Source organism: Ruegeria sp. AL3 (assembly GCF_056536065.1).
Genome location: NZ_JBQFJG010000001.1, coordinates 2,517,624 through 2,965,364, shown reverse-complemented (window position 1 = coordinate 2,965,364; position 447,741 = coordinate 2,517,624). Strand labels below are relative to the sequence as shown.

The 447,741-nt window shown below is 58.4% G+C and carries 449 protein-coding genes, 12 tRNA genes and 1 other RNA gene (2 of these 462 running past the window's edge); 233 read left to right on the top strand and 229 right to left on the bottom strand.

Annotated elements, in window-relative coordinates:
- Positions 1-412: the 5' portion of an exodeoxyribonuclease III gene (xth, locus tag ACR3E6_RS15010; protein WP_480487835.1), read on the bottom strand. The gene continues 368 nt to the left of window position 1, outside the view; only the first 412 of its 780 coding nucleotides appear in the window; it begins with the start codon at positions 410-412; its stop codon lies beyond the left edge, outside the window.
- A gap of 278 nt (positions 413-690) precedes the next feature.
- On the bottom strand, positions 691-1,014 hold the full coding sequence (locus ACR3E6_RS15005; protein WP_152458245.1) for a HesB/IscA family protein: 324 nt from the start codon (positions 1,012-1,014) through the stop codon (positions 691-693).
- A gap of 76 nt (positions 1,015-1,090) precedes the next feature.
- Here ACR3E6_RS15005 and ACR3E6_RS15000 point away from each other — a divergent pair, with 76 nt between their 5' ends.
- Positions 1,091-2,230: a deoxyguanosinetriphosphate triphosphohydrolase gene (locus ACR3E6_RS15000; RefSeq protein WP_480487833.1), complete on the top strand. Its 1,140-nt coding sequence runs from the start codon at positions 1,091-1,093 to the stop codon at positions 2,228-2,230.
- On the opposite strand, the gene ACR3E6_RS14995 is transcribed toward ACR3E6_RS15000, so the two are convergent.
- Positions 2,231-2,782 carry a putative pterin-binding protein gene (locus ACR3E6_RS14995; RefSeq protein ID WP_480487831.1) on the bottom strand — a complete coding sequence of 184 codons (552 nt, stop codon included), beginning with the start codon at positions 2,780-2,782 and terminating at the stop codon, positions 2,231-2,233.
- Positions 2,783-2,915: 133 nt separating this feature from the next.
- On the opposite strand from ACR3E6_RS14995, the gene argS reads away from it, so the two are divergent.
- From argS to ACR3E6_RS14965, 6 genes are all read left to right on the top strand, one after another.
- Positions 2,916-4,661: an arginine--tRNA ligase gene (gene argS, locus ACR3E6_RS14990; RefSeq protein WP_480487830.1), complete on the top strand. Its 1,746-nt coding sequence runs from the start codon at positions 2,916-2,918 to the stop codon at positions 4,659-4,661.
- Positions 4,662-4,749: 88 nt separating this feature from the next.
- On the top strand, positions 4,750-5,814 hold the full coding sequence (locus ACR3E6_RS14985) for an SPOR domain-containing protein (RefSeq protein ID WP_480487828.1): 1,065 nt from the start codon (positions 4,750-4,752) through the stop codon (positions 5,812-5,814).
- Positions 5,811-6,818, top strand: coding sequence for a beta-N-acetylhexosaminidase (gene nagZ / locus ACR3E6_RS14980; protein ID WP_480487826.1), 1,008 nt, complete (start codon positions 5,811-5,813; stop codon positions 6,816-6,818). Before ACR3E6_RS14985 ends, nagZ begins: the two co-directional genes overlap by 4 nt.
- Positions 6,808-7,602: a segregation and condensation protein A gene (locus ACR3E6_RS14975; RefSeq protein WP_171204907.1), complete on the top strand. Its 795-nt coding sequence runs from the start codon at positions 6,808-6,810 to the stop codon at positions 7,600-7,602. Before nagZ ends, ACR3E6_RS14975 begins: the two co-directional genes overlap by 11 nt.
- On the top strand, positions 7,595-8,245 hold the full coding sequence (scpB, locus tag ACR3E6_RS14970) for an SMC-Scp complex subunit ScpB (protein ID WP_171631878.1): 651 nt from the start codon (positions 7,595-7,597) through the stop codon (positions 8,243-8,245). Before ACR3E6_RS14975 ends, scpB begins: the two co-directional genes overlap by 8 nt.
- A gap of 65 nt (positions 8,246-8,310) precedes the next feature.
- Positions 8,311-8,526, top strand: coding sequence for a hypothetical protein (locus tag ACR3E6_RS14965; RefSeq protein ID WP_171723108.1), 216 nt, complete (start codon positions 8,311-8,313; stop codon positions 8,524-8,526).
- A 3-nt stretch (positions 8,527-8,529) separates the two neighbouring features.
- Here ACR3E6_RS14965 and ACR3E6_RS14960 read toward each other — a convergent pair whose 3' ends face one another.
- The 8 genes from ACR3E6_RS14960 to ACR3E6_RS14925 all read right to left on the bottom strand — a co-directional run bounded on the left by ACR3E6_RS14960 (position 8,530) and on the right by ACR3E6_RS14925 (position 13,886).
- A complete protein-coding gene (locus ACR3E6_RS14960) occupies positions 8,530-9,609 on the bottom strand; it encodes a 2'-deoxycytidine 5'-triphosphate deaminase (RefSeq protein WP_480487823.1) in 1,080 nt (359 codons plus the stop codon).
- 61 nt (positions 9,610-9,670) lie between these two features.
- Positions 9,671-9,747 (bottom strand) — tRNA-Pro (locus tag ACR3E6_RS14955).
- Positions 9,748-9,808: 61 nt separating this feature from the next.
- Positions 9,809-10,414, bottom strand: a complete 606-nt coding sequence (locus ACR3E6_RS14950) for a MerR family transcriptional regulator (RefSeq protein WP_480487821.1) — start codon at positions 10,412-10,414, stop codon at positions 9,809-9,811.
- An 18-nt stretch (positions 10,415-10,432) separates the two neighbouring features.
- Positions 10,433-10,735: an integration host factor subunit alpha gene (ihfA, locus tag ACR3E6_RS14945; RefSeq protein WP_152458234.1), complete on the bottom strand. Its 303-nt coding sequence runs from the start codon at positions 10,733-10,735 to the stop codon at positions 10,433-10,435.
- A gap of 96 nt (positions 10,736-10,831) precedes the next feature.
- Positions 10,832-11,803 (bottom strand): beta-ketoacyl-ACP synthase III, encoded by a 972-nt coding sequence (locus tag ACR3E6_RS14940; RefSeq protein ID WP_171723111.1) that lies wholly within the window; start codon positions 11,801-11,803, stop codon positions 10,832-10,834.
- Positions 11,804-11,824: 21 nt separating this feature from the next.
- Positions 11,825-12,913 carry a phosphate acyltransferase PlsX gene (gene plsX / locus ACR3E6_RS14935; RefSeq protein ID WP_480487818.1) on the bottom strand — a complete coding sequence of 363 codons (1,089 nt, stop codon included), beginning with the start codon at positions 12,911-12,913 and terminating at the stop codon, positions 11,825-11,827.
- Positions 12,914-12,937: 24 nt separating this feature from the next.
- The gene (gene rpmF, locus ACR3E6_RS14930) at positions 12,938-13,144 is read right to left on the bottom strand and encodes a 50S ribosomal protein L32 (protein WP_008756996.1); all 207 of its coding nucleotides are present in this window, start codon (positions 13,142-13,144) and stop codon (positions 12,938-12,940) included.
- A gap of 205 nt (positions 13,145-13,349) precedes the next feature.
- A complete protein-coding gene (locus ACR3E6_RS14925; protein WP_480487816.1) occupies positions 13,350-13,886 on the bottom strand; it encodes a YceD family protein in 537 nt (178 codons plus the stop codon).
- Between the two features lie 85 nt (positions 13,887-13,971).
- Between ACR3E6_RS14925 and ACR3E6_RS14920 the strand changes: the two genes are divergently transcribed.
- The 3 genes from ACR3E6_RS14920 (at position 13,972) to ACR3E6_RS14910 (ending at position 17,162) form a co-directional block, all read left to right on the top strand.
- Entirely contained in the window at positions 13,972-14,445 is a 474-nt protein-coding gene (locus tag ACR3E6_RS14920) for an outer membrane protein assembly factor BamE (protein ID WP_171631898.1), read from the top strand.
- 84 nt (positions 14,446-14,529) lie between these two features.
- On the top strand, positions 14,530-15,285 hold the full coding sequence (locus ACR3E6_RS14915) for a GNAT family N-acetyltransferase (RefSeq protein ID WP_480487814.1): 756 nt from the start codon (positions 14,530-14,532) through the stop codon (positions 15,283-15,285).
- 68 nt (positions 15,286-15,353) lie between these two features.
- Positions 15,354-17,162 carry an ABC-F family ATP-binding cassette domain-containing protein gene (locus tag ACR3E6_RS14910; RefSeq protein ID WP_480487812.1) on the top strand — a complete coding sequence of 603 codons (1,809 nt, stop codon included), beginning with the start codon at positions 15,354-15,356 and terminating at the stop codon, positions 17,160-17,162.
- A gap of 437 nt (positions 17,163-17,599) precedes the next feature.
- On the opposite strand, the gene ACR3E6_RS14905 is transcribed toward ACR3E6_RS14910, so the two are convergent.
- The gene (locus ACR3E6_RS14905; RefSeq protein ID WP_171723114.1) at positions 17,600-18,154 is read right to left on the bottom strand and encodes a sugar O-acetyltransferase; all 555 of its coding nucleotides are present in this window, start codon (positions 18,152-18,154) and stop codon (positions 17,600-17,602) included.
- A gap of 10 nt (positions 18,155-18,164) precedes the next feature.
- Complete coding sequence (locus ACR3E6_RS14900; protein WP_171723115.1) at positions 18,165-18,920, bottom strand: 3-hydroxyacyl-CoA dehydrogenase; 756 nt, start codon at positions 18,918-18,920, stop codon at positions 18,165-18,167.
- Positions 18,921-19,142: 222 nt separating this feature from the next.
- Between ACR3E6_RS14900 and ACR3E6_RS14895 the strand changes: the two genes are divergently transcribed.
- Positions 19,143-19,910, top strand: coding sequence for a hypothetical protein (locus tag ACR3E6_RS14895; protein WP_480487810.1), 768 nt, complete (start codon positions 19,143-19,145; stop codon positions 19,908-19,910).
- Between the two features lie 69 nt (positions 19,911-19,979).
- Here the strand turns inward: ACR3E6_RS14895 and tyrS are convergent, their stop codons facing one another.
- Complete coding sequence (gene tyrS, locus ACR3E6_RS14890; RefSeq protein WP_480487808.1) at positions 19,980-21,293, bottom strand: tyrosine--tRNA ligase; 1,314 nt, start codon at positions 21,291-21,293, stop codon at positions 19,980-19,982.
- Positions 21,294-21,523: 230 nt separating this feature from the next.
- Here tyrS and ACR3E6_RS14885 point away from each other — a divergent pair, with 230 nt between their 5' ends.
- From ACR3E6_RS14885 to ACR3E6_RS14875, 3 genes are read left to right on the top strand one after another with little or no spacing between them, the layout of a single operon-like run.
- Entirely contained in the window at positions 21,524-22,672 is a 1,149-nt protein-coding gene (locus ACR3E6_RS14885; protein WP_480487806.1) for an anhydro-N-acetylmuramic acid kinase, read from the top strand.
- Positions 22,673-22,708: 36 nt separating this feature from the next.
- Positions 22,709-23,041, top strand: coding sequence for a hypothetical protein (locus tag ACR3E6_RS14880; RefSeq protein ID WP_480487804.1), 333 nt, complete (start codon positions 22,709-22,711; stop codon positions 23,039-23,041).
- A gap of 10 nt (positions 23,042-23,051) precedes the next feature.
- Positions 23,052-23,513 (top strand): hypothetical protein, encoded by a 462-nt coding sequence (locus ACR3E6_RS14875; RefSeq protein WP_480487802.1) that lies wholly within the window; start codon positions 23,052-23,054, stop codon positions 23,511-23,513.
- A gap of 17 nt (positions 23,514-23,530) precedes the next feature.
- Here ACR3E6_RS14875 and ACR3E6_RS14870 read toward each other — a convergent pair whose 3' ends face one another.
- Both ACR3E6_RS14870 and ACR3E6_RS14865 read right to left on the bottom strand, forming a co-directional pair.
- Complete coding sequence (locus ACR3E6_RS14870; RefSeq protein ID WP_480488157.1) at positions 23,531-24,298, bottom strand: extensin-like domain-containing protein; 768 nt, start codon at positions 24,296-24,298, stop codon at positions 23,531-23,533.
- Positions 24,299-24,395: 97 nt separating this feature from the next.
- Entirely contained in the window at positions 24,396-24,815 is a 420-nt protein-coding gene (locus ACR3E6_RS14865; protein WP_171167780.1) for a cupin domain-containing protein, read from the bottom strand.
- An 85-nt stretch (positions 24,816-24,900) separates the two neighbouring features.
- Here ACR3E6_RS14865 and ACR3E6_RS14860 point away from each other — a divergent pair, with 85 nt between their 5' ends.
- Complete coding sequence (locus tag ACR3E6_RS14860) at positions 24,901-26,319, top strand: protein adenylyltransferase SelO (RefSeq protein WP_480488155.1); 1,419 nt, start codon at positions 24,901-24,903, stop codon at positions 26,317-26,319.
- 14 nt (positions 26,320-26,333) lie between these two features.
- Here ACR3E6_RS14860 and ACR3E6_RS14855 read toward each other — a convergent pair whose 3' ends face one another.
- On the bottom strand, positions 26,334-27,293 hold the full coding sequence (locus ACR3E6_RS14855) for a DMT family transporter (protein ID WP_480487800.1): 960 nt from the start codon (positions 27,291-27,293) through the stop codon (positions 26,334-26,336).
- Positions 27,294-27,458: 165 nt separating this feature from the next.
- Here ACR3E6_RS14855 and ACR3E6_RS14850 point away from each other — a divergent pair, with 165 nt between their 5' ends.
- The 6 genes from ACR3E6_RS14850 to ACR3E6_RS14825 all read left to right on the top strand — a co-directional run bounded on the left by ACR3E6_RS14850 (position 27,459) and on the right by ACR3E6_RS14825 (position 31,979).
- On the top strand, positions 27,459-28,181 hold the full coding sequence (locus tag ACR3E6_RS14850; RefSeq protein WP_480487798.1) for an endonuclease/exonuclease/phosphatase family protein: 723 nt from the start codon (positions 27,459-27,461) through the stop codon (positions 28,179-28,181).
- Between the two features lie 65 nt (positions 28,182-28,246).
- Positions 28,247-28,660, top strand: coding sequence for a Fur family transcriptional regulator (locus tag ACR3E6_RS14845; RefSeq protein ID WP_152458216.1), 414 nt, complete (start codon positions 28,247-28,249; stop codon positions 28,658-28,660).
- 133 nt (positions 28,661-28,793) lie between these two features.
- Positions 28,794-29,672: a DMT family transporter gene (locus tag ACR3E6_RS14840; RefSeq protein ID WP_480487796.1), complete on the top strand. Its 879-nt coding sequence runs from the start codon at positions 28,794-28,796 to the stop codon at positions 29,670-29,672.
- A gap of 136 nt (positions 29,673-29,808) precedes the next feature.
- Entirely contained in the window at positions 29,809-31,086 is a 1,278-nt protein-coding gene (gene eno / locus ACR3E6_RS14835; RefSeq protein WP_171723125.1) for a phosphopyruvate hydratase, read from the top strand.
- Between the two features lie 48 nt (positions 31,087-31,134).
- The gene (locus ACR3E6_RS14830; protein ID WP_171631937.1) at positions 31,135-31,674 is read left to right on the top strand and encodes a GNAT family N-acetyltransferase; all 540 of its coding nucleotides are present in this window, start codon (positions 31,135-31,137) and stop codon (positions 31,672-31,674) included.
- A 140-nt stretch (positions 31,675-31,814) separates the two neighbouring features.
- Entirely contained in the window at positions 31,815-31,979 is a 165-nt protein-coding gene (locus ACR3E6_RS14825) for a hypothetical protein (RefSeq protein WP_171631940.1), read from the top strand.
- Here ACR3E6_RS14825 and ACR3E6_RS14820 read toward each other — a convergent pair.
- From ACR3E6_RS14820 to mazG, 3 genes are read right to left on the bottom strand one after another with little or no spacing between them, the layout of a single operon-like run.
- Positions 31,976-32,425, bottom strand: a complete 450-nt coding sequence (locus ACR3E6_RS14820; protein ID WP_152458213.1) for a GNAT family N-acetyltransferase — start codon at positions 32,423-32,425, stop codon at positions 31,976-31,978. The two genes, ACR3E6_RS14825 and ACR3E6_RS14820, sit on opposite strands and share 4 nt — an antisense overlap.
- On the bottom strand, positions 32,422-33,363 hold the full coding sequence (locus ACR3E6_RS14815) for a nucleoside hydrolase (RefSeq protein ID WP_480487793.1): 942 nt from the start codon (positions 33,361-33,363) through the stop codon (positions 32,422-32,424). Before ACR3E6_RS14815 ends, ACR3E6_RS14820 begins: the two co-directional genes overlap by 4 nt.
- A 54-nt stretch (positions 33,364-33,417) precedes the next feature.
- Positions 33,418-34,284, bottom strand: a complete 867-nt coding sequence (gene mazG / locus ACR3E6_RS14810; RefSeq protein ID WP_480487791.1) for a nucleoside triphosphate pyrophosphohydrolase — start codon at positions 34,282-34,284, stop codon at positions 33,418-33,420.
- A 66-nt stretch (positions 34,285-34,350) separates the two neighbouring features.
- Between mazG and ACR3E6_RS14805 the strand changes: the two genes are divergently transcribed.
- From ACR3E6_RS14805 to ACR3E6_RS14785, 5 genes are all read left to right on the top strand, one after another.
- A complete protein-coding gene (locus ACR3E6_RS14805; protein WP_480487789.1) occupies positions 34,351-35,514 on the top strand; it encodes a M20 aminoacylase family protein in 1,164 nt (387 codons plus the stop codon).
- A 12-nt stretch (positions 35,515-35,526) separates the two neighbouring features.
- Positions 35,527-36,489: an agmatinase gene (gene speB / locus ACR3E6_RS14800; RefSeq protein WP_171723130.1), complete on the top strand. Its 963-nt coding sequence runs from the start codon at positions 35,527-35,529 to the stop codon at positions 36,487-36,489.
- On the top strand, positions 36,486-37,043 hold the full coding sequence (locus tag ACR3E6_RS14795; RefSeq protein WP_480487787.1) for a hypothetical protein: 558 nt from the start codon (positions 36,486-36,488) through the stop codon (positions 37,041-37,043). Before speB (ACR3E6_RS14800) ends, ACR3E6_RS14795 begins: the two co-directional genes overlap by 4 nt.
- A gap of 33 nt (positions 37,044-37,076) precedes the next feature.
- Positions 37,077-38,024 (top strand): agmatinase, encoded by a 948-nt coding sequence (gene speB, locus ACR3E6_RS14790; protein ID WP_171631958.1) that lies wholly within the window; start codon positions 37,077-37,079, stop codon positions 38,022-38,024.
- A 66-nt stretch (positions 38,025-38,090) separates the two neighbouring features.
- Positions 38,091-38,492 (top strand): DUF1499 domain-containing protein, encoded by a 402-nt coding sequence (locus tag ACR3E6_RS14785; protein WP_480487785.1) that lies wholly within the window; start codon positions 38,091-38,093, stop codon positions 38,490-38,492.
- Between the two features lie 15 nt (positions 38,493-38,507).
- Here the strand turns inward: ACR3E6_RS14785 and ACR3E6_RS14780 are convergent, their stop codons facing one another.
- Complete coding sequence (locus ACR3E6_RS14780; protein ID WP_209832879.1) at positions 38,508-38,789, bottom strand: hypothetical protein; 282 nt, start codon at positions 38,787-38,789, stop codon at positions 38,508-38,510.
- 62 nt (positions 38,790-38,851) lie between these two features.
- Here ACR3E6_RS14780 and prfA point away from each other — a divergent pair, with 62 nt between their 5' ends.
- From prfA to ACR3E6_RS14765, 3 genes are all read left to right on the top strand, one after another.
- On the top strand, positions 38,852-39,907 hold the full coding sequence (gene prfA / locus ACR3E6_RS14775) for a peptide chain release factor 1 (protein ID WP_171633802.1): 1,056 nt from the start codon (positions 38,852-38,854) through the stop codon (positions 39,905-39,907).
- Positions 39,904-40,749, top strand: a complete 846-nt coding sequence (prmC, locus tag ACR3E6_RS14770) for a peptide chain release factor N(5)-glutamine methyltransferase (protein ID WP_480487783.1) — start codon at positions 39,904-39,906, stop codon at positions 40,747-40,749. Before prfA ends, prmC begins: the two co-directional genes overlap by 4 nt.
- A 241-nt stretch (positions 40,750-40,990) precedes the next feature.
- On the top strand, positions 40,991-41,569 hold the full coding sequence (locus tag ACR3E6_RS14765; RefSeq protein ID WP_171631977.1) for a DUF4167 domain-containing protein: 579 nt from the start codon (positions 40,991-40,993) through the stop codon (positions 41,567-41,569).
- Positions 41,570-41,623: 54 nt separating this feature from the next.
- Here the strand turns inward: ACR3E6_RS14765 and rsmA are convergent, their stop codons facing one another.
- The 5 genes from rsmA to lptG form a co-directional block, all read right to left on the bottom strand.
- On the bottom strand, positions 41,624-42,466 hold the full coding sequence (gene rsmA / locus ACR3E6_RS14760) for a 16S rRNA (adenine(1518)-N(6)/adenine(1519)-N(6))-dimethyltransferase RsmA (protein ID WP_209832883.1): 843 nt from the start codon (positions 42,464-42,466) through the stop codon (positions 41,624-41,626).
- Positions 42,467-42,550: 84 nt separating this feature from the next.
- On the bottom strand, positions 42,551-43,516 hold the full coding sequence (gene pdxA, locus ACR3E6_RS14755; protein WP_480487780.1) for a 4-hydroxythreonine-4-phosphate dehydrogenase PdxA: 966 nt from the start codon (positions 43,514-43,516) through the stop codon (positions 42,551-42,553).
- Complete coding sequence (locus ACR3E6_RS14750; RefSeq protein ID WP_171723136.1) at positions 43,513-44,766, bottom strand: peptidylprolyl isomerase; 1,254 nt, start codon at positions 44,764-44,766, stop codon at positions 43,513-43,515. Before ACR3E6_RS14750 ends, pdxA begins: the two co-directional genes overlap by 4 nt.
- Positions 44,757-46,919: an LPS-assembly protein LptD gene (locus tag ACR3E6_RS14745; RefSeq protein ID WP_480487778.1), complete on the bottom strand. Its 2,163-nt coding sequence runs from the start codon at positions 46,917-46,919 to the stop codon at positions 44,757-44,759. Before ACR3E6_RS14745 ends, ACR3E6_RS14750 begins: the two co-directional genes overlap by 10 nt.
- The gene (gene lptG / locus ACR3E6_RS14740; RefSeq protein WP_171723637.1) at positions 46,919-48,019 is read right to left on the bottom strand and encodes an LPS export ABC transporter permease LptG; all 1,101 of its coding nucleotides are present in this window, start codon (positions 48,017-48,019) and stop codon (positions 46,919-46,921) included. Before lptG ends, ACR3E6_RS14745 begins: the two co-directional genes overlap by 1 nt.
- 229 nt (positions 48,020-48,248) lie before the next feature.
- Here lptG and ACR3E6_RS14735 point away from each other — a divergent pair, with 229 nt between their 5' ends.
- Genes ACR3E6_RS14735 through ACR3E6_RS14725 form a run of 3 tightly spaced genes read left to right on the top strand, consistent with a single transcriptional unit; the run spans position 48,249 to position 51,256 of the window.
- Entirely contained in the window at positions 48,249-49,715 is a 1,467-nt protein-coding gene (locus ACR3E6_RS14735) for a leucyl aminopeptidase (protein ID WP_480487776.1), read from the top strand.
- 4 nt (positions 49,716-49,719) lie between these two features.
- Positions 49,720-50,178, top strand: coding sequence for a DNA polymerase III subunit chi (locus ACR3E6_RS14730; RefSeq protein ID WP_171723139.1), 459 nt, complete (start codon positions 49,720-49,722; stop codon positions 50,176-50,178).
- Positions 50,179-50,209: 31 nt separating this feature from the next.
- Positions 50,210-51,256: an aldo/keto reductase gene (locus ACR3E6_RS14725; protein WP_171631995.1), complete on the top strand. Its 1,047-nt coding sequence runs from the start codon at positions 50,210-50,212 to the stop codon at positions 51,254-51,256.
- A 76-nt stretch (positions 51,257-51,332) separates the two neighbouring features.
- Here ACR3E6_RS14725 and ACR3E6_RS14720 read toward each other — a convergent pair whose 3' ends face one another.
- A complete protein-coding gene (locus tag ACR3E6_RS14720; protein WP_480487773.1) occupies positions 51,333-52,319 on the bottom strand; it encodes a GlxA family transcriptional regulator in 987 nt (328 codons plus the stop codon).
- Between the two features lie 133 nt (positions 52,320-52,452).
- Between ACR3E6_RS14720 and bcoG the strand changes: the two genes are divergently transcribed.
- The 4 genes from bcoG to ACR3E6_RS14700 all read left to right on the top strand — a co-directional run bounded on the left by bcoG (position 52,453) and on the right by ACR3E6_RS14700 (position 55,976).
- Positions 52,453-53,367: a 3-dehydrocarnitine:acetyl-CoA trimethylamine transferase BcoG gene (gene bcoG, locus ACR3E6_RS14715; protein ID WP_171631999.1), complete on the top strand. Its 915-nt coding sequence runs from the start codon at positions 52,453-52,455 to the stop codon at positions 53,365-53,367.
- Positions 53,368-53,428: 61 nt separating this feature from the next.
- Positions 53,429-53,746 (top strand): hypothetical protein, encoded by a 318-nt coding sequence (locus ACR3E6_RS14710; protein WP_171723142.1) that lies wholly within the window; start codon positions 53,429-53,431, stop codon positions 53,744-53,746.
- A gap of 8 nt (positions 53,747-53,754) precedes the next feature.
- Positions 53,755-55,221 (top strand): carnitine 3-dehydrogenase, encoded by a 1,467-nt coding sequence (locus ACR3E6_RS14705; protein WP_171632005.1) that lies wholly within the window; start codon positions 53,755-53,757, stop codon positions 55,219-55,221.
- A gap of 47 nt (positions 55,222-55,268) precedes the next feature.
- Positions 55,269-55,976 (top strand): SDR family oxidoreductase, encoded by a 708-nt coding sequence (locus ACR3E6_RS14700; RefSeq protein WP_480488152.1) that lies wholly within the window; start codon positions 55,269-55,271, stop codon positions 55,974-55,976.
- 1 nt (position 55,977) lies between these two features.
- Here ACR3E6_RS14700 and ACR3E6_RS14695 read toward each other — a convergent pair whose 3' ends face one another.
- Together ACR3E6_RS14695 and ACR3E6_RS14690 are read right to left on the bottom strand one after the other, a co-directional pair.
- Positions 55,978-56,160 carry a hypothetical protein gene (locus tag ACR3E6_RS14695; protein ID WP_117868740.1) on the bottom strand — a complete coding sequence of 61 codons (183 nt, stop codon included), beginning with the start codon at positions 56,158-56,160 and terminating at the stop codon, positions 55,978-55,980.
- Positions 56,161-56,239: 79 nt separating this feature from the next.
- A complete protein-coding gene (locus ACR3E6_RS14690; protein WP_171632011.1) occupies positions 56,240-57,109 on the bottom strand; it encodes a helix-turn-helix domain-containing protein in 870 nt (289 codons plus the stop codon).
- 108 nt (positions 57,110-57,217) lie between these two features.
- Here ACR3E6_RS14690 and ACR3E6_RS14685 point away from each other — a divergent pair, with 108 nt between their 5' ends.
- Genes ACR3E6_RS14685 through ACR3E6_RS14675 form a run of 3 tightly spaced genes read left to right on the top strand, consistent with a single transcriptional unit; the run spans position 57,218 to position 59,240 of the window.
- Positions 57,218-57,421, top strand: coding sequence for a DUF2061 domain-containing protein (locus ACR3E6_RS14685; protein ID WP_171167827.1), 204 nt, complete (start codon positions 57,218-57,220; stop codon positions 57,419-57,421).
- Positions 57,414-58,316, top strand: a complete 903-nt coding sequence (locus ACR3E6_RS14680) for a fatty acid desaturase (protein WP_480487770.1) — start codon at positions 57,414-57,416, stop codon at positions 58,314-58,316. The genes ACR3E6_RS14685 and ACR3E6_RS14680 overlap by 8 nt, the downstream gene beginning before the upstream one ends.
- A gap of 21 nt (positions 58,317-58,337) precedes the next feature.
- Positions 58,338-59,240 (top strand): EamA family transporter, encoded by a 903-nt coding sequence (locus ACR3E6_RS14675; RefSeq protein ID WP_480487768.1) that lies wholly within the window; start codon positions 58,338-58,340, stop codon positions 59,238-59,240.
- Here ACR3E6_RS14675 and ACR3E6_RS14670 read toward each other — a convergent pair.
- The 4 genes from ACR3E6_RS14670 to ACR3E6_RS14655 all read right to left on the bottom strand — a co-directional run bounded on the left by ACR3E6_RS14670 (position 59,237) and on the right by ACR3E6_RS14655 (position 64,092).
- A complete protein-coding gene (locus tag ACR3E6_RS14670; protein WP_480487766.1) occupies positions 59,237-60,583 on the bottom strand; it encodes a DEAD/DEAH box helicase in 1,347 nt (448 codons plus the stop codon). The genes ACR3E6_RS14675 and ACR3E6_RS14670 overlap by 4 nt on opposite strands.
- 185 nt (positions 60,584-60,768) lie before the next feature.
- Positions 60,769-61,698: a glycosyltransferase family 2 protein gene (locus ACR3E6_RS14665; RefSeq protein ID WP_480487764.1), complete on the bottom strand. Its 930-nt coding sequence runs from the start codon at positions 61,696-61,698 to the stop codon at positions 60,769-60,771.
- Positions 61,695-62,438 (bottom strand): hypothetical protein, encoded by a 744-nt coding sequence (locus ACR3E6_RS14660; RefSeq protein ID WP_480487762.1) that lies wholly within the window; start codon positions 62,436-62,438, stop codon positions 61,695-61,697. Before ACR3E6_RS14660 ends, ACR3E6_RS14665 begins: the two co-directional genes overlap by 4 nt.
- A 49-nt stretch (positions 62,439-62,487) precedes the next feature.
- Positions 62,488-64,092, bottom strand: coding sequence for a peptide chain release factor 3 (locus tag ACR3E6_RS14655; RefSeq protein WP_257598845.1), 1,605 nt, complete (start codon positions 64,090-64,092; stop codon positions 62,488-62,490).
- 109 nt (positions 64,093-64,201) lie between these two features.
- On the opposite strand from ACR3E6_RS14655, the gene ACR3E6_RS14650 reads away from it, so the two are divergent.
- The 8 genes from ACR3E6_RS14650 (at position 64,202) to ACR3E6_RS14615 (ending at position 71,637) form a co-directional block, all read left to right on the top strand.
- On the top strand, positions 64,202-64,564 hold the full coding sequence (locus tag ACR3E6_RS14650) for a nuclear transport factor 2 family protein (RefSeq protein ID WP_171362741.1): 363 nt from the start codon (positions 64,202-64,204) through the stop codon (positions 64,562-64,564).
- 73 nt (positions 64,565-64,637) lie between these two features.
- On the top strand, positions 64,638-65,417 hold the full coding sequence (locus ACR3E6_RS14645) for an SDR family oxidoreductase (protein ID WP_480487759.1): 780 nt from the start codon (positions 64,638-64,640) through the stop codon (positions 65,415-65,417).
- A 2-nt stretch (positions 65,418-65,419) separates the two neighbouring features.
- The gene (locus ACR3E6_RS14640) at positions 65,420-66,532 is read left to right on the top strand and encodes a hypothetical protein (protein WP_480487758.1); all 1,113 of its coding nucleotides are present in this window, start codon (positions 65,420-65,422) and stop codon (positions 66,530-66,532) included.
- Between the two features lie 106 nt (positions 66,533-66,638).
- Entirely contained in the window at positions 66,639-67,688 is a 1,050-nt protein-coding gene (locus ACR3E6_RS14635; RefSeq protein WP_480487756.1) for a methyltransferase domain-containing protein, read from the top strand.
- 80 nt (positions 67,689-67,768) lie between these two features.
- Positions 67,769-68,863 (top strand): ABC transporter ATP-binding protein, encoded by a 1,095-nt coding sequence (locus tag ACR3E6_RS14630; RefSeq protein WP_171115602.1) that lies wholly within the window; start codon positions 67,769-67,771, stop codon positions 68,861-68,863.
- A gap of 114 nt (positions 68,864-68,977) precedes the next feature.
- On the top strand, positions 68,978-69,760 hold the full coding sequence (gene surE / locus ACR3E6_RS14625) for a 5'/3'-nucleotidase SurE (protein ID WP_480487754.1): 783 nt from the start codon (positions 68,978-68,980) through the stop codon (positions 69,758-69,760).
- Complete coding sequence (locus ACR3E6_RS14620) at positions 69,757-70,407, top strand: protein-L-isoaspartate(D-aspartate) O-methyltransferase (protein ID WP_152458180.1); 651 nt, start codon at positions 69,757-69,759, stop codon at positions 70,405-70,407. The genes surE and ACR3E6_RS14620 overlap by 4 nt, the downstream gene beginning before the upstream one ends.
- A gap of 63 nt (positions 70,408-70,470) precedes the next feature.
- Positions 70,471-71,637, top strand: a complete 1,167-nt coding sequence (locus ACR3E6_RS14615) for a LysM peptidoglycan-binding domain-containing protein (protein WP_171723149.1) — start codon at positions 70,471-70,473, stop codon at positions 71,635-71,637.
- Positions 71,638-71,695: 58 nt separating this feature from the next.
- Here the strand turns inward: ACR3E6_RS14615 and ACR3E6_RS14610 are convergent, their stop codons facing one another.
- Complete coding sequence (locus tag ACR3E6_RS14610; protein ID WP_171167846.1) at positions 71,696-72,367, bottom strand: helix-turn-helix transcriptional regulator; 672 nt, start codon at positions 72,365-72,367, stop codon at positions 71,696-71,698.
- A gap of 21 nt (positions 72,368-72,388) precedes the next feature.
- Positions 72,389-72,694, bottom strand: coding sequence for a hypothetical protein (locus ACR3E6_RS14605; RefSeq protein ID WP_171231525.1), 306 nt, complete (start codon positions 72,692-72,694; stop codon positions 72,389-72,391).
- A gap of 222 nt (positions 72,695-72,916) precedes the next feature.
- Between ACR3E6_RS14605 and ACR3E6_RS14600 the strand changes: the two genes are divergently transcribed.
- The 4 genes from ACR3E6_RS14600 (at position 72,917) to ACR3E6_RS14585 (ending at position 75,434) form a co-directional block, all read left to right on the top strand.
- Positions 72,917-73,132, top strand: coding sequence for a twin-arginine translocase TatA/TatE family subunit (locus ACR3E6_RS14600; RefSeq protein WP_152458176.1), 216 nt, complete (start codon positions 72,917-72,919; stop codon positions 73,130-73,132).
- A gap of 6 nt (positions 73,133-73,138) precedes the next feature.
- A complete protein-coding gene (gene tatB, locus ACR3E6_RS14595; RefSeq protein ID WP_152458175.1) occupies positions 73,139-73,597 on the top strand; it encodes a Sec-independent protein translocase protein TatB in 459 nt (152 codons plus the stop codon).
- The gene (tatC, locus tag ACR3E6_RS14590) at positions 73,594-74,475 is read left to right on the top strand and encodes a twin-arginine translocase subunit TatC (RefSeq protein ID WP_171362748.1); all 882 of its coding nucleotides are present in this window, start codon (positions 73,594-73,596) and stop codon (positions 74,473-74,475) included. The genes tatB and tatC overlap by 4 nt, the downstream gene beginning before the upstream one ends.
- A gap of 116 nt (positions 74,476-74,591) precedes the next feature.
- On the top strand, positions 74,592-75,434 hold the full coding sequence (locus tag ACR3E6_RS14585) for an ATP-binding protein (protein WP_171723150.1): 843 nt from the start codon (positions 74,592-74,594) through the stop codon (positions 75,432-75,434).
- Positions 75,435-75,494: 60 nt separating this feature from the next.
- On the opposite strand, the gene ACR3E6_RS14580 is transcribed toward ACR3E6_RS14585, so the two are convergent.
- Positions 75,495-76,139: an SDR family NAD(P)-dependent oxidoreductase gene (locus ACR3E6_RS14580; protein ID WP_171632046.1), complete on the bottom strand. Its 645-nt coding sequence runs from the start codon at positions 76,137-76,139 to the stop codon at positions 75,495-75,497.
- 42 nt (positions 76,140-76,181) lie between these two features.
- Positions 76,182-76,430, bottom strand: a complete 249-nt coding sequence (locus ACR3E6_RS14575; protein ID WP_152458171.1) for a hypothetical protein — start codon at positions 76,428-76,430, stop codon at positions 76,182-76,184.
- Between ACR3E6_RS14575 and ACR3E6_RS14570 the strand changes: the two genes are divergently transcribed.
- Positions 76,429-76,704, top strand: coding sequence for a hypothetical protein (locus ACR3E6_RS14570; RefSeq protein WP_209832917.1), 276 nt, complete (start codon positions 76,429-76,431; stop codon positions 76,702-76,704). The two genes, ACR3E6_RS14575 and ACR3E6_RS14570, sit on opposite strands and share 2 nt — an antisense overlap.
- Positions 76,705-76,728: 24 nt before the next feature.
- Here the strand turns inward: ACR3E6_RS14570 and purF are convergent, their stop codons facing one another.
- From purF to ACR3E6_RS14545, 5 genes are all read right to left on the bottom strand, one after another.
- Positions 76,729-78,252, bottom strand: coding sequence for an amidophosphoribosyltransferase (gene purF, locus ACR3E6_RS14565; protein ID WP_480487749.1), 1,524 nt, complete (start codon positions 78,250-78,252; stop codon positions 76,729-76,731).
- Positions 78,253-78,894: 642 nt separating this feature from the next.
- On the bottom strand, positions 78,895-79,488 hold the full coding sequence (locus ACR3E6_RS14560) for a CvpA family protein (RefSeq protein WP_171632054.1): 594 nt from the start codon (positions 79,486-79,488) through the stop codon (positions 78,895-78,897).
- A 40-nt stretch (positions 79,489-79,528) separates the two neighbouring features.
- Entirely contained in the window at positions 79,529-80,893 is a 1,365-nt protein-coding gene (gene radA / locus ACR3E6_RS14555; protein ID WP_480487747.1) for a DNA repair protein RadA, read from the bottom strand.
- 121 nt (positions 80,894-81,014) lie between these two features.
- On the bottom strand, positions 81,015-81,797 hold the full coding sequence (locus ACR3E6_RS14550; RefSeq protein WP_480487745.1) for a DNA repair protein: 783 nt from the start codon (positions 81,795-81,797) through the stop codon (positions 81,015-81,017).
- A 150-nt stretch (positions 81,798-81,947) separates the two neighbouring features.
- Positions 81,948-82,400, bottom strand: a complete 453-nt coding sequence (locus tag ACR3E6_RS14545) for a paraquat-inducible protein A (RefSeq protein ID WP_209832921.1) — start codon at positions 82,398-82,400, stop codon at positions 81,948-81,950.
- Between the two features lie 102 nt (positions 82,401-82,502).
- Here ACR3E6_RS14545 and ACR3E6_RS14540 point away from each other — a divergent pair, with 102 nt between their 5' ends.
- Positions 82,503-82,931 carry an acyl-CoA thioesterase gene (locus ACR3E6_RS14540; protein ID WP_152458165.1) on the top strand — a complete coding sequence of 143 codons (429 nt, stop codon included), beginning with the start codon at positions 82,503-82,505 and terminating at the stop codon, positions 82,929-82,931.
- Here ACR3E6_RS14540 and ACR3E6_RS14535 read toward each other — a convergent pair.
- From ACR3E6_RS14535 to alr, 3 genes are read right to left on the bottom strand one after another with little or no spacing between them, the layout of a single operon-like run.
- Positions 82,928-83,674: an ABC transporter ATP-binding protein gene (locus ACR3E6_RS14535; protein WP_171723156.1), complete on the bottom strand. Its 747-nt coding sequence runs from the start codon at positions 83,672-83,674 to the stop codon at positions 82,928-82,930. The genes ACR3E6_RS14540 and ACR3E6_RS14535 overlap by 4 nt on opposite strands.
- Positions 83,671-84,453: an MlaE family ABC transporter permease gene (locus ACR3E6_RS14530; protein WP_171723157.1), complete on the bottom strand. Its 783-nt coding sequence runs from the start codon at positions 84,451-84,453 to the stop codon at positions 83,671-83,673. Before ACR3E6_RS14530 ends, ACR3E6_RS14535 begins: the two co-directional genes overlap by 4 nt.
- Complete coding sequence (gene alr / locus ACR3E6_RS14525) at positions 84,450-85,484, bottom strand: alanine racemase (protein WP_480487742.1); 1,035 nt, start codon at positions 85,482-85,484, stop codon at positions 84,450-84,452. Before alr ends, ACR3E6_RS14530 begins: the two co-directional genes overlap by 4 nt.
- Between alr and ACR3E6_RS14520 the strand changes: the two genes are divergently transcribed.
- Both ACR3E6_RS14520 and ACR3E6_RS14515 read left to right on the top strand, forming a co-directional pair.
- Positions 85,483-85,746, top strand: a complete 264-nt coding sequence (locus ACR3E6_RS14520; RefSeq protein WP_171723158.1) for a hypothetical protein — start codon at positions 85,483-85,485, stop codon at positions 85,744-85,746. The genes alr and ACR3E6_RS14520 overlap by 2 nt on opposite strands.
- Positions 85,725-86,264: a GNAT family N-acetyltransferase gene (locus tag ACR3E6_RS14515; protein ID WP_480487740.1), complete on the top strand. Its 540-nt coding sequence runs from the start codon at positions 85,725-85,727 to the stop codon at positions 86,262-86,264. Before ACR3E6_RS14520 ends, ACR3E6_RS14515 begins: the two co-directional genes overlap by 22 nt.
- A gap of 46 nt (positions 86,265-86,310) precedes the next feature.
- On the opposite strand, the gene ACR3E6_RS14510 is transcribed toward ACR3E6_RS14515, so the two are convergent.
- The 7 genes from ACR3E6_RS14510 to ACR3E6_RS14480 form a co-directional block, all read right to left on the bottom strand.
- Complete coding sequence (locus ACR3E6_RS14510; RefSeq protein ID WP_480487739.1) at positions 86,311-87,357, bottom strand: Hint domain-containing protein; 1,047 nt, start codon at positions 87,355-87,357, stop codon at positions 86,311-86,313.
- A gap of 122 nt (positions 87,358-87,479) precedes the next feature.
- Positions 87,480-88,970 (bottom strand): replicative DNA helicase, encoded by a 1,491-nt coding sequence (locus ACR3E6_RS14505; RefSeq protein WP_152458159.1) that lies wholly within the window; start codon positions 88,968-88,970, stop codon positions 87,480-87,482.
- 225 nt (positions 88,971-89,195) lie between these two features.
- Entirely contained in the window at positions 89,196-89,876 is a 681-nt protein-coding gene (locus tag ACR3E6_RS14500) for an orotate phosphoribosyltransferase (protein ID WP_209832930.1), read from the bottom strand.
- 142 nt (positions 89,877-90,018) lie between these two features.
- A complete protein-coding gene (locus tag ACR3E6_RS14495) occupies positions 90,019-91,200 on the bottom strand; it encodes an ammonium transporter (protein WP_171632079.1) in 1,182 nt (393 codons plus the stop codon).
- A 197-nt stretch (positions 91,201-91,397) separates the two neighbouring features.
- Complete coding sequence (locus ACR3E6_RS14490; RefSeq protein WP_480487738.1) at positions 91,398-91,874, bottom strand: CinA family protein; 477 nt, start codon at positions 91,872-91,874, stop codon at positions 91,398-91,400.
- Complete coding sequence (locus ACR3E6_RS14485) at positions 91,871-92,368, bottom strand: phosphatidylglycerophosphatase A family protein (RefSeq protein WP_171723162.1); 498 nt, start codon at positions 92,366-92,368, stop codon at positions 91,871-91,873. The genes ACR3E6_RS14490 and ACR3E6_RS14485 overlap by 4 nt, the downstream gene beginning before the upstream one ends.
- On the bottom strand, positions 92,365-93,495 hold the full coding sequence (locus ACR3E6_RS14480; protein WP_480487735.1) for a bifunctional 2-C-methyl-D-erythritol 4-phosphate cytidylyltransferase/2-C-methyl-D-erythritol 2,4-cyclodiphosphate synthase: 1,131 nt from the start codon (positions 93,493-93,495) through the stop codon (positions 92,365-92,367). The genes ACR3E6_RS14485 and ACR3E6_RS14480 overlap by 4 nt, the downstream gene beginning before the upstream one ends.
- 182 nt (positions 93,496-93,677) lie before the next feature.
- Here ACR3E6_RS14480 and dusB point away from each other — a divergent pair, with 182 nt between their 5' ends.
- The 5 genes from dusB to ntrX all read left to right on the top strand — a co-directional run bounded on the left by dusB (position 93,678) and on the right by ntrX (position 100,907).
- Positions 93,678-94,661, top strand: a complete 984-nt coding sequence (gene dusB, locus ACR3E6_RS14475; protein ID WP_480487733.1) for a tRNA dihydrouridine synthase DusB — start codon at positions 93,678-93,680, stop codon at positions 94,659-94,661.
- Entirely contained in the window at positions 94,658-95,746 is a 1,089-nt protein-coding gene (locus ACR3E6_RS14470) for a two-component system sensor histidine kinase NtrB (protein ID WP_152458153.1), read from the top strand. Before dusB ends, ACR3E6_RS14470 begins: the two co-directional genes overlap by 4 nt.
- The gene (locus tag ACR3E6_RS14465; protein ID WP_171167875.1) at positions 95,746-97,113 is read left to right on the top strand and encodes a response regulator; all 1,368 of its coding nucleotides are present in this window, start codon (positions 95,746-95,748) and stop codon (positions 97,111-97,113) included. Before ACR3E6_RS14470 ends, ACR3E6_RS14465 begins: the two co-directional genes overlap by 1 nt.
- Before the next feature lie 123 nt (positions 97,114-97,236).
- Positions 97,237-99,501 (top strand): sensor histidine kinase NtrY-like, encoded by a 2,265-nt coding sequence (locus tag ACR3E6_RS14460; RefSeq protein ID WP_480488150.1) that lies wholly within the window; start codon positions 97,237-97,239, stop codon positions 99,499-99,501.
- The gene (gene ntrX / locus ACR3E6_RS14455; RefSeq protein ID WP_171632094.1) at positions 99,498-100,907 is read left to right on the top strand and encodes a nitrogen assimilation response regulator NtrX; all 1,410 of its coding nucleotides are present in this window, start codon (positions 99,498-99,500) and stop codon (positions 100,905-100,907) included. Before ACR3E6_RS14460 ends, ntrX begins: the two co-directional genes overlap by 4 nt.
- A gap of 18 nt (positions 100,908-100,925) precedes the next feature.
- Here the strand turns inward: ntrX and ACR3E6_RS14450 are convergent, their stop codons facing one another.
- Positions 100,926-101,387, bottom strand: coding sequence for a hypothetical protein (locus ACR3E6_RS14450; protein ID WP_480487730.1), 462 nt, complete (start codon positions 101,385-101,387; stop codon positions 100,926-100,928).
- Positions 101,388-101,501: 114 nt separating this feature from the next.
- Between ACR3E6_RS14450 and trkA the strand changes: the two genes are divergently transcribed.
- The 5 genes from trkA to ACR3E6_RS14425 all read left to right on the top strand — a co-directional run bounded on the left by trkA (position 101,502) and on the right by ACR3E6_RS14425 (position 106,385).
- Positions 101,502-102,878 carry a Trk system potassium transporter TrkA gene (gene trkA, locus ACR3E6_RS14445; protein WP_152458149.1) on the top strand — a complete coding sequence of 459 codons (1,377 nt, stop codon included), beginning with the start codon at positions 101,502-101,504 and terminating at the stop codon, positions 102,876-102,878.
- Positions 102,878-104,416 carry a TrkH family potassium uptake protein gene (locus tag ACR3E6_RS14440; RefSeq protein WP_480487728.1) on the top strand — a complete coding sequence of 513 codons (1,539 nt, stop codon included), beginning with the start codon at positions 102,878-102,880 and terminating at the stop codon, positions 104,414-104,416. The genes trkA and ACR3E6_RS14440 overlap by 1 nt, the downstream gene beginning before the upstream one ends.
- 132 nt (positions 104,417-104,548) lie before the next feature.
- Positions 104,549-104,788 (top strand): RNA chaperone Hfq, encoded by a 240-nt coding sequence (gene hfq / locus ACR3E6_RS14435; RefSeq protein ID WP_005982826.1) that lies wholly within the window; start codon positions 104,549-104,551, stop codon positions 104,786-104,788.
- Positions 104,788-106,065, top strand: coding sequence for a GTPase HflX (gene hflX / locus ACR3E6_RS14430; protein WP_480487726.1), 1,278 nt, complete (start codon positions 104,788-104,790; stop codon positions 106,063-106,065). The genes hfq and hflX overlap by 1 nt, the downstream gene beginning before the upstream one ends.
- Before the next feature lie 14 nt (positions 106,066-106,079).
- Positions 106,080-106,385 (top strand): putative quinol monooxygenase, encoded by a 306-nt coding sequence (locus ACR3E6_RS14425; RefSeq protein ID WP_480487724.1) that lies wholly within the window; start codon positions 106,080-106,082, stop codon positions 106,383-106,385.
- A 1-nt stretch (position 106,386) separates the two neighbouring features.
- Here ACR3E6_RS14425 and ACR3E6_RS14420 read toward each other — a convergent pair whose 3' ends face one another.
- The 4 genes from ACR3E6_RS14420 to hemB form a co-directional block, all read right to left on the bottom strand.
- The gene (locus ACR3E6_RS14420; RefSeq protein ID WP_171632108.1) at positions 106,387-106,782 is read right to left on the bottom strand and encodes a nuclear transport factor 2 family protein; all 396 of its coding nucleotides are present in this window, start codon (positions 106,780-106,782) and stop codon (positions 106,387-106,389) included.
- Positions 106,783-106,891: 109 nt separating this feature from the next.
- Positions 106,892-109,354: a penicillin acylase family protein gene (locus ACR3E6_RS14415; RefSeq protein WP_480487722.1), complete on the bottom strand. Its 2,463-nt coding sequence runs from the start codon at positions 109,352-109,354 to the stop codon at positions 106,892-106,894.
- A gap of 169 nt (positions 109,355-109,523) precedes the next feature.
- Positions 109,524-110,099: a lipid-binding SYLF domain-containing protein gene (locus ACR3E6_RS14410; protein WP_171362765.1), complete on the bottom strand. Its 576-nt coding sequence runs from the start codon at positions 110,097-110,099 to the stop codon at positions 109,524-109,526.
- Between the two features lie 142 nt (positions 110,100-110,241).
- Positions 110,242-111,240: a porphobilinogen synthase gene (hemB, locus tag ACR3E6_RS14405; RefSeq protein WP_480487720.1), complete on the bottom strand. Its 999-nt coding sequence runs from the start codon at positions 111,238-111,240 to the stop codon at positions 110,242-110,244.
- A gap of 120 nt (positions 111,241-111,360) precedes the next feature.
- Here hemB and ACR3E6_RS14400 point away from each other — a divergent pair, with 120 nt between their 5' ends.
- Together ACR3E6_RS14400 and mfd are read left to right on the top strand one after the other, a co-directional pair.
- A complete protein-coding gene (locus ACR3E6_RS14400; protein WP_152458141.1) occupies positions 111,361-111,885 on the top strand; it encodes a component of SufBCD complex in 525 nt (174 codons plus the stop codon).
- A 21-nt stretch (positions 111,886-111,906) separates the two neighbouring features.
- Positions 111,907-115,365, top strand: coding sequence for a transcription-repair coupling factor (mfd, locus tag ACR3E6_RS14395; protein WP_480487718.1), 3,459 nt, complete (start codon positions 111,907-111,909; stop codon positions 115,363-115,365).
- A 141-nt stretch (positions 115,366-115,506) separates the two neighbouring features.
- Here mfd and ACR3E6_RS14390 read toward each other — a convergent pair whose 3' ends face one another.
- From ACR3E6_RS14390 to ACR3E6_RS14375, 4 genes are all read right to left on the bottom strand, one after another.
- Positions 115,507-117,165, bottom strand: coding sequence for a tetratricopeptide repeat protein (locus tag ACR3E6_RS14390; protein WP_480487716.1), 1,659 nt, complete (start codon positions 117,163-117,165; stop codon positions 115,507-115,509).
- Between the two features lie 58 nt (positions 117,166-117,223).
- Positions 117,224-118,432 (bottom strand): multidrug effflux MFS transporter, encoded by a 1,209-nt coding sequence (locus ACR3E6_RS14385; protein WP_210092429.1) that lies wholly within the window; start codon positions 118,430-118,432, stop codon positions 117,224-117,226.
- Positions 118,433-118,508: 76 nt separating this feature from the next.
- Positions 118,509-119,168 (bottom strand): DsbA family oxidoreductase, encoded by a 660-nt coding sequence (locus ACR3E6_RS14380; RefSeq protein WP_171632123.1) that lies wholly within the window; start codon positions 119,166-119,168, stop codon positions 118,509-118,511.
- Complete coding sequence (locus ACR3E6_RS14375) at positions 119,165-120,682, bottom strand: class I adenylate-forming enzyme family protein (RefSeq protein ID WP_480487713.1); 1,518 nt, start codon at positions 120,680-120,682, stop codon at positions 119,165-119,167. Before ACR3E6_RS14375 ends, ACR3E6_RS14380 begins: the two co-directional genes overlap by 4 nt.
- Positions 120,683-120,746: 64 nt before the next feature.
- Here ACR3E6_RS14375 and ACR3E6_RS14370 point away from each other — a divergent pair, with 64 nt between their 5' ends.
- Entirely contained in the window at positions 120,747-121,370 is a 624-nt protein-coding gene (locus tag ACR3E6_RS14370; protein ID WP_171167898.1) for a helix-turn-helix domain-containing protein, read from the top strand.
- Here the strand turns inward: ACR3E6_RS14370 and ACR3E6_RS14365 are convergent.
- Positions 121,359-121,598, bottom strand: a complete 240-nt coding sequence (locus ACR3E6_RS14365) for a hypothetical protein (protein WP_170344111.1) — start codon at positions 121,596-121,598, stop codon at positions 121,359-121,361. The two genes, ACR3E6_RS14370 and ACR3E6_RS14365, sit on opposite strands and share 12 nt — an antisense overlap.
- Before the next feature lie 85 nt (positions 121,599-121,683).
- Here ACR3E6_RS14365 and ACR3E6_RS14360 point away from each other — a divergent pair, with 85 nt between their 5' ends.
- A complete protein-coding gene (locus ACR3E6_RS14360; RefSeq protein WP_480487711.1) occupies positions 121,684-122,211 on the top strand; it encodes a hypothetical protein in 528 nt (175 codons plus the stop codon).
- On the opposite strand, the gene ACR3E6_RS14355 is transcribed toward ACR3E6_RS14360, so the two are convergent.
- Positions 122,157-123,974, bottom strand: coding sequence for an extracellular solute-binding protein (locus ACR3E6_RS14355; RefSeq protein ID WP_480487709.1), 1,818 nt, complete (start codon positions 123,972-123,974; stop codon positions 122,157-122,159). The two genes, ACR3E6_RS14360 and ACR3E6_RS14355, sit on opposite strands and share 55 nt — an antisense overlap.
- 296 nt (positions 123,975-124,270) lie before the next feature.
- Here ACR3E6_RS14355 and ACR3E6_RS14350 point away from each other — a divergent pair, with 296 nt between their 5' ends.
- Together ACR3E6_RS14350 and ACR3E6_RS14345 are read left to right on the top strand one after the other, a co-directional pair.
- The gene (locus tag ACR3E6_RS14350) at positions 124,271-125,044 is read left to right on the top strand and encodes a 3-hydroxybutyrate dehydrogenase (RefSeq protein ID WP_210092427.1); all 774 of its coding nucleotides are present in this window, start codon (positions 124,271-124,273) and stop codon (positions 125,042-125,044) included.
- A gap of 64 nt (positions 125,045-125,108) precedes the next feature.
- Complete coding sequence (locus ACR3E6_RS14345) at positions 125,109-126,134, top strand: patatin-like phospholipase family protein (RefSeq protein ID WP_171632136.1); 1,026 nt, start codon at positions 125,109-125,111, stop codon at positions 126,132-126,134.
- Here the strand turns inward: ACR3E6_RS14345 and ACR3E6_RS14340 are convergent, their stop codons facing one another.
- The 3 genes from ACR3E6_RS14340 to ACR3E6_RS14330 form a co-directional block, all read right to left on the bottom strand.
- Positions 126,135-126,812 carry a DUF502 domain-containing protein gene (locus tag ACR3E6_RS14340; RefSeq protein WP_152458130.1) on the bottom strand — a complete coding sequence of 226 codons (678 nt, stop codon included), beginning with the start codon at positions 126,810-126,812 and terminating at the stop codon, positions 126,135-126,137.
- A 64-nt stretch (positions 126,813-126,876) separates the two neighbouring features.
- Positions 126,877-127,788: a pseudouridine-5'-phosphate glycosidase gene (locus ACR3E6_RS14335; protein ID WP_209832966.1), complete on the bottom strand. Its 912-nt coding sequence runs from the start codon at positions 127,786-127,788 to the stop codon at positions 126,877-126,879.
- Positions 127,785-128,678: a PfkB family carbohydrate kinase gene (locus tag ACR3E6_RS14330; RefSeq protein ID WP_152458128.1), complete on the bottom strand. Its 894-nt coding sequence runs from the start codon at positions 128,676-128,678 to the stop codon at positions 127,785-127,787. Before ACR3E6_RS14330 ends, ACR3E6_RS14335 begins: the two co-directional genes overlap by 4 nt.
- A gap of 171 nt (positions 128,679-128,849) precedes the next feature.
- Here ACR3E6_RS14330 and ACR3E6_RS14325 point away from each other — a divergent pair, with 171 nt between their 5' ends.
- Positions 128,850-129,992: a HupE/UreJ family protein gene (locus ACR3E6_RS14325; protein WP_480487706.1), complete on the top strand. Its 1,143-nt coding sequence runs from the start codon at positions 128,850-128,852 to the stop codon at positions 129,990-129,992.
- Here the strand turns inward: ACR3E6_RS14325 and ACR3E6_RS14320 are convergent.
- Positions 129,989-130,609 (bottom strand): thiamine phosphate synthase, encoded by a 621-nt coding sequence (locus tag ACR3E6_RS14320; protein WP_171632147.1) that lies wholly within the window; start codon positions 130,607-130,609, stop codon positions 129,989-129,991. The genes ACR3E6_RS14325 and ACR3E6_RS14320 overlap by 4 nt on opposite strands.
- 155 nt (positions 130,610-130,764) lie before the next feature.
- Between ACR3E6_RS14320 and ACR3E6_RS14315 the strand changes: the two genes are divergently transcribed.
- Genes ACR3E6_RS14315 through ACR3E6_RS14305 form a run of 3 tightly spaced genes read left to right on the top strand, consistent with a single transcriptional unit; the run spans position 130,765 to position 134,187 of the window.
- Positions 130,765-131,508, top strand: a complete 744-nt coding sequence (locus ACR3E6_RS14315) for an RNA methyltransferase (RefSeq protein ID WP_171632149.1) — start codon at positions 130,765-130,767, stop codon at positions 131,506-131,508.
- 59 nt (positions 131,509-131,567) lie between these two features.
- Positions 131,568-132,716, top strand: a complete 1,149-nt coding sequence (gene ctaA, locus ACR3E6_RS14310; protein ID WP_480487703.1) for a heme A synthase — start codon at positions 131,568-131,570, stop codon at positions 132,714-132,716.
- Position 132,717: 1 nt separating this feature from the next.
- Positions 132,718-134,187 carry a carboxypeptidase M32 gene (locus ACR3E6_RS14305; protein ID WP_480487701.1) on the top strand — a complete coding sequence of 490 codons (1,470 nt, stop codon included), beginning with the start codon at positions 132,718-132,720 and terminating at the stop codon, positions 134,185-134,187.
- 321 nt (positions 134,188-134,508) lie between these two features.
- Here the strand turns inward: ACR3E6_RS14305 and trhA are convergent, their stop codons facing one another.
- Both trhA and gyrA read right to left on the bottom strand, forming a co-directional pair.
- The gene (gene trhA, locus ACR3E6_RS14300) at positions 134,509-135,171 is read right to left on the bottom strand and encodes a PAQR family membrane homeostasis protein TrhA (protein ID WP_171632157.1); all 663 of its coding nucleotides are present in this window, start codon (positions 135,169-135,171) and stop codon (positions 134,509-134,511) included.
- A gap of 131 nt (positions 135,172-135,302) precedes the next feature.
- Positions 135,303-138,029 carry a DNA gyrase subunit A gene (gene gyrA / locus ACR3E6_RS14295; RefSeq protein ID WP_171632161.1) on the bottom strand — a complete coding sequence of 909 codons (2,727 nt, stop codon included), beginning with the start codon at positions 138,027-138,029 and terminating at the stop codon, positions 135,303-135,305.
- Between the two features lie 193 nt (positions 138,030-138,222).
- Here gyrA and ACR3E6_RS14290 point away from each other — a divergent pair, with 193 nt between their 5' ends.
- A complete protein-coding gene (locus ACR3E6_RS14290) occupies positions 138,223-138,492 on the top strand; it encodes an usg protein (protein WP_152458119.1) in 270 nt (89 codons plus the stop codon).
- Positions 138,493-138,591: 99 nt separating this feature from the next.
- Positions 138,592-139,254 (top strand): lipid-binding SYLF domain-containing protein, encoded by a 663-nt coding sequence (locus ACR3E6_RS14285; RefSeq protein ID WP_171723187.1) that lies wholly within the window; start codon positions 138,592-138,594, stop codon positions 139,252-139,254.
- Here ACR3E6_RS14285 and ACR3E6_RS14280 read toward each other — a convergent pair whose 3' ends face one another.
- Positions 139,255-140,208: a radical SAM protein gene (locus ACR3E6_RS14280; protein WP_480487698.1), complete on the bottom strand. Its 954-nt coding sequence runs from the start codon at positions 140,206-140,208 to the stop codon at positions 139,255-139,257. It abuts the gene before it with no gap.
- 163 nt (positions 140,209-140,371) lie between these two features.
- Here ACR3E6_RS14280 and zwf point away from each other — a divergent pair, with 163 nt between their 5' ends.
- The 4 genes from zwf (at position 140,372) to ACR3E6_RS14260 (ending at position 145,909) form a co-directional block, all read left to right on the top strand.
- Positions 140,372-141,826 carry a glucose-6-phosphate dehydrogenase gene (gene zwf / locus ACR3E6_RS14275; RefSeq protein WP_171632169.1) on the top strand — a complete coding sequence of 485 codons (1,455 nt, stop codon included), beginning with the start codon at positions 140,372-140,374 and terminating at the stop codon, positions 141,824-141,826.
- Positions 141,823-142,494 carry a 6-phosphogluconolactonase gene (gene pgl, locus ACR3E6_RS14270; RefSeq protein WP_480487696.1) on the top strand — a complete coding sequence of 224 codons (672 nt, stop codon included), beginning with the start codon at positions 141,823-141,825 and terminating at the stop codon, positions 142,492-142,494. Before zwf ends, pgl begins: the two co-directional genes overlap by 4 nt.
- A 4-nt stretch (positions 142,495-142,498) precedes the next feature.
- Positions 142,499-144,109, top strand: a complete 1,611-nt coding sequence (gene pgi, locus ACR3E6_RS14265; protein ID WP_480487694.1) for a glucose-6-phosphate isomerase — start codon at positions 142,499-142,501, stop codon at positions 144,107-144,109.
- Between the two features lie 180 nt (positions 144,110-144,289).
- Complete coding sequence (locus tag ACR3E6_RS14260; protein ID WP_171723641.1) at positions 144,290-145,909, top strand: long-chain-fatty-acid--CoA ligase; 1,620 nt, start codon at positions 144,290-144,292, stop codon at positions 145,907-145,909.
- Positions 145,910-145,930: 21 nt separating this feature from the next.
- On the opposite strand, the gene ACR3E6_RS14255 is transcribed toward ACR3E6_RS14260, so the two are convergent.
- The 3 genes from ACR3E6_RS14255 to ACR3E6_RS14245 all read right to left on the bottom strand — a co-directional run bounded on the left by ACR3E6_RS14255 (position 145,931) and on the right by ACR3E6_RS14245 (position 147,198).
- Positions 145,931-146,005 (bottom strand) — tRNA-Asn (locus ACR3E6_RS14255).
- Positions 146,006-146,132: 127 nt separating this feature from the next.
- Positions 146,133-146,207 (bottom strand) — tRNA-Asn (locus ACR3E6_RS14250).
- A 76-nt stretch (positions 146,208-146,283) separates the two neighbouring features.
- The gene (locus tag ACR3E6_RS14245) at positions 146,284-147,198 is read right to left on the bottom strand and encodes an MBL fold metallo-hydrolase (RefSeq protein WP_480487692.1); all 915 of its coding nucleotides are present in this window, start codon (positions 147,196-147,198) and stop codon (positions 146,284-146,286) included.
- Positions 147,199-147,242: 44 nt separating this feature from the next.
- Here ACR3E6_RS14245 and ACR3E6_RS14240 point away from each other — a divergent pair, with 44 nt between their 5' ends.
- Together ACR3E6_RS14240 and ACR3E6_RS14235 are read left to right on the top strand one after the other, a co-directional pair.
- Positions 147,243-148,562, top strand: coding sequence for an ATP-binding protein (locus ACR3E6_RS14240; RefSeq protein ID WP_209832982.1), 1,320 nt, complete (start codon positions 147,243-147,245; stop codon positions 148,560-148,562).
- Between the two features lie 98 nt (positions 148,563-148,660).
- On the top strand, positions 148,661-149,218 hold the full coding sequence (locus ACR3E6_RS14235; RefSeq protein WP_171115717.1) for a hypothetical protein: 558 nt from the start codon (positions 148,661-148,663) through the stop codon (positions 149,216-149,218).
- Positions 149,219-149,271: 53 nt separating this feature from the next.
- Here the strand turns inward: ACR3E6_RS14235 and ACR3E6_RS14230 are convergent.
- A tRNA-Ile gene (locus ACR3E6_RS14230) sits at positions 149,272-149,348 on the bottom strand.
- A 106-nt stretch (positions 149,349-149,454) separates the two neighbouring features.
- On the opposite strand from ACR3E6_RS14230, the gene purM reads away from it, so the two are divergent.
- The 3 genes from purM to rnd all read left to right on the top strand — a co-directional run bounded on the left by purM (position 149,455) and on the right by rnd (position 152,366).
- A complete protein-coding gene (purM, locus tag ACR3E6_RS14225; RefSeq protein ID WP_209832986.1) occupies positions 149,455-150,501 on the top strand; it encodes a phosphoribosylformylglycinamidine cyclo-ligase in 1,047 nt (348 codons plus the stop codon).
- Positions 150,498-151,094, top strand: coding sequence for a phosphoribosylglycinamide formyltransferase (purN, locus tag ACR3E6_RS14220; protein ID WP_209832988.1), 597 nt, complete (start codon positions 150,498-150,500; stop codon positions 151,092-151,094). Before purM ends, purN begins: the two co-directional genes overlap by 4 nt.
- Positions 151,095-151,208: 114 nt before the next feature.
- On the top strand, positions 151,209-152,366 hold the full coding sequence (gene rnd, locus ACR3E6_RS14215; protein ID WP_480487690.1) for a ribonuclease D: 1,158 nt from the start codon (positions 151,209-151,211) through the stop codon (positions 152,364-152,366).
- 6 nt (positions 152,367-152,372) lie between these two features.
- Here the strand turns inward: rnd and ACR3E6_RS14210 are convergent, their stop codons facing one another.
- The gene (locus tag ACR3E6_RS14210) at positions 152,373-152,903 is read right to left on the bottom strand and encodes a hypothetical protein (protein ID WP_209832992.1); all 531 of its coding nucleotides are present in this window, start codon (positions 152,901-152,903) and stop codon (positions 152,373-152,375) included.
- 139 nt (positions 152,904-153,042) lie between these two features.
- Here ACR3E6_RS14210 and ACR3E6_RS14205 point away from each other — a divergent pair, with 139 nt between their 5' ends.
- Positions 153,043-153,453, top strand: coding sequence for a SufE family protein (locus ACR3E6_RS14205; protein WP_117868838.1), 411 nt, complete (start codon positions 153,043-153,045; stop codon positions 153,451-153,453).
- A gap of 2 nt (positions 153,454-153,455) precedes the next feature.
- Here ACR3E6_RS14205 and ACR3E6_RS14200 read toward each other — a convergent pair whose 3' ends face one another.
- The 3 genes from ACR3E6_RS14200 to ACR3E6_RS14190 form a co-directional block, all read right to left on the bottom strand.
- Positions 153,456-154,118 carry a DUF1638 domain-containing protein gene (locus tag ACR3E6_RS14200; protein WP_371732219.1) on the bottom strand — a complete coding sequence of 221 codons (663 nt, stop codon included), beginning with the start codon at positions 154,116-154,118 and terminating at the stop codon, positions 153,456-153,458.
- Between the two features lie 74 nt (positions 154,119-154,192).
- On the bottom strand, positions 154,193-155,230 hold the full coding sequence (locus ACR3E6_RS14195) for a Hint domain-containing protein (RefSeq protein ID WP_480487688.1): 1,038 nt from the start codon (positions 155,228-155,230) through the stop codon (positions 154,193-154,195).
- 146 nt (positions 155,231-155,376) lie between these two features.
- Positions 155,377-156,075 (bottom strand): corrinoid protein, encoded by a 699-nt coding sequence (locus ACR3E6_RS14190; protein WP_171632198.1) that lies wholly within the window; start codon positions 156,073-156,075, stop codon positions 155,377-155,379.
- 270 nt (positions 156,076-156,345) lie between these two features.
- Here ACR3E6_RS14190 and ACR3E6_RS14185 point away from each other — a divergent pair, with 270 nt between their 5' ends.
- Positions 156,346-157,413 (top strand): PA0069 family radical SAM protein, encoded by a 1,068-nt coding sequence (locus ACR3E6_RS14185; protein ID WP_480487686.1) that lies wholly within the window; start codon positions 156,346-156,348, stop codon positions 157,411-157,413.
- Between the two features lie 136 nt (positions 157,414-157,549).
- Here the strand turns inward: ACR3E6_RS14185 and gltA are convergent, their stop codons facing one another.
- Together gltA and gltX are read right to left on the bottom strand one after the other, a co-directional pair.
- On the bottom strand, positions 157,550-158,845 hold the full coding sequence (gltA, locus tag ACR3E6_RS14180) for a citrate synthase (RefSeq protein WP_480487684.1): 1,296 nt from the start codon (positions 158,843-158,845) through the stop codon (positions 157,550-157,552).
- Between the two features lie 121 nt (positions 158,846-158,966).
- The gene (gene gltX / locus ACR3E6_RS14175) at positions 158,967-160,367 is read right to left on the bottom strand and encodes a glutamate--tRNA ligase (protein ID WP_171723201.1); all 1,401 of its coding nucleotides are present in this window, start codon (positions 160,365-160,367) and stop codon (positions 158,967-158,969) included.
- A gap of 78 nt (positions 160,368-160,445) precedes the next feature.
- Between gltX and ACR3E6_RS14170 the strand changes: the two genes are divergently transcribed.
- A complete protein-coding gene (locus ACR3E6_RS14170) occupies positions 160,446-162,494 on the top strand; it encodes a ComEC/Rec2 family competence protein (RefSeq protein WP_480487682.1) in 2,049 nt (682 codons plus the stop codon).
- Here the strand turns inward: ACR3E6_RS14170 and lexA are convergent.
- From lexA to ACR3E6_RS14140, 6 genes are all read right to left on the bottom strand, one after another.
- A complete protein-coding gene (gene lexA, locus ACR3E6_RS14165; protein WP_152458099.1) occupies positions 162,488-163,186 on the bottom strand; it encodes a transcriptional repressor LexA in 699 nt (232 codons plus the stop codon). The genes ACR3E6_RS14170 and lexA overlap by 7 nt on opposite strands.
- 78 nt (positions 163,187-163,264) lie before the next feature.
- A complete protein-coding gene (locus tag ACR3E6_RS14160; RefSeq protein ID WP_480487680.1) occupies positions 163,265-164,437 on the bottom strand; it encodes a molybdopterin molybdotransferase MoeA in 1,173 nt (390 codons plus the stop codon).
- Entirely contained in the window at positions 164,434-164,907 is a 474-nt protein-coding gene (moaC, locus tag ACR3E6_RS14155; RefSeq protein WP_171328258.1) for a cyclic pyranopterin monophosphate synthase MoaC, read from the bottom strand. The genes ACR3E6_RS14160 and moaC overlap by 4 nt, the downstream gene beginning before the upstream one ends.
- The gene (trpC, locus tag ACR3E6_RS14150; RefSeq protein WP_209833006.1) at positions 164,907-165,719 is read right to left on the bottom strand and encodes an indole-3-glycerol phosphate synthase TrpC; all 813 of its coding nucleotides are present in this window, start codon (positions 165,717-165,719) and stop codon (positions 164,907-164,909) included. The genes moaC and trpC overlap by 1 nt, the downstream gene beginning before the upstream one ends.
- Complete coding sequence (gene trpD, locus ACR3E6_RS14145; protein ID WP_480487678.1) at positions 165,716-166,735, bottom strand: anthranilate phosphoribosyltransferase; 1,020 nt, start codon at positions 166,733-166,735, stop codon at positions 165,716-165,718. Before trpD ends, trpC begins: the two co-directional genes overlap by 4 nt.
- Positions 166,732-167,313 (bottom strand): anthranilate synthase component II, encoded by a 582-nt coding sequence (locus tag ACR3E6_RS14140; protein WP_480487676.1) that lies wholly within the window; start codon positions 167,311-167,313, stop codon positions 166,732-166,734. The genes trpD and ACR3E6_RS14140 overlap by 4 nt, the downstream gene beginning before the upstream one ends.
- A 198-nt stretch (positions 167,314-167,511) precedes the next feature.
- On the opposite strand from ACR3E6_RS14140, the gene ACR3E6_RS14135 reads away from it, so the two are divergent.
- Positions 167,512-168,945: a divergent polysaccharide deacetylase family protein gene (locus ACR3E6_RS14135; protein WP_480487674.1), complete on the top strand. Its 1,434-nt coding sequence runs from the start codon at positions 167,512-167,514 to the stop codon at positions 168,943-168,945.
- 55 nt (positions 168,946-169,000) lie between these two features.
- On the opposite strand, the gene trpE is transcribed toward ACR3E6_RS14135, so the two are convergent.
- The 5 genes from trpE to fabI form a co-directional block, all read right to left on the bottom strand.
- Entirely contained in the window at positions 169,001-170,512 is a 1,512-nt protein-coding gene (gene trpE, locus ACR3E6_RS14130; RefSeq protein ID WP_480487672.1) for an anthranilate synthase component I, read from the bottom strand.
- Positions 170,513-170,523: 11 nt separating this feature from the next.
- Positions 170,524-172,365, bottom strand: a complete 1,842-nt coding sequence (locus tag ACR3E6_RS14125; RefSeq protein WP_171723206.1) for a peptidylprolyl isomerase — start codon at positions 172,363-172,365, stop codon at positions 170,524-170,526.
- A gap of 80 nt (positions 172,366-172,445) precedes the next feature.
- Positions 172,446-173,621, bottom strand: coding sequence for an aminotransferase (locus ACR3E6_RS14120; RefSeq protein WP_480487670.1), 1,176 nt, complete (start codon positions 173,619-173,621; stop codon positions 172,446-172,448).
- Between the two features lie 21 nt (positions 173,622-173,642).
- Complete coding sequence (gene gpt / locus ACR3E6_RS14115) at positions 173,643-174,152, bottom strand: xanthine phosphoribosyltransferase (RefSeq protein WP_152458089.1); 510 nt, start codon at positions 174,150-174,152, stop codon at positions 173,643-173,645.
- A gap of 4 nt (positions 174,153-174,156) precedes the next feature.
- A complete protein-coding gene (gene fabI, locus ACR3E6_RS14110; RefSeq protein WP_171228263.1) occupies positions 174,157-174,963 on the bottom strand; it encodes an enoyl-ACP reductase FabI in 807 nt (268 codons plus the stop codon).
- Positions 174,964-175,098: 135 nt separating this feature from the next.
- Between fabI and pdxH the strand changes: the two genes are divergently transcribed.
- The 4 genes from pdxH to ACR3E6_RS14090 all read left to right on the top strand — a co-directional run bounded on the left by pdxH (position 175,099) and on the right by ACR3E6_RS14090 (position 176,946).
- Positions 175,099-175,704 (top strand): pyridoxamine 5'-phosphate oxidase, encoded by a 606-nt coding sequence (gene pdxH, locus ACR3E6_RS14105; RefSeq protein ID WP_480487668.1) that lies wholly within the window; start codon positions 175,099-175,101, stop codon positions 175,702-175,704.
- A gap of 142 nt (positions 175,705-175,846) precedes the next feature.
- On the top strand, positions 175,847-176,353 hold the full coding sequence (locus tag ACR3E6_RS14100) for a cold-shock protein (RefSeq protein WP_216598188.1): 507 nt from the start codon (positions 175,847-175,849) through the stop codon (positions 176,351-176,353).
- A gap of 5 nt (positions 176,354-176,358) precedes the next feature.
- Positions 176,359-176,826, top strand: coding sequence for a DUF192 domain-containing protein (locus tag ACR3E6_RS14095; protein ID WP_171632240.1), 468 nt, complete (start codon positions 176,359-176,361; stop codon positions 176,824-176,826).
- A gap of 43 nt (positions 176,827-176,869) precedes the next feature.
- Positions 176,870-176,946 (top strand) — tRNA-Pro (locus ACR3E6_RS14090).
- Positions 176,947-176,957: 11 nt separating this feature from the next.
- On the opposite strand, the gene ACR3E6_RS14085 is transcribed toward ACR3E6_RS14090, so the two are convergent.
- Complete coding sequence (locus tag ACR3E6_RS14085) at positions 176,958-177,392, bottom strand: hypothetical protein (RefSeq protein WP_480487666.1); 435 nt, start codon at positions 177,390-177,392, stop codon at positions 176,958-176,960.
- Positions 177,393-177,934: 542 nt separating this feature from the next.
- Here ACR3E6_RS14085 and ACR3E6_RS14080 point away from each other — a divergent pair.
- Both ACR3E6_RS14080 and ACR3E6_RS14075 read left to right on the top strand, forming a co-directional pair.
- On the top strand, positions 177,935-181,555 hold the full coding sequence (locus ACR3E6_RS14080) for a vitamin B12-dependent ribonucleotide reductase (protein ID WP_480487664.1): 3,621 nt from the start codon (positions 177,935-177,937) through the stop codon (positions 181,553-181,555).
- 541 nt (positions 181,556-182,096) lie between these two features.
- On the top strand, positions 182,097-182,342 hold the full coding sequence (locus tag ACR3E6_RS14075) for an EF-hand domain-containing protein (protein WP_117868858.1): 246 nt from the start codon (positions 182,097-182,099) through the stop codon (positions 182,340-182,342).
- Positions 182,343-182,387: 45 nt separating this feature from the next.
- Here the strand turns inward: ACR3E6_RS14075 and ACR3E6_RS14070 are convergent, their stop codons facing one another.
- Complete coding sequence (locus ACR3E6_RS14070; RefSeq protein ID WP_209833026.1) at positions 182,388-183,932, bottom strand: trimethylamine methyltransferase family protein; 1,545 nt, start codon at positions 183,930-183,932, stop codon at positions 182,388-182,390.
- 401 nt (positions 183,933-184,333) lie between these two features.
- Here ACR3E6_RS14070 and ACR3E6_RS14065 point away from each other — a divergent pair, with 401 nt between their 5' ends.
- A complete protein-coding gene (locus ACR3E6_RS14065; RefSeq protein WP_245217972.1) occupies positions 184,334-184,864 on the top strand; it encodes an outer membrane protein in 531 nt (176 codons plus the stop codon).
- Between the two features lie 8 nt (positions 184,865-184,872).
- Here the strand turns inward: ACR3E6_RS14065 and ACR3E6_RS14060 are convergent, their stop codons facing one another.
- Together ACR3E6_RS14060 and ACR3E6_RS14055 are read right to left on the bottom strand one after the other, a co-directional pair.
- Positions 184,873-186,060, bottom strand: a complete 1,188-nt coding sequence (locus ACR3E6_RS14060; protein ID WP_480487662.1) for a pyridoxal phosphate-dependent aminotransferase — start codon at positions 186,058-186,060, stop codon at positions 184,873-184,875.
- Between the two features lie 56 nt (positions 186,061-186,116).
- Positions 186,117-186,461 (bottom strand): MmcQ/YjbR family DNA-binding protein, encoded by a 345-nt coding sequence (locus ACR3E6_RS14055; protein WP_171632253.1) that lies wholly within the window; start codon positions 186,459-186,461, stop codon positions 186,117-186,119.
- On the opposite strand from ACR3E6_RS14055, the gene ACR3E6_RS14050 reads away from it, so the two are divergent.
- The 4 genes from ACR3E6_RS14050 to ACR3E6_RS14035 are packed head-to-tail and all read left to right on the top strand — an operon-like array spanning position 186,460 to position 190,490.
- On the top strand, positions 186,460-186,747 hold the full coding sequence (locus ACR3E6_RS14050; RefSeq protein ID WP_480487660.1) for a hypothetical protein: 288 nt from the start codon (positions 186,460-186,462) through the stop codon (positions 186,745-186,747). The genes ACR3E6_RS14055 and ACR3E6_RS14050 overlap by 2 nt on opposite strands.
- Positions 186,680-188,077 carry a cysteine--tRNA ligase gene (gene cysS, locus ACR3E6_RS14045; RefSeq protein ID WP_480487658.1) on the top strand — a complete coding sequence of 466 codons (1,398 nt, stop codon included), beginning with the start codon at positions 186,680-186,682 and terminating at the stop codon, positions 188,075-188,077. Before ACR3E6_RS14050 ends, cysS begins: the two co-directional genes overlap by 68 nt.
- The gene (cimA, locus tag ACR3E6_RS14040) at positions 188,077-189,711 is read left to right on the top strand and encodes a citramalate synthase (RefSeq protein WP_480487656.1); all 1,635 of its coding nucleotides are present in this window, start codon (positions 188,077-188,079) and stop codon (positions 189,709-189,711) included. The genes cysS and cimA overlap by 1 nt, the downstream gene beginning before the upstream one ends.
- Positions 189,708-190,490: a squalene/phytoene synthase family protein gene (locus ACR3E6_RS14035; protein ID WP_171632262.1), complete on the top strand. Its 783-nt coding sequence runs from the start codon at positions 189,708-189,710 to the stop codon at positions 190,488-190,490. The genes cimA and ACR3E6_RS14035 overlap by 4 nt, the downstream gene beginning before the upstream one ends.
- Here the strand turns inward: ACR3E6_RS14035 and ACR3E6_RS14030 are convergent, their stop codons facing one another.
- The gene (locus ACR3E6_RS14030; RefSeq protein ID WP_171632265.1) at positions 190,491-191,717 is read right to left on the bottom strand and encodes an MFS transporter; all 1,227 of its coding nucleotides are present in this window, start codon (positions 191,715-191,717) and stop codon (positions 190,491-190,493) included.
- A 97-nt stretch (positions 191,718-191,814) separates the two neighbouring features.
- Here ACR3E6_RS14030 and ACR3E6_RS14025 point away from each other — a divergent pair, with 97 nt between their 5' ends.
- Together ACR3E6_RS14025 and ACR3E6_RS14020 are read left to right on the top strand one after the other, a co-directional pair.
- The gene (locus tag ACR3E6_RS14025; protein WP_480487654.1) at positions 191,815-192,447 is read left to right on the top strand and encodes a DNA-3-methyladenine glycosylase family protein; all 633 of its coding nucleotides are present in this window, start codon (positions 191,815-191,817) and stop codon (positions 192,445-192,447) included.
- Entirely contained in the window at positions 192,444-193,109 is a 666-nt protein-coding gene (locus ACR3E6_RS14020) for an alpha/beta hydrolase (protein ID WP_152458076.1), read from the top strand. The genes ACR3E6_RS14025 and ACR3E6_RS14020 overlap by 4 nt, the downstream gene beginning before the upstream one ends.
- 45 nt (positions 193,110-193,154) lie before the next feature.
- On the opposite strand, the gene ACR3E6_RS14015 is transcribed toward ACR3E6_RS14020, so the two are convergent.
- Together ACR3E6_RS14015 and ACR3E6_RS14010 are read right to left on the bottom strand one after the other, a co-directional pair.
- On the bottom strand, positions 193,155-193,580 hold the full coding sequence (locus ACR3E6_RS14015; RefSeq protein WP_480487652.1) for a VOC family protein: 426 nt from the start codon (positions 193,578-193,580) through the stop codon (positions 193,155-193,157).
- 32 nt (positions 193,581-193,612) lie between these two features.
- Entirely contained in the window at positions 193,613-194,218 is a 606-nt protein-coding gene (locus ACR3E6_RS14010; protein ID WP_480487650.1) for an rRNA large subunit pseudouridine synthase E, read from the bottom strand.
- Between the two features lie 213 nt (positions 194,219-194,431).
- Between ACR3E6_RS14010 and ACR3E6_RS14005 the strand changes: the two genes are divergently transcribed.
- Positions 194,432-195,019 (top strand): HNH endonuclease, encoded by a 588-nt coding sequence (locus tag ACR3E6_RS14005; RefSeq protein ID WP_152458073.1) that lies wholly within the window; start codon positions 194,432-194,434, stop codon positions 195,017-195,019.
- Here ACR3E6_RS14005 and ACR3E6_RS14000 read toward each other — a convergent pair.
- Positions 195,016-195,486, bottom strand: coding sequence for a disulfide bond formation protein B (locus tag ACR3E6_RS14000; RefSeq protein ID WP_480487648.1), 471 nt, complete (start codon positions 195,484-195,486; stop codon positions 195,016-195,018). The two genes, ACR3E6_RS14005 and ACR3E6_RS14000, sit on opposite strands and share 4 nt — an antisense overlap.
- A complete protein-coding gene (locus tag ACR3E6_RS13995) occupies positions 195,483-196,061 on the bottom strand; it encodes a YqaA family protein (RefSeq protein ID WP_152458071.1) in 579 nt (192 codons plus the stop codon). The genes ACR3E6_RS14000 and ACR3E6_RS13995 overlap by 4 nt, the downstream gene beginning before the upstream one ends.
- A gap of 147 nt (positions 196,062-196,208) precedes the next feature.
- Here ACR3E6_RS13995 and ACR3E6_RS13990 point away from each other — a divergent pair.
- From ACR3E6_RS13990 to ACR3E6_RS13975, 4 genes are all read left to right on the top strand, one after another.
- Positions 196,209-196,294 (top strand) — tRNA-Leu (locus tag ACR3E6_RS13990).
- 591 nt (positions 196,295-196,885) lie between these two features.
- Positions 196,886-197,854, top strand: coding sequence for a TAXI family TRAP transporter solute-binding subunit (locus ACR3E6_RS13985; RefSeq protein ID WP_152458069.1), 969 nt, complete (start codon positions 196,886-196,888; stop codon positions 197,852-197,854).
- Between the two features lie 99 nt (positions 197,855-197,953).
- Positions 197,954-200,563, top strand: coding sequence for a TRAP transporter permease (locus ACR3E6_RS13980; RefSeq protein WP_210092394.1), 2,610 nt, complete (start codon positions 197,954-197,956; stop codon positions 200,561-200,563).
- Complete coding sequence (locus ACR3E6_RS13975; protein ID WP_171632280.1) at positions 200,560-200,991, top strand: universal stress protein; 432 nt, start codon at positions 200,560-200,562, stop codon at positions 200,989-200,991. The genes ACR3E6_RS13980 and ACR3E6_RS13975 overlap by 4 nt, the downstream gene beginning before the upstream one ends.
- A gap of 78 nt (positions 200,992-201,069) precedes the next feature.
- On the opposite strand, the gene ACR3E6_RS13970 is transcribed toward ACR3E6_RS13975, so the two are convergent.
- From ACR3E6_RS13970 to ACR3E6_RS13960, 3 genes are read right to left on the bottom strand one after another with little or no spacing between them, the layout of a single operon-like run.
- The gene (locus ACR3E6_RS13970) at positions 201,070-202,110 is read right to left on the bottom strand and encodes a lipocalin-like domain-containing protein (RefSeq protein ID WP_480487646.1); all 1,041 of its coding nucleotides are present in this window, start codon (positions 202,108-202,110) and stop codon (positions 201,070-201,072) included.
- A complete protein-coding gene (locus ACR3E6_RS13965) occupies positions 202,100-204,514 on the bottom strand; it encodes an ABC transporter permease (RefSeq protein ID WP_480487644.1) in 2,415 nt (804 codons plus the stop codon). The genes ACR3E6_RS13970 and ACR3E6_RS13965 overlap by 11 nt, the downstream gene beginning before the upstream one ends.
- Entirely contained in the window at positions 204,511-205,158 is a 648-nt protein-coding gene (locus ACR3E6_RS13960; RefSeq protein WP_209833037.1) for an ABC transporter ATP-binding protein, read from the bottom strand. The genes ACR3E6_RS13965 and ACR3E6_RS13960 overlap by 4 nt, the downstream gene beginning before the upstream one ends.
- Before the next feature lie 173 nt (positions 205,159-205,331).
- On the opposite strand from ACR3E6_RS13960, the gene ACR3E6_RS13955 reads away from it, so the two are divergent.
- Positions 205,332-205,766, top strand: a complete 435-nt coding sequence (locus tag ACR3E6_RS13955; RefSeq protein WP_480487642.1) for an ion channel — start codon at positions 205,332-205,334, stop codon at positions 205,764-205,766.
- Here the strand turns inward: ACR3E6_RS13955 and cls are convergent.
- From cls to ACR3E6_RS13940, 3 genes are all read right to left on the bottom strand, one after another.
- A complete protein-coding gene (cls, locus tag ACR3E6_RS13950) occupies positions 205,763-207,175 on the bottom strand; it encodes a cardiolipin synthase (RefSeq protein WP_480487640.1) in 1,413 nt (470 codons plus the stop codon). The two genes, ACR3E6_RS13955 and cls, sit on opposite strands and share 4 nt — an antisense overlap.
- Before the next feature lie 23 nt (positions 207,176-207,198).
- The gene (locus tag ACR3E6_RS13945; RefSeq protein ID WP_480487638.1) at positions 207,199-208,173 is read right to left on the bottom strand and encodes an HAD family hydrolase; all 975 of its coding nucleotides are present in this window, start codon (positions 208,171-208,173) and stop codon (positions 207,199-207,201) included.
- A gap of 74 nt (positions 208,174-208,247) precedes the next feature.
- Positions 208,248-209,858: an arylsulfatase gene (locus ACR3E6_RS13940; protein WP_245217974.1), complete on the bottom strand. Its 1,611-nt coding sequence runs from the start codon at positions 209,856-209,858 to the stop codon at positions 208,248-208,250.
- 198 nt (positions 209,859-210,056) lie between these two features.
- Between ACR3E6_RS13940 and ACR3E6_RS13935 the strand changes: the two genes are divergently transcribed.
- A complete protein-coding gene (locus tag ACR3E6_RS13935; protein WP_209833043.1) occupies positions 210,057-210,737 on the top strand; it encodes a Crp/Fnr family transcriptional regulator in 681 nt (226 codons plus the stop codon).
- A 3-nt stretch (positions 210,738-210,740) separates the two neighbouring features.
- Here the strand turns inward: ACR3E6_RS13935 and ACR3E6_RS13930 are convergent, their stop codons facing one another.
- From ACR3E6_RS13930 to ACR3E6_RS13895, 8 genes are all read right to left on the bottom strand, one after another.
- Positions 210,741-211,970, bottom strand: a complete 1,230-nt coding sequence (locus ACR3E6_RS13930; protein ID WP_480487635.1) for a hypothetical protein — start codon at positions 211,968-211,970, stop codon at positions 210,741-210,743.
- Positions 211,967-213,370, bottom strand: coding sequence for a VWA domain-containing protein (locus ACR3E6_RS13925; RefSeq protein WP_480487633.1), 1,404 nt, complete (start codon positions 213,368-213,370; stop codon positions 211,967-211,969). Before ACR3E6_RS13925 ends, ACR3E6_RS13930 begins: the two co-directional genes overlap by 4 nt.
- Positions 213,371-213,465: 95 nt before the next feature.
- Positions 213,466-214,449 carry a VWA domain-containing protein gene (locus ACR3E6_RS13920; protein WP_480487631.1) on the bottom strand — a complete coding sequence of 328 codons (984 nt, stop codon included), beginning with the start codon at positions 214,447-214,449 and terminating at the stop codon, positions 213,466-213,468.
- A complete protein-coding gene (locus ACR3E6_RS13915) occupies positions 214,449-214,922 on the bottom strand; it encodes a DUF4381 domain-containing protein (protein WP_480487629.1) in 474 nt (157 codons plus the stop codon). The genes ACR3E6_RS13920 and ACR3E6_RS13915 overlap by 1 nt, the downstream gene beginning before the upstream one ends.
- Positions 214,919-215,866, bottom strand: a complete 948-nt coding sequence (locus ACR3E6_RS13910) for a DUF58 domain-containing protein (protein ID WP_480487627.1) — start codon at positions 215,864-215,866, stop codon at positions 214,919-214,921. Before ACR3E6_RS13910 ends, ACR3E6_RS13915 begins: the two co-directional genes overlap by 4 nt.
- Before the next feature lie 17 nt (positions 215,867-215,883).
- Positions 215,884-216,861 (bottom strand): AAA family ATPase, encoded by a 978-nt coding sequence (locus ACR3E6_RS13905; protein ID WP_480487625.1) that lies wholly within the window; start codon positions 216,859-216,861, stop codon positions 215,884-215,886.
- A 116-nt stretch (positions 216,862-216,977) separates the two neighbouring features.
- Positions 216,978-218,090 (bottom strand): acetoin utilization protein AcuC, encoded by a 1,113-nt coding sequence (locus ACR3E6_RS13900; RefSeq protein ID WP_210092385.1) that lies wholly within the window; start codon positions 218,088-218,090, stop codon positions 216,978-216,980.
- Between the two features lie 3 nt (positions 218,091-218,093).
- Positions 218,094-219,179 (bottom strand): AI-2E family transporter, encoded by a 1,086-nt coding sequence (locus ACR3E6_RS13895; protein WP_171723233.1) that lies wholly within the window; start codon positions 219,177-219,179, stop codon positions 218,094-218,096.
- 159 nt (positions 219,180-219,338) lie between these two features.
- Here ACR3E6_RS13895 and ACR3E6_RS13890 point away from each other — a divergent pair, with 159 nt between their 5' ends.
- From ACR3E6_RS13890 to ACR3E6_RS13880, 3 genes are all read left to right on the top strand, one after another.
- Entirely contained in the window at positions 219,339-220,205 is an 867-nt protein-coding gene (locus ACR3E6_RS13890) for a YihY/virulence factor BrkB family protein (protein WP_171723234.1), read from the top strand.
- Positions 220,202-222,103, top strand: a complete 1,902-nt coding sequence (locus ACR3E6_RS13885) for a cytochrome c3 family protein (protein ID WP_480487622.1) — start codon at positions 220,202-220,204, stop codon at positions 222,101-222,103. The genes ACR3E6_RS13890 and ACR3E6_RS13885 overlap by 4 nt, the downstream gene beginning before the upstream one ends.
- A gap of 87 nt (positions 222,104-222,190) precedes the next feature.
- The gene (locus ACR3E6_RS13880; protein ID WP_480487620.1) at positions 222,191-222,382 is read left to right on the top strand and encodes a hypothetical protein; all 192 of its coding nucleotides are present in this window, start codon (positions 222,191-222,193) and stop codon (positions 222,380-222,382) included.
- Here the strand turns inward: ACR3E6_RS13880 and ACR3E6_RS13875 are convergent.
- On the bottom strand, positions 222,379-223,101 hold the full coding sequence (locus tag ACR3E6_RS13875) for an RlmE family RNA methyltransferase (RefSeq protein ID WP_171632325.1): 723 nt from the start codon (positions 223,099-223,101) through the stop codon (positions 222,379-222,381). The genes ACR3E6_RS13880 and ACR3E6_RS13875 overlap by 4 nt on opposite strands.
- Positions 223,101-224,213 (bottom strand): Ppx/GppA phosphatase family protein, encoded by a 1,113-nt coding sequence (locus ACR3E6_RS13870; protein WP_171115826.1) that lies wholly within the window; start codon positions 224,211-224,213, stop codon positions 223,101-223,103. The genes ACR3E6_RS13875 and ACR3E6_RS13870 overlap by 1 nt, the downstream gene beginning before the upstream one ends.
- A gap of 180 nt (positions 224,214-224,393) precedes the next feature.
- Between ACR3E6_RS13870 and ACR3E6_RS13865 the strand changes: the two genes are divergently transcribed.
- From ACR3E6_RS13865 to ACR3E6_RS13840, 6 genes are all read left to right on the top strand, one after another.
- Positions 224,394-226,280 carry a PhoX family protein gene (locus tag ACR3E6_RS13865; RefSeq protein WP_480487617.1) on the top strand — a complete coding sequence of 629 codons (1,887 nt, stop codon included), beginning with the start codon at positions 224,394-224,396 and terminating at the stop codon, positions 226,278-226,280.
- 248 nt (positions 226,281-226,528) lie between these two features.
- Positions 226,529-226,825 carry a virulence factor gene (locus ACR3E6_RS13860; protein WP_171632330.1) on the top strand — a complete coding sequence of 99 codons (297 nt, stop codon included), beginning with the start codon at positions 226,529-226,531 and terminating at the stop codon, positions 226,823-226,825.
- A gap of 25 nt (positions 226,826-226,850) precedes the next feature.
- On the top strand, positions 226,851-227,777 hold the full coding sequence (locus ACR3E6_RS13855; RefSeq protein WP_171328330.1) for a methylenetetrahydrofolate reductase: 927 nt from the start codon (positions 226,851-226,853) through the stop codon (positions 227,775-227,777).
- Between the two features lie 9 nt (positions 227,778-227,786).
- Positions 227,787-228,848 (top strand): methyltetrahydrofolate cobalamin methyltransferase, encoded by a 1,062-nt coding sequence (locus tag ACR3E6_RS13850; protein ID WP_171632332.1) that lies wholly within the window; start codon positions 227,787-227,789, stop codon positions 228,846-228,848.
- 126 nt (positions 228,849-228,974) lie between these two features.
- On the top strand, positions 228,975-229,802 hold the full coding sequence (locus ACR3E6_RS13845; RefSeq protein ID WP_171632335.1) for a polyphosphate kinase 2 family protein: 828 nt from the start codon (positions 228,975-228,977) through the stop codon (positions 229,800-229,802).
- Between the two features lie 69 nt (positions 229,803-229,871).
- Positions 229,872-229,945: transfer RNA gene (locus ACR3E6_RS13840), tRNA-Gly, on the top strand.
- A gap of 124 nt (positions 229,946-230,069) precedes the next feature.
- Here ACR3E6_RS13840 and ACR3E6_RS13835 read toward each other — a convergent pair.
- Positions 230,070-231,092, bottom strand: a complete 1,023-nt coding sequence (locus ACR3E6_RS13835; RefSeq protein ID WP_480487615.1) for a LacI family DNA-binding transcriptional regulator — start codon at positions 231,090-231,092, stop codon at positions 230,070-230,072.
- Between the two features lie 134 nt (positions 231,093-231,226).
- Here ACR3E6_RS13835 and ACR3E6_RS13830 point away from each other — a divergent pair, with 134 nt between their 5' ends.
- The 11 genes from ACR3E6_RS13830 (at position 231,227) to ACR3E6_RS13780 (ending at position 240,243) form a co-directional block, all read left to right on the top strand.
- On the top strand, positions 231,227-231,412 hold the full coding sequence (locus ACR3E6_RS13830; RefSeq protein WP_171115836.1) for a hypothetical protein: 186 nt from the start codon (positions 231,227-231,229) through the stop codon (positions 231,410-231,412).
- Between the two features lie 23 nt (positions 231,413-231,435).
- A complete protein-coding gene (locus ACR3E6_RS13825) occupies positions 231,436-232,581 on the top strand; it encodes a TRAP transporter substrate-binding protein (RefSeq protein ID WP_171632341.1) in 1,146 nt (381 codons plus the stop codon).
- A gap of 111 nt (positions 232,582-232,692) precedes the next feature.
- Positions 232,693-233,205 (top strand): TRAP transporter small permease, encoded by a 513-nt coding sequence (locus ACR3E6_RS13820; RefSeq protein ID WP_480487613.1) that lies wholly within the window; start codon positions 232,693-232,695, stop codon positions 233,203-233,205.
- Between the two features lie 11 nt (positions 233,206-233,216).
- On the top strand, positions 233,217-234,545 hold the full coding sequence (locus tag ACR3E6_RS13815) for a TRAP transporter large permease (protein WP_152458037.1): 1,329 nt from the start codon (positions 233,217-233,219) through the stop codon (positions 234,543-234,545).
- A gap of 12 nt (positions 234,546-234,557) precedes the next feature.
- The gene (hisD, locus tag ACR3E6_RS13810; RefSeq protein WP_171632344.1) at positions 234,558-235,865 is read left to right on the top strand and encodes a histidinol dehydrogenase; all 1,308 of its coding nucleotides are present in this window, start codon (positions 234,558-234,560) and stop codon (positions 235,863-235,865) included.
- Entirely contained in the window at positions 235,858-236,619 is a 762-nt protein-coding gene (locus ACR3E6_RS13805) for an SDR family NAD(P)-dependent oxidoreductase (RefSeq protein WP_171723241.1), read from the top strand. Before hisD ends, ACR3E6_RS13805 begins: the two co-directional genes overlap by 8 nt.
- Complete coding sequence (locus ACR3E6_RS13800) at positions 236,616-237,596, top strand: zinc-dependent alcohol dehydrogenase (RefSeq protein ID WP_480487610.1); 981 nt, start codon at positions 236,616-236,618, stop codon at positions 237,594-237,596. The genes ACR3E6_RS13805 and ACR3E6_RS13800 overlap by 4 nt, the downstream gene beginning before the upstream one ends.
- Positions 237,597-237,619: 23 nt before the next feature.
- Positions 237,620-238,030: a universal stress protein gene (locus ACR3E6_RS13795; RefSeq protein WP_171632352.1), complete on the top strand. Its 411-nt coding sequence runs from the start codon at positions 237,620-237,622 to the stop codon at positions 238,028-238,030.
- 49 nt (positions 238,031-238,079) lie between these two features.
- Positions 238,080-238,586: a sulfopyruvate decarboxylase subunit alpha gene (gene comD / locus ACR3E6_RS13790; RefSeq protein WP_171632355.1), complete on the top strand. Its 507-nt coding sequence runs from the start codon at positions 238,080-238,082 to the stop codon at positions 238,584-238,586.
- Positions 238,583-239,137 (top strand): sulfopyruvate decarboxylase subunit beta, encoded by a 555-nt coding sequence (gene comE / locus ACR3E6_RS13785; protein ID WP_171228302.1) that lies wholly within the window; start codon positions 238,583-238,585, stop codon positions 239,135-239,137. The genes comD and comE overlap by 4 nt, the downstream gene beginning before the upstream one ends.
- On the top strand, positions 239,137-240,243 hold the full coding sequence (locus ACR3E6_RS13780) for an alpha-hydroxy acid oxidase (protein WP_171723245.1): 1,107 nt from the start codon (positions 239,137-239,139) through the stop codon (positions 240,241-240,243). The genes comE and ACR3E6_RS13780 overlap by 1 nt, the downstream gene beginning before the upstream one ends.
- A gap of 52 nt (positions 240,244-240,295) precedes the next feature.
- Here the strand turns inward: ACR3E6_RS13780 and ACR3E6_RS13775 are convergent, their stop codons facing one another.
- On the bottom strand, positions 240,296-242,341 hold the full coding sequence (locus ACR3E6_RS13775; protein ID WP_480488148.1) for an ASKHA domain-containing protein: 2,046 nt from the start codon (positions 242,339-242,341) through the stop codon (positions 240,296-240,298).
- Between the two features lie 216 nt (positions 242,342-242,557).
- On the opposite strand from ACR3E6_RS13775, the gene guaB reads away from it, so the two are divergent.
- The 3 genes from guaB to ACR3E6_RS13760 all read left to right on the top strand — a co-directional run bounded on the left by guaB (position 242,558) and on the right by ACR3E6_RS13760 (position 247,658).
- Positions 242,558-244,006 carry an IMP dehydrogenase gene (gene guaB / locus ACR3E6_RS13770; RefSeq protein WP_171632362.1) on the top strand — a complete coding sequence of 483 codons (1,449 nt, stop codon included), beginning with the start codon at positions 242,558-242,560 and terminating at the stop codon, positions 244,004-244,006.
- A 92-nt stretch (positions 244,007-244,098) separates the two neighbouring features.
- Positions 244,099-245,256 (top strand): RsmB/NOP family class I SAM-dependent RNA methyltransferase, encoded by a 1,158-nt coding sequence (locus tag ACR3E6_RS13765; RefSeq protein WP_480487607.1) that lies wholly within the window; start codon positions 244,099-244,101, stop codon positions 245,254-245,256.
- A gap of 110 nt (positions 245,257-245,366) precedes the next feature.
- Complete coding sequence (locus tag ACR3E6_RS13760; protein WP_480487605.1) at positions 245,367-247,658, top strand: ATP-binding protein; 2,292 nt, start codon at positions 245,367-245,369, stop codon at positions 247,656-247,658.
- 5 nt (positions 247,659-247,663) lie between these two features.
- Here the strand turns inward: ACR3E6_RS13760 and ACR3E6_RS13755 are convergent, their stop codons facing one another.
- Positions 247,664-248,257 carry a gamma-glutamyl kinase gene (locus ACR3E6_RS13755; protein ID WP_480487604.1) on the bottom strand — a complete coding sequence of 198 codons (594 nt, stop codon included), beginning with the start codon at positions 248,255-248,257 and terminating at the stop codon, positions 247,664-247,666.
- Positions 248,258-248,449: 192 nt separating this feature from the next.
- Between ACR3E6_RS13755 and recA the strand changes: the two genes are divergently transcribed.
- From recA to ACR3E6_RS13735, 4 genes are all read left to right on the top strand, one after another.
- Positions 248,450-249,517 carry a recombinase RecA gene (recA, locus tag ACR3E6_RS13750; RefSeq protein ID WP_171632372.1) on the top strand — a complete coding sequence of 356 codons (1,068 nt, stop codon included), beginning with the start codon at positions 248,450-248,452 and terminating at the stop codon, positions 249,515-249,517.
- A gap of 176 nt (positions 249,518-249,693) precedes the next feature.
- Positions 249,694-252,366 carry an alanine--tRNA ligase gene (gene alaS, locus ACR3E6_RS13745; protein WP_480487602.1) on the top strand — a complete coding sequence of 891 codons (2,673 nt, stop codon included), beginning with the start codon at positions 249,694-249,696 and terminating at the stop codon, positions 252,364-252,366.
- A gap of 1 nt (position 252,367) precedes the next feature.
- Entirely contained in the window at positions 252,368-252,655 is a 288-nt protein-coding gene (locus tag ACR3E6_RS13740; protein ID WP_152458023.1) for a DUF1330 domain-containing protein, read from the top strand.
- Between the two features lie 371 nt (positions 252,656-253,026).
- Positions 253,027-253,650, top strand: coding sequence for a transglutaminase-like cysteine peptidase (locus ACR3E6_RS13735; protein WP_171723250.1), 624 nt, complete (start codon positions 253,027-253,029; stop codon positions 253,648-253,650).
- A 74-nt stretch (positions 253,651-253,724) separates the two neighbouring features.
- Here ACR3E6_RS13735 and ACR3E6_RS13730 read toward each other — a convergent pair whose 3' ends face one another.
- The 6 genes from ACR3E6_RS13730 to ACR3E6_RS13705 all read right to left on the bottom strand — a co-directional run bounded on the left by ACR3E6_RS13730 (position 253,725) and on the right by ACR3E6_RS13705 (position 259,278).
- Complete coding sequence (locus tag ACR3E6_RS13730) at positions 253,725-254,150, bottom strand: hypothetical protein (protein ID WP_171632380.1); 426 nt, start codon at positions 254,148-254,150, stop codon at positions 253,725-253,727.
- A 463-nt stretch (positions 254,151-254,613) separates the two neighbouring features.
- A complete protein-coding gene (typA, locus tag ACR3E6_RS13725; protein WP_480487599.1) occupies positions 254,614-256,431 on the bottom strand; it encodes a translational GTPase TypA in 1,818 nt (605 codons plus the stop codon).
- 76 nt (positions 256,432-256,507) lie between these two features.
- Positions 256,508-256,843, bottom strand: a complete 336-nt coding sequence (locus ACR3E6_RS13720; RefSeq protein ID WP_171723251.1) for a DMT family transporter — start codon at positions 256,841-256,843, stop codon at positions 256,508-256,510.
- A gap of 376 nt (positions 256,844-257,219) precedes the next feature.
- Positions 257,220-258,383 (bottom strand): HD domain-containing protein, encoded by a 1,164-nt coding sequence (locus tag ACR3E6_RS13715; RefSeq protein WP_480487597.1) that lies wholly within the window; start codon positions 258,381-258,383, stop codon positions 257,220-257,222.
- Positions 258,380-258,625 carry a hypothetical protein gene (locus ACR3E6_RS13710; protein ID WP_152458018.1) on the bottom strand — a complete coding sequence of 82 codons (246 nt, stop codon included), beginning with the start codon at positions 258,623-258,625 and terminating at the stop codon, positions 258,380-258,382. Before ACR3E6_RS13710 ends, ACR3E6_RS13715 begins: the two co-directional genes overlap by 4 nt.
- On the bottom strand, positions 258,625-259,278 hold the full coding sequence (locus ACR3E6_RS13705) for an alpha/beta hydrolase (protein ID WP_152458017.1): 654 nt from the start codon (positions 259,276-259,278) through the stop codon (positions 258,625-258,627). Before ACR3E6_RS13705 ends, ACR3E6_RS13710 begins: the two co-directional genes overlap by 1 nt.
- Before the next feature lie 181 nt (positions 259,279-259,459).
- Here ACR3E6_RS13705 and iscR point away from each other — a divergent pair, with 181 nt between their 5' ends.
- The 11 genes from iscR (at position 259,460) to ACR3E6_RS13650 (ending at position 268,075) form a co-directional block, all read left to right on the top strand.
- Complete coding sequence (gene iscR, locus ACR3E6_RS13700) at positions 259,460-259,918, top strand: Fe-S cluster assembly transcriptional regulator IscR (RefSeq protein ID WP_152458016.1); 459 nt, start codon at positions 259,460-259,462, stop codon at positions 259,916-259,918.
- Between the two features lie 50 nt (positions 259,919-259,968).
- On the top strand, positions 259,969-261,012 hold the full coding sequence (locus ACR3E6_RS13695) for a cysteine desulfurase family protein (protein ID WP_480487594.1): 1,044 nt from the start codon (positions 259,969-259,971) through the stop codon (positions 261,010-261,012).
- A gap of 18 nt (positions 261,013-261,030) precedes the next feature.
- Positions 261,031-262,551 carry a Fe-S cluster assembly protein SufB gene (gene sufB, locus ACR3E6_RS13690; RefSeq protein ID WP_171204775.1) on the top strand — a complete coding sequence of 507 codons (1,521 nt, stop codon included), beginning with the start codon at positions 261,031-261,033 and terminating at the stop codon, positions 262,549-262,551.
- Positions 262,551-262,754 carry a hypothetical protein gene (locus ACR3E6_RS13685; RefSeq protein ID WP_171362846.1) on the top strand — a complete coding sequence of 68 codons (204 nt, stop codon included), beginning with the start codon at positions 262,551-262,553 and terminating at the stop codon, positions 262,752-262,754. Before sufB ends, ACR3E6_RS13685 begins: the two co-directional genes overlap by 1 nt.
- 49 nt (positions 262,755-262,803) lie before the next feature.
- Positions 262,804-263,559 (top strand): Fe-S cluster assembly ATPase SufC, encoded by a 756-nt coding sequence (gene sufC / locus ACR3E6_RS13680; protein ID WP_152458012.1) that lies wholly within the window; start codon positions 262,804-262,806, stop codon positions 263,557-263,559.
- Positions 263,559-264,839 (top strand): SufB/SufD family protein, encoded by a 1,281-nt coding sequence (locus tag ACR3E6_RS13675; RefSeq protein ID WP_480487591.1) that lies wholly within the window; start codon positions 263,559-263,561, stop codon positions 264,837-264,839. Before sufC ends, ACR3E6_RS13675 begins: the two co-directional genes overlap by 1 nt.
- Positions 264,839-265,324, top strand: a complete 486-nt coding sequence (locus ACR3E6_RS13670) for a YIP1 family protein (protein WP_171723257.1) — start codon at positions 264,839-264,841, stop codon at positions 265,322-265,324. The genes ACR3E6_RS13675 and ACR3E6_RS13670 overlap by 1 nt, the downstream gene beginning before the upstream one ends.
- Positions 265,321-265,887 carry a YIP1 family protein gene (locus tag ACR3E6_RS13665; protein ID WP_480487589.1) on the top strand — a complete coding sequence of 189 codons (567 nt, stop codon included), beginning with the start codon at positions 265,321-265,323 and terminating at the stop codon, positions 265,885-265,887. Before ACR3E6_RS13670 ends, ACR3E6_RS13665 begins: the two co-directional genes overlap by 4 nt.
- Positions 265,888-265,899: 12 nt before the next feature.
- Entirely contained in the window at positions 265,900-267,120 is a 1,221-nt protein-coding gene (locus ACR3E6_RS13660) for a cysteine desulfurase (RefSeq protein ID WP_209833097.1), read from the top strand.
- Positions 267,121-267,197: 77 nt separating this feature from the next.
- Positions 267,198-267,274: transfer RNA gene (locus ACR3E6_RS13655), tRNA-Arg, on the top strand.
- Positions 267,275-267,742: 468 nt separating this feature from the next.
- Complete coding sequence (locus tag ACR3E6_RS13650; RefSeq protein WP_171723259.1) at positions 267,743-268,075, top strand: hypothetical protein; 333 nt, start codon at positions 267,743-267,745, stop codon at positions 268,073-268,075.
- 55 nt (positions 268,076-268,130) lie between these two features.
- On the opposite strand, the gene mepK is transcribed toward ACR3E6_RS13650, so the two are convergent.
- Positions 268,131-268,700, bottom strand: coding sequence for a peptidoglycan L,D-endopeptidase MepK (gene mepK, locus ACR3E6_RS13645; RefSeq protein WP_171632409.1), 570 nt, complete (start codon positions 268,698-268,700; stop codon positions 268,131-268,133).
- A gap of 417 nt (positions 268,701-269,117) precedes the next feature.
- On the opposite strand from mepK, the gene ACR3E6_RS13640 reads away from it, so the two are divergent.
- From ACR3E6_RS13640 to ACR3E6_RS13625, 4 genes are read left to right on the top strand one after another with little or no spacing between them, the layout of a single operon-like run.
- Positions 269,118-270,659 (top strand): L,D-transpeptidase family protein, encoded by a 1,542-nt coding sequence (locus ACR3E6_RS13640; RefSeq protein ID WP_480487586.1) that lies wholly within the window; start codon positions 269,118-269,120, stop codon positions 270,657-270,659.
- A 34-nt stretch (positions 270,660-270,693) separates the two neighbouring features.
- The gene (gene lpxD, locus ACR3E6_RS13635) at positions 270,694-271,785 is read left to right on the top strand and encodes a UDP-3-O-(3-hydroxymyristoyl)glucosamine N-acyltransferase (RefSeq protein WP_480487584.1); all 1,092 of its coding nucleotides are present in this window, start codon (positions 270,694-270,696) and stop codon (positions 271,783-271,785) included.
- A gap of 32 nt (positions 271,786-271,817) precedes the next feature.
- Entirely contained in the window at positions 271,818-272,075 is a 258-nt protein-coding gene (locus ACR3E6_RS13630; RefSeq protein WP_171723262.1) for an acyl carrier protein, read from the top strand.
- Between the two features lie 9 nt (positions 272,076-272,084).
- The gene (locus ACR3E6_RS13625; RefSeq protein ID WP_171632419.1) at positions 272,085-273,293 is read left to right on the top strand and encodes a beta-ketoacyl-[acyl-carrier-protein] synthase family protein; all 1,209 of its coding nucleotides are present in this window, start codon (positions 272,085-272,087) and stop codon (positions 273,291-273,293) included.
- 56 nt (positions 273,294-273,349) lie between these two features.
- On the opposite strand, the gene ACR3E6_RS13620 is transcribed toward ACR3E6_RS13625, so the two are convergent.
- Positions 273,350-273,958, bottom strand: coding sequence for an invasion associated locus B family protein (locus tag ACR3E6_RS13620; RefSeq protein WP_480487582.1), 609 nt, complete (start codon positions 273,956-273,958; stop codon positions 273,350-273,352).
- 448 nt (positions 273,959-274,406) lie between these two features.
- Here ACR3E6_RS13620 and ACR3E6_RS13615 point away from each other — a divergent pair, with 448 nt between their 5' ends.
- The gene (locus ACR3E6_RS13615; RefSeq protein WP_209833122.1) at positions 274,407-275,954 is read left to right on the top strand and encodes a helicase HerA-like domain-containing protein; all 1,548 of its coding nucleotides are present in this window, start codon (positions 274,407-274,409) and stop codon (positions 275,952-275,954) included.
- Between the two features lie 32 nt (positions 275,955-275,986).
- On the opposite strand, the gene ACR3E6_RS13610 is transcribed toward ACR3E6_RS13615, so the two are convergent.
- The 8 genes from ACR3E6_RS13610 to ACR3E6_RS13575 all read right to left on the bottom strand — a co-directional run bounded on the left by ACR3E6_RS13610 (position 275,987) and on the right by ACR3E6_RS13575 (position 282,910).
- The gene (locus tag ACR3E6_RS13610; protein WP_171115893.1) at positions 275,987-276,241 is read right to left on the bottom strand and encodes a hypothetical protein; all 255 of its coding nucleotides are present in this window, start codon (positions 276,239-276,241) and stop codon (positions 275,987-275,989) included.
- Positions 276,242-276,422: 181 nt separating this feature from the next.
- Entirely contained in the window at positions 276,423-277,736 is a 1,314-nt protein-coding gene (locus ACR3E6_RS13605) for a branched-chain amino acid ABC transporter permease (RefSeq protein WP_171723265.1), read from the bottom strand.
- Entirely contained in the window at positions 277,733-278,743 is a 1,011-nt protein-coding gene (locus tag ACR3E6_RS13600) for a branched-chain amino acid ABC transporter permease (RefSeq protein WP_480487579.1), read from the bottom strand. Before ACR3E6_RS13600 ends, ACR3E6_RS13605 begins: the two co-directional genes overlap by 4 nt.
- Positions 278,744-278,952: 209 nt before the next feature.
- Positions 278,953-279,282, bottom strand: a complete 330-nt coding sequence (locus tag ACR3E6_RS13595) for a hypothetical protein (RefSeq protein ID WP_210092366.1) — start codon at positions 279,280-279,282, stop codon at positions 278,953-278,955.
- A 184-nt stretch (positions 279,283-279,466) separates the two neighbouring features.
- On the bottom strand, positions 279,467-279,982 hold the full coding sequence (locus ACR3E6_RS13590; protein ID WP_480487577.1) for a hypothetical protein: 516 nt from the start codon (positions 279,980-279,982) through the stop codon (positions 279,467-279,469).
- A 5-nt stretch (positions 279,983-279,987) separates the two neighbouring features.
- Complete coding sequence (locus ACR3E6_RS13585; protein ID WP_257600743.1) at positions 279,988-280,818, bottom strand: ABC transporter ATP-binding protein; 831 nt, start codon at positions 280,816-280,818, stop codon at positions 279,988-279,990.
- On the bottom strand, positions 280,815-281,603 hold the full coding sequence (locus ACR3E6_RS13580; RefSeq protein WP_152457994.1) for an ABC transporter ATP-binding protein: 789 nt from the start codon (positions 281,601-281,603) through the stop codon (positions 280,815-280,817). The genes ACR3E6_RS13585 and ACR3E6_RS13580 overlap by 4 nt, the downstream gene beginning before the upstream one ends.
- Positions 281,604-281,728: 125 nt before the next feature.
- On the bottom strand, positions 281,729-282,910 hold the full coding sequence (locus ACR3E6_RS13575; protein WP_152457993.1) for an ABC transporter substrate-binding protein: 1,182 nt from the start codon (positions 282,908-282,910) through the stop codon (positions 281,729-281,731).
- A 153-nt stretch (positions 282,911-283,063) separates the two neighbouring features.
- Between ACR3E6_RS13575 and ACR3E6_RS13570 the strand changes: the two genes are divergently transcribed.
- Both ACR3E6_RS13570 and ACR3E6_RS13565 read left to right on the top strand, forming a co-directional pair.
- Positions 283,064-284,161, top strand: a complete 1,098-nt coding sequence (locus ACR3E6_RS13570; RefSeq protein WP_480487574.1) for a PQQ-dependent sugar dehydrogenase — start codon at positions 283,064-283,066, stop codon at positions 284,159-284,161.
- Between the two features lie 96 nt (positions 284,162-284,257).
- Positions 284,258-284,785 carry a GNAT family N-acetyltransferase gene (locus ACR3E6_RS13565; RefSeq protein ID WP_171632451.1) on the top strand — a complete coding sequence of 176 codons (528 nt, stop codon included), beginning with the start codon at positions 284,258-284,260 and terminating at the stop codon, positions 284,783-284,785.
- Between the two features lie 9 nt (positions 284,786-284,794).
- Here the strand turns inward: ACR3E6_RS13565 and ACR3E6_RS13560 are convergent, their stop codons facing one another.
- Entirely contained in the window at positions 284,795-285,799 is a 1,005-nt protein-coding gene (locus tag ACR3E6_RS13560; RefSeq protein ID WP_480487572.1) for a GlxA family transcriptional regulator, read from the bottom strand.
- 169 nt (positions 285,800-285,968) lie between these two features.
- Between ACR3E6_RS13560 and ACR3E6_RS13555 the strand changes: the two genes are divergently transcribed.
- On the top strand, positions 285,969-287,339 hold the full coding sequence (locus ACR3E6_RS13555) for a class II 3-deoxy-7-phosphoheptulonate synthase (protein ID WP_171115908.1): 1,371 nt from the start codon (positions 285,969-285,971) through the stop codon (positions 287,337-287,339).
- A gap of 68 nt (positions 287,340-287,407) precedes the next feature.
- Here ACR3E6_RS13555 and ACR3E6_RS13550 read toward each other — a convergent pair whose 3' ends face one another.
- Positions 287,408-288,082 carry a PAS domain-containing protein gene (locus ACR3E6_RS13550; protein WP_480487569.1) on the bottom strand — a complete coding sequence of 225 codons (675 nt, stop codon included), beginning with the start codon at positions 288,080-288,082 and terminating at the stop codon, positions 287,408-287,410.
- Between the two features lie 245 nt (positions 288,083-288,327).
- On the opposite strand from ACR3E6_RS13550, the gene ACR3E6_RS13545 reads away from it, so the two are divergent.
- The 11 genes from ACR3E6_RS13545 (at position 288,328) to ACR3E6_RS13495 (ending at position 298,777) form a co-directional block, all read left to right on the top strand.
- The gene (locus tag ACR3E6_RS13545; RefSeq protein WP_480487568.1) at positions 288,328-289,218 is read left to right on the top strand and encodes a YicC/YloC family endoribonuclease; all 891 of its coding nucleotides are present in this window, start codon (positions 288,328-288,330) and stop codon (positions 289,216-289,218) included.
- Between the two features lie 17 nt (positions 289,219-289,235).
- Positions 289,236-289,877, top strand: coding sequence for a guanylate kinase (gmk, locus tag ACR3E6_RS13540; RefSeq protein WP_152457986.1), 642 nt, complete (start codon positions 289,236-289,238; stop codon positions 289,875-289,877).
- On the top strand, positions 289,874-290,398 hold the full coding sequence (locus tag ACR3E6_RS13535; RefSeq protein WP_480487566.1) for a gamma carbonic anhydrase family protein: 525 nt from the start codon (positions 289,874-289,876) through the stop codon (positions 290,396-290,398). Before gmk ends, ACR3E6_RS13535 begins: the two co-directional genes overlap by 4 nt.
- Positions 290,399-290,425: 27 nt before the next feature.
- Positions 290,426-291,466, top strand: a complete 1,041-nt coding sequence (locus tag ACR3E6_RS13530; protein WP_171632465.1) for a sensor histidine kinase — start codon at positions 290,426-290,428, stop codon at positions 291,464-291,466.
- A gap of 193 nt (positions 291,467-291,659) precedes the next feature.
- Positions 291,660-292,700 carry a substrate-binding domain-containing protein gene (locus ACR3E6_RS13525; RefSeq protein WP_171632468.1) on the top strand — a complete coding sequence of 347 codons (1,041 nt, stop codon included), beginning with the start codon at positions 291,660-291,662 and terminating at the stop codon, positions 292,698-292,700.
- 92 nt (positions 292,701-292,792) lie between these two features.
- Positions 292,793-294,265 carry a phosphate ABC transporter permease subunit PstC gene (gene pstC, locus ACR3E6_RS13520; protein WP_480487563.1) on the top strand — a complete coding sequence of 491 codons (1,473 nt, stop codon included), beginning with the start codon at positions 292,793-292,795 and terminating at the stop codon, positions 294,263-294,265.
- The gene (pstA, locus tag ACR3E6_RS13515; RefSeq protein ID WP_480487561.1) at positions 294,262-295,593 is read left to right on the top strand and encodes a phosphate ABC transporter permease PstA; all 1,332 of its coding nucleotides are present in this window, start codon (positions 294,262-294,264) and stop codon (positions 295,591-295,593) included. The genes pstC and pstA overlap by 4 nt, the downstream gene beginning before the upstream one ends.
- A 12-nt stretch (positions 295,594-295,605) precedes the next feature.
- Positions 295,606-296,403: a phosphate ABC transporter ATP-binding protein PstB gene (pstB, locus tag ACR3E6_RS13510; RefSeq protein WP_152457980.1), complete on the top strand. Its 798-nt coding sequence runs from the start codon at positions 295,606-295,608 to the stop codon at positions 296,401-296,403.
- A gap of 16 nt (positions 296,404-296,419) precedes the next feature.
- Positions 296,420-297,121 carry a phosphate signaling complex protein PhoU gene (gene phoU, locus ACR3E6_RS13505; RefSeq protein WP_171632476.1) on the top strand — a complete coding sequence of 234 codons (702 nt, stop codon included), beginning with the start codon at positions 296,420-296,422 and terminating at the stop codon, positions 297,119-297,121.
- 12 nt (positions 297,122-297,133) lie between these two features.
- A complete protein-coding gene (phoB, locus tag ACR3E6_RS13500; protein ID WP_152457978.1) occupies positions 297,134-297,823 on the top strand; it encodes a phosphate regulon transcriptional regulator PhoB in 690 nt (229 codons plus the stop codon).
- Between the two features lie 186 nt (positions 297,824-298,009).
- Complete coding sequence (locus ACR3E6_RS13495; RefSeq protein WP_480487558.1) at positions 298,010-298,777, top strand: SDR family oxidoreductase; 768 nt, start codon at positions 298,010-298,012, stop codon at positions 298,775-298,777.
- Here ACR3E6_RS13495 and ACR3E6_RS13490 read toward each other — a convergent pair.
- A complete protein-coding gene (locus tag ACR3E6_RS13490) occupies positions 298,753-299,643 on the bottom strand; it encodes an acyl-CoA thioesterase (protein WP_171632482.1) in 891 nt (296 codons plus the stop codon). The genes ACR3E6_RS13495 and ACR3E6_RS13490 overlap by 25 nt on opposite strands.
- 51 nt (positions 299,644-299,694) lie before the next feature.
- A complete protein-coding gene (locus tag ACR3E6_RS13485) occupies positions 299,695-300,909 on the bottom strand; it encodes a serine hydrolase domain-containing protein (RefSeq protein ID WP_480487556.1) in 1,215 nt (404 codons plus the stop codon).
- A 215-nt stretch (positions 300,910-301,124) separates the two neighbouring features.
- Here ACR3E6_RS13485 and ACR3E6_RS13480 point away from each other — a divergent pair, with 215 nt between their 5' ends.
- The gene (locus tag ACR3E6_RS13480; RefSeq protein ID WP_171723280.1) at positions 301,125-301,754 is read left to right on the top strand and encodes a 2-hydroxychromene-2-carboxylate isomerase; all 630 of its coding nucleotides are present in this window, start codon (positions 301,125-301,127) and stop codon (positions 301,752-301,754) included.
- A gap of 28 nt (positions 301,755-301,782) precedes the next feature.
- Here the strand turns inward: ACR3E6_RS13480 and ACR3E6_RS13475 are convergent, their stop codons facing one another.
- The gene (locus ACR3E6_RS13475) at positions 301,783-302,601 is read right to left on the bottom strand and encodes an SDR family oxidoreductase (RefSeq protein WP_171723281.1); all 819 of its coding nucleotides are present in this window, start codon (positions 302,599-302,601) and stop codon (positions 301,783-301,785) included.
- A gap of 455 nt (positions 302,602-303,056) precedes the next feature.
- Here ACR3E6_RS13475 and aroQ point away from each other — a divergent pair, with 455 nt between their 5' ends.
- Complete coding sequence (gene aroQ / locus ACR3E6_RS13470) at positions 303,057-303,506, top strand: type II 3-dehydroquinate dehydratase (protein WP_171632493.1); 450 nt, start codon at positions 303,057-303,059, stop codon at positions 303,504-303,506.
- Entirely contained in the window at positions 303,503-304,258 is a 756-nt protein-coding gene (locus ACR3E6_RS13465; protein WP_171632496.1) for an autoinducer binding domain-containing protein, read from the top strand. The genes aroQ and ACR3E6_RS13465 overlap by 4 nt, the downstream gene beginning before the upstream one ends.
- A 366-nt stretch (positions 304,259-304,624) precedes the next feature.
- Here ACR3E6_RS13465 and tsf read toward each other — a convergent pair whose 3' ends face one another.
- The 5 genes from tsf to ACR3E6_RS13440 all read right to left on the bottom strand — a co-directional run bounded on the left by tsf (position 304,625) and on the right by ACR3E6_RS13440 (position 308,435).
- Positions 304,625-305,500, bottom strand: coding sequence for a translation elongation factor Ts (gene tsf / locus ACR3E6_RS13460; protein ID WP_480487553.1), 876 nt, complete (start codon positions 305,498-305,500; stop codon positions 304,625-304,627).
- A gap of 77 nt (positions 305,501-305,577) precedes the next feature.
- On the bottom strand, positions 305,578-306,381 hold the full coding sequence (rpsB, locus tag ACR3E6_RS13455) for a 30S ribosomal protein S2 (RefSeq protein WP_171723284.1): 804 nt from the start codon (positions 306,379-306,381) through the stop codon (positions 305,578-305,580).
- Between the two features lie 166 nt (positions 306,382-306,547).
- Positions 306,548-307,402: a lyso-ornithine lipid O-acyltransferase gene (gene olsA, locus ACR3E6_RS13450; RefSeq protein ID WP_210092353.1), complete on the bottom strand. Its 855-nt coding sequence runs from the start codon at positions 307,400-307,402 to the stop codon at positions 306,548-306,550.
- Positions 307,389-308,144 (bottom strand): L-ornithine N(alpha)-acyltransferase, encoded by a 756-nt coding sequence (gene olsB / locus ACR3E6_RS13445; protein WP_171632503.1) that lies wholly within the window; start codon positions 308,142-308,144, stop codon positions 307,389-307,391. The genes olsA and olsB overlap by 14 nt, the downstream gene beginning before the upstream one ends.
- A 108-nt stretch (positions 308,145-308,252) precedes the next feature.
- Positions 308,253-308,435, bottom strand: coding sequence for a DUF3553 domain-containing protein (locus ACR3E6_RS13440; RefSeq protein WP_050602459.1), 183 nt, complete (start codon positions 308,433-308,435; stop codon positions 308,253-308,255).
- 43 nt (positions 308,436-308,478) lie between these two features.
- Here ACR3E6_RS13440 and ACR3E6_RS13435 point away from each other — a divergent pair, with 43 nt between their 5' ends.
- Positions 308,479-309,075 carry a histidine phosphotransferase family protein gene (locus ACR3E6_RS13435; RefSeq protein ID WP_480487550.1) on the top strand — a complete coding sequence of 199 codons (597 nt, stop codon included), beginning with the start codon at positions 308,479-308,481 and terminating at the stop codon, positions 309,073-309,075.
- On the opposite strand, the gene ACR3E6_RS13430 is transcribed toward ACR3E6_RS13435, so the two are convergent.
- The 9 genes from ACR3E6_RS13430 to ACR3E6_RS13390 form a co-directional block, all read right to left on the bottom strand.
- On the bottom strand, positions 309,072-310,334 hold the full coding sequence (locus ACR3E6_RS13430; protein ID WP_480487548.1) for a glutamate-5-semialdehyde dehydrogenase: 1,263 nt from the start codon (positions 310,332-310,334) through the stop codon (positions 309,072-309,074). The two genes, ACR3E6_RS13435 and ACR3E6_RS13430, sit on opposite strands and share 4 nt — an antisense overlap.
- 32 nt (positions 310,335-310,366) lie before the next feature.
- The gene (gene proB, locus ACR3E6_RS13425) at positions 310,367-311,473 is read right to left on the bottom strand and encodes a glutamate 5-kinase (RefSeq protein WP_171632507.1); all 1,107 of its coding nucleotides are present in this window, start codon (positions 311,471-311,473) and stop codon (positions 310,367-310,369) included.
- Positions 311,461-312,495: a GTPase ObgE gene (gene obgE, locus ACR3E6_RS13420; RefSeq protein WP_171632510.1), complete on the bottom strand. Its 1,035-nt coding sequence runs from the start codon at positions 312,493-312,495 to the stop codon at positions 311,461-311,463. The genes proB and obgE overlap by 13 nt, the downstream gene beginning before the upstream one ends.
- A gap of 38 nt (positions 312,496-312,533) precedes the next feature.
- Positions 312,534-313,070 (bottom strand): GNAT family N-acetyltransferase, encoded by a 537-nt coding sequence (locus ACR3E6_RS13415; RefSeq protein WP_152457964.1) that lies wholly within the window; start codon positions 313,068-313,070, stop codon positions 312,534-312,536.
- Complete coding sequence (locus ACR3E6_RS13410; protein ID WP_480487545.1) at positions 313,067-313,675, bottom strand: LysE family translocator; 609 nt, start codon at positions 313,673-313,675, stop codon at positions 313,067-313,069. Before ACR3E6_RS13410 ends, ACR3E6_RS13415 begins: the two co-directional genes overlap by 4 nt.
- Positions 313,676-313,770: 95 nt before the next feature.
- Positions 313,771-314,040 (bottom strand): 50S ribosomal protein L27, encoded by a 270-nt coding sequence (rpmA, locus tag ACR3E6_RS13405; RefSeq protein WP_039535512.1) that lies wholly within the window; start codon positions 314,038-314,040, stop codon positions 313,771-313,773.
- Positions 314,041-314,051: 11 nt separating this feature from the next.
- Positions 314,052-314,663 (bottom strand): 50S ribosomal protein L21, encoded by a 612-nt coding sequence (locus ACR3E6_RS13400; protein WP_170539672.1) that lies wholly within the window; start codon positions 314,661-314,663, stop codon positions 314,052-314,054.
- A gap of 219 nt (positions 314,664-314,882) precedes the next feature.
- Positions 314,883-315,683 carry a DUF2059 domain-containing protein gene (locus ACR3E6_RS13395; protein ID WP_171723293.1) on the bottom strand — a complete coding sequence of 267 codons (801 nt, stop codon included), beginning with the start codon at positions 315,681-315,683 and terminating at the stop codon, positions 314,883-314,885.
- Entirely contained in the window at positions 315,683-316,525 is an 843-nt protein-coding gene (locus tag ACR3E6_RS13390) for a DUF2059 domain-containing protein (protein WP_210092347.1), read from the bottom strand. Before ACR3E6_RS13390 ends, ACR3E6_RS13395 begins: the two co-directional genes overlap by 1 nt.
- Before the next feature lie 123 nt (positions 316,526-316,648).
- Between ACR3E6_RS13390 and ACR3E6_RS13385 the strand changes: the two genes are divergently transcribed.
- From ACR3E6_RS13385 to ACR3E6_RS13345, 9 genes are all read left to right on the top strand, one after another.
- Positions 316,649-316,738, top strand: a tRNA-Ser gene (locus ACR3E6_RS13385).
- Between the two features lie 261 nt (positions 316,739-316,999).
- On the top strand, positions 317,000-317,557 hold the full coding sequence (locus tag ACR3E6_RS13380) for a hypothetical protein (protein WP_171632522.1): 558 nt from the start codon (positions 317,000-317,002) through the stop codon (positions 317,555-317,557).
- Positions 317,558-317,758: 201 nt separating this feature from the next.
- The gene (locus ACR3E6_RS13375) at positions 317,759-318,787 is read left to right on the top strand and encodes an alcohol dehydrogenase catalytic domain-containing protein (RefSeq protein WP_480487543.1); all 1,029 of its coding nucleotides are present in this window, start codon (positions 317,759-317,761) and stop codon (positions 318,785-318,787) included.
- Positions 318,788-318,862: 75 nt separating this feature from the next.
- Positions 318,863-319,738: a branched-chain amino acid ABC transporter permease gene (locus ACR3E6_RS13370; protein WP_171168199.1), complete on the top strand. Its 876-nt coding sequence runs from the start codon at positions 318,863-318,865 to the stop codon at positions 319,736-319,738.
- A 3-nt stretch (positions 319,739-319,741) separates the two neighbouring features.
- Positions 319,742-320,839, top strand: a complete 1,098-nt coding sequence (locus tag ACR3E6_RS13365; protein WP_480487541.1) for a branched-chain amino acid ABC transporter permease — start codon at positions 319,742-319,744, stop codon at positions 320,837-320,839.
- Positions 320,836-321,600 (top strand): ABC transporter ATP-binding protein, encoded by a 765-nt coding sequence (locus ACR3E6_RS13360; protein ID WP_480487539.1) that lies wholly within the window; start codon positions 320,836-320,838, stop codon positions 321,598-321,600. Before ACR3E6_RS13365 ends, ACR3E6_RS13360 begins: the two co-directional genes overlap by 4 nt.
- On the top strand, positions 321,597-322,370 hold the full coding sequence (locus tag ACR3E6_RS13355) for an ABC transporter ATP-binding protein (protein WP_480487537.1): 774 nt from the start codon (positions 321,597-321,599) through the stop codon (positions 322,368-322,370). The genes ACR3E6_RS13360 and ACR3E6_RS13355 overlap by 4 nt, the downstream gene beginning before the upstream one ends.
- 5 nt (positions 322,371-322,375) lie before the next feature.
- The gene (locus tag ACR3E6_RS13350; protein WP_480487535.1) at positions 322,376-324,262 is read left to right on the top strand and encodes an AMP-dependent synthetase/ligase; all 1,887 of its coding nucleotides are present in this window, start codon (positions 322,376-322,378) and stop codon (positions 324,260-324,262) included.
- A 25-nt stretch (positions 324,263-324,287) separates the two neighbouring features.
- Positions 324,288-325,448: an ABC transporter substrate-binding protein gene (locus ACR3E6_RS13345; RefSeq protein WP_480487533.1), complete on the top strand. Its 1,161-nt coding sequence runs from the start codon at positions 324,288-324,290 to the stop codon at positions 325,446-325,448.
- 70 nt (positions 325,449-325,518) lie between these two features.
- Here ACR3E6_RS13345 and rpsI read toward each other — a convergent pair whose 3' ends face one another.
- Positions 325,519-326,004, bottom strand: a complete 486-nt coding sequence (rpsI, locus tag ACR3E6_RS13340) for a 30S ribosomal protein S9 (RefSeq protein ID WP_152457951.1) — start codon at positions 326,002-326,004, stop codon at positions 325,519-325,521.
- A 6-nt stretch (positions 326,005-326,010) separates the two neighbouring features.
- Positions 326,011-326,469 (bottom strand): 50S ribosomal protein L13, encoded by a 459-nt coding sequence (rplM, locus tag ACR3E6_RS13335; protein ID WP_152457950.1) that lies wholly within the window; start codon positions 326,467-326,469, stop codon positions 326,011-326,013.
- A gap of 243 nt (positions 326,470-326,712) precedes the next feature.
- Between rplM and ACR3E6_RS13330 the strand changes: the two genes are divergently transcribed.
- Entirely contained in the window at positions 326,713-327,078 is a 366-nt protein-coding gene (locus tag ACR3E6_RS13330; RefSeq protein WP_171632540.1) for a nuclear transport factor 2 family protein, read from the top strand.
- A gap of 3 nt (positions 327,079-327,081) precedes the next feature.
- Here ACR3E6_RS13330 and ACR3E6_RS13325 read toward each other — a convergent pair whose 3' ends face one another.
- Positions 327,082-328,485 (bottom strand): aminotransferase-like domain-containing protein, encoded by a 1,404-nt coding sequence (locus ACR3E6_RS13325; RefSeq protein WP_480487531.1) that lies wholly within the window; start codon positions 328,483-328,485, stop codon positions 327,082-327,084.
- A 99-nt stretch (positions 328,486-328,584) separates the two neighbouring features.
- On the opposite strand from ACR3E6_RS13325, the gene ACR3E6_RS13320 reads away from it, so the two are divergent.
- Positions 328,585-328,812, top strand: coding sequence for a DUF1127 domain-containing protein (locus ACR3E6_RS13320; RefSeq protein WP_480487530.1), 228 nt, complete (start codon positions 328,585-328,587; stop codon positions 328,810-328,812).
- A 61-nt stretch (positions 328,813-328,873) separates the two neighbouring features.
- Here ACR3E6_RS13320 and ACR3E6_RS13315 read toward each other — a convergent pair whose 3' ends face one another.
- Positions 328,874-329,317, bottom strand: coding sequence for a PaaI family thioesterase (locus ACR3E6_RS13315; RefSeq protein ID WP_480487528.1), 444 nt, complete (start codon positions 329,315-329,317; stop codon positions 328,874-328,876).
- A gap of 58 nt (positions 329,318-329,375) precedes the next feature.
- Between ACR3E6_RS13315 and ACR3E6_RS13310 the strand changes: the two genes are divergently transcribed.
- From ACR3E6_RS13310 to gluQRS, 4 genes are all read left to right on the top strand, one after another.
- Positions 329,376-330,161: an enoyl-CoA hydratase gene (locus tag ACR3E6_RS13310; protein WP_480487526.1), complete on the top strand. Its 786-nt coding sequence runs from the start codon at positions 329,376-329,378 to the stop codon at positions 330,159-330,161.
- Between the two features lie 253 nt (positions 330,162-330,414).
- On the top strand, positions 330,415-331,755 hold the full coding sequence (trmFO, locus tag ACR3E6_RS13305) for a methylenetetrahydrofolate--tRNA-(uracil(54)-C(5))-methyltransferase (FADH(2)-oxidizing) TrmFO (RefSeq protein ID WP_480487524.1): 1,341 nt from the start codon (positions 330,415-330,417) through the stop codon (positions 331,753-331,755).
- Between the two features lie 37 nt (positions 331,756-331,792).
- Positions 331,793-332,407 carry a class I SAM-dependent DNA methyltransferase gene (locus ACR3E6_RS13300; RefSeq protein ID WP_480487522.1) on the top strand — a complete coding sequence of 205 codons (615 nt, stop codon included), beginning with the start codon at positions 331,793-331,795 and terminating at the stop codon, positions 332,405-332,407.
- Positions 332,404-333,285 (top strand): tRNA glutamyl-Q(34) synthetase GluQRS, encoded by an 882-nt coding sequence (gene gluQRS / locus ACR3E6_RS13295; RefSeq protein WP_480487520.1) that lies wholly within the window; start codon positions 332,404-332,406, stop codon positions 333,283-333,285. Before ACR3E6_RS13300 ends, gluQRS begins: the two co-directional genes overlap by 4 nt.
- A 10-nt stretch (positions 333,286-333,295) precedes the next feature.
- Here the strand turns inward: gluQRS and hisI are convergent, their stop codons facing one another.
- Positions 333,296-333,685 carry a phosphoribosyl-AMP cyclohydrolase gene (gene hisI, locus ACR3E6_RS13290; RefSeq protein ID WP_171632561.1) on the bottom strand — a complete coding sequence of 130 codons (390 nt, stop codon included), beginning with the start codon at positions 333,683-333,685 and terminating at the stop codon, positions 333,296-333,298.
- Between the two features lie 48 nt (positions 333,686-333,733).
- Here hisI and ACR3E6_RS13285 point away from each other — a divergent pair, with 48 nt between their 5' ends.
- On the top strand, positions 333,734-334,186 hold the full coding sequence (locus ACR3E6_RS13285; RefSeq protein ID WP_171723307.1) for an iron-sulfur cluster assembly scaffold protein: 453 nt from the start codon (positions 333,734-333,736) through the stop codon (positions 334,184-334,186).
- Between the two features lie 59 nt (positions 334,187-334,245).
- Entirely contained in the window at positions 334,246-334,884 is a 639-nt protein-coding gene (locus ACR3E6_RS13280) for a MarC family protein (RefSeq protein ID WP_171632566.1), read from the top strand.
- A gap of 183 nt (positions 334,885-335,067) precedes the next feature.
- Here ACR3E6_RS13280 and ACR3E6_RS13275 read toward each other — a convergent pair whose 3' ends face one another.
- The 5 genes from ACR3E6_RS13275 to sciP all read right to left on the bottom strand — a co-directional run bounded on the left by ACR3E6_RS13275 (position 335,068) and on the right by sciP (position 340,862).
- A complete protein-coding gene (locus tag ACR3E6_RS13275; RefSeq protein ID WP_256367496.1) occupies positions 335,068-335,190 on the bottom strand; it encodes a hypothetical protein in 123 nt (40 codons plus the stop codon).
- Positions 335,191-335,302: 112 nt separating this feature from the next.
- Positions 335,303-337,393, bottom strand: a complete 2,091-nt coding sequence (gene recG / locus ACR3E6_RS13270; RefSeq protein WP_171632568.1) for an ATP-dependent DNA helicase RecG — start codon at positions 337,391-337,393, stop codon at positions 335,303-335,305.
- Positions 337,390-339,642: an NAD-dependent DNA ligase LigA gene (gene ligA, locus ACR3E6_RS13265; protein ID WP_480487517.1), complete on the bottom strand. Its 2,253-nt coding sequence runs from the start codon at positions 339,640-339,642 to the stop codon at positions 337,390-337,392. The genes recG and ligA overlap by 4 nt, the downstream gene beginning before the upstream one ends.
- Positions 339,643-339,765: 123 nt before the next feature.
- Positions 339,766-340,482 (bottom strand): response regulator transcription factor CtrA, encoded by a 717-nt coding sequence (gene ctrA, locus ACR3E6_RS13260; RefSeq protein WP_152457936.1) that lies wholly within the window; start codon positions 340,480-340,482, stop codon positions 339,766-339,768.
- An 86-nt stretch (positions 340,483-340,568) separates the two neighbouring features.
- The gene (gene sciP, locus ACR3E6_RS13255) at positions 340,569-340,862 is read right to left on the bottom strand and encodes a CtrA inhibitor SciP (RefSeq protein ID WP_171632574.1); all 294 of its coding nucleotides are present in this window, start codon (positions 340,860-340,862) and stop codon (positions 340,569-340,571) included.
- Between the two features lie 128 nt (positions 340,863-340,990).
- Between sciP and mnmA the strand changes: the two genes are divergently transcribed.
- A complete protein-coding gene (mnmA, locus tag ACR3E6_RS13250; protein ID WP_480487515.1) occupies positions 340,991-342,136 on the top strand; it encodes a tRNA 2-thiouridine(34) synthase MnmA in 1,146 nt (381 codons plus the stop codon).
- Here the strand turns inward: mnmA and ACR3E6_RS13245 are convergent.
- From ACR3E6_RS13245 to ACR3E6_RS13155, 19 genes are all read right to left on the bottom strand, one after another.
- The gene (locus ACR3E6_RS13245) at positions 342,133-342,678 is read right to left on the bottom strand and encodes a carboxymuconolactone decarboxylase family protein (RefSeq protein ID WP_480487513.1); all 546 of its coding nucleotides are present in this window, start codon (positions 342,676-342,678) and stop codon (positions 342,133-342,135) included. The two genes, mnmA and ACR3E6_RS13245, sit on opposite strands and share 4 nt — an antisense overlap.
- 100 nt (positions 342,679-342,778) lie before the next feature.
- Positions 342,779-343,354, bottom strand: coding sequence for a hypothetical protein (locus tag ACR3E6_RS13240; protein WP_480487511.1), 576 nt, complete (start codon positions 343,352-343,354; stop codon positions 342,779-342,781).
- Entirely contained in the window at positions 343,347-344,513 is a 1,167-nt protein-coding gene (lpxB, locus tag ACR3E6_RS13235; RefSeq protein WP_171723312.1) for a lipid-A-disaccharide synthase, read from the bottom strand. The genes ACR3E6_RS13240 and lpxB overlap by 8 nt, the downstream gene beginning before the upstream one ends.
- Positions 344,513-345,307 carry an LpxI family protein gene (locus ACR3E6_RS13230; RefSeq protein ID WP_480487509.1) on the bottom strand — a complete coding sequence of 265 codons (795 nt, stop codon included), beginning with the start codon at positions 345,305-345,307 and terminating at the stop codon, positions 344,513-344,515. Before ACR3E6_RS13230 ends, lpxB begins: the two co-directional genes overlap by 1 nt.
- Before the next feature lie 4 nt (positions 345,308-345,311).
- Positions 345,312-346,097 carry an acyl-ACP--UDP-N-acetylglucosamine O-acyltransferase gene (gene lpxA / locus ACR3E6_RS13225; protein WP_171168239.1) on the bottom strand — a complete coding sequence of 262 codons (786 nt, stop codon included), beginning with the start codon at positions 346,095-346,097 and terminating at the stop codon, positions 345,312-345,314.
- Positions 346,094-346,567: a 3-hydroxyacyl-ACP dehydratase FabZ gene (gene fabZ, locus ACR3E6_RS13220; RefSeq protein WP_152457928.1), complete on the bottom strand. Its 474-nt coding sequence runs from the start codon at positions 346,565-346,567 to the stop codon at positions 346,094-346,096. Before fabZ ends, lpxA begins: the two co-directional genes overlap by 4 nt.
- Positions 346,568-346,640: 73 nt before the next feature.
- On the bottom strand, positions 346,641-347,162 hold the full coding sequence (locus ACR3E6_RS13215) for an OmpH/Skp family outer membrane protein (protein ID WP_171632589.1): 522 nt from the start codon (positions 347,160-347,162) through the stop codon (positions 346,641-346,643).
- A 63-nt stretch (positions 347,163-347,225) separates the two neighbouring features.
- Entirely contained in the window at positions 347,226-349,544 is a 2,319-nt protein-coding gene (gene bamA, locus ACR3E6_RS13210) for an outer membrane protein assembly factor BamA (RefSeq protein WP_480488146.1), read from the bottom strand.
- A 169-nt stretch (positions 349,545-349,713) separates the two neighbouring features.
- Positions 349,714-349,842 carry a hypothetical protein gene (locus ACR3E6_RS13205; protein WP_256367495.1) on the bottom strand — a complete coding sequence of 43 codons (129 nt, stop codon included), beginning with the start codon at positions 349,840-349,842 and terminating at the stop codon, positions 349,714-349,716.
- A 78-nt stretch (positions 349,843-349,920) separates the two neighbouring features.
- A complete protein-coding gene (gene rseP / locus ACR3E6_RS13200) occupies positions 349,921-351,273 on the bottom strand; it encodes an RIP metalloprotease RseP (RefSeq protein WP_171632595.1) in 1,353 nt (450 codons plus the stop codon).
- Positions 351,274-351,277: 4 nt separating this feature from the next.
- On the bottom strand, positions 351,278-352,450 hold the full coding sequence (gene dxr, locus ACR3E6_RS13195) for a 1-deoxy-D-xylulose-5-phosphate reductoisomerase (RefSeq protein WP_480487506.1): 1,173 nt from the start codon (positions 352,448-352,450) through the stop codon (positions 351,278-351,280).
- Complete coding sequence (locus ACR3E6_RS13190) at positions 352,450-353,232, bottom strand: phosphatidate cytidylyltransferase (protein WP_480487504.1); 783 nt, start codon at positions 353,230-353,232, stop codon at positions 352,450-352,452. Before ACR3E6_RS13190 ends, dxr begins: the two co-directional genes overlap by 1 nt.
- The gene (locus tag ACR3E6_RS13185; RefSeq protein ID WP_171116012.1) at positions 353,229-353,960 is read right to left on the bottom strand and encodes an isoprenyl transferase; all 732 of its coding nucleotides are present in this window, start codon (positions 353,958-353,960) and stop codon (positions 353,229-353,231) included. Before ACR3E6_RS13185 ends, ACR3E6_RS13190 begins: the two co-directional genes overlap by 4 nt.
- A gap of 9 nt (positions 353,961-353,969) precedes the next feature.
- Entirely contained in the window at positions 353,970-354,533 is a 564-nt protein-coding gene (gene frr / locus ACR3E6_RS13180) for a ribosome recycling factor (protein WP_171632603.1), read from the bottom strand.
- Positions 354,534-354,715: 182 nt separating this feature from the next.
- Positions 354,716-355,711, bottom strand: coding sequence for an acryloyl-CoA reductase (gene acuI, locus ACR3E6_RS13175; protein ID WP_152457920.1), 996 nt, complete (start codon positions 355,709-355,711; stop codon positions 354,716-354,718).
- Between the two features lie 89 nt (positions 355,712-355,800).
- Positions 355,801-356,904: a dimethylsulfoniopropionate demethylase gene (locus tag ACR3E6_RS13170; protein WP_480487501.1), complete on the bottom strand. Its 1,104-nt coding sequence runs from the start codon at positions 356,902-356,904 to the stop codon at positions 355,801-355,803.
- On the bottom strand, positions 356,905-357,435 hold the full coding sequence (locus ACR3E6_RS13165) for a DinB family protein (protein WP_371732221.1): 531 nt from the start codon (positions 357,433-357,435) through the stop codon (positions 356,905-356,907).
- The gene (locus tag ACR3E6_RS13160; protein ID WP_152457918.1) at positions 357,432-358,136 is read right to left on the bottom strand and encodes a DUF1326 domain-containing protein; all 705 of its coding nucleotides are present in this window, start codon (positions 358,134-358,136) and stop codon (positions 357,432-357,434) included. Before ACR3E6_RS13160 ends, ACR3E6_RS13165 begins: the two co-directional genes overlap by 4 nt.
- A gap of 4 nt (positions 358,137-358,140) precedes the next feature.
- Positions 358,141-358,905: a DUF2182 domain-containing protein gene (locus ACR3E6_RS13155; protein WP_480488144.1), complete on the bottom strand. Its 765-nt coding sequence runs from the start codon at positions 358,903-358,905 to the stop codon at positions 358,141-358,143.
- A 115-nt stretch (positions 358,906-359,020) separates the two neighbouring features.
- On the opposite strand from ACR3E6_RS13155, the gene ACR3E6_RS13150 reads away from it, so the two are divergent.
- The 10 genes from ACR3E6_RS13150 (at position 359,021) to ACR3E6_RS13105 (ending at position 366,670) form a co-directional block, all read left to right on the top strand.
- Positions 359,021-359,752 carry a FadR/GntR family transcriptional regulator gene (locus ACR3E6_RS13150; RefSeq protein ID WP_171723319.1) on the top strand — a complete coding sequence of 244 codons (732 nt, stop codon included), beginning with the start codon at positions 359,021-359,023 and terminating at the stop codon, positions 359,750-359,752.
- A gap of 117 nt (positions 359,753-359,869) precedes the next feature.
- Positions 359,870-361,270, top strand: coding sequence for a selenium-binding protein SBP56-related protein (locus tag ACR3E6_RS13145; RefSeq protein WP_480487499.1), 1,401 nt, complete (start codon positions 359,870-359,872; stop codon positions 361,268-361,270).
- A 13-nt stretch (positions 361,271-361,283) separates the two neighbouring features.
- Complete coding sequence (locus ACR3E6_RS13140; protein WP_171231674.1) at positions 361,284-361,937, top strand: hypothetical protein; 654 nt, start codon at positions 361,284-361,286, stop codon at positions 361,935-361,937.
- Positions 361,938-361,996: 59 nt separating this feature from the next.
- Positions 361,997-362,647, top strand: coding sequence for a TenA family protein (locus ACR3E6_RS13135; protein WP_480487497.1), 651 nt, complete (start codon positions 361,997-361,999; stop codon positions 362,645-362,647).
- Positions 362,648-362,664: 17 nt separating this feature from the next.
- On the top strand, positions 362,665-363,027 hold the full coding sequence (locus ACR3E6_RS13130; RefSeq protein WP_480487495.1) for a DUF4345 family protein: 363 nt from the start codon (positions 362,665-362,667) through the stop codon (positions 363,025-363,027).
- Between the two features lie 36 nt (positions 363,028-363,063).
- Positions 363,064-363,411, top strand: a transfer-messenger RNA (tmRNA) gene (gene ssrA, locus ACR3E6_RS13125).
- Between the two features lie 101 nt (positions 363,412-363,512).
- Entirely contained in the window at positions 363,513-363,944 is a 432-nt protein-coding gene (locus ACR3E6_RS13120; RefSeq protein WP_171632620.1) for an ester cyclase, read from the top strand.
- A 125-nt stretch (positions 363,945-364,069) separates the two neighbouring features.
- The gene (locus ACR3E6_RS13115) at positions 364,070-364,885 is read left to right on the top strand and encodes a chromate resistance protein ChrB domain-containing protein (RefSeq protein WP_480487493.1); all 816 of its coding nucleotides are present in this window, start codon (positions 364,070-364,072) and stop codon (positions 364,883-364,885) included.
- Complete coding sequence (gene chrA, locus ACR3E6_RS13110) at positions 364,882-366,135, top strand: chromate efflux transporter (protein ID WP_171632627.1); 1,254 nt, start codon at positions 364,882-364,884, stop codon at positions 366,133-366,135. Before ACR3E6_RS13115 ends, chrA begins: the two co-directional genes overlap by 4 nt.
- Positions 366,136-366,211: 76 nt before the next feature.
- On the top strand, positions 366,212-366,670 hold the full coding sequence (locus ACR3E6_RS13105) for an SspB family protein (RefSeq protein ID WP_171168262.1): 459 nt from the start codon (positions 366,212-366,214) through the stop codon (positions 366,668-366,670).
- Positions 366,671-366,697: 27 nt separating this feature from the next.
- On the opposite strand, the gene ACR3E6_RS13100 is transcribed toward ACR3E6_RS13105, so the two are convergent.
- Entirely contained in the window at positions 366,698-367,261 is a 564-nt protein-coding gene (locus ACR3E6_RS13100) for a hypothetical protein (protein ID WP_171632634.1), read from the bottom strand.
- 205 nt (positions 367,262-367,466) lie between these two features.
- On the opposite strand from ACR3E6_RS13100, the gene fumC reads away from it, so the two are divergent.
- The 4 genes from fumC to ACR3E6_RS13080 are packed head-to-tail and all read left to right on the top strand — an operon-like array spanning position 367,467 to position 369,916.
- Positions 367,467-368,861: a class II fumarate hydratase gene (gene fumC / locus ACR3E6_RS13095; protein WP_480487491.1), complete on the top strand. Its 1,395-nt coding sequence runs from the start codon at positions 367,467-367,469 to the stop codon at positions 368,859-368,861.
- The gene (locus ACR3E6_RS13090; protein WP_171231680.1) at positions 368,861-369,037 is read left to right on the top strand and encodes a DUF4169 family protein; all 177 of its coding nucleotides are present in this window, start codon (positions 368,861-368,863) and stop codon (positions 369,035-369,037) included. The genes fumC and ACR3E6_RS13090 overlap by 1 nt, the downstream gene beginning before the upstream one ends.
- Complete coding sequence (locus ACR3E6_RS13085; RefSeq protein WP_152457905.1) at positions 369,034-369,255, top strand: ribbon-helix-helix domain-containing protein; 222 nt, start codon at positions 369,034-369,036, stop codon at positions 369,253-369,255. The genes ACR3E6_RS13090 and ACR3E6_RS13085 overlap by 4 nt, the downstream gene beginning before the upstream one ends.
- Positions 369,256-369,313: 58 nt before the next feature.
- Complete coding sequence (locus ACR3E6_RS13080; RefSeq protein WP_480487489.1) at positions 369,314-369,916, top strand: DNA-3-methyladenine glycosylase I; 603 nt, start codon at positions 369,314-369,316, stop codon at positions 369,914-369,916.
- A gap of 4 nt (positions 369,917-369,920) precedes the next feature.
- Here ACR3E6_RS13080 and ACR3E6_RS13075 read toward each other — a convergent pair whose 3' ends face one another.
- The 4 genes from ACR3E6_RS13075 to ACR3E6_RS13060 form a co-directional block, all read right to left on the bottom strand.
- Positions 369,921-370,802, bottom strand: coding sequence for a fructose bisphosphate aldolase (locus tag ACR3E6_RS13075; protein WP_171723325.1), 882 nt, complete (start codon positions 370,800-370,802; stop codon positions 369,921-369,923).
- A 73-nt stretch (positions 370,803-370,875) separates the two neighbouring features.
- Positions 370,876-372,225, bottom strand: a complete 1,350-nt coding sequence (locus ACR3E6_RS13070; RefSeq protein ID WP_480488142.1) for a cytochrome P450 — start codon at positions 372,223-372,225, stop codon at positions 370,876-370,878.
- A 2-nt stretch (positions 372,226-372,227) separates the two neighbouring features.
- Positions 372,228-373,430 (bottom strand): hypothetical protein, encoded by a 1,203-nt coding sequence (locus ACR3E6_RS13065; protein WP_480487487.1) that lies wholly within the window; start codon positions 373,428-373,430, stop codon positions 372,228-372,230.
- Between the two features lie 62 nt (positions 373,431-373,492).
- A complete protein-coding gene (locus ACR3E6_RS13060) occupies positions 373,493-374,245 on the bottom strand; it encodes a cytochrome c biogenesis CcdA family protein (protein ID WP_171723327.1) in 753 nt (250 codons plus the stop codon).
- A 106-nt stretch (positions 374,246-374,351) separates the two neighbouring features.
- On the opposite strand from ACR3E6_RS13060, the gene ACR3E6_RS13055 reads away from it, so the two are divergent.
- The 3 genes from ACR3E6_RS13055 to ACR3E6_RS13045 all read left to right on the top strand — a co-directional run bounded on the left by ACR3E6_RS13055 (position 374,352) and on the right by ACR3E6_RS13045 (position 377,439).
- Positions 374,352-374,585: a sulfurtransferase TusA family protein gene (locus ACR3E6_RS13055; RefSeq protein ID WP_171632649.1), complete on the top strand. Its 234-nt coding sequence runs from the start codon at positions 374,352-374,354 to the stop codon at positions 374,583-374,585.
- 651 nt (positions 374,586-375,236) lie between these two features.
- Positions 375,237-376,460: a hypothetical protein gene (locus tag ACR3E6_RS13050; protein ID WP_480487485.1), complete on the top strand. Its 1,224-nt coding sequence runs from the start codon at positions 375,237-375,239 to the stop codon at positions 376,458-376,460.
- A gap of 100 nt (positions 376,461-376,560) precedes the next feature.
- Positions 376,561-377,439: a hypothetical protein gene (locus ACR3E6_RS13045; RefSeq protein WP_480487483.1), complete on the top strand. Its 879-nt coding sequence runs from the start codon at positions 376,561-376,563 to the stop codon at positions 377,437-377,439.
- Positions 377,440-377,532: 93 nt separating this feature from the next.
- Here ACR3E6_RS13045 and ACR3E6_RS13040 read toward each other — a convergent pair whose 3' ends face one another.
- The 8 genes from ACR3E6_RS13040 to purC all read right to left on the bottom strand — a co-directional run bounded on the left by ACR3E6_RS13040 (position 377,533) and on the right by purC (position 387,708).
- On the bottom strand, positions 377,533-380,403 hold the full coding sequence (locus ACR3E6_RS13040) for an Rne/Rng family ribonuclease (protein ID WP_480487481.1): 2,871 nt from the start codon (positions 380,401-380,403) through the stop codon (positions 377,533-377,535).
- Positions 380,404-380,911: 508 nt separating this feature from the next.
- Positions 380,912-382,246 (bottom strand): sigma-54-dependent transcriptional regulator, encoded by a 1,335-nt coding sequence (locus ACR3E6_RS13035; protein ID WP_050603452.1) that lies wholly within the window; start codon positions 382,244-382,246, stop codon positions 380,912-380,914.
- A gap of 12 nt (positions 382,247-382,258) precedes the next feature.
- The gene (locus tag ACR3E6_RS13030) at positions 382,259-383,941 is read right to left on the bottom strand and encodes a sensor histidine kinase (protein WP_480488140.1); all 1,683 of its coding nucleotides are present in this window, start codon (positions 383,939-383,941) and stop codon (positions 382,259-382,261) included.
- A gap of 132 nt (positions 383,942-384,073) precedes the next feature.
- Complete coding sequence (gene purQ / locus ACR3E6_RS13025) at positions 384,074-384,742, bottom strand: phosphoribosylformylglycinamidine synthase subunit PurQ (RefSeq protein ID WP_152457897.1); 669 nt, start codon at positions 384,740-384,742, stop codon at positions 384,074-384,076.
- An 11-nt stretch (positions 384,743-384,753) separates the two neighbouring features.
- Positions 384,754-385,797, bottom strand: a complete 1,044-nt coding sequence (locus ACR3E6_RS13020) for a zinc-dependent alcohol dehydrogenase family protein (protein WP_480487478.1) — start codon at positions 385,795-385,797, stop codon at positions 384,754-384,756.
- A gap of 4 nt (positions 385,798-385,801) precedes the next feature.
- Positions 385,802-386,032 carry a phosphoribosylformylglycinamidine synthase subunit PurS gene (gene purS, locus ACR3E6_RS13015; protein ID WP_117872765.1) on the bottom strand — a complete coding sequence of 77 codons (231 nt, stop codon included), beginning with the start codon at positions 386,030-386,032 and terminating at the stop codon, positions 385,802-385,804.
- A 115-nt stretch (positions 386,033-386,147) separates the two neighbouring features.
- A complete protein-coding gene (locus ACR3E6_RS13010; protein WP_480487476.1) occupies positions 386,148-386,813 on the bottom strand; it encodes a MarC family protein in 666 nt (221 codons plus the stop codon).
- A gap of 139 nt (positions 386,814-386,952) precedes the next feature.
- Entirely contained in the window at positions 386,953-387,708 is a 756-nt protein-coding gene (gene purC / locus ACR3E6_RS13005) for a phosphoribosylaminoimidazolesuccinocarboxamide synthase (protein WP_209833217.1), read from the bottom strand.
- 187 nt (positions 387,709-387,895) lie between these two features.
- Between purC and ACR3E6_RS13000 the strand changes: the two genes are divergently transcribed.
- Both ACR3E6_RS13000 and bmt read left to right on the top strand, forming a co-directional pair.
- Positions 387,896-388,213, top strand: coding sequence for a DUF1476 domain-containing protein (locus ACR3E6_RS13000; RefSeq protein WP_480487474.1), 318 nt, complete (start codon positions 387,896-387,898; stop codon positions 388,211-388,213).
- A 121-nt stretch (positions 388,214-388,334) separates the two neighbouring features.
- Positions 388,335-389,348, top strand: coding sequence for a betaine--homocysteine S-methyltransferase (bmt, locus tag ACR3E6_RS12995; protein ID WP_171632672.1), 1,014 nt, complete (start codon positions 388,335-388,337; stop codon positions 389,346-389,348).
- An 11-nt stretch (positions 389,349-389,359) separates the two neighbouring features.
- On the opposite strand, the gene ACR3E6_RS12990 is transcribed toward bmt, so the two are convergent.
- The 10 genes from ACR3E6_RS12990 to ACR3E6_RS12945 all read right to left on the bottom strand — a co-directional run bounded on the left by ACR3E6_RS12990 (position 389,360) and on the right by ACR3E6_RS12945 (position 400,774).
- Entirely contained in the window at positions 389,360-390,136 is a 777-nt protein-coding gene (locus tag ACR3E6_RS12990; RefSeq protein ID WP_480487472.1) for an enoyl-CoA hydratase-related protein, read from the bottom strand.
- A gap of 75 nt (positions 390,137-390,211) precedes the next feature.
- On the bottom strand, positions 390,212-390,667 hold the full coding sequence (locus ACR3E6_RS12985; RefSeq protein WP_480487471.1) for a cytochrome c-type biogenesis protein: 456 nt from the start codon (positions 390,665-390,667) through the stop codon (positions 390,212-390,214).
- On the bottom strand, positions 390,664-392,628 hold the full coding sequence (locus tag ACR3E6_RS12980) for a heme lyase CcmF/NrfE family subunit (RefSeq protein WP_171116071.1): 1,965 nt from the start codon (positions 392,626-392,628) through the stop codon (positions 390,664-390,666). The genes ACR3E6_RS12985 and ACR3E6_RS12980 overlap by 4 nt, the downstream gene beginning before the upstream one ends.
- Before the next feature lie 75 nt (positions 392,629-392,703).
- A complete protein-coding gene (locus tag ACR3E6_RS12975) occupies positions 392,704-393,282 on the bottom strand; it encodes a holin family protein (protein WP_171632686.1) in 579 nt (192 codons plus the stop codon).
- Positions 393,273-393,884, bottom strand: a complete 612-nt coding sequence (locus ACR3E6_RS12970; RefSeq protein ID WP_171632690.1) for a holin-associated N-acetylmuramidase — start codon at positions 393,882-393,884, stop codon at positions 393,273-393,275. The genes ACR3E6_RS12975 and ACR3E6_RS12970 overlap by 10 nt, the downstream gene beginning before the upstream one ends.
- A 118-nt stretch (positions 393,885-394,002) precedes the next feature.
- A complete protein-coding gene (gene ccmE / locus ACR3E6_RS12965) occupies positions 394,003-394,449 on the bottom strand; it encodes a cytochrome c maturation protein CcmE (protein WP_171116077.1) in 447 nt (148 codons plus the stop codon).
- A 7-nt stretch (positions 394,450-394,456) separates the two neighbouring features.
- The gene (gene argC, locus ACR3E6_RS12960) at positions 394,457-395,485 is read right to left on the bottom strand and encodes an N-acetyl-gamma-glutamyl-phosphate reductase (protein WP_480487468.1); all 1,029 of its coding nucleotides are present in this window, start codon (positions 395,483-395,485) and stop codon (positions 394,457-394,459) included.
- Positions 395,486-395,579: 94 nt separating this feature from the next.
- On the bottom strand, positions 395,580-396,389 hold the full coding sequence (locus tag ACR3E6_RS12955; RefSeq protein ID WP_171632695.1) for a glutamate racemase: 810 nt from the start codon (positions 396,387-396,389) through the stop codon (positions 395,580-395,582).
- An 8-nt stretch (positions 396,390-396,397) separates the two neighbouring features.
- On the bottom strand, positions 396,398-397,276 hold the full coding sequence (locus ACR3E6_RS12950) for a lysophospholipid acyltransferase family protein (RefSeq protein ID WP_480487466.1): 879 nt from the start codon (positions 397,274-397,276) through the stop codon (positions 396,398-396,400).
- Between the two features lie 78 nt (positions 397,277-397,354).
- Positions 397,355-400,774, bottom strand: coding sequence for an indolepyruvate ferredoxin oxidoreductase family protein (locus ACR3E6_RS12945; protein ID WP_480487464.1), 3,420 nt, complete (start codon positions 400,772-400,774; stop codon positions 397,355-397,357).
- A 169-nt stretch (positions 400,775-400,943) separates the two neighbouring features.
- On the opposite strand from ACR3E6_RS12945, the gene ACR3E6_RS12940 reads away from it, so the two are divergent.
- From ACR3E6_RS12940 to grxD, 5 genes are all read left to right on the top strand, one after another.
- On the top strand, positions 400,944-401,852 hold the full coding sequence (locus ACR3E6_RS12940; RefSeq protein WP_171116088.1) for a LysR family transcriptional regulator: 909 nt from the start codon (positions 400,944-400,946) through the stop codon (positions 401,850-401,852).
- Positions 401,853-402,121: 269 nt separating this feature from the next.
- Positions 402,122-404,368, top strand: a complete 2,247-nt coding sequence (locus tag ACR3E6_RS12935; RefSeq protein WP_209833232.1) for a mechanosensitive ion channel domain-containing protein — start codon at positions 402,122-402,124, stop codon at positions 404,366-404,368.
- Between the two features lie 180 nt (positions 404,369-404,548).
- The gene (gene purL / locus ACR3E6_RS12930; RefSeq protein WP_480487461.1) at positions 404,549-406,708 is read left to right on the top strand and encodes a phosphoribosylformylglycinamidine synthase subunit PurL; all 2,160 of its coding nucleotides are present in this window, start codon (positions 404,549-404,551) and stop codon (positions 406,706-406,708) included.
- A gap of 135 nt (positions 406,709-406,843) precedes the next feature.
- Positions 406,844-407,080: a BolA/IbaG family iron-sulfur metabolism protein gene (locus ACR3E6_RS12925; RefSeq protein WP_152457878.1), complete on the top strand. Its 237-nt coding sequence runs from the start codon at positions 406,844-406,846 to the stop codon at positions 407,078-407,080.
- A gap of 66 nt (positions 407,081-407,146) precedes the next feature.
- Positions 407,147-407,509 carry a Grx4 family monothiol glutaredoxin gene (grxD, locus tag ACR3E6_RS12920; RefSeq protein WP_171116094.1) on the top strand — a complete coding sequence of 121 codons (363 nt, stop codon included), beginning with the start codon at positions 407,147-407,149 and terminating at the stop codon, positions 407,507-407,509.
- A gap of 6 nt (positions 407,510-407,515) precedes the next feature.
- On the opposite strand, the gene ACR3E6_RS12915 is transcribed toward grxD, so the two are convergent.
- From ACR3E6_RS12915 to ACR3E6_RS12905, 3 genes are read right to left on the bottom strand one after another with little or no spacing between them, the layout of a single operon-like run.
- On the bottom strand, positions 407,516-407,863 hold the full coding sequence (locus tag ACR3E6_RS12915; RefSeq protein WP_171723341.1) for an MliC family protein: 348 nt from the start codon (positions 407,861-407,863) through the stop codon (positions 407,516-407,518).
- Entirely contained in the window at positions 407,860-408,255 is a 396-nt protein-coding gene (locus ACR3E6_RS12910) for a cell division protein ZapA (protein WP_480487458.1), read from the bottom strand. The genes ACR3E6_RS12915 and ACR3E6_RS12910 overlap by 4 nt, the downstream gene beginning before the upstream one ends.
- Entirely contained in the window at positions 408,255-409,109 is an 855-nt protein-coding gene (locus ACR3E6_RS12905; protein WP_480487456.1) for a hypothetical protein, read from the bottom strand. The genes ACR3E6_RS12910 and ACR3E6_RS12905 overlap by 1 nt, the downstream gene beginning before the upstream one ends.
- 236 nt (positions 409,110-409,345) lie before the next feature.
- Here ACR3E6_RS12905 and tkt point away from each other — a divergent pair, with 236 nt between their 5' ends.
- A complete protein-coding gene (tkt, locus tag ACR3E6_RS12900; protein WP_171723343.1) occupies positions 409,346-411,370 on the top strand; it encodes a transketolase in 2,025 nt (674 codons plus the stop codon).
- A gap of 56 nt (positions 411,371-411,426) precedes the next feature.
- On the opposite strand, the gene ACR3E6_RS12895 is transcribed toward tkt, so the two are convergent.
- Positions 411,427-412,386 carry a DUF808 domain-containing protein gene (locus ACR3E6_RS12895; RefSeq protein WP_209833237.1) on the bottom strand — a complete coding sequence of 320 codons (960 nt, stop codon included), beginning with the start codon at positions 412,384-412,386 and terminating at the stop codon, positions 411,427-411,429.
- A 181-nt stretch (positions 412,387-412,567) separates the two neighbouring features.
- Here ACR3E6_RS12895 and gap (ACR3E6_RS12890) point away from each other — a divergent pair, with 181 nt between their 5' ends.
- From gap (ACR3E6_RS12890) to gap (ACR3E6_RS12880), 3 genes are all read left to right on the top strand, one after another.
- Positions 412,568-413,569, top strand: a complete 1,002-nt coding sequence (gap, locus tag ACR3E6_RS12890) for a type I glyceraldehyde-3-phosphate dehydrogenase (RefSeq protein WP_152457871.1) — start codon at positions 412,568-412,570, stop codon at positions 413,567-413,569.
- 72 nt (positions 413,570-413,641) lie between these two features.
- Positions 413,642-413,785, top strand: coding sequence for a hypothetical protein (locus ACR3E6_RS12885; RefSeq protein ID WP_171632722.1), 144 nt, complete (start codon positions 413,642-413,644; stop codon positions 413,783-413,785).
- 82 nt (positions 413,786-413,867) lie between these two features.
- Complete coding sequence (gene gap / locus ACR3E6_RS12880; RefSeq protein ID WP_171632724.1) at positions 413,868-414,872, top strand: type I glyceraldehyde-3-phosphate dehydrogenase; 1,005 nt, start codon at positions 413,868-413,870, stop codon at positions 414,870-414,872.
- Here the strand turns inward: gap (ACR3E6_RS12880) and coaD are convergent.
- The 3 genes from coaD to ACR3E6_RS12865 all read right to left on the bottom strand — a co-directional run bounded on the left by coaD (position 414,864) and on the right by ACR3E6_RS12865 (position 416,841).
- Positions 414,864-415,355: a pantetheine-phosphate adenylyltransferase gene (gene coaD / locus ACR3E6_RS12875; RefSeq protein WP_152457869.1), complete on the bottom strand. Its 492-nt coding sequence runs from the start codon at positions 415,353-415,355 to the stop codon at positions 414,864-414,866. The two genes, gap (ACR3E6_RS12880) and coaD, sit on opposite strands and share 9 nt — an antisense overlap.
- Before the next feature lie 85 nt (positions 415,356-415,440).
- Positions 415,441-415,878 carry a CBS domain-containing protein gene (locus tag ACR3E6_RS12870; protein ID WP_171632726.1) on the bottom strand — a complete coding sequence of 146 codons (438 nt, stop codon included), beginning with the start codon at positions 415,876-415,878 and terminating at the stop codon, positions 415,441-415,443.
- Positions 415,879-415,938: 60 nt separating this feature from the next.
- The gene (locus ACR3E6_RS12865; RefSeq protein ID WP_152457867.1) at positions 415,939-416,841 is read right to left on the bottom strand and encodes a LysR family transcriptional regulator; all 903 of its coding nucleotides are present in this window, start codon (positions 416,839-416,841) and stop codon (positions 415,939-415,941) included.
- Between the two features lie 104 nt (positions 416,842-416,945).
- On the opposite strand from ACR3E6_RS12865, the gene ACR3E6_RS12860 reads away from it, so the two are divergent.
- From ACR3E6_RS12860 to ACR3E6_RS12850, 3 genes are read left to right on the top strand one after another with little or no spacing between them, the layout of a single operon-like run.
- Positions 416,946-418,445 (top strand): CoA-acylating methylmalonate-semialdehyde dehydrogenase, encoded by a 1,500-nt coding sequence (locus ACR3E6_RS12860; RefSeq protein ID WP_171632733.1) that lies wholly within the window; start codon positions 416,946-416,948, stop codon positions 418,443-418,445.
- A 12-nt stretch (positions 418,446-418,457) separates the two neighbouring features.
- Positions 418,458-418,598 (top strand): hypothetical protein, encoded by a 141-nt coding sequence (locus ACR3E6_RS12855; protein ID WP_480487452.1) that lies wholly within the window; start codon positions 418,458-418,460, stop codon positions 418,596-418,598.
- Positions 418,599-418,634: 36 nt separating this feature from the next.
- Positions 418,635-419,234, top strand: a complete 600-nt coding sequence (locus ACR3E6_RS12850) for a L,D-transpeptidase (protein WP_171632735.1) — start codon at positions 418,635-418,637, stop codon at positions 419,232-419,234.
- A 68-nt stretch (positions 419,235-419,302) separates the two neighbouring features.
- On the opposite strand, the gene ACR3E6_RS12845 is transcribed toward ACR3E6_RS12850, so the two are convergent.
- Positions 419,303-419,779, bottom strand: coding sequence for a fasciclin domain-containing protein (locus tag ACR3E6_RS12845; protein ID WP_152457864.1), 477 nt, complete (start codon positions 419,777-419,779; stop codon positions 419,303-419,305).
- Positions 419,780-419,850: 71 nt separating this feature from the next.
- Complete coding sequence (locus ACR3E6_RS12840) at positions 419,851-420,702, bottom strand: class I SAM-dependent methyltransferase (RefSeq protein WP_480487450.1); 852 nt, start codon at positions 420,700-420,702, stop codon at positions 419,851-419,853.
- Positions 420,703-420,839: 137 nt separating this feature from the next.
- Here ACR3E6_RS12840 and ACR3E6_RS12835 point away from each other — a divergent pair, with 137 nt between their 5' ends.
- The 5 genes from ACR3E6_RS12835 to ACR3E6_RS12815 all read left to right on the top strand — a co-directional run bounded on the left by ACR3E6_RS12835 (position 420,840) and on the right by ACR3E6_RS12815 (position 425,566).
- On the top strand, positions 420,840-421,955 hold the full coding sequence (locus tag ACR3E6_RS12835; protein ID WP_480487448.1) for a carboxylate-amine ligase: 1,116 nt from the start codon (positions 420,840-420,842) through the stop codon (positions 421,953-421,955).
- Between the two features lie 112 nt (positions 421,956-422,067).
- A complete protein-coding gene (locus ACR3E6_RS12830; RefSeq protein ID WP_171632745.1) occupies positions 422,068-423,210 on the top strand; it encodes an acyl-CoA dehydrogenase family protein in 1,143 nt (380 codons plus the stop codon).
- A gap of 7 nt (positions 423,211-423,217) precedes the next feature.
- Positions 423,218-424,258, top strand: coding sequence for an enoyl-CoA hydratase/isomerase family protein (locus tag ACR3E6_RS12825; protein WP_480487446.1), 1,041 nt, complete (start codon positions 423,218-423,220; stop codon positions 424,256-424,258).
- Positions 424,259-424,261: 3 nt separating this feature from the next.
- The gene (mmsB, locus tag ACR3E6_RS12820; protein WP_480487445.1) at positions 424,262-425,134 is read left to right on the top strand and encodes a 3-hydroxyisobutyrate dehydrogenase; all 873 of its coding nucleotides are present in this window, start codon (positions 424,262-424,264) and stop codon (positions 425,132-425,134) included.
- Positions 425,135-425,242: 108 nt separating this feature from the next.
- Complete coding sequence (locus tag ACR3E6_RS12815; RefSeq protein WP_480487443.1) at positions 425,243-425,566, top strand: hypothetical protein; 324 nt, start codon at positions 425,243-425,245, stop codon at positions 425,564-425,566.
- Between the two features lie 16 nt (positions 425,567-425,582).
- Here ACR3E6_RS12815 and uvrA read toward each other — a convergent pair whose 3' ends face one another.
- From uvrA to ACR3E6_RS12800, 3 genes are all read right to left on the bottom strand, one after another.
- On the bottom strand, positions 425,583-428,441 hold the full coding sequence (uvrA, locus tag ACR3E6_RS12810; protein WP_480487441.1) for an excinuclease ABC subunit UvrA: 2,859 nt from the start codon (positions 428,439-428,441) through the stop codon (positions 425,583-425,585).
- Positions 428,442-428,618: 177 nt separating this feature from the next.
- Positions 428,619-428,695: transfer RNA gene (locus tag ACR3E6_RS12805), tRNA-Asp, on the bottom strand.
- Positions 428,696-428,739: 44 nt separating this feature from the next.
- Positions 428,740-428,816: transfer RNA gene (locus tag ACR3E6_RS12800), tRNA-Asp, on the bottom strand.
- A gap of 180 nt (positions 428,817-428,996) precedes the next feature.
- Here ACR3E6_RS12800 and ACR3E6_RS12795 point away from each other — a divergent pair.
- Both ACR3E6_RS12795 and ACR3E6_RS12790 read left to right on the top strand, forming a co-directional pair.
- Positions 428,997-429,071 (top strand) — tRNA-Val (locus ACR3E6_RS12795).
- A 112-nt stretch (positions 429,072-429,183) separates the two neighbouring features.
- A complete protein-coding gene (locus ACR3E6_RS12790; protein ID WP_480487439.1) occupies positions 429,184-430,770 on the top strand; it encodes an APC family permease in 1,587 nt (528 codons plus the stop codon).
- A 45-nt stretch (positions 430,771-430,815) separates the two neighbouring features.
- On the opposite strand, the gene lon is transcribed toward ACR3E6_RS12790, so the two are convergent.
- The 4 genes from lon to ACR3E6_RS12770 all read right to left on the bottom strand — a co-directional run bounded on the left by lon (position 430,816) and on the right by ACR3E6_RS12770 (position 436,055).
- Positions 430,816-433,224: an endopeptidase La gene (gene lon / locus ACR3E6_RS12785; RefSeq protein WP_171632762.1), complete on the bottom strand. Its 2,409-nt coding sequence runs from the start codon at positions 433,222-433,224 to the stop codon at positions 430,816-430,818.
- Positions 433,225-433,447: 223 nt separating this feature from the next.
- Positions 433,448-433,642 (bottom strand): hypothetical protein, encoded by a 195-nt coding sequence (locus ACR3E6_RS12780; RefSeq protein WP_480487437.1) that lies wholly within the window; start codon positions 433,640-433,642, stop codon positions 433,448-433,450.
- Between the two features lie 307 nt (positions 433,643-433,949).
- Positions 433,950-435,080, bottom strand: a complete 1,131-nt coding sequence (tgt, locus tag ACR3E6_RS12775) for a tRNA guanosine(34) transglycosylase Tgt (RefSeq protein ID WP_210092300.1) — start codon at positions 435,078-435,080, stop codon at positions 433,950-433,952.
- Between the two features lie 63 nt (positions 435,081-435,143).
- Entirely contained in the window at positions 435,144-436,055 is a 912-nt protein-coding gene (locus ACR3E6_RS12770) for a nucleoside hydrolase (RefSeq protein ID WP_480487435.1), read from the bottom strand.
- Positions 436,056-436,229: 174 nt separating this feature from the next.
- Between ACR3E6_RS12770 and ACR3E6_RS12765 the strand changes: the two genes are divergently transcribed.
- From ACR3E6_RS12765 to ACR3E6_RS12755, 3 genes are all read left to right on the top strand, one after another.
- Positions 436,230-437,120 carry an SPFH domain-containing protein gene (locus ACR3E6_RS12765; protein ID WP_171723352.1) on the top strand — a complete coding sequence of 297 codons (891 nt, stop codon included), beginning with the start codon at positions 436,230-436,232 and terminating at the stop codon, positions 437,118-437,120.
- Positions 437,120-437,398, top strand: coding sequence for an NfeD family protein (locus tag ACR3E6_RS12760; protein ID WP_171168340.1), 279 nt, complete (start codon positions 437,120-437,122; stop codon positions 437,396-437,398). Before ACR3E6_RS12765 ends, ACR3E6_RS12760 begins: the two co-directional genes overlap by 1 nt.
- Before the next feature lie 94 nt (positions 437,399-437,492).
- Positions 437,493-437,855, top strand: coding sequence for an SUF system Fe-S cluster assembly protein (locus ACR3E6_RS12755; RefSeq protein ID WP_152457849.1), 363 nt, complete (start codon positions 437,493-437,495; stop codon positions 437,853-437,855).
- Between the two features lie 218 nt (positions 437,856-438,073).
- Here the strand turns inward: ACR3E6_RS12755 and ACR3E6_RS12750 are convergent, their stop codons facing one another.
- Entirely contained in the window at positions 438,074-438,343 is a 270-nt protein-coding gene (locus ACR3E6_RS12750; protein ID WP_245217979.1) for a hypothetical protein, read from the bottom strand.
- Positions 438,344-438,632: 289 nt separating this feature from the next.
- Here ACR3E6_RS12750 and ACR3E6_RS12745 point away from each other — a divergent pair, with 289 nt between their 5' ends.
- The gene (locus ACR3E6_RS12745) at positions 438,633-438,998 is read left to right on the top strand and encodes a HesB/IscA family protein (RefSeq protein WP_171632773.1); all 366 of its coding nucleotides are present in this window, start codon (positions 438,633-438,635) and stop codon (positions 438,996-438,998) included.
- 148 nt (positions 438,999-439,146) lie between these two features.
- Positions 439,147-439,896, top strand: coding sequence for a triose-phosphate isomerase (gene tpiA, locus ACR3E6_RS12740; protein WP_480487432.1), 750 nt, complete (start codon positions 439,147-439,149; stop codon positions 439,894-439,896).
- 503 nt (positions 439,897-440,399) lie between these two features.
- On the opposite strand, the gene ACR3E6_RS12735 is transcribed toward tpiA, so the two are convergent.
- From ACR3E6_RS12735 to ACR3E6_RS12710, 6 genes are all read right to left on the bottom strand, one after another.
- The gene (locus ACR3E6_RS12735) at positions 440,400-440,711 is read right to left on the bottom strand and encodes a DMT family transporter (protein WP_171723355.1); all 312 of its coding nucleotides are present in this window, start codon (positions 440,709-440,711) and stop codon (positions 440,400-440,402) included.
- A gap of 154 nt (positions 440,712-440,865) precedes the next feature.
- On the bottom strand, positions 440,866-442,242 hold the full coding sequence (locus ACR3E6_RS12730; protein ID WP_210092296.1) for a TRAP transporter large permease: 1,377 nt from the start codon (positions 442,240-442,242) through the stop codon (positions 440,866-440,868).
- Complete coding sequence (locus ACR3E6_RS12725) at positions 442,242-442,919, bottom strand: TRAP transporter small permease (RefSeq protein ID WP_152457843.1); 678 nt, start codon at positions 442,917-442,919, stop codon at positions 442,242-442,244. Before ACR3E6_RS12725 ends, ACR3E6_RS12730 begins: the two co-directional genes overlap by 1 nt.
- Positions 442,920-443,032: 113 nt before the next feature.
- Entirely contained in the window at positions 443,033-444,034 is a 1,002-nt protein-coding gene (locus ACR3E6_RS12720) for a DctP family TRAP transporter solute-binding subunit (protein WP_171632783.1), read from the bottom strand.
- 362 nt (positions 444,035-444,396) lie between these two features.
- Positions 444,397-445,626: a sigma-54-dependent transcriptional regulator gene (locus tag ACR3E6_RS12715; protein WP_171723357.1), complete on the bottom strand. Its 1,230-nt coding sequence runs from the start codon at positions 445,624-445,626 to the stop codon at positions 444,397-444,399.
- Complete coding sequence (locus ACR3E6_RS12710; RefSeq protein ID WP_480487429.1) at positions 445,623-447,404, bottom strand: sensor histidine kinase; 1,782 nt, start codon at positions 447,402-447,404, stop codon at positions 445,623-445,625. The genes ACR3E6_RS12715 and ACR3E6_RS12710 overlap by 4 nt, the downstream gene beginning before the upstream one ends.
- Between ACR3E6_RS12710 and ACR3E6_RS12705 the strand changes: the two genes are divergently transcribed.
- A protein-coding gene (locus tag ACR3E6_RS12705) for a cytochrome P450 (protein ID WP_480487427.1) crosses the window boundary here: on the top strand, positions 447,403-447,741 show its 5' end (the start). The gene runs 843 nt beyond the window's last position; only the first 339 of its 1,182 coding nucleotides appear in the window; it begins with the start codon at positions 447,403-447,405; its stop codon lies beyond the right edge, outside the window. The genes ACR3E6_RS12710 and ACR3E6_RS12705 overlap by 2 nt on opposite strands.

Sequence of the window (447,741 nt, the reverse complement as noted above, 5' to 3'; positions counted from 1 at the left end):
GCAAATCACGGGCACGGTGATAAAGCCGCTCCATCCATGCCAGTTTGTAATCGTATTTCGGGCCGGGCGCCGGATTGCCATTGGGCAGGTACAATCCACAGATCCGAAGAGCCTTTTTACCAACGACGGTGGCTTCTATCCAACGGGCCTGCTCATCCGCGTCATCGCCGGGAAGGCCGCGGGATACATCCTCGAGGGGAAGCTTCGACAAGATTGCAACGCCATTGAAGCTTTTTTGTCCATGGGTTTCCACGTTGAACCCACGCTCTTCGAATATCTCGCGCGGGAAGTTTTCATCGACCGACTTTATCTCTTGCAACAGCACAACGTCCGGCTGCGCTTCGTCCAGCCAACGGGGCAGGGCTTCGACCCGCGCTTTGATGCCGTTGATGTTGAACGTGGCGATTTTCATGCGCGATCCTCCGAAGACTTGGTCCAACCTATCGCGCAGAACGGGCCCAACGGCAAGGCGGAGATCGTATTTGCGAGGCTCTGCCTCGCGCTCCGGGATATTTTTGGCCAGATGAAGAAACGGATTATTAACCGAATTTCTTCAAGCTGAAGTGGCGGTACAGGCGGGGACGCCGATGACCGCGCCAGGTGAAGCCCTCTGGTCTTTCGGTCAGAGGGCGGACTCCTGCTTCATCTGGCTGAAAATATCCTGGGGGTGTGGGGGCAAAGCCCCCACGGTTACATCGAAAAAGATGTGCCACAACCACAGGAAGAGGTGGCGTTGGGGTTGTCGATTACAAATCGCGCACCGATCAGTTCCTGGGTGAAGTCGATAACCGCGTTTTCCAGGAAGGGCAGCGAAATGGCGTCGACAATGACTTTTTGCCCTTTGCCTTCAAGGACCAGATCATCTTCTTTCGGCGTATCCAAAGCGATTTCGTATTGAAACCCCGAGCAACCGCCGCCTTCCACTGCGACGCGCAGTGCCTGACCCTGATCCGCCGCGCCGATTTCTGCGAGGCGTTCAAAGGCGCGATCCGTGACTGTTGGGGGCAGATTCATGCCGGTCTCCAAAGGTTTCCTTCCGTTACGCCATACAATATAGAAAGTGCAAGGACAGGCGACAAGGACGGGCCATTTGGACAGAGCTAGTTTTGCCTCGGATCCGGACCGCACCAGGGGGCGGCTCGTAGCCGAGGAGGAAAGCAGTTTCCGATCATGCTTTCAGCGCGACCGGGACAGGATCATTCACGCCAGTGCCTTTCGGCGCCTCAAACACAAGACGCAAGTTTTCGTTGAGCATGAGGGCGATAGCTACCGCACCCGCCTGACCCATTCCATCGAGGTGGCGCAGGTGGCCCGGACCATTGCCGGTGCTCTGGGCCTGAACCCAGAGCTGACCGAAGCCGTGGCCCTGGCGCATGATCTGGGGCACACGCCCTTTGGACATACCGGCGAGGACGCGTTGCACGCGTTGATGAAACCCTTTGGTGGTTTTGATCACAACGCGCAGGCCATTCGGATCGTCACAAAGCTGGAGCGCCACTATGCAGAATTCGATGGGTGCAACCTGACCTGGGAATGTCTGGAAGGAATAGCCAAGCACAATGGCCCGGTTGAGGGCGATCTGCCCTGGGCATTGGCCGAGTGCAATCAGGAATTCGATCTTGAACTGCACACCCATGCCAGCGCGGAAGCGCAAGTTGCGGCCCTTTCTGATGACATAGCGTACAACAATCACGATCTTCTGGACGGATTGCGCGCAGGCTTGTTCACGGATGACGATTTGCAGGACCTGCCGATTGTCGGGGTGTGTTACGCCGAGGTGGATGCCAGATACCCAGGGCTGGATTCCTATCGCCGGCGTCACGAAGCGCTAAGGCGGGTTTTCGGGGTCATGGTGGGGGATGTCATCAACACTTCGAACGATCTCATTGCCGTTTCTGGCGCGCAGTCCGTCGAAGAAATCCGACATCTTGGGTATCTTGTCATCCAGTTCTCGGATGAGGTTTGGGCGCAACTGCGTGAAATCCGGGCGTTTCTGTTCACACGTATGTATCGCGCACCCAGGGTGATGTCAGTGCGGGCAGAGGTGGCAAAGATCGTGGAAGATCTGTTTCCGATCTACATGAACGATCCCAGGCAAATGCCTGTGCGCTGGCACGATGACATTGAAGCTGCCAGGGACGACACAGCCTTGGCCCGCATTGTTTCCGATTACATTGCGGGCATGACCGACCGATTTGCCTTGCAGGACCATGCGCGGCTGACGGGCTGATCACTCCACGGCTATGTAAGCGATGGCCCAGACTTGCTGAGCCGCTTGTCTCGCAGACTGATCGGCGTTCTTTGTCGGTGGGAACACGATCATTGTCGGGCCATAGCCTCCGATCCCCATCGGTGCGCCATCAGCATGCGTTGCAACGATCGGTTTGTGCGTTGCGATACTGTCCCACTCGATTTCAGCCTGATACCCATCCAGCGCCATGGGAAAAGCGGTTTTCCCCTCGGCCCCCGCCAGTGTCATGACGTCTGCCAAAAGCGGGCCCGAAAACCTGTAATCCCGCTCATTGCCCGGAGGACCATAGGGGATTGTGATCTCGAACTGCTCCAGCCCGTCCAGCATGGCTGCGTCAAACCCTGCCGCGCCGTCATGCGTGACCTCCAGATAGCCCAGCAGACCGCCGTCATTCTCACCTCGCGCAGGCAGGTTTGTTTCACTGACCGCGCCGCCCAGCGTCAGCAGCACATGGCCTTTGGGCTGTGGCAGGTCGGCCAGCGCAGGCAAGGCGGTGGACAAAAGCAAGGCAAAGGACAAGGCGCGGTGCACAAACGGTCTCCGGTAGCGGCGTACAGGCCCAAGATTAGCGAGATGTTTCGCCAAACCAAGCTTAAACATTAGGCGTCCATTGACCTTGCCGGTTTGCGTGGTAAACCCCGCGACAAGCAAAAGGACATCCGAAATGAACCTGTTTTCCGAGATCCGCGGCCTTGTACTGGACGCGCTGGCGCAGATGCAGTCCGAAGGCGCATTGCCCGAGGGGCTGAGCTTTGACAACGTGGCGGTCGAGCCGCCGCGCGATGCGGCCCATGGGGACATGGCAACCAACGCCGCGATGGTGCTGGCGAAACCAGCCAGGATGAAGCCGCGCGACATTGCGGATGTTCTGGCCGGGAAACTGGCGGCAGATGACCGGATCACAAGCGCAGAAGTGGCAGGGCCCGGTTTCCTGAACCTGCGTCTTGCGCCGTCCGTTTGGCAAGGTGTGTTGGCGGCGGTTCTGGAAAAAGGCACCGATTTCGGGCGCTCGACCATGGGGCAGGGTCAGAAGGTCAATGTCGAATATGTCTCGGCCAACCCGACCGGTCCGCTGCATGTCGGGCACACACGCGGCGCGGTGTTCGGGGATGCGTTGGCAAGCCTGCTGGCCTATTCGGGCCATGACGTGACCCGTGAATACTATATCAACGACGGCGGCGCGCAGGTGGATGTGCTGGCGCGGTCGGCCTACGAACGTTATCGCGAGGCCAATGGCCTCAGCCCCGAGATTGCCGAAGGGCTGTATCCCGGCGACTATCTGATCCCGATCGGCGAGGCGCTGAAAGAGAAATATGGCGACAGCCTGATCGACAAGCCGGAAAGCGAATGGCTGGAAGAGCTGCGCGAGTTTTCGACCGACGCGATGATGGACCTGATCCGCGCCGACCTGAAGGCGCTGGGCGTCGAGATGGATGTGTTCTTCTCGGAGAAATCGCTCTATGGCACGGGCCGGATCGAGGCCGCGCTGCAATCGCTGACCGAAAAGGGCCTGATCTATGAAGGCGTGCTGGAGCCGCCCAAGGGCAAAAAGCCCGAAGATTGGGAGCCGCGCGAACAGACCTTGTTCAAATCCACCGAACATGGTGATGACGTCGACCGCCCGGTCAAGAAGTCGGATGGCAGCTGGACTTATTTCGCCCCCGATATCGCCTATCACTATGACAAGGTGAGCCGTGGCTTTGACGCGTTGATCGACGTGTTCGGGGCGGATCATGGCGGCTATGTCAAGCGGATGAAGGCGGCCGTGTCGGCCTTGTCCGATGGCAATGTGCCGCTGGATATCAAGCTGACGCAGTTGGTGAAACTGTGGAAAAATGGCGAACCGTTCAAGATGTCGAAACGGGCCGGGAACTTTGTCACCCTGCGGGATGTGGTCGATCAGGTTGGTCCCGACGTGACCCGTTTCGTGATGCTGACCCGCAAGAACGACGCGCCGCTGGATTTCGATTTCGACAAGGTATTGGAACAGAGCCGCGAGAACCCCGTGTTCTACGTTCAATACGCCCATGCCCGGGTGATGAGCGTGCTGCGCCGTGCCGCCGAGGCGGGGATCGACGCCACCGACGACACCTTGCGAGGGGCTGATCTGGCGTCGCTGGACCACCCGGCCGAACTGACGGTTGCCAAGAAGCTGGCGGAATGGCCACGCCTGGTCGAGATCGCTGCGCGGACCAACGAACCGCACCGCGTCGCCTTCTATCTGTATGAACTTGCAGGGGATTTTCACGCTCTGTGGAACAAGGGCAATGATGAAACCCAGTTGCGTTTCATTCAGGATGGCGATGTTGCCACAAGCCAGTCGAAAATTGCGCTGGCCAGGGCCGTTTCTGTTGTGATTTCAGCGGGCTTGGGTATTCTTGGCGTCACCCCGGCGCAGGAGATGCGGTAACAAATATCGCCCGAACCGCCGGTACGAGGTAGGCAAGAAATGACCCGCGCGCCTTATTTTCGGGCGCGAAGCGGGCAGTGAGGCGGACATGGCGAGTTACGATTTCTCGGGGCACCAAAGCCCCGGGCAGAATGATTACCCGAATCAAGCGCATTTCGAGGATGCGTATGACTATCCCGACGAGATGCAGGATTACGACGCGCCGCGCGGCGCGTTCGGACTGGGGCGGGCGGTCAATTTCCTGGGGGCTGTCGCATCGTTGGCACTGGTCGCCGGCGTCGGTATCTGGGGATACAAGCTTGTCATGCGGGATGTCAGCGGCGTGCCGGTCGTGCGTGCGGCCGAAGGGCCGATGCGGGTGCAGCCCGAAAACCCGGGCGGAACACCGGCCGATCATCAGGGCTTGGCCGTCAATGCCGTGGCCGCCAAGGGCAGTGCTGCCGCCCCGGCGGATCGTCTGATCCTTGCGCCGCGGCCGGTCTCGTTGACGGATGAAGACGTACCTGCCGCTGATCTGAAGCCGACACCGGCGCTGCATGTCGTGGAAAAGCCGATTTCAACCCAGGAAGCCGCCCGATTGCGCCAGAACGCAGTGGATGCGCTGGTTGCGGAATTGGCTGGTGAAGCAGCCAAAACGCAGCAAAACGCTGAGGATGGCGTGCAAGTGGCATCGCTGACCACCCCCGAGGAAGAACCCGCAATTGACCCGGCCGATTTCGCAGCCGCCTTGCCGGACCCGGCCATTGCCGCGCTGCCGGGCGTGCGCCGGTCCTTGCGCCCCTTGACCCGCCCGGCACGCGCCTCACGCAGCCGGGTGTCGCCAAGTGAGAATTCCGAAGACGCTATCAATGCTGCGGTGAAGGCTGCGGTTGGGTTGGATGTTGATCCTGATACGCTGGTGAAAGGCACGCGTCTGGCGCAGCTTGGGGCCTATGACAGCGTTCAGGTTGCCCAAACGGAATGGGATCGCCTGAACGGGAAGTTCAGCGAATATATGGCCGGAAAACAGCGCGTTATTCAGAAGACCTCAAGCGGTGGGCGCACCTTTTACCGCCTGCGCGTGCTGGGCTTTGAAGACCTGAGCGACTCGCGCCAGTTTTGTGCCGCGCTTGTTGCGCAAGGGGCTGATTGTATCCCGGTGGCCGTCAGGTGAAGTACGGTGCCGCGATCACCGATGCAGAGGACCTGCGCCTGACGCAACAGGAAAAAGACTTGTTTCGGCAAATGAACCCGTTCGGGTTCATTCTTTTTGCCCGCAACATCGAACACGCGGATCAGGTGCGCGCCTTGTGTGATGATTTCCGCGAGGCTGTCGGGCGCAATTGCCCGATCACCATCGATCAGGAAGGCGGCCGCGTGCAGCGCCTGCGGGCGCCGCTGGCCCGCGAATGGCTGCCTCCGTTGGATCACGTGGCCAATGCCGCCGAGCAGGCCGAGCGCGCCATGTATCTGAGGTACCGCCTGATTGCCGATGAATTGTTTGGTCTGGGCATCGACAGCAACTGTGCGCCCATGGTGGATGTCGCGCGTCCCGAGACGCACAAGTTTCTGAAGAACCGCTGTTATGACGCTGATCCTGAACGCGTTTCCAGAATTGGCAAAGCCGTGGCGCAGGGTCATCTGGATGGCGGTGTGTTGCCGGTGCTCAAACACATTCCGGGCCATGGACGTGCCACGTTGGACAGCCACCATGACTTGCCGCATGTGGATCTGCCCCTGGATGAGCTTGAGCGCAGCGATTTCGTGCCGTTCCGGGCCTTAAACGACCTGCCGATGGGGATGACTGCGCATTTGGTCTATGACCGGATTGACCCGCAACCTGCCACAATCTCGGCAACCATGATGGATGTGATCCGCGACAGGATTGGCTTCGGCGGGCTGATCATGACCGATGACATCGGGATGAAGGCGCTCAGCGGAACGCCCGCTGAGGTGTCGCGGCAAGCCATAAGCGCGGGCTGTGACGTCGTTCTACACTGCAACGGAAGCTTTGCCGAGCGCGCCGAGGTGCTGGAAGCTGCCGGGGAAATGTCCGATGTGGCACAGGCCCGCGCAGAACGGGCGCTGGCGATGCGCAAAGCTCCGCAGGAACTTGACATCCCTGCCGTCGAGGCGGAACTATCTGCCCTAATGGGCGGGCAGGTATATGAACGATAATCTTTTCAGCGAAGACCCTGTCTCGGTCGCAGATCGTCTTGCGGCCGAAGCGCTGATTGTTGATGTCGATGGGTTCGAAGGCCCGCTGGACGTTCTTCTGACCCTGTCGCGCACGCAGAAGGTCGACCTTCGGAAAATCTCGGTTCTGGCGCTGGCGCAGCAATACCTTGCCTTTGTCGAAAAGGCGCGGGCGCTGCGGATCGAACTGGCCGCCGACTATCTGGTGATGGCGGCCTGGCTGGCCTTTTTGAAATCCCGCCTGCTGTTGCCGCCAGATCCGGATGACGAAGGACCATCGGGTGAGGAACTGGCCGCACATCTGGCGTTTCAGTTGGAACGTTTGCAGGCGATGCGCGATGCGGCTGCGCGGTTGATGGCGCGCGATCAGCTGGGACGGGATTTCTTCAAACGCGGGCAGGGCGAAGATATCACCCGGATCCGCACCGTCACCTATTCCGCCACGCTGCTGGATCTGATGCAGGGCTATGCCCGCATCCGCACCCGTGATGAATTCCGCCCGTTTGTGATGGACCGCGATTCGGTATTCACCATGGAACAGGCACTGGAACGGATGCGCCCGCTGATCGGGTTTGCCGGGACATGGACCGACATGGAAACTTACCTGCCCGACGGCTGGGATTCCGACCCGGTACGGCGCAGGTCGGCAACGGCGGCGACCTTTGCGGCCTCGTTGGAACTGGTGAAAGAAGGACATATGGAAATCAAGCAGAGCGAGACATTCGCTCCGATCCAATTGCGCAAGAGGACCGAAACACGTGACTGATGCCCCTGAAGAGACCGGTACGCTGTTCGAGGCGCCTCCGCTGGCAGAGCAGGAGCGTATGGTCGAAGCCGTTCTGTTCGCCAGCGCCGAGCCGGTGACGATTGCGGATCTTGAGGCGCGGATGCCCCATGGCAGCGACGCGGCGCAAGCGGTTGAATTGCTTCAGAAACGGTATGAGGGGCGTGGCGTGCGCGTTGTGCGTGTAGGGGACGCCTGGGCCATCCGCACGGCCCCTGATCTGGGCTTTCTGATGCAGAAGGAAACGGTCGAGACGCGCAAACTCAGCCGCGCTGCGATCGAAACTCTGGCCATCGTGGCCTATCACCAACCCTGCACACGGGCCGAGATCGAGGAAATCCGGGGCGTGTCGGTCTCGCGCGGGACCATCGATCAGTTGCTTGAGATGGAGTGGATCAAGCTGGGCCGCCGCCGCATGACGCCGGGCCGTCCGGTGACGTTTGTGGTGACGCCTGAGTTTCTGGATCATTTTGGCCTGGAGAACGCGCGCGACCTGCCAGGCCTGAAAGAACTGCGCGCCGCGGGATTGTTGGAGAATCGGCCCCCTCCGGGTGCGATCCCTTTGGGCGAAGGGCGCGAGGACGAAGTTGATGAAGACCAGAGCGAGTTGTTCGAAGAAGATTGATCGAACAGCCCTTTTGTTGCCGCATAAAGCGTCTATCTTTGAGCGTGCGGACGCGGAGTTGAGCGATGAATGCAAACCGGATCATCGACATGATTGTGCGCCAGGTCATGCGCCGTCTGGTCAACAAAGGTGTGAACAAGGGTATCGATCTGGCCAGCCGAAAGGGCGGCGGATCCGGCACATCGAATGGGCCCGGAAAAACCAGTGCACCGCGACATGCGCAGAACCTCAGGCACGCACAGCGCGTGACCCGTCAAATGCGCCGGTTCATGAAGTTCTAGGGGTCAGCTTGCGGCTTTGAAGTGCTTTGACAGTTTCAGGCCCTGACCCTGATAGTTCGAGGCAATGCCCGCACCATAAAGCTGCGTCGGCATTTCAGTCATTTTCTCATAGACCAGACGCCCGACGACCTGTCCGTGTTCCAGCACGAATGGCGCTTCGTGGCAGCGCACCTCAAGCACGCCACGGGAACCGGCCCCCCCGGCAGCGGCATGGCCAAAACCGGGATCGAAGAACCCTGCATAGTGCACTCTGAACTCACCAACCATCGCCAGATAGGGCGCCATTTCAGCCGCGAACATCGGTGGTATGTGCACCGCCTCGCGGCTGACAAGGATATAGAACGCGCCGGGGTCCAGGATGATGCAACCATCTTTGGTGCGCACCTCTTCCCAATAGTCTTGCGGATCGTATTCACCGATTCGATCCAGATCGATCACCCCGGTATGAGGTTTGGCGCGATAGCCCACCAGATCGGTCTCGGGCAGTTGCAGGTCGACCGAAAAGCCCAGACCGTCCTGAATGACGGCAGGTCCGTCCACAAGCGGAGATTCGGCATGCAAGGACCTCAGTTCCGCATCGGACAATACGGCCTGACCCTGGCGGAAACGAATCTGATTCAGACGCATCCCGGGACGAACCAGAACCGAGAACGAGCGCGGGCAGATTTCGGCATAAAGTGGGCCTGTGTAACCTGCGGGCACGCGGTCGAACTCGGTGCCGCCATCAGTGATCGTCCGCGTCAGAAGGTCCAGCCGCCCGGTCGAGCTTTTGGCGTTGGCCACGGCGCTCATGCTGTCGGGCAGGGCAAGCGATTCCATCAGGGGCACCAGATAGACGCAGCCCTTTTCCAGAACCGCGCCATCCGAGATATCGATGCGGTGCATCTCAAACTCGGTCAAGCGATCCGTGACAGTCCGGCCTTCGCCCGCAAGAAAAGAGGCGCGTACACGGTAAGCCACTGTTCCCAGTCGTAAATCAAGGCTGGCAGGTTGAATCTGGGCAGGCAGAACCTCTGGGTCGGCGGTGATCTCACCGCGCGCGATCATCGCCTCTAGCTGTTGGTTTGGGCAAACACCTGTCATCTCGATCCCCCCTGGTGCCAGAGCGGGATCTGGCCTGTATGCCATAAACGTCGGTGTAATTTGGTCGGGCTAGCAGGACTCGAACCTGCGACCTTCCGTCCCCCAGACGGACGCGCTACCAGGCTGCGCCATAGCCCGACGTTGGGGTGTTCATAAAGATTTTCCCGGCAGGGGCAAGAGGAAATCAATGCCTTTTGTCCTAACCCGTCGCCTGTGTTTCAACCCGGTCCAGCCAGCGGCGCAGATCTTTTGCAATCGGTGCGATGCGCCGCAGCAGGTCGTCATCAAAATCTGTCTGTTTCCACGCAAGCGACGCGATTCCACCCATCAAGGGCGCGGCATCCAGTTCGGGCTCTGGCTCCGGCTGTGACGCGTCAGAGGCGCGTGCGTTTGTCTGCGCATCGTCCTTACCGGTTGGCTTGATCGGGTCGCGCAGATCCATGCGAATCTGTTCCATGGCGGCGGCGGGCTTTGGTTCGAACGGCACCACGGTGTCCTGGGCAGGCGCAATCGGGGCTGGGCCGGGATCGTCCAGGGAAGGGGACAGCGCCGCGACATGTGCGACGCCTTGTTCGCGCAGGATACGCTGGACACCTTTGATCGTGATTCCGTCTTCGTGGAGCAGTTTTTTGATCCCGCCCAAAAGACGCATATCATTTGGGCGATAATATCTGCGCCCACCTGCGCGTTTGACGGGCTTTACCTGCGTGAACCGGCTTTCCCAGAAACGCAGAACATGAGCCTGAACACCGAGCCAGTCCGCAACTTCGCTTATGGTGCGAAAGGCATCGGGGGACTTACTCATAACCTGGACGTCCTGAACTTACTTGCGGTTCCCGGCTGCGACGCGATCTTTCATCAGATGCGACGGGCGGAAAGTCAGCACACGGCGCGGCTGAATCGGGACTTCTTCGCCGGTTTTGGGGTTGCGACCGACACGGGCGGTCTTGTCGCGAACACTGAATGTGCCGAAAGACGAGATCTTCACCTGTTCACCACGCACCAAGGCGTCGGACATGTGGTTCAGAACGCTTTCAACCAGCTGCGCACTTTCGTTCCGTGACAGACCTACCTCACGAAAGACGGCTTCGCTCAGGTCCATTCGAGTCAGTGTTTTGTCGCCCATGCTAATTCCCCTGTTGCTATTGAAGCATATGGGTATGGCAAATTCGCTGTCAATATCAATGAATTGCGGGCGGCTGTGTAAGCCGGTTTGCGCCGGTTACCAGCGCAGAACCACTGCGCCCCAGGCCAGACCGCCGCCAATGGCTTCGGTTACGATCAGATCACCCGGCTTGATCTGTCCGCGCTGCTTGCCCACGGACAGGGCCAATGGGATGGATGCGGCCGAGGTGTTTCCGTGATCCTGAACGGTCACAACCACGTTTTCCATCGGCAGGTTCATTTTTTTGGCGGTGCCCTGAATGATGCGGATATTGGCCTGATGCGGCACGATCCAATCCACGTCGGAATTGCCCAGCCCCGCTCGTTCCAACGCTGTTTCCGCTGTTTTTGTAAGCTTTTCAACGGCATGGCGGAAAACCTGATTGCCCTGCATACGCAGATGCCCGGTGGATTGTGTCGAAACGCCGCCATCGACATAGAGAAGATCCTTGTAGCGCCCGTCCGAATTTAGGTCGGTTGCCAGAATACCGCGGTCCTCGGCGGTGCCTTTGCCCTCTTGGGCCTCCAGCACCACTGCACCGGCGCCATCGCCGAAAAGAACACAGGTGGACCGATCGGTCCAATCCATGATCCGTGAGAAAGTCTCGGCCCCGATCACCAGCACGCGTTTGGCCTGACCTGAAACAATCAACGCATTTGCGTTGGACAGTGCAAAAACGAATCCGGCGCAAACAGCCTGCACGTCAAAGGCAAAACCCTTGGTCATGCCCAGCCGTGCCTGAACCATGGTGGCGGCCGAAGGAAAGGTCAGATCCGCCGTTGAAGTCGCCAGTACGATTGCGTCAATATCATCCGCCGTCAGGCCTGCGTCGGCCAGCGCAGCTTGGGCGGCATTGGTGGCCAGATCGGATGTCGTCTCGTCCTCGGCTGCAAAATGGCGGCGTTCGATCCCCGAGCGGGTCTTTATCCATTCGTCGGTTGTGTCCAGGGTTTTTTCAAACTCGGAATTGGGGACAACGCGCTCAGGCAAATAATGCCCGACACCTACTACAACTGAACGGCCTGCCATTTTCCGGTACTGCCTTTTTTGTTATTTATCTGTTTGCGGCGCTGATTGCGCGGCATCTTGTGCAAGCTGGGCAGTGGATGCAACCCGCGCAGCCAATTTTTCGGAAAAGCCGGACTGCGCCAAAGTGAAGGCCAGTTTGATTGCAGCTGACACGCCTGTCGCGTCAGCGCCGCCGTGGGATTTCACCACGGTGCCGTTCAGCCCCAGAAACACACCACCATTCACGCGTCGCGGGTCGATCCGTTTCTTCAAACGGTTCAGCGACGTGATAGCCAGAATCGAGGCCAATCGGGATAGCGGGGAGTATTTGAACGCTTGCCGCAGCAGGTCGCCGATCAGGCTTGCCGTACCTTCGCCGGTCTTGATCGCGACGTTGCCGGTAAAGCCATCGGTTACAATGACATCCGCCTTGTCACCGGGGATGTCGCTGCCTTCGACGAAACCCAAGAAATCGAAATTCGCCTGTTCCGCGAAGCCCGCGATCATCAAGTGCGCTTCTTTCAGTTCGGCGCGCCCCTTGTGTTCTTCAGTGCCGACATTCAGCAGCCCGATCCGAGGGCGGTTCAGGGCCAAACCGTTGCGCGCGTAAGAGGCGCCCATCAGGGCGTATTGCAGCAAGTCCTTGGCGTCGGCGCGCACATCTGCGCCGACATCCAGCATCACGTTGAACCCCTGAGGGTTGCGCGAGGGCCACAGTATCGCGATGGCCGGTCGGTTCACGCCCGGCAGTTTGCGCAGGCGCATCATCGACAGGGCCATCAGCGCACCGGTATTGCCGCAGGACACCGCGCCATGGGCTTCGCCCTGGCGTACCGCTTCCAGCGTGGACCACATCGAGGTCTCTTTGCCGTTGCGCACGACCTGACTGGGTTTGTCCTCCATCGTGACCACGCCCGAGCAATCACGAAAAACGACGCGCCCCTCAAGGACACGCCGTTTGGCGACAAGCTTGCGCAATACCTGTTCGGGCCCGTGCAGCAAGAACCTGATGTTCGGGTTCTTGTCGGCCGATTTCGCAAGACCGGCAACAACGACAGAGGGACCTGCGTCCCCACCCATAGCGTCGACCGAGATGGTTATCCGTCCGGCGTGCGTGGGCTGTTCAGTCATGCCTTGGTCTGCGCTCGATCAGGCTTAGGCTGCGTCTTCGTCCAGATCGATTTCATCGGCCTGAGCGACGACTTCGCGATCATCATAGTGGCCGCAGGATGCGCAAACGTGGTGCGGGCGCTTCAGCTCGCCGCAGTTCGGGCATTCGTTCGGGTTTGCAGCAACCAGAGCGTCGTGTGCGCGGCGGTTGTTGCGACGCGACTTGGAAACTTTGTTCTGTTGGACGGCCATGGTCTCAACCTTTGTCTGACTGGGGGTCGCAGATTCGCTGCCGACCCGGGTTTCGTAGTTCGTTTATCGTGGTTTGACGCGCGTTTAGGCGACGGGCCCCGCAATGTCCAACCCTAAATCCGATGAGCGCGCGAAAATACTGCGATTCTCGGTATGTTCAAGCGATTTTTCTGACCGCCTGCTATGACAGGAAATCTGCGTTCTGTCACTCGTCTTTTTTGAGCGTATCGCGCAATCCTGCCAATCCGGCGAAAGGTTTGGCGTCTTCGTCGGTCATCGCCGGTTTTCCGGGTTCGGTATAGTCTGCCTGACCCAGTTCCGCACCCTCCTTGCGCGGGTATTGTGGCAGGGCCAGCGACAGCGCCTCGACCATCACCAATGCGGGGTCGATTTCCGGGCCCAAGGGCTCGGATTCGTCATCCTGCGGAATTTCGAACTCGGGTTCATCGGGGTCGGTCCAATCGGCCAGAAAGGTGCGATGCACGGAAATGTCGATCCGGGTCGTGACCGGCTCGAGCGTCACGACACAGGGTTGGATCACGGTTGCACCGAGTTTGCCGTTGAGAACCCAGTCGCGCTTGCCCTGTGCGCGAAGCTCGCCGGAAAAGCTGAGTTTGCGCAGCCCTAGCAGCCCCAGATCCTGCCTGATCTCTTCCAATTCGGCGCTTGCGGGGCGCAGTTCAAAGCGTGTCGGGGCGTTCTGGGGCAGGTCAGCCACCCGAAATGATGTAACGTTGCCCATTCGTGAGCCTTTCTATGTGTTGAACCGTGGCAGCGGTTTCTGTAATCGGATAGAAGCCGCAAGAGGCCAAGGCAAGAGGGTGTGCATGTTGAAGGTAGTGAACCGGTTGAAACCAGCGACGAAATCGCTTGTGTTTGTTGCCTGTCTGGCTGCGGCCGGGGCCTGTACGCCGATCTACAAGAATCACGGCTATGTGCCTCCGGCCGAGGAACTGGCCGAAATCAAAGTGGGCGTGGATACGCGCGACAGCGTGGAAGAAGCCATCGGCGCACCGGGTGCGTCCGGGGTCGTGCGGGATACGGGCTATTACTATGTCCGCTCGCGGGTCCGCCATTACGGCCCGAAACGGCCCGAAGTGGTGGCGCGCGAACTGGTCGCCATCAGCTTTGATCAGCGTGGAGTGGTCAGAAACATCGAGCGTTTTGGCTTGGAAGACGGCATCGTGATTCCGCTGGAACGCCGTGTGACCGATTCCAACGTTCAGGACAAAGGCTTCCTGCGTCAGCTGTTGGGCAATATCGGCAACTTCAACCCGGCCAATATTCCTGGCGCCAACTGATCGCGGCGGAACCTTGCGTTGGTCACAAGGCGGTCACATGTCTTGTGTTAACGGTGTCGTGCCGACACTCGTGGGTCGGCACCCATGGAGGACGCGACCGTGGCGGCGGCAGTTATGTTAAGCAAGGGGCGCTATCGCGCCCGTATGGCGGAATCGGCCGAGGATATCAGGGCCGCACAAAGCCTGCGGACATTGGCATTCGGCACCCGGCAACCGGACATTGACGCTTTTGACGCGCAATGCAGCCATGTCCTGGTTGAAGATATGCGATCCGCCGGGCAGTTGGTCTGCTGCTTTCGGATGCTGACAATGGAACATGGCGGTGAAATCGGACGCAGCTATTCAGCACAGTTCTACGACCTGAGCTCGTTGGCAGGGTTCAGTGGCCGCATGGTCGAGATGGGCAGGTTTTGCGTTCATCCGGGCCTGAACGATCCTGACATTCTGCGTGTCGCCTGGGGCGCAATGACGTCCTATGTCGATCAACACAATGTTCAGATGCTGTTTGGATGTTCGTCCTTTGCCGGGACCGAAACCGGGCGATACCTTGATGCCTTTGCGATGCTCAAACATCGCCACCTGGCCCCGAAACGGTGGTTGCCGCGGGTCAAGGCTCCGGACGTGTTCCGCTTTGCCGCACGTCTGCGGCGCCGGCCGGATGCGAAAAAGGCCATGTCGCGCATGCCGCCCCTGTTGCGAACCTATCTGATGATGGGAGGGTGGGTGAGTGATCACGCGGTTGTGGATCGCCACATGAACACGTTGCATGTGTTTACCGGGCTTGAAATCGGGGCGATCCCGCCGGCCCGAAGACGCCTGTTTCGGGCATTGGCCGTTTAAGGTGAGTATTTCCGAAAAGGTGAAAACAGGGCGTTGACGCAGTGTGGCCGCCGGTTTAGCTGGCGGGCATGGCGAGAATTCCTTTGTTGCAGATGTCCGGCATATCCCTGACTTTCGGGGGCGAACCGGTGTTTTCCGAACTGGATCTGGTGGTACAGCCCGGTGACAGCGTGGCGCTGGTTGGGCGCAACGGATCGGGCAAATCCACGCTGATGAAAGTGATGGCCGGCCTGGTCGAGGCTGACCGCGGTGAAATTGTCGTGCCGCCCGGAAAATCCGTGGGCTATATGGAGCAGGATCCGACGATGGAGGGCTTTGCCACCCTGGGCGACTATGCGTCGAGCGGTTTGGAGCCAGGGGAGCTCTACAAGGTTGAACGGGCGGGTGCGGGGCTGAAATTCGATCCTGCGCGCCCGGTTGAGACTGCTTCGGGCGGTGAAAGGCGGCGGGCGGCATTGGCCAAGCTGATGGCCGAGGCACCGGACCTGATGCTGCTGGACGAACCGACCAACCATCTGGATATCGAAGCCATCGCGTGGCTGGAGCGCGAGCTTGGCTCGACACGAGCGGCGTTTGTGCTGATCTCGCACGACCGGGCCTTTTTACGGGCACTGACGCGGGCGACACTTTGGATTGATCGGGGCGCTGTCCGACGGCAGGAGCAAGGTTTTGACGCGTTCGAAGCTTGGCGGGATAAGATCTGGGAAGAAGAAGACCAGCAGCGTCACAAGCTGAACCGTCTGATCAAGTCCGAGGCCAAATGGGCGGTTGAGGGCATTAGCGCCCGACGCAAACGCAATCAGGGCCGGGTGCGGGCCCTACAGGCGCTGCGGGCCGAAAAGGCGGCACAGATCAAGCGTCAGGGTTCCGCTGCGATGACGCTGGAGGCCGGGCCAAAATCGGGCCGCAAGGTGATCGAGGCCAAAGGGCTGGCCAAAGGGTTCGGCGACAAGCAGATCGTTCGGAATTTTGATCTGCTGGTGCAGCGCGGTGATCGTGTGGCCTTTGTCGGGCCGAATGGGGTCGGCAAGACGACCTTGCTGAAGATGCTTCTGGGGCAGGTGGAGCCGGACGAAGGTTCGGTGTCGCTGGGCACCAATCTTGAGGTCGCGGTGTTCGATCAGACCCGCGCGCAACTGGACCCCGAGATGAGCTTGTGGGACAGCCTGACCGGCGACCCGGATATGCGGGTTTCCGGCAAGGCCGATCAGGTGATGGTTGGCGGGCAGCCCAAACATGTCGTGGGCTATCTCAAGGAATTCCTGTTTGACGAGCGGCAGGCAAGGGCGGCTGTCAAATCCTTGTCGGGTGGGGAAAAGGCTCGGTTGCTGCTGGCCAAGTTGATGGCGAAATCTTCCAATCTTCTGGTGCTGGACGAACCGACCAACGATCTGGATGTCGAAACGCTGGATCTATTGCAGGAACTGCTGGACGACTACGATGGAACGGTTCTGCTGGTCAGCCACGACCGGGATTTTCTGGACCGCGTTGCAACGACGACCATCGCGATGGAAGGCAACGGGCGGGCGACCGTCTATGCCGGCGGCTGGTCCGACTATATTGCGCAGCGGGGCGAAGTTTCCGAGAAAAAAGACATCAAGACAAAGCTTTCCAAGCCGAAGGTGAAGCAGGAAGCAAAAGCCAGATCGGGATTATCCTTTTCCGAGAAGCACCGTCTGGAAAAGCTGCCGGCCGAGATTGAACGGCTGGAGGCCGAGATTGCAAAGCTCGAAGAATTGATGTCCGACCCCGAGCTGTTTACCCGCGAGCCGGTCAAGTTCCAGAAAGCGTCCGAGGCGCTTGTCGAACGGCAAGACAAGTTGTCGGCGGCCGAAGAGGAATGGCTGACACTGGAAGAGAAAGCCCAGGCTGAGTAGACGCCAACTGCGCGCGCCTTATCAGGCGGCGTGGAAAAGCTTCTGAAAAACCGGAGTTCGCCTGCTGCTTCGGTTTTGCCGGGGACAGGATCAGCGGATCCGCGTCAATTCGTTCAGCTTGGTTTGGCTGCGACCCCGTCGAGTATATTTATGCAAGTGGCGAGATGAAGCGCGTTCAAAAGCGTCTGCGACGGTTCGCGGCTGTTCCAAATTGCATGGAAGGCAACGACACCGGGATATGTCGCAACCACATGCGGGTCGTTTTGTGTGCATTCTTCTTCGGCGTAGGCGATGTCTCTTTCGAGTTCGGCGCAGTCGAAATCCACCTTGCCCGGGCGCCCCTCCTTGGGGACACGTTGACCCGGCGCGGCCTGATCAAAAAAAACAGGCGCTACGCCCCGCGAACAAGACCCTGGTGGATTGGCGGAAGAGCAGGGTTATCGGCCGGCGCGTATCGGCCGGGCAGGGTTTCCAACCACGGTCTCGCCGGCGGGAACGTCTTTTGTCACCACGCTGCCCGCTCCGATGATGGCATGGTTGCCGATCGTAACGCCCGGCATGATGATCGCGGCTCCGCCGATCCAGACGTTGTCGCCGACCCTGACAGGGTGGGCAACTTCGAGGCCTTGAGCGCGCAAGGCAGGATCTTTCGCGTGTTCGGCGCAATAGATCTGCACCGCAGGTCCAAGCATCGTGTCATTCCCAATCGTCACCGGCGCGGTGTCGAGCACGACACAGCCTGCGTTGAAAAACACGCGGTCTCCCAACGACAGGTTTATTCCGTAGGCACAGTGAAACGGAGCCTCGAGAAAGCTATCCTGACCAAAGCCCGCGAACAGGGCTGCCAGTTCCGGCGCGATGGCCCCACGGGCATCCGGCGGGCATGTGTTATGGGCATGAACGGCCCGGCGCGCTTCGGCGCGAAGCGCATCCAATTCCGGGTCAAGGCAGCAATACCATTCACCCGCTTCCATTTTCTGCCGCTCGGTCATGAGCCCCGGTTTAGCGCATACGCAGGGCACCGTCGATGCGGATGACCTCACCGTTCAGATAGCCCATCTCGACGATAAAGCCGGCCAGTCGTCCGTATTCATGCGGATCGCCAAGGCGGGCAGGGTTCGGGACGTCGGCGGCAAGCTGTTGTTGCACCTCTTCGGGCAGGCCCGCAAGCATCGGGGTCATGAAAATGCCCGGCGCGATGGTCATGACCCGAATGCCGGTCGAGGCCAGGTCGCGGGCCATCGGCAGCGTCATGCCCACGACGCCGCCCTTCGAGGCCGCATAGGCTGCCTGACCCTTTTGCCCGTCATACGCAGCGATCGAGGCGGTGTTGATGATCACCCCGCGTGCCCCGTCTGGTTCGGGTTCATTCTTTGCCATTTCGGCAGCGGCCAGCCGGGACACGTTGAAGGTGCCAACCAGATTGATGTCGATCGTACGCTGGAAAGCATCCAGAGGGTGAGGGCCATCCTTGCCGACGGTCTTGATACCATAGGCGATACCGGCGCAATTCACCGTGGCCGTGATCTTGCCCATCTTGTCCATGCCATGGCGCACGGCTGCGGCCACCGACTCTTGGTCGGTTACATCCGTTTGTGCGAAATGCCCGCCAATCTCGGCGGCGACCTGTGCGCCACGATCCGCATCACGATCCAGAATGGTGACCTGCGCGCCTTCCGAGGCGAAGTGGCGTGCCGTGGCTTCGCCAAGACCGGATGCGCCTCCGGTGATGAGGGCGGCAGTGGTGGACAGGTGCATGGTGAACTCCTCCCAAGGATATGAACACTTGTTCAATAACTGCATTGTGGGGCCAGTGTCCACATATTTGAGAAAGCAGGATTCTGGTTGGCGGGCCATGTCCCTGGCCCCAATGTTCTGGCCGTTCCTCAACATTTCTTAATGCCGACTTCACGAAAACGCGCCTGTTCGTGAGCGAAGAACTCAGAGCCTTTGTGTGTTTTTCCGCCAGGAGGATCTGTTATGGTAAAAAGTACGAAACACATACTGGGTGCAGTTATCGCTGTACCTGTTATTGGAATGGTGATGGTTGGCGATGCTGCTGCTGCACCGGAAACCTGCAACTGGAAGACGGCTCGGACTCTTGCCAACGCGGGGGACTATGCCGGGTTGTGCGATTGTGTGCAGATTACCCCGAGTTTTCTGGACAGGCTTCAAAAGCGGGCCGACTTTGAAACAACTTTGAGTGTAACCGGGGCGCAATGCCCGGGGCTGGCGGCGTTGCTGACGGATTTGCCGACGGCAAGCCTGTCTGGTTCGGCGGAAAATCGGGGTGAAAGCCGCGGCTCTGAACCCGGTGGGTCTGGATTCGCCGATGCTGGTGGAACTGTCGGAGGCGGTGAAAATGGCCCCAGCGGCGCGTCTGAAGAAAGCGAAAACAATGGTGGCGGCCAGTCCGGTGGCGGTGGTGAATCCGGCGGCGGTGGTGAACCCGGCGGTGGAGGTGAATCCGGCGGCGGAGGTGAATCCGGCGGCGGTGGTGAATCCGGCGGCGGCGGCGGGTCCGGTGGCGGCAGTGAATCCGGCGGTGAAGGTGAATCCGGTGGCGGCGGTGAATCTGGCGGTGGAGGCAAAGGCGAAGGTAAAGGCGGCAAGGGTAAAGGTGGTGGCAAGGGCAACAACGGCCATGGCAATGGCGGTGAAGGCAGCAGCCCGGGCCGCGGTCATAATGCCAACAATGACGAAAGTGGCGACCGGCCCGGTCGCGGCGGCGGAAAAGAACGCAGATAAGCGTGACTTTCCAGAAGAATAACGGCCACCCGCTTGGGTGGCCGTTATTCCTAGACACTATGAGAAATGTTAGCTCAGCTTAACTACAGCGTGACGTTTTTTGCCCGCAGATAACTTCAACTGCAGGTCTTTCGTCGTCTTCAAGATTTGCCCATTTGATCCAACAACACGTGCATGAAATTCACCGGTTACCGTTTGATAAACCTCAAATTTTGAACCCGAATCTGTTAGCGGTACGTCGTCCAGTTTGGCGCCGTTTTCCGCGATTAGACGCTTGGCCTCTTTGCCGGATTTTGCCAGCCCGGATTTCACGATTAGCTGCACGATAGATATCCCGTCACCCAGTTCGGCCTCGCTGAGGGTCAGGGTTGGAAGGTCCTCGCCCACGCCTCCCATTTCGAAGACTTCGCGCGCGGTGGCTTCGGCGTTCGCAGCGGCTTGCGCACCGTGCAGCAGGGTGGTCACCTCATTGGCAAGACGGATCTTAGCCTCGTTGATCTCTGAACCCTCAAGCGCTGCAAGACGGTCGCATTCGTCGACCGGCAGTTCCGTGAAGATTTTCAGGAACCGGCCAACATCTGCGTCTGTGGTGTTGCGCCAGAACTGCCAGAACTCGTAGGCGCTCAGCATGTCGCCGTTCAGCCAGACCGCGCCGCCTTGCGACTTGCCCATCTTGCGGCCATCGCTGGTGGTCAGCAGGGGGGTGGTCAGGCCATAGATCTCGTGATCCAGCACGCGGCGGGTCAGGTCGATCCCGTTGACGATATTGCCCCACTGGTCTGAACCACCCATCTGCAGAACGCAGCCATAGCGGCGGTTCAGCTCGAGGAAGTCATAGGCCTGCAGGATCATGTAGTTGAATTCGAGGAAGCTCAGCGATTGCTCGCGATCCAGCCGAGATTTCACGGACTCAAATGACAGCATCCGGTTTACCGAGAAATGCCGCCCGATATCGCGCAGGAAATCGAGGTAGTTCAGGCTGTCCAGCCATTCGGCATTGTTTAGCATCAGCGCGCCGGTCTCGCTGTCGTCGTAGGACAGGTACTTGGCGAAGACCTGCTTCATGCCCGCAATATTGGCGTCGATCTGTTCAGGGCCCAGCAGGGGGCGTTCATCCGATCGGAACGAAGGATCACCCACCTTGGTGGTACCACCGCCCATCAGCGTGATCGGTTTGTGGCCGGTCTTTTGCAGCCAGCGCAGTACCATGATGTTCATCAAATGACCCACATGCAGCGACTGCGCCGTGGCGTCATAGCCGATATACGCTGTTTGCACCCCACTGATCAGCGCGTCGTCAAGGCCCTGATAATCGGTGCAGTCGGCGAGAAAGCCGCGCTCGATCATCGTGGCGATGAAATCCGATTTGGGGTGGTAGGTCATATCGTGCCCTTTGGGTTAATGTTGCGGGGCACTGTATAGGCGGCAGCGCGTGGGAGGAAAAGCCACCTTTTCACCTCGGGCGCGGGGGGTGGTCGAGGGTGTCGATCCAGACACGCGCGCTGAGAAAAAAATTGCCGGGCCGGTCCGGAACGCTTGCCTTTGCGCCCCAACAGAAGGCACGTTGACCGGGCTGCAACCCAAAGGTGAAATCCCGGACCCGGAGGCGGCGAATGACACAGCCAATTCAGGAGGCAGGCTTGGGCCAGACCATCGCGAAACACGGAAAGCTCCGGGCTTTGGGCGCAATGTCCGGCACTTCGATGGACGGGGTTGATGCCGCGGTGGTGGAAACCGACGGGCATTTGATTTACGGGTTTGGGCAAAGCGGATACCGCGCGTATTCGGATGCGGAACGCGACGTGTTGCGCGCCGCGCTGGGCCAGTGGCATGGTCCCCAGGTCGATGCGGCGGCAGAGATGGTGACAATCGCCCATGCCGAAGCACTGTCCGAGTTCGAGGATGTGGATCTGATCGGCTTTCACGGACAGACGCTGGCGCATGAGCCGCGCGGACGCGGGACCTTGCAGGTCGGTGACGGGCTGGGGCTGGCGCAGGCCCTCGGGCGCCCGGTGGTCTGGGATTTCCGCAGCGACGATGTGGTGATGGGGGGCGAGGGGGCTCCGCTTGCGCCATTCTTTCATTTCGCCTGTGCCAAATGGTTCGGCGCGGACCGGCCGCTGTGTTTCCTGAACCTGGGCGGGGTCGGCAACCTGACCTATGTGGACCCGGCGTTTGAAGGCCCCGAAGCGCCCGGTGCGTTGCTGGCCTTTGATACAGGCCCGGCCAATGCGCCGGTCGATGATCTGATGCAGGCCCGGCTGGGGCTTCCGATGGACCGCGACGGGGCGCTTGCGCGCGATGGAACGGTGGAAATGGGCGCGCTGGAGCTGTTTCTGGCCGAGCCGTATTTTTCTCGCATGCCGCCGAAATCCCTGGACCGGAACGATTTTTCGGAAATGATCGGTTTGGTCAAGGAACTGGATGACGCTGACGCGGTGGCGACCCTGACCGGTATGTGCGCCGCAGCTGTGGTGCAGGGGATGGAGCATTGTCCGAAACCTCCGTCTTGTGTGTTGGTCACCGGGGGCGGCAGACGCAACCCGGTGCTGATGGAGATGTTGCGCGTGTCGCTGGATTGCCCGGTCGAACCGGTTGAGGCGGTGGGGCTGGACGGCGACATGCTTGAGGCGCAGGCGTTTGCCTATCTGGCGGTGCGTGTCGCGCGGGGGCTGCCGACCTCTTGTCCCGGAACTACCGGCGTAAAGGCGCTTGTCGGTGGCGGGGTCGTCAGTACGGTGTCGATGGACCCGGTCGGATAACCCGATCCGGAAAACAGTTCAAAAAAACAACTCTTTGTGCGACGATTGCCCGGACCGATGGATCAGGGGCATGGCAGTATGGCGACCAAGGCAGAGCTTGAGGCCGAGTTGGAGAAGTTGCGGAAGCGGAATGCGACGTTGGAGGCGCAGGCCGAAAAGGAATCGGGTTCCGATGATCCGCCTGAGGGCGCCAAATCGTCGGATGAAATCCGGCAGCTGCTGGAAGACCACGGGATCGACCTGAGCCAGGTTCAGTCCTTGGGACATGACGTTGTCGAGGAGTTCGGTCGGCTTCAGAAAGACTATCCGATCACGGCGTTGCTGATTGCGTTTTCGCTGGGGTACGTCGTCGGGCGCGCGCAGGGCTAGGAGGCGGGTTATGAGCAGACTGAGCAAGAACCTGGTTACGATCTATCGGACCGAACGTTTGATTGCACGCCGCCGTCTTGGGGTGGTGCAGCAACAGACCATACTGATGGGCATCGCGGGCATCGCGGCATTGTCGGCGGTGGTGCTTTTGAATGTCTCTTTTTTCTTGGCGCTTCAGAGCGCGATGTCACCAGCATCGGCGGCGGCGCTGTTGGCCTTTGGAAACATCGTTTTCGCCGGGCTTATTGTGCTGATTGCAAGACGCCGAAATATCGACGACGAAGTCGCACCGGCCGTCGAGGTGCGCGATATGGCCATAGCGGATATTGAAGACGAATTGGAGGAGATGACGGCAGAGGCCAAAGAGGTCGTGCAGGCGGTCAAGAGCATTGGATCGAACCCTTTGGGATCGGCAGCGACGCTGCTGGTACCGCTGATCAGTTTGTTGATCAAAAGCCGAAGCGACAAATAGAGGCGCAACCCGAAGGTTCATCGACACACCGGAGCGCCCTTGCGGCGGGCCGTGTCAAAATGGAAATGCCCGACGTGATAGCGGTCGGCGTCCGGGCCAAGCACGGTTCCGAATATGCCGCAGGCGCCTTCGTGCAACTCTCTCAAAACAGCGCCCTGCGCGTTGTTCCATCCGTCCCGGACCGTGATCTGTGTTCCGTCCTGTAGAACGAAGGTCGATATGTCGATCGCCTTTCCGCGCGCGTGTTCCGAAATGCGTGAGCGCGGCTGGTTGTTCTGGGTCTTGCAGGCATAGTGGCCAACGATCCGCATCCCCTTCAGCCCGCCGCCCATTTCGGCAAAGGCTGGCTTGGCCGTGTTTTCGATCCACGTTTTCAGCGTGACCGCTGTCTGGCAGTCCATCAATGAGAACTGGCTGAGAGCGATATCTGATATTTTGTAAACCCGAACCGGGTTCGTGATCCCGCATCCGCGGGCCTTTCCGGCGACGGGCTTGCGAGTTTCACCCAGAATGGTCCAGTCGCCGCACACGGCGCCCCGTTCCTGCATTCGTTCACGGCCCACTTCGAATTTCCGAAACTTGCAGGGTCGCAGGGCAGGACGCCTGGAAACCAGCACCGCAGGTTCGGCTGTCACGATCGGGTCAGCATCTTCAGCCGTTTCTTCCCCGTTCAGTTCTGGCGCAGTCAGATCGGATGCAAGACGGGCCTCGGCGCAAGCGGGCTCTGCGCTGGCGAATGCTGCGCTTTGACACAAGAACAAGACAGTCAGCAGGACCTGCTTCATACTCACTCGTTACTCCGTCGCCTGTGGCTGCGTGTACAGAATGATCAATGGGCAACCGTCTGTAAACTCACCTTTTCCGAGATCGTTGAACGTCGGCTTACGCCTTGGGGATATCGAAGCCCGGGGCGGCCAATTCAAATCCTTCAAATTGGAAGCCGGGCGAGACTGTGCAACTGACCAGCGTGTAATCACCCGTGCTGCGGGCGGCTTGCCAATGGCCTTCCGGGACGATCAATTGTGGTGCGCCAGCGGAAAGGTCGGGTGTCAGCACATGTTCGGTGGCGGGGCCTTGGTCGGTTGCGCTGAGCGACAGGACAAGCGGCGCGCCGGCATGGTACAGCCAGATCTCGGTCGCATCGACACGGTGCCAATGGCTGCTTTCGCCTTTCTGCAACAGGAAGTAGATGCAGGTGCCGGTGGGGCGGCCTTCGTTTTCGGCGCGCCATGTCTCGGCATACCAACCACCTTCGGGATGGCGTTGCAGGTTCAGGCGGTCGATAATCTCTTGTGCGGTCATGTGGTTCCTCGTGTTTGGGTGCGATTATGCACGGGCCGGTGTGATCCGCTATGGTATTCATGCGTCCGAGGGATATGTTTACGGCATGACCCTGAAAATCCCCTTCGATAACTCTTATGCCCGCCTGCCGGATGCGTTCTTTGCACGGCAGTCACCGGTTCCCGTGCGCGCGCCAAGGATGATTGCGTTCAACGATGATCTGGCCAGGTTGCTGCGGATATCGCCCGGAGACGTCGAGGACATGGCCGAAGCCTTTGCGGGAAACAGTATTCCCGAAGGTGCCGAGCCCATCGCACAGCTTTATTCCGGGCATCAGTTCGGGCAATACAACCCGCAGCTGGGCGACGGGCGTGCGGTGCTGTTGGGCGAGACGGTTGGAACGGACGGGGTGCGCCGGGACATCCAGTTGAAAGGTTCGGGTCCTACGCCGTTTTCCCGCCGGGGCGATGGCCGGGCCTGGCTGGGGCCGGTGCTGCGGGAATATGTGGTGTCCGAGGCGATGCATGCCCTGGGCATTCCGACCACACGCGCCTTGGTAGCCGTGGAAACCGGCGAGACCGTCTTTCGTGAAGCTCCGATGCCCGGAGCTGTTCTGACCCGGGTTGCATCCAGTCATCTGCGGGTGGGGACCTTTCAGGTTTTTGCAGCGCGTGGGCAGATGGACAGCCTGAAGCGCCTGACGGACTATGCCATTGCGCGGCATTACCCAAAGGCAGATGGGCCGATGGGCCTGTTACGTTCGGTGCGCGATGCGCAGGCCGGTTTGATTGCACGATGGATGAGCGTGGGGTTCATCCATGGGGTGATGAATACCGATAACTGCTCGATCGCGGGTGAGACCATTGACTACGGCCCATGTGCGTTCATGGACACGTATCACCCCAACACCGTCTACAGCTCGATTGACCGGATGGGTCGTTATGCCTATTCGAACCAGCCTGATATCGCGGTGTGGAACCTCGCGCAGTTGGCAACGGCCTTGATCCAGCAGATGGACGACAAAGAGGCCGCCGTGGAAGAGGCGACCGAGATCGTCCACGCGATGCCGGACCTGCTGCAACAGAACTGGTTGTCCCGGTTCCGGGCAAAGATCGGACTGGCAACCGCGGACGAGGGCGATCAGGAACTGATCACCGACCTTCTGAAGCGCATGGCCGGGGGGCAGGCGGATTTCACCAATACCTTCGGGGCGCTGGGCGGTGGCACGGCGCGGGATCAGTTCCTTGACCCGGCAGCGTTTGACGCTTGGGAAAAAGACTGGCGTGCACGGTTGGCGCACGAAGCGGCGCCACTGGAGGTGATGACCGCCGCAAACCCCGCATTCATTCCGCGCAATCACCGGATCGAACAGATGATCCAGTCGGCGGTGCAGGGTGATTACGCGCCCTTCGACCGGCTGAACGCTGTGTTGGCGCGACCGTACGAGGATCAGGGGGATGCGGAAGACCTGAGGCGTCCTCCGGCCGAAAATGAGGTGGTCCATGCAACATTCTGCGGGACGTGACGCGAGGCCTGCATCTATTTCCGCAGGATTTCCACCACCGCGGCGCTGACGATCAGGATGGCGCCCAGAAACTCACGCAGGCCAAATGGTTCTCCTGACAGGGCGGCGGCTGAAGCGATGCCAACGACAACCTCGCTCATCAGCAGCAGGCCGACCTTTGCGGGGGACAGCTTTGTTGCTGGCCAGATGGTCATGTAGATCATGGGCAGGACATAAAAGGTGGACAGCATTGCATATCCCGCTATGCGGATCGACTCTTCGCCTGTGATGTTCGGCAGGGTTTGGCCCCCAAGCATCAGCAGGCTGACAAGCGACAGCAACAGCGCGCCAATCACAAAGGCAAAGACCTGACCCGAGATGGTCATGCTGCCAGCCTTGTACAGGCCCAGTGTACCCAATGCCCAGCATATGCCCGATGCCAGTGCCAGCCAGTCACCCAAGTTCTGCGGCCATGGCACGAACCCGGCGCCTCCGAGCACGACAAACAGCCCGCCAAGCCCGCAGATCAGACCCGCAAGGCGCATCAGGCTCAGGCGTTCTTTCAGAAATACGACGCCCAGAATCGTGCCCCAGATCGGGGTGAGATAGAACAACAGGATCGAGCGGACGACGTCGGTGTAGACAAGGCTGATCGAATACAGGCCGAATGCAGCCCCTGTGAACATTCCGCTGAGCATCAAATCGCGCCATTGCCGGGCCAGCATGCGCCTGTCGGACCAGACGAAGGGGAGCAATGCAATCAGGGCCGCGCAGTACATCGCGATCCCTGACCAGGGGCCGGTCAGGCCCTGATCAAAGAAAAACCGCACCGGAATCCAATAAAGGCCCCATAGCGCGCCGCCTGTCACCAAAACGATACTGGCCCGGGTGCTGTTGTCGGGTTGGGTCTGGCTCAGGCTCATGCGGGCCCCGCTGTGGCTGCGATGCGTTGTCGTCACCGCATCGGGATAGAGCGTTGCAGGGCCGGGGATCAAGCGGAACCTTCGCTTTGATATCAGCCAGGTTTCAATCGCCGAAATAGCAGGCAGATTGCTGGGGGCGGATGCCGTATCGGAATTGTCGCAGCAGGAAACCAAGCAGAGGGGTTGCGCCTCACGTCAGGCATGGCACTTTAGGGCAATTCATTTGGTCACGCCCTCATGCCAACTTCCTCCACGCTGCGTATCGCAAGCTACAACATTCAGAAATGCGTCGGGTTGGATTTCCGGCGCCAACCCCAACGTATTCTGCAAGTCATCGAAAACATGAAAGCGGATATCGTGGTGTTGCAGGAGGCCGACAAGCGCCTGCCGCCCCGTCCGGCCGCGCTGCCGCATTTTATGTTGGACGAGGCGGGATGGCAGATCGTAGATCTGGGCGGCGCGGGAAGTCTGGGCTGGCACGGCAACGCGGTGATCTGGCGCGGAGAGGGTATCTCGGTCCGCCGAAAAGGGCATCACGAGTTGCCGGGGCTGGAGCCGCGCGGGGCGGTGCGTGTCGAGTTCGACACCCATATCGGGCCATTGCGCGTGATGGGTATGCATCTTGGACTGTTGCCAGCGTCGCGGCGACAGCAGATTTTGCACATTCGGCGGAACGACTGGGACATGGACCAGATGCCGACTGTTTGGGCCGGTGACTTCAACGAGTGGTCACGTCAGCCAGTACTGGATCACCTGGTCCCCGAAATGCGGTTTCTGCCTCCCAGACCAAGTTTTCCCGCCGCGCAGCCCCTGGGCGCGCTGGATCGGATCGCGCTGGGCAGCGGAATAAAGGCCGTGGCGCACGGTGTTCACGACACACGTCCCGCGCATATCGCATCTGATCACCTGCCGGTCTGGGCCGATCTGACGCGCGCCAGATCAGAAGGTCGCAAAAGGTGAAATCCCTGTAGCGAAACCTGCGCAGACATATTAAGACAGACACCCGAGCAAGTCTGAGGGGCATCATGTCGGAAACGATTATTGGGCGTTGTGAAGCCAAGGGGCTGCGCATGACCGGTCAAAGAAGGGTCATCGCGCAGGTGCTGGAACAGAGCGACGACCACCCGGATGTCGAGGAACTCTATGCGCGGGCGTCTGCCGTGGATAAAGGCATTTCCATTGCAACGGTCTATCGCACGGTCAAACTGTTCGAAGAGGCTGGTATTCTGGAACGCCTTGAGTTCGGCGACGGACGGGCCCGGTACGAGGACGCCGAGCGCGATCATCACGACCACCTGATCGACATGCAGTCAGGAGAGGTAATTGAATTCGTCGACCCCGAGATCGAAGCCCTGCAGGAAAGAATCGCCGCGAAGCTTGGGTACAAGCTGAAGGGGCACCGGTTGGAGCTGTATGGCGTCCCGCTGGAAAAGGACTGACCCATCACGAAACGCGATTGATGCCCTCACTTTAATTCATCAGGCGTGACGGGAATTGTCTTGCCAGATGACGTTGGTTGAGGTTGTTGTGCATCTACAGGCACCAGATGTGCCCTTTCCAACGGACGCGCAAATGAACAACGTAAACGGCATCCTGCTGCTCATCGGGTCGATGGCGGCCTTTGCACTTGAGGACATGTTCATCAAGCTCCTGTCCGGCTCTGTGCCGACAGGGCAGATCATGGTGTTTCTGGGTGTGTTTTGCGGGCTCGTGTTTGCCACGATGTCAGTGGTCACCCGCAAGCGGATCCTTGACCCCGTGGCATGGAAAACCCTGCCATTGATCCGCGCCGCGACCGAAGGCTTTGGTGCAGTGGCGTTCGTGACGGCGTTGTCGCTGATCGACCTGTCCACCGTTGCGGCCGTGTTTCAGGCCATGCCGCTGGTCGTCACCATGGGTGCGGCCCTGTTTCTTGGAGAGCAGGTCGGGTGGCGTCGCTGGAGCGCGATCGGCGTCGGCTTTGTCGGTGTTTTGATGATCATCCGCCCGGGGATGGAGGGCTTTCGGCCGGAATCCCTGTTTGTGGTGTTGTCCGTGGTCGCCATTGCGGCGCGCGATCTGATCACCCGCAAGCTGGACCCACGCGTGCCCTCATCCGTCGTTGCGATGCAGGCCTATATTGCGGTGGCTGTGGCCGGCCTGGTTCTGATGGTCATGTCCGGGGCATCCTTCGTGCCGGTTCAAGCCGGTCAAACGGGCCCTTATGCGGGGGCGATCGGATTTGGCGTGCTGGGCTATTACGGCATTGTCACTGCGATGAGGGTGGGCGAAGCCTCGGCCCTGATGCCGTTCCGGTACACGCGCCTTGTGTTCTCGATCCTTGCTGGAATGCTGATGTTCGGTGAACGCCCTGATGCGCTGACAATGGCGGGGGCGACCCTGATCATCGGCTCGGGTCTTTATACCTTTGTCCGCGAACGGCGTCTGGCGCGGGAATTGGCACCTGCCTGACCCTGTTGGCGCAAACAGCGAATTGTTAGCCCTAAATGTCCGGGAATATGCGTGTTAGCGTTAACGGAACCGGTTTACTTTTGGCCGGTTGCTGCTATGACGCGTGCAACCGACCGCAGTCACAGGGACAGGCTTAATGAGCACCATCATCGACATCCACGCACGCGAAATTCTGGACAGCCGGGGCAATCCGACAGTCGAAGTTGACGTGATTCTGGAAGACGGCACCATGGGTCGCGCTGCCGTACCCTCGGGCGCGTCCACCGGTGCCTATGAGGCGGTTGAAAAACGCGATGGCGACAAGGCGCGCTATATGGGCAAAGGCGTTCTGGAAGCCGTCGCCGCCGTGAACGGCGAGATTGCCGAAGAACTGGTGGGCTTTGACGCGACCGAGCAGGTGGCCATTGACCAGGCCATGATCGAGCTGGACGGCACCGAGAACAAAGGCCGTCTGGGTGCGAACGCTATCCTGGGTGTCTCGCTGGCCACGGCGAAGGCGGCGGCGGATTTCACCACCCAGCCGCTCTATCGCTATGTGGGCGGCACCTCGGCGCGGGTTCTGCCGGTTCCGATGATGAACATTATCAATGGTGGCGAACATGCCGACAACCCGATCGACATTCAGGAATTCATGATCATGCCGACCGCCGCCGCGAACATTCGCGAAGCGGTGCGCATGGGGTCCGAGGTGTTCCATACACTGAAGAAAGAACTGTCTTCCGCGGGTCTGGCCACGGGAGTGGGCGACGAGGGCGGTTTTGCCCCCAACATTGCCAGCACACGCGAGGCGCTGGATTTCATCCTGAAATCCATCGAAAAGGCGGGCTACAAGCCGGGCGAAGAAATCCATCTGGCTTTGGATTGCGCGGCGACCGAGTACTTCAAAGACGGTAAATACGTTCTGGCGGGCGAGGGGATCACCCTGACATCCGAGGAAAACGCGGCCTATCTGGCGGCGCTGGTCAATGACTATCCGATCATCTCGATCGAAGACGGCATGTCTGAAGATGACTGGGATGGCTGGAAGGCCCTGACCGATGCCATCGGCGACAAGGTGCAACTGGTTGGTGATGACCTGTTCGTGACCAACCCGGAACGTCTGGCCGAAGGGATCGAACGTGGCTGCGCGAACTCAATGCTGGTCAAGGTGAACCAGATCGGTTCGCTGACCGAAACCCTGCGCGCCGTCGATATGGCGCACCGCGCGCGGTACACCAACGTGATGTCGCACCGTTCGGGCGAGACCGAGGACGCGACCATTGCCGATCTGGCCGTGGCGACGAATTGTGGTCAGATCAAAACCGGCTCATTGGCGCGATCGGACCGGTTGGCGAAATACAACCAGCTGATCCGCATCGAGGAGTCGCTGGGGGAAGTGGCCGAATACGCAGGCGCGTCGATCCTTCGCAAATAACGCACTTGGTGCTAGGCTGACCCCCGGGTTTAATCCGGGGGTCGCATTGTGCTGAACATCATCGAACCGGAAACGCCGGACCAGTTTGAAGCGGTTCGGCGTTTGTGTTGGGATTACAGGGATTTCCTGCTGGCGCTGGATGAAAGAACCGCCCAGATTGTGCAGGCTTTCTACCCAAGCGAAAAATACGCCCGTGTAATGGACAACATTGACGCGGAACACGCACCGCCGAACGGTGGGATCAAACTGGCATTGCTGCATGGGGAACCGGTCGGCTGCGGCATGTTTCACACCTACGAGCCCGGTGTGGCTGAAATCAAACGCGTATTTGTAACCGACGCAGCAAGGGGGACCGGCGCAGGCTGTGCCATCATGCTTTCGCTGATCGAAATGTGCCGAGATCTTGGGTTCGACTATATTCGAATGGACACCGGCAAACCCCTGGAAGTGGCGACTCGGTTATACCTGTCTTTGGGCTTTCACCTGCGCGACGCCTATTACGAAACTCCTGAAATCGCACGCGATCACCTGCTTTTTTTCGAAATGCCGCTTTTTGAAGAAGACATTGGCGTGCCAGAAAAAAGATAAAATTCTCAGGGGCATGGTCGTCTTAGACGTGGAAATTTGATAATATTTAAGTGGCTTAATTATTCTTATGTGTGAACTTGTTACTTATCGCGTTCACTCCAAATGCCGTAGTCTTTCTTCATTGCAGAAAGGAGACCACGATGTCTGTATCCAAATTCCTTCTGATAATCGTCACAGCGTCCATCACAGTATTGTCTGCCTGCGCGGGTCCGGGAACGTATCCGATAACCGGAGAAGAAGTTTCGTCGAATGACCCGGTACAGGACATGAACCCGGCCAATATCTTCCGCGGCGAGTCTCGTTAAAGCAACTTGCTCATCAGCATATATCTGTCGCGTGGTTTGAACCCGGTGCGCAGATAGATCTTCTGAGCGGCCTCGTTGTGCCGGTCGACTTCCAGATGAAGGGCAGTCAGCCCCGCTTCGGACAAAGCTTTGGGCAGCGCCAGTAGAACTTCGGTTGCGATGCCGCGGCCGCGAACAGCGGGCCGGATATAGATTTCGTCCACGAAACCGTCCATGCCGCCGAATTCGACGGACCAGCCGAAGGTCAGGATGATGTAGCCCAACGGCGCGCGTCCGGGGCCGATCAGATAGACACAGCCATGGGGAATACCCTCGAGCAGGGGTGTCAGAGCGTTTCGGGTCTGGTCCGGGTCTTGCGTCAATCCGGCCTCGGTATGGAAGGCGGTGACCAGTGCCATCAGACGATCCAGGTCCTCGGGGCGCGCCAGGCGCAGGGCGGCGCTCATAATCTGGCCAGCCTTTCCGTCAAAAGATTGAAGAAGCCGTCGGCGTCGATTTCCCCCATGAACAGCGCATTGGGCGCGCGGTCGGTTACGCCCCACCAATCGGCGACCGTCATGCCCATTGTCAGCTCGGACTGGGTTTCAATCTCGACATTCACATGACGGCCCGAAAACAGCTCGGGCCGGATCAGATAGGCGGTCACGCAAGGGTCGTGCAAAGGCGCACCTGCGCTGCCGTATTTTTCCTTGTCGAACCTTTCGAAGAAATCGGTCATCTCGGCGACGGCGATTCCGACTTTGTTTCCCAGCGCACGGAACGCATCATTGCGGGGTTTGGTGACCAGCGCCTTGTGCGTGACATCCAGCGACATGACCACGATTGGTCTGCCGGATTTGAAAACGATATCAGCAGCTTCTGGATCGACGTGAATGTTAAACTCAGCTGTCGGGGTGATGTTGCCGACCTCGAAATACGCTCCGCCCATCAGAACGATTTCCTGTACCCGGTCCACAATGTCCGGAGCCTTGCTGAACGCGGTCGCGATATTTGTTAGTGGCCCCAGCGGGCAAAGGGTTACCGTGCCCGGTTCTTCAGCGCGCAGGGTGTCGATGATGAAATCCACCGCATGCCCTTTGGTCAGCGGCATCTGCGGATCGGGCAGGTCCGGGCCATCCAGACCTGTCTTGCCATGCACATGCTCGGCCGTGACCAGCGGGCGGTTCAACGGTCTGTCGCAGCCCGCATAAACAGGTATGTCGGTCCGGCCCGCCAGTTCGCACACGATCCGAGCGTTCTTGGCGGTCAATTCCAGGGGCACGTTGCCTGCGACCGCCGTGATGCCAAGAACCTCGATGTCCTCCGGGCTGGCCAGCGCCAGCAGGATGGCGACGGCATCGTCCTGTCCGGGATCGGTGTCGATGATGATCTTGCGAGGGGGCATGGGCGTCTCCGGTGGTCGTGAAGGTGGGACACTCGCAAGTGTCGGGTGCCTTGTCTACCCGTTTCTGGGTGCGGCCATGACTTCAACCGGCGGGAGTTTGCCGTTGGCGCGATGCTCTTCGGTTTTGACCTCGTCCCACAGCGCATCCATCTCGGCCAGATCGCTTTGCGAGGGGGTCTTTCCCCGTTCGGCCAGCCGGGTCTCGACCTGTTCAAAGCGACGGGTGAACTTGGCATTGGTGCGGCGCAACGCGGCCTCCGGTTCGATGCCAAGATGACGACCCAGATTGACCATCACGAACAGCAGATCGCCAAACTCATCCTCAAGCGCGTCCGCGTCCATCTTGTCACGCGCCTCTTCCAGTTCGGTGGCTTCTTCGGTGATCTTGGCCAGAACGTGGCTGGCGTCGGGCCAGTCGAACCCTACGCGCGCGGCCCGTTTTTGCAGCTTATGCGCCCGCAGCAGGGCTGGCAGGTTGGCGGCCACCCCGTCCAGCGCGCCTTTCTGTTCCTTGCCCGCACGTTCGGCGGCCTTGATGGCTTCCCAGTCCTTGGTCTGCTGTTCGGCGGATTTGTCGCGGGATTCGTCACCGAAGACATGCGGATGCCGGGCCACCATCTTGTCGGACATGGTGCGAACCACGTCCTGAAAGGTGAAATATCCCGCTTCTTCCGCCATTTGAGCGTGGAAGACGGATTGGAACAGCAGATCGCCCAGCTCGCCCTTCAGCTCGTCCCAGGCCTCACGCTCGATGGCGTCGGCGACCTCATAGGCCTCTTCGATCGTATAGGGCGCGATGGTGGCGAAATCCTGTTCGATATCCCACGGGCAGCCGGTTTTCGGATCACGCAGGCGGCGCATGATTTCCAGCAAACGCTCGATACCTGCGTCGGTATCGTGGATCAGAGGATTTTCGGCCATTGCGAACCCTTTCGTTCCGGTGTCAGATGCATCCATCCCGCAGTCCCGATCAGGAGTCCACCCCAGATGCCCGTCGTCAACCGAATTGCCGATTTCTCTGCCGATATGACCAGATGGCGCCAATATCTGCACACGATACCCGAGTTGGAGTTCGAGTGCTTTGAGACTGCCGCGTTTGTGGCCGAGCGTCTGCGTGAATTCGGGGTTGATGAATTGCATGAAGGGATCGCAAAGACCGGGATGGTCGCGATCATCAACGGGCAGGGCGACGGCCCGACCATTGGCCTGCGCGCCGATATGGATGCATTGCCGATCACCGAAGAAACAGGCGTCGACTATGCATCGAAGAATCCTGGAAAGATGCATGCCTGCGGGCATGACGGGCACACCACAATGCTGCTGGGCGCGGCGCGGTATCTGGCCGAGACGCGAAATTTCTGCGGCCGTGTGGCCCTGATCTTTCAACCGGCCGAGGAAGAAGGTGGCGGTGCGGGTGTCATGGTCGAAGAAGGCATCATGGAGCGGTTCGATATCTCTGAGGTCTATGGAATACACAACGATCCGGGAAACCCGGAAGGTACGTTCCATACAACGCCGGGGCCGATCATGGCGGCGGTCGATACGTTCGATATTCATATCCAAGGCGTCGGCGGCCATGGCGCCATGCCGCATCAGACCCGCGACCCGGTCATGGCGGCCTGCGGCATTGCACAGGCGATCCAGACCATCGTCAGCCGCAACCACTATGCAGTGGAAGACCTGGTTGTTTCGGTCACTCAGATCCACGCCGGAACGGTGAACAACGTGATCCCAGACACCGCCTATCTGAACGGCACGGTTCGTACATTCGATCCTTCGGTGCAGAAAATGGTGATGGAGCGGATGGAGCAGATCGTTCAGGGGCAGGCCGCGTCTTACGGTGTCGAGGCACGGCTTGAATATCAGGTGGGATACCCGGCGACGATCAACGATGCTGAAAAGGCAGCCTTTGCCGCGGCCGTCGCGCGCGAAGTTTCGGGGGCTGAACGGGTGATCGACACAATGGGGCGCGACATGGGGGCCGAGGATTTTTCGTACATGCTTCAGTCGCGACCAGGGGCTTATCTGTTCCTTGGGCAGGGTGATGGTGCCGGGCTGCATCATCCGAAATACAACTTCAATGATGATATCGCGCCGGTGGGGGCATCGTTCTTCGCACGGATCGTGGAAAAGGCGCAGCCGTTGGGCTGATGGGGGAGCGAAATGGCACTGGAAGACGCAAAAAACCAGGTGGACGAGGCATTCACCAACCCGGATCTCAAAGGCCTGTCCTATGAAAACACCTTTGGCGGGGCGACCTCGTTTCTGCGGCGGCTGTATACCAAGAACCTGACCGGCGTCGACATCGCCGTGACCGGCGTGCCGTTTGATCAGGCGGTGACCAACCGCCCGGGCACCCGCCTTGGCCCGCGTGCAATCCGCGAGGCCAGCGCGCTGCAATCGCCCGATGCACCTTATGGCTGGCCCTTCGATGCGCTGAGCGAGCTGGCTATCATCGACTACGGCGATATGGCCTATGACTATGCCAACATTCCCGCCTTTCCCGACACGCTGACCGACCATATCCGCACCATTCTGACGGCGGATGTGGCCTCGGTCGCGCTGGGGGGCGACCACTATATCAGCTTTCCGATCCTCAAGGCCTATGCCGAGAAATACGGGCCGATGTCGCTGTTGCAGTTCGACGCCCATACCGACACCTGGGCCGATGACGACATGAGCCGGGTGGACCACGGCACCATGTTCTACAAGGCGGTGAAGTCGGGGATCGTGGATCCGAAACGTTCGGTTCAGGTGGGGATCCGCACCACCAACGAGGACACGCTGGGCGTCAACATCATCGACGCGCGCGAGGTCTACGAATCCGGCCCCGCCGCCGTGGCGCAGAAGATCAAGGGCATTCTGGGCGACAGCCCGGTCTATCTGAGCTTTGATATCGACGGTCTGGACCCGGCCTTTGCACCGGGTACGGGGACACCGGTCTGGGGTGGTTTGAGTTCCATTCAGGCGCAGATCATCCTGCGCGACATTGCGGGGATCAACATCAAGGGCGGCGACGTGGTCGAAGTGTCTCCGCCGTTCGATACATCCGGCGCGACGGCGATTGCGGGGGCGCATGTGGCGACGCAGATCGTCTGCCTGTTGGGGTGGAATAAACTCGCATGACTAAACGAAAAGCTCTGATCTGGGCGTGCATTGTTCTCCTTGGGTTGCCGCTCGGGTATTTTGCGCGTGATCGCCTGCATCAGCCAACTGCTCGCAAGCATTCAGCAATGACTTTGTTTGAGACATACTGCGTACCATTTGCCGACGGTCAGGTCGTTGCTCCAGAAAAACGTCTAGTGCGCCTCGAGCGGGCTGACGGGCTGGCTTGGGTTGATCCCGAAACAATAATGATGCTTCGATATAGTGATAGAGGGTGCTCTGTTTCTGATGCCTTGCGACCGATGAACGCAAGCGAACGCCACGCACTGGACACAGGTGTCATCGGGTTGATCGAAAGAGAATTGCCTGCACTAAGGCCCGACAACAATCACGGATTGGACACTTGGGATGCGTTTCTCGTATGGGAAAGCCATCCCCGAGGGGATGATAGGCGCTGGGGTGCGACGTACACCCGGTTTTCATCGGACGCAGATTTTGAGACGTCATTAAGTGTTTCTTATCCAATTAATGATGATGTTTCGGAAAATTTGCGCGAACTTCGAAACAGTTCGTAAAGCAAAATACTCTGGGGCTTGTCGAGAAAGAATATGACACAATTCAACCAACCCATCAGCGGTAATGATCTGGCGCGGTTTTCGGGGCCGAATACGTTTATGCGCCTGTCCCAGGCAGCCTCGCTGGCGGGGCTGGATGTGGCGGTTTTGGGGATTCCGATGGATATCGGCACCTCGTGGCGATCGGGCACCCGGTTCGGACCCAAACAGATCCGCAGCGAGAGCGCGATGATAAGGCCCTACAACATGGCTACCTCGGCGGCTCCGTTCGACAGCTTGCAAATCGCCGACATCGGGGATCTGGCGATCAACACCTTCTCGCTTGCGGACAGCCTGAGGATCATCAGGGAAAGCTATGACGCGATCCTCGCAAAGAACGTGACCCCGGTGGCGATGGGGGGCGATCATTCGATCACCCTGCCGATCCTGCGGGCCATTGCGGCAAAGTATGGGCCGGTGGCTCTGGTGCATGTGGATGCCCATGCGGATGTGAATGACGAGATGTTCGGCGAGAAAGAGACCCACGGAACCGTCTTCCGCCGCGCCTATGAAGAGGGGCTGATTGTCCCCGACAAGACCTTTCAGATCGGCATTCGCGGATCGGGCTATGCGGCTTCGGATTTCACCGAAGCCAGGGATTGGGGCTTCCGCCAGTTCCCGGCCTGGGAGTTGTGGCAGCAGAACCTGACGCAGATCGGTTCTCAGATCCGCAAGATCATCGGGGATCATCCGGTCTATGTCACCTATGACATCGACAGCCTGGACCCGGCCTTTGCACCGGGCACGGGTACACCAGAGATTGCCGGGCTGACCACGCCGCAGGCGCTGCAACTGATCCACGCGTTGCAGGGTGTGAATGTGGTGGGGTGTGATCTGGTCGAGGTTTCACCTCCGTATGACCCATCCGGCAACACGGCCCTGACGGCAGCCAACCTGATCTACGAGATGCTGTGTATCCTGCCGGGTGTGACGTCGCGGTAAACCGGCCCGGAACGGCTTGCCCCGGCGCCTGATCCGCATAGGGTTTCTGCAAGAGGGCAAAGCGGGATGAAAAAGATGGTTTTGTGGGCAGTGATCGCGCTGGTGCTTGGGCTGGTCGCTTACGTCCGGTTGGCCCCGTCAGCTCTGGCGCAATGGCATATTGCACCGGTTGCAGAGGTTGATCAGGACTTGCCGGGTGGCGTTCTGCGCGTTGTTACAACCGGCCCGGAAGGGTTGGAGAACCTCGATCGGATCGCCCGCGCCACGCCGCGCACCTCGGTTTTGGCAGGTTCGGTCGATGAGGGCATGATCACCTATGTCACCCGCACGAAATGGATTGGTTTCCCCGACTATACCACTGTTCAGCAGGACGGCGACACGCTGCGCATCCATGGCCGTTTGCGGTTCGGTCGCAGGGATTTCGGTGCGAACAAGGCACGGGTTGATGGGTGGTTGGAGCAGATGTAACTGTTCTACCGGCGCTCAGGACGCCTCATCCTGTTCAAAGTGATCAACAGGATCGCTCTGCAACCCGGATGACAAACATCCTTCCTGCACCTCGCGCCACATGGGCACGTTCAGGGACATCTGGCATTGTGCCGTGAACATGCGGCCGTCGACTTGCAGGCAGATCATCTCACCCAGTTCAATGCGGGACCCGGACGTGTCGGTGCAATAGCAATCGCGGGTCTTGCCGTCAGGGCCGACGTAATCGGCGTAAACCGGCGTGGACGTCAGCAAAAGGGCAAGCAAAAACCGTTTCATGACAGCAAGCTTAGCACGACGTGGCCCTTGACCAAAGCCCCCGGATGATAGACACCGCCGGGATGATCCCCGAAGAACGTCTTGAACAGATCACCCAGCGTTTCCAATACCTCGAAGCAGCCATGGCGGATGGCGCATCGGGCGGCGATATTGCGGCGTTGGCCAAGGAATATTCCGACCTCAAACCCGTGGTCGATCAGATCATGGCCTGGCGCCAGCTGGTGGCAGACCTGGCTGAGGCCGAGGCGATGCTGGCCGACCCGGATATGAAGGAGTTGGCCGAAGAAGAAATTCCGGACCTGCAATCGCGCATCCCCGAGGCGGAACACGCGCTGCAACTGGCGCTGCTGCCGAAGGATGCGGCGGATGCGCGTCCGGCGATGCTGGAAATTCGCCCGGGTACCGGCGGGGACGAGGCCGCTTTGTTCGCGGGCGATCTGTTGCGTATGTATCAACGCTATGCCGAGGCCCGCGGGTGGCAGTTCGAGATCATCGAAGAACAGGCTTCTGATCTGGGCGGGATCAAAGAGGTGGTGGCCCATATCAAGGGCGACAACGTCTTTGCCCGGCTGAAATACGAATCCGGCGTGCACCGTGTGCAGCGCGTGCCCGAAACCGAAAGCGGCGGGCGCATCCACACCTCGGCGGCGACGGTGGCGGTACTGCCCGAGGCCGAGGATGTCGACATCCAGGTAGACGCCAATGACATCCGTATCGACACGATGCGCAGTTCCGGCGCGGGCGGGCAGCACGTGAACACCACTGACTCGGCGGTGCGGATCACCCATATTCCGACGGGCTTGGTGGTCACAAGTTCCGAGAAGTCCCAGCATCGCAACCGCGAGATCGCCATGCAGGTGCTGAAGACGCGGCTTTATGACCTCGAGCGGCAGCGGATCGACAGCGAACGTTCGGCCGACCGGGCCAGCCAGGTGGGGTCAGGGGATCGTTCGGAACGCATTCGCACCTATAATTTCCCACAGGGGCGGATGACGGATCACCGGATCAACCTGACGCTCTATAAACTGGATCAGGTGATGCAGGGGGATCTGGACGAAGTGATTGACGCTCTGACGGCGGATGATCAGGCCCGGTTGTTGGCCGAGATGGCGCAATGACGGGCCTGCAAACAGCAGCGCAGGCCATGGTGGCCGCAACCGCGCGCTTGAGGGCCGCGGGCGTGGATGACCCGGCGCGGGATGCGCGCCTGTTGTTGGCCCATGCCGCACGGATAGAGGCCAGCCGAGTGACGCTGATTGCCCCGGAAGAGTTGCAGCCCGAGATCGCTGAACGCTATGACCAGTTGGTTTCTTTGCGTGCCATTCGGGTGCCGGTGTCTCATCTGCTGGGCGAACGCGAGTTCTATGGGCGCAGGTTTCGTGTCAGCTCCGATGTTCTGGATCCACGCCCCGAGACTGAAACCCTGATCGAGGCCGCGCTGAGCGAACCCTTCGACCATGTTTTGGACCTCGGGGTCGGGTCTGGCTGTATTCTGGTCACACTGCTTGCGGAACGAACCAGCGCTTCGGGTCTTGGGGTCGACCTGAGTGAAGCCGCCTGTCTTCAGGCCAGCGCCAATGCCGTGCTCCACCAGGTGCAGGGACGAGCCGAGATTGCGCAGTCAAACTGGTTTGAAGGCATTGAAGGCCGGTTTGACCTGATTGTTTCCAACCCGCCGTATATTTCCGTAACCGAAATGGAGGACCTTTCGCCCGAAGTGCGGGAGCACGAGCCGCGCATGGCGCTGACCGATGAAGGGGACGGGCTGGGCGCGTATCGGCAGATTGCGGCCTCGGCCCCGGATTTTCTGTTGCCAGGCGGGCGGATACTTGTGGAAATTGGCCCGACACAGGCAAATCTGGTGTCTGCCTTGTTTGATGCGGCGGGTTTGGCGGATATTCGCGTAATCCCCGATCTGGACGGGCGTGACCGGGTTGTCGGCGCAAAGATGCCGGGTTGAAACTGTTGTCTGAGGCCAAAAAACGCTGCCCCGAGTAAAAAAGCGTGTGAAAATTCGAGATTCCTCTTGTCTGCACGGTCAGGACATGTTTACTCAGGATTAGTCGGCGAGGTTGACGCTGTTGCAGCGCACCCCTGACGCCAAGCCCAAAAAAGTCGACATCCCGTCACGGCAAACGCCTCAGAGCAGTGCAAAACACGGGTTGAGCGACAGCGCATTGATAAGGCTGACGTAAAGTAAAATGAGATCTTCCAAATCCCGCTCGCGGGCCAAGAACAACCGCAATCGTCCTTCCGGCGGTAACGTCGTAAACCGGGTATTTGACAGCTCGGGCCCTGAAGGCAAGGTGCGTGGCACGCCGCAGCAAATCATTGATAAGTACAATCAGCTGGCGCGTGACGCTCAGCTGTCAAACGACCGCGTTGCGGCGGAAAACTTCCAGCAGCACGCAGAACATTATCTGCGCATGCTGAGTGAGGCGCAGCGCGAGATTGAAGCGCGCCGCGAGGAGCAGGAGCGCCAGAACCGCGAACGCCAGGCCGAGCGTGACCGTGAGCGCGCCGAGCGCCAGGAACGTGAAGCGGCCCGGCAGGCTGATCCTGCCGAAGCCCCGCAGCCGGACGTAATGGATTTCGCCGCACCGGACGCTGCTCCGGAAAGCGGTCTGGTCGAGACACCGGAAAGCAAGGGGGCCGAAGCCCCGGCGCCGGAAAAGAAGGAAAAGCCTGCGCGCAAGCCGCGGGCGCGCAAGCCCAAACCGGCGCCAGTGGCTGAAGATGCGCCCAAAACGGATGGCGACGCACCGGAAGCGGCTGAATAAAGCCGGCATCAGAAACCGCAAAGCCCCGAGGTCAAGCCTCGGGGCTTTTTTTGATCAGGGTGTCTGGATTTCGCGCGCCAAGGCACAGAACGCTTCAAGCGGAACCTGCTCGGCCCGTTCAGTGGGCTGGATACCTGCGGCCTGCAAGCGATCCTCGATATCCGGGGCAACGCCTTTGAGCGAGGCCCGCAGCATTTTGCGGCGTTGATTGAAGGCGGAGGCCACCACACGCGACAGGGTCGCGGCGTCAGCAGGATAGCGCGGTTCGGGCAGGGCGGTCAGGTGGACCACCGCGCTGGAGACTTTGGGCGGAGGGGTGAAGGCGCCGGGGGGAAGGGACATGGCGATGCGCGCCTCGGCCCGCCATTGGGCAAGGATGGCGAGGCGGCCATACGCCTTGCTACCGGGCTGGGCCACGATGCGTTCGGCCACTTCGCGTTGGAACATCAGCGTCAGGCTCTGCCAGAAGGGGGGCCATTCAGGGGGTGTCAGCCAGCGCACAAGCAGTTCGGTGCCGACGTTGTATGGAAGGTTGGCTGCGATGCGGATTGGCGGGGTCAGATGTTCCAGCGGGTTGATCTCGAGCGCGTCACCATTGATGACCTCCAGCCTTCCGGGATAGGCGGCGGCGATATCGTTCAGGGCGGCAATGCAGCGGGTATCTTTTTCCACCGCCACGACCTTGCGTGCGCCTTCGGACAGGAGCCCTCGGGTGAGGCCGCCAGGACCGGGGCCGATTTCCAGTACGTCGCAGTCTGCAAGATCGCCAGCCTGACGGGCGATTTTGGCGGTCAGGTTGAGATCCAGCAGGAAGTTCTGACCCAGGGATTTGCGCGCCGAGAGTTGATGTGTGGCGATGACCTCGCGCAGAGGGGGGAGATTGTCGATTGCACTCATGATCCGATTACCGTGACGCAGGCCGCAGGGGCAGCGCCAGAAGTTTTTTGCCTCTGGCGGGGATATTTTCAGCCAGATGAAGGATCAAGAGCCTTGCGCCATGTGTTGGGCAAGCTTCAGAGCTTCGATCAGGCTGGTTGGATTGGCGATGCCTTTCCCGGCGATATCCAGTGCAGTGCCGTGATCTGGCGACGTGCGGATGAAGGGCAGGCCAAGGGTGACGTTCACACCCCGGTCGAAATCCAGTGTCTTGATCGGGATCAGGGCCTGATCATGATACATTGCGATCGCCGCGTCATAGCGGGCGCGGGCAGCGGCATGGAACAGTGTATCCGCAGGGTGCGGGCCCGTCAGGGTCGCATCTTCCGGGTTCAGATCGGCCAGCATTGGGGCGATCCAGTCAAGCTCCTCGCGGCCCATTTTGCCGCCTTCGCCGGCATGGGGGTTCAGGCCGGTTATGGCGATGCGGGGGTGTTGTATGCCGAACTGGTCGCGCAGACCGCGCGTGGTGATTTCGATTGTCTCGCGCAGCAGGTCCGGCGTCAGCGCGGCGGGAACCTGTGAAAGGGGAATGTGGATTGTTGCCGGGACAACCCGCAACTGGTCGCTGGCCAGCATCATGACAACCCGGCGGGTGCCCGACAGCGCGGCCAGAAACTCGGTATGGCCGGGATAGGTAAACCCGGCCCCGTCGATCAGGGCCTTCTTGTGAATGGGCGCGGTGCACAGAGCGGCCGCTGCCCCCTCTTTCACAAAGTCGACGCCGGTTTCGATGGCATCGATCACCGATGGGGCATTGGCCGGGTCTGGCTGACCGGGCATGTTCGCAGCAGGAAAGTTCAGTTGCAGCACGGGCAAGGCCTGATCACAGACTGCAACGGCATCCGAAGGGGTTTGGATTTTCACAACGGGGGTGCCAGCAGGCAGGTGGCTGGCATCGCCGATAAAGAAAAACGGGCAGGTTTGGCGCAGCTCTGCCCATGCTTTGGCCGCGATTTCAGGGCCGATCCCGGCCGGTTCACCGCAGCTGAGCGCAATCGGGCGTGTCATTCCTGAACAATGGTGGCGTCAGCCCGCAGCTGCTCTACCAGGCTGGCCGCAAAGGCCTGTAGCCGCTGTTGCGCCAGTGCATTCGCGACATCCGCCCGCGAGGTGTTTTCGCCCAGGTTGCGGGTGCGGTTGCACAGCATCAGGAACACCAGCGTCTGCCCGTTGTTGCGGGTCAGGTTTGTTGACACTTCGAAGCGATCCAGCTTGGCCAGTTCCACGGCGAAATCGCGTGGTACTTCTGATGGGCTGGCTTCGATACGGTCCAGGACTTCGACGGGTTGATCCTTGGCGATTCCGTACAAGTCGTCGCAGGTGTCGATCTCCTCCCTTAGGGCAGCAGCCTGTGCCAGAGCCTCGGCGCTGCGGCCGCCCGGCAGGTAATAGGCCGCATAGTCAAGTTTGGAGATAGCCGGCGCAGCGGTCGCCACCTCGCGCAATCCGCGCAATTGAAACAGGGCGACGGCGTTTGGCAGGCTGATGGGATCGGTGATCTCACCGTTCTGGAGCCCAAGAATAACCGGTTGCAAGGCAGGAGGCAGGTTGGAGATATTCAGCCAGTCCAGACGTCCGCCTTCGTTGCGGGTGGCCGCTCCGGAATATTGCGCCGCTGCGGCTGAAAACGCTTCGATAGTTTCAAGTCGCGAAATCTCTTCCGCCAGCAACTCAGTCTGTGCAACGGTTTGCGGGTTCACCGGGATGATGATCTCGGACAGCAGGACCTGAAGGCCGCCGCCACCGGTTTGTCCCAGCGCGCGATCAATCTCGTCTTCAGTCGGACGGGCCTGCGACAGGTAGCGCGAGCTGATATAGTCGCGCCAGGCCAGCTGATCTGCAACATAATCACGGACAGTTTCCGGGTCGACGCCTGCCTCACCCAAAAGTTGCAGGAACTGTTCGGTGGACAATTGCCCGCGCGACGCGAACTCGTCGATCCCCAGTTGTACGGCTTCCGGGGCAGCTTGCACGCCCGCTTCGCGCATGGCCTGCTTGCGCAATTTTTCTTCGATCAGGGCTTCCCTAACGTCAGCCTCATTGCCGCCGGGCAAACCCAAAACATTCAGGAATTGCAGGCGTTGTTCCAGCTCGTACCAGGTGACGATGTCCTGATTCACGCGGATCGCTGGCGAGAACAGGCTTTGGGCGCTGACCTGCGGCGCCGATAAAGCGAGGAAAACGGCGGCCAGTGCCGGCGTGACCGGTTTGTGCCAACCGGAACGGAGAAACCTGGAGAAACCTGATATCAACTGCATTTTCTCTTGTATGTGTTACCACCGCCTTCAAGGGCGTATCCTGTCAGCGATAGGGTAAAGCCGAATTCTGTCGAAGGCTCAATAGTGGATGTTGAAGTAAAGCGTCTGCTTACGGACATGTTAACCTGAACACATTCATTCTGGTATGTTACACCAAGCCCAAGCCGGATTGGCTCTGACTGGTTCAGATCATAGCGTGCCTCGGCATTGGTAAGCCAGTTCTGGTCGACCTGATAGCGGCCCAGAAGCCAGATTTCCGAAATTTCTTCCGCAATGTTTTCCGCCGGATCCGGTTCCTGCCAGATATAGCTTCCGGACAGGCCGGCAAATTCAGAAGCCCAGGCCCCGCGCAATTCAGCTTTGACGAAACTGAAATCGCTGTCGATCAGACCGCGCCCGCCAAGCGACCAACCGTTGGCCGTGGTGACTTGTCCCGCCACCAGCAAGTCGGACGTGGTGCCCTGCAACCCGGATGTCAGGGTGAAATTCGGGTCGGCATCCGCCCGAAACACCTGACCCACCGTTACGAGCGCCTGCTGTCCGTCTGCACCATAGCGCGCCCAGTTCAGGCCGATGACCCCTGTGGCACCGTCTTCGCGCTGATCTTCGGCAGGGAAACGGGACAGGGCCAGCAGGTTACCCTGATCGAATTCCTGAAACGTGCTTTCATCATCTGGCGCATCAGTGTCCGAGACATGGGTCCATCCCAACTGCGCGATCGGTTCCAGAAGCTGAACCGCGCCGGTTTTTTCGCGACGGGTCATCGGATAGCGAAGCGTCAACGCCGCGCGCGGGGTCGAGCGGGTCACATTGCTGGGAAAATTGCTGTCATGGCGAATATTGAACGTATCCACCGATGCGCCCAGCGTCGCGTCCGCGCGCAGCCCCGATGCAAATGTCCAGCTTCGCAACCATTCGGCATCAACAGTTGCCCTTGCTATGTCACGGCCAACGATATCGGCGTCGCTGGTGCGTTCATGTGCGTGGCCGATAAAAGCCAGCCGAACCTCGCCGCCAAGCGCGCCCGAAAAGAATCGCTTTTCATAGTTCAGGTCGAAGACGCGGGATGGGATTTCGTCCTGATTTTCACTTTCACGCAGAGTTTTGTAATGGATCAGGCTTGTTTTGAATGCGGTGTCTCGTTTGATCCGTTCCAGCGCTATCTCGCTGCGCAAACGGTCCAGATCCGGCAGCCCGTAGTCAACCAGATAGGCGTCGTCCGAGGTGGTTTGCAGATCGAATGTCAGCCGGAAATCATTCTTCAGGTTGAACCAACCGCCGGCGAACAGATAACCGCGATCCTGATCGGGCTGAACGTCATCTCGGGTATAGGCCCCTTCAAGCTGAATGCGCCCATTCACGAACGCCTGGCGATACCGATATCCCAGCGTCGTGGTCTTGGCCGACAGATACGGCGTCAAGGTCAGATCCTTGTGGTCCCCCAGCTTGAAGAAATAGGGAACCTGTACCCCCGTTCCCAGTTGCGAGGTGCTGCGGATCGATGGCACCAGAAAGCCGGTTGCGCGCTCTAATGTCGGATCTGGCAAGCGCAGATAGGGGAAATAGAATACCGGATAATCAAGCACCCGAAGCTGCGCGCCCTCAAAGTACAATTGCCGTTCCAACTGGTCATGGGTGACCTTGCGGGCCCGAATCTGCCAAAGCGGTGGCTTACCGTTGGTGCAGACATGGCAGGAAGTGGCCGAGACCTTGCTGAACTGCGTATAGCGACCCGCGGCCCGTTTCGCCTGAACCGAGGCAATCTGGATCTGCTGATCGAAAACCATCCGGGCACCAATCAACAGACCGTTCTGGATGCCGCTGTCCAGCTGTCCGGAATCGGCCAGAAGGGTCGACTGCCCCCCCTGATCAATGCGAATGGGCCCCTCCAGTGTCAGCTCACCCGTTTCCCGGTCATAGGTGACACGTTGGGCCGATAGCTTGGTATCGCCCTGAAAGGCTTCGACATTGCCTTCGGCCACCAGTTTTCTGTCGGGTGTGATAAAGACCTTGTCGGCAACCAGAAGGGCGGGTTCGGCCTGTGACTGCGCAGCTTGCGGGTCAGGCTCAGCCGAGGTGGTTTGCGCCGCCAGAACCGTCGGTGCCGACAAAGCGATTGCGCTGGTCAGCAGCAGGGAAATCATGTTCCGCATCAGCCGTCCTCCGCGTGAAGAAGCAGACCAAGGGACAGCAGGATGGCGGCGAAGGGCGGCGCCCAGGCCGCGATATAGATGGGCAATTGTCCGTTTTCCCCGAGGATTTGCGCAAAATTGCGGACGAAATAGATGGCAAAGCCAAGCAGTACGGCCGTCAGAACGGCAATTCCGGTACCGCCGAACCGAACGTGACGCATGGTGAATGCAGCCCCGATCAGCACCATGGAGACCAGAAAGAACGGCCTGGCCAGTTGCACCTGCAACCAGACTTCATATTGCTTGGTCGAAAACCCGGCTTCACGCAGATCCTTGATCAGTTGCGGCAGGTCAAAAACCGACACTGAATCCTGTTGCCCCAGCGTGTCCAGAATCCGCTGCCGCGTCAGCGAGGTTGGCAACTCCAGCCGTTCATGTTCCACCGAGCTGGTTTCGGGGTTCTGCCCATTCTGCAAATTCCAGATCTTGGCCCGGGACAAGACCCAGTTTTCGTCTTCCAGCACGGCCCTGTCGGCGACGATCTGCTGGGTGGGTTTGCCGTCGCGCGCGAAGGTGATGATGGTCACGCCGTCTAGGCCAAGAGCATCCCCGTTCGAGGTGCCCCGGGCGTGGATGACGGCCTGACCGTTTTCCGCCGACTGACGCAGCCAAAGGCCTTCGCTGCTGATCGAAAGCGCTGAACTGCCGTTGTTGCGATAGGAATCAGACAGGCGTTGGAATTCCTGGGATGTGGCCGCCGCGATGGGGTTCAGCAATGCCACTGCAAGCGCACCGATGATCAGGGCCAGAGCCGCTGGCGCAACCAGTGCGCGGATACCCGAGCGACCCGTGGCGCGGGTCACCACGAGTTCAGAGGTCCGTGCCAGCCCGACGAACAAGGCAATGGTGGACAGAATGACCAGCAGGGGCAGCATTTCACTGATGGCGGCCGGTGTGTTCAGAAGCGTCAGGTGCAGCAATTGGCCGAAGGACAGGTCGACTTGGTCAAATCGGCGGATCTGTTCGATCAGATCGATGAGAATCATCAAGGTCAGAAAAATACCGCCGATGACCAGAAAGCTCTGTAGAAAGCGGCGGGCGAAATAGCGGTCGAGGATCACAAGACTGCCCCCGCCAAGCCTTTTGCGCCGGAAAACGGGCCGAAATCGCGCATGCATGTCTTCCTGCGCGACGGCGTATGCCTGCCCTCTCGTGTCACGTCTTTCTCCCCCGAGCCTGCCGGTTATTTTTGCGGGACCTTACTGCAATTGAAACGCGGGGAAAACTGCTATCTGGTCAAGTCGGGCGGCGCGGGCTAGGTCTTGGGGAACAGAATTCGAGGAGTTTGCAATGAGCAGTCTGATACCGGTCCGCTTTCAGGAGTTTGACTTGGATGCGATGGCGCAGGCCGAAGGGCGGGTGGCCATCATCATTTCGTCGGACGGAAAAATGAACCCTGCGGCGCGCCGGGCCAATCGCCTGACGAAAGGCGCTGTGGCGCGGCTTGTCGAGAGTGAGAAATTCGGAAAGTCCAAGACCGGCGATGTTATCTCGATGGCCTGGCCGGCTGGGATGGCGGCCGAAGCGCTGGACGTCGTGGTGCTGCCGCGCCGCCCGGAAGCCGATGAGGCCCGCAAGGCTGGTGCCGCGTTGGTCAAATCAGCGGGTGGCAAGGACATGCTGGTGATGGTCGGCAATCAGGCGCAGACCGAAAACCTGGCCCTTGGCATGGTGCTGCGCAGTTATGATTTCAACGCGCACAAAACCAAGGACAGCGAAGGCAGCGGTTCGATTACGATAAGACATTCGAAACCCAAGGAAGCCGAAGCAGAGTTTGCACCGCTATACGCGATTGCCGACGGTGTGCGGATGACGCGTGATCTGACCAACGAACCTGCAAATGTTCTGACGACCACGGAATTTGCCGATCGTCTTGTCGAGATGCAGGAGCTGGGCCTGGAAGTCGAAGTTCTGGAAGAGGACAAGCTGGCTGAACTGGGCATGCGCACTTTGTTGAGCGTCGGGCAGGGCTCTGCCAGCCCGTCCAAAGTCGTCGTGATGCATTGGAATGGTGGCGACAAGGACGATGCGCCTTTGGCTCTGGTGGGCAAGGGCGTGGTTTTTGACACTGGTGGCATTTCGCTGAAACCGGCCGGTGGCATGGAAGACATGACCATGGACATGGGCGGCGCGGGCGTTGTCGCGGGCACGATGCGTGCGCTGGCCAAGCGCAAGGCCAAGGCCAATGTGGTGGGCCTTGTCGGGCTGGTCGAGAACATGCCTTCGGGCAATGCCACCCGTCCGGGCGATGTGGTCAAGTCGATGAAAGGCGACACGGTCGAGATCATCAACACCGATGCCGAAGGCCGTTTGGTTCTGTGCGACGTGATGTGGTATGCGCAGGAGCGGTTCAATCCGGTGGGCATGATCGATCTGGCCACCCTGACCGGAGCGATCATCATCGGGCTGGGTCATGAGAATGCAGGTGTGTTTTCCAACAATGACACATTCTGTGACGCCTTCTTGAAATCGGCCCGGGCCGAGGATGAAGGCGCGTGGCGGATGCCGTTGGGCGATGCCTATGACAAGCTGCTCAAATCGCGCATCGCCGACATGAAAAACGTCGGTGGCCGTCCGGCGGGCTCGATCACGGCGGCGCAGTTTCTGCAACGTTTCGTGAAAGAGGATACGCCCTGGATCCATCTGGATATCGCGGGTGTGGCCTCGGTGGCGTCCGAGACATCCTATGCGCCCAAAGGTGCTACGGGCTGGGGTGTGCGCGCGCTGAGCCGGTTCGTGCAGGACAATTTCGAGTAAGCGAATGGGTGCTGTCTATTTCTACCATCTGACCCGCCAGCCGCTGGAGCACACCTTGCCTGTGCTGCTGGACAAGGCGCGACAGGCCGGGTGGAAGATTGCCGTGCGAGGCACCGATCCCGCACGGATGGACTGGCTGGATGAAAAGCTGTGGCTGGGCCCCGAGGACGGGTTCCTGCCGCATGGTCGCGAAGGCGGCCCGCATGACGCCGAGCAGCCGATCCTTCTGACCACCAGCGCCGAGGCCCCCAACGGCGCGGTGTGTGTCATGGCGGTGGACGGCGCGTCGATCGAACCCGAAGAAGTGTCGGTTCTGGAGCGGGTTTGCATTCTGTTCGACGGCAATGACGACATGGCCGTGCAGCACGCGCGCGGGCAGTGGAAGGCGCTGACCGGCGCCGGATGCGCCGCGCAATACTGGTCGGAGGAGTCCGGGCGGTGGGAAAAGAAGGCCGAAGCCTGACGGGCTGTGCCATTTATCAGGAGATTTGAGGATGCAGATGAAGCCTCTGGGCCGCACCGGGATTGTCGTGAGCGATCTTTGCCTCGGGACGATGACGTTCGGGACGCAGACCTCGGAATCGGATGCGCACCGGCAGATGGACATGGCGCTGGACGCGGGGATCAACTTTGTGGATGCCGCCGAGATGTATCCGGTGAATCCTGTCGCCAAAGAGACAATTGGTCGTACTGAAGAAATTCTTGGAAACTGGAACGCCGCAAATTCGTCGCGCCGGGCGGATTTCGTATTGGCGACCAAGCATTCGGGTGAGGGGTTGTCATATGTTCGCGACGGTGCGCCGATCACGGCCAAGACCATTCCTGAGGCCATCGAAGGGTCTTTGCGGCGTTTGCAGACGGATTACATCGATCTCTACCAGTTCCACTGGCCCAATCGCGGCAGCTATATGTTCCGTCAAAACTGGGATTATGCGCCTTCGGGCCACAATACTGCGGACGTTCTGGAAAATATGCAGGAGTGTCTGGGGGCCTTGCAGGTTCAGGTGGACAAAGGCAACATCTGCGCTTTTGGTCTGTCGAATGAAAGCGCATGGGGTACGGCGCAGTGGCTGAGACTGGCCGAACAGACGGGCACACCGCGAGCGGCGTCCGTGCAGAATGAGTATTCGTTGCTGTGCCGTCTGTTCGATACCGACATGGCCGAGCTGAGCGTACATGAAGATGTCGGCCTGATGGCGTTTTCACCCCTGGGCACCGGGCTGCTGACCGGGAAATATCAGGGCGGGGCCGTGCCGGACGGCTCTCGTATGTCGCTTTCGCCTCAATTGGGCGGGCGCAAGTCTGACCGGGTTTTTGATGCGGTCGCGGCCTATATGGATGTTGCCGCGCGACATGGCCTGGATCCGACCCATATGGCGCTGGCCTGGTGCCGCTCGCGACCATTCATGATGTCGGCGATTTTTGGCGCGACCACGGTCGCGCAGCTTGAACACGTATTGGCCGGTGCGGATTTGACGTTGTCAAACGAGGTGCTGGCCGAGTTGGACGCTGTCCACAAGGCGCACCCGATGCCGTACTGAGGCGAGGGGGCTCTGCCCCCGGCACGCTGCGCGTGCCTCCCCCGGGATATTTCTGGCCAGATGAAGTTGGATCCGGTCAGTGATGGGTGGGGTGCGCGCGCTCTTGCCTGAGGTCGCGTGCCGATTGACCGTGGGCGGTGCGGAAAGCGCGGGCAAAGCTGGATTGCGAGGAAAAACCGGTGGCCAGCGCGACATCCATCAGTGGAAGGTCGGTGTCGGTGACCAGACGGCGGGCCTCGGCCAGGCGCAGTTGCAGATAGTGATCCTGCGGCGTGGTGTTCAGGCGAAGGCGGAACTGTTGTTGCAGGGTGCGCGGGCTGGTGCCCAGCTGGTCAGCGATATGGGCCAGTGGCAGGGGGTCATCCAGGGATGCCTGCATCAGCGAATTCGCCTTTGACGTCAGCGCGGTGTGGCGGTGTGGTGCGCCGGTGCGGCTTTGCGGTGTGCCCGGATCCGGCGCGCCATCATAGAGGAACAGGCCCGAGACACGGGATGCGAAACCCGCGCCATGACGGGCGGCGATGATGTGCAGCATCATCTCGACAGCGGGAATCGCGCCGCCAGAGGTCAGGCGACCGTCCGAGACAGTAAAGCGGTCGGGGCGCACGTCGACGTCGGGGAAGCGGGAAGCGAAATTTTGCAGGTCTTCCCAGTGGGTCGTCGCAGGGTGACCGTCCAGCAGCCCTGCCTCGGCCAGCAGCCAGGGGCCGCCGTCAATCCCGGCCATCGTCGCCCCGGTACCGGCAATGCGGCGCAGCCCGGCCAGCAGGCTGGGAGTGGCGTGGCGGGCCAGTTGGAAGCCCGCGACGACAATCATAAGGTCGCAGCCTTGCAGGCGAGAGAGCGGGATGCCGGGCACTTGCAGGGCGCTTGTCAGCATCGCGGGTTCGGCTTTGGCGGTCACATAATCCCAGTCAAAGGCGGGCCGGTCCGCCAGACGGTTGGCAGCGCGCATCGGATCGACCGCCGAGGCGAAGCTGAGCGTGTTGCATTCATCCAGCACCAGAACGGCGGTTTTCAGGGCCCGATGTTCGGGTTGCAGTATGTTTTTTGCGGATTGCATCAAGTTCGATTCGCATTCTGCCAAGTGGTTTTCCCAAAGCTGCGCCAGAGTCGGGGCAGAACGCAAATCGGAATCCGGGGAGAAGCCTGGGGAAAACCCAAGGCAAAACCGGGTATAACTTGGGGAAAACGCCATGCCTCTGGAAATGAACCGCGAAGTCTTCATCACCTGCGCCGTGACCGGCTCGGGCGGGACACAGGATCGCAGCCCTCATGTGCCACGTTCACCGAAGCAAATTGCCGACAGTGCGATTGCCGCCGCGAAGGCAGGTGCGGCCGTGGTGCACTGCCATGTGCGCGACCCCGAAACAGGCGCCCCGTCGCGCGATCTGGCGCTGTATCGTGAGGTGACCGATCGGATTCGGGATGCCGAGGTGGACGCAGTGCTGAACCTTACGGCTGGCATGGGCGGAGACATGGTGTTCGGCGGCATCGAAAACCCGCTGCCACTGGCCCAGGCAGGAACAGATCTGGTTGGCGCGACCGAGCGTGTGGCGCATGTGGCCGAATGTCTGCCCGAAATCTGCACGCTGGATTGCGGCACGATGAACTTTGCCGAGGCGGATTACGTCATGACCAACACGCCCGGCGCGTTGCGGGCTATGGGGCAGATGATGACCGATTTGGGCGTGAAACCCGAGATCGAGGCCTTTGACACCGGCCATCTGTGGTTTGCCAAGCAACTGGTGAAAGAGGGAATTCTAGAACCCAACGCCCTGGTTCAACTGTGCATGGGCGTGCCGTGGGGCGCGCCGGATGATCTGAACACCTTCATGGCGATGGTAAACAACGTGCCCGATGACTGGACCTTCAGCGCGTTCTCGCTGGGGCGGCATCAGATGGCCTATGTGGCGGCCTCGGTGCTGGCGGGCGGCAATGTGCGCGTGGGACTCGAAGACAACCTGTGGCTGGACAAGGGTGTGCTGGCCGAAAACTGGCAATTGGTCGAACGCGCAGGCACCATCATCGAGAACATGGGCGCGCGGGTGATCGGGCCGCAGGAAGTGCGTGAGAAGCTGGGGCTGGTCAAACGGGCGCCCAAAGGTTGACCTGTTTGCGTCCCTTGCCATGACCGGTAAGTGCAGGGGTGCCAGCAAAAGGAAGTGAGCAATGCGATCGGTGCTTGTAATCTGCGCGACGGTTCTGGCCGTATGTCTGCCCCGGGTCGGGGTGGCACAGACCGCGGAAGACCCTTTGGCCCGCAAGGACTGCGAAGCCAAAGGGGGAAGCTATGAGAAGGGCGGGCGGATACGGCAGTTTATCTGCTTTGAACCTTTGCCCGACGCTGGAAGCTCCTGTGAAAAAGCCTCTGACTGCGCAGGGTTCTGCCTGTCGGACACCAAACAATGCAGCGCGGTGACACCGCAATTCGGATGCATTCCGCATTTGGATGAGGCGGGGCGCGCGCAGGTAATCTGTATCGATTAGAGGACAGCATGACAAAGACGGCAGCAATTATCGGGGGCGGTGTCATCGGCGGCGGATGGGCCGCACGGTTCCTGCTCAATGGCTGGGACGTTCGGGTGTTCGACCCGGACCCTGAAGCAGAACGCAAAATAGGCGAAGTGCTGGACAATGCGCGGCGATCCCTGCCGGGGCTGAGTGACGTTCCATTACCGGCCGAGGGCGCGCTGAGCTTTCATGGTGACATGGCCGACGCCGTACAGGGCGCGACGTGGATCCAGGAAAGCGTGCCAGAGCGGCTGGACTTGAAGCTGAAGGTTTACAAGGGCTTGCAAGAGGACTGTGATCCAGATGCGATCATCGGGTCATCGACCAGCGGGTTCAAACCATCCGAGCTTCAGGACGGTGCTTTGCGGCCCGAACAGATCGTCGTGACGCACCCGTTCAACCCAGTCTATCTGCTGCCGCTGATCGAGCTGGTGCCGACCGACAAAAACCCACCGGAGATGATTGAACGGGCCAGGGAATTGCTGACCTCGGTTGGTTTCTTTCCGCTGCATGTCAAGAAAGAGATCGACGCGCATATCGCCGACCGCTTTCTGGAAGCCGTCTGGCGCGAGGCGCTCTGGCTGGTCAAGGATGGCATTGCCACCACCGAAGAAATCGACGAGGCGATCCGAATGGGCTTTGGCATCCGCTGGGCACAGATGGGATTGTTCGAAACCTACCGCGTGGCCGGAGGTGAAGCGGGAATGCGGCACTTCATGGCTCAGTTCGGGCCAGCCTTGAAATGGCCCTGGACCAAACTGATGGACGTGCCGGAATTCACCGATGAACTGGTCGACCTGATCGCCGATCAGTCAGACGCGCAATCCGGAATGCATTCAATCCGGGAACTGGAACGCATTCGCGACAACAATCTTGTTGGCATGATGCGGGCCCTCAAGGCGCAGAATTATGGTGCGGGGGCGGTGCTGAACCAGCATGATGCGCTGTTGAAACCGGGTGCCCTGCCGTCGCTGGATCAGGCGGATCTGAGCCAGCCGATCCTGACCCTGTCCCGCGCCGTTCCATTGGACTGGACGGATTACAACGGCCACATGAACGAAGCCAAGTATCTGGAAGCCTTTGCGGCCGCCACGGACCGTTTCATGGAGATCATCGGTTGCGATATGGAGTATATCGCGTCGGGTGGCAGCTATTTCACTGCCGAGAACCACATCCGTTACATCGACGAGGTCCATGCAGGGGCGAAGATCGACGTGCGCACGCAGATGCTGTTGGGGCAGGGCAAGAAGCTGCATGTCTTTCACAGCATGTATGAAGGCGACAAGCTGTTGGCCACGGGCGAGAGCTTTCTGCTGCACGTCAGCCTTGAAACCCGCCGTCCCAGCCCGCCGTCGCCCAGGATCGAAGCCGCGATGGCGCGGATTGCCGAGGCACAGGCCGGTTTGCCTTATCCTGAAGGGGCGGGTGCTGCCATTCGGACGCCATCGTGACCCGGCGCGTATTGGTAACGGCTGGGGCATCGGGTGTCGGTCATGCCATGGCCGCGGCGTTTGACGCTGCTGGCTATGATGTCTGGGTGACGGATATTGACCAGTCAGCCCTGGATATCTTGCCCGACCATTGGGTGGTGCGCAGGGCTGATGTGACAAATGAGGCCGACATGAGAGCGGTGTTTCAGGCTGTCGGGGCCGCAGGCGGGCTGGATGTTCTGTGCGCAAATGCCGGAATCGCCGGGCCGACCAGCGCGATCGAGGATATCGATCTGGATGCATGGCGCGCCTGCGTCGCGGTCAATCTGGACGGGGCCTTTTTGGCCGCCAAGCACGCAGCCCCTATGATGAAGTCGGCGCGGGCGGGCAGCATCATTCTGACCTCTTCGACCGCCGGTCAGTACGGCTATCCGTTCCGAGCGCCTTATGCCTCGGCCAAATGGGCGGTCATAGGGTTGATGAAAACGCTGGCGATGGAACTTGGGCCACTGGGCATTCGCGCAAACGCCATTTGCCCGGGTGCCGTGGAGGGCCCGCGCATGGAAGGTGTCTTGGCCCGAGAGGCAGCCGCCAAAGGCATGACCCGCGATGAGGTCTATCAGGGCTATGCCTCGGGCACCTCTATGGGGCGCTTCGTGGAAGCGCAGGATATCGCCAATATGGCCGTCTTTCTGGCTTCGGACGCAGCGCGGCTGGTGTCTGGGCAGGTGATTGCGGTGGATGGGCACACGGTCAATCCCGACCCAAAACTGTAGGTCAGCCCTGATTTGGTCCTCGGATCTGGCGGATGGTCTGACGGACCGCCTGCCAATCCTGCGCCTCTTTCTGGTTTCCGGCGGCTTCGCATTCACGCATTTTCTGCGCGGCTTCCGCCTCGGCCCGGTCTCCGTGCGCGGCATACAGCGCGCGCGCGTATTGAGCGGTTTGAATTGCGTCCATTCCTGTGGTCCTCCGTTTGTGATCGGAATGCCCGTTGGTTCGCGCCAAGGGACGATAGCACAGGTTTTGCGCCGCTGCATCAATTCTTGCCGGATACAGCCGTTCTGAGTTGTCGCAAGTGGTCCGGGAAGTCGCGGGCGGCCACATCGGCCTCGCGCACAAGTGTGTCGAAGTGCCGTGAAAACGTCTCGATCCGGTCCCGGTCTCGGAACGCCATATAGTGACTGCCTGCATAAAAAACGCACAGCAGCGGCCCGAAAATCGTTACAGGGGCTGAATAAAGCCGTTTGGCATCGAACAGATAGACACGCATTCGGGGATAAAGCTGTTCACACAGCTCCAGCAGATGATCGATCTGCTCCTGACGAATTTCCGGGCAAAGGCCATGGTAATATCCCGTGCCGCTTGCAAAGCTTTCAATCTCGAACAATGGCATTGCAATTTCGTAATCAGACTGCGCACTGCGCATCCAGGCCAACCTGTCTTCGGACGCACCGATGGCCTGATCCGCCGTGCGCCCCAGATGGGGGGCATATTCCCACTCCAGCACCGCGCGCGTCTTGAGCATGTCGGGCAGGGTGGCGGGAACATAGCGGATCTTGTACCCGGCGGCTTCTTTGTGCCAGTCGAAAATCCGCTCATCGACCAGGGCGCGGGGCGCTTCGGTAATGGACAGGGAACTGGCCAGAATCTCTGCCGCGCTTTCCGGCCTGTCGGACAGGCCCAGCAACCAGTCGGCCGAAACGCCCAGTGCCGCGGCGCAGCCACCCACAACATGCGCATTGGGAAGACGCGCGCCATGATCGGTCAACAACTGAGATACGGTTGATCGGTCCACGCCGATATGGCGCGCAAGCGCGCTTTGGCTGACGTGACGGTCCTCCATCGCGCGGGCAAGGCGTAGGCGGAATTGAGCGGCGCGGTCGCGTTTGTCGATATTTTCCTGCATAAGATGAAAAATATCACAAGTGATGAGTTTTGTTAATCATATACAGAATTTTCAGCACGCGCACTGAACGGTAACCCCTTTGTAAAAGCAAAAAGAATGGGGTTCGAAATGGAAACGCGGCGAAGATCTGTCGTGAAAGCAATCGTGTGGAATGTCATGGGGCTGGCGACCATGACGCTGGTGGGCCTGATCGCCACAGGCTCGGCCGCCGTCGGCGGGGCATTGGCGCTGGTGAATACCGCCATCGGCCTGACGCTTTACATTGTCTATGAAAGAATTTGGGCCGGAGTTTCGTGGGGGCGCAATGGCTGAGCCCTCGACACCCAAGTCGCCCGAATGGGGTACATTTGCCCTGATCGTCGGCTGCTATGCCGCATGGCTGGTCGGGCTGTTCTGGTTGGCGGATGTTTCGCTGTGGTTGACGGCGCTGGTTTTGGGCTTTGTTGCCGCCCTGCATTCGTCTTTGACACACGAAGCCCTGCATGGGCACCCGTTCCGAGCCAAATGGCTGAATGAGGCGCTGATGGCGCTGCCGCTGACCTTGGCCATTCCGTATAACCGTTTTCGCGATCTGCATTTGGCGCATCATCAGGATGCCACTTTGACCGACCCGTATGACGACCCCGAATCCAACTATCTGGATCCCAAGGTTTGGGCGGACCTGCCGCGCGGCGTGCAGGCTGTGCTGGCCCTGAACAACACGCTTCTGGGGCGGATGGTTCTGGGTCCGGCCATTGGGCAGGTGCTGTTTCTGCGCGACGAATGGCGGGGGCTGCGGCGCGGCGACAGGGCGATCCTGCTGGCCTGGACTTTGCACATCCCCGGCGCGGTTGCGGTGCTGTGGATCGTTGCACAATCGGCCATGCCGATCTGGGCCTATCTGATTTCGGCCTATATCGGGCTGGCGTTGCTGAAGATCCGCACGTTTCTGGAACACCGCGCGCACGAGAAGTCCCGCGCGCGGACCGTTATTATCGAAGACAGCGGGCCGTTGGCGTTTCTGTTTCTGAACAACAACCTGCATGTTGTACATCATATGAATCCCGCCGCGCCATGGTATCGGCTGCCGTCGTTGTATCGGGATGGCAAAGACAGGTATCTGGCCTGCAATGAGGCGTATGTTTACCGCTCTTATGCACAGATCTTCCGGCAGTACCTTCTACGCGCCAAGGACCCGGTGCCGCATCCGCTCTGGCCAAAGTCTTGATTTGACGACACAACAGGTGACATGAGTCTCTGGATCCCTGTCACCATCGCCGCCGCCAGTTTTCAGACTGTGCGGTTCATGCTGCAAAAATCCTTGAGCAGCGTGAAACTGTCCGCCGCCGGCGCGACCTTTGCGCGATTTGCGTATTCCATGCCGCTGGCCGTTGCCGGGCTGTTTGTGGCGATGCTGACAACGGGCGCCAGCTTGCCTCTGATTGGCGGAGTGTTCTGGCTGTACGCTGTCATCGGAGGCACGGCGCAAATCCTGGCGACGATCTGTGTTGTGGCGTTGTTCAAACAACGAAACTTTGCGGTCGGGATCACCTTCAAGAAAACCGAAGTCATTCAGACCGCGATCGTCGGCTTTCTGGTTTTGGGCGACAGCGTTTCCAGCGGCGCGCTGGTTGCGATCTTGTTGGGGTTGATGGCGGTGCTTTTGCTGTCGAAAACCCCCGGAGGAGGCGGCGCCTGGTGGCGGCATCTGACCAACCGCGCGTCCCAATTGGGGCTTGGATCAGGGGTTTTGTTTGCGTTCTCCGCCGTCAGCTATCGCGGGGCCTCGTTGCAATTGGGTGATGTCGACGCCTGGTTCCGGGCATTGATCACCCTGGCCGCCGTCGTGACGTTTCAGTTCGTCAGCATGGGCCTGTGGCTGTTGTGGCGCGACCGGGCCGAACTGCGCGCGGTGTGGCAGACCCGATCCACCGGCGTGTTTGTCGGCCTGACCAGTCTGGGCGGTTCGTTTTGTTGGTTCTGGGCCTTCACCCTGCAAAACGCAGCCTATGTCAAAGCGCTGGGGCAGGTAGAGCTGATCTTCAGCCTGATGGCCTCGATCCTGTTTTTCCGCGAGACGATCACCCGGCGAGAAATCGCCGGGATGTTGCTGTTGGGTGTCTCGATACTGGCCATGGTGCTGGCGATTTAGCCGGCACGACGCTCGTCAAAGCTCAGGGCAATAAAGCTGGGCAGGTGATCGCCCATACCCACCACGGCCCGGCCATTGTCTTCCTTGCGCCCACGGCCACGCCCTTTGGGCTCTCGCTCTTTCCGGGTGTCTTTCCTGGCTTCGAAGTCCCGGGCTTTTTTCTCGGGCTTCGGCTTTTCAGGCTTGGGCTCTTCCTTGACCGGATTGTCGATGCGCGGGATGTCCTTCTGGATCAGCTTTTCGATCGCAGCCAGGGCTTTTTCATCGCGGACCGAGCAGATCGTGATGGCCTTGCCTTCGCGCCCGGCGCGACCGGTGCGGCCGATACGGTGCACGTAATCCTCGGGGTGGCCGGGGACGTCGAAATTGAACACGTGGCTGACGGCTGGAACATCCAGACCGCGCGCAGCGACGTCGGACGCAACCAGCAGACGCAATGATCCGTCGCGGAACCCGTCCAGCGTCTTCATCCGTTGCGATTGGTCCAGATCGCCATGGATCGCGGCAGCGTCATAGCCGTATTTCTTCAGCGATTTCGCACAGATATCGACATCTGTCTTGCGGTTGCAGAAGATGATTGCATTGGTGCACTTTTCGCCCTCTGCGTCGATCAAGGCGCGCAGCACGTTGCGTTTCTGGCTTGCTTCACGGTCCCGACGGCCGCCTTTGAACATGACAACGCCCTGTTCGATCGTCTCGGATGCAGTCGCTTGCCGGGCGACTTCAACCCGGGCAGGGGCGGACAGGAAAGTATCCGTGATGCGCTCGATCTCGGAAGCCATGGTCGCCGAGAAGAACAATGTCTGCCGCGTGAACGGCGTCAGCGAGAAGATGCGTTCGATATCAGGAATAAAGCCCATATCCAGCATCCGGTCGGCTTCGTCCACCACCATGATCTGAACACCGGTCAGCAGCAGCTTGCCACGTTCGAAATGGTCCAGCAGGCGGCCCGGAGTTGCGATCAGAACGTCGACGCCGCGGTCGATCAGCGCCTCTTGCTCTTTGAAGCTGACACCGCCGATCAACAACGCCTTGGTCAGTTTCAGGTGCTTTGTATAGGTGTCGAAATTCTCGGCCACCTGAGCAGCCAGTTCCCGCGTCGGACACAGGACCAGCGAGCGCGGCATGCGCGCGCGGGCGCGGCCACGGGCCAGCAGGGTGATCATCGGCAGTGTGAAGCTGGCGGTCTTGCCAGTGCCGGTCTGGGCAATCCCCAAGACATCACGGCCTTCCAGAGCGGGCGGAATCGCGCCTTCCTGGATCGGAGTGGGGGATTCGTATCCGGCCTCTTCAATGGCTTTGAGGACCTTCGGGTTCAGGTTCAGTTCGTTGAATTTTGTCATGTATGTCCGGTTTTTGCGGACACTTGACCAGGCCCGCGCGTCAAAGATGTGCCGGGCCCGGATGGCCATGCGCGTAATGCGACATTTCGGCTTGTACGCGGACATAACAAAAACGTTGATCGGGGTCAAATGAAGAGAATTTCACCTGTCCCTGCCTGTTGTCTGCGGTGAATTTCAGCAACAATTCAGCAACTTCCGGGAAAGTGTTTCTGTAGTTTTTCGTCCAGGTTCAAAGGGCGGTGGCGCAGCAGGCCGTGGCGTTCCAGGTTGGCGCGCACCTCTGCGTCCGCGCCGCTCATTTCATTGTAGAACGCGCGCAGCCCGTCCATGCCCTGTTCGGCCTCGATCCAGTTGAGCAGTTCATTCTTGTTCAGCCCGCCCTGTTCGCGCGGAACATTCGGAGCCATGCCGGCCTGATACGAGCCACGATCCATGCGGAACTGGTAATGTGCTATCCAGTGGTTCCAGTCCGGCGCATGACGATGGCACAGATCGATCTGGGCAAGCTCGAATTTGCAGGGCAGCAGCACCTTGTTCTGAAACAGGTTGTGGATGCGGATGCTTAGGTTTTTCAAGCCGGTGCGCACGAACAGCTTTCCCTGAACGTGACTCAGGAAACCGCCCATGACGAAGGCGCCGTAATTCGGGTAAATGGTCTCGACCAGCGCTTCGCGGTTCGGGCCACGCGGGATATGAGCTTTGTACAGGTCATCGCCCCCGGCCAAGGCCTCCAACGGGCGGACACGCACCACGGGAACCGTGTCTGGAACATCGCGCAGAACATCAGAAATGGGGGCCGCCGGCCAAAGAAACTCATCCACATCGATATGTGTCAACCAATCCAGCCGGGTGTTTCGATAGGCAAAAGTGGCGTGAACCGACTGGCGCACCTGATGCTTTTCCGGTCGTGCGCGTCCGCGTTTTTCCCAAAAGGCGTCATCACAGTTACGGACCCGGACCTTGGGATGCATTCTCAGGGCCCTGAACGTGCGGCGGTTGGGTTCGTCCATGTAGATATACATGAAATCCGCCCCCAGTTCGAGGTGATGGGCCACGAACCGAAGGACGTCTTCGGTTGGTCCCCGGACCATGGACACAATGCCCCAGGTGGTCATTTGTGCGGTGCGCGGGCGTCGCGCATGCGTTTCAGGCGTCGAAAAAGTCCACCTGGGTCCTTGTTCAATTGGATCATCAGGTGATCCACCAGCGGCGCAATCGTGGGATCATTCATCGCCTTGGTCCAGATCGGAGCGATGAGATTGACGTCAAGCCCGCCTTTTTCAAAGGAAAAGCCTTTCATCTGATAGGGCAGCGGGACGTGGTTCCTGTCCTTGAACTGAAACGGCGTTTCCGGGGCCAGCCCCGAGAAGAGCCGCTCGAACTCATACAGCTTCATCATGCTGAAGAACACGCGCAAGGCATGTCCGACCTCGCGCTGTGTCGGCGTTTGACCGTGATCCGCAAAAGTCTGAACAGACGACACCAGCCAACGCAGGTCGAGGGCGGAAAGAAGATGGTCGGATTGTTCGTCCCACAACCGGCAGAACAGCGCAGGGGCCTGACGCGGAAAGGAGCGTTTTCTGAGGTTCGAGATCAGCTGGGCGTTCAGGAAGGCAAGCTCTGATTTCCCGACGAATTCCCGCGCGATCTGAACGTGTTTGCGATCCCAGGTGGTGTTGCGCCCGGGCGGCAATTCGGTGGCGCTGTCGGGCACGATGCGTTTTGCCAGATCATCCAGATCGACGTCAGGCCCGGGCAGGGTCAGGGTGCCGAACTGAAACGGGCTGCGCCGGTTCTCATAGCTGTCCAGCATGTCGGGCAGGCCACCGGGATAGGTCAGTTCGTCGTCACTCATGCCGGCAGGATTGCACAGCCAAACCTGCCTGTGCAATCAGACAGTTGCCTCAGGTCATCATCTCTTTTGTCGCAGTCAGGTTCAGCGCGGGATAGTCACGGATCACCCGGTCGATATCCCATTGCAGGCGGGTCAGATAGACAATGTCGCCGTCATGGTCATGGGCGATGTGCTGTTTGTTGGCATTCACGAATTTTTCGACTTCGGCCTTGTCACCGCTGACCCAACGCGCCGAGGTGAACTGCGAGGCCTCGAACCGCACCGGCAGGCCATATTCCATCTCGATCCGGCTGGCGAGCACTTCGAACTGCAACGCGCCCACGACCCCCACGATAAAGCCCGAACCGATCGAAGGCTTGAACACCTTGGCCGCACCTTCCTCGGCGAACTGCATCAGGGCTTTTTCCAGATGCTTGGCCTTCATCGGATCGCCGGCGCGGACGCCTTGCAGCAGTTCCGGCGCAAACGACGGGATGCCGGTCACCCGCAGCGCTTCGCCTTCGGTCAGCGTGTCGCCGATGCGCAGTTGCCCGTGGTTGGGAATGCCGATGATATCTCCGGCCCAGGCCTCTTCCGCCAGTTCGCGGTCAGAGGCCAGGAACAGAACCGGGTTCGAGATCGCCATCGGTTTCTTGCTGCGCACATGGGTCAGCTTCATGCCGCGCTTGAAGTGGCCGCTGGCCATGCGGACAAAGGCCACCCGGTCGCGGTGCTTGGGGTCCATGTTGGCCTGAACCTTGAACACAAACCCTGCGACTTTCTTTTCATCCGGGGATATCTGGCGCGGTTCGGCGGATTGAACCTGTGGCTGCGGGCCATAGGCGCCGATGCCTTCCATCAGTTCCTTGACGCCGAACGAGTTGATCGCTGAACCGAACCAGATCGGGGTCATGTGGCCTTCCAGCACCGCCTGCGGGTCAAGTGCGGGCAGCAGCTCGCGGGCCATCTCGACCTCTTCCAGCAGTTTGTCCAGCAGATGCTCGGGCACGTGTTCGGCCAGTTTGGGGTCGTCCAGCCCGTTGATCTCGATGCTTTCGGCCACCTTGTTGCGGTCGGCGCGGTCCATCAGTTCCAGCCGGTCGCGCAGCATGTCATAGCAGCCGATGAAGTCGCGCCCCACGCCGATGGGCCAGGCGGCGGGCGTGACGTCGATGGCCAACATTTCCTGAATTTCGTCGATGATCTCGAACGTGTCGCGGCTTTCGCGGTCCATCTTGTTACAGAAGGTCAGGATCGGCAGATCGCGCAGGCGGCAGACCTCGAACAGTTTCTGTGTCTGGCTTTCCACACCTTTCGCGCCGTCGATCACCATGACGGCCGCGTCCACGGCTGTCAGCGTGCGATAGGTGTCTTCCGAGAAATCGCTGTGGCCGGGTGTATCCACCAGGTTGAACCGGAAGTTCCCATAGTCGAACGACATCGCCGAGGCCGAGACCGAGATGCCGCGATCCTTTTCCATCTGCATGAAGTCCGACCGGGTCCGCCGCGCCTCGCCCTTGGCACGCACCTGACCGGCCATCTGGATCGCGCCCCCGTACAGCAGGAACTTTTCCGTCAGCGTAGTCTTTCCCGCATCAGGGTGCGAGATGATGGCGAATGTCCGGCGCCGGGCGATCTCGGGCGGCAGGGTGGGTTGGTTCGAGGTATCAAGCATGAGCGCGCGTATATGCGGGGAATCCTGCCGAAGCAAGACAAAGGGTCTGGTACGAATCATGGGTCTGTGGCAAAAAGAACATATAGTGAACAAATGATGGAGTGGATCAATGAATTTGAAAGAGATTGCCGATGAACTCGTGGCTGGTTGCCGGGAAGACCGGGCCAAAGAAAACCTGTCCAAGCTGTATGCGCCGGATGCGGTGTCGGTCGAAGGGCAGGATTTTCAGGGAATGGGTCGGGAAACCAAAGGAATCGACGCCATCCGTGGCAAGCATGAGTGGTGGGAAAGCGCGCATGAAGTGTCTGGTGCGTCTGTCAGCGATCCGCTTCCTCATGGCGACGACCGTTTTGCCGTGATTTTCGAAGTGCAGGGTACCGTGAAGGAAACCGGCGAAGCGTTCGATATGCGCGAAGTGGGTGTTTATCACGTCGCCGACGGCAAGATCATCCGGGAAGAGTTCTTCTATTGATCGATGATCCGCTTCTGGTCTTCCCTGTCTGGCCGGTGCTAGACATGCGGCGATGACTGACAGGGAGGATCCGATGGATCTGGGAATTCAAGGAAAACGCGCGCTGGTCTGTGCCAGCAGCAAAGGCTTGGGTCTTGGCTGCGCCGAGGCGCTTGCCGCGGCTGGCGTGAATCTGGTGATGAACGCACGCGGCCCCGAGGTGTTGGAGGCTGAAGCCGCACGCCTGCGGTCAGAGCACGGCGTTGAGGTGCAGACCGTGGCCTGCGACGTGACCACGCCCGACGGTCAGGCGCAGGTGATCGAGGCCGCGCAGGGCGTTGATATACTTGTGACAAATGCCGGCGGACCGCCGCCCGGATCGTGGTCGGACTGGGAGCGTGATGATTTCATCAAGGCGCTGGATGCCAACATGTTGACGCCGATTGCATTTATGAAGGCCCTGCTTCCCGGAATGATGGAAAAGGGTTGGGGCCGGGTGGTGAATATCACCTCGCAATCCGTGCGTGCGCCAATTGCGGTTCTGGGCCTGTCAAACGCGGCGCGTACAGGTCTGACGGGCTATGTGGCCGGAACCTCGCGTCAGGTGGCGCTACACGGGGTGACCATCAACAACCTGCTTCCGGGCATCCATGCCACGGACCGAGCGGATTCTCTGGACAGCGGTGTGGCGGCGCAACAGGGTATTTCAATTGACGAAGCGCGTTCCAACCGAGCGGCGACGATCCCGGTCAGGCGCTATGGTTCGCGGCAGGAGTTTGGTGCGACCTGCGCGTTTCTGTGTTCGCAACATGCGGGCTTCATCGTTGGCCAGAATATCCTGCTGGACGGCGGTGCGACCAACCTGACGATGTGATCATGGCGCAGGGGTTTTCGTTGAAAGATCAGTTGTTCAACGCTGAGAAAGTCCGCTTTCTCAGCGACTTGTTCTTGGATGCTGAACCGGGCTTCGACGCCTCTGCGTTTCAGGCACAGGTCATGTCGCGCCTGCCTGAACTGGAACTGAAACAGCGTATGAGCTGGATCGCGACATGCCTGCAACAGGCCGTGCCGGGCGACTTGCCGACAGTCGCCCCGGTGATTTTACGGTCTTTGCCGCCTCCGCTGGACCCTGCCAGATCGGATGATGATTTTGGCGATTTCATTTTCGCGCCGCTGGGTGAATGGGTCGCGGCCATCGGGCTGGATCACGTCGATCTGTCTCTGGATGTGTTGGAGGAGCTGACGCAGCGGTTTTCGATGGAATGGGCCATTCGGCCTTTCCTGAACCATGCCCCAGACAGGGTGCTTGGGCGGATGCAGGACTGGTGTACCCACGGCAGCTATCACGTGCGCCGATTGGTCAGCGAGGGAACGCGGCCCCGTCTGCCATGGGGGCAGGGCATCGGTCTGGGTCTGACGGACCCGTTGCCGCTGTTGGACAGGTTGCACGGCGATCCAACCCGGTATGTGACGCGGTCGGTGGCCAACCATTTGAATGATATCACCAAGAAAGACCCGAGCCTGGTGCTGGGGCGTCTGGACAAGTGGCGCACCGAGGCGCGACAGACCGCGGCAGAGCTGGAGTGGATGACCTCTCATACGCTGCGCGGATTGGTCAAGGCCGGGCACCCTGAGGCGATGAAGATGCTGGGATATGACCCTGATGCGGATATCGCCGTGACAATTGATCTGAGTTCCGAGGCCCGTATCGGCGAAGCGCTGGAGTTTTCCGTTGATCTGACCGGGGCAGGGAAACAACCGGTTCTGGTGGATTATATTATTTATTTTCAGCGCCCTGCGGGAAAAACATCACCCAGGGTGTACAAGCTGAAACAGGCGGCTTTGAACAACGGCAGGCTCACGTTGGCCAAGCGTCACAGGCTGAAGGGTGATGCCTCTACCTTCAGGCTGATCCCCGGCGCGCATCGGCTTGAGGTTCAGGTGAACGGCGTTGTCCGTGCCGGTGTGGACTTTGAGTTGCTGGAGTAGTTGGGTGCAGGAACACTCACGCTTTCGTCAGAACGACCGTGGCCGGATTGCGAATGCAAGGCCACTGCACTAGCTGCGTACAGGCTAGCATGACGGGGAAGCAGCGATGAAACACGATTCGGTACGAAATTATTATGGTGAAGTTCTGCAAAGCAGTGCGGACTTGCAGACCAACGCCTGTTGCACGCCGGACGACATGCCGGATCATCTCAAGCGGATTTTGTCCAGGATTCATGACGATGTGCTGACCCGATATTACGGGTGCGGTCTGATCGCGCCTCTGGATCTCGAGGGCATGTCGATCCTCGATCTTGGCTGTGGGGCGGGGCGCGACGTCTATGCGCTGTCTGCCATGGTTGGTGAAAAGGGCCGGGTCGTCGGTGTGGACATGACGCCCGAACAACTGGACGTTGCCCGCGCGCATCAGGACTATCACGTCCAAGCCTTTGGGCACGCCAAAAGCAATGTGGAATTCCATCACGGCTATATCGAGACGCTGGAGGAACTGGATCTGGAACCCGGATCGTTCGACATCATCGTCTCGAACTGCGTCATCAACCTGGCGACCGACAAGGATGCCGTGCTGCGCGGCGCGCATCGGTTGCTGAAAGAAGGCGGCGAGATGTATTTCTCGGACGTCTATGCCGACCGCCGTGTCCCGCAGGCGATGGCCGCGGATGAGGTTCTGTATGGCGAATGTCTGTCGGGTGCATTGTACTGGAATGACTTTCTGTCGATGGCGCGCAAGGCAGGTTTCGGTGATCCGCGCCGGGTGACGCACCGCCCGCTGACCATCGAGAATCCTGCGCTGGAGGATCGTGTTGCCCCGCTCAGATTCCTGTCGGCGACCTACCGTCTGTTCAAGCTGCCGGAGCTGGAACCGGCCTGCGAGGATTACGGCCAGGCGGTGGTCTACAAAGGCACCGTTCCCAACGCGCCGCATGCGTTTGTTCTGGACGATCACCATGTCATCGAAGCCGGCAAGGTCTTTCCGGTCTGCGGCAATACCTGGATGATGCTGCGGGACACGCGGTTTGCCCGCCATTTCGACTTTATTGGCGATTTTTCCACCCATTTCGGCATTTTCGAAGGCTGCGGCGGCGAAAGCCCGTTCGAGGCAACAGGCGAAACCGCATCATCCGGCGGTTGCTGCTGATCTCTTGCACCTGAAGGGCGGGGTTGCTATCCCCGCCCAAGCCCGATGGATTTGATCGGGAAAGGCAATGGGGTCCATCGGTGACAGGTAACGCAACTCCTCCGCGTCTGGAAATTCGCAACATTGTTCGCCGGTTCGAAGGGCGGGTCGTTGTGGATGACGTGTCTTTGACGGTGCAGGCCGGCAAGGTGACCTGTTTGCTGGGGCCGTCAGGTTGCGGGAAATCCACCACCCTGCGCATGATTGCCGGGGTCGAGATGCAGGACTCGGGCGAGATTTACGTCGATGGCAAACTGATCTGCGACACCGTGTTTCGGGTACCCCCGGAACGGCGCGAGATCGGGTTGATGTTTCAGGACTTTGCGCTGTTTCCTCATCTGAGCGTGGCCAACAACGTGGCCTTTGGCCTGAAAGGCAGCAAGGACGAAAAACGAGCCCGGGTCGAAGAGCTTTTGCGCAAAGTGGACCTGATGCGGTTCATCGACGGGTTCCCACATCAGCTGTCTGGCGGCGAGCAACAACGTGTGGCCCTGGCCCGCGCTTTGGCGCCACGGCCCCGGATCATGCTGATGGACGAGCCCTTTTCGGGCCTCGACAACCGTCTGCGCGACGGTATTCGGGATGAGACGCTGTCCATTCTCAAGGAAGAGGATGCGGCCGTTCTGCTGGTCACGCATGAACCGGAAGAGGCGATGCGGATGGCGGATGAGATCGCGCTGATGCGGCGCGGCAAGATCGTCCAGCAGGGCGCGCCATACAATGTCTATACCCGGCCGGCGGACAAGGCTGCCGTGGCCTTTTTCAGTGATGTCAACGTGTTGCGGGCGCAGGTGAACGGAGCGCTGGCAGACACGCCGTTCGGCCAGTTTCTGGCACCGGGTATTCCGGATGGAACGGATGTCGAGATCGTATTTCGCCCCCAGCATGTCAAACTGGATTTCGACCGTAACGGCAAGGGCCCGCTGCCGACCGCAACTGATGGCGTTGCCGCGCGGGGCGTGGTCGAGCGCGCGCGTTTTCTGGGAAACGAAAGCCTGGTCGAGTTTCGCATGGACTACGACGGCTCGATCCTCAGGGCGACGGTCCCCAATGTCTTTGTGCCCAATCCGGGCCGTGTCATGTGGCTGACCATTCGTCGCGACAAATGTTTCGTTTTCCCCGAGGCGCAGAGTTAACCTCGCGATTTCCGTGCAAGTGGTGCGCGAAAGCCTCAGATTGCAGGGTCGCGTCGCTTGCCGCATCGCGGGGCTGGGTCTATCAAGGGCCAAACGCGGGGGTAAATCGGGCACATGCGTATTCTTCTGACCAATGATGACGGGATCAACGCTCCGGGCTTGATCACGCTGGAGGCGATCGCTGCCGAACTGGCAGGTCCGGATGGTGAGGTCTGGGTGGTCGCGCCCGCCTTTGAACAATCGGGTGTTGGGCATTGCATCAGCTATACCCATCCCACGATGATCGCCAAGTTGGGCGAACGGCGTTATGCGGCGGAAGGGTCGCCTGCGGATTGTGTGTTGGCGGGGCTGCATGACGTGATGTCAGACTGCCCGCCGGATCTGGTCCTGTCCGGCGTGAACCGGGGCAACAACTCGGCCGAGAACACGCTTTATTCGGGCACTATCGGCGGCGCGATGGAAGCGGCGCTGCAGGGGGTTCCTGCGATTGCTCTGTCACAGTATTTCGGCCCGCAAAATCTGGGGCTGGACGACCCGTTCGAGGCTGCCGTGCGGTTCGGGGCCGATCTGGTCCGGCGTATTATGGATGCAACCCCGGTCGAGCAGGGCGATTACCGCCTGTTTTACAACGTGAACTTCCCCCCTGTTCCGGCAGATGAAGTGCGCGGTACGCGCGTTGCCGCGCAGGGATTCCGGCGCGACACGCATTTTACGGTCGAGCCGCACAGCTCGCCCTCGGGGCGGCGGTTCCTGTGGATCAAGGGTGGCTATCAGCATAACCCGACTGCGCCGGGAACGGATGCTGCGGTCAATCTGGAAGGCTATATCTCGGTTACACCGATGCGCGCCGACTTGACCGCATATGACATGCTGGAGACATTGAAGGCGGTCGAATGAGCGGACTGGACCCGGAAACCGTGATGCAGTTCCTGTTTGCCCTGCGCAAACGGGGGGTCACGGATGCGCGCGTTCTGGAGGCAATGGAACAGGTTGATCGGGGCCGCTTTGTCACCGGCCTGTTCGCAGATCGCGCTTACGAGGACATGCCATTGCCGATCTCCTGCGGTCAGACGATCAGTCAGCCGTCGGTCGTTGGTCTCATGACGCAGGCGCTGGACGTTCGGCCGCGCGATACCGTGCTCGAGATCGGAACCGGGTCAGGTTACCAGGCCGCAATCCTGTCGAAACTGGCGCGCAGGGTCTATACGGTCGAACGCCATCGGCGGCTGGTCAGCGAGACAGGGAAGCTTTTTGCCGATCTGGGGCTTACGAATATCACGGCCATGTTGTCGGATGGATCCTTTGGCTTGCCGGAACAGGCTCCGTTTGATCGGATCATCGTGACGGCCGCAGCCGAAGACCCTCCGGGACCGCTCTTGGCGCAGCTGAAAATCGGGGGTATTATGGTATTACCCGTGGGTCAGTCGGACACGGTGCAGCAGTTGATCAAAGTAACGCGCACCGAGGCCGGCCTGGACTATGAAGAATTGACGTCGGTCCGTTTCGTGCCCCTGCTTGAGGGGCTTGGCAAGGACGAGGCGTAACAGGCTTGATAAATTTGGTCGCCGGAACCCCGGACAACAGGGGCGGGCGTTGAGGACAGTATTATGAGTGCAGTATCCAAATCAGCTATGCGTCGCTGCGCGACCGGAGTGGCCGCTCTGGCCATTCTGGCCGGGTGTGAGGGGCCACTGGATTACGACCTGCGCGGTCAGGTCGGCGGATTTTCGACCACTGATGCAGTGCAGTCGGCAACAACGTCGCGCCCGTCGCCCGACAGCCGGGGGGTGATAACCTATCCGAACTACCAGGTTGTCGTGGCCCGACGCGGCGACACGGTGCGCGATGTTGCCGCGCGTGTCGGCCTGCCCGAGGGTGAGCTGTCGCGGTTCAACGGCCTTCAGACAACCGATACCCTGCGAGAGGGCGAAGTTCTGGCCTTGCCGCGTTCGGTAGGTGCAGGCAGTGGCGTAGATATCGCATCAGTTGCCGGAGCCGCCATTGATCAGGCCCCTGAAACGGGGGGCGTCCGGACGACGACGCTGGAGCCCGCCAAGCCAGCCCCGGCGCCCGTCGCAAGCGGGCCGGAACCTGTCCGCCACAAGGTCAAGCGCGGCGAGACGGCGTACACAATTTCGCGCCTCTATCAGGTTCCGGTGGAATCGCTGGCGGAATGGAACGGCCTGGGGTCCGACTTCACCGTGCGTGAAGGTCAGTTTCTGTTGATCCCGGTCAAGAACCAATCCGCGCCACGTCAAAGCGCTGCTGCAACGGCACCGGTTGCGGCCACCGAGGTAACGGAGCCGGGGCGGGGGTCGCCGACGCCGACGCCTCCAAGTGCCACGCAGCCCTTGCCCGACGAAAAGGTCGCGCCGCGCGCTGAAGCCCCTGATGTGACGGCCGAAGCCCCGACAAACACGCGATCTACGGCCCTGTCCCTGCCGGTCAGCGGCACCATCATCCGCGGCTATAAAAAGGGCAAGAACGAAGGTATCGACATCGCTGCGGCCCCCGGCACAGCCGTCACCGCGGCTGAGGCCGGAACCGTAGCGGCGATTACCGCGGACGCGGATCAGGTTCCGATCATCGTGGTCAAACACAAAAACGATCTGCTGACGGTCTATGCCAATGTTGATGGCATCACCGTCAAGAAAGGGGATCGTGTACGCCGTGGACAAAAGCTGGCGCAGTTGAGGGGCGGAGACGATGCCTATGTGCATTTCGAGGTGCGCAAAGGGTTTGAATCAGTGGATCCAGATCCCTACCTGAAATGATACATCGCTCGTTTCGGGCTGTGCCTCTGCCCGAAACACTTCTGAATACGGCTGCCTGTCAGGCGTTTGGGTCGTAGTCGCTCAGGCGTTTTCCTGGCTCGTCTGCGAAGATCTCTGGCAGCGGCGAGACGGATTCGATCAGGTCGATACGGAAGACACGGAAACCGTTTCGCAATTCGCACCATGCGGTAAGTGTCCAGACCCGTCCCCAGTATTCCATATGCAAGGGACGGATTGTGCGTTCAGTCAGAACGCCGTCAATGCGGCGGTAGGACAGCCGAAGCTTTTGGCGTGATTTGATGGCGGCGCGGATCGGAGCCATATGTGCAAGCCCGCGGGCTGCATCTGCAAAAGGGTAGACCGCGAATTTCCAGCTATCGGCTTCGGCCACAACCTGTGTGGGCAGAACGGCATCGATCTTGTCTGCCAGAGAGTTCGCGGCGGCTTTCAGGTCTGGATCTGCGGCTTCGGCCACGATCGCCATGCCGAGGTTCAGGGCCTCAAGCTCGGCCGGGGTCAGATTCAGCGGCGGCAGGGTGATCTGCTCGCGCACCATGTAACCCACACCCCGCTCTCCTTCGACAGGAACACCCGAGGCGACCAGCGTGTCCATGTCGCGATAGATGGTACGGACCGACACTTCCAGCCGGTCCGCGATGTCCTGCGCGCGGTGCAGTTTTCCGTCGCGCAGGATCTGGATGATATCGAACAGGCGGTCAGTTCGGCGCATGACACACCGTCCGGACCGCGCCTAGGCAGTCATGTTCCATAATACAGCCTCATGGCGCATCTGAACGCTTTCAGGGTTGATGGCCGCCATCATGCCTGCTGCACATTCCTGTTGCGGGAACTGTGCCGCAGCGTCCTGCGCGGCCTTCATGTCCGTCCAGACGACATAGTCGGTCCAGCGACCGTCTGCGCCTTGGCTGAGCTGTCGATGGGCAAAGCCAGGTGCGCTGCGAACAAAGGCTTCGGATGCCTTGCTGAGCTTTACAAACTCTTCAGGGGTGGTGCCGTTGGCAAGAGTGAAGGTGACGATTTCAGCAACATGGGTCATGTGAGTCTCCGTTGACCAGGTTTCGATGCCATCGTTCTAGCCACTTCCAACTGACATAAACCTGTCAGTTGGAAAATGCGAGCCCATAGTTTTTTGCAGATGAGGTCAATTTTCGCCCTCAATCTGTGCCGGATCCCTTTTGGGACAGGGCCTGGCGGCGTAAACACGGACCCAGTTCATATTCCCGGCGCACAAGGGCGCCGATGAAAAAGGAGAAATGAGATGCTGAACAATATTGGCCTTCCCGGTCTTCTGCTGATCGCCGTTGTGGTTCTGGTTCTGTTTGGCCGCGGCAAGATCAGCTCGCTGATGGGCGAAGTCGGCAAAGGCATCACCGCGTTCAAGAAGGGTGTGAAGGACGGTTCGGAAGAACTGGAACAGGACGCGTCGGAACTGGCCAAGGACGTGACGCCTGAAACCGAGAAAGACAAGGCGTAAGCGCAGATGTTTGATCTGGGCTGGACCGAACTTCTGGTCATCGGCATTGTCGCCCTGATCGTTGTCGGGCCGAAGGACCTGCCGGTTTTGTTCCGCAATGTCGGGCGGTTTGTCGGCAAGGCCCGTGGCATGGCACGCGAATTCAGCAGCGCCATGAACGAGGCCGCCGATCAGGCCGGTGTGAACGAGATCAAGAAAGGTCTCAACGCCGCCGCGAATCCGGTTGGTTCGGCCATGGACGGCGTGAAACAAGCCGCGCAGGATATGGCAAAAAGCATGGATCCCACCAAGTTCGATCCTGACAGCGAAACCGGTAAACTGGCAGCCGAGCGAGCCGAACAGGCCAAGAAAATTCAGGCCTCAACGGCCCGCGCTGCCGCCGAGCGCAAGGCCAAGGAAGCTGCCGAGGCCCTGGCCAAGGCCGAAGAAGCCGAAGCGGCGCTGAAGACTGAAGGCGAAACATGACCAAGACCGACGAGATCGAAGATACCTCGGCCCCATTGATCGAGCACCTGGCCGAGCTGCGTACGCGGTTGATCCACTGCGTCGTGGCTTTTCTGGTCGGGATGATCATCTGCTTTACGGTGGCCACGCCGATCTTCAATTTTCTGACCAACCCTTTGTGTGAGGTCCTGACCGAGCGCGGACAGGATTGCGGCCTGATCTTCATCTCGCCGCAGGAAGGGTTCTTTGTCGCGATCAAGGTTTCGCTTTTGGGGGGCTTCATTCTGGCGTTTCCCTATATCGGGATGCAGATGTGGCGCTTTGTGGCTCCGGGCCTCTACAAGTCAGAGAAGAATGCGTTTCTGCCCTTCATGCTGGCTTCGCCCTTCATGTTCCTTCTGGGCGCCAGCTTTGCTTTCTATGTCGTCACGCCCCTGGCCTATGACTTCTTCCTTGGGTTCCAGCAATTCGGCGCTGAAGGCGAGGCCGTGGCCGATGGCGCGACGGCCGCGCCGCTGAGCGTGGTGTTTCAGGGTTCGGCACAGGAATACCTGAACCTGACGATCAAGTTCATCGTGGCCTTTGGGCTGTGCTTCCAATTGCCGGTTCTTCTGACCCTCATGGGCAAGGCAGGTCTGGTCAGCGCCGAGGGTCTGGGGGCCGTGCGCAAATATGCGGTGGTCGGCATTCTGGTGCTGGCGGCGATCGTGACGCCTCCTGACGTGATCACGCAGATTATCCTTTTTGTGGTGGTCTATGGCCTATATGAGATTTCGATCTTCCTGGTGGCCCGGGTTGAAAGGAAGCGGGAAGAGCAGTTGCGGGCTGAAGGTTACTACGACGATGAAGAAGCCGAAGCGGACGAAGATCTGATGCGGGAATTCGAAGACGACAAGTAACCTGCTGAAACAACAGCCGAGGCGCGCCCCGTTCGGGCGCACCTTTTTCGTTCGCGGGCCTTGTTGCGCCAATCAGAACATGCTTTGAACCGATCCGTATCTGACCGGAGAAGCCGATGGACGACCAAGCCCTGAACCGTATTGCTGCCGCGTTGGAGCGCATGGCGCCGGCGCCTTTGGCCACACCGGATTTCAATGCGGCCCCGGCCTTTGTCTGGCATGTGGAACCGGAACGCCTGGAACCGGTCGAACAGATCAATCGCGTCGATCTGGATCTGCTGGTCGGCATAAATCGGTCGCGCGACACGTTACTTGACAACACCCGCCGCTTCGCGGCCGGCTACAAGGCAAACAATGCACTGTTGTGGGGCGCGCGCGGGATGGGCAAATCCAGCCTCGTAAAGGCCGTCCACGGCACGCTGAGCGCAGATCATCCTGACCTGAAGCTTGTGGAACTACAGCGCGAGGATATGGCCTCGGTCGCGCGTCTGCTGAACCACCTGCGCGCGGCGCCTTATCGGTTCATCCTGTTTTGCGACGACCTCTCGTTCAGTCACGATGACCAGCATTACAAATCGCTCAAGGCCGTTCTGGATGGCGGTATCGAAGGTCGCCCGGAAAACGTGGTGTTCTACGCGACCTCGAACCGCCGTCACCTGATGCCGCGGGACATGATTGAAAATGAACGTTCCAGCGCCATCAACCCGTCAGAGGCGGTCGAGGAAAAGGTATCACTGTCCGACCGCTTCGGTCTGTGGCTGGGATTCCACCCCTGCGATCAGGACGAATATCTTGCCATGATCGACCGCTATTGTGCCGCCTATGGCGTTTCGGTCGATGCCGAAATCCTGCGCGCCGAAGCAATTGAATGGCAGGCCACGCGCGGATCGCGTTCAGGCCGTGTCGCGTGGCAGTTCTTCGTCGATCTGGCCGGGCGGAACGGCGTTCATATCGCCTGATTCCAGCTTCATCTGGCTAAAAATATCCCCGCCGGAGGCATGGCCCGTCAGGGCCATTTCCTAAAGCAGCGCCAGGATCCGCGCAGCTTCATCTGCGGTGCTCGTCAGTGCATCGCGATCTTCGCCCGGGTGGAACCGGGCACGCACGGCGGTCGGCATCGGTGCTGGTTCCACGATCGAAACGCGCGGACCGGTTCGTTCGGTCTCGGCCGCCCAACTGCGGGCCAGCGCCATTTGCGCGGCCTTGGTGGCACCATAGATGCCATAGAACTTGTGACCGGCTTTCGGGTCATCGAAAAACACCGCGTGGCCGTTTTCACCCAGCAGCGGCGCGACATATGGGATCAGGACCGAGGTTGCGTTTGCATTCGTGTTGACTGCCTTGGTCCATTCCTTGGGGTCAACGAAATGTACCGGTGTCAGCGCCGAAGTGTGAATGGCCGTATGCAACCACAAATCCACCTTGCCCCAACGGTCATGGATCCCGCGACACAGGGTTGCCATCGCGTTCGGATCGGTGATGTCCATCGGTGCCAGCGTGGCAGAGCCACCCTTGGCCTTGATGCGATCGTCCAGTTCTTCCAGCCCGCCAGTGGTCCGGGCGACGGCGACAATGTGGTATTCGGGCGCCAGCGCTTCGGCCAGGGCAGCGCCCAGCCCGCGCGAGGCTCCGGTTATCAGGGCGATTTTGGTCGTATCGGTCATGCCTGCGGTTTGAACCCCCGCGCGCGGGGCGTCAAGATGTGATCAGCCGCCGGGGATGGCGATACGCCGGGTCTGGCCGCTTTGTCGCAGCATTATGCCATGCTCATCAATCGCGATAACTGTACCCGAGGCAACGCGGCTTCCGGGTTTTACTTCTTTCACGCGGCCTGATGACAGGCGCATCAGGGCGCGCATATCCGCTTTCGGCCCGAATACGCCCAGAACCGAGACGGAATTCTTCTTCAGCGCGCCCCGCTGTGTGGCCGCGCTTTGGACTTTGGCGTTTGACATGATCCGCGGACCGGGCTGTGGCCCGGACCCCTTTTTGAGTGAGTGGTCGCGGCCGGATAGCAAAACGCTCAAGCGAACAAAAGCGCTGCACGGACAGGTGTCATCACGATTTGGCGCCCTTGAAAAAAGCCCTTGTGATTGCGTGGAATTCGCCGACTGGTTGTGGCAGATTTCCACTCATTCACATCCCATGACAGCAATCAAGCCGGTCGACAGCTATCGGTTGGCCGGGATGTTCCGCCGTTTTGATTCGCTTTTCAGAATGGAAAACTGACTGTGTCAGTCCCGTTTCGTCCGCTCAGCCCGAGACCAGTTTCGCCGCGTTCCAAGACTCGCCCGGAACCTGCATGTCGGCGCGCTTCTGGCTGACACGGCTGCTGTTCTCCAGATTGTCCAGATAACCTTCGCTGACGCTGCCCGTGATGTACTTGCCGTCAAAACAGGAACAGTCGAAGGCTTCGATCTCGGGATTGCCCTCCTTGGCGGCCCAGATCAGATCTTCCAGGTGCTGATAGAACAGGGCGTCGGCACCCAGTTCTTCGCGGATCTCTTCGATTTCCTTGCCGTTCGCGATCAGTTCGGCCTTGGTTGGCATGTCTATACCGTAGACATTGGGGTATTTCACCGGCGGCGAGGCGCTGGCGACATAGACCTTCTTGGCCCCGGCATCGCGGCACATCTGAACGATCTTCTTGATGGTGTTGCCCCGTACGATGGAATCGTCGATCAGCAGAACACTGTGGCCGTCAAATTCCAGCGGCACGGCATTCAGCTTGCGGCGGACGGATTTCTGCCGCTCTGCCTGACCCGGCATGATGAACGTACGCCCGACATACCGGTTTTTCACCAGCCCTTCGCGATAGGGGATGCCGGTGATCTTTGCGGCTTCCAGGGCCACGGGGCGGGCGCTGTCGGGCACCGGGATGATCCGATCGATTTCCAGCCCCGAGTCCTGAATCTGTTTTGCCAGCGTCTGGCCCATGCGCATCTGCGTCTTGTAAACCGAAACACCGTCCAGCAAAGAATCCGGGCGCGCCAGGTAGACATACTCGAATATGCAGGGCGTCAGCTTTCCCTCGACCGCCTGAAACTCGTGCATGTTGCCGTCCAGATCGATCAGGATCGCCTCACCCGGGCGAAGATCACGCAGCTTTTGAAAGCCGTTGATGCCAAAGGCCACGTCTTCCGAGGCAAAGGCAAAATCATCACCGTCTCCGTCCACTTCGCGTTTGGCGACCGAAAGTGGGCGAATACCAAACGGATCGCGGAAGGCCAACATACCGACACCCGCGACCAGACAGATCACGGAATAGGCGCCCTGAACGCGTTCCATCGTCATCTTCACACCGGCAAACAGATTGCGGATGGGTTCGCCGTTGCCATTCACCTTGATCGCGTCCGCCACTTTGTCGGCCAGCACGTTCAGAAGGATTTCAGAGTCTGACGTGGTGCGCAGGTGACGGCTGTATTTGCCGGTAACCTTTTCGCGCTGTTCGGCGGTGTTGGTGATGTTGCCGTTGTGAACCAGATAGATGCCGTAAGGGGCGTTCACGAAAAAGGGCTGCGCCTCGGCCGCGCTGAGGGACCCCGCCGTCGGATAGCGCACATGCCCCATGCCCACACGACCCAACAGGGTTTCTGCATCCTGGGCGTTGAACACATCCTTTACCAGACCGTTGGCCTTCTTTTCCCGGAAGAATTCGCCGTTGTAGGTCACGATCCCTGAGGCATCCTGACCCCGGTGCTGCAACATCAGCAGCCCGTCATAGATTTCGGCAAACACATCATGTGTCCGGCTTGCGATTCCCAAAATCCCACACATTTAAGGGGCTCCAACTTCTATGACGATTTGACCTGAGGGTTGACCGCCGTTCGGCATCGGATCCTCTGCAAGGCGCGTGCGGTCGGTTTGGTGGCAGGCGACAAAGACGCCAATAGGGCGACCATCACAACGACCAGCGCGCATTCGAACAGAAAGAACAAGATCGGTGGCTCCGATTCCGTGGCGGGTTGGCCTCCACATAATGCCTAATGGCGTGGCTGTCATCAAAGGATCACACTCACCTATTGCCGCAGGTCGGGATTTCGCGGATCGGGGCAGGGTCAGGAAGAAGATGACATGTGCAATCAAATGTGCTGTCATGCCAATTAATATGTGCAAAACAGGATGGGTGAAGCACGCAAAGGGCCGGAATGTGGCAACATAAACCTCAAAAGAAGCAGGACCGGATCAAACAACGGTGCCACAGGTGCCGGGGAATGGGCCGGGCGCCCTGTCAGATCTGCAACGGGGCGGGCGAAGTTGTCAAAAGCCGGGATATTCTTGGCAAACCGATCTCCAGCCGATGCGACGGGTGTTTTGGGCTGAAAACGATCCGCTGCACGGTCTGTGGCGGGGAAGGGTATGTTTGAATCGAAAAAGCCCGGACAGTGCCGGGCTTTTATTACGCAATGCACCCCATGATTACCCGTCAGTTGGTGCTGTGGTTTCGGGTTGTTCGTTTCCTGCCGTGCAACTGGCGACCAGTTCTTCGTATTGTGCAGTCACCCAACCCAGAGCGGCTTCGGGGTTTTGCTCTTCAATCTGGCTGCTGAACTGCTCGAACACTTTGGCCGAGCGGCTTTCGTCCACGATTGTATAGGATTGGCCGGTCATCACCGTATCATAGACAAAGAAGGCGATTGCAACCAGCAGAATGCCGCGCGCGATGCCGAAGAACAGCCCCAGCGCCTGATCCAGACCGCCCAATGCCGAGCGCTGCACCAGCGATGAAAACAGCGGTGTGAAGATACTGACCACAATCAAAGCCACGGCAAAGACGGCTGCAAAGCCGGTGATCACCGACAGTTCACAACTGTCGCGCAGGAAATCTCCGACCACAGGGATTTCTTTGACCAGCGGCACAGCCTGTGGGGCAAAGATGAATGCCAGAACGGCCGCCGCGACCCAGCCTGCAATGGCCAGAACTTCGCGCATGAAGCCACGTGAGTAGGCCAGCAAGCCCGACAGCACGATGATCAGGGCGACGACCCCGTCAATTATTGTAAAACCTTCCATGGCCCTCGCCTGTTCTTTTTCTGCCCCTCGGGGCGCGACTTTAACCTGCTCCGAAGGTTTCGCCAACAAACCCCACCAAATCAGAGGGTCGGGTGAGTGTCAGACCTGCCACAGTGCCGGTTTTGCCACCAGCCGGAGCAATTGCCGCCGTGAAACCAAGTTTTTGCGCTTCTTTCAACCTGTTTTCGGTCTGTGGGGCCGGTCTAAGTGCCCCGGACAGCGAGATTTCTCCGAAAACGACCGTGTCGGCGGGCAATGCTGTGTCTTCTCGGGCACTGAGAAGGGCGGCAGCCACAGCCAGATCGGCGGCGGGTTCGCTCACTTTCAAACCTCCGGCAACGTTGAGATAGACGTCGAGCCCGGCAAAGGGAATGCCGCAGCGGGCCTCGAGCACCGCAAGGATCATTGCCAACCGCCCGCTGTCCCACCCAACAACGGTGCGGCGGGGCTGTGAGTGGGGCGAGGGTGCGACCAGAGCCTGCAATTCGACCAGCACGGGTCGGGTGCCTTCAATGCCCGCAAAAACTGCAGAGCCGGGGCTTGGCCTGCCACGTTCGGACAGGAACAGGGCCGAGGGGTTGGTCACTTGCGCCAGACCCTTGCCGGTCATTTCGAACACGCCGATTTCGTCCGCTGGTCCAAAACGGTTCTTGACCGCGCGCAGGATGCGGAACTGGTGGCCGCGCTCGCCCTCGAAATATAGGACGGTATCAACCATGTGTTCGACCACGCGAGGGCCCGCGATCTGGCCTTCCTTGGTGACGTGGCCAACCATGATGATCGAAACACCGTGCCGTTTCGCAAACGTGGTCAGTTCATGGGCCGCGGCCCGGACTTGTGATACGGAACCGGGTGCGCTTTCGACATTGTCTGCCCACATCGTCTGAATCGAATCGATGATGGCCAGGCCTGGTTTTTCGGCTTCCAGCGTCGTGAGGATGTCGCGCAGGTTGGTTTCGGCGGCAAGTTGAACGGGGGCGTCCTCAAGCCCAAGACGGCGGGCGCGCATACGCACCTGTGCGCTGGCTTCTTCGCCCGAGACATAGATGGTTTTCACGCCCGCACGCGCGAAACGCGCTGCGGCTTGCAGCAGCAGGGTCGATTTCCCGATGCCGGGGTCTCCTCCCACCAACAGGGCGGAGGCCGGGACCAGCCCGCCGCCCAGAACACGGTCCAACTCCTCGACCCCGCAGAGGGTGCGGGGCGGCGGTGTTTCCTCGGTGGACAAATCCGTGAGTGCGATGGACTGGCCGCGTTTGCCGCCGAGGGATTTTCTGGCCGGGCCAGTCGATATGGGCGCGTCCTGAACGATGGTGTTCCATTCGCCGCAACCGTCGCAGCGTCCGGACCATCGTGTATGCGTCGCACCGCAGGCCGAGCAGGAGAAGGATGTCGTCTTTGCCATGACGCACTTGGTGCCCGAGCTTGGGCGGTTCTTCAAGCCCTTGCGGGCGTTCCTCACCGCCGATGGCGCGCTGCGGCCTCAGGCCCGGTTGGGCCATCGTCCGCAGCGGGCGCTGGCGCGCCTATTCCGCCGGTCGAAGGGGCGACATTGCAACCACGCTGGATGCCTTTGAGGTGCCATTTTTGCGCGGTGTGTGCAGTTGGGTCGACAATTCGGGCAGAAGTTCGAACAGTTCATCCCGCAAGCGGGTAAGTTGCGACCTGGCGATCGTCTCTTCCATTTCCACATCCCGCGTCCATTGACGCAATTCGTTCTGGATGACCTGCGCCTCTTCCAGACGCTGTTGAAACAGTTCGATCTCTTCCTGTCGCTGTTGCAGGAACATCCGCGCGCGTTCGACCTGCGCATCGCCATAGGTCCGGGCCAGTTCGTGGCTGATCTGGCTCATCTGTGCGGCCAGTTCCAGGATCTCGGGCTCGAGCGATTGCAGGTCGGGGTGCTGGCGCAGAAACCCCATGCGTTCCTTGACGGCGTCAAACTCGGACGACATCATGAACAGCCCGCCGCGATCTGCGGCATGTGCCATTTGATACGCGTCCGCGATGTCATGCATATTGAGCGCAAATTTGCGGTGGTTGTTTTCCAGCGCCATCATTCGGGCATTTGCCGGCAGGTAAAACGCCAGCATGAGAATCAGCGCTGTCAGGCCAATCTGGATGAACATGCCGGCATCCTTTGCCGGTGCCTCGCCAAATCCGGCCTGCATCGAGAGCCAGGGCAATACGCCCAAAGCGGATAACAATGTGGCTGAAACGGCCAACAAGGCCGCCAAACAGATCAGGAAAAAAGTCAGTCTTAAAAAGGCATTCTGAAATTGCAATGTAATAATGTGGAGGGCGGCCATGATCGTCGTACTCCTTCTTCAAACCGGAACACACGGGGCCAAAGCGGAAGGTGATCAAACGATTGCGTACGATCCGCTGCGGACCCGAAAACTACAAAACACTGCTGCTCGAAATATGAAGATGATACTTAGATTTGTGTTTTCAATCAATTAGGTCTGAGCTTTTCGTGAAGTGGATGTCATCTCTGTAATATGACCCAGCGCGATCGAAGCCAAAATGCAGGCCGTGAACAGGTAGAGACCCCATGCCGTCTCGATGGTGGCGTATGAGATGCCCTTGGCCAAAGTGATGTAAAGCGCGATCAGGAAAATGTCGGCCATGGCCAGCTTGCCAAGGATATTGAGCGCAGGTTGGACGCGGGCATCCAGCAGGTTCCATTGGATCAGCGCGGTGCCGATGGTTTTGATGTACGGGGCGAAGAGCGCGAATATGGTGACGATCAGCGCGAGGAAGACGTCGGATTTCCACAAGGATTGCAGCCCGGTGATGACACTGATTTCGCTGAGGCCGAAGATCGGCAGGAACCCCGCGCGCATCAGCGGGGCGAACCATGCGATGGGGTAGAGGATCAGAAGGGAGAGGGTGGCGAGGCGGAGGGGCATGACTGGGCGTCTAGGTAAGATTTCGAAATTTGCGGCGATGATTTGATATGGTTACCTTAAACCAGCACTCGCCACTGAGTTATTTTTAGACGGGGAGGAATGATGTCGGGTTTTGTGGCCTTCAAGTCAATTGTCGATCCATCGGACTGTGATTTTCTGGGGCATATGAACGTGTCCAAATATTTTGCGGCATGTTCGGATTCCGTTTTTGCGTTGCAGGCAGAGTTGGGGCTGACGTCCGAAGACATGCGGTCAGGAAGAAAGCTATCCTTTGCGGTGGTCCATGCAGAAAGCAATTTCCTTGCGGAATTGAGTGCTGGCGAGGCGATCCAAATGGAAAGCGAAATCCTGAAAGTAGGAACGAAGTCCATGACTTTCAGCCACAAATTAGTTCGAGTGATGGACGGTGAAACGACATTTTCGACGGTTTTTAAATGCGTCTTGCTCAACCTGCAGACAAGGCGCGCCGAAGCTATTCCTCAGGACGTTATCGAACGCTCGGCAAAGTGGCTGGCAAAGAGCGAAGATTAACGCACCGCCTCAATCGGCCCCTCTGCGCTCCCACTGATGAACTGCTCAACATAGGGATCACCCGAGGCATCCATCTGGCTGACCGGGCCGGTCCACTGGATCACGCCTCCGTGCAGCATGGCGACGTTGTCGGCAATCGCGCGGACGGAACTCATGTCGTGGGTGATGGTCATCGCGGTGGCACCCATCTCGGTCACAATTTCGCGGATCAGATCGTTGATGACGCCGGACATGATCGGGTCGAGGCCGGTGGTGGGTTCGTCGAAAAAGATGATTTCGGGCTCGGCGGCGATGGCGCGTGCAAGACCCACGCGTTTTTGCATGCCGCCTGACAGTTCCGCCGGAAAGCGGTCGGCCACGTCGGATTTCAGACCTACGCGGCGCAGTTTGTCGATGGCGATTTCGCGGGCTTCCTCGGTTGGACGTTTCAGCGAGCCGCGCAGCAGGCGGAAGGCGACGTTCTGCCAGACGGTCAGTGAATCAAACAGGGCCGCGCCCTGAAACAGCATACCGAACCGGGCCAGAAAGGCATCACGGTCGCCCTTGCTGGCGTCTTTGCCGTCCACATAGATCATGCCGCTGTCGGGCTTGATCAGGCCCAGAATGCATTTCAGGGCGACCGATTTGCCGGTGCCCGAACCGCCGATGATGACCATCGAGGTGCCCTTGGGGATCTCAAGGTTCATGCCTTGCAGCACGTGGTTGTCGCCAAAGGCCTTGTGTACGTTCTCCATCCGGATCATAGCGAGAAGAATACCCCTGTGAGAACGAAGTTTGCGGCCAGGATCAGTACGGCGGCGGCCTCGACGGAGCCTTTGGTGGCGCGGCCGACGCCTTGTGCGCCACGGCCGGAATTCATGCCGTAGTAACAGCCCATGATGGCCGCGATCAGGCCAAAAGCTGCACCTTTGACCAGCGATGAGACGATGTCGCGGGTTTCCAGGAAATCGACCGTGTTTTTCAGATAGGCGGCCGGGTTGAAGCCCAGATTTTGCGTGGCGACGGTGTAGCCGCCGGCAATTCCGATGATGTCACCCACTGCCACCAAAGCCGGCACAGTGATCAGGGCGGCCAGAACGCGCGGGGCGGTGAGGTATTTCATCGGGTGGGTCGACAGCGTGACCAGCGCGTCGATCTGTTCGGTCACTTTCATCGTGGCGATTTCGGCTGCGATGGATGAGGTCACGCGCGCAGCAATCATCAGGCCGACCAGAACCGGGCCGAGCTCTCGCACCATGCCGATGGCGACGATCTGGGGCACCACGGCTTCGGCGTTGAAACGCGCGCCGCCGGCGTAGATCTGCAACGCCAGCGCACCGCCGGTGAAAATCGCGGTCAGGCCGACGACCGGCAGAGACAGCCAGCCGATGTTCAGCAGGGCCATGCCAAATTCGCGCGGATAGAAGGGGGGGCGCAGAATATGCGAAATCGCATCAAGCGCGAACAGTGCCACCCGGCCAAAGGCCGCAAGCAGGCTCAGAACCGTGCGGCCCAGACCTTCGAGCGCGGTGAGAGGGTTCATTCCACATAGCCCCGCGAGTAGCGATTGCCCATTGATGTGAGGATCTCATAGCCAATTGTCCCGGCAGCTTCAGCCAGATCATCGACGGTCTGATGGCCATTCAGGATACGCAGGCGTTCCGGGTCTTTGGGCAGGTCCGTGACATCCACCGTGATCAGGTCCATCGAGATACGGCCAACAACCGGGCAGGGCTGATTGCCGGCGAAGGCGTCGATGCCGCCCCCGATGGCGCGATGCAGGCCGTCTGCATACCCGGCCGCGACTGTGGCTATACGGGACGGCCGGCGCGCAACCCAGCTGTTGCCGTAACCAACAGTTTCGCCCACGGCCACCTTGCGCACCTGGATGACAGGCAGATCGACCGTGACAACGGGTTTGGCATCCGCAAAGGGCAGGCCGCCATACAGGCCGATGCCCGGGCGGCAGAAATCGAAATGGAACTCGGGCCCCAAAAGCAAACCGCCGGTCGCAGCCAGAGAACGCGGCGCGGCGATACCGTCGGTCATCTCGCGGAAGGTTTTCAGCTGCTGCCTGTTCATCGGGTGGTCTGGCTCGTCCGAGCAGGCCAGATGAGACATGACAACGGCTGGGTTCAGGGCCTCGGCCCTTGGGCGCAGTTCGGCCCAGTCGGCGGGTTCCAGCCCCAGCCGGTTCATGCCGCTGTCCAGCTGAATGCCAAAGGGATGGTCGGGCAGGGCCTCCATATGGCGCTGATACTGCTCGCCCGAATTGATCAGCGGCGTCAGATCATTGGCGCGCAGAAGGTCTGTGTCGCCCTCCATATGGCCGGAAAAGACAAAGATCATCGGGCCGGGGCCAACCGCATTGCGGACAGCGGCGCCTTCTTCTGCGGCCGCCACAAAAAACTTGCGAACGCCTTCCTCGGCCAGCGTATCGCTGACGGGCCCGGCACCCAGCCCATAGGCATCGGCCTTGACCACGGCGCCGGTTTCGACCCCGGTTTTCGCGTCGAGCGCCCGCCAATTCCTGGCGAGCGCCTGAAGATTGATCGTCAAACGTGCAGTACTCATGGCACTGTTCATGACATTGCGCCGTCCAAGGTCAAGAGGGAATGGCGCATTTACCTGTCGGTTTATGTTGGTGTTTGGTCTGTTGTTACGGAAAACACCAAAAAACCAGAAGAAATGGCAGCATTCCGCCATGGTTGCAGGTTTTTGGGATTGTCTTCACGTCAAGGTTAAAGCGATCCTTAGAGCCGGATCGTTCGGTTCCGGTAAAGGCCGGGCGCAACGTCAACTCATGAGGGAGCCATGGATTTTTCTTCCGGTTTGACCCGGGACCCGTCAGAGATCATCCGTCTTTTTGCCGACGTTTTTTCCGCATCGGAAGGGCCAGAGGAAGGGGCGGCAATAGGTGCATTCGTACGTGAATTGCTCAACACCACGCCGCCTGAAGATATCCTTGTGTGCACGGCTCTACAGGATCACGAGCTGCTTGGCTGTGCCATCTTTTCCCGGATGACGTTTTCGCAGGATACGCGCAATGTGTTCATCCTGTCGCCGATGGCCGTGCAAACGGGCAAGCAAAAAACAGGTATTGGACAGGCGCTGATTACCTATGGTCTGGATCGCTTGCGGGCGGCATGTGTGGACGTGGCACTGACCTATGGCGACCCGGCCTATTATTGCAAAACGGGTTTTGTGCAGATCACCGAGGATACTGCTCAGCCACCGCTGAAACTCAGCCATCCGCACGGCTGGTTGGGACAGGCGCTAGACGGTTTTGACCTGAAACCGCTGAAAGGCCCGTCGGGATGCGTTTCCGCGCTGAACAATCCATTGCTGTGGTAGGCGGGATCGGTTTATTCGCTTTGGTCGATGGCCTTGGTTCCACAGCCTAGAACAAGGCCTGATCTATGATCGCCTTGCTGTTCCGGACATGTCGGGCCACCAGCTTTTTCTGTCGCCTGCCGCTGGGGATATAAAAGGCAGGGTCCATATCCTTATTGCAGTCGAGACCCGGAAAAAACTGCAACAGCTCTTGCAACGCTTCGGGCGGAAGGGATTTGAGGGCTTCGGGGCCGGTGAACAGGCTTTCACTTGGCGCGCCTTCGGCAAGAAGAACCACGTGACGGTCACAGACAACGTGATGATAAACCACCTGCGTCGCATCGTAATCCACGTAAACGCCCGGCAGGTCTGTTAGTCGGATGGCCGAGACCAAAACGTCTCTTGTGTCGAACATGCGCTGCGCGATGTCCGATCGGACCAGCATTCTGTGCTGTCGCGAAACCGTCAGGTCTCGGCGGGGCAGGCCGTGCCCCAGGGCGCCGGCCGTAATGCGGACTGGGCGCAGTTCGGGTGATTTCAACAGATCGGCCTGGCGCAGGGACCGGGATAGAACAAGCCGAACGGTTGCCGAGCTGCGTTCGGTCGTCATCACCTTGTCACCGGGGCGGATATCCTGAACGCTGATTTCGCCACGGTCCGTCAGGATCAGGGTGTCCGAAACGAAACAGGGGGCGCCGGGGCTGGGATTGGGATCCTCAACAAAGTTGACCCCGTCCTTCGATGACAGAGACGCGGTATCGTCCGTGCCGTTGCTGCCGATCTGGGTCGAAGTCTGGCCACTGGCCGGCCCCTGTGTCGCAGTTACCTGCGAGTCGAAGGATACAAAGCTGAGAACCGAACCATTGTCCGAAAGAGAAACCGCCCCAAACCGGTTGATGCGCGCCGAAATCACGTAAATGTCGAACCCGCCCACGGTGGTCATCGTTCCGTTGTCGACATCCGTCGAACTGCGCACCGAGCCATTGGGGTTGTAAACATCGACCTGCAAGCCGGTGACGTCGGTTCCGGTCGGAACCCGGATTTCAATGAAATCTCCGTCCGGAGCAAAGTTCGGGCCGTTGCGATATCTTATTTCCGATATGATCGCGGGCAAATCAGTGGGTCTCCGGGCGGGTTTGGCGCGTTGGGTTGAACGTCACCGTCACGTTAACACCGGGCAGGAAAAACACCAAAGGACTTGGCGTTCAATATCTGGGGCAGGTGTTCTGCCCGCGATCAATAACCCTCGATTTCACCACCCTGTTGCCAAGGCTTGACCAGATTGCCAAAGCGGGTGAATTGGGCCTCGAACGACAACTCGACCGTGCCGATTGGGCCATGACGTTGCTTGCCGACGATGACCTCGGCCTTGCCGTGCAGACGTTCCATCGCCTGCTTCCACTCTTCCATCTTTTCCAGTTCGTGATCACCGGGCTTTTCGCGCTCTTTGTAGTATTCCTCGCGGAACACAAACATCACAACGTCGGCGTCCTGCTCGATCGAGCCGGATTCACGTAGGTCGGACAGCTGCGGGCGCTTGTCGTCGCGGTTTTCCACCTGGCGCGACAGCTGTGAAAGAGCAATGACCGGGATGTTCAGTTCCTTGGCGATAGCTTTCATGCCCATCGAAATCTCGGCGATTTCGTTCACCCGGTTGTCGGCCATGCCCCGGCAGAGCTGTAGATAGTCGATGACCAGCAAGTCCAGCCCGTGGGTCCGTTTCAACCGTCGTGCACGGGCGGCAAGTTGCGAGATCGGCAAGGCAGGAGTGTCGTCAATAAACAGGGGACAGGCCTCAAGCTCTTTGGCCGCATCCACAAATCGACGGAACTCGGCCTCGGTCATGTCGCCCTGACGGATTTTGTGGCTGGAAATCTCCGAGGCTTCCGCCAGAACCCGGCCCGCAAGCTGTTCCGCGCTCATTTCGAGTGAGAAGAAGCCTACAACACCGCCATCGATCGCGCCTTCGCTGCCGTCGGGCTTTGTGCCACGCTTGTAGGCCTTGGCAACGTTGAAGGCGATGTTGGTCGCCAGCGAGGTTTTACCCATGGATGGACGGCCGGCCAGAATGATCAGGTCGGACGGGTGCAACCCACCCAATTGCTTGTCCAGATCGGCCAGACCGGTGGAAATCCCGGCCATGCCGCCGCCGCGCTGGTAGGCCTCGTTGGTGACGTTGACGGCTTCGGTGACGGCCTTGAGGAAGGACTGAAAGCCTTGCTCGGTCTGGCCCTGCTCGGACAGCTGATAAAGCTGCTGCTCGGCCTCGACGATCTGTTCTTTCGGCTCGCTCGAAACATCGACCCGCGCCGCCTTGTCCGAGATGTCGCGACCCAGCCGGATCAGCTCGCGCCGGATGGCAAGGTCATAGATCATCTGGGCATAGTCGTGCACCGCGAATGCGCTGATCGAAGCGCCCGCCAGTTTGACCAGATAAGCGGGACCGCCCAGTTCTTTCAGGCCCTCATCCTCGGCCATGAATGATTTGAGCGTCACGGGCGAGGCAAGCGCGTTCTTTGCAATACGGGCCGAGGCCACCTCGTAAATCCGGGCATGGACCGGATCATAGAAATGTTCAGCCCCGATGATCGAGGCGACCCGGTCGTACAGGTCGTTATTGGTCAGAATCGCGCCCAGCAATTGCTGCTCGGCCTCGATGGAATGCGGCATGGTTTCGGCATTCTGAATCTGTGCCGCTGCCTGCTCGATACTGCTGATCTCGTTCATTTTGTCCCCGCTGCCCGTTCCGAGGTTCTACACGCGAAACGTCACCGCAAGCTATCTGGAAATACCTGTGGCTAACTTGGGGTAAAGCCTAGGGATAACTTTCCAGACCGCTTGGATGCCTGCATATGCATCGCTTATTATGTAGGAATTGTCGGAAAAGTCACCATATATCGTGGCGAACTGCCCGATTCTTCCGGGTTTGTCCCCAATCCTTCCACAAGAGGTTTACGCTGGTTTATTGGCCTCTTGCCATCCGCGCGGGTCGTTCAGGAAAGCTTCGACAGCCTCAAGTGTTTCCTGATCAAAGGCTTTCTGTGCCTTGGCCTCGGCCAGAACATCCCACCACGTGCAGAGCGAGTGCAGCTTGACGCCATGATCACCCAGCGTTTTCTCGGTCTCGGGGAAGATGCCGTAGTAGAAGATGACGGCGGTGTGCCCGCAGGTGGCACCGGTTTCGCGGATCGCATCGACAAAGGACAGTTTCGAGCCGCCATCAGTGGTCAGGTCTTCAACCAGCAACACACGCTCGCCTTCGCTCATCGCCCCCTCGATTCGGGCGTTGCGGCCATAGCCCTTGGGTTTCTTGCGCACGTAGGTCATGGGCAGAGCCATACGCTCGGCGACCATAGCGGCAAAGGGGATGCCCGCCGTTTCCCCGCCTGCGATGTTGTCGAATGCCTCAAAGCCAGCATCACGCATCACCGTGACGGTCAGGAAATCCATCAGGGTCGAGCGGATACGCGGATACGAGATCAGTTTGCGGCAGTCGATATAGGTCGGGCTAGGCAACCCGCTGGCCAGCGTGAACGGTTCCCGCGAGTTGAAATGCACGGCCTTGATCTCCAGCAGCATCCGTGCAGTCAGGCGGGCGATTTCGGTGCTGTCGGGAAAAGAACTGGGGATCATGGCGCAAACCTCGGGGCTGAAAACACGTTGCGGGCTGATAGCCCGACCCTTGGGCTGGAGTCGAGAGGGATTGGGCAAAAGAAAAGCGGACCCCCAAGAGGTCCGCTTTTGCCCTTACGGGCGATGGGCAGCCAAGGTGGGCTTAACTGCTCATGTCATAGGCCCGCTCGCCATGTACCGAGAGGTCGAGGCCATTTGTCTCGGTCTCGGCGTCTACGCGAAGTGGCGTGATCTGTGCAACCAGTTTGACCAACACAAACGTGACAACTGCCGTAAAGGCACCCACGACAATCAGCCCGCCCAACTGAGCGGTCCAGGTTCCAAGGCCAAAAAGGGCGATCATGAGCGTGCCAAAGATACCGCCGACACCATGCACGGCGAAGACATCCAGCGTGTCGTCGATATTCAGTTTGTTACGCACGACGCTGACGGCTTCCTGACACAGAACACCTGCCACCGCGCCAATGATCAGGGCCTGAACCGGACCGACGAAACCCGATGCAGGCGTGATCGAGGCCAGGCCCGCGATTGTGCCGGTGACCAGACCGACCATCGAGGCCTTGCCAAAGCGGATACGCTCCCACAGGGCCCAGCTTAGCGATGCCGTAGCCGCGGACAGGTGCGTGACGGTCAGGGCCATCGCCGCTCCGCCATCGGCGGCCAGTTGCGAACCACCGTTGAAACCGAACCAGCCGACCCACAGCATTGCTGCGCCGACCATGACGTAACCGGGGTTGTGCGGCGGAGTGGTGCGGTTGCGACGCGGCCCGAGGATGACCGCGACAATCAGCGCTGCCAGACCAGCGGTTTCATGCACCACGATGCCACCCGCAAAGTCGCGAACGCCGATCTCGCCCAGAATGCCGCCATCAGCCAGCATCCCGCCGCCCCAGATCCAGTGCACCACGGGCGCATAGCACAGCAGCATCCACAGCGCCGAAAAGGTCAGGACAAAGCCAAAGCCCACACGTTCGACATAAGCGCCAACGATCAACGCAGGGGTTATGATGGCAAAGGTCATCTGGAAAGCAAAGAACAGGATCTCGGGCAGAGTTCCGGCAAGGCTGTCAACATCGACGCCGTTGAGGAAGGCCTTGCCCAAACCACCCCAAAGCCCGCTTTCACCGGGTCCGAACGCGATGGAATACCCTGCGACCAGCCACAGGACGCTCATCAAACAGGCAATGGCAAAGCAATGCATGAAAACGCTGAGTACATTTCGGGCACGCACGAGCCCGCCATAGAACAGGGCGAGGCCCGGCACTGTCATGAAAAGGACCAACGCGGTTGCAACGATGATCCAGGCTGTATCGGCTCCGTTCATGGGCCATTCTCCCTTCCGAATGAGTGCGCGGATCCGTGGAAACTGGGCGCGGATCGGCGCTGCGTGAGCGGTGTGGGCTGTTTCAAGCCACCGTCGGTTGGAGAAAAAAGAGGCATGGCAAAAAAAAGCGCCTGTTTTGGCGGCCTTTTTTCAACTGACTTTAAAAGCAGCGGTTCTATTGGTCAGGTGCTGAAATATTAGGCACCTGCGGAAAGGGCCGTATACAGCAGGGCCAAGGCGTGGTCACGCGCCGCGCGACGCACGGCATCGCGACCGGGTGCGCCGAATTCGACGGTTTCCACATGCGTCGACCGCCCCGCGGCGGCCAACCCGAAACACACACGCCCTTCAGGTTTGAATTCGGACCCGCCCGGCCCGGCAATACCTGTGATCGCGACGGCAAGTTGCGCCAGTGAATTGCGCAGCGCACCTTCTGCCATTTCGCGGGCCACCTGTTCGGAAACCGCACCGTGCGCGTTCAGCGTTTCGGCCTGAACGCCCAGCATGTCCTGTTTGGCCTCGTTGGTGTAGGTGACGAAACCCCGATCCACGACGGCAGAGCTGCCGGGAATATCGGTCAGGGCCGCAGCGACCATGCCGCCGGTGCAGCTTTCGGCGGTGGCGATCATCACGCCCTGCGCCTTGGCGCGGTCCAGCAGGTCTGTCACGTTCATAGCCCCAGAACTCCGTGTGCGATACCTGCCAGAACCATCACTCCGATGGCTGCAAATATACCTGCAATCACGTCATCCAGCATCACGCCCATCGGATCGCCACGCCGATCGGCCCAGCCGACAGGGCCGGGTTTGGTGATGTCGAACAGACGAAAAAGGATGAACCCGGCAACCCAGCCGGGCCAGAGCGCGGTAATGTCGATTCCATGCGCCCAGGACGGATAGGAAATTGCCCAAAGCGCGATGAACTGGCCTGCGACCTCATCAATGACGATTTCGGATGGGTCGTGGTCATCCTGACCTTCGGTCATCACGCGTGTGGCCCAGAGGCCGCCGACAAAAACCGCAACCGTTGCGAGGGCCAGCAACGGGAAACCACCCAGCATGTGCAATACCCAGGCCATCGGCAGGGCCACCAGCGATCCCCAGGTGCCCGGGGCAGGGCGCAAATGGCCGACGCCGCCGACAGTCCCGATCATCTGTGCCGCGTTCATGCTTTCACCAGACAGGCTGTGGCCAAAGAGGCGATGCCCTCGCTGCGGCCGGTGAAGCCCAGACGCTCGGACGTTGTCGCCTTGACCGAAACTTGATCTGCACGCAGGCCCATGATTTCAGACATTTTTTCTCGCATGGCCACTGCGTGCGGGCCAATCTTTGGATATTCGCAGACCAGCGTGCAATCGACATTCGAGATGCGGTATCCCATCTGCCCTGCCAGCTCGACCGCGTGGCGCAGGAAAATCTCGCTGGCGGCGCCTTTCCATTGCGGGTCCGAAGGCGGGAAATGCTGCCCGATATCGCCCTGTGCCAGAGCGCCATAGATCGCATCGGTGACCGCGTGCATTCCGACATCGGCATCCGAATGGCCTTGCAGTCCGCGGTCATGCGGCACTTTCACACCGCAAAGGATCACATGATCCCCATCGCCAAAACGGTGCACATCGTACCCGTTGCCCAGCCTTACATCCATTTCCGTTCCCATTATGCGTTCCGCCCGGGCAAAATCCTCGGGTCGGGTGATTTTCAGATTGTCCGCATCGCCCGGTACGATGCAGACATCAAGGCCGGCGGCGCGGGCCACTTCGACATCGTCCGCAGCTTCGCCCGGATGGGCGGCGTGGGCGGCGGTGATGGCGTCATAGTGAAACCCCTGCGGAGTTTGCGCAGCGAACAGGTTGCTGCGATCCTGCGTACCGGTCACGGCCTGTTCATGCCCAACCCACAGCGCATCCGTCACCGCCAGCCCGGGCGCCGCCGCCGGACATGTTTCCAGGGCATTCAGAACGTCGGTGATGATGCGGGGTGTGACGCAAGGCCTTGCAACGTCATGGATCAAAACGCGCTGTACGTTCCGGCCGGCCAGTGCAGCCAATCCATTGCGCACCGATCCCGCGCGATCCGTTCCGCCCGAAGCCAGGATCAGGTCGGTTTCACGGAATTCTTCCCATGCGACGCTGTCTTCGTCGGACAACACCAGGACAATGTGATCCACCTGTCCGCGAAAGCGCTCGATCGTCCAATCGGCCACCCGCCGGCCCGCAAGGCTGCGCCATTGTTTTGGCACGCCACCCCCGGCGCGCGACCCGCGACCGGCGGCAACTATGATGGCGGCAGTTGTCATATGTGCGCGCTCTCCTCGTGATGGGCATTGTTTAGGCGGCGGTGAATGCAGAGGCAATCACCCATGGTCATGTGATTAATAATTAGGCAAATGATGATTTTGCGGGCTTGCTGCATGCCGATTTGTTGTTCATATGCGCAGAAAACGATATCAAAACCACAACTGCCCAAGGATTAAGCACGTTGACACTGCACCTTGCCGACAAGGAAATAACACCGCCTGTTTTGCTGGCCCCCATGGCCGGAATCACCGACCGCCCGTTTCGCGATCTGGTGATGCGTTTCGGTGCGGGTATGGTCGTCAGTGAAATGGTCGCCAGTCAAGAGATGGTGCAGGCCAAGCCCGGTGTGCGGGAACGGGCGGAACTGTCCGCAGATGTGGAAAACACCGCCGTGCAACTGGCCGGGCGTGAGGCCCATTGGATGGCCGAGGCGGCCCGTCAGGTGGCCGACCGTGGCGCGCGGGTGATCGACATCAACATGGGGTGCCCCGCCAAGAAGGTAACAAACGGTTATTCCGGCTCGGCCCTTCTGAAAACACCGGATCACGCGCTGGCATTGATCGAGGCCGTGGTGGGCGCGGTCGATCTGCCGGTGACGCTGAAAACCCGGCTGGGATGGGACGACACTCTGTTGAACGCGCCCGACGTGGCACGCCGCGCTCAGGACGCGGGTATTCAGATGGTCACGATCCATGGCCGCACACGCTGTCAGTTCTACAAGGGTCACGCCGATTGGCGGGCAATCCGGGCGGTGAAAGAGGCCGTATCGATCCCGGTCATCGCGAACGGAGACATCGTGGACACTGACGCCGCCCGATCCGCGTTGCGCCAATCCGGCGCGGATGGGGTGATGGTCGGTCGTGGCGCCCAGGGCAAGCCTTGGGTGTTGGCGCAAATCTGTCACGACCTGTACGGGGCCGAGGCGCCAGAGATTCCGACCGGTCATGATCTGGTTGATATGGTTTGCGCGCATTATCAGTCGATGCTGGATTTCTACGGCGCCGATCTGGGTTTGCGTGTCGCCCGAAAGCATCTGGGATGGTACATGGACGAAGCCGCAACGCCCGCGCCCTTGCGTCGGGCTGTGCTGACGTCACGTGATCCCGCGGAAGTTCTGCGCCTGTTGGCGGATGCACTCAGCGACACGGACGAGGTGGCGGCATGAATTCCGATGCCAGCATCTGGAACTCGCTGCCGGTTCCGGCGTTCATTATTGATGAACAGGATCGGATATCCGATGTGAATGCTGCGGGTGAGGGGTTTCTGAACGCGTCGCGCAAATCGGTGATCGGCCATCCGGTGTGGGATCAGATCGCGGTGGACGCGCCGTTGGAAGAGGCGTTCGAGCGCGCCCGCTGGCAGGGCACGCCATTGTTCGTGAATGATGTGGATGTGGGGTCGGGTAGCCGGGCGCCGCTGCAATGTGCGTTGCAGATTGCGCCTTTGGTCGGGCATCCGGGCTCCATGATCATGATCATCTCGCCTCGTGAACTGGCAGGTCGGATGACGCGGGGGAATACGGTCAAATCCGCGGCACAATCCGCCATCGGCATGGCGGAAATGCTGGCGCACGAGATCAAGAACCCGCTGGCCGGGATCACTGGTGCGGCGCAGTTGCTCAGCATGAATATACCGCCGCAAGATCTTGAATTAACGGATCTTATTGTTGCCGAAAGCCGCCGGATCGTGAAGTTGCTGGAACAGGTCGAGCAATTCGGGAACCTTCAGAAACCTGACTTCAAGCCAGTCAACATCCACGATGTGCTGGATCGCGCAAGACGGTCGGCATTGTTGGGATTTGGCGCTGACATGACGATCGTCGAAGACTATGACCCGTCGCTGCCGCTGGCTTACGGAGACCCGGATCAGATTCTGCAGGTGATCCTGAATCTGCTCAGGAATGCGTCCGAAGCGGCAGGACCGCAGGGCGGAACGATCCGCCTGCGGACCTATTTCGAACATTCCTTCCGGTTGCGTCGCAGTGACGGGTCAGGGCATTCGCTGCCCTTGCAGATCGAGATAATCGATGATGGTCCGGGCCTGCCAGAAGACATCCGCGGCGATATTTTTGATCCCTTCGTATCCGGCAAGGAAAACGGCACCGGCCTGGGGCTGGCGCTGGTCAGCAAGATAATCTCGGACCATGACGGCTGGATTTCGGCCGAATCCGTGCCCGGGCGAACGGTATTCAAACTGTCGCTGCGCCGCGCGCCGCGAGACGCAATCGAGGACAAGAAGGAGAGCACCTGATGGATGGCACCGTACTGGTCGCGGACGACGATCGCACGATCCGCACTGTTCTGACACAGGCCCTGACGCGTGCCGGGTGCAAGGTGCATGCGACCTCATCACTGACCACGTTGATGCGCTGGGTCGGCGAGGGAAAAGGCGACGTGGTGATTTCCGACGTGGTCATGCCCGATGGAAACGGTCTTGAGATGCTGCCGAAGATTGCCGAAGACCGCCCCGGTTTGCCGGTGATCGTGATTTCCGCACAAAACACCATCATGACGGCGATTCAGGCGACAGAGGCGGATGCGTACGACTATCTGCCAAAACCCTTCGACCTGCCGGATCTGATGAAACGGACGGCGCGGGCGCTGGATCAGAAGCAACGCGCCCAGCCAGAGCCGGCCGTGGGCACAAGCGAGCGCCCCGAAGAACTGCCACTGGTCGGGCGAACACCAGTGATGCAGGCTCTGTACCGGTTGGTCGCCCGGGTGATGAACACGGACCTCTCGGTCATGATTTCCGGTGAAAGCGGCACGGGCAAGTCACTGATAGCGCGGGCCATTCACGATTTTTCCGACCGTCGAACCTTGCCCTTTGTCACTGTCACCGCTGCCGAACTGCGCGATCTGGAAGGCCCGGCCCGTGTGATGGCGCGGGTTCGCGGCGGCACGCTGTTGATAGACGAAATCGCAGATATCGAAGATGAGGTTCAGGCGCGCATCGTCCGCATGATGGATACTCCGGGCGATCACGTTCCCCGTTTCATGGCCACCAGCCAATCAGACCTGACCGAAGGGATGGAGAACGGGCGCATCCGTCAGGACCTTTATTATCGTTTGTGCGGGGCGACGATCCACGTTCCATCACTGCGTGAAAGGGTGGATGACATTCCGCTGCTGGCCGAGCACTTTCTGGCTCGGGAAGAGCGGGAAAACGGCACCAAACGCTGGCTCAGCCCCGAGGCGGTGGAACTGGTGCGGCGCTATTCCTGGCCCGGGAACGTGCGGCAACTGGAAAATGCCGTGCGCCGGTTGGGTCTGACCAGCCGAGCCGATGAAATCACCAAAGCCGAAGTGGAAACGGTGCTGGGCAGCCAGCCAGAGGCGGAACCGGTCCTGAGCGGCGGCGAACGCGAAAAGCTCTCGACCTCGGTCGAGCGGCATCTGCGGAGATATTTTGACCTGCACGGCAACATTTTGCCGCCCCCGGGCCTGTATCAGCGCATTTTACGGGAAGTTGAGGCCCCGCTGATCGAAATCGCGCTGGATGCAACCGGCGGAAATCAGGCGAAATGTGCCGATTTGCTGGGAATCAACCGAAATACGTTGCGAAAAAAGATTACGGATCTCGATATTCAGGTGACACGTCGACGCAAACTGATGTAATATCGCCACACAAACCGTGGCATCCCGGCATCTGTTGGGAAAAGATCACGATATATGGCGGTAAGCCGCGCAAGCGGCACATCAGGATGAGGGCAGACAGTGGCAACCCGAGCACAGAGCGGGATGATCCCATCGATCAGTCGATGGCGTAAATCACGGAAACTGCGCAATTTTGGCACTCTGGGGCTGGTCCTCATGGGCCCCGTTCTGGCGCTGGCCACTTACCTTGTCATCGGTCCTTTCGATCTTGGTGCGACGGCACCGACCTTGCGACTGATTCTGTTGGCCGACCTTGTTTACGTTCTGGTTGTTGCAGCACTTGTGCTTGGACAGGTTGGCAGCTTGATTGCCGCACGACGGGCCAAGTCGGCGGGTTCGCGCCTGCATTTGCGCCTGATCGGGGCGTTTACTCTGCTGGCGCTGGTACCAACCGTGACCGTGGCGATTTTTGCCGGATTGACCGTCAATATCGGCCTTGAGGGCTGGTTTTCCGACCGCGTGCGTCAGGTTGTGGGATCTTCGCTGACGGCAGCAGAAGCGTATGAACAGGAACACCGTCGGGGGTTGACGCAAGACGCGTCTGTTCTTGCGCGATATCTGGATAATGCGCGATCGCTGGACTTCTATATCTCGGACGCTGAACTGCGCGAAGTTCTGGCGCAGGGGCAGGCTCAGATTCAACGGGGGCTGCGCGAAGCCTATGTCATCGACGGTGGTGGCGAAATCAAATCGCGCGGGGACCGGTCCTACCTGTTCAACTACGAAGCCCCAACCCCCGAACAGATTGCTGAAGCCACCGACAAGGGCTTGCTGATCATCGCCGACTGGCCCAACAACGAGTTCCGTGCGCTGGTTCCTCTGAAGGCTTATCTGGATCGCTATCTCTATGTCAGCCGCGAGGTGGACGGACAGTTGTTGACGCTGCTGGACGATACCAAGGAAACGGCACAGTTCTACCAACAGCTTGAAAGTGAACGGGGCCGGGTGCTGTTCGAGTTCGGCCTGTTGTATCTGGGCTTTGCCTTGATCCTGATCCTTGCGGCAATGTCCCTGGGCATGTGGTTTGCCGAACGGCTGTCGCGTCCCGTGGGACGGTTGACCACTGCGGCACAGAGGGTTGGGGCCGGTGACCTGAGCGTTCAGGTTATTGAAGAAGCCAGCGACGACGAAATCGCGATGCTGGGCCGGTATTTCAACCAGATGACCCGGCAGTTGAAAGGACAGCGGGATACGCTGTTGGAGAACACGCGGCAGATTGAAAGCCGGCGCCGTCTGTTCGACTCGGTGCTCAGCTCGGTCACGTCCGGTGTCGTTGGCGTAGACCCGGAAGGATGCATCACCTTCGTGAACCGCTCGGCCGAGCGGTTGCTGGATTGGACCAGGGGCGAGCAGCATCTTGCCATCGGCATTGCAGTGCCGGAATTTCTGCCCCTGTTCGAAAGTCTGAAGGACAGCGGGCAAGAGGCCGTTCAGGGAGAAATCAAGGTGACCCGCAAGGGGCGGCTTGAGAACCTGTTGGTCCGCATGGCCATCCGGCGCGGAGAAGACGGGGGCCTGGAAGGATATGTGGTTGCCTTCGATGACGTCACCGATCTGGTCAGCGCCCAACGGATGGCGGCCTGGGGTGACGTGGCCCGCCGCATCGCGCATGAGATCAAGAACCCTCTGACCCCGATCCAGCTGAGCGCGGAACGGATCAAGCGCAAGTTCTCACGCAAGCTGGACGAGGAAGACAGCAGCAGCCTGGATTCGATGACCAACGTGATTGTGCGGCAGACCAACGACCTGCGTCGCATCGTGGATGAATTCTCGAAGTTTGCACGGATGCCTGAACCCGAGCGCAGGGAAGAGAACCTTGTTGATCTGGTGCATGAGGCGGTCCTGCTGCAACAGGCCGGGCAGTCGGATGTGCAGATCGATGCCGATCTGCCGCAACAGCCCATCATGGCGGATGTGGATGCAACCATGCTGAATCAGGCGCTGACCAACCTCATCAAGAATGCCGGGGAAGCCATTGCAACCCTTAAGGAAAAAGGGGCGCCCGACAATCTTCTGCCACAGATCAAAGTGGCGGTCACCAGTGATGACGCGGGTACGGTCATAACCATTGCAGACAACGGGATCGGCCTGCCCGAGGATCGGGCACGGCTGTTTGAGCCCTATGTAACGACACGTGACGAAGGGACCGGACTGGGCCTGCCCATCGTCAAGAAGATCATTGAAGAGCATGGCGGCGCGCTGACCCTCGAGGATGCGCCCGTATTTGACGGACAGGACCATTTTGGCGCGATGGCCGTGATCCGATTGCCGGGGGTTACTGGGTCCCAAGCGGCAGCGCCACAGAAGCAGGCAATTAGAACCAACAAACTGAAAGCAGGCCAAAGATGAGTGACATTCTGATCGTAGATGATGAGCGCGATATTCGCGAGCTGGTGTCCGACATTCTGGAGGACGAAGGCTATTCAACCCGGCTGGCGGCCAACTCGGACGAGTGCATGGCGTCAATCAACTCGGAACCGCCGGGGTTGTTGATCCTGGATATCTGGCTGAAGGACAGCCGCATGGATGGCATCGACATCCTGAAAGCGGTGAAACGTGACAACCCGGACGTGCCGGTGGTGATCATTTCCGGCCACGGCAACATTGAAATTGCCGTCGCCGCAATCAAGCAGGGCGCGTATGATTTTATCGAAAAGCCGTTCAACATAGACCAGTTGATGGTGGTGATCCGCCGCGCGATGGAGACCTCTCGCCTGCGTCGCGAGAATGCGTCTCTGAAGCGGAAAGAAGTCAACAATTCCGACATGATCGGCAAATCCGCCGCGTTCCGCGCCATGCAAGGGCAGTTGGACAAGGTGACCAAGTCGAATGGCCGCGTGATGCTCAGCGGCCCTGCGGGGTCCGGCAAGGAGATTGCAGCACGGTATATCCATGCCCATTCAAATCGCGCCAACGCGCCATTTGTCACGGTAAACTGTGCCGGGATCGAACCCGAACGTGTGGAAGAGGTGCTGTTTGGCCGGGAATCGGCGGAACGCGGCGTGGAATCGGGTTTGCTGGAAGAGGCGCATGGAGGCGTGATCTATTTTGACGAAGTCGCCGACATGCCCCTTGGGACACAGTCAAAAATCCTGCGGGTGCTGGTGGATCAGCAGTTCCAGCGTGTCGGTGGCAGTGACAAGGTGCGCGTGGACCTTCGCGTGATCTCGTCAACAAGCAAGGATCTTGACGAAGAAATCGCGGCTGAACGGTTCCGGGAAGAGCTGTACCACCGTCTGAACGTCGTCCCGATTGCCGTGCCGTCACTGGAAGATCGGCGTGAAGATATCCCGGTTCTGGCGCAGCACTTTATTGAGATGTGCAACGAAACTCAGGGTTTGCCGATCAGGGAATTGTCGGAAGAGGCTGTCGCGCTGCTGCAGACGATGACGTGGCCCGGCAACGTGCGCCAGCTCAAAAACCTGATCGAGCGGGTTCTGATCCTTGGCGATGGCTCCGGCCCGATTGAGGCGCGTGAGTTGCCCAACGAGGAAGAAAAGGCAGAAGATTCAGGTCGTGTCGTGTTGTCTGGCGCACTGGCCACCTTGCCGTTGCGCGAAGCCCGCGAGGCGTTCGAGCGAGAGTATCTGCTGACACAGATCAACCGGTTTGGCGGCAATATCAGCCGCACGGCCAGCTTTGTAGGCATGGAACGCAGCGCCCTGCATCGGAAGTTGAAATCGCTGGGCGTGGTGACTTCGAACAAATCCGGTGCGCGCGTGGCGCAAATCGATGAACCCGAACCGGCAGAATAATCTGCCGGTCGCACGGCCTCAGCCGGCCTGGCCAGGCGTTATGATCTGAAATGAGCCGTCATCGAATTTTACAAAGCACGACGCGCTGTTGAGCGGTGGCAAAGTGGTTGTTCGCGTTGCGGGCACGCGTGATTTCACGTTCTGTTTGCACGGCGGCAGGCTTACGGGTCGAAACCCTTTCTGTGCCATGCATTGCGCTTCGACCGTGTTGCGCAGGCCCTGATTCACATCCACGGTATAAACACGGCCGGGCTGCCACCAGCCGGGTGATTGATAGCAACGACCCCTGCCATCGCAATATGTGCGCCCCGGCCAATAGGTTGGCGGGCTTTGGCGGATCTGATTGGCTACCGGCACTTCCTTGACCGCCTTCAGCTGGCACTGAGTGGTCTCTTTTTGCAGGCGCGATACGGTTTCACCTTCGCGGTAGTACAGCGAAAGTGGTCCGCAAGAAGACAGCACCATCAAAGGTAACAGCATAGGAAACAGCGTTTTCATATGCTTATCATGCCGCAGCCGGGCTGCGATGACAATTCAATTGACCGCTCTGGGGGCATCTGTCATTCAATCCCCTCAGGCAGAAGGGCCAGAAGCATGAAGGTCATTATTTGCGGTGCGGGTCAGGTCGGCTGGCAGATCGCGCGGCATCTTTCGGGCGAACTGAACGATGTTACCGTCGTGGACAACAATCCCGACCTTGTAAGGCGGGCGACTGAAACGCTTGATGTGCAGGGGATCGCCGGGTTTGCAAGTTATCCGGACGTGCTGGAACGGGCAGGGGCCCGTGACGCTGACATGATCATTGCCGCCACCCATTCGGATGAGGTGAACATGGTCACCTGCCAGATGGCGCACTCGGTCTTTTCGATCCAGCGCAAGATCGCGCGCCTGCGGTCGAAATCCTATCTCGAGGCGATCCACTCGGATCTGTACCGTCGTGATCATCTGCCGATTGATGTGGTGATCAGCCCCGAACGCGAAGTTGCCGCCGCCGCCATGCGCCGCCTGTCTGCCCCATCCGCCTTTGACACCGAGATTTTCATGGACGGCAAGGCGCAGCTGCTTGGAGTGCGGGTGGAAGAGGATTGCCCGATCGTCAATACGCCGTTGCGGCAGCTGACGGATCTGTTCTCGACCCTCAGTTCCATTGTGGTTGGGGTGCGGCGCGAAGGCACGCTGTTTGCGCCCGAGTCCGAGGATCAGCTGTTCGTGGGCGATGAATGCTATGTCTTCACCAACGTCAAGGACGTGGATCGCACCATGGAGGTGTTCGGCAAAGCGCAAAAACGGCAGGATCGCGTGGTGATCGTGGGCGGCGGAAATGTCGGGCTGGAAGTGGCCAGAACGCTGGAAGAACGCGAAAGCCGCGTGCGGGCCAAGATCATCGAGCGCGACCGCCATTGCGCTGAACTCGCCGCCGAAGCTCTGGAACGGACGATCGTGCTGCATGGCGACGGGCTGGATGCCGGGTTGCTGAGCGAGGCGGGGATCGAACGGGCCGATGCGATGCTGGCAGTTACGGATGACGACCGTACGAACATGCTGGCTGCGGTGCGTGCCAAGGCCGAAGGCTGCGCTCTGGCGATTGCATTGATCAACGATCCCAGCATGGTGGCCCTGATGGGGCCTTTGGGGATCGATGCTTATATCAACCCGCGGGCCACGACCGTCAGCTCGATCCTGCGGCACATCCGGCATGGACGGGTGCGTCAGGTCTATTCAATCGGGGACGCCGAGGCCGAAGTGATCGAGGCCGAGGTTCTTTCGACCTCGCCTATGGCCGGGCAACGTCTGCGCGATATCGACTTCCCCGAGGGGGTGCTTGTGGGCGCGGTCCGCAAGGGAGACGAGGTTCTGCGACCGACAGGTAGCCTGCGGATCGATGAAAAAGATGTGGTCGCAATCTTTGCCATGGCCAAGGACGTGCCAGAGGTTGAACGCCTGATGCAGGTTTCAATCGATTTCTTCTGATGGCGCATGCAGGGACACAACAGGTTGGATTGTTGCGGCGGTTGCCGTTGTTCCTGCTGATCTGGGGCATTGCATCCCTGACCATGTGGATTCCGGCGATCTATGCATTGGCTCTGGACGATCACGACACGTCACGATCCTTTCTGTATTCCGGGATCCTGGGCTTGTTTCTGGTAGCCTCCATCGCGATGGCGTCCTCCAACCGCATACCCCGGCGCGGCACGTTGGGGCAGCTGGCGGTGATGCTGGCCTGTTTCACGCTGCTGCCCATATTTCTTGCGATCCCATTTCACGACGCGCTTGGTACGACCACCTTTCTGAACGCCTATTTCGATATGGTCAGCTCTCTGACGACCACGGGGGCGGACCTGTTTCCGGATCCGGCCCGCCTGACGGCCCCGTTGCATTTGTGGCGCGCCATGGTCGGTTGGATGGGCGGCCTGCTGATGTGGATCGCCGCTGCGGCTATCCTTGCGCCGCTGTCGCTTGGCGGGTTCGAGGTCACTGCCAAAGGCCAGCCGGGGCGCCCGGTGTCAGGGGTGGCGCAGAGCGAACGCGTGGACCCGCGTGGCCGTCTGATCCGTGTCGCAAGGACCCTGACGCCAGTCTATGTCGGGCTGACGACCGTGATCTGGGTTCTTCTGTTGATCGCCGGTGAAGTCGGTCTGACGGCGGTGTGCCATGCGATGGCAGTGATGGCCACGTCCGGCATCTCTCCTGTCGGGGGCATGGAAGGGGCGCAGGCCGGGTTTACGGGCGAAGCCATCCTGTTTCTGTTCCTGTTCTTTGCTCTCTCGCGTCTGACTTTTTCGAAGGATACCGCGACAACAGGCTATTCCCGTCTGGATACGGACCCCGAGTTTCGTATTGGTCTGATGATTGTCCTGGGCGTCGCAATCCTGTTGTTCTTCCGGGTTGTTGCGGGCGTGACGGAAATCGGTGGTCAAATGGAACCATTGCAGGCCTTGCAGGTCATCTGGGGGATGCTGTTCACCGTTCTGGCTTTCCTGACGACGGCCGGTTTCGAAAGCGCGAACTGGAACGACGCACAGCAACTGTCGGGATTGGGAACGCCCGGTTTGCTGTTGATGGGGCTGGCATTGATCGGCGGCGGGGTCGCGACGACAGCCGGAGGGGTCAAGCTGTTGCGGGTCTTCGCGCTGTATCTGAATGGCGCACGAGAGATCGACCGCCTGATCTATCCCTCATCCGTCAGCGGTGCAGGGGGGGGCAATCGCCGCATTCAAAGCGATGGTGCGTTCATCGCCTGGATCTTTCTGATGCTTTTTGCGCTGACCCTTGCGGTCTTCAACCTTCTGCTTGCGGCGATGGGGTCCGGGTTCGAACAGGCCATGGTGCTCAGCGTGGCCACGCTCAGCACGACGGGGCCGTTGATCGAGTTGGCCACGGACGTTCCAATTCGCCTGATCGATCTTTCTGCCAGCGCCAAGCTGACGCTGTGCGCGGCCATGGTCATCGGGCGTCTGGAAACGCTGGCGATCATCGCCCTGATCACCCCGTCGCTTTGGCGGGATTGAGCCGGGCACATCGTGCGGCGGCTAACGCCTGATTTTTCATCTGGAATATCTGTGCGTAGCACTCCATACTCTGCCGGAGGGAGCGCGTTGGTCCGCAGCGCGTAGCAAGAACAATGGCGAGATTATAAAAATATGGCTTCGGACAGACAGAATCTTCAGGATGCCTTCCTGAACAATGTACGGAAAGCTAAGGTTCCGGTCACGATTTTCCTGATCAACGGTGTGAAATTGCAGGGTGTCATCACCTGGTTCGACAATTTCTGCGTATTGTTGCGCCGCGACGGACAGTCGCAGCTGGTCTACAAACACGCGATTTCGACCATCATGCCGTCACAGCCGATCAACCTGTATGAGGGCGAAGACGCCTCTTGATGGAACATGAGCGGGCGCGCACCCGGGCCTGGGTGCTGCATCCCGAAATCAAATCAGATGAACAGCGCCGTGTCCCCGAACCGGCGCTGGAAGAGGCGGTGGCACTGGCCGCCGCATTGCCCGATCTGGACGTGATCGGATCAGAAATCGTGCGACTTCAACGCGCGCAGGCCGGGTATTTGTTCGGCAGCGGCAAGATTGAAGAACTTGGTGCGCGTTTTCGCGACAACGAGGTTGAGCTGGTTCTGATCGACGGGCCGGTGACCCCGGTGCAGCAGCGCAATCTGGAAAAGGCGTGGAAGGTCAAGATCCTCGATCGGACCGGGTTGATCCTTGAGATTTTCAGCGATCGCGCCCGCACGCGGGAAGGGGTATTGCAGGTCGAGATGGCCGCGCTCAGCTATCAGCGGACGCGACTGGTACGGGCGTGGACTCACCTTGAACGTCAGCGCGGTGGTTTGGGATTTGTCGGCGGACCCGGCGAAACCCAGATCGAAGCCGACCGCCGCGCCATTGACGAGCAACTGGTGCGCTTGCGGCGGCAGTTGCAGAAGGTGGTCAAGACCCGGACACTGCACCGGGCCGCCCGGGCCAAGGTGCCTTATCCAATCGTCGCACTCGTCGGGTATACGAACGCAGGGAAATCGACGCTGTTCAATCACCTGACCGGGGCCGAAGTGATGGCCAAGGACATGCTGTTCGCCACACTGGATCCGACCATGCGCCGCGTACAGTTGCCCGACGGCCCCGAAGTGATCCTGTCGGACACGGTGGGCTTTATCTCGAACCTCCCGACCGAGCTTGTGGCGGCTTTCCGGGCGACGCTGGAAGAAGTCCTGGGGGCCGACCTGATCGTCCATGTGCGTGATATCAGCCACGAGGAAACCGAGGCGCAGGCGCAGGATGTCGAGGCGATCCTGACCTCGCTGGGCGTCGACGAAGAGAGGCCCCGGCTTGAGGTCTGGAACAAGATAGATCTGCTGAGCGCTGATGAACGCGAGGCGACATTAGCGCGGGCGGACCGAGATCCTGAGATATTTGCGATTTCGGCTGTAACCGGGGAAGGCATCGCACCTTTGCTGTCCGAGATCGCGATGCATCTGCAAGGTGCACGGCGTGAGGCGGTGTTGGATCTGTCTTTCTCGGACGGGGACAAGCGGGCCTGGTTGTTCCGGCAGGATGTGGTGCGCACAGAAGAACAGACCGATGACGGTTTCCGCATCACGGTATTGTGGACCGATAAACAGGCGGCTCAGTTCGAGGCGCTGAAGAATTAGCGATGGGGCCGGATATGTCCGACAAGCCGGACCAAAGAGTGTTCCTGACCGGCCATATCGATGTGCCTGTGGACCGGCTGGAAGAGGTGCGCGCGGCGTTGCCGGACCATGTGAAACTGACCCGTGCGGAACAGGGCTGCATATCCTTTGACGTGATCGAGGATCAGACCTGTCCGGGTCGGTTCAACGTGTCAGAAGTATTTGCAGATCAGCAGGCTTTCGATGCACATCAGGCCCGGACACGGGCGTCTGACTGGTCGCGGGTCACTCAGGGGATACCGCGGGACTACAGGATAGAACGCGCATCCTGCGGACGTTGAGTCAGGCCCCGTCAATCTGCCGTTGATGGTCGTCTGCGTCGAACCAGCCCGATGATGATTGTACAAGGTAATCTGACGTCAGTTCCCACTCTTCCCAGCCGCGCGCTATGACGTGATTGCCGGTTACGGAATGGTGCCCTTCGCGGGTCCAGACGAATATGGCATGAGATCCGGCCCATCGCATCATGTCGCAACGCAGCTCGAGATCCGGGAAATCCGCGTAAAAACTCCGGGCCATGTCGGCGATCGCCACGCGCCCCTCGATCGGGTCGCCCCGGTTGATGGTGACCTGCCCGTTTGACGCGAAGAAGCCGGCAACCGCGTCGGGGTCACCCGAGCTCCACGCTATTGCGTAGTCTCGCGCGAGGTTATTCAGAGTATCCCGAATGCTGGCCATACTCGCCCCCTTTTGGTCCCACATGATCGGTGCCGTTATGTTAGGCGAATAAAGCTGTCGGTGCCACGATGCCCCCGCGAACAGGGCGGGGACTTGCCGAATAGGCGGATTATCGCGGGATCAGATTGGTAACCCCGACAGCCGCAGCGCGGGCCAGATCAAGATCCAGTGACATGGGTATGTATTCTCCACGCCGCCACAGCTGCGCCTGATCGTCATAGTAACGCGACAGGAAATGACCCGATTGCCCGGTCGCCGTAATGAAGACCGAGCTGTTGGGGTCGGCAAAGTCATAAACCCCGCGATACCCGGCGCCGTGCACATTCTGGAACGGATCAGGCCCTTCGCCCGATGTTCGGCCACGCAGCAATGTGTTGTCGCCGCCGCTGGTCGATTGGCGAATGTTCACAAAAAAACGCAATATAGGGACTGAGCCCAGCACGGGGTGATCATGCGTTGCCTGATGCGCGTCGCCCCAACGCAGGGATTCAAGTGCGCTGCCATATCGTTCAGAGATCCAGATCAGCGCGTCGTCCAGCGCAAGCCGTGCCATCTCGGTGCATGTCTCGACCGGTGCGCTTTGGATCACGTCGCACCAAACACCCGCGCCGTCAATGTCGCGGTAGACCCGTTCGATGAACAGCGGTTCGACATGTTTGTATTCACTGGCCAAAGGCCCAAGCTCGTCCGAGATCAGCCGGATTTGCAGCGCACGCAGCCAGGCCGCATAGATCAACGGCTCGGGCAGGTGTTCGTTCATCTCACCGTTCCAGTCCGCAAGCAGCGACAGCGCGATCTGGCGCTGGCGTTCCGGCGTTCCTTCGGGGGCCGAAGCCCCGGTGAACCACAGATCGGCACCGATCAGCGGCAGCAGGGACCGCGCGGTAAAGCTGACCGTGTCCAGCTGTGCCTCGATAAAGCTGTCGCGGGTATGCACCTCGCGCGATTGCATCAGGCGTTCCCAGCGATGCACGCGCTGCGTATCGCCCCATTCATACGAGACGTGATCCGGGAAGGGGCGGTCTATGATCTTGTTGTTCGTGTTGCCCAGAACACCGCCGACGGGGGCCACGAATTCCGGGTTGCCGGCATAGGGCAGGCGGCCTTGCCAGCGATTGGCCTCGATCCAGCCGGGCGAGGGGATGCGCCCCCGGCTTTGGTTTAGCGGATCACGCCGAGGCATGGCGCCGATCAGCTTCATCCCGATTGTCGTCTTGTCGACCAGCGACAGGTTCTGAGAAGGCGCGATGAACTGCTCACCGACCGCGATGGCCTGCTCCACGTTGTCGGCGTTCATCAGCGCCATGGACGCCGACATCGACGTGTCCCGCGGGCTGAACGCCGTCCAGGACAGCGACGCCACATGGCCCGGCGGCGTGATCGTTTCCAGCTTGTAATCCGTGCCCGGCAGCACTGGCCCATTGTCTGTCCAGCGCAGGGTCAGCGTAACCGGAGCTTCCCCCTTGATCTCGATGATCGAAGGGCGGGTCTGGAATTCCTTGAAGCCGGTCGGGGTCAGGTATTCCTCGGGGTTGTCAGGATTCAGTTGCTCGATATGTACGTCCTGATCGTCAAGATACGAGGATGTAAGCCCCCATCCCAGCCGGTCGCTGCGTCCGGTCATGATGGCGGGCACACCGGGGATCGAGGCCCCGATGACACCGCCTTTTTCCAATCCGAGATGTGCCAGGTACCAAATCCCGGGCGCAGTGAAACCCAAATGAGGGTCGTTGGCCAACAGGGTTCCGCCACTTGCAGAACGTGACGGCGCGGCGGTCCAGGCGTTTGAAGCTCCGGCCAGACCACGTTTGGGAAGGGGCGAAAGAGGTGTGTCGGGAATGTCCGTTCCCGCCGCATACCGCGGAAGATTTGGGAACAGGGTGGCATATTCCGGCAACGCCGCGATCCCGGGTCCGGGAACGTCGGGCAGGATATCGGCCAGACGCTCGGGGTTGTTCAGCATCAGGGACGTGCGCGCACGCAGAACTTCATCGGTCAGGTGACCTGACAGTTGCAGCGCCATCAGCTTGATCATCGCGATACTGTCACCCGGTTGCCAGGGCGAGACCGGCATGTTGAACAGGAACATCTCGGGTGCGCCGCGACCCAGCGCCTCTTCGTTGATCTCGGTCAGGCGGGCATTGACCCCGGCGGAATAGGCGCGCAAGGCGGCCTTGGTATAATCGTCCTGCACCTCGACCGAGCGGTGGGCCAGCCCGTAAAGGTCCAGTCTGCGCAGCAGCTTGTCGATGTGAAGCGTGCGCGGGCCAAAGACCTCGGACAGTCGGCCTTGCGCGGTACGGCGCATGACCGTCATCTGCCACAGTCGATCCTGTGCATGGGCATATCCCAATCCAAAGAACACATCGGGATCGGTCTGGCCCAGAATATGCGGCACGTTGGCGGTGTCGCGTACGATTTCAACCGGGGCGGTCAGACCGTCGACCTCAAGCGTTTGGTCATAGTCCGGCAGGGATTGGCTGGCCAGAAAATAGACAAGGCCCATGGCGGCGAGGATCAGAATGATCAGACCCGACGCGATGCGCACTAGCCAGCGGAAAACAAGACCCATTACTGCCCCAGATTCTTATTCAGATGAAGGTTGGGCAAAGACTAGAGGATGGTCGGTCCGACCGAAAGAGGAACGCGGCAAGAACCTGCGTGGAAAGGGTTGAAATCAAATGCCCCGCCGCAGTGTTGTTCTGCGACGGGGCCGTGTGTGGGGGAAGTGGTAATCCGGGTTATGGGATGATGCGGGTGTATTTCGTACCTTCGACGGTCGCGCCGAATTTAAGACCGGCCTGGCCGAAGACCACCGCCAGCACCGGCGAACGCAGTGTTGTCGTGTCCGTGGACAAGGAATTTCCGGTTGCGTCAACCACATATCCAATATCGGCACCGGCGGTCCATCCGCTGGAACGGCGGAAATCGTTCAGCGCATCTTCGGTCATGAAGAACAGGATATGCGCATATTGCTGCGCACCGATTTGCAGACCTGCGGTTCCGGAAATTGCAGAATAGTAATCGACCGTGGCGCCGTTGATGCGCAGCGCGCCTTGGCCGTAGGCACCGCCAAAGAAGATCAATCCGGCGTCGGTGATCAGGGGCATAACCAACATGCCGTTGGCTTTGTTCGCGATTTCCACGGTGTTGGGGTACCGGCTGTACATTTCGGTCAGCGTGGCATCGACGCGGGCATCGATCGTGGCCGAGTTTGAGTTGCCGACGCCGTTGCCACAGGCAGCGGTCAGGGACAGGCCTGCCATGCCCAAGGCAAAGCCGCGACGGTTCAGTCGGGGGGAGTTGGAACTGCTCATGGTTATTTTCTCTGTAACTGTGCCTGACGTGTCGGGTGATCCCGATCTTGCCGGCAAGGATACGCCGATTTGGGCGTTGTGTCACGGGAAAGCTGCCCGCTCAAGGGGGCTTGTCGGCGAAAAGCTGCGACTCTTCGGGGTTTTAGCCCTGCAGGATCCGGGCAACCTGAGGCGAGAAATAGGTCAGAATACCGTCGCACCCGGCGCGTTTGAAGGCCAGCAGGCTTTCCAGCATCGCCTTTTCTCCGTCGATCCAGCCATTCTGGGCGGCCGCCTGGATCATCGCGTATTCCCCCGATACCTGATAGGCACAGGTGGGCGCACCAAAGCAGTCTTTCACACGACGGCAGATATCCAGATAGGGCATTCCGGGTTTGATCATCACCATGTCCGCGCCTTCGGTCAGATCGCGTTCGATCAGGCGCAGGGCTTCGTTCGAGTTGGCCGGGTCCATCTGATAGGTTTTCTTGTCACCGGACAGCGCGCCCGAGGCGCCGACGGCGTCGCGGAAGGGGCCGTAAAAAGCGCTGGCGTATTTCGCGGCATAGCTGAGGATCATCACGTTGTGATGCCCGGCGCCTTCCAATGCGCGGCGCATTTCCCCGATCCGGCCGTCCATCATATCCGACGGTCCGATGATGTCGGCACCGGCATCGGCCTGGGCAAGGGTCATCTTGACCAACGCTTCGATGGTCTGATCATTCACGATCTCGCCGTCGACGACATAACCGTCATGACCATTGATATTGTACGGGTCCAGCGCCACGTCCGTCATCACTGCAATGTCAGGGGCTGCCGCCTTGATCGCCCGGATGGCCCGGTTCGACAGATTGTCGGGGTTCCAGGCCTCGGCGCAATCCTCGGTCTTGAGCGCGGAATCCGTGTAGGGAAAGATGCATATCGCCGGGATTCCAAGCGCTTGTGCTTCGACGGCCGCGTTTGCAATCAGATCCACTGACCGGCGAACCACGCCCGGCATCGAGGGAACGGGTTCTTCAACCCCTTCACCGTCGCGGACGAAAACGGGCCAGATCAGGTCGTCCGTGGTCAAGGTGTTCTCGCGCACAAGTCCGCGGATTGCCCGGGATTGACGGGCACGCCGAAAGCGGGTCATGGGATAGGGGGCAATGGTCGGTTTCATGGCGCGTTCTCCTTGAACATTCGTGCATTGGGTGGCATGAATTCACAAAGGTCTCAAGGGTATCAATGGACGCGGCAGCGTGGCAGAACCTCCCTGAGTGGTTGGAATAAAGGGTTGGGTTTGGACTGGTACTCTTCGATCTTTGAAGTCATCGACATGCGCAGCTTTTCGAATCTCTGGTTCTGGATCGTGCTGGCGGTTGTCTGGTCATCGGCGAGTCACTGGGTAATGGGCATTCCCTACGATCTGGTGGTGCGTGCCCGACGCATTGGCGGGCAGGTCGAGATCGACCTTCTGGACATCGTTCGCATACACACCAACCGGATCCTGTTGATCGTCGACATGTCAGGCACCATCCTGTTGGCATTCGGGTGTTTTCTGTTCACCGGGCTGGCCACGCTTGGATTCTATTACGGTGTCGAGTTCGCGCAGGCCGTGTTCCTCCTTCTGTTTCCACTGACGCTTGTTCTGGTGGTGAACATCGTGCACGCGCGACGATTGCGGCGGCAGGAACTGACGCTCGAGTCTGTTTCGAAAACCATTGCGCGCTGCCGGCTCTATACCCAGATCATAGGCATGATCTCGATACTGGTCACTTCGTTCTGGGGCATGTATCAGAACATCTCGATTGGCGTTCTGGGATAGCAAAATCTGAAAGGCGAGGCGATGAAGGCTCCGAACCACGTGACAGTTGGCGGCGCCCCCGAAGGGTTTGACGCGCAGCTTGTGCTGAACGAAATCGCCCGCAGCAACGGGCCGGTGGCCCATGTCGCACGTGACGACAAGCGGATGGAGGCGATGCGCGCGGCACTGGCCTTCTTTGCCCCCGACATGCCGGTCTTCGTGTTTCCGGGCTGGGATTGTCTGCCCTATGACCGGGTGTCACCCAACGCCGACATTTCAGCGGCCCGCGTTGCCACGCTGGCGGCTCTGGTTCACCAGATGCCGCAGAAATTCGTGTTGTTGACGACATTGAATGCGGCAACCCAACGCGTCCCGGCGCGAGACGTGCTGCGCGAGGCGGCGTTTACCGCCCGTGTCGATCAGCGCATTGATGAGGCCGCGCTGCGTAACTTCCTGGTGCGCATGGGCTTCACGCAAAGCCCCACCGTGATGGAGCCGGGCGATTACGCCATTCGCGGTGGTATCATCGATATCTTCCCGCCGGGTGAATCGGGCCCCGTCCGTCTGGACCTGTTCGGAGACGTACTGGACGGCGCGCGCCGTTTTGATCCCGTGTCTCAGCGCACGACCGAAAAGCTGGACGTGGTTGAACTTGCGCCGGTGTCCGAGGTCATTCTGGATGATGCGGCCATTACGCGGTTCCGCCAGAACTATCGCATCGAATTCGGCGCCGCGGGCACGGATGATCCGCTATACGAAGCGGTAAGCGCCGGTCGCAAGCATCAGGGTATCGAACATTGGCTGCCCTTCTTCCATGAGAAGCTTGAAACACTGTTTGATTATCTGCCGGATGCCACGATCACCGTCGATGATCAGGTTACACCGGCCAGATTGGCCCGATGGGAGACGATTGCCGATCAATACGAAACCCGGCGTCTGGCGCTGGAAAACCGATCCCGCATGGATACGGTCTATAAACCGACACCTCCGGGCCTGCTGTATCTGGATGCTGCTGCGTGGGAGGCGGCCGTCGCAGGGCGGCGTGTCATGCAGTTCAGCCCCTTGCCGCAGGCCTCGGGTCCCGGTGTCATCGATGCGGGCGGGCGGATCGGGCGCAATTTTGCTCCGGAACGTCAGCAGGAAAGCATCAGCCTGTTCGGTGCTTTGGCCAGCCACATCAGCGCCAAGCTTGACAAAGGTCCGGTGCTGATCGCGTCCTATTCAGAAGGTGCGCGCGAACGTCTGACCGGCCTGATCGAGGATGAAGGTCTGGCCGAGGCGATTCCCATTGCCAATGGAACGCGCATCGGAAAGCGCGGCCTGCACCTTGCCGTCTGGGCGTTGGAGCACGGGTTCGAAACTCCTGATCTAACGGTGATCGCTGAACAGGACGTACTGGGCGACCGCTTGATCCGGCAACCCAAGAAGCGCCGCAAGGCCGAGAATTTCCTGACCGAGACTCAGTCGCTCAGCCCCGGCGATCTGGTGGTGCATGTGGATCACGGCATCGGTCGATACATGGGGATGGAGGTCGTCACGGCCGCCGGTGCCGCCCACGAATGCCTGCTGCTGGAATATGCCGAGCAGGCAAAGTTGTACCTGCCGGTCGAAAACATCGAACTGCTGTCGAAATACGGCCATGACGAAGGGCTTTTGGATCGACTCGGCGGTGGCGCTTGGCAGGCCAAGAAAGCCAAGCTGAAAGAGCGCATTCGCGAGATGGCGGACAAGCTGATCCGCATCGCGGCGGAACGTGCGCTGCGGAAAGCCCCCGTGATGGATCCACCGCCGCACGCGTGGGAGGAATTCAGCGCGCGTTTCCCCTATCAGGAAACCGATGATCAGTTGCGCGCCATCGCCGAGGTGATGGAGGATATGCACTCGGGCGCGCCGATGGACAGGCTGATCTGCGGTGACGTCGGCTTTGGCAAGACCGAGGTGGCGATGCGCGCCGCCTTTGTCGCCGCCATGTCCGGCGTGCAGGTTGCGGTGGTGGCACCGACAACACTGCTTGCCCGACAGCATGCCGCAAGCTTCAGGGAACGGTTTCGCGGCTTCCCTCTGGAAGTGCGGCAATTGTCGCGTTTCGTCTCGGCCAAAGAGGCGCAGCAGACACGTGACGGGCTGGCCAAGGGCACGGTCGATATCGTGATCGGGACCCATGCGCTGTTGGCCAAGAACATACGGTTTCACAATCTGGGTCTGCTGGTCATCGACGAAGAACAGCATTTCGGTGTTGGACACAAGGAACGGCTGAAGCAACTACGCAGTGACATCCATGTTCTTACCCTGACCGCAACCCCGATTCCGCGAACCTTGCAATTGTCACTGACAGGGGTGCGCGATCTGTCGATCATCGGCACACCGCCCATCGACCGTCTGGCGATCAGAACCTATGTCAGCGAATTCGACGCGGTCACGATCCGAGAGGCGCTGCTGCGCGAACACTATCGCGGCGGGCAGAGTTTCTACGTGGTTCCGCGCATCTCGGACCTGCCCGAGATCGAGGAGTTCCTGAAAAGCCAGCTGCCCGAACTGACCTATGTGGTTGCACACGGCCAGATGGCGGCGGGTGAACTCGATGACCGAATGAACGCGTTTTATGACGGAAAGTATGATGTGCTGTTGGCCACAACTATTGTGGAAAGTGGTTTGGACATTCCAACGGCGAACACGATGGTCGTGCACCGCGCCGATATGTTCGGTCTTGCGCAACTTTATCAGATCCGGGGCCGGGTGGGCCGGTCCAAAACCCGTGCCTATGCCTATCTGACCACCAAGCCACGACAGAAACTGACCGCCACTGCCGAGAAACGCCTGCGGGTTCTGGGCTCGCTGGACACGCTGGGCGCCGGGTTTACTTTGGCCAGTCAGGACCTCGACATTCGGGGCGCTGGCAATCTGCTGGGCGAAGAACAGTCTGGCCAGATGCGCGATGTGGGCTATGAGCTTTATCAATCCATGCTGGAAGAAGCGATTGCCAAGATCAAGGCCGGCGAGATGGAGGGGCTGTCAGATGCCGACGACCAATGGGCCCCACAGATCAATCTGGGCGTGCCGGTTCTGATACCCGATGATTACGTGCCCGATCTGGATGTTCGTCTCGGCCTCTACCGCCGCCTGTCGTCGCTGTCGACCAAGGTCGAATTGGAAGGCTTTGCCGCAGAGTTGATCGACCGTTTCGGCAAATTGCCGAAAGAGGTGAATACTCTGATGCTGGTCGTGCGCATCAAGGCCATGTGCAAACGGGCGGGCATCGCCAAGCTGGACGGAGGCCCGAAAGGCGCGACGATCCAGTTCCACAATGACAAGTTCGCATCCCCTCAGGGATTGGTCGAATTCATTCAGAACCAGCGCGGCATGGCCAAGGTCAAGGATAACAAGATCGTCGTGCGCCGGGATTGGAAGAAAGACAGCGACAAGATCAAAGGGGCCTTTGCGATTGCCCGCGACCTTGCTGAAAAAGTGGTCGCGGAAAAGAAGAAGACCAAGGCTGGCTGATGGGCAAGATGGGGCTCTGCCCCCGCTGCGCGTTCCGCGCATCTCCCCCGGGATATTTGCGGCCAGATGAAGTCACGGATCCCAGCTTCATCTGGCTGAAAATATCCCCGCCGGAGGCATCGCGCGGCAGCGCGATCCCGCCTATACTCGCATTGCAGCCTGCGCGCAGAAGCAAGACGCTGCAACCGCCCGATCAGCACGGGCCAGAGCCAGATCCAGGCGTTGTTTGACCTGTCGCATTTCAACATCTTCCCCGCGGGCTTTGAGACAATCGTACAGTCCCTTCAGGCTCCAGACGTTGTCGGGATGGATCGAAGCGCGGCTGAGCGAGCCGCCAAGGCCAAGATCTTCGCGATAGACGGCTTCTGCTTCTGCCGCATGACCTTGTTCGAACAGCAATGCGCCAAGCGCGTGGCGGGTGGGCTGCATCCAGCCCCAGGGTTCGTCATAGGGCAGGGTGTCGTCCAGTTCGACCGAGCGGCGCAGATGGGCAAAGGCGATTTCGAAATTGCCTTTTCGGTACTCGATCTCACCGCGCAGCATCTCCCCCGCGATTTCCAGCAGGTCGATCACACGATTGTTGTGCAACCTGCGTGTTTCCGGAACGCATTCCCTGGCTGCGAGAAACAGGTTCTCTTCCGCTTCGGCATGGACAACATCACCCGTTGCGGCATGCGCGATGGCGCGGGCGTAGTGGGTCGTGGCCGTCAGGGTCCGGTAGAGATCCGGATCGGAGGGCAGCTCCAGCGCCTTGGCCTCTTCCCAGCGGCCAAAGCGGATCAGGATGTGCGGCCCCATGGACATGTAGCTTTCGAAGTAATCCGCCATTGGGGGACTTTCGATGCGCAGCATCTCCTCTGGCGTTGTATCCCACAATCCCTGATTGGCGCGTAGGGCAGGTTCAATCTGACCTAGAAACAGCGCGCCATAGATGGCGAAGTGATAATTGTGTTGGCGGTATCCGGTGTAGATATTGAACGCGCCTTCGCGTTCGTAATACTTCAGATCCGCATCCGAGGCTTTTTCGTTCCACTGCACCACATTGTGATAATGGCCGCACAGCACGTCAATATGTGTCGGCATATGCACCAGGTGCCCCGCATCGGGCACCAATGTGCGCAGGACATCACCGGCTTTCAGAGCTTTTTCCGGCGTGGGCGACATCTCCATCAGGTGAACATAAAGATGCAGCAGGCCGGGATGTGACATGGCGGCCGGATCGTTGGCCATGGCCCATTCCAACGCCTCTTGCGCTTCAAGCGTTGCAGCGCCTTCTGCTGGTTGGCCGGTTTTCAGGTCCCACATTTTCCAGGGTGTCAGGTTCAAAAGCGCCTCGACGTAGATCGCGCGCAGGTCCGCATGATCGCGGTGCGCAGCGAAGGCTGCGCGCATCGCTTCGGCAAAATCGTGATCCCACCGGTGCATGTCCTCTGCCGGATCTCGTTGCGGATAGCGCGCACGGAGGGCTCGGATCAGAGCTTGCTCGACGGGCGTACAGCCGTCTGCCAATCGAAGGGCGTTTTGCATGGCATCATAAGCCAGCGCCAGCGCCTTGCGGCGTCCCCGCTCGTCCTGCAAGTCCCATGGCAGGTTGTAATTCGGCCCCGCCGCGTAGGCGACGCCCCAATATGCCATGGCGCATTGGGGGTCGTGTTCAGCTGCGCGCTGGAAACAAACCACGGCTTCTTCGTGATTGTACCCATAGGTCCAGTTCAGGCCGCGGTCGAACCACAGCTGAGCCTCGGGAACGGAGGTCGTTACCGGACAGGAATAGCTGCCCAGATCATAGTATTCACGCATCAGAAGCCCTCCGCTTGGTTCACGTCGAGGGTAGCGTGTTTCTGACGAGTCGCACAGATCAGGCTGGCAGACGTTCTTCAACGCGGCCCATGTGCAGCATAAGCCCGAAGGCCAGAATGCACATGCTCAGGATGCCGAAGGTCAAAGGCGTGATCGAACCGTCGAACAACAGCCCGATCGGGGCGGCGATGGCAGCGGCCAGCACCGTCGAAATCGATCCGATGACCGAGGCTGCCATTCCGGCAATATGCCCCATCGGCTCCATCGCGATGGCGTTCAGGTTGCCCAGCGTCACGCCGGCCATGAAAAACACCATGGTTTGCCAGAACACGAACAATGCGAACGAGGCGTCTGGCGAAAGATGCGCGGCGTTCAGGGTCATGACAAAGGTGGTAATCAGGATTTGCCCCCCCAGCGCCCATGTCACCATCCGGCGCATGCCCACACGCACCACTAGTGCCGCGTTCAGCAAACTGGCCGACCCGGACATCAGCGCCACGAACCCGAACCAGAACGGAAAGCTTTCGGCGCGGTCATGGATAACGTCATAAACGGGCTGAACCATTGTCAGCATGGTGAACAGCACCCCCATGCACAGGGTCTGAACCATGATCGAAAGGCGCACGGTCGGATGCGAGAACATTTCCTTCGTGGCCGAGAACATCAACGGAATGCGAAAGGGGCGACGGTTTTCCCGGGCCAGAGATTCCGGCAACCGAACGCCCATCCAGAAAATGATGATCAACGCAAACAGAATGAAAGACACAAAGATCCCGCGCCATCCGAACAAAGCGATTACTCCGGCGCCCAGCATCGGTGCCGCCGCGGGTATCAACGTGAAAATCATCATCGCGATTGAGATGATCCGCGCCATTTCGCGGCCTGAATACAAGTCGCGGATGATCGCCATGGCCACCACGCGCGGACCTGCGGCGCCCAGGCCTTGAACCACACGTGCAATCAAGACCAGTTCCAGTGAAGAACTGGCCCATGCGACAGCAGACGCCGCAATGTACAAAGCCGCGCCGCCGTAAATGACCGGCTTGCGTCCCAGCGCATCCGAAAGCGGGCCGGTGAAAAACGTGCCGATCCCCATGCCCAACACAAATGACGTCAGGATCAGTTGGGCACGGTTAACGTCATCGGGGCTGAGCTGCGCGCCGATCTCGGGCAACGCAGGCAGCATCGAATCGATCGAAAAGGCTATGGTGGCGAACATCATTGCAATCAGTGCAATGAATTCCGCCTTCGACATGCGATTGGCCATGAAGACCTCCTAACCCGTTCGCGCTATCACGGCGGGTCGGCATAGGCCAGACTGGAAATTTGCACAGACCTCTGTGCTATTCTGCAGGGGAAGCCTCAAGTTGAGACATGATTTCAGCGATCACTTTCTCCCACATTTCAGGAGGTTGGGCGCCGGGAACCGCATGTTGATTGGCGACAATGAAGGTCGGGACCGAGCTCACACCCATTTTGCGGGAATGAGCATCGCGATTGCGGATATCCTCGCGGTCGGCGTCTGATTTCAGCAGCTTCATGACCACGGCGGCGTCCATTCCGGCGCTGTCCGCGATATCGGCCAAGACTTCGTGGTCGCCGATGTCGCGACCCTGCACGAAATAGGCGTCAAACAGCGCATCGACGACGGCATTCTGCTTGCCTTCGATGCCAGCCCAATGGATCAGGCGATGCGCATCCAGCGTGTTGGGGGTACGTTTCATGGCCTCGAAGTTGATGTTCAGACCGGCCTTTTCGGCGTGTTCCACCACCGGCGCATAGGCGCGAACCGCGCCGTCCTTGCCGCCGAACTTGCGCTCGAGATACTCGCGCCGATCCATTCCCGCATCCGTCATGTCAGGATTCAACTGGAACGGATGCCATTCAATGACAAAGGGGTGGTCGGGTACGTTGGCCAGTGCCTTGTCCAGTTGAGTCTTGCCGATATAGCACCACGGGCAGATCGGATCGGACAGGATGTCGAGCTTGACGGTCTGGGTCATTTTGTTGGTGCCTCGAAATAGGCCGGCAGCGCCCGGCGCAGGAGTTTGCCGTTTCCGCCGGTCGGCAGGGAGGGCAGATGGATGAAGGCGCGTGGTTGTTTGTAACGCGCCAGGTTGGCTTCGACATAGGTGCGCAAGGCCGCATCGTCCAGCTTTTCCGGGCCCGTATAGAAGGCCGCTATCACAAATGTGTCCGGTTTGACCTCGACCGCGGCGGCGCCGACCTGAGTGATGCCCGGAAAGCGGGACAGGGCGGCTTCGACCTCGACCGGGGACACGCGATAGCCACCCGCGTTCATCATATCGTCGTCGCGGCCCAGATAGCTGATCTGACCATCCACGGCCATGACGCCCTGATCGCCCGTCAGAAACCACTCTCCCTGCATCCGCGTTTCAACCTCATCGGGTGCGTTGAGATAGGTCAGCATCAAACCGGGGTCAGAGCGGTGAATGGCGATGGTGCCTTCTTGGCCCTTTGGCACCGGACCGTCCGGACCAAGGATCGCCACACGACGCCCGGGTTGCGGTTGTCCTAATGCGTCGCTGCGCGCGGGGTGATCCGGGCTGGAGGAAATGAAGGTAGAGCATTCGGACATGCCATAGGCTTCGAACAACTCGGTGCCGGTGGCCTTTCGCCATTGTTCGTGCAGCGCGCGCGACAGTTTCTCACCCGCGCACAAGCCGTGGCGCAGGTCAGGCAGCTCCACCCGATCGCACCCTTGCACCATCTTGCGATAGACCCCGGGGGCCGCTGCAAAGATCGTTGCGCCATGCTGGCGCAGCAGGGCAGGCAGGGCCGTGATTTTGGTGCCGGGCGCGGGGATCAGGGCAGTTGCGCCCATGGTCCATGGATCCATCAGACCGGTGCCCAGCGTATAGGTCCAGTTGAATGCTCCGGCGTGACACAGCCGGTCGGTCTCGCGCAGACCATACCAGCCATCGACCATCATCTGCCGCGCCCAGATTGCTCGGTGGGCATGGGCCACGGCACGAGGCTTGCCCGAGGTTCCAGAGGTATAGACGACATAGGCCATACGTTCCGGATCGCCCATGTCAAATTCTGCCGGGGGCAGGTTTCGCATGGCTTTCAACGCGTCCAGCCCGATCTGTTTGGAATGCGAGGCGCAGGCGACGCCCGGATCACGCAGAATCACCGCCGGAGAAAGCTCGTCGATCATCTTGGCGGTTTCGGGTTCCGTCAGTTGTGACGATGTCGGCACCGGTACGATGCCCACGGCAATTGCCCCCAGATAGGCAATCGGGAAATCCACCGTGTTTCCCAGCCGCATCAGCGCGATATCACCAGGTTTCAACCCGGCCCGCAGCAACCCCATGCCTGTGCCCAGCACAGCCGCTTTCAGATCGCGATAGGTCCAGTCTTGCGCGCCGTTCGGGCGCAATATCGACAAAGCCACTTTATCCGGCGCGTGATCGGCGCGGCCCAGAACATGGGCCGCCAGATTGAATGGCGTGGGGCAGGGTGCGGGCGACCCCTGATCGAAGATTGACAACATGGCCTCTGGCTATCGCGCCGCCTGCCGCGTTGCAAGCATGGCTGGCCGGGCCTATAGAAGGGTCATGAGCACTCAAGATCCCAAATCTCTGATCCGAATTGCCCGCGATTCTGGCGACCATACCGAAGTCGAACCCTTGGACCTTGGCGCCCGTGTGCGAGAGCTGCGCAAAGCGCGGGAATGGACATTGGAACAGGCCGCCAGTCAGGCCGGATTGGCACGCTCGACCCTCAGCAAGATTGAAAACGGGCAGATGTCGCCGACTTACGACGCGCTCAAGAAGCTTGCGACCGGGCTGGAGATTTCTGTTCCGCAACTGTTTACGCCGCCCCAGCGCGATCAGGTGATCGGACGCATGGCGATCACCCGTGTGGGCGACGGCACGGCTCATGCCACCACCACCTATGAGCATGAGCTGCTGGCCGAAACCCTGACCAAGAAACAGATGCTGCCCTATCGTGCGCGGGTCCGCGCAAGATCAATGGATGAATTTGACGGCTGGGTGCGCCATGACGGCGAAGAATTTATGTATGTGCTGACCGGTGTCGTCAAGCTTTACACCGAGTTTTACGAGCCGGTTGAGATGCGCAGAGGGGACAGCGCGTATTACGACGGCAGCATGGGCCACAACGTGATTTCCGTCAGTGACGAAGACGCGACGATCCTTTGGGTTACATCACTTGCCTAAAGCGGTTCTGCTGAATTCCCGGTTCAGCCCTTCGGTGAACAGGAAATCTTCGACCTCTTCATGCGCCTCATTCATCGTAAGTTGGTGACGTTCGGCCAAATAGGCTTCAAACCCTTTTCGATCCTTCAACACGCGCATCATGTCCTTGTCACGTAGGTTCGGAAAACGCCGCTTTGCGCGTTCGCATGCCGCATTCCAGTCGTTTGTAAGATCGGTCCAGTTCATCATCAATGAGCTTCCCTTAGCAACGATTAGGACTGCTCTCCCCCACACCAGAGTACGGACAGGGTGCCGCCACGTAAGACATGACAAAATGTCGCAGCGCTGGACCGCGCTTTTTTCAAGGGGATTTGTGCCCGCTGCGAAGTTTCCGCAACGGGCCGACGGGCCTACATTTGGTGTGAGTGGTGGCGGGCCCGGTTGTTCTGTAATCCGCAGCGCCATATTATCCCGGCAGGCAGAGAGGCGGGGTCATCGCCAGCTCAAAATTAAGCCTAAATGCCCAATTTATATGCATATTTTCCAGAAAAGTAAAATTGTTTGTGGGTGTTTCTTTCCGGATCGCTTGCATGTGACGATGCTGGACGCTGATTACGATGCTTCCAATGCGGCCAAACGATATCTTGTGTGGGATGGTAATGTGCTGAAATTTGCCGATTGGCGGAAATTTCCCGAGCGCTGTTTGTATGAAATTGCTGGCACTTTAAGCTTCCGTCTTTCGGAAACTTCAGTTGGAAAGACCAGCCGGATTCACATGTACAACGGCTGGTCTTGGGTTTGCGCCTTTTACTGGGCGTCGTACCACCAGACTTCGGGCATGTATTGCGGACCGTCGCCATAGATGGGCAGAGTTTCCGGGTGCTTCAGCTCTTTGACATGCGCGATGCGCCCGATGTCAAAGCTCCAGATCGGGATGACATAGCGGCCTGCGGTCAGTACCCGGTCCAGCGCGCGGGTGGCCGCGGTAAAGTCATCGCGGGTTTTTGAGGCCAGCATGGCATCGATCATGGCATCAACTGCGGGCGAAGATACGCCCATCAGGTTACGAGTGCCGGGGGCATCGGCAGTTTCGCTGCCCCAATAAAGACGCTGTTCATTGCCAGGAGACAGGGAAAGCGCCCGGCGGAACGTCGTGACGTCAAAGTCCAGCTCAGACGTGCGCCCGACATATTGGGCATTGTCGACCTGTTCCGTCGTGACCCCGATGCCGAGACGTTCCAGCGCGCGGGAATAGATCTCGACCACGGTTGCCATCTCGCTGTCACCCTGTTGCAGCAGGAAAGTCATCTGAAAGGCATCACCATTTGCATTGCGCAGCACGCCTTCCTGAACGGTCCAGCCTGCCTCGGCCAATAGTCCCGCGGCCTTGCGGAGGTTTGCCCGGTTCCGGGCCGATCCGTCGCCTTTCGGCAGTTCATACCCTTCCAGCGTGCCGGGCAACAGGATGTCAGCATAAGGAAGCAACAGATCTTTTACCCGCCCCTGGGCCGGGCCAGGCTGCATGGCAAGGTCGGACCCCGAGAAATAAGACGCGATCCTTGGTTGCGCACCACCGGTTACCGTGTCGTTGATGAATTCGAAGTTGAACGCAAGCGTCAGCGCTTCGCGCACGCGCCAGTCGTCGAACGGAGCCTTTCTTGTGTTCATCACGAACCCGGTCATTCCCGAAGGTTTTCCATGCGGAATTTCGGTCTTGATGACATCGCCGCGCTGCACGGCGGGAAAGTTGTATTGCGTGTCCCATTTGTCGGCGTTGAATTCACGCACGGCTGAAAGCTCTCCGGCTTTGAACGCTTCGAACAAGACGCTGCCGTCGCCGTAGAATTCGATCCGCAGCTCATCAAGGTTCATGGTGCCGCGGCGAAACGGGATGTCGTTCCCCCAATAGTCCGGATTGCGTCGCAGATTCACAAAGCGTCCCGCTTCGTAGCTTTCAATCACGTAGGGGCCGGTTCCAATCGGCACATCATGCAGTTGTGCATCCGCGAAATTCTTGCCCTCCCATTGCGCTTTTTTCAGGATCGGGCGCATCCCGGCCAGCAGCGCAAGCTCTCGGTCGGGTTCATTGAACGTGATACGCACCGAACGCGGGCCGGTTTGTTCGATACTTTCGATCTTGCCCCATAGACCGCGATAGCGCAGATGCCCCTGCGTGCCCAACGTTTCGTAAGACCAGATAACATCATCGATCGTGACCGGACTACCGTCGGAAAACCGCGCCTCCTCCCGCAGGGTGAATTCGACCCAGGACCGGGCTGGATCGGTCTCAACTGATTCGGCTAACAGCCCGTAAAGTGTGAAAGGTTCGTCCCAGGACCGCCCCATCAGGCTCTCGTGGGTCCAGAACGGCAATTGCCATGGCGAGGTGCCTTTTTGCAAAAACGGGTTCAGGCTGTTAAAGCCGCCAGTGTTTCCGAACACGGCGTTGCCGCCTTTGGGCGCATCCGGGTTGGCGTATGGGAGGGACACAAAATCCGGTGGTAGGGCCGGGTCCCCATACATAGCTATGCCATGAGACGATTCTGCATGGGCGACAGAGATCACGAAAATGGTGGCGATTCCTGCCACAAGTGATCGAAACGGACGGAGAAAATCCGGGCTCATTTTGGAAACAATCCTGCTCTGGCCTTATTTTGTTGGTATTCACCGTAGTGATGATTTTTCTTATTATCAAACTTTTAGCTTGGACCAAGGCGCAGAATTGCTTATAAAGGTTGCACTGCTCGATAGGTTTCTTGCCTGTATGAAACCTGCCTCAATAACTTAACGCCCGCTTCGTGCGGGCGTTTTTTTGCCTGTGGAAGTCTCAGGCCGGTATTCCAATCCCACATGTTTCCCCGTTTTCTTTGCAGGTGCAGCATGGCATGGTGCGCCTGATCAACGCTTGAGGGAGAATGGACATGAGCCTGTCCGGCAAAACGGCAATCATCACGGGATCAAATTCGGGCATTGGCCTGGGCGTCGCACGCGAGCTGGCCAAGGCCGGTGCCGATGTGGTTCTGAATTCCTTTACCGATCGCGATGAAGATCACGCGCTTGCCGCGCAGATTGCGAAAGAGACCGGAACCAATGCGCGCTACATCAAGGCCGACATGTCCAAGGGCGAGGAATGCCGATCCTTGATCGAACAGGCGGGGTCTTGTGACATTCTGGTGAACAATGCCGGGATTCAGCATGTCTCACCGATTGACAAATTCCCGGTTGATAAATGGGATGCGATTATCGCAATCAACATGAACTCGACCTTTCACACAACGGCGGCCGCGTTGCCGATGATGCGCAAGGCAGGTTGGGGACGTGTGGTGAACATCGCCTCGGCCCACGGTCTGACGGCATCCCCTTTCAAGGCGGCATATGTTGCGGCCAAGCACGGCGTGGTGGGAATGACCAAGACCGTAGCGCTGGAAACTGCGCAGGAACCGATCACCTGCAATGCCATCTGCCCGGGATATGTGCTGACGCCGCTGGTCGAGTCCCAGATTCCCGACACGATGAAAGAATACAACATGAGCCGTGAGGACGTTGTGAAGAACGTTCTTTTGGAACGGCAACCGTCCAAGGAATTCGCCACGGTCGAACAACTGGGTGGAACGACTATCTTCCTGTGTTCGGACGCGGCCGCTCAGATCACCGGAACCACAATTTCCGTCGATGGTGGCTGGACCGCGCTTTGAGGTTTTGCGGGGGAGCTGCCCCCACACCCCCAGAGTATTTTGGAAAAGATGAAGGGGTTGCGGCATGAAGCGGATCAATCTGGCTTTGCAGGGGGGTGGGGCGCATGGGGCGTTCACCTGGGGTGTGCTCGACCGGCTGCTGGACGAGGACGACATCGAGGTCGCTGCCATTACCGGAACTTCCGCAGGGGCGCTGAACGGTGCGGCCTACAAATCTGGTATGGTTCATTCCGGGCGCGAAGGCGCGCGGGCACGCCTGGACGGGTTGTGGAAGCGCATGGGCGCTATTGGCGACATGCGCTTTGCCAACTGGTTTCGCGGCCTTGAACCGGCGGCCATTGCGCAGGCGATGGAATATTCGGTGCCGTTTTCGATTGGGGATGCCTGGTCGCGGATGGTGTCGCCCTATGCGTACGGGCCGTTCTACAGCAACCCTTTGAAGCCGGTGGTGGACAGGTTCAATTTTGACGAGGTGTGCGCAGATGAAGGCCCGCGACTGTTTGTGTGTGCCACCTGCGTACGCAGCGGCAAGATCCGCGTCTTTACCGGCGACGAAATCAGCACCGACGCCATCCTGGCCTCGGCCTGTTTGCCGACCCTGTTCAAGGCGGTTGAGATTTTCGACCCGAAGACAAACCGGACCGAAGCCTATTGGGACGGAGGGTATACCGGCAATCCGGCGCTCTATCCGCTGTTCAACGATGATTTGCCGGATGACGTGGTGATCGTGAACATCAATCCGCTGGAGCGTGACGAAGTTCCGATCACGCCGCAGCAAATCCAGAACCGGATCAACGAGATCAGCTTCAACTCATCCCTGTTTCGCGAGTTGCGGGCGATCAGCTTTGTCCAGCGGTTGTTGAAAGAAGGCAAGCTGACAGCCGGAGAGATGAGCCGCGTTCTGGTTCACATGATTGCAGATAACGACTTGATGAACAGCCTGTCTGTTGCCACCAAAACCGTGCCCAATCCGGTCATTCTGCACAAGCTGAAACAGGCCGGACGGAACGCCGCAGACGGTTTTCTTGCCAACCACAAGAAGGATTTGGGCCAGACCAGCACAATTGATCTGCCTGCGATGTTCAGCTGATCACTCGGGCGGCTGTGTCGGATCTTTTCCATTCGGATAGACAAGCCCCGCCGAAATCACCAGTTTGGCGGCGTCTTCGATGCTCATGTCCAGCAGGATCACGTCTTCTGCGGGGAAGAACAACAGAAACCCCGATGTCGGGTTGGGTGTCGTGGGTACGAATACGCTCAGCAGTTCGCCACCGGTTTCGGCGCGTTGGCTGACCTCCCCCTTGGCGCTGGTCGAGACAAAGCCGATGGCCCAGATCCCGCGACGCGGGTACTGGATCAGGCAGGCTTTTTCGAAAGAACGCTCGGTCTGGGCAAACACCGTTTCCGAAATTTGCTTGATCCCGGAATAGACCGAGCGCACGACGGGCATCCGGTCAACAACGCTTTCGGCGAAGTGGATCAGGGAACGGCCCAGAATGCCCTTGGCGATCCAGCCGACCAGAACGGTGAAGATCAGGAAGATCACCACGCCCACGCCGCGCAGGTTGATGCCCACGTATTGTTCGGGCTGGAACTGTTGGGGCACCAGCGGCAGAACCGCACTGTCTATCCAGCCGACCACGGACCAGATCAGCCAGACCGTCAACCAGACAGGCGCAATGACCACGATGCCCGTCAGAAAGGACGCGCGCAGCCGTGAAAGCATGCCCGGGCGGCGGTGAGGCTCTTCGTCGAAGGGTGTATTCATTGCGGTTCCGAATGGTTTCCGGATTTAGGTAGTCAATCCACGGCCTTGGTACAATAGGTTAACGTCACCTCTGTTTGACGAGCGCTTGCGCGATCTTGGACGCCAAACGCGCATTGTTTCGAACAAGGGCGATGTTGGCGACCAATGACCGGCCTTCGGTCTTTTCAAAGATACGTTGCAGCAGATAGGGGGTCACGGCTTTGCCGGTGATGCGATGGGCATCTGCATCTGACTGGGCTTCGGCGATGATGGGGGCCAATTCCTCGGCCGGGATTTGATCGGCGGCTGGAATCGGGTTCGCCACCAACTGCCCGCCGGGCAGACCCAGCGCGCGGCGGGTCGTGTGGGCTTTGGCGATGGCATCGGCACTGTCCATGCGCAGGGGCGCGTTAAAGGGCGACTTTGCCGACCAGAACGCAGGAAACTCGTCCTGGCCATGTGAGATCACAGGCACGCCCAGCGTTTCCAGAACCTCAAGCGTTTTGGCGAGGTCCAGGATGGCTTTCGCCCCGGCTGCGACGACGGTCACGGGCGTATGGCCAAGCTCGTGCAGATCGGCAGAGATGTCGAAGGTGGTCTCGGCCCCCTGATGCACGCCGCCGATACCGCCGGTGGCAAAAACCTCGATCCCGGCATAGTGCGCGGCGATCATCGTGGCGGCAACGGTGGTGGCCCCGGTGCCACCTGTCGAGATGCACGCCGCCATGTCCGCGCGCGAGATCTTGGCAACGCCTTGGGCCTGACCCAGCCATTGCAGCTGATCCTGCTCCAGCCCGACATGCAATTTGCCTTCGATCACGGCCATGGTTGCAGGAACCGCACCCGCATCGCGGATGTCCTGTTCGACCTGAGCCGCGACTTCGATGTTCTGCGGATAGGGCATCCCATGGGTGATGATGGTGCTTTCCAGCGCAACGATGGGCAGGCCCGCGTCCTTGGCGGCGCGAACCTCGGCAGAGTATTTGATGTCGATCACAGTGGGGTTTCTCCGGAAACGTAGGTTGCAGCGGCGTGCAGGGCGCGGGTCAGGGCCTCGTCACTGGATGCACCGCCGGATTCTGAGGCGATATGGGCCGCCATGAAAGTATCCCCGGCACCGGTCACGCGGGTGACCAGAACGGCAGGGGGTGTTTGCGTCAGGATTTCTGTCGAGCTGCCGATGGTTGCCGAATTGCCGCCATCGGTGACCAGCACCCGCAGCGCGCCGCGATCCAGAAGGCCTTTGGCCGCGGATTCGGAATCGGTGAATTCACGCTGGCACAGGATACCGGCCTCTTCGAGGTTTACATAGAGCGTGGCGCGAGCATGTTTCAGGAACGGCAGCAGACGTTCGGCCTTGCCCGGCGATGCCGGGGCCACGCGCAGATCCGCACGCGCAAAAGCAGGGCTTTGGGCAATTTCTTCCAGCAGGTCCAGTGTCAGGTTGCCATCCAGTGCGATCGGGCCCTCAAATGGGGCGTTCTCATAGCCCAGAGGTCCGTGCATCAAAGGGTGCAGTATCTTTGCGCCCGCGGCCTCCAGCGAATGCGCGTCGGCAATCGCCGCGATCAACCCGTTCGCACCTTCGACGGCCATATAGCGGTCAGTCGGCAAATCCTGCGACCGATAGATGTGATCCGTCACCATGCCGAGGCGCGAACAGGCATGGACAAGCTCGTCGCCTTCCGGATCGCGGCCAATGGCGGTCAGCAGGGTGGGTGTCATGCCGAAACGTACCAGTGTCATGGCAATGTTCATCGCAACGCCACCGGGCAGGCGGGTGATCCGGCCCGGCACGTCCGAGCCCTGTCGCATGGCGCTGGCCGATCGGCCGATCACGTCCCACAGGACCGAGCCGATGCACAGGATATTGGTGTTCTGAGTCATACGGGACGTCATGCCGCAGCGGTGTTGCCCGTGCAAGCCGGAACGTCATCGCAACAAGAGATTCCCGACCGGCCTGGGCCGATATGGCCTTTGGGCTTGCGATCCGTGGCCTTCGCGGGAACAATCAAAAGCAATGATTGGTGATTTGATTTTCCTGTTGGAGCGTTTCGTATGAATGGCCCCGTCTTCCGTGCCATCCTCCGAGCCCTCAATACCTGCGCCCTGAGTATTATCCTTCTTCTGACTTTGCATCCGGGACCCGTAAAAGCGCAAACTGCCCCGTCGACGGTCATTGATTTCTGGGTCAAGGATGACACTCTGTTTCTCGAGGTGAAACTGAACGCCGAGGCCATGCTGGTCGGTGCCGATCCGACACAACCCGACGCTTATTCCGGCAATTCGAAGTACCGATCTCTGCGGCGCATGGTGTCGTCGGAACTGGAACCCCAGATCAGAAATTTCGTTCAGGTCTGGAGGCAGAACCTTGTGGTCGAAGCGTCTGAACGCCTGGACCTGTCTTATGAAGGTGTGCGTATTCCCGTGGTGGGGGATGCCGAAAAAGCGCGTGTTTCCAGATTGTTGTTGACCGCTCCTTTGTCGGATCAAGCATCTAACCTTCGCCTGACCTGGCCGCTGCACAGCGGGTCAGTCGTGCTTCGCCAGCAAAAGGTTGTGGCCCCGTATACAGGCTTTCTGGCGGCCGGAGAAATCAGCCCACTGATCCCGTTGCAGGGCGGGGCATCGCTGACGACCGAGCAGACACTGCAGACGTATTTCGCCAAGGGGATCAGCCGATTTGTTCAAAGCCCCCTCAAGCCATCCATCCTTGTTCTGACACTCGTGATGCTGACGCTGAGCCTGCGGCCTGTGATGTCTCAGGTGGCGTTTTTGGCAGCAGGGGTTTTTGTCGGGCTCGGGTTGGGCATGTACGGCGTGCTGGACGTACCAGAAAACATGCAGGATCAGGCCTTGGTGGCTGCGATCATCATTCTGGCGTTATGGAACCTGGTGGCCCGGCACTTGCAGGTCTGGCGCCTGTTGGCCGTGCTTGCCGCAGGCTGTGTTTACGGATTGGCACTGGCTTCGGATTTGACAAAGATCGGGGTGCCGCCCGATCATCTGGCTCCGGCTGTTTTGGGGTTTGGTGTCGGGAATCTAGTTCCTGTCGTCTTTGTGGCTGTTCTGGCCTTTGCCTGCGCGCTTTTGCTTGCAGGCGGGTCACACAGAAAACGAGGCCGGATTTCGGTTCTGACCTCGATGCTGATCGCCGGGATCGGCGTGTATTGGATGGCTGAACCCTGGTTGCTGGCTTAAGATATTGCCGCCAGCAGCTTGTTCAGCGCACCCAGCGGGTCGTCATCGCCCCAGATCTCGTCCCCGATGCCGAAGAAATCGGTGCAGGGGGCCAGATCGCCGATCAATTCGGGCGTCAGGCCGCCTTCGGCCACGACCGGGACTTCGATCATCTCGGACCACCATTGGAACAGATCTTTTTCGGCGCGGGTTCCGTCGCCCAACGTGGCGGTGCCAACGGGGCCGAAGGCCACATAATCTGCGCCGTGTTCGCCTGCCGTCATGCCGTCATGGCTGGACGCGCCGCAGAAGCTTCCGACGATCGCATCCGGACCCAGCTCCTTGCGCGCGGCACGGACCGAACGTGCGCCGTCATCCATGTGCACCCCGTCCAGCCCCAGACGTTGCGCCAGCAGCACGTGGTTTGAAATTACGATGGCCACGTCGCGGGCGTGGGCCACTTCGCGGCAGGCATCAGCGGCACGGGCGATGGTGTCTTCGTCGTTGCCAGCCAGCGCCAGGCGGATGCAGGCGATCTCGGCCCCGTCCAGAACCGATGCCAGTTTGGCCGGAAACGTGCTCAGCTCGATGGTCGGAGGCGTTATCAGGTAAATCTGCGGCTGCTCGGGGGTGTCCATGGGCGCGTCCTTCGGTTTTTGGTCTTTGGCGCGGTTTAGCGGATTGCGGCGGGGAAGCAAACTTTTATGGCCGAGACCACGCAAATTCCAGCCCCAGCGCCTTGCCCTGCAAGAGCCTGCCGATTACAGCAGGCCAAGTTTTTACAAGGTGAACCATGCCCAGCGACAAATCCCAGCCTTCCTTCGTGCTTGTTCGCCCGCAGATGGGTGAGAATATCGGTGCCGCCGCCCGGGCGATGTGGAACTTTGGACTGGACCGGATGCGCATCGTGGCGCCCCGCGACGGCTGGCCAAACCCCAAGGCGGTGGCCATGTCCAGCGGTGCCGGCCGGTTGCTGGACGAAGCGCAGCTGTTTGACGATCTGGCCGGATCGCTGGCCGACAGCACTTTTGTCTTCGCCACCACTGCACGGCAACGCGGGCTGACAAAACCCGTCTACAGCCCCGAGCGCGCCATGCAGATCGCCGCTGAAAAGGTCGCGGCGGGCGAAAAGGTTGCGGTTCTGTTCGGCCCCGAACGCGCGGGGTTGGAGAACGAAGACATCGCCAAGGCAAATGCAATCATCTCGGTGCCCGTGAACCCGGAATACGCGTCGCTGAACCTGGGCCAATGCGTCTTGCTGACCGCTTATGAGTGGATGCGCCAGACCGGCGACGTGGTGCATGAATCCACCGATTTGGGCAAGGGGGACTGGGCCACGGGGATTGAAGTTGAGAAACTGGTGGAACACTACGAGGACCGGCTGGAAGAGGCCGGGTTCTTCTATCCCCCTGAAAAGGCCGAGGGCATGAAAACCAACCTGCGCAACCTGTGGTCGCGGATGCGGATGACGCGGGCCGACGTGCAGATGCTGCATGGGATCATGCGGCAGATGGTCCGCTGGAAAGACAAAGGCTGAGGCTGGACCTATCTTCCACCAAGCCCTAGCTTGCGACGAAATCAGGACATGAGGACAGCATGAGCGGTAAGCGCAGCATCTTCGAAGAGGTCTCGGACACCGAAAAACAACAGGCCGTTCAACCCGGTATGATCGACCGGGGGCGTGGCGGTGCGCGTAAGGCAATTCGTGCCTGGCTGATGATCCTGTTCGCTTTGGTCGTGGTGATGATCGCTGTCGGCGGTCTGACGCGGCTGACTGACAGCGGGCTGTCGATCACTGAATGGCGTCCGATTACAGGGGCGATCCCGCCGATGTCCGAGGCCGACTGGCAGGCCGAGTTCGACAAGTACAAGCAGATTGACCAGTGGCGCATTCAGAACCAGTGGATGCAGTTGAGCGACTTCAAAACCATCTATTGGTGGGAATGGGGGCATCGCCAACTGGGCCGCGTGATCGGGCTGGTCTGGGCCACCGGTTTCCTGGGCTTCCTCGTGACCCGCAAGATACCCACGGGTTGGACCGGCAAGCTGCTGATCCCCGGCCTTCTGGGCGGTGTGCAGGGGGCTGTCGGCTGGTGGATGGTCGCCTCGGGTGTGACGCAGGGCGAGGGGATGACCGCCGTCGCCAGCTATCGCCTGGCCACCCATCTGGGACTGGCATTCGTCATTCTCGGGTTCCTCGCCTGGTATATATTCGAGCTTGGCCGGGAAGAACGTGACCTGATGCAGGCGCGTCGCATGAAGGAAGCGAAACTGTTCTCGTTGTCCACCGGCCTGATGCATTTCGCCTTTTTGCAAATACTTATTGGCGCGCTTGTCGCCGGGATCGACGCTGGTCGGTCTTATACCGACTGGCCGCTGATCGGCGGGCAGCTGTTGCCGCCGGATGCCACCGCGTTGGAGCCGATGTGGCGCAATTTCTTCGAAAGCCCGGGGCTTGTGCAGTTCATTCACCGCTGCGCAGGTTACCTGTTGTTCATCTTTGCGATTGTCGTATGGCGCCGCGGCGGCGCCAGCGCGCATCCTCAGACGCGCTTCGCCTTCAACGCGGCTTTCGCGGCCCTGTCGGTGCAAGTTGTCGTCGGTATCGTGACCGTCGTCTACGGAGCGCCGTGGCAGATCGCCATCTTCCACCAGTTCATGGCCGTTGTCGTCTGGACCCTGATCCTGCGCGCGCGGTTCCTCACTGCATATCCAATCGCAACATCTGTACGCGGAGTAAATTAACATGACCGCTTTCGACGAACTGATGGCTTTTCAGCGTGAAACCTCGGCATTGGGCCAGATTGCCGGACGATTGGGTTGGGATCAGGAAACCGTCATGCCGCGCGGGGCCGCGCCTCAACGCGCCGAGGAAATGGCAGCGATCGAGGCCGTCCTGCACGCGCGCCGATCGGATCCGCGCGTTGCAGAGTGGCTGGATCAGGCCGCGCCACAGGATGAAGTCGGAAAGGCGCAGCTTCGGGAAATCCGGCGCGCCTATGATCGGGCGGTCAAGGTGCCCGCTGATCTGGCCACGGCGATTGCCCGGACCACGTCCGCCGCACAGGGAACATGGGCACAGGCGCGCGCGGATGAAGATGTCTCGGCCTTCGTTCCCGTGCTGGAAGAGGTCGTATCGCTGAAGCGTCAGGAAGGCGAGGCGCTGGCACAGGGCGGAGACGTCTATGACGCCATGGTCGAGGATTATGAACCCTATACGACCGGCGCTCAGATCGCGGCCATTTTTGATGAAATGCGCCCACGTCTTGTGGCCTTGCGTGCGGCCGTTCTGGAACGCCCGGAACCTGCCGCGCTGACCGGAAGCTTTGACGAGCTGACCCAAATGCGGCTTACGCAAAAACTGGCGGTCGCCTTCGGCTATGACCTCAACAACGGCCGTGTCGACAAGGCGGTTCACCCGTTCAGCTCGGGTTCGGGCCTGGATGTGCGCATCACCACGCGAACCAGCGAAACGGACCCGTTCAACTGCTTTTATTCCACCATTCACGAGGTCGGCCACGCGGCTTACGAACAGGGGATCGACCGCGACTACCTGCTGACGCCGCTGGGGCGCGGCGTGTCCATGGGTGTGCATGAAAGCCAAAGCCGGATCTATGAAAACCAGCTTGGCCGTTCGCGTGCGTTTACGGGATGGTTGTTCGATCAGATGAAAGACGCATTCGGCGATTTCGGAATTGCCGATGCAGATGCTTTCTACGCTACCGTCAACCGGGTTCATAACGGTTATATCCGGACCGAAGCCGATGAAGTGCAATACAATCTGCACATCATGCTTCGCTTCGATCTTGAGCGCGCTCTGATGGCCGGGGGCTTGCAGGTCAGCGAGCTGGAAGCGGCGTGGAATGACCGGTTCAAGGCCGACTTCGGTTATGCGGTCGACAAACCGTCGAACGGCTGTTTGCAGGATGTGCATTGGTCGGTTGGACTGTTCGGTTATTTCCCGACCTATTCGCTGGGCAATGTCTATGCAGGATGTCTGTATCAGGCCCTGCGAGCAGCGGCGCCGGGGCTGGATGCCCAACTGGCAGACGGCGACACATCTGGCGCAACTGCTTGGCTGCGCGAACACGTCCAGCAGCACGGCGGGCTTTATGCCCCGCGCGAGATTATCCGACGGGCGAGTGGAGTAGAGCCGGGACCCGAACCTTTGCTGGACTATCTGGAACAGAAGTTCAGCGGATTGTACGGGCTGTGACAGCATGAATCGGTAGCCGATTGGTAAGGTTTCTCGCCATTTGCGTTGCAACATTGGCTTTGGCTTGACCATTTCGGTGATCGGTTATGAGGCCGGGCATGGCGTTCCAAGTGGCTGGAGCGATCTGATGCTTGACTGGTTTGAGACGGTGAATGCCTTGGAATAGGGGCTTCCAACACAAAACTGGACTGGTGAAGACGGAGAGATGGTCGCGGGACATGCCGCGCAATTTGTCTTCGGCTTCACGCGGAACCCTTTATTGGGCGACGCCAACTCTCGTTTTGCGCAAACTTTTTCCCTGACAAACACGAACAGGTTATCCTAAACGACCTGAACCAGTTCGATTCGGGCCGCGACGGCTGCAAAGAACAAAACGCTGCCGACCAACACAAATACGTGCCAGATCGTATTGTGGAACGGCAGCCAGTCCAGCAGGTAGAAGGCGACCCCGGCCGTGTACACGAGCCCTCCGGCAATCATCAGCGTGACGATTGTGGGGGACAGGTCTGCCAACATGGATTGCCCGGCCCAGACCACCGCCCAACCCATCAATAGGTATAACGCAAGCCCGAACCAGCGGAACCGGTTTGGGTCTAACATCTTGAGAACTGACCCAAGCGTTGCCGAGGACCACAACCCGAGCAACAGCCCGGGGGACTGAGCACCGGACAACAGTAAAAACGGCGTATAGGTCCCTGCGATCTTGACGTAGATGCCGGAATGATCGAGCCGTTGCAGAAACCCGCGCCATTCCTTGCTTTCGATCATGTTGTACAACGCAGAAAACGTCAGCATGAGTATCAACGTCACCCCGTAAATCGAGGCACCCAGTACCGCAGATTGATCATACCGGTAATTGATGGTCATCGTGATCAGCAAGGGAACCGCAATCAACGCACTCGAGACACCGAGCACATGGACCACCCCGTCGCTGATACGTTCTGTGCGGCTGTAAGCTGGTCGGATATGTGCAAATGACCACATATGAAAAAGCTAGGCGTCAGAATGGCTTCGGGCAAGCGGATCATCCCGAGAGCTATCGATATCGTGATCCAGAATGACAAAACGCCCGCAGAGCGAGCGTTTTGTTTCATATCCGTAATTAAGCGTGAGGATTATTCTTCGGTTTCCTCATCACCCTGATCGGCGATCCGGGCGACGCTGACGACCTCTTCGCCCTTGCCGGTGTTGAACACTTTGACCCCGCCGGCGCTGCGCGAGCGGAAAGAGATGCCGTCGACCGGAACCCGGATCGACTGTCCCTTGGAGGTGGCCAGCATGATCTGATCGTCGATTTCGACCGGGAACGAGGCCACCAGCGGGCCGCCCCGCATCGCCTTGTCCATCGCCATCACGCCCATGCCACCACGGCCGCGCACCGGATAGTCATGCGACGAGCTGAGCTTGCCGGACCCCTTGGCCGTGATGGTCAGGATCAGGTTCTCGGCCGCCGACATCTCGGCATAGCGTTCCTGCGGCAGGATGCTGTCGGCATTGCCGCCATCCTCGTCGGCGTCGGTGTCGTCGGTCACGCCGGCCATCAGGCGGCGCATTTTCAGATAGGCGGCGCGCTCGTCGGGGGTGGCCTCGAAATGACGGATCACCGACATCGAGACCACGCGGTCGCCCGCGTTCAGTCGGATGCCCCGCACGCCGGTCGATTTGCGCCCCTTGAACACCCGCACGTCTGTTGTGGAGAAACGGATCGCCCGGCCGGAGTTGGTGACCAGCATCACATCGTCATCGTCCGAGCAGATGCGCGCGTTGACCAGTTCCACGCCCTCGGGCAGGTCCATCGCGATCTTGCCGTTGCGCTTGACGTTAGTGAAGTCGCTCAGCGCGTTGCGACGCACGTCTCCGGCGCTGGTGGCGAAGACGATCTGAAGGTTTTCCCATTCTTCATCCGGCACATCGACCGGCATGATCGCCGCAATGGAAACGCCGGTGGGAATCGGCAGGATGTTGACGATCGCCTTACCCTTGCCGGTGCGCCCCGACTGGGGCAGGCGCCAGGTCTTGAGCTTGTAGACCATCCCGTCGGTGGTGAAGAACAGAAGCTGGGTGTGCGTATTGGCCACGAAGAGGGTGGTGACCACGTCCTCTTCCTTGGTCTGCATGCCCGACAGCCCCTTGCCACCCCGCTTTTGCGCGCGGAAATCGGCAAGCGGCGTGCGCTTGATATAGCCGCCCGAAGTCACGGTCACGACCATGTCTTCGCGCTCGATCAGGTCCTCGTCTTCCATGTCGCCCGACCAGTCGACGATCTCGGTGCGGCGCGGTACCGCGAATTGTTCGCGGACGCTGCGCAGTTCATCAGCGATGATGCCCATTATGCGTTCGCGCGAGGACAGGATATCCAGGTATTCCTTGATCTTTGCGGCCAGGTCTTCCAGCTCGTCCGTGACCTCTTTGACGCCCAGTTGCGTCAGGCGTTGCAGGCGCAGGTCAAGGATGGCGCGGGCCTGAACCTCGGTCAGGTTATAGGTCCCGTCGTCGTTCATCTTGGACAGCGGATCGTCGATCAGGCGCAGATAGTCCGCGATGTCGGCGGCCGGCCAGCGCCGGGTCATCAGCTTTTCGCGTGCCTCGGCCGCGTCGGCCGAAGACCGGATCGTGGCCACGACCTCGTCAACGTTCGATACCGCCACGGCCAGACCGCACAGGATATGGCTGCGTTCCCGCGCCTTGCGCAGGTCAAAGGCGGTGCGGCGGGCAACGACATCTTCGCGGAAATCGATGAAGCTGGTCAGGAAACGGCGCAGGGTCAGCTGCTCGGGGCGGCCGCCGTTCAGCGCCAGCATGTTGCAGCCGAACGAGGTTTGCATAGGCGTGAACCGGTACAGCTGGTTCAGCACCACCTCGGGCGTTGCGTCGCGTTTCAGCTCGACCACCACCCGTACGCCGTTGCGGTCGGATTCGTCCTGAACATGGCTGACGCCTTCGATGCGCTTTTCGCGCACGGCTTCGGCGATCTTCTCGATCATCGAAGCCTTGTTCACCTGATAGGGGATCTCATCCACGATGATGGCATAGCGATCCTTGCGCAGCTCTTCAACGCGGGTCTTGGCGCGGATGATTACGCTGCCGCGGCCTTCCAGATAGGCCTTGCGCGCGCCGGATCGGCCCAGCATCACGCCGCCGGTCGGGAAATCGGGGCCGGGAACGTATTCGATCAGTTGCTCGGACGTCAGGTCCGGGTCGTCGATCAGGGCCAGCGTCGCGTTAACCACTTCGCCCAGGTTGTGCGGCGGGATGTTGGTGGCCATGCCCACGGCGATACCGCCGGCGCCGTTGACCAGCATGTTGGGGAAACGGGCGGGAAGGACAGTCGGTTCCTTGTCCTTGCCGTCGTAGTTGTCCTGGAAATCGACCGTCTCTTTCTCGATATCCGCCAGCAGGGCTGCGGCGGGCTTGTCCATCCGCACTTCGGTGTAACGCATGGCCGCCGGATTGTCGCCGTCCATCGAGCCGAAGTTGCCTTGACCATCCAGCAGCGGCAGCGACATCGAGAAATCCTGCGCCATCCGCACCAGCGCATCATAGATCGCGCTGTCGCCGTGGGGGTGATACTTACCCATCACGTCACCCACCGGACGGGCCGATTTGCGATAGGCCTTGTCATGGGTATTTCCGGTCTCGTGCATCGCATAGAGGATGCGCCGATGCACCGGTTTCAAACCGTCGCGCAGATCGGGGATCGCGCGGCTGACGATGACCGACATCGCATAGTCCAGATAGGACGTGCGCATCTCGGATTCGATCGAGACCGTCGGGCCGTCATAGACAGGGCGCTCGGGCGGGGTTTCATCCATGTTTTCGGGGATTTCTGGCGTATCGCTCACGTAAACTGCCCGTATTTTGTGCTGGGTCTATATCTTGTGGATGCACCTTATCAGACCCGGCACATAAGGTGCAAGCAAGCAGCGCTCCCCAAGGTTCGAATCCTCGGTAACACCCAAGTAACATATTGTTATCTAAGTATTAGGGGGTTTTCGTGCTAGCCTGAGAATACCGTGCAACAAACCGGAGGTCTGCATGAAGACAAGTGAAACCGAATTGATGCTCAAGGGCTACGGCCTGACAACGGCCGAATTTTTCTATCACATGCCCGATTACGTCCACGTCCTGAATACCTTCATCTGGCAGGAATATGACCTTGCGCCGGATCATCCGAAACTCTTCGAATTCATCGAGTTTTGGCAACGAGAAATAGAAGGGCCGCTGCATTCCGTGAAATTCACGCACCGCAAGATGATCGCACCGGGCGAGTGGCGCAACATGGTTGGTGAGTTTCGCGTGAACTGAGTGATCGGCCAGGTCCGCCTGTGCGTCGGAATTCCTGTTCTCATTTGAGGCAAGTCGCGTATGGTGACTGCCAATCTAATGGCGTCACAGGAAAAAACAATGATCAGAGCCGTTCTCTTTGTTGCAGCGCTTTGCATGAGCAGCCCCGTTTTTGCCGAGGGTGTTCTGGACAAGATCAAGAAAGGTGCCGAGAGCGTCGGGAAGACGATCGACAAAGGTGCCGAAGCGGTTGACGATACGATCACGTCCACTTCGGAGCTGCTGTCCAACGAGGCAACACCTGAAGAAACGCGCGCAAAGCTTGACGCGATGGCAGGCGAGATTTTGGATCAGCTTCTGGCGGAAAACCCCGATGCGCGGCCACTTTATGACGTCAGTGCCGGGTATGCGGTGTTCGACTCCCGTAAGGTTACGGTATTCCCCGTGTCGGCGGGCTATGGCCGGGGCGTGGCGGTGTCGAAAGACACCGGGCAACACACATATATGAACATGGGAACGGGCGGCGTTGGCGGCGCCATCGGCATCGGTGGTTTCGAGACCAAATTCGTGATCCTGTTCGAAACCCCCGCTGATCTGGATAAGTTTATAAACCAGGGCTATGACGCGACCGCAGAAACGGGGGCCATGTATGGCGAGGATAAAACGGGCGAAACCCTGCGTTTCACTGATGGACGCTCGTTCTTTGTTCTCAACAAAAAGGGCTGGCGCGTATCGGCCGGCGCGTCCGGCACCAAGTTCTGGAAATCGCCCGAGCTGAACTGATCAGCCAGAACAGCTGGCCCCGCCCAAAACGCAGAATTTGGCGCAATGAGGGTGGTTCAGATGCACGTCCGCCTCGGCCTGGGCCAGGGTATGGCCCATCTCGAACTCGGGCTCATAGGGCAGCAGGGTGCAGGCCAGGACAGCAGGTTTTTCGGCCCCTTTGCGCTTGACCACCATACGGGCGCTGGCGCACATGACGTCGTTGGGGGATTTGTCAAGAATTCCCCAGCACGCGGTGGTGATTTCTGGAACCTCGACAGTTTCGTCCATTTCGGGAAACAGAACGGTCTGAGCCGGGTTCTGCGGGTCAATGTCAAATCCGTGCCTGGCAAAGAACCTGGCATAGCCCGCACGGCTTTCCGCGTCTGACTCCCCCCAGACCGTACGCCCGGCGATGGCCATGTTGAAACCGTGGGCGCGTAACCATTCCATACCGGCCAGGGTTTTGTCGAAACTGCCGTCACCGCGTTCTTCGTCGTGCAGGGCCGGGCGGAAGTGATCGACCGAAACGCGCAGAGTCAACATGTGGTTGAATTCCTTTTGCAATCCCAGCAACCCGTCGCGCATTTTGCGGCGCATCATCGGCGCCATTGCGTTGGTCAGAATCAGAACCTTGTACCCTCGTTCCAGCGCGGCGCGTGTCATGTCGATCATGTCCGGGTTCATGAACGGCTCACCGCCCGTGAACCCGATCTCGTGCACGGGCCAGTTGCGAGCTTCGATCTGATCAAGGTAGTTCCGGACCTCGTCAGCGGTGATGTAAACCAAAGCGTCATTGGTCGGGCTGCTGGCGATATAGCAATTCACGCATTCGATATTGCACAAAGTGCCCGTATTGAACCAAAGGGTCTCGGGCCGTGTCAGGGAAACCTTTGCGCGGGTCTGGCCGTCAGCTGTCACCGATTTGTTTTGAAACTTGCCAATATTGGCGAGCTGTGGGGCGTTGTCTTTCATTCCCGCATCCGGTTCTTAAAGGTCATCAATCCGATCTAGCCCTTTGTCGCGGATTTGGTAAGGGTGACGCAGCGGTTCTGACAGAGTTTTGAACAGAGTGATTTATTGTCGTGTGGTTGCGCTAACATTGGACATGCCGGAAGGGGCGGGGTAAGGACAATTCATGGTTTCACGCGTCATACCTGTTGATCCCTTTGATCTGATCATTTTCGGCGGCACCGGCGATCTGGCGCAGCGCAAGATTCTGCCCGCGCTTTACCGTCGGTTTTGCGCCGGGCAATGGCATGAGGATGCCAGGATTATCGCAGCAGCGCGTGCGGGCCATTCCGCAGAAGATTTCCGGCAGATGGTCGCAGAATCGCTGCACCGGCATGCTGCGGTCCGCGCTTCGGAGTCCCAGAGAGTGTCCCGTTTTCTACAGCGGGTCGATTATGTCCCGCTGGATGCAGTATCAGCCGAAGGATGGGACCTGCTGGGTGAAAAACTGTCGCCTAACCGCGTGCGCGCGTTCTATTTCTCGGTCGGCCCAAGCCTGTTCGGCCCTTTGGCCGAGCGGGTCCGGGCCTATGATCTGGCGACCGAAGATACGCGCATCGTGGTGGAAAAACCGTTCGGGCATGATCTGGGCAGCGCGCGAGAGCTGAATGCCACACTGGCTGCGCATTTTGATGAAAGCCAGATCTACCGAATCGATCATTACCTGGGCAAGGAAACCGTCCAGAACCTGATGGCCGTACGGTTTGGCAATATGCTGTTCGAACCGCTGTGGAACAGCCAGTATGTCGACCATATCCAGATCACCGTTGCCGAAACCGTCGGTATCGATGGGCGCGAAGAATACTATGAACGCGCCGGCGCGATGCGGGACATGGTGCAAAATCACCTGATGCAGCTGCTGTGCCTGATTGCGATGGAACCCCCGGCAAAGTTCGATCCGGACGCGGTGCGAGATGAAAAGCTCAAGGTGATCCGGGCGCTTGATCCGGTGGAGCCGCATCACATCGTGCGCGGCCAGTTTTCGGCAGGGCCGGACGGGGCGGGATACCGCGAATGTGTCGGCAACCCACGCTCGACCACTGAAAGCTATGTGGCGCTGAAGGCGCATGTCAGCAATTGGCGATGGGCAGGCACGCCGTTTTATCTGCGTACGGGCAAACGGCTGGTGGCGCGTTCGTCGATTATCAATGTGATGTTCAAGGACGCGCCGCATTCGATTTTCGGGGAAGAGGCCGGGCGTCACGCCAATGCGCTATCGATCCGGTTGCAACCCAACGAGGGGATCACGCTGAAAGTGACGATCAAGGAACCGGGGCCAGGCGGGATGCGGCTGATCGACGTGCCATTGGACATGAGTTTCGCCGAAGCGCTGGGGCCCGAGAATCAAGACCCGCCAGATGCTTACGAGCGCCTCGTCATGGACGTGATACGGGGCAACCAAACGCTGTTCATGCGCGGGGACGAGGTCGAGGCCGCATGGGCCTGGACCGATCCGATCATCGCCGGATGGCTGGCGCGCGGGGACGTGCCCAAACCTTATGACAGTGGCAGCACAGGACCGGGCGACGCCGAGCTGCTGATGAAACGGGATGGTCGCCGCTGGCAGGGAATAAAGCCATGAACATTCAAGAATATGCCGACCGAGAAATGCTGGCCATCGATGTGGCAAACGCGTTGGCGGGTGAGCTTGAGACCGCTTTGTTGCACAATGACACGGTTGCATTGGCCGTCCCCGGCGGGACGACACCGGGGCCGGTTTTTGACAGCCTGTGTGCTGCCGATCTCGAGTGGGACCGTGTGCGGGTTCTGCCTACGGACGAACGCTGCGTGCCGGCTGATCACGAACGTTCGAACGAACGCCTGATCCGGGAAAGACTGCTGACCAACCGGGCATCCGTGGCACAGTATATCCCACTTTATGTTCCGGGCGCAGAGCCTGAATCGGCTTTGCCGGAAGTTGAATCGCTGATCGCGCCGGTGCTGCCTTTGTCGGTTCTTGTCCTTGGGATGGGGGAAGACATGCACACGGCTTCGTTGTTCCCCGGAATGGACGGGCTGGACAAGGCCCTCGACAGCCAGGCGCCGACCTTGATCGTCGCCCGGACCGATGTGCAGCCAGAGCCCCGGATTTCTTTGACGGCCCCTGTGATGGACGGGGCTTTGTCGAAACATCTGATCATCTACGGGCAGGCAAAACGAGACGTATTGGACAAAGCCATGTCGATGCCACCGGAAGAGGCACCGATCGCCGCGGTCCTCAGCGGCATGACGGTTCATTGGGCGGAGTGAGGCAATGCAGTTGGATGCTTTGAAGGCGCTTGCAGCGGCTGACCGCCGTATCGTCGACCTGTTTGCAAAGGATGCAACCCGGGCCGGGTCGTTTTCAGCCTCGACCGGGGATTTGCTGTTCGATTATTCAAAAACGCAGATCGATGAAGACGTGCGCGCAGCGCTGCTGCAAGTGTGTGAAGATGCCGGGCTTGCGACGCGGCGCGACGCCATGTTTACCGGGAAGAAGATCAACGAAACCGAAGGGCGCGCGGTGCTGCACACGGCGTTGCGCAATCTGGACGGTGGCCCGGTCGAAGTGGATGGTCAGGACGTCATGCCCGGGGTTCTGGACACGCTGCAACGAATGCGGGTCTTTGCCGAAGAAGTCCGCGGTGGTGCGATTGTCGGGGCAGGGGGCAGCTTTACCGATGTGGTCAATATCGGCATCGGTGGGTCGGATCTTGGCCCGGTCATGGCCACTCATGCGCTGGCTCCGTATCATGACGGGCCGCGCCTGCATTATGTCTCGAACGTGGATGGGGCCCACATCGCGGACACGTTGCGCCCATTGGATCCTGCACGGACGCTTGTGATTGTCGCGTCCAAGACATTCACCACGATCGAAACGATGACCAATGCGCGCACGGCCCGCGCCTGGATGTCCGAGGGCGGAGGTGATCCGTCCCGCCAGTTCGCCGCCGTATCCAGCGCGCTGGAAAAGACGCAGGCTTTCGGCATCCCCGAGGCGCATGTATTTGGTTTCGCTGATTGGGTGGGTGGGCGTTATTCGGTCTGGGGGCCGGTCGGATTGCCGGTCATGATTGCCGTCGGTTCAAATGCATTTGATGCGTTTCTGCGAGGCGGGCAGGCGATGGATCTGCATTTCCGCTCGGCGGATTGGGTGGAAAACATGCCTGTGATGCTGGCGCTGGTCGGCATCTGGCACCGTCAGGTTCTGGGTTGCACCAGCCGCGCTGTGCTGCCCTATGATCAGCGGCTGCTGCGCCTGCCGGCCTATCTCCAGCAGTTGGAGATGGAATCGAATGGCAAATCTGTCGCGATGGACGGATCTGCGCTGGCTGCCCCTTCCGGGCCGGTGGTCTGGGGTGAGCCGGGCACCAACGGCCAGCATGCGTTCTATCAGCTGATCCATCAGGGGACGGATGTCATTCCCTGCGAATTCATGGTCGCCGCCGAAGGGCACGAACCCGAGTTGACCCACCATCACCGCCTGCTTTTGGCCAACTGTCTGGCCCAGTCAGAGGCTTTGATGCGTGGCCGGTCTTTGGATGAAGCCCGTGAACGCATGGCGGAAAAAGGCCTTGATGGCGACGAACTTGACCGGCAGGCGCGACACCGCGTGTTTCCGGGCAACCGCCCTTCCACGACGCTGATCTATCCGAAGCTTACACCGTTCGTTCTGGGGCAGATTATCGCGCTGTACGAACATCGTGTGTTCGTTGAAGGTGTTCTGCTGGGCATCAATTCCTTTGATCAGTGGGGTGTGGAATTGGGCAAAGAACTTGCCAACTCGCTCGGACCTGTCGTGGATGGTGTTGCCAGTGCTGACGGTAAAGACGGATCAACCGCCGCATTGGTCGCCTACGCGCTGAAACACCGAAACCAAGAGTGAAAAAATGCCGCCCACGGCCGTGTTGGGCTGCATTCTTTTATTGTCAGACAATTAAATGATTGGCAGGGTTCCTCCGTAGGAAACGACTGCATTGACGCATCGGGTCACGCCCCAAGCCGTCAATGCCAGATGGACAAGGCAGAGGCCATCCAAGGTCTCGCCAAGGACGGGAGGATGTCCATGCTAGGACAGATGATGACGCAGCCCTTGCTGGTTTCGTCGCTGATCGATCACGCAGACCGCTATCACGGCCAGACCGAGATTGTTTCGGTTGAAACGGATGGAACGGTCACTGAAACCAACTGGTCCGAGATTGCGGTGAATGCCCGGCGGATGGCGTCGGCCTTGACGAATCTGGGGCTGGAACCGCAGGACAGGATCGGGACACTGGCCTGGAACAATCGGCGGCATCTTGAGATCTATTTTGCCACGTCGGGCGCGGGCTATGTCTGTCACACGGTCAATCCCCGCCTGTTCCCCGAGCAGCTGACCTTTATCATCAACCATGCTCAGGACAGGGTTCTGTTCTTTGATGCGACGTTCATTCCGCTGGTCGCCGCGCTGCATGACGCTTTGTCCGAGGTTCAGCATTTTGTTCTGATGGGGCCTCGCAATGAAGAGGCTGCGGCTCAGGTTCCTGATCTGAAGTTCTATGACGAGTTGCTGGAGACCGGGGATGCAGGTTTCCAATGGCCCGACCTGGATGAAAAGACGGCCTGCGGTCTGTGCTATACGTCGGGAACCACGGGCAATCCAAAGGGCGTGTTGTATTCTCATCGGTCAACACTGCTGCACAGCTTTGCATCGAACACACGGGATGTGATCGGGTATTCAGCGATGGATGTTGTCATGCCGGTTGTGCCGATGTTCCACGTCAACGCCTGGGGATCGCCCTACGCCTGCGCCATGTCGGGATCGCGGCTTGTGTTGCCCGGGCCGGATTTGCACGGCGAGGCACTGGTCAATCTAATCGACACCTATGGCGTGACTTTGGCCATGGGTGTGCCGACCATCTGGCAGGGCTTGCTGGCCCATGCCGCAGCATGCGGAACCGAACTCAAAAGCCTTGAACGTACGGTTATCGGCGGCGCCGCGTGCCCTCCGTCGATGATCGAAACCTTCCGCGAAACCTATGGCGTTGACACGGTCCACGCCTGGGGCATGAGCGAGATGAGCCCGCTGGGCACGACGAATTATCCATTGGCCAAACACCTGAAGCTGCCACCGGAAGACCAGCACAAGATCCGCCTGAGCCAGGGAAGACCACCCTTTGGGGTTGAGTTGAAAATCGTGGACGAAGATGGGAATGATCTGCCGCATGACGGCGAAACCCAGGGCGATTTGATGGTGCGGGGTCACTGGGTTCTGGACAGCTACTTCCAGTTGCAGGATCAGGATCTGTTGCAGGATGGCTGGTTCGCCACCGGAGATGTGGCCACTTTGGACCCGGATGGCTACATGACCATTCGCGACAGATCCAAGGACATCATCAAATCCGGTGGGGAATGGATCAGTTCGGTCGAGCTTGAGAACATCGCCGTGGCCCACCCCCAGCTTGCGACGGCCGCCGTGGTCGGTGTTCCGCATCCGAAATGGGATGAACGCCCCTTGCTGGTTGCTGTCAAAGCCGATGGTGAAAATCCCGGCGAAGAGGATTTGCTTGCCTTTTTCGAAGGCAAAATCGCCAAGTGGCAGATCCCGGACAAGGTTGTCTTTGTCGACGCATTGCCGCTGAGCGCGACCGGAAAGGTATTGAAACGCAAGCTTCGGGCCGAGTTCGGCGACGCCCTGACAGGGTAGGTCTGCTGCGTTTTGGGGAATTGGCTCCGGCGGTAGGGATCGAACCTACGACCAATTGATTAACAGTCAACTGCTCTACCGCTGAGCTACGCCGGAACGGTTCGCGCCGTATAGCAATCCGGTTTCCAGACGTCCAGAGGGTGCGTGTGTTTTTCGACGAAAAAAACCGGCATAAATCGATGTGTTTTCTGACGGTAATGCAGGTCTGAACGAAGGGGGATTTTGGCTCCGGCGGTAGGGATCGAACCTACGACCAATTGATTAACAGTCAACTGCTCTACCGCTGAGCTACGCCGGAACTGAGGCGCATATAGCAACCCCGATTCCGGACGTCCAGTGGTTAAGTACGAGAACCATCAAAAAATTTTGCTGTTTTAGCGAAGCCGCCGAAAAACAGATGAAACTGACAGTGGGCCAATGGGCGTCACTCTGTTTTTTCCAGTCAGATCAACGAGATGAGCGAAAACGTTGCGCTCGGCTGCGGGCAGCAATGCCGCTGGCGTATCCGTATAGATGCGCCCAGCCAGATCCCGCGCTGTCCCGTCTTCTTTTTCCAATGCGCTCAGAATCTGCGCCTCGCGGGTCTGGCGATGTGCAATCAGCCAGTCCAAACGTTGGGCAGGGCTGGTAATCGGTGCGCCATGGCCTGCATGGAAAACCGACCAGTCGCGCGCGCGCAGCCGATGGCAGGCAGCCATGAAGTCGGTCAGATCACCATCCGGAGGGGACACCAACGAGCTGGCCCACCCCATGACATGATCCGCCGTGAAACAGATGTGCTGCCAGGCCAGAGCAATGTGATTGCCCAGATGGCCCGGTGTGTGAATGACCTCAAGCTGCCACCCGTCGCCATTGATGGTCTCACTATCCGCCACTTCGACATCAGGGCGAAACGTGGTGTCGATGCCTTCGCCGCCGCCGGTCAGCCCCTGCGCGGCAAGATCGGTCATGACGGCGCTGCGCCCCGCCTCGGGCCCGCCATAAGCATAAATCGTCGCCCCTGTGCGCGCCGCCAGCGGAGCCGCCAGGGGTGAATGGTCCACATGCGTATGTGTGACAATGATATGGCTGATCCTTTGACCCGGCGCCAAGGAATCCAGAATTGCGCCCAGATGTGCCTCGCTTGCGGGGCCTGGATCGATGACGGCAATGCCGCGTTCACCCAGCAGATACGTGTTGGTGCCACGATAGGTCATCGGAGAGGGATTCGGGGCCAGAATACGCCGCAAACCCGGATGCAGTTCCTCTGGCTGGCCGACGGGCGGATCGAAATCATCTGGTGCCTGCATTCTGTGCTCTTTCTCTTGTCCGGTCAGCCCGTTAGGTTTAGCGCATGTCTTCGCACTGGCTCAAACCTTATATGCCTCGCAGTCTTTACGCCCGGGCAGCGCTGATCCTGGTTTTACCTGTGATCGTGCTGTTGCTGGTCGTGGGAATCGCGTTCCTTCAAAAGCATCTTGAGGATGTCACCGGCCAGATGACACGCGCGGCATCCCGCGAGGTGATGCTGATTTCGACAATGATCGAGGACGCGGAAACGCAACAACAGGCGCTGGCGTCGATTCGTCCCGATTTGCAGGCCCTTGAGATGAAGGCCAGGTTTCTGGGCGTCAACGAACAGCCTGAGATTGGCGCGCGGCGATGGTACGATTTCATCGCCCCGCAGGTCGAATCCGAACTGTATGCCAGGTTGCCCAATCTTGCCGCCGTGGCGTTACCCAGCAGCAAAGAGGCGCGGGTTTATCTGAATACGCATCTGGGAGTGCTGCAATTGACGTTCGATCGGCGCAGGTTGTCGCCCGCGGCCCCGCATCAATTGATCGTCACTATGGTGTTCTTTGCGGTCATCATGACGACGATCTCGTTTCTTTACATGCGGAATCAATTGCGTCCCATTACGCGCCTCGCTGATGCGGCGCAGGCATTCGGGCGGGGGCGAATCGTTCCGTATTCACCCGGTGGAGCCATCGAGGTTCGTGCGGCGGGAAATGCGTTTCTGGATATGCGGTCCCGTATCGAACGCCAGATCGAGCAACGGACGTTGATGCTGTCGGGTGTCAGCCACGATCTGCGCACCCCGTTGACGCGCCTGAAGCTTGGACTGTCGATGTTGCCGGAAGACGAGGCCGCACCGTTGCAAAAGGATGTCACGGAAATGCAGTCCTTGCTGGATGCGTTTCTGGACTTTTCGCGTGGGGCTGCCGAGGGATCGGCAGAAGAGGTCCAACCGGATGAATTTCTCCGCCAGATCGTGGATGATGCAAAACGGGCCGGTCATCAGGCAGAGCTGATCGCGGTCGAGGGGCAGGGGACGGTCATGATACGCCCCATGGCTGTACGCCGGGCGGTGGAAAACCTGATTGGAAATGCCATGCGCTATGGCAGCCGGGCCGAGCTCAGCCTGTTTCTGAACGCGAAATCGATGCGCATCCGTGTTGAGGATGACGGCCCCGGTATACCTGCGGACCAACGTACAGAGGCGGTAAAGCCTTTCACGCGGCTCGACCCGGCTCGCAATCAGAATCAGGGCAGTGGCGTTGGCCTTGGTCTTGCGATTGTGGCGGATGTCGCGCGCGCGCATGGTGGAGCTTTGCGTCTGTCGAAAAGCGAACGTCTCGGAGGGCTCTGCGCGGACATAATAATCGGGCGATAGACCCCCTGTTATGTCTGCGATTGGGGTTCAATTTTGTTAATTTGTCTGGCCATGGCATCCTGTCCCCATAGTTTTTTGCTTTTTTGGGGGCGCATAGGATGGTTATCGCAGGATTCGTGAAATTGGCCGAAAAGGGGTTTGTCGGGTGCGCGACACTTGCGGCCTTGCTGCCTCTTTGGCAGTGGTATGACGAAACCGATGAAAGGCGGGTGGAACGTTTGACCGGTTTTATCGGGGCAGGCGATACATGTCTGAAATGGTTGCGGTCCGACCTGATCGAATCGTTGGCATCCGAGTTGTGGCATGCGTCGCAGCAGGACGTGGTGGATGGCGACGAGGATCTGGCACCTCTTCCGGTTCAGGTGCGCGCCAATATGGCGATATTTTGCGCTGAAATGCTGGACTATTTGCAGAATGACTTCGGCAAGTTCGACGAGCCTCTCGCCTATGATTATTACATGATGATCATGGATGCGTCGTTCTGGGTCGATCCTGATGAATTCGAGACCTATTTGGAGGCGGTGCATCAAGATCCGAGCCTGTCCGGCAGTCACGAGGATTACAGCTTTGGTGGGCGCGACGGCTATTCCTATGAATGGCAAGTAACCCAAGAGGAGCTCGACGCCTATTTTGGGTTCGAAGATTCGGACGGATGAGCTAGCGCATCAACGTCCAGACGGCAACAACCCACCTGGATGTCTCGGCGAAATGGTAGGCCCGGAGGGACTCGAACCCCCAACCAAAGCGTTATGAGCGCTCTGCTCTAACCAATTGAGCTACAGGCCCGCCTAGGCGCTTGGGTATCACGGTGAACGGCCGCGTCAAGCCTGACCGTTGCAACAAACGCCACAATCGACTAACCCGCCCGCAAAGCTTTCTTGAGGGACCGGACATGACAGCGGGTAAAAACGGAATCACCTATGCCGATGCAGGTGTGGATATCGACGCGGGCAACGCCCTGGTCGATCGGATCAAACCCGCCGCCAAGCGGACCAACCGCCCCGGTGTGATGAGCGGCCTGGGTGGATTTGGCGCGCTGTTCGATCTGAAGGCTGCCGGGTACCAGGACCCGATTCTGGTCGGTGCGACGGATGGCGTGGGCACCAAGCTGCGGATTGCGATTGATACCGGCGTCGTGGACGGGGTCGGCGTCGATCTGGTGGCCATGTGCGTGAATGACCTGATCTGCCAGGGAGCCGAGCCGCTGTTCTTCCTCGATTATTTCGCGACCGGCAGGCTGGATACCGATACGGCGGCGCGGATCATCGAAGGGATTGCCGAAGGCTGTGCGCAGTCTGGCTGTGCCCTGATCGGTGGTGAAACCGCCGAGATGCCGGGAATGTATCCCGATGGCGATTTTGATCTGGCCGGGTTTGCGGTCGGTGCGATGGAACGCGGCGCAGATCTGCCTGCGGGCGTTCAAGCCGGTGACGTCCTTTTGGGTCTGGCCTCGAACGGGGTGCATTCCAACGGTTATTCGCTTGTGCGCAAGCTGGTCGAACTGTCCGGTCTGGGCTGGGATTCGCCGTCGCCCTTTGGAGAGGGCAATCTGGGTGAGGCACTTCTGACGCCCACACGCCTTTACGTAAAACCGGCTTTGGCTGCGGTTCGCGCAGGTGGTGTGCATGCGCTGGCGCATATCACCGGCGGCGGGTTGACCGAAAATCTTCCGCGCGTGCTGCCCCAAGGGCTTGGGGCCCGGATCGATCTGGGTAGCTGGCAGTTGCCCCCTGTCTTCGGCTGGATGGCGAAGACCGGCAGTATCGTTGAGGCGGAAATGCTCAAGACCTTCAATTGCGGTATCGGCCTTATTGTCGTGTGCGCCGCGGACAAGGCGGATGAGCTGTCGGCCCTGCTGGCGGATGCCGGTGAAACCGTCGCTCGGATCGGTGCCGTCACGGAAACGCCCGGCGTTGCCTATTCGGGCAAACTGCTGTGAGCCATAAGCGCGTCGCGATCCTGATCTCCGGGGGCGGGTCGAACATGGTGTCGCTTGTTGACAGCATGACCAAAGATCATCCGGCGCGGCCCTGTTTGGTGCTGTCCAATGACGCGCAGGCAGGCGGGCTGAAAAAAGCTGCGGACCGTGGCATTCCGACCGCAGTGGTTGATCATCGCCCTTTCAAGGGGGACCGCAGCGCCTTTGAAGCCGAGCTTTTGAAGCCCCTGCAAGAGGCGCACCCCGACATTGTCTGTCTGGCCGGCTTTATGCGAGTTCTGACAGCGGATTTCGTGTCTCGGTTTCAAGGCCGGATGCTGAATATCCACCCTTCATTATTGCCAAAATACAAAGGGTTACACACCCATGCCCGCGCGATTCAAGCCAGAGATTCCGAACACGGCTGCTCGGTGCATGAGGTGACGGCGGCGCTGGATGATGGCCCGATTCTGGGTCAGGCACGGGTCCCGATCAAAGCCGATGATACACCGGAATCGCTGGCTGCGCGGGTGCTGGTGTGGGAGCATAAACTCTACCCCGAAGTGCTGCGGCGCTTTGCAGAAGGCAACAGGTCGCCCGTCCTGTTGCCGTGAAGGCTCTGTGGGTGATTTACACCCGTGTAATAATCGGCCTATGGTCGTCGACGACGCTCGGGACGAGGACAAAAACGGGCAGGCACAAAAACAAGAGCGATACTAATACGGCGCATGAAAACCCTGACGACGACGCAAGAGCTGGCCGATTTCTGCAAGGCCGCCGAAGGCTATCCCTATATCACGGTCGACACCGAATTTCTGCGTGAGCGGACGTACTACTCCAAGCTGTGTCTGGTGCAATTGGCTGTCCCGTCCGAGGATGAAGACAGCGCGGTTCTGGTCGATCCGCTTGGCGATGGCTTGTCGCTTGACCCGCTTTACGATCTTTTCCGGAATGAAAGCGTGGTCAAGGTGTTCCATGCCGCCCGCCAGGATCTTGAGATCTTCTGGGTCGAAGCCGGTGTGTTCCCCAAACCGCTGTTCGACACACAGGTCGCAGCGATGGTGTGTGGCTTTGGCGAACAGGTTGGCTATGAAACTCTGGTTCGGAAAATCTGCAAGCAGGGCGTCGACAAGACCTCTCGGTTCACCGACTGGTCCCGGCGCCCGCTGACCGATGCTCAGAAAAACTATGCTCTTGCGGATGTGACCTATTTGCGCGGGATCTACGAGCGTCTGGCCGCAGAACTTGAAAAGACGCAGCGCAGCCACTGGGTTGCCGAAGAATTGCGGACGCTGACACAGCCTGCCACATATGACATCCGCCCCGAAGACGCATGGAAGCGGGTGAAAACGCGCACGAACTCGGCCAAGTTTCTGGCTGTGGTTCGTGAATTGGCGCAGTTTCGCGAATCCTATGCGCAGGAAAACAACGTGCCCCGGAACCGCGTATTCAAAGACGACGCGTTGATCGAGCTGGCATCGACCAAACCCAAAACACATTCGGATTTGGGCGGATCCCGCCTGTTGCTGCGCGAAGCCCGCAAAGGGGCGGTCGCCGAAGGTATTCTGGCAGCGGTCAAGCGCGGCGTGAATTGCCCGCCCGACAAATTGCCCAAGGTCGACACTTCGCGCGACAAGCTCAAGGTCAATCCGGCGCTGGCTGACCTGCTAAGGGTTCTGCTGAAGTCCAAAACCGAAAGTTCAGGTGTGGCGGCAAAATTGATCGCCACAAGCTCGGACCTGGATCAGATTGCAGCCGGCGAGCGGGATGTTCCAGCCTTGTCGGGATGGCGGTTCGAAGTCTTTGGCGAGGATGCTCTCAAGCTGTGCGAAGGAAAGATTGCCCTGGCGGCCAAAGGGCAGTCGGTCAAGGTCGTGTCCCTGTAACGGCGCTTACCGGCGCCGTGATTCCAGTGCGTTCTGTTGTCCGACCACGCGGACCAGCCGAATACCTTCCAGTTCCTGTTTCGAGATATTGATGGCGTCCGATACCATCCGAGTACGTTCCGACCCTTGCGGCGTCTCATAGCTAGGGTAGTTCACACGGAACACAAATTCCAAAGTTCCGTTCTTCTGGTTTTCTTCCTTTTCAACAGGAACCAGACGCGCGTTGAATGCCCCCTGCCGGACAGCCGTGCCAGACGCATAGATGATCGCGCCAGAGGGGGTCGGGTCGATGCGCAATTCGTCGATCTGACCAATTGGAATGCTGGTGTCTTCAGCATCGGGGCGGGAAAACAGGCCGGTTCCTCCGCCTTGCTTCGGAACCAATGCGTCGGCGGCATTTGGGTCGGGCGGTGTTTCGGCTTCGACAGATCTGCTGGATCCGAACCAGTTTGACGGGTTCACCCGAGAGTCACGCCAGCTGCTGCATGCAGTCAGGGTCAGCGTGGCGATGATGAGAACGGACAGAGATTTTTGCATGGACCCACAGACTTTCACACGAGTTCAGGCAATGGGTTAGCGCAATTTCTTCGCGTTGAAAAGCCACCGCGGGGGCTGGACAGTGGCGGGTCACCGGCTTAGGTCACAATTGTGAATGCAAACAAAGGACCACCGCAACATGGCCACGCCCGCCTTTGAAGAGATTGTCGAGGATTTCGAGTTTCTCGAGGATTGGGAAGACCGGTATCGCCATGTCATCGAGCAGGGCAAGGCGATGGAGCCGTTGGACGACGCATTCAAGGTTCCGGCGACAAAAGTCCATGGATGCGCCAGCCAGGTCTGGCTGCATCCGATGATTGAATCCGGCGTCTTCAAGTTCGATGGTGACAGCGATGCACTGATCGTGCGCGGCCTGATCGCTGTTCTTCGGTCCTTGTACAACGGTTTGCCCGTGGCCGAAGTTCCCAAAGTCGATGCGGGGGCTGAACTGGCACGCCTTGGGCTGAACGACCACCTGTCCGCTCAGCGCTCGAACGGCCTGCGGTCGATGATCGAACGCATCCGGCAGGTCGCACAGGAAAACGCCTGATCTCATCTTGGGCGGTTTGCCCAGTCCGACAGCGTGTTTTCCAGATCGCCGTAACCGGTGAACCGGCGTTCGAATTCAAGCCCCATCCGGTCTGCGCATTCGCGCGCGCGTTCCGTCAGCTCTGGGCTGTCGATCTGGGCCTGATAGACAAGTTTGGTGTAATTGCCGAAATACATGTCACGTAGTTCCGGGTGGCGGTCCAGGCCCAGTGGTTTCCAGACAAAGGCGTCGAATTGCCGGGCCAGGAAATCTGTCAGATAGAACGCGGTTGTTTCGTCTTCTCCGCGGTCCTGAAAAGCCTGATTTCCTTCGAAGAAGGAATAGCAATGGGGCCCCTTCACCATTTCGACCCCAAGCTTTTCGCAGGCGGCCTGAAGCAGGCCCCCTGTGCCGCAATCGGCGTAAACGATGTAGATCTTGTCATAATTGCGCTGATGCTTGGCCACGGCGTCTTCCACAGCCTGGGTGATCCGTTCCGGGTGAACGTGCAGGATCGCAGGCAGGCAGGTCAAAGCCATGTGATCCCAGCCATTCCGTGTTTTGATGTCCAGTATTTCGCGCGCAAGAGCGCCGCAGGCAATCAACAGGATGCTTCCCTTGCCCGTATCCTCATAGCCCTTCGTGGTCAGGGCTGCATCATCTGGCAGGGATTCGTTTGACGTCACTTGGCATCCTCCGGGGCTGCTGCCATAGGAGGATGATTGAGGCCGTTGGGCAAGCCCCGATCCGACATCTCATGTCAGGCCGCCGACGCATGCGCTTCGAACGCGGTCAGCAGGGGCCGGGCCAGCGGGCCGTACGCGGCAACACCGTTCAGCGACAGATCCGGAAACAGCGACAGGATTTCTTGCCGTGCGGCAGACCCGAGACTGTCCCAGATATGCGTGCCGGGATGAAAGCTCTCGCTCAGGCAATCTTCGGCCCAGAGCAGCTCATGCCGGTCGAACAGCAAGTGGATGTAGGTCACCAGCCCTCCGGGCCGCAGTATGATGTCGGACCCGTTCACGAGATGTTTGGCAGGCGCCAGGGCTTCGCAATGTCCGGTGTACAGCTCGAGACGCCAATCCCCAATCAGCATGCGGTGCTGTTGTGACACCAGAAGGTCGCGCGTGTTTCCGATGGCGCCTGCTTTGAAAAGAACAGGCGCATGCGGACCCGTTGCCTTGACGGTTCGCCGCCCCATCCATCGCAGGGGTTGCAGCCCATGATCATGGGTTTCAATCCGGTCGCCGACGGACAGGGTTTCAATCGGTCGCACGCCTTGCTCGGTGCGGATCATCGTTCCGGGGGTAAAGCAGGGCACCAGATCCCAATCTTCACGGCGGGATGTCAGGCCTGAATACCGGTTTCCGGCAAGGCTGTTGAGCGTGATCGAGCGGACAGGGCCAGCCTCCAAGGCGGATTGGTCCGAATTGTCCGAGAATTCCGGCATCAGATAGGTGTTGCCATCCACATCCTGCGCCACAACTGCGGAAATCCTGGCAGTTGATCCGTCAAAATAGGTGATCGTGGCGTTGTAGACCGAAGTGCCATCGAATGTCTGAGGCGGTCCGCCATTGATCGAAAGCCGATCATTGGCCGACATGTTGTTCATGTTGTAGTACGAACCCGGATTGCCGACCGGGCTCCAGGTGACGCTGTTATGAGCCAGCGGATCGTCGGACCCGCCAAAGGTTTTCCCCACAAGCACCGAAGCGTTTTCAGCTGTGTTGTTGCCTTCGAAACTGTCGATATCGGCAAGTTTGCCGAGCGAGATGGCTGTGAACGTAGTCGGCACGAGACCCCCTGGGGATGTGGATGCCTCGTTCTTTTAGACCTGCTTTGGTTTAGAATTGGATAATCCGGATTTTCCGGTGACAAAGCGCTTCGGAATCGAAAAGGCCGCCCGGATCGGACGGCCTTTCAATCAGTATTATTCGGGTCTTAGCCAGCCAGTTGATTGTGCTTGCGGCCCACGAATTCCTTGGCGGTTTCCACTGCAACAGCTGCGTCACGGCAATAGGCATCCGCGCCGATGGCTTTGCCGAACTCTTCATTCAGGGGCGCGCCGCCGACCAGAACGATATAATCGTCGCGGACGCCCTGTTCGACCATCGTGTCGATGACCACTTTCATGTAAGGCATCGTAGTGGTCAGCAGGGCCGACATACCCAGAATGTCGGGTTGTTCGTTTTCCAGCGCTTCCAGGTAGTTTTCGACCGGGTTGTTGATGCCCAGATCGACAACTTCGAAGCCAGCGCCTTCCATCATCATCGAAACAAGGTTCTTGCCGATGTCGTGGATGTCGCCCTTCACGGTGCCGATGACCATCTTGCCGACGCGCGGTGCACCGGTTTCGGCCAACAGCGGCTTGAGAATGGACATGCCGCCCTTCATGGCGTTTGCGGCCAGCAGAACCTCGGGGACAAACAGGATGCCGTCGCGGAAGTCATGGCCCACGATGGTCATACCGCCAACCAGAGCCTTGGTCAGGATGTCATAAGGCGTCCATCCGCGTTCCAGCAGGATATTGGTGGCTTCTTCGATCTCTTCCTTCAGGCCGTCATAGAGATCGTCGAACATCTGCTCGACCAGTTCGTCGTCATTCAATTCGGACAGGACGATGTCTTCTTCGTCGGACATGGGGTATTCCCTGTGCTGGGCGGGCCATCGGCCCGTGGTGGCATTTTTTCCGTTTTGGCCAAAACGTCGCATCGTGACTGTGACGATTGCGACGTCGGTCGTTTCGGGACCGACCTATAGGGCAAAAAATGGGGGGGCTCGATAGAAAAGTCTGCAAGATCATCCTGCGGAGATTTCATCTCGCTTCAATCCATCTGTGATTTGGCGGGGCTTGCGCCAAATTGGCGACAAGCCTATGTTTGCGTTAGAACAAAAAGAGAACAGAATGACATGAGTATCGCGCGGACGATCAAGGCAAGAGGAACAACGACGAACGAAGCTGGTCGGTTTGAATGCTTTGCCACCACGGCCACCGAAGACGGGTGGGACATTGAGGAAGAATTGCCGCCGCTGCGAACCGAGACACGTGAAGAGGTTGCGCGCAGCGCTATTACTTACAACCGATCCCCCGACTTGCCCTTCGATCGGTCGATCAACCCGTACCGGGGATGTGAACATGGTTGCGTTTACTGTTTTGCGCGGCCCAGCCACGCGTATCTTGGGCTATCGGCAGGATTGGATTTCGAAACCCGCCTGATCGCTCGACCCAACATGGGGCGTGTTCTGCGCAAGGAATTGTCCGCCAGATCCTACAAAGTCGCGCCGATTGCAATTGGTACGAATACGGACCCGTATCAGCCGATTGAGAAAAAGCACATGATTACAAGGTCATGCCTTGAGGTTTTGAGTGAGTTCAACCACCCGGTCGCGATCGTCACCAAGGGTACCCTGATAGAGCGGGATCTGGAGTTGCTTGCCGACATGGCAGGCCGGGGACTTGTGCGGGTTGGTATTTCGCTGACCACGTTGGATGCGGAATTGTCCCGCCGAATGGAACCACGGGCGCCGTCGCCCCTTCGGCGGTTGCGCGTGATCCGAACGCTGACGGAAGCGGGCGTTCCGGTGCGCGTCATGACATCACCCATCGTGCCGGGGCTGACGGATCATGAACTGGAAAGCCTTCTGGAGGCCGGGAAAGAGGCTGGAGCGGATGCCGCAAGCTGGATCATGTTGCGCCTGCCGCGCGAAGTATCGCAGCTTTGGCAGGGCTGGCTAGCCGATCATGAGCCATCGCGGTCGGAAAAGGTCATGTCCAAACTGCGGGAAATGCATGGGGGTCGGGACTACGATCCGCGTTGGGGACACAGAATGCGGGGCGAGGGTGAGTATGCCGGGATTATCGCTCAAAGGTTCTTGAAGACCTGCAAACGTCTGGGGGTGTCCATAAAAACGGCCCCGTTGCGTTGCGATTTGTTTGCGGTGCCGCCGCAGCCCGGCGATCAGCTGAGCCTGTTCTGAGGTCATGCGCCCCGGCTTGTTCGGTGCTGTCTTGTGCTGGAAAACACCGGGTCTTCGCGCTCTCATTGCTTCAGCCCAAACAAAAAAGACCCCGGCAGTGCCGGGGCCTTCGAAACAGATTGCCGTCAGGCGCGTATCAGCGATTTTCGATATCCACGTAATCGCGCAGCGTTTCGCCCAGGTACAGCTGACGCGGGCGGCCGATCTTGTTTTGCGGATCGGCGATCATCTCTTTCCACTGGCTTACCCAACCAACAGTGCGTGACAGGGCGAAGATCGGCGTGAACATCGAGGTCGGGAAACCCATCGCTTCGAGGATGATGCCCGAATAGAAGTCGACATTCGGGAACAGCTTCTTTTCGGCGAAATACGGGTCTTCCAGCGCTTCGCGTTCCAGTTCCTTGGCGACCTGCAGTTTTGGGTTGTTTTCAATGCCCAGCAGATCCAGAACCTCGTCTGCCGATTGCTTCATCACTTTGGCGCGCGGGTCGAAGTTCTTGTAGACGCGGTGGCCAAAGCCCATCAGGCGGAACGGATCGTCTTTGTCCTTGGCCCGGGCGATGTATTCGGGAATGCGATCGACGGTGCCGATCTCTTCCAGCATTTCCAGGCAGGCTTGGTTTGCGCCACCGTGGGCAGGGCCCCAGAGGCAAGCAACACCGGCTGCGATACAGGCAAACGGGTTCGCACCTGAAGATGAGGCCAGACGCACGGTAGATGTCGAGGCGTTTTGCTCATGATCCGCGTGCAGGGTCAAAATCCGGTCCATCGCTCGGCTAAGGATCGGGTTGACCTCATATTCCTCGGCAGGAACGCTGAAACACATGCGCAGGAAGTTCGACGCATAGTCCAGATCGTTGCGCGGATACACGAAAGGCTGACCGGTGTGGTACTTATAGGCCCATGCAGCAATAGTCGGCATCTTGGCGATCAGACGATGCGATGCGATTTCACGCTGCTGCGGGTCCGAGATATCCGTTGAATCGTGATAGAAGGCCGACATCGCGCCGACAACGCCGACCATAATGGCCATTGGGTGCGCGTCGCGGCGGAAACCGCGATAGAAATACTGCATCTGCTCGTGCAGCATGGTGTGGCGTGTGATCGTGGTCTCGAATTTCTCAAGATCCCTTGCCGCCGGCAGTTCTCCGTACAGCAGAAGATAGCAGACTTCGAGGAAATGCGATTTCTCGGCCAGTTGGTCGATCGGATAGCCGCGGTGCAGCAGTTCGCCTTTTTCGCCGTCGATATAGGTGATGGTGCTGTCGCAGCTTGCGGTCGAAGTGAACCCAGGATCGTAGGTGAAGACGCCGGCCTGACCATAAAGCTTGCGGATATCAATGACATCCGGACCAGCAGTCGGAGAATGAACAGGCAACTCATACTCTTTGCCGTGAACGGTCAGAGTGGCTGTTTTGTTGCTATCAGTCATGGTTGTCCCTTCTTCATTCATGCGCACGCCAGAGATACCTCCGGTGATACGGGCAATGACTGCGCGTGGACGCGCAGTCCGGGTGTTAGCGGAGCAGCGTTACCCGTTTATGAAGCTTGGGTTATTTCGCTGCTTCAGAAAGCCGCGCCAGGGTTTCTTCCCGTCCCAGCACAAGCATCATGTCAAAAACCGAAGGCGTAACGGCCCGACCCGCCAGGGCGGCCCTCAGCGGACCGGCCAGCTTGCCGAACTTGAGCTCCTTTGACTCGGCAAAGGAATTCAGTGCCTCCTCCAGTTCGTTCCGCGACCAGCTAGCATTTTGCAGATGCGGCGTCAATTCCGTCAGTATACCATCGGATACAGTTGCCAATGCCTTTGCTGCCTTTTCATCCGGAACGATAGGGCGGCTTGTCAATGCAAAATGAGCCTTTTCAAGCAGTTCCGGGAAGGTGCGCGCCCGGTCCTTGAGGCAATACATCGCACGTTCCAGATCACTGGATTGTGTTTCAGTAAGGGGCGTAAGGTCTGCTGCGGCCAGATACGCCTCGATCTCTTGCCGCAGCGCAGCATCGTCCGAGATTGCGATATGCTGTCCACACAGGTTTTCAAGCTTCTTCAGATCAAACCGCGCAGGGCTTTTGCCGATCCCGTCCAGATCGAACCATTCCTTTGCCTGCGCGTCCGTGAAAAACTCATCGTCGCCATGACTCCAGCCTAGCCGGGCCAGGTAATTGCGCATCCCGGCTGCGGGATAGCCCATGGCCTGATATTCCTGCGCTCCAAGAGCACCATGGCGCTTGGACAGCTTCTTGCCGTCCGGCCCGTGAATCAGCGGGATATGCGCCCAGACCGGAACGTCCCAGCCCATGGCTTCGTAGATCATCATTTGCCGCGCGGCGTTGTTGAGGTGATCGTCGCCGCGGATGACATGGGTGACACCCATGTCGTGATCGTCGACAACGACTGCCAGCATGTAGACGGGTGTTCCGTCCGAGCGCAGAAGAATCATGTCGTCCAACTGGTCATTGCGGATGCTCACATCGCCCTGAACCTGATCGTGGATTACGGTCACCCCGTCCTGAGGCGCCTTGATGCGTATGGCAAAAGGTGCATCCGGATGTGTCGCAGGATCGGCGTCACGCCATGGGCTGCGGAACAGAGTTGATTTCCCTTCGCTGCGCGCCTGGTCCCGGAAAGCCGCGATTTCTTCCTGGGTCGAGAAACACTTGTAGGCTTTGCCCTCGGCCAGCAACTGATGCGCGACCTCGGCGTGACGGGCGGCCCCTTCGAACTGGCTGATCACGTCACCGTCGTGATCAAGGCCAAGCCAGGCCATGCCCTGAAGGATCGCGGCGGTCGCCTCGGGTGTCGAACGTTCGCGATCGGTGTCTTCGATCCGCAGCAGGAATTTGCCGCCCCGACCACGCGCATACAGCCAATTGAACAATGCAGTGCGCGCGCCGCCGATATGCAGGAAACCGGTGGGCGAGGGGGCAAAACGAGTGACGACCTGTTCAGTCATGGTGGGGATTAACCTTTTGGTAACCGTATCTGGCATAGTTTGAAGCCTGTCTAACGAGCCCGAAGGACGGGGGCAACCATGCGTGTTCTTGCACGGGTCGAGGCCGCGCTGCTGCGCCAGACAGGCTACCTTTTCCCTTGGACGCCGGTTTTGCTGGCGACGGGGATTGGTCTTTATTTCGGCGTCCGCGTCGAGCCGGATTGGTCAGTTTATGCCGGTCTTGTCTGTCTTGGAATCGCTCTTGTCGCCTTGCGCCGCCGGCTGCCACCGGGGGTGGGAAGGTTGGCAATCGGGGGGGCGCTGATTGTTGCCGGTTTCATTCTGGCAGGCGTTCGCGCCCATATGGTGGCAGAACCGGTACTGTCGTGGCGATATTATGGCCCTGTCGAGGGGAGGGTCGTCGCCATGGATCGGTCTGCCTCGGATGCGTTGCGGTTGACGCTTGATCAGGTACGCATAGGGGATGTACCTCAGGAGCGCAGGCCGCAGCGCATCCGTCTTTCCGTTCATGTTCCAACGGGCGCAATCGCACCGGGGCAGCGTATTATGACCACGGGTCATCTTTCGCCGCCGCAGGGCCCGGTCGAGCCCGGAGGTTTCGACTTTCGCCGTCATGCCTGGTTTCAACGATTGGGCGCGGTCGGCTATACCCGCGTCCCGATCATGACCATCGCACCAGCGACCGAGGGGATCGACGGCATTCGGATCACTGCGATCCGCATGGCCATTTCGCAGCGGGTCAGGCAGATCCTGCCCGGTGAAATCGGTGGATTTGCCGCCGCCGTCACCACCGGAGATCGCAGCGGGATGGGGCAGGAGACGCTATCATCCTTGCGGGCGTCCAATCTGGCGCATCTTCTGGCCATTTCCGGGCTTCATATGGGGCTTCTGACAGGCTTCGTGTTCGTGGCGTGTCGGTTGGGGCTGTCGTTGTGCCCCCCCGTGGCGTTGCGGGTTCCGGTTCGGAAGGTGGCTGCTGTTCTCGCGCTTTGTGCCGCAACCCTTTATCTGTTGTTGTCCGGCGGCAACGTTGCAACCGAACGGGCCTTTGTCATGGTCAGCGTCATGCTGGGGGCCGTGTTGATCGACCGACGCGCGATTTCGCTGCGTGCGGTTGCTGTTGCCGCCGTAATCGTGCTGGTTCTTCGGCCCGAGTCGCTGCTGAGCCCCGGATTTCAAATGTCTTTCGCCGCAACCACAGCGTTGGTTGCCGTCTTCGGAGCGTTGCGAGAGATGCGCCCGATGCCCGGCCCAAACTGGTCGAAGCCCGTCGTCGGCGTGGTGATGTCATCGGCAATTGCAGGCCTTGCAACAGCCCCCATAGGTGCCGCGCATTTCAATACAATGTCCCATTACGGTCTGCTTGCCAACCTGCTTTCCGTTCCTGTCATGGGTCTTTTTGTCGTGCCCTCCGCCGTCGTTGCGGCGCTTCTGGCCCCGTTTGGACTGGAGGCAATTGCCCTGACCGTCATGGGGTGGGCGTTGCATTGGATCCTTACGGTTTCGGACTGGGTGTCGCACCTTGATGGCGCGCAGGGTTTTGTGGTCAGCCCGCCTTGGTACATCCTGCCCCTGGTCGCATTCGGCGCCTTGTGGATGGCCTTGTGGCAGGGACAAGCACGGTGGGCCGGAGCAGTGCCTGTTGTCCTGGCATTTCTGCTTTGGAACTCGGGGCACAGACCGGATGTCCTGATCGCTGAAAACGGCGGATTGGTGGGGGTCATGACCGACAAGGGGCGGGCCCTCAGCAAAAGCAAAGGCAGCGGGTTTGTCGCCGGTGTTTGGCTTGAAAATGACGGAGACGGTGTTGATCAGATCGAGGCGGCGCTCAGATGGCCGGACAGCGACATCGTGCAACGATACCCGTTGAATGACTTTGAGATCATCCATATCACCGGAAAACGGGCGGCGCGGGTGTTTGATGAATGTCAGGAAAACCAGATCATCATCTCGGCCGTTGCGCTTGCCCTGCAAGGTTCGTGCGGGGTGTTCGATCCGGAACGGTTGTACGAAACCGGCAGCCTGTCGGTTTCGAACGGAAAGTTGACCTCGAGCGCGGACATGACAGGTCATCGGCTTTGGTCCCCGAAACCTGCCGGGGACCGTCATTCCAATCAGGCTCAATAGGTGCGGATCAGTCCGACCAACCGGCCCTGAACCTTGACCTTTTCTTCGGGCAGGACGCGCGTTTCATAAGCCGGGTTTGCAGCCTCAAGCGCGATTGCGTTGCCGCGGCGGAAGTACCGCTTGAGGGTCGCTTCCTGATCCTCGACCAAGGCAACCACGATGTCGCCGTTATCCGCGGTCGAGGTTTCCCGGATGACGACCACATCACCGTCATTGATGCCAGCGTCGATCATCGAGTCGCCGCGAACTTCCAATGCATAGTGCTGCCCCTGTCCCGAAACCATGGGGCCGGGAACGGCCACGTGATGCGATACATGGCTGATTGCTTCGATGGGAACACCGGCTGCGATCCGGCCCATGACCGGCAGTTCGAGCGCGTCCACCGATACAGGCTCCACATTCGCAGGGCGGGGGCCCTTGGGCCGGTCGCCTTCGATCACACGTGGCGTAAAGCCGGCCGTCGGCTCGCCGCCAAGGCTTTCGGGCAATTTCACGATCTCAATGGCCCGAGCGCGATGGGCAAGGCGGCGGATAAACCCGCGTTCCTCCAGTGCGGTGATCAACCGGTGAATGCCGGATTTCGACCGCAGGTCGAGAGCAGCCTTCATTTCATCAAAACTGGGCGGAACACCGTCCGCCTGCACGCGTTTGTGGATGAATTCCAGCAAATCCAATTGCTTCTTGGTCAGCATCGCTCACACCTCGTCGCTCATGCGTTTTCTTTTGTTCTACGCATGTTCACGTTTTGTGTCAACGAATTTGAGGTTACATCAGATTGGCAGATATTCGACCATTTCCCCGATGTCGCGCGCCGGATCGTGTGGGGCGCGGACCAAAAGCGCGTTGGACTGAGCCAATACGCTGAGCAGGGAACTGTCCTGATCTGCGCAAGCTTCGATACCGGCATCCGTCACCACGGCGCGCATATAATGCTCGCGCGGGCCATTCTCGGGCAAAGGACCACTCAGCCGGGCCGTGAGGAAGGGCGGCAGCACCTGTTCAAGCCCCAGCATCCGGCGCACCATCGGGGCCAGAAACAGATAGCCGCAGACCATGGCACTGACCGGATTGCCCGGCAACCCGACCATCGCCGCGTTGCCGATACGACCGGCCATCAGAGGTTTTCCGGGGCGCATTCGGATCTTGTAGAAGGATTGCTTCATCCCCAACCCCTGCGAGACGTCCGACACGAGGTCATAATCGCCAACCGACGCTCCGCCGATCGTCACGACCAGATCCGCCCCCTGCGCAAGGCCAAAGGCCGTTTCAAGCGACGAAACAGTATCCCGCGCGATCGGAAGCACGCGCACCACAGCCCCCAATCCTTCGAGCATTGCCTTCAGGCCAAATGTGTTCGATGCAATGATCTGATCCGGGCCGGGTTCTTCCCCGGGCATGACCAACTCATCACCAGTCGAGATGAGGGCGATCACGGGTTTGCGCGACACAGGGACGCGAGGGATGTTCATCGCGGCCATCAAGGCCACATCTTCAGCGCGGATCAATTGCGGGGCCGATATGGACATGCCAGCCTTGAAATCCACGCCAGCGGGTCGGATGTTCGTTTTGGCGCCGGGTGTGTCCGTGATCGTCAGAAGATCACCGCGGCGGTCCGTATCCTCTTGAATCACAACGAAATCCGCGCCCTCGGGCACAGGGGCGCCGGTATAGATGCGAACGGCCTGTCCGGGGCCTACAGCGCCCTCAAAACGACGCCCGGCCGCTGACTCGCCCACGACTTTGAACATGGCGTGCAGTTCGACCTCGTCAGATTTGACTGCATAGCCATCCATGGAAGAGGCGGCAAAAGGCGGCTGATCCCGCGTGGCCGTGACATCCCGCGAAAGCACGCGCCCTGCGGACTGGGCCAGTGGTACCAATTCGGCCGGCAAAGGCCCCACGAGATCGAACAACAGGGCGCGCGCCTCTTCGACAGTAATCATTTCGCCTCGTAACGCCCTGATTTACCGCCATCTTTAAGCAGAACGCGAATGCCGCCTATCTCCATCGCCTTATCGACGGCCTTGGTCATGTCGTATACGGTCAAGGCGGCTGTCGATACGGCGGTCAGCGCTTCCATCTCTACCCCGGTCTGGCCCGAGGTCTTGACGGTGGCCTGGATCCGAACACCCGGCAGGTCCGGGTCAAGAGTCAGCTCGACGGCCACTTTGGTCACCGGCAAAGGATGACACAGCGGAATAAGGTCCGGCGTTTTCTTTGCGCCCATGATGCCAGCCAAGCGGGCAATGCCCAGAACATCGCCTTTCTTGGCGCGACCTTCGGAAATGATTTCAAAAGTTTCCGGCGCCATCCTGATGTGACCTTCGGCAATGGCGACGCGATCTGTCACCTCCTTGTCCGAGACATCGACCATATGTGCCTGACCTTGGGCATCGAAATGGGTCAGTGGCATCACATCACTCCGGGGATCAGCGGGTTTGACAGGATATGGCGCGTTGCCGCTTCCACATCGTCCTGGCGCATCAGGCTTTCTCCGATCAAGAAGCAGCGGGCCCCATAGCGTGCAATGTCCTTCAGGTCGTCTGGTGTACCCAGACCGCTTTCGCACACGATGGTGCGATCGGCGGGCACCAGCTTGGACAGGCGGCGCGTCGTGTCGAGCGTTGTCTCGAAGGTCTTCAGATTGCGGTTGTTGATACCGATCAGCGGACTTTTCAGCTGTGCCGCGCGTTCAAGCTCTGCCTCGTCGTGTACTTCGATCAGAACATCCATATCCCAATCGAATGCAGTGTCTTCCAGTTCAGCCGCCTGATCATCGCTGACCGAGGCCATGATGATCAGAATGCAATCCGCCCCCAGGGCGCGTGCCTCGACCACCTGATACGGGTCGTACATGAAATCCTTGCGCAAGGCGGGCAGGGATGTCGCCTCGCGCGCCTGCGTCAGATACTCTTTTTGACCCTGAAAACTGGGGGTGTCGGTCAGGACGGACAAACATGTCGCGCCACCATCTTCATAAGCCTTTGCAAGAACCGGCGGGTCGAAATCCGGCCGGATCAGTCCTTTGGACGGGCTGGCTTTCTTGACCTCTGCGATCAGGCCATAGCCTTGCCGCGAGGCGTGTTGCAGCGCATTGGCAAAGCCACGAGGTTCCGAGGCGGACCGGGCTTCACTTTCCAGTGTTTCCAGGGATTTATGCGCTTTGTCCGCCGCGACTTCTTCCAGTTTGTAGGCTTTGATTCTATCCAGAACGGTGTCGGTCATGCGGCTTCCTGTGTCTTGGCGGCCAAGGCCGTAATTTTAATTTTGGCATTGCCACTGTCAATGCTTTCAGCAGCCATGGCCACGCCTTCGCGCAGATCTTTTGCCGCTTCGGCGACGACCAGAGCGGCGGCCGAATTCAGCAGCACCGCGTCACGATACGCAGACGGGGCACCTTCCAGCAAAGCCCGGAACGCAACGGCGTTTTCCTCGGGCGAGCCACCGATGATGTCCTCGAACGGATGCACCGGAAGACCTGCGTCTTCGGGGTGCAGTTCGACCTCTTTCACAATCCCGTCTTCCAGAGCGGCGACCCAGCTGATGCCGGTGATCGTAAGCTCGTCGGTCCCGTCCGAACCATGCACCAGCCAGGCCCGGTCCGAGCCCAGCAGGCCAAGCGTTTCGGCCATCGGGTGGATCAGGTCGCGGCTGAAGGCGCCGGTCAATTGCCGTTTGACGCCGGCAGGGTTGGTCAGGGGGCCAAGAATATTGAAGATCGTGCGCGTTCCCAATTCTTGCCGGGACGGCATCACATGGGCGATGGCAGGGTGGTGCATTGGCGCCATCATGAAGCCGATTCCAACGTCTTTCAGCGCATTTTCAACAACTTCCGGGCCAACCATGACGTTGATACCCATCTGGCCCAATGCGTCCGCCGCGCCGGATTTGGAGCTCAGGTTGCGATTGCCGTGTTTCGCGACCGTGACTCCGGCACCGGCCACGACAAAAGCGGTCGCGGTCGAGATGTTCAGGGTGCCTTTGCCGTCGCCGCCGGTGCCGACGATATCCATCGCCCCCTCGGGTGCGTTCACGGCATTGCATTTCGAACGCATCACGGCGGCTGCCGCGGCGTATTCATCGACCGTCTCACCGCGTGTCCGCATGGCCATCAGCAATCCGCCGATCTGGCTGGGCGTGGCTTCGCCATCGAACAGTATGGCAAAGGCTTTTTCAGCCTCGGCACGTGTCAAAGGACGATCGGCAGCGGCTCCGATCAGCGGTTTCAGCGCGTCGCTCATGCCGGGACTTTCAGTTCTTGCAGGAAGTTTTTGAGAAGGGCGTGACCGTGCTCGGATGCGATGGATTCCGGGTGGAACTGCACACCGTGGATCGGCAATTCCTTGTGCTGCAATCCCATGATCGTGCCGTCGTCCAGCTCGGCCGTGATCTCCAGGCAATCGGGCAGGGTCTCGCGCTCGACCACCAGCGAATGGTAGCGCGTTGCCTCAAAGGGTGAGGGCAGCCCGGCAAACAACCCCTTGCGGGTGTGCTTCACCGTGCCCATCTTGCCATGAACGATCTCGTGGCACCGAACCACCTTGCCGCCAAACACCTGGCCTATGGTCTGATGGCCCAGGCAAACCCCCATTAGCGGCGTTTTGGTTTCTGCGGCGGCTTCCGTCAGAGCCAGGCAAATCCCCGCCTGATCCGGGTCGCAGGGGCCGGGGCTCAGCAGTATGCCGGCGGGGTTCATGGCCATCGCTTCCTGCACGTCCAGCGCATCATTTCGGCGAATGACCATTTCGGCACCAAGTTCGCCTAAATAATGTACCAAATTGTAGGTAAACGAGTCGTAGTTGTCGATCAGCAGCAGCATTTGGGCACTTATCTTCGCTTGGGCATTTCGGGCTGGCGATGCAGCCCCGGGCCACGGTATAATGTCCGCACATACATGCTCAGGCTTGAGCGGCAGCGTCAAGAGGACATCCCGTTTCTGGCGCGTTCAATTGGCCGAGCGCCACACCAGATGGCGCAGAGCTGAACGAGGCAGAGGAAAGAGGCGAAAGGCAGGAAAATGGGCGGATTTTTCGGAGGAATGGTCGCGGGCGCGATCGTTGTTTTGATCTTGGGTGCGGTTGTGTCACTCAAGACGCCGATGGTGAATACCCCGGTTGTTGCAACCGAAGCACCGGCGCCGACGATTTCTGAGACTCCCGAGGCTCCGGCTGAAGTGGCAGACGCCGGTTCTGACGCCGATCTGGTGGAACTTGCCCCGCGTGCGCCAGAAGCCGCCGATGACGCCGGCGGGGATCTGGCCGATCTCTCGGGGCTGGAAACGTCAATCGATTCCCAGCCGGTTGTCGGCGCGGCAACGGACGCGCTGAACCAACCGGAAGCGGCAGGTGCAAATGAAGTGTCATTCGTGATCGAAGCGCCCGCCGCCCTGCCAGAGCCAAGTCAGGTTCCCGCAATTCAGCCAGACGATGCGCTGCCTGCCGTCATTGATGAAACACCGGCCCCGCCAACAGAGCCCGAGAACACCGAGGTGGCCGCGCTTGCGCCCGAGCCAGACCCTCTGCCACGGGCGGTGCCTGAACCGGAGCCAGAGTCGACAGAAGCCGAAGAACAGAACCCCTTTGAAAACAGCCCGATTGCCGTGGAGGGGGATGAAGACACCATGCCTCGGGAACTGCCGCGCATCGCTGCGCTGCCCCAGATCGGGGGTGAGCAGAAAGCAAGTGCCAGCTCGATCATCGGAAAACGCGTCGTTCCGCTGACAGAACGGGATGATGAGCCCGTCGTGGAACAGGCCTCGGCTGAACCGGCGAAATCGGCCAAGCCGATCGAGCGTTTTGCGGCAAAGTTCGAAAACCCCGAATCCAAGCCGCTGATGTCCATCATTCTGATCGATGACGAGGGTGCATTCGGGTCCGAGGCTTTGCAGGACTTTCCCTATCCGATCAGCTTTGCCGTGAACCCATCGGATCCTGACGCGGCAGAAAAGATGGCCCGTCACCGCGACGCCGGGTTCGAGGTGCTGGCCCTGGCGGATCTGCCCGAGGCGGCAAGCGCGCAGGACGCCGAGGTGTCGCTGTCGGTGTGGCTGGATACCCTGCCGGAAACGGTTGGTATTCTGGAAGGCGTGAACAGCGGGATTCAGGGCAATCGCAAACTGGCTGATCAGGTCGCCGCGATTGCTGCGGGAACCGGCCGGGGGCTGATTACGCAGGACAATGGGCTCAACACCGTGCAGAAACTGGCGGCGCGAAACGGAATTCCGTCCAGTGTCGTTTTCCGTGATATCGACGGCGCACGGCAGGATCCCAAAATCATGCGCAGATTCCTGGATCAGGCCGCGTTCCGTGCGGGGCAGGAAGGGACAGTGGTCATGCTGGGGCGCGTGCGTCCCGAGACGATTTCAGCCCTGTTGCTGTGGGGGCTGGAAGATCGGGGCAACCGCGTGGCAATGGCTCCGATCTCGGCTGTCATGATGAAACAGGTGCAGTGACCCGCACAGACAGCAACGAAAAGAGGCGGTGATCATCTGATCGGCCGCCCCTTTTTTAGCCGTTTCCGTTGCCGGTGAACCGGGCGGCGTCAGCTGCCGCGCGCCGTGTGGCGTTGGATTTATGAACAGTTTCCATGAACTCGGCTTCGGGGTCGCTGTCGTAAACAACACCACCCCCAGCTTGGATATAGAGTTTCTGATCTTTCACGATGGCGGTGCGCAGGGCAATACACATGTCCATGTCTCCGCCCGCGCTGAAATAGCCGACGCCGCCGCCGTAAACGCCGCGTTTTTCAGGCTCCAGCTCGTCGATGATCTCCATCGCGCGCACTTTGGGCGCGCCCGAAACCGTACCTGCCGGCATACCGGCAAAGAAGGCGTCCAACGCGTCTTTGTCTTCGGCCAATTCGCCTACAACGTTTGATACGATGTGCATCACGTGGCTGTAGCGTTCGATGATGAACTCTTCTGTCGGACGCACGGTTCCGATCTTTGACACACGACCGGTATCGTTGCGACCCAGATCCAGCAGCATCAGGTGCTCGGCCAGTTCTTTCTTGTCGGCCAGCAGATCCAGCTCGTTCGCCTTGTCTTCTTCAGGCGTCGCGCCACGTGGGCGCGTGCCTGCGATGGGGCGAATGGTGACTTCATTGCCAAACACACGCACCAGGATTTCGGGGCTTGCGCCCACCACCTGAAAACCGCCGAAGTTGAAGTAGAACATGAAGGGTGACGGGTTGGTGCGCCGCAAGGATCGGTAGAGAGCAAAAGGCGGCAGCGGAAAATCCTGCGTCCAGCGCTGTGCCGGGACAACCTGAAAGATGTCACCCGCGCGGATGTATTCCTTGGCCTTTTCAACCGCCTCCATATAGCCGGACTTGGTAAAGTTCGACACCGGCGCGGCGACCTCGCGCGCGTCGCCCAGATCGCGGGTTTCCGCGGGCATGGCACGTTCCAGGTCGCGGACCGCATCCATCACACGCTCAGCCGCCTGCGCATAGGCCGCCTTGGCCGATTGACCGTCGCTGGCCCAGGCGGGTGAAACCACCGTCACCTCACCCTTGACCCCATCCAGCACTGCGATGACAGACGGGCGCAGCATGATCGCATCGGGCAAACCCAGCGGATCAGGGTTCACATCCGGAAGGTGTTCCACCAGCCGAACCATGTCATAACCCAGATACCCGAACAGCCCGGCAGCGGCCTGTGGCAGGTCATCGGGCAATTCCATGCGGCTCTCGGCAAGAAGCGCACGCAGGTTGTCCATCGGGTTGCCATCTTGGGGCGAGAACGCCTCGGCATCGAACCGAGCCGAGCGATTCAGTTCCGAGGTTTCCCCGTGACAGCGCCAGACCAGATCAGGTTTCATGCCAATGATCGAATAGCGGCCACGAACCTCTCCGCCTGTAACCGATTCCAGCATGAACGCATCTTTCTGCGCGCCCGTCAGCTTGAGCATCAGTGACACAGGTGTGTCCAGATCGGCGGCCAGACGCGTATATACAGCCTGGTTTTCGCCCGCATCATAGGCGCGCGCGAAGGTTTCGAAATCGGGTGTCAGGGCCATATCGGTCTCGTTTAAAAGCTCGCCTGCACGGCGTTCAGCGCCTGTTGATCCACCACGGGGCGCGCCCGGGTCTGGGCGTCACGTACGTAGGCGTTAAAGATATTCTGTGCCAAAGCCTGATCCATCTGCGAGCTCAGGGCATCACGCAACTGACGCAGTTCATCCGTATCCGCCGGCGGCAGGGTTTCATCCAGACGCACTATCCAAGCCGCACCATTGCCCTCAACAACGCGCATCTCGCCCGGTTCCATCGCGAAAACTTCGTTCATGAAACTGGCCGGAACATCATCCAGAAACGCTGTGCGGGTCAGGGCGTTTTCGACTCGGAAGGGCAGGCCGGTCGCTGCGAAATCACCGTCAGGTGTCAGTTGGTTCAGAATGGCATCCGCCTTTTCGCGCAGGGCTTTGTTGATCTCGGCCTGTTGCCAGGCCTCGGCGACACGGTCGCGCGCGCTCTCCAGCGGTTCCGGGCGACGCGGCAGAACCTCGTCCAGGCGCAGGGCAAAAATTGACCCATCTTCCAGGAATGCGATTTCAGGGAAATCTCCTTCCTGCACGGCTTCTGCGGCCGCTCGGAACCCGTCATAGGCCGCAACGCCTTCGTCGCTGTCACGAGTCCAGTCGATCTGACCCAGTTCCATTTCGGTTTCTTCCGCCAGTTCTTCCAGCGTGGCACCGCCTGCCAGCATGTCGTTGATATCTTCGGATTGCGCTTCGATCAGACGGCGGGCGCGTTCAGTCGCCAACTCTTCGCGAAGTGCCGGCTCGGCCTCTTCAAATGGAACAGTGTTCGCAGCCAGTGATCCGTTGACGCGGAACAGGGCCGGACCAAACACCGAAGGCAACGGGCCCACGACAGTGTCAAGCTCGGCCGCAAAAACGGCGTCCGCAGCTTCGCCCAGATCCTCACGCGTCACGTCGCCCAGATCGATGTCATTCAGTTCCAGATCGCGATCCCGAACCAACTGTTCGAACGTTGTGCCGCCAACCTCAAGCTGCGCCAAAGCGTCCTTGGCGGCCTGTTCGCTTGGGAAGTTCAGACGTTCGACCAAACGGCGTTCAGGCTGGTTGTATTCGTCGGATCGTTCTTCATAGAGTTTGCGCAGCGCGTCTTCGTCGATTTCGACCGTGTCCACCAACATTGCTGGCGACAGAATCGCGTAAGTCAGCTGCTTGGTGCGGGGCAGCATGAACTGGTCCCCATTGTCATCATAGAATGCCTGGATCTGTGCGTCCGTTGGATCGGCCACAGGTGTATCCAGCGCTTCCGTTCCAACAGTTGCAACAGCAAAGCTGCGCCGCGCGCCGATATAATCGATCATCGTGTCCGTCAGCGTTGCCGGCATTTTCACGCCGCCCATGATTGCGCCCTGTACGATGGTTCGGGCGGATTCCTTGCGCAGATCGGATTCGAATTCGGAATCGGTCATGCCGACCTGTTCAAGCTGAAAGCGATAGGATTCACGGTCAAAAGTTCCGTTGACACCCTGAAATGCCGGGATCGAGATGATCTCTTGCTGAAGGTTCTCATCGCCGATGGAAATCCCAAGCTGACCGACCTCGTTGTCCAGCGCCGCCAAAGCGGTCAGGCGGGCAAGGGCGTTTCGGTCCAGACCCAGATCGCGGGCTTGCGACATCTGCAAAGGTTGCCCGGATTGTGCCTCCACCGCTCGAATCTCGCGCTGCAATTCGCGCACGTAGTCATCGACCGAGATGCTTTCGTCGCCGACTGTCGCAACTGTGCGGATCGTCCCGCTGAGGTTGACCGCGCCAAATCCCGCAAGGCCCAGCATCAGCAGGCCCATCAGAATCCAGACAAAGGTTTTCGAAAGACTTTTAGCGCCTGCGGCCATGATGCCCTCTTGTTTTTTTGGCAGAGTTCTGCCCTGTCGGTTGCGGCCCTGAATACGACGCACACCGCCGAGGGGCAAGCTTAGAAGGACAGAGCCTGCAACCGGTCGAACAATTGGCCCAGCCCGGCCCGATCCAGATTGGCAAAAGCAATGCGCACCTGCCGTTTTCCAGCCGGGTCATGATCCGGCATGAACATGGTTCCGGGCAACAGCAGCACGCCAGCTTCGCTGACCAGACGGCGCGCGAGCTCGTCTGAGGGCATATCAAACGGATGTTCGAGATAGGCAAAATAGGCGCCAAGTCCCAAAAGCCGCCACCCCCGTGCTTCAAGCGCCGGCATCCCTTCTGCAATGGCTGCGCGGCGGTCAAGAATTTCGTCACGCTCGCCGGCCAGCCATTGCGACAGGTTTTGCATACCCCACAACGCTGCGAACTGGCCGATCTGGCCCGGGCAAATGGCGACCGTATCCAGAAATTTCTCGACCTCGGCCAACAACGCCGGGTTTGTTGCGATGGCACCCACCCTGTGGCCCGTCAGACGATAAGCCTTGGAGAAAGAGTAAAGGTGGACAAGCGTTTCGTCCCACCCGGGTTGCTGAAACAGATCATGCGGGGGGCCGCTGCGGCTGTCGAAATCGCGATAGGTTTCATCGACGATCAGGCGGATCCCGGTTTTACGGGCCAGGTTGAAAAAGGCCCTGACCAGTTCGGTAGGGTATTCTACGCCGCCCGGATTGTTGGGCGTGACCAGCGCAATGGCGCGTGTCTTGTCGGTAATCAATCCGTGCGCACGCTCTGGATCGGGCAAAAGATCCTCACCGGTCGGCAGGTCCACGGCCTGTACTCCGGCCATGTCCAGCCACATTTTGTGGTTGAAATACCAGGGGGTTGGCAGAATGACCTCATCCGCTTCGCCGGTAATCGCCGATATCACGGCCGAAAACGCCTGATTGCAGCCCGAGGTGATGGCGATCCGAGGTGCATCTACCTGCGCCGCATAGTGAGAACTGATCTGCGCCGCCAGTTCGGCGCGCAGATCGTCATTGCCCAATACCGGGCCGTAAAGATGTGCGCTGTCTTCGCGAACGGCGAAGTCGGCCATAGCCTGCCGCAAGGCCAGCGGCGGCGGATCGACCGGGGCCGCCTGGCTTACGTTGATCAACGGGCGGTCGGATGGGAAGGCAACGCCCTCGACCCATCGGCGCGCCTCCATCACCGGAGGGGCGAATGTTGCGGCGGTGCGGCTGAGCGTCATGAGCGGTCTACTGTTCAGAGATCAATCGGTGCCGCGATACGGCTCGACATATTGAAGGGCCATATCCCATGGGAAGAAGATCCATGTGTCCTGGCTGACCTCGGTGATGAAGGTATCCACCATCGGGCGGCCCTTGGGTTTGGCGTAAACCGTCGCGAAATGCGCATTCGGGTACATGTCCCGAACCAGTTCCAACGTCTTTCCGCTGTCGACCAGGTCGTCGATGATCAGAATACCGGTTCCGTCACCCATCAGGTCGGCGTCCGGAGATTTCAACACCTCTGCTTCACCCTGTTCCTGGTGGTGGTATGAACGCACGCTGATCGTATCGACCGTACGGATGTCCAGTTCTCGGCTGACGATCATCGCAGGCGCCATGCCGCCGCGCGTGATCGCGACAACACCCCGCCAGTTGCCATCATCGGGACCTTGCCCGTCAAGACGCCAGGCCAGTGCACGCGAATCGCGATGAATCTGGTCCCAGCTGATGTGAAAGCCTTTTTCGTGGGGCAGGCGGTCCTTGGCGCTCATGTTCTTAACCTTTTTCAACGTCCGGGGCGTCAACGGCCTTCATGCCGACAATGTGATACCCCGAATCCACATGCAGATTCTCACCGGTTACGCCGCTGGACAAATCCGACAGAAGATACAGCGCCGAGTTTCCGACATCGTCAATGGTCACGTTCCGGCGCAGGGGCGAGTTATATTCGTTCCACTTCATGATATAGCGGAAATCGCCGATGCCGCTGGCGGCCAGCGTCTTGATCGGGCCGGCCGAGATCGAGTTCACGCGGATGCCATCCTTGCCCAGATCCTCGGCCAGGTATTTGACCGACGCCTCCAGCGCGGCCTTGGCAACGCCCATGACATTATAGTGCGGCATGACCTGCTCGGCGCCGTAATAGGTCAGGGTCACAGCGCTGCCGCCTTCTGACATCATCTTTTCGGCACGCTGCATCACGGCTGTGAAGGAATATACCGACACATCCATCGTCAGTTTGAAATTCGCGCGGCTGGTGTCGACATAGCGACCGCGCAGCTCGTTCTTGTCGGAAAAGCCGATGGCGTGGACGACGAAGTCCAGCTTGCCCCATTTCTCTTCCAGCGCTGCAAACAGCGCGTCGATGGACGCTTCGTCACTGACGTCGCAGGGCAGAACGATTTCGCTGCCCAATTGCGCCGCCAGCGGGTCGACGCGCTTTTTCAAAGCCTCGCCCTGATAGGAAAAGGCCAGCTCGGCCCCGGCGTTCGACAAGGCGCGGGCGATTCCCCATGCGATTGATTTGTCATTGGCCAGTCCCATGATGAGGCCGCGCTTGCCGGCCATCAACTGATTTGACATGTTCGGTTCTCCGCCTGTCTTCGCGTTATGTTGAGTTGGTTTATGCCATTGGTTGCGTTGCATCAAGGCCGTGCGCTCTTGCCCGCAGCGGGTTCTCGCCTTAGGTTCGTCGTTAATACTTTCCAGGGGATGGAAATGACCGAGCGTGATGGCATCTTTGCTGGCTCCGATCCGTTTGAAATAGCGGCCCGGTGGCTTGCCGAGGCTGAAAAAACCGAATTGAACGACCCGAATGCGATTGCGCTTGCAACCGTTGATCCAGATGGCATGCCAAATGCTCGCATGGTGTTGCTCAAGGAAATCGAAGCGGACTCGTTTGTTTTTTATACGAACTACGAAAGCGCCAAGGCCAAGGAACTGGATGCAGCCGGAAAAGCTGCATTTGTGATGCATTGGAAATCTTTGCGGCGTCAGCTTCGTGTTCGTGGTATAATACGTCGTGAAAATGGGCCCCAGGCAGATGAGTATTATGCATCAAGGTCATTGAAAAGCCGACTGGGCGCGTGGGCTTCAAAGCAGTCGCAACCGCTTTCAAGCCGGGCAGCTTTGATGGCAGAGGTCGCGAAAGTGACGGCGAAACTTGGGCCAAATCCACCGCGTCCGCCGTATTGGGGCGGGTACAGATTGACGCCCACCGAGATTGAGTTCTGGGCCGATGGTGCATTCCGCTTGCATGACCGGTTCAGATGGCAACGAATTGAGCCGGGATCGGCATGGCATGTTGAAAGGTTGAATCCATGACGTTCACGTGTCGTGAAATGCAACAGGCAGAAAACAAACAATCTTTTCAGCTTGAATTTGTCTGCCATTCCCCTAAACAACAAACCCTTAACGAACTGCTGAAATTCGCGATGGGAAAACCGTGCCAGAAGACCTGAACAACATGTACCGCGTCCGTGGACACGTAAAATGGTTCGACCCCGCCAAGGGGTTTGGCTTTGTTGTGTCCGAAGAGGGCGGCCCGGATATTCTGTTGCATGTGAATGTTCTGCGCAACTACGGCCAGAGCTCGGTTGCGGATGGCGCCAGCATTGAAATCATGACCCACCGCACGGACCGAGGGGTTCAGGCGGTCGAGGTCGTTGCGATTGATCCGCCGGCGCGGACCGACTCGATGATGCTAGCCGATTTTGCCGAGTTGGATCCGGAGGTCATCGCAAAAGCGCCGCTGGAAGCCGCGCGGGTGAAATGGTTCGACAAGGGCAAAGGTTTCGGATTCGCCAATGTGTTTGGGCGCAACGAAGACGTATTCCTTCATATCGAGGTGCTGCGCCGCTCGGGGCTTGCCGATCTGCAACCTGGTGAAGCGCTGGCCATGAGGGTGATCGACGGCAAGCGGGGTCGGATGGCCGCGCAGGTTCTGGCCTGGGAAGCGGCTTTGGATAGCTGAACCGAATGAAACGGCTTCGGATACTCTTGACCATTTTCGTAACTTTGTGGACAGGAGTTGCCGCTGCCGCATGCAGATCGGACCGTGTCACGCTCAGAAATGACAGTGCGACGGTGCAATTTAACGTGGAAGTCGCCGTTACTCCGCAAGAGCGATCCCGCGGTTTGATGTTTCGCGAATCGTTGCCGGCTCGATCCGGTATGCTGTTCGTCTTTGATCCGCCGCAGCCCGTTGCGTTCTGGATGAAGAACACCCTGATCCCGCTCGATATGGTATTTCTGGATCGCACCGGTTTGGTGACGCGTGTGCATGAAGAGGCGATTCCGGGTGATCTTACGCCGATTGAAGGGGGCGATTCCGTATTTGCGGTGCTGGAAATCAATGCAGGATTGTCCGCGCGCTACTCTATCGGGCCCGGGACACAGATGAAGCACGAAATTTTTTCGCAAGGACCTGCAATTTGGCCCTGTTAGGGCTTTTCAAATCAGATCGGCGTCGTTAGGAAGGCGCACGGTCCGGGGCGTGGCGCAGTCTGGTAGCGCACCTGTTTTGGGTACAGGGGGTCGTAGGTTCGAATCCTGCCGCCCCGACCACTTCCATCAAGCTAATTCGGCGAGCCACCCATTGTCTGGTAGAGTTCGCTGATGGCTTGGTTCAGAACCTTGCTTTCAACCGGAACTTCAACTGCCGCACCGGATTTTTGCGGGACGTGGAAGAAAACACGCGCGTCCACGCGATACCCTGCGTTTGTTTTTGTTGACGTAAGGCGCATGACGCTTTGCGGCAGCTCCTGCGGATGGCCGTCATAGTTCAGAATCAGAAAAGCTGTCGCCTTGGGGGGCAGGAACTCGCTGCATTCAAAGATTTGATTCCCGGTTTTCCTGAAAGACTCGCCAGGGCCCGAGCAGCTGGTTTCAAACGTGTCGAACAGTCGTTGAGGGAAGGAGTCGAACTGTGCGCTGCGTGACGGGATGGGCACATCCTGTGGTGCGCACGCCACGATGCAGGCTGTGGCCGGGATAAAATGAAACAACTTCATTCGCTTGAGCTCCCTCGCTCGTGGGTAGACCGTTCGGCACATGGCGCGGGACAGTCCGCCCGGACAGCATTGATTCCGTTTCAGCGTAACCAGCATGTCGTTGGTTGATCAAATGCAGATAACTATGCTGGTAAAAACGGGAATTCATTTTGAGAGTTCAAAACATCGGCGGAAATACGCCGTGGATGAAGTTGTGGAGGAATCGCGACCTGCACGCAGAAGGCTTCACGCAACCATCAGGTCAACAAAAAAGATTTGGAAAATGACTGAAAAAGGGCGTTGACCTTCTATGGGAACATACGTCAAATTGTATGGGCCAACGAGATTGCCACAATATCTGGTGTATAATCAGGAAAAGGCAGCGGGCGAGGGTCGGAAAAGCACAATCGTTTTACGTGCGGTCGCATTTGCGGCTTTGCGCTGTCTCAGACAGCGAACAGTACCTTTTTGCGCGCGTCTCAGGGCGTTGTGGGCGACACCCTGCAACACAAGATTTGGTGTCGGGAATCGGAAATTGAGCTGTATTAACCAGGGCTGCGGACATGAAGATTGAAAGAAAATTCACCAAACCGGATCAGGACGCCTATGCGGAACTGAATTTTGTGTCTGCAACATCTGAAATCCGAAATCCGGACGGTACAATCGTTTTTCGTCTGGATGACATCGAAGTCCCCTCGAGCTGGTCGCAGGTCGCAAGTGATGTGATTGCGCAGAAATACTTCCGCAAGGCGGGGGTGCCCACCAAGCTCAAGAAAGTGAAAGAAAAAGACGTTCCTGATTTCCTGTGGCGATCGGTTCCCGCGGACGGCGCAGAGTTCGAAGGAGAAACATCATCCAAGCAAGTGTTCGACCGTCTGGCCGGTGCCTGGGCCTATTGGGGCTGGAAGGGCGGCTATTTCTCGACCGAGGAAGACGCGCGCGCCTATTTCGACGAGATGCGATATATGCTGGCAACCCAGCGCGCGGCGCCGAATTCGCCGCAGTGGTTCAACACGGGCCTGCACTGGGCGTACGGAATCGATGGCCCGGCGCAGGGGCACCACTATGTCGATTACAAGACCGGCAAGCTGACCAAGTCGAAATCGGCCTATGAGCATCCTCAGCCGCACGCGTGCTTCATCCAGTCAGTCGATGATGATCTGGTGAATGAAGGCGGCATCATGGATCTGTGGGTGCGCGAGGCGCGCCTGTTCAAATACGGGAGCGGAACAGGCACCAACTTCAGCCATCTGCGGGCCGAAGGCGAGGCACTGTCGGGTGGTGGCAAGTCCTCGGGCCTCATGGGCTTTCTCAAGATCGGCGACCGCGCCGCTGGCGCGATCAAATCAGGCGGGACAACCCGTCGGGCAGCAAAGATGGTGATCGTCGATGCAGATCACCCGGACATCGAGCAATTCATCGAATGGAAGGTGATTGAAGAACAGAAGGTGGCCTCGATCGTTGCCGGATCGAAGATGCACGAGAAGATGCTGAACGGCATTTTCGAGGCCATCCGGTCTTGGGATGGATCTGCCGATGACGCCTATGATCCGAACAAGAACGACGCGCTGAAAAAGGCGGTTCGTGAAGCGAAAAAGGTCGCAATCCCGGAAACTTACATCAAGCGTGTCTTGGATTATGCCAAGCAGGGCCACGACAGCATCGAGTTCCCAACCTACGACACAGACTGGGATTCGGAAGCTTACAGCTCGGTTTCGGGTCAGAACTCGAACAACTCCATCCGTGTGACCAACGCGTTCTTGACCGCCGTTGAAAAAGACGCCGATTGGGAGTTGATCAACCGCACCGATGGTAAGGTTGCCCGCACCGTCAAGGCGCGTGATCTTTGGGAAAAGGTCGGCCACGCCGCGTGGGCTTGCGCCGATCCGGGCATCCAGTTCCACGATACCGTCAATGAATGGCACACATGCCCCGAAGATGGTGAGATCCGCGGCTCGAACCCGTGCTCGGAATACATGTTCCTGGATGACACGGCCTGTAACCTGGCCTCGATGAACCTGCTGACCTTCCTGAAGGATGGTGAGTTCCAGGCGGCGGACTACATGCATGCCTCACGCCTGTGGACACTGACGCTGGAAATCTCGGTGACAATGGCGCAGTTCCCGTCGAAGGAAATCGCGCAACTGTCCTATGACTTTCGCACGCTGGGTCTGGGTTATGCCAATATCGGCGGTCTGCTGATGAACATGGGCTATAGCTACGACTCGGACGAAGGCCGGGCGATCTGCGGTGCGCTGACCGCGATCATGACCGGCGTGGCCTATGCGACATCGGCTGAAATTGCCGGAGAGCTTGGCCCGTTCAAAGGCTATGAGCGCAACGCCGAGCATATGCTGCGTGTCATCCGCAACCACCGCCGCGCGGCGCAGGGTGTGACGGAAGGCTACGAGAAATTGGCCGTCAAACCGGTGCCGCTGGATCACGGCAACTGCCCGGACAAGCGCCTGGTCGATCTGGCCATGTCCGCCTGGGACGAGGCGCTGAGCCTTGGTGAGAAGAACGGTTATCGCAACGCGCAAGCCACCGTGATCGCGCCCACCGGCACCATCGGTCTGGTGATGGATTGCGACACCACCGGAATCGAGCCTGATTTTGCGCTGGTGAAGTTCAAGAAGCTGGCCGGTGGCGGGTATTTCAAGATCATCAACCGCTCGGTGCCATCGGCGCTGGAAAAGCTGGGCTATTCCTCGTCGCAGATCGAAGAGATCGTATCCTACGCAGTTGGTCACGGCACCATCGGCAATGCGCCGGGGATCAACCACACCTCGCTGACCGGCCATGGCTTTGGCCCGAATGAACTGGCCAAGGTGGACGCCGCGCTGGAAAGCGCGTTCGACATCCGGTTTGTCTTCAACCAGTGGACACTGGGCGAGGATTTCTGCACCGGTGTTCTGGGCATCCCGGCGACCAAGCTGAATGATCCGACCTTCGATCTGCTGCGCCATCTGGGCTTTACCAGGGCGGATATCGACGCGGCCAACGACCATGTCTGCGGAACCATGACGCTGGAAGGTGCGCCGCATCTGAAGGAAGAGCATTATTCGATCTTCGACTGCGCCAACCCGTGCGGGAAAAAAGGCAAGCGTTTCCTTGGAGTTGAAAGCCATATCACCATGATGGCGGCGGCACAGAGCTTCATCTCGGGTGCGATCTCGAAGACGATTAACATGCCGAATGACGCGACCATCGAGGATTGCCAGAAAGCCTATGAACTCAGCTGGTCGCTGGGTGTGAAGGCCAACGCGCTCTATCGTGACGGTTCGAAACTGTCTCAACCGCTGGCGGCAGCACTGGTCGAGGATGACGATGAGGCGGCAGAGGTGCTGGAGAGCGGCTCGGCGCAGGAAAAGGCTGTCGTTCTGGCCGAAAAGGTGATCGAGAAGGTTGTGGTCAAAGAGATCATCCGCAGCCATCGTGAGAAACTGCCGCATCGCCGCAAGGGCTATACCCAGAAGGCAATCGTTGGTGGCCACAAGGTCTATCTGCGCACCGGTGAGTTCGAAGACGGCCAGCTGGGCGAGATTTTCATCGACATGCACAAGGAAGGCGCTGGCTTCCGTGCGATGATGAACAACTTTGCCATCGCCGTGTCGGTCGGTCTGCAATACGGCGTGCCGCTGGAAGAATTCGTGGACGCCTTCACCTTCACCAAGTTCGAACCCGCGGGGATGGTGCAGGGCAACGACTCGATCAAGAACGCAACGTCGATCCTGGATTACATCTTCCGCGAACTGGCCGTGTCCTATCTGGACCGCACCGATCTGGCCCACGTGAAACCCGAAGGCGCAACCTTTGACGATTTGGGTCGGGGCGAGGACGAGGGTGTCTCGAATGTATCGGAAATCAGCGATACAGCCGCGTCCAAGTCGTTGGAAGTGCTGAAACAAATCAGCTCCACCGGCTATCTGCGCAAGCGCTTGCCGCAAGATCTGGCTGTGTTCAACGCGGGTCAGGTCGAGGTGAACGGTATGGCTGAACCAGCGGCTTCCTTCGAAGCACCGGCAGCCGAAACGGCGGTGGCCACCGGAATGGACGCCCGCACAAAGGCCAAGATGCAGGGGTACGAGGGCGATCCCTGCGGCGAATGCGGAAACTACACGCTGGTGCGCAACGGCACCTGCATGAAATGCAACACCTGTGGCGCGACAAGCGGGTGTAGCTGAGTTTAGCGCCCCGGCAACCCGGGGTGCAGGGGTCGGATGGCTGCCACAGGTACCGACCCCGACGAATACGAAGCAAGGCACTGAGACTTACCGTTGATGCCTTGGTCCACTCGGCCGACATGCCCGTGTTGGCCGGAAACAGGGTGGGGCGGAATATTTGCTCCCTCCCACTCTTTCACGGAACGGGTGCGCTCGTTCCATGCGACGTCCAGGCCGCAGGCAAAAAAACACCGGGCGGTCAACGAAATGAGCCTGGATGGCGAAACTGACAGGGGGCTTCGGCCCCCTTTCTTTTTTGCGACTGGTTGCTCGGATAAGCGCGGTCTTGCCGGATCGGGCCATGCCTGTCGGGCAAGTTCTGCCGAAACGGGTCTGGCAAGGTTTTGCCCGGCGGTGTGTCGCAACACCGACTCGGGCAAACACGCAAAGATTGGCGCGATTTCCCGGAAATCACGTAAAACGGGTGACGCCTGCGGCTGTTCCGGTGTTTCTGGGGCCTGTCCGGACGAAGACATAATCAACTTATCCAGGAGGCACGAAAATGAAACCGCAGTACTTGATTGGGATTTCCATTGCTGCACTGACCTTGCCGGGAGTGCTCTCGGCGCAGTCCTCAACCGACGCCAATGGCGATGGCGTTCTGACCATCGAAGAAATTCAGGCCGTGTTGCCCGACGTTGACGCCGATACATTTTCGGCGATGGACGCAAATGGCGACGGGGCGCTGGATGCTGATGAAGTGGCCGTTGCACAAGAGGCAGGTTTGCTTCCACCCAGCAACGGGTAGACAAGAAAGGGCGGCCCGACACTCATCGGGCCGCTTTTTCAGATGCTATAACGGCAAGTGAATGTTGAATTTTTCCCGAATCTCAGCATCCAGAAGCGGGTCGAACCGGGCCGCCGACGGGGTGGACAGGATCTCATTCTTTCGGGCCACTGCCTTTTCAACCAGATCCGGCTTGCCAAGCTCCACCCATTCCTTGGGGGAAGAGCGGTCACCAAAGGTCGGATAGACATAGTCGGCCTGCATCCGGCTGAGGGTCGCATCGGTGCCCAGATAATGACCGGGGCCGCCCATGCATACGGATGCGATCTGATCCAGTGCCAGGGTTTCATCGGTCACTTCGATCCCGCGCACACAGCGCTGCGCCTGACCGATCAGGTCGTCGCTGAGGATGAGGCTTTCAAAGCAGAACCCCAGCAGCGAGGCGTGCATGCCAGCGGCTTCATATACCATGTTCAGACCGGACAGCCCGGCCATCACGTTCGAGCACATCTGTTCCCACCCGGCCTGCATGTCGGGCAGCTTCGAATCTGATGCGCCGGCTGCCGCGCCCCCCGGCAAGTCGTAGAAACGGTGCATCTGGGCGCAGCCTGCCGTCAGCAGGGCTTGTTCGCCGGAACCGATGGACATTGCGCCGGTCCGTAGATCAAGACCAAAGGGCCAGGTGCCGAAAACTGCGGGCGCGCCGGGACTTACGGCGTTTACATAAACCAATCCCGCAAGGCATTCCGCCGTGGCCTGGGCGATTGCTCCGGCGATGGTTGATGGCGCGGTGGCGCCGGCCATTCCGGCTGACAGCAACAGAACCGGCATTCCGGCCTTGATGCATTCCTCCATCACTTCGCAGCTTTCAGTGGCGAATTTCATCGGTGGGACGACGAAGCAGTTCGAGTTCGACACAAATGGTCGCTCGCGATATTTATCTTCGCCGCCCGCGATCATATAGATCATCTCCATCGCGGGGGCGACGTGGCTGGGTTCCGTGAAGGATGTGCCGACGTGTTTGAATGTTCCTGAACAGCTGGCGTAGATCGTGTTCAGGTCCATTTCCAGGTTGTCCGTGATGTCGCGACAGACCATGGGGCGCTGAACAAAGTGAATATTGTCAAGCTGTTGGCAGATACGTGCGGCATCGTGCAAATCCTGAACGGTTGAATCGCGATACTCGCGACCATGCACGTCGACCATTGAAACGGCTGCACCAGCCGTGCCGTAATGTACTTTTGTACCTGTCAGGTCCAGATCGGTTTTCCCGTCACGGCTGTACAAAGTGACATTGCGGTTCGCCTTTGCGATCGTGTCTTCGACAAGCGCACGGGGAAAGCGGACGCGGCCATCGTCGCCCAATGCGCAGCCCGCACCAACCAGATAGTCGATCCCGCTTTGCGGCGCGTCCGCCAGACCAATTGTTTCCAATGCGGTCAGGGCGGCCTCGTGGATACGTTCGATCTGTGCTTGGGTCAGGACATTCAAGACACCGCCTTCCATACCGGGGCGCACGGGGCGCAGATGTTCAGGCAATGCGGTTGCACGGGCAGCGCGACGCGCAGCGCGACCGCCGCTGCGCGATGTGTTGCGGGATTGGTCGTTCATTTCTATTTCCGATCTGTGAGAGATGTTTGGGGAACTGGCAAATGGCCGCTTACGGCCGTCCTCTCGCTGCACGTCCCCGGTCCGCACCAATGGTGCGGCTGATCAGGCTGATTTTCCAGTCGTGGTCAGTCATTCCGCCTCTCAACGTTTGGCGCAACAATTCCAAAACACGGCGACGCAATCTGTTCTGTTTGCGACCTCAACGGAATTTACTTCAGCAAATATCTGCCCAACAAACCTCTGACGGAATTCTGAGGCAGATTTTCTCCCTCGAGGACAGAAATCTGTTATACTGCATTCACTTACTCTTGAGCTTTGCGTGCAAGGAATTGAACTCTGACAAAAGCGATCCCAGTTGAATTGTAAGTTAACACATGATCTGAAGCCCGAGTGAAATCGCATTGAAACAGACTTTTGAACTTTTTTCTGTCCTGATTGTCGTGGCTCTGACGGCCAACGCCAGCCCGGTTTTGGCAGAGGATTGGACAGGGGGGTACGTTGGGCTCAGCTTTGGGTATGGCGATGCGGATGGACCGGGTGGATCAAGCGGGGACGACACCGCCTTTGGTGCGCATGTAGGCTATGATCGGGATTTCGGGGCTTTCGTTCTGGGCGGTGAACTTGAATACAACCGCCTTTCCCTGAACCTCAGCCAGTCTCAGGGCAGTCTGGACAGCATGACCCGATTGAAACTGCGTGGCGGGTACGATTTCGGCAGCGCGCTGGGGTATGTCGTCGTTGGCGCGGCACGGGCCGAAACATCTGTCGACAGCGATACCGCCGCTGTTTACGGGATAGGCATCGCTTATCCGATTGGCGACAATTTTGTCATAAGTGGCGAGGCGTTGCGGCAAGATTTCGATGATGTTACCCGATCCACCGGTGGTTTGGATTCCAACGTCTTCAACCTGCGCACAACGTTCCGTTTCTGACAACAGGCTTATTCAGCTGCGTGCTTCCTCGCAAGTTGCGACGCGAATTCGCACAGCGTTTTCAGCGCATCCGCAAAACGTTCATCCGCCACGGTCATGGCCACCCGTATGTGCCCGGCAGCGGCCTTGCCGAAGCTTTCGCCGGGCATGACGGCAATCTTGTGTGCGTCCAGCAGCGCGTTGGCAAACGCGTCCCCCGACATCCCGGTCGCGCGGATATCCAGCATCAGATACATGGCGCCCTGCGCGGGGACGAGGCCGACGATGTTTTGCGAGGCTAGAATATCCATGGCCAAGGATCGGCGGCGGCGGAACGGAGCGGCGATTTTTTCTTCAAGTTCAACACCCGCGGTCAGCGCAAAACTCGACGCGTCCTGCACGAACCCGGGAACGCCGTAGGTGGTGTGGGTCGCCAGATTGATCAGATGGGCGATGACCTCTTCGGGGCCGACGACCCATCCACACCGAGACCCCGTCATGGCGTGGGACTTGGACATGGATCCAACCACAAGCGTTCGCTCTGCCATGTCGGGCAGCGCACGCGGAGAAAGATGTTCACCGTCCCAGACCTGCGTGTCGTATACCTCATCCGAGATCAGCCAAAGATCGCGTCGCTTGCACACGTCAGCGACCGCCTCGAGCGATTGACGGGAATAGACCACGCCGGTCGGATTGTTCGGCGTGTTGATCAACAGCGAAACCGCGCCTTCAGCAGCGGCATCGATCCGCTCGGCCTGGGGCTGGAAAGCGTCGTCAGCGGCGGTTTGAACCGCGCGGGCGACGGCGCCAACACCCCGAATCGTGCCGGGGTAGGTGGCGTAGTACGGGTCGAGATACAATCCGACATCACCGGGATCGCAAACGGCCATATGTGCCGCGAACAGGGCGGCTTGCCCGCCGGGGGTGACCAGAACATTGTTCCGAGAGGTCGGAACGCCAGTGCGGGTCTGAACCCGCGCGGCGACCGTGTCGCGCAGCAGGTCCGTGCCGGGTACCATCGCGTAACCTGTATGGCCGTTGCGGGCCGACAGCTCCATCGCCCGAAGAATCGAAGGGTCGGTTCGGGTGTCATGTTCACCGATCGTCAATTCGGTTACGGCTTGTCCTTCGTTCAACATCCGGCGGGCGCGGTAGAACACGTCCCAGCCATCGCTGCCGCCGCCGGTGATCTGCGTGATGCGTTCAGACAATCTCATGAAATCGCCCCTGGTTGCTTTGCGCTGAATGGGGCAGAGCAGTGGCCGTTTGTCAATCAGCTTCGCGGCGCCAGCGTTGCCTGAAGCTTTTTTGTCAGCGATGCGCGCACGAGGTCATAGGAGGCCGTCAAACGATGGCGCAGTTCCTCGGTCTCGGCATCAAACGGCAGGCGGACCCAGCTGCGGTGAAAATAGGGGGCTTTCACCGCGACACCGGCATCAATCAGCATCTGAGCCGTTTCCACGTCGGGCGTTTTGACGGAAACACCGTCATTTGCAATTCCGATACAGGCAAACATCTTGCCGCCAACTTTCCACGCGTCATGACCGCCGCCCCATGGGTCTGACAGTTCTGCACCGGGAAATTCCTTGCAGATGGAATTGATGAAGTCTCGATCCATGACAGCCACTCTGCCGGACCGGGTGATCAAACTCAACGCTTGGCTTGGCGGGGATCCCGTGCTAACCGAGGGGCATGAACCCGGTGACCTGCATCATTATCTGCTGCATTACCTGCTGATTTATCAAGCGGGCCGGTTTCTTTCGTTTTCATCCCTGAGACAAGTTGCTAAGCCCGCGCCAACGCGCAAGCCTTTGCTGTTTTCTAGGAGCCCGACCGATGACGACGATCAAGCTGCACAACACGCGGACGCGGACGAAGGAAGATTTCGTACCGATCGACCCTGACAACGTGCGGATGTATGTCTGTGGTCCGACGGTCTATGACCGCGCCCATCTGGGCAATGCCCGCCCGGTGGTCGTGTTCGACGTTCTTTATCGTCTGTTGCGCCACGTCTATGGCGCAGAGCACGTGACCTATGTGCGCAATTTCACCGACGTGGACGACAAGATCAACGCCACCGCGCTGGCCCGCAAACAGGCGGGCGCGGAAGGCACGCTGGAGCAACTGGTGCAGCAACGGTCGGATGAAACCATCGGCTGGTACCTGCATGATATGGGCGCTTTGGGCACGTTGGAACCGAACGAGATGCCGCGTGCGACCCAGTTCATCGCACAGATGATTGCGATGATCGAAGACCTGATCGCCAAGGGCCATGCCTATGCCGCCGAAGGTCATGTTCTGTTTGCGGTGGATAGCTGGAAAGAAAGCTATGGCAAGCTATCGGGGCGCTCGGTGGATGACATGATCGCCGGCGCGCGGGTCGAGGTGGCGCCCTACAAGAAGAACCCGATGGATTTCGTTCTGTGGAAACCCTCGACCGATGAACTGCCGGGCTGGGACAGCCCATGGGGGCGGGGACGTCCGGGCTGGCACATCGAATGCTCGGCCATGAGCTATGAGTTGCTGGGTGAGAGTTTTGATATCCATGGTGGCGGCAACGACCTGATGTTCCCGCACCACGAGAACGAGATCGCTCAGAGCTGCTGCGCGCACCCGGAAGGTGAGTTCGCTCGATACTGGTTGCACAATGAGATGCTGCAGGTCGAAGGTAAGAAAATGTCCAAATCTCTGGGCAATTTCTTCACAGTGCACGATCTGTTGGAGCAAGGCGTGCCGGGTGAAGTGATCCGGTTTGTCTTTTTGCAGACGCATTACCGCAAGCCGATGGATTGGACTGAAAAAAAGGCCCGTGAAGCGGAGCGAACCTTGCGCAAATTCTACGCGCAGGCCGCGCAAGGGGTTGGTTATGGCGAGCCGCATCCTCAAATCGTTAACTTTTTGGCCGACGACCTGAACACAGCCGGTGCCATCGCCGAACTCCACCAGTTATCCATCGCTGACGATGTCGTGGGGTTGCGGCATTCGCTGCAATTTTTGGGATTGTTGGGCAACGATGTCCCTTCGTGGGCTCAGACGCCGCAGGTCGATCTGTCGGCCCATGCAGATCGCTTGGCAAGGGCGCGCGTATCTGCAATGGAAAACAAGGATTTCTCGGAGGTCGATCGCCTCAAGGCGGCGTATGTTGCGGCGGGGCTTGAGGTGCGAATGAGCAAGGAAGGTGTTGAACTGGTGCCGGGCGCCGGTTTTGATGCTGCCAAGCTGGAGGAGGTCTGATGACCAAAGAACGCCTCTATCTTTACGACACGACCCTGCGTGACGGGCAGCAGACCCAGGGCGTTCAGTTCTCGACCGCCGAAAAGGTGCAGATCGCACAGGCGCTGGACGCATTGGGGGTGGATTACATCGAAGGCGGTTGGCCCGGCGCCAACCCCACCGACAGCGCGTTTTTCGAGGCGGCGCCAAAGATCTCGGCCCGGTTGACGGCCTTTGGCATGACCAAACGGGCAGGGCGCTCGGCCGAGAATGACGATGTGCTGGCTGCGGTGATGAATGCGGGTACGCAGGCCGTTTGTCTGGTTGGCAAGTCACATGATTATCACGTGACCCATGCGCTTGGCATTTCGCTTGAAGAGAACACGGAAAACGTTCGTGCTTCGGTCGCGCATATCGTGGCGCAAGGGCGCGAGGCGTTGTTCGATGCCGAACATTTCTTTGACGGGTACAAGGACAACCCCGAATACGCGACACAAGTTTGCCGGGCCGCGCTGGAGGCGGGCGCGCGATGGGTTGTGCTGTGTGACACCAACGGCGGCGCGTTGCCGTCCGAGGTCGGGCGGATCGTGTCCGAAGTGATCGCGGCCGGTCTGCCGGGTGAACGGTTGGGTATTCACACCCATAACGATACCGAGAACGCAGTGGCCTGTTCTCTGGCGGCGGTCGAAGCAGGTGCGCGGCAAATTCAGGGAACGCTGAATGGTCTGGGGGAACGCTGCGGCAACGCAAACCTGACGGCGCTGATCCCGACATTGCTGCTGAAAGAACCCTACGCCTCGCAGTTCGAAATCGGCGTCAGCCTTGATGCGCTGGCCAGGCTGACCCGCATCAGCCGCATGTTGGACGATGTCCTGAACCGCGTTCCCAGCAAGCAGGCGGCGTATGTGGGCGCGTCGGCTTTTGCGCATAAGGCGGGGTTGCACGCCAGCGCGATTCTGAAGGACCCGTCGACTTACGAACATGTGGACCCTGCGAGCATAGGCAATGAACGTATCATTCCGATGTCGAACCAGGCGGGTCAGTCGAACCTGCGCAAACGCCTGACCGAGGCGGGGCTGAGCGTCAAAGCCGGTGATCCCGCATTGGGCCGCATCCTTGAGCGGATCAAGGATCGTGAAGCGGTTGGGTATTCCTACGACACCGCGCAGGCCAGTTTCGAACTGTTGGCGCGGGATGAACTGGGGCAACTGCCTGAGTTCTTCGAGGTCAAACGCTACAAGGTCACTGTTGAGCGTCGGAAGAACAAATACAACAAGATGGTCAGCCTGTCCGAGGCTGTCGTCGTGGTCAAAGTGGACGGTGAAAAGAAACTGTCGGTCAGCGAGTCCATGGACGACTCCGGAAACGACAGGGGGCCTGTGAACGCGCTGGCCAAGGCGCTGGCGAAGGATTTGGGACAATACTCGCAGGTTTTGTCAGACATGCGCCTTGTCGATTTCAAGGTCCGTATCACCCAGGGCGGGACCGAAGCGGTGACCCGCGTCATCATCGACAGCGAAGACGGTCAGGGACGGCGTTGGTCGACGGTGGGTGTTAGTGCGAACATAGTTGATGCGTCCTTTGAGGCGCTGCTGGATGCGATCCAGTGGAAACTGGTCCGTGATTGCTATCCGCAAAAGGCAGCGGCCGAGTGAGCGGGACCTTCGACGATGATGTCAAAGCCTGCGCCGCGCTGGTACAGCGTGCGGATCCTGATCGGTTCCGCGCGACGATGGCTGCTCCGGTCGCGGCCCGCGTGGTTTTGTTTCCGATCTATGCGTTGAATGTCGAAGTCGCCCGCGCGCCATGGGTGACGCAAGAGGCCATGATTGCCGAAATGCGGCTGCAATGGTGGCGCGACGCGTTGCAGGAGATTGCAGAAGGGGCCGCGGTGCGGCGGCACGAGGTGGTGACGCCTTTGTCGCGGGTCCTGTCGCCGCATCTGGCAGGCGTTCTGGATGAATTTGTTGCCGTAAGACGTTGGGATATATACCGGGATCCGTTCGAGGATCAGGAACATTTTGACGCCTATATCAACCACAGTTCCGGATCTCTTTTCGTCGCCTCGGCGCAGGCGCTGGGTGCGGCGGATGAAAGCGTGTTGCGCGATTTCGGGTACGGAGTCGGTGTGGCAAATTGGTTCCGCGCCATTCCCGAACTGGAAAAGCGGGGTCGCGTACCTTTGCTTAATGGGTCGACGGGTGGCGTTCAGCAACTGGCCCAATCCGCTTTGGACCGATTGCGCAAGGCGCGATCAAACCGGGCCGACATCGCACCTGAGGCGCGTCCCGCGCTGTATGCAGGTTGGTTGGCGGAACGGGTGCTTAAGCAGGCCATCGCCCAACCCAAGCGGGTGGCGGCTGGAGCGCTGGAACCAGGCGAAATGCGTCAGCGACTGTCCCTGATGTGGACCGTCGGCAGCGGGCGCTGGTGATCAGACCCTTTCGGGATCGGCCGGGCGCAAAACCAGCCACAGCAATGCGCCACCTGCCAGTGTCAGCAAGGGGATCATGGCAAGGTTGACGGCGTTCCACCCCTCGATCGCGGATCCGCCCGAGCAGTTCATCAACCCGCCCGAGGCCAGCGATGCCAATGTCACACCGCCAAACACCAGCAGGTCGTTGAGGCCCTGCATCCGCCCGCGTTCATGCGGTTCATGCGACGCGGCCAGCATCGTGGTCGCGCCGATGAATCCGAAATTCCAACCAATGCCCAGAAGAACAAGGGCGACAAAAAAGTTACCCAATTCAACGCCTTGCAGCGCAACCACCCCTGATGCGGCAAGTATGGCCAAACCCAGAGCGACGATCTTCTCAACGCCAAACCGGGCAATCAGGTGCCCGGTGAAGAAGCTGGGGACATACATTGCCAGCACGTGACTGGTCACGATATCCGCTGCGTCATTGGCGGAAAATCCACATCCGACAACGGCAAGCGGCGTCGAGGTCATCACCAGATTCATCAACGCATAAGACACCATGGCACAGATGATCGCGACGGCGATGCGGGGTGTTTTTAACAACTCGATCCGTGACCGCCCCTTGGGTTCATCAGCCGCTGGTTTCGCAGGCGTCGGAATGTCGAGAAAGAAGAACAGCGCCGAGCCCAGAACGTTGATCCCGATTACGGCCATATATGTTCCCAGAAAAGGGATGACGTAAGCTTCAGACGTAAGTTTCACGATCTGAGGCCCGATGATGGCGGCCGCCAGCCCACCGGCCATCACGTATGAAATCGCTTTTGGGCGGTAGTCGTTTGACGCGGTGTCTGCTGCCGCAAAGCGATAGAACCCGTGTGCGCTCATGTAGATGCCGGTCAGCAGGCTGCCGACAAGAAAAATGGGGAACGAGCCCAGAAACAGGCCATAGGCCCCGATCAGCCCGCCCAGTGCACCGGCGGTTGCCCCGACAAGGAACCCCACGCGACGGCCCCATTTTTGCATGATGGCCGAGATCGGCGTGGCTGCCAGCATCGATCCCAGAACGATCAGGGATATCGGCAGCGTCGCCAGGCAAGGGTTCGAGGCCAGCGATTGACCTGCAAGCCCGCCAACGATGAACATCATCGGCATCTGCGCACCCAGGATGGCTTGGGCAGCCACCAGCACGGCCACATTGCGTTTGGCCTGCCGGTCGTCCGGAAGGGTTGAAATCATGGTCATGGGCGAATGGTTATCGGCTAAGTGTTTGCGGCACAAGCGGGTTGCATCTGCGTCACATGCGCCTAACCTGCCCGAAATAACAGAGCAGGGAGGCCGCATGCCCGCAGGCCGCATCATCGAAACATCGGACTGTGTGGCGGAAGGGGCCGAATGGCTGGCCCAAACCTGTCCGCGCATGGCGTATGCGATGGATCAGACCGGCCCCTTGCCGCTGCGCCGCCGCCCCGATGGGTTTGCGCAATTATTGAGTGCAATCGTCAGTCAGCAAGTCAGCGTGGCTTCGGCCAATGCGATCTGGAAACGGCTTCAGGATGCCCGCTTGACCGGTCCGCGCAAGATCCTGTGGGCAACGGATGACGATCTGCGGGCAGTTGGGTTGAGCCGACAGAAGATCCGTTATGCACGCGCTCTGGCCGAGGCACGTATCGACTATAAGGCACTGCGCGATGCAACTGACGCAGATGTCGTCGCTACTTTGACGCAAGTTCCGGGTATCGGTGTCTGGACAGCCGAAATCTATGCGATGTTCTCACTGGGTCGCGCAGATGTCATCGCACCCGGTGATCTCGCCCTGCAAGAGGCGGCGCGCATCCTCTATGACTTGCCTGAACGTCCAACGGACAAGGAATTGCGCAAAATGGCCGAGGCCTGGTCGCCCTGGCGTTCGGTTGCGGCACGGGTGCTGTGGGCCTATTACCGGGTTGCAAAACAAAGAGAAGGGATCAGATGACACGGGTTTTGAATGCGCTCCGGAAAGAGCCTGTTTCGGGCGACACGCGCTCGGTCGTGGTGTTCGTGCATGGCTATGGCGCAAACGGTGCCGATCTGCTGGGATTGGCCGATCCGCTGGGTGAACACCTGCCTGACACGTTGTTCGTGGCCCCCGACGCGCCCGAGCAGATCCCCGGAATGCCCAACGGGTATCAGTGGTTTCCGATTCCCTGGATCGATGGATCTTCCGAAGAAGAAGCCCGCCGGGGCATGGAAATGGCTGTCGAGGACTTCAACGCCTTTCTGGACGCGCTGATGGTGGACGAAGATGTTCTGCCCGAACAGGTTGTGTTGTTTGGCTTCAGCCAGGGCACCATGATGAGCTTGCACGTTGCGCCGCGGCGGGAAGATCCCGTGGCCGGGATCGTAGCCTTTTCAGGCCGTTTGCTGGAACCCGATTTGCTGGTGGATGAAACCGTCAGCCGGATGCCTGTCTTGCTGGTGCATGGCGACGCTGACGACGTTGTTCCGCCTCAATCCCTGCCGGAAGCGGCCGAAGCCTTGCAAGCTGCGGGTTTCAAAGAGGTCTATGCCCATGTCATGAAAGGCACCGGGCACGGTATCGCCCCGGATGGGCTGAGCGTTGCGCTGGCTTTCATGCGCGACAAGCTGAGCCTTTAGTGTTTGGAATCTGATCTGCGGAGCGCCCATGCGTTCCGCACCGGATCAAGTCCAAAGGTGCGCTTCGGCGAACTCGACCGAGTTTCCGGCCGGGTCGCGCACATACAGGGATCGCACGTCGCCGGGCCAGTCAAACTCGGCATCTACTGGAATATTCCAATCCAGAAGGTGTTTGCGCATCACTGCGATTTCCTCTCGTGACAGCACAAGACACACATGTCCGGGGCCGCGCGCGCCGTGGGGCGGAACCGGCATGCCGGGGTCGAGCGACGGTTGTTCGGTCTGATCGGGATTGAAAATCAGCAGGACCGATCCGCCGATGCGATAGAAAACATGGCGGTCAGCGACGCGTTGGATGCGTTCGAGCCCAAGAACTTCGCCGTAAAACTGTTCTGCCGCGTCCAGATCATCAACATAGAGCGCGGCTTCCAGAATGGCCGAAGGGGCCGGGATGTCAGGCGTTTTCTTCATGACCCCAGTTTAGCAGATCGGGGCAGGGTCTGTCACCGGCGCGGGCGACGGTCGCGCTTGCGTTGGGGGGCCGCGCTCAGTGTCGGCATTGGCAGACTGTCCCAGTGCCCGGGCTCAAGATCATCCAGGGTCCAGTCTCCGATGCGGTACCGGATCAGGCGCAGCGTCGGCAGGCCAACTGCCGCTGTCATCCGACGCACCTGTCGGTTTTTGCCCTCACGTATGGTCAGTTCAAGCCAGCTGTCCGGCACAGTCTTGCGTTCGCGGATCGGCGGGGTGCGCGGCCAAAGCATTTCGGGCTCGTCGATCTGGCGGGCCTTGGCAGGGCGGGTCAGACCTTCCTTCAATTCGACCCCGTTGCGGAGCGTTTTCAGGGCCGCCTCGTCGGGGGTGCCTTCGACTTGAACCCAATAGGTTTTGGCCATCTTGTGCTTTGGGTCAGAGATCTGGGATTGCAACTTTCCATGATCCGTCAGCAGCATCAAACCTTCACTGTCACGGTCCAGCCTGCCCGCCGGATAGACGCCCGGCAGATCAATGAAATCGGACAGCGTGCTGCGCGGGCCGTCCGTATTGGCGCGGTCCGTGAACTGCGGCAGAACATCATAAGGTTTGTTGAAGCGAATGAACCAGGACATGACCTGCGCATAGCCCGAAGGTCACCCCCGGTGCAAGCTGTGGATAACTGTCATGTGCCTGTTACGGATTCGCGTTACCCCGTCTGCGACATATTGTGGAAAATCAGGGCTTGTCAGAGTTTTAACACGATATATAGTTATAAAAAGACCGGGGCGGGTGCTCCCCGCTCTGGTGTCACAAACGGGCAGCTGAGAGCGAGGAGCGATTCTGTGATGGACGGAGACTTCAGAACCGAATTTGTAAGGGAGCCGGGTGCGCTCAAACAACACCCGGCCCTGGTTTTGAACGCCGATTATCGCCCCTTGTCCTATTACCCGCTGTCACTGTGGCCCTGGCAAGAAGCGATCAAGGCGGCCTGGCTGGATCGGGTCGATATCGTGGCTGAATATGACGAGGTCGTCCGCAGCCCGAGCACCGAGATCCGAATACCCTCGGTCGTTGTTTTGAAAGACTATGTAAAACCCAGAAAGCGCGTGGCCTTCACGCGCTTTAATTTATTTTTGCGGGATGAATTCCGCTGCCAGTACTGTGGCAGCCGGGACAACCTGACCTTCGATCATGTGGTGCCTCGGGCCGCCGGTGGTGTGACCAGTTGGCAGAACGTGGTGGCCGCGTGCAGCCCGTGCAATCTGCGCAAGGGGTCAAAGTCGCTGCGCCAGGCTCGGATGACCTTGCGCAAGCCGCCACGTCAGCCCGATGCCGAAGCGTTGCGCAATATCGGACGGAAATTCCCACCGAACCACCTGCATGAAAGCTGGATCGATTTCCTGTACTGGGATGCAGAGCTGGACGAGTTCTAAGCCGCGCGGGATTTCCATGCGGCCAGCCAGATCAGGGCCAGCATGGCAGAAGCAATGGCGTTCCAGCCAGCCATCGAGATATCGAACATCTCCCAGGGGATATCATCGCATCGCACCAAAGGCGCGGACATGATTTGATCGAACAGATCGTCAGCGGACAGACCGCTGATGCTGCCGGATGTGCAGCTGCTTGGGCCTTCCCACCAGCCTTGTTCAACGCCGGCGTGAAATACGCCCACCGCCGAAGTCGTCGCGGCCGCCGCGGCGCCCAGCAAGGGAAGAAAGGTCAGCCTTGGCAATGCCAGCGCCACGGCGCCGATCGCGATTGCCACTGCATGAGGATAGCGCTGCCAGATGCACATCTTGCACGGCGCAAGCCCGCCGAGATGCTGAAAGCCAAAAGCGGCCAGAAGAAGCGCCAGTGATCCAAGACTTGCCACTGCGACAAGTTGCGAACGTCTCGTCATAAGTATTTCACCACCAGGAATCCGCCAAACAGGAGGATGATGAACAAAGTGAACATTAGCCCTAGGCGCTTTTCGATGAAGTCGCGGATCGGCTCACCGAATCCCCAGAGCAGGCCTGCCACCAGAAAGAACCTCAACGCGCGGGCCAGAATCGAGGTCGCGATGAAGGTTCCAAGCGGCATGCCGGTCCAGCCGGACATAATGGTGATGACCTTGTAGGGGAAGGGGGTCACACCAGCGGCCAGAACGGCCCAGAACCCGAAGTCGTTGAACCGGGTATTGAATTCTTCCATGGCATGGGCTTTCCCCATGGATTCCAGAATGGGCTGCCCGATGCTTTCATAGAAAAACGCACCAATCGCATAGCCCAGCATGCCCCCCAGAACCGATGCCACCAGTGCCACGGTTGCGATCAGCCATGCCCGGGACGGGCGGGCCAGAATCATCGGAATCATCAGCACATCTGGGGGAATCGGGAAGAACGAACTTTCGATGAAAGCCACGATGGCCAGCGCCCACAGCGCGTGAGGGTGTTCGGCCAGACGAATGGTCCAGTCATAAAGCGATCGTAACATAAAGCACTCAAATCCCGTTTTCGGTCTGAAACCCAGCCAAACCATGCGCCCGATGGACCGTCAACAGCCGAGGGCGAAACAAATGGAATATTGGATGGTTTTTGCCTCTGGACCTTCGCTTGGATGGGCGCTAATCCAGTGTTCGTGGCCCAAGTGGCGGAATGGTAGACGCAGGGGATTCAAAATCCCCCGCCTTCACGGGCGTGAGAGTTCGAGTCTCTCCTTGGGCACCACAGTTCCGACAAACTCAGAACAACGTCCGTCCCAAGGGCGGGGCGCCGTTATCAAGCTGCTGACCCGCAAACTTGATCTGCATCTCTTGTTTGTGGTCCTCCGTAACGAGCCACCAGTGCCACAACGTTCTTGGCCTGCATCAGCAGGCAGGTGATCAGGTCCCCGCAAGGATGGATCGTGAACCGGGTTGGTATTGAAGTGCCTTTGTCAGATTCGCCGAAACGTACAACCGTGACTTGCCCTGCCTCCTTATCCGAAACGCGGTTCGCTTTGTTTTGCGGTGATTTGCGCCGGGAATGAGGTCACGTTTTGGATTTGGAGTGACCGCATGAACCCAGACGGCTCGCTGTGAACTGATGGGGAAAGTTCGGGATTTATGCTCATATATGCGAATTGGCGCAGGTCAGACCGGTGCCGGCCTTGACATTGCGAGTATCTGAATGAAACCTCGAAAGGGTTGGGAGAAATTTGGAAATTCAAAGATTTGGAGCCGTTGCGATGCGGGCCGGTTTGTATTATCGGCACGCTTCCCTGAGCAGGTGATCAAACTTGATTTCCAACTGCCAGACAAAAAAAGTGGGAGTTAACAGATGAAAAACAGCAGCAAACTGAGCGTCGGCGCCTTCGTTACCGCAGCCCTTCTGGCTCCGGCGGCATATGCCGAAGAGTTCATTACGATCGGTACCGGTGGTGTCACCGGCGTTTACTATCCGACCGGCGGCGCGATCTGTCGTCTGGTCAACAAAGGCCGGAAAGAGCACGGCGTGCGCTGCTCGGTCGAATCGACCGGTGGTTCAGTTTACAACATCAACACCATCCGCGAAGGCGAGCTGGAGTTTGGTGTGGCCCAGTCCGACTGGCAGTACCACGCCTATAACGGCACCTCAAAATTCGAAGAAGCCGGCCCGTTCGAAGGCCTGCGCGCCGTGTTCTCGGTGCACCCCGAACCCTTCACCGTGGTGGCTCGTGCCGATTCCGGCATCACCAACTTTGAAGACCTGAAGGGCAAGCGCGTCAACATCGGCAACCCCGGTTCCGGTCAGCGCGGCACCATGGAAGTCCTGCTGGGCGAAATGGGCTGGACCACAGACGATTTCGAACTGGCGACCGAGCTGAAAGCGGCTGAACAGTCGGCGGCCCTGTGCGACAACCAGATCGACGCAATGGTTTACACTGTTGGCCACCCCTCGGGTTCGATTCAGGAAGCCACCACCGCATGTGACTCGGTTCTGGTGAACGTCAGCGGTGAGGCCGTGGACAAGCTGGTCAACGAAAACTCGTTCTACCGCAAGGCAACCATTCCCGGTGGCATGTACCGTGGGTCTGACGAAGACACCTCGACCTTTGGTGTGGGCGCGACCTTCGTGACCTCGGCCGATGTATCGGAAGATGCGGTTTACGCGGTCGTCAGCTCGGTCTTTGAAAACTTCGATGACTTCAAAAAGCTGCACCCGGCGTTTGCGAACCTGAAGCCCGAAGAGATGATTGCGGATGGCCTGTCGGCTCCGCTGCATCCGGGTGCCGAGAAGTACTACAAAGAAAAAGGCTGGATTCAGTAAACCAGACCTGACGCAGGGTGCCCAAGGGCGCCCTGCACAAAACCCGTGTGAAACGGGATTTCAGAAGGCCGAACAATGGCCGCGACGGGGAGACATTTGATGAATTCCGACACTCAATCCAATCGTCCGCTTTCCGAAGAAGAGCTTCAGGATCTGGTTGCATCTTCTGACGCAGGAGGGCGAAATCCGGTCGGGAACGTGGGCGTTTTCCTGGCGGTCGTGGCCGCGATCTGGTCGATATTTCAAGTTGTTCTGGCTTCGCCCTTGGCGAATTATGTCTTGCCCGGAAGCGTCGTGAACAATGCACGGCAATTCCATCTGGCTTTTGCTTTGTTTCTGGCCTTTGCGGCCTATCCGGCGCTCAAATCCAGCCCCCGGAACTATATTCCGGTTCAGGATTGGATCATGGGATTGGTGGGCGCGTTCGTCGCGCTGTACGGCTATTTCTTCTATGACAAGATCGTCAATGCGGGCGGTTTGGCCGACGACACTGACAAATGGGTTGCGTTGCTTGGCCTGGTGCTGTTGTTCGAGGCCGCGCGCCGTGCGCTTGGCCCTGCCATGGCAATTATCGCGACCATATTTTTGGCCTATGTCTTCTTCGGTGCCTCGGAATGGGTGCCCGAAGTTATCCGCTGGAAGGGCGCGAGCCTGAAAAAGGCGATGAGCCACATGTGGATCACGTCCGAGGGCGTGTTTGGTATCGCATTGGGTGTTTCCACGAAATTCGTCTTCCTGTTCGTGCTGTTTGGCGCATTGCTGGATAAAGCCGGGGCAGGGAACTACTTTATCAAGATGGCCTTTGGGGCCCTGGGCCACCTGCGTGGTGGTCCGGCCAAGGCGGCGGTTGTGGGCTCGGCTGCGACCGGCCTGATCTCGGGCTCGTCGATTGCCAATGTTGTTACCACCGGTACCTTCACCATCCCGCTGATGAAGCGCGTCGGGTTCAGCAGTGAACAAGCGGGCTCGGTCGAGGTTGCCAGCTCGGTCAACGGGCAGATCATGCCGCCGGTGATGGGGGCCGCTGCATTCCTGATGGTGGAATATGTGGGCATCTCTTATGTCGAGGTGATCACCCATGCCTTCCTGCCGGCTGCGATTTCCTACATCGCACTGGTTTACATCGTGCACCTTGAGGCCGTGAAGCGGAACATGCCCACGCTGGGCGACCGCGATGTGCATCTGGCGCGGACCGTAGTTGGGATGCTGGGCTTTTTCCTGGTGTTTGCAGGTCTTTGCTATGGCTCACAATTCCCGGTGGATGCCGTGACAAGCTGGGTGCCGTCGGCCGCTGGGATCGTGCTCAGCCTAATTATCTGCGCGGTCTATGTCGCACTGCTTTATCTGGCGGCGCAGGTGCCTGACCTGGAACCCGACGACCCTAACGCCAAAGAGGTTACGCTTCCGGTCATCGCCGATATCTACAAAGCTGGCCTGCATTACCTGCTGCCGATCATCGTGCTGGTCTATTTCCTGATGATCGAACAGAAATCACCGGGCCTGTCCGCCTTCTGGGCCACATCGTTGCTGTTTGTCATCCTGCTGACGCAGAAGCCGCTGAAAGCGATGTTCCGCGGGCAGAGCAACCTGTACAACACTTTCATCGATGGTGTTGCCGACCTGTGGCAAGGTCTGATCGACGGGGCACGCAACATGATCGGCATCGCGCTTGCCACGGCAACCGCGGGCGTGATCGTGGGAACCGTCACGTTGACGGGGGTTGGTCAGGTTATGGCCGATCTGGTCGAGTTCCTGTCGGGTGGCAATCTGATCCTGATGCTGGTCATGGTCGGGCTGCTCAGCCTGATCCTGGGCATGGGTCTGCCGACAACCGCGAACTATATCGTTGTCAGCTCTTTGATGGCCGGTGTGGTTGTTGAGTTGGGCGCCCAAAGCGGGCTGATCGTTCCATTGATCGCTGTCCACCTGTTCGTGTTCTATTTCGGGATCATGGCCGACGTGACACCTCCGGTCGGGCTGGCCAGTTTTGCCGCCGCGGCCGTGTCGGGCGGTGATGCGATCAAAACCGGTTTCACGGCCTTCTTCTACAGCCTGCGCACCGTGGCGCTGCCCTTCGTGTTCATTTTCAACACCGATCTTCTGCTGATCGATGTGACCTGGGTCGAAGGGATCATAGTGGCGATTTTCGCGACGATAGCGATCCTTGTCTTCACGGCAGGCACCATGGGGTACTTCCTGACCCACAGCCGCATCTACGAAAGTATCGCGCTGATCGCCGTGGCCTTCGCCCTGTTCAGGCCGGACTTCTTCATGGATCGCATCGCGCCTCCATACACTTCGGTCGAGCCTGCGGCGTTTGTCGAAACCATTGGCCAGACTCCACCGGGAACCGAGGTTCGCATGGTGATCAGCGGGCCGGATTTTGATACCGGCAAGATGGTGGACACCACGGTTGTCGTGCCAGTCGGATCCGAAGAGGGCGGTGAAGCGCGCGTCGATGCCATGGGGCTGCTGTTGCTGGAAGAGGATGGCCTTGTCAAACTTGACGAGCCGATGTTTGGATCACCGGTTGCCGAAGATCTGGCCAACTTTGACTATTACGGTGACGAGGCCGTGCGTCTGAGCTCGGCCAGCCTGCCGTCCAGCCAGCCTCCAAAGCAACTGGTCTATATCCCGGCGCTGATCCTGCTGGGTCTGATCGCTTTCCTGCAACGCGGCCGTGCCGCCAGACAAGAGGTGCTCGTATGACACGTTCCGTTCTGTGTGCCGTTGATATCAGCAATGGCGAGATTGATGCACCGGTTCTGAAAAAAGCAGCCGCGCTGGCGGATATGGAAGGGGCGCAACTTGACGTGGTGACAGTGCTGCCCGATTTCGGGGAAAGCTGGGTGTCGGGGTTTTTCGAATCCGGTTTTCACGACAAGGCGTTGGAGGAAGCGCAGGCCAAACTGACGGCGCTGTGCGTATCGGCCCTGGGGGCCGAGCGCAACGAAACCATCCGCCATGTGGTTGCGACAGGAACAGCTTATCAGGAGATTTTGAAGACGGCCGAAAGTGCCGGCTCTGATTTGATCGTAATCGGAGCCCACAAGCCGGATTTCAAGGATTACCTGCTGGGCCCGAATGCGGCACGCGTGGTGCGACATTCCAACGTCTCGGTTTACGTGGTGCGCTGACGCGAAAAGCAGATGCCGTGCACAGAGGTGCCGGAGCCCCGACGGTCGCCTGCCGCCGTTCGGGCTCCCGCGGCCATGTCAGTAGCCCGTCATCTCGAGATACCCAACGCCCTCGTGGCTGCCGGTGACCGTGACCGGACCTTCCCAATATTCAAAACGTGTCCCCATCCAGGCGTCCGGCGTCAGGGCGGATACCTTGACGTCGATGCCTCGGTCCGCAAGCACGACGCGCCATTGCGTCGGGACGTCGCGCCCTGCCACCTGATCGGTCGCAAGCGGCTCAAGCCTGACGGATCCGTCGGGGATGGCATCGGTGCTGCCGTCTGAATTGATCCATGTGGCCGAAGTGAAATCGCCGCGACCACCGCGCAGTCGAAAGGCCATCAGCTTGTCCCCGTCCTCGAAGCTGAGCGAAAACCAATCCCAGCCGGTTTGATCCTCGGCCAGGGGTTGCGAAGACCATTCCCGGTCCAGCCAGCCCTGACCGGTGACGCGCATATCGCCATCCGGCAGGTGCAGTACGCCTTCGACTGAATAAAAGGGTTGCGAATAGTAATAGCTGGCTTGCCCGTCGGCGGATTTGACAGAATAGCCCGCTTGGCCATGAAACACCAACGGGCCTTGTGCGCTCAGCGCAAGATCGTACCCGAAATCAGCCCCGTTCGCGGTCAAGGTCAGGGTATCCATATCCGGTCCGGCCATGCGCCATTCGTCGATCCAGGCCTCGAACGGTTGCACCGCAACACCTGCCTGCCCAATCCCCCCACGCGACAGGCGTTCGGCAAAATAGTGGGTGTCAGGCGTGGTGACAGCCGCATGGCCCATCCAGATCTGCGGGCTGTGCCATCCATCTGTTTCAAACGGTTTCAGGGCCGACCGGAAAAGGGTCCATTGGATGCCATAGTCACGCCCGTCCTCGCCTTCGAGGTTGGCCGTCAGATACCACCATTCGATCCGATAGGCGAGATGAGGCCCGTGGTCTTTGGGAAAGTCGAATTCAAAGCCCGCCTGCGGAACCTCGAACCCTTCCGCCGACCCTCCAAGACCTGCAAAGCCCTGCGCCCAAAGAGGCGATGGGCACAAAAACACGAGAACGGCCAAAAGGGTTTTAACGTTCATTGGCGAACACCTTCAGCAAATCGGCAGGTGGCAGACGCAACATGCGCAGCGCGGGCAGGGCCGCTGCAACCAGGGCGGCCAGCAGGGTCGACAGGAACAGCCACAACCAATCCCAGGGAAACACGAACATCGGCAACCGCCAGCCAAAGGCTTGCACATTGATCACCGCCAACAGAACCCAGGCGAGGATCAGACCAAGCGGCAACGCCAGGCTCGCGGTCAGAGCCGCGAGCAGCACGCTGCGCAAAAGCTCCAGCCGCGCCAGTTGCGCCCGATTCAGCCCCAGTGCCCAAACCGGAGCAATCTGAGGCAAGCGCTGGGTCCACAGGGTCAGCAGGCTGGTGAGTATGGCAAATCCCGCCACACCGAGGGTCAGAACATTGAGCGCCGATGTCACGACAAAGGTCTTTTCGAAGATTGCCAATGATTGCGCCTTCATGGCGGCCTGCTGGACCACGGCCTGACGCGGCAGGGCAAACCGCTCGCGCAATGTCTGCGCCAGTTCAGTCGCCTGTTCGGGGTTCAAACGGATGCCAAACCGTCGGGTTTCGGCCCCTGGTGCGATCCGGTCAAGTTGGCTCATCGATACAATGGCTTGCCCGGTTGGGTTTCCATAATCCGAATAAACCCCAGCGATGGTCAGCGTGTGAGCCGGGGACAGTGTCAGCGTATCTCCGGGCCATAGGTTCGCGCGCCGTGCCAGTTGTTCGTTGATCAGAACCGCGTCTCCGGCCATCACGTCGTCCCAGACGGTCGAGTTTGCCGATATCAACGGCCAGTGTTGCCGATAGACCGGATCGTCAATGACCCCGTACAGAAACAGGGGGCCCGTCTCGTGCGACAGTTCCATGTTGCGAATTGGAAGGATGGCGTCGACCTGCGGACGCAGCCAATCCGTGATCTCGCGACCCTGTTCTTCGTCACGGACGGTCAGATACAGCTCTGAGGTCAGGCGCTGGTCGAGCCAGCCAACAAAGGTCAGCCGGAAACTTGAAACCATTGTACCCACACCGATATTTGCCGCAAGCGCAAGCAACAGGGCCATCAGGGCAAGCGACAGCCCGAGCAATTGTGCGCGCATGTCGGCCCAGACCCACTGCGCGACGGCACCACGGGACCTGTTGCCAAAGACGGAAAGCGCAAAGGTCAGAAGCGCCGGCAACAAAAGTGCGGCACCCGTCAGCAATCCGGCCAACAGCACGAAACCGGCAACCAGACCACCGATGCCGAGATAGGCGATGGCACCGCCGGCGATCAGGGCCAAGCCGAGCAATCCTGTCACAAAACGTGTGCCACCATTGCCCTGCCAGGCTTGCACACCGGGCCCCGCCAGCAGGGGCATACGAGACAATCGCCACAGCGCATGGCCACTGGCAAACAAGGTGCCGCAGACAGCCATCGCCATCCCGGCAAACACCCAATGGGGGTGCAATGTCAGTTGTCCGGTCACGGGCGCACCATACAGGCCACGAAGGGTTGCTGCGACATCGGGCAACAACGCTCCAGCCAGAAAGAACCCAAGAAGCAGCCCCAGGGTTCCACCGATCAGGGCCAGCCCCGTGAGTTCGGTCAGGATCAGGAAGACCAGCCGCCGCATCGAAACGCCCAGCGCGCGCAGGGTGCGGATCATGCCTCGGCGTTGGGCAAAAGCCAGCCCGACGGTGCCGTTCACGATGAACAGGCCAACGGCAAAGGACAGCAGGCCAAAAGCCGACAGGTTCAGGTGAAAACTGTCAGTCAACCGAGCAGTATCGACTTGCGAGGATGGGCTGGCGCGCTCCAGTTCGGGCGCGATTTCGGCCAAAGGTGGCCGATCACGCGGCTGATCCGGCAACACAATGAGTCGCGAGATGAAATCGGTTTGGTTCAGCAGGGCTTCGGCTGTGCCGATATCCGTCAGAATAACGTCCGGTGGCAGCGCCGTGGTGAACGAAACCGGCGGAAGGTTGTTCTGGTCGCGCAACAGCGGCGCCAGCTCTGCCGCGACCAGAAGCCGCCCCGGAGCGGTCAGCATGTCTGCCGGCTCAGTCGGCGCGGTGCTTTGGTCGGCTTCGGTGACGGCGGGCAGGGCCGGGTAGGCGACCATGTCCACACCCATCAGGCGCAATGTGCGGCCCCGGATTCGATAGGGGCCCTCCAGAACGGCCGCCACCTGCCAACCAGCACGACGCAGATCTACGTAACGAGAAACCGGAATCAGACCGGAAGGATCGCGCAGCTCGTCGAACTGCCCAAGGGCAAGCTGCGCGTTGGCCCGGGCATAGCTGGCGCGCGCTTCGGCATTGATGGCCTGAACCGCGGACCAGAGACCGGTGGCCAACGCGATGCCTGTCAAAAGCGTCGCCAGTTGCAACCAGTGCACCCGCCAGTGTGACATCAAAGCCTGAATGACGGCGCGTGTCATTGGATACAACCACCGCAGAGCTGGACGGTTCGATCCAGTCGGGCTGCAATCTGTTGGGAATGCGTGACCAACAGAAGCGCTGCGCCGGTATCAGCCACCAAGGCCAACATCAGATCCAGAACCCTTGCGCTGGCGGTTTCATCCAGATTGCCCGTGGGCTCATCCGCCAGCAGCAGTTTCGGACGCGCTGCCATGGCACGACCAATCGCCACCCGCTGCTGTTGCCCGCCGGACAGGTTTTCGGGATATCGGTCCAAAAGATCGGACAGGCCCAAGCGTTCGGTCAGATGCGCGGTCCACCCGGCATCCTCGGCGCCGGCAAGGCGGGCGTGAAAAGAAAGGTTCTGCGCAACGGTCAGCGAAGGGATCAGATTGAACTGCTGAAACACCAACGAAAGCTGACTGCGCCGCAATTCGGCCCGCCCGGCATCGTCCAGATGGGACAGAGGGGTTCGGTTCAAGATGATTTCACCGCTGTCGAAACAGTCAAGCGCTGCGGCAAGGTTCAGCAGAGTGCTTTTGCCACTGCCGCTTTCGCCGGTCAGGGCCAGTGTCTGCCCTTCATCCAATGTCAGCGACACGTCGCGCAGAACCGGGCGCCCGCCGGGATAGGTTTTCTGAACACGGTCGATGGTCAACAGCATGGTCTGGCCTTTTTTCTTCCAAGGATGTGCGACGGAATTCCAAACTGTCCAGTGCGGACCCGCACTCGGTTCCATTCGCCGCAGGCGTTCTTCACGATCGCCGGGGTTGTGCCCTGCACCTCAACGGGTCATTCTGCCCGGACGGTACACTGTCGTAAATCGGGATGAAAAACATGACGTTGCTGCATCAGATCATATGGGGCAGTTCATTTCTGGCGCTCTGCTTCTTGGTCGAGATTCTTTTGTTGACCTGGTGTACCGTCACGATCATCAAGTGGGATGAAAGATGGACCGCCAAGGGGGTGTTCTTTGGAACGGCAGCACCGATCGCAGTATCTTTGGCCTTTATTGTCGCGACGCACACGATTCAGGTCTGGATTTGGGCCATCGTCTGGGTGTTGCTTGAGGTTCTGCCGGATTGGAACTCGGCCATCTATTTCTCACTGGTGACATTCACGACCCTGGGATATGGCGATATCGTTTTGGGCGAAGGGTTGCGAATTTTTGGGTCTTTTGCCGCGGTTGCTGGTCTTCTGGCCTTTGGTCTGTCGACCGCTTATCTGGTGGCGATGATGACGCGCGTTTTTCAAGAAAAGTTCTTTTCCTAAAGGATAGGCGCAAACAACCGCGCCAACGGTGCGCCAAACCGGATATGGGCAGGTTGCTGGGCCAAACTGCGCGTCAACTCATAGCTTGCCTCGAAATCCGCGCGCAGCATGTGATCAACTGCCAAGGCTGCTCGGGCATCAAAAAACAGGGCCATCGCTTCGAAGTTCAGCCGGAAGGACCGGTTGTCCAGATTGGTCGTGCCGACCGCAGCCAGCGTGTCGTCAACCACGAAAACCTTCTGGTGCATGAAACCGTCCGTATATCGGAACACGCGTGCGCCGCAGTCGCGGATTTCGTCGAAATAGGCAAAAGCAGCCAGCCATGGCAGCCGATGGTCTATGATATCGGGCACAAGGATGCGCACGTCCACACCGCGCATCGCTGCATGTTGCAATGCGGTCATGACGTCGATGTCGGGCACAAAATAGGGCGAGGCAATCCACAATCTTTCTTTCGCCTCGGCGATGGCCGAAAAGAACATCATGGCGCCGGTTTCGGTTTCATCTCCGGGTCCGGTGGCCACCAATAGGGCATTCATGTCCTGCTCGGCCTCGCTGCCTGCCCAGTCGAGGTCGTCAATCAGGTCTTCATCGCGGGCCCAGTGCCAGTCTTCGGTGAAGATGAGCTGCAATTGCCGGACGATGTGGCCGGTCATCTTGATATGCGTGTCGCGCCAATGGCCGAAATGCGGGTCTTCTCCCAGATATTCAACGCCCACGTTGTGACCGCCGATAAAACCTGTTTCACCGTCGATGACGACGGTTTTGCGATGGTTCCGGTAATTCAGCTGAAACCTGAAATTTGGCCCGCGTTGCTCGCGCGGGTCGGCGACGTCGATACCCGCATCGCGCATCGTGTCCAGATAGGTGTTTTCCAATCCATAGCTGCCGACGGCATCGGTCATGAAACGGACATGCACCCCACGTTTCGCAGCCTCGATCAGCTTGGTCTGAAGTTTTTGGCCCAAGGCATCGTCTCTGACGATATAGAACTGGATCAGGATATAGTTCCTGGCCTCGTCTATCGACTGGAAAATGGCGTCAAACGTTGCCTGACCATCGATCAGAAGCTGAGCGCCATTGCCACTGGATACCGGAAGATGAGCCAGAAATTCGAATGGTCGTGGATTGATCGACATCGTTGTCGGATCAGGCCTGGAATAGTCGGCAAAGGTCTTGATGCCTTCGACGACCCGTTCGCTTTGTTGGCGCGAGATGCGATAGCCGCGAAACCTGTGATGCCCCAGAAACAGGTACATCGGAACCGCAAAGATTGGCGCCGATACCAAAAAGACCACCCAGCCAACGGCTCCTTGCGGTGTGCGCGCGGTTTGTGCCGCGCGCACCGAAAACACAACTGCGGTTGCGTACAACGCAAAAACAAAGATGGATACAAGCAAAGTCCACATGGGCGGTAAGTCTTTCGGGTCGTTCAGTTTCCTCCAGTGTAGACCCGCGACCAGTCTTTCGCCATATCGACGATGATCCAGCCTTTGTCCGACCCCTGATCCAGACCGTCAACCAACCGTCCAATCGGACTTTCCCGATCATAGGCCCACTCACGTTCGGCATCCGTATGGTGGATCAGAACACCCAGCCGTGGTCTGCTACCCGAGGTTGTCCAATTCAGCATGGCGAAATCGCCGTCTGAGTTTCCTCCGGCCAGAATGGGGCGTTTGCCGATCGTGCGTTCGATGTTGATGGGTTTGCCTTCCTTGTCGTCGATGAAGGCAATCCCGGGGGCCTTGATGACAGTCGGAACGCCATCGACGTCTTCGAATGTCGAGTTTCCATAGGTGCCCAGAACCTGTTCCGGCGGAATGCCATAGGCCTGTTCCGCGAAGACCCGCATGAAATGAACACCGCCGCCCGAGACGATATAGGTCTTGAACCCTTCGTCCCGAAGATAGCGCAACAGTTCGACCATGGGCTGATAGGTCATCTGGTCATAGGGCAATCCGGTGTCCGGGTGTCGGGCCTTGGCCAGCCATTGCGCAACTTCGGCCTGAAACGCCTCGACGCTGGTTCCGGAATGCGAGGCGTTAACAACTTCGATCAACGCATCGTGGCCGCCTTGAAGAACCGTTGCTAAATCACCTTCGGCAGCGGCTTTCAAAGCGGGTGTGGACAAGATCGAAGGATCTTGTTCAGCCAGTTCAGAAAGTCGATCCATGGCAAAGATAAACTGGAAATAAACCGGCTGTTCGGCCCAGAGTGTGCCGTCATTGTCAAATACCGCGATCCGATCTGAAGGTGTCACATAGTCAGGTCCTTCTGCGTCGGTAACACTGGACACGAATTCAAGGATCGCCTCTTTTGCCGCTGTGGCGTTCCAACTGGGCAGCGGATCAGCGAGCAGGGATATGGGAACACAGGTCAGAAAAGCACCTAAAAGAACGTGTTTCATGAAGCTCTCGATAACTGTTGTGTTGAAAAAAGGCCGCCCTGCGCAGGGCGGCCTACAGCGTGGGGCCGCCGGGCCTAGTTGTTGGTCGGCGTTGTCAGCTTCTCCATGACCTGATCCAGGTTGAAGCTGGCTGCTTTCTGACGTGGCGGGAACTCCTCGAACGTGCTGAGGAAATTGCCAACGTATTGCTGGGCGGGCACAAGGAAGTAGGCCCGGTCCAACAGCCAATCGTAATAGGTGTTGGACGTGCGGTACGCGCGTTCATATGGATCGCGGCGCAGGTTGATGATCAGCGGGATGCGCAGTTCGGTCCATGGCTCGATCCAGGCACGCAACGTGGCCCAGGCTTTCTGCTCCAGGAAGATGAGCTTCCAGTCTTCGAAGCGCAGCGCCGTGAGGTCACCATCATCCGAGAAATAGAAGATTTCTTTCCGGGGGCTTGCCGCAGTCTCACCAGTCAGCAGCGGCAGAATGTTGTAACCATCAAGGTGCACCTTGTAGTCGCGACCCATGCCCGATGAGCTGTAGCCGGCCTTCAGCTTTTCCTTGATGTCCGGATCGCCGGCCACGGCGAGGTAAGTGGGCAGCCAGTCCATGTGATGAACGATCTCGTTGGTGACTGATCCGGCCTCGATCTTGCCCGGCCAGCGCACCATCGACGGAACGCGCCAGCCACCCTCCCAGTTGGTATTCTTCTCGCCCCAGAACGGCGTGGCAGCCGCATCCGGCCAGGTGTTCATGTGGGGACCGTTGTCAGTGGAATAGTGGACGATCGTGTTGTCAGCGATGCCAAGCTCGTCCAGCAGATCCAGCAGCTGCCCAACATGCATGTCGTGTTCGATCATACCGGCGGTGTATTCATCAGCGACCCGCCCCGACAACTCATTGGCCTTGGCGCGCATCTCGTCTTTGACGTGGGTGCGGAAGTGCATGCGGGTACCGTTCCACCAGACATAGAAGGGCTGACCTTGCTCATGCGCCCGCTTGATGAAGTCGATGGCCGCGGCCACAGTTTCGTCATCCACGGTTTCCATACGCTTGCGGGTCAACGGTCCGGTGTCTTCGATCGTGCCATCGGATTTGGATTTGATGACGCCGCGCGGGCCATAGGCCTCGCGGAAGGTGCGCCCATCCGCCAGAACGCGATCACCCGGATAGTCTTCGTTTTCCGGTTCTTCCTCGGCATTCAGGTGGTAAAGATTGCCAAAAAACTCATCAAATCCGTGATTTGTCGGAAGATGCTCATCCTTGTCACCAAGGTGGTTTTTGCCGAATTGACCGGTCACATAGCCGTGGTCTTTGAGAAGTCCCGGGATAGTTGGGTCTTCAACCTGCATTCCAAGATCTGCCCCGGGCAGGCCGACTTTGGACAGACCGGTGCGGAACACGGATTGCCCCATGATGTATGACGAACGGCCGGCGGTACAGGATTGTTCACCGTAGTAATCGGTAAAGATCATGCCTTCTTTGGCAACCCTGTCGATATTGGGTGTCTGATATCCCATTAGACCCATGGTATAGGCCGAGATGTTAGATTGACCGATATCGTCGCCCCATATCACAAGAATATTGGGCTTTTGATCCTGCGCCCAGGCGGGCACGGCAAGGGCGACAGTTACGGTCGCCACTGCGAACCGGCGCAGTGTTCTACGCCAATTATCTGCAATCATTCGTGGAGAAGACATGAAGTGCTCCTGATCAGTCGAGCCTTAATGACTCGGAAAATTGAAATTTAGTTGAAGCCGCTAGCTTATAACTTGAAGCTGCAAGCAAGTTTTTGATTGCCCGAATAAAAACAATTTCTTGTTCGGGCAGTGAACACAGCTATTTTACGCGATGAAACGCATCGAAAACTTATCATATGATCACTTTGAAAGATACAAATGTTTGATTCTGATGACGATATGCGGATTCTGGCCAAGACCGACTGGTTTGGCACGCGCGATTCAAAGTTTCAGAGCGATCTTATGACATGCGCAATTCAAAGAACCTTCGATTCCGGAGAAACCCTGTACCACCACGGCGACCGCGCCAACGGTATTCATGCGGTGCTCGCAGGCGCGCTTCAGATCACGGCACCTGCCGATGATGGACAGGAATTCGTATTGCATCAGGATGGATCAGGATTCTGGATCGGGGATCTTGCGCTGTTTGCCGAAGCCAAACGACTGGTCAGCGTCGTGGCAACGCAAAAGACCCGCACCTTGTTTTTTCCCGGCTCGCGGGTAGAACGCATGATTCAGACAAACCCGGAATACATCCGTGATTTCTATGCATTGACGCATGAAAACATGAAGACTGCACTGCGCATCATGGCCAATCTTGCGGTTACGGGGTCTGAAAAGCGCCTTGTGCTGCGTCTGTTGCACCTTGACGAAGGCGCTTTGAGTTCGGACGGATGGATTATTGTGTCTCAGGAAGAACTTGCTGAAATGGTTGCGGTATCTCAGCCGACGTTGCACCGACATCTGCATCATCTGGCAGATCTGGGCCTTGTGGAATTGGGGTATAGCCGGCTACGGTTGATCGACCGGCGCAAGCTGATCAGCAACTGTCAAAGTTGAAGTCTAAGGGTTGAGCGGGGGTAAAGACTCGCTCTTTCTTTCTGTTGCGCTTTTCAGTGCGCTGAGGTGTTGCATGGCCGCTTGCCAGTCTTCCGGGCTGTTGCCAGCCGTCGCTGAATACCGCGCCGCACCGATATTCATTAGACTGCTTTCAAGATCCAAAGAACGCTCGGGGTACGCGCTGCGTGATTTCCAAAGATCCAATGCCTGATAAACCGCGGGCAAATCCCGTGATTTTAAAGCGGATCGCAAGGCATCGACGGCATATTTCTCCGATGCCAGATACCTGCGGCGCCGTTCCGTTTTCCAGGTTGCATAGCGCGGGCGCAGAAACCTTCCCAAAGTCCACAATGCGAATACAACAATGACAAGGTAAAGAACTGATTTGATGATGGTTTGCGCGTCAGGCGGCTGCCGCCTTGGGGGGGCTAGTGTAAGCTTGGTCGAGGGAAGTGATGCCGTTTCGATCTGACCGGTGTCCAGATTGAACCAGTCGATGGAAACGGCCGTCAATTGTGTTTCGCCCCCGTCTTGGGCGATGTACACGGTTTCTTCGACCCGTTGCCCGGACAGGATGCCCCGGTCTTCTGTTTCCGAAAAGCGGGGTTCCTTGGGATAGGCGCGCAGCTGTTGGCTTTGATCCTGCGGCGTCAGCGCCGGGATCGTCAGGGCCGTGGTGCCAGAGATCTGCGCGCTTATCTCGCGCGTGATGGAATCACCGGCCTGCATATCGGTCGGACCGTCCAGCTTCTGATCAAGAGAGAAACCACTTGCTATGATCAGCGGGTCAAGACCTTGAGCGCCCTCGGGGATCTCTGCGTTCAGCTGTATGGAAGGAAGCTGAACCGAAACCTGAACCGGGTCATTGGACCGCAGGTCGGCAAATGTCACGACAACCTCTTGCGCATCATACGCGACCGGCCCTGCTGCCAGCGGATACAGTCGATAACTGCGCTGTACGCCGGACCACGTTTCTCCGTGTACCGTTTCGCTTACCGGACCAGAAGCTCGCTCTGGCAGGCGAACCAGGATATTTTGTTGCTCCAATGATGGAAATACAGGCGGCTGCGGCATGAAGGTCGGAACCAGAACCTTGATGCGGACGATGGCGGGCTGGCCGACGATGACGGCCTCGTTCGGGACGTCCACTGATACCCGAGGTTGATAGGCTGAGTTTTCCTGTGCGGACAAGGATAACGGCATCAACAGGATGAAGACAGCTAGGTATCTCATTCAGTTTGCTCCTGTATTTCCAAAAGGAAACGGTTTCTCAGAAAATCCTGCATGTCGGTGTCGATCATACTGATCCACTGGTCGGCGGACAGTGACTGTGGCCCGTCCTTGGGGGCTTGAACCGTAGTGTCACTGCCACGTGCTGCATCGTTGTCAAACACCGTATCATCTGCACCGATGCCAGCCTCTTCCCCCGTGTCAGACTGTTCACGCGTCGTTTCGACATAATCCAGGATGGCCTTGGACAGGTCGAGATTTTGCTGGGCTTCGGGCCAGTCGGGGCGACGTTCCAAGGCGGTCTCGAACGCTGATATGGCTGGGCGATACTCGCGGTTTTTTATGCGGGCCATACCTTCGGCAAACGCAGCTTCCGGCGTGTCCAGCGTGGAAAACACGGACGACGCCTTTTCGTATTGACCATCCCTGAGATAGGCATATCCCTTGTGATATGGGTCTTCGAACATCTCGGCCGCGTCGCCAAATCGTTTTTGGGTCATCGCGATCTGGCCTTGTTGGTCGGGGGTGAAAAACCAGTCTCGCCATCCTTCTGCCCGCGCGCCGGATGAAGGCAACGCAATCAAAACCAGAACCGCCCAACGAATTACCCAGCCCTTGCGGAACCACAGCAGAGACAACACCGCAGCAGGCCAGGCCAAGATCCAGCCCTTGTCCTGCCAGTCTAGGCGATCATCCTCATCCAGCGCTGCAGTATAGGCCGATTGAATGCGGCGCATCAGTTGATTGATGTCCCGATCGTCGTCCGAAAACGCGACTGCTGAGGCGTTGGGGATGTTGTCCAGCTGCGCGATACGACCACCATCCGGCAGCATGGTGAGAACGAAAATATCAGAAGAAGAGGAGCTTAGCCCCGTTACCTGAGATGGATCAAGATCGTCCAATACAAACAGCACCGCCCCAGGGCTGTCGCTGTCTTCCAGAATGGACTGAGCCAACGCAAGCGCATCGGCTGCCGCATCGCCATCCTTCGGCATCACCGCGGGGGTCAACCCCTCAAGCAACGGACGAAGTATGTTCGCATCTTCGGTCAACGGCGCAACTCGGTGCGGCGTTCCTGCATAGGCGATCAAAGCGGTACGTGCGCCGGCACGTTCGGTGATCAGGTCGGAAATCTTGAACCGTGCCCGATCCAGCCGCGATGGCGCAAGATCCGAGCATTCCATGCTGTTGGTGACTTTGAGAGCGATCACCAACGGGGCCGTGTCTGCGATCAACGGGTTGGGCGCGCGCGACCATGTCGGGCCCGAGGCCGCCAAAGTGACAAGCGCCGCAATGATCAGCGCAACGTCAATGGGCTGGATGCGCCTGTTTTCTTCCTTGCCCAGCAGCAAGGCCTCTGCAAGGTGCGGGGCGATCCCTGATGGCAGTTTGGTGTCTGCCATCGGTCTGGGCCTGATCCGCCACCACAACACAAGGATGGGGATGAGAAGCAGCAGGTAATAGCCTCGGATAAAATGAAAATCAGCCAGATCCATCGTCAGACGGCCCCCTGGTGTCGCTGTGAGAAATGGAACCAAGTCATGCTGACCATGATGACGATCAGCGCGATGAGTAACGGAATATGGGCAAGGCTTTGCTTGGGGCGATAGCTTTGCGTTTCCACCATTCTGGGGTTCTGAGAGTCAATGCGTGCGTAAGTTTGTTCAAGGGCCGTTGCATCGTCGGCAAAGAAATATTCTCCGCCCGTGCGATCGGCTATGTCCTTCAGTGCCTGAAGGTCGACACGGTCTTCGCCCGTGGCATTCGGGTCTCCGACGCCAATCGTATAAACAACCACGTTCTTTTCCGCAGCAATGGCCGAAGCATTGACGGGTGTCATGCGACTGGACGTATCGGCGCCATCGCTGAGGACAATCATCAGGCGCTGCTCAACCTTGCTGGATTCAAAGGTTCGAATGCCAAGCCCGATCGCATCGCCCAAAGCCGTGTTCGGACCTGCCATGCCAACTTGAGTTTGATCCAGGAACCCATTCAAACTGTTCAGATCTTCCGTGAAGGGGGCTTGAATGAACGCGCGTGTTCCAAAGATGATCAGCGCCATCCTGTCACCATCTCTATCAGAGATGAACTGCTTGAGAACCTCTTTGACCGCCTCCAACCGTTGCATCGGGGCACCGGATCCGGTCCGGAAGTCGCGCTGATCCATCGAGCCAGAGATATCCAGCGCCAAAACCACATCGCGGGCAGATTTTTCCATCACGACGGGATCGCCCAGACGTTCCGGACGCGCCAGCGCCAGAACCAGAAGTATCCAGATCAAGGCGGCGCTGGCTGTTTGCAGCCGGGCCCGGGTTCGGATCATTGACCCGGACTGCGGCTCGACGCCAGCCGCCTGGGCCACGCGGCGAAAAAACGGAATGCGAATGGACACGGCTGTTTCCCGCCGGGGCGGAGCAATGGCGTACACCAGCAGCGGCAGCGGCAAGAGCAGAAACACCCAGGGCGCAGAGAAGGAAAACATCAGGTTCCCCGATACCGTTTATGGGACTTGACCCAATGCCTAGCAAGCTGGGTCAAGGCGCGGTTTGGCGGCAGGTCCTTGTACGGCGCGTCGATCAGCGTTTGCCCAATGTCTGATAAAAAGGACTTGTCATCAGAGGTTTGCGAAAGGAAATTTAACCAGTCATCCCCGTGAATCCCTGCAACCTGCCTGCGTGGATATGCGACCAAAGCGGTGCGGCGAAGGATTTCGGCAACTTTTGCCGACGTGATATCCGGGTCTGCCAGCTCGGCCAGCGCATGGCGGCGATACGCGTTCGCCCGCCTTCGCCGGATGAAAAAAACACTGACCAGTACGGCAAGGCCAAGCAGTATGACGGCCAGCGCCAACCACCCCCATGTCTGCGGAAACATCGAAACAAGCGTGGGTTCCGGTGCCGGCTCGAGCATATTCAGCAGATCAACCAGAGATTTCCCTGTCGTGTCGATGCTCATTTCCGCCCCCTGCGATGTCCGAACAGATACAGCAACTGATCCAGGGCAGGTTCCGCGGTCGTCAATGGAACAACCGGAAAGCCGTATCGACGGGACCATGTGTGCAGGTGGTCCAACCTGTCTTCCATGGATTTGCGAATTTTGCCGGACAATTCGGGGTCGGCGCTGTCGATTTCGATCTGGTCGCGCCCGTCCGAGACCGTGAGTTTCAGATCGGGCGCCAGCTCCTTGGCTGTCTTGTCAGCGATATTGAACACGATCAGATCGTTTGAGACCGCAACGCGGCGCAGCAGGGATTCCGATTTCTCGTCAAGCCCGTCGCAGTCGGAAAACAGGCAAACCAGCCCGTTGGTTTGGGTCATACGCGCGGCTTCCGACAACATGTCATTCAAAGTTACGATGGGTTGCGGGTTCAAGGCAGCATGCAAGGCCGAATTGGCAGCCCCGATGGAAGACAGAAACCGCATGAGCGCCGCCGCGCGGCGCTGCGGCCTGTGTTCAGCAACGCTTGTGTCGTTGAATACCAGACCACCGACACGATCGCCCTGACCAAGAACGCGATGCGCGGTGATTGCGGCAGCTTCGGCGGCGATGACCGATTTCATGTAGACTTCGGTTCCGAAAAACATCGAAACGCGCTGATCGACCAGCAACAGGGCAGGGCGGTCTCGTTCCTCGGTATAGACCCTAACATGGGGCTCACCGGTTCGCGCCGTGACTTTCCAGTCAATTGTGCGGATATCGTCGCCCGGTTGGTAGTTGCGCAATTCCTCGAAATTCAGGCCGCGTCCGCGCAGGCGCGATGCGTGTCTGCCATTCAGGATCGACCCGGCAGGCTGACGTGGCAAAAAGCTCAGGGCACGGGAATGCAGTTCCAGACGCAACAGGTGATCCGCACTGACGTGAATGCGGGGATCATCGGGATATGCTGTGGATCGCTGCACCCGGCCAACCCTAAAAGTCAGGGCAGCGCGACGAGACGCAGGATGTCCGCGATCACGTCATCTGCCGTTTTGGCGTTTCCCTGCGCCTCGAAGCTCAGCGTGATGCGGTGACGGAAAACGTCATGTGCAATGGCTCGAATATCCGCAGGGTCCACATAGTCACGCTGGTTCATCCACGCATGCGCCCGACCGCATTTGTCCAGTGCCAATGAGGCACGCGGGCTGGCACCGATTTCGATCCAGCTGGCCAGTTCTTCGCTGAGCGCCGCAGGCGTCCGGGTCGCCTGAACCAGATCGGCCATATAGCGATCCATTGCATCCGAAACATGGATCTGCCCGATTTCCGAACGCGCTGCAAAAACGGCATCTTGCGGGATTGTCGGTGGTGGCTCGCTTGACGCGCCTTTCCCGGCGGCGATCTCTTCGCCCCGCACCAGCCGGATCACTTCAACCTCGTCCTCGACCGGTGGATAGGTGATCTGAACATGCATCAGGAACCGGTCCATCTGCGCTTCGGGCAGGGGATAGGTGCCTTCTTGTTCAATAGGGTTCTGGGTTGCCATCACGATGAACAGCGGTTCCATCTTGTGGGTGGTCCCGGAAACCGTGACCTGCCGTTCTTCCATCGCCTCCAACAATGCGGCCTGAACCTTGGCCGGTGCCCTGTTGATTTCGTCAGCGAGGACGATATTGGCAAAGATCGGCCCGGGTTCGAACCGAAAGGTGCCGCCTTCGTCAGTTTGTTGAAACACTTCGGTTCCCGTCACGTCTGAAGGCAGCAGATCGGGCGTGAACTGGATCCTGCTGAAGTCTGCATCCAGATTGCGCGCCATCGCCTTGACTGCACGTGTTTTGGCCAATCCGGGCAGACCTTCGATCAGAAGGTTTCCGTTGGCCAGCATGCCGATCAGCAGTCGGTCGATGACCTCGGTTTGCCCGATGATGGACTGGCCCACGCGGGCCTTGAGATCAAGTATCTGATTAAGTGCATTCATGGGTGGTGGTCCAATCGGTGCCAAGCTGGAAGAAACGAATTGATAGCGGAACAGGGGGTAAGCCGGTCAGGAATATCCCGAAATATCGGAATGCTAACAGGCTTTTGCGGACCGATCTACCGTGAATGCCTGGCGGTGAGGTGGCGCAAATCGTTCCTCAGTTCCTGTCGTATGGGCCCGGTGTTGGGCGCGTCGCGCAAACTGTCCAGCCAGTGGGGGTGAGGCGCCTGTCCCGCGGCCCTGCTCCAGGTCAGATCCCGCAGGATTTTCTGTGCACCTACGTCAAGTGTGTCAGGAATTTCGAAATCACTCAGGGTGGCCCAGACGCCGCTCCACAAGCGCCCTACGGACCAGGGATTGTATCCGCCGCCACCCAGAACCAGAAAACGAGGCGAAAGAGGCTTCAGCGCCGCCACCGTTCGCCAATGCGCGTTGTTGGACAGGGTCAAACGCGAAAGCGGGTCCTCGGCCACGGCGTCGGCCCCGCATTGCAGGACAATCGCCTGCGGTTTGAACGCTTCGGTCGCAGGCAGGATCAAGTGATCCAGAATGGCGGCGAATTCGTCGTCGTTCAGATGTCGTGGAACCGGCAGGTTGAAGGCCGCGCCACCGGCGTCTTCCTCAAGTTGACCCGTGAACGGCCATCGACGCGTTTCATGGACCGAGATCATCCGAACTCTGTCCGACCCGTGAAACGCAAGTTCAACCCCGTCGCAATGATGGGCGTCGATGTCGACATAGACCACGCGATCCAGGCCAGCGCTCAAAAGGGTCTGTATCGCCAGAACCGGATCGTTCAGATAACAAAACCCGTTCGCCCGGTCCGCAAGGCCATGGTGGGTGCCGCCCGCAGGGTTGAAAACGATCCCTCCATCCCGGATCAGTTCGGCGGCCAGCATGGAACCACCGGCGGCGGTTGCCGGCCGCCGGTACATCTCGGCGAAGACCGGGTTCGACAGAGTCCCCAAACCGTATTTATCCCGTATTTCGTCCGTGACGTGCTGGTCCGCTTCGGCCTTTTGCAGGGCGGCGATATAGTCCGGCGTATGAAACCTTTCCAATACACTTGGCTTTGCGCAGGGGCTGACGCGGTAGTTCTCGGGGGTCAACCATCCCAGTTCGCGACACAGATCGATGACGGTTGACACCCGCGGGATGGCCAGCGGGTGTTTTGAACCGTAGGTCGAGTTGCGGTAGATATCCGATCCGATGAACAGGGGGCGTTTCATGACCTAGCTTGCCGCGGCCTGACTGTTGTCCTCGCCCAACCTGCCATCCAGTGACATCAGTATGGCGACGGGCCGAAGGGCCGGGATGTGGCTGAACACGATCAGGATGCATACGGTCAGAGGTACGCTCAGAAACGCACCGATCAGTCCCCAGACCGTTGTCCAGAAGGTCAGGGCCAGAATGACAAGAAAGGTCGACATGTTCAGGGATCGGCCAAGCATGGCCGGATCAAGGAAATTGCCGATCAGGAATTGGATCGTACCACATCCCAGCACGATCACCAGGAAGGGGATGATCGTTTCGAATTGAACAAGCGCGATCATGGCCGGAAAAAGCACCGCTATGATCGAACCGATCGAGGGGATGAAGTTCAGGGCAAAGGTCAATACGGCCCAGGTTTCCGCGTATTCCAGACCAAGCGAGCGGAAAACCGTATAGCTGATCGTTGCCGTTATCAGGCTGATCAGGGTTTTGACGCCGACATAGCGCTGCAAGCTGACCGAAATCGCATCGAGCATGGCGGAAAACTCTGCTGCGGCGACGGGGTTTCCGGCGGCCAGTTGGATCTTTTTCCGAAAGGCCAGTCGTTCGGCCATCAGAAAGGCGACATAAAGGCTGATCAGGAAGAACTGGTTCAACAATGAGGTGGCACTGCCCAGCAACACGCGTGCGACATAGGACATGTCGATACTGACCAGATTGTCACGAATGAAGGTGGTCACGTCGTTGCCGACCAGCCCCGTTACACGCTCGACCGCACCGTCAAACTGGTTTTCATAGGTGCTGATGGATCGTGCAAACTGTGTCGCCTGACTGCCCAGCACGTACATGATCATGAACAAACCGGCCAGAACGACAGTCACACCGGCAATATTGGCCAGCCAGACCGGAGCGCGGGTCAGGGCGACGACGCGATCGCTCAGCGCGATGATCAATACATTGACCAACAGCGCCATGGCCAGCGGGATCAGGAAGTTCGCACCGGCATAGAGACCCAGCACGATCAGGGTCGCGATGATGCATGTATCCCGGACAACGGACAATCGAAGCTTGGGTCTAACCGTGATGTCTTTTTGATCCGGGGTCATTCGGTATCCTGTATCTGGCCCATTTCCCGTCCTGCGCCGCCCAATCCTGCACGCGAGGTCTTGTTTATGCAATGCGTTCAGGCGTTTGTTGGCCCTCATTAGCCAAATAGATTATCACGACGGGTTCTGTGTTCTATTTCGGCAGGTTAGGGTTGCAGCATGACAACTGCCGCGAATCCCTTGTTTGGCCGACCTGTTCAGGCGCTTTGGCTGTCGATCCGCCGGTTCAGCAGAAAGAACGGTTTTGTCATGAGCAGCCATGTGGCCATGTCGCTGATGATGGCGCTGTTTCCCTTTGTGCTGTTCACCGTGGCGCTGGCAGGGGCGTTGTCTCAAGGCTATGTCACAGATGAGTTGATCGACCTGATTTTCGGAGCGTGGCCCAAGGACGTCGCAGATCCGATCGTGGCCGAACTGCGGGCCGTTCTGGCCGGATCCGGCTCGGGTGTCATCACCTTGGGGGGGCTGCTGGCGATTTACTTTGCCTCCAACGGCGTGGCTGCCGTACGTGCAGCCATGAATCAGGCCTACCACGACGAAGACAGTTGGCCGTTCTGGAAAACCCGGCTGCTCTGTCTGGTGCTGGTTATTCTGGGCGGGTCGGCCATTCTGATCATTGCCGCGGTCGAGGTGGTTTTGCCGGTCTATACGAAACTGGTGGCTGAACACACGGAGGTTGCCGTGGCCAACTGGTTTTCCGTGGATCGCCTGCGCTGGACGTTCACCGTGGCGGTTCCTGCGGGTACCGTTCTTCTGGCGCATCTCGTGCTGCCGACCCGCAGGCACAGCTTGACGCAAATCTTGCCCGGCGTCTTGTTGACTTTGGTCTTGTGGGCTGCCGGTGGGTGGGCGTTTTCAATTTATATCAGCCAGTTCGCCACCTACAGCGCCACCTATGCTGGATTGGCGGGGGCCATGGCGGCATTGATTTTCCTGTATCTCTATTCGGCGATCCTGATCTTGGGGGCCGAATACAACGGTGCATTGATTGACCTGCAAAAAGCCGCCGAAGGAGATACGGCATGAGATTTGCCCTGATACTGGCCTGCCTTGCAATTGCTGGTGAAGTTCAGGCGCAGACGCCAGAATATGTGGGCTCAGACCAGTGTACCGATTGTCATCAACAAGAAGCCGAAGCCTGGGCCGCGTCACACCATGCGCTGGCCTGGACAGACCCTACTGACGGCGCTGTTGTGGCGGATTTCGACGGTACCCGGTTCGATCATGACGGGATGTCCGTCCAGTTCAAAAATGAGGCTGGCAGCTTCACCGCTAGTGTAACGGAGAAAGACGGTGCAACGACGGAATATGACGTGCATTCCGTCGTTGGAATCGAACCCTTGCAGCAATACCTTTTCGAAACCGAACCGGGCCGGTTGCAAAGTTTCGACGTGGTTTGGGACATAGAGCAAAAGCGCTGGTATCACCTGTACCCTGATCAGGACCTGCCGCCTGATGACGGGTTACATTGGACCGGCCCTTACAAGAGCTGGAACGCGCGCTGCGCCGAATGTCATGCCACGGGTTTTGAGAAGAACTACGACCCTCAAACCAGAAGCTACACGTCACAACAGGTCGAAATCGGGGTCGGGTGCGAGGCCTGCCATGGGCCGGGGTCCGCACATCTCGATTGGGTCCGGGAACGGGGTTCTTCAGATGGCCTGGCCAATGCCGGCTTTTTGTTGAGTTGGGGCAAGGGGCGGACCGAAGAAGAAATACAGCAATGCGCCGGATGTCATTCCCGGCGCGAGGCGCATGGCAACGGAAACCCGGTTCCGGGAACCCCGTACCATGATGCTTATAATCTGGCCGTGCTGCGCCCCGGTTCATATCATCCCGACGGGCAAATTCTGGATGAGGTTTACGTCTACGGCTCGTTCCTGCAATCCCGAATGTATGAACAGGGCGTCGGATGCATGAACTGCCACGAACCGCACAGCGCAGAATTGAAAGCCGAAGGAAACGGGGTTTGCACACAGTGCCATTCGCCTGCCGGAAATCCGGAATTCGCAACCCTTTCCGCAAAGGACTATGACACGTCTGCGCATCACAATCACCCGGAAGACAGCGAAGGCGCCCAGTGCAAAAGCTGCCACATGATCGAGCGGACCTACATGGGTGTCGACGGTCGACGCGATCACAGCTTTCGCATACCGCGACCAGATCTTGGGCTGGGCGTTGATGCCTGTACGGACTGCCATCAAGACCAGGATCAGACCTGGGCCGCAAGCCAGATAGAGGGCTGGTTTCCGAGATCGCCAAATCGACGCCCGCATTATGGGACAGTTTTCAAAGCCGCGGCCGAAGGGCAGCTCGACACGCCCGAAGGTTTGCTTGCCGTCGCAATGGATGCGTCGCAGCCCGGGATCGTCAGAGCGACCGCCGCGTATCTGTTGCAACCGTTTGGGTCGCCACAGATCGCCGCTGACACAGCGCCGCTTTTGCAGGACGTTGATCCGCTGATACGAGCAAATGCAGCGGCGCTGCAACGTCAGGCCAGCCCGGCAGATCAAGTGCGCAGGCTCGAGCCGTTGCTGTCTGATCCTCTGCGAAACGTGCGCATCGCTGCCGCCAAAGAGTTCCTGAGCATACCGCCGCAGGGCTTGACGGCCGAGCAGCGGACCAGGCTTGGGCAGGGCATGTCGGAATGGCAGCAGGTCATTTCGAACAGGCTGGACGCCCCGGAAACCCATCTCGTTCTGGGGGGCATGGCATTGACGCTTCGCAACGCGCAAGCGGCGGAACAGGCGTTTAGAGAGGTCGTGACGCTGGACCCGCAGAGGGCAGAGGCGTGGCCGATGTTAGTGCAACTGGCGCAGATCAATCGTGGCCCGGAAGCTGCGCGCACAGTGCTGCAAGAGGCGCTGGACAGGTTGCCGGATGATCCGAACCTGCTGCAATTGTCGCAACAGTTTGGGCGCTGACCCGGCACATCCGTGCCCGAATTCTTTCATTTTGACGGCAGAATTCCTTGTTACAGCCAAGAACAAAGTGCTGATCCGAGGTGAGCCATGTCCAACGATGCAACAATGCGGAAGATGCCGGGTTCAAGTTCGGTGTCACTAGCCCAGCGCATCGAAGACCTGCGCAACCGGGAACCATCATTCGTGACGCACGGAGATACGCTGATGTTGCAGGGAATGGCTGTCACGTCCTTGCGTGAACAGCGTCTGAGCGGAAATCTTATCCGGCTAGATGATTAAGAGCCGCCTCGAAACCCGGTTGCCACAACGAATTTTTCCGAACTGTCCGAGCGAGACGCCGGCGGTTTGACATGGGCGACTTTCTGGAATTTCTGCTTGAGCAACTTTTGCAGATCGCCCTCAGCCCCCCCAGCCAGAACCTTGGCAACAAAAGTGCCGCCTTCTTCCAGAACGTCGAAGGCGAAATAGGCGGCAGTTTCGCACAGCGCCATGATGCGCAGGTGATCGGTCTGCTTGTGCCCCGAAGATGCCGCCGCCATATCCGACATCACGACGTCTGCCTTGCCGCCCAGCCAGTCTTTGACTTTCTGGTCGGCGTCATCCTCCATGAAATCCAGAACGTGGATTTCGGCCCCGGCGATTGGTTCGACTTCTTGCAGGTCGATGCCCAGCACGGTTCCGATCCGTTTGCCTGACTTTTCGCCCAGCGCGTTCACGCGTTTGACCGCAACCTGACACCAACCGCCGGGCGCACAGCCCAGATCCACAACCCGCGCCCCGGGCACGAGAAAGCGGAATTTGTCGTCCAGTTCCAAAATCTTGTAAGCTGCGCGCCCCCGATAGCCTTCGGACTGCGCACGCTTGACATAGGGATCGTTCAGTTGCCGCTCGAGCCAGCGGGTCGAGCTGAGCTTGCGCCCGCGTGCTGTCTTGACCTTGACCTTCAGGTCGCGTTGCCCGCGGCCCGAGTTGTTTTTTCCACTTGGTGTCTTCGCCATTAGAACGGTCCGTCTTCCAATACACCGTCCGCGCTCATCTGTGCATAAAGCAGACCTTCGCGCAGCCCCCGGTCCGCCACCGAAAGGCGGTCAGTGGGCCAGCAACGGAGCAATGCCTGCAATATGGCCGAGCCGGACATGATCAGGGCTTGCCGGTCTTCACCAATGCGAGGGTCCCGGCGCCGCCCATGAGGGCCGAGTTCTAAATACCCGCGTATGACTTTGTCAATCTGATCGCTGGTCATGCGCAGCCCGTCCACTTTGGTCCGGTCATAGCGCTTGAGGCCCAGATGCGATGCCGCGACAGTAGTGACCGTGCCACTGGTGCCGACGATCTGAAACCCTTCGCGCGCCTGTTCGTCCTTGTAGGGGGCAAAGTCGGCAAGGTTTTCCTCGAAAAACCAACTCATCAACGCAAATCGGGCCGCGTCATCCTCGACATCATTGAACTGGTCCCGCAGTGTGGCGACGCCCAGCGGTACGCTGATCCAGTCAACGACCTTGGCGGCTGGAAAAGGGCTGTCGACAGTGTGAAACCCGTGATGCAGCCGCATGATGGCCGCGGGTCGGTCGCGGCGTGGAACGGACGAGATGTCGATCCAGACCAATTCGGTCGAGCCGCCTCCGATATCGACGACCAGCAACTGCTCGGTCTTGGTCGAAACCAGAGGGGCACAGGAAATCACCGCCAGACGGGCTTCTTCCTCGGGCTGTATGATCTCGAGCGTCAGGCCGGTTTCGCGCTTCACCTGTCGGATGAATTCGCGCGAGTTCTTGGCGCGGCGGCACGCCTCGGTCGCGATCAGACGCATCCGTTTGACCTTGTTGCGTTTCAGCTTTTGCTGACAGATTCGCAATGCCTGAACGGTACGCGACATCGACGCACGCGACAGTCGTCCGGTGCGTTCCAGACCCGCGCCCAACTGCACGGATTTGGAGAAACTGTCGACCACATGGAACCCACTTCCCTTGGGCTGGGCTATCAACATGCGGCAACTATTTGTCCCCAGATCCAGTGCCGCATAAAGAGCATCCGGATCGGGTCTTGCCGGCGCGGGGCTTTCGACCGCTTTCGGGAACGCGCCCGCACCTTTGGGACGCTTGGGCGCCATCTTTACGCCCTCCGATTTTCGAGTTACCCCGACCCTAGGCGGGGGATTGCTGACGTGCAAGTGATTTCAATTTTGAAATTAACGCGCGTGTCACATGCCGTTCACAAAATGATGCGATCTCCATGGGCGAACCCACGTTCGGGTTTATCTATTAGCTCTCAGCCAGATACGGAGACCGCAATGAAAGATGAGCGCATCCTTTCCTTCGACGAATTCGATGAAGTCGTAAATCCGCGCCCAGAAGAATGTGAATTTGATCGCGTTGTCGAACGCGCATTGTCCCGTCGCGGTTTTCTGGGCGGCGTTTTGGCGATGGGTAGTTTCACAGCTGTTGGTGGTTCGCTGATTCCTTCAGGGGCTCACGCGGTTTCGAACCGTTTCGCGTTTGAGGCGATTCCAGTGTCGACCGCGGACGAGGTCATTGTTCCCGCTGGTTACAAGGCCGAGGTCATGGTGCGCTGGGGCGATCCGCTTTGGTCGGACGCGCCAGAGTTCGATCACGCGACCCGGGGCACAGCTGCCAGCCAGGAACGCGCCTTTGGTGACAATACCGATGGTCAGGACATTTTCTTGCATGACGGTCACGTTCTGCTGGTTGTAAACAACGAATATACCAATCGTGACATCCTGTGGGGCAACAATCCGGACGCCAAGCCAGCATCCGATGACGACATCGCAAAGGGCATGATGGCGCATGGTGTCACGATCGTGGAAATCGCGAACACCGAGGGCAAGTGGGGCATCGTTAAGGACAGCCCCTATAACCGCCGCGTTACACCGCAGACCGAAATGTCCATTACGGGTCCGGCCGCCGGTCATGACTTGATGAAAACGGCCGCCGATCTGTCCGGCACGACGTGCAAGGGAACATGGAACAATTGCGGAAATGGCGTGACACCGTGGGGCACGTATCTGGCTTGTGAAGAAAACTTCAACGGCTACTTCTCGGCCGAAGACGAAAATCACGAGGTCAATGCTGATCTGAAACGTTATGGCGTATCGTCAAAAGACTGGGGTTACGGTTGGGCCAAGATTGATGACCGGTTCGACGTCTCGAAAAACCCAAACGAACCGAACCGTGCTGGTTTTGTGGTTGAGATCGATCCGACTGATCCAAACTCGACTCCGCGAAAACTGACCGCTCTGGGACGCTTCAAGCACGAAAACGCCGAAGTCATAGTGAACAATGACGGTCGCGTGGTCGTTTACATGGGCGATGATGAACGCGGCGAGTTTCTTTACCGCTTTGTCTCGGAAGGTGTTTATGCCGCTGGTGTGGACACAAACGCGCTGTTGGAACAAGGCACACTTTCGGTTGCCAAGTTCAACGACGATGGAACCGGTGAGTGGCTTGATCTGACGCCGGAAAGCACTGGCATGGCCTCGCAGGCCGAGATCAGCATCCACACCCGTCAGGCTGGTTCGGCGGTTGGAGCAACCACCATGGATCGTCCCGAGTGGGTTGCGGCTAATCCAAACGCGCCCGAGGTTTACTGTTGCTTGACTAACAACAAGAACCGTGGCGTTAAGCCGAATGCAGGGGGAGACGATACCTCGGCCAACGGCCCGAACCCGCGTGACAAGAACCACTACGGTCAGATCGTTCGCTGGCGCCCGGATGGCGGCGATCATGCTGCGGCTGGCTTTGGCTGGGATCTGTACGTGCTTGCAGGCAATCCCACCGTCCACCAAGACGCCTATGCCGGATCCGAGAACGTGAACGCCGACAATATGTTCAACTCACCCGACGGATTGAAGTTCGACAGCAACGGCTTGCTGTGGATTCAGACCGATGGCAATTATGGCAACGAAGGTGACTTCGCCGGGCAGGGCAACAACCAGATGCTGGCAGGCGACCCTGTCACCGGCGAAATCCGTCGTTTTCTGGTTGGCCCCAACGAATGCGAGGTCACCGGTCTCAGCTGGTCACCGGACCGTCGTACGATGTTTGTCGGTATTCAGCACCCGGGCGAAGACGGCAACAGCCACTGGCCTGAAGGCGGGGACTCGGTGCCGCGCTCGGCCATTATCGCCATTACGCGCGAAGATGGCGGTTTGGTCGGCTAAGGCCATTTGCTCCATCAATTCTTGCCTCGGACGGTTTTTACCGTCCGGGGTTTTTCTTTTTCATGCAGCGCTTTCATAGAGACGATGAGAATTTTGATATGCGCGTTTTGCCAGAAACTGGGTAAAAGCCACGTACACCGCAGTGGGCACAAAACGTCGCTTGGAAAGCGTCGTGTGTCGAAAATCGACCGACCCAGGCCTACATTGAAGTTTAGAACCGGCCCATCGGGTTAGGAGGAATCACAGCAATGCCTGACGTCACCATCGTGTATTGGCGCGACATTCCCGCTCAGGTCATCGTCGGCAAAGGCCGTCGGGGCGCAAAGCGGCAGTTGGAAGAACGGTTTGAACAAGCCATCGACCGTGCGGCCATGAAGGTGAACGCCAAGGACAGTGATGCCTATCTGGCCGAATGGCGCAAAGCCGAACCTTTCGCGATTGAAGGCGATCCTGCCGAGATTGCCGAAGCCGAGGCTGTGCGTCTGGAAACGGAATACGATCAGGACCGCGTCAAAGCGCTGATCGCAAATGACGGTTGGGCATGAGCCCCAGACTTTATGGGAGGCCGAAATGGCTTTGCTGAACTTCAAGAAACGTGATGCGGTCGAAAGCGGCCCAGTAAATCCGACCGTCGAAGCCTTTTTGCAAGGCTATTCGATCGAGGTCATGCCGCGTACCGCCGAAAAGGTCGACGATTTCCGCGCGCTGCTGCCCGAGGGTACACGCGTTTATATCGCCCATATCGAGGGCACGCCCATCGAAGACATGGTCAAGACGGCCAAGCGAATTGCGGCGGAAGGTTACCCTGTCATGCCGCATTTTCCGGCACGCATCATCAAGGATGCGGCGACGTTGGAGAACTGGATCGCCATGTATCAGGGCGAAGCAGGCGTTGAACAGGCGCTGTTGCTGGCGGGCGGTGTCGCCAACCCGCACGGCGAGTTCGACAGCTCGATGCAGCTGCTGGAAACCGGTCTGTTTGACAAGGCGGGCTTCAAGCGCCTGCACGTGGCGGGTCACCCCGAAGGCAACAAGGACATCGACCCGGACGGTTCGACCAAGAACGTCGATGACGCGTTGCGCTGGAAGCAGAAGTTCAACGAGACCACGGATGCCGAAATGGCGCTGGCAACACAGTTCGCCTTTGACGCCAAGCCGATCATCGCCTGGGCCGACAGCCTGAAAGAAGCGGGCATCGATCTGCCGATCCATATCGGAATCGCGGGTCCGGCCAAGCTGCAAACCCTGATCAAATTCGCCATCGCGTGTGGCGTTGGGCCGTCTCTGAAGGTTCTGCAAAAGCGCGCCATGGATGTCTCCAAGCTGTTGCTGCCCTATGAGCCGACCGATGTCGTGACCGAACTGGCCAACCACAAGGCGGCCAACCCGGATTTCAACATCACGAACGTGCACTTCTTCCCGCTGGGCGGGATCAAGACCAACGCCAACTGGGCGATCAATAACGGCGGCGCTTCGGCAAAGCCTGTAAACTCCTAAGGAACGGACATGACCCGAACAGTCGTAGAATCAAAAACAAAAACAGCCGTCCTGGGCTTTGATGAACCGTTCTGCGTGATCGGTGAGCGGATCAACCCGACCGGCCGCAAGAAACTGGCCGCCGAGCTGGAAGCGGGCGACTTTTCGACCGTTGAGAAAGACGCCATTGCTCAGGTAGCGGCTGGCGCGACCGTTCTGGATATCAATGCGGGCGTTGTCTACAACTCGAACCCCAACCCGAACGAGACCGAACCACCGCTGATGCGCAAGATCGTCGAGCTGGTACAGGGTCTGGTTGACGTGCCGCTGTGTATCGACTCGTCGGTTCCGGGCGCGCTGGAAGCCGGTCTTGAGGCGGCTGAAGGTCGTCCGCTGCTGAATTCGGTCACCGGTGAAGAAGAACGTCTGGAACTGGTTCTGCCGCTGGTCAAAAAGTACAACGTACCGGTCGTGGCGATCTCGAACGATGACACTGGTATTTCGGAAGACCCCGATGTGCGCTTTGACGTCGCCAAGAAGATCGTCGAACGCGCTGCCGATTTCGGCATCCCTGCACATGACATCGTGGTTGACCCGCTGGTCATGCCCATCGGTGCGATGGCGACCGCCGGTCAGCAAGTATTCGCGCTGGTCCGTCGTCTGCGCGAAGAACTGGGCGTGAACACCACCTGCGGAGCGTCCAACATCTCGTTCGGTCTGCCGAACCGTCACGGCATCAACAACGCGTTCCTGCCGATGGCGATGGGCGCGGGCATGACCTCGGCCATCATGAACCCGGTGGCTCTGCCGGTGACGCAGGCAAAAATCGCCGAGAAAAAAGAGGCCGTTGCCGCGGCGGGCATCATCCTGCCCGAAGGCATGGATGACGAGGCGTTCGTGCAGATGTTCGGCCTGGGCTCCACCAAGCCGCGCGCCGGCAAAGAGATGGAGGCCATCCGCGCCGCCAACCTGCTGACCAACAACGACCCGCATGGCGGCGAGTGGATCCGGTTCAACAAAGCACCGGACGAAGCGGGTGCCGCAGGACCCGTAGGTGGACGTCGCGGTGGTGGCCGTCGGCGCCGCGCCTGATCTGAACGACACCGACTGCAAAGGCCGGGCTCAGCGCCCGGCCTTTTGCATTTGACCCTGATCAATGTCGAATTTGCAGAAGGTTTCAGAATACCCTGATCCAGGATGCATTGATCAGGTGGCAGCATGAGCAAACATCACCCCCCAAAACTCTCGGATGCGGATCTGACCAGGAAACTGAACAAAAAGGTCTACTTCGATCAGCTGATCAAGTTGCAGACACGATTGGCGAGAATTCAGCAAGCTTATCTGTTTCACGGGCTCAAGGGCGTGTTGGTTTTCGAAGGGTGGGACGCTGCCGGAAAAGGGGGGACCATTCGCCGGATCAGTCAGGCCCTGGACCCGCGCAGCTTCAAGGTTTGGCCGATCGGTGCGCCCCGGAACTACTATCTCAACCGGCATTATCTGTTGCGTTTCTGGGAACGCCTGCCGCCTTCGGGTGCGATTTCCGCTTTCGACCGCAGCTGGTATGGCCGAGTTTTGGTTGAGCGGATCGAAAAGCTGACCCCGGAAACACGCTGGCGGGCCGCGTATCAGGAAATCAATGATTTCGAACGAATGCTGGTCGATGACGGGACTCGAATCGTGAAACTGTTCTTCCACATTTCACAGGAAGAGCAGATGCGCCGATTTACCGAACGGCTGACCAACCCGATGAAACGCTGGAAGCTGACTTATGAAGATTTCAGAAACCGCGAAAAATGGGATGTCGCAGAGGTGGCCGTGGATGAAATGCTGGCACGGACGTCTACGGAAGTTGCCCCTTGGCACGTGATCCCGTCCAACAACAAGAAATATGCCAGGATTACGGCCATGAAGGCTATTGTCGAGGCGTTTTCGGAAGGGGTTGATCTGAACCCCCAGCATCTGGATCGCCGTACTTTGGAAGCAGCGGGCAAGACCTTGGCCGTCGACCAGTCCCTGATTGACAGCCTGCGGGCCCGAACCGAGTAGGAACCCGAAAAGGTTGGTTACGATCCGGGTTGAACGTCTGGATGTTCTGGTGTTATTTCATCTGACAAGGCGGGTATGATGTAATGGTAGCCTGTCAGCTTCCCAAGCTGAACGCGCGGGTTCGATTCCCGCTACCCGCTCCAATTTGGACTGTAAGGCTTTGTTAATTAATCAAAAAGGTGACGTTGCGTGGCTTAGCCACCGCCTTTACGGATCTAGCTGGCACGTGTTTCCACGGATCTGCTCAACGGGCTTGCAAAGCCGGTTCTAGCTGTTGAGGCCAAGCAAGGACTCTCTGCCAACGATGTGCGTCGGCAGTTCAACAGATTTGCCCGGTGCGTCGGATTCGATCATCTGAATCAGCGCCTGAGCAGCCTTGCGTCCCATGTCACGATGAGGAACATGGACAGTTGTCAGCGCAGGGGCGACAATGCGCGCTAGCTCGATATCATCAAATCCGGTGATCGATACATCTTCGGGCACCCGAAGTCCCATCTGCTGAGCTTGCCGTACCGCACCGACGGCCAGAACGTCGTTGCCGCACAACACCGCGGTCGGCGGGTTGTCATTCGACATGAGGCGCTTGAACGCATCGGCGCCGTTTTCAATCTCGTACGAGGTTTCGATCACGGCCAGTTCATCCTGCGACAGTCCATGTCGGGACATCGCGTCTTTTATCCCCTGGATCCTAAGACGCGCACGGTCGTTGCCCTTGCTGATGCCTGAAATCGTTGCCAGGCGTGTGTGGCCCAATTCGATGATCTTGCTTGTCAAAGCCTCCATCGCCCGCCTGTTGTCAAACCCGACGGACGGTATTGGTTCGTCTGGCAGGAAAGACCACGCTACAAGGGCCGGCACTTTTCGCTTTTCGAGATAGTCGTAGATTTGTACGTCCCGGTCATGCCCGATCAGCAACATTCCGTCCACGCCCCGTGCAACCAGCGTTCGGATCTGATCTTCTTCTGCGGCCGGCTGGTAGGCCGAGCTGGAGACCAGCAAGGTGTAGCCCTGTTTGTGGATCTCCTCTTGAAACGCCTGCAACCCCCTTGCAAAGATTGCATTTTCCATCGTTGGAATTATCGCACCTATCGTGAAAGAACGCCGTGCAGCCATCACTCGGGCCGCAAAGTTCGGCGTGTAGCCAAGGGTGTCTACGGCAGACAGAACACGTTTCCGCGTTGCCTCGACCACCTGTTGCGGGGTGTTCAGGCACCGTGACACGGTGGCAGTTGAAACGCCTGCTGCCTTGGCAACGTCATCCAGCGTCGGTGCGGACCGATGTTTTGACATTCTCGAACTCTCAATTCCGGTTCGCCTAAGTTAGTCGCATTTTTCCAGGGATAAAAGCGTTTATGTAAGCGCTTGCATTTGTGATGTAAGCGCTTACAAAGGTATCTGAGCCGATTCTGAAGGGAGTCCCGGAAATGTATCTCGCTGCATCAGTCATCGTTTTTGCGATCTATTTCGCAAATGTCGCTTTGGGTGCTTTTGCGAGCAGCGCGTTTCTTGGCGACGTTGGAGAGATGTTGGTTCTGTTCGCGGCTTCGATCCTGTTCGTTGTCGCAATTCTGAAAAAGGAAGCTGACCGGGACGCACAAGACGGCAGCTGAACTTTTGCTTGGGAGGGCAATTGATGAAAACCGACAAGACCGAACTGGCATCGGCCGAGCGCCGCAATTTTCTGAAACTGAGCGCCAGTGGCGCATTCACAGCCGCATTGGTCGCTGGGGCAGGGGGCGTTTTGTGGTCTTCCGAGGCCGCCGCGCAGACCGCGAAGGAAGAGAGCGAGCGTGAAAAGGCCGCAGATCACGTGATGACGGTGGCCACGGCTTATGTGCTTGGCGCGTCGCGCAGCTATCCGATCATGCAGCTGGACCTAAAGGAAAACATTCAGAACGCCACCAACGGCAAGGTCTATGTCAAACTGGCCCCCGGCGGTCAGCTTGGTGCAGGCGGCGCGCTGGTGCAGAAAGTGCAGGGCGGTACCATCCAGGCCGCGCAGCATTCGCTGTCGAATTTCGCGCCGTTCGCGTCGACAGTCGACCTGATCAACATGCCGTACCTGTGTGGCTCGAACCAGCGTTTCACCAACCTCGTCCATTCCGACACATGGAAAAGTGAGGTTCACCCCAAGGTCGAAGCGGCAGGGTTCAAGGCTCTGTTCTATGTTAACATCGACCCGCGGGTGGTTGCGGTTCGTCAGGGCGGCAATGCCGTGCTCACACCCGGTGATATGAGCGGGATCAAGTTCCGCGTGCCGGGATCGAAGATGCTGCAACAATACTACCGGATGGTCGGCGCCAACCCGACGCCCGTTGCCTGGGGCGAGACCCCCTCGGCCATCAAGCAGGGCGTTGCGGATGCGCTCGATCCTTCGGTTGGCGCGCTCTATGTCTTTGGGTTCAAGGACATACTCAGCCATGTGACCTTCACGCAGGCGGTGCCGGACAGCCAAGTTTATTCCTGCAACCTGGAATGGTTCAACTCGATGCCGGCTGATGTGCAGGAAGGCATCATGTGGGGGTCGGAAATGACCAGCCATCAGAACCTGTCCAAGGTTCCGTCGGCCCGCGCCTATGCCATGGCCGAGTTGAACAAGGCCGGGGTGCAGTTCCACTCGCTCAGTGACGACCAACTGGCGGAATGGCAGGATGCCGGCGGGTATCAGAACGCCGATTGGGATCCGTTCAAGACAGAACTGGCCGGATCGATGGAAAACTTCGAAAAGCTGGTCGAAGCCGCCGGTACGCAGGGCAAATACTACGTCCACGACGCCTAAGGCCCAAGCCGTGGGCGCCAGACAGGCGTCCACGAACTTTACTTTCAGTCAGCCCGACGACAACCCGCCACGTCAGGCGCGGGTTAGGCTGTCCCTGCGCCGGAGGATCAGATGACCATTCTTCAAAATATAGACCGAAACGCAGAGCGCTGGTTGCTGCTGGTGTTCTACGTGATGCTGGTGATTACCATGGCCATCGAAGTGCTGCGGCGCGAGATTTTTGCTTATTCGTCGATCTGGGGCGAGGAAATCGTTCGGTATTCCTTCATCTATCTGGCCTGGATCGGTGCCGCGGCTGCGGTGAAAGAGCGGGCGCATATCCGGATCGATGTGATCATGCATTACATCGGACCACGCCCCAAGGCGGTGCTGTATATTTTCGGCGATCTCGTGATGTTCGGCGTGGCGATCATCGCGCTCTACTGGTCGTATGAGGCGGTTCACGTCTCGGCCAAGTTCGGCTCGGTCACGGATGGGCTTCGGGTCTCGAAAGTCTGGTTCCTTATGGCGGTGCCCGCCGGATTCGCCCTGATGATATGGCGGCTGATCCAATCTTTCCTGCGTGACGTGAAATCGCTTTGGGACGGCACCCCCGTCTTCGAAGGCGACAAGCTGTTTGACTGAGGAGAACACGAATGCTTTGGAATTCCCTCAATCAAACCGTTGAACTGGGCTGGGACTTTTACCTGCCGGTGATCCTGTTCGTGGGCTTGATCGCCTTGGCCGTACCCGTTTGGGCCGCCATTGGCACAGCGGCGATCGTGATGCTGATCATGTCCGGTGATCTGCCCCTCAGCCTGGTCGGAGAAAGCCTGTTCACAGGTATCGACGCATTTGCCCTGACCGCTGTTCCGTTGTTCATTCTGACCGGAGACGTTCTGGTGCGGACCGGTCTGTCGCGCAAATTCCTGGACGTGGCCGAGGCGCTGACATGCTTTGCCAAAGGCGGGTTCGGGTCGGCCACGGTTCTGGTCTGCGGCATGTTTGCCGCGATTTCAGGGTCGGATGCTGCCGGGGCGGCTGCGGTGGGTCGCATGACCATCAACCGGCTGGTGGAAAGCGGATATCCGCGCCCCTATGCCTGTGCTCTGGTTGCGGCTGGTGCCTGTACCGGCATCCTGATCCCGCCTTCGATCGCCTATATCATCATCGGCCTCGTGCTGGGTATTTCCGCCTCGACCCTGTTCCTTGCAGCCTTGATCCCGGGTCTGGCCATCCTGGTGTCGATCCTGATCACCAACATCATCATGAACCGCCTTTATGCCTATGAGGGCGGCGGCATGATGACCATGGGGGAATGGCTGGCCAATCTGGGCAAGGCGCTGAAATCGGGCTGGTACGCGTTCATTGTGCCGGGGATCATCTTCTACGGCATCTTCTCAGGTCGCCTGACCCCGACTGAAGCCGGCGCAACGGCCGTTGTCGTCACCATAATCATGGGTTTCATCCTGCGCACCCTGACGCTGGCAGACTTTCCATCGATGCTTGTCAGTTCGGCCAAGGTGAACGGAGTCATCCTGCCGATCATCGCCTTCTCGGCACCTTTGGCCGAAGCACTTGCGATCATGGGTGTTCCGCAGGGGTTCGTGGCCTCGGTCACGTCGCTGACCGATGATCCCTATCTGTTGATCTTGCTGATGATCGGCATCCTGATCGCAGCAGGCTGCGTGATGGAGACAACGCCGAACATCGTGATCCTGGCACCAATCCTGAAACCGCTGGCCGACAATATCGGCATGAACGAGATTCAGTTCTGCATCATGATGATCACCGCGTTGGGTGTGGGCTTTATCACGCCGCCGCTGGGACTTAACCTGTTCGTCGTATCTGGCATTACCGGTGAGTCCATTCTGAAGATTGCCGCCCGGGCCGTTCCTTTCGTACTGACCATGCTTATCGTGGTGATCCTGATCGCCTACGTGCCTGCTGTGTCGACCACCCTGCTTCCTGAAATCTACCAATAGGACCTGCTGAACATGCCTCGTGAATATTTGAAAAAGGCGACTCTAACCGCTCAATCGCATGCCTCTGAGGTGCATGATACGGTCAAGACCATCCTTGCCGACATCGAGGCGGGTGGCGACGACAAAGCACTGGAATATGCCCTCAAGTTCGACAAGTACGAAGGAAATGTCCTGATGACGCAGGACGAGATTGATGCGGCCATCGTGCAGGTGCCGGAAAAACTGAAGGCCGATATACGCTTTGCCCACGACAACGTCCGTCGCTTTGCCGAGACGCAGAAGGCCACCGTGTCGGACGTACAGATGGAGATCGTTCCCGGTTTTGTTGCGGGGCAAAAGGCGATCCCGGTGGATGCAGCAGGATGCTATGTTCCCGGTGGGCGCTACAGCCATATCGCCAGCGCGATCATGACAGTGACAACGGCCAAGGTCGCCGGGTGCCGCCATATCACGGCCTGTTCTCCGCCCCGTCCGGGCGAGGGCGTGGCGCCAGCGATTGTCTATGCCGCGCATATTTGCGGAGCCGACAGCATTCTGGCCATGGGCGGTGTGCAGGGCGTGGCCGCCATGACCTATGGTTTGTTCGGTTTGCCGCGCGCCAATATCCTTGTGGGGCCGGGAAACCAGTTCGTGGCCGAGGCCAAACGCATCCTGTACGGCAAGGTTGGTATCGACATGATTGCGGGTCCGACCGACAGCCTGATCCTTGCCGACAGTTCCGCGGACGCCCACGTGGTGGCAACCGATCTGGTCAGTCAGGCCGAGCACGGGTACAATTCGCCCGTCTGGCTGGTGACGGATGATCGCGACCTTGCGCAGAAAGTCATGGAGCTGGTTCCGGTTTTGATCGATGATCTGCCAGAGCTGAACCGGGAAAACGCCTCGGCCGCGTGGCGCGACTATGCCGAAGTCATTGTCTGTTCCGACCGCGAAGAGATGGCCGCCTGTTCCGATGAATATGCGCCCGAGCACCTTACGGTTCAGGCCGAGGATCTGGATTGGTGGCTGGATCGCTTGACCTGCTATGGTTCGCTGTTCCTGGGTGAGGAAACCACCGTGTCCTACGGGGACAAGGCAACCGGAACGAACCATGTTCTGCCGACTTCGGGTGCGGCCAGTTACACCGGCGGTTTAAGTGTTCACAAATACATGAAGATCGTCACCTGGCAGCGGGCTACACGTGAAGGATCGAAATCGATCGCAGAAGCTACCGCACGGATTTCCCGACTGGAAGGTATGGAAGGTCACGCTCGCGCAGCGGATGTGCGTCTGGCCAAGTATTTCCCGGATGAACAGTTCGATCTGACCGCTGATGGATGACCCGCGCACATTGTTTGACCTGACGGGCCGGGTGGCCTGTATCACCGGCGCCAGTTCGGGGCTGGGGCGGCAGGTGGCGCGGACACTTGCCGCGGCCGGCGCGCGTGTTGTCGGCGTGGCGCGGCGCGGCGACGCTTTGGCGCAGATGCAGGCTGAAATCGGCGAACACGCAGAAGCCGTTGTTGCTGATGTCGCGGATCGAGCCGGAATCGGCGGGCTGGTGCAGGTGATCAATTCCAAGTTCGGCGCACCGGATATTCTGGTGCATGCGGCCGGGGTCAACACGCGTGAGCCCGCCGACGAGGTGACACCTGATGGCTGGGATGCCACGCTTGCCCTGAACCTCAGCGCGCCGTTTTTCCTCAGCCAGGCGATGGTGCCCGAAATGAAGAAAAAGGGGTGGGGGCGCATCGTCAATTTCGCCTCGCTGCAAACGACGCGGGCCTTTCCGGGCGGCATTGCCTATGGGGCCACCAAGGCCGGGATCGCGCAATTGACCCGTGCCATGGCCGAAGCCTGGTCGCCCTTTGGCATTACCGCCAACGCAATCGGTCCGGGGTTCTTTCCGACCGAGCTGACCCAGGCCGTGTTTGACGACCCCCAGCGCGCGGAACGCAACGCCGCTCAAACCTGCATAGGGCGCAATGGGCGGATGCAGGATATCGACGGGCCGATCCTGTTTTTGTGCTCGAACGCGTCCGGCTATGTCACGGGGCAGGTTCTTATGGTTGATGGAGGGTTCACAGCCAAATGAAGGCACTGGTTTACCAAGGAGTGGAACAGATGGTGTTCGGTGATGTGCCGGATGCCGAGGCCGGTCCGTCCGAGCATTTGATCCGGATCGAAGCGGTCGGCATCTGCGGCTCGGACATGCACGCCTATCTGGGCCATGATGCCCGCCGTCCGGCTCCGCTGATCCTGGGGCACGAGGCGGCCGGTGTGATTGTTGACGGGATACGTGCCGGTGATCGTGTCACGATCAATCCGCTGGTAAGCTGCGGGCAATGCGCAGCCTGCCTTGCCGGCCGGGAAAACCTGTGCCCGGATCGCCAGATCATCTCGATGCCTCCGCGCGAAGGGGCGTTTGCTCAATACGTTACAATGCCTGCCAGCAACCTTGTTGAAGTACCTGAGGATGTTTCGTTTGCCAAAGCCGCGCTGGCGGAACCGCTTGCCGTCAGCTGGCATACGGTCCGGTTGGGGATCGAGGCTCTGCATCCTGCAATGGACCGTCGCGCACTGGTGATCGGCGGCGGGGCCATCGGCCTTGCGGCGGCATTGGCCTTGCGGGCAATGGGCGTTGACGATGTGACCATCGCGGAACCAAACCAGCTGCGTCGCAACTACCTGGCGAAAATCGAAAGCTTTGCGCTGGTGGAGTCAGCCAAAGGGACTTACCCGTTGGTCATAGATGCCGTGGGGTACGCTGCGACGCGGTCGGTTGCCTCGGCCAAGGCCGAACCGGGCGGCGTGATCGCGCATGTGGGTTTGGGTGAGGATACCGGTGGTCTGGATATTCGCCGGATGACCTTGCAGGAAATCACATTCATAGGGACTTACACATACACCGCCAAAGACTTTCGCCAGACGGCTCAGGCGATCTTTGACGGGCGGCTGGGGGCTCTGGACTGGATAGAAGAACGCGCTCTGGCCGACGGAGCGCAAGCGTTTTGCGATATCCGGTCTGGCGCCGTGGCCGCACCGAAGATTATCCTGAGACCCTGGGGATAGAACTGACAGAACTGGAGACCTTCATGTACACGAAAATACTGGTCCCGTTAGCTTTGGATCACGGCATATCGCAACACACGCTGGAAATCGCACGGGCCTTGTCAGGAGAGGGCGCAGAAATAATTGCGCTGCATGTCTACGAGATGCCTCAGGGATCGGTCAGCGCCTATCTGGACAAATCGGTTGTCGCCGAAGGGTTCGAACGGGCCCGTTTGCAACTGTTGCAAAAAGTCGAAGGGCTTGAAGGGGTGAGGGCCGAAATCGTCAAAGGCCATACCGCGCGGTCAATCATCGACTATGCCAGCAGCAAGAATGTCGACTGTATCGTGATCGGCTCGCACAAGCCGGACCTGAGCGACTACTTCCTTGGATCGACCGCTTCGCGCGTCGTCCGCCATGCCCCCTGTGCCGTACACGTGCACCGAAGGGCCTGAATTCCTCAATCGCGCGTCTAGCGCCCCAAACAGGACCAAAAGCTGGATCATGAACATAGACAAAAAGATCACCGACGATCTGCTGGCCAACGATATCTCGTTTGTCACCACTGTCCCGTGCAAGCAATTGGCAGGTGTCATCGCGGAAATCGACGAGCGCGAAGGCATCTATCACATCCCGTCCAACAAGGAAGACGAAGGGATGGGCCTGTGTGCAGGCGCGTGGATGGGCGGCAAGCGGCCCGCGATCATCATGCAGAACACAGCCATTGGCGTGACGATCAATACGCTGGCGACGCTGATCCAGTATTACCGGATGCCGCTGCCGATGCTAATATCGTACCGGGGGGAACTGCGCGAACCGATTGCCTGCCAGGTTGAAATGGCGGTTCACACCAAGGCGCTGCTGGCTCAGCTGAACATCCCCACCTACCACTTCCACCATCAGGCCGATGTCGAAGAGCTCGACGCGATCCTGAAATATACCTTCATGTGCAACAAGCCGGTCGCCATCCTGACCGACGCCAATTTCTGGGGAGGCTATGGCGACCAATGATCCGTTCTGAAATCCTGAAGGAAATCGCCCCGATCCTGCGTGATCAACTGGTTGTCTGCAACATCGGCATCCCCAGCCAGGAACTGCATGCCATCGACGACCAGCCAACCAACTTCTACATGCTTGGCACCATGGGGCTTGCGTCCTCGATCGGTCTGGGGTTGGCGCTGTCACAGCCGAAGCCGGTGATCGTCATCGACGGCGACGGCTCGATCCTGACCAATCTTGGCACCCTGCCAACGATCGCCAACAACGTGGCGGACAATTACATCCTGCTGATCGTGGACAATGGCTCGTACGGCTCGACCGGCGATCAGCCGACCTATGCGGGGCAGAAAACCTCGCTTGCGAAAATGGCCGAGGCCGCCGGGTGTGAGCGCGTGATCGAATGTGCCGCCGAAGACACCGGGCGCGTACTGCAAGAGGCGCTGGATGCCAAACAGATGACCATCATAGTCAGCAAATGCGAAAGCGGCAATGCCAAGATGCCGCCGATCACGATGGATCCGGTGGTCATCCGCGACCGCTTCATGAAGGCCGTTCAGGCCTGATGGGCGCAAGCGCCATCCACAGCGCCGAGGACGCCCGCCGCCTGGCGCGGCGGCGTCTTCCGTGGATGGTGTTCGACTATATTGATGGTGCAGCCGGGGCCGAGATGGGTGCCGGTCGCAATCGGTCCGCTTTGGATGCAATGACTTTGCGCCCGCGTATCCTGCGCGACGTCAGTGAAAGATCTCTGGCAAGTTCGCTGTTCGACCGGCCCGCGAAACGCCCGTTTGGTATCGCGCCGATGGGTATGTGCAATTTGTCTGCACCGGGGGCCGACTTGATGCTGGCCCGCATCGCGGCACGCCACGAGGTGCCGCTTGGGGTTTCGACTGTGGCCTCGACCGCGATGGAGGATCTGATCGTCGAAGCGGAAGGCCATGCCTGGTTCCAGCTGTATTTCAGCGGCGATGGCAGCGGCACGTTCAAGCTGGTCGATCGCGCCAAGGCAGCGGGGTACGAGACACTGGTGCTGACCGTGGATGTGCCCGAGGTTGGCCGACGCCCGCGCGAGTTGCGTCATGGGTTCAAGATGCCTTTCAAAATGGGGCCAAAGCAGGTGATGGATTTTGCCCTGCACCCCCGGTGGTCCTTGCCGGTCCTGCTGAAAGGCAAGCCGGAAATGGCGAATTTCCGGATGGATGGCTACGACTTCGACCGCACCGAAAGCCGCGCCAAGGCCACGTGGGAGACATTGGCCCGTCTGCGCGACCAGTGGACCGGAAAACTGGTGGTCAAAGGCGTATTGGATGCAGACGACGCGCAAAGGCTCAAGTCAGCGGGCGTGGACGCCATTCAGGTCTCAAGCCATGGTGCGCGCCAGTTGGAAAGTGCGCCCGCGCCAATCACGGTTCTGCCCGAGATACGCAAGGCCGTCGGTCCGGATTTTCCGCTTTTCTACGACAGCGGGCTGCGTTCTGGTGAAGACGTCCTCAAGGCACTTGCGAACGGGGCGGACTTTGCCTTTTTCGGCCGTATCCTTCAGTTTGCAATTGCGGCCGAAGGCGAAAAGGGTCTGGCGCAGCTATGGTCGGTACTCAGCGAAGAAATCAGCATCGCCATGGCCCAGCTGGGCGTCACGTCGCTGGACGAGGTCCGACGCAACGCCTGATGTGGGTGACGGCAATGACCCGAGGTTTCCCACGGGGCATTGAACTGTCGGTTTAACCGCGGCGCCTGCGACGCCGCCCGCCGCCTGCTTCGGTTTCGCCGCCGGTGTTGAAGCTTGGGTTGGGCAGTGTGACAACCTGGGCCAGTTCCGGAAACGGATCCGTCTTGTGCGGGATCGCATTGGCGGCCACGAAATGATCCTGAAACTTCGGCTCAATGGCGGTTTCGATCTTGGTGATCTCGCGCACGACGCGCTCGATCTCGGCGCGCGATCCGATGTTACACAGCGCGATACGTGCGCCGGTGCCTGCGGCGTTGCCCGCGCTCGAGACTTTTTCCAGCGGCGCATCGGGAATCATTCCCAGTACCATGGCGTGTTTGGTCGAGATATGCGCGCCGAACGCACCGGCCAGAACCACGCGATCCACCTTTTCGACCTTCATTTCGTCCATCAGCAGGCGTGCACCTGCGTACAATGCGGATTTCGCAAGCTGGATGGCACGGATGTCACCCTGCGTGACCGTGATGCGGGGGCCGCCTTCGGCGCTGGCATCGTGGATCAGATAGGCGTGTGTGCGACCTTCGGGCACGCAGCGGGCAGTGCCGGTCTGTTCCGCCGATCCGATCAGGCCGCCTTCGTCCAGCAGGCCTGCGATACGCATCTCGGCCACTGCTTCGATGATACCGGATCCGCAGATGCCTGTGATCCCGGTCGTGGCGATCTCCTGATCAAAGCCGTCTTCGTCGGACCATTTATCGGACCCGATGACGCGGAACCGGGGTTCCTTGGTGACAGGGTCGATCTCAATTCTCTCGATCGCCCCGGGTGCGGCGCGCTGGCCGGAACTGATCTGAGCACCTTCAAAGGCAGGCCCGGTGGGCGAGGAGCAGGCGAGCACGCGGCTGGTATTGCCAAGCAGGATTTCGGCGTTGGTGCCCACGTCGACGATCAGAACCAGATCCTGCGACTTTCCGGGTTCTTCAGACAGGGCCACCGCCGCGCAGTCCGCGCCCACATGGCCTGCGATACAGGGCAGGATATAGACCTGCGCGCGTGGGTTCATGGTTGTCAGATCCATGTCGCGGGCGGGCAGGGGCATGCTTTCCGACGTTGCCAACGCAAACGGGGCCTGACCCAGTTCCACCGGGTCCAGCCCCAGCAGCAAGTGATGCATGACCGGGTTGCAGACGAACACAGTTTCAACGATCAGAGAGGCATCGATGCCTGCCTCTTCGGCAATCGACGTGGCCAGGTCATTGATTGCCTCGCGCACTGCCTTGGTCATCTCCTGATCGCCGCCGGGGTTCATCATGGAATACGAAACGCGGCTCATCAGGTCTTCGCCGAACCGGATCTGGGGATTCATGAGGCCGGAGGATGCCTTGACCTCGCCGGTTTCCAGATCGGTCAGATGCGCGGCGATGGTGGTCGATCCGAGGTCGATGGCCAGACCATACAGCCCGCCTTCATGCAGGCCGGGCCAGATTTCGACGATACGCGCCACGCTGTCCTTGTGACCTTTGTGGACCGCCACGGTGACTTCCCATTTACCCTTGCGCAGAACCGGTTGAAGTTTGGACATCAGCGTCAGGTCCGCCGTGACGGCTTCGATGTCCCACTGTTCGCGCAACGCGCGCTCGAGCCGTTCCAGATCGCCGGTGGGCGAATGCATGTCGGGTTCTTCCACCACAACGAAGTAAAGGCGCGTGGCCGGATCCATCGTGATGGCACGCGCGGCTGCCGCCTTGCGCACGACCTGCCGGTGCACCTGGCTTTCCGGCGGTACGTCGATCACCACGTCGCCCTGAACCGAGGCCTGACAGCCCAGACGGCGGCCCGGTTTCAGACCACGTTTGTCCTCATAACGCTGTTCGACGGCGTTCCATTCGCTCAACGCATCTTCTGACACCGTGACGCCGTGCTTGGGAAATTCGCCATAGCTGGGTGTGATCTGGCACTTTGAACAGATGCCGCGGCCCCCGCAGACCGAATCCAGATCCACCCCCAATTGACGGGCTGCCGTCAGAATTGGGGTGCCGACGGGGAAGTGCCCGCGTTTGCCGGAAGGGGTAAAGACGACAAGAGGGTCGGTGGTCATCAGTGACATACCTTTTCATATTCGCGCGTATGCCGGGCAAGATATGGGTTTGCGCGAAAAGGGAAAGACCATCTGCGGCACGATCTGCACAACGAGCGTCGTTTTCTTCCACTGCAACGACAACCAGAGCCAAAGAGTTGCCCCCAAGGGCTTTTCCTTTGGTTCAATCCATGTAATAGGGTCACCGCCAAACGGGCTTTTGCATGGGGTATTCAGATGCAGATTCGTGAGGCACTTACCTTTGACGACGTTCTCCTGGTTCCGGGCGCATCTTCCGTGCTGCCGGCAACCGCGGATACGACCACGCGTGTGACGCGCGAAATCACCATGAACATCCCATTGCTGAGTTCGGCCATGGACACCGTGACCGAGGCGCGCATGGCCATTGCCATGGCTCAGGCGGGCGGCATCGGTGTGGTACACAAGAACCTGTCGGTGGAAGAACAGGCCCGCGAAGTCCGCCGGGTCAAGCGGTTTGAATCCGGTATTGTCTATAACCCGGTGACATTGCGGGTGGATCAGACATTGGCGGACGCCAACGCGCTGGTACAGCGCTACAACTTCACCGGTTTTCCGGTCGTCGACGAGCAGGGCCGCGTGGTGGGTATTCTGACCAACCGCGACATGCGCTTTGCGAACTCGGACGATACGCCGGTACACGCGATGATGACTTCGGAAAACCTGGCGATGCTACAGGAACCGGCCGATCTGGAAGAAGCCAAAAGCCTGATGCGGGCGCGCCGTATCGAAAAGCTGCTGGTCGTGGATGGTGGCGGCAAGCTGACCGGTCTACTGACGCTTAAGGATACAGAGCAGGCCGTTTTGAACCCAACCGCCTGCAAGGACCGCCTGGGTCGCCTGCGGGTCGCTGCGGCGACGTCAGTCGGGGATGCCGGGTTCGAACGATCCGAGCAATTGGTGGATTCGGGTGTCGACATCATCGTCGTCGATACGGCGCATGGTCATTCTCAGGGCGTGCTGGACGCTGTAAAGCGGGTCAAGACCCTGTCGAACGAGGTTCAGATCATTGCCGGGAACGTTGCAACAGGAGAAGCGACCAAAGCCCTGATCGATGCTGGTGCCGACGCGATCAAGGTGGGCATCGGCCCGGGATCGATCTGTACCACACGGATGGTGGCGGGGGTTGGCGTCCCGCAGTTGACCGCGATCAGCGATTGTGCGGCGGCAGCGGGCGACGTTCCGGTCATCGCGGATGGTGGCATCAAGTTCTCGGGTGACTTTGCAAAGGCGATCGCGGCCGGGGCGTCCTGCGCCATGGTCGGGTCGATGATTGCGGGCACCGACGAAAGCCCGGGCGAGGTGATCCTGTATCAGGGCCGTTCGTTCAAATCCTATCGCGGGATGGGCAGCCTGGGTGCAATGGCGCGCGGTTCAGCCGACCGCTATTTCCAGAAAGATGCAGCCAATGACAAACTGGTGCCCGAAGGCATCGAAGGGCAGGTGCCCTACAAAGGCTCGGCCAGTGCCGTGATCCACCAGCTGGTAGGCGGCTTGCGTGCGGCGATGGGGTATACCGGCTGCGCCACTATCGAAGAGATGCGCAAGAACTGCAATTTCGTGAAAATTACGGGCGCTGGTCTGAAAGAAAGCCACGTCCACGATGTTCAGATCACCCGCGAAAGCCCGAACTACCGGGTCATGTAAGCCATCCAGCAAGACACATGGCACCCGCATACGGGTGCCTATTTGCCACTTGGATCGACCAGCCGGGCCCATTTCCGCCGAGGTATTCCACAATGACACCCGCCGCCCGTGTTCAGGCCTCGATCGAAATTCTGGATGATATTCTGGCTGGCGCGCCGGTCGAAAAAGCACTCACCGGCTGGGCTCGGCGCAGTCGCTTCGCCGGATCGAAGGATCGGGCAGCCATTCGCGATCACGTATTCGACGCGCTGCGACGCAAGCGCTCGTACGCTGCGTTGGGGGGGTCCGACACCGGGCGCGGTTTGATGATCGGTGCGACCCGTGCGTCAGGCGGGGATCTGGCCGAGTTGTTCACCGGCAACCGTCACGCTCCGATGCCGGTTCAGGAAACGGAAACGGCGCGGGATTTCGCGTCCGAGGCCGAGAGATATGACATTCCGGAGTGGCTGTGGCCTCGGTTCGTTGACTCTCTGAAGGATGCCATGGTTCCTTGCGCGATGTCTTTGCAGAACCGGGCACCCGTTCATCTGCGGGTCAACTTGGGAAAAACCGATCTGGGCGAGGCCATCGACGCCTTGAAGTCCGAGGGTATTCTCGCCCATCCGGTTCAGGTATGCCAAACCGCCCTTGAAGTGACAGAGGGGGCCCGGCGCATTGCCCAAAGCCAGGCCTATGCCCGGGGCCTGGTCGAACTTCAGGACGCTGCAAGCCAGGCGGTTGTGGCCGCGCTGGATCTGCGGCCGGGAATGCGCGTTCTGGATTATTGCGCGGGTGGTGGCGGCAAGGCGCTGGCGCTTGCAGCGCACGAGGGCGTCGAAGTGTACGCCCATGATGTGAATTCCGGCCGCATGAAAGATATTCCGACGCGGGCAGAACGAGCAGGCGCAAAGATAACCATCCTCAACACCGATGACCTTTCAGGTGTCGATCCGTTTGATGTTGTTTTGGTTGATGCGCCGTGCTCTGGCAGCGGATCTTGGCGAAGGGCGCCGGCCGGGAAATGGGCCTTGACCGAGGATCGCTTGCGGGACCTCACCACCATTCAGGCCCGTATTTTATCCGACATTGCGCCTTTGGTGCATCCGGGCGGCCTGTTGGCTTACGCAACCTGTTCGGTTCTGAACGATGAAAACGGCGCGATCATAGACGATTTTCTGGATCACTTTTCCCAGTGGCGGGAAACCTTCCGGAAAACGTGGCACGTTACACACGAATCTGACGGGTTCTTTACGTCGCACTTGACGCGCTGAGCTTTTGGCAAATAACAACCTTGGGTAGATTGCTGATTTCCGAACGCCGTTAAGCGGGAATTAACCAATTTTGGCCGTTATAGCCGATAACTTTGCGCCCGAGCCGTTTTATGTCTGACACAGTAGAATTTTTCAGCGACCCATCTCTTGTCCACACGCCCTCGGCATCTCGTCTATGGTCGTTGGTGGCGGTGGCATTACTGATCAGCATTGCCCCCATGGTCGGGTTGTTGCCACCGGATTGGACCATGGGCATGATGGTCGCGGGAACTTCGCTTTTGATTGTGGCACTATGCGTCGTGATCAAAGGCCAGGTCGACGTCAGACATGCGCAACAAACCACTGCCGTCATGGCCGCGTTTGCAGAACAGGACGAGTCACCTTTCCTGATCGCAAATGCCTATGGCGACATTCTGGCATCCAACGCACCAGCGCGGGAACAATTCGGCGCGGCGAAAGGAGCCAGCCTTGAAAACTGCCTCGGTTCGACGTTCTCGACGCCTCAGGTGATTTTGTTGAGGTTGCAATCTCAGGCCCGATCATTCGGTCGGGCCCGCGAAGACTGCGTGATCAGGGGAAACACAAGCAGTGTAACCGTGTTTCAATTGGCTCCCGACATTTTTTGCTGGCGGTTTCAACAGTCAGAACAGGAAAGCTGGCAGTCTCTCAACCTGCCGGTCCTGACCATCGGATGCGCGGATGATGTGGTGTGCCCGAATCCGGCGGCAAAAAAGTTGCTTGGGCTGCGTCCCGGTCGGATTCGCGACGTCTTCGGTGATGCTGCCCCCCGGGTCGGAGCCTCAAACATTATCAAGTCACAGGACGGAATGATACCGGTCGCTGTGACGGAGCTTTCCCGATCCAGCAAGGAACGAAGCCTTGGTTTGGTGCCGCTCATTGAAACTCCGGCGCCCGGGGCCAGCACGTCTTTTGCAGATCTTCCGGTTCCGGTTCTCAGCCTGTCTCCGGCGGGGGCCATTCTGAATGCCAACAGGCTGGCGAATAAGTTGCTTGGAAATGAAAGCCTGGAAGGCACGAACATAGCCGACATCATGCGGGGTATGGGGCACCCCATTCTGGATTGGCTGGCGCGGACGGCCGCGCAAGAAGATGCGCAACGATCCGAGTTTCTTCAGTTGACCCGAAAAGACAAGGAAGTCTTCGTACAGGTCACGCTGAGCCGTGTCGTTGTCGATGGCAAGATCTGTCTGATCGCGGTTCTGAATGATGCGACCGAGTTGAAGACTCTGGAGGCTCAATTCGTCCAAGGGCAGAAAATGCAAGCTGTGGGTCAATTGGCCGGCGGGGTCGCACATGATTTCAACAACCTGCTGACGGCCATTTCCGGGCATTGCGACCTGCTGTTGTTGCGTCACGATCAGAATGACCCGGATTATGGGGATCTGGTTCAGATCAATCAGAACGCCAACCGGGCCGCTGCGCTGGTCAGCCAGCTTCTGGCATTCTCGCGCAAACAGACTCTCAGGCCCGAAGTTCTGGATTTGCGCGACACGATCTCGGATCTCATTCACTTGTTGAACCGGTTGGTGGGCGAGAAAGTTCTGCTGACCCTCAGCCATGATCCGGTGTTAAAGCCGGTTCGGGCGGACAAACGGCAGTTGGAACAGGTGTTGATGAACCTTGTCGTAAACGCGCGCGATGCCATGCCAGACGGGGGCGAGATCCGTATCGAGACCGAGGTATTGAACCTGTCGCAACCGCTCAGCAGGGACAGGGCGACCGTCCAGCCCGGCGAATACGTTACGGTCAGGGTCATGGACAGCGGTGTGGGAATACCCGCCGACAAACTGCAAAAGGTTTTCGAGCCGTTCTATACGACAAAGCGTACGGGTGAGGGCACAGGGCTTGGGCTTTCAACAGCGTATGGCATCGTCAAGCAGACGGGCGGTTTCATCTTTGTCGACAGCACGGTGGGTCGAGGCACCGAGTTCACCGTTTTTCTACCGGTTTGCGCCACGGTGGCAGAGGCTGAACACGACATTCCGGCCCAGCCCGAAACCCAAAGCGCCCGGCAAGGAGAGGGCGTCGTGCTTTTGGTTGAAGACGAAGCGCCGGTCCGCGCCTTCGCAACCCGGGCCCTGCGTCTCAAGGGCTATACCGTGCTGGAGGCGGATTCGGCCGAGGAAGCTCTGCGGCTTCTGGAGGATCCATCTTTGAACGTCGACGTATTCGTAACGGATGTGGTCATGCCCGGCATGGATGGTCCGACCTGGGTGCGTAAAGCTCGGGAATCACGCCCGGATGCCCGCGTGGTCTTCGTATCCGGTTACACGGAAGGTGCCTTTGGCGATTCAGAACCCGAGATCGCCAATTCGACCTTCCTGCCCAAGCCGTTTTCCCTCACCCAGTTGACCGAGGCGGTTTTCCAACAGCTGAACTGAGCACCCTACAAGGCTGCATCGTGGAGCGCGAATTCCTCTACGTGTCTTTTGCGAAATTTCTGCCGTGTTTCGGGCGTCAGCGTCAGATCACCCGGTGGTGATACATTCTCTCGTGGCAGGTCGATCTGCATATTCAGTCGCGCTTGCAGGAAGTCGAGAATTTTGTCCTGGTTTTCGTATTTGAAAATATGCGTGGCGCCGCGACCATTGCTGCGGGTGCGGAAAAACTGGCTTTGGCTACCAACATCGGCAAAATCCGGACGGGGGTTTGTCATATAGGCCTGCACAAACGTGTCGAAACTCATGTCTCGGGTCGAATGGACGTGACCGATCAGGTCGGCGCGGCTGCGAAATCGATACCAGCTGCCCAGCCAGTCAACGGGTTCGCGAACAACTGCCAGGATCTCCATCTCGGTATCGTACATTTTCCGAAAAATGTTCTGGAAGAACCGATCATACCTGCGCACCGGAGCATGTTTGAGCTCGGGAGGATGAGTGACGACGATATCAGCGCGACCCCGCAACGCCGTGTGATAAGCCGTGCTGCCGGTTTTCGGAACGGCAAGGAAGGCAAGGCGTTCCTCATAGAAAACAAGCATTTAATTGCTCCAATTGTCATCCGGCTATGCGCGCAGATTGTCGTAAAGGACTTCTTAATACAATTGCTGAAGACTAAATCCCGTAAGTTTTTATTGAAATGTTCTTCTTTTGGTCCCATAAGGAACAAGAGGCGAACAAAGCAGCGATTGCCGCCCGATCAAGGGTGTGACAAAAGGGAAGGCGACAGGACAATGGCGGATCTTCTGACAATGAGCGACAAGAAAAACGCAGATAAGCAAAAGGCGCTCGACAGCGCGCTGGCCCAGATCGAACGGCAGTTCGGCAAAGGCTCTATCATGAAGCTGGGCGAAGGCGCCAAACAGGACATCGACGCAAGTTCGACAGGCTCGCTCGGGCTGGATATTGCGTTGGGAATTGGTGGTCTGCCGATGGGGCGGATTGTTGAGATTTATGGCCCCGAAAGCTCGGGGAAGACGACGCTGACGCTGCATTGCATTGCAGAACAGCAGAAACGCGGCGGCGTCTGCGCCTTTGTCGACGCCGAGCACGCTCTGGACCCGCAATATGCGCGAAAGCTGGGTGTTGATCTGGATGAACTTCTGATCTCGCAGCCCGATACCGGAGAGCAGGCGCTGGAGATCACCGATACGCTGGTGCGCTCGGGCGCGGTCAACATGGTCGTGGTCGATTCGGTTGCGGCGCTGACGCCGAAATCCGAACTGGAAGGCGATATGGGTGACAGCAATGTTGGCGTTCAGGCCCGTCTGATGAGCCAGGCGATGCGGAAACTGACGGGTTCAATCAGCCGTTCGAACTGTATGGTGATCTTCATCAACCAGATCAGGATGAAAATCGGCGTGATGTTCGGCAGTCCCGAAACCACCACCGGCGGGAATGCACTGAAATTCTACAGCTCGGTCCGTCTGGATATCCGCCGCATCGGTGCGATCAAGGACCGGGACGAAGTTGTCGGCAACCAGACGCGCGTCAAGGTCGTCAAGAACAAGGTTGCACCCCCCTTCAAGCAGGTGGAATTCGACATCATGTATGGTGAAGGCATCAGCAAGATGGGCGAACTGCTGGATCTGGGTGTCAAAGCCGGTGTGGTCGAAAAGTCAGGGTCATGGTTCAGCTACGGCGACGAACGGATCGGGCAGGGGCGTGAGAATGCCAAACAGTATCTGCGCGACAACAGCCGCATTGCCTTTGAGATCGAAGACAAGATTCGGGCGGCTCACGGGCTGGAGTTCGACATGCCTCCGGGCGCAGCCGAGGATGATGACATCCTTGAAGCCTGACGGTCGCTGACGGGGTGCGATACGTTTCCGGTCCGAGGTGTTGTGTTGAAAATACTATGAACAAGGCGGTCCCCCGGGTCGCCTTGTTTCGTTCGGACACGCCTCTGCTGTGGACACTCGTTTGACAGGGGGATAAACCTGCGGGGACCAAGTTTTTTGTGCGCCGAGAGAGCCCTATGCCAACCCTGAACGACATCCGATCGACCTTTCTGAATTACTTTGAAAAACAGGGGCATGAGGTCGTGGCGTCCAGCCCGCTGGTGCCGCGCAACGACCCGACGCTGATGTTCGTCAATTCGGGCATGGTGCAGTTCAAGAACCTGTTCACAGGATTGGAAACACGTGACTACAAGCGCGCCACCACGGCGCAGAAATGTGTGCGTGCCGGCGGCAAGCACAACGATCTCGACAATGTGGGTTACACAGCGCGCCACCATACATTCTTCGAGATGTTGGGGAACTTCTCGTTTGGTGATTACTTCAAACACGAAGCTATCCCATTCGCGTGGGAGCTGATCACCAGGGAATTTGGGATCGACAAGAACCGCCTGCTGACAACGGTCTATCATACTGATGACGAGGCGTTTGAAATCTGGAAAAAGGTCGGTGTTCCCGAAGACCGGATCATCCGCATCGCCACCAGCGACAATTTCTGGCAGATGGGCCCGACCGGCCCCTGCGGCCCGTGTACCGAGATCTTTTATGACCACGGAGACCACATCTGGGGCGGTCCTCCGGGCTCTGCCGAGGAAGACGGCGATCGGTTCATTGAGATCTGGAACGTGGTCTTCATGCAAAACGAGCAGTTCGAAGACGGCTCGATGGTCGAGCTCGACATGCAGTCGATCGATACGGGCATGGGTCTCGAGCGGATCGGTGCATTGTTGCAGGGCAGCCATGACAATTATGATACCGATCTGTTCAAGGCACTGATCGAGGCATCAGCCGATGCAACTGGCGTGGATCCTTACGGGGATCAGAACGTGCACCACCGCGTGATCGCGGACCACCTGCGTTCGACTTCGTTCCTGATTGCTGATGGCGTGATGCCCAGCAATGATGGCCGCGGCTATGTTCTTCGCCGCATCATGCGTCGTGCCATGCGTCATGCGCATCTGTTGGGCGCCAAGGATCCGGTCATGCACCGTCTTGTCCCGTCCCTCGTTCAACAGATGGGCGGTCACTATGCCGAGTTGACCCAGGCACAGCCATTGATCGAAGAGACCTTGTTGCTTGAAGAAACGCGTTTCAAGCAGACGCTGGACCGGGGGTTGAGGCTGCTGGACGATGAGGTGTCCGGCCTTTCCGAGGGGGCGCCTTTGTCTGGTGAGGCGGCATTCAAACTGTATGACACCTACGGTTTCCCACTGGACCTGACACAGGATGCGCTGCGCGAAAAAGGCCGGACAGTTGACACCGAAGGCTTTGAAACGGCGATGGCCGAACAAAAGGCCAAGGCGCGAGCTGCCTGGGCCGGGTCAGGTGAAGCCGCGGATCAGGCGGTATGGTTCGATGTTCTGGACAGCGCCGGGGCGACCGACTTCCTTGGCTATGACACCGAGAAAGCCGAAGCTCAGGTTGTGGCACTGGTTGTTGACGGTGCTTTGGTTGACAAGATCGAAGCGGGCCACAGCGGCTGGGTCGTGGTGAACCAGACGCCGTTCTATGGCGAGGCTGGTGGCCAGGTGGGCGATACTGGCGAGATGCGGCGCCTTGAAGATCGCGATCACCTCAGCCGAGTGGAAGACACCAGAAAATTCGCTGATGGGAAGGTCTATGCGCATAAGGTGACGGTCGTCAGCGGTGCCGTTTCAAAAGGCGATGCTGTCGAGCTGGAAGTCGATCATGCGCGCCGGACCGCAATCCGGGCCAACCACTCGGCCACGCACTTGCTGCATGAAGCACTGCGGGAAACGCTGGGCGACCATGTGGCGCAACGCGGCTCGCTGAATGCGGCGGATCGTCTGCGGTTCGACTTCAGCCATTCCAAAGCGCTGAGCCTGGAGGAAATCCGGAAGATCGAGCGTGAGGTGAACGATTTCATCCGCCAGAACTCGGCTGTCGAGACACGGGTCATGACACCGGATGACGCGCGCAAACTGGGCGCGCAGGCACTGTTCGGCGAGAAATACGGTGACGAGGTGCGTGTTGTTTCGATGGGCAAGGCACCTACGGGCAAGGGCCATGATGGCGAAACCTGGTCGATCGAACTGTGTGGCGGTACTCATGTGCGTCAGACGGGTGATATCGGCACCTTTGTCATCCTGGGTGACGGCGCAAGCAGTGCCGGAGTGCGCCGCATCGAAGCACTGACCGGGGATGAAGCGTTCCGTTACCTTTCGGCACAGGATCATCGTCTTGCGCAGGTGGCTTCGGAACTGAAGGCGCAGCCGGATGATGTGGTGGCCCGCGTGAAAAGCCTGCTGGAGGAACGCAAGTCATTGCAGAACGAAGTGGCTCAACTGCGTCGAGATCTGGCGATGGCCGGCGGGAGCGGGCAGGGCGGCGGTGCCGAAGCGCGTGATGTGAACGGTGTGAAGTTCATAGCGCAGGCCCTCAGCGGGGTGTCCGGCAAGGATCTTCCGGCATTGATCGACGAACACAAGGCGCGTCTTGGGTCGGGGGCGGTTTTGCTCATCGCGGATACCGGCGGCAAGGCCGCGGTTGCGGCTGGCGTCACCGAAGACCTGACAGGAACCGTTTCGGCGGTCGATCTGGTCAAGGCCGCAGTAGTGGAATTGGGCGGCAAGGGCGGCGGCGGCCGCCCGGACATGGCCCAGGGCGGTGGACGGGATGCGTCGAATGCGGATTCGGCGATCAAGGCTGCAGAACAGGTTTTGGGAGGGTAAGATGGCTGCACTTTGGATTGCACACGTGACGGTGACCGATGCCGAGGCGTATGGAAAATATGCCGAATTGGCCGGGCCAGCCATTGCCAAGCACGGGGGCACTTTCATCGCCCGTGCGGCGCGTTACGTTCAGTTGGAAGGCAAGGAACGGCCACGCAACGTTGTTGCCCGTTTCCCGTCGCTAGAAGCAGCCGTCGAATGCTACAACTCGGATGACTATCAAGAAGCATTGAGTCATGCGCGCGACGCCAGCGAACGTGAATTGGTTGTGGTTGAAATCACGGAGTGAACGACTGCGTTCACGACGTGTAGCGCGGTTTGCCCGGTAAAGGGGCAGCCAATAGGCAATCATTGGCTTATACCACCACTCGGCCAAGGGAACTCAGCCCGTCAACAGGGGGCTGAGTTTATTTTTTCATTATTTCAATCTCTTATCAGGCCACGCTGTCGCGTATTTGCGCGATCGGCACCCGAATTGTGGCCGCGCCACCCAAATTCTTGCGCAAAAAGGTCAGATTGACGGACGAATTTCCGCCCTTTTTCCCCTTCAACTTTTTAGGTGATTGCCTGGGCGGGGTTGTTCGCGGATAGTTTCACGAATCGGAATGCGACCCTGTTTGACGTGCAATCGTGCGAAGAACATCGGATTGGGGTACAGGCATGAAACACTTCACAAATCTGGCCAAGCGGTTTGGTGCAAGACTTCTGCCGGTTTCAGTACGGGCCTTCAGCATCTGTTTTTTGGGCGTCTGCACCCTAGCCGTGGCCCCCGTCGCACATGCGTCCGGTAACGGATTTATCCCAAGTGTCGCGGCCTCTCCGCCACCGTCAGGGGCGGCCAATCTGTGCGCTGAGTACAAATGGGCCTGTGCCAAAAAACGCTCCGTATCCCTGTCCAGCCAGCAAGAACTGAAGGTTGTCGAACAGGTAAATCGGCGCGTGAACAGATCGACGCGAGAAGTCACCGATCAATCCCAGTACAAGATGACCGAGCGTTGGGCGCTTCCGACAGCCAGGGGTGGCGATTGCGAAGACTTCGCGCTGTTGAAGAAAAGGGATTTGATCCATGCCGGCGTCGATCCAAGTAAACTGTTGATCGCTACGGTTCTGGACACGCGTCGGGTGCCTCATGCGGTGCTGGTGTATCGCTCTTCCAAGGGTGATTTGGTTTTGGACAACCTCACAAACCGTATCAAACCCTGGACGGCAACGCGGTACCTGTTTCTTCGCATGCAAGACCCGAATCGGCCCGGACGTTGGGTTGGTGTGTACGGCCATAGCTGACGAAACCTGGAGATCTTTTTGAGAAACTGAATACCGGTGCAATCGTATCTTGCACCGGTAGTATTGCTTCCCAATTAGAACGTTTCGCCGCCGCCTTCGTTTTCGCCGCCGCCTTCGTTTTCGCCGCCACCTTCGTTTTCGCCGCCACCTTCGTTTTCGCCGCCGCCTTCGTTTTCGCCGCCGCCTTCGTTTTCGCCGCCACCTTCGTTTTCGCCGCCACCTTCGTTTTCACCGCCAGTGCCGCCACCTTCACCGCCAGTGCCACCACCACCGTCTCCAGCGCCAGTGGTGCCAGCTCCACCGCCTGAACCGCCGCCGCCACCGAAAGCCGGGCTGCTGTCGACAGTCTCATCAGACGGCCCATCTCCGGACCGCTGATCACTTGCGCCGATCGATGCCGTTGGAAAATCAGAAAGCAAGTCTGCAAGTGGTGTGCATTCAGCTCCGACACGCGCCAGAATTTGATCGAAATCGTGCCGGCGCTGAATGTATCGGATCATGCCCGATGTTACAGCGTCGCACTCACATAATACCTGTGCGGATGCTGCGGATTGTCTGGCTGTTTGAACGGTACATGTACCTGCTGCGAAAGCTTCGCCCGCGGGCGAAAACAAAAACGTCGTAGCAACAAAAAACAGCGGGATATTGCGGGACCGGATACCCATTTGGAACTCCTCGAAACTCGATACTTTACTACGTGTTCATATGAACCATCGGAGCGAAGGGGTTTATGAACGACGTCACACAACTGGCACATTTTCACCTTAAACGGGTCTCAATCACAATATGTGGATCGAGGGAGCAGGGGAAAATTAATGCAACCTAAAGAAGAAACATCCCTGTTTTCAGAAGAAAACCGGGCGTATTGCCCGGTTGTCCGGTTTTCATCTTTTGTCCGTTTGGACGCAAAATTGCCACACTTGGGCAATTGTTTCCGATTGCGGCAGCGGTCTGCCAGGTAAATCAGGCCGACTTGGCCATCCGCTTGCGCTCGTGCGGGTCAAGAAAACGCTTGCGCAAGCGCACCGCGTTCGGGGTGACTTCGACCAGTTCATCGTCGTCAATATAGGCAATTGCCTCTTCTAGCGAGAACTGAACATGTGGCGTCAGACGAACTGCGTCGTCCGAGCCACTGGCGCGTACGTTTGTCAGTTTCTTGCCCTTCAGCGGGTTCACTTCCAGATCATTGTCACGAGAATGCTCGCCAATCACCATACCTTGATAGACATCCGTTTGAGGACCAACAAACATCCGGCCACGCTCCTCGAGGTTCCACAGAGCATAAGCGACGGCCTGACCGTTCTCCATCGAGATCAGAACCCCAGCCCGGCGGCCCGGGATCGGGCCTTTGTGCGGCGCCCAGTCATGGAACACGCGGTTCAGAACGCCTGTGCCGCGGGTATCGGTCAGGAATTCGCCGTGATAACCGATCAGGCCACGGGACGGTACATGCGCGATGATGCGGGTCTTGCCTGCACCTGCCGGGCGCATCTCGACCAACTCACCTTTGCGGGCCCCAGTGATCTTTTCGATCACGGCGCCCGAGTATTCATCGTCTACGTCAATGGTGACTTCCTCGATCGGTTCCAGCCGCTGGCCGCTTTCCTCGCGGAACAGAACCTGCGGGCGCGAGATGCTGAGCTCGAACCCTTCGCGACGCATGTTCTCGATCAAAACGCCCATCTGCAATTCGCCACGGCCGGCGACCTCGAAAGCCTCGCCGCCGGGTGTGTCGGTGACGCGAATCGCGACATTCGATTCGGCTTCTTTCATCAGACGATCACGGATGACGCGTGACTGAACTTTCTTGCCGTCACGACCGGCCAACGGTGAATCGTTGATACCGAAAGTTACGGTGATCGTCGGCGGGTCGATGGGCTGTGCAGGCAGGGCTTCTTCGACCTGCGGAGCAACCAGAGAATCCGCCACGGTGGCTTTGCTCATGCCGGCGATGGTGACGATGTCACCGGCTTCGGCCACATCGATAGGTTGCTGAGCCAGCCCGCGGAATGCTAATATTTTTGAGGCGCGAAAGTTTTCGATCAACGATCCGTCACGGCTCAGGGCTTTCAGGCTGTCGCCAGCTTTCAATGTGCCGCTTTCCACACGACCCGTCAGAATGCGGCCGATGAATGGATCGCTGCCCAAAGTGGTAGCCAGCATCCGGAACGGCTCACCCTTATGCGCGATCTGTTTCGGGGCAGGAACGTGATCGACGATCAGATCAAACAGTGCGCTCAGGTCCTTGCGCGGGCCGTCCAGCTCCATATCCGCCCAGCCTGAACGGCCCGAGGCATACATGGCCGGGAAATCCAACTGATCATCATCGGCGCCGAGGTTGGCAAACAGGTCAAAGCATTCGTCCAATGCGCGATCAGGCTCCGCATCCGGCTTGTCGACCTTGTTCAGAACCACGATCGGGCGCAGGCCCAGCGCCAAGGCTTTCGACGTCACGAACTTGGTCTGCGGCATCGGGCCTTCGGCCGCGTCAACCAGCAGGACAACGCCATCGACCATGCTGAGGATACGCTCGACTTCACCACCGAAATCGGCGTGGCCCGGCGTGTCGACGATGTTGATGCGCGTGTCTTTCCATTCGACCGAAGTTGCCTTGGCCAGAATGGTGATGCCGCGCTCGCGCTCCAGATCGTTGCTGTCCATGGCGCGTTCCGCCACGGCCTGGTTTTCCCGGAACGCGCCGGATTGTTTGAGCAGCTCATCCACCAGGGTCGTCTTGCCGTGGTCCACGTGAGCGATGATTGCGATATTGCGCAGGTCCATGAGAGGTCAGCCTTTGAACGGGAAGTTGCCGCGCGCATAGCGCGGCGCGACAAAATATACCAGCCCTAACCGTGGATCAGTGACCGGCAGTCTTGGAAAAGAGGTGAATGATCAGGATTCCGGACAAGATCAACGTCAATCCCAGGATTGCAGGCCAATCCAGCCTTTGGCCGAACACGATGAACCCAATCACGGCGATCAGAAAGATGCCCAGACCGGACCAGATTGCATAAACGATACCGACAGGCATGTATTTCAGTGTCAGCGCCATGAGATAAAATGCGACTCCGTACCCCACGACCACAAGGACGGACGGCCAGAACCGCGTGAATTGCTGACTGGCCTGCAAGGCCGTGGTGCCGATGGTTTCCGCAACAACAGCCAGCATCAGAAACAGATACGCTTGGGGCATTTTGATCCTCGAAACAGGAAAGATACCCCGCGTTGAGCATGAAACCGAAGGAGTGGGCAAGGCAATTTTGAATCTGAAGATGGAAGAAAACCACCTGAGGTCAGGTATACCTGACTATTCAGAGAATCGAATTAGTGTAATCTTCTCAGCGTATTTTAGGATTTGTTTTTGAGTATTGAGTTATGACGACATTTTCGAAATCCGTAATATTTGCTGCGGGTCTGATAGTGGTGATTGGGTGGCTTGCTGACGGGGGGTCCGTCGAAGTTGAAGCAGCCAACATGGTTCAACAGTTTGATGGTAGTAGTGTTTTTTAAATACCACGTAGAGCTTAGCAGGGAAAAAGGAGCCGTCGGGCTCCTTTTTTCTTTTCTGTCTAGGGGTGTACAGTCTCGACGCTTTGGAAGTGTGCAGCCAGTTGCGGTTGCAGCCAATCCCACAGCCGAGGGGAACCTGCTGCAATCGCAGGCTGAACGCGCGCCTCAAGCTGGGCATATGTAACCTTGTAATCGACCCACGACCCGCCGCCGGTTTCCAGATTGGCGACAGGTGTCTGAAACCGATCAACGGCTTTGGCGAACCTGGCGTCCGGGCTGTCTGCCGCTTCAAATTCCTGCCACAGGGCAGTGAAAGTGTTGCATAGGGTGTCGGGCAGCAGTCCGAACAAGCGCTTGGCCGCCGCTTGTTCCTTGGCTGCTTGCGCTGCGTGATCGACCTGCCCGTGGATCGGATTGTCGCCGGCGTCGATTTCGACGATATCGTGCAGCAACAGCATCTGAAGGACCCGATCAACACTGATCCCGGGGGGCGCATTTTCAGCCAGGACCCAGGCGTAGAGCATGATGTGCCACGAGTGTTCTGCCGAGTTTTCGAAACGATCACCCTCCATCAGCCGCGAGGCACGAAGAACGGACTTCAGCTGATCAGCTTCGGTCAGAAACGCCAGCCGTTGCGTAAACGCGTTGGCCTGCGTATTTGCACCAGCCAGCAGGTTTGCGGCGTGCTCGTAGGCCAATGGAAAAACCTGTTCCAGATAGGCGGCGCGACCGCCTTCGAGATTTGAACGCGCTATGTCCACGTGATCCGGAACGGGGTTCGGGGCACACAGAACCTGAAACAGTGGCTGACAACGATCCAGAACCTTGGCAAATCGGGCGTCGGCGGTCTGATCCTCTTCAAATTCACGCCAGACAGCGTGAAACGTATCGGCCTGATCCTTTGGCAACAGCCCAAACAGATCTTTGGCTGCAGCTTGCTCGGCCTTGGCAACCGAGGTCCAATCGGTCTCAAGGTGAATTGGGTGGTCGCCGACAACGATTTCAACCAGGTCATGCAGCAATAGCATACGTATGACCCGATCAATCGAGACATCCGGCCCTGCCAACGGGGCCATGACCAGGGCCCACAAGGCCAGATGCCAGCTGTGCTCTGCCGAATTTTCGGGTCTGGACTGGTCAAGCAGGACATTTGCCCGCTCGACCATTTTCAGTTCGTCGGCCCGTTTCAGAAACGCGATTTGCGCCGACATACGGTCGGTCATTGCTTTTCGATCGCCTTCTGCTTTGCGCGATGCGCAGACAAGCGTTTGATCACGAACTGCCTGGCTTTCCGCTCAGCCAACCGAACACGAATTTCCGTCAGAAACGCCTCTTCCAGAGACTGAGAAGCGGCCCCGAGCACTTCACCAACTTCGACAAAGAACCTGTCTTCGCCTGTCTCATCCATAACCTTCATCGTATCTTCGGCCAGTTTGGCGGCAAGAGATGTGATGGTGTCGGACATCAGCGGGTGTTCTCGGTCAGGCGGCGTTTCACATAGTCGCTGACATTGGTGATCAGCGTGTCCATATGACGATCCTGAAAGAAGTGATCTGCACCTTCCACTTCGGTGTGCGTGATGGTGATTCCCTTCTGCTCGTGCAGCTTGTTCACCAGCGAGGTCGTGTCAGCCGGTGGCGCCACCCTGTCAGCCGTGCCGTTGATGATCAGGCCGGAAGACGGGCAGGGGGCAAGGAACGAAAAGTCATACATGTTTGCAGGGGGCGATACACTGATGAACCCCGTGATTTCAGGGCGGCGCATCAGCAGTTGCATACCGATCCATGCACCGAACGAGAAACCTGCGACCCAGCAGTGTTTCGAATTGTTGTTCATCGATTGCAGGTAATCCAGCGCCGACGCCGCATCGCTCAGCTCGCCCACGCCCTGATCATACTCGCCCTGGCTGCGACCGACACCGCGGAAGTTAAAGCGCAACACGGTGAAGCCCATGTTGTAGAAGGCATAGTGCAGGTTGTAGACCACCTTGTTGTTCATGGTCCCGCCGAACTGAGGGTGCGGGTGAAGCACGATGGCGATCGGTGCGTCTTTTTCCTTTTGCGGGTGGTAGCGGCCTTCCAGGCGGCCTTCGGGTCCGGGAAAAATCACCTCGGGCATGTGTGCTTTGGTCCTGTCTTTTTCGTGCCGATGCCCGGATATACTTGACGATAATCGTCGGGCACCTTAGAACGGTTCTAATTACATTGCTTGGCGCATACCAGCGCTGTCAGTCGGAGATACGCACTGGCAACGTCGGCGTCAATGATTTCGCGCAAATCCTGCTGAAAGGGGACATGGAATGAAGCTGTCGACCAAAGGGCGTTACGCAATGGTCGCCCTGGCGGATATTGCGCTCCAGCCGACGGAACGACTGGTGACGCTTGGAGAAATCTCCGAGAGGCAGGACATTTCGTTACCATATCTCGAGCAGCTCTTCGTCAAACTGCGCCGGGCGGACTTGGTGTCTTCCGTGCGGGGGCCCGGTGGCGGGTATCGACTGGCGCGCCCGGCATCCGAAATTCGTGTCGTCGAAATTCTGGCCGCCGTGGACGAAACCGTTGATGCGCTGCAAAAAGGGGCAGGCGCGTCCGGGGCCTCGTCCGGCAGCCGCGCTCAATCATTGACCAATCGGCTTTGGGAAAGTCTCAGCGCGCATGTCTATGTGTTCCTGCATCAAACCCGTTTGTCAGATGTGATCAAGAACGACCTCGCCCCGTGCCCGGCCGTGCCGAGCCTGTTCTCTGTTGTAGATGAATGATCTGAACGGGCGGTATATGAAATGAAGTCTGCCGGCAAAAAGATGTATCCATGAAACGTGTTTATCTGGATCACAATGCAACAACGCCGCTGCGCCCCGAAGCGAGGGACGCGATGATTGCGGCGATGGATGTCTGCGGCAATCCCTCGTCGGTTCATGCGGAAGGTCGGGCCGCCAAAGCTTTGATAGAGCGCGCTCGGGCCCAAATTGCATCGGCCTTTGGGGCGGATGGGGCGGATATCGTCTTTACATCTGGGTCAACCGAAGGTGCGGCGCTGGCATTGTCGGGGCGCCAATTGCACGGCGCGGCGATTGAACATGACGCGGTAAGATCTTGGATCAATGAGGATCTTACGGTTTCCGAGGCCGGAGACGTGCAGGTAATCGCGCCTGAAATGTCGACATTGCAACTGGCAAACTCAGAGACGGGGATTGTTCAAACACTGCCGTCCGGCCTGGCCGTGACAGACGCCACACAGGCTTTTGGAAAGCTGCCCGTCGCGTTCAACTGGATGAATGCCCAGATGGCCCTGGTCTCGGCGCATAAACTGGGCGGTCCAAAGGGTGTCGGTGCCGTTGTGATGCAACGCGGAACCGATCTGGCGGCACAGATCAAGGGGGGCGGCCAGGAAATGGGCCGCAGGTCAGGAACCGAAAATGTCATTGGTTTCGCGGGGTTCGGCGCCGCAGCTGAAGCTGCGATGCGGGATCTGGCCAATGGCGTTTGGGAGCAGGTCGAGGAATTTAGAAATATTCTAGAAAACGCTCTTGAGGCTGCTGTAAAATCACCTATTTTTGTCGGGAAAGGGCGGCAACGCCTGCCGAACACCCTGTGTTTTGCCGCCCCCGGCTGGAAAGGTGAGACCCAGGTCATGCAGATGGATCTGTCGGGTTTTGCGGTCAGTGCGGGCTCTGCCTGTTCAAGCGGCAAGGTTCGTGCCAGCGCGGTGCTCACCGCAATGGGATACGACGAGGTGACAGCCAGCAGCGCAATCCGCGTATCGCTGGGACCTCGGACAACGGAAGAAGATGTGCTGCGTTTCGCCGAAACGTGGCTTGAGAAAGAGAAAAAGCATCGCGCGCGCGCCGCGTGATCTGACGGAGGGCAAGTTATGGCCGCTTTGGACCAGACCCAGGTGAAAGAGGGTGTCGATCAGGAAACCGTGGATGCGGTGCGCGAGGTCGGAACCTATAAATACGGCTGGGACACGGACATCGAAATGGAGTACGCGCCGAAAGGTGTGAACCCGGACATCGTTCGTCTGATCTCGGAAAAGAATGAAGAACCGGAATGGATGACCGAGTGGCGTCTGGCCGCGTTTGAACGCTGGACCAAGATGGAAGAACCGAAATGGGCCATGGTCACTTATCCAAAGATCGATTTTCAGGACCAGTATTACTATGCGCGTCCGAAATCGATGGAAGAGAAACCCAAGTCGTTGGACGATGTCGACCCCAAGCTGCTGGCCACATACGAAAAGCTTGGTATCCCTTTGAAAGAACAGATGATTCTGGCTGGCGTCGAAGGTGCTGAGGATGCTCCGGCCGAGGGGCGCAAGGTTGCTGTGGACGCGGTGTTTGACTCGGTGTCCGTCGGCACGACCTTTCAGGCCGAACTGAAAAAGGCCGGTGTGATTTTCTGTTCGATTTCCGAAGCGATCAAGGAACATCCTGAGCTGGTCAAGAAGTATCTGGGCACTGTGGTTCCGGTGTCGGACAACTTTTATGCGACTTTGAATTCGGCCGTGTTTTCGGATGGGTCCTTCGTCTACATTCCGCCCGGTGTCCGCTGCCCGATGGAGCTGAGCACCTATTTCCGCATCAACGCCGAAAACACCGGCCAGTTCGAGCGCACGCTGATCATCGCCGACAAAGGTTCGTACGTGTCCTATCTGGAAGGCTGCACCGCGCCCCAGCGCGACACCGCGCAGCTGCACGCGGCCGTGGTCGAGATCATTGTCGAAGAAGACGCCGAAGTGAAATACTCGACCGTTCAGAACTGGTTCCCGGGCGATGAGAACGGCAAGGGCGGCATCTACAACTTCGTGACCAAGCGCGCCGATTGCCGGGGCGACCGGTCCAAGGTGATGTGGACGCAGGTCGAAACCGGCTCGGCCGTGACGTGGAAATACCCGTCCTGCATCCTGCGCGGCAACGAAAGCCAGGGTGAGTTCTATTCGATCGCGATTGCCAACAACTATCAGCAGGCCGATACCGGCACCAAGATGGTTCATCTGGGCAAGAACACCAAGTCTCGCATCGTGTCCAAGGGCATCAGTGCGGGCAAGGCGCAGAACACCTATCGCGGTCTGGTCTCGATGCATCCGAAGGCCAAGGACAGCCGCAACTACACCCAGTGTGACAGCTTGCTGATCGGCGACAAATGCGGCGCGCATACGGTTCCGTATATCGAGGTCAAAAACAACTCATCTCGTGTCGAGCACGAGGCGACGACATCCAAGGTGGATGACGATCAGCTGTTCTATTGCCGTCAGCGCGGCATGGATGAAGAAGAGGCCGTGGCTTTGGTGGTCAACGGCTTCTGCAAGGACGTTCTGCAAGCACTGCCGATGGAGTTCGCCATGGAAGCGCAGCAACTGGTGGCAATCTCGCTGGAAGGGTCGGTCGGCTGATGACGCGGGCGTCACGAAGCGGCATCCGGAAAGAAGACGTGTTGACCTGGCTGGGTTACGCGTTCCCGGTTCTTGGCGGTCTGCTGGGTATGGCTTACGTCAACATCAACCACATGGAATTCATCAACCCGGTTTGGGCGGTTGGCGGAGGGGCGATCCTGGGTTGGATCGTCGCGCGTCTGATCCGCAAGTTGCTGGGATAAGAAGGTTTCGGGGCCACGGTGCCCCCTGCGATACGCAAAAGGATAAAAAATGCTGGAAATCAAGAATCTGCACGTGAAGCTTGAAGAAGAAGACAAGCAGATCCTAAAGGGTGTGGACCTGACGGTTGAAGCCGGCAAGGTACACGCGATCATGGGGCCGAACGGGTCAGGCAAGTCAACACTCAGCTACGTGCTGTCGGGCCGCGACGGGTACGAAGTGACCGAGGGTTCTGCCACGCTGGATGGCGAGGACCTGCTGGAGATGGAACCGGAAGAGCGCGCCGCTGCCGGCGTGTTTCTGGCTTTCCAGTACCCAGTCGAAATTCCGGGCGTGGGCAACATGACCTTCCTGCGCACCGCCGTGAATGCACAGCGCAAGGCGCGGGGTGAGGACGAGCTGTCCGCCGCTGATTTCCTCAAGGAAGTGCGTGCCAAGGCCAAGACGCTGAAGATCGACGCGGATATGCTCAAGCGTCCGGTCAATGTGGGCTTCTCGGGCGGTGAGAAAAAGCGCAATGAAATCCTGCAAATGGCCATGCTGGAACCCAAGATGTGCATCATGGACGAAACCGACTCGGGTCTGGATGTGGATGCGATGAAGCTGGTCGCCGAAGGTGTGAATGCGCTGCGCGATGAAGGTCGCGGGTTCTTGGTCATCACCCATTACCAGCGCCTGCTGGATCACATCAAGCCCGACGTCGTGCACATCATGGCCGATGGCCGCATTGTCAAAACCGGAGGCCCAGATCTGGCGCTCGAGGTTGAAAACAACGGTTATGCCGACATTCTTGCCGAGGTAAACTGATGGCCTTGCCCGAAGTCAAACAAACCGCGACCGAGGCCCGGCTGTCTGCCTTGACCATGCCCGACGCAGGATGCACCCGCGCCGCGCGCGAAGACGCGCTGGCCCGTGTTCTGGAAACTGGTCTGCCCGGACGGCGTGACGAATATTGGAAATACACTCAACCGGACACTCTGATCTCGCCAGACGCGCCTCCGGCTGCGGTGTTTGCCGATGATGAGCCGTTGATGTTCAGCGGACTCGACCGGCTGAACATCGTCTTCGTGGACGGTGAATTCAGCGCCGAAGAGTCGGACGACCTGACGCTGGAAGGCGTGACCATCGACCGGCTCGAGGATATCTGCTGCAAGGACATTCATTGGGCGAAAGACCTGTATGGCGTGCTTGAGACGCGCGGTCAGTCTCCGGTCCAGCGTCCGCTGGCGGCGCTGAACACGGCTTTTGCGTCGGATGGTGTGGCCATCCATGTCACCGGCAAACCGTCCAAACCGATCAACCTGGTCTATCGTCATGCATCGCCGACCTCGGATGCGATCCTGCACCACGTCATTCGCGTGGAAAGCGGGGCCGAGGCCACCATTCTGGAAACCGGCCCGGCTGCGTCACGCTTCAACAAATGCATGGAGATCGACATCGCCGACAAGGGCACGCTGCACCATGTGCGCGCCCAGGGCAGGGACCATGAACGCCGGGCCGCGACCCATATGTTTACCCGTCTGGGCACGGAGTCTGTCTATAAATCCTTCACTTTGACAGTGAATGGCGTGCTGACCCGCAATGAGCAGGTCGTCGAGCTGACAGGCGATGACGCGGTGGCCCATGTGGCCGGGGCCTGTGTTGGCGATGGAGACTTCCATCATGACGACACGGTTTTCATCACCCATGATGCGGTAAACTGCGAAAGCCGTCAGGTGTTCAAGAAAGTGCTGCGCAACGGGGCGACCGGCGTGTTTCAGGGCAAGATCCTTGTGAAGGAAGGCGCACAGAAAACCGACGGTTACCAGATCAGCCAATCGTTGCTGCTGGATGATGACAGCCAGTTCCTCGCCAAGCCCGAGCTTGAGATCTATGCCGATGACGTGGCGTGTTCGCATGGCTCGACCTCGGGTGCGATCGACGAAACCGCGCTGTTCTATCTGCGGTCCCGTGGCGTGCCGGTCAAGGACGCAACCAATATGCTGACTTTGGCCTTTCTTGCCGAAGCGGTGGATGAGATCGAAGACAGCGCCTTGGCGGAAGAGATCGTAAGCCGTCTGGAAGGGTGGCTGGCGCGTCGTAGCTGATGGCCGTCTCGTCTGACATATTGGCCACATACCGGGGGCCGGGGCGCGTGGTGCGCCGGCTTCTTGAAATGGGTCAGCGGGAAGACAGGGCACTGGTGTTTGTCATGGCGTTTTGCGTTGTGGCCTTTGTCGCGCAAATGCCCAGCCTTGCCCGCAAAGCGCATCTTGAAGGCGTCGAGCTGAACATGCTTCTGGGCGGTGCTTTGCTGGGGTCGGTGTTCATACTGCCGTTGTTTTTCTACACGCTGGCGCTGATTTCCTATTGGGCGGCGCGGATGGCGGGCGGGCAGGGCACTGCTTATGGCGCACGACTTGCCCTGTTCTGGGCGTTATTGGCATCCGCCCCCCTAGTCTTGTTGAATGGTCTGGTTGCCGGGTTCATCGGGCCCGGGCCCGCTTTGACAATTGTGGGCATCGCCTGGGTTGCTGTTTTTGTCTGGTTCTGGTTATCCGGTCTGAGACAAGTACAAAGGTCCGCTGCATGACTATCAATTCCCTCGGCGCTCTGGCGGTTCTGACGATCAGAAGCCCCGACCAAGCCGCCCGCCAGTTGTTGTCCCTGAAACCGGGGCGGGAAGGGTTGTGGCTGGCCTTTGCGCTGGCAGTGGTTTTGAACTGTCTCGTCCAGTTGGGAATCGATTTGTCGGTCCCCGTGCCGCAAGGTCAGATCGCACCGCCTCCCGAAAGTATCCCCGTTGTTTTGCTGCGATCCGCCGGAGCAATGCTGCTGAGCATCCTCGCGTTCTTCGTCGTCGGAAAAGCAATAGGCGGCACAGCAAGCTTTGACGATCTGATGGTCCTGACGGTGTGGTTGCAGTTCCTGCAAATCGTCGCCCTTATCATGACCCTTGTTCTAAGCCTGACGATGCCGTTTCTGATGATGATAATGCTGTTCGCGACGGCGATCCTGAGCCTTTACATCACGCTTCATTTCCTGAACGAAGCGCATCAATTCGGATCCCTTTGGAAGTCCTTCGCCGTAATTCTGTTGTCAGCCCTGATTGCGGTTCCCTTCGTCCTGTATTTAACACCGGCCGCGCCTGTCTAGGAAAACCGTATCATGTATGATGTGCAGAAAATTCGCTCTGACTTTCCGATCCTGTCACGTCAGGTGAATGGCAAGCCGTTGACCTATCTGGACAACGGTGCGTCGGCTCAAAAGCCTCAGGTCGTCATCGATGCGGTGACCCGTGCCTATTCCGAAGAGTATTCGAATGTTCACCGTGGATTGCACTATCTGTCCAATCTGTCGACCGAGAAATACGAAGCTGTTCGGGGGATCATCGCCCGTTTCCTGGGGGCATCGAACGAGGATGAGATCGTTCTGAATTCAGGAACGACCGAAGGAATCAATCTTGTTGCCTATGGCTGGGCCATGCCGCGCCTGGAAGCCGGGGATGAGATCGTCCTGAGCGTCATGGAGCATCACGCCAACATCGTGCCCTGGCATTTCCTGCGGGAACGGCAGGGCGTTGTTCTGAAGTGGGTGGATGTGGACGCTGACGGGGGGCTGGATCCGCAGGCGGTAATCGATGCGATCGGCCCGAAAACCAAACTTGTGGCCGTGACGCAATGTTCCAATGTTCTGGGTACCGTCGTGGATGTCAAAGCCATCACCGAAGGTGCACATGCCAGGGGCGTCCCGGTGCTGGTTGATGGCAGTCAGGGCGCGGTGCATATGCCGGTGAACGTGCAGGACATCGGTTGCGACTTTTACGCCATCACCGGCCACAAGCTGTATGGCCCGTCGGGGTCGGGTGCGATCTACATCAAGTCCGAACGCATGGCCGAGATGCGCCCCTTTGTCGGTGGCGGTGACATGATCAAAGAGGTCAGCAAGGATCAGGTGATCTACAACGACCCGCCGATGAAGTTCGAGGCCGGAACACCCGGCATTGTCCAAACCATCGGTCTGGGCGTTGCGCTGGAATACATGATGGATTTGGGAATGGACAACATTGCCGCCCATGAATCCGGCCTGCGGGACTATGCCATGCAGCGCCTGAGCGGTCTCAACTGGCTTCAGGTTCAGGGCACGCGGCCAGACAAGGCAGCCATCTTCAGCTTTACGCTGGACGGGGCCGGCCATGCCCATGATGTATCCACGATTCTGGACAAAAAAGGGGTTGCCGTCCGCGCCGGGCATCACTGTGCGGGCCCGCTTATGGATCACCTGGGCGTCACGGCGACCTGCCGTGCCAGCTTTGGTCTCTACAACACGACGGATGAGGTCGACACACTGATCGAAGCGCTTGAATTGGCGCATGATCTTTTCGCCTGATTTTGGTTTCAAAGAGGGTGCAACAATCACGATTTTCAGTTGCACCCGGATTGGAACAAGGTTAGCTAACGGCCAAGGCACCTGTAGCTCAGCTGGATAGAGCGCTGCCCTCCGAAGGCAGAGGCCAGAGGTTCGAATCCTCTCAGGTGCGCCACCATCGCCATATTTCTAAGGTTTATTGGGCAAAGCAGGAACTTCTGCACCAAATTGGGAGAAGTTCCCGGGCCGCATAGCTATCGCTAATGAAGGACAAGGGTCTTGCGCTGCTCCGGGGATATGCCGCAGCATAGCGTTATTCAACATCTGCCCCGGTCAAGCGCTTCTTTAGTTTTCGCGTTTTCGGTTTCCAGCGCCCGAAACATCTTGGCTTACAACAGTTCCAAACAGCATCTAGTGTTGAAACTACGAAAGGTGCCCTGGCTGATCCCCTCTCGGGATATTTTCCATGCGAATACCCTTTCGGGCCATGGATAGTGTCTGCACGCCTCTGTTTTTCGCCCGCTTGCCACCACGCGAACAATCCTGACAATCATTTTGAGGCTTAACCCCTCAAGCAGTGGTTTTTTTGATGTACACTTTCCGAACGAGGCTGGCGCGCGTCAGCTCAAATGGAGGAAGGAATGTGAAAGTCATCTCTTCAAATAAGAAGCTGATAATCGTTGTCGTGATTGTAGCACTATTGGGTAGCGCGATTACCGGGGTTTCAGCTTCAAGCGTTTTAGGATGGATCTTGGTCGCCGTAATTCTGGCGTTTATCCTTGGAAAGCTGACCGATGATGAAGAACCCGAAAGCGATGATGATTCAGAAAGCGACAATGCTTCCGGTTCCAGTGTTCCCGCTGACGTCGGCGATGAAAAGTCTCGTGAGACCAGCAATTCCACTGCGGCGACAGCATCCAGCAATGACACCGGAGGCGGTGATGCCGGCGGCGGAGGGGGAGACGCGGGGATGTAACTGGCCGCCCCCGTCAAACCCCTGTCATATAAGCCGAGATCGCGAAGTCGCTGTCTTAGCCGCGCCAGGTGCGGACGACACCGCAGTCCATATGCACGAAATTGGACCCGTTATATTGACCGACACCGCCGGCCCGGCATGACATAGCAGCCTTAGCCATCTGCGAGACGGAGCGGGAAGACAGGCGCAGGTCTGCCGCTTGTCCCTTCATATGAAGCGACTTCCGGGCGACGCCGCGAGAGCGGGCGCGGAGCATGGCGTTGGTCTGGGGGGAGCGATAGCCCGACAGCAACATGTAAGGTTCGTTGACATCCAGAAGGTTGTGTGATGCCGCCATGATATCAATCGTGCGTAAATCGATGGATTTTACGTGATCCGTGCGCCAATCGCGCATGAAATGGTTCACTTCTTTGACTGCGTCCTTGATATATTTACCATCGACCCAATAAATCATGTCCAACCGTTCGCCCGTGCGACCGGAATACATGCGAATGCGACGGATATCGCCGCCGCCGCGCAAAAAGCCTGCTGCTTTGGAGTAGGTGGGTGCTGCTGCGACTGCTGTTGCTGCAAACGCACCCAATAGGGCACGTCGGGTCAAGCCCGAGGAACTGCTCTTGGTCATTTTGGTTCGTCCCGTACTGTTCCTGCCTGCGCACGATGTTACGCGCGCTGTCTTAATTTTTTCCCATCCCAGATGCGGAATTTATGACACAATCGGATTCCACGGCCAAGAAGTGTTTCATAGGCACCTTTTCAAGGGGGAATTTTCGGCAGATTTTTGCGCAAATGTCACAGCCGAGCACAGAATATTTGCAGGTGTCGGCTGCGCATCACCGGGCCGATGCAAACGCGCATCAGACGCCAACAGAAGCAATTCGGTAAGGAATTTGTGAATAGACAAGTCTGCGCAGCCAAACTCATAGTTGTTCGACGCACATATCACCAACCAAGCCATTGATTCCAAGGCCATCCAATGCTTTCTGTATTCCGAACCTGTACCAGTATCCTGCTTGCCGCCTGTTTTGCGGCCACTGCGAGTATGGCAAACACCACTTCTGAACCTGCGCACAACACGGCGTTTCAGATGGCCGTTGCAGAACATACCCCACGGGAATCGCAGATCGCAGAGTTTTACCGGACAACCGGGTTTTCGCCGATTTGGGTGGGTGAATCCGATGAGCATATGCAACGCCGGGCCGCATTGATCCAGGCACTGTCACATGCGCATCTGCACGGTCTGCCAAGGGCCGATGCGACAGTTTCATCCTTGATGCAGAAAATGCAGGATGCACGCTCGACACGCGATCTTGGCGCCGTTGAAGCGGAACTGAGCCGGGTTTTTGTGGATTTTGCCGACGCATTGTACTCGGGTTTTATTCGGCCCGGAAACATCGACGACGGGCTTGTTCGGTCGGTGGATCGTCGCAGCGCGGCCGAGCATCTGAACGCCCTGAACACACATGGCGCCGCGTATCTTGCGCAATTGGCTCCTCAAACCCGTCAGTACCGGGCTCTGATGAAACAGAAGCTGGCGCTTCAGGATTTGGTAGATCAAGGCGGTTGGGGGGCGACAGTTCCGGAAACTAAGTTGGAATTCGGGGATACCGGGCCCAATGTCGTGAAGCTTCGCAATCGGCTGGTGTTAATGGGCTACATGAAACCCTCGGCCAGCCCGTCGTTCGACGCCGCGTTGCTGGAAGGGGTCAGGGCCTTTCAAATCGCGCATGGGTTGGAACCCGATGGCGTTGCAGGCAAGGGCACGATTGCCGAGTTGAATCGCCCCGCCGTGGACCGGCTCAAGGCTGTTTATGTCGCTTTGGAACGGGAGCGCTGGTTGCCTCGGGAACGCGGCGCACGTCATATCCTTGTCAACCAGACAGATTTTTCGGCAAAGATCGTGGATGACGGGCAAGTCACCTTTGAAACCCGTGCGGTGATCGGCAAGAACACGCATGATCGCCGCAGCCCAGAGTTCTCGGATGTGATGGAACATATGGTGATAAACCCTAGTTGGTATGTTCCGCGCTCGATCATCACCAAGGAATACCTGCCGAAGCTGAAAGCGAACCCCAACGCGGTCGGTCATATTCAGATCACGGACAGCAGGGGGCGGCAGGTCAATCGCGGGGCGGTTGATTTCAATCAGTTCACCGCGCGAAGCTTTCCTTTTGCGATGCGCCAGCCGCCCAGCAAAAGCAATGCTTTGGGGCTGGTCAAGTTCATGTTCCCCAACAAGTACAATATCTATCTGCATGATACGCCTCAGAAAAGCCTGTTCGCGCGCGAGGTGCGGGCGTTCTCGCACGGCTGCATCCGGCTGGCGCAGCCTTTCGAATTTGCCTATGCGTTGCTGGCCAAACAGGAAGAGAATCCCAAGGCATTCTTTCATCGTGTTCTGAACACAGGAAAGGAAACCAAGGTCAATTTGGAACAAACAGTTCCGGTTCATCTGATCTATCGAACGGCATATGTCGGGCCAAAAGGCGAGGTGCAGTATCGCCGTGATGTCTATGGCCGGGACGGCAAGATTTGGGAGGCCCTGCAAAAGGCAGGGGTGGCCCTGCCGGACGTTCAGAGTTAAGCACAGGGCAAATCCTGCCAAAAGGAAGCCCGAGATGCAGTTTACCATTCAACAAATCGCCGACGCTTTGGGTGCTGAATGCCAAGGCGACGGTGGCCTGACGATCGTGCGGGCGGCCGAACCGGGCGATGCTGACCCAACCGATCTGGCCATGGCCATGTCTCCGAAATACGCCGAAGCGCTTTCGAAAGGGCGCGCGCGCGCCGCCGTTCTGTGGGAGGGCGCGGATTGGCAGGACATGGGGTTGAGCGCGGCCATATTCGTGAAGCGTCCGCGCATGGCGATGGCGGGGATCACCTCAATGCTGGATCGCGGGCAAGGGATTGAACCGGGCATTCATCCTTCCGCAGTGATCGATCCAACGGCCGAAATTGGACCAGATGTGGCGATAGGACCTCTGACTGTTGTTGGTGCTCGGGCGCGAATAGGTTCGGGCTCGGTCATCGGAGCACACTGCGTGGTGGGAATGGACGCCATTCTTGGCGAACAGGCCCTGTTGCGTGAAATGGTCAGCATTGGCGCGCGCGCACAAATCGGGGATCGGTTCATCGCGCAGCCCGGTGCAAGGATTGGTAGTGACGGGTTCAGTTTCGTGACCCCCGAGGTTTCTGGCGCTGAGAACGCCCGCAAAACGTTGGGCGATCAGGGCGACGCCAAGGCCCAAAGTTGGCTCCGTATCCATTCTTTGGGCGCGGTTGAGATCGGTGATGATGTCGAGGTTGGCGCCAATTGCACTGTCGATAATGGAACAATTCGCAACACGCGGATCGGTGATGGCACCAAGCTGGATAATCTTGTCCATGTCGGGCACAACACCCGCGTCGGGCGGGATTGTCTGCTGTGCGGTCAGACAGGTGTCTCCGGCTCGGTCGAGATCGGCAACAACGTCGTTCTGGGTGGTCAGACCGGAGTGGTCGACAATATTTTCATAGGGGACGGCGTTATTTCGGGTGGGGGCACGAAGATTCTGTCAAATGTGCCCGCCGGGCGCGTGATCATGGGGTATCCGGGCATCAAAATGGAGACCCACACCGATGTCTACAAGGCGCAGCGCCGACTGCCCCGAATGGCACGCGACGTTGAGGCATTGAAAAAGGCTGTTTTCAAACAGACCCCAAGCGATTAAATCATCGTCAAACTGAAAATCAGGGGATCGACATGAGCATCAGCGACCGCGTCATCGCAATCATTGCAGAGCAGGCCGTGCTGGAGCCATCGGATGTGACGCCCGAAAGCACGCTGGAAGATCTGGGAATCGACAGCCTTGGTCTGGTGGAAAGCATATTCGCCATCGAGGAAGAGTTCGACATTTCAATTCCGTTCAACGCCAATGAACCCGAGGCTAACGATTTTGACATATCCAATGTCGCTGCGATCATTTCCGGGATCGAAAAGCTCGTGTCGGAAAAGGTCTGACTGACGCTCATGAAACGTGTTGTCATTACCGGCGCAGGTACGATCAATTCACTGGGCCATTCGGTTCCTGACACGCTGGAAGCCATGCGCGAAGGCCGTTGCGGCATCTCGGAACTGGAATTTCGGGACGTTGATCGGTTGGCCATCAAGATCGGCGGGCAAGTTCGCGGCTTTGAGGCTGAAGGTCGGTTCAACCGTCAGCAGATGTCGCTGTATGACCGGTTCACTCAGTTCACTCTGACCGCCGCCAAAGAGGCCATCGATCAGTCCGGCATCGAGTTTCACGGAGAGTTGGCCGCAAAATCAGGTGTTGTTCTGGGGACCGCCGGCGGTGGCGTATCGACCTGGGATGACAATTATCGCTCGGTTTATGAGGACGGAAAGAATCGGGTACACCCGTTTGTTGTTCCCAAACTCATGAACAATGCGGCGGCCAGCCATGTTTCCATGGAACACAACCTCAAAGGCCCCAGCTTCACCGTGTCGACTGCCTGTGCGTCCTCGAACCATGCCATGTCGCAGGCCTTTCAGATGGTCCGAAGCGGCATGGCCCCGGTCATGATCACAGGCGGGTCCGAATCCATGTTGTGCTTCGGAGGCGTCAAGGCCTGGGAAGGGTTGCGCGTCATGTCCAAGGATGCGTGCCGACCGTTCAGCGCCAATCGCAACGGAATGGTACAGGGCGAAGGGGCCGGGGTCTTTGTTTTCGAGGAATACGAACACGCCCGCGCCCGTGGCGCCGAGATCATGTGCGAAGTCGTTGGTTTTGCCATGTCATCGGATGCGGCCGATATCGTGATGCCCAGCAAGCAAGGGGCTTCACGGGCCATGTCAGGTGCCTTGGCTGATGCCAGATTGAATGCAAGCGATGTGGGTTATATCAACGCGCATGGCACCGGGACGGCTGCGAATGACAAAACCGAATGTGCCGCCGTGGCGGATGTTTTCGGGCCCCATGCTGACGACCTGATGATATCGTCGACCAAATCCATGCATGGTCACCTGATTGGTGGAACCGGTGCGGTGGAACTGTTGGCATGTATCATGGCGCTGCGGGACGGTGTGATCGCACCCACCATTGGATACGAGGAACCCGATCCGGAATGCGCGCTTGATGTTGTGCCGAACGAAGCTCGGGAAGCCAAAGTTGACGTCGCGCTCAGCAATGCGTTTGCTTTCGGCGGGCTGAATGCGGTTTTGGCGCTGAAGCGGATATAACGAACAACGTACAAAACAAGGCCGCCGCATTCAGAGCGGCCTTTGTCTGCGATCTGTCAGTTTTGCAGGACTTCCAGCTGATCGTAGCCACTGGTAAATCCAGCCAGCGACATTTCGATTTGCAAAAGTTGGCTCGGGGCCAGAATTGACACCAGCGAGATTGTTGCCTCACTGCCCGCTTTCATGGCGTCTATATCGCCTTGCGTAAAGCCCAATTGCGCGACGCAGCCTACCGGGTTGCAGTGATGATAGTTGTATCTTTTACCCGGTGCGCCGTCTATGGACACAGCAATTTGTGCTTGCAGCATGGTCTCCAGCGGCACAGTCAACCTAGCTCCGGCAACGGCCTCCGCTCCTTCGGGAAGCTTGTTGATCGAGATTTCCGCAATCGGCTGGCCCTCGGCGCCGGAAAGAACTTGACGCAGCAGGCAAGGATCGTCGTCTTCTTCGGTCCGTAGACAGGTTATATTCCAAGCACCGCTTGTTTCTTTGACGTATTGCTCGCCGATACGTGGGCCAGTCTCTCCCAGATCCAGTTCTTGCACGGCTTCGGTTTGGGCGGGCTCGGCTTGCTGCGGGCTTTCGTCGTTGGCCTCTTGGGCATAGACTGCGCTGCTAAGAAAGGCGACGGCCACTGTATTTGCGGTTAGAAGTTGCTTGATCATGAATGCCTCGACTTGATGCTTGAGCTTTTTGCTTCGTTTAACACTCTTCTGAACTGGTGTCAGGCACTAACAGAACGGCTGGTCTGAACGTGAACGGATTCTTGCCAGAACACCAGAAACCAACTGCCCTGAGACAGAAAAAGAGAGCTGCATAAGCCAGCTCTCTTTTCCAAAAGGTTCTCCCCGTCGGACTGGCCGACTTATTTATGCGCAAACCCTACGAGAGGGTCGCAGACGGGTCAACAGCTATCCTCAAATTTTAATACTGCGGTCAGAGCTTTGAAACCATTTTTGATCCTGCAAAAAAGCCGTGCCCGAAGGCACGGCCAGTCGACAGGGAGGAAGTCTGCCCCACGTGAAGGAAACAAACGCGGGGCAAATTGACTATCGCAGTCAAAGGTTAACTTTGTATGCTGGTCAAGGATCGGTGAAACATAAGGCAATGTTAATGGGCAAGAATATATTTTTGGGTGGCGGAGGCGAAGGCTATGGCCAGCCGCAGGAACTGGCACTGAAATATGCCAACCGCCATGGGTTGATTGCCGGCGCCACTGGGACCGGTAAGACCGTAACGTTGCAAATCCTCGCGGAAGGGTTTTCCCAAGCCGGAGTTCCGGTGTTTCTGTCCGATGTCAAAGGTGATCTGTCGGGCCTGGCTTTGCCCGGAAGCGACGCGCAAAAACTGCATCAGGCATTTATGGATCGTGCCAAACGCATAGGGTTCGACGATTTTGCTTATTCCGCCTGCCCCGTTACGTTCTGGGATCTTTTTGGTGAACAGGGCCATCCAGTGCGGACGACGGTCACTGAAATGGGCCCGTTGCTGCTGTCCCGGTTGATGGAATTGAGCGAAGCGCAGGAAGGTATCCTGAACATCGCGTTCCGCGTGGCCGATGAAGAGGGAATGCCTCTTCTGGATCTCAAAGACCTTCAGGCGCTGCTGGTCTGGATCGGCGAGAACCGGGCCCAGCTTTCATTGCGATATGGCAATGTATCGACATCTTCGATCGGTGCGATCCAGCGGCGATTGCTGGTATTGGAAAACCAGGGTGGAACAAAACTGTTTGGCGAACCCGCGCTGGATCTGTCCGATCTGATGCGCACCGATGAAAACGGGCAGGGGATGGTGAACATCCTTGCTTCGGACAAACTGATGGCAGCGCCACGGCTTTATGCGACATTCCTGCTGTGGCTGCTGAGCGAATTGTTTGAGGAGCTTCCCGAAGTCGGTGATCCTGACAAACCCAAGCTGGTGTTCTTCTTCGACGAGGCGCATCTGTTGTTTGACGGCGCTCCGAAAGTGTTGGTGGACAAGGTTGAACAGGTTGCGCGCCTGATCCGGTCCAAAGGGGTGGGTGTCTATTTCATCACCCAGAATCCCGCCGATATTCCCGAGGATATTCTGGGGCAGTTGGGCAATCGCGTTCAACACGCTTTGCGGGCCTTCACGGCGCGTGACCGAAAGAACCTGCGTCTGGCGGCGGAAACCTATCGCGAAAACCCCGCCTTTGACACCGAAGCCGCAATTCGCGAGGTGGGCGTTGGTGAGGCTGTCACGTCGATGCTGCAGAAAAAAGGTGTTCCCGGAATTGTCGAGCGCACATTGATTCGTCCGCCGGGTTCCCAGTTGGGGCCCATTTCTGATGCGCAGCGGAGGGCCATTCTCGATGCCTCGCCGATGGCGTCTAAATATGACGATGGTATTGATCGAAAATCGGCCTTTGAAATCCTCCAGGCTCGGGCCGAGGCGGCCGCCAAGGCCGCTGAACAGGCAGAGGCCGATGAAGTTCTAGAGGCACAATCACCGATGGAACGAGAGTATTCTTCGGCTCGCAGATATTCGGGAAGCCGGGTCGGCAGATCCTCGTCCCGGGTGCAACGGCGGAAAGACACGTTTGCATCGGCGATGACCGACGCAGTTATCAAAGAACTGAAAGGAACGACCGGACGCCGAATCGTTCGTGGTATTCTGGGTGGATTGTTCCGCAACAGATGACGGAACGGCGCCCATCACGGGCGCCGCAATGTTTACTTCAGACGACGCTGGCCTTCCTGACGGCAGTAGGCGTCAGCCTCCGGCACGGACATTTTCGAAGCCGGGAAGTCAATCGCCCGGTCCCAGGTCACCCGGTCGTGACGATATAGCTGACAGGTTACGACACCTTTGGGCGTTTGAACTTTGACGGGAGTTGTTTCAAGTTCTTCCGGAGTGGGAATGCAGGCGGTTGTTACGATGGCAACAACCGGAAACAGAAGCAGTGTCTTGAACCGTGGTGCTTTCATTTTTGACTCTTTTCAAAACGTGTAAATGATCGTTACAGATCGGCGTAGACGGATGTGAGTGCCGGCGACATACCGCAAAAAGAAATCACTGCGGTGTGTCCGTTTATTCAAAAAATCGTTAAGAATCAAGAAACCGCGCCGGATAAGAGGCGCGGTTTCGCATATTGAAGGTGGAAGCGATCTATTTCTCTGGGATCAGCCCTCTTGGGCTGAATCTGAGAACAATCAACAGGATCAGACCCATCGTGAACAGACGCATATGTGCGGCGCTGTCCAACAGGTGGACTTTCAATGCACTTCCGTCCGGCAAGCCGGCGGTAATGACATTCATCAGCCACAAGCCGATCGGTTCAACCTGAACCCACAGGAACCAGATGAGGAATGCGCCCAGAACGGCCCCGAAGTTGTTGCCCGAACCACCCACGATCACCATCACCCAGACCAGAAAGGTAAAGCGCAGCGGTTGATACGCGCTTGGCGTCAACTGGCCGTCCAGCGTTGTCATCATCGCACCCGCGATACCGCAAACAGCCGAACCCAGTACGAATATTTGCAGATGACGACGGGTGACATCCTTGCCCATGGCCTCAGCCGCCACTTCATTGTCACGGATTGCGCGCATCATCCGGCCCCACGGGCTTTTCAGCGCCATCTGAGCCATCCAGAGTAGAACCAGAAGCACAATCAGGAACAGCAGCGAATAACCGAGTTTGACCGAAAGGGTGGATGCGGTGACGGGGTCCAACCCCAACCATTCGGCCCGCGCCAGAAAGGCCGGGTCGTTCTGCAAATCCACTTCGTAGCCCACAACAGGGGACGGGCGTGGGATGCCGTAGACATTCTTGACGCCCCGGGCCAGCCAGTCTTCGTTTTTCATGACCGCGATAATGATTTCGGCGATACCCAATGTGGCAATCGCCAGATAATCCGAGCGAAGGCCCAGCGCCGTTTTACCGATCAGCCACGCAGCACCCGCCGCCAGCAAACCACCGGCCGGCCAGGCCAGCAGAACCGGCAGATTCAAACCGCCAATATTGCCGGCAATCGCCGGGTCGATGGCCTCGACCGCCGCAATGCTGGGATCGAACACCGCGCGATAGACAAAAAAGCCCACGACAAGAACGGCGATGATCGTCAGGGTTTGCACACGGCCTTTCGGCAGTTTCGTTGCCACCAGAACGGCGGCAACCACTGTCGCGGCACCCAGCAGCAAAGACAGAACGATGCCATAACCTCCGGCAGCCCAAGCACCGGGCGTGGGCGGCGTTGAAACCAGTACGACGGCCAGACCGCCCAGTGCGACAAAGCCCATCACGCCCACATTGAACAGACCGGCAAATCCCCATTGCAGGTTTACACCGATCGCCATAATGGCGGAAATCAGCCCCATATTCAGGATCAGGATCGCGGTGTTCCAGCTTTGCGTGAAACCGGTCAACAGGATTAGGCCGCCGACAATTGCGAAGAGCAGCGTATTTTTGACAGCGTCGGTCATACTGCTTTCCCCTTGAAAAGGCCCGTGGGCTTGAACAGAAGCACGATCAGCAGGATGACAAAGCTGACGGCGAATTTGTAATCGGTCGAGAGGAGTTGCACCAATCCTGACGGCTCAAGGTTTTCCGGCGCAAGATAGGTCAGCACCTTCTTCCAGGCGTATGTTATCGTCACTTCGGAAAACGCGATGATAAACCCGCCTGCGATGGCGCCCAGAGGATTGCCCAAACCACCCACGATGGCCGAGGCAAAGATCGGCAGCAGAAGCTGGAAATAGACGAAGGGTTTGAAGCTTTTGTCCAGCCCATAAAGTACGCCGGCAGTTGTGGCCAGCGCCGCAACGATGATCCATGTGATCATCACCACACGTTCCGGGTTGATGCCTGACAGCAGCGCCAGATCCTCGTTGTCCGAATAGGCCCGCATCGACTTGCCTGTGCGCGTCTTGTTCAGAAACCAGAACAGCAGCGCCACGGCAACAACGGCCACGATCACCGTGATACCTTGCGACGTCTTGATGGCCAGACCCTCGCGCAGACCGGTCATCGCCTTGAAATCGCGCGCCGAAACAATGAACCGAGCCCCATCCGAGAACCTTTGGTCGTCTGGCCCGATGATAAACCGGACAAGGCCGTTCATGATGAACATCACGCCCATGGAAACGATCACCAGAATAACGGGCTTCGCCTTTTGGTCACGGTAGAATTTGTAGACCAGCCTGTCGGTGATCAGCACCAGCACGATACAGCCCAGTATGGCAAAGGGCAGGGCGAGCAGGGCGGTTGGCAGCGGTCCAAAGCTGATCCCGGCGGCCTGCAACCCCCATGTGACCAGCACGGCTATCATCGCGCCAAAGGCCATTGTGTCGCCATGGGCAAAGTTCGAAAATCGGAGAATGCCGTAGATCAGGGTTACGCCAAGCGCGCCCAACGCCAGTTGACTGCCATAAGCGACCGCAGGCACAAACACAAAATTCGCAAGCGCAACAAGCGCGTTGAGTAGATCCATTATTTCTTCTCACTGTCCGGGTGCGGTCTTATGGCATGACGGTCCGCGCAGGCACAATGTTTCCTGCGCTGTTTTGCGTCATATTTTTCTGCTGGTTGTGAAAAAAAATCCACGAGAAAACCGGAAGCAGGCAAGACTATTCAATTTTGGCCTGGCTCAGTCACGCACCGGCCAATTCCGGTGAGTGACTGAGATGGTAAGAAGCGGGATCAGGCGTCCGTCTCGGTGCAGGTGCCGTGATCGGTTCCCGCGTGGGGACCCTTGACCGAGAGGTCAAAGGACATGTCGTCATAATGCACGACAAAGGTCATGACATCTTCGCCTTCAATATGGACAAACGTCATGTTACCAACGCCTTTGAACACCATCGCGTCGCCAGAAACACTTGCCGTTTCGATGTAGCCTTTGTCTCCATCCGGTGCCCGATTTAGGCGCACTTCACTGCCGTCGCGGTCCGACACACAGACAAAGTGACGTTCTTCCGCAGTTGCGGCGGTCGCGCACAAGGTGGCAATGGCCACACACATCCATTTTTTCATTTTTGGGTCCTGAACAGAGTTTTTATTCAGAAGGTTCGCTTGATTTCACGGAACTTGATTTGTTTGACCGGGAAACCGTTTCCTTCACAGCGCCCGGCGTTAAACGCACAATGTGACCGGATTGCAGCCGACGCGTGGAAATCTTGGGAAGGTTGTCGAAGTTAAAGACAGCCAGATACTGAGATCAACGTGCGTTTCCTTCTAAACTCGCGACTTCAGTCGATTGCGGAAACAAGAAGGAAGTTGGAGGGCGTAATAATTGCTTTGAGAAAGCCCACTGGTTCTGTTGCTCGCCTTGGCAAAAACCCTCAACGGCCATTACTATCAACCTTTCGCGCCCAACAAGCGTCTCGCTGAGGATTGCAGTTCCAAGGTCGTAGTCGGGCTTATCAGCGTGGACGATACCTTGGTAAATATCGAGCCTCGGGCTTCCGATGCCCACACCATAAGCAAATACTGACAATATTGGGTCATGCGATATCCGAATATGTGTCCAATCACTGGTAGGGTAATCAGAACCATTTTCCTGCCAAACAATCCTGTCATCGAGCGCCGATAGGATGACCGTTCGTTGATTCTCGAACTCGCAACGGACGATCACGCCATTTCTAGACTGCTTAGCTTGCGGTGCTAGGCTCTGAGCAAACGCGATGCTACCTAACAGACATGAACAGAAAACGGCGAGTAGGCTGGTTTTCACAGGCCTCACCCCCCCAAGAAGCTCTTCCGAACCTCCGGATCGGCCAGCAGTTCCTTGCCCGTGCCGGTATAGGCATTGCGCCCCTGAACCAGAACGTACCCCTTGTCGGCAATCTCCAGAGCCTGGCGGGCGTTCTGTTCGACCATCAGGATCGGCAGGCCGGTGCGGGACACTTCGATAATCCGGTCGAACAGTTCATCCATCACGATCGGCGAAACGCCTGCCGTGGGTTCGTCGAGCATCAGCACCTTGGGCTGGGTCATCAGCGCGCGGCCAACTGCGACCTGTTGGCGTTGTCCGCCCGACAACTCTCCGGCGGCCTGATTGCGCTTGTCGCGGAGGATCGGGAAGAGGTCATAGACCTGCTCCATCGTCTGGCTGATGTCGTCGCGACGGATGAAGGCACCCATTTCCAGGTTCTCTTCCACCGTCATCGAGGTAAAGATGTTTTGTGTCTGCGGCACGAAACCCATGCCACGCATGACCCGGTCCTGCGGGGAGAGGTTGGTGATATCCTCGCCATCCAGACGCACGGACCCTGAACGGACATCCAGCATCCCGAACACAGCTTTCATCGCCGTCGACTTGCCCGCACCGTTTGGGCCGACGATGACTGCGATTTCACCCTTGTCCACGGCGATGGTGCAATCATGCAGAATGTCCGGCCCTTTGCCGTAACCACCCGTCATGGTGTCGCCGATCAGAAACGGGCCGCCTTCGACCTTATGTGTCGCACCACTTTTGCGATGGGCCGGGGTCATGGTGCCGACACCATGCGGATTGGTGATCGAGGCGTCCTTGTTGCCCTTGTCATCCTGATAGGGGTTGTCGCTCACGCGCCTGCCTCCAGTTTGTCTTTGTTCTTCAGGCCGGTGCCCAGATAGGCTTCGATCACGTGCTCGTTCGCCTTGATCTCGTCCAAGGTACCCTCGGCCAGTACCTTGCCTTCGGCCATGCAGATGACCGGATCACAGATCTTGCCGATGAAATCCATGTCGTGCTCGATGACGACGAAGGTGTATCCACGCTCCTTGTTCAGACGCAGGATCGTGTCGGCAATGGTCATCAACAGGGTGCGGTTCACACCCGCGCCGACCTCGTCCAGAAACACGATCTTGGCGTCCACCATCATCGTGCGGCCCAGCTCCAGCAGCTTTTTCTGACCACCCGAGACCTGGCCCGCCTTGTGGTCAGCCAGATGTTCAATCGTCAGAAACTCCAGCACCTCATCGGCCTTGGCCTTCAGCGCGCGTTCTTCATCAGCGATGCGTTTGCGGCCAAACCACGTGTTCCACAGCGACTCACCTGATTGCGCACCGGGCACCATCATCAGGTTTTCGCGGCAGGTCATCGACGGGAATTCATGTGCAATCTGAAACGTGCGCAACAGACCCTTGTGGAACAGCTCATGAGGGGGCAGACCGGTGATATCCTCGCCGTCCATCACCACCTTGCCGCTGGTCGGCGGCAAAACACCTGCGATCACATTGAACAGAGTGGTTTTTCCTGCCCCGTTGGGCCCGATCAGGCCGGTGATCGACCCTTTCTGGATTTCCAGCGATGCCCCGTCCACCGCATGAAATCCGCCGAAATGCTTGTGCACGTCCTCGACGACGATCATCTTTTCCCCTTGCCGCCTGTTCGGCGCTGTTGTCTCGACCCCGTTTGCCGGGTGCGGTCTTTTTTCATTGAAACAGCCCGGACACAAGGCCCGGGCTGCTTGCATTCATAGCTTTTGGCGATCAATCAACGGAAGTTGACGGTCTTGTTTTCACCGTCGGTCACTTCGATCTCACGATAGGACCCCGCGCTTTCGCCGGGACCGATCAGCTCGACACCGGACGCACCGACATAGTCGATGTCCTGACCGTTTGCCAGCAATTCCAGACCCTTGGCCAGTTCGCCGGGATAGATCTTTTCGCCCGGAGCGTTGGCGACGTCCATGATCTTGCCGCCATAGTCGGCCGGATTGGTCGATCCGGCAGCCTGCATGGCCAGCATGAACAGAGCAGCAGCGTCATAGGATTCGGGCGAATAGGGCGACGAACCGTCGAACCCTGCGGCTTCGGCCATGGCGAAATACTTCTCGGCGCCTTCACCGCCCGAACCGGCGATCTGACCGAACGAACCGTTCAGGTCGGGGCCGACATTGGCCGGCAGCGAGTCACCGATCATGCCGCCGGGCAGGCCAAAGGTGTCAAACGCACCGCTGTCCAGCGCCGACTGGATGATGCCCAGACCGCCCTGATCCAGATAGCCCGCAACAACCAGAATGTCGCCACCGGCCGAGGCCAGAGCACCAACTTCGGCCGAATAGTCGGCCTTGCCATCCTCATGCGCTGCAACGATGGTCACTTCACCACCTGCTGCCTCGAAAGAGGTTTGGATCGCGTCCGCCAGACCCTTGCCGTAGTCGTTGTTGGTATAGGTCAGAGCGATCGAGTTGATGCCGCGATCCTTCAGGATATCCGCCATCACCTGGCCTTCGCGCGCATCTGAAGGCGCGGTCCGGAAGAACAGGCCGTTGTCTTCCATGGTCGACAGGCCCGGCGAGGTCGCCGAGGGCGAGATCATGACCATGCCATTCGGAATCGCGACATTCTGAAGGATCGCGCCGGTCACGCCCGAGCAATCGCCGCCGATGATGCCGGCAACACCGTCGGCAATCATGCGTTCGCCGTTCGAAGTGGCCAGACCGTTATCAATGCAGCCGGTGTCGGCGCGCGATGCGGTCACTTTGGATCCATCCAGCAGTTTTCCGGATTCGGTGACTTCCGCCATCGCCAATTCAGCGCCCGAACCCATTGCGGGTGCCAGCGATTCAATTGGGCCGGTGAATCCGAACAAAACACCAAGCGTGATGTCTTCGGCCAGCGCAGGTCCGGCCAGCAAAGCGGATGCTGCAGTTGCTGTAAGCAGCTTTTTCATATGGTTACTCCCTATTGTGAACGTATTCGTTCTGGCCACGAACCTAGGCAAGCTGCCCGGAAAAGAAAAGTCCTAACACAATCGTGTTTTTATCGATCGGAAATCTATCTGTTTTGTTAGGGTTTGCCTAAGATTGTCCGGAGAAGTGTCAACATGCTCAGAGCTGCCGCGATTCTGTTCTTCACTATTTACAGTGAAAGCGCCTTGGCACAGGCGTTGTCGACCTCGGTCGGGAAAATTGAACTCACCGAAATGGCAGGTGGGCTGGATACGCCCTGGGCCGTCGGCATCTTGCCTGACGGCAGTTTTCTTGTCACCGAACGCGACGGAAACCTGTTGTATGTTCAGGGCGGAGAGGCGAATGCCATATCCGGCGTTCCCAAAGTCGCAGCTTCGGGGCAGGGCGGATTGCTGGACGTTACGATCCCGCGCGATTTCAATCAAAGCCGCGAGGTCTTTCTGACCTTTTCAAAACCCCAAAAGGGTGGCGCAGGCACGGCTGTCGCGGTGGCGCGCCTGTCCGAGAACGGCACGCGCCTGACGAATCTGCGGGTCATTTTCGAGGCTTCCCCCGGCGGATCAGGCGGGCGGCATTTCGGCTCACGCGTTGTAGAAGCCAATGACAGCACTCTTTTTGTAACCATCGGAGATCGAGGGGATGCGCCACAGGCGCAGGATCGCTCGAACGCCATGGGTTCCGTGATCCGTATCAACCGCGACGGCTCGGTGCCTTCAGACAATCCTTTCATCGGGCAGGCAGATATCCGACCTGAAATTTGGACCTATGGGCACCGCAACCCACAGGGGGCCGATTTGGATACGCGCGGCCGATTTTGGGTGTCGGAACACGGTGCGCGCGGCGGTGACGAGGTGAACCTTGTCAAACCCGGCGCCAATTACGGCTGGCCGGTTATCTCTTACGGCACACATTATCTCGGAGAGAAGATCGGCGAGGGCACCAGCAAGCCCGGTATGGAACAGCCGCGCCTGTACTGGGACCCGTCGATCGCGCCGTCGGGGTTGATGGTCTATTCCGGCGACATGTTTCCAGAATGGCGGGGCGACATTTTCGTGGGCTCGCTGAAATTCGACTATATCGCGCGGCTGTCCGAAGATCCGCTGCGCGAGGTCGAGCAGATCAAGGGCCCCGAGACCGAACGGGTCCGTGACATCGTGCAGGCCCCGGATGGGGCGATCTGGTTCATTTCAGTCGGGCAGGGCGCGGTTTACAGGATGTCTGTCAAACAGTGACATACGAAGCATGCCAGCAGACTTTTCAATTCCATTTGCGCGTTTCCATCGTCGCAGTCGCTCTGTCCAACAGGTTACACGGTTAAGGGGATATTAATGAGTGATTTCGACATTGAATTGTGCACAAGTATCCCGCCAAGAACCGAGCTGAATATGATTTTGGAGCAATATTATGCTCTTATCGCTCTAAGAATGCAGGGTATGGGGTTCGAATTGGATCCTTCCGCGCCGCAAAGCGCACTGGAGGAATTCTGGGCGAACACGGATGACTACATGCCTCCGAACGGATGCCTGATCGTCGCAAGAAACCACGGTGGCAAAATCGTGGGGTGTGGAATGATGAAACGGTTTGATCAGTCTACCGGCGAGTTGAAACGTGTATTTGTAACCGAAGACGCTCGGGGCACCGGTGTGGGGCGCGCATTGATTCAAGCACGAGAACAAGCCGCCAGAGCTATGGGGCTGAAGCGGTTGATCGCAGATACACTCACCCCAAATGTGGAAATGAGATCTTTGTATCCCAAGCTCGGGTTTGTGGAACTGGACACTCCGATCGAGACAACAACCTACAAAGATCAGCCCATGCTCCGACCGTACTTGCACTATTTCGTCAAAGAGCTTTGACGCTGGACCTTAGACTGACAGTCTTCCACTTTGCGCACCGCGTTCGCGATAGGGCGTGGTGTTGTAATGCGCCCGGTAGCATTTTGAAAAATGGCTGGGCGAGGCGAAACCACAGGCCAGCGCCACGTTGATGACGCTCATATCGGTCTGCATCAGCAGGTTGCGGGCTTTGTGCAGGCGCAGTTCCATGTAATAGCGCTTGGGGGAACGGCTGAGATACCGGCGGAACAGACGCTCCAGCTGGCGGGTTGACATACCCACTTCCTTGGCAAGGATCGAGGGCGAGATCGGTTCTTCGATGTTCTTTTCCATCATCAGTATAACCTGGCTCAACTTCGGATGCCGCACACCGATTCGGGTCGGAGTTGACAAACGCTGCGTGTCCTGGTCGGTTCGAATCGAGGAATAGATCATCTGATCCGCCACCGCGTTGGCCAGATCCTCGCCATAGTCATCTGCAATCAGTTTGAGCATCAGGTCAATCGACGAGGTGCCGCCCGCAGTCGTCATGCGACTTCCATCGATCTGAAAGACGGCTTTGGTCAGTTTGACCTCGTCAAACTCTTCGATGAAACTGTCAGAGTTCTCCCAATGGATCGTTGCCTTCTTGTTGTCCATCAACCCGGCCTTTGCCAGAGTATAGGCCGCAGTGCAGAGGCCACCGATCCGCAATCCCCTTCGCGCTTCACGCCGCAGCCAGTTCAGCACGCGCTTGGTGGTGGCCGCCTGAACGTCCACGCCACCGCAAATCAGAACAACGTCATCTCGCTGCAACTCCACCAGATCACTGTCAAGACTGAACTCGGTCCCGGCCGAGCAGGTTACCGTTTCTCCGCCTTCTCCTATCAGCTTCCAGGTGTAAAGCTGTCTGTTCGCCATGCGGTTGGCGATGCGCAGACTGTCAAGCGCCGAAGCAAAAGACAGAAGCGAGAAGTTGTCCAAAAGGACAAACACGAAATTCCGGGGTGGGGCCGCAGTGTCTTCCACCGTGACAACTTGGCGTTGCTCTTGCATGGCGAGATGTCCTTGCTTCGCTGCTGGACGTGTGATTATCCAGCCGCAGATTTGACAGCCACCATGATCAAAGCTTGTTTGCGTCGTCAAGAGGCGCAAATGGGATATGGTCACTCTTCATTGCATTTTGTATAGAGACCACCTGAAAACTTCAGCGGAGATCAAAGCTATGACCGAATGGCAAAAATCGAACTGGCGCAACAAGCCCCGGGTTCAGATGCCAGATTATACCGACGCGGCCGCGCTGGCCAAGGTCGAGGCTCAGCTTTCAAAGTATCCCCCGCTGGTCTTTGCAGGCGAGGCGCGGCGTCTCAAACAGCATCTGGGTGCCGCCGGGCGCGGCGAGGCCTTCCTTCTGCAAGGCGGGGATTGCGCTGAAAGCTTTGAACAATTCAGCGCTGATGCGATCCGTGACACCTTCAAGGTGATGCTGCAAATGGCGATGGTTTTGACTTATGGCGCCAAGGTGCCAGTGGTCAAAGTCGGTCGTATGGCCGGGCAATTTGCCAAACCACGCAGTGCCCCGACCGAAGTCGTGAATGGTGTGGAACTGCCAAGCTACCGCGGCGACATCATCAACGAATTGGCCTTCACGCCCGAAGCCCGGATTCCGAATCCCAACAAGATGTTGCAGGCCTACACGCAGGCGGCGGCGACGCTGAACCTGCTGCGGGCGTTCTCAACCGGCGGCTTCGCGGATATGAGCCGCGTGCATGCCTGGACTTTGGGTTTCGCGGATGAACAGGACGTTCAGAAATATTCCGAGGTTGCCGATCGTATTCAGGACACCATCGACTTCATGGAAGCCGCTGGAATCACTGCGGAAACAACCCATGAATTCTCGACCGTCGAATTCTACACCAGCCACGAAGGGCTGTTGCTGGAATACGAAGAGGCACTGACGCGACTGGATTCCACCTCGGGCAACTGGCTGGCTGGCTCCGGTCACATGATCTGGATCGGCGACCGCACCCGTCAGCCCGACGGCGCGCATGTCGAGTTCTGCCGCGGGGTACTGAACCCGATCGGTCTGAAATGCGGCCCGACCACTACGGCCGAGGACCTCAAGGTTCTGATGTCAAAGCTGAACCCGGACAACGAAGAGGGGCGGCTGACCCTGATCGCGCGCTTCGGCGCGGGCAAGGCGGGCGAGCATCTGCCGCGTCTGATCAAGGCGGTCAAGGAAGAGGGTGCCAAGGTCACCTGGGTTTGCGACCCGATGCACGGTAACACGATCAAATCGGCCACGGGCTATAAAACCCGCCCGTTTGATTCTGTTCTGCGCGAGGTGCGTGACTTTTTCGGAGTGCATCAGGCCGAGGGAACCATCCCCGGCGGTGTGCATTTCGAAATGACCGGGCTGGATGTGACCGAATGCACCGGCGGTGTACGTGCCGTGACCGAAGAAGACCTGTCGGATCGCTACCACACCGCCTGCGATCCGCGCTTGAACGCATCGCAGTCGCTGGAACTTGCGTTCCTGGTGGCGGAAGAGCTGACCAACCTGCGTCGCAACGGCTCGAAACGCGCGGTAAGCTGAGCGCCTCTGAAACACTGACAACAGCGGGCCATCGGCCCGCTGTTTCTGATCACGGCAATTGGCGGGTCTCAATCGTCGCGAGACACCACCAGATGTAGATGGCCGGCAGAGCGTTTGAATTCGCGTTGTTCCTCAGCAAAACCTTCCACAGGGCGGCGCAGTGTGGGCGCGGGTACCTGAATTTCAGAAACCGGTTTGATCCGCGTATCGGTCAGTGAAAACCGGCGCGGTGTCTTGCCGATTGCGCCATCGGCGATCATGACCCCCAAAATACGGCTGACATCCCCAAGGTCACTTTTCAGCGGCAGAAGGATCATCCGGGCCTGCATCCGGGTACGTCCCAACACCCCGTCCGAGTTCAGACTCAATTCGGCAACAGCAGGGGACGCAAATACCTGTTCCAGTACATCCTTGGTCTGTGCGCGGGCATCGGGTTGAAAGAACGCGGTCAACGGCATTCCCCGCACTTCCATACCTGCAAGCGCGTTCAGATGGCTGCCTGCAAGACGAAAACGGGCCAGGCCGGGTGCGATGCGTTCCAGGATGAACGTATATTCAAGAACATTCTCAAGACCGCGCGGGTCGATTTGAGACCGCATCGGCACGCTGTCGCCGCTCAACAATGCGGTCCAATACGCCTCGGCCTGGCGGATCGGCGATAGGCTGCGCCCACTGTCAAAGCGATCCATTGCGACGATCTTTCCAAATTCTGACCCGGAACCTATCCCGGAAAAGGTTTTCATTTTCATCACCCTACCGTCAATTGGCCGCCATTTTCATAAAATGCAACACAATGGAAGCATCAACGGCCCGCAAACCACTGCTAAGGGCAGTTTGACTCGGGTTAATTCAATTTTGGAGCAATTCTTTAACGAATGGTTAACTTGCGCCAAACAAATGCGTCTTCAGCAAACTCTTGCTCTGCACCAGTCAATAGCATTAGGTGCGGCACATGCTTGAAACAGCAGGGGAACAGGAAAGGGCCATCATGATCAGATCCATGACCGGGTTTGCCTCGGGGAAGGGAACTTTCGGCCCGCACAGCTGGTCGTGGGAACTTCGCAGCGTAAACGGTAAGGGGCTGGACATGCGTCTGCGCGTGCCCGATTGGTTGACCGGTCTCGAAGTCGCGTTGCGGGCGTCCCTGTCCAAATCCCTGAGCCGGGGAAACGTGACCCTGTCGATGCGCTTGAACCGCGAGGATTCTGCCCCGGAACTGGCCTTGAGCGAAACCGCGATGGCTGCGGCCCTGACCGCTCTTGAGCGAACGGAAGCGCTGGCAGCTGCGCGCGGCATCACGCTTGCGCCGTCGCGTGCGTCAGATCTTTTGGCGCTCAAGGGGATGATGGACGCAGGAACCGAGGCCGACGATCCGGCTCCGCTTGTTGCTCATCTGACGTCCGAATTCAAAGATCTTCTGGCGGCGTTCATAGATATGCGCAAAACCGAAGGGGCAGCTTTGGCCGCAATCTTGAACACGCAACTGGATCAGGTCGCGGAACTGACGGCGCAGGCCGCAGAGATTGCCGAGCAACGCAAAGACAAGATGATCGAGGGGCTGCGCGAGAATCTCGCGCGGGTGCTGGAGAATGCGCAGGGCGCCGATCCCGATCGTGTCGCGCAAGAGCTGGCGATGATCGCGGTCAAGGCGGATATCACCGAAGAAATCGATCGCCTGACCGCGCATGTAGGGGCCGCTCGTGAGTTGTTGGCACAGGAAGGGGCCGTGGGCCGCAAGCTGGATTTCCTGATGCAAGAGTTCAATCGCGAAGCCAACACGCTGTGTTCCAAGGCGCAAAGCTCGGACCTGACATCGGTCGGGCTGGAACTGAAAGCGGTGATCGATCAGATGCGCGAGCAAGTGCAGAATGTGGAATAAGAATGGGAACGACTGACATGGCGGACCGCCGAGGCCTACTAATCATCCTGTCTTCTCCGTCCGGAGCGGGCAAATCGACCCTGGCCAGACGGCTGATGGCCTGGGATACGGATCTGGAATTCTCCATCTCGGCGACGACCCGTGCCCCGCGCCCCGGGGAAGAGCATGGGCGCGAGTATTTCTTCCTGTCCGAGGACGAGTTCAAACAGCAGGTCGCTGATGGGCAGATGCTGGAACACGCCCATGTATTCGGAAACTTCTATGGTTCGCCTGCCGAGCCGGTCAAAAATTCGATCAATGCCGGTAAGGACGTATTGTTCGACGTCGATTGGCAGGGCGAAGTGCAGATCCGGAATTCGGATCTGGGCAAACACGCGTTATCGATTTTCATTCTGCCGCCGTCCATCCCCGAGCTGCGCCGCCGGCTGGAAACGCGCGGGCAGGACAGTGATGACGTCATCGCCCGTCGGATGCTCAAAAGCTGGGATGAAATCAGTCACTGGGGCTATTACGACTACGTCCTGATCAACGATGACCTCGAGGCAACCGAAGAAAAGCTGAAAACCATCGTCAGCGCGGAACGGATGCGCCGCATTCAGCAACCCAGGTTGCAACAGCACGTCCGCAAGTTGCAGAGAGAATTCGAGGGACTGTCATGACAGTTTACGCTTTGGGCGAGCACGCTCCGCACATTCACGACGACACCTGGGTCGCGCCGGATGCCATTCTGATTGGGAAGGTTGTGCTGGAGCAGGGAGCCTCGGTCTGGTTCGGCTGCACGATTCGCGCGGATCACGAAGAAATCCGGATCGGCGAGGGCAGCAACGTTCAGGAAAACTGCGTGATGCATATCGACGCCGGTTTTCCCCTGATGATTGGTCGAAACTGCACCATCGGCCACAAGGTGATGCTGCATGGCTGCACCATAGGCGAAAACACGTTGGTCGGAATGGGCGCAATCGTCCTGAACGGGGCAAAGATCGGCCGGAACTGTCTGATCGGAGCAGGGGCCCTGATCACCGAGGGCAAGGAAATCCCCGACAATTCGCTTGTCATGGGATCGCCGGGCAAGGTCGTACGCCAGCTTGATGAGGCTGCGGCGCAAAGGATCACGTTCAGTGCGCTGCACTATCAGGAGAACATGCGCAAATTCCGCGATACCCTGAAACCTGCGCTTTGACGCGAAGGAATGAGTGGGTTTTGACGCATGACCGAAGACGTTCTTAAGGACATTGTTCTTGCGATCCCGCTGCCGGCGCTAATGGTGGATCAGACCGAACGGATCATTGCCGCGAACACAGATGCAACGTCCCTTCTGGGCCAGAACATTGTTGGACGTCATTTTGCGACCATATTGCGACAGCCACAGGTTCTGGACGCGATCGAGCAAAGCCTTACAAGCAGAAGCGCAAAGAAAGCACGTCATCTGTCCAATGACGGTGCGCAGGACACAACATACGCAGTTGAATGCAGATACATGAACGGGGTCGCTTCGGAAGGGGCCGTTATGGTCACGTTTCAGGATACCACCCATCTGGAACACGCCAGCCAGATGCGGCGGGATTTCGTGGCCAATGTCAGCCATGAATTGCGCACACCGTTGACTGCCTTGATGGGGTTTATCGAAACCTTGCGCGGTCCGGCCCGGGATGACCCCGCCGCGCGTGACCGGTTCCTCAAGATCATGGCCGATGAGGCCAACCGGATGAACCGTCTGGTCGGGGATCTGTTGTCGTTGAACCGGGTCGAAAGCGAAGAACGTGTTCGACCGAGGCAACAGCTGGAACTTACCGGTCTTCTTCAATCCACGATAAACTCGCTGCGGCCCCTTGCCGAAGACGCCGGTGTGGTTTTGTCGCTGGACGTGAAAAACGGCCCGCTTTCAGCCACCGGTGACGGCGACCAGTTGCGACAGGTTTTCACCAATCTTATCGAGAACGGGATCAAGTATGGTGCCAGTGGCGGTAGTGTTACGGTACGTGTCCTGCCGGTGGACAGGGATCCGGCGATGCGCGGCCCGGCGGTCCGAATCCAGTTCATAGACAAAGGCCCCGGCATAGATGCCGTTCACCTGCCGCGCCTGACAGAGCGATTCTATCGCGCCGACAGCCACAGGTCGCGGCAGCTGGGCGGAACCGGGCTTGGCCTTGCGATCGTGAAGCATATCGTCAATCGCCATCGTGGAAGACTTCGTGTTGAAAGCGAATTGGGAAAAGGCTCTGTTTTTACGGTTATTTTGCCCCGTTGAAACAGCTTGGAATGCAAGTCTGCTTTTGATCTGACCCCGTGGGGCATTGGCGTTTCATTGGAAAAAACGCAAAAAAACCCCTGCTGTCATAAAACCGTTACGCATGTGTCACAAAAGGCTTACGCACGCGCCATAGGGGTCCCCGCAGGATCATCATGGTGGTGATCAAGCACATCTTTTCAGGGAGACTGAAATGTCCTTTGTAAAACTGTCGGCATCTGCGCTGGCTATCGCTGCCGTCTCGGCGACCACTGCTGCGGCGCGTGACAATGTTCAGATCGCCGGTTCGTCGACCGTTCTGCCTTATGCCTCGATCGTAGCCGAACTGTTCGGTGAAAACACAGACTTTCCAACTCCGGTTGTTGAATCCGGCGGTTCGTCGGCTGGTCTGAAGCGGTTCTGCGAAGGCGTTGGCGAAAACACCATCGACGTTGCAAACGCATCCCGCGCGATCCGTGAAAAAGAGATCAAAGCCTGTGCCGAAAACGGTGTGACCGACATCATGGAAGTCCGCATCGGTTATGACGGCATCGTATTCGCAAGCCAGCAGACCGGGCCTGCCTTTACCGCGTTCGAACCGTCCGACATTTTCAACGCTCTGGGTGCAAAAGTTCTGAAAGACGGCCAGATCGTTGACAACCCGTACAACACCTGGGCCGAGTTCAACCCGGAACTGCCCGATGTTGAAATCGCAGGCTTCATCCCGGGCACCAAGCACGGCACCCGCGAAGTATTCGAAGAAAAAGTTCTGCTGATCGGCTGTGAAGAAACCGGCGCCATGGAAGCCATGATCGCGGGCGGTATGAGCGAGGACGACGCTGAAGACGCCTGTCTTGCGGTTCGCACCGACGGCAAATCGGTCGATATCGACGGTGACTACACCGAAACCCTGGCGCGTATCGACACCAACCCCAACGGTATCGGCGTGTTTGGTCTGGCGTTCTACGAGAACAACACCGACAAGTTGAAGGTTGCCACCATGTCGGGTGTCGCACCGTCGACCGAAACCATCTCGACCGGCGAATATCCGGTTTCTCGCCCGCTGTTCTTCTACGTGAAGAAAGCTCATATCGGCGTGATCCCGGGCCTGAAGGAATACGCGCAGTTCTTCACCCATGACGAAATCGCCGGTCCGTCGGGCCCGCTTGCCAACTATGGCCTGGTCGCCGATCCCGAACTGGCAAAAACTCAGGACGCGATCTCCAACGAAGTCACCATGGGTTCGGGCAGCTGAGCCTGACGTCAGTTTAACGCAAATAGGGGCGACGGATCAGTCGCCCCTTCACTGTCTTTTTACTACACGCAATCGAAGGCAATGGGGGTGTTATGCCGATACTTTGGCTCTTTCTGATCGTTTCGGCGATCGCGGCTGTCGGCTATCTGTTGGGACGCAAACGCGCGCTGCAAAACGCTGGTGGTGACAGTCGGAATCTGCATTCCCTGCCATCATTTTACGGTGCAAACGTTGCGCTGAAGACGCTTGTGCCGGCCTTCGGCCTCTTGATCGTGTGGCTGTTGGCGCAGCCTTTCTTTCTCAATACGCAGGTGTCGGGCATGATATCCGACTCCGTGATAAAGGAAGGTTCCTCTCGCAGCCTGGTGATGGCCGAAGTACGCCGCACCGCCGCCGGGCTGGACAATGCGGTTGCGCAAGGAAACCTGACCGAGAACGCCGCCAGTGATGCCGATGCGAATGTCGCCGATATCACCCAACTTTTGAAGGACGCGGGGCAGGTGGTGACCTCGGACATCACTCAACCGGTATTGCGCGCTGCGCAGAGCTATCGCGCCATGAGCTCGACCGGGTATGCGATCATGTCCATTGCCGTTGTCGCGGTTGCCTTGATCGGTGCCGTAGCGGGCTGGTTGCAAACCAACGCCGAATACCGTGCGCGCAACGTTGTGGAACAGGGGGTTCGTGTCCTGCTTATGGCGGCCGCGTCGGTTGCCATTCTAACAACGGTGGGCATTGTCCTGTCTCTTGTGTTCAACACCTGGGAGTTCTTCAAACTATACCCGGCGTCAGATTTCTTTTTCGGCATGACCTGGGCACCCAGCTTTTCGGGCCGCGGCGGGTTGTCCGAACTTGGTATCTTGCCGCTGCTGTGGGGGACGCTCTACATCTCTGTCGTGGCGTTGCTGGTTGCAGTGCCGATCGGGTTGTTTGCCGCGATCTATCTCAGCGAATACGCTTCGCCCCGCTTGCGCTCTGTCGCCAAGCCGCTGCTTGAGGTGCTGGCCGGGATTCCGACCATCGTTTACGGTCTCTTCGCTTTGTTGACCGTTGGTCCGCTGCTGTTGGATGTTTTTGGTGAAAATGGCCTGGGCTGGATGAAAGCCGGCACCGCCGTCATGACTGCGGGTCTGGTGATGGGGATCATGTTGATCCCGTTTGTCTCATCGCTGTCTGACGACATCATCAACGCCGTGCCGCAGGCAATGCGCGATGGTTCCTACGGTCTTGGCGCCACGCAATCGGAAACCATCCGTCAGGTCGTTCTGCCCGCCGCGTTGCCCGGTATCGTCGGCGCGATCCTTCTGGCGGCATCGCGCGCCATCGGCGAGACCATGATCGTGGTTCTCGGGGCAGGGGCCGCGGCCCGCCTCAGCCTGAACCCGTTCGAAGCCATGACAACCGTGACAGCTAAGATCGTCAGCCAGTTGACGGGGGACGCCGACTTTGCCTCGCCCGAGGCGCTGGTCGCCTTCGCACTTGGCATGACCCTTTTCATTCTAACCTTGGGGCTCAACGTGTGTGCCCTGTATATCGTGCGCAAGTATCGGGAGCAGTACGAATGACCGACACCAGTATGCAAAGCCCCCAATCCGGTCGCCATATGATCTCGCTTACGGCTCCGGATGAACGTACGACGAAACGTGCCAAAGCCGAGAAACGGTTCCGCGCTTATGGCATCGCCGCAATCGCAACCGGTCTGTTCTTTCTGGTTGTTCTGTTCGCTTCGATCCTGTCGCAGGGGATTCCGGCCTTCCAACGCACGGTCGTCAGCATTGAATTCACACTGACCGAACCGCAGCGGGACGAGGCCGAAGGGGCCCTGTTCAAGACAAAAGTCTATTCCGACTTGTTCGTCGCCCAGTTGAACAGTGAACTTGCTGAACGCGGAATCAGCGTTGATTTTGATGAGGCCGCGATCGAGCGTCTTTTGGGTAAAGTCGGCGGAACGATCCGGACCTTCTATACAGAAAACCCTGACAAGCTGGGCCAGCCGGTTCAATTCGATCTGGCAGCATCCAGCCGGGTGGACGGATACTTCAAAGGCCGCGTATCCCGCGACACGATACAAGACAGCCGGTTTCTGCAAAAAAGCGATCTGGATCTGGTCGATGCGCTGGAACAGGCCGACATCATCAAGCAGGCATTCAACTGGCCCTTCATCACCGGAGCGGACGCAGGCGTGGACAACCCCGGCGGCGCAGGCATCGGTGTCTCGGTTGTGGGATCATTCTTCATGATGCTGGTCGTTCTGTGTCTGTCTCTGCCGATTGGCGTTGCAGCTTCGATCTACCTCGAAGAATTTGCGCCGCAGAACAAGCTGACCGACCTGATCGAAGTGAACATTTCGAACCTGGCCGCGGTTCCGTCCATCGTCTTCGGTATTCTGGGCCTGGCCGTTTTCATTCAGTTCATGCACCTGCCGCAATCGGCACCGCTGGTCGGCGGTCTGGTTCTGACCCTGATGACGCTTCCGACGATCATCATCTCGACCCGCGCGTCTTTGAAGGCCGTGCCTCCGTCGATCCGCGACGCGGCGCTTGGGGTAGGGGCGTCAAAAATGCAGGCGGTGTTTCACCACGTGCTGCCGCTGGCTGCGCCGGGCATTCTGACGGGTACCATCATCGGTCTGGCGCAAGCCTTGGGAGAAACCGCACCTCTTTTGCTGATCGGCATGGTTGGATTTGTCGCGCGCGGTTATCCTGACGGCTTTCTGGCAGGCTTTACCGAGCCGAATTCAGCCATGCCCGCCCAGATCTATACATGGGCCGCACGTGCTGACGTTGGCTTTTACGAGAAGGCGTGGGGTGGGATCATCATACTTTTGATGTTCCTGCTGACCATGAATATCATCGCAATCATCTTGCGCCGCCGCTTCGAACGCCGCTGGTAAATGGGGGCTGGAATGAACGACATGACACGAGTGGAGAGAACCGTGGACTCCAAAGACATCAAGATCAACGCCAAGAACGTACAGGTTTTCTACGGTGAAACCCACGCCATCAAGGACGTGAGCGTTGAGATCGAAGACAAGACCGTCACGGCCTTCATAGGGCCATCTGGTTGTGGCAAGTCCACCTTCCTGCGCTGCCTGAACCGGATGAACGATACCATCGATATCTGCCGCGTCGAGGGCGACATCCTGCTGGATGGTGAAGACATCTATGACAAGCGTGTCGATCCGGTCCAGTTGCGCGCCAAGGTCGGGATGGTGTTCCAAAAACCCAACCCGTTCCCGAAATCGATCTACGACAACGTGGCCTATGGCCCGCGCATTCACGGCATGGCCCGCAACAAGGCGGAACTGGATGAAATCGTAGAAAAATCCTTGCGCCGCGGCGCGATCTGGGATGAGGTCAAGGATCGTCTGGATGCACCTGGAACCGGCCTGTCCGGCGGCCAGCAGCAGCGTTTGTGCATCGCCCGGGCCGTCGCCACCGAACCCGAAGTTCTGTTGATGGACGAGCCGTGTTCGGCCCTTGATCCGATTGCGACCGCACAGGTCGAAGAGTTGATCGACGAACTGAGGTCGCGGTTTTCCGTTGTGATCGTCACCCACTCGATGCAGCAGGCGGCACGGGTCAGTCAGAAAACGGCCTTTTTCCACTTGGGCAACCTGGTTGAATTCGGTGAAACCGGCCAGATCTTTACCAATCCGATAGATCCGCGCACGGAAAGCTACATTACCGGCCGCATCGGCTAAGCACAGGTATCTGACAATGAGCGAACAACATATTGCAACTGCTTTTGATCGCGACCTCGAGGCGATCCAAGCGCATATCATGAAGATGGGCGGGCTGGTCGAGGCCGCCATCATAGGCGCGGCCCGCTCGCTGGAAACCCGCGATGAAGAGTTGGCGCAAGAGGTGCGAAAAGGCGACAAAGCCATCGACGCGCTTGAAGAACTGATCAACGAAGAAACGGCCAGGTTGATTGCGCTGCGTGCACCCACCGCCGGTGACTTGCGGCTGATCCTGTCGGTTCTGAAGGTATCCGGCAACCTTGAGCGTATTGGCGACTATGCCAAGAATATCGCCAAACGAACCACGGTTCTGGTCAATGCCAGCGAGATCAACGGAAGCGCTGCGGCCCTGCGCCGTATGGCACGCGAGGTCGAACGGATGCTGCGTGATGCACTGGATGCCTATATCCAGCGCGATGCGGAACTGGCCACAGACGTCATCAACCGTGATGAAGAGGTTGACCAGATGTATAACGGGCTGTTCCGGGAGTTTCTGACGTTCATGGCCGAAGACCCACGCAATATCTCGGCCTGCATGCACCTGCATTTTATTGCCAAGAACATCGAACGCATGGGCGATCACGTAACCTCGATCGCCGAACAGGTCGTGTATCTGGTCACCGGCGACCGCCCGGCCGAAGCCCGGCCCAAGGCTGACAACACGTCGCAAACCGTGTAGGAGACGAGTGAGATGTCCGCAGATCAACCTACCGTTCTGGTTGTAGAGGATGAAATGGCCCAGCGTGAAGTCTTGGCCTACAACCTTGAAGCTGAAGGGTTTCGGGTTTCAAAGGCTGGCAACGGCGAAGAAGCCATGCTGTTGGTAGACGAAGACTGTCCGGACATCATTGTTCTGGACTGGATGATGCCCAATCTGAGCGGTATCGAGGTCTGCCGACGCCTGAAAAGCCGCCCGGACACGCGTTCAATCCCGATTATCATGTTGTCGGCCCGGACCGAGGAAGTCGACAAAGTTCGCGGTCTTGAAACCGGCGCGGATGATTACGTGGTCAAGCCATATTCCGTGGTCGAGCTGATGGCGCGCGTTCGCACGCAATTGCGCCGCGTCCGTCCTTCGACCGTTGGTTTGCGCCTGGAATTCGATGACATCATTCTTGACTCCGAGACGCACAAGGTTAGCCGGGACAACAAACCCCTAAAACTTGGGCCGACCGAGTTCCGGCTTCTCAGCACATTCATGGAAAAGCCGGGCAGGGTCTGGAGCCGCGAGCAATTGCTGGACCGGGTTTGGGGTCGCGACATCTATGTCGATACGCGAACCGTTGATGTGCATATCGGGCGATTGCGCAAAGCTCTGACGCAATATGGCGGGACCGACCCAGTACGAACCGTCCGCGGCGCTGGATACGCCTTGGGGTAACCACATCCTGTGCGCATGACGCCAAAATCGTTTGAATTTTGTCAGGAGCCGTATTTGTGGGTCGCGCGCACCGTGGCGGCATTAGATATCGCATAATCGGTATTATGGTAATTAGTAGTTCCTTGTAACTTGGCCGCAAAGTGAACACTCTGCCCAGAACACGCAAAACTAGTTTTGGAACGCGCCATGGAGCTCAGAGATAAAACTGTCATCGTGACCGGTGCCGCAGATGGCATTGGCCGGGGTTTGGCGGAACGTTTTGCTCAGGAAGGTGCGCGCGTCATCTGTTCGGATATTGACGAGGCCGGAGCCCGTGAAGTCGCAACCCAAACTGGCGGCGTTGCCTTCACATGTGACGTTTCGGATGAGGAACAGATCAAAGCGTTGATTGATTCCACCGAAGATACTGTTGGCCCAATTGATCTGTTCTGTGCAAATGCCGGAATCCTGACGCTTGGCGGTCTGGATGTTCCCAATGATCAATGGGAAAAAATTTGGAAAATCAACGTGATGTCCCACGTGTGGACCGCGCGCCATTTGGTGCCTCGTATGATCGGTCGCGGCGGCGGATATATTCTGACGACGGCCTCTGCGGCGGGTTTGCTGAACCAACCCGGTGCGGCGCCATACGGTGTCACGAAACACGCGGCGGTCGGATTTGCCGAGTGGCTGTCGCTGACATATGGCGCCAAAGGTCTGCGGGTTTCGGTTCTTTGTCCTCAGGCGGTTCGGTCGAAAATGACTGAAGGACATGAGGTTTCAGTAGCATCGATCGACGGAATGCTGGAACCCGAAGACGTCGCTGAAACCTGCTTACAAGCCATCCGGGAAGAACGATTTCTGGTTCTTCCGCATCCGCAGGTGTTGGATTACCTGCAACTCAAAGCGGCCGACTACGATCGCTGGCTGGGCGGAATGCGAAAGTTGAATCAACACTTTACGCCGGATACTTGACGTTTTCTCTGAACCTTCCTCATAAGACCTTCCTGAGCTACCGACGCGACCAGGGTTCCGTCTTCTGAATAGATCGATCCGCGATTAAAGCTGCGTCCCTGCCCCGTCCACGGAGAATCCATCACGTACAGATGCCAGTTTTGAAATTTCACAGGTGCATGAAACCACAAAGCATGGTCCAGACTGGCGCCGTTGAACTCTCCGGAAAACCAGCTTAGCCCGTGCGGTCGCAAACCTGACGACATCAGGTTCATATCAGACGCATAGGCCAAAAGCAGGTGTTGAGTTTTTGCGTCCGCAGACGCGGCAGCCGCCATGCGAAACCAGGTTTTGTTGCGGTCATCCGACACTTCGGGGTTGAACGGATCCAGATGGTCCACCTCGCGGACTTCGATCGGGCGTTCACGCAGAAGCTCACCGCGAAAACCTTCGGGCACGCGATCCACATATGCGTGTCGAAGCTCGGATCGCGATGGGTACGTCTGCGGAGGATTCACGGTTGGCATCGGATGCTGATGATCCCAACCTTCATCCTGAACGTGAAAGGAAGCTGACATGTTCAGGATCTGCTTTCCATTTTGAATGGCGACAACGCGACGGGTTGTGAACGACCCGCCGTCACGCGCCCTATCCACTTGATAAATAACAGGTTTATCTGGATCCCCGGGGCGGATAAAATAGGCGTGCAGGGAATGGCACAACCGGTCTTCCACGGTTTTGTATGCTGCGGCAAGGGCCTGCGCGATGACCTGACCGCCGAAAATTCGGGTCGGTGTTTCTCCACCCGATCCTGTGCCGCGGAAAAGATCGACTTCAAGCCGTTCGATATCCAGAAGGTCCAATAAGATGCGTTCCGCTTCGGTCATTGTCTGCTCATGGGCTAATTGATCGAAACCCGGGTATCAGCCTAAGCAATATCATTCAATCATGGCGGCGTGCACCAAGGCCTTGAGTTCAGCCCGGGATGGATAGGAACTGGACGGCGACAATTGCGTGAAGAACACAGCCGTCAGATCGTTCTGCCAGTCGATCCAGAAATAGGTCGAGGCCATGCCACCCCAGCTGAAATCACCGACGGACCCTGGCACGCGCACCCGACCCGGGTTGAGGACAATCGACCCTGCAAGGCCAAATCCCATGCCTTCCATGGGCTGTTCCGCAAAGCTCTTTGGTCCCATCGAAGCGATATCACCCGGCAAGTGGTTGCGCATAATGAAGTCCACCGTTTTCGGGCCAAACAGTTGATGCCCGTTGCCGGACCCACGATTGCGAAGCATGTCAACGAACTTGACATAGTCATCGATTGTGGAAACCAGCCCACCGCCGCCCGAGAACGTTGTCGCATTCGCGAATGGAGAGGTTTCGTGGGCATCCACCAGACGCAAGGTATCGCCTCCTTGGTCCGCGGAATTCAACGCCATCGCGTCGCCAGCCAGCGGCGTATAAAGCGAGGCGAACCGGTCCCCTGCCCCGGCCGGCACGGAAAACCCGGTTTCGCGCATCTCGAGGGGCGCCAGGATTTCCTGCCGGAAGAATTGTTCCAGGGTCTGTCCCGAGACGACCTCGACAACGCGCCCAAGCACATCGGTTCCAACCGAATATTCCCACCGTGTTCCGGGCTGGAAAGCCAACGGTAACTCTGCCAGTTCACGTACGCGATCTTTCAGAAGGCCCTGATTTGGCTTGAAAATAAGGTCCTTTTCATCCATCGCCTCCGGTAGTATCCCGGGATTGAACGGATAGCTGAAACCGCCAGTATGGGTCAGCAACTGATGAAGGGTCGGGCTTGCCGCGTCCTCGGTTTGATCCAGCTTGTCCGCGCCGGGTACCAGAGCCTGCATCTGTTTGAACTCGGGAAGGAAATCCGACAGCGGCGCGTCGAGGTGAAACAGCCCACGTTCCGCCAGCATCATCAAGGCAACAGACGTGACGGGTTTGGTCATCGAGTAGATGCGTACCAGCGCGTCGCGTTGGAACGGCAAGTCCTGTTCAAGATTTCGCAGGCCGCTGGAGTGGAAAAAGACCTCATCCCCCTTGTGCTTCAGCAAAAAGGACGAGCCCGCGTATTTGCGCTGCTCAACATAGCGGTCCATCCAGATGCGAATCCGGTTCAGGCGCGTTTCATCGAACATGACTTGTTTTCGAAGCATTTTTGAGTTCCACCAGAAGTTGACTAATATCGTGTACGCGTAGGGCCTGAAACAACAGCAAAACCCAGGCTGAAATGAATGGTTATACATGCAGAGCCAAGAGGCACGCCTTAAATCCAAGTGATACAGTGAAACCGTCACAGATTCGCTTGTAAATTGTTGGACGGCGACGTGCCGTATTGGCCGGGAGGAATAGCATGACGCAAAGCTTAGATTTCGTTTACGATTTTTGCAGCCCAAATGCCTTTCTGGCCCACAAGATGCTGCCAGAGCTGGCCGCGCGGCATAATGCCAAGATCACGTATTCCCCCGTCCTTCTGCCTGTTGTTTTCAAGGCAACGCATAACCAAAGCCCGTTTCAGGCGTTTTCCGAAAACCGCCAGAAAACCGCCTATCTTACCCACGACTTGCATCGGTTCGCGCGGCGTCGCGGGCTGAGCTTTCACATGAGCCCGCATTTTCCGATCAATACGAAATTTGCGATGCGCGGCGCCCGGTTCGCCAGCGGTAAATCATGGGAAATCAAGTACATAAACGCCATATTTGATGCCATATGGGTGCATGGGCAAAAGGCGGATGAGCTGGCCGTTCTGATTGACATTCTACACGAAAACGAACTGCCGGTTCGCAAGTTGCGCGAGGCCATGACAAGCCCTGAAATCAAACAGGACCTGAAGGATCAGACCAAATCGTTCGTGCGCCGCGGCGTTTTTGGCGTTCCCAGCCTGTTTTACGGCTCTGAAATGTTCTTTGGCAAGAACAGCTTGCCGAACCTGGAAATTGAGCTGTCGAAAAACAAGAAACGAAACAAATCCAACACGTTGTGAGCAGGAGCGGCTTTGACCGCAGCGCGACTCAGAAGGCTTCGGCGAAGATATTGCCCGATGTTACAACGTTGATCCCACCAGAAACCGGGATAATCGAACCGGTTACATAACTGCCCCCTCGTCCGCACAGAAACAGCACGCACCCCGCTATATCTTCGTCACAGCCGACGCGCCCAAGCGGCACTGACTTGCCGACCTTTTCACGCTTGTCCTCATCCGCCGTAGCAAAGGCTGTCATCCGCGATACGAACGGCCCCGGAGCCAGCGCGTTGACCGTTACGTGGTAGGGCGACAGTTCCTTGGCCATGATTTTTGTCAGATGCAGTACCGCAGCCTTGGAGGCTGAATAGCTATAGGCGCCATCCCCCATGGGAACCTCTCCCATCACGGACCCGACGTTCACGACCCTGGCCGGATCGTCTGCGGTTCCGGATTGCATCAACATCGGCAGCAGCCTCTGGGTAAGCTCGAATACCCCGGCCACGTTAACCGACATCACCTTGTCCCACGCGTCATACGGAAATTGGCCCATGGGTGCTCCCCAGGTCACGCCAGAATTATTCATAAGAATATCAAGCCTTTCCGTCCGGTCCTGAATGTCCGAAACCAGTTTGGCTATACTTGCCTCGCTGCCGATGTCTCCGGCAAACCCTTCGGCACTTCCCGGTGCCTCCAGTGCATTCAGATCGGCGGCGGCCGCGACACACGCGTCCCCGTTCCGAGAAGCGATCAACACGCGCGCGCCGGCCCTGACCAACGCCTCTGAGGCCATCCGACCGATACCCGTGGCGCCTCCGGTGACCAATGCGGTTTTGCCGGGCAGCGAGAAAAGGGTATCGGGGGTCATTGTCGTGTTCCTCTGCAAAATCTGATTTCGGTTGCATTCCGACCAGATTCAAAACCTTGTCGTCTTTACAGCAATTAGCCGTCCGCTGCGTTGGCGCGAAACCGGGTTGCACCAAAATTCCACATGACAATCTTCAATCGCATCAGACACGGTTTGCAAGGATTACTCAGCGTCGCAAAGGGCCGGCCGATAAGCCCGGATAGTTTCAATGTTCCGATACTGAAACCGACGACAATGCGTTCAAAACCTGTTTTCCCGCAAACGAAAAACGGACGTAAATGTACGGCCCGAGCCCCAACGGGCGCGCGGTGTCGTCATGTCGAAGGACTGACCTTGGTTTACTCTTCCATCTCAAGGTCTGTTTTCAGGGCAACTGTCTGTATTCAATCCACCAAAGTCAGGTAGACAACCCGGCCTTTTCGCGTCTATGAACCAAGTATGGGGATCGTGAAAACATGCATAACGTTTTGGTATTGAATGGCCCAAACCTCAATCTGCTTGGCACACGGCAGCCCGAGGTTTACGGCAGCACGACACTACATATGATCGAGGACCGTTGCGTTCAGCATGGCGCCTCCATTGGGCTGGACGTCACCCACCTGCAATCCAATCACGAAGGTGTGCTGCTTGACGCCATTCACGCGGCCCGCGGTGTACAAAGCGGGCTGATACTGAACGCAGGCGCGTTCACGCATACGTCGATTGCCCTTATGGATGCGATTGCATCGGTGGAACTGCCGGTTGTCGAAGTGCATCTTTCCAACATTCATGCCCGGGAAGCCTTTCGGCACAGGTCCTACATAGCCCCTGTCGCACTGGGTCAGATCTGTGGCTTCGGTGCCCACAGCTATATCCTCGCGCTGGACGCGCTCGCGGCCCATCTGAAGGCGGGCAGCGCGACATGAAGCTCAAGGAATATCTTCGCTTTGTCAGCTACGCCAAAACCCTGGAAGACCTGTGGGACGCACATTGCCGCCAAATGGCCGAGTTCGGATTTACCCGCCTGATCTATGGGTACACGCAATTCCGGACGGCCACGTCCTTGGGTGACCCGGAAGATTTCGTAATCCTGACGAACCACAAACGGGCTTATGTGGACGGGTTCATCAAGGATGGTCTGTATTTTCACGCTCCGATGTTGAAGTGGGCCTTGGACAACGAAGGCGCCGCCAGCTGGAAAATGTTGCAGGACATGAGCTCGGGCGGAACGATGACCGCGAAGGAGCGCGAAGTTTTCGAGTTCAACAAATCCATGGGCGTGGTTTCCGGCTATACCGTAAGCTTCAACTCGGTTTCCATGCGCTCGAAGGGGGCGATTTCCCTGTCGGCCAATGATGGGCTGAGCCAGGAAGATGTGGATGCGGTCTGGGAAGAGCACGGCGACGACATTCTGCTTATGAACAATGTCGCCCACCTGAAAATCCTGACATTGCCGTTTCTTCCGCCGAACCGGGCACTTACCAAACGCCAACGCGAAGCTTTGCAGTGGGTTGGTGACGGGAAAACCACTCAGGATATCGCGCTGTTGATGGGACTGACATCTGCAACGGTAGAGAAGCACCTGCGACTCGCGCGCGAGGCGCTTTCGGTCGAAACGACGGCACAAGCGGTTCTCAAGGCGTCACTGCACAACCAGATGTTCATTATGGAAGCATAACCGCAATATTTTGACGCTATCCCGCGTCAGTTTACCCTAGGTAAGGAAATCACTACTTTTCAAACCAATCGTAAAAGTTGCAAAGTGAGAGTGTTCCGTGAGTGGTGGCTTTAGCCAGGGAACATTGGATTGGATCTTTGCAATAACAAAGCTCTCCGATCACTCTGACAAGGGGGCGCTTATTTGTCCGCGTACCGGTGTCGGAATTTTGGGGGGCCTCGACCATCCCCATCATGCGGGGCCCTCCAATCCTTCTCTACTTATGGAAGTATGCTTTTTGCCGGTGGCAGAAAAAAAGGGTTACGCAGTGCGTAACCCTTTAGATTTGTTGGGAAAGGCCGTTGCCGGTACTTTCCCTGTAACGTTTTAGCCTTGCGCGGCTTTGGCGACTTCAGCAGCGAAATCTTCTTTTTCAACCACGATACCTTCGCCAACTTCCAGACGGATGAAGCCGGTGATGGTTGCGCCGGCTTCCTTGGCCGCTGCTTCGACGGTCAGGTCAGGGTTCACGACAAACTGCTGGTTCAGCAGAGTCGATTCCGCGACGAACTTCTTCATACGGCCTTCGATCATCTTTTCGATCACTTGCTCCGGCTTGCCGGATTCGCGGGCGATGTCCATCTGGACCTGCTTTTCTTTTTCGACAATTGCCGGGTCCATGTCTGCTTCGGACAGGGCCGCCGGGTTCACAGCCGCGATGTGCATTGCAACCTGCTTGCCGATCGCTTCGTCGCCACCGGTCAGAGCAACCAGAACGCCGATTTTGCCCATGCCGTTGGTGGCTGCGTTGTGGACGTAGGACACAACAGTGTCGCCCGACAGTTTGGCCATGCGGCGTACCGACATGTTCTCGCCGATGGTGGCGATCTTGTCGGTCAGGGTGTCGGCAACGGATTTGCCACCCAGATCAACAGCCAGCAGCGCGTCAACATCTGCAACGCCTTCTGCGGCAAATGCGATCTTGCCAACCATTTCCTGGAACTCGGCGTTTTTCGCAACGAAGTCGGTTTCCGAGTTCACTTCGACAGCAACACCGTTGCCACCGTTGACGTGGACTGCAACCAGACCTTCTGCTGCGGTACGGCCCGATTTCTTGGCCGCTTTGGCCAGACCTTTGGTGCGCAGCCAGTCAACGGCTTCGTCCATGTTGCCGCCGGTTTCGGTCAGCGCTTTTTTTGCGTCCATCATGCCTGCGCCGGTCGAGTCGCGCAGTTCTTTAACCATTGCTGCTGTGATTGCCATCTTTAGGCTCTCCTCAATTCAAACGGAATTGGGGCAGGTCATACCCTGCCCCATATGTCATTTACGTGACGGGCAGCTTACGCTTCGGCTTTGGCTTCCGGTGCGGCTTCTGCTTCGGCGGGCGCTTCTTCTGCAACGACTTCTTCAACCGGTGCTTCTTCGAATGCGCCAAGGTCAACGCCTGCCGCACCCATCTGAGCGGTCATGCCGTCCAGAGCGGCACGTGCGGCCAGATCACAGTACAGCGCGATGGCGCGGGCTGCGTCATCGTTGCCGGGGATGATGTAGTCAACGCCGTCGGGCGAGCAGTTGGTGTCAACCACAGCCACAACCGGGATACCCAGCTTGTTGGCTTCGGCGATGGCCAGTGCTTCTTTCTTGACGTCGATAACGAACAGCAGGTCAGGAACGCCGCCCATCTCGCGGATACCGCCCAGCGAAGCCTGCAGCTTGGCCTGGTCACGCTCCATGCCCAGACGCTCTTTCTTGGTCAGGCCTTCGGCGCCCGATTCCATCGCTTCGTCGATCTGGTTCAGACGGTTGATCGACTGGGAAACGGTTTTCCAGTTGGTCAGCGTGCCGCCCAGCCAGCGGTGGTTCATGTAGTACTGAGCCGACTTTTCAGCCGCTTCCGCGATCGGGCCAGCAGCCTGACGCTTGGTGCCAACGAACAGAACGCGGCCGCCTTTGGCAACGGTGTCACGAACGGCCTGCAGCGCCTGGTCCAGCATCGGAACGGTCTGGGTCAGGTCCATGATGTGGATGCCATTGCGCGAGCCGTAGATGAACGGGCCCATGCGGGGATTCCAACGCTGTGTCTGGTGACCGAAGTGTACGCCAGCTTCCAGCAGCTGACGCATGGTGAACTCGGGAAGAGCCATGCTATGTTTTCCTTTTCCGGTTTACGCCTCGGCGGGGGTGAAAGAAGCGAATGCTCCAACCGGCGGGCCAGATAGGGATGTCTCCCCTACAAGGCCCAAACCCCGCCTGCGGGTTTGAATGGCGCGCGTATACGGCAGGTTTGAAGGCAGCGCAAGGGTCAAACCCTTATTTTTCAAGCCGCGCCAATGCATGCGCGTGGCGCACTGCTGCCTCGCAATGGGCCGCCAGTTCCTTGCGGTTGGCAAAATCCCTGACCCGGGCGGGTGCGTGATAGATCAGTTCAACGGACCCCTGCCTGCGCGCGCCCAATGTCTTGAGCAGATGGGGCGCGAAATCCATATCACCCCACCAGCCATAGAACCGGTCAGGCTGACCTTTCGGCGCGTGAAACACCACCGAGACCGGTTGAACATACATAAAATCCCGCAGCTCGTCTGCGAAGAAAGCGGCAAAAAGCGTTGTTTTAAATGGCAAAACACGCAATCCGTCGGTCGAGGTGCCCTCTGGGAAAAACAACAGCTTATGTCCGGCCTTCAGGCGTTCTTCGAAGATCGCCGTCTGCTCGCGGGCCTTTTTGCGATCCCTCTCGATGAATACGGTCCCGGTGGCCCGTGCCAACCATCCGATACCCGGCCAGTTCGCAACTTCTGCCTTGGACACGAAGTAGACCCTTTTGCGGGCGTTCAAGGCAAAGATATCCAGCCAGGATGTGTGATTGGCGACAACGGCACCGTGTTCCTTCATCAACGCGCCCGAGCAGCGAAATCCGATTCCCAGGATTCGGAACGCGTTTCGGCACACGAACTGGCTGATGAACGGTGTGACGGGGCGACGAACACCGAAAAGCGGCAACTCGATCAGTCGAATGGCCAATAGAACTATCAGCCCACCGAACACAAGGATGGCCAAGGGCAAGCCCCTCAGGATCACCAGAATCCAGCCGACAAAACCCAGTTCGATCGGATCCGGCGCATCCTCACTGTTCCAAAGCGGATCATTCACCGGATCAAGCTCCGCCATAGATGCGCTTCTGCCGCTCGTTCATACGGCTCGTATCCAGGATCAGGCACACATCGGTGGTGTTGAAGGAATGATCGATGAACGCCCCCTCACCCACAAACCCGCCAAGCCTCAGATAGGCTTTGATCAGGGCTGGAACCTGCACCATGGCACGGCGACGATCCAGCGCGTCCGGTGCGACAATATCCATGGTCTGAAACACGCTCGGCTGGGCGCGCACCCGCAGGTCTGGCGGCGCCAGATGATTGTGATGCAGCATCGACAGCGGCTGGGCCAGTTCCTGAACATCCGTGCCGTGAAAGCTGGCGACGCCGAACAGAACTTCGATCTGGCGTTCGGCCACATAGCGAGAGAGACCATTCCAGAGATGATACATGGCCGTACCGCCCCGGTAGTCCCTGTGCAGGCACGACCGGCCCAGTTCCAGCAACTTGCGGCCACTTTGCTTGAGAATGCTCAGATCGTATTCGTCTTCGGAATAAAACTGCCCCAACTCAGCGGCGCGATCCCCCGGTAACAGCCTGTAAACGCCGACAACTTCTCCGGTCGCATCATCACGGGCCAGCATGTGATCGAAATAGGGATCAAACCGGTCCCGTTCCAGCCCGGCCACATGATCGACCAGAGCCCCTCCTCCGCCGAGTTCGCGCACAAATACGTCATAACGCAACCGCTGCGCTGCGCGCAGTTCGTCCTGGGTTTCCGCCAGTTTGATCGTGAACGAGGGGCCAGCGTCCGGCATGTCAGACTTATCAATCCTGTTTTATCAACGCGGCTGATACCTCAGTTCTTCGGGGGAAGGCAACAAGTGGGAATCTGGTCTTTTCCGTTAACTCTTCTTAAACCAGTTTCACGGATCAAAGACCGGCATCAGGGCGATGCGTGTTCCGTCGATTACCACTTTCCCCTGCTCGCGAAAGTTTACGGTGATCTTGCCTGCGATGTTGGACTGAACCTGTCCGACACCCCATTCGGGGAAATCCGGGTGGCGAACAAACATGCCCGGTGCAAGAATAGCATTCATGTCTGTCATTTGGGGCTTCCGGTTCCTGCGGCAGATACCGCAGGAGGTATGCATGGGCAACACGAACGTCAACCTGGCTGAATTGATCGGCTCACGGATCTGCCACGATCTGATCAGCCCGATCGGGGCGATCACCAACGGGCTGGAGCTGTTGGACATGGTTGGTGCTGTCCAGGGCCCCGAGATGGAGTTGATCTCGGGCAGCGTCGGCAGTGCGGGCGCGCGTATCCGGTTTTTTCGGGTTGCCTTCGGATCAGCAGGAGAACAGCCGCTGGGCCGCGCCGAAGTGGCCGAACTGCTCAAGGACATCGAACGCACCGGACGGGTGCGGGTAAACTGGTTTATGACCGAGCCCATGCCGCGCAACCAAATCAAGCTGGCGTTCCTTGCGCTCATGTGCTGCGAAAGTGCCATGCCGATGGGCGGAGAGGTTGAGATCGAGAACCAAGGCGCCAATTGGACAGTGACCGGAACTGCCGACAAGTTGAACGTAGACAATACCTTATGGAAACACGTTGCAACCGGCCGGTTCCCCAACAAGATTACCCCCGCACAGGTCCAGTTCGCTCTGCTGCCGGAAACGGCAAACGCGATGGGTCGGCGCGTTTCCGTGGAAACCGCTGCGACCCGCCTTGTGCTGCGTTTTTAATCCCGAATCGTTCCGTTCCCGCGCACCAGATATTTGAAACTGGTCAACTGGGCGGCCCCCACCGGGCCGCGGGCATGCATTTTGCCCGTGGCGATACCGATCTCGGCGCCCATCCCGAATTCACCACCATCGGCGAACTGAGTCGAAGCGTTGTGCATCAGAATCGCGCTATCCAAGCGCTCAAAGAAACGGGCCGCGGCCCTGTCATCCTCGGTCATGATACAGTCGGTATGGTTCGACCCGTAATGTTGGATATGCGCGATGGCGGCGTCGATATCGACGACGGGCTTGGCCGCGATCACGCTGTCCAGAAACTCTTTTCCCCAATCCTCCGCCGTCGCGGGAATTGTACCCTCGACCGCAAGTGCGCCTTCGGCGTGTACCTCGACCCCTGCTTTCAGCAGCGCGGCGATCACGTCACGCCCCAGCGTTTCGGCGATGTCCTGATGGATCAGCAGGCATTCGGCAGCGCCGCAAATCCCGGTACGGCGCGTCTTGGCGTTCAACACCACGTCCAGCGTTTTCTGCGGATCAGCGGCCTTGTCGACATAGATGTGCACGATGCCTTCAAGATGGGCAAAAACAGGCACACGGGCCTCACGCTGGACCAGCCCGACCAACCCCTTGCCGCCGCGCGGAACGATGACGTCGACATAGTCGGTCATGGTCAGCAATTCCTGAACCGCCGCACGGTCACGCGTCGGCACCAGTTGAATCGCATCTTCCGGCAGATCGGCGGCCTTCAGCCCCTCGACCAGGCAGGCATGAATAGCAGTCGAAGAATGAAAGCTCTCGGAGCCGCCGCGCAGAATGACGGCATTTCCGGATTTCAGACACAGCGCACCTGCGTCGGCCGTGACATTGGGGCGGCTTTCATAGATCACGCCGATCACACCCAACGGGGTGCGTACGCGTTGGATTTTCAATCCGGTCGGGCGGTCCCATTCGGCCAGCACTTCGCCCACCGGATCGGTCTGTTCAGCCACCGCGCGCAGACCATCGACTATGCCCTGAACACGCGCCTCATCCAGAATCAGCCGATCCATCATCGCCGGGCTCAGACCTTTTTCTCGGCCGAACTCCAGATCCTTCCGGTTGGCTTCGATGATCTGCGCCCGATTGGCCCAAACCGCGTCGGCCGCTGCAATCAGGGCGGCATGTTTGCGTTCTGGGCTCGCAAAAGCCAGATCGCGCGATGCCGCTTTGGCACGTTTCCCAAGATCAGCCATCAGAGCGGGAATGCTGTCGAAATCTTTCATGTCGCGTGCCTTTCAGGTCGTCTTTTCAGTATTTACAGGGCCAGATCATCCCGGTGAATCAAGGCCGCACGGCCGGGATATCCAAGGGTCGCCTCGATCTCGGACGACTTGCGCCCCTTGATCGCGTCAGCCTCCTGCGCGGTGTAACGGCTGATCCCCTGCGCCAGCCGGCGGGCTTTGGGGTCAAGGATCGCGACAGGGTCGCCGCGCCCGAAATCGCCGGTCACTTCGACAATACCCGCGGGCAACAGGCTTTTGCCATTTGCCAGGGCGTTGGCAGCCCCTTCATCGATGGTGATTTCGCCACGCGGTTTCATGGCTGAAATCCAGCGCTTGCGCGCAGCGTGCGGATCCAGCGTTGCGGTAAACCACGTACAGTTTGCGCCATTTTCCAGCGTTTTCAGAGGGTTCAGAACCGACCCTTCCGTGATCGCCATCGCACATCCGCCCGCGGTGGCCATCTTGGCGGCCAGCAGCTTTGTCTTCATTCCGCCCTTTGACAAACCAGAGCCCGCATCGCCCGCCATGGCTTCGATCTCGGGCGTGATCTTGTCGATTGTTTCGAAACGCGTGGCCGAGGCGTCCTCGTTGGGGTTGCCCGAATAGAAACCATCGACATCCGACAGCAGGATCAACTGGTCCGCCCCCACGGTCACCGCGATTTGCGCGGCCAGACGATCATTGTCGCCATACCGGATCTCATCCGTTGCCACGGTATCGTTTTCGTTGACGATCGGCACGACACCCAAACCCAGCAGAGTTTCCAGGGTCGCGCGTGAATTCAGATAGCGGCGGCGATCCTCGCTGTCCTCCAATGTCACCAAAACCTGCGCCGTGGTGATCCCATGAGGCGTCAACGCCTCTTCATATGCGCGCGCCAGACGAATTTGCCCGACGGCAGCGGCAGCTTGCGACTTTTCCAAAGGCAATGTCGCCATGGACAGCCCCAAAACGCCGCGGCCCAGTGCAATCGACCCGGACGAGACGAGGATTACATCTATCCCCTGCCCCTTGAGCCATGCGACATCCTGCGCCAACGAAAACAACCATTCCTTGCGCAACAGGCCGGTTTCGCGATCAACAAGCAAAGCCGACCCGATTTTGACAACCAATCGGCGGGCTGAAGTCAGGGTTGCCAAGGCTGCGTCTCCTCAGCGGATTTCTGAAGAACACGATTGTCATCGATCTGGCCGCGCAACGCACGCAAAACCTCGGTTACACCTTGATGAGCAACACCGGACATCATCATCACAGGGCCGCCAACGGCCTCTTCAAGCTCGGCTTTGGCCAAATCACGTTCTTCGTCATCCAGTGCATCGACCTTGTTCAGGACGGTGATCCGGGGTTTCTGGGCCAGTTCGCCACCATAGGCCTCCAGCTCGTGGATAATTGTGCGGTAATCATCGGCTACCGTTTCCGAGGTACCATCGACAAGATGCAGCAGCACGGCGCAGCGCTCAACATGACCAAGAAAGCGGTCGCCTATCCCGCGTCCTTCATGCGCGCCTTCGATCAGGCCGGGGATGTCAGCCACCACGAATTCCACGTTGTCGACCCCCACGACACCCAGATTTGGGTGCAGCGTGGTAAACGGATAATCCGCGATCTTGGGCCGCGCGTTTGACGTGGCTGCAAGAAAGGTCGATTTGCCTGCATTCGGCATGCCCAGCAGGCCCACATCGGCGATCAGCTTCAGACGCAGCCAGATCGTGCGGTCAATGCCCGCCTGCCCCGGATTTGCACGCCGGGGGGCCTGGTTGGTGGCCGATTTGAAGTGCAGATTGCCGAAACCGCCATTGCCCCCTTTCGCCAGTAGAACGCGCTGTCCCACCTCGGTCAGATCGCAGATGACGGTTTCTTCATCCTCATCCAGGATCTCGGTGCCAACAGGCACACGCAGGACAATGTCATCGCCATCCTTGCCGGTACGTTGCTGCCCCCTGCCCGGCTGGCCGTTCTTGGCAAAGAAATGCTGCTGATACCGGAAGTCGATCAGGGTGTTCAGCCCGTCCACGACCTCGGCCCAGACAGAACCGCCCTTACCGCCGTCCCCGCCATCAGGGCCGCCGTATTCGATGTATTTTTCGCGTCGGAAGCTGACGCAGCCGCTACCGCCGGCCCCGGACCGGATGTAGACCTTTGCAAGATCGAGAAATTTCATGGTCTGTCCCCTACTGCAAAGGCCCCATCGGCCACAAGTCAGAGTTTTTTACTGTATGTCCAGGTGGGCACATTCGCATCACGCGCCACCGAATAGCTTTCTGCATCGCCAAGATACTGGAACCCGCAATGAGTCAGGACCCGGGCCGACGCCGGATTGTCTTGAAACACGCTGGCAAACATCGTCGCGTTTTTCAGCGGGTTGGCATTTACCAGTGCTTCGACAGCCATCGACGCAATGCCAGTGTTCCAGTAGATCGGCGCCACCCAATAGCCGACTTCGGACTGGTTCCGATCCAGCCGCTTCAGCGTGATCAGACCAATCAGTTCCGGACCGCCGTCTTTGGTGGCATCCATGACCCATACGTCCTCGTCCCGGTCCTCGGCCATCGAGCGCGTCACAAAGGCCTCGGTCGAGCCGGGGGCCAAAGGATGTGCAATACTCGTCGTCATGCGTGCCACACGCTCATCGCCGGCATAGTGCTCGATCAGCCCCATATCCGACCGACGCAGAGGGCGCAGATCGAACCGCTCGGTTTCTATGACCGGCTGATTTATTATTGTTTCAAGTTTCATGAGTGTGTTCCTCCTCCGAACAACACGAAAAGTACGGACGCAACCGTCAGGCCTGCCAACGTCCACATCAGATATTTTTCAACGGGTCGTCCTTCAACCGCATGGGCAATTCTATCGCCCGCAAAAGTCCAGATCGGATGAAGGATCACCTGGCAAAACAACAAACACAGAGCAATCGTAAACGTCGCTTCGAAACTGGGGGCGCCCGCAGCCACGAACCCGGTGAACCCGGCAATGATCATGGCCCAGGCCTTGGGGTTGAGCGGATGAACAATCAGTCCGGCCAGAAAGCCGGGGGCGTTCCCTTCAGCCTGTTGTCGCGACAAGCGCGTGTTGGCGATCTTCCACGCCAGCCAAAAAATATAGGCCGCTGACGCGTATTTAAGCACCGTAAACACCGCGGGTGCCAGATCCGCGAGATGCAGCAATCCAATGCCGACCGGCCAAATGATCAACTGCTTCCCAAGGATAACACCCCCGACAAAAGGCAACGCGGCGCGAAATCCAAATCGCGCACCAGTACCCAGCAGGACCATGTTGGCCGGTCCCGGCGTGCCGACCTGGCTGGCGGCAAAGATCAGGAAACTGGTGATTGCGACTGTCATCGGTTTGTTTGATCACGTCTGCGTTAAAACGAAAAAGGGACCGGCACTTTGTGCCGGTCCCCCATGAATTTTTCTAAAACCTTCTGGGTTTCGGCTTACTCTGCGGCCTCCGCCACTGGCAGGACCGAAATGAAGGTGCGGTTTTTAAGTCCCTTGTGGAACTTCACGGCGCCATCGGTGGTTGCAAAGATGGTGTGATCTTTGCCCATGCCTACGCCTTCGCCCGGCCAGAACTTGGTGCCGCGCTGACGTACGATGATGTTGCCTGCGATGGCTGCCTGGCCACCATAGAGTTTCACGCCAAGGCGACGACCCGCTGAGTCGCGACCGTTACGGGAGGAACCGCCAGCTTTTTTGTGTGCCATTCTCTCTCTCCTTAGCCCTGAGCCAGCTCTTTGGCTTGCTCAACCCATTCGGGTTTCACTTTGATGGTGTCGATAGCAGCAATCTGCTCGTCCGACAAGGCGGCCAGAGCGGCAAAGCTCTCGATACCGGCTTCAACCAGCTTTTTGGCAGCGGCAGGGCCGACACCGTTCAGCTTGGTCAGATCGTCGGCGGCAGCAGCGGCAGGTGCCTCTGCCTTGGCTTCAGCTTTCTTGGCAGGCTTTGCAGCAGGTGCCGCTTCGCCAGCCGGTGCCGAACCGGTTGCAGCTTTGATACCCGACTTGTCAGCGCCCGACGACAGAATGTCGGTGATTTTGACCAGAGTCAGCTTCTGACGGTGGCCAACGGTACGCTTCGAGCTGTGCTTACGACGGCGCTTGACGAATTTGATGACCTTGTCACCTTTGATCTGTTCGATCACTTCGGCCTGTACGCCTGCGCCTTCAACGAAAGGTGCACCAACAACCGGAGCGTCACCGCCCAGCATCAGAACATCGTTGAATTGAACTTTTTCACCTGCGTCGGCAGCCAGCTTTTCAACGCGGAGGATATCACCCGCCTGAACCTTGTACTGCTTGCCGCCAGTCTTGAGGACCGCAAACATGCGTCTTTCCTTTGTCTAACCGCGTTCTGTGGTCCCCTTCCGGGAGTTTTCGGCCCCAAGACACTTGAAAGCCACCTCGAACAGCGCGCCCTTTTCGGGCTGTGTGAATGACCATCAGGACATCCCAAGGGTCAAATAATAACGATACCCGGCACGGAAAACCGGCCGGGATGCGCGCTTATCCATAGATCGCCGGGAAAAGTCAACACCAAAGCGTCGTCAGAGATCAGACGCCCTGAGTGTCTGTGCGACCGTCCGCCCCAATCGGAAAGAGATATCGTTGAACATCCGGTCAAAGCCGTCAAACAGCGCCTCATTCAGGGCGCGCCCGGTTTCGGTTCTGGAAAACGCAATATTCTCGCGCATCTGGGCCTCGTCCAAGGGCCGATAGGCCATCAGAAGAAAAGAATAAAGCCACGCCTCGGTTTCTGCTGCGCGGCTTTCTTTCTGTGAAAGAAGTTCGGCCAGCAATTCCTGATCGTCGCCTTGCGCATCGACATCAAGACCCTGAAAGAAGCTGAAGTCGGAACTCAGCGCCCCATGAACGTTCTTTTCGACAAGGTCATTCGCCTGGATGTACTCATCGACCAACTCGAAACGGGTCGAGTCGCGCTCAACGGACTCGTAAGCTTCGCGGGCCATGTCCTCGATGGCCTGGTCCGACATCGCCTGCCGGGCCGAGTTTTCCAGCGACACGATCGTCTGACCAAGATCGCTTTCGAAAAACAGGATCGCCTGATCAAGCTGGGCAACGGACAGACCCGCCTCAAAGGCATCCGTCAGGAATTCCTGCATCCAGACCGGGTCGTAAATATCTTTGACCTGCGCTTCAAAATAGGCGCCGCCGGTATTGTCCAACAGCGTTTCGTCAAGTTCCTCGCGGTGACCCTGACCTTCCTGTACGAGAATTTCCATCACATGCGACAAGTGCATGGCCTGCGCCAGCCGGTCGACCTTTTGATCGGCCAGCAATTGAGCGCCCCACAGAACAAACGCAATCGCCAGAAAAACGCGGTGCATCAAATATCCTGCGCGGGATGCAGTTCGGCCATTCGGGCCGCAAGTACTTCGAACCGCATGGCCATGATTTCGTATTGGATCGCGTTCAGCAGTTCATACACTTCCTGCATCAGGGGTTGTTCCAGCGCCTCGACATACGAGTCGACATCCGCATCGGAAAAGTCCTGATAGGTATAGGCTGCCCCCGCAAGGCTGGACAGTTGCAGCGATTGGCGCATACCGGCTTCGTTCCGCTTCATCAGCGCACGCAATTCATCCGCATCCAGTTGCAGGTCAATGACACCTGATGCGCTGGCTGCCAGAAGAAAACGCACCTGAATTTCTTGCAGGGCCCGCACTGCGGTACCGGTCGAATCGATCGCCTTGTTCATACGCTTGAAACTTTCGACCCGCTGCGATCCGTCCTTGATCAGGTCTGCGATGATTTTTTGGCCTTCCAGCTGCTTAGCTTCATCGTCCTCAAGCATATGCGACACGTTCTCGGCCTCTACCAGGCGCTGCCCCAGATCCGACGCATAAAAGTCAACCGCGTGTGTCAGGGCCTCATCACTCAGGGTTTGTTCGAGGATGGAAACCGCGGTCTCATGCATGGCGCCGACGTCAAAGACTTCGTCTGCCAGACGCGTCCAATCCGATCCGAATCCATCCGGATCAATCCCCAGCATCTGGGGGGCAGACCTCGAGCTTAGCGCGATGCTTTCCAGGGCAACGTCAAACCCGGTCGTGGTCAGAAAGGCCTCTATCCGATCGCGGCTGGCGGCGGAAAGTTCCATGGGGATCAGAACAAGCGCAAAGAGCGGGGCCAGAAACCAAAAGGCGGAGCGGCGTACAAACTGTATCATAGATATCAGACTAGGAGTTTTGCGCTGGCAGGCAACGGAAAATCCCGGGTTTCTTCAATTCCCGAATTTTCTGCTTGCACCCCTGCCCGTTCCTCACTAAATCCCCCCCTCACAGACCCCCGCGGAGAGGTGCCGGAGTGGTCGAACGGGGCGGTCTCGAAAACCGTTGTGGGTGCAAGCCCACCCAGGGTTCGAATCCCTGTCTCTCCGCCACTTTTCCAATGTTGGCTCAATGCTGCCTTTTGGGCCCTCAGGAAGCGCCCGAAAATTGGTTGCGTCTGCAGGCCATTCCCGGCGGATCGCTGCCAAAACCGGTCGCCTCATATTTGTGCAGGCGTGTTCTTGCCGCGTTTCAAAGGACAATGAGCATAGCCCGGCTTATACTCTATTCTGCTGAGAATTATCGGGAATTCCCCTTTGTACCTGAGTTATTTTTAGCGCATCCCGGCGACACAATTTCCAAAGGAGACACACATGTCGCGTACTCTTATTCTTGCCATCGTCATCGCCGCAATTGGCGCTGGCGGATACTATTACCTCAATCAACCCGAACCCACACCCGCTGAGCGTTTGGAAACTGCGGCAGAAGAAGCCGCCGAAGCGGTGACCGACGCAGCTTCATCTGTACAGGACGCTGCCTCTGACGCTGTCGATGCCGCGACCGAACAAGTCGCCGAAGCAGCTTCGTCGCTGACGGACCAAGCGACAGAAGCCGCGTCATCGGTTGCAGATCAGGCAAGCGAAGCAGCGTCATCGGTGGCGGATCAGGCCTCTGATGCGGCTCAGGAGGCCAGCGATCAGGTGGCCGCGCTGGCCGGTCAGGGGCAGGAGTTGCTGAACTCATGGATTCAGGAAGGCAAGCTGGACCCGACCAACTTCGACTATGATGGCATTATGACATCCATTCAGGACAGCACTCTGGCCACCGATCTGAAAGATCAGGCGATCAAGATTGTGAACGATATCAAGGATTCGCCTGAAACGATTGTTCAGAAAATTCAGGAACTGACCAACCTGCTGACCCAACAGTAAAGTGTTGAAGGCCGATCCACGGGTCGGCCTTTGCCCCTGGGCGCATCTGCGCTGCCCCTACGTTACGGTGTCGTTGAATTGACCTCTTGCGCGGCTTTTGATTGGCTGTGCCTGACAAAATGCCCGCGCCCTGCCCGACTGGTCTGAAGGCTTTTCGGACAAGGCGCGCGCTTTGATTCAGCCAAATTCGAGGATCAACCGATGACCGACCTGCCCCAGACTATGTTCGCCGCAATCCTTAAGCATGACGGGTATTCCGGTACGGCCACCGGACCGGCCATTGAAACCGCCGCCGACTGGCTGGAAGAAGCCGAAGTTCCCACGCCTGAACCCGGCCCGGGCCAGGTGCTGATCCGTTTGCGCGCGGCTTCGGTCAATCCGTCCGATCTGCATTTCATCAAGGGTGAATACGGGCAGCCGAGGGTAAAGGGATCCCCCGCCGGATTTGAAGGATGCGGAGACGTCGTGTCCGCCGGCAAGGGCGCCGAGGCCTTGCAAGGGCAACGCGTCGCGTTCGTCGCCGCCGGATCGGGGGCCTGGGCGGAATATGTCGTCACACAGATGCAGATGTGCATCCCTCTGCGACCTGATATCTCGGACGATGACGGGGCCGCCCAGATCGTCAATCCAATGACGGCGATGGCTATGGTGGATATGGCCAAGGCCGACGGCGATGCCTTCGTGGTATCAGCCGCGACCAGCCAGTTGGGCAAGCTGATGTGCAGCCTTGGTCGGGATCTGGGTTTGAAGCCGATCGCTTTGGTACGCCGGGCCGAGACGGCAGGGATGTTGAAAGACCTTGGCGCGGTCGAAGTGCTTGTGACAACCGACGAAAACATTGTCGCAAAGTTTGCGGATCTGAGCACGCAGTTGAAACCGCGCGTGTTTCTGGATGCCGTGACGGACCAATTGTCCGAACAATTGTTCTGCGCCATGCCCAACCGGGCGCGCTGGATCAGTTATGGCAAGCTGTCTACCGAGGCGCCGACACTGACTCAGACAGGGCAGTTGATTTTCATGGGAAAGCGGATCGAAGGGTTCTGGCTGACAAGCTGGATGATGTCGACCCCGCCCGCCGATCAGATGCGAGTTGTGGCCGAAGTTCAGGCCCGGTTTGCCGACGGGCGCTGGAAAACGGATGTTTCTGAACACCTTACACTCAGAAATCTTGTGCCAAACCTGGCTGATGCGCTGAAAAAGAGTGACGGCAAGGTGATAATAACGCCATAGTAGAACAAACCCGCGTCACCGGAGGATGCGCGCGGGCGGAACGCGACACCGGCAAACCGGTCGAGGGAGGACAGTTTGGATAACGCGCAGCTGCTGATCAGCGGACTGGCAAACGGGTGTGTCTATGGCCTGATCGCGCTTGGCTTTGTTCTGATCTACAAGGCGACCGAAGCGGTGAACTTCGCACAGGGCGATTTCATGATGCTGGGGGCCTTTGTCACCATCGGCCTGACCAACACCGAATATATGGGCCTGCCGTTCTGGCTGGCCCTGCCGATCTCACTGGGGATCATGGGGGCATTGGGATATCTTCTGGATCGCCTGATCATCCGTCGCCTGTTTGGCGAAAGTCAGACCGCCGTCGTTATCCTGACCATCGCCCTGGGCTTTGTGATCCGTTTCGTGGCCGGATTGATCTGGGGGCACGAACCGCAAACGCTGCAAAACCCGCTTGCGGGGAAAGAGCTGCGCTTCGGCGGCCTTGTTTTGGGGCTGGAGGATGTCGCCGTGATCGTCGTCACCATCCTGCTGACATGGGGCCTTTACGTCTTTTTCAACCGTTCCAAACTCGGGCTGGCGATGCAGGGGGCGTCGCAAAACCAGCTGGCGGCGTATTACATGGGCGTGCCTGTCAAGCGGGTTCAGGGGTTCATCTGGGCGCTGGCCGGGATCGTTGCGGGGATTGCAGGAATTCTATTCGCCGCCAAGGGCGCCGTGGATCCGACAACGGGATTGCTGGGAATCAAGGCATTTGCCGCCGCCGTCATCGGCGGGTTCGGAAGCCTGCCCGGGGCGCTGGCCGGTGGTCTTGTCGTCGGGGTGATCGAGCCCTTCGCCAGCCGCTATATAGCGGCGGGTTACAGCCAGATCGCGCCATACGCCCTGCTGCTGGCCGTGCTGATCTTTCGCCCCAACGGGTTGTTCAGTCAGGTTCGGGTCAAAAAGGTCTGAGCCATGCGGATCATCTTCAAAACCGACTACATGCAGGATATCCGCCCGTGGAAAGACCGTTACCAGCTTGTCCTGTATCTGATCCTTCTGACGGTCGTTGCCGCAGCCCCGTGGTGGCTGGATGAGTTCTATCTGGGCGAGCTGACCAACGTCCTGATCTGGGTCATCGCCGGGTTGGGTCTGATGGTCCTGACCGGGCATACAGGGCAAGTCAGTCTGGGCCACGCAGCCTTTCTGGCTTTTGGCTGCTATGCCAACGTTGCCCTGATTGAAGCCGGGGTGCCCTTTCTTCTCGCTTTTCCGCTGGCCGGCATCCTGACGGGGATCGCGGGCGTGACCGTTGCGATCCCTGCCCTGCGCCTGCATGGCATCTATCTGGCCATCTTCACCATGGCGCTTTCGATCCTGATGGACGACATCATCGTTTTGTCCGAACCCATCACCGGCGGCGTTGCAGGCAAATATGTCGGCGGGGTCGAAATCTTCGGCCATCTGGTAGACCGCTGGGGAACGCCCGATCAGTTTTTCTGGCTGGTCCTGACCGTCGCCGTTCTGGTCACACTGGGATATATCAACCTGCTGCGCGCGCCTTTGGGGCGCAGCTTCATCGCGGTGCGCGACTCTGAGGTTTCGGCCCAGGCGATGGGCATCGACATCGCGCGGACAAAGATGATCTCTTTCGCGTTGTCCTGCGCGGTGACGGGCTGGGCCGGGGCGCTGATGGGATTGTTCGCCGGAGCGTTCAACAACGAAACCTTCAGTGTTCTGATCTCGATCCAACTGCTTATGATGATCGTCATCGGCGGGCTGGGGTCGATCCACGGCGCGTTTCTGGGCGCGATCGTGATCGGGTTCCTGCCGCAGTTTCTGTCGATCTCAAAAGAATATGCCGGCGCCCTGTTCGGCGGCAATACAGTCGCCATTCCGGGGTTGGAGTTCGGCATCTTCGGCATGATCCTGATTGCCTTCATCCTGTTCGAACCCATGGGCATCTATGGCCGCTGGCTGAAAATCCGCACCTGGTTCGAGCTGTTCCCCTTCTATCGAAAAGACATGTTCAAACGGCAGAAATCCTATCTCAAGACGGAGCGTCTGAGATGAGCTTGCTGGAGTTCGAAAATGTCACCCTCAAGTTCGGCGGCCTGACGGCGGTGGATAACCTGTCATTCGACGTTCGGGAAGGTGAAGTCTTTGCCATCGTCGGCCCAAACGGTGCGGGCAAGTCCACTGTATTCAACCTGATTTCCCGGTTCTACGATCCCGTTGACGGGGCGATCCGGTATGACGGTCATGATCTGCTTCGGGTCAAACCGTCCGGTGTCGCCGCCTATGGCGTCGCACGGACATTTCAGAACATCGAGTTGTTCGAGCACGCAACCGTCCTGCAAAACCTGCTGGTCGGACGCCACCGCCACCGCAGGACAAACCTGATTTCCGAGTTTCTTTTCACCCCGTCGGCAAAGCGACAGGAACTGGAAAACCGCGAGAAAGTGGAACGGATCATCGACTTTCTCGACCTGCAAGCCTATCGCGACAAGATGATATCGGGGCTGCCCTACGGCGTGCGCAAAGTGGTCGAAGTTGCACGGGCTTTGGCAACTGACCCAAAACTCTTGCTGCTGGATGAGCCGGCCTCGGGGTTGTCCGTGGAAGAAACAACGGACATGCGTTGGTGGATCGATGATATCCGACGGCAGATGGGCATCACCGTTTTGATGGTAGAACATGACATGGGCCTGGTCTCGGGCGTGTCAGACCGGGTTCTGGCAATGGCAGACGGCGCAAAACTGGCGCTTGGAACCCCGGCCGAAGTTCAATCGCACCCGGCAGTGATCGAAGCCTACCTTGGGAAGGCTTCATGAGCGCGCCAATCCTGAAAATCCGCAATGTCGAAAGCTTTTATGGCCCGATAATGGCCATTCGTGGCGTTTCTCTGGATGTTCACGAAGGTGCGATTGTCTCGATTCTTGGCGCAAACGGTGCCGGCAAGACGACGTTGATGAAAACCGTCTCGGGTGTGATGGACCCGGAAAAAGGCACGATCACCTTTGATGGAGACGACATTCAGGGGGCCGAGCCGCATACCGTCGTCCAGCGCGGGATCGTGCATGTACCCGAAGGGCGCGAGGTGTTTCCCCTGCTCACCGTCGATGAAAACCTGAGCCTCGGCGCGTATACGCGATCGGACAAGGCGCTGATCGACCAGGATCGCGAGCTGGTTTTCAGTTACTTTCCCGTTCTGAAAGATCGCCGCACGCAAGAGGCCGGCACCCTGTCAGGTGGGCAGCAACAGATGCTGGCAATCGGACGTGGGCTGATGGCCCGCCCCCGCATCATGCTGCTGGATGAACCGTCATTGGGTCTGTCACCGCTTTTGGTGCAGGAAATATTCGCCATTCTGAAACGTCTGAACGAAGAACAGCATATGACAATGCTGCTGGTCGAACAGAACGCCAATGCTGCATTGGAACTGGCGCATCATGGTTACGTGATGGAGGTTGGGCGCATCGTCATGGACGGCGCTGCGGATGAGTTGCTGAAGTCCGAGGACATCCAGAACTTCTATCTAGGCGTGCGGGAAGAAGGCGCGCGCGAAAACCGCCGTTGGAAGCGCAAGAAGACGTGGAGGTAAGCAAGATGGATGCGACGCCCCTCGCCCCGCAGATCAGGATCAACGGCATTGAGCTTAATGCAACCCCCGGACAACGCCCGTTGCGCGTGGATGGGTGCACCACCATCAGTGCGCTGTTTCAAAGCCGTTGTGCGGAAATGGGGGATCGAACGGCCCATCGTGAAAAGGACTTGGGCATCTGGAAGTCATATTCCTGGGCCGACTACTGGCAGCACGCCAAGTGGATCGGGCTTGCCCTGCGAAAGCTGGGTTTGAAGCGCGGAGACGTTGTTTCGATCCTGTCCGAGGACCGCAAGGAATGGATGTGGTTCGACATGGGCATTCAGTGCGTCGGGGGCATTTCTTCTGGCGTCTACACCACGGATTCCGCCAATCAGTTGCAATATCTGGTCAACGACAGTGGCAGCAAGTTCCTGATCGTCGAGGACGAAGAACATCTGGACAAGTTTCTGGACGTCGAAAGCGAGGTTCCGGATCTGGTCAAGGTGATCATTCTGGAGGGCGAGGGCTTGCATGACCTGACCCATCCACGCTGCATGATGATCGGCGACCTTTACGCTTTGGGCCAGCGGGCCGAACAGGAAGATCCGGGGCGGTTCGAAGCCGAAATCGCACAGGCCAAACCTCAGGACACAGCTTTGCTCGTTTACACATCCGGCACCACCGGCCAACCCAAGGGTGCGATGTTGAGCCATGAAAACATCCTGGCCGGCATTGAGGCCGGTGCCTGGTCATTGCCGACGCAGGCCAGTGACGAACAACTGTGTTTCCTGCCCCTCTGCCATATTCTTGAACGCGACGTATCTGTCTATTTCCCGCTGGCCGCCCGCTGCACGGTGAATTTCGCGGAAAGCCCCGAGACGGTCTTTGCAAATCTGCAAGAGGTCTCGCCTTCGACCTTCACGGCGGTGCCGAGAGTCTGGGAAAAGATCTATGCGCATGTGCAAATCCTGGCGCAGGATGCAACGCCGTTGGGTCGAATGGCATACGGTCTTGCCCTGAAGGCCGGCGCACGGCGGGCCGATTATGTGAGTTCGGGAAAACCCGTTCCCGCCGCCATCGCGGCCCGGTTCTGGTTTTGGGATCAGTTGGTTCTGAAAAATCTGCGCCGGATGCTCGGTTTGGACAAACTGCGCCGGGGTGGCACGGGTGCTGCGCCTATCTCGGCGGATTTGTTGAAATGGTACTGGGCCATCGGCGTGCCGATCGTCGAGGGCTTCGGCATGACCGAAACGTCCGGCCTTGCAACACTCAACACCGTGGAAAGCAACAAGATCGGAACCATCGGCAAGGTCGTCCCGGGGTGCGATATCCGCATCTCGGACGAGGGTGAAATTCAGCTCAAAGGCATGAACATCTTTCAGGGCTATTGGCAAAACAACGCAAAGACAGCGGAAAGCTTTACCGCCGATGGCTGGCTGCGCACCGGCGATATGGGGCGTATCGACAAGGACGGGTACGTTACCATCACCGGCAGGTTGAAAGACATCATCATCACCGCCGGTGGCAAGAACATCACCCCGGCCGAAATCGAAAGCCGGCTGAAGTTCAGCCATTACATCTCGGACGCGGTGATCATCGGCGACCGGCGCAAATACCTCACGGCGCTGATCATGATCGATCAGGAAAATGTCGAGAAATATGCGCAGGACCAGAAAATCCCTTTTTCGAACTTTACCTCGCTTTGCGCCGCGGCCGAAGTCAAGGAGTTGATCGGCGCCGAAGTGGCCGCAGTGAACAAGGAATTCGCACGGGTCGAGCAGATCAAGGATTTTCGCCTGATCAACGTTCTGCTGACCGCCGAGGATGACGAGCTTACCGCCACGATGAAGCTGAAACGCGGCCTGGTCGAAAAGAAACACGGACATCTGATTGAAGACATGTACACTTAGCCAAAGAGTTTTCGGGAGGAGAAAGATGAAGAAGTCATTCAAATGGCTGGCCGCCGCCACAGCGTTGACCGCCTCGGCAAGCATCGGTTGGGCTCAGTCGCAGGGCGTGACGGATGATGAGATTGTCATCGGGTCCGTCAACGACCTGAGCGGCATCTTCGCCGCGGTGGGTGTCCCGGCGACCAAAGGTGCGAATGTGGTATTCGACCGGGTGAACGAAGCCGGTGGCATACACGGGCGCAAAATCCGCTATGTGGTCGAGGACAACGGATACCAGATGCCGCGTGCGATGCAGGGCTACAACAAACTGCTGAACCGCGACAAGGTGTTCGCCATGCTGCAATCGCTTGGCACGCCGATGAACATGGCTGGGTTCAAGCTGTTGGATCCCAAGGGAATTCCCAACGTGGCACCTCTGACCGCTGCGCGTCAGATGTTGCAAGAGCCGATGCGAAACAAGTTCACGTCTTTCTCGACCTACTATGATCAGGCGCGTGTCGGTGTGAAATACCTGGCCGGAGAATTTGGATCAAAGACGGTCTGCACCATGTATCTGCCAACAGATTTTGGCGAGGAAATTCTTGAAGGCAGCAAGGCCGGTGCCGAAGAAGCCGGGATCGCTTTTGGATCTGAAACAACCCACAAACCGGATGAGACGGATTTTGTCGGGTCGCTCAGCAAGCTCAAGGAAGAAGGCTGCGATATCGTCACCATGGCGCTTGGCGTGCGTCAGGCGATCACCGTAGTAGGCACGGCCAAGAAGATGGGCCTGACGGACATGAAGTTCCTTGGGACTTCGGCCAGTTTCCTGACAGTCGTAGCACAGGTTCCCGGTGGAGTGACTGACGGGTTCTATGCAGCAGCCTCGTGGCAGGATCTTTGGGCGCGTGCGGACCAACCTGCCCCGGCGGCATTTATCGAAGAATACAAGGCCGCGACCGGCGAAGATCCGGTTGGATTTGCCATGTTGGGCTATTCCGCTGCCGAAATGATGGTCAAAGCGCTTGAAGCCGCGGGCCCTGACCTGACCCATGACAGCTTTATCGAAGCGATGGAGTCACTGGACTATCAGGATGACCTGGTCGGCAATCACATAACCTATGGTCCTGACGACCATCAGGGCGCGGATACGGTTTTCGTCAATGTCGTTGAAAACGGCGCGTGGAAGCTCGTCTACGAAGAATAAGATTTCCCGCAACACAATGCAAAAGGGCTCGCAATTGCGAGCCCTTTCTTTGTTGGGTTTTCCCGGCGAATTAACGCTTGGAGAACTGGAACGAACGGCGGGCTTTGCGCTTACCGAATTTCTTACGTTCCACAACGCGGCTGTCGCGGGTCAGGAAGCCAGCAGCTTTCAGAGCGCCGCGCAGGTTGGGATCGTACAGTTGCAGCGCTTTCGAGATGCCATGCTTGACCGCACCGGCCTGACCGGTCAGGCCACCACCTTTGACAGTGGCGACAACGTCGAACTCGCCTTCGACACCAGCAACCTGAAACGGCTGGCGCAGGATCAGTTGCAGAACGGGGCGTGCAAAATAGACGTCTTGGTCTTTGCCGTTCACGGTGACCTTGCCGGAACCCGGCTTGATCCAAACGCGGGCAACAGCGTCTTTACGCTTGCCGGTGGCGTACGAACGGCCCAGCTCGTCACGTACGGGTTCACGCACGATGACTTCTTCGGCCACGGTTTCAACGCCTGCGACGGCGCTCAGCTCTTCGAGAGTATTGATCTGATCAGCCATCGGTCATTAGCTCCGGGTGTTTTTCTTGTTCATGGACTTGACGTCCAGAACTTCGGGCGCTTGCGCTTCGTGGGGATGCTCGGCACCGGCATAAACGCGCAGGTTGGTCATCTGCTTGCGCGACAGGCGGTTGCCCGGCAGCATGCGCTTGACCGCCTGGGTCACGACGCGCTCGGGGTGTGCGCCCTCAAGGATCTGCTGTTTGGTGCGCGACTTGATGCCGCCCGGGTGGCCAGTGTGCCAGTAGAAGTTTTCTTCGCGCTTCTTGCCGGTCATCTGGATCTTGTCAGCGTTGATCACGATGACGTTGTCGCCCATGTCCATGTTCGGGGTGAACGACGCTTTGTGCTTGCCACGCAGACGCATGGCGACGATCGACGCAAGACGGCCCAGAACAACGCCCTCGGCGTCGATCAGGATCCATTTCTTGTCGATGTCTGCAGGTGTTGCAGAAAAGGTTTTCATGGCAGGATAGTCCTGTTTGATGTGAAAGACCGCCCCAAGCGAGGCGGCCCGAATTCGATGGATGCGTATCTAGACACCCATGACCGCCACGTCAAGCGACCAAACGCCATTTAAAACGTTTTAAAACAATAGCTTGTTAAATAGGTATTATTTTACCCCACGCCTTCAGCACCGAGATCGCCCCAATTTCGACACTCTGATACACTCGGTTGGAATTGATCATGCCCAACCACGGAGGGTCGAATGCAGGAATTGATGCGCACGATTGAAAACTATGGCGCGGCCTGGCAGGAAAAGTCGGCCGAAAAACGGCTTGCGCTTCTGACCCAGTGCTTTGTGGAAAACGGTCGGTACGTGGATCCGACAGCAGATGTTTCAGGCCGTGAGCGGTTGAGTACACATATCGGCGAAGTCCTTTTGAATTCGAATGGGCGTGTCGAAATCACCAGCAGCCCTGTGTCGCACCATGATGTCGTCCACTTCACTTGGCATATGGTGGCCCCGAACGGCGCAATCATGGTGGCCGGGCATGATTTCATTCGATTGGACGAGGACGGAAAAATTGCCCATCTGGCCGGATTCTTTGGCGACCCGCCGCCGCTGAGTTGAATGCTAGACGCTGATCTGTTCAGGCGGATTGTCCAGCAAAGCGCGCAACCTCAGCATTGCGTCCTCGAACCGTTCCAACGAAACGTGACCATTCATTGCGATGCGCACTGCGTTTGGAGCGCGCCCGTCGCGCAGGGCAAACTCATCCGCTGATCTGAGCTGAATGCCTTCCCGCTCTGCCGCGCGGCTGAACGCGGCAGACCGCCACCCCGATGGCAGGTTCAGCCAGACAAAAGGCACATCCGGTGCCCAGTTCAGATCGAACCCACCCAGCGCGTTGACGGTGATCCGAACATAATCGCCCATCCGTTTGCGCACATCCTGTGCAATTTGGCGGGTACGCGGATCCGACAGCAGCAGCCGGGTCAGTTCGGCCAAGGGTTGAGCTAGGCCAAAATACCCATATTCGGCGGATCGGCGCAGATCGACGCTGCGATCCTTTGGGGCAATGGCAAAGCCAACGCGCAAAGCGGGTGTGAGTATCTTTGAAATGGACGACACGTGCCAACCCCGCTCGGGGGCAAGCGCGCGATAACTGGGTTCACGCGCCTCTCCCATGCGATAGCAATCGTCTTCCACGATCTGAAGGTCGAAGCGCCGGGCGACGTCCACGACCTCTTTCCTGCGTTCCAGCGGCGTGTGGACGCCGGTGGGGTTCTGAACTTCTGGCGAGACGCAAACGGCCTGAGCATTGGTTTGCCGCAAGACATGCTCCATCGACACCGGATCGATGCCCCATTTGTCCATCTTGACGCCAATGACTTCGGCGCGCATCAACTCTCCGGCCCGACGAAACCCGGCGTAAGAGAGGTCTTCAACCAACACGATTGGTTTGGGTCCGCGCAGGATGGTCTGGAACACCAGACACAATCCGTTCTGCCCGCCATGGGTCAAGACTATGTCGTCATGGGTCAGCGGGCCCAGCGGCAAATCCGACAGCCAATCCACGACCGATTGCCTCATGGGTATATACGCGTCCCGCGTGGGGTAATTCAGAAACAGGCCGGGATCAGCTTGCGAAACTTTTTGCAGGCATTCCCGGATAAGCGCGACCTGCCCCGCATCCGGCAAACGCGGGCTGAACAGGCTGACATTGGCGTTGTACTTGTCTTCCCTCAGATGCAGTTGCCTGGCCCAGACATCATCCAGAATCGGTGATTTCGGCGGGGCCACAAATGTACCACGCCCAACCTCGGCGTGGAGCAAGCCCTCGTCGGTCAGGATCGTATAGGCACGTGCGACTGTACCAGGTGTGATTTGCAGGCGATACGCCAGCTCACGAACCGGCGGAAGCTTGGCGCCAACATCTAATTTCCTGTCACCAATAGCTTTTCTTATTGCGTCAGCAACCAATGTGTATTTCGGACCCTTGGATTTTGGCAGAGCGTCCGGCCAAATTGTATCCATTACAATTCTTCCTTTGCCTTTGACACAATTTCGAATGTATCAAATTTATGTACCAAGCAATACTGTTTTGTGTCAATACAATTTGAAAGGAATTCCGAGATGACACGCACAATGCACACCCCCGCCCTTCTGCTGCTGAACGACAGCCCACGGCTGCCTCTGCTCGCGGCTCTGGCCGTGCGGATTGCGGCGGCGGTCACTCAATGGGAACGCCGTCGCCGCAGTCGCGTCAATCTGAGCTATCTGGATGACCGTCTGCTTCAGGACGTCGGGCTGACCCGCCATCAGGCTGGCTGGGAAACAAAGCGCTTTTTCTGGCAGCCCTGACTGATCCCCAGTCCCAATTATTGGGACCTCTTCCTGGGCCGGGGCCTGTCCCCGGCCTTTTTTATCCGAAATTCGCGGCAGCGGACCCTGCTGGTGGAAGGGAATAGGTCATCGTTGCCCGTGCAACCGGAAGATCACTGCCTTCCGAGTATAAAAGCACATCCCCAACGGCCAGTGTTTTTCCCAGCTTCAACAAACGACAGGCCGCAATCAAATCGGCGCCGCCTTCCGGCTTGCGCAGGAAATCAAAAGAACTGTTGGTGGTAACAGCCAGTGACTGGCGCCCTTTCCGTGCCAAAACCATCGCATAGACACTGACATCGGCAAGCCCGAACATCGACGGGCCGGAAACCGTGCCCCCGGGGCGCAGATGTTGATCCTGAACCACTAGGCGCATGGTGATCGTATCTTCGGTCAAATCTTCAACGACGAAATCCTTGTGCACCTGCGGGAACACCCGTTTGAGGTATTGTGACAGTTCGTCCCGGTTCATTGCCAAAGCCATACTTCCCCTCCTGCTCTTGCCGACCTAGAGTTGGCCCAACTTGGGAATGGAGGGCAAGATGGCAATTCTGGAACGTTACGACACGGGCGCGGTGGCACGGCTGACACTGAACGCCCCGGACCGGCTGAACGCATTAAGTGATGAGATGCTGGCTGCACTGCAAGCCGAACTTGATTCACTGCGCGACGACAGCTCGATCCGGGCCGTGGTCCTGTCGGGGGCAGGAAAGGCGTTTTGCGCCGGGCACGACCTGAAGCAGATGACGGCCGGACGCCAATCCGAAGATGGTGGCAAGGCCTACTTTCAAGATCTCTTTTCCCGTTGCGCCCAGATGATGATGTCGATCCAGTCCCTGCCGCAACCCGTTATCGCGCAAGTCCATGGCATTGCGACCGCAGCCGGATGTCAACTGGTTGCAACCTGCGATATGGCGGTGGCCGCAGAAGGAACGCGGTTTGGCGTCAACGGGGTCAATATCGGCCTGTTCTGTTCCACGCCGATGGTTGCTCTCAGCCGCAACATCCCCAGAAAGCAGGCATTTGAAATGCTGACCACCGGCGAATTCATTTCAGCAGAGCGCGCCGCCGAATTGGGGCTGGTAAATCGCATCGTTCCTGAAGCGCTGCTGGAACAAGAAGCCAACGGGCTTGCGGAACTGGTCGCATCCAAGCTTGGCATGGCCGTGAAGATCGGCAAGGAAGCGTTCTATCAACAGCTGCAAATGCCTTTGGATCAGGCTTATGCCTATACCGGAGACGCAATGGCGCAGAATATGTTGTACCGCGATACAGAAGAAGGCATTTCCGCCTTTATTGAAAAGCGCCCCCCGAATTGGACCCAATGACGCAATTGTTTTGAACATTTTTTGCCACTGTCTTCATTTTTGCACTTTTCAAAAGGGCAACTCTGTGGCAAAGCTGGGTCGAGGCCAAGGCCTCAAGACACTTTTGGGTCGCCGTGGGCGGAAGGTCCCTCCAGCTGGTCTCTCTCACCAGCGCTGACATTCCCGCAGCGGCGACCCCAAGACCCCTCCAGCAAATCAGTCAGATACAATACGGCAGTTGCGCCTGTGTGTGCGGTGCCCTATGTGGCTGCACATGACACAAGTTTTGCATATCGTCGGCGGTGGAATGGCCGGGTCCGAAGCGGCCTGGCAAGCCGCTGAAATGGGCGTTGACGTGATCATTCATGAAATGCGTCCCACCGTTGGCACCTTCGCACATCAGACAGGAAACCTGGCGGAAATGGTGTGTTCGAACTCGTTCCGATCGGATGATGATGAACAGAATGCCGTCGGTCTGCTGCACTGGGAAATGCGAGCAGCCAATGGGCTGATCATGACAACCGCCGACGCACACAGGCTTCCTGCCGGGGGGGCGCTGGCCGTGGATCGCGACCCGTTTGCCGAAACGGTCACCGCAAAACTCCGCGCCCACCCACGCGTGAGCATCACCGATCAGGAAGTCACCTCGCTGCCTGATGACGGCCATTGGATATTTGCGACCGGCCCGTTGACCTCACCCGCATTGGGGGAAGCCATCCGGGCGGAAACGGGATCGGACGCACTGGCTTTCTTCGATGCAATCGCGCCCATTGTCTATGCCGACAGCATCGACATGAGCAAAGCGTGGATGCAATCCCGATATGACAAAGGCGAAACCGAGGAAGAACGCACGGCATACCTGAACTGCCCGATGGACCGTGATCAGTACGAGGCTTTCATCGACGCCCTTTTGGCAGCGGAAAAAACCGAGTTTCACGAAGGTGAGACCGCAGGCTATTTTGATGGCTGCCTTCCCATTGAAGTCATGGCCGAACGCGGGCGTGAGACACTGCGCCATGGTCCGATGAAGCCTGTTGGGCTGACAAACCCCCATGCGCCTGACGTCAAACCCCATGCCGTGGTTCAGTTGCGGCGCGATAACGCATTGGGCACATTGTTCAACATCGTGGGGTTTCAGACCAAGATGAAATACGGCGCCCAGACCGACGTGTTCCGCATGATCCCCGGCCTGGAAAACGCCAGCTTTGCCCGGCTGGGCGGCATCCACCGCAACACGTTCATCAACTCTCCTACCCTGCTCGATGCACAGATGCGCTTGAAATCCAAGCCCAACATCCGCTTTGCCGGGCAGATTACGGGTGTCGAAGGCTATGTTGAAAGCGCCGCGATGGGATTGCTTGCCGGTCGCATAGCCGCCTCGGAAATACAGGGGCGTGACTTGCCCGAAGTGCCCAAAGACAGTGCAATGGGTGCGTTGATCCATCACATTACCGGCGGGGCCGAAGCCAAGACGTTTCAGCCGATGAACGTAAACTTTGGCCTGTTCCGCCCCGTGGACGGCCTGAAAGGCGGGCGGCGCGGCCGGAAAGACCGGTACAAGGCCTATACCGATCGTGCCAAGACAGAATGGCAAACCTGGTTGGATCAATGCTGACTGGACGCGCGGCGTGATCTCGGCCTAGCATGACGGGATGAGCGACAAGTTCCTGGACAACACCTACAAACTCGACACGCCTGAAGACACTGAAACGCATTATCAGAACTGGGCGGCGACCTACGAAAAAGAGGTCGCGGAACAGGGATATGCAACCCCGGGACGGGTGGCCGCGGCTTTGTGGCAATTCCACCCTCACCCCCAAACGCCGATTCTGGACTTCGGCTGCGGAACGGGGCTTTCCGGTCTCGCCTTGCGGGCGGCGGGATTTGAGGTCATCGATGGTATCGACCCCACCCCCAAAATGCTGGAAGAGGCAGCGGCCAAGAGTGTTTACAAAACCCTGACCGGGTTTGACATCACCAAACCGGCTCCGCTCAGGCGCGGTGCGTATTCGGTGATCACCGCCATCGATGTCATCGGTCAGGGCGCAGCCCCGCCCGAGACATTTGACCAGTTGATGCACGCCTTGCCCAAAGGTGGGTTGCTGGCGTATTCCCTGAACGACCATGCGCTGAAAGATCACAAATTCACCTGCCGACTGACGGATTGGGTCGACATGGGTGCCGCACGTTTGCTATTTCGTGAACACGGGCCGCACTTACCCGGCATCAACCTTAACTCTGACGTGTATGTATTAGAAAAAGCGTGACTTTCGTAACGCGTTTCGCGCCATCCCCGACTGGCCCGCTTCACCTTGGGCACGCGTATTCTGCGATGATCGCCAGCGACATGGCCAGATCCGAACACGGTCGGTTCTTGCTGCGCATCGAAGATATCGATCGGTCCCGCTCGCGTCCGCATTGGGAGGATCAGATCTATGATGACCTCAATTGGTTGGGGCTGACATGGCCGGAACCGGTGCTGCGTCAATCAGATCGGCTGAGTATCTATGATCGCGCGTTGGAGCGGTTGTGGATGAAGGGTCTTCTGTATCCCTGCCTGTGCAATCGCAAAGATATTTCCGCCGCCGCAAGCGCCCCCCAGGAAGGCGCGCCATTGCTTGGTCCAGACGGAATTATCTATCCCGGAACGTGTCGAAAAATTAACAAGGGCATAGACTTAAGTCAAAACCCTCACCCAAGGGACAAAGTTTTGCGACTGGATATTGCCAAGGCCTGTCAAACAATCCACGATCCGGCCAGACTCCAATTCTTGGAACTGGGCTCCGGCCCCGGTGGTGAAACAGGAACAATTTCTTTTACCCCGGATGAGATGGAAACCAGTGTCGGCGATATCGTTCTGGCTCGCCGCGACATGGGCACGTCCTACCATTTGTCCGTCGTTCTTGACGACGCGGCCCAGGGGATCACCCATGTGGTCCGAGGTCAGGATCTGTTCGAAGCCACCTGCATCCATGTGCTGCTTCAGGTGCTGTTGGATTTGCCGACGCCTGCGTATTACCACCACGATCTGATCCGCGACAATGCCGGCAAACGACTGGCGAAACGTGACGATGCGCGTGCCATCGCGAAATTCCGGGCCGATGGTGCCAGCCCGGCAGACATCCGGCAAATGGTGGGGCTTTGATCTGTCTCGGTTACGCCATCGGGGCCATCAGTTCGGTCTCGGCCCCGTCCCGCACCGCAGTATAAAAGCACGTCCGGCGGTTGGTGTGACAGGCAGCACCGGTTTGACGCACAAGAACCAACAGGCAATCGCGGTCACAGTCGATGCGGAAATCCACCAGTTCCTGCACATGGCCCGAGGTTTCACCCTTGATCCAGAAAGACTGACGCGAGCGCGACCAATAGGTCACCCTGCCCGTTTCCAGTGTCTTTTCAACGGCCTGTGCGTTCATCCATGCCATCATCAGAACTTCGCCCGACACCTCATCCTGCGCAATTGCCGGAATTAGTCCCGCCTCGTTATATTTCAGAGTCGATGGATCAAACGCGACGGGGTGAGACATGACAAAAACCTTTTGCATCCGTTGGGCTGGCCACTATGTATGAGGAACACACGACGAGGGAAAGCCATGAGCGGCGAGAACGACCTGATCAAGCTGTATTCCGGACGCATTCTTGCGTTGGCGGCGGACATCCCGCATCTGGATCGGCTGGAAAACCCGGATGCAACGGTCAAGAAACGCTCGCCTCTTTGCGGCTCTACCGTGACGGTTGATTTGAAGGTTCAGGATGGACGTGTCAGCGCCTTTGGGCAGGACGTCAAAGCCTGCGCGCTGGGACAGGCCTCTGCTTCGGTGGTTGGCGACGCGATCATTGGTGCCACGCGCGCGCAGGTCGAAGCAGCGCGCGATCAGCTTGCGGCCATGTTAAAAAAGGATGGCCCCGCCCCGGATGCGCCGTTTGACGGTCTTGAGGTCTTGATGCCGGCGCGGGACTACAAGAACCGCCACGCTTCAATCCTGCTGGTGCTGGATGCCGCCGTCGAAGCCATGGCGCAGGCCGAGCAGGCAGATTGCGCCTGATCATAGCTATTTGATGTAAACCCGTTTACCTTCCGCTTAAATTTAAGGAGGGATGGGTTTTGGAAAATCTACTCGAGCATTTTGTCACTCTTTGGGTCGTGATTGACCCGATTGGAACTATTCCCGTTTTTATTGCCGTCACTGCGGGGCTAGAGGCCGCCGCCCGTCGCAAAACAGCGCTGTTGGCGTCATTGATAAGCGCCGGTGTCCTTTTGTTCTTTCTCGTGTTTGGGCAATTGCTGATCGAGGCGCTGGATATAGGACTGAATTCATTTCAGGTCGCAGGCGGCATCATCCTGTTTCTGTTCGCTCTGACCATGATCTTTGGTGAAAGCAAACAAGACATAGAACAGCGTCAGGCCGAAGAGGATCAGGAAGATAAGTATCACAAGCAGAATCCCGCGATATTTCCTCTTGCTGTTCCATCTCTGGCCTCGCCCGGCGCGATGCTTGCAGTGGTGATCCTGACGGACAACCATAGATACAGTGCAGCCGATCAGGGGATTACCGCATTGGTCATGCTGTCGGTTTTGGTAGTCGCCTTTGTTCTCATGCTTCTGGCCGAACCGATCATCCGCCTGATTGGCCATTCAGGAGCAGCGATCATCAGCCGTATCATGGGGATGATCCTGGCCTCGGTCGCGGTCAATTCGGTTCTGTCCGCATTGCTTGAGATTTTCAAAACCGGCCAGTTGTAAAAAAACCGCCGCACCTTCCGGGCGAAAGGGCGGCGGCAGGCATTGCGTGTCTCGCGTGGGGTCCGGATTACCGCACGGGGCCGAGGCAAGGCCCCTCAAGGGGTTTGGGACAGGCAGGTCACCCTTGACTGAAATGGGGATGACAGCGCGGTTTTTTCGGCACGAGATCGCAGGCAGAAAGGTTCAGAAGCCAACCGGCAGGTGCAAGGCGACCATCAGGATCACGACCAGAGACATCACGCCCACGGCATCCTGCAGGATCGTCGATTGCGAGCGGCTGAATACGGTCTTGATCTGGGTCAGCATAGGGTCACCTCCGGTCAGAGCTTTAATCCTTTGTTGACCTTTTGTTCTCATATTTGCTCGAGTCGGTAAAGAACTTTCTGAGAACATTTGTGAACTTTCTGGAACTTTTTGCCTAACCCACTGAAATCAAACGGATCGCCTGATCCTGCTTCATCAGCCACAAAAGTACGCGCGCCGCGCGCCCCCGGTCCGAGGTCAGCTTAGGATCCGCATTCAGCAATGCCCGGGCATCGGATTGGGCCACGGCCATCAATCCGGCCTGACGCTCCAGATCCGCAATGCGGAACTTTGGCAGACCGGACTGCGCAGTTCCGATCAGATCCCCGGCACCGCGCATCTCAAGATCGGTTTCCGAGATACGGAACCCGTCTTCGGTTTCACGCAGAACCTCCAGCCTTTTGCGCCCCCCTTCGCTGAGCGGCGGCTGATACAGAAGCAAACACGTCGATTCCGCATCACCCCGGCCCACGCGGCCGCGCAATTGATGCAGTTGGGCCAGACCAAAGATTTCGGCCCGTTCGATGACCATGATCGTGGCATTGGGCACATTGACCCCCACTTCAATGACGGTCGTGGCCACAAGAACCTTGGTGTCCCCGTTCTGGAATGCGGACATTGCCGCGTCTTTTTCCGATGGCGGCATTTGCCCGTGAACCAGCCCGACCACACCTTCGCCCAATATGGCACGCAAGCGTTTGAACCGTTCTTCAGCTGCCGTCAGGTCTGAAACTTCTGATTCATCGACCAAGGGGCAGACCCAATAACATTGCCGCCCCTCATCAATCGCCCGACGCAGATGCGACACGACCTCGTCCATGCGCTGCGTACTGACAATCGCTGTCTTGATCGGTTTGCGCCCCGGCGGTTTTTCGTCCAGCACCGACACATCCATATCGCCATATTGCGCCAGTGCCAGACTGCGTGGAATCGGGGTGGCGGTCATCACCAATACATCCGAGCCCTGCCCTTTTTCTGACAACTCCATCCTCTGGCGCACGCCAAACCGGTGCTGTTCATCAACTATGGCCAAGCGTAGCGCTTTGAATTCCACATCACTCTGAAACACGGCATGGGTGCCGACCAGAATTTGGATATTGCCATTTTTCAAAGCCTCAAGCTTGGCGCGCCGCTCTGCGCCCTTGTCACGCCCGGTGAGCAGCTCCAGCACCACTCCGGCCTCTTCCGCCAACGGGCGCAACCCTTCCAGGTGCTGGCGGGCGAGTATCTCGGTCGGGGCCATCATCACGCCCTGCCCTTTGGCCTCGACTGCAATCAGAAGGGCCATGAAGGCCACCAATGTCTTGCCGGCCCCCACGTCACCCTGCAACAATCGGTTCATGCGGGAATCAGATGCCATATCGACCGCGATTTCCTCGATTGCGCGGCTTTGTGCGCTAGTCGGACGATAAGGAAGACTGGCCAACACCCTGGATTGCAACGCGCCTGTCCCTACGCTGACGACACCACGGGATTTCCGCTCTCGCTGACGCGCCAGAGCAAGCGTCATCTGATGCGCGAACAGCTCGTCATAGGCCAGACGCTGACGCGCGGGCGCAAATGGTGAGACATCATCAGCCCCCTGAGGATTGTGGCCGGCACGAATTGCCGAAATCCAATCCGGCCAGTTTTGCTGTGCCATCTGCGCCGGGTCGATCCATTCCGCCAGCTCTGGCGCCCGCGCCAATGCGCTTCGGGTGGCCTTGAACGCCGTCTTTTGGGTCAGCCCCTGTGTCAGATGGTATACCGGTTCGAATTCCGGAATTTCACTGGCTTGCTCGACCGGCAACATATGATCCGGATGCACCATCTGAGCCATACCATCGAACAGCTCCAGCTTGCCCGAGATCACGCGGCGCGCGCCCTGAGGCAGCACTTTCTTCAGATAGTCCCCGCGCGCGTGAAAGAAAACCAGCTGAAAATCGGCCTGGCTGTCTTCGACATGCACCCGATACGCGCCCCCCTTGTTTCGAGGCGGCCTGTGCGGGCCGACCGTTACTTCGACCGTCAACGTCGCAGGCAGATCGACGCCCTGAATCGTCTCTCGTCGACGTCGGTCGACGACCGCGTAAGGCAGGCCGAACAGAACGTCGCGTGGGCTCTCAACGCCGGCCTGTTGCAGGACCTGAGCGGTCTTGGGGCCGACGCCATCGAGTGTTTCAAGCCCCGCAAACAGCGGGAACAGCTGTTCCGGCCTCCCGCTCATGCGCCTTCGATCAGCTGCAACCAGCCATCCTCATCCAGAGTTTCGATACCCAGCTCTGCCGCTTTCCTGGCTTTCGAACCCGCACCGGGCCCGGCGACCAGAATGTCGGTTTTCTTGCTGACGGAACCAGAAACCTTGGCACCCAACGCCTCGGCCCGTGCCTTTGCCTCGGCTCGAGTCATCTTTTCCAGAGTACCGGTGAACACAACCGTCTTGCCAGCCACCGGGCTGTCTGAGGCAGGCGCATCAGGTGCGACGATTGTCAGTTCCTTGCGCAACGTATCGAACGCGCGCCTCTCTTCCACGTTCGAAAACGCATCGGACAGGGACAGACCCAGCGTTGCGCCGATCCCGTCTATTCCGATCAATTCAGCCCAGGCGGCATTGGCATCGGGCGGAACACGCGCCGCGGTTATGGCCGCATCCCGCACTTCCTTGACACGTGCCCGACGACCTTCTGCCAGCGCGGCCGCCCGTTCGGCATCCTCGGCCTCATCCGCTTGCCGCTGAGCCAAAGCCGCAGGGCGGGCAGTGTCCAGGGCTTGCGTCATGGTCTCCCAATCGCGGTAAAACAGCGCCAGATCGCGCGCTCCGACCTCGCCGACATGTCGAATACCCAAAGCGAACAACAGGCGCGCAAACGGAATGGTCCGTTTTTCGTCGATCGCGGCAAACAGATTTCTGGCCGAGGTTTCTCCCCACCCATCCCGGTTTTTCAGCCGTGCCAGATTGGTCCTGTCACGCTGCTCCAGTGTAAAGATATCCGCCGGAGTCTTTATCGGAAGGATCGGATCATCATAGAACATCTCGATCTGTTTTGCACCAAGGCCTTCTATGTCAAACGCCTTGCGTGAGACGAAATGTTTCAGTTTTTCAACGGCCTGCGCGGGGCAAATCAAGCCACCGGTGCAGCGGCGGACCGCATCACCTTCTTCACGGATCGCCTCGCTTTGACATTCCGGACAGCGCGTCGGAAAGATAAACGGCTGCGAACCGGCCGGGCGCTTGGACAGATCAACATCTGACAGTTTCGGAATCACATCCCCGGCGCGGTATACCTGAACCCAGTCACCGACACGAATATCCTTGCCATCGCGGATCGTGCCGCCCTTGGCATCGCGTCCCGCGATATAGTCTTCGTTGTGCAATGTGGCGTTGGACACAACTACACCGCCCACCGTCACCGGATGCAACCGTGCAACCGGGCTAAGCGCGCCTGTACGACCGACCTGAATGTCGATCGCCTCCAGCCTCGTCCAAGCCAGTTCGGCCGGGAACTTGTGTGCGATCGCCCATCGCGGCGTGGTTGAGCGGAACCCCAAACGCGCCTGAAGCGACAGATCATTCACCTTGTAGACAACCCCGTCGATGTCATAGGCCAAGGTGGAACGTTGCGCCTCGATATCCTGGTAATGCTCCAGCATCTCTTGCGTCGTTTTGCACAGGCGGGTCAGGGGGTTCGTCGAAAATCCAAGTGATTTCAACCGCTCGACCGCCCCTATCTGCGAGTCGGACAATGGCTCTGAAACCTCTCCCCAGGCGTAAGCAAAGAAACGCAACGGGCGCGAGCGCGTGATTTCCGGATCCAGTTGCCGCAAAGACCCCGCCGCCGCGTTTCTTGGATTGGCAAAGGGTTTGCCGCCGCGCTCTGCCTGCCGCGCGTTCAACGCCTCGAAATCCGCGTGAGACATGTAAACCTCACCCCTGACTTCCAGAGCCTCTGGCGCGTTTTTCAGGTGCTGCGGGATATCGGAAACCGTGCGGGCATTGGCCGTTACGTTTTCACCGATTTCGCCATCTCCGCGCGTGGCAGCCTGAACAAGCTGTCCGTTTTCATACCGCAATGACAGCGACAGGCCATCTATCTTGGGTTCGGCGGTGTAGGCCAGACTTTCACCAGCCCCAAGGCCCAGGTATTTCCGGATCGACCTGTCGAAATCGGCCACGTCGTCATCATCGAAAGCGTTGCCCAGCGACATCATGCGCACGGCGTGCGTGACTTTCGAAAAACCATCGGCAGGCTTTGCACCCACTTGATCCGTCGGGCTGTCGGTACGCTTGAGATGAGGGAAACGCGCTTCTATCTCGGCATTGCGCCGTTTGAGAGCGTCATAGTCGGCATCCGACATGTCAGGCGCATCAGCCGTGTGATACAGCGTGTTTGCCTTCGACAATAGTTCGGCCAGACGTGCAAGCTCGGCACGCGCCTCATCTTCCGTCAGCTCGGATATGGAAATTAAGTTGCTCATGGCCTCGCCCTGTCACGCGTACTTGGACCTCAGTGATAGGGCGAGGCCATGGCCAGGTCCAGACGTGCTGAGCCGTGAGTGCAAAGTGCCACCCTGGACCACCGGCGGCACTGGTGGTTCAATTCAAAGCCCGACTGCCATCCGTGTTTCGTCCAGCGTGTTGCTTTGCGGGTCTCGCAGCACATAGCCACGGCCCCAGACGGTTTCGATATAGTTCTCTCCACCGGTCGCATTGCTGAGCTTTTTGCGCAGTTTGCAGATGAACACATCGATGATTTTCAGCTCAGGTTCATCCATGCCGCCATAAAGGTGGTTCAGAAACATTTCCTTGGTCAGAGTCGTCCCCTTGCGCAGGCTGAGCAACTCGAGCATCTGGTATTCCTTGCCGGTCAAATGAACCGTCTTGCCATCCACTTCCACGGTTTTTGCATCAAGGTTCACCGCAATTCGCCCTGTATGAATGATCGATTGCGAATGCCCTTTGGAACGGCGGATGATGGCATGGATGCGTGCCACCAGTTCTTCGCGATGGAAAGGCTTGGTCAGATAATCATCGGCGCCAAAGCCGAATCCCTTGATCTTGCTTTCGGTATCATCGGCACCGGACAAAATCAGAATCGGTGTTTCCACCCTGGCGATCCGCAACTGGCGCAAAACCTCATGCCCGTTCATGTCCGGCAGGTTCAAATCCAGCAAGATCAGGTCGTAATCATAGAGTTTTGCCAGATCGATTCCTTCTTCGCCAAGATCCGTCGCATAGACGTTCAGGTTCGCATGCGTCAGCATCAGTTCGATGCTTTTGGACGTGGTCGGATCATCCTCGACAAGAAGTATGCGCATTTTTCACTGCTCCAGTTCGGGTCAATAATTCCAATTAAAATTAATCCTGACCAAGAATGGTTAATCTGACGTTACCGTTGAATCATTTATTCACGCTCTCCTTTAGGTTGTCGATACTTTTTTAGCGCCGTCGCCTTCAACGCCTCGACGCCGTGTTCCGCGATCAAAGAAACCCAACCGTTGAATTCTTCGTCGCTCAGGCCGTATTTCTTTTTTGCGTCAGACAGGCTGATCAACCCGTAAAGCACGCCACGCACGACAAGAATCTTGCGTGACGCCACCCATCGCCTTGTGTTCGCGGGCGGTAAATCCGCATGCGTCAAAATGGATCCATCCGGCAGAGCAACAGACCTTGGCCCTTCAACTTTGTGCAAATACATCGCTTTACCCTTCTTGCTGCACCAAAGCTGCCCTCAGCCTACTTAAAGTCGCGTGAAACCGCCCCTTGAGAGTGTGTAGAATTTTCCTATATTCTGCCGGTCTTTCTTAACCCGGACTGGAATCTGCAATGGCCCTCGACACCGAGACCCCGCTGAACTCGCTTGGCTTTGCCAAACCACCCTCGGAAACGCGGGTCGTTGTGGCGATGTCGGGGGGCGTCGACAGTTCCGTTGTCGCGGCCTATCTGGCCGATCAGGGCTATGATGTGGTCGGTGTGACTTTGCAGCTATATGACCACGGCGCGGCATTGGCCAAGAAAGGTGCCTGTTGCGCTGGAATCGATATTCATGATGCGCGACGCGTGGCGGAAGAACGGGGATTTCCACATTACGTTCTGGATTACGAGAACATCTTCAAGGATGCCGTGATCGACGAGTTTGCCGAAAGCTATCTGGCAGGCGCGACGCCGGTTCCCTGCATCCGCTGCAACGAGCGGGTGAAATTCAAGGACCTTCTGGAAACCGCCAAGGATCTCGAGGCAGACTGCATGGCCACCGGCCATTACATTCAGCGCAAGATGGGCGCCAACGGACCGGAACTGCACAGCGCCGAAGACGCCAATCGCGATCAGTCCTATTTCCTGTTCTCGACCACGCCAGAGCAATTGAACTTTCTGCGCTTCCCGCTGGGCCACCTGCCGTCGAAAGACGCAACCCGTGAGATGGCGGCGCAGTATGGGCTGTCGGTGGCGGACAAGCCCGACAGCCAGGATATCTGCTTCGTGCCCGACGGCAACTATGCCAGCGTCATCGAAAAACTGCGCCCCGGAGCCGCGGAACCCGGCGAGATTGTTCACGCCGATGGCCGCGTACTGGCGCAACACAACGGTGTGATTCACTATACGATCGGCCAACGTCGCGGTCTTGGCATCGGCGGCCTCAGCGAGCCGCTTTATGTCGTCAAACTGGACGTCGACAAAAAGCAGGTCGTTGTCGGCCCGAAAGAGATGCTGGCAACGCGAGTCGTTCCGGTGCGCGAGATCAATTGGCTGGGCGATGACCCCTTCTCGTCACGCGATGAATGGCATCTTTCCGTCAAAGTCCGCTCGACCCGCCCGCCGCGCGAGGCAATCATTCGGCCGCTGTCGGACACTACGGCCGAGGTCGAACTGCTGACCCCCGAGGAAGGCATCTCGCCGGGGCAGGCCTGCGTGTTTTACGCAAACGAAGGCAGCCGCGTGTTCGGCGGTGGCTGGATCTGGCGGGGGTATTAGGCTGAAACCGGCTCGACCTCGGGTTCGATCTGAATCTGCAATGCATCGTTGAACCGATTGAACGCACCGCACAAGGCGATGCGCCAGGTCAGCTCAACGATCTGAGCATCGGTGAACCATTCCCTCAGATCCGCCACTTCGGCATCCTTCATACGGCCCGACCGGATCGTCACGGCTTCGGCATAGCGCACGACCGCCTTGTCACAGGCATCCAGTTCCGGATGATCCTCGACGTCCGGCAGACGCGCCGCCCCTTCGGGGCTCAGCCCCGCGACGGTCAGCAGCGGTGTGTGATGCGAGACGCAATAATCGCAGGCATTCAGTTTTGAAACCGTCACCATCGCCAGCTCCAACGCACGGCGCGGCAAGTTCTCTTGCTCTCGCAGGGTTGTCAGCATTCCCGTGACATGGTTCAGAACCGGAGGGCAATACGCTGCGACGCGGGCCCAGTTGTCAAACGGGCCATAGGCACCCAATGCAGCGTAGGACGCGCGCGCGTCGGCGGTCATTTCCTGATCCGACAAAGGGGGGATGCGGGTCATGTTGAAAACTCCTTTTCTGGGTCACGATACCCTGGACCTGCGTCCCAGCAACAGACCTTTGCAGGTCACATATGCGAGACAACGCGCTCTCTTTGCCGGGTCACACCATATCGGTGGGAGAGTTGAAGAGAATATAGAGCCCGACGCAGACCATGATATAGGGCGCAATCCGATCCAGCCGGGCAACGCGCGGACCAAGGCTTTTGGCGTGGGGCGCCCCCCATGCAGCAACAACAACCAGCAAGGCGGCCGCGCTGGCGGCACCGATCAACGCAACAACCCGATAGGACGGCGCCGAGTCCGCAAGCAGAGTGGTCATTACCGCAAAACTGTCTATCGAGAGGCTCAGGAAAAGCGTCACCACCGAAGTCACCGCCCCTTTTGACTCCGCACCTTCGGTGTCCGCGTCGCGAAACTGATGCCAGATTCCGCGCAAGCCAAACACCAGCGGGACAAGGCCAAGATAGCCGATCCAAAACGGAAGGCCACTCTGGTTCAGGCCCACGGCCACGGTCATGGCCAGGGAAAGTACGATCGTCTGAGCGACGGCAAAACCCACGATCGCGCGGCGCTGTTCCATCACCAGGATCAAGCCCAACAAGACAGCCAGATTGTCCAGATTGGTAGAGATCATCGCGATCCCCGCAGAGACTGCAAACAGCGCGTGATCAAGCATTGCGTGGCTGCATTCTGTTCAAAACCGCCCTCGCTGCGCGCAAGCCGGGTGCTTCGCCCCCACGCCCCAACCTGTCCATGGTCAGGTTCATGGCATGCTGTTGCGCATCGGGTGCGTCGGCGACCTTTCGCAAGGCTTCGGCGATTTTCTGAGGCTGACAATCATCCAGCAGGCATTCCGGCACGGCGCGTGTTTCCGAAACCAGATTGACCAGTGTAACGGTGTCCAACTTGACCATCCGTTCCGCCATTTTCTGCGTCAGCCAGTTCAGCTTGTACGCAATGACCATCGGCGTATTCTGCGCTGCAAGTTCCAGCGAAACCGTTCCCGAAGCAGCAAGGGCAAGATCTGCGGCGCCAAAGGCCGCTCGTTTGTCGGCCATGGCTTGTTCCGCACCCACCTGGCGGGGATCCAGCACCACGGGCGCGCCAGGCCATTCTGGTACCAGTTCATTTATCAGATCTGTTGTCGCACCTACGGTCGGGATCACCACGCGGTAATTCGGGTGGTCATCGAAAAACAACCCCAACGCGCCGCCGAAAGACTCTGCCAGACGTTCAATCTCACCCCGCCGCGACCCGGGCAAGGCCAGCAGGATCGGCGCATTACCCAGATCAAAGCGGTGGCGAAAGGCGGCGATCTCATCTGGTGTGGCAGTCGGTTCGCCAACCACAGGATGGCCGACAAAGTCGCATTCCATCCCTGCCCGCTCCATGTACGGAGGTTCAAAAGGAAGAAGAGCCAGCACATGGTCGATGACCTTTGCCATCTTGTCTGCACGCCCGGGGCGCCAAGCCCAGACACTGGGCGCAACATAATGCACGGTTCGGATTTTGCTGTTGGCTTTTACGATTTTGGCGACGCGCAAGCTGAAATCCGGGCTGTCTATGGTGATCAATACATCCGGTTTCGTGTCCAGCACCGCCTGTGCCGTCTCGGATATCCGCCGTTTCAGGTGAAAAAACTTCGGCAGCACTTCGACAAGCCCCATGACAGACAGCTCGGACATCGGGAACCGGCTGCGCAGGCCCTGCGCTTGCATCAGCTGGCCTCCCACACCGTCGAATTCAATCTCGGGCACCAGGGTTTTCAACCCCTCCATCAGCGCGCCGCCCAACCGGTCGCCCGAAGGTTCACCGGCGACCAGAAAGACACGCATCAGACTGCCCGCTCGCGGATATAGAGAAACAGACCCAGACGGTTGCATTCAGCGATGACGCGTTCCTTTTCCAGAACGAGCACACCGCCTTTTTCCAAAACGATCCCGGACAAACCTGCCGCAACCGTGTCGGTAACAGTTTCCGGCCCGATGGCGGGCAAATCGGCGCGCCGATCCTGATCGGGTTTGGGGCCTTTGAACAGAATGCCCCCGCCAGCGTCGGGGCGTTGGGTCAGGGATTGCAGCATCCACGCGGTGCCGAACACCCCCTCGATGGCCAGCGCCTGCCCTTTGGACACGGCACAAGCCTGCCCGGTATCCGCCGCCCCCATTGCCCGAAGAATCCCGGCGGCGCGGTCAGCGTCGGCCATGTCGGCGTCTGAGGGCTGGGCCTCGGTCAGACATCCCACAGGCGGCAACAAACCGGGCGCGATCTCATGTGCGGCCCTGAGGGTGAGGCCGGCACCCTCAAGAATTCCGATCACGGCGCGCAAAGCTCCGTCATCGCCGGACAGGATGGCCTTTTGGATGATCGGAACCAGCGGCAGCGTCGCGGCGTCGATGCGGGAAGGGTCGATTGGCGGGCGTCGAACAGCGCCGGCCAGACAGATATCGGTCACGCCCCGCGCCTTCAGGTCAGCGATGAAACTGCCCAATTGTTCCAGAGGAAACACGACATCTGCACTCAGGCTGTCAGGCAGAAACCCCTCCATCGCGCAGATCAGAGGGCGTTCTGTCAACTGCGCAACAACTTCGGTCGGCAGCGCCCCGGTTCCCGCAATCAACGCAAGCATGACCCTATTTCCTCGGGGTCAGGAAGGATCGGTCACTGTGGCCGGTGACGAAATCCACGATCTGCTGCACATAGTCGCTTTCGTTGCCTTCACCGATCCGGCTGGCGCGATCCATAAAGGTGCCTTCGCCGTCGGACAATTCCTTGAATGCCGCGCGCAGCGCCGAGATATCTTCACGCGATACACCCTTGCGCTTGAGACCGACGAGGTTCAGGCCATCCAGCTCACCCCGCGACGCCTGTACCAGGCCGTAAGGAATAACATCTTTCGGCACCATGGTCAGCGCGCCAATAATGGCCCCGCGTCCAACGCGCACCCATTGATGCAGCCCTGAAATGCCACCGACGATCACGTCGTCTTCGACGATGCAATGCCCCGCCGCGCCGGCATGGTTCACCATGATCACACGGTTGCCGATCTGAACGTCATGGGCCACGTGAACACCCGCCATCAACAGGCAGTCGTCACCGATCCGCGTGACCCCTCCGCCACCTTCGGTCCCGGTATTGATTGTCACATGCTCGCGAATGCGGTTGCGTTTGCCAATCTCAAGCCGGGTGTTTTCGCCGCTGAATTTCAGATCCTGAGGGATCTCACCAATCACCGAGAAATTGAACACGACGGTATCGTCGCCGATCGAGGTGTCGCCCGTCACGACCACATGCGATTTCAACTCGACCCGATCGCCCAGTTTCACCTGTGGGCCCACGTGGCAGAAGGGACCGATGATACAATCCTGCCCAATCTGCGCACCGTCTTCAATAATTGCGCTGGGATGGACTCCGTTCATGTTGTCTTTTCCATATCCCAGTCGACATAAGCCGAGAATTCCGCCTCGGCGGCAACTTCGCCTTCGACAGTTGCACGGCCGCTGAATTTGAACAGCTTTCCGCCTTTTTTCCCACGCACTGTTTCCACATGCATTTCCAGCACATCACCGGGCACGACCTTGCGGCGGAATTTGCACTTGTCGATGCTCATGAAGTAAATCAACAGCTCGGTGTCGATGACGTCCATTCCCACACCCAGCATCACACCGGCGGTCTGCGCCATTGCCTCGACAATGGTTACACCCGGCATGATCGGCGTACCGGGGAAATGTCCCTGAAAATGCGGTTCGTTCATGGTGACATTCTTGATTCCGCGCGCCGACTGATAGCCCGAGATATCTACCACCTTATCGACCAGCAAAAACGGATAGCGGTGCGGCAGGATCCTCTGGATCAGCTGAATGTCTGCGCTTTTGGTTTCTGTGCTCATGATGCAGATATCCCGTTTTGGATGTTTCTTTTTTTGCGTGGTTAGCAATACAGCACTGCAAGGGCAAGCGAACCTATTCGCCCTGACCCTGTTGCAAATCGCTTCCATCACCAATCGCGGCGTTTATTCGGATGATTGCGGCTTCGGTGATGTCGGACGTGCTGACGACGACATTAGATCGCTCGATCATCACGCTGGCCCCAATTTCGCGCAACAGATCGACAAGCACCGGGCGCACAATCTCGGAAAAGGTCTGCTGGGCTTCTTCGCTGCGACGGGCCAGTACGTCCAGCTTTGCCCTTTGCCCCTCGCGATGGGACTGAACCTTGAGATCAAACGCCTCGGCCAGGGGGCGGAACTCGTCGGCCGACATGGTGGCGCGCTGCTCGGTAAGTTCCTTTTCTTCGCGGCTCAGTTCCGCGACAATCCGTTGGTTTTCTTCGGACAGTAAGGCGCTTTCCTTTTCAATTTCACGCAAAACGCGCTGTCCGAAAGCGGACTTGGCAAACAGCTCTTCACTGGACAGGGTGACCACACTGGCTTGAGGCACACCAAGCTGCTGAGCATTTGCCAAAGACGCCAGGACCATCGCCATAAATGCACACAGGGCCCAAAGCGGGCCCCGTGTTCTGCCAAGCAATCTGTTCAGCATCGCGGATCAGAACCGGGCCTGGATCGTAAAGTCAAAGTTCTGCTCCTTGTCGAAAGATTCTTTCTTGAGAGGCTGCGAAAAGTTGAACTGCAACGGCCCGAACGGAGTTTCCCAGAGCACCGAAATACCGATCACGTGCCGGATCGATCCGTTTGCACCGACAATGGTTGCACCTGCCGTATTGACGTTGTCGATGTTGTAGAGGTTGCCGACATCATAGAACAGGCCGCCACGCAGACCCAGCTCCTCGGGCAGACCCAGTGGGAAGTCGGTTTCGAAACGGGCAACCCAGTAGTAGTTGCCGCCGATCGCATCATCCTGACCGTTGGACAGGTCACGCGGTCCGATACCCGCAGGTTCAAAACCCCGGAAGGTATTGGGGCCCAGCACAAAGCGGTCAACAGTACGGCTGAAATCGTTTCCGCGCCAGTGCAGAGCGCCCAGCTCCATCGTTGCCCGAAGCACCACCTCTTCGTTCCAAACCCGGGTTTGCGCGATACCACGCGCCGTGGTCTTGAAGTATTTGTTGTCCCCACCAAGTCCAGCGGCATCAACGCCAACCTCGAACAGAACGCCGGTATTGGGGTCCAAACCGCCGAGACGGCTGTCATAAATGTAGGACAGGCCCAAAGAACTGGACGTCCGTTTGCCCTGCGCAATTTCAGAAGCAATCACTGCGCCATTAACTTCGTTGTCCTGTTGCGTCATCTCGCTGCGGTCCCAGCCATAGCGGAGCCGCAGAGCCGACAATTCACCAATCGCATAGGTTAGCTGTGGCGCAAAGAAAAGACTGCTTGTGTCGTAACTTGCAAACCCGGAATTGGTGGCCGACAGCCCCAGACCAAGGTCAAAGCGCAGCTTGCGACCCAGAAGGTAAGGCTCTGTGAAGCTGAGCGTATATTGTTCCGAGTCCTGCGCGGTCGAGATCGACACACCAAGGTTCTGGCCACGACCCAGGAAGTTGGATTCGTTCAGGGCAACGGCAATCCCGAAGCCGTCCGTAACCGAGTAGCTGCCTCCGAGGCTCAGCGAGCCGGTAGGTTGTTCTTCAACGTCTACATCCAGAATGACCTGGCTGGGCGACGATCCCTCGCGCGGCTCGACTTCCGCGACGGCGAAAAAGCCCAGGGCATTGATGCGCTCGGCGGCCTGACGGATTTCGCGGGGATTGAACGGGTCACCTTCGACGGTATCGAACTGACGGCGGATCACCCGGTCCAAGGTGGTTGTGTTACCTTCAATATCAATCCGCTCGACAAAGATCCGAGGACCTTTTGTCAGAACAAATTCGATATCCAAAGTCAGATCGCGGTCATTGCGTGTAACACGTGGTTCCACGCGAAGGAAATCCACACCTTGCTTCAGGCCCAGCCGTTCCTGTCGCGTAATCGAATTTTCAACCAGCGTCGGCGTATATGTCACGCCGGGCTTGATCTTCAGCGCGTCCTGATAAGGGGCCGGATCCACGCCCGGAATCTCACTGACGGTCGTGATCTTACCAAATGAGAATTTCTGGCCCTCGGTTACATTCATCACCAGGAAAAACGCATCCCGTTCGCTGGTAAACTCGACATTGGCGCTGTTCACGCGGAAGTCGACATAGCCTCGTGACAGGTAGAAATCCCGGATGACCTGCTTGTCGAACTCGATACGATCGCCGATGAAGGTGTCGTTCCTGAAGAACGTCCGCAGGAAAGTTGCCTGCTTGGTTTCCAGAACGCGGCGCAAGCGTCGGTCCGAAAAGGCACGGTTGCCGACAAAGCTGACACGTTCCACTTCGATGGTCGTGCCTTCGGCCACTTCGAAAACCAGATCAACCCGGTTGTCGCTGCGGCGGATAATCCGAGGGATCACGGTCGCGGCAACACGGCCTTGGGCTGAATACACTTCGGCAATCATATCAGCGTCAGACTCGGCCACCTGCGGGGTAAAGACGCGGCGCGGCTGCGATTCGATGACGTCCAGCAACACGTCGTCCTTGACGCGGGCGTTACCTTCGATGCTGATCTGGTTGATCGTCGGATATTCCTGCACCTTAATGACCAGTGTCGAGCCGCGCGGCGTCAGTTCGACTGTTTCAAATACACCACTGTCAAGCAATCGCTGATAGGCATCATTGAGCTGGCCGGCAGTTACGGTTTGGCCAGGTTCGATTCCCGTTCGGGCGATGATCGTACCGGTTTCAATCCGGCGATTGCCCTCAACATCAAACGAATTGATCGTATAGTTTTGCGCCTGTGCTGCATGCGGAAAAGTCATTAAGCTTGCAGCAACAAAAAGGAAAAGAACCGCTAGCGCCTGCCACAAAATCTTGTTTGTTGGCATTTGCTGCCCGCAGGATGTGCCCGCCCCTCGCCTGTCAGTCATTTTATGCTCTACCCAGAATTTAAGACTTTAATGCTGAGTAACGGGATTGAATGAGCTTGTCAAAAGGCGAAATAGAAGCAGCCGCGAAGACTGCCATTCAAATTGACGACGTTAATTTCAGTAAGAATCACATGGCCGCCAGATAGGCGGCACCTGCCATAGCCAACGCCGTAACTGCAAAGCTCAGCAGAACATCCCAATTCAGCACGAACAGGAAGCTAAAGCTCTGATACGATTTTTTCAGCGTTTTGGTCATGGTTTTTCCCTCAGACGCAAAAATCATAACGTCAGAATGAGGCAATTTTGCGGCCCAATCTTGCGCTACGCGCCACAATTAGCAGAACAAATCGTTGCTCACTGAAAACAGCATGAGGGTGAGAATTAAGGTGATCCCTACACCCATGAGCACCCGCAAGGCCCCATCACTGGGTGGTTTCCCTGCAATGGCTTCATAGGCGTAGAACACAAGGTGCCCGCCATCCAATGCCGGGATCGGAAACAGGTTCAGCAATCCGACCGCCGTCGACAGAACCGCGATGAAGAAAATGAAGTTCTGCGCCCCCTGGCTGGCCATTGCCCCCGAGGTTTCGGCAATCCCGATCGGCCCCGAGATGTTACAGGTGCTGATTGCCCCCGTCACCATGTGCCACATACCAGACAGCGACCCTTCGATAATGCGGCCCGTCTGTCTGACACCGCCGGTCAGTGAATCCAGAATACCGGCCGGTTCAGTTGCTGGCTCCAGCATCATGCCCCCGATGATCCCAATCCGCCAATGGGTGACGAAACCGCCATCCGGCTGAGGTTCATCCGTGCGTCGGGGGGCCAATGCGAATTCCAGCTCGGACCCATCCCGCCAGACGTCCAACAGCAGAACCCGGCCGTCGGACCCTTCGACAAAATCCTTCAGCTGCTCGAAGGCAAAGATCGGCTCTCCGTTCACCGCCGTGATGACATCGCCTTGTTTCAGTTGAATATCCATCGCCGCGCTGCGTGGGGCCACTTGGCGGATCAGGGGTGGAAACATCCATGGTGCTTGTACATCCAGCGTTTCACCGTCCCGGATCACCGTGTAATCCAGAACCGGTTCCACAGGCAGCGCATCGATAAAGTCCTGCCAGGCCCCTTCTTCATCATAGTCAGGTGTCGGTGTGCCGGCGATTGCGGTGATCACATCACCTTCTCTCAGTTCCTGCACAGTGCCTGGCAAGGGTTGCAACGTTCCGACCGTCAGCGGCTCCTTCGATACGCCCTGTGACCAGAAAATCAGGCCAAACACCAGAATGGACATGACGAAGTTGAAGACAGGTCCGGCCGCGACCGTTGCGGCCCGCGCCCACAAAGGGGCACCATGCATGGTGCGGCGCAGCTCTTCCGGGCTTTGGGTAGCGATGCCTTCCATCGCCTTTTCATCCTTGCCCGATGCTGCATTGGCATCGCCCAGGAACTTTACGTACCCCCCAAACGGCAGCAACGCGATCTGCCATCTTGTCCCCCGTTTGTCGACACGGCTCCAGAGAACCGGGCCAAACCCGATCGAGAACACTTCGGCATGGATACCGGACCAACGCCCCACAATGTAGTGGCCGTATTCGTGCACCGCGACGATGACCGACAATGCGATGACAAACGCGACAATCGTCCAGAGAAGATTGCCAAATTGCGGGATTAGGGAAAGTACGTCCAAAATTCTATCCTGCTCGTTCCACCACAGCGTCATCGACCCACTGACGTGCCAGATGGTCTGTTTGCTGTACGTTATCAAGGGTCATCGGGGCATCAATAAGGCTGTCTGACGCGTCGAACCTGTCGAGAACCGCCGCGACGGCATCAGCCATATCCAGAAATCCGGTCCTGCGCGCGATGAAATGATCCAGCGCACGTTCCTTCGCGGCGTTGAAAACAGCACCCGCCAGGCCGCCACGCGCCATCACGTCCCGGGCCAGTTTCAATGCGGGATAACGTGCCAGATCCGGCGCGTTGAAACGCAGTTGCCCCAGCTTGGCCAAATCAAGGCGCTGTATCGGCAATTCCCGTCTTTCGGGCCAATGCAGCGCGTAACCGATGGCGTGGCGCATATCGGGTGCCCCCATATGGGCCATCACCGCACCATCACGATACCCGACCAGGGCGTGTACTATGGATTCCGGATGCACCAGCACTTCGATCTGATCCGGTTTGACACCGAAATATTCTTTTGTTTCAATGACCTCCAACGCTTTGTTGAACATGGATGCGCTGTCAATGGTGATACGCTGCCCCATATCCCAATTCGGATGGCTCGAGGCTTGTTCCACCGTCGCGTTCACCAGTTCACTCAGGGGCCAATCACGAAACGCCCCGCCGCTGGCGGTGATGATCACACGCTCGACTGTTTCGATGTCTTCACCGACCAAAGCCTGAAACACCGCCGAATGTTCGCTGTCGACCGGCAGCAATCGCGCACCATGCCGTTTGGCCGTTTCCAGAACCAACGATCCTGCGCAGACCAATGTCTCTTTGTTGGCCAGTGCCAGGGTCGCCCCCTGTTTCAACGCCTCGATGCCCGGTGCCAACCCGGCCGAGCCGACAATGGCCGACATGACCCAATCCGCCGGACGTGCCGCAGCCTCGACGATGGCACGCGGGCCTGCAGCCGCCTCGACGCCACTGCCGGCCAAAGCGGAACGCAGGTCATCAAGCCGGTCTTCATGAGCGGTGACGGCAATATCGGCACCGAGCCGACGCGCGTCATCCGCAAGTCTTTGAATATTGGCGCCACCGGTCAAGGCCACGACGTCATACTCGGACGGTGCACGCGAAATCAGATCAATCGTATTCTGCCCGATCGACCCGGTGGCTCCAAAAACAGATACCTTTCGCATTACATTTCACCCGGCGAATAGATCAGCCCCGCGATCAAAACGAACAGCGCGGCCCCCATCATGCCATCAAACCGATCCAGAAAGCCGCCATGGCCCGGTATCAGGTTCGAACTGTCTTTGACACCGAACTTGCGCTTGACCGCACTTTCAGCAATATCACCGGCCTGGCTTGCCATTGAAGCCAAAACGGAAACAACGACAAAAGCGAATCCAAAGCCGGCCAGGCTTGCAAAAACCGCGCCGACACATGCCGCGGCGGCCCACCCTCCGGCGGTTCCCGACCACGTCTTCTTCGGGCTGACCTTGGGCCAGAATTTCGGGCCACCAACCACCTTGCCCACGAAATAGCCCGCGACATCAGTGGCGACCACGACAGCAATCAGCCAAACCATCCAGCCAAAACCGGAATTTTCGCGGATCGAAATGAAACCCAGCCCGGCCCCGACGATCCAGACCACGAACATCCCGAACAGAACCTTCGAACGACTGATCTGCCCCACTCCCACAAGCGCAGGCGCAAGCACGACCGGCAAAGTGTAAATCGTCGGCAGATGATAGCTGAGAACCACGGTGATGCTTGTCAGAATCCCCAATTGAACAGCCACGCCGCGGGCTTGCGGGTCGATCATCCGAACCAATTCCCACGTCATCAGACCACAGGCTGCGGCGATGAAGGTTTCGAACCACCACCCGCCAAGCCAGACTTCGATTGATCCGATCACGACAAGAACAGCAGCAGAAAGAACCCGTGTTGTCAGGTCAGACCATCGGCCGTCTCTCATGCCAGAACCGCTCCGAACCGCCGATCTCTGGTGCCGTAATTCTGGCACAGACGGGCCAGTTCAGCAGCAGTGAAGTCCGGCCAGAGGGTGTCGATGAATTCATATTCCGAGTAAGCCGATTGCCAAAGAAGAAAGTTTGAAATCCGCGCTTCACCGCTGGTTCGGATAACAAGGTCGGGATCAGGAAGAACACGCGTATCCAGATACTTAGGAAGAGTTTCTTCATCCACCTCTTCGGGTTTCAGCCGCCCTTCAGCCACATCCCGTGCCAGACGCTTGGTGGCGCGTGCGACCTCGTCGCGACCACCGTAATTCAGCGCGACGGTCAAATGAACCAGATCGTTGTTCTTGGTTTCTTCTTCCAGCGAGTCCATCAACTCGATCAACTTGGAATCCAGACGGACCCGATCTCCGATGAACCGAACGCGGATGCCATTATCCGCAAGTGTCCGGGTTTCCTTGATGATATAGCGGCGGAACAGGTTCATCAGGCCGGCCACCTCGACCTGGGTCCGCTTCCAGTTTTCGGTCGAAAAAGCGAACACCGTCAGATACTTGATCCCCAAACCAGGGCAGGCCTCGACAACCTCGCGCACGCGTCGCGCGCCGGCATGGTGGCCGAACAGCCGGGGACGGCCGCGTGCCTGCGCCCAACGACCATTGCCATCCATGATGATGGCCACATGGCGCGGGCCGGACTCCAGCTCGGTTTGCGGGTCTTTTGGCATCAGTTCGGCTCAGACCTGCATGATTTCGGCTTGCTTGGTTTCGAGCGCAGCATCCACGGCCTTGATCATCTCATCCGTCATGTCCTGAACTTCGCTTTCCCAAAGCTTCTGGTCATCTTCCGACATGCCGTCCGCCTTGGCCTTCTTGATCTGATCCATGCCATCGCGACGCACGTTGCGGATCGCAATGCGCGCGTTTTCCGCGTACTGACCGGCGACCTTGCTCAGCTCGCGGCGGCGTTCTTCGTTCAACTCGGGAATCGGCAGCATTATGATGGTTCCGTTCAATTGCGGATTGATACCAAGGCCGCTTTCGCGGATGGCCTTTTCCACCTTACCCACCAGTGACTTGTCCCAGACGTTAACAGTGACCATACGCGGTTCGGGCACGTTCACGGTGCCCACCTGGTTGATCGGTGTCATCGAGCCGTAAGCGTCAACCATGACAGGTTCCAGCATCGAGGCCGAAGCACGCCCTGTTCGCAATGATGCAAATTCGGTTTTCAGATTGGCCATTGCGCCATCCATGCGGCGCTGCAGATCATTGGTGTCCAGTTCGAAGTCGTCAGACATTCTGCTCACTCCCCGTCTTCAGGTACTCTTTGGATGGGTCTTACGCCATCGCAATTGGGATGTATAGCAATCATGATCGGGAATTGTATCAATGGCCAGAGGTGTTGCGACCAATTTGGACAAACATCGTTTTCCGGAACCTGGCCGAGTTTCTTCGGCCAGGTTGCTTTCATGGGTCAGCCTCAGGCGTTCACATCCACCACGACGCGGCCCTTGACCTGACCTTTCAGAATGTCGGCGCCCAGTTGCGGCAGATCGGACAGACCGGCCGGTTGAACCATCGCCTCAAGCTTGTCCATCGGCAGATCCGTGGCGATCCGTTTCCATGCGCGCACCCTGTTGTCATAGGGCTGCATCACGCTGTCGATGCCCAAAAGGTTCACGCCGCGCAGCAGGAACGGAATCACCGTCGCAGGCAAAGCAGCCCCCCCTGCCAAACCTACCGCAGCAACAGAGCATCCGTATTTCATCTGGCCCAGAACGCGTGCCAGCATGGCGCCGCCCACAGCGTCAACGCAGCCCGCCCATGTTTCGCTTTCCAGAGGGCGTTTTGTGGTCTCGTTCAGGTCGTCGCGCGGCACGATGGTCGTCGCTCCAAGTGATTTCAGATAGTCACCGGTTTCGGGCCGTCCGGTGACCGCAGCGACCTCATAGCCCAAATTGCCAAGAATGGCCGTGGCCACCGACCCGACGCCGCCCGCGGCCCCGGTTACCAATACCGGTCCACGATCCGGGGTCAGCCCATGATCCTCCAGCGCCATGACCGCCAGCATCGCGGTAAACCCGGCAGTGCCCACTGCCATTGCCTGACGCGTTGTCAGCCCATCGGGCAGCGGCACCAGCCAATCGGCCCGCGCGTTGGCTTTTTGCGAATAGCCGCCCCAATGTGCCTCACCAACGCGCCATCCGGTCAGAACAACCTTGTCTCCGGGTTTGTAGCGGTCATCCGATGAGGCCTCGACCGTGCCGGCGTAGTCAATGCCGGGGACATGCGGATAGGCCCGCACCAGCCCGCCCCCTTTCGGAGACAGGCACAGGCCGTCCTTGTAGTTCACCGTAGAATATTCGACCGCAACCGTGACATCACCATGCGGCAGGTCATCCACCGACAATTGTTTGATCGAGCCGGTGGCAAGTCCGCTCTCTTCATCCTTGTCCATCACAAGTGCATTGAACATTTGTCATTCCTTTCGTGTTCAGCGACCAGCCCATGTCGTCAACTGGTTCAAAATTTCCCGAGGTCGACGCGGCAGCGTCCTTGATTCTGCTAGATCCAGAAATGCGATTGCACGGTCGCGCGGCGCATCCCGGCCGGTGTTTCCACTTCCAGTTCCGTCCCGGCATCCCAATGGCTCAGGCGCACCATACCGATCGCCACATTGGTTTCAAAATCCGGAGACCAGGCCGCTGATGTCACCTGCCCCACGCGCTTGCCGCTTGCAAACAGGTCCCAGGGACGATCGCAGCCCGGTACAGGCTCACCGGCTATGGCGATTGGCCGGATTTGCTGCACCGGCCCTTCCTTGGCGACACGCAACAGAGCATCCCGACCGATACAGCCAATCGCGGTATGCGTGTTGCAGAACTTTCCCAGACCGCATTCATGCGGGGTATTGTCGTCGGTCATGTCGTTCCCATAGGACAACAGCCCGCCCTCAATGCGTTCGATCAGGTTCGGGCAGCCCGCGCGCACGTTCAGGTCTTCGCCGGCGGCAAACAGGGCGTTCCACAAAGGCATGCCGATATCGCCACCTTCAACGTATATCTCGAAACCACCCTGTTTCGAATAACCGGATCGCGCGACGGCCAGATCGCGCCCCTCGAACTCGAACATGTCAAATTTAAAGAAACGGATGTCGCGCACTCGGTCCCCGAAGACACGCGCCATCAGCTCGTCCGCCCTTGGGCCCTGAACGGCAAGCGGCGACACGTCCGGTTCATCCACCAGCACATCCAGACGGTACCCAACGGCGATACCCTTGACCCACAGCAACAGATCACTGTCGGCAATCGAGATCCACCATCGGTCTTCGGACAACTTCACCGCCACCGGGTCGTTCAGCATGCCGCCGGTTTCGTCAACGATCGGCACATAGAAACATTGCCCCGGCAGCATACCGCGCAGATCGCGCGGGGTCAGCATCTGCATCAGACGCGCAGCATCAGGGCCACGCAATTCAACCTGCCGCTCGCACGACACATCCCAGACCTGCACATGGGTCTTAAGATGCCGGTAATCGGCTTCAACACTTTCAAAAACCGTCGGCAACAACATACGGTTGTAGACCGTATAGCCCTTGACCCCGGCAGCTTCGACTCCTTCAGAGAACGGAGTGCGCCGCAAGCGGCGTGAGGCGGAAATCTGCGGCATTCATACCTCCTGCGGCATAAAGACGATATCACTGACAGGCGCTTCCGAGCCCGTCTCGGTCAGCATTTTGTGCACTTGCCCCCTGTGATGGGTCTGATGATTGAAGAAATGGATCACGCACAGCGCGTAAGGCATTGTGACATCAGCCTCTTTTGCGGCGGAATACCACGTGAACGAGCCGGTCAGCGGATCATCCCCCAGCCCTTCTGCCCAGTTCAGGATACGCGCATCGATCTTTTCGCGTAACGCCAACCAGCTTTGCAGGTCCGGGCACAGGTATACGCTTTCATGGATACCCCCGCCCGCCTTGTGAATATTGCCATCTGGCCCGTCGCGCTTTTCGAAACGCGACATCCACATCCAGTCACCCCACAGCAGATGGTTCACCGTGCCCATAATCGAGCCAAAGAATGCTCCGCGTTCAAGGGTCAGTTCCTTCGGTGTCAGAGATTGCAAAAACTCTGCCAACTGATTGTTCTGCCAGCGATTGTAACGCGCCATTTCCTGCGCATACCCGCCCGTGATCATCATTTGGGCCCGTGCCAGTCGATCGGGCAGATTTCAGCGGACTTGCCGCCAAAGTCCCAGACCCGGCCATAGTCTCGCACCTTCGATTTGGTGCCACGCGCCACGATGATGTCAGGTCCCATCCAGTATTTGGAATTTGAGACCATCACCGGATGCTCCGGGTCCTTGCCCGCAAGCATCTCGATCTCTCCCTGTATCTTGCGACCAATCGCGATCCGACGTTTGTTTCCGTCGCGCTCGATCTGGACCGGCGCCCGTTCCGCACCGATGATCTCGCTGACCAGCATGGTAAACAGACCGGTCGTGCCGCCCGCCTGACCGCTGAAGATTTGCAACAATCCGTTGTAAGCCTTGCCGCTTGCGCGCTCGTCGACATAAGCGGCGACTTTCCACTGGCCTTCCCCCATCCGGCCCGGAATATCGACCAGCAAGCCGACATTCAGACCCGACAGATCCTCGCCTTCATAGTGGCCTTCATCAACGATGATGCCCATCCAAGCATGGCAGTGACCTTCCGTAGGGGGATGTGCGCCCAGCGACACCACGCAGGGGCAAAACACGTCACATGAACAGTTCAGGATCAGTTCACCCTTGATGGCCCATTCCGTCGGACTCATCTCTCGCCGCTTGGGATTGGGCATGCGGCTGTCGATACGCTGACTGACGGGCAGCCGATCGGCATCTGGTTTTCTGTTTTTAGCCATTGGCTTATCCTCCGTAGCTAATTGGATACACGAGCAGGACGATACCGCCCGCAATCAACACAAACCCCATTGGACGGGTCACGGCGTGCCCGATCTGAGGAAGTTTCTCCAAAACCATGAACAGGGTCGCGAGCCCCATCCACAACAGGCTCATGACACCGCCTACAAAGCCGAGTGCCATGAAGCCCCAGCAACAGCCGACGCAAAAGGCGCCAAGACCCAGGCCCATGCGCACGCCACCTGCAAAACCGGTTCTCCAATGTCCCAGGAAATAGGTCATCGGGGCATGGCAGACACCGTGGCACACCTCTTTGGCGCGGGAAAACTGAAAGGCGCCCACGGCAATCATCAAGCCGCCCGCGACCCATCCGGATTTGGCAATTCCCAGCATATCGACAACACCGCCAAACAGCAGAACCAACTGAATTCCTGCGATCACGGCCGCAAACCCGACCCAGACGATGGAATACCCGGCCAGAACCCCCAGCCAGCCGGCGCGGCTGCCATTTGCGCTGCGGATCAGGTCATCGTAACTGCGCAGGGTCGGGATCAGGGTCGGCAGCATCATGGCCGCCATCATGATCGCCCACATTGAAAACAGCGGCCCGAACTCGGCCATGGGCATGTACATGTCCATGCGCGGATCCATCGCGGCCATCGCCTGCCCCATCGGCCCCGGACGGCCGATCAGATCAAGGCCCATGTCCCGGCTCATCGAGAACATGACCCACCACGCCCACAAGATCAGAACATAAAAGCCCAGCCACATTCCGCTGCGCAGCCACGTACGACTCACTTCGGCCTCCCGACTCAACTCCCTTGCTTTTCAAATGTCAGACTTTTAAATGTCAGACAAATAAAAATTTGCCCAAGGTCGTCTGAAGATGAAAACCGCGCCCCGGAAAACCGCAGACCTGTCTGCCCAGATCGCCCAGGCCATTCGGGATGCGATCGTATCGGGTGAACTGATCGTGGACGCGCGCCTGCCGTCCGAAGCCGAGCTGTCGGATCAGTTCCAGGTCTCTCGCCCGACCGTGCGTGAGGCATTGAAACGGCTGGCCGCGCAATCCTTGATCCGCACACAACGCGGCGCTTCCGGCGGGGCGTTCGTGAATCGCCTGAGCTTTGAGGATGCCTATTCTCAGCAAGTCACGACTTCGACATTGCTGCTGTCGATGAATGCGGTCAGCTTCGATACCGCATGCGAGGCGCGATATGCCCTGGAAAGGGCCTGTGCGCCTTTGTCAGCGCAGCGGCGCACGGCAGATCACCTGGCGACCATGCGGGCAGAAATATTCCGCCAGTCCCAACCGGGCCTGACGGACGAGGCATTTTGCGCCTCGGACGTGACTTTCCATCGCGCGCTGGTGGATGGGGCTGGCAACCCGGTCCTGTCCTATCAGCTGGCGGGCGCCGTGGAAGCGATGCAACCGCTGATGAACATGATCACATTCACGGCGCGATCCCGCGAAGAGATCATCGGACTGCACAGCAGAATAGTGGACGCGCTTGAGGCAAAAGACGCAGACACCGTAGACTCCGCACTTGTTGATCTGGAACATTACACACGACGGCTGGCCCATGACGTGGCCGAAAGCAAACGTAAACCGACCTGAGGGCCGCATTCGAAACAAGATCAGAACAAGGGGCAAAAAAGCGGGCAGATTTTCATCCGGCGCCAAGATCGGAACTTTCAATATGAATTGAAGTTCAATGACTTACGGGAGGACGTTATGAACCAAAGACCGGACCCAAGTTTTTATCCATCCGCGAAACTTGCGATGGAGGGCCCCGCTGAGACGCTTGCATTCACGCTGATGCTCAGCCCTGACTTTTCTCAACCCGACGGGCTGGCGGTTGTGAATGTCGATCCAAGCTCGGACGATTTCGGAAAGATCGTGCATCAGGTGATCATGCCCGAAAAGGGCGACGAATTTCACCATTTTGGCTGGAACGCCTGTTCTTCTTCCCTGTCGCCGCTGAGCGGTCATGCGTTTCTGGAGCGGCGCTATCTGATCATCCCGGGCATCCGGTCCAGCCGGATTTATGTCATTGACGTGAAGAACCCGCTTGAGGCCAAGATTCACAAGATCATCGAACCCGAAGAAGTCTTTGCAAAGACAGGGTATTCCCGTCCGCACACGATCCATTGCGGGCCCGAGGGCATCTATGTCAGCACCCTTGGTGGCGGCGGCCCCGACGGCACAGATGGCCCTCCGGGCATATTCATCATGGATTGCGAGACCTTCGATATCATCGGGCGCTATGAGATCGAGCGCGGCGTGCAGGACAAGCATTATGATTTCTGGTGGAACCTGCCGCGTGACTACATGGTCAGTTCCGAATGGGGCCTGCCGCCGCAATTCGAAAACGGGCTGGTGGCCGAGGATCTGTTGTCCAACAAGTACGGCCACCGCATCCATTTCTGGAACCTTCGGAACCGGACGAATATTCAAACCATCGATCTGGGCGAAAACCATCAGATGGCCCTGGAAATCCGCCCCGCGCATGATCCCGTAAAACAATTCGGGTTCTGCGGCGTTGTCGTCGATACGACCAACCTGCAAGGGGCGATCTTCACCTGGTGGCGCAATGATGACGGCACGTTCGAAGCCAAGAAGACCATAACAATCGATCCGCAACCCGCTGATCCTGATGATCTTCCTGACCTTCTGAAGGGCTTCTCTGCCGTTCCGCCGCTGGTCACTGATATCGACCTGAGCCTGGACGACAAGTACCTCTATGTCGCGTGCTGGGGAACCGGCGAGATGCATCAATACGATGTATCCGACCCGATGAACCCAACCCTGGCAGGCAAGGTCGAGATCGGCGGAATCGTCAAAAAGACAAAGCATCCAAATGGTCAAACCTTTGGCTATGGTCCACAGATGGTCGAAATCAGCCGCGACGGCAAACGCGTCTATTGGACCAATTCGCTTTATTCCACGTGGGACGATCAGTTCTACCCCGAGGAAGGTGGTGCGGCCATGGTCAAGGCTGATGTCGGCGAGAATGGTGGTCTGACATTGGATCCGAAGTTCTGGGTAGAGTTTCCCAAGGGCTATCGCAGCCACCAGATACGGTTGGAGGGCGGAGACTGTTCAACCGACAGCTTCTGCTATCCGTCGGTCTGAGTTGGAATTATTGATGTCATCAACGGCTGGCCTGTGGCTGGCCGTTGTTCTGAGCGGAGCCTATCACGGCCTGAACCCCGGCATGGGCTGGCCGCTGGCGGTGTCTTCGGCTCTGATGGAACAACGCCAATCCGCGCTTTGGGGTGCACTCGCGGCTTTGGCTGGCGGGCATTTCGTGGCCATGCTTGGCGTACTTCTTCCTTTTGCCCTGATGGCCGTACTGGTCGATTATCAGAATGAAATCCGCATCGGCGCGGCTCTGGTCGTGATTGGCATGGGCCTGTACATCGCGATAACCCGCCGTCATCCCCGCTTTCTTTCGCGGATCCCGCCAAGCAGGCTAGCGCTGTGGTCTTTTCTTGTGGCGCTTGCCCACGGGGCTGCCCTGATGCTGGTTCCAATCTATCTGGGCCTGTGTGCCGTGGATGAACTGGACGCGGGCCATCAAGCGATTTCTCAGATCATGACCACGAACACCCTTTTGGTTCTGGGCGTCGCCGCGCTGCATACGGCCGCCATGGTTCTGGGTGGCGGGTTTTTGGCCTTTGCGGTCTATCGTTGGCTTGGTCTGCAATTCCTGTCGCGCAGTTGGTTCAACCTGGAGCTCATCTGGGCCCTGAGCCTCATTCTGGTCGGTGGTCTGGGTCTTTGGTCCGCCCTTGGCTGACCTTGTACTTTGTTTTGAAACGCGCTTTGTCTGCATCGAAACAAAACTGGAGCTTCCGAATGCAGGACCAAACCCGCCCAACCGAAGTGCTGCGTCAGGGCAAAATCGACGACTGGACGGCCGCCACAACCCATGCTTTCACCCGCGAGTTGTCTGACGGCACCCTGCCCGAGAACAAGATGCGCTGGTATCTGCAACAGGATTATCAGTTCGTCGACGGTTTCGTGCGTCTTTTGGCCAGCGCCATCGCGCATGCGCCGACCCTTGCTGACAGCGTACCGGCCGCGCAGTTTCTGGCGGTGATCACAGGCCCCGAGAACACCTATTTCCTGCGCGCGATGGACGCTTTGGGCACTGAGCCCAGCACCGAGCCCGCGCCTGCCACGCGGGCGTTTCAAGATCTGATGGCCGAAGCCGCAGCCTCTGGCCGTTATCAGAACATGCTGGCGGTACTCGTCGTGGCGGAATGGGTTTATCTGAGCTGGGCCAGCCCAGAAAACCCGCCCAAAAACGGCTTGCCGTTCTGGTTTGCAGAATGGATCACGCTACATGCGGGCGAAGGGTTCGAAAGCGTCGTGGAGTATCTGCGCAGTCAGTTGGATAACGTCTGGCCGACGCTGGATGCGGCCGAACAGGCCGAGGTCACGCGACTGTTCCATCGCGCTGTCGAACTGGAACGTGATTTCTTTGACGCCGCCTACGCGGCCTGAACCATAAGGGGGCCGGAATGGTCGCAACTCTGAACGTCATCGCGGCATTGCTGACCATCGGGTTCGGCGCATTCGGGTTTCTGGCGCCGGCCCACACCGCGTCGGCCCTGGATCTGGCCCCGACCAACAGCACGATGGGGTTGTCCGAGATGCGCGCCTCGGTCGGTGGTTTGTTTGTTGTGACGGGGATCGCCGTTATCTGGCTGAACAACCCAATGGCCTATGTCATGCTGGGCATTGTCTATTCCGGTGCGGCGCTGGGCCGGTTTGTGTCAGTCGCGCTGGACAATCCCCCCTTGGCCAAGGCGTTGATCTTTGGGGGAATCGAACTGGTTCTGGCCGTCTGGCTCATCGCTGCAAACTTCAACAATGCCACCTAACAGATTGGAAATGTTAAACACGGCTGAGTTCATTCTGAGTTTGCATCCACCCATCACCTCACCTATATAAGAATCGTCCTTCGGGACTATGGACATAAACGCGCTCGTAATAAGCGGATCGGACCCGGGGGCGGTACCCGGCGGCTCCACCAACCATCCTTCGTTTGGGGATTTTGGGGCCGAAACAGGATCGACGAACGTCTAAAGGGGTTAGCTTTGTCTCGGCTGTCTGCCACCGTTACCGGCGAAAACAGTACAATTGCAAACGACAATCGTGCTCCGGTTGCAGTTGCTGCGTAAGCAGTAGCAAGACCGAAACTTAAGCCCTTGCGCCTAGCCGCGTAAGGCGGGGTTCGCAGGTACCTGGCAACAGAAACCTGCATTAATCCCCCACATGTCTGATTTTATTCACCCGTCCCTTGGCAGATTCAGAGTTTATTCATTCCTTTTTGCCATCTTGCCAGCACTTGGACAGGAGAACTGGGATGACGAATTCAGAGATACTCAGAAAGTGGTACTCCGAAGTTTGGGAAAATGGAAACACCGAAGCAATTGATCAGTTCTTTGCACCCGAAACGATGGCCGAGGGGCTGATTCCGGAAATGCAGGTCGGTGCGGACGATTTTCGGGATCTGGTCATGGCGTTCCGCCATATTCTGGGGGACATCAAGGTCGAATTGCCCAAGATCATCGAAAACGGCGACTGGGTGTCTGCCATTCTGCATGTTCGTACTTTTCGGGCTGACAATGGCGCGCCACTGGAAGTCACGGGCCAGGTCATGGCGCGGTTCAAGGCCGAAAAGATGGTTGAAGCCTACAACCATTTTGACTTCATCTCGTTTTTTGAAGAGCTGGGCCAGTTTCCATCGGACACCCTGCCCGTATGCATGACCGGGCAACGCCTGGACTGGGCGTGAACCCAAAGCAATCTTGACCCCCATGACCCTTGCGCGCTAGCAAGTGCCATGGGGTAAGATTGCGAACGCCCCGTGAGGCGACAGCCCAAGTTTCGCATGTATCCGCGGTCACAAGGAAACATGCCATGGCATCGCCCAACTCTATTTCTCCCAAACAACTCCTGCGTCTGATTGGTACTCCGAATGCGCCCGTTCTATTCGACGTCTGCCTGAATGACGATTTTGAAGAAGATCCCTATCTGATCCCCGCATCAATCCGGCACCCGGCCACGGATCTTCAGGGGCTTTTGTGCAAGATCTCGGGCCGTTCGGCCGTAATTATCTGTCAAAAAGGCAAAAAGCTGAGCCAGGGCGTTGTCTCCTGGTTGCGCGGCGAAGGGCATCAAGCCGAATATCTGGAAGGTGGAATGCATGCCTGGCGCGACATGGCCGATGCACCACGTGTGCCCGCAACACGCATTCCTGATCGAATTGGTGGCCATACGCTGTGGGTCACACGTCACCGACCCAAGATCGACAGAATCGCATGTCCCTGGCTGATACGCAGGTTTGTTGATCCCGACGCCAAGTTCCTCTTTGTGGCACCCGGCGAAGTCGAAAGCGTTGCGACTGTTTTCGGGGCGTCACCTTTTGATATCGAGAACACGTTCTGGAGCCACCGAGGCGACAATTGCACGTTTGACACAATGTTGGATGAATTCGAGCTTCACTCCCCTGCGCTGGACCGGTTGGCGACGGTCATCCGGGCAGCGGACACGAACCGGCACGCGCTTGCACCCGAAGCGGCGGGATTGTTGGCGGTGTCTGTCGGGCTTTCAAGGCAGTACCGCGATGACCATGAAAACCTGAAAGCCGGGATGAACCTTTACGACGCAATGTATCGCTGGGCGCGCGATGGGTTTGACGAAAGCCATGACTGGCCCACCGGGCGAACGTCATGACACCGACACTGGCCGAGATTTTCAAGGTCTTTGGCAGGATCGGTCTGCTGTCTTTCGGCGGTCCTGCGGCTCAGATTTCCTTGATGCATCAGGAATTGGTCGAACGCCGACCCTGGCTGGATGAACAGACTTACCTGCGCGCCCTGTCTCTGTGCATGTTGCTGCCGGGCCCCGAGGCGATGCAGCTGGCAACCTATGCGGGGTGGCGCCTGCGCGGCGTTGCCGGCGGGCTGATTGCCGGCAGCTTGTTCGTGTTGCCCGGCGCGTTGGTGATTGCGGTTCTGGTCGCGCTCTATTCAGTATTTGGCGATGTTCCCTTAGTGCAGTCGGCCTTCACGGGCATCAAGGCAACCGTCATCGTCATCGTTTTGCAGGCGCTCCGCAATCTTTCGCGCAAGGCATTGAATGATCGCGAGCATCGAACAATCGCAATCCTGTCCTTCCTGGCCATTTTTCTGCTGAACCTTCCTTTTCCGGCGATCATATTCGTTGCCGCAGCTTGGGGGTACGTGACCTTCAAAGGACCCGTAGAAACTCCCACGCGAGAAGGAACACCACATCTGGCGCGGTCTCTGCGAACGATTGCTGTCTGGTTGCCCCTTTGGTTGGGCCCGCTCGTTACTCTGAGCGTCACAGGCCATCAACTGCTGAGCGATCTGGGGTGGTTTTTTGCCCGACTCGCCGTTGTGACCTTTGGCGGCGCATATGCCGTATTGGCCTATATGACCCAAACGGTTGTCGACCAGTACCACTGGATCAGCACGGATCAGATGATTGATGGGCTGGGTCTGGCGGAAACGACTCCGGGGCCGCTCATACTTGTCACACAGTTTGTCGCCATGCTGACCGGGCAACTGACCGGCGGGTTCACGCTGGCGCTTGCAGCCGGTGCGGTTGCATTGTGGGCGACGTTCGTTCCGTGCTTTCTTTGGATTTTTCTTGCGGCCCCATATCTTGACCGTCTGGCTGCGCGTCCTCGCCTGTCCGCGGCCCTTCATGGAATCACCGCGGCCGTCGTCGGAGTGATTCTCAACCTTTCCGTGTGGTTCGCCCTGAATGTTCTTTTCGAATCGGTGTCTGAAAAATCATGGGGTCCTCTGGCAATCCCCATGCCGCAGATTTCCGCGTTGAATTTTACCGCATTCGGTCTAACTATCCTTGCTGGGGCCTTGATTTTTCGACTGAAATTAGGGATGGGAACCGTGCTTGCCCTGATGTCGATTGCCGGCCTGGCTGCACACAATATCTGATCAATCCGGTCGTACCCGCCCTTTCGTTTCCGAACAAAACCCCTATGCTGAGCATAACCACTTTTGAGGATCACACATGTCGCAAGGCATCGACTATGGAAACCTGATGCACACCGCCATGCGCGGCTTGATCAAAACAGTGCTGAAGGACGTTTCTGAAACCGGTTTACCCGGGGCGCATCACTTTTTCATCACGTTCGACACACGTGAAGATGGTGTGGAAATCGCCGACTGGCTGCGTGAACGCTATCCCGAAGAAATGACCATCGTCATGCAGCACTGGTTCGAGAACCTCGAAGTCGGTGACCTCGGCTTTGGCATCACTTTGAACTTTGGCGACGCCCCGGAACCGCTGTACGTCCCCTATTCCGCAATCAAGACGTTTGTGGACCCGTCCGTGGAATTCGGCCTTCGCTTTGAAAGCCCGGAAGACGAAATCGAAGAAGATCAGATCATCGAAGACGACATCGAAGTCGAAGAAGAAGAAATACATCACGATGCGGATATCGTGTCACTGGACAGCTTTCGGAAGTGAACCTTCAAACCCCGCCCGGCGCGGGGTTTATCGTTTCATCAGGAAAGTCTCGACCGATCGTGATTTTTGACCATCTATGAATCGTGAAAACGCGAGGTTCAGCCCGCCCTGAGCAAGCGTGCGGTCGAATTGCTGCAACTCATATCCTCCGTCCTCGTCAATGAACAAAGAAAACACGGTCAGTGTTTCGCCGACGATGCGGCCCCATACAAATGGCTCGCCCTTCATCGGGTCCAACGGGACTTCGTGACCAAAAACATTGCGTTTCATCGCCGCCGAAAACACATCCGGTCGATCCGACGGAACAAAATCAATCGAGAACTTCTGTTCCTTTACGCGTCCATCCAACTTGTATGTCGTCGTCCGCCAACTGACGTTGAAACCGTTCTTGGTCTCGAAGATGGAAACGCTCATGTCGCGGGGCGTTGTCGTGCCATCCGCGTCCACAACTTCGGCTGAACCGATATAATCTCCTGTGAACGGTGTAATGTCTGCCGCGCGGGCCGCTGCGCTCAGAACCGACAGCCACAAAGCGCAAACTGCAAGTATCGCGACTGCTTTTCCAAGCGTAAGGCGATGGAAATCTGGCATTTTGTCCTCCATGGCGTCTATTGCTCCATTGTAGCCCAGCGGTATCGGCAAACAATGCACATTCCCCGCCTATAACGACTAAAGTGACGCACCCCGCGCCTATACCTTTGACGCCCTTAAGTTTAAGGTGCGCGCAACTGGCCGATTGCGTCACGGCGTGGCTGCGGCTAAACGGCATACAACTGCATACCAGACGGAGTGACCGATGTCTCAAACCCGCACAGAATCCGACAGCTTTGGCCCGCTCGAGGTTCCTGCCGACAAGTATTGGGGCGCACAGACGCAGCGCTCGATCATGAATTTTCCCATCGGCTGGGAAAAACAGCCGGTCGCCATCGTGCGCGCGCTGGGCGTGATCAAGAAAGCCTGCGCCATGGAAAACAAGGCAACGGGCAAGCTGGACGCAAAGATAGCAGATGCGATCATTCAGGCCGCAGGCGAGGTGATCGAGGGCAAGTTCGACGACAACTTTCCGTTGGTCGTGTGGCAGACGGGTTCGGGCACCCAGTCGAACATGAATGCGAACGAGGTCATCGCCAACCGAGCCATCGAGATTCTGGGCGGCAAGATCGGTTCCAAAGACCCGGTACACCCGAATGACCACTGCAACATGGGGCAATCGTCGAACGATACTTTCCCAACCGCCATGCATATCGCAACAGCGATGAGCGTACGCGACGTCCTGCTTCCCGGCCTTGAAAAACTGGCGTCCGGGCTCGAGCAGAAGGCCGGGGAGTTCAAGGACATCATCAAGATCGGCCGAACCCATACGCAGGATGCGACACCGCTGACCTTGGGTCAGGAGTTCAGTGGCTATGCCCACCAGATTCGTCAGGGAATCGCACGCGTACATGCGGCGATGCCGGGGATTTATGAACTGGCCCAGGGCGGAACGGCCGTTGGCACCGGCCTGAACACCCAGCACGGCTGGGACAAAGCGGTCGCAGGGCATATGGCCCAGATCACTGACCTGCCCTTCATGACGGCGCCGAACAAGTTCGAAGCGCTGGCCGCGCATGATGCCATGGTCTTCCTTTCGGGCGCTTTGGCGACGATTGCCGGCAGCTGCTACAAGATCGCAAACGACATTCGTTTCCTGGGCTCCGGGCCTCGTTCCGGCCTGGGTGAGCTGATTCTGCCGGAAAATGAGCCCGGCTCGTCGATCATGCCCGGCAAGGTAAACCCGACGCAGGCCGAAGCGCTGACGCAGGTCGCCGCGCATGTGATGGGCAACAACGCGGCGATGAATTTTGCCGGGTCGCAAGGGCATTTCGAATTGAACGTCTACAATCCGATGATGTCCTACAACCTGCTGCAATCGATCCAGCTGTTGGGGGATGCCACCGACAGCTTTACCGAGCGGATGCTGATGGGCATCAAAGCGAACGAGCCGCGCATCGACAAGCTGATGAAGGAATCGCTGATGCTGGTCACGGCGCTTGCCCCTACCATCGGTTATGACAATGCGACCACCGTTGCGAAAACCGCCCACAAGAACGGTACCACGCTCAAGGAAGAAGCCATCGCGCTGGGCTTTGTGGACGAAGCGACCTTTGACGCTGTCGTCCGCCCCGAACAGATGATCGGCCCAAAAGACTGATGGGCAAGCCGGTCAATCTGAACCGGTATCGAAAGGAAAAAGCGCGGGCCGAAAGAAAGGCCCGCGCTGACCGGAACGCCGTCGCATTTGGGCGTACAAAAGCTGAAAAAGAAGTCGTGAAGCTTCAACAGAAAAAACAAAAGCGCGACCTCGACAATCATGAGCTGGACGAATGAGCGGCCGTCCTGTCAAACGCTCTCTGACCCTGAAAGGACACCGAACTTCGGTATCACTCGAGGATGAATTCTGGCGTGCTTTTCGCGAAATCGCTCAGGAACAAGGTAAGCCAATCAATGTCTTGGCGGCTGAAATTGATGTGGCCCGCGACCCGGAAACGGGTCTTGCATCGGCCATACGCGTCTTTGTGCTGAACTGGTTCCGCAACCCTGATTGAGACTTGTCACGCCCTCGCCTGGACGTGTAACGTGAGTTGGAACAAAAAGGGCACAACCATGAGCGACACCATTACCGGGCCGGATGGGCAGCAAAGATGCGCATGGTGTCAGGCCGCGCCCGAATTCTTTGAATATCATGACAATGAATGGGGTTACCCTGTCGGCGACGACCAACGGCTGTTTGAAAAACTGTGCCTCGAGAGCTTTCAGTCAGGCCTCAGCTGGCGAACGATCCTGAACAAGCGCGAAAACTTCAGGAAGGCTTTTTGCGGGTTTGATTTCAACAAGATGGCCACGTTTTCTGATGCCGATGTGGAACGCCTGCTACAGGATTCCGGGATCATCCGTCATCGCGGCAAGATTGAAGCGGTGATCAACAATGCGCGTTGCGCGCAGGACCTTGTGGCGGCCGAAGGATCTCTGGCGGCCTATGTCTGGCGTTACGAGGCTGAAACACCTCCGCCTCCGCAAACGGCGTCCACATCGCCCGAGTCGGTGGCCATGTCGAAAGATCTCAAGAAACGGGGATGGAAGTTTGTTGGCCCTACAACCGTGTTTGCGTTCATGCAGGCCATGGGGCTGGTCAATGATCATGCCGAGACCTGCATCGGCAGAAAAAAAGCGGCGCAGTTGCGCCGCTCTTTCGTCAAACCTGTCTGACGGATCAGACCGAGGCTTTGAAAATCTTGTCGATGTTGGCACCCAGGGCCGCGTTGAATTCGGCATCTGACTGCTGCTTCGACAGACCTTCGGTCAAGGCCCGCGAGAAGGATGCGATCATCTTGCCGTTCCGGCCCAACAGATCACAGGCTTCTTCCGTCGAATAACCGCCCGACAGGGCCACAACGCGCAAGACCCGCGGGTGGTCAGCCAGCGCGTCATACAGGTTTGCCTGTGTCGGGATCGTCAGCTTCAGCATCACTTCCTGGCCTTCGGCCAGTTGATCGAGGTTATTGAGAATTTCAGCCTTCAGAATGTCTTCCGCCTCGGCCTTGGTTTCCGAATGGATGTTCACTTCGGGTTCCACGATCGGAACCATACCGGCATCGGTGACTTCGCGGGCGACGTCGAACTGTTGCGCAACCACCGCCGCGATGCCGTCGGCATTCGCTTCGTGAATGACCGAGCGTTCCTTGGTGCCGAACACACCATCGGCCTTGGCCAGGGTCTCGGCCAGACCGGGGATCGGTTTCATCATCTGAACGCCATTTGCCTGTTCTTCCAAGCCTTTGTCGATCTTCAGGAAAGGCACGATACCTTTGACCGACCACAGGTAATCGGCAACCTTGCGGCCTTCGATCTCTTCGCCCAGGGTACGTTCGAACAGGATTGCACCAATCACTTTGTCCTTTGTGAAATCGTCGGCCAGAATGATGCGGGCACGCATCTTCTGGATTTCACCGAACATCTCTTCGTCTGAGTTGTAGTCGGATGCCTCGACACCATACAACGCAAGCGCTTTCGGGGTTGATCCGCCGCTTTGATCCAGTGCCGCGATAAAGCCCGTGCCGTTGATCATCTGCGCGCGCTGTTCTGCTTTGGACATATTGTTTTCCCGTTCAATGATGATTCCGATGTTCTTCCCCGCATACAACAGGGCGTGAACCGATGGTAGGTTGTTAGCGCTCAAACAGGCGTAACCATATGCCATCTTTGGATCGAACCGTCAGGTGAGCGACCGGAACAGGTGTTTTTCCCGGGATTGTTTCGAACCGGTAGCAGCGCAAGAGCATTGACAGGATCAGCGGCCCTTCGACCATTGCAAACCCTGCCCCGGTGCACACTCGGGGGCCTGCTGAGAACGGGATGTAAGCGTCGCGCTGGCACCGCTTGCCGTTTTCCGTGCCCCAACGGCTGGGATCAAAACCGTCCGGATCGTCCCACAAACGCGCCTGACGGTGCAAATGCCACGGGCTGATCACGATCTGCGCGCCAACCGGAACATCCCGGTTACGGAACCGTTCGGGGCACGTGGTCTCGCGGACCATCATGGGCACCGGAGGATAAAGGCGCAACGCTTCACGGAACACATCCCGGCTGATCCGAAGTTTTGAAACAGAGGCAAATGAAGGATCATCCAGAACGGCGGCCTCCTCTGCAACCTTCTGCTGCCATTCCGGGTAAAGGGCCATCAGGTACAGCGTCCAAGCCAAGGCTGACGCGCTGGTTTCATGCCCGGCAAGAAAAAAGATCGCCACCTGATCAACCATTTCCTCGGGGTCGAAGAATTGCCCGGTTTCGGGATCAGCCGTCGTCATGATCTTGGTCGCAAGATCATCAGGTGCCGTTCCGTCCTTGATGGCCTTTGCGCGTGTTCTGGTCAGTTCGGCAATCAGCGCCCTGATATCCCGCGCGTTTTGTTTGGTCGCCCCGGAATGAAACCGGGGCAGCCGCTTTGGCAAGGGAACAAAAGCCGCCAGATTCAGCAAAGGTTGCGCGCGTTGATAGGCCCGGAACTTTTCGAACACCTGGCTGGCGATAGCGTTGTCGATAGGAACGGAAAACAGGGTGCGAAATATCACATCCGCCGCCGCATGGCTTGTCTGCTCTTCGAATTCGAGCTCCCCTCCGACATGAGGCCGCAGCCGTTTCACACACGCCTCGGCAGCGGCCAGCATGGCCGGGAATGTATCCTTCAGGCGCCCCCCTTCGAACGCGGGATCGATAATCCGCCGCTGTCGTTTCCAGGTTTCGCCATTGGTCAGAAACACCGAATTGCCAAGCAACGGGCGCAGGCCTTCGCCGATCCTGCCGGACTTGGGGAAATCGTCAGCCCGTTTCTTGAGGACGGTTTGAACCAGTTCCGGTTGATTGATCAGAAACGACCGGAAGAACGGGGTTTTGAATTCTGCCATCCACGCGCGATACAGCCGGGCTGGCTGGGCCGACAGCAGGTCATGTCTGAACAGTTTTACATAGCGCAGCAACGAAACTTTCTCGGGGCGCGGGTCTGGCTTGGGCGGGGTCATGGTCATGGCTGTACCGAGGTGAACTTGGAGACAGGCGTCTCGATGCGGCTGCGCGAAGCCTCACGATCCGCAAACCTTTGCCCCAACGTCAACAGGCCAGCCGTTATCCGGAAATAATCGTAACTTTCCGGCTTGTCGAAGGCGCAAAGATACTGAAAATGAAGGCGAAAAAACCGCCATCGCAAAGCCTTCCAGCGTTCCGGAGACAAGGTTTGCGAAAAAGCCGCTGACAGGACCAGCGGCCAGCGTTTATCAGCATCGGCCACCCCTGTGACCGCAACCGGATCGCAAAGCGCAAAGGCGCAGCCATCACCGGGGGCCGAGACATCGATCCAGCTGAGCTCGGACCGTGTGGACAGGAAATGCAGATCGGACCGCAAATCGTGTGCCTGGGGCAGAAACGAGACCATGGGAACCACCTGTCCCAGGCTGAGAAACGACAGCACCGCGCGTTGCTCGTGCACTTTCGTTTTTCGGATCAGCTCGGCCAGAACAGACACCCCCAGATGCGCGCCCGAGCTGTGGCCAACGACCAGCACTTCATCCACATCGGAATTCAGCGCCTCTTGGATCGCTTCACGAAACGAAGACAACCTGTCCCGCAGCTCGACCGGCATTTGCCCGCTCAACTGCGCTGAATAGGCGTAATCATGCATAAGGTAATACGCAAACAACCGGTTATCGACCTTGCGAAACCACAGCAGTAACGCGACGGCGATGGCCGCTCCGGGGAATATCCCCCACCAACCTGCCATGGCTATGCACGCCCATGCCAACGCAAGCGCGATCAGCAGCTGAGACACCAACATCGCCACAGGATACAACGCGGCGATCACCGGGCCCTTGCGCAATCGCATCAGACGCCACAACGTACCGGTTGACATGTAAATCCACGCCGTGCGGGCCAATTGCCAATAGGTCGCCGGGATCGAGGCCGACATGCTGTCGCGCACGATGTCGGACCAGACCAGAACCTCGAATTCCGCTTCAACAGTCAGGCCATCTTGTTCCGAGGTCACACGCCAACCAAAACGCCCGTCCGTTGTCTTTGGGGATATGGCGATCTCGTACCCCGAGATCCGGGCCTGATTCTGCGATTCACTGCGATACAGCTCGCGATATCGCCGGGGCGGCATCGGATCATAGCCGGGTATATAGAACACCCGACGTCTGCGCACCTGCGGCTGATTAGTGTGACTGCTCATGCCCTTACCTTCTGATGCGCAGGTTAACGCAGGCTTGCAGCCAAGGTAAGAGGGTCAGTTGATCATCCGAAATTTGCCAGCGCCGGAAAAGTCTCCAGCAACCACCAGCTGAAGCGGGTGAAAAGCCCGGTTATCAGCATGATGCCCACAAACAACAACAGCCCGCCCATGATCTTTTCGATCGTGCCCATATACGGTTTGATCCGGTTCATCACGGTCATGGAGCGATTCAGGAACATGGCTGCCAACAAGAACGGAATACCCAAACCCGCAGCGTAGACCCCCAGCAGAAACGTGCCACGCGCGACCGACGCTTCGTTCGCCGCCAGTGACAGGATCGCACCCAGTTGAGGACCAATGCAGGGGGTCCAGCCAAATGCGAAAGCCAGGCCAAGGATGTAAGCGCCAAAGACCGACCCACCGGAATCACCGGTTTCAATCCGTGCTTCGCGATCCAGAAAAGGAATCCGGAAAACATTCAGAAAGTGAAGGCCAAAGACGATGACAACGGCACCGGATAGCTTGGCGAACAGAACCTGATTTTGCAGCACAAACGCGCCAAAGGCCGATGCGGTAAAGCCAAGCAGCAGAAACACGGTCGACAGGCCCATGACAAAGAACAGCGCCGACAGGGTCGCCTTGCGCCGCGCACGGGCCTCGTCCTGCATCTCATGTATGGTAACGCCGCTCATATACGCCAGATAAGGCGGTACGATTGGCAATACGCAAGGCGACAGAAAGCTGATCAGGCCACCCAGAAGCGCGACCAACATGGCGGGCAGCAGTCCCGCGTCTATGATTTCGATTCCGAACATGTTTCTGCACATATGTGATGAAGAGCAATCCGTCACGGGGCCAAACAGTCACATCCTCGTGCTCGGAATCTGGACAATATTACAACTTCGCCCTATCCCGAAAATCATGTCAGAGATTACAGATACCCTGGACGCTTTGGGCCTGTTGTGCCCCTTGCCCGTCCTGAAAGCCCGCAAACGATTGAAATCCATGCCCGAGGGTGCCGTTCTGCGGGTGCTGGCCGATGATCCTGCGGCCATCGTGGATGTTCCGCATTTTTGTGCTGAGGCCGGGCATACACTGCTTTCCCAGAACACTGACGGCGCACATCAGATCTATCTGATCAAAAAATCCGGCTGACCTTCGTTGCAGGTCAAAAAAGGCGGGCCGATCAGCCCCAGCCCTTTTCAGTAAATGATGCAAAATAAAATTTCGGTTGGCCAGTTTCTGGCCAATCTACTCCCACAATAATAAGAAAAAACCGGAACAACCGGGAGAAAATCAGTGGGAAGCCTCTCGAAAAATTCTTCGAGTGAGCCTCGCAGAAGATTGCCTTTGCCATCCTTCGGCATCGACATCAATTTCTGCAGGAATCCTTAGTGTAGTCTCTTCAGAGAGTCGCCGGATCCTTATGATAACAGAGGGAAAAACGGTGCCAAAGTCAAACCAAACTTTCCACGCGGCAAGGTCAGCGGTTCAGGCGACGAAAAGACATACATCTGCGGAGCATGCGGAAAATCCTCAATCCTGAAAAGCAATAGGGCCATTGTCGAAGAATATCGCCGCCTGCGGGCGAAGTTTCGCCCCGAGCCCCCGCGGGATGCATGCACAAATGGCGAATGCACGAACCGCGGCAAGTCAGCAGCAGAACATCCGAAGCTCTATCGCAAGTCTGGCTGGACCGCCAAAGGAGCGCAGCGCTGGAAGTGCAAAGCCTGCCTGACTTCGTTTTCGGTCGGATCACGCATACGCCGCCAGAAGCGCAGCAGCGCGAATAATGCTATTCTGTGGATGATCACCAACGGAACACCAATCTCCAAGATCTGTGATTTCACAGGGCTGTCTGCGCGCGATGTCTATGCGAAGATTGATTTCATCCATGATCGGGTGATTGATATCACCGCCCGTCGAGAAGGCCTCTTCGAACAGGTGGATTGGACCAAAGTCGGCCGACGGTTCGCCACGGATTCCCAGACGCTCCAACTCAATTGGCCAAACAAGAAGACACGCGCGCAAATCGCAGTTCATCACCTATGCACCGCGCATGCCAACACAGGCTACATCATGGCCGCCCATGTTGGCCTAGATCCGGTGATGGAGCTTCCGGACATCGAAGCCCAGATGGTGGCCGCCGGTGATTTCGGCCTTCCTCGCGCCTATCGGCAGCAGGCGCGTGTCTGGTCCGAGACCGAGTTTAAGGCCTATCTGGACAAGATCACCCGGAAAGTCGCCATTCATCCACTGGAAGCTCCAGAGGTGGATCTCGGGCTGCAGCTGCCTCACAGGGGAACACTCGTGCGGCAAGATATTATGCAATTGGCACACGCCTTCATGCTGAGGAAGTTTCTCGGCAAGGGTGATGAGCGGTTCGTGTTCGTCCTGGATGCAGATCCGGGCCTGGCCCTGTCTTTCACCTCAGCATTTGCGCCCAGGATCACCAATGGGCTGGCGGATATCATCGTGGTGCGCTTCGACAAGAACAAATCAAACGACCAGCGAAACAGCCTCGTCGCGGAAGGCAAGACGGCCCTGGAACTGGCATCCGGCATTAAGTCCAGCACCTGGGCGGCAATGACGGCCTCAGAGGCCGCAGAACAAACCGATCTGGTGGTTGAGGGGCTGCTGGCAACCTATCCGGTAGGAATGCCCTTTGAGTGGCCATTCCATACCAAATCCGAGCCTGGAAGGGAGATCCGGATTCTTACGGATCGACCCAGCACGCCCAACAATCGCCGCGCTCGCCTGATGCGTCTGGCCACGCTCCGGAGCGTCGACTCCTATTTCCACAAGGTGAGATCCAACCTTCGCTTCGCCGCACGCCCGGGGCACACACCAAGCGGCAACGGTCAAACCTGGGACCGCCATTATCTCTACAACCCGGAGACAATGGCGAAGATCATCGAGATCTACAGATTCAGGCACAACTGGATGAGAAGCAGCTCAACCAAGGCAACACCAGCAATGAAGCTGGGGTTGGCGAAAGGGAAGATGTATCCGAGAGATCTTTTTTCATGAATGTGCAACGCAGAGGTTCGGATTGGCTGGAAATCGCCAATATGAAACTTGCAAAGAGGCTCTTAGCCCAACAAATTTAACCATAAAAACAGAGGTATAAATGGACGATTTGAACGAAGCTCATCCCGAAAAAACGCAAGAACACATCATCCCCAGGGTTCAGATTATTGATCCCAAAGTTCTTGCAAATGTTCGGGCTGCGACGGCGCATTGGCGTCAACAGTTCGTCGAGCTTGACAAAACAATGAAGGGTATCCGGCAAAATCTTCAAGTAGATGCCGCGCCAATCAAGCGAGCACTTCAGGGGTTCCTAAAGTTTCAGGCTGATTGGGGTGATTACTTCAAGGAAATCGCCAAAAACAACGAAGCAAAACAAGCCCTGCGGAAAGCTGGCTTACTACCCCACAAGACAACGCCATGGCAGGCCTTCGAAAATGAAGAGCTCGATGCCGTGCCTCGGATCAGCTTTGCGCATTACTCCGAAAACTGGGAAAAAGTTGAAGAACAGATCATTGCTGACTTGGACAACTACCAGATCAGTGCCTCAGCCAAAGAGTCCTTTTACGAAGCCCTTGCGTGCCACAGAAGCGGGCTATACCGACCAGCAGTGCTCACAATGTTGCCAGCTGTCGAGATGGAGTTCCGAAAGGCTTTTGAGCTCAGCGCTGGTAAACATGCCGCCAGCCTGGAAGAGCTACGTGAAGTCATCAAGAATGTGCCCGCTGGGTATGTGCTGAGCCATGTCGCGCCCCTTGATATGTTCAGAGTTCTCGACGAGCATCTGTATGAGCCAGTGAGAACCCAAGAAGCCTTGGAAAAGTTCCAAGCTGATCCGATTCCAAGCAGGCATGCTGCAATTCACGGATTGATCGAATATACTGATGTTGTTCACAGCTTGAACGCGATCATTATTGCCGACTATGTCTTCCTGATGATCAGCCAGATAACAAAATACGCGGAACATCAAGAAGCTGAATGAGCTGTGGGCGCTGCTTGTCAAAGCAGCGCCCATGTTTGCAATAAGATCTGCATCATTTACCGCAAAGGGCTGGCGATCAGCCCGCCTTTTTCGTTAACTTCCCAGCGACCACCAACCGCGACGTTTGGGTTTGGCGGGTACAGGTTCAGGCTCTTCCGCCACGCTTTCAAGCACCGGCTCGGGCGTTGTTTCCGCTGGCCCGTCTTCGGCAGGACCGTCGGTTTCTGAAACGTCAGCGGCTTCTACAGCTTCCGCAGAAGGCTTTTCACCCTCATCCGCTTCTTCAACCGCTTGTGCCGCATCCACACCGTTTGCAGGTTGCTCTTCCGACGGCGGAGCGTCAGCCTGTGCTTCGGCTGGTTCAGCGGCCACCTCAACTTGTTCCGCCACGACCTCTGCGCTTTCGCCCGCGATGCTCTCGCCGGTTTCCTCGGCTGCCGGCTCTTCCGTCACGGCGTCCGCCGTCGTGGCGGATGGCTCTTCAGGCTGATCCGCAACTTCTTCGGCAACCGCATCTTTCTTGCGACGGCGCGGGGCGCGTTTGCGCTTGGGCTTTGCCGGTTTTTCTTCCTCCGAAGCCTCAGCTTCAGCCGGCTCAGCACTTTCGACGTCAGGCGTATCGCTCTCTGCGTCTTCTTGTGCTGGCGCGTCACCCTCTTCTGCGGTCTGCTCCGGCGTATCCCCATTGCCCGCGCCTTTCTTGCGACGACGACGACGGCGCTTGCGCTTGGGCTTTGCCTCTTCTTCGGTCTGAGCGATTTCCTCTTCGGTCTCTTCCGCGTCCGATGAATCGACAAGATCCATCAGCGACGCATCGACAGAAACAACAGGCGCCGTGGCCTCGGGAACAATCCGGCTGGCCGTCTTGAATTTCTCCATCGAGAAGTCCGGGCTGACCAAATGGATATCCCCTTCGATCCTCACCGAAAGCCCATACCGCGCCTCGATCTGGGCAATATGCTCGCGCTTCTGGTTCATCAGGAAGTTGGCGATACTGACCGGGCAGCGCACCAGAACCTCGCGCGAGCGGCGGCGGGTGCCTTCCTCTTCGATCTGACGCAGGATCGACAGCGCCATGTTGTCGTCCGAACGGATCAGGCCGGTGCCGTGGCATGCCGGGCATGGCTGTGTGGTCGCCTCGATCATACCGGGGCGCAGACGCTGACGGCTCATCTCCAGCAGACCAAAACCCGAAATACGACCAACCTGAATGCGGGCGCGGTCGGTTTTCAACTTGTCTTTCAGACGCTTTTCGACAGCAGCGTTGTTCTTGCGCTCGTCCATGTCGATGAAATCGATGACAATCAGACCTGCGAGGTCGCGCAGGCGCAACTGACGTGCAACCTCTTCCGCAGCTTCAAGGTTGGTCTTGAGTGCGGTTTCCTCGATCGAGCCTTCCTTGGTTGCCCGGCCCGAGTTCACGTCGATCGCCACCAGCGCTTCCGTCACGCCGATCACGATATAGCCACCGGATTTCAGCTGTACGGTGGGATTGAACATCCCGGCCAGATAGCTTTCCACCTGATAGCGCGCGAACAGAGGCAGCGCATCTTCGTACCGTTTCACGTTCTTGGCGTGCGACGGCATGATCATCTTCATGAAGTCCTTGGCGATGCGGTACCCGCCCTCACCTTCGACCAAGACTTCGTCGATATCACGGTTGTAAAGATCTCGGATCGACCGTTTGATCAGATCACCTTCTTCATAGATTTTTGCCGGCGCGATGGATTCCAGTGTCAGCGCCCGGATCTGCTCCCACAAACGCTGGAGGTATTCATAGTCGCGCTTGATCTCAGATTTGGTTCGCTTGGCTCCGGCGGTTCGAATGATCAAACCCGCCCCGGTTGGCACATCGATATCCGTTGCGATCTCTTTCAGCTTTTTCCGGTCCGCCGCGTTGGTAATCTTGCGGCTGATGCCACCACCACGTGCGGTATTGGGCATCAGAACGCAATACCGTCCTGCCAGCGAAAGATAGGTCGTAAGCGCAGCACCCTTGTTTCCGCGCTCTTCCTTGACAACCTGCACCAGCAGAACCTGACGTACTTTGATGACTTCCTGTATTTTGTAACGACGCGGGCGCGGTTTGCGCGGCGGACGAATGTCTTCGCTGTCATCATCGTCAGCAACCGATTCAATCGATGCGTCTTTTGATGCAGCGTCTGTACCTTTGGTTTCGTCAACGTCCTCATCAGGGTCTTGTTCATCATCCGCAGCTTCGACAGGTTCTTCTGCTTGCTCGGGCTCGGATTGGGCTTCATCGCCTTCCGATAAAACGTCTTCAACGGCCTCCACCGCCTCTTCGGCCTGATCCTCCGCGTCGTCGTCCGAGACCTCGACAGCCTGTTCAGTTGCTTCCTCGGCAACGTCGTCCAGCGCAGCCTCACCCGAAGCGGTTTCGGTTGCTCCTTCAGTGGCCGCCGCGTCATCGTCAACCGGCTCCTCTACCGGAGTTTCAGCGACGACTTCCATCGGCGACGTTCCTTCCGGAACATCAACATCTGCTTCTTCACCCTCGTCCAGATCGATGGTTTCCATGCCGGTTGGTTCGGTCGAAACCTCCATCGTTTCAACCGGATCATCCGATTTCACGTCAGCAGCCTTCGCACGAGACCGGGTCCGCCGCTTCTTGGATTTGGCCTCCTCAGCCTCATCGCGCGCCTTCATAGCCTCGGCATAGGCGCGCTCTTCCTCCATCAGCGCCTCACGGTCAGCGACAGGGATCTGGTAATAATCCGGGTGAATTTCAGAGAATGCCAGGAAACCATGCCGGTTCCCGCCATAATCCACAAAGGCCGCCTGAAGCGACGGCTCAACCCGCGTTACTTTTGCAAGATAGATGTTGCCGGCAAGCTGGCGTTTGTTTTCGGATTCAAAATCGAACTCCTCGACCTTGTTTCCGTCAACCACCACGACGCGGGTTTCCTCCGCGTGGGTGGCATCGATAAGCATTTTCTTAGCCATTTGTCCTTGGTGCACCGCGCCAAACGCATTGTCCTGACCTGTCCAGGCGGACAGGCGCTTTTGGGGAGGTGTCTTGTCAGGGCGATATCAGACGGAGCGCGGCAGGGTCTGGCGCTGTGGCCCCCTGCCCGTTCTCTCAATCGTTGCGCGCGCGTCATCGCGGTTCTTCTCCGACAGGCGCGTCTGAACGCAGCCTGCCCATTTATTCCTTTCGCCCAGTGATCCCGGGCTCAGGTACTCCACTGCCCGTTGATGGGCATAATCGGTCTGCTGAACCGCGAGGTCTTGACCCTCACCAACGGATCAGCAGCGAAACTCAAAGATTCGGGACTTGCAGGCGTCAAATTCGCCCGGCCCGTTCCGACACAATAAAAGCAACCCTGTGGAAAAGACAATGGGCAAACTGCATTCTGCGCCCAAACCAGCGGTGACGCCCCCTTCATCTGGCCAAAAATATCCCGGGGGAGGCGCCACAGGCGACGGGGGCAGAGCCCCCAAATCGCATCGCTTACAGATAGTCCGAACGCTGAAGGCCGTATTTGGCCATCTTCTCGTTCAGCGTCCGGCGAGGAAGGCAAAGCTCGTCCATGACTGACGCGATAGAGCCTTTGTGCCTGCGCATCGTATTATCAATCAGCATTCGTTCGAACGCTTCGACATATTCCTTCAGCGGCTTGCCCTCGGTGGTCATCACCGGCTGCATCTCTTCGTGATCGGACATCAACAGAGACGCGATGGTGCCCGAGCCACGGCGCGATTGCAGCACCGCCCGTTCGGCAATGTTGATCAACTGGCGCACATTGCCGGGCCAAGGGGCCTGCAACAATTGCGCAGCCTCCTGCGCGCTCACCTGGGGTGCATCGCAACCGTATTCTTCGGCAAACTGCTCGCTGAGACGGGTGAACAGGGTCAGGATATCTTCGCCCCGCTGCCGCAACGGCGGCATAGTGATGCGCAGCGCTGCCAAGCGATAAAACAGGTCCGGTCGCAGCACGTCTTCCGACGTCTTCCCCGCCTCCTGCAAGTTCGAGATGGCAACAATCCGGGTCTCTGCGGGTGTGCCCTGCTCGTTCATCACGCTCAGCAGTTTGGCCTGCAACGTATCGCTCAACGCTTCCACGTCTTCCAGAACCAGCGTGCCGCCACGCGCCTCTTCGATGGCGGGCAGTTGCGCATCTTCGGGCATCATCGGGCCAAACAGGCGCTTGGCCAGTGCATCCTCTTCAAGCGCGGCGCAGGACACCAGAACAAACTTCTTGCCGGCACGGCTGCCAACGGCATGAAGCGCGTGAGCCACAAGGGTTTTCCCGGTACCGGTTTCACCGTCGATCAACACATGGCCGTCAGCCTGGCCGAGATCCAGAATATCCTCACGCAGCCGCTCCATGACCGGGCTGGCGCCGATCAGCTTGTTCATGATCTGGGTGCCGCCGGACAGCTCGCGCCGCAAGGCGCGGTTGTCCAGAGTCAGACGGCGCGCATTGCTGGCGCGTTTGGCCAGTTCGGACATCCGATCGGGGTTGAACGGTTTTTCAAGGAAGTCGAACGCGCCAACGCGCATCGCTTCAACCGCCATCGGCACATCACCGTGGCCGGTGATCATGATCACCGGTAAGGTGCTGTCGGCCCCCATCAGCTTTTTCAGAAGCTGAATACCATCCATTCCCGGCATCTTGATGTCCGAGATCACGATCCCCGGATAATCCGGCCCCAGAACCTTGAGCGCGTCCTCGGCGCTGGCAAAGGTTTCCGTGTCATACCCGGACAAAGCAAGCCATTGGCTGATCGATTGGCGCATGTCCTGTTCGTCATCCACAATGGCGATTTTCATGGCCTGTGCCATAGTCATTCCTCGTTATTCCGCGGCCTCAAGGCCGTCGCTTCCCAGTGCTGGCAACTGCATTTCAAACACCGCGCCGCCGTATTGGCCGTTGCGCGCAGTCAGCCGTCCCCCATGGTCGTTCACGATCCCCGACGAGATGGCAAGCCCCAGGCCCACCCCGTCTCCGGGCTGTTTGGTGGTATAAAACGGCTCGAACAGGTTCTCGATATCCTCGATCCCATGCCCGTTGTCGCGTACCGTCAGGACAGCCGTGTCACCCGCCGCCAGGATGATTTCCACATCCGGCTCTGCCACTGATTTGGTGGCGTCCAGCGCATTGCGCAAGAGGTTGACCATAACCTGCTCGATCCGCATCCGGTCCCCCATCACCACCACCGGTTCTTCCGGCAGGATCTGGGTGATCTTCACATGGCGCTGACGCAACTGCGGTTCCATCATCGACAAGGCCGAGGCCAGCGCTTCGCCAAGATTTACAGGTGAAAACGCATCTGCCCCCTTGCGCGCGTAAGATTTTAGCTGCCGCGTAATCGCCCCCATCCGCTCGATCAGACCATCGATGCGACCGAAACTTGCCAACGCTTCTTCCGGCCGGTTTCGACGCAACAGCAGACGGGCGCCGGCCAAATAGGTTTTCATTGCAGCCAGAGGTTGATTCAGCTCGTGACTGACCGCCGCTGACATCTCACCCAGAGCTGCAAGTTTCGAGCTTTGGGCAAGGGTCTGTTCGGCCAAATCCAACGTCTTTTCAACCCGTTCGCGTTCAGCGATTTCCCGCTGTAGCCTGGCGTTCAATGCGCGAAGCTCTGCCGACTCGCGCTGAAACAGGGTCATGCGCAGCGTCGCCCTTCGGCTCAGCGCGTAGAACGCCAGCGCCAGAAGAATCGCAAAGCCCATGATCTCGAGCGCCAGAACGCTGTTCACTTTCTCGCGGATCGAGGCATAGGTCGTGAAAGATGTCATTTGCCAGCCGCGGAACGGGATGCGCGTCTCCAGACGCATCACGGCCTCGCCTTGCAGGTAGGCGTCAGGTGGCAGAGCGGTCCAATCGGTGGTCGCGCGAATGGCCCGCTGGATCGCCCCTTGCGGCGGTTGACGCAGCAGGGCCGCCCCCTCATCCAGACCCCGCCAGCGCGGTTCGGTGGACAGAATGATGGTTCCGGTGCTGTCAGTGACCATCACCGCATCCGAAATACCGGCCCATGCCTGTTCAAACTTTTGCAGATCAACTTCGACAACGATCACGCCCAGTATTTCCGCACTGTTTTCAAGCCGGCGCGAATAGACAAAGCTGTATCCGCCGGATTTCTTGGGAATAACGGAAAAGATCGTCGCATTTGACCGGATCGCGTCCACAAAATACGGAATATTCCTGTGCGCCTCGCCCAGCCTGTTCCGATCCGTCGCCGCAACCGTTCGCCCGTCACCATCCAACAGCATCAACGACGCCGCACCGATTTCCTCAACGAACGAAATCAAACGCTGCGTCGATAACGAATAGTCTCTGGATTGCAGCGCCGAAATCAGTGTCGGGTCCCGCGCCAGCAACTGGGGCACGATCGAGTTGCGGCGCAGTTCGCTCAGCAAATTGCCCGAATACAGCGCAAGGCGCAGCTCGGCCCGGTTGCGGGTGGATTCGGTGAACCTGTCGGTCAACAAGCGGTTGGTGATCCAAACCGTTGCGATTGTTGCCACCATCAATACAATAACAGCCAGCCGCAGCCGCCACCCCAACGGGGCGCCGCGAAACGGTTTCAGCAGCTTTGACCAGCCTGATCGCACGTCCGAGTTCATGATCAGACGTTACGCGCGGGCGCGCGTGACCTCAAGTCACGCCGCTTCAAACACACCTGACAATGCGCGGAACAGCGCCGCCCCGTCGGTGCCGCCATGCCCTTGATCGGCCGCACGCTCGGGATGCGGCATCATACCCAGAACACGACGGTTTTCGGAAAGGATCCCCGCGATATCACCGACTGAGCCGTTGGGGTTCTCGGTATAGGTGAATGCGATCCTGTCCTGATCTCTCAACGCCGCCAGCGTTGCGTCATCCGCGAAATAGTTGCCGTCGTGATGCGCGATCGGAATACCGATCACGTCGCCTGCGTTATAGCCACCGGTAAACACGCTGTCGCTGGTTTCGACTTTCAGGCCCACAGTCTTGCAGATGTATTTCAGCCCGGCATTGCGCAGCAGCGCCCCCGGCAGGATACCTGTTTCCGTCAGAACCTGAAATCCGTTACAGATCCCGACCGCATAACCCCCGCGTTCAGTGTGGTTGACCACGGCCTTGCAGATCGGCGACTGCGCAGCGATTGCACCGCACCGCAGATAGTCACCGTAAGAAAACCCGCCCGGAACGCCCACGATATCAATACCGTCCGGCAGCGCCGCATCTTTGTGCCAGACCATGTCGACCTGAAAACCAGCCTGCTCAAAGGCGACCGCGAGGTCTCGGTCACAGTTTGATCCGGGGAAAACGATTACGGCTGCGCGCATGGCGGGCCCTCCTACGAGACAAAATCGGTGACGACCGCAACGCCCGGAGGGGTTGGGTGGTCAAAGGCGGCAAGCTCGGCGCTCACCTGGTTGAGAGATATTTTTCGCGTAACCAACGGGCTCAGGTCAATTCCACCGCCCGCGATCAGCGACAACAAAGACGGATAGCGCCAGCTTGGCATTCCGCGTGTGCCAAAGACGGAAAGCTGGTCAGAGTAAAGCACATCCATCGGCAACGCCATCTGGGTGTGATCTCCGGCAGGCATCCCGATCTGCACCATGCGCCCCATTTTGCGCAGGGAACGCATCGCGGACACGGTCGTAGCTTCGACGCCAAGCGCCTCGATCGCAACATGGGCGCCGCCACCGGTGATTTCCTTCACCACCTTAGGCGCATCGCAGGTTGCCGCATTGGCCACCGCGTCAGCGCCCAGAGTCTGGGCATAGTTCAGTTTGTCATCCGTGATGTCGACAATTACCACACGTGCGCCAAGCGCCTTGCCCAGCAGCAAAGTGGAAATCCCGACACCGCCGCCGCCGAAGACGGCAATCCATTCACCACCCTGAACCTGTGCCCGACCGACCAATGCCTGCCACGCTGTCGTCACGCGGCAACCCAACGCGGCCGCGATGTCCGGCGCGATGCTGTCCGGCAAGGATGTCAGGTTCGCATCGGCATGGGCCACCGCGACATATTCCGCAAAAGCGCCGTCACAGGTGAACCCCGGCACAACCTGATCCGCGCAGATCGTCTGATGACCCTGCGCACAATCCGGACACCGGCCACAGGCCAGAATGAAAGGCGCAATCACCCGATCCCCGACACGCCACCGGGTGACGCGCGCGCCGACGGAAACGACCTCGCCGCAATATTCATGACCGGGGGTCATGGGCAGGATGACATCCGGGTCCGAACCAGACCACGCGTGCCAGTCAGACCGGCACACGCCGCAGGCCAGCACCCGCACGACCACGCCGTCTTCCGCAGGTGCGGGATCCGGGATCGTCGTTACCTCAAGCGGCTGACGGTAAGTGATCAGACGCGCGGCCCGCATTCCGTCAGACCAGTTCGATCTCGTAGCGTTCGATAACCGTGTTGGCCAAAAGCTTTTCGCACATCTCGGTCACATCTGCTTCGGTCGCGCCGTCGGCCAGTTCAAGGTCGATCACCTTGCCCTGCCGCACACCTTCGACCTGATCAAAGCCCATTGCGCCCAATGCGTGCCGAACCGCTTCGCCCTGCGGGTCCAGCACCCCGTTCTTGAGCATCACATGAACCCGTGCTTTCATTTTGGCAACTCCACCTGCGGGCCGCAATCCGGGACCCATTTCGTTGCGCGGGGGATAGCGCGCCAAATGGCTTTCGACAACCCTGTTTGCAAAGCAGTTTGCCGCAGCAATCCAACTATTCGCCTTCTTTGACCAATCCCGGATAATGCGCGTCAATCGCATGGAACGTGCCAGTCAGAACCATCTCGACCGCGACGGCGACCAGCAGGATGGCCATGATCCGGGTCAGGACGTTGATCATTGTCTCACCCAACAGGCGCGAGATCTGATCTGCGAACAACAATCCCAGCCCCACGATCGCACAGGCAATCAGGATCGCCGAACCCAGCGTCACGATTTCGGCACCGTTCGACAGTTGGTGCGAAAAAACGATCGTGATGGCAATCGTGCCCGGCCCGATGGTCAAAGGTATCGCCAGCGGTACGACGGCAAAATTCAGTTTCCGCTCGTGCCCGTCGTCCATCGCGGCCTGATCGCCCGGCGGCCGGTCCTCGGCCTTCAACATCGACATCCCGATTCCGAAGATGATGATCCCTCCGGCTATCCGGAAAGCCGGCACATCAATGCCAAAAACCCCAAGCACCTCTTCCCCGATCACAACAGCGGTCAGTGCAATGACGGTAACCGAGATCATGACAACAACCGCAACATGCCGCCGTTCTTCCGCGGTGCAGTTTTTCGTCATGCTCAGAAAAATCGGGATGTTGTAAAGCGGATTGAAGATTGCAAGCACGGCGGCCAGAAACTTCAGAAATACTGTCTGATCCAACAGTTCCGCCATTTGACACCCATCCTGAACCTTTTGTGCCTGCCCGAGGCAAACATGCTGGGGAAACGGGAAACTGTCAATTTCAACCGCGAACGAAAAAACGCCGCAAACACGGTTGCGGCGCTTTGGCAAACTTGTGGTCCGGCTGTTCCTAGTTGATCAGCGTCGGCTTGGTGACATTGTTGTTGGGAAGGACACCCAGACGGCGTGCAACTTCGGAATAGGCGTCGGTCAAACTGCCCAAATCACGGCGGAACACGTCCTTGTCCAGTTTCTGGCCGGTTTCGATATCCCACAGGCGGCAGCTGTCGGGGCTGATCTCGTCAGCTACGATCAGTCGCTGATAATCGCCTTCAAACACGCGGCCGATCTCGATCTTGAAGTCGACCAGACGAATGCCCACCGCCAGCATCACACCGCTCATGAAATCGTTCACGCGCAAGGCAAGGCTGAGGATATCGTCCATGTCCTGTTGGCTGGCCCAGCCAAACGCGGCGATGTGTTCTTCAGTGACCAGCGGATCACCCAGCGAATCGTCCTTGTAGCAGTACTCGACGATCGGGCGCGGCAGCTGCGTGCCCTCTGCAATGCCCAAGCGCTTGGACATCGATCCGGCGGCATAGTTGCGCACGATCACTTCCAGCGGAACGATTTCGCAGTTGCGAACCAGCTGTTCACGCATGTTCAGGCGGCGAATGAAGTGGTTCGGAATGCCGATCTGGGTCAGGCCGGTCATGAAGAATTCCGACAGGCGGTTGTTGAGCACACCCTTGCCGTCGATCACGTCCTTCTTTTCCGCGTTGAAGGCGGTGGCGTCATCCTTGAAATACTGGACGATCGTGCCCGGTTCGGGGCCTTCGTACAGAATCTTGGCCTTGCCTTCGTAGATTTTCTTGCGACGCGCCATAAGCGACCTTTCCACTCTGCACAGAGGGATTGAGTCCCCTCACGTTGGCGTCCTCATAGTCCAAGCACCCATTTCCCGCAAGTTCATGTACCCGAGAGGCTTTGACGCAGCGCAAATCCCTTGCGCATGGGACGTCGTATAGTCATATCATCAGGAAAGAAGACATAACCCAAGAGGTCCTTGCCCTATGACGACGTTCGACGAACGCGAAAACGCCTTTGAAGCCAAGTTTGCCCATGATGAAGAGATGCAGTTCAAGGCACAAGCCCGCTGCAACAAGCTTTTGGGTCTTTGGGCTGCTGAAAAACTGGGTAAATCCGGTGCCGACGCCGAAGAATATGCAAAGACGGTCGTGATTTCCGACTTCGAGGAAGCCGGGCACGAAGATGTCGTTCGCAAGGTTTCGGGTGACCTGGGCAACCTGTCCTCGGTCGAGGAAGTCCGCGCAAAAATGGCCGAGCTTCTGCCGGAAGCCAAGGCACAGGTTCTGAGCGAGACCAACTGAGCCCAGGGCGTCCGACTCATGATCTTCATGAGTTTTATGAATTTGATTTGACGCCTTGGTCATGAGACACGGGGCGTCTCTTTTTTTAACGGCGTTTTGCGCCTTTTCCTGGAACAACCCTATGACAAACGCGCTGAGCAAGCTTCTGGAATCCAATGACGCCATTCTGGCCGATGGTGCCACGGGAACGAATCTGTTCAACATGGGCCTGCAATCTGGTGACGCTCCCGAACTCTGGAACGTGGATGCCCCGGACAAGATCCGGGCTCTGTATCAGGGGTCGGTTGATGCAGGCAGCGATCTGTTCCTGACCAACACGTTCGGCGGCACAGCGGCACGGCTGAAACTGCATGACGCGCACAACCGCGTGGGCGAGCTTAACCGCATCGGCGCCGAGCTGGGGCGCGAAATCGCCGACAAGGCGGGACGACCTGTCGTCGTTGCAGGATCGGTCGGCCCGACTGGTGAAATCATGGAACCGGTCGGCAGCCTGTCGCACGCGGAAGCCGTGGAAATGTTCCACGAACAGGCGGAAGCGCTGAAAGAAGGTGGGGTGGATGTTCTGTGGGTGGAAACCATCAGCGCCCCGGAAGAGTTTCGCGCCGCCGCCGAAGCCTTTGCCCTGGCCGACATGCCCTGGTGCGGCACAATGAGCTTTGACACGGCCGGACGCACGATGATGGGTGTCACCTCGGCCGATCTGGCACAACTGGTCGAAACCCTGCCGAATCCTCCCATCGCTTTCGGTGCGAATTGCGGCACCGGCGCATCCGACATTCTGCGCACCGTACTGGGATTTGCCGCGCAAGGGACTGAACGCCCGCTGATTTCGAAGGGCAATGCAGGCATTCCCAAATACGTGGATGGTCACATCCATTATGACGGCACGCCCGAACTGATGGGGCAGTATGCCGCCATGGCGCGGGATGCCGGCGCTACCATCATTGGCGGGTGCTGCGGAACCATGCCCGACCACCTGCGCAAGATGCGTGAGGCGCTGGATACCACACCTCGTGGCGAACGCCCGACACTCGATCAGATCACTGATACGCTGGGTCCGTTCACATCCGCCTCGGACGGGACGGACGATGATGCGGCACCGGATCGCCGCACACGCCGCCGCCGCCGCGCATGATGCCAGCCTGATCAGCGCCCTTCGAATTTCGGAGGGCGTTTTTCCATGAAGGCCACAACACCTTCGGCAAAGTCCCGCGAACGGCCACATTCGCCTTGCAGGTGCGCCTCGGTCGCAAGCTGCTGTTGCAGGGTGTTTTCATACGTTCCGCGAATGGCTTGCTTGATTGCGCCATAGGCGGCCGTGGGGCCTTTTGCCAGATACTCTGCCCTCTTGCGCCAATGATCGGCGAAGGCGTCATCCGGCACGGCTTCCCAGATCATGCCCCATTCATCCGCCTGCTTTGCGGTGATCTTGTCGGCAAACAAGGCCGCGCCCATTGCTTTGGCCAACCCCATCTGACGGGGCATGAACCATGTTCCCCCGGCATCGGGAAGCAGACCGATACGGGCAAATGCCTGCAGGAAATAGGCGCTTTCGCTGGCAATCACCACATCTGCACAAAGGGCAAGGTTCGCGCCTGCCCCGGCCGCCGGTCCGTTCACCGCGGCAATCGTGGGCACCGGGCAATTGTGGATCGTCTCCAGCATCGGTTCATATTCATCGCGCAGCGACCGTTCCAGATCGATCTTGCCGGTCGAAGAGGCATCGCCCAGATCCTGCCCGGAACAAAACGCAGGGCCCGAACCGGTGATGACGACACAGCGCGCCTTGACCGCTGCATCTTTCATCGCGTGCGTAATCTCTGCCCGCATCTGGGTGGTCAGCGCGTTCATCTTGTCCGGCCTGTTCAGCGTCAGAACTGCCAGACCATCTGCAATCTCCAGAGCAACCGTTTCGTAATTCATGAAAACCCTCCCGTCGCGCCATGTGTTTTTGCACACTTACTGGCCCGGACGGGACGGGAAAAGCAGAACCACGCGTCAGTCTTCAAGAATTTGACGCAGACGTTCTTTTTCGTCCTCACTCAACGCGGCAGGGTCCACTGACGCACGGGCCTTGGACCGGGTACGGAGAAAGTTCAACCCAACCGCTGCAGCGATCAACAGCATTATTGGCCCGGCCAGCCACAAAAACAGGTTCGAGCCGCTGGCAGTCGGTTTCAGAAGTACGTATTCGCCATACCGATCAACGATAAACGCGATCGCCTGTTCGTCCGTATCCCCAGCCACCAACCGTTCCCGCAACAACACGCGCAGATCACGCGCCAAATCCGCGTTGCTTTCGTCGATGCTCTCATTGCGGCACACAAGGCAACGCAGTCCGGCGCTGAGATCCCGCGCACGCTGTTCCAGAACCGGATCATCCAGAACCTCGTCAGGCTGCACCGCAAAGACAGGGGTTGCGAACATCATCACAATCAGAACAAGGCGTTTCATTCCGCAGGTACTCCGCCGACCGGGGTTTTTCTTGCGCCTGCGGCCACGCGGAAGCGCCTGTCACACAGGCTCAGGACACCGCCAAGCGCCATCAGGATACAGCCGCCCCAGATCCAGTTTGCCAGCGGCTTGATATAGGTTCGCATCACCCAGCCACCATCTGCCTGTTGATCGCCGATCACGACGTAAAGGTCCCCGAGGAAACGATAATCGATCGCCGCTTCGGTCGTGGGCATCCGCGCAACGGGGTAGTCCCGTTTTTCCGGGTGCAATGTCCCGATCGGACGGCCATTCTTTTCAACCAGAACATCCGCCGTAGTCGAAAAATAGTTCGGCCCCTCGACCCGACGGACATCTTGCAGCGTCAGCGTGAACTGTCCCACTTCGAAAGGTTGGTTGGGTTGGGCGACACGAATATCCTCGTCCTCCCACGCAGTCAGACCTGCAATGGCAAAGATGGTAACACCCAGCCCGGTATGAGCAACGGCTTTACCCCAATCCGCCCCAGGCAGACGGAACAAGCGTTTCAGGCTGCCATTGCGCCCCGTACGGCTCCACAGATCAACGATGGCGCCAAATGTAATCCACGCCCCAAGGAATAGACCCACCGGCCCCAAAGCGCTGCGGCCGGTCTGCATCGCCCAAACCAACAGGGCAATCGCCAAGGCGAGACCAAAGGCATAGCGCAGCGACCAGGCCGTTTTTCCAATCCGCCCGCGTTTCCACGGCAACATGGCCCCGATGGGAAGGATCAATCCCAGCAAAACCATGAATGGGGAGAATGCAGCGTTGAAAAACGGCGCTCCGACCGAGAGTTTGCGATCAAACATCATCTCGGCCACCATCGGCCACATGGTACCGACAAAGACCACGAAACAACTGACCGCCAGCAGGACGTTGTTTACGATTAGCGCGCTTTCGCGGCTGACCATGCCGAAAACACCCTTGGCCTCCATCGCCTGCGCCCGCGCGGCAAACAAAGTCAGCGCCCCGCCGATGAAAACCACCAGAATGAACAGGATGAACACCCCGCGTTCCGGGTCATTGGCAAAGGCGTGAACCGAGGTCAGCAGCCCCGAACGAACGATGAATGTTCCGATCAGCGAAAACCCGAAGGCAATGATTGCCAGCAGGATGGTCCAGCTTTTCAGCGCCTCGCGCTTTTCAACAACAATTGCCGAATGCAGCAGCGCTGCCGCCAGGAGCCACGGCATGAAAGAAGCGTTCTCAACCGGATCCCAGAACCAGAAGCCGCCCCAGCCTAGTTCATAATAGGCCCACCAGGACCCCAAGGCGATGCCGATGGTCAGAAAGACCCAGGCCGCCAGCGTCCATGGGCGAACCCAGCGCCCCCAAGCCGCATCGATACGCCCTTCGATCAGCGCGGCGATGGCAAAACTGAACGCCATGCTCAGCCCCACATAACCGAGATACAGAAATGGCGGGTGGAAGGCCAAACCGGGATCCTGCAGCAACGGGTTCAAATCCCGCCCGTCAAACGGCGCAATTGCCAGCCGGTCAAACGGGTTCGAGGTAAACAGAATGAAAGCAAAAAATGCCACGGCAATGGCAGATTGAACCGCAAGCACACGCGCCTTCAGGCTTGGGGGCAACCCGCCCCCAAAGAACGCCGCCATCGCTCCGAACAGCGTGACAATCAGCACCCAAAGCAACATCGATCCTTCGTGGTTTCCCCACGTCCCGCTGATCTTGTAGATCATCGGCTTGGCCGAATGACTGTTTTCGACCACGATCCGCAGCGAAAAGTCCGACACGATGAATGCCCAGATCAGCGCACCGAAGGAAAATGCAGTCAGCAGAAACTGGACGATGGCAGCAGGCTCGGCAAAAGCCATCCAGCCGGTCCAGTTTTTTGACGCACCGATCAGAGGCACCACGCTTTGCACGATGGCGACGAAAAAGGCGAGGATGAGGGCGAAGTGGCCAAGCTCTGTAATCATGCCCCGGAATATACTGCGAGGCCGAACCGGGGGCCATTAACTTTCGCACGATCCGGGGGCACATAGTGTCGCGGGTCAAAGCCCCCGAAGTTTGCGCCAATCGGTCAATGCTGGATTCGCATCAGGACGCGAGGCGTTCTGTATCAGGTTGCCATCAGGGCCGGGGTCGGCGACGCCCGGGCTGTCGCTGCGCATGGCCCGTACTGTTTCTATGTTCCCCATGACCGTCGGCAACCGCTGCATGGCTGCGCCTATATCCCGCTGAAAATCCTGCATTTTGCTCTGATGGCGCGCGCCAAAATAGAAGGACACAATCACGCCCAGCAACCACCAAAGAGGTTCCGGCACCAGCGCAATGCCCTGCATGCGTTCAGCGAACCACAGCGGATCCACCATCGCGGCAACAAACAATCCCAGCGTTCCTAGTGCCAACGCCGGTCGCGGCAACCGATTCACGCCATCCATGACGCGGTCGAACAGGCCTTTTTGAGGAACCACGAACTCTCGGCCGAACTGCGTCATTGCCTGACTTTGCAACTCTGTCGCGCGCTCGGCACGGGACTCGGCGTTTTCCCGGTATATTTCAACCGTCTCACGCACAGCGTTGCGACCGCCCCCAAACAGCAGCGCCAATACCCCCGAGATCAACCCCATGCCGCAACCCTTTCCTTGAATTCACTTTCCGTAAGACGATAGCGTGGCGACAGAAACTCTTCGGCCCGTTTGATCCAGCCTCCTTTGCCACCGGATCGGGTGCGCGCGTATTTTCTGGATGCCGGGCGTTTGTCGGCCAGCCGAAAGTAATAGTTCCGCCGCGCCACGCCATACGCATCGCGCAACGCGTTGGGGTCTGGTTGGGCCGCGTCTTCGCACGCCTGTGCCGTTTGCGCGCCGATCACGCCATCTGCCACGACGTCAAACCCCATATCACGCAAAAGCCGTTGCAGGATTATTGCTGCTTGCGCACCGGCATTGACGTACATGTCGAAGACAGGGGCATGCAGAACATCCGGCAACAGCGCGATGCGTGGCTTTTCAAAGTAGTGCTGAACAAAGATGTCGACCGCCTCGCGCTGAGTAAGCGCCCGGACATCCGCCACGTCAACCAGCCCATCCCCGGTCAGGTCCAATCCAAGCCGGCGCATCGTATGGATGGTGACACCGAATTTGGTTGCCCCGCCCGGATCGTCCGGGTCATTCACGTACCCGCCTTCCCGACGCACAATTTCATTGGCAATCTGCCGAACCGTTTGCATAGCGCCCTCATTTCGTTGAATGGCGCTGACGATCCCGAAAAAGAATTAACAAGCCTGAACGACCGAGGGCGCTGCCTGCATCCCGCGCGCAACGCCCTCAACACAAATGTGGGTCAGGTCAGCTTTCTTCAGCCTCTTTGTACACGCCCTGCTCTTTCAACGCGTCCACGACTTCCTTCGGCATATAGGTTTCGTCATGTTTGGCAAGAATTTCCGTGGCTTCGAACACGCCGTTCACGTAACGTCCGGTGCCGACCATGCCCTGATTTTCCGAAAACAAATCAGGCAGAACCCCGGTGAAAGAAACCTTGACGCTTTCGCCGCCGTCGGTGACGACAAAATGTACGGTTTCGCCCTGCCCGCGGATGATCGAACCTTCTTCGACCAGGCCGCCAATCCGAAAGACCTCGGTCGGCTTGGGTGGTTCGGCAATCACCTGGCTTGGCGAGCGGAAAAAGTTGATCCCGTCGCGCATGGCATAGCCAATCAACGCCGTCGATGCCACCAAGGCAACGACAGCTACCAGAATGACTTGTACTCGGCGACGTTTCTTGAGCGTTTTCATACCGTCCTCACGGGAATAACGGTGCCATCATCAGGCCCCGGGTTTCAATCTCACCTAACATCAGGTTGGCGTTCTGCAAGGCTTGGCCACTGCTACCTTTTGTCAGGTTATCCAGCGCCGCGATCACGATCGCACGCCGTTCGATCCGATCTGCCACAACTCCGATATGACAGAAGTTGGACCCGCGCACATGGTGGGTCGATGGTGTCTCGCCCATCGGCAGCATCTGAATGAAAGGCTCATCCGCATAAGCCTTTGCAAGCGTTTCATAGATGCTCAGCGGGTCACCTTTTACGTAGGTCGTGGCCAGAATGCCCCGGTTTGCAGGGATCAGGTGCGGAGTGAACTGCACATGAACCGCACGACCGGCCAGCTTGGAAAACTCCTGATCGAACTCGCCCAGATGCCTGTGGGTCCCGCCGACGGCATAGGCGTTGGTGCCCTCGCTCAGTTCGGCGTGCAGCAGGTTTTCCTTCAGCGACCGCCCTGCCCCGGATACAGCACATTTCAAATCCAGCACGATATCGTCCAGATCAATCACCCCGGCAGAAACAAGCGGCCGCAGAACGTATTGACCGGTTGCCGCGTTGCACCCCGTACCCGCCACCAGCCGTGCGCCCCGGATTTCGTCGCGATAGAACTCGGTCAGGCCATAAACGGCCTCTTCCTGCTGCTCGAGCGCGGTATGCGGGTTTCCGTACCACTTTTCATATTCATCCGGGTCAGTCAGCCGGAAGTCAGCAGACAGATCGATGATCTTCAGATCCTTGGGCAGTGCACTGATCACTTCCTGGCTGGTCTTGTGCGGAAGGGCACAAAAACACAGATCGATCCGGGAAAAATCGATCTCGGAAATCTTGCACAAGTCCGGCAGATCCATGTGGCGCAGATGCGGGAAAACCTGCGCCATGGTCATCCCCGCCTTGCGTTCGGCGGCCAGCGCGGCGATTTCCATGTTAGGGTGTTCGGCGATCAGCCGCACCAGTTCCGCACCGGTATAACCCGAAGCGCCCAGAATTGCGATTTTATGGGTCATGTCAGACCTCTTCTCAACGTGTGTCACATGTTACGACCGCCGATGCGACGGTCTTGAAATAATGAAAGCAGAGCGGCCGCGTCCTTGACCGAAGTCAGGCAGCCTCGAATGTGATTTGTCGTCGGAGGAACTGTGTCGCCCGATCGCTCACCACATTGGGTTTCCCCGTCGTCAGGAACCCTCCCGGGCCACTACCCAGCATGTTGGGGTGGCGATGCAGATAATCCGCAAGGCTTTCCGCGACCAACTCCCCCTGGCTATAGACCTGCACGTCAGGTCCCAATGCCGCCTGAAACACGTCAGCCATTAGCGGGTAATGCGTACAGCCCAGAATGGCCGCCTGCGGTTCAGGCATCTTGCGCTTGAGGGCTTCCACATGGCTGCGCACCAGCGCCTCGGCCAGGATCATGTCACCGTCTTCAATGGCATCCACGACTCCACCACATGCCTGCGCCTCGACATCCACGCCAATTGCCCGGAACGCCAGCTCGCGCTGAAAGGCCCGGCTGGACACAGTGGCGGGCGTGGCGAACAAGGCGACATGCTTGACCGCCACTTCGCGTGGTGGGGAATTGTCGCCCCATTGCCGTTCGGTCAGGGCTTCGATCAAGGGAACAAAGACACCAAGCACACGTTTGCCTTCGGGCACGCCCTCTTCCTGCATCCGGCGCAGCGCCGCCGCGCTGGCTGTGTTGCAGGCCAGAATCACCAAGTTGCAGCCGCGATCCCAAAGGTCCTGCACGGCCTTTCGGGTCAGCTGATAGATGTCCTCGGCATCGCGCACACCGTATGGGGCATGCGCGCTGTCCGCGTAATACAGGAAATCAACGTCAGACAGTCGTGTCTGCGCGGCGCTCAGGACGGTAAGACCGCCCAATCCGGAATCAAAGATACCTACTGCCATTAGCCCCTTCAGGCGCGATGCCGTTCCTCAAATTCATAGCCATAGTCATAAGACTTCAGCGGTGTCGGAGACAGCTCATACGTCGCTTTGCGCAGGAAATCCATCATCTTGCGCGTATCCTGGCCCAGCGGATCCAGAATGTCGCGCCCGATAGGCGTGCCAATCACCACTTTGACCGGAGTATCGACACGTTTTTTGAATTCCTTGATCAGCAACCCCATGCGCAGGGTGTTGTGCATATGGCTAGCAATCTGAAACAGACGTGACGTGTGCCCGTCGAAGAACACCGGAACGACAGTGGCGTTGGATTTCGCCACCATTCGGGCCGTGAAACCGCGCCAACCCGGATCCATAGGATGGGCAAACGGATTAACGCCGGTGCTGACCGTACCCCCGGGGAAAATTCCGATCGCGCCGCCATCGCCAAGGTAATTCAATGCAGTCTTCCGCGTATCCAGGTTCAGTTTCACCGCTTCTTTCGTTTCATCAAACGAAACAGGCAAAACGATACGGTTCAGGTCTTCAGCCTTGCGGAAAACGCGATTTGCGAGAATTCGGAAATCACCACGGGTCTGAGACAATATATGCCCCATCATCAGCCCATCCAGAATTCCATATGGATGGTTTGCAATCAGGATAAGCGGACCTTCCTTGGGGATATTCGCCAGCGCGCCACCAACGACATCCAAGGTCAATCCATAGCGATCGACCATGACCGACCAAAAATCCCGACCCTTTGCGACTTCTTTTTCGTATCCGTCCGCCCGTTTGATCAGACGCAACCGTCCCGTGGTGTTCTCCATCAGCCTGATGACCAACCGCCCCCCCTTGGTTTCGGCGGAATGCGCATACGAGATCTCACGAACGACATGACGACGAGAAGACATGAAGGGCTCCGTTTTGCTGCCCGCAAAATAAGTACAAGCAACAGGTTTGACCAGCTATCGTGACACCCTTGTGACGAATTACTCTGCCGCAGCTTGCAATTCAGGCCCACCGCTGCGGATGACGGCCAGCAGCTCTTCTCGCCGTTTCGCAGCCTTGGCCTCATTTTCCCGCAGTACCGGCCCAAATCCGCGGATATCCAGCGGCAAACGAGCCAGGGCAGCAATCGCATCACGGGTGTCCTGCGACACCAAGGGCAGTACCTCGCGCATGTCCTTTTCATACTGTCGGATCAGGGCGCGCTCCATCTTGCGTTCGGATGAATATCCAAAAATGTCCAGTGGTGTGCCGCGCAATGCCTTGAGTTTGGTCAACAGCTTCAATGCCGTCAGGATGGATTCGCTGAACGCGCGCTTTTTCGGCCTGCCATTGCTACCCGATCCGCCGAATATCGGCGGGGCAAGGTGAAAGGTCATCTTGAAGTCACCATCAAACTCGGCCGCCGCTTTTTCCCGACTGGTCAGCAGAAGACGTGCAACCTCGTATTCGTCCTTGTATGACAACAGCTTGTGATACCCTTTCGCTACCGCTTCGCGCACATACGCGTCCTCGACACTGTCCACCAGCTTGCGGTACCGCCTGGCCAGCCGGGCGCTTTGATATTCCGTCAGGTGCTGCGCGCGAAACGCGATGATTTGGTCCAGTGTCTTGGGCATCTCGGCCACGGTCGGCGCAAGGATGGATTGCACGTCTTCCGGGTGCAGAACCGCCCAACGTCCGATATCAAACGCACGTTTGTTGCGTTCGACCGCCGTGCCGTTCAATTCGATGGCCTCAAAGATCGCCTGATGGCTGACCGGCAACAGCCCGCGCTGCCAGGTCGCGCCAAAGATCATCATGTTGGAATAGATTGAATCCCCCATCACCGCGCGCGCCAGTTCGTTCGCATCAAACAGCGAGACATCTTCTTTCAGCCGCGCTTGCAGGGCCAGTTCCAGCTGATCCGCCGGAATGCGGAACTCGGTATCACGCGTGAAGTCGCCCGTCACCGTTTCATGGCTGTTCACGACGGCCCCCGTACGTCCGGTGCGCGTCAGGCCCAACGTCTTTGCGCCGGCCGAGACCACCAGATCGCCACCGATCAGCGCGTGGGCCTCGCCAGTGGCGACGCGAATCGCGCTGATGTCCTCGGGGCGGTTGGCCAATCTACAGTGGATGTGGACTGCGCCGCCTTTTTGCGCCAGCCCCGCCATTTCCATCATGCCCGCGCCTTTTCCGTCGATCTGCGCCGCCTGCGCAAGGATGGCGCCAATGGTGACGACACCCGTACCGCCGACGCCGGTAATCACGACGTTGTGCGTGCCGGTGATCTTCGGCAGATCTGGTGTTGGCAAATCTGGCAGATCAATTTCGGTCGTCGCCTCTTTGCGAATTTTCGCGCCCTCAAGCGTCACGAATGACGGGCAGAAACCGTTCAAGCACGAGTAATCCTTGTTGCAGCTCGATTGATCAATGGCCCGCTTGCGGCCCAGCTCGGTCTGTTTGGGAACGATCGACACGCAGTTTGACTGTACACCGCAATCGCCGCAGCCTTCGCAGACATCGGTGTTGATGAACACGCGCTTGTCGGGATCGGGGAATGTACCGCGCTTGCGGCGGCGGCGCTTTTCGGCAGCGCAGGTTTGTACGTAAACGATGACCGATACGCCCTCGATCTCGCGAAACTTCTCCTGCACCTGCATGAGATCGGCACGCTCGTATGTCTGAACGCTGGCGGGTAGAGCCTTGAAGTTGACGTCCTCTTTTTCATCGTAAACCACGGCTACCTCTGGGACACCCATTGCCTTGACCTCGGCAACGATCCGTTCGGCGGTCAGGTCGCCTTCATTGTCCTGCCCGCCGGTCATGGCAACCGCGTCGTTGAACAATATCTTGAAGGTGATGTTCGTTCCTGCGGACAATGCAGCCCGGATCGCCTGAACGCCCGAATGGTTGTACGTGCCATCGCCAAGGTTCTGGAACACGTGCTTGGTCGTCGAAAACGGAGCCTCGCCGATCCAGTTGGCGCCTTCCCCTCCCATCTGAGTGAAACCGGTCGTCTCTCGATCCATCCATTGAACCATGTAGTGACAGCCAATACCGGCATAGGCGCGGCTGCCTTCCGGTACCCTTGTCGAGCTGTTATGCGGGCAGCCGGAACAGAAATACGGAAGCCGCGTGGCTATTTCCTGTGCGTTGTCGGCCCGGCGCGCTTCTGACAAAGACGCCAGCCCGGCCCGGATACCATCGGTCTCGCGCCCCTCTTCAATCAGGATCTCGCCCAGCTTTTCAGCGATCATGATCGGGTCAAGCGCACCGCGCGTCGGGAACAGTTCTTCGCGGTGCAGTGTCCCGGCACCGCCTTTGTACCAGCCATAGACCCGGCGTCCGCGCCGGTCGTCAAAGATGGCCTCTTTGACCTGAACCTCGATCAGCTTGCGCTTTTCTTCGACGATCACGATCAGGTCCAGCCCCTCGGCCCAATCGTGGAATCCGACCATATCCAGCGGGAAAGTCTGCCCCACCTTGTATGTGGTAATCCCCAGACGCTCGGCCTCGGCTTCGTTGATATTCAGAAGCGAAAGCGCATGTGTCAGGTCCAGCCAGTTCTTGCCCGCCGCGACAAAACCGATCTTGGCGCCGGGTTTGCCCCACATCCGCCTGTCCAGCTTGTTGGCGTGTGAAAACGTTTCGGCCGCGAACCTTTTGTAATCGATGACACGCGTTTCCTGCAGATGCGGCGTGTCGCCCAACCGGATGTTCAACCCACCTTCCGGCATGTCGAATTCTGGGATGACCATTTGCATCCGGTCCGGACTTCCATCCACGACCGAGGTGACTTCGATCGTGTCCTTCATCGTCTTCAGGCCCACCCAGACCCCCGCAAAACGGCTGAGTGCAAATCCGTAAATTCCATAATCAAGGATTTCCTGAACGCCAGCGGGGCTGACGATCGGCATGTACATGTCGACCAGCGACCATTCCGACTGATGCAGCACCGTCGAGCTTTCGCCGGTATGGTCATCGCCCATCGCCATGAGCACACCGCCATGTTTGGCTGTCCCTGCCATGTTTGCGTGGCGCATGACGTCACCGGACCGGTCAACGCCGGGCCCCTTGCCATACCAAAGCCCGAAGACCCCATTGAATTTGCCGTCGCCGCGCAGGCCCGCCTGCTGGCTGCCCCAAAGCGCGGTGGCCGCCAGGTCTTCGTTCAAACCGAATTGAAACGTGATATCGCTTTCGGCCAGTGGCTTTTGGGCCCGCATCATTTGCTGATCCACTGCCCCCAAAGGCGACCCGCGGTATCCGGTGACCAATCCCGCGGTGTTAAGGCCCGCTTGCCGGTCTCTGGCCTTTTGCATCAGCATCAAGCGCACAAGCGCCTGCGTTCCATTCAGAAGAACCGGGTTTTTCTCAAGATCGAACCGGTCGTTCAGCGTTATCTGTGGCTGGCTCATCAGACGTCTCCCCTCGTCAGATCAGTGTGCTATACTTGGATTTATTTTAGGTCATAATTTCTGACCTGTATAGAATTTATCCACTGATATGTAACGATTTCGTCCATTGAATGTAGAACTTGTCACCTATTTCATATAAGGCTTCTGAAAGATAACGAAAGTTGCGGTAATGGATTGGGACAAGCTTAGAATATTTCATGCGGTGGCCGATGCGGGCAGCCTTACGCACGCCGGAGACAAGCTGAACCTGTCTCAATCCGCCGTAAGCCGACAGATCCGCGCATTGGAAGAGTCTCTGGATGCCACTCTGTTCCACCGTCACGCGCGGGGGCTGATTCTCACCGAACAGGGCGAGTTGTTGTTTGACGCCACATCTGCCATGTCGAAACGGCTGGATGCCGCAGCCGCGCGTATTCGGGACAGCGAGGAAGAAGTCTTCGGTGTTTTGCGGGTCACGACGACCTTCGGCTTTGGTACACTCTGGCTGGCACCGCGCTTGCCGAAACTGTATGAGCAATACCCTGACCTGAACATCGACCTGATGCTTGAAGAACGCGTTCTGGATCTTCCGATGCGCGAAGCGGACGTCGCCATCCGCATGAAAGAGCCAAGCCAGGCCGACCTGGTGCGCAAGCGCCTTATGACCGTTCAGATGATGTTGTATGCAACCCAGGATTATATCGAAAACCACGGCGGCATGTTGCAGTCCCTGGAAGAGATCAAGGACCACCGTCTGATTTGTCAGACCCCTGCGGCGCCGCAGGTTGGCGCCAGTGCCGCCATGGTGCGCCACCTGATGACCTATAATCCCGGCTCTTTGCTGACTGTGAACAACTATTTTGGCGTGCTTCAGGGCGTTTTGCACAATCTGGGCATCGGTGTTCTGCCCGATTACGTCACACAGGATTTTCCGCACCTCGTGCCCATCCTGTCAGACATAGAAACCGCAGATGTTCCGGTTTATCTGGCTTACCCGGAAGAATTACGGCATTCAAAACGCGTTGGAGCGTTTCGCGATTTCGTGCAGGACGAAATCATCGCACAGCGTAAACAACTGAAACAGATGGGAAAACTGTAGCTATGCGCAAATAGCATAACGGACATGAAGTGTTCACAGGGTTAATTGTCTTGAACGTTCACTAACTGACCCCTAAATGAGCACTCGAAGGCGGTGATGCTGAAACGCTCATCATCTTCATACCTCCCTGTTGGACTACGGCCGAGCTTATAGCTCGGCCTTTTTTTTGGCTGGACCCTGCATTAAGTCAGCGAAAGCTCTGGGAAAAATACACGCATAGGCATATGATCCTCAAAAAACGATACAATTTCGTGTTTGAGGGAAAATACATGTTCCACCCACTCCGTCTGGTTTTGGCGCTCGTCTCCGCGTTATTCATGGCAGTGCCACTATATGCACAGGACTCCGGTTCAACTTCTACAGTGACCATCCCGGAAGACCTGACACCCGAGCAGGTCGACGATCTTGTTGCTCGCATGTCCGATGATCAGGTTCGCGCAATTCTGTTGGAACGCCTTGATGCCGTGGCGGAAAAACAAGCCGCCGAAAAAGCAAACGTAGAAGACCCGTTGACCGAGATAAGCGAGATCTGGGCTGAAATGGTCGCGTCCTGGACACATGTCCTGACCACGCTTCCCAACATAGTGACGGCGCAGATTACCGCGTTCAGCAATTTTAGCGATACGTTCGGATCGACCGGTGTCTTTACACTTATAGGGCTTGTCCTCTCTGTGCTTGTTGTCGGGTTCATTGCGGAAAAGCTGTTCATTTTCCTGACCCGACGCTGGCATGAAGCAACCGAAGCCGCGGACGAGGCCGACCTTTGGGGCGCCGTCAGATACCTGTTTCGCCGGTTCTGCCGCGAAATCGCCGGGCTGATCATTTTCTATGTCGTGATCCGCGCGGTTGGCCGCGGTCTTCTGACGACGGAACAGATCACCTATGCTGCACCGTTTGTATTCTATCTCATCTGGGTGCCGCGATTGGGTGCAGCAGCGTCCCGGTTTGTTCTGGCGCCGGAGAAGCCGCAATTTCGGTTGGTCAATATCGACGACCACTGGGCAAAGTACCTGCACCGTAACCTGATCGGTCTGTTGATCCTGATCGGGTTCACGCTGTTCGTCGTTCGGTTCAACGCACTCAATGGCGTCACGGGTGACGATACCCGCATTGGCTTCTGGCTGAACGCGGCAATTCACGTCTATATCGCCGCAATCGCCTGGACCGCGCGTGAAGGTCTGTCGCAGATGATGCTGGGGACAGACCCGGATCACACGAAATTCGATGAAGAAGTTGCACATTATTACCCCTATTTTGCCATCGGCGTTTCGGTGGCAATCTGGCTGCTGGTCGAGTTCCTGGTCGCGCAGCGTGATCCGGCAACATTGAGATTGCTGACCAGCGGCGCGCATTTCACGACGATGTTCTGGTTGTTGATTGCACCTGCGCTGGATACGCTGATCCGCGGTCTTGTGCGGCATTTGCAACCGCCAATGTCGGGCGAAGGCCCTCTTGCTGAACGCGCCTACCGTTCCGCGAAACGCAGCTACATCCGGATTGGTCGCGTTATCGCCGGATTGGTCGTAGTTTTCATGATTGCACGCGTATGGCATCTTGACCTGCGCAATGTCGCTTCGGCCGGTGTCGGTGCCGAAGTCGGCGGTGCCGTGATCGAATTCCTGCTGATCATCGCCGTTGGCTATATCCTAAACGAGGTCGTCTCGCTCTGGATCAACCGCCGATTGGCCAAGGAACAGACTGCGGCCGAGGCGCTGGACGAAGAAGCAGGCGGTGAAGGCGGCGGTGTCGGCGGCTCTCGTCTGGCGACGGTTCTGCCCCTGATGCGGATCACGGCCCAGATTACGATTGCCGTGATTTTTGGCCTGCTGGCGCTGGGCGCATTGGGCATCAATATAACACCGCTTTTGGCCGGTGCCGGTGTTCTGGGACTGGCGATCGGTTTTGGTGCGCAGAAGCTGGTTGCTGATATCGTGGGCGGGGTTTTCTTCCTGATCGACGATGCCTTCCGCGTCGGAGAATATGTCGATGTCGGCGGCACGATGGGCACTGTCGAGAAAATCTCGGTTCGCTCGATGCAGTTGCGTCACCATCGCGGCCCTGTACACACGATACCCTACGGTGAGATTCAGAAGCTGACAAATTTCAGCCGCGACTGGGTGATCATGAAGCTGAAATTCACCGTGCCGTTCGACACGGATCCCAACAAGGTCAAGAAGATCTTCAAGAAGATCGGTGCTGAGATGATGGAGGACGAGACCCACAAGGATGGCTTCCTGCAACCGTTCAAATCGCAAGGTGTGTTCGATTTTGACGATGTCGGCATGATCATCCGCGGCAAGTTCATGGCCAAGCCCGGCAAGCAGTTCACACTGCGCAAGGAGATCTTCAACCGGGTCAAGGCGGCCTTCAAGGAAAACGGCATCGACTTTGCCCGTCGCGAAGTGCGCGTTGCGATTCCGGGGCTGGACGACAATGAAAACCTAACCCCGGAACAAAAGACGGCTGTTGGTGCCGCAGCCGCAGCGCAGCTCAACAAGGATCAGGGATCGGCGTAAGCTTCGCGGTCCACGCCAGCTGCATGCACCCATTTTGGGACGCATTCATCCGGAACCGGCAGTGATGCCGGTTCCGTTTTTCTTTGAAAGACGCAACCTGCGCCGTCTTGACCCTTTCCACACGCGCGCGCTTGCCCTAAAAGGCGCGCAATCTCGGCCCACTTGGACACAGGACAGAAGATGCAAGAGCCCGCCATCACACCCGATCTGATTGCCGCACACGGGCTCAAGCCCGAGGAATATGACATGATCCTCGAGATCATCGGGCGTGAACCTACTTTCACCGAGCTCGGCATTTTCTCGGCCATGTGGAACGAGCACTGTTCCTACAAATCTTCGAAGAAATGGCTGCGCACCCTGCCCACCTCTGGGCCCCAGGTGATCTGCGGACCCGGTGAAAACGCAGGCGTGGTAGACATTGGCGACGGTCAGGCCGTGGTCTTCAAGATGGAAAGCCACAACCACCCGTCTTACATCGAACCCTATCAGGGTGCGGCGACCGGCGTGGGGGGCATCCTGCGCGACGTCTTTACCATGGGCGCGCGTCCCATTGCGTCAATGAACGCATTGTCCTTTGGCGAACCCGGCCATCACAAGACCCGTCAACTGGTCAACGGCGTGGTCGAGGGCATCGGTGGCTATGGCAACTGCTTCGGCGTGCCTTGCGTCGGTGGCGAAGTGCGCTTTCACCCCGCATACAATGGCAACTGCCTTGTGAACGCCTTTGCGGCCGGTCTGGCCGACAGCAACAAGATTTTCTATTCGGCCGCGTCGGGCGTGGGTATGCCCGTCGTCTATCTGGGCGCAAAGACCGGTCGTGATGGTGTGGGGGGCGCGACCATGGCATCCGCCGAATTCGACGACACGATCGAAGAAAAACGCCCCACCGTTCAGGTCGGCGACCCCTTCACCGAAAAACGCCTGATGGAGGCGACGCTGGAACTGATGCAGACCGGTGCCGTGATCTCGATCCAGGACATGGGCGCGGCGGGCCTGACCTGCTCGGCCGTTGAAATGGGTGACAAGGGTGGCCTTGGCGTGCGCCTTGATCTGGAAAACGTTCCTCAGCGCGAAGAGAACATGACAGCCTATGAAATGATGCTGTCCGAATCTCAGGAGCGTATGCTGATGGTCCTCAAGCCCGAGCTTGAGGCCGAGGCCCGCGCCGTGTTCGAAAAATGGGATCTTGATTTCGCGATCGTTGGCGAAACCATTGCCGAAGACCGCTTTCTGATCATGCATAACGGTGAAGTCAAAGCCGATCTGGTTCTGTCCAAACTGTCTTCTACCGCGCCGGAATACGACCGCCCATGGGAGCCTACGCCACAGGCAGAGGAACTGGCCGAAGTGCCCCAGATCGACCCGATTGACGGGCTGCGCGCCCTGCTCGCTTCGCCCAACTACGCAGGCAAACAGTGGGTCTATGAACAGTACGACACCATGGTGATGGCGGATTCCGTCCGCACGCCGGGTCTGGGTGCGGGCATGGTCCGCGTCCACGGAACCGACAAGGTGCTTGCCTTCACATCCGACGTGACCCCGCGCTATGTGCGCGCAAACCCTTTTGAGGGCGGCAAACAAGCGGTGGCCGAAGCTTATCGCAACCTGACCGCCGTCGGAGCCAAACCGCTTGCCACGACGGACAACCTGAACTTCGGCAACCCCGAAAAGCCCGAGATCATGGGCCAGTTTGTCGGTGCCATACAGGGCATTGGCGCCGCGGTCGGCGCGTTGGATATGCCGATCGTGTCGGGCAACGTCTCTCTGTACAATGAGACCGACGGACAGGCCATTCTGCCGACCCCCACCATTGGCGCAGTCGGCCTGTTGCAGAACTCGGACGAGGTCATCGGCAACGAGGTACGCGAAGGCCACGTTGCGCTTGTGATCGGTGAAACCAAGGGGCATCTGGGTCAATCCGCCCTTCTGGCCGAGGTGTTCAACCGCGAAGACGGCGACGCCCCGCATGTCGATCTGGATGCCGAAAAGCGCAACGGTGATTTCATCCGCGCCAACCGCGAGATGATCAAGGCCTGCACCGACGTCAGCGATGGCGGCATCGCTCTGGCTGCCTTCGAACTGGCAGAAGCCGCAGGCGTTGGCGTATGTCTTGACGACGCCCCGACTGAATTCCTGTTCGGTGAAGATCAGGCCCGCTATCTTGTTGCGTGCAATTTCGATCAGGCCGAGGCATTGATGATTGCGGCCGGTCAGGCCGGCGTTCCACTGAATGCGGTTGGTCGTTTCACCGGCGATACGGTGAAGATCGGCAGCTCGGAAGCCTCGCTTGATGAACTTGCCGCGATTTACCGCAACAGCTTTGCCGAGGCTGTCGCCTAACAACGCAACGCGAATGCCAATCGAAACCCGCGCTGTGATCCGGTGCGGGTTTGGTTGTTTTTGCATGTGCCAGTGCTCTTGCACGCCCGGTTCATGCGCTCTACATCTTGGGAAAGACCTTCTGGAGTTATCTACATGCCGATGAGCGCCCACGAAATCGAACACCTGCTGCGCGAAGCCTTTCCCGACGCCGAGATTCAGGTCGGCGGAAATGACGGTGTTCATATGTCTGCCATGGTGGTGGATGAAAGCTTTCGCGGCAAAAACCGGGTTCAGCAACAGCGCGCTGTTTACGCAGCTCTGAAGGGCAAGATGGACGGCCCGGACGGAGAATTGCACGCGCTGGCGCTCACCACCAAAGTGCCGGAATAAGCTTCTCGGCTTCTTTCGAGGCGAACATATGACTCTCCCGTTGGAGAAACGAACAGGAAACGCAAAATGACCGACGTAAAAACCCAGATCGACGAAACCGTCAAAGCCAATGACGTGGTGCTGTACATGAAAGGCACCAAGGAAATGCCTCAATGTGGCTTCTCGTCCCGTGTTGCCGGCGTTCTAAACTACATGGGTGTTGAATACACCGACGTGAACGTACTGGCCGACGAAGATGTGCGTCAGGGCATCAAGGATTATTCCGACTGGCCGACCGTGCCGCAGCTGTATGTCAAAGGCGAATTCGTAGGCGGTTGCGACATCATCACCGAGATGACCCTTTCGGGTGAGCTGGACACGCTTTTTGATGAAAACGGTGTCGGCTACAACAAGGAAGCAGCCGACAAAATCCGCGAAGCAAACGCGTAATCCTGCTTACCGGCTGGAACAATTCTGATAAATAGCCTGCTCATTGGCGGCGCCTGCCGCCAAATAGCTGATTGACGCGTTCCAACCTTTTGAGCGCAGGATATAGGTTCCTTCGGCTCCGAGAGATTCATAGCGGATGCCCGATCCGCTTTCGACCTGGCGCATCGCGACCAGAGTGTTGTCCACCATCGTCGCCGCCGCGCCTGAACCGTCGGGTGCGTTGAAATAGGTCACCGGCAAGGGCACGCCGTTCTCGCAGGTAAAGGTGACAGACAGAATGTCGATTTCGGCGAGTGCAGATGTTGCCGGGAAAACAAGCAAAGCACCGCAGAAGAAATTGCGCAGATAGGTCATTGTGCCTTCTTCTCCTCGACGACGGAAGCCAGCGCTTCCGCACGTGCTGCCAGCTCGGCCAGCGTATCCGTGACGGATGGCGGCACCACCGCGACTTCAACACGTTCGGGTTCCGGCGCGGGCGCATTTCGCAGCGATTGAAGCTCGGCCTCGGCCTCGGCCAGCCTGGCCTCCAGCGACTTGACCTTGTCTTCCGTCGCCGCCGTCTTGTCAGCCAGCAGCAGACCGGCCATCAGCAACATGCGCGCTTCGGGCATCCGCCCAATCTGATCGGACAGAACCTGCGCTTCGTCATCCAGCATTTTGGCGGCCGCCTGCAGAAAGGGTTCTTCCCCGTCCCGGCAGGACACGTCAAAACCCCGCCCGCCAATATGAATGGTTACCTCGGGCATTACTCTACCTCACCTTCTACAAGTTTTGCCTGCGACAGCAGAGGTTCCAACCGTGCCAACACGGCCTGCGCTTCGGCGGCGTCCGAAGCCTGCGCCGCACGCGTCGCCTCAAGCTCGGCAACGGTGGCGCGGTTCAGCAATTCAGCATCCGTCAGCCCTTCTGCGGCCGCGGAACGCAACTCTTCTACGGAATTCCGCAACTGCTCGTTCGCCTTGCGCATACGTTGCAGATCGTCATCCAGCCGGGACATCGCAGCGCCATGGCTGGCCCGTTCGGCCCGCAGCATCTCAAGCTCGGCGCTCAGATCATCGACCCGTACCGTATCTTCAAGTTGTGCCTTGAGGCGGCTGTTTTCCGCCTCGACTTCTTTTGCCTGAGCAAGCAATTCACGCAATTGCTCAAGCTCGGCTTTCACCGCCGAAGGATCTTCGATGCCGTCAAGTTCGGCGCGCAGTCTTTCGTTCTCGGCCTTCAACGCGTCCAGTTCGGCATTGTTGTCCAAGGCCGCCTTGGCCTCGGCCAGCTCGGCGCGGGCCGCTTCGACAGACGCGATTTTCGCCCGGGCTTCTTCCAGCTCTGCGCGCAGCGCATCCGCGTCGGCGGCACCCGCTGGTTCCGTGCGCAGCTCCTCCAGATCGGCACGCAGCGCGTCCACTTGTTTTTCGTGCTGCTCTTTCAGGGTCTTCAGTCGTTCCTGAAGCTGCGCATTGACAACTCTTTCGTCTTCAAGTTCGGCCTGAAGCCTCTCACTTACTTCAGCATTCCGGGACGCACCGCCCAACCCTTCGACGCCCGCACTGATACGATCCATCGCAGCAATAATGCGGTGCTGTAGTTCCTCTAACTGGCTCATGCCCCTGTCACCTCTTTATCAAGGTTCATTCTGTCGCGAAGTGATCCGAATCAAAACCGAATCCCGCTTGCCGACAGTCTAACGGAATGCGACAGAAAATACCCACTGTTTGGTTTCAATCACTTGGGCCTCGCTCTTCACCTATCGGGCGTTGCCAAAGCCCGGTTCCGCTTGCACTTTGGGTGCTGAATGGTATTGAGCGCGCAATCTGCTTTTTATCCAAAGGAACAACGCCCGTGGACCTGACTGCGCTGCGCAAAGCCAACCCCGAACACTGGGACAAAGCTGCGGCCATCCGCACCCTGACCCTTGACGCCGTCGCCGCCGCAAATTCCGGCCATTCCGGCATGCCGATGGGCATGGCCGATGTTGCGACCGTTCTGTTCGAAAAGCACCTGAAATTCGACGCCTCGGCCCCGAACTGGCCGGACCGCGATCGGTTCATCCTGTCGGCTGGTCACGGTTCGATGCTGGTCTATTCACTTCTCTATCTCACCGGTCATGCCGACGTGACGCTGGAAGAGATCAAGAATTTCCGCCAGTTGGGCGCCAAGACCGCGGGCCACCCTGAAAACTTTCTGATCGATGGTGTTGAAACCACGACCGGCCCGCTTGGTCAGGGTATCTCGAATGCCGTGGGTTTCGCCATGGCCGAGGAAATCCAGCGCGCGCATTACGGCAAGAAGGTCGTGGATCACTATACTTACGTGATCGCGGGCGACGGCTGTCTGATGGAAGGCGTCAGTCAGGAAGCGATCACTTTGGCCGGCCGCCATGAGCTGAGCAAACTGATCGTCTTCTGGGACAACAACAACATCACCATCGACGGCACTGTCGATATCGCTGATCGCACCGATCAGGTCCGCCGGTTTGCGGCCTCTGGCTGGCACGTGATTGAAATCGACGGCCATGACCCCAAGGCCATCGATGCGGCCATTGTTCAGGCGAAAAAGTCCAAAAAACCAACCATGATCGCCTGTGAAACCCATATCGCTCTGGGTCATGCTGCGCAGGACACCTCGAAAGGTCATGGGGCACTGACGGATCAGGATCAGCTGAAAGCCGCGAAAGAGGCCTATGGTTGGCCGCACGACACATTCGAAGTTCCAGCCAACGTCAAATCCGCTTGGGAAGCCATTGGTGCACGCGGCGCAGACGAACGTGGGGCTTGGGAAGAACGTTTTGCCCAGCTTTCCGAGAGGAAACAGGCCGAATTCAAACGCGCCTATGCATTTGAGGCCCCCAAGCGGCTGGCTGGCGCCATTCGTGCGTTCAAAAAGCAGATGTCTGAAGAGCAGCCGAAACTGGCCACCCGCGCCTCGTCCGAAAAAGTTCTGAACGTCGTGAACCCGATCATGACCGAGACTGTTGGCGGCTCGGCTGACCTGACCGGATCGAACAACACAAAATCGGCTGATATGGGCGTGTTCCTGCCGGAAAACCGCAAGGGCCGCTATATCCATTACGGCATTCGCGAGCACGGCATGGCCGCTGCGATGAACGGCATGGCGCTGCACGGCGGTATCCGCCCCTATGGCGGTACCTTCATGGCCTTCACCGATTATGCCCGCCCGTCCATGCGGCTGGCGGCACTGATGAAGATCCCGTCGGTTTTCGTAATGACCCATGACTCGATCGGTCTGGGCGAGGATGGCCCGACCCACCAGCCGGTGGAACATCTGGCCATCTCGCGCGCAACGCCGAACACTTATGTGTTCCGTCCCGCCGATACGATCGAAACCGCCGAAGCCTGGGAACTGGCGCTGACCTTCAAGGACAGCCCCTCGGTCCTGTCGCTGACCCGCCAGGGCGTGCCGACCGTGCGCAAGGATCACAAGACCAAGAACCTGACCGCACAAGGCGCCTATGTTCTGGCCGAGGCCGAGGGCAAGCGTCAGGCGATCCTGATTGCAACAGGTTCCGAAGTTTCGCTGGCCATGGAAGCCAAAGCGATGCTCGAAGCCGAAGGCATCGGCACCCGCGTCGTCTCGATGCCCTGCATGGAGCTGTTCGCCGAGCAGGACGAAGCCTATCGCAAGCGGGTACTGCCTGCCGGTCCGGTCCGCGTCGGCATCGAGGCCGCCGTGCGCGCCGGTGGCTGGGATCGCTGGCTGCTGGGCGAGCGTGGCCGCGAAGCCAAGGCAGGCTTCATCGGCATGTCCAGCTTTGGTGCCTCGGCCCCTGCCGGTGAGCTGTACAAGCATTTCGGCATTACGGCCGAAGCAACTGTGGCCAAGGTCAAGGAATTGTTGGGACTGTAAGACAGTCCCTTCTGATCGAGCAAAGGGCGGCTTTGGCCGCTCTTTTCATTTTGGTTTCAATGCGTTTCGGATTTGCTGAACAGGGGCATGATTATCTTGGTTGCCACCGGGATCAAAACCAATCCCCAAGCCAAACCAAATACGCCATCCATCGTGGCCTTGGATACCCACTCAACCGCGCCAACCCATTGATCAGACACGGAATGTCCAATGGCATAGGCCCAATCATGGATATGATGGCCCAGCCAGCCAAAACCCAGAACCTCCATCCCGTGGATGACGATCGAGCCCCCCACCCACAGCATCGCGGCAGTTCCGACAATGGACAGTGTTTTCATCACCCCGGGCATTGCCTTGACCAACCCTCGGCCCAAACCGCGACCGATAGGTGTTGGCGCGTTCTGCGCCAGAAAAAGCCCCACATCATCCATTTTCACGATCAACGCGACGGATCCATAGACGGCCACCGTCACGCCGATCCCGACAACAGCCAGCGTCGCGGCCTGCATCCACAGGTTCGGGGCTTCGATCGCCGCCAATGCAATGGTCATGATCTCGGCAGACAGAATGAAATCAGTCTTGATGGCGCCCTTGACCTTTTGCTCCTCCAGGTGGCCCGGATCGCGGTTTTTCATGTCGTCCTCAATCACATGGCTGCCATGAGGAAACAGAACATGAAAAATCTTCTCGGCCCCTTCAAAACATAAATATGACCCGCCAAGCATCAACAAGGGCGTGATCAGCCACGGCGCAAAATTGGCCAGCAACAAGGCGACGGGCAGCAAGAGTATGATCTTGTTGAAGATCGACCCGCGCGCAATGCGCCAGATGATCGGCAACTCGCGCGCCGGGGCGAAACCCTGCACATATTTCGGCGTCACCGCTGCGTCATCGATGATCACACCGGCGGTTTTGGCCCCCGCTTTGCCTGCCGCCGCAACCACATCGTCCACTGATGCCGCCGCAACCTTGGCAATGCCCGCCACATCATCCAACAGGGCCAAAAGACCACTCATCGCGTTTCCCTTCAATCTGCTGTCGCCAACCGGACCCTACCTGATCCAACGGCTAGCGCAAGCGTTAGCGCAACCGGCGCAGGTTTGCGCTAACACCTTAAAAATATGCCGCTTTTGCCCTTTTGAGATTCCCTTTTCGCCGTTATATGGCCCTCAAAGCAAGCGCATCTGGAGACGTCATATGACCATCAAGGTCGGTATCAATGGTTTTGGCCGTATTGGCCGCTGCACCCTGTCGCACATCGCCGCGTCCGGGCGCAACGACATCGAAGTGATCAAAGTCAACGCAACTGGCCCGTTGGAAACCTCGGCGCATCTGTTGAAATATGACAGTGTTCACGGGCGTTTTCCGCGCGACGTCACCATTGACGGCAATACCATGGATCTGGGTCGCGGCCCGATGCAGATGTTCTCGACCTACGACATGACCGAGTTGGACTGGGAAGGCTGTGACGTCGTCCTCGAATGCACCGGCAAGTTCAACGATGGCCTGAAGGCCAAAACGCATCTGGAACGTGGCGCCGGCAAGGTACTGCTGTCGGCTCCGGGCAAGAACGTGGACAAGACCATCGTTTTCGGCGTCAATCACAACACGCTGGCCGCCAATGACAACATGGTTTCGAACGGTTCGTGCACGACCAACTGCCTCGCCCCGCTGGCCAAGGTGCTGGACGAGGGCGTCGGTATCGAACACGGTATCATGACGACCATCCACGCCTACACAGGCGACCAGCCGACACTGGACCGTCGCCACAGCGACCTCTACCGCGCCCGCGCTGCTGCAATGTCGATGATCCCGACCTCGACCGGCGCCGCCAAGGCGCTGGGTGAAGTTCTGCCGAACCTGAAAGGCCGCCTGGACGGTTCCGCCATTCGCGTCCCAACCCCGAATGTTTCGGCGGTGGACCTGACGTTCCGTGCCTCACGCGACACAAGCACGGCGGAAATCAACGCGATCGTCGAAGAGGCCGCCAAAGGCCCGATGCAGCGCGTTCTGGGATATGAGCCCGCTCCGCTGGTGTCGACCGACTTCAACCACACCGAGGAAAGCTCGATCTTTGCACCGGATCAGACCCGCGTCGTCGATGACCGCATGGTCCGCGTTCTGGCCTGGTATGACAATGAATGGGGCTTCTCGGTTCGTATGGCCGACGTAGCTGTTGCGATGGGCCGCCTTAACTGACCCTTCGGACTTCGCTTGTACCTTGATGCCCGCTCAGGTTATCTGAGCGGGCATTTTACGTTCGGGACAGCCATGACCAACCAAATCGCTATCTGGCTCGGCCTTCTTCTTCTCGGCGTTATCATGTTGGATGTAGCGCTGTACGGCACCGAACATCTGCTTTTCCTCGGAAAGAAGCTTTACGACTTTCTGGACTGGCTCGCTTTCTGGCGCTGACAGAGGTTTTCCTTGACATTTCGCTTGATCTGTCATTGTTAGCGCTAACTCATCTTACTGAGACATTTGGACGGAGCAGACCATGACCTTGAAACTGGCGATCAACGGATTTGGACGGATCGGGCGCGGGGTTCTGCGCGCGGTGATGGAAAGCGGACGTACAGACGTTGAGATCGTCGCGATCAACGATCTTGGAAAACCCGAAATGAACGCGCACCTGTTTGAATTTGACAGCGTTCACGGCCGCTATCCCAACCCGGTTACGCTCAGCGATGCAGGTCTGGACGTGGGTCGTGGTCCAATTCGGCTGAGTAACGAGCGCAACCCCGAGGATCTGCCCTGGTCGGATATTGACGTCGTTCTGGAATGTACGGGTGTGTTTCGTACGCGCGAGGCGGCGGAACGTCACTTCAAGAACGGATCCCGGAAAGTTCTGATCTCTGCCCCGGCCCGAGGTGACGGCGGTGTGAAAACCATCGTCTTTGGCGTCAACGATGGCGAACTGACCGCCGATGATCTGGTGGTCTCAAACGCATCCTGCACCACCAACTGCCTGTCTCCTGTTGCTGCCGCTCTGGATGCCGGCCTTGGTATCAAGCACGGCAACATGACCACTGTTCACGCTTATACTGCCAGCCAGCCTGTGCATGATACAGTGGGAAAAGATCCCTACCTGTCCCGAGCGGCAGCGCTGTCGATGATCCCTACGACAACCGGTGCGGCCGCTGCCGTGGGCCTGGTGCTGCCGCAACTCAAAGGAAAACTGACCGGTCAGGCCATCCGCGTTCCAACCCCGAATGTCTCGGTCGTCGATCTTGTGGCCGAGGTTTCACGCCCCACGACCGAAGAAGAGGTCAACCAACTGTTCGTCGATGCGGCTGCCAAAATCCCCGGCGTTCTTGCCGCGGAAAGCCGTCCTCTGGTTTCCATCGACTTCAATCACGACCCGCACAGCTCGACCGTGTCACTGGCTGAAACCAAGGTTACTGATGGCACGCTGGTTCGTGTGCTGGCGTGGTATGACAATGAATGGGGCTTTTCGAACCGGATGCTTGATACGGCGGCCGCAATGGGTGCCCTAGCCTAACCTTTTTTTCAGCGCATCATTGACACGGGGCGTGACGAATTTCGACACGTCCCCGTTCAACCGGGCGATTTCCTTCACCAGCTTGGACGCGATCGCCTGATGGCGCGCTTCGGCCATCAGGAACACGGTCTCGATCGAATCGTCCAGAGCCCGGTTCATGCCGACCATCTGAAACTCGTATTCGAAATCGGCAACCGCACGCAGGCCGCGCACGATGATTTGTGCGCCTACATCCCGCGCACAATCAATCAGCAGGTTTTCGAAGGGGTGCGCGATGATTTCGGTTCCGGTCTGCTCGGACAGCCGGGCGCATTCCGCTTCGATCATGGCCACGCGCTCTTCCAGCGAGAACAGAGGGCCCTTGTCTCGGTTGATGGCCACACCGATAACCAGTTTGTCCACCAAAGCTGCCGCCCGACGGATGATATCGATGTGCCCCATGGTGATGGGATCAAAGGTTCCAGGATACAATCCAACCCGCATCGCGCCCTCCTGCGCAACAAAATTTCTGCGCAAGCAAACATAACTTTGCTGCAGGTGCAAGTGATTGCTTGGGCAACCCCTGTCGTCAGTGCCCCATTATCATGCCTTCAAGGGCATCTTTTTCCATCGCAAGTTCGGAAAGCTGAGCCTTCACCACATCACCCAAAGTGACAATGCCTACGAGTTTTCCGTCTTCAACCACCGGCATGTGGCGAAATCGCCCCTCTGTCATACGGGACATGATGTCTTCCACGGTGGTCTGGCGCGTCGCCGTGACGAGGTTCTGGGTCATATAAGACTTAACCGGTTGGTTCAGACAACCACTGCCGCTGGCCGCCAATTCCCGGACGATGTCACGTTCTGACAGGATGCCGACCGCGGTATTGCCACCATCGTCGGAAACAACGACCGTACCGATGCGCTTGTCCGCAAGAATCTTCGAGGCCTCTGAGACTGTCGCCGTTGACGCCACGGTCACGACACCATCTGTCGCTTTGGACTTCAGGATGGCCTGAACTAGCATGAAGAATACCTCCGGAATAATAACACTTATTCCAAAGCGTTGCGCGATTGCCGCGACCTGTCAAGCGTCGGGGCCTGCTTCCAAACGAAGCACTTCATCGCGAATACCGCGTGTCAGGGCATCCGCAAAGCGGTTCAACCGCTCGTTGCGCTGGTCACCCTGATGCCTGACCAGATAGAAGCTGCGCGTCAAACTCACTTGATCCGTCAGGATTTTCCGAAGCCCCGGGTGGAATGGCAACGTGAAATCATGCGCCACGCAAACCCCTGTTCCCAGGCAGACCTGCCGCAGTTGAACCGATACCGAATTCGATGCAAGAGCGACACGGTCAACGCCAATGTCATTCAGGTAGTCAAGTTCCCGGTCAAAGATCATATCAGGGATATAGCCGATCAACCTGTGGCCCTTCAGGTCAGCTATGCTCCGGATCGGATCATGTCGCTTCAGATACTCTTCGGTCGCGACCATGTGCAGCTTGTAGTCGCTGATTTTCTTCACCAGCAGCTGACCGGCGGTCGGCGCACTGACCGTAACCGCCATATCCGCCTCGCGACGGGACAGGTTGATCACACGCGGAAGCGCCAGGATCTGAATGTCCAGATCAGGGTTTGCGTCGCTGATTTTGGCACACACCTGCGGCAGCAGATAGTTGGCACTGCCGTCCGGCGCGCCAATCCGGATTTGCCCGCTCAGGGTTTTCGTTGGTCCTGTTACCGCCCCGGCCGCCGCGCGCATCGCTTCTTCTGCGTGCAGCCCGTGTTCCAACAGCCGCTGTCCCGCCGGGGTCAGAACATAGCCTTGCTGCGACTTGGTGAACAATGTGGAATCCAGCGTCGCCTCCAGGCGCGCAATGCGCCGACCAACGGTGGCCGGGTCGATCTTCAGGATACGACCAGCGGATGACAGGCTTTCCTCGCGCGCGACAGCCAAGAATATCCGCATATCATCCCAGTTTGGGGTCATTTTGATCCCTTTTGCATTTTTGCAAAACTCTTTTGAGACATTGCCTCTGTTCGCGGGATTTCTGCAAGCCTATTCTGCGCGCAAATCTATCGGAGGAGCTATTGATGCAAAACCTGACCCATTTCCTGAACGGCGAAATGGTCGCCGGAACGTCCGGTCGTTTCGACGACGTCTACAACCCGGCAACGGGTGAAGTTCAATACAAGTGCCCGATGGCCAGTGCAGCGGAAACCACCGCCGCGATCGAGGCCGCCGCTGCGGCCCAGCCCGCATGGGGCGCAACCAACCCGCAAAAGCGCGCGCGCGTCATGATGGCCATGGTCGGCCTGATGAACCGCGACATGGACAAACTGGCCGAAGCGCTGAGTCGCGAGCACGGCAAAACCATCCCCGACGCCAAGGGTGATTTGCAGCGTGGTCTGGAAGTGATCGAATACTGCATTGGCGCGCCGCAGATGCTGAAGGGTGAGTTTACCGACAGCGCGGGCCCCGGCATTGACATGTATTCCATGCGCCAGCCTCTGGGCGTTGTCGGCTCGATCATGCCGTTCAACTTTCCGGCCATGATGCCGCTCTGGCATGTTGGCCCTGCGCTGGCCTGTGGTAACGCCGTTGTTCTGAAACCGTCCGAACGCGACCCGTCCGTGCCCCTGATGCTGGCTGAACTGTTCGTCGAAGCCGGCCTGCCCAAAGGCGTTTTCCAGGTCGTAAACGGCGACAAGGAAGCTGTCGACACCATCCTCGACAGCGAGATTATTCAGGGCGTCAGCTTTGTGGGTTCAACCCCGATCGCACAGTATATCTACAGCCGCGCAACCGCGAATGGGAAACGAGCACAGTGCTTCGGCGGTGCCAAGAACCATATGATTGTCATGCCCGACGCCGATCTGGATCAGGCCGCGGACGCGCTGGTTGGCGCTGGTTTCGGTGCGGCCGGCGAACGCTGCATGGCAATCTCTGTCGCGGTTCCCGTTGGGGAAGAAACCGCAGACAAGCTGATCGAAAAGCTGATCCCGCGCGTCGAAAAGCTAAAAGTGGGCCCCTACACCGCTGGTGACGATGTCGACATGGGCCCTGTAGTAACAGCGGCCGCGAAACAGCGCATTCTGGGCCTGATCAATTCAGGCGTCGAACAGGGTGCGAAACTGGTTGTCGACAACCGCGACTTCAGCCTGCAAGGCTATGAGGACGGTTTCTTTGTCGGCCCGCACCTGTTCGACAACGTGACGCCCGAGATGGACATCTACAAACAGGAAATCTTTGGCCCGGTTCTGTCCACCGTGCGCGCGGGTTCTTACGAAGAGGCCCTTAAACTGGCGATGGATCACGAGTACGGAAACGGCACCGCGATCTTTACCCGCGATGGTGATACCGCACGTGACTTTGCCAGCCGTGTAAACATCGGAATGGTCGGCATCAATGTTCCGATCCCGGTTCCGCTGGCCTATCACACCTTCGGCGGTTGGAAGAAATCCATGTTCGGCGATCTGAACCAGCACGGCCCGGACAGCTTCAAGTTCTACACCCGCACCAAAACCGTGACCGCACGCTGGCCGTCTGGCATCAAGGAAGGTGGCGAGTTTAACTTCAAAGCAATGGACTGATCCTACAGTTTCATGACGCTTGAAGCCCGGCCCGTTCAACGGCCGGGCTTTTTGCATCTTTCCGCCGAAAAACCTGCTTTCGTCCAATCGGTCACAGGAAATTCAAGTGGTTCACTCTGGAAAAATCCAACCAACACCCATATTTTGGCGTGAACATTGTACTGAGCAGTGAACTTATCGGAGGCAACCTTGTCCCAATCTCGTATAACCCGTCGCTCTGCCTTGCTGGGCGTGGCCTCTTTGGTGGCAACACCTGCCCTTGTTCGGGCACAAAGCACGGATGCTTTCCCTGAAACGGAAGACGCGATCAGTACGCAATTGCCGGTCCGACGCAATATATCGTCCTTCTCGCAGCAGAGTTGGCAGGACCATTTCGATGAATTGGGCGTTGGATGCCTGTTGGCCGACATCACCAGCCGCGCCGTCCATTACTGGGGGCCTGACGGCACCTACAAACTGTACCCAAGTTCCGTGCCCATGAGCGAAGAGCTTACCAAACGCGGGTACACGAAAGTTGTGCGTAAAACCGAATTCCCAAGCTGGACACCTACGGCATCAATGCGCGAACGTGACCCTTCGCTGCCACTTCGGATGGAAGGTGGCGATCCCGGCAACCCACTGGGAACCCGCGCCATGTATCTGGGTTGGCCTGCCTATCTTGTCCATGGCACGCACGACACGCGCAAGATCGGTCGTCAGAGCTCGTCAGGTTGCATTGGCCTGTACAACCAGCATGTCGAAGAGCTGTATCCGCTGGTAAAAGTTGGCACACAGGTTCGACTGGTCTGATCCACCCTCTCTGAAACGCAAAAGCCCCGGTCGGTCGCCGGGGCTTTCTTGTCTTCGGAAGACGGCATTTATTCCGGCAGGATTACCGCGTCGACGACGTGGATGACGCCATTGCTGGCTTCAATGTCGGCCTGTACGACCTTGGCGTCGTTCACTTTCACGCCGTTTTTGGCGTTGACGCTCAGCCGGTCGCCCTGAACAGTCAGAACCTTGGCGCGTTTGCCGGCGATATCTCCAGACATAACCTTGGCCGGTACCACGTGATAGGTCAGAATCGCGACCAGTTGATCCTTGTTTTCTGGTTTCAAAAGCGTCTCGACAGTGCCTTCAGGAAGCGCAGCAAAGGCTTCGTCTGTGGGTGCAAATACCGTGAACGGACCATCCCCTTTCAGGGTGTCAACCAAGCCTGCAGCCTGAACGGCGGCCACCAGAGTATTGAACGACCCGGCGGCAACGGCGGTGTCGACGATATCAGCGGCCTGAGCTTTGAGCGGCATAGCAAAAGCAAGTGCGGCGGCTGCGCCCATGAATGTACGACGGAACATAGCTGTCTTCTCCTCTCCAGCGTGTTATGGAAAGGGTTACGGACCTTTTGCCGCAATGGATCACTTTGGTTTCAGTTTTCTTTGAGCTGCACCCAGATGCTTTGCGCCCGCCCCTCGGCCAGGAACGGCAAGGCAACAACGGCATCAGGCCGATCCTGTTGCAGGTAATACCCCGGCCAAAGCATTGAATACGCGCCAGATTGCAGCAAGCTGTGCAATACGTACTGCTCTCCCCAGCCTGGGCAATCATAGAAGAAGCGCTTGGGATACTCGTAGGGCAAAAAAACATCGTGAACGTGGATCACCACCCCGGGATTCAGCGACGGTATAATGCGGCAGAACAGATGTGCGACATCGTTGCTCATCCGCACAACATGGCTGGAGTCGATGAACAGAATGTCTCCGGCCTCCAGCTCTGCGAATAGCGCCGGGTCAGTTTCTTCAAGACGTTTTTGTTCGAACCGGTCGACCACATGGGCAATATCGGCGCGAGGGTACGGATCAATCGCGGTAATGGTGGTATCCAGATTGCCATCGATGATTGCCTGACGGGTCACACGGGTGGAATTGCCGCATCCGACCTCTATCACGCGTTTGGGCTGAAAGCGGCGGATCATCAGATACAATGCATCCGCATCCGGGCTGTCATAGTAACCATTGCCGGTACGATAACCGGTCTGATTGCGTGCGGGATCTTTCAGCGCCTCCAGGGCAGTTTTGTGACGCTCGTATTCCGCCACAAGTTGAGAGATGTCGAACCCCTCCATCCCTGGCGACAAAGCATAAGCGGGGCGCGTCAACCCACCCGCCGCTTCGAAGGCTTCCAGCCGCGCCCGTTCATCCTGTTCCGTAACTCTGTCGACCAATTTCACCCCCAATTCTTCAAGGGCGGCATTGATCTTCGGGAATTTTCTGGGTTTCAAGGCGCTGGCTCCGCGATCTGTGATGCAATGTTCCTTACCGTTGCGAACCGTTTCTCTGCAAGGGCAAGCCTGTCAAACCCTTGGCAAAACGTAAATTTCCGTATTCACTGATGGAACGGACAACTGTGAGGGGCCCCATGCAGCAGGAATTTACACTCGGGATCGAAGAAGAATACCTGTTGGTGGATCGTGACAGCCTGCAATTGTCCGAAGCCCCCGAAGCGCTGATGGCGGCCTGCCAAAGCGATTTCGAAGGTCAGGTCAGCCCCGAGTTCCTGCAATGTCAAATCGAGGTTGGAACCAGACCACACGCCACGGTCGCTTCGGCGCGCGAAGACCTGAAGCGGCTGCGGTCATGCGTTTCGAAACGGGCCGCCGAATACAACCTGTCCCCTATCGCCGTCTCGTGCCACCCGTTCGCCAACTGGAAGGATCAACACCACACCCGGAAAGAACGGTATGACGCGCTGCAACATGCATTGGGCGGCGTTGCCCGGCGGATGCTGATCTGCGGGATGCATGTACATGTCGGGGTCGAGGACCCTGCCCTGCGTGCCGATCTAATGCCGCAACTGTCATACTTTCTTCCTCATCTTCTGGCGCTGTCCACTTCTTCGCCTTACTGGAACGGCGAGGATACCGGCCTGTCTTCATACCGGCTGACGGTGTTCGACAACCTGCCCCGCACCGGGCTGCCGCCAGTTTTTGCCAGTTGGAGCGAGTATGAACGGACCACGGGTATTCTGGTCGAGCTTGGCGTCATAGAAGACACCACCAAGATCTGGTGGGATCTGCGCCCTTCGCATCGTTTCCCGACTTTGGAAACACGGATCATGGATGTTCAGCCCCGGCTGGAGCACACGTTGTCGTTGGCGGCGCTGGTGCAGGCCTTGACCCGGATGCTGTGCCGCCTGAAAGACCGCAACCTGCGCTGGCGGCAATATGATCGTTTTCTGATCGGTGAAAACCGCTGGCGCGCACAGCGCTACGGAGTGGGTGAAGGGCTGATCGATTTCGGCGACCGGTCAGTCAAACCCATGTCTGAACTGATCGGCGACCTCATGGGGTTGTTGGCAGAAGACACCGAAGCACTTGGCACGATGACCGAGCTTGCACAGCTCAGGCAGATTGCTGAAAACGGCACTTCCGCCACGCGCCAACGCCGTATTCATGCCGAGGCATCAGCGCGCGGTGATGATCCCGGCCAAGCCGTCGTGCGCCACCTGATCGAGGAATTTCACGCCGATCTCTGAACGTTTCCGGCTTGCGACCCGTTTCAACCGACTCATTGTTGCGCCTGCAAAATTTCTGTAAGAATTCAGAAATAAACAACCGTTCAATTCATTGCCGACGGGAGGGAGCGTCATGGATTTCGCACTCAGCGAGGAGCAAACAGCCATATTCGACATGGCGCACGCGTTCGGGCAGGAAAACATCGCCCCCTTTGCGCGCCAGTGGGAGGCGGACGGAACCATTCCCAAAACCTTGTGGCCCCAGATAGGCGAGCTTGGTTTCGGCGCGCTTTACGTATCCGAGGAAAGCGGAGGGTCAAATCTGACCCGCCTAGATGCCACGCTGGTTTTCGAGGCGCTGTCGATGGCCTGCCCCTCAGTCGCCGCCTTCCTGTCGATCCACAACATGTGCGCCAAGATGTTGGACAATTTCGCGGATGATGACCTAAAGGCGCGCATCATGCCGGATGTTCTGAGCCTGAATACGGTTCTGAGCTATTGCCTGACCGAGCCCGGTTCCGGCTCTGACGCGGCGGCCTTGAAAACCCGCGCCGAACGCACCAACGAAGGATATACGTTGAACGGTACCAAGGCGTTCATCTCGGGCGGTGGCTATTCGGATGCCTATGTTTGCATGGTACGCACCGGTCAGGACGGGCCCAAGGGGATCTCGACCGTCTATGTCGAGGACGGCACGCCGGGGCTCAGCTTTGGGGCGCTGGAACAGAAAATGGGCTGGAAAAGCCAACCCACTGCGCAGGTTCAATTCGACGACTGCAAAATTCCCGCTGGCAACCTCGTGGGCACCGAAGGCGACGGCTTCAAATACGCGATGATGGGCCTCGATGGCGGACGTCTCAATATCGCGGCCTGTTCTCTTGGGGCTGCTCAGGCCGGGCTGGATATGACCCTGCAATACATGTCCGAGCGCAAGGCGTTCGGCCAATCCATCGATCAGTTCCAGGCCCTTCAGTTCCGTCTGGCGGATATGGAGATCGAATTACAGGCGGCACGCACCTTCCTGCGTCAGGCGGCGTGGAAACTGGACAACGGCGCGCCCGATGCCACGAAATTCTGTGCGATGGCGAAGAAATTCGTAACCGAAACCGGGTCGAAGGTGGTGGATCAGTGCCTGCAACTGCATGGCGGGTACGGATATCTTGCGGATTACGGCATCGAAAAGCTTGTGCGCGATCTTCGCGTGCATCAGATTTTGGAAGGCACGAACGAGATTATGCGCGTGATCGTCGCGCGTCAAATGCTCGCCAATCGCTGAGGCCCCGATGTCAGACATTGAAATCCGCACCACAGGCCGTGCCGGTCGCATCACCCTCACCCGTCCCCAAGCGCTGAACGCGTTGAGCTATGACATGTGCATGGCCATCGACACGGCGATGCGCAACTGGCGGGAAGACGATGCCGTTGACCTGATCGTTCTGGACGCCGAGGGGGAAAAAGCCTTTTGTGCAGGGGGCGACATCGCCGAACTTTATGAAACGGGCACCAAAGAAGATTATGCGTATGGTCAGAAGTTCTGGCGGGACGAATATCGTCTGAATGCCCTGATCTTCGAATATCCCAAACCTGTCATCAGTTTTCTTCAGGGGTTTACCATGGGCGGGGGTGTCGGCATCGGCTGCCATGGCAGCCACCGTGTCGTCGGAGAAAGCTCCAGGATTGCCATGCCCGAATGCTCGATTGGCTTGATTCCGGATGTCGGCGGGTCACTGATGCTGGCCCTCGCACTGGGGCGGCTGGGTGAATTCCTTGGGACTACGGGCTTCAGGATGGGGCCTGCGGACGCGATCTTTGCGGGGTTTGCCGACCATTTCATCCCGCAATCGCAATGGTCTGATCTGATCGAAATTCTGGAAGCGTCTGGAAATGCGAAACTGGTGGCCGAACATGCCGAAACACCACCCAATGGTGAATTGGCAGGGGTGCTGACGGAAATCGACAAACATTTTTCCGGTGAAACTCTGGGCGACATCCTGATCAGCCTGCGCAATGACGATCAGGAATTTGCAGACAAAACTCTGGAAAAAATAATGAAAAACGCGCCGCTTTCCGTGGCCTGCACGATCGAGATGCTGCACCGTCTGCGTGGCCCCTCTCTGACCATGCGGCGCGCGTTGGAGATGGAATACCGCTTTACCCACCGGGCGATGGAGCATGGTGATTTTCTGGAAGGTATCCGCGCGCAGATCATAGACAAAGACCGCAACCCGAACTGGCAGTTTTCCGATACGGACGTCCCCCTGGTGGCCGTCTCGAAAATGTTGCAGCCATTGGGTGCGGACACCCTGACATTCGAGGAGGACTGAGAGATGCAGATCGGGTTCATAGGGCTGGGAAACATGGGGGCGCCCATGGCGGCCAACCTGGCAAAGGCTGGCCATCAGGTTCTCGGATTCGACACGGCCGGTGTTGTCGTTGACGGGGTGACTCAAGCCGATACCGCGACAGAAGCCGTCGCCTCTGCCGATGCAGTCATAACCATGCTGCCGAATGGCGCCATCCTGCGGGCCGTTGCAGATCAGATCATTCCCGCCATGGCGAAGGGTGCCGTGCTGATCGATTGCTCGACAGTTGACGTGGACAGTGCACGCGCAGTCGCGGAACAGGCCAGCGGCGCCGGTCTGCTGTTCGTGGACGCTCCGGTTTCGGGGGGTGTCGGCGGCGCGGCAGGTGGCACCCTGACATTCATGGCCGGCGGGTCAGACGACGCATTTGCAAAGGCGGCTCCTCTGTTCGACATCATGGGGCAGAAAGCGGTTCACTGCGGCGAAGCCGGAGCCGGCCAAGCCGCCAAGATCTGCAACAACATGATCCTCGGAGTGACCATGATCGCCACGTGCGAGGCCTTTGCCCTGGCCGACAAACTGGGTCTGGACCGCCAAAAGATGTTCGATGTGGTAAGCACCTCATCCGGATACAGCTGGACAATGAACGCCTATTGCCCTGCCCCGGGCGTTGGCCCGCAAAGCCCAGCCGACAATGACTATACTCCTGGATTTGCAGCCGAGTTGATGCTGAAGGACCTGCGCCTCAGCCAACAGGCCGCAACCAGTGCGGATGCGGATACACCGATGGGACAGGCCGCGACTGCTCTTTACGAGCAATTCGTCGAGACCGAAGACGGCAAGGGACGCGATTTCAGTGCCATGTTGCCACGGTTCGAAAAACGCGGACGTGAATAAGACAACTGGCGGCATCTTGCCCAACGATTTGACAGATATTGGGCAAGTGACCATCTAGGCAGTCATGAACAAATGGCCCCGGCTGGCCAAATCGCAAAGGAAGGCGACATGACGAGATTCTTGGTGACGACGGCAACTCTGGCGGCTTTGGCCCTTTCCCCGGTTGCCGCGGCGGCAAAGAACAAGGCCGGGCATTGCCCTCCGGGTCTGGCCAAGAAATCCGTTCCCTGTGTGCCGCCTGGTCAGGCTAGGAAAATCTACCGAGATGGAGACTTCATTACCAACGACTACCGTTGGATCAATGACCCCTATCGCTATGGGTTGAACCGAAACTATTCATATGTCCGTGCAGGTGATTACGTGTACCGGGTCGACCCCGAGACGCGCAAAGTCCTGAACCTGATCGGCGCGATCGCAGACATTCTGAACTGAGGCCGCGTCTGGGCAGTTATTCTGCCGCGACGCGCGCGCCTTTCAGCATCGACTTCAGGTATCGCCCGGTGTGGCTGCGTTCAACATCGACTATGTCTTCCGGTGTTCCGGTGGCGACGATTTCGCCACCGCCATCACCACCTTCAGGTCCAATGTCGATGATATGATCCGCGGTTTTGACCACATCCAGATTATGTTCGATCACCACGACGGTATTGCCCTGGTCGACCAATTCATGCAGCACTTCCAACAGCTTGCGTACATCTTCGAAATGCAGGCCTGTTGTCGGTTCGTCGAGAATATAAAGAGTACGTCCGGTTGAACGCTTCGACAGTTCCTTTGACAGCTTTACCCGCTGCGCCTCGCCACCTGACAACGTCGTGGCTTGTTGACCCACCTTGATATAGCCAAGACCAACACGCGCAAGGGCGTCCATCTTGTCCCGGATTGAGGGCACGGCCTTGAAGAACTCCTGCGCATCTTCCACCGTCATATCAAGCACATCCGCAATGGACTTGCCCTTGAACTTGATCTCAAGCGTTTCGCGGTTGTACCGCGCGCCTTTGCAGGTTTCGCAAGTCACGTAGACATCAGGCAGAAAGTGCATCTCGATCTTGATGACACCGTCACCCTGACATGCCTCGCACCGCCCGCCTTTGACGTTAAAGCTGAAGCGACCGGGTTTGTACCCGCGTGCCTTAGCCTCGGGCAGACCGGCGAACCAGTCGCGGATCGGGGTGAAGGCCCCGGTATAGGTTGCCGGATTCGATCGCGGAGTCCGCCCGATCGGGCGCTGGTCGATATCGATGACCTTGTCCAGATGCTCCAAACCCTTGATGGTCTCACACGGCGCAGGCGTTTGACGCGCGCCATTCAGGCGCATCGACGCGGTCTTGAACAACGTCTCAATCGTCAGGGTCGATTTACCGCCACCAGATACCCCCGCGACACAAACGAACTTGCCCAAGGGAAACTCGGCCGTCACGTCTTTGAGGTTGTTACCCGAAGCCTTTACGACCGTTACCTTTTTCTTGTTCCCCTTGCGCCGCTCGGCGGGCACTGGAATCTCGCGTACGCCCGACAGATACTGCCCCGTGATCGAGGCCGCGTCCGCAGCGATCTGCTCGGGCGTGCCGTGGCTGACCACCTGCCCGCCATGCACACCCGCACCGGGGCCAATGTCGAACACATAATCGGCTTCGCGGATGGCTTCCTCGTCATGTTCGACAACAATCACGGTGTTGCCCTGATCCCGCAGATTCTTGAGCGTACCAAGCAACCGGTCATTGTCACGCTGGTGCAAGCCGATCGAGGGCTCGTCCAATACGTAAAGCACCCCGGTCAGGCCTGATCCGATCTGGCTTGCCAGACGAATGCGCTGACTTTCGCCGCCTGACAGGGTTCCACTTGAACGAGACAGCGTAAGGTATTCCAAACCAACATTATTCAGGAATCCCAGCCGCTCGCGGATTTCCTTCAGAATGGCCCGGGCGATCTCATTCTTCTGAGCGCTCAGATGGTTCGGAGCATCCTCGATCCAGGCAAGCGCTTCGCGGATGGACATTTGCACCACCTGACCGACATGCAGTCCCGCGATCTTCACGGCCAAGGCTTCGGCGCGCAGACGATACCCTTCGCAGGTGCCGCACGGGCGGTTGTTTTGGTACCGTTCGAATTCCTCGCGTATCCACGCGCTATCCGTTTCGCGATAACGCCGTTCCATATTCGGAATCACGCCTTCGAAGCTGCGTGTCACCTGGTACACGCGTCCGCCCTCGTCATAGCGGAACTGGATCTCCTCATCGCCCGAGCCCCGCAGGAACACCTGCTGCACTTTGCTGGGCAGGTCTTTCCAGGGCGTGTTCTTGTCAAACTCATAATGACGCGCGATGGCCTCGATGGTCTGAAGGAAATACGGCGACTTGCCTTTCCTCCACGGCGCCAGGGCCCCGTCATACAATTTCAGCGTCTGATCCGGCACCACGAGACGCTCGTCAAAGAACAGCTCGACCCCCAAGCCGTCACAATCCGGGCAGGCTCCGAATGGCGCATTGAACGAAAACAGGCGCGGTTCAATCTCGGGGATAGTGAAACCACTGACCGGGCAGGCAAAATTCTCGCTGAAGGTAATTCGTTCCGGCTCTCCTTCTCGTGGGGCGGTTTCCAGAATCGCGATTCCGTCCGCCAGATCCAGAGCGGTGCGCAGGCTATCGGCCAAACGCGTTTCCATGCCTTCACGAACAACCAGGCGGTCAACCACAACGTCGATATCGTGACGGAACTTCTTGTCCAATGTCGGGGGCTGATCCAGCTCGTGGAACTCACCATCCACCTTCACGCGCTGGAACCCCTGCTTGCGCAGTTCCAGAAATTCCTTCCGGTACTCACCTTTGCGGTCGCGCACGATCGGAGCCAGCAGATACCCCCGCGTGCCCTCCTCCATCGCCATGATGCGGTCGACCATGTCCTGCACCTGTTGCGCCTCGATCGGCTGGCCGGTGGCCGGGCTGTACGGCGTGCCTGCGCGGGCAAAGAGCAGACGCAGATAGTCATAGATCTCGGTGACGGTCCCCACAGTCGAACGCGGGTTCTTCGAGGTCGTTTTCTGTTCAATGGAGATCGCCGGAGACAGTCCACTGATATGGTCAACATCAGGCTTTTCCATCATGTCGAGAAACTGCCGCGCATAGGCGGACAGGCTTTCGACATAACGGCGCTGACCTTCGGCATAAATCGTGTCGAACGCCAGCGACGACTTGCCCGAACCGGACAGCCCAGTGATCACCACCAACTGATCCCGAGGGATATCGACATCGATGCCTTTAAGGTTATGCTCGCGCGCGCCGCGCACCTCTATATTCTTCAGCTCAGCCATTTCCGGCCCCCAACAAACAAGTGGTTTAGAGATAGGCGAGCTTGCCCGAGTCTCCAACAGAAAAGTTAGAACATTTAGTGAACGTATAGGTTTTCGCCGACCAAATCAAACGATGGGCATGGAATCGAACAGCTCAATGCCTGGCTATCTGGCGAACTTATGATTTTAAGGGGAAAATGGCGCGGTTGACGGGGCTCGAACCCGCGACCCCCGGCGTGACAGGCCGGTACTCTAACCAACTGAGCTACAACCGCGCATCTATTTCATGGCCTTTGTCCTGGACCAAGGTAGGCAGCGATGGCGCGGTTGACGGGGCTCGAACCCGCGACCCCCGGCGTGACAGGCCGGTACTCTAACCAACTGAGCTACAACCGCCCGCTGCATGTTCATTGCTGAACGTTTGGGTGTATTATGGCCACGGTCGGGCAGCGTCAAGCGGCGTTTTGAAGTTTTTTGTCAGAATCCAATTTTTTGTTTGCCCGCTGTTTTTTGCCCGCGCGAATTGTTCAATTTCCCTTGCAGTGCACCCCCGCGGAAGATATGACCGCATGTCATGGGTGATTAGCTCAGTGGTAGAGCGCTTCGTTCACATCGAAGATGTCAGGAGTTCAAATCTCTTATCACCCACCACCCCCTTTCCGGATTTTCGCTTGGAGCCAGCGGGCTTGCCACGTCGCGCGTTCCACGGCTATCGTGTCCTATTTGGCCTGACAACAGGCCACACGCAAACGCTGAGGTCACCATGACGGGGTTGAAGCGCGACATTGGCCTTCTGGGACTGACCTTCATTTCAGTCGGAGGAATCATCGGTTCGGGCTGGTTATTCGGCCCCCTTCTGGCCGTTCAGCATGCAGGGCCCGCGGCTACGATCTCGTGGATTATCGGCGCGGTTGCCATGTTCATTTTGGCCATCACCTTCGCAGAGATTTCCGCCATGCTGCCCATTCCCGGAGGGATCGCGCGCGTGCCTCAGTTTTCGCATGGCAACATCGTTTCGATGGCGATGGGATGGACTGCCTGGATCGGCTACAACACCACAGCGCCCATCGAAGTCGAGGCCATGTTGAAGTACCTGGCGCCGTATGCGCCTTGGCTGCATACGGCCGAGACAGGTGATTTAACCGGGGCGGGTATTTTCGTCGCGCTGGTTTTCATGCTGCTGTTCGTCGCGGTGAATGCGCTTGGGGTTAAGTTCTTCACGCGCGTCAATGCTGCGCTGACCTGGGCCAAGATCGCCATACCAGTTGTCCTGTCCGTTCTGCTTGTCGCAAGCCAGTTCAACACCGAGAACTTCACACAGCCCGATGGTTTTGCGCCCTACGGCGCGCAGGGTATCATGGCCGCCGTTTCCACCGGGGGCGTTATTTTTTCATTCATCGGCTTTCGCCATGTAGTTGATATGGCTGGCGAAGTTCGAAATCCAAAATTTGCAATTCCGGCCGCATTGGTGTTGTCGATAGTTCTGTGCGCCGTCATCTACCTTGGCTTGCAAGTGGCCTTCATCGGTGCGCTGGACCCATCCATGCTGTCCAAAGGATGGGCACAGTTGAGTTTTGGGGGTGAAGGACCACTGGACGCCATCATCATGTCCGTTGGGCTGGTCTGGTTTCTGAGCCTGCTGAATGTCGGATCCGTGATAGGCCCTTTTGGAAACGGGCTGGTCGCAACCGGGTCGAACGCCCGTATCGCCCTCGCCCTTTCAAAAAACGGGTTCCTGCCCAGACGGTTGCAGGTTTTATCGTCTTTCGGGGTTCCACTGTGGGCGCTGGGGCTGAACTTTGTGATCGGAACGGTTTTCCTGCTGACAGTACCCTTTACCACCGTCATTGCCTTGAACGGTGCGGCCATCGTCTTGTCATTTGCCGTCGGGCCCATCGCCGTGGTTTGCCTGAGAAACCTTATGCCAGATCATCCCAGATCGATCCGAATACCGGCCGTGCGTCTTGTCGCGCTGTCCGCTTTCACCATCGCCACGCTGATCGTCTATTGGAGCGGATGGGACACGGTCTGGCGGCTTGGCATTGCGCTGATTGTCGGGAAAATTCTGTTGCTGATCCGGTTCCGGGGACGTTTGGATGAAATGGACGTTACCGAGGCCCTGTGGCTTGTGCCTTATTTCTCAGGCCTTGGGCTGATCTCATTCCTTGGGCAATTCGGAGCCGGATCGTTGAAACAGATCCCGTTTGGGTGGGACCTTCTGCTTTGTATCCTGTTTTCGTCGATCATTTTTGTTCTTGCCGTCCGCTCGGCGCTGCCATCGAAAAAATTCAATGAATACATAGCCGAAGAAGAAATACTTGATGCAAAGCAACCCGTCATTGGATTGTAAAAAAGGCAGGGCATTCGCCCCGCCTTTTTCATTCTCTCAATCTGCTTAGTGCGCAGTGGCCGATGGCCCGGTCGTTTCAGACGAGGCTGCGGCGGCCGCGGCGGCCTCCTCGGCGGCTTCGTCCCACTCAATCGGTTCCGGTGTACGAACCAGAGCGTGCTCAAGAACCTCCGAGACGTGCTTGACCGGGATGATTTTCAGCCCTTCCTTCACATTGTCCGGGATATCCGCCAGGTCCTTTTCGTTTTCCTCTGGGATCAGGACCGTCTTGATACCACCGCGCAACGCAGCCAGCAGTTTCTCTTTCAAGCCGCCAATCGGCATTGCGTTTCCCCGCAACGAAACCTCGCCTGTCATGGCGATATCCTTGCGTACGGGAATGCCCGTCAGAACCGATACAATCGATGTCACCATCGCCAGACCCGCTGACGGACCATCCTTGGGCGTTGCACCATCGGGCACGTGCACATGGATGTCGATCTTGTCGAACTGAGGCGGCTTCACTCCGATCTTGGGAGAAATCGACCGCACATATGACGATGCCGCATCGATGGATTCTTTCATCACATCGCCCAGCTTGCCTGTCGTCTTCATCCGACCTTTGCCGGGCAGTTTCAACGCCTCGATATGCAACAGATCGCCCCCGACCGAGGTCCAGGCCAGACCGGTCACGACACCAATCTGGTCGTCCTGCTCGGCCAGACCATAGCGGAACTTGGGCACACCCAGGAACTCATCCAGATTATCCGGCGTCACCGTCACAGTGTCCGCCTCTTTCTTGATAATCTTGGTCAGCGACTTCCGCGCAACCTTGGCGATTTCACGTTCAAGGTTCCGCACACCGGCCTCGCGGGTATAGGTGCGAATTATCTTTTGCAGCGCCTCATCGGTCAGTTCGAATTCCTTGGCTTTAAGACCATGGTTTTTGACCTGCTTGGCGATCAGGTGCTGTTTGGCGATCTCGCGCTTTTCATCCTCGGTATAGCCGGCTAGTGGGATGATCTCCATCCGGTCCAGCAAGGGCCCGGGCATGTTGTAGCTGTTGGACGTGGTCAGGAACATCACGTTCGACAGGTCATATTCGACCTCCAAGTAGTGGTCCATGAATGTGTTGTTCTGTTCCGGGTCCAACACTTCCAACATCGCCGAGGCCGGGTCACCACGGAAGTCCTGCCCCATCTTGTCAATTTCATCGAGCAGGATGAGCGGGTTGGTGGTTTTCGCCTTTTTCAGCGCCTGAATGATCTTGCCGGGCATCGAACCGATATAGGTCCGGCGGTGGCCGCGGATCTCGGATTCGTCGCGCACCCCACCCAAGCTAATGCGAATGAACTCGCGCCCCGTGGCTTTGGCGACCGATTTACCTAAGCTGGTCTTGCCCACGCCCGGAGGGCCGACAAGGCACAGGATCGGGCCTTTCAGCTTTTTCGAACGTTGCTGAACGGCGAGATATTCGACGATCCGCTCCTTGACCTTTTCAAGGCCATAGTGATCGGCGTCCAGAATATCCTGCGCACGACCCAGATCCTTTTTGACGCGGGATTTGGTGCCCCACGGCAAAGACAGAATCCAGTCCAGATAATTGCGCACCACGGTTGCTTCGGCTGACATGGGCGACATGTTCTTGAGCTTCTTCAGCTCGCCTTCCGCCTTCTCGCGCGCTTCCTTCGACAGCTTGGTCTCGGCGATCTTGGCTTCCAGTTCGGCGATCTCGTTCGCGCCGTCCTCGCCATCGCCAAGCTCTTTCTGAATGGCCTTCATCTGCTCATTCAGATAATACTCGCGCTGGGTCTTCTCCATCTGGGATTTGACGCGGGTCTTGATCTTTTTCTCGACCTGCAGAACCGACATTTCGCCCTGCATCAGGCCATAAACTTTTTCAAGCCGCTCGCTGACGCTGAGTGTTTCCAGCAGGTCCTGCTTTTGTTCGACCTCGATGCCCAGATGGCCCGACACAAGGTCGGCCAGCTTTGCCGGCTCGGTGGTTTCACCCACGGCCGTCAGCGCTTCTTCGGGGATGTTCTTGCGCACCTTGGCATAGCGCTCGAACTCGTCCGCAACGGTGCGCAACAGGGCTTCGGTCGTGGTGACGTCACCCGGGATTTCGGTCAGATATTCCGCCCGTGCTTCGAAAAACAATTCGTTTTCAAGAAACTCGGTGATCTGCACGCGCGCCTGCCCTTCGACAAGCACTTTGACGGTGCCGTCGGGCAGTTTCAGCAGCTGCAACACATTGGCCAGAACACCGGATCGGTAGATACCGTCCTCATCCGGGTCGTCTACGCCGGGATCGATCTGGCTGGACAGCAGAATTTGTTTGTCATCCTGCATCACCTCTTCCAGCGCGCGTACCGATTTGTCTCGGCCCACGAAAAGCGGCACGATCATATGCGGGAACACCACGATATCGCGCAGCGGCAGGACGGGGTATGAGGAATTCAGAGGCTCTTGCATGCTCTATCCTTATCGTTGGCAAGACGGCGCTTGTCCCTCATCGAGGCAACATCCGGCCATCTCCTGTCTTGGACGATAAAGGTGGGGCCTCATCGCCCTTTTTCAACCTTACCGCCATGTATCGTGTCGCAGCATGAACCGAGGTTTTCGGGACTGCAAGATGTCCCGGGAACATATCCACCGAAATTAGTGCGACATGCATATGCAATGCGCATATTCACTATCAGAACACCTGCTGCACCGCCCGGGACAGAAAAAAAACGCGGCCATCGAGGTTGCGGCATTCCAGACCTTTCGTGGAAGAGGCGCAGGTAAATCCTCCGAACCGACCGGTGACACCGTATTCCGCACGGTCAAATCCGTCCCGGTTCCGATTCAGCGGCTGGCACAGCATTTCCACGGGACCGGTGTCGAACATCTGAAAATCATGCCCCCCAGTCAGATTGACAGTTCGCGGGGCGCGGCAACGCCGGAGGGCCGTATCTTTTTATGATCGTGCACCGAGTGTCCGAGGACTCGGCGCCTTCGCCCACCGAGCACTGAGTGTTTTCGGATGGGGTTTCAAAGGTCCAGACATCTGCAATTGCAGGGCTTGTACAAAAAAATGACTGCGCCGAGGAAAAGGCGGGACATCAACAGTTCTCCGGGTCACATACAAAAACAACTTTGAATAAAGTTGTTTCAGAATACCGGAAGACCCCGCAATTGTCACCTGAACGGACAGGTTACAGGGGCTCGATATCGCCCTGCGCGCGTTGCGCGTGGAACGCGGCCTGCCACGCCTCAAATGAGCCTTCAGCGATCGCGTCCCGCATGCCCTGCATGATTTCCTGAAAGTAATGAAGGTTGTGCCAGGTCAGCAACATGCCCGAGATCATCTCGTTGGCGCGAAACACATGGTGCAGGTAAGCACGTGAATAGTTCGAACAGGCCGGGCAAGAACAGTTTTCATCCAGCGGGCGTGGATCGTCCGCATGACGCGCGTTCTTGATGTTCACGACGCCATGGCGCGTGAACACCTGACCGGTACGGCCCGAACGCGAGGGCAGAACGCAATCCATCATGTCGATCCCACGCGCCACTGCTCCGACTATGTCATCCGGTTTGCCAACGCCCATCAGGTAACGTGGCTTGTCCTTGGGCAGGAAATCAGGCGCATAATCCAGACAGTCGAACATGGCCTCTTGCCCCTCGCCCACTGCCAGACCGCCAACGGCGTAGCCTTCGAAACCAATCTTCTTCAACGCTTCGGCGCTTTCTTCCCGCAGGTCCCGCTCGAGACCACCCTGCATGATTCCGAACAGAGCATGCCCCGGACGATCCCCAAAGGCGTCACGGGACCTGTCGGCCCAACGCATCGACAAACGCATGGATTCGGCGATCCGGTCGCGATTTGCAGGCAATGCAGGGCACTCGTCAAAGCACATCACGATGTCGGACCCCAGAAGGCGCTGAATTTCCATTGATCTTTCTGGCGTCAGCTCGTGCTTCGATCCATCAATATGGGATTTGAAGGTCACGCCTTTTTCGGTCAGCTTGCGCAAGCCGGCCAGCGACATGACCTGAAACCCCCCCGAGTCCGTCAGGATCGGTCGGTCCCAGTTCATGAACCTGTGCAACCCGCCCAAACGGTCAATCCGTTCGGCGGTGGGGCGCAGCATCAGGTGATAGGTGTTGCCCAGCAGGATGTCGGCCCCGGTGGCCCGGACGCTTTCCGGCATCATCGCCTTGACCGTCGCGGCGGTACCAACTGGCATGAAGGCAGGTGTCCGCACCTCGCCACGCGGAGTGTTGATCACACCGGTGCGCGCCTTGCCGTCTGTGGCCTTGAGCTTGAAAGAGAATTGCTGGATCATGTTATCGCCTCGGATCGCCGAACCGGGCAGGATTTGCCCGATCCGATCGGTCTTTGCAACCCGTCAGGGCAAGGATGCAACGCGGTCAGTAAACAGACGCACGACCCCCGCTCCATCCACATCACGACAAACACGAACTGCGGGACGATCCCGGTCAGGTTGCGTCGCACCTATCCGGTCGCCTTCCGTCACTACACGCAGCCCGGTTTCGACCACGTCGAACATGGCCCCGTGCGAACAGGCGATCACAGCGGTTGAATCATGCAGACCGCACCCTTCCAATCCGCCGATTTCTTTATAGAATTTCAGATAAAACCGAGAGATATCACGCAGAAAAGATCCCATGCCGGGCGATTTTTGAGCCAGCGCCTCGAAATCCGCGGTCTCGTAAAGTGTTTTCAGGGTAACGTCCAAACCAACCAGCACGGTCTCGGGCGGTGCGGAAAAGACCGCATCCGCGGCAACCGCATCGTGATAAATGTTGGCTTCTGCATGGTCGGTAACGTTGCCCTTGCAGTAGACGGCACCGCCCATGATCACCAACCGGCCGAGATTACCGGCAAATTCCGGGTCCAATCGCATGGCGTTGGCAATGTTGGTCAGCGGTCCGACCGCACACACGACCAATTCGTTTTTGTGCTTCCGGGCCATCTCGGCCAGAAACTCTGCGGCAGGAAGATCATGATTCCGTCCGATCTCGGGTATCTCGGTCAGATCGCCAAACCCTTCGGGACCATGGACATGGTCCGATGGGACGTGCATGTCAGCCCCCAACGGGAAAGGCGCGCCTTCCGCCACTGGAAGGTCCAGGCCCAGCTTGTCCAGCAGGAAACGGGCATTGCGGCTGGACTGATGAACATGCGTATTGCCGAACACCGTGGTCAGGCCGATCAGGTCAAATTCAGGCGCAGCAGCGGCATAGGCAATCGCCATGGCATCGTCGATGCCGGGGTCTGTATCGATTATCAGTTTCATTCCCGCCCGATACCGCAAACAAGCCGGGATGCAAAGCAGTCACAACAGTTCGGTTCAATGCTGAATTCCCGTAGTGAGGCGTTTGCATCCGCCAGCTTTCCCTCCATACCAGAGTTGAAATCGAGCGACTCAACCATATATGTATACCATAGTACACAATAAAAAGAGGACAGAATGACCGAAGATCAGATCATCGGACTGCTTTCGTCAAACATTATTTACCTGCTCGCCGCCGTGCTGGTGGTCATCGTTATTTTCAAGGGCATCAAGATCGTTCCGCAATCCGAAAAATACGTGGTTGAACGGTTTGGCCGCCTGCATTCGGTGCTTGGCCCCGGCATCAATTTCATTGTTCCGTTACTGGACGTTGCACGCCACAAGATCTCGATCCTCGAGCGCCAGTTGCCGAACGCGACCCAAGACGCGATCACCAAGGACAACGTGCTGGTGCAAATCGACACCTCTGTCTTCTACCGAATTCTCGAACCGGAAAAGACGGTCTATCGTATCCGCGACGTTGATGGAGCGATTGCAACCACGGTTGCCGGTATCGTTCGTGCCGAGATCGGCAAGATGGATCTGGACGAAGTGCAGTCGAACCGTGCACAGTTGATCACACGCATTCAGGAAAGCGTTGAAACAGCAGTGGATGATTGGGGAATCGAAGTGACCCGGGCCGAGATTCTGGATGTGAATCTGGATCAGGCCACCCGCGATGCCATGCTGCAACAGCTAAACGCAGAACGCGCCCGCCGTGCGCAGGTGACCGAAGCCGAAGGCAAAAAACGCGCCGTCGAATTGCACGCCGATGCCGAGCTGTACGCAGCGGAACAAACCGCCAAGGCGCGGCGCATTCAGGCCGAGGCCGAGGCATACGCGACAGGCGTCGTCGCCAAGGCCATTCAGGACAATGGCATCGAGGCTGCGCAGTATCAGGTTGCGTTGAAACAGGTTGAAGCCCTTAATGCACTGGGCAACGGTTCCGGCAAGCAGACCATAGTTGTGCCCGCCAATGCTCTCGAAGCCTTTGGTGACGCGTTCAAAATGCTCAAAGGAGGTAGATGATGGCTGATCCCTTTTGGCTGACTTGGTGGATCTGGCTGGCCGCCGCGCTGGCTCTGGGGATCCTGGAAATCGTTCTGCCCGGATTCATCTTCTTGGGCTTTGCGATCGGGGCCGCGATCACCGGTCTCATCCTTGTCATCCCCGGTCTGACACTGTCATTGCATGTGATCGCGCTGATCTTCGCAGTTCTTTCGTTGATCGCATGGCTAGTCCTGCGCCGGCTTTTTGCCTTGCCGCATGGTCAGGTCAAAACCTTCACGCATGACATCAATGACTAAGACACAGTGACGCTCACCCGAGCGTCACGCCCCTACTGGACGCTGTTGCAGGTATTCCCTATATAATCACTCAGGCAACTGACCCGAGGCAAAGATGACCCACCCGAGCGAACAGTTTGAAGGCACCCCGCTGATTGCGCCGTCAACGATTGAACACCCGCTGTACGAGGCAGTCGTCGAAGCGTGCCGCACGGTTTACGATCCGGAAATTCCGGTCAACATCTATGACCTGGGCCTGATCTATACGATCGACATTTCTCCGGACAACGCCGTGAAGGTCATCATGACCCTGACGGCACCCGGGTGTCCGGTCGCGGGCGACATGCCTGGCTGGATTGTCGAGGCGATTGAACCTGTTGCGGGCGTCAAGGAAGTCGATGTCGAACTGACCTGGGAACCGCCCTGGGGCATGGAAATGATGTCGGATGAGGCGCGCCTGGAATTGGGCTTTATGTAGCCATCAGGCACTTGCCCTTCCAACCGTCACGAAAACTTGGCATTTTCGTCACCTTATCGTGCAGTCCCCGTCACACTCCAGACGGATATCATCTTAAGGTGGCCGTCGCGTATGCGGTGCCGTGGGCTGGGTACGCCATGACCGCCCCCCGCTTCCCAGCTCAAGAATATGGGCCGTTCTTGCCCGAGAACGGTCCTTTTTTGTTCCGACAACGACGATCAATTCAGATTGCAGGTTTCCTTGATCTCTGCCGTTCTGGCATCCAGTTGCTTGACGTAGTCACCTGACAGCATTTGCAGCCTTTTTTGCTCGGTTCCCGTGACCAGCCCCAACAGAGCCCCGGCAGGTGTTATGGCGGCAATGCTTTCCAGTTGTTTGTCTTCCGCATGTTTCTTTTCCGATGCAATCGCGCGCAGATCCCCTTCCGCCGTTGCACAATTCACCGGGTGCCGTTCGGATCCCGTGGCCGCCCAAGCTTCGTCGGACATCGCGCACACGCTTACGGAAAAAAGTGCGGCCGCAAGTAAAGCTACTTTAACTTTCGACCCTAAATAATTCATATTTCTACCACTTCATGTCATGCCATCTATTCGGACGGGGTTCCAAAACGTCATAAGACCGATGCTAACCCCGCCTCCCGTATCAAAGCAAGTTTGCAGAGCGGCGACGCAGAAACACTAAGCTTTCCAGCGAATTCAATTTCTTTACACGACATTGCCTTGAGCAAAAGAGCCTTGGCCCCTAGATTGGGTGTAACGCGCGACAACGGAGATTTACATGTTCGGCATCCCCGGCAAACAGGCTGTGACAATGACGCCCAAAGCCGCAGAACAGATTACCCGCCTGATGAAATCAGGCGGTCACGCTGGTTTGCGCATCGGCGTCAAAAAAGGCGGCTGTGCAGGCATGGAATATACCATGGAGTATGTTGATCACGCAGATCCTCATGACGAAGTCGTCGAACAGGATGGCGCGCGCATCATGATTGCGCCCATGGCTCAGATGTTCCTGTTCGGAACCGAAATCGATTACGAAGTGTCGTTGTTGGAATCCGGCTTTAAGTTCAAGAACCCGAACGTCGTCGACGCCTGCGGCTGTGGAGAATCGATCAAATTCGACGAAAGCATCGGCCAACAAGGCTAAGCCCGCCTCATCCCTTTTCATTTGAACGTCGCATGCGGGCCGATCTTCGATGTTTGCGCCCGGGATCAGCATGCGAGCAGAATTGTAAGATGGTCCTTACAATGCTATCCGCATGCTAAAATCATCGGATGATCAGGGAGATACCGAAATGCGGCAGAAGCTGGCGGCTGGAAACTGGAAGATGAATGGGACCGGCGCTGAGTTGACCGAGTTGAAGGCGCTGTCTCAGATCCACCCGGCAGCCTCGGTGGATATCCTGATTTGCCCGCCGGCAACATTGCTCAGCCGCGCATCAATTGCCGTTCAGGGCACCGCCATCTCTGTCGGTGGTCAGGACTGTCATGCGGCAAAATCAGGCGCGCATACCGGAGATATCAGTGCGGATATGCTGGTGGATGCCGGTGCAACATCGGTCATCCTGGGCCATTCCGAGCGCCGCGTGGACCACGGTGAACATGACGAAGATGTGCGGGCCAAGGCGCGCGCAGCGATGGATGCAGGTTTGAAGGCGATCATTTGCGTCGGTGAAAGCCTTGAGCAGCGCGAAGCGGCCAATACGCTCGACATCATCGGCGGCCAGATGTCCGGGTCGATCCCGGATCAGTCGACCGGCGAGAACCTGATCGTCGCATATGAACCGATTTGGGCAATTGGCACCGGCAAAGTTCCCACCCTGGAAGAAATCGGGGACGTTCACGACTTCATGCGCGCCCGGCTGGAGCGCCGCTTTGGCGAAGGCGTGGGCCGCTCCGTCCGCCTGCTTTATGGCGGCTCGGTGAAACCCGGCAACGCGACGGATATATTTTCAGTTTCCAACGTCGATGGCGCACTTGTGGGCGGGGCCAGCCTGAAAGCGTCTGAATTCTCGGGAATCATTCAAGCGCTGGAAGGCGCCTAATTCCAGACTTCGTCCCGCAGTTTCTTCGGCTCAAGGATCGGTTTTTTCAATAGATCGTCGCTTCAACGCGATGCGGTCGGGGTTGTTCACTACAACAGGCCACTCCCCTTTGATCGCAAAAATCCTGCCTTGCGCGCGAAATTCCGTGAGTTGACGAAGAGACGCGGGGTTCCGAACTGAGCGATGGGAAGCGAACAAATTGCACTGGGCAATGGCGAGGTATGCGGGAACAGGTTTTCTGACGCCCCGCCTTGCGCAGGGCTTCCATCTGTACCAGCACGGTCGGGTTGCTGCCCTGTACAGGCTGATTGCGACCTTGTGAGACAACTCCGCCATCCCGCGCCAGAACCGATTTGATGCGACATCCGCCGTCGTCAAATCCGGCCTTCGCCTTTTCAGGAGCCACGCAAAATGCGTCTGTCAGAGCCGGTCAAAATTCCGAGCTCCGCTTCGAGTGTGTGCTGTAAACTGCCGAAGTACTTTGGCTTGGCAAGTCAAGCGCATCAGGCCAGCTTCATCACCACAAGGCCTGTCACGATCAGAACCGCAGCTGCGATCCGCGCAGGTGTCAGGGCTTCGCCAAGAAACAGAATACCGACACTGAACGCCCCCACCGCACCGATCCCAGTCCAGATCGTGTATGCGGTGCCCAACGGTAAGTCGCGCATTGCAAGCGCCAGCAGACCAAATGAGCCCAACATCGAAGCGCCCATCACGGCCGTCGGCCACAATCGGGTAAAACCGGCCGACTGCTTCATGGCAACCGCCCAGACAATTTCCAAAAGGCCAGCAAACAGAAGAAAGATCCAGGGCATAAGACAACCTCATATCCGTACGGGTCGTCCCGAATGATGTCCCAGAAAGCAGAGGTCGTCCTCTGTGCCTCAGATAAGAACCCATCGCGTGGTTTCAAGACACGAAAAAGCCGGGCAGTTGACACCACCCGGCTTTGTTCAGTTTTCAGACAGTCTAGTTGGTTATTATTTCCGGCCCCATGAACGTGTTGGGCAGGAAGGTCGATATCCACGGAATATACGTCACCATGATCAGGAAGACGAACAGCACCGCAAGGAAGGGCAGCGCCGCCTTCACAACGCTCATCATCGGCATACCCGCAACACCCGAAGTCACGAACAGGTTCAGACCGACCGGAGGCGTGATCATCCCGATCTCCATGTTGACCACCATGATGATACCCAGATGGATCGGGTCAATGCCCAGCTCGATAGCGATCGGGAACACAAGGGGCGCCACGATAACCAACAGGCCTGACGGTTCCATGAACTGACCGCCGATCAGCAGGATCACGTTCACCACGATCAGGAAAGCGACAGGGCCAAGGCCGGCCGACAACATCGCTTCGGCGATATGCTGCGGCACCTGCTCGTCGGTCAGAACATGCTTGAGTATCAGCGCGTTGGCGATCACGAACAGCAGCGTGACCGTCAGCTTGCCTGCCTCGAACAGCGTATGCTTGGTGTCCGGGTGAATGAACGCCGTGATCAGCGCATAGGGTTTTTTCAGCAGCGGCAGGTTCTGTGTGCCTTCTTCCGTGCTCAGCGGGCCCATGTCCTTGTACACAAAGCTGGCAATGAAGAACGCGTAGACTGCGGCAACTGCGGCGGCTTCGGTCGGGGTGAAGATGCCACCATAGATACCACCCAGAATGATGACGATCAGGAAAAGACCCCAACCGGCCTCGCGGGCCGAGGTAAAGACCTCTCCCCAGCCTTTCCATTCCCCCTTGGGCAGGTTCTTGACCTTGGCCATGACATAGATGGTGATCATCAGCATCAAACCGGCCATCAGACCGGGAATAACCCCCGCAAGGAACATGCGCCCAACCGAGACTTCAACAGCGGCGGCATATACGACCATGACGATGGATGGAGGGATCAGAATACCCAGTGTCCCCGCGTTGCAGATCACACCGGCGGCAAATTCCTTGGAATAACCCACCTGACGCATCCCCGCGATGACGATCGAGCCGATGGCGACCACGGTCGCCGGGGACGACCCGGACAGGGCTGCGAACAGCATACAGGCAAAGACGCCCGCAATCGCCAGACCGCCGGGCAAATGCCCGACACAGGCGATCGAGAACCGGATGATCCGTCGTGCGACACCACCTGTAGTCATGAAGGACGACGCCAGGATGAAGAACGGGATCGCCAGCAGGGTAAAATGCCCTTCAAAAGCCTCGAACAGCGTACCCGCGACAGACGCGAGTGAACTGTCTGAGTAGATCAGCAGAAACAGGGTCGAGCTGAGGCCAAGCGCAACTGCAATCGGCACACCGATCAGCAGCAGGCCGACGACCATCGAGAAAAGAAGTACGACGTCCATCAGTTATGCTCTCCTTGCTGAGCGCGGACTTCTTCGATCTCGTCCTCGACTTCGTGGCTGGCGACAAGGCGATCCGTTTCGCCACGCCATATCTGAACGGCAACCTGGGCGAACCGGATCACCAGCAGCAGCATCGATACCGGCAGCACCAGATAAGGCACCACTTTGGGAAGCTTCTCGTACCCTTCGCCATAGTTGATCAGGTCTTCCAGAAACCGCAGCGGAGCGACCATCGGGATATCGTCCACCTCATAGAAACTCTGGCTGCGGGCGTCGAAGTTGAACCCGGTCGGGAACCAGCGTCCGGATGTCGGCGGCAGATCCGCGAAAACCGCCCAATAGTCATAGGCGCCCTTCAGCAGCAGCAACGAAAACACCAGGCAGCACCCCACGGCGATGAGCGCCAGAATGCGACGCGGCGCCGGGGCCAGCATGTTCAGGATCGCATCAACACCCAGATGAGAGTGTTTCTTGACCGCATAAGAGGCGCCAAGCAGCACCAGCCAGCCAAAAGTGAACACCGTCAGTTCAAGCGCCCACAGGATATTGGAATTGAAAACAAACCGCGCGATCACGTTGGCAAATGTCACGACCGTCATCAGGCCCAACAGACACGCGATCAGGGTTTCTTCGATATGGTCGACCAGCCCGCCTTGGCCGGAATTCGCACCAGACATCTTTCTGTCCCCGCATTTTTTGTGATGAGAGAGTGTTGGGCGGGCTTGTTCAGCCCGCCCGGCCAGCGCGTCGAATACTCCCCAGTCCCCGGACGCGCGGCCTTTGGCCAGATTCAGAAGCCGGCGTTGATGGCCTGAGCCGCGTCGATCTTGTCCTGACCCACGTCACCTGCGAACTGGTCCCAAACGGGTTTCATCGCATCAACCCAGGCCTGACGCTGTTCCGGGGTCAACTCGCGGATGACTCCGCCTGCTTCAACGATCGAAGCTTTGGCTGCTTCGTTCACGGCAAAGGCTTCTTTGTTCCTTGTTTCCGTGACTTCAGCCAGAATGGTCAGGAACTGATCACGCACGTCCGGATCCAGGCTGTCCAGCCAGTCCACAGAGGTCACGACCAGATAGTCGATGATGCCATGGTTGGTCTCGGTGATGCCGTCCTGCACTTCGAAGAACTTCTTGCCATAGATGTTCGACCAGGTGTTTTCCTGACCATCCACAACCCCCTGTTGCAGCGCGCCGTAAACTTCCGAGAACGCCATTTTCTGCGGGCTGCCACCAATAGCCTCCATCTGTGCCACCAGAACGTCCGAAGACTGCACGCGGAACTTCAGACCGTTTGCATCCGACGGATCGACCAGCGGCTTGTTGGCCGACATCTGCTTCATGCCGTTGTGCCAGAAGGCCAGCCCCTGAAGGCCACGGCGCTGCATGCTGTCCTTCATCGCCTGACCATCAGCCGAAGCCTGGAATGCATCCACAGCGTCGATGTTCTTGAACATGAACGGCAGGTCAAACAGGCGGAACTGCTTGGTGAACTTCTCGAACTTCGACAGTGACGGCGCGGCAAGCTGAACGTCGCCCTGCAACATCGCCTCCAGCACCTTGTCGTCGTTGTACAGTGTCGAGTTCGGATAGACCTCCACGCACATCACGCCGTTCATCTCATCATTGACGCGCTGTTCTAGCAGCGATGCGGCGATGCCCTTGGGGTGTTTGTCAGTGTTGGTCACATGCGCGAACTTGACGACGATTTCACCATCGTCACAGGCTGCCATCCCTGCGGTGGCTGTGACTGTCAGCGCCAGAGCGGTCGCTGCCGTTGTCAGGAATTTCATCTGTCTTTTCCTCCCAGACTTCCTTGAAATTGTCCTTCGACACCAATTCGGTATCAGATGCAGCGAAGTGAAACGAATCGGCACGATCCACTCAACGATTTGTTTTCTGTCCCTCGATTTTCTATTTAGTGATTTTCTTTCAGAAGGTTATAAAGCGCTTTGCAATGGATATTGGACCCATTCGAAACCCCGAGTGCGAGATTCCGCACAGCAATCTTCCAGTTTGTGCGAAAATCCGCACACGCCGCGAATCAAAACCCCCGAATCAACTGACGCGAAACCGCAGCCCGCGACAGCGGGCTGCCCGGCCCAACAGCTTTAGACGCATGTTAATGCGGAAAAAGGTGGCGGGAGCCCGGCCGTTACCGTCGGTAATCCTCGGCCCGAATCTGGTACCGTGCCAGCTTGTCGTAAAATGTCTTGCGCGGCAGTTTCAATGCCTTCGCCGCATCTGATGCCTTGCCGTTGTGACGACCCAGCGCCGCGATGAGCAGCGACCGCTCCACCCGCGCCATCTGTTCGCTAAGGCCCAGGTCTGTTGCCTGCGCGACTTCTTCCGGCATTCCCAGCACGAAGCGCATCGCGGCTGACATCAGGGATCGCGCATTCCCCGGCCAGTCGCTGGCCATAAGCGACGCCAGATGCTCGGACGAGATTTCCGGCGCCACGATCCCCGCCTGTTCCGCGGCCTGTGCAACGTAATGGCGGAAGATCACCGGAATGTCGTCGGGGCGTTCTGCCAGCGATGGAATACGAACCCGCATGACATCCAGCCTGTAAAACAGGTCTGCATTGAACCGGCCTTCAGAACTCAGCGCCGACAGATCAGCGGTCGTTCCCGCAATGATACGCCCGCCCGGTCCATGCTCGATGATCTCCAACGCCGCAAATTGCGTGGCATGGGGCATGGCCGAGACTTCGTCCAGAAACAATGACCCACCTGCCGCATCTTCACAGCTCTTGGCCAAGTCGTCGGGGCTGAGGCTGGAGGCCGTGCGTTTGACAAATGGTCCCTGCCCTGCTGGCGACATCAGATGCACGACCTCGGCGACCTTCGAGATGCCGCTGCCCGGCGGTCCCGTCACAAGAACCTCGGCGCCTGTTGGCGCAACGGTCCGAACCCGTTCGCGCAGGGCCTCGGCCTGCGGCGACAGTCCGAACAGCAAACGCGCGGCGGGGTCTCCTCGTTCCAGCTCGGATTTTGCCGCTCTTTGCTCCAATATCTGCGAACGGGCTGCAAACGCGCGTTCAAGCACCTCGAGAAGGTCGGACGCGGCGCACGGCTTTTCCAGAAAATCGAACGCGCCCTTTCCCATGGCATCGACGGCCATGGGAATATCGCCCTCACCCGTCAGAAGAACCACGGGAAGATCCGGATCGACCTCTCGGGCATAAGACAAAAGATGGAACCCGTCCCGCCCCGGCATGCGTATATCCGAGATGATGACACCGGGAAACTCGCGGCTGATGTGATCCTTGGCCGCCACAAAGGATCCGGCGGTCGTTGGCTGATAGTCCGCCAATTCCAGAGTTTGAGACAAGGCCTCGCGTACGGCGGCATCATCATCGACCAACAAAACCCTGCGCATCACGCGGCCTCTTCCTTGTCGCAGGGTTCCAGTTCGACGGTAAACATGGCCCCATCCGCCGTGTTCGCGCCCCTTATGTCCCCACCAAAGCTTTGAACCAGCCCGTAGGAAATGGAAAGCCCCAGCCCCAAACCTTCTGACGATCCAACGCTTTTCGTGGAATAGAAGGGCTCGAACATCCGGTCGGGGTCTTCAATGCCCGGGCCAGTATCCTGCAAGGAAACGCTCAATCGTGCACCTTTTCGCAGCGTTATCGTTATAATCCGTTTTGGTCGTCCCAGCATTGCATCCGCCGCATTGTTGATCAGATTCACAAACACCTGCACCAAACGTACTTCACCCCCCCAAACATACACAGCCCCATTCGGGGGGTTCCAGTTCAGGGTTACATTGTCGTCTCGCAGGCGGGCCTCGGTCAGTTCAACAGCGGTGTTGAGAACCTGAATCAGGTCAACCCGTCCCATCGGTTCGCTTTCGTTGCGGGCAAAGGCGCGAAGGTTCTTGATGATCCGCGCCATCCGCGCCGCCATTTCCGAGATCCGGCCCAGATTCTCGGCAGCCATTTCAGGTTTTCCCCGCGTCATGAACGCTGAACCGTTATCCGCAAATTGCCGTATGGCCATAAGCGGCTGGTTCAGTTCATGGCTGATGCCCGCCGACATTTGCCCCAGAGCGCTGAGCTTTCCGGCCTGCACCAGGTCTGCCTGGGCCCGCCGCAGCGCCGCCTCGGCTTCTTCCCGTTCCGCCACTTCCTTGCGCAAACTGGCATTTGCCACTGTCAGGTCATGGGTGCGTTTGGCCACACGGCTTTCCAGAACGGCATTCGCTTCGGCCAATGCCCGCCGCCGCTCCATGGCAAGAAAGAGCATGGCCCCAAAGGCCAGACAGATCGCTGCGACGGCCGCCGCCTGAAGCCTGGCAAGCTGAAGGGCCGGCGCCACGTCCACCAGCACCTCGGCAGTCATGTCGATCACCGGCAAATCAAGGGTCAGATGCAGCGCATCGCGCGGCAGGTAACGCCCCCAGTTCAAGTGCCACAACTCGTGCCTGCCGACCTGTTTCGAAGAAAAATCAACGGTCGCACCATCTGGCGGCGTCAATCCCGCCTCACCGTCCGCCCGGCGCCAGAACAGCAGGTCGGATCTGTTGGAAATGAAAACGACACCATCGGAATCGACAAAGAAAACCGCCTCGGTACTGCCGCGCCACGTTTGTTCAACGTCCTGAACATCAGCAACGACCATCAACGCGCCTTCAATCTGGCCAGACGGGCCAAAAGTGGGGGCGGCATAGGAATAGATCCGGTCTTCGCCCGACGGTACAACCTCATGCGCACTGCCCAAGGCGCCCTGCATCGCACGGCGGAAAGCCGGATGATGGGCCATGTTGCGCTGGGACACAGGCTGCGCCGATACCAGCACCTGCCCGTTCGTATCCAGATACATCATGTTTACGGCGGCCGTTTTGTCAGCGACGTCCAGCAGCGTTGCCCGGGCTTGGCGAATACCGGCCTGCGTATCCAGTTCATGCAAAACGGGATGAGTTGCCATCAGCACGGCAAGTTCCTGATACACTTGCATCTGCGTGCTCAGCCGGTCAGCCGCCAACTCAAGATCTGCCTCTGCCTTCTCGCTCAGCTGAGACAGGGCCTGTCGATAGCCATAAGACCAGACAAACCCCGACAATAACCCAACGGCGAGCAAAAAAACGGAAATGAACCAAACCCTGTGCATAGACAGGGTCTTGCATTCAATGCGCCGCATGGCAAGTGTGCGGCTCATGATGTCTTTTTCGCAATCACCGACAGACCCGGGTTTCGTCCAAAACCCCTACCCGTTCTACGACAAGGCGCGAGGCTCGGGCGATCTGTTCTATTGGCAGGACTATGGTTTGGTCGCCGCGGTTTCATACCGCGCGGTTCGCGCCCTGTTTCGGGACCGCAGGTTTGGCCGCGAGGTACCGCCCGAACTGGCAGAGCAAGGTCCCGCCCATCTGGCGCCCTGGCTGGCCATCGAGGCCCATTCACTGCTTGAGGCAGAACCACCAAGGCACACACGCCTTCGGTCATTGGTGATGCGCGCCTTCACGTCACGGGCGATTTCTGCGCTGCAACCTTCC

What these genes read in the sequence shown, in the direction of transcription:
- ACR3E6_RS13890 (WP_171723234.1), top strand. Translation starts at nt 219,339, where the DNA reads ATGACAACTGCCGCGAATCCCTTGTTTGGCCGACCTGTTCAGGCGCTT.
- moaC (WP_171328258.1), bottom strand. Translation starts at nt 164,907, where the DNA reads ATGCCACTGACCCATTTCGATGCCCAAGGTCAGGCACATATGGTCGAT.
- prmC (WP_480487783.1), top strand. Translation starts at nt 39,904, where the DNA reads ATGACGGGCCTGCAAACAGCAGCGCAGGCCATGGTGGCCGCAACCGCG.
- ACR3E6_RS14485 (WP_171723162.1), bottom strand. Translation starts at nt 92,368, where the DNA reads ATGAACGCGGCACAGATGATCGGGACTGTCGGCGGCGTCGGCCATTTG.
- ACR3E6_RS14865 (WP_171167780.1), bottom strand. Translation starts at nt 24,815, where the DNA reads ATGACCGCACAAGAGATTATCGACCGCCTGAACCTGCAACGCCATCCC.
- ccmE (WP_171116077.1), bottom strand. Translation starts at nt 394,449, where the DNA reads ATGAAAACGCTCAAGAAACGTCGCCGAGTACAAGTCATTCTGGTAGCT.
- ACR3E6_RS13615 (WP_209833122.1), top strand. Translation starts at nt 274,407, where the DNA reads ATGGGCAAGAATATATTTTTGGGTGGCGGAGGCGAAGGCTATGGCCAG.
- argS (WP_480487830.1), top strand. Translation starts at nt 2,916, where the DNA reads ATGAACCTGTTTTCCGAGATCCGCGGCCTTGTACTGGACGCGCTGGCG.
- ACR3E6_RS13035 (WP_050603452.1), bottom strand. Translation starts at nt 382,246, where the DNA reads ATGGCACAGGCCATGAAAATCGCCATTGTGGATGACGAACAGGACATG.
- ACR3E6_RS13610 (WP_171115893.1), bottom strand. Translation starts at nt 276,241, where the DNA reads ATGAAAGCACCACGGTTCAAGACACTGCTTCTGTTTCCGGTTGTTGCC.
- ACR3E6_RS13130 (WP_480487495.1), top strand. Translation starts at nt 362,665, where the DNA reads ATGGTCGCAACTCTGAACGTCATCGCGGCATTGCTGACCATCGGGTTC.
- ACR3E6_RS14560 (WP_171632054.1), bottom strand. Translation starts at nt 79,488, where the DNA reads ATGGAAGGTTTTACAATAATTGACGGGGTCGTCGCCCTGATCATCGTG.
- ACR3E6_RS14745 (WP_480487778.1), bottom strand. Translation starts at nt 46,919, where the DNA reads ATGCGGAACATGATTTCCCTGCTGCTGACCAGCGCAATCGCTTTGTCG.
- ACR3E6_RS13300 (WP_480487522.1), top strand. Translation starts at nt 331,793, where the DNA reads ATGAGCGACAAGTTCCTGGACAACACCTACAAACTCGACACGCCTGAA.
- mfd (WP_480487718.1), top strand. Translation starts at nt 111,907, where the DNA reads ATGAAGGCTCCGAACCACGTGACAGTTGGCGGCGCCCCCGAAGGGTTT.
- ACR3E6_RS14055 (WP_171632253.1), bottom strand. Translation starts at nt 186,461, where the DNA reads ATGGATCGAGACTTCATCAATTCCATCTGCAAGGAATTTCCCGGTGCA.
- pgi (WP_480487694.1), top strand. Translation starts at nt 142,499, where the DNA reads ATGCAGTTGGATGCTTTGAAGGCGCTTGCAGCGGCTGACCGCCGTATC.
- ACR3E6_RS13365 (WP_480487541.1), top strand. Translation starts at nt 319,742, where the DNA reads ATGCGGATCATCTTCAAAACCGACTACATGCAGGATATCCGCCCGTGG.
- ACR3E6_RS13230 (WP_480487509.1), bottom strand. Translation starts at nt 345,307, where the DNA reads ATGCTTGCGTTGATTGCGGGAACCGGGGCGCTGCCGACCGAAGTTGTT.
- ACR3E6_RS13660 (WP_209833097.1), top strand. Translation starts at nt 265,900, where the DNA reads ATGTATGATGTGCAGAAAATTCGCTCTGACTTTCCGATCCTGTCACGT.
- ACR3E6_RS13345 (WP_480487533.1), top strand. Translation starts at nt 324,288, where the DNA reads ATGAAGAAGTCATTCAAATGGCTGGCCGCCGCCACAGCGTTGACCGCC.
- ACR3E6_RS13065 (WP_480487487.1), bottom strand. Translation starts at nt 373,430, where the DNA reads ATGAGCAGTCACACTAATCAGCCGCAGGTGCGCAGACGTCGGGTGTTC.
- pdxA (WP_480487780.1), bottom strand. Translation starts at nt 43,516, where the DNA reads ATGACACGCCCGATTGCGCTCAGCTGCGGTGAACCGGCCGGGATCGGC.
- ACR3E6_RS13730 (WP_171632380.1), bottom strand. Translation starts at nt 254,150, where the DNA reads ATGATCCGATACATTCAGCGCCGGCACGATTTCGATCAAATTCTGGCG.
- ACR3E6_RS13900 (WP_210092385.1), bottom strand. Translation starts at nt 218,090, where the DNA reads ATGAAACGCCCCCTGTTCATCGGATCGGATATCTACCGCAACTCGACC.
- ACR3E6_RS13735 (WP_171723250.1), top strand. Translation starts at nt 253,027, where the DNA reads ATGAAACACTTCACAAATCTGGCCAAGCGGTTTGGTGCAAGACTTCTG.
- ACR3E6_RS14245 (WP_480487692.1), bottom strand. Translation starts at nt 147,198, where the DNA reads ATGCAGGCACCAGATGATTTCGATCCGCCCGTCGGCCAGCCAGAGGAA.
- ACR3E6_RS12925 (WP_152457878.1), top strand. Translation starts at nt 406,844, where the DNA reads ATGCCGATGAGCGCCCACGAAATCGAACACCTGCTGCGCGAAGCCTTT.
- ACR3E6_RS14060 (WP_480487662.1), bottom strand. Translation starts at nt 186,060, where the DNA reads ATGAGATTGTCTGAACGCATCACGCAGATCACCGGCGGCGGCAGCGAT.
- trpE (WP_480487672.1), bottom strand. Translation starts at nt 170,512, where the DNA reads ATGGCCCTGACACCCGATTTCGAAACCTTCGCGCGCGCCTATGATGCG.
- ACR3E6_RS14815 (WP_480487793.1), bottom strand. Translation starts at nt 33,363, where the DNA reads ATGCCCCCTCGCAAGATCATCATCGACACCGATCCCGGACAGGACGAT.
- ACR3E6_RS13685 (WP_171362846.1), top strand. Translation starts at nt 262,551, where the DNA reads ATGACGCGGGCGTCACGAAGCGGCATCCGGAAAGAAGACGTGTTGACC.
- purC (WP_209833217.1), bottom strand. Translation starts at nt 387,708, where the DNA reads ATGGCGCGTCGCAAGAAAATCTACGAAGGCAAGGCCAAGATTCTGTAC.
- ACR3E6_RS12755 (WP_152457849.1), top strand. Translation starts at nt 437,493, where the DNA reads ATGACCCACCCGAGCGAACAGTTTGAAGGCACCCCGCTGATTGCGCCG.
- ACR3E6_RS14850 (WP_480487798.1), top strand. Translation starts at nt 27,459, where the DNA reads ATGCCAACTTCCTCCACGCTGCGTATCGCAAGCTACAACATTCAGAAA.
- ACR3E6_RS13380 (WP_171632522.1), top strand. Translation starts at nt 317,000, where the DNA reads ATGTCGCGTACTCTTATTCTTGCCATCGTCATCGCCGCAATTGGCGCT.
- ACR3E6_RS14005 (WP_152458073.1), top strand. Translation starts at nt 194,432, where the DNA reads ATGGACGGAGACTTCAGAACCGAATTTGTAAGGGAGCCGGGTGCGCTC.
- ACR3E6_RS13320 (WP_480487530.1), top strand. Translation starts at nt 328,585, where the DNA reads ATGACACGCACAATGCACACCCCCGCCCTTCTGCTGCTGAACGACAGC.
- ACR3E6_RS13560 (WP_480487572.1), bottom strand. Translation starts at nt 285,799, where the DNA reads ATGCAAGAGCAACGCCAAGTTGTCACGGTGGAAGACACTGCGGCCCCA.
- ACR3E6_RS13935 (WP_209833043.1), top strand. Translation starts at nt 210,057, where the DNA reads ATGTTTGATTCTGATGACGATATGCGGATTCTGGCCAAGACCGACTGG.
- ACR3E6_RS12860 (WP_171632733.1), top strand. Translation starts at nt 416,946, where the DNA reads ATGCAAAACCTGACCCATTTCCTGAACGGCGAAATGGTCGCCGGAACG.
- tyrS (WP_480487808.1), bottom strand. Translation starts at nt 21,293, where the DNA reads ATGACCTACCACCCCAAATCGGATTTCATCGCCACGATGATCGAGCGC.
- ACR3E6_RS13535 (WP_480487566.1), top strand. Translation starts at nt 289,874, where the DNA reads ATGACAGTTTACGCTTTGGGCGAGCACGCTCCGCACATTCACGACGAC.
- ACR3E6_RS13855 (WP_171328330.1), top strand. Translation starts at nt 226,851, where the DNA reads ATGGCTTTGCTGAACTTCAAGAAACGTGATGCGGTCGAAAGCGGCCCA.
- ACR3E6_RS14575 (WP_152458171.1), bottom strand. Translation starts at nt 76,430, where the DNA reads ATGTCAAACGCCAAAGTCCAAAGCGCGGCCACACAGCGGGGCGCGCTG.
- ACR3E6_RS14605 (WP_171231525.1), bottom strand. Translation starts at nt 72,694, where the DNA reads ATGACCCATGTTGCTGAAATCGTCACCTTCACTCTTGCCAACGGCACC.
- mazG (WP_480487791.1), bottom strand. Translation starts at nt 34,284, where the DNA reads ATGGCCGAAAATCCTCTGATCCACGATACCGACGCAGGTATCGAGCGT.
- ACR3E6_RS14550 (WP_480487745.1), bottom strand. Translation starts at nt 81,797, where the DNA reads ATGGCCGCCCTCCACATTATTACATTGCAATTTCAGAATGCCTTTTTA.
- ACR3E6_RS13830 (WP_171115836.1), top strand. Translation starts at nt 231,227, where the DNA reads ATGTATCTCGCTGCATCAGTCATCGTTTTTGCGATCTATTTCGCAAAT.
- ACR3E6_RS13310 (WP_480487526.1), top strand. Translation starts at nt 329,376, where the DNA reads ATGGCAATTCTGGAACGTTACGACACGGGCGCGGTGGCACGGCTGACA.
- ACR3E6_RS14325 (WP_480487706.1), top strand. Translation starts at nt 128,850, where the DNA reads ATGAATGGCCCCGTCTTCCGTGCCATCCTCCGAGCCCTCAATACCTGC.
- ACR3E6_RS14900 (WP_171723115.1), bottom strand. Translation starts at nt 18,920, where the DNA reads ATGCACCTGTCCACCACTGCCGCCCTCATCACCGGAGGCGCATCCGGT.
- ACR3E6_RS13080 (WP_480487489.1), top strand. Translation starts at nt 369,314, where the DNA reads ATGAGCGACACCATTACCGGGCCGGATGGGCAGCAAAGATGCGCATGG.
- ACR3E6_RS13070 (WP_480488142.1), bottom strand. Translation starts at nt 372,225, where the DNA reads ATGACCCCGCCCAAGCCAGACCCGCGCCCCGAGAAAGTTTCGTTGCTG.
- ACR3E6_RS14240 (WP_209832982.1), top strand. Translation starts at nt 147,243, where the DNA reads ATGTCTTCGCACTGGCTCAAACCTTATATGCCTCGCAGTCTTTACGCC.
- ACR3E6_RS12760 (WP_171168340.1), top strand. Translation starts at nt 437,120, where the DNA reads ATGGCTGATCCCTTTTGGCTGACTTGGTGGATCTGGCTGGCCGCCGCG.
- trkA (WP_152458149.1), top strand. Translation starts at nt 101,502, where the DNA reads ATGAAGGTCATTATTTGCGGTGCGGGTCAGGTCGGCTGGCAGATCGCG.
- ACR3E6_RS14010 (WP_480487650.1), bottom strand. Translation starts at nt 194,218, where the DNA reads ATGTCCTGGTTCATTCGCTTCAACAAACCTTATGATGTTCTGCCGCAG.
- ACR3E6_RS14050 (WP_480487660.1), top strand. Translation starts at nt 186,460, where the DNA reads ATGACAGCCACTCTGCCGGACCGGGTGATCAAACTCAACGCTTGGCTT.
- argC (WP_480487468.1), bottom strand. Translation starts at nt 395,485, where the DNA reads ATGACCCATAAAATCGCAATTCTGGGCGCTTCGGGTTATACCGGTGCG.
- ACR3E6_RS14385 (WP_210092429.1), bottom strand. Translation starts at nt 118,432, where the DNA reads ATGGCCAATCGCATGTCGAAGGCGGAATTCATTGCACTGATTGCAATG.
- ACR3E6_RS12765 (WP_171723352.1), top strand. Translation starts at nt 436,230, where the DNA reads ATGACCGAAGATCAGATCATCGGACTGCTTTCGTCAAACATTATTTAC.
- ACR3E6_RS13970 (WP_480487646.1), bottom strand. Translation starts at nt 202,110, where the DNA reads ATGAACGTTAAAACCCTTTTGGCCGTTCTCGTGTTTTTGTGCCCATCG.
- trpC (WP_209833006.1), bottom strand. Translation starts at nt 165,719, where the DNA reads ATGACCGACACCGTTCTGGATAGAATCAAAGCCTACAAACTGGAAGAA.
- trpD (WP_480487678.1), bottom strand. Translation starts at nt 166,735, where the DNA reads ATGAGCGACGCGCTGAAACCGCTGATCGGAGCCGCTGCCGATCGTCCT.
- ACR3E6_RS12865 (WP_152457867.1), bottom strand. Translation starts at nt 416,841, where the DNA reads ATGACCCCAAACTGGGATGATATGCGGATATTCTTGGCTGTCGCGCGC.
- ACR3E6_RS13390 (WP_210092347.1), bottom strand. Translation starts at nt 316,525, where the DNA reads ATGATACAGTTTGTACGCCGCTCCGCCTTTTGGTTTCTGGCCCCGCTC.
- fumC (WP_480487491.1), top strand. Translation starts at nt 367,467, where the DNA reads ATGTCTCAAACCCGCACAGAATCCGACAGCTTTGGCCCGCTCGAGGTT.
- ntrX (WP_171632094.1), top strand. Translation starts at nt 99,498, where the DNA reads ATGAGTGACATTCTGATCGTAGATGATGAGCGCGATATTCGCGAGCTG.
- ACR3E6_RS13765 (WP_480487607.1), top strand. Translation starts at nt 244,099, where the DNA reads ATGACACCCGCCGCCCGTGTTCAGGCCTCGATCGAAATTCTGGATGAT.
- ACR3E6_RS13860 (WP_171632330.1), top strand. Translation starts at nt 226,529, where the DNA reads ATGCCTGACGTCACCATCGTGTATTGGCGCGACATTCCCGCTCAGGTC.
- ACR3E6_RS13475 (WP_171723281.1), bottom strand. Translation starts at nt 302,601, where the DNA reads ATGACCCCCGATACCCTTTTCTCGCTGCCCGGCAAAACCGCATTGGTC.
- ACR3E6_RS13430 (WP_480487548.1), bottom strand. Translation starts at nt 310,334, where the DNA reads ATGAAAGATTTCGACAGCATTCCCGCTCTGATGGCTGATCTTGGGAAA.
- ACR3E6_RS14670 (WP_480487766.1), bottom strand. Translation starts at nt 60,583, where the DNA reads ATGACAAAATTCAACGAACTGAACCTGAACCCGAAGGTCCTCAAAGCC.
- ACR3E6_RS14895 (WP_480487810.1), top strand. Translation starts at nt 19,143, where the DNA reads ATGGTAAAAAGTACGAAACACATACTGGGTGCAGTTATCGCTGTACCT.
- ACR3E6_RS13845 (WP_171632335.1), top strand. Translation starts at nt 228,975, where the DNA reads ATGAGCAAACATCACCCCCCAAAACTCTCGGATGCGGATCTGACCAGG.
- ACR3E6_RS13325 (WP_480487531.1), bottom strand. Translation starts at nt 328,485, where the DNA reads ATGGATACAATTTGGCCGGACGCTCTGCCAAAATCCAAGGGTCCGAAA.
- ACR3E6_RS14100 (WP_216598188.1), top strand. Translation starts at nt 175,847, where the DNA reads ATGTACCGCGTCCGTGGACACGTAAAATGGTTCGACCCCGCCAAGGGG.
- ACR3E6_RS14020 (WP_152458076.1), top strand. Translation starts at nt 192,444, where the DNA reads ATGACACGGGTTTTGAATGCGCTCCGGAAAGAGCCTGTTTCGGGCGAC.
- ACR3E6_RS13050 (WP_480487485.1), top strand. Translation starts at nt 375,237, where the DNA reads ATGATCACCAACGGAACACCAATCTCCAAGATCTGTGATTTCACAGGG.
- ACR3E6_RS14210 (WP_209832992.1), bottom strand. Translation starts at nt 152,903, where the DNA reads ATGCAAAAATCTCTGTCCGTTCTCATCATCGCCACGCTGACCCTGACT.
- ACR3E6_RS13760 (WP_480487605.1), top strand. Translation starts at nt 245,367, where the DNA reads ATGTCTGACACAGTAGAATTTTTCAGCGACCCATCTCTTGTCCACACG.
- ACR3E6_RS14410 (WP_171362765.1), bottom strand. Translation starts at nt 110,099, where the DNA reads ATGAGCAGTTCCAACTCCCCCCGACTGAACCGTCGCGGCTTTGCCTTG.
- ACR3E6_RS13965 (WP_480487644.1), bottom strand. Translation starts at nt 204,514, where the DNA reads ATGACACGCGCCGTCATTCAGGCTTTGATGTCACACTGGCGGGTGCAC.
- ACR3E6_RS13315 (WP_480487528.1), bottom strand. Translation starts at nt 329,317, where the DNA reads ATGGCTTTGGCAATGAACCGGGACGAACTGTCACAATACCTCAAACGG.
- cimA (WP_480487656.1), top strand. Translation starts at nt 188,077, where the DNA reads ATGACCAAAGAACGCCTCTATCTTTACGACACGACCCTGCGTGACGGG.
- ACR3E6_RS14480 (WP_480487735.1), bottom strand. Translation starts at nt 93,495, where the DNA reads ATGACAACTGCCGCCATCATAGTTGCCGCCGGTCGCGGGTCGCGCGCC.
- ACR3E6_RS12955 (WP_171632695.1), bottom strand. Translation starts at nt 396,389, where the DNA reads ATGGCAGTAGGTATCTTTGATTCCGGATTGGGCGGTCTTACCGTCCTG.
- cysS (WP_480487658.1), top strand. Translation starts at nt 186,680, where the DNA reads ATGACGACGATCAAGCTGCACAACACGCGGACGCGGACGAAGGAAGAT.
- hemB (WP_480487720.1), bottom strand. Translation starts at nt 111,240, where the DNA reads ATGAAACCGACCATTGCCCCCTATCCCATGACCCGCTTTCGGCGTGCC.
- ACR3E6_RS13985 (WP_152458069.1), top strand. Translation starts at nt 196,886, where the DNA reads ATGAAAAACAGCAGCAAACTGAGCGTCGGCGCCTTCGTTACCGCAGCC.
- ACR3E6_RS13360 (WP_480487539.1), top strand. Translation starts at nt 320,836, where the DNA reads ATGAGCTTGCTGGAGTTCGAAAATGTCACCCTCAAGTTCGGCGGCCTG.
- ACR3E6_RS13820 (WP_480487613.1), top strand. Translation starts at nt 232,693, where the DNA reads ATGACCATTCTTCAAAATATAGACCGAAACGCAGAGCGCTGGTTGCTG.
- ACR3E6_RS13155 (WP_480488144.1), bottom strand. Translation starts at nt 358,905, where the DNA reads ATGTGGCTGGGCTTTTATGTTCTGATCTTGTGGGCGTGGTGGGTCATG.
- ACR3E6_RS14450 (WP_480487730.1), bottom strand. Translation starts at nt 101,387, where the DNA reads ATGCTGTTACCTTTGATGGTGCTGTCTTCTTGCGGACCACTTTCGCTG.
- ACR3E6_RS14805 (WP_480487789.1), top strand. Translation starts at nt 34,351, where the DNA reads ATGCCCGTCGTCAACCGAATTGCCGATTTCTCTGCCGATATGACCAGA.
- ACR3E6_RS14030 (WP_171632265.1), bottom strand. Translation starts at nt 191,717, where the DNA reads ATGACCATGATTTCAACCCTTCCGGACGACCGGCAGGCCAAACGCAAT.
- ACR3E6_RS13140 (WP_171231674.1), top strand. Translation starts at nt 361,284, where the DNA reads ATGTCATCAACGGCTGGCCTGTGGCTGGCCGTTGTTCTGAGCGGAGCC.
- ACR3E6_RS12935 (WP_209833232.1), top strand. Translation starts at nt 402,122, where the DNA reads ATGTTCCACCCACTCCGTCTGGTTTTGGCGCTCGTCTCCGCGTTATTC.
- ihfA (WP_152458234.1), bottom strand. Translation starts at nt 10,735, where the DNA reads ATGGGCGACAAAACACTGACTCGAATGGACCTGAGCGAAGCCGTCTTT.
- ACR3E6_RS14500 (WP_209832930.1), bottom strand. Translation starts at nt 89,876, where the DNA reads ATGATCCCCAGTTCTTTTCCCGACAGCACCGAAATCGCCCGCCTGACT.
- ACR3E6_RS13780 (WP_171723245.1), top strand. Translation starts at nt 239,137, where the DNA reads ATGGGCGCAAGCGCCATCCACAGCGCCGAGGACGCCCGCCGCCTGGCG.
- ACR3E6_RS14650 (WP_171362741.1), top strand. Translation starts at nt 64,202, where the DNA reads ATGAATTTGAAAGAGATTGCCGATGAACTCGTGGCTGGTTGCCGGGAA.
- ACR3E6_RS12855 (WP_480487452.1), top strand. Translation starts at nt 418,458, where the DNA reads ATGACGCTTGAAGCCCGGCCCGTTCAACGGCCGGGCTTTTTGCATCTT.
- fabZ (WP_152457928.1), bottom strand. Translation starts at nt 346,567, where the DNA reads ATGAGCACAGAAACCAAAAGCGCAGACATTCAGCTGATCCAGAGGATC.
- ACR3E6_RS13145 (WP_480487499.1), top strand. Translation starts at nt 359,870, where the DNA reads ATGAACCAAAGACCGGACCCAAGTTTTTATCCATCCGCGAAACTTGCG.
- hisI (WP_171632561.1), bottom strand. Translation starts at nt 333,685, where the DNA reads ATGCAAAAGGTTTTTGTCATGTCTCACCCCGTCGCGTTTGATCCATCG.
- acuI (WP_152457920.1), bottom strand. Translation starts at nt 355,711, where the DNA reads ATGTTCAATGCACTTGTGATGGACAAGGATGAAGAGAGCGGACTTGCC.
- ACR3E6_RS12780 (WP_480487437.1), bottom strand. Translation starts at nt 433,642, where the DNA reads ATGTTCGACACCGGTCCCGTGGAAATGCTGTGCCAGCCGCTGAATCGG.
- bamA (WP_480488146.1), bottom strand. Translation starts at nt 349,544, where the DNA reads ATGCCAACAAACAAGATTTTGTGGCAGGCGCTAGCGGTTCTTTTCCTT.
- ACR3E6_RS13100 (WP_171632634.1), bottom strand. Translation starts at nt 367,261, where the DNA reads ATGCCAGATTTCCATCGCCTTACGCTTGGAAAAGCAGTCGCGATACTT.
- ACR3E6_RS14705 (WP_171632005.1), top strand. Translation starts at nt 53,755, where the DNA reads ATGACAAAGACGGCAGCAATTATCGGGGGCGGTGTCATCGGCGGCGGA.
- ACR3E6_RS12885 (WP_171632722.1), top strand. Translation starts at nt 413,642, where the DNA reads ATGACCAACCAAATCGCTATCTGGCTCGGCCTTCTTCTTCTCGGCGTT.
- lpxB (WP_171723312.1), bottom strand. Translation starts at nt 344,513, where the DNA reads ATGCGTGTCTTTCTGGTCGCCGGTGAACCTTCGGGCGACCGGTTGGGC.
- rpsI (WP_152457951.1), bottom strand. Translation starts at nt 326,004, where the DNA reads ATGGCTGATCAGATCAATACTCTCGAAGAGCTGAGCGCCGTCGCAGGC.
- zwf (WP_171632169.1), top strand. Translation starts at nt 140,372, where the DNA reads ATGGTTTCACGCGTCATACCTGTTGATCCCTTTGATCTGATCATTTTC.
- ACR3E6_RS14570 (WP_209832917.1), top strand. Translation starts at nt 76,429, where the DNA reads ATGATCCGCGGACCGGGCTGTGGCCCGGACCCCTTTTTGAGTGAGTGG.
- pstB (WP_152457980.1), top strand. Translation starts at nt 295,606, where the DNA reads ATGAACGACATGACACGAGTGGAGAGAACCGTGGACTCCAAAGACATC.
- ACR3E6_RS14925 (WP_480487816.1), bottom strand. Translation starts at nt 13,886, where the DNA reads ATGGGCAACGTTACATCATTTCGGGTGGCTGACCTGCCCCAGAACGCC.
- ACR3E6_RS14380 (WP_171632123.1), bottom strand. Translation starts at nt 119,168, where the DNA reads ATGACCCAGACCGTCAAGCTCGACATCCTGTCCGATCCGATCTGCCCG.
- ACR3E6_RS13085 (WP_152457905.1), top strand. Translation starts at nt 369,034, where the DNA reads ATGAGCGGCCGTCCTGTCAAACGCTCTCTGACCCTGAAAGGACACCGA.
- ACR3E6_RS12750 (WP_245217979.1), bottom strand. Translation starts at nt 438,343, where the DNA reads ATGTCCGACGAAGCTTGGGCGGCCACGGGATCCGAACGGCACCCGGTG.
- grxD (WP_171116094.1), top strand. Translation starts at nt 407,147, where the DNA reads ATGACCGACGTAAAAACCCAGATCGACGAAACCGTCAAAGCCAATGAC.
- ACR3E6_RS13665 (WP_480487589.1), top strand. Translation starts at nt 265,321, where the DNA reads ATGACTATCAATTCCCTCGGCGCTCTGGCGGTTCTGACGATCAGAAGC.
- ACR3E6_RS14685 (WP_171167827.1), top strand. Translation starts at nt 57,218, where the DNA reads ATGGAAACGCGGCGAAGATCTGTCGTGAAAGCAATCGTGTGGAATGTC.
- ACR3E6_RS14785 (WP_480487785.1), top strand. Translation starts at nt 38,091, where the DNA reads ATGAAAAAGATGGTTTTGTGGGCAGTGATCGCGCTGGTGCTTGGGCTG.
- ACR3E6_RS14495 (WP_171632079.1), bottom strand. Translation starts at nt 91,200, where the DNA reads ATGAACGGAGCCGATACAGCCTGGATCATCGTTGCAACCGCGTTGGTC.
- ACR3E6_RS14645 (WP_480487759.1), top strand. Translation starts at nt 64,638, where the DNA reads ATGGATCTGGGAATTCAAGGAAAACGCGCGCTGGTCTGTGCCAGCAGC.
- ACR3E6_RS12975 (WP_171632686.1), bottom strand. Translation starts at nt 393,282, where the DNA reads ATGGGGTTGATCTCGGGGGTATTGGCGCTGCTGTTTGGGGGCGGTCGC.
- ACR3E6_RS14680 (WP_480487770.1), top strand. Translation starts at nt 57,414, where the DNA reads ATGGCTGAGCCCTCGACACCCAAGTCGCCCGAATGGGGTACATTTGCC.
- ACR3E6_RS13555 (WP_171115908.1), top strand. Translation starts at nt 285,969, where the DNA reads ATGACCGAATGGCAAAAATCGAACTGGCGCAACAAGCCCCGGGTTCAG.
- tsf (WP_480487553.1), bottom strand. Translation starts at nt 305,500, where the DNA reads ATGGCAATCACAGCAGCAATGGTTAAAGAACTGCGCGACTCGACCGGC.
- ACR3E6_RS13435 (WP_480487550.1), top strand. Translation starts at nt 308,479, where the DNA reads ATGGGCAACACGAACGTCAACCTGGCTGAATTGATCGGCTCACGGATC.
- ACR3E6_RS12825 (WP_480487446.1), top strand. Translation starts at nt 423,218, where the DNA reads ATGTCAGACATTGAAATCCGCACCACAGGCCGTGCCGGTCGCATCACC.
- ACR3E6_RS13740 (WP_152458023.1), top strand. Translation starts at nt 252,368, where the DNA reads ATGGCTGCACTTTGGATTGCACACGTGACGGTGACCGATGCCGAGGCG.
- ACR3E6_RS14505 (WP_152458159.1), bottom strand. Translation starts at nt 88,970, where the DNA reads ATGAACGAGATCAGCAGTATCGAGCAGGCAGCGGCACAGATTCAGAAT.
- purF (WP_480487749.1), bottom strand. Translation starts at nt 78,252, where the DNA reads ATGTGTGGGATTTTGGGAATCGCAAGCCGGACACATGATGTGTTTGCC.
- plsX (WP_480487818.1), bottom strand. Translation starts at nt 12,913, where the DNA reads ATGACTGAACAGCCCACGCACGCCGGACGGATAACCATCTCGGTCGAC.
- ACR3E6_RS14585 (WP_171723150.1), top strand. Translation starts at nt 74,592, where the DNA reads ATGGACGACCAAGCCCTGAACCGTATTGCTGCCGCGTTGGAGCGCATG.
- comE (WP_171228302.1), top strand. Translation starts at nt 238,583, where the DNA reads ATGATCCGTTCTGAAATCCTGAAGGAAATCGCCCCGATCCTGCGTGAT.
- ACR3E6_RS13480 (WP_171723280.1), top strand. Translation starts at nt 301,125, where the DNA reads ATGACGCAAAGCTTAGATTTCGTTTACGATTTTTGCAGCCCAAATGCC.
- ACR3E6_RS13350 (WP_480487535.1), top strand. Translation starts at nt 322,376, where the DNA reads ATGGATGCGACGCCCCTCGCCCCGCAGATCAGGATCAACGGCATTGAG.
- ACR3E6_RS14580 (WP_171632046.1), bottom strand. Translation starts at nt 76,139, where the DNA reads ATGACCGATACGACCAAAATCGCCCTGATAACCGGAGCCTCGCGCGGG.
- rpsB (WP_171723284.1), bottom strand. Translation starts at nt 306,381, where the DNA reads ATGGCTCTTCCCGAGTTCACCATGCGTCAGCTGCTGGAAGCTGGCGTA.
- ACR3E6_RS14490 (WP_480487738.1), bottom strand. Translation starts at nt 91,874, where the DNA reads ATGAACGTGACAGACCTGCTGGACCGCGCCAAGGCGCAGGGCGTGATG.
- purS (WP_117872765.1), bottom strand. Translation starts at nt 386,032, where the DNA reads ATGAAAGCACGGGTTCATGTGATGCTCAAGAACGGGGTGCTGGACCCG.
- ACR3E6_RS13720 (WP_171723251.1), bottom strand. Translation starts at nt 256,843, where the DNA reads ATGCCCCAAGCGTATCTGTTTCTGATGCTGGCTGTTGTTGCGGAAACC.
- ACR3E6_RS14660 (WP_480487762.1), bottom strand. Translation starts at nt 62,438, where the DNA reads ATGAGTGACGACGAACTGACCTATCCCGGTGGCCTGCCCGACATGCTG.
- ACR3E6_RS12835 (WP_480487448.1), top strand. Translation starts at nt 420,840, where the DNA reads ATGCAGCAGGAATTTACACTCGGGATCGAAGAAGAATACCTGTTGGTG.
- ACR3E6_RS13240 (WP_480487511.1), bottom strand. Translation starts at nt 343,354, where the DNA reads ATGCTTGATCACGCGCTGTTTGCAGTCTCTGCGGGGATCGCGATGATC.
- ACR3E6_RS14520 (WP_171723158.1), top strand. Translation starts at nt 85,483, where the DNA reads ATGGCACTGTTCATGACATTGCGCCGTCCAAGGTCAAGAGGGAATGGC.
- ACR3E6_RS15005 (WP_152458245.1), bottom strand. Translation starts at nt 1,014, where the DNA reads ATGAATCTGCCCCCAACAGTCACGGATCGCGCCTTTGAACGCCTCGCA.
- ACR3E6_RS13815 (WP_152458037.1), top strand. Translation starts at nt 233,217, where the DNA reads ATGCTTTGGAATTCCCTCAATCAAACCGTTGAACTGGGCTGGGACTTT.
- ACR3E6_RS14820 (WP_152458213.1), bottom strand. Translation starts at nt 32,425, where the DNA reads ATGAGCGCCGCCCTGCGCCTGGCGCGCCCCGAGGACCTGGATCGTCTG.
- ACR3E6_RS14350 (WP_210092427.1), top strand. Translation starts at nt 124,271, where the DNA reads ATGAGCCTGTCCGGCAAAACGGCAATCATCACGGGATCAAATTCGGGC.
- ACR3E6_RS12970 (WP_171632690.1), bottom strand. Translation starts at nt 393,884, where the DNA reads ATGCAAACGGTTCGGCAGATTGCCAATGAAATTGTGCGTCGGGAAGGC.
- pgl (WP_480487696.1), top strand. Translation starts at nt 141,823, where the DNA reads ATGAACATTCAAGAATATGCCGACCGAGAAATGCTGGCCATCGATGTG.
- ACR3E6_RS13045 (WP_480487483.1), top strand. Translation starts at nt 376,561, where the DNA reads ATGGACGATTTGAACGAAGCTCATCCCGAAAAAACGCAAGAACACATC.
- ACR3E6_RS13495 (WP_480487558.1), top strand. Translation starts at nt 298,010, where the DNA reads ATGGAGCTCAGAGATAAAACTGTCATCGTGACCGGTGCCGCAGATGGC.
- ACR3E6_RS13000 (WP_480487474.1), top strand. Translation starts at nt 387,896, where the DNA reads ATGACGACGTTCGACGAACGCGAAAACGCCTTTGAAGCCAAGTTTGCC.
- ACR3E6_RS14665 (WP_480487764.1), bottom strand. Translation starts at nt 61,698, where the DNA reads ATGACCACCTGGGGCATTGTGTCCATGGTCCGGGGACCAACCGAAGAC.
- ACR3E6_RS13905 (WP_480487625.1), bottom strand. Translation starts at nt 216,861, where the DNA reads ATGAATGCACTTAATCAGATACTTGATCTCAAGGCCCGCGTGGGCCAG.
- ACR3E6_RS13870 (WP_171115826.1), bottom strand. Translation starts at nt 224,213, where the DNA reads ATGGCGCCCAAGCGTCCCAAAGGTGCGGGCGCGTTCCCGAAAGCGGTC.
- ACR3E6_RS14710 (WP_171723142.1), top strand. Translation starts at nt 53,429, where the DNA reads ATGCGATCGGTGCTTGTAATCTGCGCGACGGTTCTGGCCGTATGTCTG.
- ACR3E6_RS12725 (WP_152457843.1), bottom strand. Translation starts at nt 442,919, where the DNA reads ATGTCTGGTGCGAATTCCGGCCAAGGCGGGCTGGTCGACCATATCGAA.
- ACR3E6_RS14360 (WP_480487711.1), top strand. Translation starts at nt 121,684, where the DNA reads ATGTCGCAGCGCTGGACCGCGCTTTTTTCAAGGGGATTTGTGCCCGCT.
- ACR3E6_RS13030 (WP_480488140.1), bottom strand. Translation starts at nt 383,941, where the DNA reads ATGGTGGCAACAATCGCAACGGTTTGGATCACCAACCGCTTGTTGACC.
- ACR3E6_RS14025 (WP_480487654.1), top strand. Translation starts at nt 191,815, where the DNA reads ATGCCCGCAGGCCGCATCATCGAAACATCGGACTGTGTGGCGGAAGGG.
- ACR3E6_RS13925 (WP_480487633.1), bottom strand. Translation starts at nt 213,370, where the DNA reads ATGGCAGACACCAAACTGCCATCAGGGATCGCCCCGCACCTTGCAGAG.
- ACR3E6_RS12735 (WP_171723355.1), bottom strand. Translation starts at nt 440,711, where the DNA reads ATGCCCTGGATCTTTCTTCTGTTTGCTGGCCTTTTGGAAATTGTCTGG.
- ACR3E6_RS14355 (WP_480487709.1), bottom strand. Translation starts at nt 123,974, where the DNA reads ATGAGCCCGGATTTTCTCCGTCCGTTTCGATCACTTGTGGCAGGAATC.
- ACR3E6_RS14370 (WP_171167898.1), top strand. Translation starts at nt 120,747, where the DNA reads ATGAGCACTCAAGATCCCAAATCTCTGATCCGAATTGCCCGCGATTCT.
- gltA (WP_480487684.1), bottom strand. Translation starts at nt 158,845, where the DNA reads ATGACTGATAGCAACAAAACAGCCACTCTGACCGTTCACGGCAAAGAG.
- lon (WP_171632762.1), bottom strand. Translation starts at nt 433,224, where the DNA reads ATGCAAGAGCCTCTGAATTCCTCATACCCCGTCCTGCCGCTGCGCGAT.
- ACR3E6_RS14915 (WP_480487814.1), top strand. Translation starts at nt 14,530, where the DNA reads ATGGAGGACGCGACCGTGGCGGCGGCAGTTATGTTAAGCAAGGGGCGC.
- ACR3E6_RS14120 (WP_480487670.1), bottom strand. Translation starts at nt 173,621, where the DNA reads ATGACGCTCAGCCGCACCGCCGCAACATTCGCCCCTCCGGTGATGGAG.
- ACR3E6_RS13545 (WP_480487568.1), top strand. Translation starts at nt 288,328, where the DNA reads ATGATCAGATCCATGACCGGGTTTGCCTCGGGGAAGGGAACTTTCGGC.
- ACR3E6_RS13675 (WP_480487591.1), top strand. Translation starts at nt 263,559, where the DNA reads ATGGCCTTGCCCGAAGTCAAACAAACCGCGACCGAGGCCCGGCTGTCT.
- ACR3E6_RS13945 (WP_480487638.1), bottom strand. Translation starts at nt 208,173, where the DNA reads ATGAAACACGTTCTTTTAGGTGCTTTTCTGACCTGTGTTCCCATATCC.
- sciP (WP_171632574.1), bottom strand. Translation starts at nt 340,862, where the DNA reads ATGTATTTGCACAAAGTTGAAGGGCCAAGGTCTGTTGCTCTGCCGGAT.
- ACR3E6_RS14635 (WP_480487756.1), top strand. Translation starts at nt 66,639, where the DNA reads ATGAAACACGATTCGGTACGAAATTATTATGGTGAAGTTCTGCAAAGC.
- ACR3E6_RS14950 (WP_480487821.1), bottom strand. Translation starts at nt 10,414, where the DNA reads ATGAGTAAGTCCCCCGATGCCTTTCGCACCATAAGCGAAGTTGCGGAC.
- ACR3E6_RS13020 (WP_480487478.1), bottom strand. Translation starts at nt 385,797, where the DNA reads ATGCGGGCCGCGCGTCTGATCACTTACCGTCAGCCGCTTGAGGTAACG.
- mnmA (WP_480487515.1), top strand. Translation starts at nt 340,991, where the DNA reads ATGGCCCTCGACACCGAGACCCCGCTGAACTCGCTTGGCTTTGCCAAA.
- ACR3E6_RS14640 (WP_480487758.1), top strand. Translation starts at nt 65,420, where the DNA reads ATGGCGCAGGGGTTTTCGTTGAAAGATCAGTTGTTCAACGCTGAGAAA.
- pdxH (WP_480487668.1), top strand. Translation starts at nt 175,099, where the DNA reads ATGACCGAGCGTGATGGCATCTTTGCTGGCTCCGATCCGTTTGAAATA.
- ligA (WP_480487517.1), bottom strand. Translation starts at nt 339,642, where the DNA reads ATGAGCAACTTAATTTCCATATCCGAGCTGACGGAAGATGAGGCGCGT.
- ACR3E6_RS14125 (WP_171723206.1), bottom strand. Translation starts at nt 172,365, where the DNA reads ATGGCCGCAGGCGCTAAAAGTCTTTCGAAAACCTTTGTCTGGATTCTG.
- ACR3E6_RS13275 (WP_256367496.1), bottom strand. Translation starts at nt 335,190, where the DNA reads ATGCTGACCCAGATCAAGACCGTATTCAGCCGCTCGCAATCGACGATC.
- ACR3E6_RS13040 (WP_480487481.1), bottom strand. Translation starts at nt 380,403, where the DNA reads ATGGCTAAGAAAATGCTTATCGATGCCACCCACGCGGAGGAAACCCGC.
- ACR3E6_RS12845 (WP_152457864.1), bottom strand. Translation starts at nt 419,779, where the DNA reads ATGTTCCGTCGTACATTCATGGGCGCAGCCGCCGCACTTGCTTTTGCT.
- ACR3E6_RS12790 (WP_480487439.1), top strand. Translation starts at nt 429,184, where the DNA reads ATGACGGGGTTGAAGCGCGACATTGGCCTTCTGGGACTGACCTTCATT.
- ACR3E6_RS13580 (WP_152457994.1), bottom strand. Translation starts at nt 281,603, where the DNA reads ATGATCGTCGTCGAGGACGTGCACAAGCATTTCGGCGGATTTCATGCG.
- ACR3E6_RS13930 (WP_480487635.1), bottom strand. Translation starts at nt 211,970, where the DNA reads ATGAGATACCTAGCTGTCTTCATCCTGTTGATGCCGTTATCCTTGTCC.
- fabI (WP_171228263.1), bottom strand. Translation starts at nt 174,963, where the DNA reads ATGTCAAATCAGTTGATGGCCGGCAAGCGCGGCCTCATCATGGGACTG.
- coaD (WP_152457869.1), bottom strand. Translation starts at nt 415,355, where the DNA reads ATGCGGGTTGGATTGTATCCTGGAACCTTTGATCCCATCACCATGGGG.
- ACR3E6_RS14315 (WP_171632149.1), top strand. Translation starts at nt 130,765, where the DNA reads ATGCCCAGCGACAAATCCCAGCCTTCCTTCGTGCTTGTTCGCCCGCAG.
- ACR3E6_RS12830 (WP_171632745.1), top strand. Translation starts at nt 422,068, where the DNA reads ATGGATTTCGCACTCAGCGAGGAGCAAACAGCCATATTCGACATGGCG.
- ACR3E6_RS14015 (WP_480487652.1), bottom strand. Translation starts at nt 193,580, where the DNA reads ATGAAGAAAACGCCTGACATCCCGGCCCCTTCGGCCATTCTGGAAGCC.
- ACR3E6_RS13075 (WP_171723325.1), bottom strand. Translation starts at nt 370,802, where the DNA reads ATGTCCAAAGCAGAACAGCGCGCGCAGATGATCAACGGCACGGGCTTT.
- ACR3E6_RS12905 (WP_480487456.1), bottom strand. Translation starts at nt 409,109, where the DNA reads ATGAGCCAGTTAGAGGAACTACAGCACCGCATTATTGCTGCGATGGAT.
- uvrA (WP_480487441.1), bottom strand. Translation starts at nt 428,441, where the DNA reads ATGGCTGAGCTGAAGAATATAGAGGTGCGCGGCGCGCGCGAGCATAAC.
- frr (WP_171632603.1), bottom strand. Translation starts at nt 354,533, where the DNA reads ATGTCTGACGACTTCGAACTGGACACCAATGATCTGCAGCGCCGCATG.
- ACR3E6_RS13160 (WP_152457918.1), bottom strand. Translation starts at nt 358,136, where the DNA reads ATGGCTAAAAACAGAAAACCAGATGCCGATCGGCTGCCCGTCAGTCAG.
- ACR3E6_RS13525 (WP_171632468.1), top strand. Translation starts at nt 291,660, where the DNA reads ATGTCCTTTGTAAAACTGTCGGCATCTGCGCTGGCTATCGCTGCCGTC.
- ACR3E6_RS14845 (WP_152458216.1), top strand. Translation starts at nt 28,247, where the DNA reads ATGTCGGAAACGATTATTGGGCGTTGTGAAGCCAAGGGGCTGCGCATG.
- tatB (WP_152458175.1), top strand. Translation starts at nt 73,139, where the DNA reads ATGTTTGATCTGGGCTGGACCGAACTTCTGGTCATCGGCATTGTCGCC.
- ACR3E6_RS13920 (WP_480487631.1), bottom strand. Translation starts at nt 214,449, where the DNA reads ATGTTTTCCTTCTCTGCGCCCTGGGTGTTTCTGCTCTTGCCGCTGCCG.
- hflX (WP_480487726.1), top strand. Translation starts at nt 104,788, where the DNA reads ATGGAACATGAGCGGGCGCGCACCCGGGCCTGGGTGCTGCATCCCGAA.
- ACR3E6_RS14610 (WP_171167846.1), bottom strand. Translation starts at nt 72,367, where the DNA reads ATGCGCCGAACTGACCGCCTGTTCGATATCATCCAGATCCTGCGCGAC.
- ACR3E6_RS13595 (WP_210092366.1), bottom strand. Translation starts at nt 279,282, where the DNA reads ATGAAAAAATGGATGTGTGTGGCCATTGCCACCTTGTGCGCGACCGCC.
- ACR3E6_RS14170 (WP_480487682.1), top strand. Translation starts at nt 160,446, where the DNA reads ATGCGTGTTCTTGCACGGGTCGAGGCCGCGCTGCTGCGCCAGACAGGC.
- ACR3E6_RS13755 (WP_480487604.1), bottom strand. Translation starts at nt 248,257, where the DNA reads ATGCTTGTTTTCTATGAGGAACGCCTTGCCTTCCTTGCCGTTCCGAAA.
- iscR (WP_152458016.1), top strand. Translation starts at nt 259,460, where the DNA reads ATGAAGCTGTCGACCAAAGGGCGTTACGCAATGGTCGCCCTGGCGGAT.
- ACR3E6_RS13715 (WP_480487597.1), bottom strand. Translation starts at nt 258,383, where the DNA reads ATGACCGACCGTATGTCGGCGCAAATCGCGTTTCTGAAACGGGCCGAC.
- ACR3E6_RS13105 (WP_171168262.1), top strand. Translation starts at nt 366,212, where the DNA reads ATGTCGCAAGGCATCGACTATGGAAACCTGATGCACACCGCCATGCGC.
- ACR3E6_RS13625 (WP_171632419.1), top strand. Translation starts at nt 272,085, where the DNA reads ATGAAACGTGTTGTCATTACCGGCGCAGGTACGATCAATTCACTGGGC.
- ACR3E6_RS13640 (WP_480487586.1), top strand. Translation starts at nt 269,118, where the DNA reads ATGGCAAACACCACTTCTGAACCTGCGCACAACACGGCGTTTCAGATG.
- ACR3E6_RS13975 (WP_171632280.1), top strand. Translation starts at nt 200,560, where the DNA reads ATGACACGTTCCGTTCTGTGTGCCGTTGATATCAGCAATGGCGAGATT.
- ACR3E6_RS14285 (WP_171723187.1), top strand. Translation starts at nt 138,592, where the DNA reads ATGATCAGAGCCGTTCTCTTTGTTGCAGCGCTTTGCATGAGCAGCCCC.
- gap (WP_152457871.1), top strand. Translation starts at nt 412,568, where the DNA reads ATGACCATCAAGGTCGGTATCAATGGTTTTGGCCGTATTGGCCGCTGC.
- tpiA (WP_480487432.1), top strand. Translation starts at nt 439,147, where the DNA reads ATGCGGCAGAAGCTGGCGGCTGGAAACTGGAAGATGAATGGGACCGGC.
- ACR3E6_RS14470 (WP_152458153.1), top strand. Translation starts at nt 94,658, where the DNA reads ATGAATTCCGATGCCAGCATCTGGAACTCGCTGCCGGTTCCGGCGTTC.
- pstA (WP_480487561.1), top strand. Translation starts at nt 294,262, where the DNA reads ATGACCGACACCAGTATGCAAAGCCCCCAATCCGGTCGCCATATGATC.
- ACR3E6_RS14365 (WP_170344111.1), bottom strand. Translation starts at nt 121,598, where the DNA reads ATGATGAACTGGACCGATCTTACAAACGACTGGAATGCGGCATGCGAA.
- prfA (WP_171633802.1), top strand. Translation starts at nt 38,852, where the DNA reads ATGATCCCCGAAGAACGTCTTGAACAGATCACCCAGCGTTTCCAATAC.
- ACR3E6_RS13570 (WP_480487574.1), top strand. Translation starts at nt 283,064, where the DNA reads ATGCTCAGAGCTGCCGCGATTCTGTTCTTCACTATTTACAGTGAAAGC.
- ACR3E6_RS13010 (WP_480487476.1), bottom strand. Translation starts at nt 386,813, where the DNA reads ATGGCGGAACTGTTGGATCAGACAGTATTTCTGAAGTTTCTGGCCGCC.
- ACR3E6_RS13835 (WP_480487615.1), bottom strand. Translation starts at nt 231,092, where the DNA reads ATGTCAAAACATCGGTCCGCACCGACGCTGGATGACGTTGCCAAGGCA.
- ACR3E6_RS13875 (WP_171632325.1), bottom strand. Translation starts at nt 223,101, where the DNA reads ATGGCGAAGACACCAAGTGGAAAAAACAACTCGGGCCGCGGGCAACGC.
- gap (WP_171632724.1), top strand. Translation starts at nt 413,868, where the DNA reads ATGACCTTGAAACTGGCGATCAACGGATTTGGACGGATCGGGCGCGGG.
- recG (WP_171632568.1), bottom strand. Translation starts at nt 337,393, where the DNA reads ATGAGCGGGAGGCCGGAACAGCTGTTCCCGCTGTTTGCGGGGCTTGAA.
- ACR3E6_RS14825 (WP_171631940.1), top strand. Translation starts at nt 31,815, where the DNA reads ATGTCTGTATCCAAATTCCTTCTGATAATCGTCACAGCGTCCATCACA.
- ACR3E6_RS14085 (WP_480487666.1), bottom strand. Translation starts at nt 177,392, where the DNA reads ATGAAGTTGTTTCATTTTATCCCGGCCACAGCCTGCATCGTGGCGTGC.
- ACR3E6_RS14185 (WP_480487686.1), top strand. Translation starts at nt 156,346, where the DNA reads ATGAGTATCGCGCGGACGATCAAGGCAAGAGGAACAACGACGAACGAA.
- ACR3E6_RS14305 (WP_480487701.1), top strand. Translation starts at nt 132,718, where the DNA reads ATGACCGCTTTCGACGAACTGATGGCTTTTCAGCGTGAAACCTCGGCA.
- ACR3E6_RS13400 (WP_170539672.1), bottom strand. Translation starts at nt 314,663, where the DNA reads ATGTTTGCGGTCCTCAAGACTGGCGGCAAGCAGTACAAGGTTCAGGCG.
- ACR3E6_RS13805 (WP_171723241.1), top strand. Translation starts at nt 235,858, where the DNA reads ATGGATGACCCGCGCACATTGTTTGACCTGACGGGCCGGGTGGCCTGT.
- ACR3E6_RS13550 (WP_480487569.1), bottom strand. Translation starts at nt 288,082, where the DNA reads ATGAAAACCTTTTCCGGGATAGGTTCCGGGTCAGAATTTGGAAAGATC.
- ACR3E6_RS14460 (WP_480488150.1), top strand. Translation starts at nt 97,237, where the DNA reads ATGATCCCATCGATCAGTCGATGGCGTAAATCACGGAAACTGCGCAAT.
- ACR3E6_RS12985 (WP_480487471.1), bottom strand. Translation starts at nt 390,667, where the DNA reads ATGAAACGCCTTGTTCTGATTGTGATGATGTTCGCAACCCCTGTCTTT.
- ACR3E6_RS13415 (WP_152457964.1), bottom strand. Translation starts at nt 313,070, where the DNA reads ATGAAACTTGAAACAATAATAAATCAGCCGGTCATAGAAACCGAGCGG.
- ACR3E6_RS12990 (WP_480487472.1), bottom strand. Translation starts at nt 390,136, where the DNA reads ATGAATTACGAAACGGTTGCTCTGGAGATTGCAGATGGTCTGGCAGTT.
- ACR3E6_RS14095 (WP_171632240.1), top strand. Translation starts at nt 176,359, where the DNA reads ATGAAACGGCTTCGGATACTCTTGACCATTTTCGTAACTTTGTGGACA.
- purL (WP_480487461.1), top strand. Translation starts at nt 404,549, where the DNA reads ATGCAAGAGCCCGCCATCACACCCGATCTGATTGCCGCACACGGGCTC.
- mmsB (WP_480487445.1), top strand. Translation starts at nt 424,262, where the DNA reads ATGCAGATCGGGTTCATAGGGCTGGGAAACATGGGGGCGCCCATGGCG.
- ACR3E6_RS13995 (WP_152458071.1), bottom strand. Translation starts at nt 196,061, where the DNA reads ATGTTACGATCGCTTTATGACTGGACCATTCGTCTGGCCGAACACCCT.
- ACR3E6_RS14600 (WP_152458176.1), top strand. Translation starts at nt 72,917, where the DNA reads ATGCTGAACAATATTGGCCTTCCCGGTCTTCTGCTGATCGCCGTTGTG.
- speB (WP_171631958.1), top strand. Translation starts at nt 37,077, where the DNA reads ATGACACAATTCAACCAACCCATCAGCGGTAATGATCTGGCGCGGTTT.
- aroQ (WP_171632493.1), top strand. Translation starts at nt 303,057, where the DNA reads ATGCATAACGTTTTGGTATTGAATGGCCCAAACCTCAATCTGCTTGGC.
- ACR3E6_RS13955 (WP_480487642.1), top strand. Translation starts at nt 205,332, where the DNA reads ATGACGTTGCTGCATCAGATCATATGGGGCAGTTCATTTCTGGCGCTC.
- ACR3E6_RS14620 (WP_152458180.1), top strand. Translation starts at nt 69,757, where the DNA reads ATGAGCGGACTGGACCCGGAAACCGTGATGCAGTTCCTGTTTGCCCTG.
- ACR3E6_RS14700 (WP_480488152.1), top strand. Translation starts at nt 55,269, where the DNA reads ATGGCCGCGGCGTTTGACGCTGCTGGCTATGATGTCTGGGTGACGGAT.
- ACR3E6_RS13135 (WP_480487497.1), top strand. Translation starts at nt 361,997, where the DNA reads ATGCAGGACCAAACCCGCCCAACCGAAGTGCTGCGTCAGGGCAAAATC.
- pstC (WP_480487563.1), top strand. Translation starts at nt 292,793, where the DNA reads ATGCCGATACTTTGGCTCTTTCTGATCGTTTCGGCGATCGCGGCTGTC.
- olsA (WP_210092353.1), bottom strand. Translation starts at nt 307,402, where the DNA reads ATGGCGGAGCTTGATCCGGTGAATGATCCGCTTTGGAACAGTGAGGAT.
- ACR3E6_RS14000 (WP_480487648.1), bottom strand. Translation starts at nt 195,486, where the DNA reads ATGACGAGACGTTCGCAACTTGTCGCAGTGGCAAGTCTTGGATCACTG.
- ACR3E6_RS13960 (WP_209833037.1), bottom strand. Translation starts at nt 205,158, where the DNA reads ATGCTGTTGACCATCGACCGTGTTCAGAAAACCTATCCCGGCGGGCGC.
- radA (WP_480487747.1), bottom strand. Translation starts at nt 80,893, where the DNA reads ATGGCAAAGACGACATCCTTCTCCTGCTCGGCCTGCGGTGCGACGCAT.
- tgt (WP_210092300.1), bottom strand. Translation starts at nt 435,080, where the DNA reads ATGATCCAGCAATTCTCTTTCAAGCTCAAGGCCACAGACGGCAAGGCG.
- rpmF (WP_008756996.1), bottom strand. Translation starts at nt 13,144, where the DNA reads ATGGCCGTCCAACAGAACAAAGTTTCCAAGTCGCGTCGCAACAACCGC.
- ACR3E6_RS14340 (WP_152458130.1), bottom strand. Translation starts at nt 126,812, where the DNA reads ATGAATACACCCTTCGACGAAGAGCCTCACCGCCGCCCGGGCATGCTT.
- ACR3E6_RS12815 (WP_480487443.1), top strand. Translation starts at nt 425,243, where the DNA reads ATGACGAGATTCTTGGTGACGACGGCAACTCTGGCGGCTTTGGCCCTT.
- ACR3E6_RS13165 (WP_371732221.1), bottom strand. Translation starts at nt 357,435, where the DNA reads ATGATGATCACGGGCGGGTATGCGCAGGAAATGGCGCGTTACAATCGC.
- ACR3E6_RS13605 (WP_171723265.1), bottom strand. Translation starts at nt 277,736, where the DNA reads ATGACCGACGCTGTCAAAAATACGCTGCTCTTCGCAATTGTCGGCGGC.
- ACR3E6_RS13800 (WP_480487610.1), top strand. Translation starts at nt 236,616, where the DNA reads ATGAAGGCACTGGTTTACCAAGGAGTGGAACAGATGGTGTTCGGTGAT.
- purM (WP_209832986.1), top strand. Translation starts at nt 149,455, where the DNA reads ATGACAGCGGGTAAAAACGGAATCACCTATGCCGATGCAGGTGTGGAT.
- ACR3E6_RS14465 (WP_171167875.1), top strand. Translation starts at nt 95,746, where the DNA reads ATGGATGGCACCGTACTGGTCGCGGACGACGATCGCACGATCCGCACT.
- ACR3E6_RS12720 (WP_171632783.1), bottom strand. Translation starts at nt 444,034, where the DNA reads ATGAAATTCCTGACAACGGCAGCGACCGCTCTGGCGCTGACAGTCACA.
- ACR3E6_RS13915 (WP_480487629.1), bottom strand. Translation starts at nt 214,922, where the DNA reads ATGAGCATCGACACGACAGGGAAATCTCTGGTTGATCTGCTGAATATG.
- guaB (WP_171632362.1), top strand. Translation starts at nt 242,558, where the DNA reads ATGCAGATTCGTGAGGCACTTACCTTTGACGACGTTCTCCTGGTTCCG.
- trhA (WP_171632157.1), bottom strand. Translation starts at nt 135,171, where the DNA reads ATGTGGTCATTTGCACATATCCGACCAGCTTACAGCCGCACAGAACGT.
- ACR3E6_RS14075 (WP_117868858.1), top strand. Translation starts at nt 182,097, where the DNA reads ATGAAACCGCAGTACTTGATTGGGATTTCCATTGCTGCACTGACCTTG.
- phoB (WP_152457978.1), top strand. Translation starts at nt 297,134, where the DNA reads ATGTCCGCAGATCAACCTACCGTTCTGGTTGTAGAGGATGAAATGGCC.
- ACR3E6_RS14940 (WP_171723111.1), bottom strand. Translation starts at nt 11,803, where the DNA reads ATGGCAGGCCGTTCAGTTGTAGTAGGTGTCGGGCATTATTTGCCTGAG.
- speB (WP_171723130.1), top strand. Translation starts at nt 35,527, where the DNA reads ATGGCACTGGAAGACGCAAAAAACCAGGTGGACGAGGCATTCACCAAC.
- ACR3E6_RS12895 (WP_209833237.1), bottom strand. Translation starts at nt 412,386, where the DNA reads ATGAGTGGTCTTTTGGCCCTGTTGGATGATGTGGCGGGCATTGCCAAG.
- ACR3E6_RS12950 (WP_480487466.1), bottom strand. Translation starts at nt 397,276, where the DNA reads ATGTCTTCTCGTCGTCATGTCGTTCGTGAGATCTCGTATGCGCATTCC.
- ACR3E6_RS13330 (WP_171632540.1), top strand. Translation starts at nt 326,713, where the DNA reads ATGCAGGAATTGATGCGCACGATTGAAAACTATGGCGCGGCCTGGCAG.
- ACR3E6_RS14190 (WP_171632198.1), bottom strand. Translation starts at nt 156,075, where the DNA reads ATGTCCGACGAAGAAGACATCGTCCTGTCCGAATTGAATGACGACGAA.
- ACR3E6_RS13190 (WP_480487504.1), bottom strand. Translation starts at nt 353,232, where the DNA reads ATGAGAGACGGCCGATGGTCTGACCTGACAACACGGGTTCTTTCTGCT.
- ACR3E6_RS12910 (WP_480487458.1), bottom strand. Translation starts at nt 408,255, where the DNA reads ATGCCCGAGGTAACCATTCATATTGGCGGGCGGGGTTTTGACGTGTCC.
- hfq (WP_005982826.1), top strand. Translation starts at nt 104,549, where the DNA reads ATGGCTTCGGACAGACAGAATCTTCAGGATGCCTTCCTGAACAATGTA.
- ACR3E6_RS14290 (WP_152458119.1), top strand. Translation starts at nt 138,223, where the DNA reads ATGAAGACAAGTGAAACCGAATTGATGCTCAAGGGCTACGGCCTGACA.
- ACR3E6_RS13865 (WP_480487617.1), top strand. Translation starts at nt 224,394, where the DNA reads ATGAAAGATGAGCGCATCCTTTCCTTCGACGAATTCGATGAAGTCGTA.
- ACR3E6_RS14795 (WP_480487787.1), top strand. Translation starts at nt 36,486, where the DNA reads ATGACTAAACGAAAAGCTCTGATCTGGGCGTGCATTGTTCTCCTTGGG.
- ACR3E6_RS14960 (WP_480487823.1), bottom strand. Translation starts at nt 9,609, where the DNA reads ATGACAGGTGTTTGCCCAAACCAACAGCTAGAGGCGATGATCGCGCGC.
- ACR3E6_RS14140 (WP_480487676.1), bottom strand. Translation starts at nt 167,313, where the DNA reads ATGCTGCTGCTGATCGACAACTACGACTCGTTTACCTACAATTTGGTA.
- olsB (WP_171632503.1), bottom strand. Translation starts at nt 308,144, where the DNA reads ATGCCGGACGCTGGCCCCTCGTTCACGATCAAACTGGCGGAAACCCAG.
- ACR3E6_RS13060 (WP_171723327.1), bottom strand. Translation starts at nt 374,245, where the DNA reads ATGTTCGGAATCGAAATCATAGACGCGGGACTGCTGCCCGCCATGTTG.
- ACR3E6_RS14675 (WP_480487768.1), top strand. Translation starts at nt 58,338, where the DNA reads ATGAGTCTCTGGATCCCTGTCACCATCGCCGCCGCCAGTTTTCAGACT.
- bmt (WP_171632672.1), top strand. Translation starts at nt 388,335, where the DNA reads ATGACAAACGCGCTGAGCAAGCTTCTGGAATCCAATGACGCCATTCTG.
- ACR3E6_RS12940 (WP_171116088.1), top strand. Translation starts at nt 400,944, where the DNA reads ATGGATTGGGACAAGCTTAGAATATTTCATGCGGTGGCCGATGCGGGC.
- ACR3E6_RS13440 (WP_050602459.1), bottom strand. Translation starts at nt 308,435, where the DNA reads ATGACAGACATGAATGCTATTCTTGCACCGGGCATGTTTGTTCGCCAC.
- ACR3E6_RS14965 (WP_171723108.1), top strand. Translation starts at nt 8,311, where the DNA reads ATGAATGCAAACCGGATCATCGACATGATTGTGCGCCAGGTCATGCGC.
- ACR3E6_RS14615 (WP_171723149.1), top strand. Translation starts at nt 70,471, where the DNA reads ATGAGTGCAGTATCCAAATCAGCTATGCGTCGCTGCGCGACCGGAGTG.
- ACR3E6_RS12915 (WP_171723341.1), bottom strand. Translation starts at nt 407,863, where the DNA reads ATGACCTATCTGCGCAATTTCTTCTGCGGTGCTTTGCTTGTTTTCCCG.
- ACR3E6_RS14655 (WP_257598845.1), bottom strand. Translation starts at nt 64,092, where the DNA reads ATGCTTGATACCTCGAACCAACCCACCCTGCCGCCCGAGATCGCCCGG.
- surE (WP_480487754.1), top strand. Translation starts at nt 68,978, where the DNA reads ATGCGTATTCTTCTGACCAATGATGACGGGATCAACGCTCCGGGCTTG.
- ACR3E6_RS13485 (WP_480487556.1), bottom strand. Translation starts at nt 300,909, where the DNA reads ATGTTCGATGAAACGCGCCTGAACCGGATTCGCATCTGGATGGACCGC.
- ACR3E6_RS13490 (WP_171632482.1), bottom strand. Translation starts at nt 299,643, where the DNA reads ATGACCGAAGCGGAACGCATCTTATTGGACCTTCTGGATATCGAACGG.
- ACR3E6_RS14390 (WP_480487716.1), bottom strand. Translation starts at nt 117,165, where the DNA reads ATGCGTGAATACTATGATCTGGGCAGCTATTCCTGTCCGGTAACGACC.
- chrA (WP_171632627.1), top strand. Translation starts at nt 364,882, where the DNA reads ATGACACCGACACTGGCCGAGATTTTCAAGGTCTTTGGCAGGATCGGT.
- ACR3E6_RS13355 (WP_480487537.1), top strand. Translation starts at nt 321,597, where the DNA reads ATGAGCGCGCCAATCCTGAAAATCCGCAATGTCGAAAGCTTTTATGGC.
- rpmA (WP_039535512.1), bottom strand. Translation starts at nt 314,040, where the DNA reads ATGGCACACAAAAAAGCTGGCGGTTCCTCCCGTAACGGTCGCGACTCA.
- ACR3E6_RS13090 (WP_171231680.1), top strand. Translation starts at nt 368,861, where the DNA reads ATGGGCAAGCCGGTCAATCTGAACCGGTATCGAAAGGAAAAAGCGCGG.
- ACR3E6_RS14765 (WP_171631977.1), top strand. Translation starts at nt 40,991, where the DNA reads ATGAGATCTTCCAAATCCCGCTCGCGGGCCAAGAACAACCGCAATCGT.
- ACR3E6_RS14870 (WP_480488157.1), bottom strand. Translation starts at nt 24,298, where the DNA reads ATGAAGCAGGTCCTGCTGACTGTCTTGTTCTTGTGTCAAAGCGCAGCA.
- purQ (WP_152457897.1), bottom strand. Translation starts at nt 384,742, where the DNA reads ATGCGCGCAGCCGTAATCGTTTTCCCCGGATCAAACTGTGACCGAGAC.
- rnd (WP_480487690.1), top strand. Translation starts at nt 151,209, where the DNA reads ATGAAAACCCTGACGACGACGCAAGAGCTGGCCGATTTCTGCAAGGCC.
- recA (WP_171632372.1), top strand. Translation starts at nt 248,450, where the DNA reads ATGGCGGATCTTCTGACAATGAGCGACAAGAAAAACGCAGATAAGCAA.
- ACR3E6_RS13530 (WP_171632465.1), top strand. Translation starts at nt 290,426, where the DNA reads ATGACCGAAGACGTTCTTAAGGACATTGTTCTTGCGATCCCGCTGCCG.
- ACR3E6_RS14840 (WP_480487796.1), top strand. Translation starts at nt 28,794, where the DNA reads ATGAACAACGTAAACGGCATCCTGCTGCTCATCGGGTCGATGGCGGCC.
- ACR3E6_RS13850 (WP_171632332.1), top strand. Translation starts at nt 227,787, where the DNA reads ATGACCCGAACAGTCGTAGAATCAAAAACAAAAACAGCCGTCCTGGGC.
- ACR3E6_RS13565 (WP_171632451.1), top strand. Translation starts at nt 284,258, where the DNA reads ATGAGTGATTTCGACATTGAATTGTGCACAAGTATCCCGCCAAGAACC.
- ACR3E6_RS14910 (WP_480487812.1), top strand. Translation starts at nt 15,354, where the DNA reads ATGGCGAGAATTCCTTTGTTGCAGATGTCCGGCATATCCCTGACTTTC.
- ACR3E6_RS14205 (WP_117868838.1), top strand. Translation starts at nt 153,043, where the DNA reads ATGGCCACGCCCGCCTTTGAAGAGATTGTCGAGGATTTCGAGTTTCTC.
- ACR3E6_RS13885 (WP_480487622.1), top strand. Translation starts at nt 220,202, where the DNA reads ATGAGATTTGCCCTGATACTGGCCTGCCTTGCAATTGCTGGTGAAGTT.
- ACR3E6_RS14860 (WP_480488155.1), top strand. Translation starts at nt 24,901, where the DNA reads ATGACCCTGAAAATCCCCTTCGATAACTCTTATGCCCGCCTGCCGGAT.
- sufC (WP_152458012.1), top strand. Translation starts at nt 262,804, where the DNA reads ATGCTGGAAATCAAGAATCTGCACGTGAAGCTTGAAGAAGAAGACAAG.
- ACR3E6_RS13620 (WP_480487582.1), bottom strand. Translation starts at nt 273,958, where the DNA reads ATGATCAAGCAACTTCTAACCGCAAATACAGTGGCCGTCGCCTTTCTT.
- ACR3E6_RS12770 (WP_480487435.1), bottom strand. Translation starts at nt 436,055, where the DNA reads ATGAAACTGATAATCGATACAGACCCCGGCATCGACGATGCCATGGCG.
- ACR3E6_RS14985 (WP_480487828.1), top strand. Translation starts at nt 4,750, where the DNA reads ATGGCGAGTTACGATTTCTCGGGGCACCAAAGCCCCGGGCAGAATGAT.
- ACR3E6_RS13055 (WP_171632649.1), top strand. Translation starts at nt 374,352, where the DNA reads ATGTCAGAGATTACAGATACCCTGGACGCTTTGGGCCTGTTGTGCCCC.
- ACR3E6_RS12730 (WP_210092296.1), bottom strand. Translation starts at nt 442,242, where the DNA reads ATGGACGTCGTACTTCTTTTCTCGATGGTCGTCGGCCTGCTGCTGATC.
- bcoG (WP_171631999.1), top strand. Translation starts at nt 52,453, where the DNA reads ATGCCTCTGGAAATGAACCGCGAAGTCTTCATCACCTGCGCCGTGACC.
- ACR3E6_RS13245 (WP_480487513.1), bottom strand. Translation starts at nt 342,678, where the DNA reads ATGACCCGCATCCCCCCTTTGTCGGATCAGGAAATGACCGCCGACGCG.
- tatC (WP_171362748.1), top strand. Translation starts at nt 73,594, where the DNA reads ATGACCAAGACCGACGAGATCGAAGATACCTCGGCCCCATTGATCGAG.
- gmk (WP_152457986.1), top strand. Translation starts at nt 289,236, where the DNA reads ATGGCGGACCGCCGAGGCCTACTAATCATCCTGTCTTCTCCGTCCGGA.
- ACR3E6_RS14780 (WP_209832879.1), bottom strand. Translation starts at nt 38,789, where the DNA reads ATGAAACGGTTTTTGCTTGCCCTTTTGCTGACGTCCACGCCGGTTTAC.
- ACR3E6_RS12745 (WP_171632773.1), top strand. Translation starts at nt 438,633, where the DNA reads ATGTTCGGCATCCCCGGCAAACAGGCTGTGACAATGACGCCCAAAGCC.
- alaS (WP_480487602.1), top strand. Translation starts at nt 249,694, where the DNA reads ATGCCAACCCTGAACGACATCCGATCGACCTTTCTGAATTACTTTGAA.
- gpt (WP_152458089.1), bottom strand. Translation starts at nt 174,152, where the DNA reads ATGAGCGCCAAGGACCGCCTGCCCCACGAAAAAGGCTTTCACATCAGC.
- ACR3E6_RS13980 (WP_210092394.1), top strand. Translation starts at nt 197,954, where the DNA reads ATGAATTCCGACACTCAATCCAATCGTCCGCTTTCCGAAGAAGAGCTT.
- ACR3E6_RS14690 (WP_171632011.1), bottom strand. Translation starts at nt 57,109, where the DNA reads ATGCAGGAAAATATCGACAAACGCGACCGCGCCGCTCAATTCCGCCTA.
- ACR3E6_RS14530 (WP_171723157.1), bottom strand. Translation starts at nt 84,453, where the DNA reads ATGAACCCTCTCACCGCGCTCGAAGGTCTGGGCCGCACGGTTCTGAGC.
- lpxD (WP_480487584.1), top strand. Translation starts at nt 270,694, where the DNA reads ATGCAGTTTACCATTCAACAAATCGCCGACGCTTTGGGTGCTGAATGC.
- rplM (WP_152457950.1), bottom strand. Translation starts at nt 326,469, where the DNA reads ATGAAAACCTTTTCTGCAACACCTGCAGACATCGACAAGAAATGGATC.
- ACR3E6_RS13630 (WP_171723262.1), top strand. Translation starts at nt 271,818, where the DNA reads ATGAGCATCAGCGACCGCGTCATCGCAATCATTGCAGAGCAGGCCGTG.
- obgE (WP_171632510.1), bottom strand. Translation starts at nt 312,495, where the DNA reads ATGAAATTTCTCGATCTTGCAAAGGTCTACATCCGGTCCGGGGCCGGC.
- ACR3E6_RS14420 (WP_171632108.1), bottom strand. Translation starts at nt 106,782, where the DNA reads ATGGCCAGCATTCGGGATACTCTGAATAACCTCGCGCGAGACTACGCA.
- ACR3E6_RS13215 (WP_171632589.1), bottom strand. Translation starts at nt 347,162, where the DNA reads ATGGCGATGGTCCTGGCGTCTTTGGCAAATGCTCAGCAGCTTGGTGTG.
- mepK (WP_171632409.1), bottom strand. Translation starts at nt 268,700, where the DNA reads ATGACCAAGAGCAGTTCCTCGGGCTTGACCCGACGTGCCCTATTGGGT.
- ACR3E6_RS13940 (WP_245217974.1), bottom strand. Translation starts at nt 209,858, where the DNA reads ATGTCTTCTCCACGAATGATTGCAGATAATTGGCGTAGAACACTGCGC.
- ACR3E6_RS14280 (WP_480487698.1), bottom strand. Translation starts at nt 140,208, where the DNA reads ATGAAAGACAACGCCCCACAGCTCGCCAATATTGGCAAGTTTCAAAAC.
- hisD (WP_171632344.1), top strand. Translation starts at nt 234,558, where the DNA reads ATGCCTCGTGAATATTTGAAAAAGGCGACTCTAACCGCTCAATCGCAT.
- ACR3E6_RS14885 (WP_480487806.1), top strand. Translation starts at nt 21,524, where the DNA reads ATGACACAGCCAATTCAGGAGGCAGGCTTGGGCCAGACCATCGCGAAA.
- ACR3E6_RS13120 (WP_171632620.1), top strand. Translation starts at nt 363,513, where the DNA reads ATGACGAATTCAGAGATACTCAGAAAGTGGTACTCCGAAGTTTGGGAA.
- ACR3E6_RS13670 (WP_171723257.1), top strand. Translation starts at nt 264,839, where the DNA reads ATGGCCGTCTCGTCTGACATATTGGCCACATACCGGGGGCCGGGGCGC.
- ACR3E6_RS14320 (WP_171632147.1), bottom strand. Translation starts at nt 130,609, where the DNA reads ATGGACACCCCCGAGCAGCCGCAGATTTACCTGATAACGCCTCCGACC.
- trmFO (WP_480487524.1), top strand. Translation starts at nt 330,415, where the DNA reads ATGACACAAGTTTTGCATATCGTCGGCGGTGGAATGGCCGGGTCCGAA.
- ACR3E6_RS14425 (WP_480487724.1), top strand. Translation starts at nt 106,080, where the DNA reads ATGTCCGACAAGCCGGACCAAAGAGTGTTCCTGACCGGCCATATCGAT.
- ACR3E6_RS14905 (WP_171723114.1), bottom strand. Translation starts at nt 18,154, where the DNA reads ATGACCGAGCGGCAGAAAATGGAAGCGGGTGAATGGTATTGCTGCCTT.
- ACR3E6_RS12945 (WP_480487464.1), bottom strand. Translation starts at nt 400,774, where the DNA reads ATGAGCCAGCCACAGATAACGCTGAACGACCGGTTCGATCTTGAGAAA.
- ACR3E6_RS12710 (WP_480487429.1), bottom strand. Translation starts at nt 447,404, where the DNA reads ATGAGCCGCACACTTGCCATGCGGCGCATTGAATGCAAGACCCTGTCT.
- ACR3E6_RS13395 (WP_171723293.1), bottom strand. Translation starts at nt 315,683, where the DNA reads ATGCACCGCGTTTTTCTGGCGATTGCGTTTGTTCTGTGGGGCGCTCAA.
- ACR3E6_RS14330 (WP_152458128.1), bottom strand. Translation starts at nt 128,678, where the DNA reads ATGACTCAGAACACCAATATCCTGTGCATCGGCTCGGTCCTGTGGGAC.
- ACR3E6_RS13115 (WP_480487493.1), top strand. Translation starts at nt 364,070, where the DNA reads ATGGCATCGCCCAACTCTATTTCTCCCAAACAACTCCTGCGTCTGATT.
- ACR3E6_RS14750 (WP_171723136.1), bottom strand. Translation starts at nt 44,766, where the DNA reads ATGCAGTTGATATCAGGTTTCTCCAGGTTTCTCCGTTCCGGTTGGCAC.
- eno (WP_171723125.1), top strand. Translation starts at nt 29,809, where the DNA reads ATGAGCACCATCATCGACATCCACGCACGCGAAATTCTGGACAGCCGG.
- ACR3E6_RS13880 (WP_480487620.1), top strand. Translation starts at nt 222,191, where the DNA reads ATGTCCAACGATGCAACAATGCGGAAGATGCCGGGTTCAAGTTCGGTG.
- sufB (WP_171204775.1), top strand. Translation starts at nt 261,031, where the DNA reads ATGGCCGCTTTGGACCAGACCCAGGTGAAAGAGGGTGTCGATCAGGAA.
- ACR3E6_RS14730 (WP_171723139.1), top strand. Translation starts at nt 49,720, where the DNA reads ATGGGTGCTGTCTATTTCTACCATCTGACCCGCCAGCCGCTGGAGCAC.
- ACR3E6_RS14875 (WP_480487802.1), top strand. Translation starts at nt 23,052, where the DNA reads ATGAGCAGACTGAGCAAGAACCTGGTTACGATCTATCGGACCGAACGT.
- ACR3E6_RS12980 (WP_171116071.1), bottom strand. Translation starts at nt 392,628, where the DNA reads ATGATTACAGAGCTTGGCCACTTCGCCCTCATCCTCGCCTTTTTCGTC.
- dxr (WP_480487506.1), bottom strand. Translation starts at nt 352,450, where the DNA reads ATGCGAAAGGTATCTGTTTTTGGAGCCACCGGGTCGATCGGGCAGAAT.
- ACR3E6_RS13705 (WP_152458017.1), bottom strand. Translation starts at nt 259,278, where the DNA reads ATGCCCGAGGTGATTTTTCCCGGACCCGAAGGCCGCCTGGAAGGCCGC.
- ACR3E6_RS14235 (WP_171115717.1), top strand. Translation starts at nt 148,661, where the DNA reads ATGGTTATCGCAGGATTCGTGAAATTGGCCGAAAAGGGGTTTGTCGGG.
- ACR3E6_RS14545 (WP_209832921.1), bottom strand. Translation starts at nt 82,400, where the DNA reads ATGCCCCTCCGCCTCGCCACCCTCTCCCTTCTGATCCTCTACCCCATC.
- gltX (WP_171723201.1), bottom strand. Translation starts at nt 160,367, where the DNA reads ATGACTGAACAGGTCGTCACTCGTTTTGCCCCCTCGCCCACCGGTTTC.
- ACR3E6_RS14375 (WP_480487713.1), bottom strand. Translation starts at nt 120,682, where the DNA reads ATGTTGTCAATCTTCGATCAGGGGTCGCCCGCACCCTGCCCCACGCCA.
- cls (WP_480487640.1), bottom strand. Translation starts at nt 207,175, where the DNA reads ATGTGGACTTTGCTTGTATCCATCTTTGTTTTTGCGTTGTACGCAACC.
- ACR3E6_RS14725 (WP_171631995.1), top strand. Translation starts at nt 50,210, where the DNA reads ATGCAGATGAAGCCTCTGGGCCGCACCGGGATTGTCGTGAGCGATCTT.
- ACR3E6_RS14735 (WP_480487776.1), top strand. Translation starts at nt 48,249, where the DNA reads ATGAGCAGTCTGATACCGGTCCGCTTTCAGGAGTTTGACTTGGATGCG.
- ACR3E6_RS13205 (WP_256367495.1), bottom strand. Translation starts at nt 349,842, where the DNA reads ATGACCAAAACGCTGAAAAAATCGTATCAGAGCTTTAGCTTCCTGTTC.
- ctaA (WP_480487703.1), top strand. Translation starts at nt 131,568, where the DNA reads ATGAGCGGTAAGCGCAGCATCTTCGAAGAGGTCTCGGACACCGAAAAA.
- ACR3E6_RS14440 (WP_480487728.1), top strand. Translation starts at nt 102,878, where the DNA reads ATGGCGCATGCAGGGACACAACAGGTTGGATTGTTGCGGCGGTTGCCG.
- ACR3E6_RS13575 (WP_152457993.1), bottom strand. Translation starts at nt 282,910, where the DNA reads ATGAAAAAGCTGCTTACAGCAACTGCAGCATCCGCTTTGCTGGCCGGA.
- ACR3E6_RS13185 (WP_171116012.1), bottom strand. Translation starts at nt 353,960, where the DNA reads ATGCCAAAAGACCCGCAAACCGAGCTGGAGTCCGGCCCGCGCCATGTG.
- ACR3E6_RS14540 (WP_152458165.1), top strand. Translation starts at nt 82,503, where the DNA reads ATGTCGGGTTTTGTGGCCTTCAAGTCAATTGTCGATCCATCGGACTGT.
- ACR3E6_RS13285 (WP_171723307.1), top strand. Translation starts at nt 333,734, where the DNA reads ATGAGCGGCGAGAACGACCTGATCAAGCTGTATTCCGGACGCATTCTT.
- ctrA (WP_152457936.1), bottom strand. Translation starts at nt 340,482, where the DNA reads ATGCGCATACTTCTTGTCGAGGATGATCCGACCACGTCCAAAAGCATC.
- ACR3E6_RS13695 (WP_480487594.1), top strand. Translation starts at nt 259,969, where the DNA reads ATGAAACGTGTTTATCTGGATCACAATGCAACAACGCCGCTGCGCCCC.
- ACR3E6_RS14535 (WP_171723156.1), bottom strand. Translation starts at nt 83,674, where the DNA reads ATGATCCGGATGGAGAACGTACACAAGGCCTTTGGCGACAACCACGTG.
- rsmA (WP_209832883.1), bottom strand. Translation starts at nt 42,466, where the DNA reads ATGAGTGCAATCGACAATCTCCCCCCTCTGCGCGAGGTCATCGCCACA.
- ACR3E6_RS14975 (WP_171204907.1), top strand. Translation starts at nt 6,808, where the DNA reads ATGAACGATAATCTTTTCAGCGAAGACCCTGTCTCGGTCGCAGATCGT.
- phoU (WP_171632476.1), top strand. Translation starts at nt 296,420, where the DNA reads ATGAGCGAACAACATATTGCAACTGCTTTTGATCGCGACCTCGAGGCG.
- ACR3E6_RS14070 (WP_209833026.1), bottom strand. Translation starts at nt 183,932, where the DNA reads ATGAACGACCAATCCCGCAACACATCGCGCAGCGGCGGTCGCGCTGCG.
- ACR3E6_RS14260 (WP_171723641.1), top strand. Translation starts at nt 144,290, where the DNA reads ATGCTAGGACAGATGATGACGCAGCCCTTGCTGGTTTCGTCGCTGATC.
- ACR3E6_RS14720 (WP_480487773.1), bottom strand. Translation starts at nt 52,319, where the DNA reads ATGCAATCCGCAAAAAACATACTGCAACCCGAACATCGGGCCCTGAAA.
- typA (WP_480487599.1), bottom strand. Translation starts at nt 256,431, where the DNA reads ATGGACCTGCGCAATATCGCAATCATCGCTCACGTGGACCACGGCAAG.
- ACR3E6_RS13465 (WP_171632496.1), top strand. Translation starts at nt 303,503, where the DNA reads ATGAAGCTCAAGGAATATCTTCGCTTTGTCAGCTACGCCAAAACCCTG.
- ACR3E6_RS14080 (WP_480487664.1), top strand. Translation starts at nt 177,935, where the DNA reads ATGAAGATTGAAAGAAAATTCACCAAACCGGATCAGGACGCCTATGCG.
- ACR3E6_RS14920 (WP_171631898.1), top strand. Translation starts at nt 13,972, where the DNA reads ATGTTGAAGGTAGTGAACCGGTTGAAACCAGCGACGAAATCGCTTGTG.
- lpxA (WP_171168239.1), bottom strand. Translation starts at nt 346,097, where the DNA reads ATGAACGGAGTCCATCCCAGCGCAATTATTGAAGACGGTGCGCAGATT.
- ACR3E6_RS13795 (WP_171632352.1), top strand. Translation starts at nt 237,620, where the DNA reads ATGTACACGAAAATACTGGTCCCGTTAGCTTTGGATCACGGCATATCG.
- ACR3E6_RS13410 (WP_480487545.1), bottom strand. Translation starts at nt 313,675, where the DNA reads ATGACAGTCGCAATCACCAGTTTCCTGATCTTTGCCGCCAGCCAGGTC.
- ACR3E6_RS14515 (WP_480487740.1), top strand. Translation starts at nt 85,725, where the DNA reads ATGGATTTTTCTTCCGGTTTGACCCGGGACCCGTCAGAGATCATCCGT.
- ACR3E6_RS13710 (WP_152458018.1), bottom strand. Translation starts at nt 258,625, where the DNA reads ATGTCCGACACCATCACATCTCTTGCCGCCAAACTGGCCGAAGATACG.
- ACR3E6_RS14345 (WP_171632136.1), top strand. Translation starts at nt 125,109, where the DNA reads ATGAAGCGGATCAATCTGGCTTTGCAGGGGGGTGGGGCGCATGGGGCG.
- ACR3E6_RS14695 (WP_117868740.1), bottom strand. Translation starts at nt 56,160, where the DNA reads ATGGACGCAATTCAAACCGCTCAATACGCGCGCGCGCTGTATGCCGCG.
- ACR3E6_RS13895 (WP_171723233.1), bottom strand. Translation starts at nt 219,179, where the DNA reads ATGACCCCGGATCAAAAAGACATCACGGTTAGACCCAAGCTTCGATTG.
- ACR3E6_RS13775 (WP_480488148.1), bottom strand. Translation starts at nt 242,341, where the DNA reads ATGACCACCGACCCTCTTGTCGTCTTTACCCCTTCCGGCAAACGCGGG.
- ACR3E6_RS14415 (WP_480487722.1), bottom strand. Translation starts at nt 109,354, where the DNA reads ATGGGTCTTGTTTTCCGCTGGCTAGTGCGCATCGCGTCGGGTCTGATC.
- ACR3E6_RS14160 (WP_480487680.1), bottom strand. Translation starts at nt 164,437, where the DNA reads ATGATTACTGTCGAAGAGGCGCGCGCCCTGTTGTTCGATCTCGTGGGG.
- ACR3E6_RS13170 (WP_480487501.1), bottom strand. Translation starts at nt 356,904, where the DNA reads ATGCCGCAGATTTCCGCCTCACGCCGCTTGCGGCGCACTCCGTTCTCT.
- ACR3E6_RS13150 (WP_171723319.1), top strand. Translation starts at nt 359,021, where the DNA reads ATGAAAACCGCGCCCCGGAAAACCGCAGACCTGTCTGCCCAGATCGCC.
- ACR3E6_RS13375 (WP_480487543.1), top strand. Translation starts at nt 317,759, where the DNA reads ATGACCGACCTGCCCCAGACTATGTTCGCCGCAATCCTTAAGCATGAC.
- ACR3E6_RS13600 (WP_480487579.1), bottom strand. Translation starts at nt 278,743, where the DNA reads ATGGATCTACTCAACGCGCTTGTTGCGCTTGCGAATTTTGTGTTTGTG.
- comD (WP_171632355.1), top strand. Translation starts at nt 238,080, where the DNA reads ATGAACATAGACAAAAAGATCACCGACGATCTGCTGGCCAACGATATC.
- ACR3E6_RS14135 (WP_480487674.1), top strand. Translation starts at nt 167,512, where the DNA reads ATGGGCGGATTTTTCGGAGGAATGGTCGCGGGCGCGATCGTTGTTTTG.
- alr (WP_480487742.1), bottom strand. Translation starts at nt 85,484, where the DNA reads ATGAGTACTGCACGTTTGACGATCAATCTTCAGGCGCTCGCCAGGAAT.
- ACR3E6_RS13825 (WP_171632341.1), top strand. Translation starts at nt 231,436, where the DNA reads ATGAAAACCGACAAGACCGAACTGGCATCGGCCGAGCGCCGCAATTTT.
- ACR3E6_RS12870 (WP_171632726.1), bottom strand. Translation starts at nt 415,878, where the DNA reads ATGCTAGTTCAGGCCATCCTGAAGTCCAAAGCGACAGATGGTGTCGTG.
- lexA (WP_152458099.1), bottom strand. Translation starts at nt 163,186, where the DNA reads ATGCTGACCAAGAAGCAATTGGATTTGCTGGAATTCATCCACAAACGC.